At 74.7% G+C, this 461,373-nt stretch carries 305 protein-coding genes, 11 pseudogenes and 3 riboswitches (2 of these 319 cut by a window edge); of the genes and pseudogenes, 193 read left to right on the forward strand and 123 right to left on the reverse strand.

What is annotated here, in order from left to right; genetic code table 11:
* The 3 genes from CP974_RS23190 to CP974_RS23200 all read left to right on the forward strand — a co-directional run.
* On the forward strand, window positions 1–795 hold the 3' portion of the coding sequence (locus CP974_RS23190; protein ID WP_085921501.1) for an ADP-ribosylglycohydrolase family protein. The gene continues 117 nt to the left of window position 1, outside the view; only the last 795 of its 912 coding nucleotides appear in the window; the start codon falls outside the window, past its left edge; its stop codon occupies window positions 793–795.
* A 251-nt stretch (window positions 796–1,046) separates the two neighbouring features.
* Window positions 1,047–1,757 (forward strand): ribonuclease HII, encoded by a 711-nt coding sequence (rnhB, locus tag CP974_RS23195; RefSeq protein ID WP_031127836.1) that lies wholly within the window; start codon window positions 1,047–1,049, stop codon window positions 1,755–1,757.
* Between the two features lie 89 nt (window positions 1,758–1,846).
* Entirely contained in the window at window positions 1,847–2,476 is a 630-nt protein-coding gene (locus CP974_RS23200; protein WP_031127835.1) for a hypothetical protein, read from the forward strand.
* Window positions 2,477–2,903: 427 nt separating this feature from the next.
* On the opposite strand, the gene CP974_RS23205 is transcribed toward CP974_RS23200, so the two are convergent.
* Window positions 2,904–3,533 (reverse strand): hypothetical protein, encoded by a 630-nt coding sequence (locus CP974_RS23205; RefSeq protein ID WP_031127834.1) that lies wholly within the window; start codon window positions 3,531–3,533, stop codon window positions 2,904–2,906.
* A 379-nt stretch (window positions 3,534–3,912) separates the two neighbouring features.
* Between CP974_RS23205 and CP974_RS23210 the strand changes: the two genes are divergently transcribed.
* Both CP974_RS23210 and soxR read left to right on the forward strand, forming a co-directional pair.
* Entirely contained in the window at window positions 3,913–6,075 is a 2,163-nt protein-coding gene (locus tag CP974_RS23210) for a RecQ family ATP-dependent DNA helicase (protein WP_031127832.1), read from the forward strand.
* Between the two features lie 246 nt (window positions 6,076–6,321).
* Window positions 6,322–6,776, forward strand: a pseudogene (soxR, locus tag CP974_RS23215) (redox-sensitive transcriptional activator SoxR).
* A gap of 53 nt (window positions 6,777–6,829) precedes the next feature.
* Here the strand turns inward: soxR and CP974_RS23220 are convergent.
* A complete protein-coding gene (locus tag CP974_RS23220) occupies window positions 6,830–8,521 on the reverse strand; it encodes an MFS transporter (RefSeq protein WP_196786098.1) in 1,692 nt (563 codons plus the stop codon).
* A 70-nt stretch (window positions 8,522–8,591) separates the two neighbouring features.
* Window positions 8,592–9,332 (reverse strand): antibiotic biosynthesis monooxygenase, encoded by a 741-nt coding sequence (locus tag CP974_RS30430; RefSeq protein ID WP_051838812.1) that lies wholly within the window; start codon window positions 9,330–9,332, stop codon window positions 8,592–8,594.
* Between the two features lie 477 nt (window positions 9,333–9,809).
* On the opposite strand from CP974_RS30430, the gene CP974_RS23230 reads away from it, so the two are divergent.
* The 5 genes from CP974_RS23230 to CP974_RS23250 all read left to right on the forward strand — a co-directional run bounded on the left by CP974_RS23230 (window position 9,810) and on the right by CP974_RS23250 (window position 17,437).
* The gene (locus CP974_RS23230; protein ID WP_031127829.1) at window positions 9,810–11,285 is read left to right on the forward strand and encodes a DUF4192 domain-containing protein; all 1,476 of its coding nucleotides are present in this window, start codon (window positions 9,810–9,812) and stop codon (window positions 11,283–11,285) included.
* A gap of 115 nt (window positions 11,286–11,400) precedes the next feature.
* Window positions 11,401–13,470: a glycogen debranching N-terminal domain-containing protein gene (locus CP974_RS23235; protein ID WP_031127828.1), complete on the forward strand. Its 2,070-nt coding sequence runs from the start codon at window positions 11,401–11,403 to the stop codon at window positions 13,468–13,470.
* A 145-nt stretch (window positions 13,471–13,615) separates the two neighbouring features.
* Window positions 13,616–14,380 carry an NUDIX hydrolase gene (locus CP974_RS23240; RefSeq protein WP_031127827.1) on the forward strand — a complete coding sequence of 255 codons (765 nt, stop codon included), beginning with the start codon at window positions 13,616–13,618 and terminating at the stop codon, window positions 14,378–14,380.
* Between the two features lie 137 nt (window positions 14,381–14,517).
* Entirely contained in the window at window positions 14,518–16,380 is a 1,863-nt protein-coding gene (locus CP974_RS23245) for an ATP-binding cassette domain-containing protein (protein ID WP_150485852.1), read from the forward strand.
* Between the two features lie 169 nt (window positions 16,381–16,549).
* The gene (locus tag CP974_RS23250; RefSeq protein ID WP_078915250.1) at window positions 16,550–17,437 is read left to right on the forward strand and encodes a FadR/GntR family transcriptional regulator; all 888 of its coding nucleotides are present in this window, start codon (window positions 16,550–16,552) and stop codon (window positions 17,435–17,437) included.
* A 639-nt stretch (window positions 17,438–18,076) separates the two neighbouring features.
* Here CP974_RS23250 and CP974_RS29745 read toward each other — a convergent pair.
* Entirely contained in the window at window positions 18,077–18,226 is a 150-nt protein-coding gene (locus tag CP974_RS29745) for a hypothetical protein (protein ID WP_169731623.1), read from the reverse strand.
* Between CP974_RS29745 and CP974_RS23255 the strand changes: the two genes are divergently transcribed.
* Window positions 18,159–19,715 carry an RNA polymerase sigma factor gene (locus CP974_RS23255; protein ID WP_031127824.1) on the forward strand — a complete coding sequence of 519 codons (1,557 nt, stop codon included), beginning with the start codon at window positions 18,159–18,161 and terminating at the stop codon, window positions 19,713–19,715. The two genes, CP974_RS29745 and CP974_RS23255, sit on opposite strands and share 68 nt — an antisense overlap.
* A 182-nt stretch (window positions 19,716–19,897) precedes the next feature.
* The gene (locus tag CP974_RS23260; protein WP_051838811.1) at window positions 19,898–20,728 is read left to right on the forward strand and encodes a S1 family serine peptidase; all 831 of its coding nucleotides are present in this window, start codon (window positions 19,898–19,900) and stop codon (window positions 20,726–20,728) included.
* A gap of 237 nt (window positions 20,729–20,965) precedes the next feature.
* Here the strand turns inward: CP974_RS23260 and CP974_RS23265 are convergent, their stop codons facing one another.
* Window positions 20,966–21,196, reverse strand: a complete 231-nt coding sequence (locus CP974_RS23265) for a DUF7455 domain-containing protein (protein ID WP_031127822.1) — start codon at window positions 21,194–21,196, stop codon at window positions 20,966–20,968.
* Window positions 21,197–21,635: 439 nt separating this feature from the next.
* Between CP974_RS23265 and CP974_RS23270 the strand changes: the two genes are divergently transcribed.
* Together CP974_RS23270 and CP974_RS23275 are read left to right on the forward strand one after the other, a co-directional pair.
* Window positions 21,636–23,753, forward strand: coding sequence for a DNA gyrase/topoisomerase IV subunit B (locus CP974_RS23270; protein WP_031127821.1), 2,118 nt, complete (start codon window positions 21,636–21,638; stop codon window positions 23,751–23,753).
* A 341-nt stretch (window positions 23,754–24,094) separates the two neighbouring features.
* Window positions 24,095–25,378, forward strand: a complete 1,284-nt coding sequence (locus tag CP974_RS23275; RefSeq protein ID WP_078915249.1) for a CobW family GTP-binding protein — start codon at window positions 24,095–24,097, stop codon at window positions 25,376–25,378.
* A 199-nt stretch (window positions 25,379–25,577) separates the two neighbouring features.
* Here CP974_RS23275 and CP974_RS23280 read toward each other — a convergent pair whose 3' ends face one another.
* A complete protein-coding gene (locus CP974_RS23280; RefSeq protein ID WP_031134274.1) occupies window positions 25,578–28,031 on the reverse strand; it encodes a DNA gyrase/topoisomerase IV subunit A in 2,454 nt (817 codons plus the stop codon).
* 185 nt (window positions 28,032–28,216) lie between these two features.
* Here CP974_RS23280 and CP974_RS23285 point away from each other — a divergent pair, with 185 nt between their 5' ends.
* The 4 genes from CP974_RS23285 to CP974_RS23300 all read left to right on the forward strand — a co-directional run bounded on the left by CP974_RS23285 (window position 28,217) and on the right by CP974_RS23300 (window position 33,121).
* On the forward strand, window positions 28,217–29,581 hold the full coding sequence (locus CP974_RS23285) for a M16 family metallopeptidase (RefSeq protein WP_031134276.1): 1,365 nt from the start codon (window positions 28,217–28,219) through the stop codon (window positions 29,579–29,581).
* Window positions 29,582–29,607: 26 nt separating this feature from the next.
* Window positions 29,608–30,975 (forward strand): M16 family metallopeptidase, encoded by a 1,368-nt coding sequence (locus CP974_RS23290; RefSeq protein WP_031134278.1) that lies wholly within the window; start codon window positions 29,608–29,610, stop codon window positions 30,973–30,975.
* Window positions 30,976–31,207: 232 nt separating this feature from the next.
* Window positions 31,208–31,369: riboswitch (cyclic di-AMP (ydaO/yuaA leader) on the forward strand.
* 13 nt (window positions 31,370–31,382) lie between these two features.
* On the forward strand, window positions 31,383–32,153 hold the full coding sequence (locus CP974_RS23295) for a M23 family metallopeptidase (RefSeq protein WP_031134280.1): 771 nt from the start codon (window positions 31,383–31,385) through the stop codon (window positions 32,151–32,153).
* Between the two features lie 287 nt (window positions 32,154–32,440).
* The gene (locus CP974_RS23300) at window positions 32,441–33,121 is read left to right on the forward strand and encodes a GntR family transcriptional regulator (RefSeq protein WP_031134281.1); all 681 of its coding nucleotides are present in this window, start codon (window positions 32,441–32,443) and stop codon (window positions 33,119–33,121) included.
* A 299-nt stretch (window positions 33,122–33,420) separates the two neighbouring features.
* Here CP974_RS23300 and CP974_RS23305 read toward each other — a convergent pair whose 3' ends face one another.
* Window positions 33,421–33,702, reverse strand: coding sequence for an HPr family phosphocarrier protein (locus tag CP974_RS23305; protein WP_031134283.1), 282 nt, complete (start codon window positions 33,700–33,702; stop codon window positions 33,421–33,423).
* A gap of 85 nt (window positions 33,703–33,787) precedes the next feature.
* On the opposite strand from CP974_RS23305, the gene CP974_RS23310 reads away from it, so the two are divergent.
* The 4 genes from CP974_RS23310 to CP974_RS23325 all read left to right on the forward strand — a co-directional run bounded on the left by CP974_RS23310 (window position 33,788) and on the right by CP974_RS23325 (window position 39,899).
* Complete coding sequence (locus CP974_RS23310) at window positions 33,788–37,144, forward strand: bifunctional acetate--CoA ligase family protein/GNAT family N-acetyltransferase (RefSeq protein ID WP_150485853.1); 3,357 nt, start codon at window positions 33,788–33,790, stop codon at window positions 37,142–37,144.
* Between the two features lie 127 nt (window positions 37,145–37,271).
* Entirely contained in the window at window positions 37,272–37,856 is a 585-nt protein-coding gene (locus CP974_RS23315) for a DUF5998 family protein (RefSeq protein WP_031136559.1), read from the forward strand.
* Window positions 37,856–39,061: an alkaline phosphatase family protein gene (locus CP974_RS23320; protein ID WP_085921383.1), complete on the forward strand. Its 1,206-nt coding sequence runs from the start codon at window positions 37,856–37,858 to the stop codon at window positions 39,059–39,061. Before CP974_RS23315 ends, CP974_RS23320 begins: the two co-directional genes overlap by 1 nt.
* Before the next feature lie 106 nt (window positions 39,062–39,167).
* A complete protein-coding gene (locus CP974_RS23325) occupies window positions 39,168–39,899 on the forward strand; it encodes a thymidine kinase (RefSeq protein WP_051840060.1) in 732 nt (243 codons plus the stop codon).
* Window positions 39,900–40,339: 440 nt separating this feature from the next.
* Here CP974_RS23325 and CP974_RS23330 read toward each other — a convergent pair whose 3' ends face one another.
* Window positions 40,340–41,113, reverse strand: coding sequence for a VOC family protein (locus CP974_RS23330; RefSeq protein WP_031134812.1), 774 nt, complete (start codon window positions 41,111–41,113; stop codon window positions 40,340–40,342).
* A gap of 237 nt (window positions 41,114–41,350) precedes the next feature.
* Here CP974_RS23330 and CP974_RS23335 point away from each other — a divergent pair, with 237 nt between their 5' ends.
* Window positions 41,351–42,214 (forward strand): sulfurtransferase, encoded by an 864-nt coding sequence (locus tag CP974_RS23335; protein ID WP_031134810.1) that lies wholly within the window; start codon window positions 41,351–41,353, stop codon window positions 42,212–42,214.
* Between the two features lie 267 nt (window positions 42,215–42,481).
* On the opposite strand, the gene sepH is transcribed toward CP974_RS23335, so the two are convergent.
* From sepH to CP974_RS23355, 3 genes are all read right to left on the reverse strand, one after another.
* Window positions 42,482–43,549, reverse strand: a complete 1,068-nt coding sequence (gene sepH, locus CP974_RS23345; protein ID WP_078915797.1) for a septation protein SepH — start codon at window positions 43,547–43,549, stop codon at window positions 42,482–42,484.
* A gap of 527 nt (window positions 43,550–44,076) precedes the next feature.
* A complete protein-coding gene (locus CP974_RS23350) occupies window positions 44,077–45,417 on the reverse strand; it encodes a D-arabinono-1,4-lactone oxidase (RefSeq protein WP_051839836.1) in 1,341 nt (446 codons plus the stop codon).
* Window positions 45,356–46,702, reverse strand: a complete 1,347-nt coding sequence (locus tag CP974_RS23355; protein WP_078915798.1) for an MFS transporter — start codon at window positions 46,700–46,702, stop codon at window positions 45,356–45,358. Before CP974_RS23355 ends, CP974_RS23350 begins: the two co-directional genes overlap by 62 nt.
* Window positions 46,703–46,871: 169 nt before the next feature.
* Between CP974_RS23355 and CP974_RS23360 the strand changes: the two genes are divergently transcribed.
* The 3 genes from CP974_RS23360 (at window position 46,872) to CP974_RS23370 (ending at window position 50,263) form a co-directional block, all read left to right on the forward strand.
* Complete coding sequence (locus tag CP974_RS23360; protein ID WP_031134802.1) at window positions 46,872–47,999, forward strand: ferrochelatase; 1,128 nt, start codon at window positions 46,872–46,874, stop codon at window positions 47,997–47,999.
* Between the two features lie 9 nt (window positions 48,000–48,008).
* Complete coding sequence (locus tag CP974_RS23365) at window positions 48,009–48,842, forward strand: inositol monophosphatase family protein (RefSeq protein ID WP_051839834.1); 834 nt, start codon at window positions 48,009–48,011, stop codon at window positions 48,840–48,842.
* A gap of 467 nt (window positions 48,843–49,309) precedes the next feature.
* Complete coding sequence (locus CP974_RS23370; protein ID WP_031186440.1) at window positions 49,310–50,263, forward strand: IS481 family transposase; 954 nt, start codon at window positions 49,310–49,312, stop codon at window positions 50,261–50,263.
* A gap of 101 nt (window positions 50,264–50,364) precedes the next feature.
* On the opposite strand, the gene CP974_RS23375 is transcribed toward CP974_RS23370, so the two are convergent.
* Complete coding sequence (locus CP974_RS23375; RefSeq protein ID WP_031128351.1) at window positions 50,365–50,547, reverse strand: hypothetical protein; 183 nt, start codon at window positions 50,545–50,547, stop codon at window positions 50,365–50,367.
* Between the two features lie 342 nt (window positions 50,548–50,889).
* On the opposite strand from CP974_RS23375, the gene CP974_RS23380 reads away from it, so the two are divergent.
* The 4 genes from CP974_RS23380 (at window position 50,890) to CP974_RS23395 (ending at window position 54,397) form a co-directional block, all read left to right on the forward strand.
* The gene (locus CP974_RS23380; RefSeq protein WP_031128352.1) at window positions 50,890–51,543 is read left to right on the forward strand and encodes a response regulator transcription factor; all 654 of its coding nucleotides are present in this window, start codon (window positions 50,890–50,892) and stop codon (window positions 51,541–51,543) included.
* A gap of 2 nt (window positions 51,544–51,545) precedes the next feature.
* On the forward strand, window positions 51,546–52,784 hold the full coding sequence (locus tag CP974_RS23385; RefSeq protein WP_031128354.1) for a sensor histidine kinase: 1,239 nt from the start codon (window positions 51,546–51,548) through the stop codon (window positions 52,782–52,784).
* 394 nt (window positions 52,785–53,178) lie between these two features.
* Complete coding sequence (locus CP974_RS23390; RefSeq protein WP_010471668.1) at window positions 53,179–53,475, forward strand: DUF4193 domain-containing protein; 297 nt, start codon at window positions 53,179–53,181, stop codon at window positions 53,473–53,475.
* Window positions 53,476–53,488: 13 nt separating this feature from the next.
* The gene (locus CP974_RS23395; protein ID WP_031128355.1) at window positions 53,489–54,397 is read left to right on the forward strand and encodes a hypothetical protein; all 909 of its coding nucleotides are present in this window, start codon (window positions 53,489–53,491) and stop codon (window positions 54,395–54,397) included.
* Window positions 54,398–54,731: 334 nt separating this feature from the next.
* Here the strand turns inward: CP974_RS23395 and CP974_RS23400 are convergent, their stop codons facing one another.
* A complete protein-coding gene (locus tag CP974_RS23400; protein ID WP_031128356.1) occupies window positions 54,732–55,241 on the reverse strand; it encodes a DUF3093 domain-containing protein in 510 nt (169 codons plus the stop codon).
* A 58-nt stretch (window positions 55,242–55,299) separates the two neighbouring features.
* Between CP974_RS23400 and CP974_RS23405 the strand changes: the two genes are divergently transcribed.
* The 7 genes from CP974_RS23405 to CP974_RS23435 all read left to right on the forward strand — a co-directional run bounded on the left by CP974_RS23405 (window position 55,300) and on the right by CP974_RS23435 (window position 62,121).
* Window positions 55,300–55,875 (forward strand): PaaI family thioesterase, encoded by a 576-nt coding sequence (locus CP974_RS23405; RefSeq protein ID WP_031128358.1) that lies wholly within the window; start codon window positions 55,300–55,302, stop codon window positions 55,873–55,875.
* Entirely contained in the window at window positions 55,875–56,387 is a 513-nt protein-coding gene (dut, locus tag CP974_RS23410) for a dUTP diphosphatase (protein WP_031128359.1), read from the forward strand. Before CP974_RS23405 ends, dut begins: the two co-directional genes overlap by 1 nt.
* A gap of 1 nt (window position 56,388) precedes the next feature.
* The gene (locus CP974_RS23415; RefSeq protein ID WP_031128360.1) at window positions 56,389–57,159 is read left to right on the forward strand and encodes a DUF3710 domain-containing protein; all 771 of its coding nucleotides are present in this window, start codon (window positions 56,389–56,391) and stop codon (window positions 57,157–57,159) included.
* A 198-nt stretch (window positions 57,160–57,357) separates the two neighbouring features.
* Complete coding sequence (locus CP974_RS23420; RefSeq protein WP_078915301.1) at window positions 57,358–60,066, forward strand: ATP-binding protein; 2,709 nt, start codon at window positions 57,358–57,360, stop codon at window positions 60,064–60,066.
* A complete protein-coding gene (locus CP974_RS23425; RefSeq protein WP_031128383.1) occupies window positions 60,063–60,746 on the forward strand; it encodes a response regulator in 684 nt (227 codons plus the stop codon). Before CP974_RS23420 ends, CP974_RS23425 begins: the two co-directional genes overlap by 4 nt.
* A 55-nt stretch (window positions 60,747–60,801) precedes the next feature.
* Window positions 60,802–61,200 carry an OB-fold nucleic acid binding domain-containing protein gene (locus tag CP974_RS23430; RefSeq protein ID WP_078915302.1) on the forward strand — a complete coding sequence of 133 codons (399 nt, stop codon included), beginning with the start codon at window positions 60,802–60,804 and terminating at the stop codon, window positions 61,198–61,200.
* A gap of 255 nt (window positions 61,201–61,455) precedes the next feature.
* The gene (locus tag CP974_RS23435; protein ID WP_051838869.1) at window positions 61,456–62,121 is read left to right on the forward strand and encodes a DUF3159 domain-containing protein; all 666 of its coding nucleotides are present in this window, start codon (window positions 61,456–61,458) and stop codon (window positions 62,119–62,121) included.
* A gap of 206 nt (window positions 62,122–62,327) precedes the next feature.
* Here the strand turns inward: CP974_RS23435 and CP974_RS23440 are convergent, their stop codons facing one another.
* A complete protein-coding gene (locus tag CP974_RS23440; RefSeq protein ID WP_031128365.1) occupies window positions 62,328–63,008 on the reverse strand; it encodes a potassium channel family protein in 681 nt (226 codons plus the stop codon).
* Window positions 63,008–63,676 (reverse strand): potassium channel family protein, encoded by a 669-nt coding sequence (locus tag CP974_RS23445; protein ID WP_031128366.1) that lies wholly within the window; start codon window positions 63,674–63,676, stop codon window positions 63,008–63,010. The genes CP974_RS23440 and CP974_RS23445 overlap by 1 nt, the downstream gene beginning before the upstream one ends.
* Window positions 63,677–63,899: 223 nt before the next feature.
* On the opposite strand from CP974_RS23445, the gene CP974_RS23450 reads away from it, so the two are divergent.
* Together CP974_RS23450 and CP974_RS23455 are read left to right on the forward strand one after the other, a co-directional pair.
* Window positions 63,900–65,966, forward strand: a complete 2,067-nt coding sequence (locus CP974_RS23450; RefSeq protein WP_031128368.1) for an APC family permease — start codon at window positions 63,900–63,902, stop codon at window positions 65,964–65,966.
* Window positions 65,967–66,087: 121 nt separating this feature from the next.
* Complete coding sequence (locus CP974_RS23455; protein ID WP_031128370.1) at window positions 66,088–67,422, forward strand: class I SAM-dependent RNA methyltransferase; 1,335 nt, start codon at window positions 66,088–66,090, stop codon at window positions 67,420–67,422.
* Window positions 67,423–67,869: 447 nt separating this feature from the next.
* Here CP974_RS23455 and CP974_RS23460 read toward each other — a convergent pair.
* The 5 genes and pseudogenes from CP974_RS23460 to CP974_RS30440 form a co-directional block, all read right to left on the reverse strand.
* Window positions 67,870–68,025: pseudogene (locus tag CP974_RS23460) on the reverse strand (IS1380 family transposase); the annotation flags it as partial.
* A gap of 238 nt (window positions 68,026–68,263) precedes the next feature.
* Window positions 68,264–68,638, reverse strand: a pseudogene (locus tag CP974_RS30745) (alpha/beta fold hydrolase); the annotation flags it as partial.
* A 427-nt stretch (window positions 68,639–69,065) separates the two neighbouring features.
* A pseudogene (locus CP974_RS23470) lies at window positions 69,066–70,065 on the reverse strand (NADP-dependent oxidoreductase).
* 172 nt (window positions 70,066–70,237) lie between these two features.
* Window positions 70,238–70,516 (reverse strand): hypothetical protein, encoded by a 279-nt coding sequence (locus tag CP974_RS30435; protein ID WP_223844481.1) that lies wholly within the window; start codon window positions 70,514–70,516, stop codon window positions 70,238–70,240.
* 46 nt (window positions 70,517–70,562) lie between these two features.
* A pseudogene (locus tag CP974_RS30440) lies at window positions 70,563–71,102 on the reverse strand (aldo/keto reductase); the annotation flags it as partial.
* Between CP974_RS30440 and CP974_RS23480 the strand changes: the two are divergent.
* The 5 genes and pseudogenes from CP974_RS23480 to CP974_RS23500 all read left to right on the forward strand — a co-directional run.
* Window positions 71,080–71,477 (forward strand): annotated as a pseudogene (locus CP974_RS23480) (TetR/AcrR family transcriptional regulator); the annotation flags it as partial. The pseudogenes CP974_RS30440 and CP974_RS23480 overlap by 23 nt on opposite strands.
* An 894-nt stretch (window positions 71,478–72,371) precedes the next feature.
* Window positions 72,372–77,606 (forward strand): sacsin N-terminal ATP-binding-like domain-containing protein, encoded by a 5,235-nt coding sequence (locus tag CP974_RS23485; RefSeq protein ID WP_158100680.1) that lies wholly within the window; start codon window positions 72,372–72,374, stop codon window positions 77,604–77,606.
* 637 nt (window positions 77,607–78,243) lie between these two features.
* Window positions 78,244–79,045, forward strand: a protein-coding gene (locus CP974_RS23490) for an IS5 family transposase (protein ID WP_223844476.1) whose coding sequence is annotated in 2 segments (ribosomal slippage) — window positions 78,244–78,582 and window positions 78,584–79,045 — 801 coding nt in all. Because the reading frame shifts where the segments join, the coding sequence is not laid out codon by codon here.
* A gap of 14 nt (window positions 79,046–79,059) precedes the next feature.
* Window positions 79,060–79,551, forward strand: coding sequence for a DUF6086 family protein (locus tag CP974_RS23495; RefSeq protein WP_223844468.1), 492 nt, complete (start codon window positions 79,060–79,062; stop codon window positions 79,549–79,551).
* Between the two features lie 26 nt (window positions 79,552–79,577).
* On the forward strand, window positions 79,578–80,630 hold the full coding sequence (locus tag CP974_RS23500) for a hypothetical protein (protein ID WP_051838868.1): 1,053 nt from the start codon (window positions 79,578–79,580) through the stop codon (window positions 80,628–80,630).
* A gap of 255 nt (window positions 80,631–80,885) precedes the next feature.
* On the opposite strand, the gene CP974_RS23505 is transcribed toward CP974_RS23500, so the two are convergent.
* Window positions 80,886–82,496, reverse strand: a complete 1,611-nt coding sequence (locus CP974_RS23505) for an alpha/beta hydrolase (protein WP_031128376.1) — start codon at window positions 82,494–82,496, stop codon at window positions 80,886–80,888.
* Window positions 82,497–82,895: 399 nt separating this feature from the next.
* Between CP974_RS23505 and CP974_RS23510 the strand changes: the two genes are divergently transcribed.
* From CP974_RS23510 to CP974_RS23550, 9 genes and pseudogenes are all read left to right on the forward strand, one after another.
* A complete protein-coding gene (locus tag CP974_RS23510) occupies window positions 82,896–83,507 on the forward strand; it encodes a TetR/AcrR family transcriptional regulator (protein ID WP_031128377.1) in 612 nt (203 codons plus the stop codon).
* Window positions 83,508–83,885: 378 nt separating this feature from the next.
* Window positions 83,886–84,089 (forward strand): cold-shock protein, encoded by a 204-nt coding sequence (locus CP974_RS23515; RefSeq protein WP_014145516.1) that lies wholly within the window; start codon window positions 83,886–83,888, stop codon window positions 84,087–84,089.
* A 339-nt stretch (window positions 84,090–84,428) separates the two neighbouring features.
* The gene (locus CP974_RS23520; RefSeq protein ID WP_031128378.1) at window positions 84,429–85,928 is read left to right on the forward strand and encodes a DEAD/DEAH box helicase; all 1,500 of its coding nucleotides are present in this window, start codon (window positions 84,429–84,431) and stop codon (window positions 85,926–85,928) included.
* Window positions 85,929–85,974: 46 nt separating this feature from the next.
* Entirely contained in the window at window positions 85,975–86,379 is a 405-nt protein-coding gene (locus CP974_RS23525; protein WP_031128379.1) for a CBS domain-containing protein, read from the forward strand.
* Between the two features lie 105 nt (window positions 86,380–86,484).
* Window positions 86,485–86,784 (forward strand): annotated as a pseudogene (locus CP974_RS23530) (SCO5918 family protein); the annotation flags it as partial.
* Between the two features lie 1,020 nt (window positions 86,785–87,804).
* Window positions 87,805–89,181, forward strand: a complete 1,377-nt coding sequence (locus CP974_RS23535; RefSeq protein WP_031128381.1) for a serine hydrolase domain-containing protein — start codon at window positions 87,805–87,807, stop codon at window positions 89,179–89,181.
* Window positions 89,182–89,394: 213 nt separating this feature from the next.
* Window positions 89,395–103,251, forward strand: coding sequence for a non-ribosomal peptide synthetase (locus tag CP974_RS23540; RefSeq protein ID WP_150485855.1), 13,857 nt, complete (start codon window positions 89,395–89,397; stop codon window positions 103,249–103,251).
* A gap of 63 nt (window positions 103,252–103,314) precedes the next feature.
* A complete protein-coding gene (locus tag CP974_RS23545; RefSeq protein ID WP_051839140.1) occupies window positions 103,315–111,159 on the forward strand; it encodes a non-ribosomal peptide synthetase in 7,845 nt (2,614 codons plus the stop codon).
* A gap of 223 nt (window positions 111,160–111,382) precedes the next feature.
* Window positions 111,383–111,592, forward strand: a complete 210-nt coding sequence (locus CP974_RS23550; protein ID WP_031129669.1) for an MbtH family protein — start codon at window positions 111,383–111,385, stop codon at window positions 111,590–111,592.
* 73 nt (window positions 111,593–111,665) lie between these two features.
* On the opposite strand, the gene CP974_RS23555 is transcribed toward CP974_RS23550, so the two are convergent.
* Window positions 111,666–114,212, reverse strand: coding sequence for an ABC transporter permease (locus CP974_RS23555; RefSeq protein ID WP_196786094.1), 2,547 nt, complete (start codon window positions 114,210–114,212; stop codon window positions 111,666–111,668).
* A complete protein-coding gene (locus tag CP974_RS23560) occupies window positions 114,209–114,970 on the reverse strand; it encodes an ABC transporter ATP-binding protein (RefSeq protein ID WP_069980017.1) in 762 nt (253 codons plus the stop codon). Before CP974_RS23560 ends, CP974_RS23555 begins: the two co-directional genes overlap by 4 nt.
* 105 nt (window positions 114,971–115,075) lie before the next feature.
* Here CP974_RS23560 and CP974_RS23565 point away from each other — a divergent pair, with 105 nt between their 5' ends.
* Both CP974_RS23565 and CP974_RS23570 read left to right on the forward strand, forming a co-directional pair.
* Window positions 115,076–116,311 (forward strand): sensor histidine kinase, encoded by a 1,236-nt coding sequence (locus CP974_RS23565; protein WP_223844469.1) that lies wholly within the window; start codon window positions 115,076–115,078, stop codon window positions 116,309–116,311.
* The gene (locus tag CP974_RS23570; RefSeq protein ID WP_031129665.1) at window positions 116,299–116,943 is read left to right on the forward strand and encodes a response regulator; all 645 of its coding nucleotides are present in this window, start codon (window positions 116,299–116,301) and stop codon (window positions 116,941–116,943) included. The genes CP974_RS23565 and CP974_RS23570 overlap by 13 nt, the downstream gene beginning before the upstream one ends.
* A gap of 92 nt (window positions 116,944–117,035) precedes the next feature.
* On the opposite strand, the gene CP974_RS23575 is transcribed toward CP974_RS23570, so the two are convergent.
* The 6 genes from CP974_RS23575 to CP974_RS23600 all read right to left on the reverse strand — a co-directional run bounded on the left by CP974_RS23575 (window position 117,036) and on the right by CP974_RS23600 (window position 124,601).
* Window positions 117,036–120,443, reverse strand: coding sequence for an AfsR/SARP family transcriptional regulator (locus CP974_RS23575; protein ID WP_037937087.1), 3,408 nt, complete (start codon window positions 120,441–120,443; stop codon window positions 117,036–117,038).
* 50 nt (window positions 120,444–120,493) lie between these two features.
* Window positions 120,494–121,492 carry an ArsR/SmtB family transcription factor gene (locus tag CP974_RS23580; protein ID WP_140160896.1) on the reverse strand — a complete coding sequence of 333 codons (999 nt, stop codon included), beginning with the start codon at window positions 121,490–121,492 and terminating at the stop codon, window positions 120,494–120,496.
* 54 nt (window positions 121,493–121,546) lie between these two features.
* Window positions 121,547–122,350 carry an ABC transporter permease gene (locus CP974_RS23585; RefSeq protein ID WP_031129662.1) on the reverse strand — a complete coding sequence of 268 codons (804 nt, stop codon included), beginning with the start codon at window positions 122,348–122,350 and terminating at the stop codon, window positions 121,547–121,549.
* Window positions 122,347–123,333 (reverse strand): daunorubicin resistance protein DrrA family ABC transporter ATP-binding protein, encoded by a 987-nt coding sequence (locus CP974_RS23590; RefSeq protein WP_031129661.1) that lies wholly within the window; start codon window positions 123,331–123,333, stop codon window positions 122,347–122,349. The genes CP974_RS23585 and CP974_RS23590 overlap by 4 nt, the downstream gene beginning before the upstream one ends.
* A 165-nt stretch (window positions 123,334–123,498) precedes the next feature.
* Window positions 123,499–123,681 carry a DUF397 domain-containing protein gene (locus tag CP974_RS23595; protein ID WP_031129660.1) on the reverse strand — a complete coding sequence of 61 codons (183 nt, stop codon included), beginning with the start codon at window positions 123,679–123,681 and terminating at the stop codon, window positions 123,499–123,501.
* The gene (locus CP974_RS23600; RefSeq protein WP_031129658.1) at window positions 123,678–124,601 is read right to left on the reverse strand and encodes a helix-turn-helix domain-containing protein; all 924 of its coding nucleotides are present in this window, start codon (window positions 124,599–124,601) and stop codon (window positions 123,678–123,680) included. The genes CP974_RS23595 and CP974_RS23600 overlap by 4 nt, the downstream gene beginning before the upstream one ends.
* 145 nt (window positions 124,602–124,746) lie before the next feature.
* Between CP974_RS23600 and CP974_RS23610 the strand changes: the two genes are divergently transcribed.
* From CP974_RS23610 to CP974_RS23630, 5 genes are all read left to right on the forward strand, one after another.
* Entirely contained in the window at window positions 124,747–125,286 is a 540-nt protein-coding gene (locus CP974_RS23610) for an ATP-binding protein (protein ID WP_078915431.1), read from the forward strand.
* Window positions 125,283–125,564, forward strand: coding sequence for a type II toxin-antitoxin system Phd/YefM family antitoxin (locus CP974_RS23615; protein WP_223844470.1), 282 nt, complete (start codon window positions 125,283–125,285; stop codon window positions 125,562–125,564). The genes CP974_RS23610 and CP974_RS23615 overlap by 4 nt, the downstream gene beginning before the upstream one ends.
* A 3-nt stretch (window positions 125,565–125,567) precedes the next feature.
* Complete coding sequence (locus tag CP974_RS23620; protein ID WP_031129655.1) at window positions 125,568–125,849, forward strand: type II toxin-antitoxin system RelE family toxin; 282 nt, start codon at window positions 125,568–125,570, stop codon at window positions 125,847–125,849.
* A gap of 77 nt (window positions 125,850–125,926) precedes the next feature.
* A complete protein-coding gene (locus tag CP974_RS23625) occupies window positions 125,927–126,283 on the forward strand; it encodes a 3'-5' exonuclease (protein WP_031129654.1) in 357 nt (118 codons plus the stop codon).
* A 123-nt stretch (window positions 126,284–126,406) separates the two neighbouring features.
* A complete protein-coding gene (locus CP974_RS23630; RefSeq protein ID WP_031129653.1) occupies window positions 126,407–127,642 on the forward strand; it encodes a cytochrome P450 in 1,236 nt (411 codons plus the stop codon).
* A 184-nt stretch (window positions 127,643–127,826) separates the two neighbouring features.
* On the opposite strand, the gene CP974_RS23635 is transcribed toward CP974_RS23630, so the two are convergent.
* The 7 genes from CP974_RS23635 to CP974_RS23665 all read right to left on the reverse strand — a co-directional run bounded on the left by CP974_RS23635 (window position 127,827) and on the right by CP974_RS23665 (window position 134,391).
* Window positions 127,827–129,092, reverse strand: coding sequence for a cytochrome P450 (locus tag CP974_RS23635; protein WP_031129652.1), 1,266 nt, complete (start codon window positions 129,090–129,092; stop codon window positions 127,827–127,829).
* A complete protein-coding gene (locus CP974_RS23640) occupies window positions 129,089–129,706 on the reverse strand; it encodes a GTP-binding protein (protein ID WP_031129650.1) in 618 nt (205 codons plus the stop codon). The genes CP974_RS23635 and CP974_RS23640 overlap by 4 nt, the downstream gene beginning before the upstream one ends.
* A complete protein-coding gene (locus CP974_RS23645; protein ID WP_031129648.1) occupies window positions 129,687–130,043 on the reverse strand; it encodes a DUF742 domain-containing protein in 357 nt (118 codons plus the stop codon). The genes CP974_RS23640 and CP974_RS23645 overlap by 20 nt, the downstream gene beginning before the upstream one ends.
* Window positions 130,040–130,459: a roadblock/LC7 domain-containing protein gene (locus CP974_RS23650; protein WP_031129647.1), complete on the reverse strand. Its 420-nt coding sequence runs from the start codon at window positions 130,457–130,459 to the stop codon at window positions 130,040–130,042. The genes CP974_RS23645 and CP974_RS23650 overlap by 4 nt, the downstream gene beginning before the upstream one ends.
* Window positions 130,460–130,570: 111 nt before the next feature.
* A complete protein-coding gene (locus CP974_RS23655; RefSeq protein WP_085921609.1) occupies window positions 130,571–132,409 on the reverse strand; it encodes a sensor histidine kinase in 1,839 nt (612 codons plus the stop codon).
* 383 nt (window positions 132,410–132,792) lie between these two features.
* Entirely contained in the window at window positions 132,793–133,911 is a 1,119-nt protein-coding gene (locus CP974_RS23660; RefSeq protein WP_031129771.1) for an SPFH domain-containing protein, read from the reverse strand.
* A 42-nt stretch (window positions 133,912–133,953) separates the two neighbouring features.
* A complete protein-coding gene (locus CP974_RS23665; protein WP_031129770.1) occupies window positions 133,954–134,391 on the reverse strand; it encodes an NfeD family protein in 438 nt (145 codons plus the stop codon).
* 406 nt (window positions 134,392–134,797) lie between these two features.
* Here CP974_RS23665 and CP974_RS23670 point away from each other — a divergent pair, with 406 nt between their 5' ends.
* The 4 genes from CP974_RS23670 (at window position 134,798) to CP974_RS23685 (ending at window position 137,146) form a co-directional block, all read left to right on the forward strand.
* On the forward strand, window positions 134,798–135,634 hold the full coding sequence (locus CP974_RS23670; protein WP_031129769.1) for an alpha/beta fold hydrolase: 837 nt from the start codon (window positions 134,798–134,800) through the stop codon (window positions 135,632–135,634).
* Between the two features lie 22 nt (window positions 135,635–135,656).
* Entirely contained in the window at window positions 135,657–136,190 is a 534-nt protein-coding gene (locus CP974_RS23675) for a TetR/AcrR family transcriptional regulator (protein WP_031129768.1), read from the forward strand.
* A 330-nt stretch (window positions 136,191–136,520) separates the two neighbouring features.
* Window positions 136,521–136,916: an ArsR/SmtB family transcription factor gene (locus tag CP974_RS23680; protein WP_223844471.1), complete on the forward strand. Its 396-nt coding sequence runs from the start codon at window positions 136,521–136,523 to the stop codon at window positions 136,914–136,916.
* Window positions 136,913–137,146, forward strand: a complete 234-nt coding sequence (locus CP974_RS23685) for a hypothetical protein (protein ID WP_031129766.1) — start codon at window positions 136,913–136,915, stop codon at window positions 137,144–137,146. The genes CP974_RS23680 and CP974_RS23685 overlap by 4 nt, the downstream gene beginning before the upstream one ends.
* Here the strand turns inward: CP974_RS23685 and CP974_RS23690 are convergent.
* Window positions 137,143–137,765 (reverse strand): annotated as a pseudogene (locus tag CP974_RS23690) (transposase); the annotation flags it as partial. The gene CP974_RS23685 and the pseudogene CP974_RS23690 overlap by 4 nt on opposite strands.
* Window positions 137,766–137,792: 27 nt before the next feature.
* Here CP974_RS23690 and CP974_RS23695 point away from each other — a divergent pair.
* Both CP974_RS23695 and CP974_RS23700 read left to right on the forward strand, forming a co-directional pair.
* Window positions 137,793–138,335: a DapH/DapD/GlmU-related protein gene (locus CP974_RS23695; RefSeq protein WP_031129765.1), complete on the forward strand. Its 543-nt coding sequence runs from the start codon at window positions 137,793–137,795 to the stop codon at window positions 138,333–138,335.
* A gap of 724 nt (window positions 138,336–139,059) precedes the next feature.
* The gene (locus CP974_RS23700) at window positions 139,060–141,477 is read left to right on the forward strand and encodes an MMPL family transporter (RefSeq protein WP_223844474.1); all 2,418 of its coding nucleotides are present in this window, start codon (window positions 139,060–139,062) and stop codon (window positions 141,475–141,477) included.
* Here the strand turns inward: CP974_RS23700 and CP974_RS23705 are convergent.
* Window positions 141,381–142,364 carry an ATP-grasp domain-containing protein gene (locus CP974_RS23705; protein ID WP_051839158.1) on the reverse strand — a complete coding sequence of 328 codons (984 nt, stop codon included), beginning with the start codon at window positions 142,362–142,364 and terminating at the stop codon, window positions 141,381–141,383. The two genes, CP974_RS23700 and CP974_RS23705, sit on opposite strands and share 97 nt — an antisense overlap.
* Window positions 142,365–142,956: 592 nt before the next feature.
* Between CP974_RS23705 and CP974_RS23710 the strand changes: the two genes are divergently transcribed.
* A complete protein-coding gene (locus CP974_RS23710; protein WP_031129762.1) occupies window positions 142,957–144,735 on the forward strand; it encodes an MFS transporter in 1,779 nt (592 codons plus the stop codon).
* Window positions 144,736–144,955: 220 nt separating this feature from the next.
* Here the strand turns inward: CP974_RS23710 and CP974_RS23715 are convergent, their stop codons facing one another.
* Window positions 144,956–145,351: a RidA family protein gene (locus CP974_RS23715; RefSeq protein ID WP_031129761.1), complete on the reverse strand. Its 396-nt coding sequence runs from the start codon at window positions 145,349–145,351 to the stop codon at window positions 144,956–144,958.
* Window positions 145,352–145,490: 139 nt separating this feature from the next.
* On the opposite strand from CP974_RS23715, the gene CP974_RS23720 reads away from it, so the two are divergent.
* From CP974_RS23720 to CP974_RS23730, 3 genes are all read left to right on the forward strand, one after another.
* Window positions 145,491–146,462: a helix-turn-helix transcriptional regulator gene (locus CP974_RS23720; RefSeq protein ID WP_031129760.1), complete on the forward strand. Its 972-nt coding sequence runs from the start codon at window positions 145,491–145,493 to the stop codon at window positions 146,460–146,462.
* Window positions 146,463–146,605: 143 nt separating this feature from the next.
* Window positions 146,606–147,811, forward strand: coding sequence for an esterase/lipase family protein (locus CP974_RS23725; RefSeq protein ID WP_031129759.1), 1,206 nt, complete (start codon window positions 146,606–146,608; stop codon window positions 147,809–147,811).
* Window positions 147,812–148,200: 389 nt separating this feature from the next.
* Window positions 148,201–150,264 carry a carbohydrate binding domain-containing protein gene (locus tag CP974_RS23730; RefSeq protein ID WP_078915437.1) on the forward strand — a complete coding sequence of 688 codons (2,064 nt, stop codon included), beginning with the start codon at window positions 148,201–148,203 and terminating at the stop codon, window positions 150,262–150,264.
* 108 nt (window positions 150,265–150,372) lie between these two features.
* On the opposite strand, the gene CP974_RS23740 is transcribed toward CP974_RS23730, so the two are convergent.
* Complete coding sequence (locus CP974_RS23740) at window positions 150,373–150,975, reverse strand: TetR/AcrR family transcriptional regulator (RefSeq protein ID WP_031129757.1); 603 nt, start codon at window positions 150,973–150,975, stop codon at window positions 150,373–150,375.
* Between the two features lie 166 nt (window positions 150,976–151,141).
* On the opposite strand from CP974_RS23740, the gene CP974_RS23745 reads away from it, so the two are divergent.
* Both CP974_RS23745 and CP974_RS23750 read left to right on the forward strand, forming a co-directional pair.
* On the forward strand, window positions 151,142–151,759 hold the full coding sequence (locus tag CP974_RS23745) for a flavodoxin family protein (protein WP_031129756.1): 618 nt from the start codon (window positions 151,142–151,144) through the stop codon (window positions 151,757–151,759).
* A complete protein-coding gene (locus CP974_RS23750; protein ID WP_031129755.1) occupies window positions 151,756–152,838 on the forward strand; it encodes an NAD(P)H-dependent flavin oxidoreductase in 1,083 nt (360 codons plus the stop codon). Before CP974_RS23745 ends, CP974_RS23750 begins: the two co-directional genes overlap by 4 nt.
* Window positions 152,839–152,927: 89 nt before the next feature.
* Here CP974_RS23750 and CP974_RS23755 read toward each other — a convergent pair whose 3' ends face one another.
* The 4 genes and pseudogenes from CP974_RS23755 to CP974_RS23770 all read right to left on the reverse strand — a co-directional run bounded on the left by CP974_RS23755 (window position 152,928) and on the right by CP974_RS23770 (window position 159,446).
* Window positions 152,928–153,125, reverse strand: a complete 198-nt coding sequence (locus CP974_RS23755; RefSeq protein ID WP_031129754.1) for a DUF397 domain-containing protein — start codon at window positions 153,123–153,125, stop codon at window positions 152,928–152,930.
* Entirely contained in the window at window positions 153,122–153,991 is an 870-nt protein-coding gene (locus CP974_RS23760; RefSeq protein ID WP_051839164.1) for a helix-turn-helix domain-containing protein, read from the reverse strand. Before CP974_RS23760 ends, CP974_RS23755 begins: the two co-directional genes overlap by 4 nt.
* A 659-nt stretch (window positions 153,992–154,650) precedes the next feature.
* Window positions 154,651–155,865, reverse strand: a pseudogene (locus CP974_RS23765) (glycoside hydrolase family 64 protein); the annotation flags it as partial.
* Window positions 155,866–156,107: 242 nt separating this feature from the next.
* The gene (locus tag CP974_RS23770; RefSeq protein WP_078915436.1) at window positions 156,108–159,446 is read right to left on the reverse strand and encodes a glycosyl hydrolase; all 3,339 of its coding nucleotides are present in this window, start codon (window positions 159,444–159,446) and stop codon (window positions 156,108–156,110) included.
* A gap of 542 nt (window positions 159,447–159,988) precedes the next feature.
* Between CP974_RS23770 and CP974_RS23780 the strand changes: the two genes are divergently transcribed.
* The 9 genes from CP974_RS23780 (at window position 159,989) to CP974_RS29750 (ending at window position 173,612) form a co-directional block, all read left to right on the forward strand.
* Window positions 159,989–161,296, forward strand: a complete 1,308-nt coding sequence (locus CP974_RS23780; RefSeq protein WP_031135108.1) for an ABC transporter substrate-binding protein — start codon at window positions 159,989–159,991, stop codon at window positions 161,294–161,296.
* A gap of 217 nt (window positions 161,297–161,513) precedes the next feature.
* Window positions 161,514–162,461 carry a carbohydrate ABC transporter permease gene (locus CP974_RS23785; RefSeq protein WP_031135106.1) on the forward strand — a complete coding sequence of 316 codons (948 nt, stop codon included), beginning with the start codon at window positions 161,514–161,516 and terminating at the stop codon, window positions 162,459–162,461.
* Window positions 162,458–163,372: a carbohydrate ABC transporter permease gene (locus CP974_RS23790; protein ID WP_031135104.1), complete on the forward strand. Its 915-nt coding sequence runs from the start codon at window positions 162,458–162,460 to the stop codon at window positions 163,370–163,372. Before CP974_RS23785 ends, CP974_RS23790 begins: the two co-directional genes overlap by 4 nt.
* Before the next feature lie 211 nt (window positions 163,373–163,583).
* Window positions 163,584–165,002: a GH1 family beta-glucosidase gene (locus CP974_RS23795; RefSeq protein ID WP_051839873.1), complete on the forward strand. Its 1,419-nt coding sequence runs from the start codon at window positions 163,584–163,586 to the stop codon at window positions 165,000–165,002.
* 446 nt (window positions 165,003–165,448) lie between these two features.
* On the forward strand, window positions 165,449–165,658 hold the full coding sequence (locus CP974_RS23800; protein ID WP_031135100.1) for a hypothetical protein: 210 nt from the start codon (window positions 165,449–165,451) through the stop codon (window positions 165,656–165,658).
* A 42-nt stretch (window positions 165,659–165,700) separates the two neighbouring features.
* Complete coding sequence (locus CP974_RS23805) at window positions 165,701–167,746, forward strand: SPFH domain-containing protein (RefSeq protein ID WP_031135098.1); 2,046 nt, start codon at window positions 165,701–165,703, stop codon at window positions 167,744–167,746.
* A gap of 245 nt (window positions 167,747–167,991) precedes the next feature.
* Complete coding sequence (locus CP974_RS23810; protein ID WP_031131414.1) at window positions 167,992–172,812, forward strand: DNA repair ATPase; 4,821 nt, start codon at window positions 167,992–167,994, stop codon at window positions 172,810–172,812.
* A 91-nt stretch (window positions 172,813–172,903) separates the two neighbouring features.
* Complete coding sequence (locus CP974_RS23815; RefSeq protein ID WP_031131416.1) at window positions 172,904–173,260, forward strand: zinc ribbon domain-containing protein YjdM; 357 nt, start codon at window positions 172,904–172,906, stop codon at window positions 173,258–173,260.
* A gap of 199 nt (window positions 173,261–173,459) precedes the next feature.
* Window positions 173,460–173,612 carry a DUF6126 family protein gene (locus CP974_RS29750; protein WP_162887747.1) on the forward strand — a complete coding sequence of 51 codons (153 nt, stop codon included), beginning with the start codon at window positions 173,460–173,462 and terminating at the stop codon, window positions 173,610–173,612.
* 162 nt (window positions 173,613–173,774) lie between these two features.
* Here CP974_RS29750 and CP974_RS23820 read toward each other — a convergent pair whose 3' ends face one another.
* From CP974_RS23820 to CP974_RS23830, 3 genes are all read right to left on the reverse strand, one after another.
* Entirely contained in the window at window positions 173,775–174,119 is a 345-nt protein-coding gene (locus tag CP974_RS23820) for an ArsR/SmtB family transcription factor (protein ID WP_031131418.1), read from the reverse strand.
* A gap of 158 nt (window positions 174,120–174,277) precedes the next feature.
* Entirely contained in the window at window positions 174,278–175,975 is a 1,698-nt protein-coding gene (locus CP974_RS23825; RefSeq protein WP_373276745.1) for a SulP family inorganic anion transporter, read from the reverse strand.
* A gap of 104 nt (window positions 175,976–176,079) precedes the next feature.
* A complete protein-coding gene (locus tag CP974_RS23830) occupies window positions 176,080–176,421 on the reverse strand; it encodes an ArsR/SmtB family transcription factor (RefSeq protein ID WP_031131422.1) in 342 nt (113 codons plus the stop codon).
* Between the two features lie 924 nt (window positions 176,422–177,345).
* On the opposite strand from CP974_RS23830, the gene CP974_RS23835 reads away from it, so the two are divergent.
* The 11 genes from CP974_RS23835 to CP974_RS23890 all read left to right on the forward strand — a co-directional run bounded on the left by CP974_RS23835 (window position 177,346) and on the right by CP974_RS23890 (window position 215,438).
* Complete coding sequence (locus CP974_RS23835) at window positions 177,346–178,590, forward strand: NAD(P)/FAD-dependent oxidoreductase (RefSeq protein ID WP_031131424.1); 1,245 nt, start codon at window positions 177,346–177,348, stop codon at window positions 178,588–178,590.
* A 411-nt stretch (window positions 178,591–179,001) separates the two neighbouring features.
* Complete coding sequence (locus CP974_RS23840) at window positions 179,002–180,282, forward strand: aromatic ring-hydroxylating oxygenase subunit alpha (RefSeq protein WP_223844475.1); 1,281 nt, start codon at window positions 179,002–179,004, stop codon at window positions 180,280–180,282.
* Window positions 180,283–180,284: 2 nt separating this feature from the next.
* Entirely contained in the window at window positions 180,285–189,734 is a 9,450-nt protein-coding gene (locus tag CP974_RS23845; protein ID WP_224354498.1) for a polyketide synthase, read from the forward strand.
* Window positions 189,731–199,336, forward strand: a complete 9,606-nt coding sequence (locus CP974_RS23850; protein WP_150485858.1) for an SDR family NAD(P)-dependent oxidoreductase — start codon at window positions 189,731–189,733, stop codon at window positions 199,334–199,336. Before CP974_RS23845 ends, CP974_RS23850 begins: the two co-directional genes overlap by 4 nt.
* 26 nt (window positions 199,337–199,362) lie before the next feature.
* Complete coding sequence (locus tag CP974_RS23855) at window positions 199,363–205,902, forward strand: type I polyketide synthase (protein ID WP_150485859.1); 6,540 nt, start codon at window positions 199,363–199,365, stop codon at window positions 205,900–205,902.
* Window positions 205,895–207,016, forward strand: a complete 1,122-nt coding sequence (locus tag CP974_RS23860) for a DNA alkylation repair protein (protein ID WP_031137111.1) — start codon at window positions 205,895–205,897, stop codon at window positions 207,014–207,016. The genes CP974_RS23855 and CP974_RS23860 overlap by 8 nt, the downstream gene beginning before the upstream one ends.
* Window positions 207,013–211,275, forward strand: a complete 4,263-nt coding sequence (locus tag CP974_RS23870; RefSeq protein ID WP_085921462.1) for a bifunctional SDR family oxidoreductase/pyridoxal phosphate-dependent aminotransferase family protein — start codon at window positions 207,013–207,015, stop codon at window positions 211,273–211,275. Before CP974_RS23860 ends, CP974_RS23870 begins: the two co-directional genes overlap by 4 nt.
* A gap of 265 nt (window positions 211,276–211,540) precedes the next feature.
* On the forward strand, window positions 211,541–211,843 hold the full coding sequence (locus CP974_RS23875; RefSeq protein WP_031128348.1) for a hypothetical protein: 303 nt from the start codon (window positions 211,541–211,543) through the stop codon (window positions 211,841–211,843).
* Entirely contained in the window at window positions 211,840–213,009 is a 1,170-nt protein-coding gene (locus tag CP974_RS23880; RefSeq protein ID WP_078915299.1) for an arginase family protein, read from the forward strand. The genes CP974_RS23875 and CP974_RS23880 overlap by 4 nt, the downstream gene beginning before the upstream one ends.
* A 92-nt stretch (window positions 213,010–213,101) precedes the next feature.
* The gene (locus CP974_RS23885; RefSeq protein ID WP_231717391.1) at window positions 213,102–213,842 is read left to right on the forward strand and encodes a thioesterase II family protein; all 741 of its coding nucleotides are present in this window, start codon (window positions 213,102–213,104) and stop codon (window positions 213,840–213,842) included.
* 24 nt (window positions 213,843–213,866) lie between these two features.
* Complete coding sequence (locus CP974_RS23890; RefSeq protein WP_031128345.1) at window positions 213,867–215,438, forward strand: MFS transporter; 1,572 nt, start codon at window positions 213,867–213,869, stop codon at window positions 215,436–215,438.
* Between the two features lie 289 nt (window positions 215,439–215,727).
* On the opposite strand, the gene CP974_RS23895 is transcribed toward CP974_RS23890, so the two are convergent.
* On the reverse strand, window positions 215,728–216,159 hold the full coding sequence (locus CP974_RS23895; protein ID WP_031128343.1) for a VOC family protein: 432 nt from the start codon (window positions 216,157–216,159) through the stop codon (window positions 215,728–215,730).
* 166 nt (window positions 216,160–216,325) lie between these two features.
* Here CP974_RS23895 and CP974_RS23900 point away from each other — a divergent pair, with 166 nt between their 5' ends.
* The gene (locus tag CP974_RS23900; RefSeq protein ID WP_223844568.1) at window positions 216,326–216,700 is read left to right on the forward strand and encodes a VOC family protein; all 375 of its coding nucleotides are present in this window, start codon (window positions 216,326–216,328) and stop codon (window positions 216,698–216,700) included.
* 62 nt (window positions 216,701–216,762) lie between these two features.
* Here the strand turns inward: CP974_RS23900 and CP974_RS23905 are convergent, their stop codons facing one another.
* The gene (locus CP974_RS23905; RefSeq protein WP_031128341.1) at window positions 216,763–217,356 is read right to left on the reverse strand and encodes a TetR/AcrR family transcriptional regulator; all 594 of its coding nucleotides are present in this window, start codon (window positions 217,354–217,356) and stop codon (window positions 216,763–216,765) included.
* Window positions 217,357–217,719: 363 nt separating this feature from the next.
* Here CP974_RS23905 and CP974_RS23910 point away from each other — a divergent pair, with 363 nt between their 5' ends.
* The gene (locus CP974_RS23910) at window positions 217,720–218,466 is read left to right on the forward strand and encodes a 4'-phosphopantetheinyl transferase family protein (RefSeq protein ID WP_051838863.1); all 747 of its coding nucleotides are present in this window, start codon (window positions 217,720–217,722) and stop codon (window positions 218,464–218,466) included.
* A 617-nt stretch (window positions 218,467–219,083) separates the two neighbouring features.
* Complete coding sequence (locus CP974_RS23915) at window positions 219,084–219,383, forward strand: NIPSNAP family protein (protein ID WP_031128337.1); 300 nt, start codon at window positions 219,084–219,086, stop codon at window positions 219,381–219,383.
* An 8-nt stretch (window positions 219,384–219,391) separates the two neighbouring features.
* On the opposite strand, the gene CP974_RS23920 is transcribed toward CP974_RS23915, so the two are convergent.
* Complete coding sequence (locus tag CP974_RS23920; RefSeq protein ID WP_031128335.1) at window positions 219,392–222,946, reverse strand: WD40 repeat domain-containing protein; 3,555 nt, start codon at window positions 222,944–222,946, stop codon at window positions 219,392–219,394.
* 751 nt (window positions 222,947–223,697) lie between these two features.
* Here CP974_RS23920 and pglW point away from each other — a divergent pair.
* Both pglW and pglX read left to right on the forward strand, forming a co-directional pair.
* Window positions 223,698–228,374 (forward strand): BREX system serine/threonine kinase PglW, encoded by a 4,677-nt coding sequence (pglW, locus tag CP974_RS23925; protein ID WP_031128333.1) that lies wholly within the window; start codon window positions 223,698–223,700, stop codon window positions 228,372–228,374.
* Window positions 228,371–232,000, forward strand: a complete 3,630-nt coding sequence (pglX, locus tag CP974_RS23930) for a BREX-2 system adenine-specific DNA-methyltransferase PglX (RefSeq protein ID WP_031128331.1) — start codon at window positions 228,371–228,373, stop codon at window positions 231,998–232,000. The genes pglW and pglX overlap by 4 nt, the downstream gene beginning before the upstream one ends.
* On the opposite strand, the gene CP974_RS23935 is transcribed toward pglX, so the two are convergent.
* The gene (locus CP974_RS23935; protein ID WP_031128330.1) at window positions 231,927–232,451 is read right to left on the reverse strand and encodes an ATP-binding protein; all 525 of its coding nucleotides are present in this window, start codon (window positions 232,449–232,451) and stop codon (window positions 231,927–231,929) included. The two genes, pglX and CP974_RS23935, sit on opposite strands and share 74 nt — an antisense overlap.
* A 227-nt stretch (window positions 232,452–232,678) precedes the next feature.
* On the opposite strand from CP974_RS23935, the gene CP974_RS23940 reads away from it, so the two are divergent.
* From CP974_RS23940 to CP974_RS23950, 3 genes are all read left to right on the forward strand, one after another.
* A complete protein-coding gene (locus tag CP974_RS23940; protein ID WP_031128329.1) occupies window positions 232,679–233,509 on the forward strand; it encodes a helix-turn-helix domain-containing protein in 831 nt (276 codons plus the stop codon).
* Entirely contained in the window at window positions 233,506–233,709 is a 204-nt protein-coding gene (locus CP974_RS23945; protein WP_031128328.1) for a DUF397 domain-containing protein, read from the forward strand. Before CP974_RS23940 ends, CP974_RS23945 begins: the two co-directional genes overlap by 4 nt.
* Window positions 233,710–234,019: 310 nt before the next feature.
* Complete coding sequence (locus CP974_RS23950; RefSeq protein ID WP_031128326.1) at window positions 234,020–234,895, forward strand: hypothetical protein; 876 nt, start codon at window positions 234,020–234,022, stop codon at window positions 234,893–234,895.
* A gap of 282 nt (window positions 234,896–235,177) precedes the next feature.
* Here the strand turns inward: CP974_RS23950 and CP974_RS23955 are convergent, their stop codons facing one another.
* Together CP974_RS23955 and CP974_RS23960 are read right to left on the reverse strand one after the other, a co-directional pair.
* Window positions 235,178–236,068, reverse strand: coding sequence for a helix-turn-helix domain-containing protein (locus CP974_RS23955; RefSeq protein WP_051838862.1), 891 nt, complete (start codon window positions 236,066–236,068; stop codon window positions 235,178–235,180).
* Window positions 236,069–236,083: 15 nt separating this feature from the next.
* Window positions 236,084–236,842, reverse strand: a complete 759-nt coding sequence (locus CP974_RS23960; protein WP_031128323.1) for a DUF6879 family protein — start codon at window positions 236,840–236,842, stop codon at window positions 236,084–236,086.
* A gap of 206 nt (window positions 236,843–237,048) precedes the next feature.
* On the opposite strand from CP974_RS23960, the gene CP974_RS23965 reads away from it, so the two are divergent.
* The 6 genes from CP974_RS23965 to CP974_RS23990 all read left to right on the forward strand — a co-directional run bounded on the left by CP974_RS23965 (window position 237,049) and on the right by CP974_RS23990 (window position 241,288).
* Entirely contained in the window at window positions 237,049–238,065 is a 1,017-nt protein-coding gene (locus CP974_RS23965) for a radical SAM protein (RefSeq protein ID WP_031128322.1), read from the forward strand.
* Entirely contained in the window at window positions 238,062–238,730 is a 669-nt protein-coding gene (locus CP974_RS23970) for a dTMP kinase (RefSeq protein WP_031128320.1), read from the forward strand. Before CP974_RS23965 ends, CP974_RS23970 begins: the two co-directional genes overlap by 4 nt.
* Window positions 238,693–239,190, forward strand: coding sequence for a phosphohexomutase domain-containing protein (locus tag CP974_RS23975; RefSeq protein WP_031128319.1), 498 nt, complete (start codon window positions 238,693–238,695; stop codon window positions 239,188–239,190). Before CP974_RS23970 ends, CP974_RS23975 begins: the two co-directional genes overlap by 38 nt.
* A complete protein-coding gene (locus CP974_RS23980) occupies window positions 239,187–239,981 on the forward strand; it encodes an STM4013/SEN3800 family hydrolase (RefSeq protein ID WP_031128317.1) in 795 nt (264 codons plus the stop codon). Before CP974_RS23975 ends, CP974_RS23980 begins: the two co-directional genes overlap by 4 nt.
* Window positions 239,982–240,000: 19 nt before the next feature.
* On the forward strand, window positions 240,001–240,444 hold the full coding sequence (locus tag CP974_RS23985; RefSeq protein WP_031128316.1) for an NUDIX hydrolase: 444 nt from the start codon (window positions 240,001–240,003) through the stop codon (window positions 240,442–240,444).
* Window positions 240,445–240,631: 187 nt separating this feature from the next.
* A complete protein-coding gene (locus CP974_RS23990; RefSeq protein WP_031128314.1) occupies window positions 240,632–241,288 on the forward strand; it encodes a class I SAM-dependent methyltransferase in 657 nt (218 codons plus the stop codon).
* A 7-nt stretch (window positions 241,289–241,295) separates the two neighbouring features.
* Here CP974_RS23990 and CP974_RS23995 read toward each other — a convergent pair whose 3' ends face one another.
* Together CP974_RS23995 and CP974_RS24000 are read right to left on the reverse strand one after the other, a co-directional pair.
* Complete coding sequence (locus CP974_RS23995) at window positions 241,296–241,928, reverse strand: DUF6879 family protein (protein ID WP_031128313.1); 633 nt, start codon at window positions 241,926–241,928, stop codon at window positions 241,296–241,298.
* Window positions 241,921–242,190, reverse strand: coding sequence for a hypothetical protein (locus CP974_RS24000; RefSeq protein ID WP_031128311.1), 270 nt, complete (start codon window positions 242,188–242,190; stop codon window positions 241,921–241,923). The genes CP974_RS23995 and CP974_RS24000 overlap by 8 nt, the downstream gene beginning before the upstream one ends.
* Window positions 242,191–242,416: 226 nt before the next feature.
* Between CP974_RS24000 and CP974_RS24005 the strand changes: the two genes are divergently transcribed.
* From CP974_RS24005 to CP974_RS24030, 6 genes are all read left to right on the forward strand, one after another.
* Window positions 242,417–242,827 carry a hypothetical protein gene (locus tag CP974_RS24005; protein WP_031128309.1) on the forward strand — a complete coding sequence of 137 codons (411 nt, stop codon included), beginning with the start codon at window positions 242,417–242,419 and terminating at the stop codon, window positions 242,825–242,827.
* A complete protein-coding gene (locus tag CP974_RS24010) occupies window positions 242,824–244,956 on the forward strand; it encodes a tetratricopeptide repeat protein (protein ID WP_031128308.1) in 2,133 nt (710 codons plus the stop codon). The genes CP974_RS24005 and CP974_RS24010 overlap by 4 nt, the downstream gene beginning before the upstream one ends.
* Before the next feature lie 207 nt (window positions 244,957–245,163).
* Window positions 245,164–249,063, forward strand: a complete 3,900-nt coding sequence (gene pglY / locus CP974_RS24015) for a BREX-2 system ATPase PglY (protein ID WP_031128307.1) — start codon at window positions 245,164–245,166, stop codon at window positions 249,061–249,063.
* Window positions 249,060–251,981: a BREX-2 system phosphatase PglZ gene (gene pglZ / locus CP974_RS24020; protein WP_031128305.1), complete on the forward strand. Its 2,922-nt coding sequence runs from the start codon at window positions 249,060–249,062 to the stop codon at window positions 251,979–251,981. Before pglY ends, pglZ begins: the two co-directional genes overlap by 4 nt.
* 214 nt (window positions 251,982–252,195) lie before the next feature.
* The gene (gene brxD, locus CP974_RS24025; RefSeq protein WP_031128304.1) at window positions 252,196–253,545 is read left to right on the forward strand and encodes a BREX system ATP-binding protein BrxD; all 1,350 of its coding nucleotides are present in this window, start codon (window positions 252,196–252,198) and stop codon (window positions 253,543–253,545) included.
* Window positions 253,545–255,815, forward strand: coding sequence for a DEAD/DEAH box helicase (locus CP974_RS24030; RefSeq protein WP_223844567.1), 2,271 nt, complete (start codon window positions 253,545–253,547; stop codon window positions 255,813–255,815). Before brxD ends, CP974_RS24030 begins: the two co-directional genes overlap by 1 nt.
* A gap of 28 nt (window positions 255,816–255,843) precedes the next feature.
* Here CP974_RS24030 and CP974_RS24035 read toward each other — a convergent pair whose 3' ends face one another.
* The 9 genes from CP974_RS24035 to CP974_RS24080 form a co-directional block, all read right to left on the reverse strand.
* Window positions 255,844–256,632, reverse strand: coding sequence for an ABC transporter ATP-binding protein (locus CP974_RS24035; RefSeq protein ID WP_031128301.1), 789 nt, complete (start codon window positions 256,630–256,632; stop codon window positions 255,844–255,846).
* Window positions 256,633–256,703: 71 nt separating this feature from the next.
* The gene (locus CP974_RS24040) at window positions 256,704–257,750 is read right to left on the reverse strand and encodes a FecCD family ABC transporter permease (RefSeq protein WP_051838865.1); all 1,047 of its coding nucleotides are present in this window, start codon (window positions 257,748–257,750) and stop codon (window positions 256,704–256,706) included.
* Between the two features lie 161 nt (window positions 257,751–257,911).
* On the reverse strand, window positions 257,912–258,955 hold the full coding sequence (locus CP974_RS24045; protein WP_031128298.1) for an ABC transporter substrate-binding protein: 1,044 nt from the start codon (window positions 258,953–258,955) through the stop codon (window positions 257,912–257,914).
* A gap of 30 nt (window positions 258,956–258,985) precedes the next feature.
* Window positions 258,986–259,167: riboswitch (cobalamin riboswitch) on the reverse strand.
* Between the two features lie 91 nt (window positions 259,168–259,258).
* On the reverse strand, window positions 259,259–260,005 hold the full coding sequence (locus CP974_RS24050; RefSeq protein ID WP_031128296.1) for a class I SAM-dependent methyltransferase: 747 nt from the start codon (window positions 260,003–260,005) through the stop codon (window positions 259,259–259,261).
* Window positions 260,002–261,588, reverse strand: a complete 1,587-nt coding sequence (locus tag CP974_RS30455) for an MFS transporter (protein WP_223844566.1) — start codon at window positions 261,586–261,588, stop codon at window positions 260,002–260,004. The genes CP974_RS24050 and CP974_RS30455 overlap by 4 nt, the downstream gene beginning before the upstream one ends.
* Complete coding sequence (locus tag CP974_RS24065; RefSeq protein ID WP_078915401.1) at window positions 261,581–262,906, reverse strand: ATP-grasp domain-containing protein; 1,326 nt, start codon at window positions 262,904–262,906, stop codon at window positions 261,581–261,583. Before CP974_RS24065 ends, CP974_RS30455 begins: the two co-directional genes overlap by 8 nt.
* Window positions 262,903–264,075, reverse strand: coding sequence for a cysteine synthase family protein (locus tag CP974_RS24070; RefSeq protein WP_078915400.1), 1,173 nt, complete (start codon window positions 264,073–264,075; stop codon window positions 262,903–262,905). Before CP974_RS24070 ends, CP974_RS24065 begins: the two co-directional genes overlap by 4 nt.
* Window positions 264,072–265,142: a GHMP family kinase ATP-binding protein gene (locus CP974_RS24075; protein ID WP_224354484.1), complete on the reverse strand. Its 1,071-nt coding sequence runs from the start codon at window positions 265,140–265,142 to the stop codon at window positions 264,072–264,074. The genes CP974_RS24070 and CP974_RS24075 overlap by 4 nt, the downstream gene beginning before the upstream one ends.
* A 357-nt stretch (window positions 265,143–265,499) precedes the next feature.
* Window positions 265,500–265,732, reverse strand: a riboswitch (cobalamin riboswitch).
* Window positions 265,733–265,952: 220 nt separating this feature from the next.
* Window positions 265,953–266,870 (reverse strand): NADP-dependent oxidoreductase, encoded by a 918-nt coding sequence (locus tag CP974_RS24080; RefSeq protein ID WP_031129437.1) that lies wholly within the window; start codon window positions 266,868–266,870, stop codon window positions 265,953–265,955.
* Between the two features lie 306 nt (window positions 266,871–267,176).
* Between CP974_RS24080 and CP974_RS24085 the strand changes: the two genes are divergently transcribed.
* The 5 genes from CP974_RS24085 to CP974_RS24110 all read left to right on the forward strand — a co-directional run bounded on the left by CP974_RS24085 (window position 267,177) and on the right by CP974_RS24110 (window position 272,341).
* Window positions 267,177–268,214 carry a helix-turn-helix transcriptional regulator gene (locus CP974_RS24085; RefSeq protein WP_031129436.1) on the forward strand — a complete coding sequence of 346 codons (1,038 nt, stop codon included), beginning with the start codon at window positions 267,177–267,179 and terminating at the stop codon, window positions 268,212–268,214.
* Between the two features lie 573 nt (window positions 268,215–268,787).
* Window positions 268,788–269,306: a hypothetical protein gene (locus CP974_RS24095; protein WP_031129435.1), complete on the forward strand. Its 519-nt coding sequence runs from the start codon at window positions 268,788–268,790 to the stop codon at window positions 269,304–269,306.
* Between the two features lie 360 nt (window positions 269,307–269,666).
* On the forward strand, window positions 269,667–271,055 hold the full coding sequence (locus CP974_RS24100) for a rhodanese-like domain-containing protein (protein ID WP_031129434.1): 1,389 nt from the start codon (window positions 269,667–269,669) through the stop codon (window positions 271,053–271,055).
* A 123-nt stretch (window positions 271,056–271,178) separates the two neighbouring features.
* Complete coding sequence (locus tag CP974_RS24105) at window positions 271,179–271,772, forward strand: rhodanese-like domain-containing protein (RefSeq protein ID WP_031129433.1); 594 nt, start codon at window positions 271,179–271,181, stop codon at window positions 271,770–271,772.
* Window positions 271,773–272,074: 302 nt separating this feature from the next.
* A complete protein-coding gene (locus CP974_RS24110; protein WP_031129432.1) occupies window positions 272,075–272,341 on the forward strand; it encodes a metal-sensitive transcriptional regulator in 267 nt (88 codons plus the stop codon).
* Window positions 272,342–272,381: 40 nt separating this feature from the next.
* Here CP974_RS24110 and CP974_RS24115 read toward each other — a convergent pair whose 3' ends face one another.
* The gene (locus CP974_RS24115) at window positions 272,382–273,122 is read right to left on the reverse strand and encodes a dienelactone hydrolase family protein (RefSeq protein ID WP_031129430.1); all 741 of its coding nucleotides are present in this window, start codon (window positions 273,120–273,122) and stop codon (window positions 272,382–272,384) included.
* Between the two features lie 279 nt (window positions 273,123–273,401).
* Here CP974_RS24115 and CP974_RS24120 point away from each other — a divergent pair, with 279 nt between their 5' ends.
* From CP974_RS24120 to CP974_RS24130, 3 genes are all read left to right on the forward strand, one after another.
* Window positions 273,402–273,971, forward strand: coding sequence for a TetR/AcrR family transcriptional regulator (locus tag CP974_RS24120; protein ID WP_031129429.1), 570 nt, complete (start codon window positions 273,402–273,404; stop codon window positions 273,969–273,971).
* A 41-nt stretch (window positions 273,972–274,012) separates the two neighbouring features.
* On the forward strand, window positions 274,013–275,191 hold the full coding sequence (locus tag CP974_RS24125) for a GDSL-type esterase/lipase family protein (RefSeq protein ID WP_031129427.1): 1,179 nt from the start codon (window positions 274,013–274,015) through the stop codon (window positions 275,189–275,191).
* Between the two features lie 379 nt (window positions 275,192–275,570).
* The gene (locus tag CP974_RS24130) at window positions 275,571–275,975 is read left to right on the forward strand and encodes a DUF302 domain-containing protein (protein ID WP_031129426.1); all 405 of its coding nucleotides are present in this window, start codon (window positions 275,571–275,573) and stop codon (window positions 275,973–275,975) included.
* A gap of 43 nt (window positions 275,976–276,018) precedes the next feature.
* Here the strand turns inward: CP974_RS24130 and CP974_RS24135 are convergent, their stop codons facing one another.
* The 3 genes and pseudogenes from CP974_RS24135 to CP974_RS24145 all read right to left on the reverse strand — a co-directional run.
* Window positions 276,019–276,786, reverse strand: coding sequence for a cutinase family protein (locus CP974_RS24135; RefSeq protein WP_031129425.1), 768 nt, complete (start codon window positions 276,784–276,786; stop codon window positions 276,019–276,021).
* Between the two features lie 258 nt (window positions 276,787–277,044).
* Window positions 277,045–279,024 carry an NACHT domain-containing protein gene (locus CP974_RS24140; protein WP_223844571.1) on the reverse strand — a complete coding sequence of 660 codons (1,980 nt, stop codon included), beginning with the start codon at window positions 279,022–279,024 and terminating at the stop codon, window positions 277,045–277,047.
* Window positions 279,025–279,648: 624 nt separating this feature from the next.
* Window positions 279,649–279,837 (reverse strand): annotated as a pseudogene (locus tag CP974_RS24145) (helix-turn-helix transcriptional regulator); the annotation flags it as partial.
* Window positions 279,838–280,017: 180 nt separating this feature from the next.
* Here CP974_RS24145 and CP974_RS24150 point away from each other — a divergent pair.
* The 8 genes from CP974_RS24150 to CP974_RS24185 all read left to right on the forward strand — a co-directional run bounded on the left by CP974_RS24150 (window position 280,018) and on the right by CP974_RS24185 (window position 287,388).
* On the forward strand, window positions 280,018–281,127 hold the full coding sequence (locus tag CP974_RS24150) for an AfsR/SARP family transcriptional regulator (protein WP_051839079.1): 1,110 nt from the start codon (window positions 280,018–280,020) through the stop codon (window positions 281,125–281,127).
* Complete coding sequence (locus CP974_RS24155; protein WP_223844564.1) at window positions 281,124–281,879, forward strand: DUF6585 family protein; 756 nt, start codon at window positions 281,124–281,126, stop codon at window positions 281,877–281,879. Before CP974_RS24150 ends, CP974_RS24155 begins: the two co-directional genes overlap by 4 nt.
* Window positions 281,880–281,972: 93 nt before the next feature.
* A complete protein-coding gene (locus CP974_RS24160; protein WP_031129422.1) occupies window positions 281,973–282,200 on the forward strand; it encodes a hypothetical protein in 228 nt (75 codons plus the stop codon).
* Between the two features lie 84 nt (window positions 282,201–282,284).
* The gene (locus tag CP974_RS24165; protein ID WP_031129421.1) at window positions 282,285–282,704 is read left to right on the forward strand and encodes a hypothetical protein; all 420 of its coding nucleotides are present in this window, start codon (window positions 282,285–282,287) and stop codon (window positions 282,702–282,704) included.
* A 5-nt stretch (window positions 282,705–282,709) separates the two neighbouring features.
* Window positions 282,710–283,624, forward strand: a complete 915-nt coding sequence (locus CP974_RS24170; RefSeq protein ID WP_140160808.1) for a hypothetical protein — start codon at window positions 282,710–282,712, stop codon at window positions 283,622–283,624.
* A gap of 553 nt (window positions 283,625–284,177) precedes the next feature.
* Complete coding sequence (locus CP974_RS24175; protein ID WP_051839076.1) at window positions 284,178–285,701, forward strand: AAA family ATPase; 1,524 nt, start codon at window positions 284,178–284,180, stop codon at window positions 285,699–285,701.
* A gap of 6 nt (window positions 285,702–285,707) precedes the next feature.
* Complete coding sequence (locus tag CP974_RS24180; protein WP_078915397.1) at window positions 285,708–286,952, forward strand: site-2 protease family protein; 1,245 nt, start codon at window positions 285,708–285,710, stop codon at window positions 286,950–286,952.
* 100 nt (window positions 286,953–287,052) lie between these two features.
* Window positions 287,053–287,388 carry an ankyrin repeat domain-containing protein gene (locus tag CP974_RS24185; RefSeq protein ID WP_031129415.1) on the forward strand — a complete coding sequence of 112 codons (336 nt, stop codon included), beginning with the start codon at window positions 287,053–287,055 and terminating at the stop codon, window positions 287,386–287,388.
* A 61-nt stretch (window positions 287,389–287,449) separates the two neighbouring features.
* Here the strand turns inward: CP974_RS24185 and CP974_RS24190 are convergent, their stop codons facing one another.
* A complete protein-coding gene (locus tag CP974_RS24190) occupies window positions 287,450–288,745 on the reverse strand; it encodes a phytase (RefSeq protein ID WP_031129414.1) in 1,296 nt (431 codons plus the stop codon).
* A 250-nt stretch (window positions 288,746–288,995) separates the two neighbouring features.
* Here CP974_RS24190 and rpmF point away from each other — a divergent pair, with 250 nt between their 5' ends.
* Both rpmF and CP974_RS24200 read left to right on the forward strand, forming a co-directional pair.
* Window positions 288,996–289,166: a 50S ribosomal protein L32 gene (gene rpmF / locus CP974_RS24195; RefSeq protein WP_031129412.1), complete on the forward strand. Its 171-nt coding sequence runs from the start codon at window positions 288,996–288,998 to the stop codon at window positions 289,164–289,166.
* Window positions 289,167–289,255: 89 nt separating this feature from the next.
* Entirely contained in the window at window positions 289,256–290,422 is a 1,167-nt protein-coding gene (locus CP974_RS24200; RefSeq protein ID WP_031129411.1) for a GTP-binding protein, read from the forward strand.
* A gap of 386 nt (window positions 290,423–290,808) precedes the next feature.
* On the opposite strand, the gene CP974_RS24210 is transcribed toward CP974_RS24200, so the two are convergent.
* Window positions 290,809–292,242, reverse strand: coding sequence for a flotillin family protein (locus CP974_RS24210; protein ID WP_031136879.1), 1,434 nt, complete (start codon window positions 292,240–292,242; stop codon window positions 290,809–290,811).
* Between the two features lie 140 nt (window positions 292,243–292,382).
* Window positions 292,383–292,886 (reverse strand): NfeD C-terminal domain-containing protein, encoded by a 504-nt coding sequence (locus CP974_RS24215; RefSeq protein WP_085921172.1) that lies wholly within the window; start codon window positions 292,884–292,886, stop codon window positions 292,383–292,385.
* 1,222 nt (window positions 292,887–294,108) lie between these two features.
* Here CP974_RS24215 and CP974_RS24220 point away from each other — a divergent pair.
* The 5 genes from CP974_RS24220 (at window position 294,109) to CP974_RS24240 (ending at window position 301,839) form a co-directional block, all read left to right on the forward strand.
* Entirely contained in the window at window positions 294,109–295,176 is a 1,068-nt protein-coding gene (locus tag CP974_RS24220) for a polyprenyl synthetase family protein (protein ID WP_031136631.1), read from the forward strand.
* Window positions 295,173–296,093, forward strand: coding sequence for an isoprenoid biosynthesis enzyme family protein (locus CP974_RS24225; RefSeq protein WP_031136629.1), 921 nt, complete (start codon window positions 295,173–295,175; stop codon window positions 296,091–296,093). Before CP974_RS24220 ends, CP974_RS24225 begins: the two co-directional genes overlap by 4 nt.
* A 12-nt stretch (window positions 296,094–296,105) precedes the next feature.
* Window positions 296,106–297,650 carry a cytochrome P450 gene (locus CP974_RS24230; protein ID WP_308425529.1) on the forward strand — a complete coding sequence of 515 codons (1,545 nt, stop codon included), beginning with the start codon at window positions 296,106–296,108 and terminating at the stop codon, window positions 297,648–297,650.
* Between the two features lie 322 nt (window positions 297,651–297,972).
* A complete protein-coding gene (locus CP974_RS24235) occupies window positions 297,973–299,331 on the forward strand; it encodes a cytochrome P450 (protein ID WP_031133765.1) in 1,359 nt (452 codons plus the stop codon).
* A 483-nt stretch (window positions 299,332–299,814) separates the two neighbouring features.
* Window positions 299,815–301,839: an NACHT domain-containing protein gene (locus CP974_RS24240; RefSeq protein ID WP_031133767.1), complete on the forward strand. Its 2,025-nt coding sequence runs from the start codon at window positions 299,815–299,817 to the stop codon at window positions 301,837–301,839.
* Window positions 301,840–303,586: 1,747 nt separating this feature from the next.
* On the opposite strand, the gene CP974_RS24245 is transcribed toward CP974_RS24240, so the two are convergent.
* Window positions 303,587–303,832 carry a hypothetical protein gene (locus tag CP974_RS24245; protein WP_031133771.1) on the reverse strand — a complete coding sequence of 82 codons (246 nt, stop codon included), beginning with the start codon at window positions 303,830–303,832 and terminating at the stop codon, window positions 303,587–303,589.
* A 224-nt stretch (window positions 303,833–304,056) separates the two neighbouring features.
* Between CP974_RS24245 and CP974_RS24250 the strand changes: the two genes are divergently transcribed.
* The 3 genes from CP974_RS24250 to CP974_RS29755 all read left to right on the forward strand — a co-directional run bounded on the left by CP974_RS24250 (window position 304,057) and on the right by CP974_RS29755 (window position 313,470).
* Window positions 304,057–308,700 carry a hypothetical protein gene (locus CP974_RS24250; RefSeq protein ID WP_031133773.1) on the forward strand — a complete coding sequence of 1,548 codons (4,644 nt, stop codon included), beginning with the start codon at window positions 304,057–304,059 and terminating at the stop codon, window positions 308,698–308,700.
* A 422-nt stretch (window positions 308,701–309,122) separates the two neighbouring features.
* Entirely contained in the window at window positions 309,123–309,782 is a 660-nt protein-coding gene (locus CP974_RS24255) for a hypothetical protein (RefSeq protein ID WP_031133774.1), read from the forward strand.
* A gap of 331 nt (window positions 309,783–310,113) precedes the next feature.
* The gene (locus tag CP974_RS29755; protein WP_051840081.1) at window positions 310,114–313,470 is read left to right on the forward strand and encodes an AfsR/SARP family transcriptional regulator; all 3,357 of its coding nucleotides are present in this window, start codon (window positions 310,114–310,116) and stop codon (window positions 313,468–313,470) included.
* Window positions 313,471–313,652: 182 nt separating this feature from the next.
* Here CP974_RS29755 and CP974_RS24265 read toward each other — a convergent pair whose 3' ends face one another.
* The 14 genes from CP974_RS24265 to CP974_RS31025 all read right to left on the reverse strand — a co-directional run bounded on the left by CP974_RS24265 (window position 313,653) and on the right by CP974_RS31025 (window position 335,193).
* Complete coding sequence (locus CP974_RS24265) at window positions 313,653–315,014, reverse strand: amidohydrolase (RefSeq protein WP_150485860.1); 1,362 nt, start codon at window positions 315,012–315,014, stop codon at window positions 313,653–313,655.
* A 277-nt stretch (window positions 315,015–315,291) separates the two neighbouring features.
* Window positions 315,292–317,277 carry a TOMM precursor leader peptide-binding protein gene (locus tag CP974_RS24270; RefSeq protein WP_162887737.1) on the reverse strand — a complete coding sequence of 662 codons (1,986 nt, stop codon included), beginning with the start codon at window positions 317,275–317,277 and terminating at the stop codon, window positions 315,292–315,294.
* On the reverse strand, window positions 317,274–318,029 hold the full coding sequence (locus CP974_RS24275) for an ABC transporter permease (RefSeq protein ID WP_031136255.1): 756 nt from the start codon (window positions 318,027–318,029) through the stop codon (window positions 317,274–317,276). Before CP974_RS24275 ends, CP974_RS24270 begins: the two co-directional genes overlap by 4 nt.
* On the reverse strand, window positions 318,026–318,997 hold the full coding sequence (locus CP974_RS24280) for an ABC transporter ATP-binding protein (RefSeq protein ID WP_051840025.1): 972 nt from the start codon (window positions 318,995–318,997) through the stop codon (window positions 318,026–318,028). The genes CP974_RS24275 and CP974_RS24280 overlap by 4 nt, the downstream gene beginning before the upstream one ends.
* A 166-nt stretch (window positions 318,998–319,163) precedes the next feature.
* Complete coding sequence (locus tag CP974_RS24285) at window positions 319,164–320,249, reverse strand: M50 family metallopeptidase (protein ID WP_037936588.1); 1,086 nt, start codon at window positions 320,247–320,249, stop codon at window positions 319,164–319,166.
* Between the two features lie 113 nt (window positions 320,250–320,362).
* Complete coding sequence (locus tag CP974_RS24290; protein WP_031128752.1) at window positions 320,363–321,526, reverse strand: lantibiotic dehydratase C-terminal domain-containing protein; 1,164 nt, start codon at window positions 321,524–321,526, stop codon at window positions 320,363–320,365.
* Window positions 321,514–324,606 carry a lantibiotic dehydratase gene (locus tag CP974_RS24295; RefSeq protein WP_051838951.1) on the reverse strand — a complete coding sequence of 1,031 codons (3,093 nt, stop codon included), beginning with the start codon at window positions 324,604–324,606 and terminating at the stop codon, window positions 321,514–321,516. Before CP974_RS24295 ends, CP974_RS24290 begins: the two co-directional genes overlap by 13 nt.
* 149 nt (window positions 324,607–324,755) lie before the next feature.
* A complete protein-coding gene (locus tag CP974_RS24300; protein WP_031128750.1) occupies window positions 324,756–326,492 on the reverse strand; it encodes a nitroreductase family protein in 1,737 nt (578 codons plus the stop codon).
* 166 nt (window positions 326,493–326,658) lie between these two features.
* Window positions 326,659–328,683: a TOMM precursor leader peptide-binding protein gene (locus CP974_RS24305; protein ID WP_078915348.1), complete on the reverse strand. Its 2,025-nt coding sequence runs from the start codon at window positions 328,681–328,683 to the stop codon at window positions 326,659–326,661.
* The gene (locus CP974_RS24310; RefSeq protein WP_031128746.1) at window positions 328,673–331,087 is read right to left on the reverse strand and encodes a TOMM precursor leader peptide-binding protein; all 2,415 of its coding nucleotides are present in this window, start codon (window positions 331,085–331,087) and stop codon (window positions 328,673–328,675) included. The genes CP974_RS24305 and CP974_RS24310 overlap by 11 nt, the downstream gene beginning before the upstream one ends.
* A 162-nt stretch (window positions 331,088–331,249) precedes the next feature.
* Window positions 331,250–333,532, reverse strand: coding sequence for an AfsR/SARP family transcriptional regulator (locus tag CP974_RS30470; protein WP_078915347.1), 2,283 nt, complete (start codon window positions 333,530–333,532; stop codon window positions 331,250–331,252).
* A gap of 517 nt (window positions 333,533–334,049) precedes the next feature.
* Entirely contained in the window at window positions 334,050–334,220 is a 171-nt protein-coding gene (locus CP974_RS24325; protein WP_031128743.1) for a thiazolylpeptide-type bacteriocin, read from the reverse strand.
* A gap of 185 nt (window positions 334,221–334,405) precedes the next feature.
* Complete coding sequence (locus CP974_RS24330) at window positions 334,406–334,807, reverse strand: hypothetical protein (protein ID WP_031128741.1); 402 nt, start codon at window positions 334,805–334,807, stop codon at window positions 334,406–334,408.
* Entirely contained in the window at window positions 334,804–335,193 is a 390-nt protein-coding gene (locus tag CP974_RS31025) for a hypothetical protein (RefSeq protein WP_373276721.1), read from the reverse strand. Before CP974_RS31025 ends, CP974_RS24330 begins: the two co-directional genes overlap by 4 nt.
* Before the next feature lie 376 nt (window positions 335,194–335,569).
* Between CP974_RS31025 and ctaD the strand changes: the two genes are divergently transcribed.
* Window positions 335,570–337,276, forward strand: a complete 1,707-nt coding sequence (ctaD, locus tag CP974_RS24340; RefSeq protein ID WP_078915349.1) for an aa3-type cytochrome oxidase subunit I — start codon at window positions 335,570–335,572, stop codon at window positions 337,274–337,276.
* Window positions 337,276–337,830 (forward strand): hypothetical protein, encoded by a 555-nt coding sequence (locus tag CP974_RS24345; protein WP_031128738.1) that lies wholly within the window; start codon window positions 337,276–337,278, stop codon window positions 337,828–337,830. The genes ctaD and CP974_RS24345 overlap by 1 nt, the downstream gene beginning before the upstream one ends.
* A 199-nt stretch (window positions 337,831–338,029) precedes the next feature.
* On the opposite strand, the gene CP974_RS24350 is transcribed toward CP974_RS24345, so the two are convergent.
* Window positions 338,030–339,841, reverse strand: a complete 1,812-nt coding sequence (locus tag CP974_RS24350; protein WP_373276720.1) for a S8 family peptidase — start codon at window positions 339,839–339,841, stop codon at window positions 338,030–338,032.
* Between the two features lie 898 nt (window positions 339,842–340,739).
* Window positions 340,740–341,231, reverse strand: a complete 492-nt coding sequence (locus tag CP974_RS24355; RefSeq protein WP_051838946.1) for an ATP-binding protein — start codon at window positions 341,229–341,231, stop codon at window positions 340,740–340,742.
* A gap of 175 nt (window positions 341,232–341,406) precedes the next feature.
* Between CP974_RS24355 and CP974_RS24360 the strand changes: the two genes are divergently transcribed.
* Entirely contained in the window at window positions 341,407–344,415 is a 3,009-nt protein-coding gene (locus tag CP974_RS24360) for a helix-turn-helix transcriptional regulator (RefSeq protein WP_051838944.1), read from the forward strand.
* A gap of 63 nt (window positions 344,416–344,478) precedes the next feature.
* Here CP974_RS24360 and CP974_RS30750 read toward each other — a convergent pair whose 3' ends face one another.
* The 6 genes from CP974_RS30750 to CP974_RS24390 all read right to left on the reverse strand — a co-directional run bounded on the left by CP974_RS30750 (window position 344,479) and on the right by CP974_RS24390 (window position 354,035).
* Entirely contained in the window at window positions 344,479–345,936 is a 1,458-nt protein-coding gene (locus CP974_RS30750; protein WP_078915346.1) for an FAD-dependent oxidoreductase, read from the reverse strand.
* A gap of 158 nt (window positions 345,937–346,094) precedes the next feature.
* Window positions 346,095–347,513, reverse strand: coding sequence for an FAD-dependent oxidoreductase (locus tag CP974_RS24370; protein WP_031128733.1), 1,419 nt, complete (start codon window positions 347,511–347,513; stop codon window positions 346,095–346,097).
* Between the two features lie 130 nt (window positions 347,514–347,643).
* The gene (locus CP974_RS24375) at window positions 347,644–350,982 is read right to left on the reverse strand and encodes an amino acid adenylation domain-containing protein (protein ID WP_051838942.1); all 3,339 of its coding nucleotides are present in this window, start codon (window positions 350,980–350,982) and stop codon (window positions 347,644–347,646) included.
* Window positions 350,983–351,236: 254 nt separating this feature from the next.
* A complete protein-coding gene (locus CP974_RS24380) occupies window positions 351,237–352,244 on the reverse strand; it encodes a zinc-dependent alcohol dehydrogenase family protein (RefSeq protein WP_031128732.1) in 1,008 nt (335 codons plus the stop codon).
* A gap of 2 nt (window positions 352,245–352,246) precedes the next feature.
* Window positions 352,247–353,047, reverse strand: a complete 801-nt coding sequence (locus tag CP974_RS24385; RefSeq protein ID WP_051838941.1) for a HisA/HisF-related TIM barrel protein — start codon at window positions 353,045–353,047, stop codon at window positions 352,247–352,249.
* 268 nt (window positions 353,048–353,315) lie between these two features.
* Entirely contained in the window at window positions 353,316–354,035 is a 720-nt protein-coding gene (locus tag CP974_RS24390; RefSeq protein WP_031128730.1) for a hypothetical protein, read from the reverse strand.
* Between the two features lie 509 nt (window positions 354,036–354,544).
* Between CP974_RS24390 and CP974_RS29760 the strand changes: the two genes are divergently transcribed.
* The 7 genes from CP974_RS29760 (at window position 354,545) to CP974_RS24425 (ending at window position 361,339) form a co-directional block, all read left to right on the forward strand.
* A complete protein-coding gene (locus CP974_RS29760; protein WP_223844410.1) occupies window positions 354,545–354,949 on the forward strand; it encodes a helix-turn-helix domain-containing protein in 405 nt (134 codons plus the stop codon).
* A 958-nt stretch (window positions 354,950–355,907) separates the two neighbouring features.
* The gene (locus CP974_RS24400; RefSeq protein ID WP_031128729.1) at window positions 355,908–356,387 is read left to right on the forward strand and encodes an Lrp/AsnC family transcriptional regulator; all 480 of its coding nucleotides are present in this window, start codon (window positions 355,908–355,910) and stop codon (window positions 356,385–356,387) included.
* Window positions 356,388–356,729: 342 nt separating this feature from the next.
* The gene (gene ddaH, locus CP974_RS24405; RefSeq protein WP_031128728.1) at window positions 356,730–357,545 is read left to right on the forward strand and encodes a dimethylargininase; all 816 of its coding nucleotides are present in this window, start codon (window positions 356,730–356,732) and stop codon (window positions 357,543–357,545) included.
* Window positions 357,542–358,792 carry an ornithine--oxo-acid transaminase gene (gene rocD, locus CP974_RS24410; protein ID WP_037936560.1) on the forward strand — a complete coding sequence of 417 codons (1,251 nt, stop codon included), beginning with the start codon at window positions 357,542–357,544 and terminating at the stop codon, window positions 358,790–358,792. Before ddaH ends, rocD begins: the two co-directional genes overlap by 4 nt.
* A gap of 134 nt (window positions 358,793–358,926) precedes the next feature.
* Window positions 358,927–359,355, forward strand: a complete 429-nt coding sequence (locus tag CP974_RS24415; RefSeq protein ID WP_031136454.1) for a VOC family protein — start codon at window positions 358,927–358,929, stop codon at window positions 359,353–359,355.
* A 53-nt stretch (window positions 359,356–359,408) separates the two neighbouring features.
* A complete protein-coding gene (locus CP974_RS24420; protein ID WP_031136453.1) occupies window positions 359,409–360,686 on the forward strand; it encodes a sensor histidine kinase in 1,278 nt (425 codons plus the stop codon).
* Window positions 360,674–361,339, forward strand: a complete 666-nt coding sequence (locus CP974_RS24425) for a response regulator (protein WP_031136451.1) — start codon at window positions 360,674–360,676, stop codon at window positions 361,337–361,339. Before CP974_RS24420 ends, CP974_RS24425 begins: the two co-directional genes overlap by 13 nt.
* Window positions 361,340–361,498: 159 nt before the next feature.
* Here the strand turns inward: CP974_RS24425 and CP974_RS24430 are convergent, their stop codons facing one another.
* Together CP974_RS24430 and CP974_RS30480 are read right to left on the reverse strand one after the other, a co-directional pair.
* On the reverse strand, window positions 361,499–362,341 hold the full coding sequence (locus CP974_RS24430) for an alpha/beta fold hydrolase (RefSeq protein ID WP_031136449.1): 843 nt from the start codon (window positions 362,339–362,341) through the stop codon (window positions 361,499–361,501).
* A gap of 324 nt (window positions 362,342–362,665) precedes the next feature.
* On the reverse strand, window positions 362,666–363,991 hold the full coding sequence (locus CP974_RS30480; RefSeq protein WP_308425531.1) for a hypothetical protein: 1,326 nt from the start codon (window positions 363,989–363,991) through the stop codon (window positions 362,666–362,668).
* Between the two features lie 456 nt (window positions 363,992–364,447).
* Here CP974_RS30480 and CP974_RS24445 point away from each other — a divergent pair, with 456 nt between their 5' ends.
* The 3 genes from CP974_RS24445 (at window position 364,448) to CP974_RS24455 (ending at window position 366,119) form a co-directional block, all read left to right on the forward strand.
* Window positions 364,448–364,948, forward strand: a complete 501-nt coding sequence (locus tag CP974_RS24445; RefSeq protein WP_031136302.1) for a GNAT family N-acetyltransferase — start codon at window positions 364,448–364,450, stop codon at window positions 364,946–364,948.
* Between the two features lie 207 nt (window positions 364,949–365,155).
* Window positions 365,156–365,797 carry a GNAT family N-acetyltransferase gene (locus tag CP974_RS24450; protein WP_078915895.1) on the forward strand — a complete coding sequence of 214 codons (642 nt, stop codon included), beginning with the start codon at window positions 365,156–365,158 and terminating at the stop codon, window positions 365,795–365,797.
* A 133-nt stretch (window positions 365,798–365,930) separates the two neighbouring features.
* Entirely contained in the window at window positions 365,931–366,119 is a 189-nt protein-coding gene (locus CP974_RS24455; protein ID WP_051840034.1) for a hypothetical protein, read from the forward strand.
* Window positions 366,120–366,418: 299 nt separating this feature from the next.
* Here the strand turns inward: CP974_RS24455 and CP974_RS24460 are convergent, their stop codons facing one another.
* Entirely contained in the window at window positions 366,419–367,576 is a 1,158-nt protein-coding gene (locus CP974_RS24460; RefSeq protein ID WP_051840029.1) for a calcium-binding protein, read from the reverse strand.
* Window positions 367,577–367,897: 321 nt separating this feature from the next.
* Here CP974_RS24460 and CP974_RS24465 point away from each other — a divergent pair, with 321 nt between their 5' ends.
* On the forward strand, window positions 367,898–368,545 hold the full coding sequence (locus tag CP974_RS24465; RefSeq protein WP_031136308.1) for a 4'-phosphopantetheinyl transferase family protein: 648 nt from the start codon (window positions 367,898–367,900) through the stop codon (window positions 368,543–368,545).
* 130 nt (window positions 368,546–368,675) lie between these two features.
* Here CP974_RS24465 and CP974_RS24470 read toward each other — a convergent pair whose 3' ends face one another.
* From CP974_RS24470 to CP974_RS24485, 4 genes are all read right to left on the reverse strand, one after another.
* The gene (locus tag CP974_RS24470; RefSeq protein WP_037939162.1) at window positions 368,676–368,885 is read right to left on the reverse strand and encodes a hypothetical protein; all 210 of its coding nucleotides are present in this window, start codon (window positions 368,883–368,885) and stop codon (window positions 368,676–368,678) included.
* A gap of 77 nt (window positions 368,886–368,962) precedes the next feature.
* Complete coding sequence (locus CP974_RS24475; protein WP_031135485.1) at window positions 368,963–369,721, reverse strand: hyaluronoglucosaminidase; 759 nt, start codon at window positions 369,719–369,721, stop codon at window positions 368,963–368,965.
* Window positions 369,722–369,898: 177 nt separating this feature from the next.
* Window positions 369,899–370,576, reverse strand: a complete 678-nt coding sequence (locus CP974_RS24480) for a phosphoribosyltransferase (protein ID WP_051839926.1) — start codon at window positions 370,574–370,576, stop codon at window positions 369,899–369,901.
* A 5-nt stretch (window positions 370,577–370,581) separates the two neighbouring features.
* Entirely contained in the window at window positions 370,582–371,271 is a 690-nt protein-coding gene (locus CP974_RS24485; protein WP_373276724.1) for a dienelactone hydrolase family protein, read from the reverse strand.
* 462 nt (window positions 371,272–371,733) lie between these two features.
* On the opposite strand from CP974_RS24485, the gene CP974_RS24490 reads away from it, so the two are divergent.
* The 4 genes from CP974_RS24490 to CP974_RS29765 all read left to right on the forward strand — a co-directional run bounded on the left by CP974_RS24490 (window position 371,734) and on the right by CP974_RS29765 (window position 376,375).
* The gene (locus CP974_RS24490; protein WP_031135480.1) at window positions 371,734–372,480 is read left to right on the forward strand and encodes a hypothetical protein; all 747 of its coding nucleotides are present in this window, start codon (window positions 371,734–371,736) and stop codon (window positions 372,478–372,480) included.
* The gene (locus tag CP974_RS24495) at window positions 372,480–373,214 is read left to right on the forward strand and encodes an amidohydrolase family protein (RefSeq protein ID WP_031135478.1); all 735 of its coding nucleotides are present in this window, start codon (window positions 372,480–372,482) and stop codon (window positions 373,212–373,214) included. The genes CP974_RS24490 and CP974_RS24495 overlap by 1 nt, the downstream gene beginning before the upstream one ends.
* Window positions 373,215–373,520: 306 nt before the next feature.
* Window positions 373,521–375,638 carry an RICIN domain-containing protein gene (locus CP974_RS24500; RefSeq protein WP_223844408.1) on the forward strand — a complete coding sequence of 706 codons (2,118 nt, stop codon included), beginning with the start codon at window positions 373,521–373,523 and terminating at the stop codon, window positions 375,636–375,638.
* Complete coding sequence (locus CP974_RS29765; protein ID WP_085921267.1) at window positions 375,635–376,375, forward strand: hypothetical protein; 741 nt, start codon at window positions 375,635–375,637, stop codon at window positions 376,373–376,375. Before CP974_RS24500 ends, CP974_RS29765 begins: the two co-directional genes overlap by 4 nt.
* Window positions 376,376–376,545: 170 nt before the next feature.
* Here the strand turns inward: CP974_RS29765 and CP974_RS24510 are convergent, their stop codons facing one another.
* The 6 genes from CP974_RS24510 to CP974_RS24535 form a co-directional block, all read right to left on the reverse strand.
* Window positions 376,546–377,613 carry a trypsin-like serine peptidase gene (locus tag CP974_RS24510; RefSeq protein WP_031132500.1) on the reverse strand — a complete coding sequence of 356 codons (1,068 nt, stop codon included), beginning with the start codon at window positions 377,611–377,613 and terminating at the stop codon, window positions 376,546–376,548.
* Window positions 377,614–377,746: 133 nt separating this feature from the next.
* Window positions 377,747–378,925, reverse strand: coding sequence for a trypsin-like peptidase domain-containing protein (locus CP974_RS24515; RefSeq protein WP_223844407.1), 1,179 nt, complete (start codon window positions 378,923–378,925; stop codon window positions 377,747–377,749).
* Window positions 378,922–382,056, reverse strand: coding sequence for an AAA family ATPase (locus tag CP974_RS30755; protein ID WP_051839531.1), 3,135 nt, complete (start codon window positions 382,054–382,056; stop codon window positions 378,922–378,924). The genes CP974_RS24515 and CP974_RS30755 overlap by 4 nt, the downstream gene beginning before the upstream one ends.
* Window positions 382,034–383,320, reverse strand: a complete 1,287-nt coding sequence (locus CP974_RS29770; RefSeq protein WP_031132506.1) for a hypothetical protein — start codon at window positions 383,318–383,320, stop codon at window positions 382,034–382,036. Before CP974_RS29770 ends, CP974_RS30755 begins: the two co-directional genes overlap by 23 nt.
* A gap of 99 nt (window positions 383,321–383,419) precedes the next feature.
* Window positions 383,420–384,589, reverse strand: a complete 1,170-nt coding sequence (locus tag CP974_RS29775) for a hypothetical protein (RefSeq protein ID WP_051839533.1) — start codon at window positions 384,587–384,589, stop codon at window positions 383,420–383,422.
* A 24-nt stretch (window positions 384,590–384,613) separates the two neighbouring features.
* Window positions 384,614–385,486 (reverse strand): DNA/RNA non-specific endonuclease, encoded by an 873-nt coding sequence (locus CP974_RS24535; RefSeq protein ID WP_051839535.1) that lies wholly within the window; start codon window positions 385,484–385,486, stop codon window positions 384,614–384,616.
* 230 nt (window positions 385,487–385,716) lie between these two features.
* Between CP974_RS24535 and CP974_RS24540 the strand changes: the two genes are divergently transcribed.
* Window positions 385,717–386,562: a caspase family protein gene (locus CP974_RS24540; RefSeq protein ID WP_031132512.1), complete on the forward strand. Its 846-nt coding sequence runs from the start codon at window positions 385,717–385,719 to the stop codon at window positions 386,560–386,562.
* A 209-nt stretch (window positions 386,563–386,771) separates the two neighbouring features.
* On the opposite strand, the gene CP974_RS24545 is transcribed toward CP974_RS24540, so the two are convergent.
* The 3 genes and pseudogenes from CP974_RS24545 to CP974_RS24555 all read right to left on the reverse strand — a co-directional run.
* Window positions 386,772–387,053, reverse strand: coding sequence for a hypothetical protein (locus tag CP974_RS24545; protein WP_140160796.1), 282 nt, complete (start codon window positions 387,051–387,053; stop codon window positions 386,772–386,774).
* 45 nt (window positions 387,054–387,098) lie between these two features.
* Window positions 387,099–387,707, reverse strand: coding sequence for a CBS domain-containing protein (locus CP974_RS24550; protein ID WP_051839537.1), 609 nt, complete (start codon window positions 387,705–387,707; stop codon window positions 387,099–387,101).
* Between the two features lie 324 nt (window positions 387,708–388,031).
* A pseudogene (locus CP974_RS24555) lies at window positions 388,032–388,655 on the reverse strand (phosphoribosyltransferase); the annotation flags it as partial.
* A 151-nt stretch (window positions 388,656–388,806) separates the two neighbouring features.
* Between CP974_RS24555 and CP974_RS24560 the strand changes: the two are divergent.
* The 7 genes from CP974_RS24560 to CP974_RS24590 all read left to right on the forward strand — a co-directional run bounded on the left by CP974_RS24560 (window position 388,807) and on the right by CP974_RS24590 (window position 393,492).
* On the forward strand, window positions 388,807–389,226 hold the full coding sequence (locus CP974_RS24560) for a DoxX family protein (protein ID WP_031132518.1): 420 nt from the start codon (window positions 388,807–388,809) through the stop codon (window positions 389,224–389,226).
* Window positions 389,227–389,329: 103 nt separating this feature from the next.
* Window positions 389,330–389,728, forward strand: coding sequence for a cell division protein SepF (locus CP974_RS24565; RefSeq protein WP_031132520.1), 399 nt, complete (start codon window positions 389,330–389,332; stop codon window positions 389,726–389,728).
* Between the two features lie 176 nt (window positions 389,729–389,904).
* Window positions 389,905–390,273, forward strand: a complete 369-nt coding sequence (locus tag CP974_RS24570; protein ID WP_031132522.1) for a nucleotide pyrophosphohydrolase — start codon at window positions 389,905–389,907, stop codon at window positions 390,271–390,273.
* 126 nt (window positions 390,274–390,399) lie between these two features.
* On the forward strand, window positions 390,400–390,903 hold the full coding sequence (locus CP974_RS24575; protein WP_031132524.1) for a DUF6099 family protein: 504 nt from the start codon (window positions 390,400–390,402) through the stop codon (window positions 390,901–390,903).
* A gap of 117 nt (window positions 390,904–391,020) precedes the next feature.
* A complete protein-coding gene (locus CP974_RS24580) occupies window positions 391,021–391,944 on the forward strand; it encodes an LLM class F420-dependent oxidoreductase (RefSeq protein WP_031132525.1) in 924 nt (307 codons plus the stop codon).
* A gap of 543 nt (window positions 391,945–392,487) precedes the next feature.
* Complete coding sequence (locus tag CP974_RS24585; RefSeq protein ID WP_031130146.1) at window positions 392,488–392,862, forward strand: VOC family protein; 375 nt, start codon at window positions 392,488–392,490, stop codon at window positions 392,860–392,862.
* A gap of 87 nt (window positions 392,863–392,949) precedes the next feature.
* Window positions 392,950–393,492: a GNAT family N-acetyltransferase gene (locus tag CP974_RS24590; RefSeq protein ID WP_031130145.1), complete on the forward strand. Its 543-nt coding sequence runs from the start codon at window positions 392,950–392,952 to the stop codon at window positions 393,490–393,492.
* 66 nt (window positions 393,493–393,558) lie between these two features.
* On the opposite strand, the gene CP974_RS24595 is transcribed toward CP974_RS24590, so the two are convergent.
* From CP974_RS24595 to CP974_RS24610, 4 genes are all read right to left on the reverse strand, one after another.
* Window positions 393,559–394,137, reverse strand: a complete 579-nt coding sequence (locus CP974_RS24595; RefSeq protein ID WP_031130144.1) for a dienelactone hydrolase family protein — start codon at window positions 394,135–394,137, stop codon at window positions 393,559–393,561.
* 125 nt (window positions 394,138–394,262) lie between these two features.
* A complete protein-coding gene (locus CP974_RS24600; RefSeq protein WP_051839229.1) occupies window positions 394,263–395,294 on the reverse strand; it encodes an alpha/beta hydrolase family protein in 1,032 nt (343 codons plus the stop codon).
* 572 nt (window positions 395,295–395,866) lie between these two features.
* Window positions 395,867–398,431 (reverse strand): polynucleotide kinase-phosphatase, encoded by a 2,565-nt coding sequence (locus tag CP974_RS24605; RefSeq protein ID WP_031130142.1) that lies wholly within the window; start codon window positions 398,429–398,431, stop codon window positions 395,867–395,869.
* Complete coding sequence (locus tag CP974_RS24610; protein WP_031130141.1) at window positions 398,428–399,963, reverse strand: 3' terminal RNA ribose 2'-O-methyltransferase Hen1; 1,536 nt, start codon at window positions 399,961–399,963, stop codon at window positions 398,428–398,430. The genes CP974_RS24605 and CP974_RS24610 overlap by 4 nt, the downstream gene beginning before the upstream one ends.
* A gap of 451 nt (window positions 399,964–400,414) precedes the next feature.
* On the opposite strand from CP974_RS24610, the gene CP974_RS24615 reads away from it, so the two are divergent.
* From CP974_RS24615 to CP974_RS24685, 15 genes are all read left to right on the forward strand, one after another.
* On the forward strand, window positions 400,415–401,140 hold the full coding sequence (locus CP974_RS24615; protein ID WP_031130140.1) for a Crp/Fnr family transcriptional regulator: 726 nt from the start codon (window positions 400,415–400,417) through the stop codon (window positions 401,138–401,140).
* Window positions 401,141–401,586: 446 nt separating this feature from the next.
* Complete coding sequence (locus CP974_RS24620; RefSeq protein WP_031130139.1) at window positions 401,587–402,405, forward strand: nucleotidyl cyclase domain-containing protein; 819 nt, start codon at window positions 401,587–401,589, stop codon at window positions 402,403–402,405.
* Complete coding sequence (locus tag CP974_RS24625; RefSeq protein WP_031130138.1) at window positions 402,402–404,819, forward strand: nSTAND3 domain-containing NTPase; 2,418 nt, start codon at window positions 402,402–402,404, stop codon at window positions 404,817–404,819. The genes CP974_RS24620 and CP974_RS24625 overlap by 4 nt, the downstream gene beginning before the upstream one ends.
* Window positions 404,816–406,258 (forward strand): hypothetical protein, encoded by a 1,443-nt coding sequence (locus CP974_RS24630; protein ID WP_174887744.1) that lies wholly within the window; start codon window positions 404,816–404,818, stop codon window positions 406,256–406,258. The genes CP974_RS24625 and CP974_RS24630 overlap by 4 nt, the downstream gene beginning before the upstream one ends.
* Window positions 406,255–406,740: a Pycsar system effector family protein gene (locus CP974_RS24635; RefSeq protein ID WP_069978555.1), complete on the forward strand. Its 486-nt coding sequence runs from the start codon at window positions 406,255–406,257 to the stop codon at window positions 406,738–406,740. Before CP974_RS24630 ends, CP974_RS24635 begins: the two co-directional genes overlap by 4 nt.
* A gap of 227 nt (window positions 406,741–406,967) precedes the next feature.
* A complete protein-coding gene (locus CP974_RS24640; protein WP_051839225.1) occupies window positions 406,968–409,628 on the forward strand; it encodes a VWA domain-containing protein in 2,661 nt (886 codons plus the stop codon).
* 45 nt (window positions 409,629–409,673) lie between these two features.
* Window positions 409,674–413,579 carry a tubulin-like doman-containing protein gene (locus CP974_RS24645; protein ID WP_051839223.1) on the forward strand — a complete coding sequence of 1,302 codons (3,906 nt, stop codon included), beginning with the start codon at window positions 409,674–409,676 and terminating at the stop codon, window positions 413,577–413,579.
* On the forward strand, window positions 413,576–416,761 hold the full coding sequence (locus CP974_RS24650) for a hypothetical protein (RefSeq protein WP_031130133.1): 3,186 nt from the start codon (window positions 413,576–413,578) through the stop codon (window positions 416,759–416,761). The genes CP974_RS24645 and CP974_RS24650 overlap by 4 nt, the downstream gene beginning before the upstream one ends.
* On the forward strand, window positions 416,758–418,992 hold the full coding sequence (locus CP974_RS24655; RefSeq protein WP_085921274.1) for a hypothetical protein: 2,235 nt from the start codon (window positions 416,758–416,760) through the stop codon (window positions 418,990–418,992). Before CP974_RS24650 ends, CP974_RS24655 begins: the two co-directional genes overlap by 4 nt.
* Complete coding sequence (locus CP974_RS30760; RefSeq protein ID WP_159311447.1) at window positions 418,992–422,114, forward strand: hypothetical protein; 3,123 nt, start codon at window positions 418,992–418,994, stop codon at window positions 422,112–422,114. The genes CP974_RS24655 and CP974_RS30760 overlap by 1 nt, the downstream gene beginning before the upstream one ends.
* A 43-nt stretch (window positions 422,115–422,157) precedes the next feature.
* The gene (locus tag CP974_RS24660) at window positions 422,158–423,390 is read left to right on the forward strand and encodes an arginine deiminase (protein WP_031134998.1); all 1,233 of its coding nucleotides are present in this window, start codon (window positions 422,158–422,160) and stop codon (window positions 423,388–423,390) included.
* 249 nt (window positions 423,391–423,639) lie between these two features.
* Window positions 423,640–424,641: an ornithine carbamoyltransferase gene (argF, locus tag CP974_RS24665; protein WP_031135000.1), complete on the forward strand. Its 1,002-nt coding sequence runs from the start codon at window positions 423,640–423,642 to the stop codon at window positions 424,639–424,641.
* A 302-nt stretch (window positions 424,642–424,943) separates the two neighbouring features.
* Window positions 424,944–425,615 carry a GntR family transcriptional regulator gene (locus tag CP974_RS24675; RefSeq protein ID WP_031135002.1) on the forward strand — a complete coding sequence of 224 codons (672 nt, stop codon included), beginning with the start codon at window positions 424,944–424,946 and terminating at the stop codon, window positions 425,613–425,615.
* A gap of 143 nt (window positions 425,616–425,758) precedes the next feature.
* Entirely contained in the window at window positions 425,759–426,361 is a 603-nt protein-coding gene (locus CP974_RS24680; RefSeq protein WP_031135004.1) for a TOPRIM nucleotidyl transferase/hydrolase domain-containing protein, read from the forward strand.
* A 219-nt stretch (window positions 426,362–426,580) separates the two neighbouring features.
* Entirely contained in the window at window positions 426,581–427,747 is a 1,167-nt protein-coding gene (locus CP974_RS24685) for an AI-2E family transporter (protein WP_069978574.1), read from the forward strand.
* Window positions 427,748–427,964: 217 nt separating this feature from the next.
* On the opposite strand, the gene CP974_RS24690 is transcribed toward CP974_RS24685, so the two are convergent.
* A complete protein-coding gene (locus CP974_RS24690) occupies window positions 427,965–429,323 on the reverse strand; it encodes an NAD(P)-binding domain-containing protein (protein ID WP_031137102.1) in 1,359 nt (452 codons plus the stop codon).
* A 222-nt stretch (window positions 429,324–429,545) separates the two neighbouring features.
* Here CP974_RS24690 and CP974_RS24695 point away from each other — a divergent pair, with 222 nt between their 5' ends.
* Window positions 429,546–430,034 carry a GNAT family N-acetyltransferase gene (locus tag CP974_RS24695; RefSeq protein WP_031137104.1) on the forward strand — a complete coding sequence of 163 codons (489 nt, stop codon included), beginning with the start codon at window positions 429,546–429,548 and terminating at the stop codon, window positions 430,032–430,034.
* Window positions 430,035–430,353: 319 nt separating this feature from the next.
* Here CP974_RS24695 and CP974_RS24700 read toward each other — a convergent pair whose 3' ends face one another.
* From CP974_RS24700 to CP974_RS24710, 3 genes are all read right to left on the reverse strand, one after another.
* On the reverse strand, window positions 430,354–431,415 hold the full coding sequence (locus tag CP974_RS24700) for an ArsO family NAD(P)H-dependent flavin-containing monooxygenase (RefSeq protein ID WP_031131151.1): 1,062 nt from the start codon (window positions 431,413–431,415) through the stop codon (window positions 430,354–430,356).
* Between the two features lie 76 nt (window positions 431,416–431,491).
* Window positions 431,492–432,595 (reverse strand): ACR3 family arsenite efflux transporter, encoded by a 1,104-nt coding sequence (arsB, locus tag CP974_RS24705; protein ID WP_031131153.1) that lies wholly within the window; start codon window positions 432,593–432,595, stop codon window positions 431,492–431,494.
* Window positions 432,592–432,900 (reverse strand): ArsR/SmtB family transcription factor, encoded by a 309-nt coding sequence (locus tag CP974_RS24710; RefSeq protein ID WP_031131156.1) that lies wholly within the window; start codon window positions 432,898–432,900, stop codon window positions 432,592–432,594. The genes arsB and CP974_RS24710 overlap by 4 nt, the downstream gene beginning before the upstream one ends.
* An 86-nt stretch (window positions 432,901–432,986) precedes the next feature.
* On the opposite strand from CP974_RS24710, the gene CP974_RS24715 reads away from it, so the two are divergent.
* Window positions 432,987–433,391: an arsenate reductase ArsC gene (locus CP974_RS24715; RefSeq protein ID WP_031131158.1), complete on the forward strand. Its 405-nt coding sequence runs from the start codon at window positions 432,987–432,989 to the stop codon at window positions 433,389–433,391.
* 403 nt (window positions 433,392–433,794) lie between these two features.
* Window positions 433,795–434,757, forward strand: a complete 963-nt coding sequence (locus tag CP974_RS24720; RefSeq protein ID WP_158100685.1) for a ribosome-inactivating family protein — start codon at window positions 433,795–433,797, stop codon at window positions 434,755–434,757.
* A gap of 98 nt (window positions 434,758–434,855) precedes the next feature.
* Here CP974_RS24720 and CP974_RS24725 read toward each other — a convergent pair whose 3' ends face one another.
* The 3 genes from CP974_RS24725 to CP974_RS24735 all read right to left on the reverse strand — a co-directional run bounded on the left by CP974_RS24725 (window position 434,856) and on the right by CP974_RS24735 (window position 439,445).
* Window positions 434,856–437,210, reverse strand: coding sequence for an ATP-binding protein (locus CP974_RS24725; RefSeq protein WP_078915566.1), 2,355 nt, complete (start codon window positions 437,208–437,210; stop codon window positions 434,856–434,858).
* The gene (locus CP974_RS24730) at window positions 437,210–437,587 is read right to left on the reverse strand and encodes a hypothetical protein (RefSeq protein WP_031131163.1); all 378 of its coding nucleotides are present in this window, start codon (window positions 437,585–437,587) and stop codon (window positions 437,210–437,212) included. Before CP974_RS24730 ends, CP974_RS24725 begins: the two co-directional genes overlap by 1 nt.
* A gap of 328 nt (window positions 437,588–437,915) precedes the next feature.
* A complete protein-coding gene (locus tag CP974_RS24735) occupies window positions 437,916–439,445 on the reverse strand; it encodes a UDP-N-acetylglucosamine 1-carboxyvinyltransferase (protein WP_031131165.1) in 1,530 nt (509 codons plus the stop codon).
* A 681-nt stretch (window positions 439,446–440,126) separates the two neighbouring features.
* Here CP974_RS24735 and acnA point away from each other — a divergent pair.
* From acnA to CP974_RS24785, 10 genes are all read left to right on the forward strand, one after another.
* Window positions 440,127–442,844: an aconitate hydratase AcnA gene (gene acnA / locus CP974_RS24740; RefSeq protein WP_031131167.1), complete on the forward strand. Its 2,718-nt coding sequence runs from the start codon at window positions 440,127–440,129 to the stop codon at window positions 442,842–442,844.
* A gap of 616 nt (window positions 442,845–443,460) precedes the next feature.
* Window positions 443,461–444,966 (forward strand): N-acetylglucosamine/diacetylchitobiose ABC transporter substrate-binding protein, encoded by a 1,506-nt coding sequence (gene ngcE, locus CP974_RS24745; RefSeq protein WP_031131169.1) that lies wholly within the window; start codon window positions 443,461–443,463, stop codon window positions 444,964–444,966.
* Between the two features lie 231 nt (window positions 444,967–445,197).
* Complete coding sequence (locus tag CP974_RS24750) at window positions 445,198–446,121, forward strand: carbohydrate ABC transporter permease (protein ID WP_031131171.1); 924 nt, start codon at window positions 445,198–445,200, stop codon at window positions 446,119–446,121.
* Window positions 446,122–446,135: 14 nt separating this feature from the next.
* Window positions 446,136–447,152, forward strand: a complete 1,017-nt coding sequence (locus tag CP974_RS24755) for a carbohydrate ABC transporter permease (RefSeq protein WP_223844406.1) — start codon at window positions 446,136–446,138, stop codon at window positions 447,150–447,152.
* A gap of 214 nt (window positions 447,153–447,366) precedes the next feature.
* On the forward strand, window positions 447,367–448,578 hold the full coding sequence (locus tag CP974_RS24760; protein WP_085921417.1) for an ROK family transcriptional regulator: 1,212 nt from the start codon (window positions 447,367–447,369) through the stop codon (window positions 448,576–448,578).
* A gap of 120 nt (window positions 448,579–448,698) precedes the next feature.
* Window positions 448,699–449,796: a substrate-binding domain-containing protein gene (locus tag CP974_RS24765; RefSeq protein ID WP_031131177.1), complete on the forward strand. Its 1,098-nt coding sequence runs from the start codon at window positions 448,699–448,701 to the stop codon at window positions 449,794–449,796.
* Window positions 449,797–450,530: 734 nt separating this feature from the next.
* Window positions 450,531–451,325, forward strand: coding sequence for an ATP-binding cassette domain-containing protein (locus CP974_RS24770; protein ID WP_037937885.1), 795 nt, complete (start codon window positions 450,531–450,533; stop codon window positions 451,323–451,325).
* On the forward strand, window positions 451,322–452,662 hold the full coding sequence (locus tag CP974_RS24775; protein ID WP_031131781.1) for a sugar ABC transporter permease: 1,341 nt from the start codon (window positions 451,322–451,324) through the stop codon (window positions 452,660–452,662). Before CP974_RS24770 ends, CP974_RS24775 begins: the two co-directional genes overlap by 4 nt.
* 337 nt (window positions 452,663–452,999) lie before the next feature.
* Window positions 453,000–454,964, forward strand: coding sequence for a 1-deoxy-D-xylulose-5-phosphate synthase (gene dxs, locus CP974_RS24780; RefSeq protein WP_051839426.1), 1,965 nt, complete (start codon window positions 453,000–453,002; stop codon window positions 454,962–454,964).
* Between the two features lie 171 nt (window positions 454,965–455,135).
* A complete protein-coding gene (locus CP974_RS24785) occupies window positions 455,136–456,677 on the forward strand; it encodes an amino acid permease (protein ID WP_051839427.1) in 1,542 nt (513 codons plus the stop codon).
* A 184-nt stretch (window positions 456,678–456,861) separates the two neighbouring features.
* Here CP974_RS24785 and CP974_RS24790 read toward each other — a convergent pair whose 3' ends face one another.
* The gene (locus CP974_RS24790; RefSeq protein WP_031131786.1) at window positions 456,862–457,239 is read right to left on the reverse strand and encodes a PIN domain-containing protein; all 378 of its coding nucleotides are present in this window, start codon (window positions 457,237–457,239) and stop codon (window positions 456,862–456,864) included.
* Window positions 457,240–457,309: 70 nt separating this feature from the next.
* On the opposite strand from CP974_RS24790, the gene recQ reads away from it, so the two are divergent.
* Window positions 457,310–459,151, forward strand: a complete 1,842-nt coding sequence (gene recQ / locus CP974_RS24795) for a DNA helicase RecQ (RefSeq protein ID WP_031131788.1) — start codon at window positions 457,310–457,312, stop codon at window positions 459,149–459,151.
* 305 nt (window positions 459,152–459,456) lie between these two features.
* Here the strand turns inward: recQ and CP974_RS24800 are convergent, their stop codons facing one another.
* A protein-coding gene (locus CP974_RS24800) for a 3-hydroxyacyl-CoA dehydrogenase NAD-binding domain-containing protein (protein ID WP_031131790.1) crosses the window boundary here: on the reverse strand, window positions 459,457–461,373 show its 3' portion. 213 nt of this gene lie beyond the right edge of the window; the window shows 1,917 of its 2,130 coding nt (coding positions 214–2,130); its start codon lies beyond the right edge, outside the window; it ends in the stop codon at window positions 459,457–459,459.

Genomic DNA, 461,373 nt, shown 5'->3' on the forward strand with positions numbered 1-461,373 from the left:
CTCCAGCGGCGCGAGCTCCCGCCCGCCCCCTGGCGGTGGACCGACGACACCGAGATGGCCTGCTCCGTCCTGGCCGTCCTCGCCGAGCACGACCGCATCGACCAGGACGCGCTCGCCCGCTCCTTCGCGGACCACCACGACTTCGACCGCGGCTACGGCCCCGCCGTCAACCGCATGCTCCGACTGATCCGGGAGGGAGGCGACTGGCGGGAGCTCGCCGCGGCCCTCTTCCAGGGCCAGGGCTCCTGGGGCAACGGCGCGGCCATGCGGATCGCGCCCCTCGGCGCCTGGTACGCCGACGACCCCGAGCAGGCGACGCACCAGGCGGAGATCTCCTCGTACACCACCCACCAGCACCGCGAGGCCGTCGTCGGGTGCATGGCGGTCGCCGCCGCGGCAGCGCTCGCCGCGGCCCCGGAAGGCCCGCCCAGGCCCGCCGACTTCCTCGACGCCGTCGTCGCCCTCGTCCCGCGCAGCGCCGTCGGCGCCGGACTGCGCCGCGCCCGCGACATGCTCGACTACGACGACACCCAGACCGTGGCCGCCGTCCTCGGCTGCGGGCGGCGGACCAGCGCCCACGACACCGTTCCGTTCGCCCTGTGGTCCGCCGCCCGCTCCCTCGGCGACTACGAGCGGGCGTTCTGGACGACGGCCCGGGCCGGCGGGGACGTCGACACCACCTGCGCCATCGTCGGCGGTGTGGTCGCCGCCACACCGGCAGGGGCCCCGCCCGCCGACTGGCTCGCCCGCACGGAGGAACTGCCCGGCTGGCTGCCGGAGCGCCCCGTTCGCTGACCGGCGCCCTCACCGGGCACACCGATGGCTCCTGCCCAGGTCAGACAGGTCGCGGGCGGCTCTCGGGGGCCGCGTGCGGGAGCGGGGACCGGCGGCCCCTCCACCGTCCCGGCGCCTTCGGGAGTCCGGCTCCCCCCGCCCGGCGACCCCGCTTCGAGAGGCGCCCCGGGTGCTGCCCCGGAGGGACGAGGACGCAGGATGCCCATCCGGGTGTCGCGGCGGGGCGGAGGCGGCGTAACCTGTCAGGCGCCATGCCGTACGAACCACCCACACACACCGTCGAGCGCTCGATCCGGGCGACCACCGGCGCCAAGGTCATCGCCGGGGTCGACGAAGTCGGACGCGGGGCGTGGGCGGGGCCCGTCACGGTGTGCGCCGCCATCACCGGACTGCGCCGGCCCCCCGCCGGTCTCACCGACTCCAAGCTCCTCACGCCCAAGCGCCGCGCGGAGCTGGCCGCGGAGTTGGAGCAGTGGGTCACGGCCCACGCCCTCGGTCACGCCTCCCCGGAGGAGATCGACGAGCTCGGCATGACGGCGGCGCTGAGACTGGCCGCCGTACGGGCGCTCGACGCGCTGCCGGTGCGCCCCGACGCCGTCATCCTCGACGGCAAGCACGACTACCTCGGCGCCCCCTGGCGGGTCCGTACGGTGATCAAGGGCGACCAGTCCTGTGTCGCCGTCGCGGCCGCCTCGGTGATGGCCAAGGTGCGGCGGGACGCGATGATGGCCGAACTGGGCTCGCGGCACGACGGCTACGCGCCGTTCGGCTTCGCGGCCAACGCGGGGTACCCGTCACCGGTGCACAAGGCCGCGCTCGCCGAACTGGGCCCGACCCCGCACCACCGCATGACCTGGGCCTACCTGGACGCGCTGCCCCGGTGGCGGCACCTGAAGAAGGTCCGTGTCTCCGCGGAGGCGGCCGAACGGGAAAGCGGGGGCCAGCTCGGCTTCGATTTCTGACCGACCGTCAGGCGTGCGCGTCCGCAGGCGGATCGCGTACTCGCCACCCGCCGGTGCCACTCGCACCGGCGTTTGATAGACATCCCTTCATGCCTCTCATCCCCGAGGAGCCTCAGATTCACGAGAGTGCCCAGGGTCCCCGCGCCATGCCGGCCGCAGGCCGCCCCGCGCCGACCCCCCGACCCGTACCCGGCCCGCGCACCGCGGCCTCGCCCCGCCCCGGCCGTCCGGGCCCCGGACCGGCCAGGCCCACGCCGCCGGCGCCGCGCCCGCACACCGGGACGCAGCAGCCGCCCCGGCCGGCGAACCGTTCCGGTGACTCCCGGAGCCAGCCGCAGATCCAGCTCATCCCGGCCCCGGTGGACGGTGCCCTCGACGCCGCCGAGGAGGCGGTCGACCTCCTGCTGGAGAGCGGCCGCGCCCCAGGCGACATCCTGGTGCTCACCACCGGCGATCCGCACCCGTGGGCGGCGCACGAGCTCTCCTTCGGCGAAGCCGCCTACTGGGCGCAGCACGACGCCCGCGACGACGTGTTCTTCGCGGCCGCGACGGCCGCGGACCGCGCCTCGACCCGCCCGGTGGTCGTCGTGGCGGTGAACGGCGACGACGACACGGCGACCGCCCGGGCCCTGCCCACCGCGATGAAGCGCGCCGGAGCGCTGCTCGTCGTGTGCGGCGACCCGCAGCGGATCAACGCCGTCCTGGGCACCGCGCTCTGACGGGGGGTCGGCCGGCCGTGTCCCGGGCGGTGTGACCCGCTTTCCGGGCCGGTCCCGGTGAGCCCGGCGTACACCGGTGCGCCACCGCCGTCCGGTACCGCGCTCACAGCCGTCCTGGGCGCGGCCCGACTGGTGGCGCCCGCCGCCCGGTGTGGTCCGCCGCCCGGTGTGGCCCGCCGTCCGGGCGGTGCCCGTCGGGCCTCCCGGGCGCTGCGGGGAGGTGCGGAGGCTGCCGGGTCGCGAGGCCGGCCGGGCCCCTCTCGGCCGGTGCGGCCGGATGCCTGCCTGTCGGTGCCCGGCAGGCTGGTGCTGGGCAGGCCGGTAGGCCGGTGCCCGTCCGGGCGGTGCAGCCGGTGCCTCTCGGGCCGGGGGCGCGGTGGTCCCCTGCCAGGCGCCGAGCCGCATCCGGGCGGCGCGGCGGTGAGGGCTAGCGTGCCGCCGCGCGCCGCAGAGGCTCCGTCGCGCCGCTCGCCCTGCGCAGAGAGGGCGGCGCCCCCTGCGCCCCGGCGTCCGACAGGTCGGCGGGCGGTGACCCCGTGTGCGGGCTGCGGCCGCCGCGTCCCTCGCCCATCACCTGCCATCCCTCGCCGGTCAGTGTGATGTACGCGCCGCAGCGGAGCCCGTGCAGCGTGCAGGCGTCCCGCAGGCCCCACATCCACGCCCCGTCCTCCTCCGTCCAGCGCGCGTCGCCCGCTCGGCAGTACAGCAGGACGGCCGTCCGCACCGGAGTGCGCCGCCGCAGGTCGTGCGGGAGCACCCGGCGCAGATGTGCCAGCAGCGCGTTGCGGAAGTCCCAGCCGTCCGCCACGATCGGCCTCGGCGTGAAGGAGGCACTGGCGATGAGCCGCTCGTCGTGGTCGAGGACGGCGACCACCGCCGTGGCGGGACCCGGCCGGTGGCGGGCGTGCAGACCCGTCACGACGTCACGCGGGTCGCGCAGCAGGGGAATTCCGGCCGACACCCATTCGGCGGGCTCGAGCACACGGGCGAGACGGCTCGCGGAACCGGCCGGCGAGGCGAACGAGCCGGGTGCGGTCGAAGCGAATCCGAAGGTCACGGTCCTCCCTTCGCATACGCGCCCGCAGAGCGGGCAGGGGGCGGGTGAGGGCCCGCCGCGGCACGGCTGTCCCGGAGTGAGACGGACCGTGCGGGGCGGAGTCCAATTCTTGCTGGCCGCACGGGTGGGCGGCAACGAGCAATTGCGGCCGCTGACGGGAATGGGATGGTATGGCGGCAATTCCCGGCCCGAACTCTTCACCGTGCCGACCGGTGACGGCCATCAGCTCGCAGACCAGCGAAAACGCCGGGCACCCCGCCCGAGGCCCCGCGCACCGCGGCACCCGTTCCGCCGGCCCGGCGCCCCGCGACCCCCGGTCGCCCTCACGTCACACGCGGTGAGGTGGCCGACTGTCACACCCATCGGGTTGCATGGGGGCATGGACGACCTCGAGCTCCGCACCGAAGCCGACACCATCCTCGCCCAGCTGGTCGGCGACCCCGCGGGGTCGGCCCGGCTCCGGGAGGACCAGTGGCAGGCCGTCGCCGCCCTGGTGAAGGAGCGCCGCAGAGCCCTGGTCGTGCAGCGCACCGGCTGGGGCAAGTCCGCCGTGTACTTCGTCGCCACCGCCCTGCTGCGCCGCCGCGGCGCCGGTCCCACCGTGATCGTCTCACCGCTGCTGGCGCTCATGCGCAACCAGGTCGAGGCGGCGGAGCGGGCCGGCATCCGGGCCCGCACGATCAACTCCGCCAACCCGGAGGAGTGGACCGGCGTCTACGGGGAGGTGGAGCGCGGCGAGACCGACGTCCTGCTCGTCAGCCCGGAGCGGCTCAACTCCGTCGACTTCCGCGAGCAGGTGCTGCCCAAGCTCGCGGCCACGACGGGCCTGCTGGTGGTCGACGAGGCGCACTGCATCTCCGACTGGGGCCACGACTTCCGCCCGGACTACCGGCGGCTGCGCTCGATGCTCGCCGACCTCGCCCCCGGCGTGCCGGTACTGGCCACCACGGCGACCGCCAACGCCCGCGTGACCGCGGACGTGGCCGAGCAGCTCGGCACGGGCGCGGGGGAGGCCCTGGTGCTGCGCGGCCCGCTGGACCGGGAGAGCCTGCGGCTCGGCGTCGTGCGCCTGCCGGACGCGGCCCACCGCCTGGCGTGGCTCGCGGAGCACCTGGACGAGCTGCCCGGCTCAGGGATCGTGTACGCCCTGACGGTCGCCGCCGCCGAGGAGGCGACCGCCTTCCTGCGGCAGCGCGGGTTCGCGGTGTCCTCGTACACGGGCCGCACGGAGAACGCCGACCGGCTGCAGGCCGAGACCGACCTCCAGGCGAACCGGGTCAAGGCGCTCGTGGCCACCTCCGCGCTCGGCATGGGCTTCGACAAGCCGGACCTGGGCTTCGTGGTGCACCTCGGTTCGCCGTCCTCGCCGATCGCCTACTACCAGCAGGTGGGGCGGGCGGGGCGCGGCGTGGAGCACGCGGAGGTGCTGATGCTGCCCGGCAAGGAGGACGAGGCGATCTGGCGCTACTTCGCCGACACGGCCTTCCCGCCCGAGGCTCAGGTGCGCCAGACCCTCGCGGCCCTCGCCGAGGCCGGGCGGCCGCTCTCCGTGCCCGCCCTGGAGGCGGCGGTGGAGCTGCGCCGCACCCGTCTGGAGACCATGCTGAAGGTCCTCGACGTCGACGGGGCGGTGAAGCGGGTCAAGGGCGGCTGGACCTCGACCGGCGAGCCCTGGGTGTACGACGCCGAGCGCTACGCGCGCGTGCGGCGCCAGCGGGAGGCCGAGCAGCAGGCCATGCGCGACTACGTGGGCACGTCGCGGTGCCGGATGGAGTTCCTGCGGCGGCAGCTGGACGACGAGGGCGCGGCGCCGTGCGGCCGCTGCGACAACTGCGCGGGCGCCTGGATCGGTGCCGCGGTGTCGGCCGAGGCGCTGGACGGGGCCGTGCGGGAGCTGGACCGCCCCGGTGTGGAGGTGGAGCCGCGCCGCATGTGGCCGACCGGGATGGCCGCCCTGGGCGTCGAGCTCAGGGGGCGCATCCCGGCCGGCGAGCAGTGCTCCACCGGGCGGGCCCTCGGGAGGCTCTCCGACATCGGCTGGGGCAACCGGCTGCGCCCGCTGCTGGCCGAGGGCGCTCCCGACGGGCCGGTCCCCGACGACGTCCTGCGAGCCGCTGTGGCGGTACTCGCCGACTGGGCGCGCTCACCGGGAGGCTGGGCGTCGGACGCGCCGGACGCCACCGCCCGCCCGACCGGTGTCGTCGCCGTACCGTCCCTGACCCGCCCGCGACTGGTGGACACCCTCGCGCGGGGGATCGCCGAGGTCGGGCGGCTGCCCTACCTGGGAGCCCTCGCGTACACCGGTGGGGAGGGCGCGCACTCGGCGCGCCGCAGCAACTCCGCCCAGCGCCTGAGGGCGCTGTCCGGCGCGTTCGCGGTCCCGGACGAGCTGGCCGGGGCGCTGGCAGCCCATCCCGGCCCCGTACTCCTCGTGGACGACTACACGGACTCCGGCTGGACCCTCGCGGTCGCGGCCCGGCTCCTGCGCCGCGCGGGAGGCGGCGCGCCGGTCCTCCCCCTGGTCCTCGCCGCGGCGGGCTGACGGGCCGCCCTCCGTGCGGCCCGGCGGAAGGGCGACCGGCCCGCCAACGGCCCGGCGGGACACCGGACGGCCCGCGGCCGGCGCCGTCCCGCTGGAGCGCGCCGTCGTCGCCCCCGGGTTCCGGGCTCGGTCGCGCGCACGTCCGCGCCCGCACCCCGACGGGGCGCGGATCCCGGCCGTCCGGTCCACCTCGGGCCGAGGCCGTACCCCCCCCCACATCGCCCATCGATCCCGGAGGTTGCCGACATGACGCCCGTACCGCGCAGGGCCGCCGAACTCACCGTCGGTGAACTGGCGGAACGCAGTGGGGTCAGCACGTCGGCGTTGCGCTTCTACGAGGACCAGGAGCTGATCTCCAGCCGCCGGACCCCGGGGAACCAGCGTCGTTACAGCCGTGACACGCTGCGGCGCGTCGCCTTCGTGCGGGCGTCCCACGCGTCGGGATCTCGCTGGAGGACATCCGGGCCGCGCTGAAGCTGCTGCCCGACGAGCGCACGCCGACCCGTGAGGACTGGGCGAGGGTCTCCGAGCTCTGGCGCCATGACCTCAACACCCGCATCAAGCAGTTACAGGAGCTGAGGGACGATCTCGTCTCCTGCATCGGCTGCGGCTGCCTGTCCCTGGGCCGGTGCGCACTCGTCAACCCCGGCGACATCCACCGGCGCATCGGCAAGGGCCCCACCCGCCTCACCGGCGGGTGAGGCGGGCGGGCCGGGCAACGGCGCGCCGGTGGCCGAGCCGTGGTGGCTCCGCGTCATTCGCGCCGGTCCGCCACGGGAGCGTCCCGCCGGTCCGTCGCGGAGGCGCCGTCCCGGCCCGGGGGGACGGCCGGCGTCTCCCGGCCGCCCGGCGCCGGGGCACCCGGCCCGCCCGCGCCCGGCCCGCCCGCGGCGGTGCTTTCGCCGGTGGGTTGCGGGCCGCCGATGTTCCGCAGGACCGTGACCGTGACGAGGGCGCCGAGTGCCACGAGCGCGGCGCAGATGGCCGCCGCCGTCCGCAGACCCTCGGTGAAGGCCGCGCGGGTCACGGCGAGCAGCGCGTCTCCGGTGGCCCCGGACAGCTCCCCGGCCGCGTGCACGGCGCCGCCGAGCGTGTCCCGCGCGGCCCGCGCGGCGCCGGCGGGGACGCCCCGCGGGAGCGCGCCGTCGATCTGGCCGCGGTACACGGCCGTACCGATGCTGCCGATGGCGGCGACGCCGAGCCCGAGGGCGAGCTCCTGGACTGTCTCGGCCACGCTGGACGCGGCGCCCGCGCGCTCGGGAGGTGCGGAGCCCACCGCCAGTTCGAGGCCGAGGATCATCACCGGGGCGACACCGAACGACATGCAGAACACGCCGGCGGTGAACAGCCCGATCGGTGAGCCGGTATCCATCCGCGACAGCAGGAGGAAGGCGCCACACGACACGAGCAGACCGGCGCCCATGACGAACGGCTGGCGGATCCTCCGGATGGCCTGGGCGGTCACCGCCGCCCCCACCACGACGCCGCAGGCCATCGGCATCATCCACAGCCCGGCGCGCAGCGGCGACAGACCGCGCACCAGCTGGAGGTACTGCGCGACGAAGAAGAGGGTGCCCGACATCACGAGGACGGCGAGGCCCATGATGCCGAGCGCCGGGCCGAACCGCGGCGCTGAGAACAGGCCGAGGTCGAGCAGCGGATCGGTCAGGCGGCGCTGCCGGTGCACGAAGAGCGCGCCGACCGCGAGACCGCCCACGATGGCCGACGCGCCGAGTGCCCCCGGCCCGTGCGCGGCGATGTCCTTGATGCCGTGGATGACACCGAGGACGGCGACCACGGACATCGCCGCGCTCAGGACGTCCACCCGGCCGGCGTCGCCGCTGCGGTGCTCGGGCAGCAGGAGCGGCCCGGCCACGAGGAGGAGCAGCATCACGGGGACGCCGATCAGGAAGACCGAACCCCACCAGAAGTGCGCCAGGAGCGCGCCGCCCGCCAACGGGCCGATCACACTGCCCGCGGAGAAGCAGACCGTCCACACACCGATGGCGACCGTGCGCTGCCCGGGGTCGTGGAACATGTTGCGGAGCAGCGCCAGGGTGCTGGGCGCGAGCGTCGCGCCGGCGATGCCGAGCAGGGCGCGGGTGGCGATCAGCATCTCCGAGCTGCTGGAGAAGGCCGCCAGCGCGGACGCGGCACCGAACGCGGCTGCACCGAACAGCAGCAGGCGGCGTCGTCCGATCCGGTCGCCCAGGGTTCCCATCATGACCAGGAACCCGGCCATCAGGAATCCGTAGATGTCCATGATCCAGAGCAGCTCGGCGCCGCTGGGCCGGAGGTCGGCGCTCAGATGCGGCACCGCCAGGTACAGGACGCTCAGGTCCATGGAGAGGAGCAGGGTGGGCAGGGCCAGGACGGCCAGTCCGATCCACTCCCGCCTGCCCGCGGTGGGAGGAGCGTCTGCGATCACGGGAGATCCCCTCTGTATGGCCGCGGATGTGCCGGCTCGGCCGCCGCGGTGCGCGGACGCCGTGCGGTTCCCACGCCGTGCCCGCCCGTCAGGCCGCTGTCCCGCCGGGGGCGGTGAGGCCCCCGTGCGGGCGGCAGCGCCGGCCGGGTCCGTGCGTGAGTCCGGTGAACTCCTCGACCTTCCGCCACTCGGGGGTCTGTGCCGGGTTCTCCAGGAAGGTGCGGTGCGACTCCTCGTCCAGCCACTCGGAGTAGTTGAGCACCTGGGTGCCGTCGAGGCCGATCAGGAAGTGCCGGGAGATGCCGCCGGGTGTGGGCTCCGGCTGGGTGGCGTCGGCGTGGCAGACCGCGTCCGACCAGGCCCGCGCGGCCGCCGCCTCCTCGAAGGCGAAGGTGGTGATCACGATGCAGGTGGGGACGTCGCGGGTGCCGGTGACGCTGCTGCGGTGCGGGCGGCACAGGAGGGGTTCGGGTCCCTGGGCGCCGCCGGCCGCCGCGGCGATCCGGGCGTCGAGCCCCGCGCGACCCGCCCTCTCCGCGTCGCCGAGGCCGCCCGCGTGGACTCCGCCTGCGCCGCCCGCGGTCTCGAAGGCGCGGAGCGCCTCGTCGCCGGTCCACTGTTCCCAGCCGAAGACCGTGTCGCCGCTGGTGCTGACGAAGGTGTGGACGGCGAGCAGCCCCGCGGGCCACTCACCCCGGGACCACGCGGCGAGGACGGCGTCGGCGAGCGCCCGTTGCTCCTCGTGGGTCGCGGTCACCCAGCGGTTCAGTACGGTGACGCCGGAGTCGTCGCGGTCGACGACGGGCAGCGGAGCGGGGGCCGTGCTCATGGGTCTCCTCCGGGAGGCCGGTGGTGAATGCTGAGGCCGCGGCACCGGCCGGCCGGTGAGAGTCCTCGAACCGTCCGGCCGGTCACCCGGCTTCGAGCAGGCTCACACTTCAAGTCGCCTTGAAGTCAAGGACGTTTCCTGCGGGGCGAGGGCGGTGGGCGCCATCCCCGGTGGCGCCCACGCGGCCAGGGGCGGGAGACGCCGGTCACCGCCCCGCCGACGCTGCGCGGGCCGGCCACCGTGCCGACGCCGTGGTGGCGGTGGGTCAGGCCCCGTCGGCGGCGGCGCTGTACGAGGCATCCGCCCGTCAGGCGACGAGCGCGGATCCACCGGGGCGAGTGCGAGACCGTGGCGAAGCCGCGCGCACATTCCAGGAAAGCGCAACGGACCGACAAGCGGCCACCGACGGGGCGAACCTGTGGACAGAGTTATCCACAGGGGTCGACGGATCGGCCGGTCCGGCGGGACCGTCGGGTCATGAACGCACACCACGACCACACCGGTCCCCACGACGCAGGCTCCGCCGGCCGTCCGGTGCCCGTCACCACGGCCGGTTTCACCGAGGAGCCCCACGTCACCCTGCGCGGCCCGGCCGAACTGGCGGAGGCACTCCCGTACACCCTCGGCTTCTTCCCGACCGACTCGGTGGTCCTGCTCGCCCTCCACGGAGAGCACGGCCGCTTCGGCGGACGCCTCAGGCTCGGCATCCCGCCCTCGCCCCGCGAATGGACCCCGGTCGCCGAGCAGCTCGCCGAATGCCTCGTCGAGGGGTGCGAGCGGCGCGGCTCCCGCCCGGACGGCATCGTCGTCTTCCTCTGCCAGGACCCCGCCCGGGGAGAGAGCGGCCGCCGGGTGATGGAGCGGCTGCGCCCCTTCGCCCAGAAGCTCCGCACGGCGTGCGGAGCCCTCGACGTCCCCGTCTACGAGGCGCTGTGCGTCTCGGACGGCAGGTTCTGGTCCTACTGCTGCCCCGACAGCGACTGCTGCCCTCCCGACGGCACCGCCCTCGCCCCGCCCGGCACGTCGGTCATGGCGGCCGCCGCAGCGTACGCAGGCATCCACGTCCGCGGCTCACTGCGCGACATGGAGGCCAGGCTCAGGCCCCGCACCGCCCGCCCCGCCGCCACCGAGCAGGAACGCGCCCTGGACATCGCCAGCGCCGCGCTCGTCCACCGCATCCTCAGCACCGAGGCGCGTGGGAAGGTGCGGGACGACACGATCCGGCTGGCCCGCAGCCTCGTCGACCGGCTGGCCGACCACCCGCCACTCGCCGACCCGGACGCGTCCGACACCAGGGACGACGCGCTGATCAGCCATCAGGAGGCCGCCGAACTCATCGTCGGACTCCAGGACCGCCGCACCCGCGACCGCGCGGCCGAATGGATGGAAGGCCGCGAAGCCGACCACGCGCTGCGCCTGTGGCGCGCCCTGGCCCGTCGCTGCGTCGGCGCCTACGGGGAGCACGCCGCCGCGCCCCTCACCCTCGCCGGCTGGGTGGCCTGGTCGACCGCCGACGAGCCGAGCGCACGGGTCGCCCTCGGTCTGGCGCTCGAAGCCGACCCCGAGTACGTCTTCGCCCGCCTGCTGCACCAGGCGTGCAACGAGCAGCTCGACCCGGAGACGCTCCGCGAGTGCCTGCGCGGCGAGCGCGAGGCCCGCACCCGTGCCGGGGTGAGGAGGCCGCCCGGCACCCGAGCGGCCGGCCGGGCGGGGGCGCGCGCGGTACGGCGGGGGCTGCGCGCGGCCACCGGCCGGTCCGGGGCGACCGCGCGGGCCACCCCTGACACCGGCCCCGGCACCCCAGGCCCCACCGGCCCGCCCGGACCGCGCTCCGGGGCACGCTCCGCCCGGCGCCGCCCCGCCGGGCCGACCGGCACGACCGGCCGCAGGCCGGCCGGCAGCCCGTCCGGCACGGACGCCGAGGGCGCGGGTGGCCAGGGGAGCGCCCGATGAGAGCCGTGACCCCCACGCCCGTACGGCCGTTCACGTGGGTGGCGGAGTCGCCCGACCCGTGCCGCCGCACCCGCAGCGGCTGTCCGGAGCGCACAGAAGGCTCAGCAGAAGACCCATGGACCTCACCGTGCCCACCCCGACCCCCCGGCGGGTTCCGACCGCGCCGGGCCGGACCCCGCGCGGCCCGGCCGGACAGCCCTCCCCGCCGGGCCGCGTCCCACCGCACGGCGGCCGCCCCGGCGAGCCGCCGCCCCTGCACCACGCCCTCGTGGGGGTCGCCCTGCCCGGACTGGTGGTCTCCGCCGAGCACGGCCAGCTCACCGGGCGCGGCCTGGAAGGCGTCTACCGGTCGGGGCGCCGGCTCCTCTCCCGCTGCCGCCTGCGAGTCCTCGGCCGCGAACCGCTCCCCGTCCGGGGCCGCCAGGTCTCGGCGGGCCTGGCCCGCTTCGTCGCCGTCGTCCGCACCCCGGCCGACCCCGGGCCCGACCCCGGTGTCGTCGTCGAGCGCTCCCGGGACGCCGACGGTTCCGAACGGATCACGCTGCGCAACACGACCGGCCGCCCCCTCCGCCTCCCCGTCGAACTGGCCCTCGGCACCGATCTCGCCGCCCTCGGAGCCATCGCCTCCGGAAGGCCGGGCCCCGAACTGCCCGCCGCCGTCCACGGCTCGGGACTCGGCTGGACGGCACCCGACGGCGCACGGGCCGTCGTCACGGCCGACCCCCCGCCCGAAGACGCCCTGGCCTCCGCCGGACTGCTGCGGTGGGAGCTCGACGTCGCCCCCGGCGCGGCCCGCACCATCGACCTGTCCGTCCACGCCGGGCGGCCGCTCCGGCCCGCCGGGCGCACGGGCGGCCGGCACCTCCCCGACGCCGGAGCCGAAGCCGACGACCCACGGGCCGGGAGACTCCTCAGGACGGCCCTCGACGACCTGCGCGGCCTCCTCGTCCGCGATCCGGCGCACCCCGCCGACCTCCATCTCGCGGCGGGCGTGCCGTGGCGGACGGGGCCCGCACCCGCCGAGGCGCTCTGGGCGGCCCGCATGCTCCTGCCCCTCGGCACCCGGCTCGCCGCGGGCACCCTGCGCCACGTCGCCCGGTCCCTGCGCACCGCGCCGGGACCGGCCGCGCCCGTACCCGGACCGCTCCGTGACGCGGGCCCCCACCTGCCGCCCGCCTGCACCGGAGTGGAGGCCACCCTCGCCTTCCCCGCCGTGCTCGCCGAGGCCCGCCTCTGGGGCCTGCCCGAACAGGACCTCACGGCTCTGCTGCCCGCCGCCGAGCGGTGCCTCGGCTGGCTGCGGACCGCCCTGGACGACGACGGGCTGGTGGTCGAGCCGGGACCGGCCGGGCCCGTGCGGCGCGCTGAAAGCCAGGCGCACGGCCACCGGGCCGCCGTACTCGGCGCGGCGCTCCTGGAGGCGTGCGGCCGGCCGGGCGCCGACGAGTGGCGCGACCGGACGGAGGCCATGCGGCGCCGGTTCCGCGACGGCTTCTGGCTGGACGACCCGGCGGGAGGGCGCCCCGCCGCCGCGCTCGCCGCGGATGGCCGCCCCCTGCCGCACCTGGGCGGCGGCCTCGCGCACCTCCTCGACACCGGACTGCTCGGAGCGGGCCGCCACGCCGGCGGACTGCTCGACGGGGCCCGCGCCGAGCAGGTCGCCCGGCTCCTCGGCGGCCCGGCCCTCGGCTCCGGCTGGGGGCTGCGGGGACTGGCCGCCAAGGAGCCCGGGTACAGCCCGTTCGGGCACCGCGCCGGGGCGGTACGCGTCCACGAGACGGCCGTCGCCGTGTCGGGGCTCGCAGCCGCGGGCTTCGAGGAGGAGGCGTCCGGGCTGCTGCGCGGACTGCTGGACGCCGCGGAGGCGTTCGCCTACCGGCTGCCCGAGATGTTCGCGGGGGAGCAGCGCACCGAGGACGCCGCCGCCCCGGTGCCGCACCCGTGGGCGTGCCGCCCCGCCGCCGTGGCGGCCGCGGGGGCCGTCCACGTCCTCGCCGCCCTGGTCGGCGTACGCCCCGACGCCCCGGCCCGCACGGTCGCCGTCCAGCCGGTACGCTGCGCCCCCTTGGGGGCGATCCGGCTCTCCGGCCTGGCCGTCGCCGGGGAGCCGTTCGCCGTACGGGTGAGCAGGCTGGGCCTCGGCATGGTCGAGGAGGCCGCCGCCGGACTTCAGTTGGGGGTGTGACCACATGCGGACCGCTGCCGGGGAGAGGGCGGAGACGCGAGAGGGCGAGGAGAGGGGCCGCCGGGCCGGCGGGATCCGGCCGGAAACCATGATCGGAGATCACCACGAGGGTGTTTATCGTCAGGGAGACGACTATGATCGCGGCATGTCCCCCTACGACCCCTCGGCCTATCCGCCCTTCGCCGTGACCGTCGACCTGGTGGTCCTCACCGTGCGCCGCCACGCCCTGTGCGCACTGGTCGTCCGGCGCGGGGAGCAGCCGTTCCAGGGCCGATGGGCGCTTCCGGGGGGATTCGTACGGGCCGACGAGGACCTCGGGGCCGCCGCCGCGCGGGAGCTGGCCGAGGAGACCGGGCTGTGCGTGCACGATCCGGGCGATCCGGCGCCCGCGCCCGGCGCCGGTGCCCATCTGGAGCAGCTCGCCACCTACGGCGACCCGGACCGCGACCCCCGCATGCGGGTCGTCAGCGTCGCCCACCTCGCCCTCGCGCCCGACCTGCCCGCGCCCCGGCCGGGCGGCGACGCCGACAGCGTCCGCTGGGCGCCGGTCGAGGAACTGCTCAGCCCCGAGGAGGGTTTGGCGGACGAGCCGCCCGCGCCGCTCGCCTTCGACCACGCCCGCATCCTGGCGGACGGCGTCGAACGGGCCCGCTCCAAGATCGAGTACTCCTCGCTGGCCACGGCCTTCTGCCCGCCGGAGTTCACGGTCGGGGAGCTGCGGAGGGTCTATGAGGCCGTGTGGGGCGTGGCGCTCGACCCGCGCAACTTCCACCGCAAGGTGACCGGGACGCCCGGCTTCCTGGTGCCCGCCGGCGGGACCACCACGCGCCAGGGCGGCCGGCCCGCCCAGCTGTTCCGCGCCGGCGGAGCCACCCTGCTGAACCCGCCGATGCTCCGCCCGGAAGTCTGAGGAGAACGCCGAGGGCCGGCGCGTCGGGGCTCCGGCGCCGCGCAGCCCCGTCCTGCGCATAAAGTCCGAAATGCCGGGTTATCGTGCTGCGGTACCCGCCCTGCCGCCGAGCGGTCTCACCTACCGCGAGAGAAGCGATGCTCCAGGCAATCGGACTCACCAGCACCCCGCGCCGGAACCGCCCGCCGGCCGTGGAGGACCTCACCTTCGAGGCCCGGCCCGGTCAGGTCACCGCCCTCCTCGGCCCCGCCGGAGCGGGCAAGACCACCGCGCTGCGCCTGATGCTCGGCCTCGAACAGGGCCGAGGCGTCACCTACTTCCGCGGACGGCCCCTCCACCGCGTCGCCCATCCGATGCGCGAGGTCGGCGTCCTCCTCGGCGACGTGCCCGGGCACCCCGCGCGCACCGTGCGCGGCCAGCTCCGGATGCTCTGCGCCGTCGCGGGCGTCCCCGCCTCCCGCGCTGACGACCTGATCGACGCCGTCGGCCTCGACGCGTTCGCCGACCAGCGGCTCGACACCCTCTCCCGTGGCATGGACCGCCGACTCGGCCTCGCGGCAGCCCTGTTGGGCGACCCGCACACGCTGATCCTCGACGAGCCGGCCACCGGTCTCGCGCCCCGCGAGGCCGCCTGGTTGTACGGCATGCTTCGCGCCCACGCCGCCGAGGGCGGCACCGTGCTCCACACGACCGCCGACGCCAAGGCCGCCGCCCGTACCGCCGACCGCGTCGTCGCGATCCGGTCCGGGCGGCTCGTCGCCGACCAGTCCGCCGCCGACTTCGCCCGTACGAGGCTGCGCCCCCGCGTCGCCGTCCGCACCCCGCACGCCGCCCGCCTCGCCGCGCAGCTCCTCCGCGAGGCCCGCGCCGCCCGCCGCTCCGTCGAGACCGTCACCGAGCGGGGCAACCGGCTGTACGTGTACGGAAGCGACTGCGCCGAGGTCGGGGAGGCCGCCTTCCGCCACGGCATCCTCCTCCACCGCCTCGCCGAGGAGACAGGCCCCGCCCCCCGGCACCCGGACCCCGCCCCCGAGCGGACCCCCGCCCCCGAGCGGACCCCCGCCCCCAGGCCCGCCCCTCCCGGCACCCACCCATCTGCCGTCGCACCGGACATCCCGCCCGCCGCGGCCCTCACCCCACTCCACCCGCACGCCTCCGCCCCGGACGCCCTCGGCCCGCACGACCCCGCCCCCGCCCGGGGTGCGCGGCGGCGGGTCCGCAGGGTGCGGCGGGGGCCCTCGCGCCCGCTCCGGTACGAGCTGCGGCGCCTGACGGGCGTGCCCTCCACGGCCTACGTCCTCGGCGGCACCGTCGCGGCCTCGGCCCTGCTGGCGGTCCTGACGGGCCGCCTCGCCGCCACCCCGGCGCCCGTCGCCGTCGCCGCCTGGCCCGACCTGCTGCCGCTGCCGCCGGCCGCGCTCGGGGCCGGGCTCGTCGGCGCGTACTCGTTCGGCGACGAGTACCGCTACCCCGCGCTCGCCGCCGCCCTGGGCGCCGGTCCCCGCCGCCTCGGGCTGCTGCTGGCCAAGCTCGCCGTGACGGCCCTGACCGCCCTGCTGCTCGCCGTCGTCGTCGCCGTCGTCGACCTGGAGGCGCTGCGACTGGTCTACGGCGGCGCGTTGATCCCCGTGCCGTCCAACTGGCCCGCGCTCTGTGCCGGTTGGGTCGCTCTCACGGTCGGCTGCGGCTGGGCGGGGCTCCTCGCGGCCGGGGTGTTCCGGGCCGCTGCCGCGGGGATCGCCGCCGTGCTCGCCGTACCCGTGGTCATCGCTCCCGCCGTGGAGGAGACGCTGCTGCGCCCGGCCGCCCGCACGGTCGCCGGACTGCCCTCGCGGCTGCGCGAAGTGGCCTGGCCGCGCTGGCCTCAGGAGGCCGACCGGTTGCTCGACGGCGCCCTGCGCGTGCTCGCCCAACCCGTCGGTGCGGCGCTGACGTTGTCGCTGTCGACGCTCCTCTGCGCGTTCGTGTTCACAGGGCTTCGACGAGGTGTTCGCTGGTGACCGATTGCCGATCGGAAGCGACCGATGCTCCCCAATCGGTCGCGGCTCCTTGGAATTTGCCCGCTTCCTTCCGATAAGGCGTCAATTGCCGCGCGGGCGCCGATCACCCTTTCGTGTGCTTTTCACCAAAGACCTCAAGAGCTCCGGAGGCGACGCCGACAAAGGATGCGTGAGTACCCTTGCGCACACCATGATGACCGCCGCCCGCGCCGGCGAGGCCGGCCTTCCCGCTCCGGGCGGCCTCGGCCGCTACTCCTACGGGGAGAGCGCGGCGCCCGACCGCGTCGGAGCCCCGGCCTGGGACCCCGGGGAAACGGAGTTGGGAAGGGCGGCCCGCCGCCCGGCGGGCAACCGGGGCCGCGGGCTCCACGGCCAACTCGTCCAGCAGCTCGGCCAGATGATCGTCTCCGGCGACCTCGGGGCCGACCGCCCGCTCGTCCCCGAGGAGATCGGCCAGCGCTTCGAGGTCTCCCGCACGGTCGTGCGCGAGTCCCTCCGCGTCCTGGAGGCCAAAGGCCTCGTCAGCGCCCGCCCCAACGTCGGCACCCGGGTCCGCCCGGTCAGCGACTGGAATCTGCTGGACCCCGACATCATCGAGTGGCGGGCCTTCGGGCCCCAGCGCGACGACCAGCGCCGCGAGCTCGCCGAGCTCCGCTGGACGATCGAGCCGCTCGCCGCCCGCCTCGCCGCCGGCCACGGGCGTGAGGAGGTCCAGCAGCGCCTCGTCGACATGGTCGAGATCATGGGCCACGCGCTGGCCCAGGGTGACGCGCTCACCTTCTCCCGCGCCGACACCGAGTTCCACTCCCTGCTCATCCAGCTCGCGGGCAACCGCATGCTGGAGCACCTCTCCGGCATCGTCTCCGCGGCGCTCCAGGTGTCCGGCGCCCCGGCGATCAGCTGCGACCGGCCCGGCGAGTCCTGCCTCACGCATCACGGGCGCATCGTCGAAGCCCTCGCCGCCGGCGACGGCCCCGCCGCCGAGGCCGCCATGCGCCAGCTCCTCACCATCCAGCCCGATGTGGAGCGGGTCGTCCCGGCCCCCCGCGAGCACTGACGGCGGACCGTGACCGCGGGCCGCACGCGCGGTGCCGTACGGCGCCCCACGCCGTACGGGAGCACGGCATCCGCCGCCCACGGCAGCCGCCCCCACGCGGCACCGCACGCACACGTGTCGCCGGACCCCATCGGGGTACGGGAACCGGGCCCCGCCACGGGCCCGGCGGCACGGTCCGCCCCCGCCCCCGCCCGCACACCGCACCCGGACCCCAGGCCCATCGCCACCCTGGGCCGCCCCGTCCCCCCGGTCGCGCCCCCCTGGCCCGGCCGTCCCGGATCCGCCCGCACCGCCCCTCGGGCATCCGCGGAGCCTCCGGCAAGAACGACAGGACCGGCACCCCGCCCCCCGCACCGCTCTGTGCGGCGCCGCCCAGGCGGGCGCCGAGGGCGAGGCGGCACGGCAGACCAGAGGGGCGCGGGGCCGCGGGTCCGCAGCGCCGGCACGCGTGAGGGGCATACGGGGTGATCATCCCGTAACACCACCTTTCCTCCCGCTTCGCGGTGTGACTCGGGCCACGCGGATTGGGCGTAACGCTCCTCGAAGTACGGCGATGACCTAAGAGGTGACAGCCGAAGAGGGAATACAGCAGCCGTCCAGGGCGCTGTGCCCCTCCGAGGTTCAGCCCGCGTCGCCGGCTCATTCCCCGCCGGCGGTCGTCGGCTCCGGCTCGATCATGAGCGGGGCCGGAAGCCGTTTCCATCGTTCCGAGAGGTTGTTCGTGTCGGCCAGCACATCCCGTACGCTCCCGCAGGAGATCGCCGAGTCCGAGTCTGTGATGGCGCTCATCGAGCGGGGAAAGGCTGATGGGCAGATCGCGGGCGATGACGTGCGTCGGGCCTTCGAGGCTGACCAGATTCCGCCAACCCAGTGGAAGAATGTTCTGCGCAGCCTCAATCAGATCCTCGAGGAAGAGGGTGTGACGCTGATGGTCAGTGCAGCGGAGTCGCCGAAGCGCGCCCGCAAGAGCGTCGCAGCGAAGAGTCCGGCGAAGCGCACCGCCACCAAGACCGTCACCGCCCGGACGACCGCGGCGAAGGCGGCCGCGTCCTCCGCGGCGGGCCAGGCGGCCCAGAGCGCGGACTCCCCGGCCGAAGAGGCCGGTGCGCCTGCCAAGAAGACCGCCGCGAAGAAGACCACCGCGGCGAAGAAGACCACTACCGCGAAGAAGACCGCGGCCAAGAAGACCACGGCCAAGAAGACGGCCGCCAAGAAGGACGCCGACGAGCTCGTCGAGGGCGAGGAGCTCATCGAGGACGTCGCGGCGGTCAAGGGCGAGGACGAGGAGCCCGAGGGCGAGGCCAAGGGCTTCGTCCTGTCCGACGAGGACGAGGACGACGCGCCGGCCCAGCAGGTCGCCGTCGCCGGTGCCACCGCCGACCCCGTCAAGGACTACCTGAAGCAGATCGGCAAGGTCCCCCTGCTCAACGCCGAGCAGGAGGTCGAGCTCGCCAAGCGCATCGAGGCCGGACTGTTCGCCGAGGACAAGCTGGCCAACGCCGACAAGCTGGCTCCGAAGCTCAAGCGCGAGCTGGAGATCATCGCCGAGGACGGCCGCCGCGCCAAGAACCACCTGCTGGAGGCCAACCTCCGTCTGGTGGTCTCCCTCGCCAAGCGCTACACCGGCCGCGGCATGCTGTTCCTGGACCTGATCCAGGAGGGCAACCTCGGCCTGATCCGCGCCGTCGAGAAGTTCGACTACACCAAGGGCTACAAGTTCTCCACGTACGCCACGTGGTGGATCCGGCAGGCGATCACCCGCGCCATGGCCGACCAGGCCCGCACCATCCGCATCCCGGTGCACATGGTCGAGGTCATCAACAAGCTCGCGCGCGTCCAGCGCCAGATGCTCCAGGACCTGGGCCGCGAGCCCACCCCGGAGGAGCTGGCCAAGGAGCTCGACATGACCCCGGAGAAGGTCATCGAGGTCCAGAAGTACGGCCGTGAGCCGATCTCGCTGCACACCCCGCTCGGCGAGGACGGCGACAGCGAGTTCGGCGACCTGATCGAGGACTCCGAGGCGGTCGTCCCGGCCGACGCGGTGAGCTTCACCCTCCTCCAGGAGCAGCTGCACTCGGTGCTCGACACGCTCTCCGAGCGTGAGGCCGGCGTCGTCTCCATGCGCTTCGGTCTCACCGACGGCCAGCCGAAGACGCTCGACGAGATCGGCAAGGTCTACGGCGTGACCCGGGAGCGGATCCGCCAGATCGAGTCCAAGACCATGTCGAAGCTGCGCCACCCGTCGCGCTCGCAGGTCCTGCGCGACTACCTCGACTGAGCGAGGGCTCGACCGAGCGGCTGCTTCGACCGAGCGAGCCTCGAACGCGCGCGCCTGAGCGCGACACCCGGGAGGGCCCGGTTCCGAGAAGGAACCGGGCCCTCCGGCGTTGCGGGGGTGCGGCCGGACGCCGTGTGGCTGACGCTGAGTGAGCGACATGCACCACGGAGTCAGGAGGCCGAATGCGCGTCACGCGTCATCCCATCAGCAGGAAGCGGGCGGTTCTGGTGGCCCTGGCCGCCGCGGCGGCCCTCGCACCCCTGGTCGTCCCGGCGCCGGCGGCCGCCGACAGCGTGGTCGTGGGCGGCCGGACGACGAGTGCTCCCGACTCCCCGTGGGTCGTGGCGCTCTCCAGCGTTGACCGGTTCGGGCGTATGCGGGCCGGCCAGTTCTGCGGGGGTGTCGTGATCGCCCCGACGAAGGTGGCGACGGCCGCGCACTGCCTGCGGGAGGACGTGCTGGGCGTACGGCCGCAGGACCTGCGGGACCTGAAGGTCATCGCGGGGCGCAGCGACCTCGGCGGGACCGGAGGGCACGAGATCCCGGTGAAGTCGATGTGGATCAACCCGGCGTACGACGCGGAGACCAACTCCGGGGACGCCGCCGTGCTCACGCTCGCCAAGGCGCTGCCGCCCGGGTACGTGATCCCCGTCGCCCCGGCGGGGGACCCCGCGTACGCCCCCGGCGCCGGCGCGACCGTGTACGGCTGGGGGGACACGACCGGCTTCGGTACGTACGCGCACACGCTCAACGCGGCCGACGTGTCCGTCCTGCCCGACGAGGACTGCGCCCGCGCCTATCCGGCGGCGCCGGGCCAGGCGCGGTACCTCCCGGCGACGATGCTGTGCGCGGGGACGCGGGAGGGCGGCCGGGACGCCTGCCAGGGCGACAGCGGAGGCCCGCTGATCGCGCGCGGCAAGCTCATCGGCCTGGTGTCGTGGGGGAGCGGCTGCGGGCTGGCGGAGAGTCCCGGTGTCTACACGCGGGTCTCCGCGGTGCTGCCCGCGCAGTGAGGGGCACTCCGGCCGGGCGCTGCGCCGCCCGGCCGGTGCGGCGGGCGCGGCCCCGGCCCGGTGGGCCGTGGGCCGTCGTACGGCGAAGGGCGGCACCCCGCCGTCACACGGGGTGCCGCCCTCCGCCGTACGGCGGTTTCGGGTAGGGAGGCGACGGGCGGCCTCACCCCCGAGGTGACGGGGGCGGCCGCCCGGTGGCCGGTCCTGGACCGGTCTCGCTCGTCGTGGACGCGCGTGTCAGCGGTCCTCGTCGGGTGCTCCGGCCGGCACGGTCGTGAGCCGGTCCGTCTCATCCTGTATGTCAGCGGCGATCTTCTTCAGTTCCGGCTCGAACTTGCGGCCGTGGTGGGCGCAGAAGAGCAGTTCGCCACCGCTGGTCAGCACGACGCGCAGATATGCCTGGGCGCCGCAGCGGTCGCAGCGGTCGGCGGCCGTCAGCGGGCTCGCGGGGGTCAGAACAGTAGTCACGTCGCCTCTTCTCTAGCTCGACGAGCTGTCGTACCAGGGTCAACATCCAACCAGGCCGAAAACGTTCCCGCTCGCGGCTTTTCCTCGAAACTTTCTCCAAGGTGGCTGTCTGCTGCCGGTTGGCGGCGAATGAGCCGTATTGCTGTGTCGCTCTGCGTTACGGGTTTCGCGTTGCTTGTGTCGTATGTCCCCCCGGCTGGGTTGCCGGTTGTTCATGAGGACGTGCCCGGAGCCTAAATGGTTCATGCCTGGATGGGAACGTGATGTCCACGTCACCCACCCGAGTGATCGAACGCGCGTACGATGCTGGACTAGCATGGACCCTTCACGAGGGTGGCGTGACAACCGCTCTACCAGGGCTCTGTACGCTCGGACCGGCACAGAAGGCCACCCCGTACCCGCATGGGCAAGAACTCAAATTCAGCGAGGAGCGAACCGCGTGACCGCCGAGACGTCCGTTCCGTCCAGTGCGCTGCTGACAGCAGACCGTGACGGTTCCAACTACACCGCGCGGCACCTGCTCGTACTCGAGGGGCTCGAAGCGGTTCGCAAGCGCCCCGGCATGTACATCGGGTCCACCGACAGCCGCGGCCTGATGCACTGCCTCTGGGAGATCATCGACAACTCGGTCGACGAGGCCCTCGGCGGCTACTGCGACCACATCGAGGTCGTCCTCCACGACGACGGCTCGGTGGAGGTCCGGGACAACGGCCGCGGCATCCCCGTGGACGTCGAGCCCAAGACCGGCCTGTCCGGCGTCGAGGTCGTGATGACCAAGCTGCACGCCGGCGGCAAGTTCGGCGGCGGCTCGTACGCGGCCTCCGGCGGCCTGCACGGGGTGGGCGCCTCCGTGGTGAACGCCCTGTCGGCCCGCCTCGACGTGGAGGTCGACCGCAACGGCGCCACCCACGCGATCAGCTTCCGCCGCGGCGTCCCCGGCGTCTTCACCGAGTCCGGCCCCGACGCGCCCTTCGACCCGGCCAACGGGCTCCGCAAGGCCAAGCGCGTCCCGAAGACCCGCACCGGCACCCGCGTGCGGTACTGGGCCGACCGCCAGATCTTCCTCAAGGACGCCAAGCTCTCCCTGGAGACGCTGCACCAGCGCGCCCGCCAGACCGCCTTCCTCGTCCCCGGCCTGACCATCGTCGTCCGCGACGACCGCGACCTCGACGGCATCGGCAAGAGCCAGGAGATCTTCCACTTCGACGGCGGCATCAGCGAGTTCTGCGAGTTCCTCGCGCCCGACAAGCCCGTCTGCGACATCCTGCGCCTCACCGGCCAGGGCACGTTCAAGGAGACCGTCCCGGTCCTCGACGACCGCGGCCACATGACCCCCACCGAGGTCACCCGCGAGCTCGGCGTGGACGTGGCGCTGCGCTGGGGCACCGGCTACGAGACGACGCTCAGGTCCTTCGTCAACATCATCGCCACGCCCAAGGGCGGTACGCACGTCACCGGCTTCGAGCGGGCCATCACCAAGACGGTCAACGAGGTCCTGCGCGCCTCCAAGATGCTGCGCGTCGCCGAGGACGACATCGTCAAGGACGACGCCCTGGAGGGCCTCACCGCCGTCGTGACCGTCCGGCTGGCCGAGCCGCAGTTCGAGGGCCAGACGAAGGAGGTCCTGGGCACCTCCGCCGCCAACCGCATCGTCGCCAACGTGGTCGCCAAGGAGCTGAAGGCCTTCCTGACGTCCACCAAGCGGGACGCCAAGGCGCAGGCCCGAGCCGTGCTGGAGAAGGCCGTCGCCGCCGCCCGCACGCGCATCGCGGCCCGCCAGCACAAGGAGGCCCAGCGCCGCAAGACCGCGCTGGAGACCTCCACCCTGCCGGCCAAGCTGGCCGACTGCCGCAGCGACGACGTCGAGCGCAGCGAGCTGTTCATCGTCGAGGGCGACTCGGCGCTCGGCACGGCGAAGCTGGCCCGGAACAGCGAGTTCCAGGCCCTCCTGCCGATCCGGGGCAAGATCCTCAACGTCCAGAAGTCGTCCGTGTCGGACATGCTCAAGAACGCCGAGTGCGGCGCGATCATCCAGGTCATAGGGGCCGGTTCCGGCCGGACCTTCGACCTCGACGCCGCCCGGTACGGCAAGATCGTCCTGCTGGTCGACGCCGACGTCGACGGCGCGCACATCCGGTGCCTGCTGCTGACCCTGTTCCAGCGGTACATGCGCCCGATGGTCGAGGCCGGCCGGGTCTTCGCCGCCGTCCCGCCGCTGCACCGCATCGAGCTGGTCCAGCCCAAGCGCGGCCAGGACAAGTACGTGTACACGTACTCGGACAACGAGCTGCGGCAGACGCTGCTGGAGTTCCAGCGCAAGGGCGTCCGGTACAAGGACTCCATCCAGCGCTACAAGGGCCTCGGCGAGATGGACGCCGACCAGCTGGCCGAGACCACCATGGACCCGCGCCACCGCACGCTGCGCCGCATCAACATCGGCGACCTGGACGCCGCCGAGCAGGTCTTCGACCTGCTGATGGGCAACGACGTGGCGCCGCGCAAGGAGTTCATCACCAGCTCGGCGGCGACGCTGGACCGCTCGCGCATCGACGCCTGAGGCCGGCCGCCGCGCGGCGTCCCGCCGCTCCACCGGGCCCGCCGGCCGGACCCGTCTCCGGTCGGCGGGTTCCGGGGTCCCCGGCCGTCGCGCACGCGCCGGGGTGCCCTCGCGGCTCCTCCGGGGTGCCCGGAGGAGTGGGCGGAGTGCCCGGACCCCGGCCGCCCGGAGGGCCTGGCAGCGGCCGTCAGAGCCGTCCGGAAGGGGCGTGGCGACGGCGGGGGCCCGCGGGGCGGTCTCGGGGCCGGCCGGGCACCGGGGGCGGCCGCCTATCCTGAAGCCCGCCCGACCGCACACCGCCGACCCTCGACCGCCCGGCCCGCCGGCGAGAAAGGTGCCCCTTGAGCGCGCAGCAGATCCCCGTCGTCGTCCTCGCCGGATTCCTCGGGTCCGGCAAGACGACCCTGCTCAACCACCTCCTGCGCACCGCCCGCGGCACCCGCGTCGGCGTGATGGTCAACGACTTCGGGTCCATCGAGATCGACGCCATGACCGTCGCGGGGCAGGTCGGCTCGACGGTCTCCCTCGGCAACGGCTGCCTGTGCTGCGCCGTCGACGCGAGCGAGCTGGACACGTACCTGGAGACGCTGACCCGGCCCTCCGCGCGGCTCGACGTCATCGTCATCGAGGCCAGCGGGCTCGCCGAGCCGCAGGAGCTGGTGCGGATGCTCCTCGCCAGCGACAACGACCGGATCGTCTACGGCGGGCTCGTGGAGGTCGTCGACGCCGCCGAGTTCGACGCGACGCGCGTGCGTCACCCGGAGACCGACCGGCACCTGGGCATCGCCGACCTCGTCGTGGTCAACAAGGCCGACCGCGTCCAGGAGGACGAGCTGCGGCGCGTACGGGAGACCGTCGCCGCCCTCGCCGACCGGGCGGCCGTGGTCACCGCGGCGTACGGACGGGTCGACCCGGAGCTGCTGTTCGACCGCGCCGCCCGCACGGGCGACCCGGACGGGGCCCGGCAGCTGTCCTTCGAGGACCTGTACGCCGACGCGTACGAGCGTGAGCACCGGGACCATCCGCACGCGGCCTACGAGACGGTGTCGTTCACGGCCGGCGACCCCCTGCACCCGCGCCGCCTCATGGACTTCCTCGACTCGCGGCCCGAAGGGCTGTACCGCATCAAGGGGTTCGCGGACTTCGGCGCCGCCGACCCGGACCACCGGTACGTCACCCACGCCGTCGGCCGGTTCCTGCGGTTCTACCCGGAGCCCTGGCCGCCCGGAGAGCCGCGGCTCAGCCAGCTGGTGCTGATCGGCGCGGGCACGGACGGGCAGGCGCTGCTCCGGGCGCTGGACGGCTGCCGGGTGACGGGGGCGGCCGAGACGCCGGAGGAGCACGCCCTGTGGGGTGTGCTGCGGTACGTCCCCGAGCCCCGCGAGGACGGCGGGGCGGTGCCCGGCGCGGACGGGGCGGGGTCCGGGTACGGCGAGCCCGCCGAAGCGGACCCGCCGGCCCCGTACGAGACGGCGGCCCCCTACGACGAGGCCGCCCCCCACGACGAGACGGTGCCGTGCGACGACACCGTGCCGGACGACGAGCCCGACGACGACGATCCGTACGGCGACGCGTACGACGGCCGGTACGGCCCCGCACACGACGCCCCGTACGACGGCCGGTAGGGCGCGACCGCGGCCGGTCCCCGGGGTGGGGGCCGGCGGCGGTCCGCACCCCGCGGTCCGCACCCCGGACCGCGCGACGGCCACGCACACCGGACCGGCCCGGCCGGCGCGCCGGCCGCAGCCGACCCCGCGCCGGCCGGGACGCGCCGCGCTCCCGCGGGCGCCCCGGCCGGCCGCCGCCACCCGCGGCCGGCGACCGCTAGGACAGCGGCCCGGCCACCACCGCGACCGGCTTCAGCAGCGGCGTACCGGACCCGTCGCGGCGCGGGTCCAGGGCCGGCAGCTCCGCGGGCGTGCCGTTCTTCTGCGCCGCCCTGGCCGGGGCACCGCCCGCCCAGGCGAACACCAGCGCGTCCTCGCCCTTCAGGAACCGGTGGCAGCGCACGCCGCCGGTGGCCCGGCCCTTGCGCGGGTACTGGTCGAACGGCGTCAGCTTCGCCGACGTACCGGCGGTCCCGTCCAGCTGGCCGGTGGCCCCCGCCACCGTGAACACGACCGCGTCGGACGACGGGTCCACGGCGGTGAAGGAGAGCACCGCGGCGCCCGCCGCGAGCTTGACGCCCGCCATGCCGCCCGCGGGCCGGCCCTGCGGGCGCACCTGGGACGCCTGGAAGCGCAGCAGCTGCGCGTCGGAGGTGACGAAGACCAGGTCCTCCTCGCCCGTCCGCAGCTCCGCCGCCCCGACGATCCGGTCGCCCTCCTTGAGCGTGATGACCTCCAGCTCGTCCTTGTTCGCCGGGTAGTCGGGCACCACCCGCTTCACGACGCCCTGCAGGGTGCCCAGCGCGAGGCCCGGCGACGACTCGTCCAGGGTGGTCAGGCAGACGACCGTCTCGTCCTTCTCCAGCGTCACGAACTCCGACAGCGGCGCCCCGCCCGACAGGGTCGGTGCGGACGCCGTGTCCGGCAGCTGCGGCAGGTCGATCACGGACAGCCGCAGCAGCCGCCCGGAGGACGTCACCACGCCGATCGTGCCGCGCTGCGTCGCCGCCACCGCCGACACCACCACGTCGTGCTTGGCGCGCTTGCCGCCGCTCTCCGGCAGCGGCTCGCCGCTCGCCGTACGGGCCAGCAGACCCGTCGAGGAGAGCAGGACCCGGCACGGGTCGTCCGCCACCTCCAGCGGCACCGCGGCGGCCGCGGTGCCGGCCGACTCCAGCAGCACCGTGCGACGCTCCGTGGCGAACTTCTTCGCCACCGCCGCCAGCTCGGACGAGACGAGCTTGCGCAGCTCCGCGTCCGACTCCAGGATCCTGGTCAGCGCCTCGATCTCGCCGGTCAGCCGCTCCCGCTCGTCCTCCAGCTCCAGCCGGTCGAACTTGGTGAGCCGGCGCAGCGGCGTGTCCAGGATGTACTGGGTCTGCACGTCGCTCAGCGAGAACCGCTCGATGAGCCGCTCCCTGGCCTGCGCCGAGTTCTCACTGGAGCGGATCAGCCGGATGACCTCGTCGATGTCGACGAGCGCCACCAGCAGGCCCTCGACCAGGTGCAGCCGGTCCCGCTTCTTGCCCCGGCGGAACTCGCTGCGCCGCCGGACCACCTCGAAGCGGTGGTCGAGGTAGACCTCCAGCAGCTCCTTGAGGCCCAGCGTGACGGGCTGGCCGTCCACCAGCGCCACGTTGTTGATGCCGAAGGACTCCTCCATCGGCGTCAGCTTGTACAGCTGCTCCAGCACCGCCTCGGGCACGAAGCCGTTCTTGATCTCGATGACCAGGCGCAGCCCGTGCTCGCGGTCCGTGAGGTCCTTGACGTCCGCGATGCCCTGCAGCTTCTTCGCGCCGACCAGGTCCTTGATCTTGGCGATGACCTTCTCCGGGCCGACCGCGAACGGCAGCTCGGTGACGACCAGGCCCTTGCGGCGCGCCGTCACGTTCTCCACCGTCGCCGTCGCGCGGATCTTGAACGTGCCGCGGCCGGACTCGTACGCGTCCCGGATGCCGGACAGGCCGACGATCCTGCCGCCGGTCGGCAGGTCCGGGCCGGGGACGTACCGCATGAGGGTCTCGAGGTCGGCGTGCGGGTGCCGGATCAGGTGCCGCGCGGCGGCGATCACCTCGCCCAGGTTGTGCGGGGGCATGTTGGTCGCCATGCCGACCGCGATGCCGGAGGCGCCGTTGACCAGCAGGTTCGGGAAGGCGGCCGGGAGGGCGACCGGCTCGCGCTCCTGCCCGTCGTAGTTGGGCGCGAAGTCGACCGTGTCCTCGTCGATCGACTCCGTCATCAGCGAGGTCGCGTCCGCCATCCGGCACTCGGTGTACCGCATGGCGGCCGGCGGGTCGTCGTTGCCGAGCGAGCCGAAGTTGCCGTGGCCGTCGACCAGGGGCAGGCGCATCGAGAACGGCTGCGCCATGCGCACCAGCGCGTCGTAGATCGACGCGTCGCCGTGCGGGTGGAGCTTGCCCATCACCTCGCCGACGACGCGGGCGCACTTGACGAACCCGCGCTCGGGACGCAGGCCCATCTCGTTCATCTGGTAGACGATGCGGCGGTGCACCGGCTTCATGCCGTCGCGCGCGTCGGGCAGGGCTCGGGAGTAGATCACCGAGTACGCGTACTCGAGGAAGGAGCCCTGCATCTCGTCGACGACGTCGATGTCGAGGATCCGCTCCTCGAAGTCGTCGGGCGGCGGGGTCTTCGTGCTGCGGCGGGCCATCGCTGCTGCGGCTCCTTCACCAACAAGGTTGATCTGACGCCGACCATTGTGGACCGTCCCACTGACAGGACCGACCGCGACCCGGAAGAGGGACGTGTGGGCCTTCGGGAACTTCGCCGGGCGCCGGTGCGCTTGCATACAGTGGCAGGACTTTCCATGACGCGATCGAAGGGACGTACATGCCCATGGGTCACACGGCCACAGCCCAGGCCGGCTCCGGCGGGCTGAAAGCGACCAAGCACCGGCTGGCCAACGGCCTGCGCGTGGTGCTCTCGGAGGACCACCTGACCCCGGTCGCCGCGGTGTGCCTCTGGTACGACGTAGGCTCCCGCCACGAGGTCAAGGGCCGCACCGGCCTCGCCCACCTCTTCGAGCACCTGATGTTCCAGGGCTCCAAGCAGGTCCAGGGGAACGGCCACTTCGAGCTGGTGCAGGGCGCGGGCGGCTCGCTCAACGGCACCACCAGCTTCGAGCGCACCAACTACTTCGAGACCATGCCCGCCCACCAGCTGGAGCTCGCCCTCTGGCTGGAGGCCGACCGCATGGGCTCCCTCCTCGCCGCGCTGGACGAGGAGTCGATGGAGAACCAGCGGGACGTCGTCAAGAACGAGCGCCGCCAGCGCTACGACAACGTGCCCTACGGCACCGCCTTCGAGCGGCTGACCGCCCTCGTCTTCCCCGACGGCCACCCCTACCACCACACGCCGATCGGCTCCATGGCGGACCTGGACGCGGCCACGCTGGAGGACGCGCGCGCCTTCTTCCGCACCTACTACGCGCCGAACAACGCCGTCCTGTCCGTCGTCGGCGACATCGACCCGGAGCAGACCCTCGCCTGGATCGAGAAGTACTTCGGCTCCATCCCGTCCCACGACGGCAAGCCGGCCCCGCGCGACGGGCACCTCACCGACGTCATCGGCGAGGAGCTGCGCGAGGTCGTCGAGGAGGACGTCCCGGCCCGCGCCCTGATGGCCGCCTACCGCCTCCCCGCCGACGGCACGCGCCCGTGCGACGCCGCCGACCTCGCCCTCACCATCCTCGGCGGCGGCGAGTCGTCCCGCCTGCACAACCGGCTGGTGCGGCGCGACCGCACCGCCGTCGCCGCCGGCTTCGGCCTGCTGCGGCTGGCCGGAGCGCCCTCCATGGGCTGGCTGGACGTGAAGACCTCCGCCGGGGTGGAGGTGCCCGACATCGAGGCCGCCGTCGACGAGGAGCTGGCCCGCTTCGCCGCCGAGGGCCCCACCGCCGAGGAGATGGAGCGCGCCCAGGCCCAGCTGGAGCGCGAGTGGCTGGACCGGCTCGGCACGGTCGCGGGCCGCGCCGACGAACTGTGCCGCTTCGCCGTCCTGTTCGGCGACCCGCAGCTCGCCCTCACCGCCGTCCAGCGCGTGCTGGAGGTCACCGCCGACGAGGTGCGCGAGGTGGCCGCCCGGCATCTGCGCCCCGACAACCGCGGCGTGCTCGTCTACGAACCGACCAAGGGCGGCGCCGACGACCAGGCCGGCGGCGACCAGACCGACAGCGACGACGAGGAGGGGGCGGACCAGTGAGCGACGCCGCCGTGTCCCTGACCACCATGGAGTTCCACCCGCGGCCGGAGGGAGGCACGCCCCGCGTGTGGGCCTTCCCCGCCCCCGAGCGCGGCCGGCTCGGCAACGGCCTGACGGTGCTGCGCTGCCACCGTCCCGGCCAGCAGGTCGTCGCCGTCGAGATCGTCCTCGACGCCCCCCTCGACGCCGAGCCGGAGGGCCTGGACGGCGTCGCCACGATCATGGCGCGTGCCCTGTCCGAGGGCACGGACAAGCACACCGCCGAGGAGTTCGCCGCCGAGCTGGAGCGGTGCGGCGCCACCCTCGACGCGCACGCCGACCACCCCGGCGTGCGGGTCAGCCTCGAAGTGCCCGCCTCGCGGCTGCCCAAGGCGCTCGGGCTGCTCGCCGACGCGCTGCGCGCCCCGGCCTTCGCGGACGACGAGGTCGACCGCCTGGTCCGCAACCGCCTCGACGAGATCCCGCACGAGACGGCCAACCCGGCCCGCCGCGCCGCCAAGCAGCTCGCCGCCGAGCTGTTCCCGGCCGCCTCCCGCGTCTCCCGGCCCCGCCAGGGCACGGAGGAGACCGTCGCCCGGATCGACTCCGCCTCGGTACGGGCCTTCTACGAGGCCCACGTCCGCCCCGCCACGGCCACCGCGGTCGTGGTGGGCGACCTGACGGGCATCGACCTGGACGGCCTGCTCGCCGAGACGCTCGGCGTGTGGACCGGCGACGAGGCCCGCCCGGGCACGGCGTCGCCCATCACCGCCGACGACACCGGCCGCGTGGTGATCGTCGACCGGCCGGGCGCCGTGCAGACGCAGCTGCTGATCGGCCGCATCGGCCCGGACCGGCACGACAGCGTGTGGCCCGCGCAGGTCGTCGGCACCTACTGCCTGGGCGGCACGCTCACCTCCCGCCTGGACCGCGTCCTGCGCGAGGAGAAGGGCTACACGTACGGCGTCCGGGCCTTCGGCCAGGTCCTGCGGTCCCTGCCGGACGGGACGGGCGCGGCGATGCTCGCCATCAGCGGCTCCGTCGACACCCCCCACACCGGCCCCGCGCTGGACGACCTGTGGAAGGTGCTGCGCACCCTCGCGGCGGAGGGCCTGACCGACGCGGAGCGCGACGCCGCCGTGCACAACCTGGTGGGCGTGGCCCCGCTCCGGTACGAGACGGCGGCGTCCGTCGCCGACACGCTCGCCGACCAGGTCGAGCAGCACCTCCCGGACGACTTCCAGGCCCGGCTGTACCAGCGCCTGGACGCCACCGGCACGGTGGAGGCGACGGCGGCCGTCGTCAACGCCTTCCCGCCGGACCGCCTCGTCACGGTCCTCGTGGGCGACGCCGCCCGCATCAAGGATCCGGTCGAGGCGCTGGGCATCGGCGAAGTGACGGTCGTCACGGGCTGATTGACGGCCCTACGGCCACCGGGCGGCGCTCCACGCACGAAGCGGAACCCCGACATCCTCCGGATGTCGGGGTTCCGCTTTCATGTGGACGTATGTCCGTTTTGCTGAGGAGTCGTGTCGTCTGTTCTGTGGCGTGCGCTACAAAAAACCGTGTCCGTTTGGTGATTGAAAGATCAGCCGCTTAGCGTCTTATCCGCTGTCCGCCCCGCTGTACCGCCGCACCCGCGGCACCGGGCAGCGATCGCCGAATCCCCGTCAGGCGCGAGCCTGGGGAGCCGGGGACCCATGTCCCCTGGGGTGAATCGGACGCCTTCGCACCGCGCGGAGGGGCCCGTAGGAGACCTTCCTGCTCCGAACCCGTCAGCTAACCCGGTAGGCGAGAGGGAAGGAAAGGACACGTCCTCTTCATGGCGTTCACCCGTTCCACCGGGAAGCACCGTGCCCCGAGCCGTATGAGCCGCAGGAGCGCCCACGCCGCCGGCGCCGCCGCTCTCGCCACCTCCGGCGTCATCGGCACCCTCACCTCCCCGGCGTTCGCCGCGGACGCCGAGCGCGCCTCCTTCGAGGACGCCGGCGTGAAGCAGGCCATCGCCGGCTACGACCTGGCCGACCAGGTCGAGGACCAGGCCGCCGCCCAGGAGCTGGCCGCCGAGGTCGCCGAACGCCAGGCCATGGCCGAGATGGCCGCCGAGCGCCAGGCCGAGGCCCGTCTGGAGGCCGCCCGCGAGGCCGAGGAGCGCGCCTCCCGCGAGGCCGAGCGCAAGCGCCTCGACTCCTTCCAGTCGCCGGTGGCGGGCTCGTACGTCTCCACGTCCTACCGGTCGGGCGGCTCGCTGTGGTCCTCCGGCAGCCACTCGGGCGTCGACTTCCACGCCCCGTACGGCTCCTCCGTCGTCTCCGTGGGCCGCGGCACCGTCGTCGAGGCCGGCTGGGGCGGCGCGTACGGCAACAACGTGGTGATCCGGATGCACGACGGCACGTACACGCAGTACGGCCACCTCGCCTCGATCGGCGTCTCGGTCGGCCAGGAGGTCATGCCGGGCCAGCAGATCGGCGTCTCCGGCTCGACCGGCAACTCCACGGGCCCGCACCTCCACTTCGAGGCGCGCACCACCGCGGAGTACGGCTCCGACATCGACCCCGTCTCCTACCTCCGGGCGCGCGGCGTCAACGTCTGACCCGTCCCGTCCCGCTCCGCGAAGGCCCCGGCTCCCCGACCGAGCCGGGGCCTTCGCCGTGCCCGCGGCGCCGGCACCCCCGGCGCTCCGCGCCGGCCTCCGGGGCCGGTCGTCCGTCGCGAACCGGTCGGCCGAAAAGCATCATGAATTCCGGCCCGCTATCGGCAGAAACCCGTCACTGCAATAGAGTCACGGGAAACGGCGCCGGACAATTCGGCGACGCGGCGGAACAGCGCTTGCGGAACGGCGCGAGCGGGACTGTGGGCGGAGTGAATCGGAGGTTCGGTATGCGCGTACCCGCGCAGTCGGTGTGCACGGCGATCCGGGCGGACATCGTCTCCGGGGTGCTGGCGCGCGGCAGCCGCCTCACCGAGGAGCACCTGGCCCGCCGCTACGGGGTCTCCCGCGTCCCGGTCCGCGAGGCGCTGCGCACCCTGGAGTCGGAGGGCTTCGTCGTCTCGCGCCGCCACGTCGGCGCCTGCGTCGCCGAGCCGACCGAGCGGGACGCCGCCGATCTGCTGGAGATGCGGGCCCTGCTGGAGCCGCTGGGAGCCGCCCGCGCCGCGCAGCGCCGTACCGAGGCCCACCTCAAGGTGCTGCGCGGCCTCGTACGGCTCGGGCAGCAGCGGGCCCGCGGAGGCGGGGGCGAGGACCTGCGGTCCCTGGGCGAGTGGTTCCACGAGACGCTCGCCCAGGCTTCCGCCAGCCCCGACCTCACCGCGCTGCTCATCCGGCTCCGTCACAAGGTGGCCTGGATGTACGCGGTGGACGCGCCGGCCCGGCCCGCCGAGGTGTGGGCCGAGCACGGCGCCATCGTCGACGCCGTCGCGCGCGGCGACGCCGAGCGCGCCAGGGCGCTCACCTCCCGCCACGTCGAGCGGTGGCGCGGCTCCCACCGGCTGCGCCGCGCCGCGGACGGTGTGAGGAATCCGCAACACGCCGTCAACACCGCGGCGCCCCGGAATTAACGCGGGACCCGTAGAAAAGGGCGGATCGAATTGTCGTCGCCGGCCGTTCGCTCCGGATTTCCGGCCGGCCGTGTCCACGCCTCTTTCCCGGCCGGTATCTCTTTCCCGCCCGGCGGATGGCGGAAGCCCACCGAATTCGGCCGCCGGTCGCGGGTCGCCGGAAACCCGCGCGGTGCCGCTGCTGCGCGCCCGCCCGGTGAGGGCAGCGGCCCGCCCACGGGACGGCAGGGCCCGTCTACGCGAGGGAGCCGCACCCCCCGCGTACGGGTGGTGCGGCTCCGCGGTGCGACCCGGTGCCGTCAGACGGTCTCGGGAAGCTCCTCGAGTCCCTCGGCGACCAGCTTCGCCAGGCGGTCCAGCGCCGCGTCCGAGCCCTCGGCCTCGGAGGCGAGGACGATCTCCTCGCCGCCCTGCGCGCCCAGGCCGAGCACGGCGAGCATCGACGCGGCGTTGACCGGGGTGCCGTCGGCCTTGGCGATGGTCACGGGGACGCCGGACGCGGTGGCGGCACGGACGAAGATGGAGGCGGGGCGGGCGTGCAGGCCCTCGGCCCAACCCACGTTGACGCGGCGCTCAGCCATGGTGTTGCCCTTCAGGTGCTAGCGGTTGTCTAGACCAGTCTCTCATGTCCGGCGCGGTGCCGGAACGGCCCCGTACCCTTGGCCCATGCTGAACCCGTCCGAGCACTCGGCGCACGCCTACCCCGACCACTGGGAAGCCGACGTGGTGCTGCGCGACGGCGGCACCGCGCGGATCAGACCGATCACGACGGACGACGCCGGCCGTCTGGTCAGCTTCTACGAGCAGGTGTCGGACGAGTCGAAGTACTACAGGTTCTTCGCTCCCTATCCCCGGCTCTCCGCCAAGGACGTGCGCCATTTCACCCACCACGACTACGTGGACCGGGTGGGGCTCGCCGCCACCGTCGGAGGCGAGTTCATCGCGACCGTCCGCTACGACCGGATCGACGCGGCGGGGCGCCCCGCGAGCGCGCCCGCCGACGAGGCGGAGGTCGCGTTCCTCGTCCAGGACGCCCACCAGGGCCGCGGGGTCGCCTCCGCGCTGCTGGAGCACATCGCCGCCGTCGCCCGGGAGCGCGGCATCAGGCGGTTCGCGGCGGAGGTGCTGCCCGCCAACACCAAGATGATCAAGGTGTTCACGGACGCCGGGTACACCCAGAAGCGCCGCTTCGAGGACGGCGCGGTCCGCCTCCACCTCGACCTGGAGCCCACCGACCGCTCCCTGGCGGTGCAGCGCGCCCGCGAGCAGCGCGCCGAGGCGCGGTCCGTGCAGCGGCTCCTGGCCCCGGCCTCCGTCGCCGTCGTCGGCGCGGGCCGCGCTCCGGGCGGGGTCGGCCGCACGGTCCTGCGCAACCTCGTCGGCTCCGGGTTCACCGGCCGGGTCTACGCCGTGAACCGGGCCCTCCCGGAGGGCACGGCCACCCTGGACGGCGTACCCGCGTACCGGTCGGTCGGGGAGATCGGCGCCCAGCCCGCCGCGCCCGGCCGTCCCGCCTCCGACCGCCCCGACCGTCCCCGTGGCCCCGCCGACCACGTCGGCCCCACCGGCCCCACCGGCCCCACCGGTCCCACCGGTCCTGGTGGGGCGGGACGCCGCGGCGAGCCCGTCGACCTGGCCGTCATCGCCGTGCCCGCCGAGCACGTCCCGGACGCCGTCGCGGACTGCGGCGAGCACGGCGTGCGCGGCCTCGTCGTCCTGTCGGCCGGGTACGCGGAGAGCGGCCCCGAGGGGCGGGAGCGCCAGCGTGCCCTGGTGCGGCAGGCCCGCTCGTACGGGATGCGCGTCATCGGCCCCAACGCCTTCGGCGTGATCAACACCGCGGAGGGCGTACGGCTCGACGCCTCCCTCGCCCCGCAACTGCCGGCCGCCGGGCGCATCGGCCTGTTCACCCAGTCCGGCGCCATCGGCATCGCCCTGCTGTCGGGGCTGCACCGGCGCGGTGCGGGCGTGTCGTCGTTCGTCTCGGCGGGCAACCGGGCCGACGTCTCCGGCAACGACATCCTCCAGTACTGGTACGAGGACCCCGCCACGGACGTGGTCCTGCTGTACCTGGAGTCCATCGGCAACCCCCGCAAGTTCACCCGGCTGGCCCGCCGCACGGCCGCCGTCAAGCCGGTCGTCGTCGTCAAGGGCGCCAAGCACAGCGGCAGCGCGCCCCCCGGCCACGCGGTGCCCGTCACCCGCATCCCGCACGCCACGGTCTCGGCGCTGCTCCGGCAGGCCGGCGTCATCCGCGTGGACACGGTCACCGAACTGGTCGACGTGGGCCTGCTGCTCGCCGGCCAGCCCCTGCCGCGGGGGCCGCGCGTCGCGATCCTCGGCAACTCCGAGTCGCTCGGCCTCCTCACCTACGACGCCTGCCTCACCGAGGGGCTGCGGCCGCTGCCGCCCCGCGACCTGACCACGGCCGCGACGCCCGAGGACTTCCGCGCCGCGCTCGCCGAGGCCCTGCGGGACGACGGGTGCGACGCGGTGGTCGTCACGGCGATCCCGTCCGTGGGTCCGCAGGGCGCGGTGGAGCCGGGCGGCGAGGGCGGGGTGCTCGCCGCGGCCCTGCGCGAGGCCTGCACCGCCTCCCCGGCGAAGCCGGTGGTGGTGGTCCACGTCGAACTGGGCGCCCTCGCGGACGCGCTGGCCGCCGCCACCAGCACGGCCCCCGGCCGCAGGCCCCCGAGCACACCGGACCGGCCCGGGGGCCCGGACGCTGCGGCCTCGGGCCCGCAGGGCCCCGGCCCGGCGGCAGCGGCCGAGCCCGCGTACGAGCCGAGCGGCGCCCGCCCCATCGGAGCAGCCCCCGCAGCCTCCGCGACCACGGGCGGGGCCTCCGGCGCGGACGCGCCCGCCACCACCGCGTACGCGCCCCCCGCCACCGCGGACGCGCCCCCGGGCACGCCCGCGCCCCCCGCCGCCCCGGCCCCCGCCACGGGGGTCCGCGCGCCCGATGGCGGCCACATCCCGGCCTACCCCGCCGCCGAGCGGGCCGTCCGGGCCCTTGCCGAGGCCGTCCGGTACGCCGAGTGGCGCCGCGAGGCCGCCGAACCCGGCCGCGTACCGGAGTACGAGGGCATCGACGAGCCCGGCGCGGCCACCCTGATCGGACGCCTCCTCGGCACGGCCGCCCCCGAGGCCCCGGACAGCCCCGCCCGCCCCGAGGCGTCCGGCCGCCGCCCCGCGGGAGCCGAGGGACCCGCACGAGCCGACGGCCCCGACCGATCCGGCCGCCCCGACGGCCCCGACCGATCCGGCCGCCCCGACGGCCCCGGCGGAACCGGCCGTCCCGACCGATCCGGCCGTCCCGTGGCGGTGCCCGAGCGGGGGATCACCCTCGCCCCGGACGACGCGCGCGAGCTGCTGGCCCGCTACGGCATCGCCGTACACCCCGTCCTCCCCGCCCCCGACCCCGACGCGGCCGTGCGCGCCGCCGCGCGGCTCGGCTACCCGGTCGCCCTCAAGACCACCGCGCCGCACCTGCGCCACCGCCCCGACCTCGGCGGCGTCCGGCTCGACCTCGCCACCGAGCAGCAGCTGCGCACCGCGTACGCCGAGCTCACCGAGGCGCTGGGCCGCCCCGCCGAGCTGCGGCCGGTCGTCCAGGCGATGGTGCCGCGCGGCGTGGACACCGTCGTCCGGGCGGCGCTCGACCCGGCGGTCGGCGCCGTGCTGTCCTTCGGCCTCGCGGGCGCCCCGTCCGAACTGCTCGGCGACACGGCGCACCGTCTCGTTCCGGCCACCGACCGCGACGTGGCCGAGCAGATCCGCGCCATCCGGACGGCGCCCCTGCTGTTCGGCTGGCGGGGCTCGGCCCCGGTCGACACCGCGGCCCTGGAGGAACTGCTGCTGCGGGTGTCACGCCTGGTCGACGACCACCCGGAGGTGGTCGCCGTCGCGCTGGAACCGGTCGTCGTCGCCCCGCGCGGCCTCGCGGTCCTCGACGCGACCGTACGGCTCGCCCCGCCGGCGGCCCGCACCGACCTGGGCCCCCGCCGCCTCCCCAGCTACTGACACGAGCCGGTGCGGGCCCCGCCCGCCCCGCGGGCCGCCGCCAGGCCCGCTCGGGCGCCGGGGCGCCGGCCGGCCCCGGTTTCCACAGCCGTCACCGGGGCTCCGGGCGCCCCGTAGGATGGAGTCCATGGCGAAGACCGGTACGACGACCCAGGGGCTGCGCGCGGCGATCGAGCGCAGCGGCTACTACCCGGCCCTCGTGGCCGAGGCGGTGGAGGCCGCCGTAGGCGGGGAGCCGATCGCGTCGTACCTCGTCCACCAGGAGACCACCTTCGACGCCAACGAGGTCCGGCGGCACGTGACGGTCCTCGTCCTCACCGCCACGCGCTTCATCGTCAGCCACACCGACGAGCAGAACGCCGACACGACCTCCCCGACGCCCTACGCGACCACGTCCACCGAGTCCGTGAAGCTCGGCCGGATCTCGTCGGTCGTCGTCAGCCGCGTCGTCGCGAACCCGGAGTCGTACCAGCCCGGCACGCTCCCGCGCGAGATCGTCCTCACGGTCGGCTGGGGCGCGGTCTCCCGCATCGACCTGGAGCCCGCCGCCTGCGGCGACCCGAACTGCGACGCCGACCACGGCTACACGGGCAACTCCACCGCCGACGATCTGAGCCTGCGCGTCAGCGAGGCCGGCGACGGCCCCGAGACGGTCCGCCAGGCCCTCCACTTCGCCCAGGCCCTCTCCGAGGCCACCGCGGCCACCCGCTGATGGCCCAGCCGACGACCACGGCCGCCGCCTGGCCCGACGAGCCCGAGCCGCTGTCCCTCGACACGGCTCCCGTCCCCGCCTACGGCTCGGGCTCCCTCGCCGACCTGCTGCCGACGCTCGCCGCCGGCCTCGGCGTGCCGGGTTTCGAGCCGCTGATCTCCGAGCTGGCCCCGGCCGACCGGATCTGCGTCTTCCTCATCGACGGCCTCGGCTGGGAGCAGGTCCGGGCGCACCCGGCGGAGGCCCCGTTCCTCGCCTCGCTCCTCGGCACCTCGCGCGGCGGCACGGGCCGGCCCCTCACGTCCGGCTTCCCCGCCACCACGGCGACCTCCCTCGCCTCGGTCGGCACGGGCCGGCCGCCCGGCGAGCACGGCCTGACCGGCTACACCGTCCGCGACCCGGACACCGGCCAGCTGATGAACCAGCTCCGCTGGCGCCCCTGGACACCGCCGCACGTGTGGCAGCCGTACCCCACGGTCTTCGAGCTGGCCGACGCGGCGGGCGTCCACACGGCGCAGGTGTCGTCCCCGGCGTTCCAGGACACGCCGCTCACCAAGGTCGCGCTCAGCGGCGGCACGTTCCACGGGCGGCTCTCCGGCGAGGAGCGCATGGACCTCGCCGCCCGCCGGCTCGCCGAAGCCGACCGCGCCCTGGTCTACACGTACTACAGCGAGGTCGACGGGGCGGGCCACCGCTTCGGCGTGGACTCCGACGCCTGGCGCGGCCAGCTCATGCACGCCGACCAGCTGGTCCAGCGCCTCGCCGAGCAGCTTCCGGCGCGTTCCGCGCTGTACGTGACGGCCGACCACGGCATGGTCGACATCCCGTTCGACGAGGAGTCGCGCATCGACTTCGACGAGGACTGGGAGCTGCGCGCCGGTGTCGCCCTGCTGGGCGGCGAGGGCCGGGCCCGCCACGTGTACGCCGTACCGGGCGCCGAGGCCGACGTGCTGGCCGTCTGGCGCGAGGTGCTGGGCGACCGCTTCTGGGTCGCGGGCCGCGAGGAGGCCGTGGCGGCCGGCTGGTTCGGGCCGCACATCGACGAGCGCGTGTACGGCCGGATCGGCGACGTGGTGGCCGCCGCGCACGACGACGTGGCCCTGACCGCGTCCCTCGCCGAGCCGCACGAGTCGGCGATGGCCGGGATGCACGGCTCCATGACGGCCGCCGAGCAGCTCGTCCCGCTGCTGGAAGTCCGCACGTAGCACGCCTGCCCCTCGCCCGTCCCGAAGCCCCGCCCGCGCCGTCAGGCCCCGTACGCACCACCTCCGCGGCCCGTGCCCCGCAGACCCGAAAGGCCCTCACTTCCCCATGCCCGAGCTGGTGTTCTTCTCCGGAACCATGGACTGCGGAAAGAGCACCCTCGCTCTGCAGATCGAGCACAACCGGTCGGCGCGCGGCCTCCAGGGCATGATCTTCACCCGCAACGACCGGGCCGGCGCGGGCAAGCTGTCCTCCCGCCTCGGGCTGGTGACGGAGGCGGTCGAGGCGGCCGCGGAGTTCGACTTCTACGCGTACCTGGTCGACCACCTGTCGCGCGGCGGCCGCTGCGACTACGTGATCGCGGACGAGGCGCAGTTCCTCGCCCCCGAGCAGATCGACCAGCTCGCGCGGGTGGTGGACGACCTGGAGCTGGACGTGTTCGCCTTCGGCATCACGACCGACTTCCGCTCCAAGCTGTTCCCGGGGTCCCAGCGGCTGGTGGAGCTGGCGGACCGGGTGGAGGTCCTCCAGGTCGAGGCGCTGTGCTGGTGCGGCGCGCGAGCCACGCACAACGCCCGCACGGTCGGCGGTGTGATGGTGGTCGAAGGCGCCCAGGTCGTCGTCGGGGACGTCAACGCGGGCAGCGAGGTGGGGTACGAGGTGCTGTGCAGGCGCCACCACCGGCGGAGGATGACGGCCGCCACCGCCCGCGCGGCCGCCCTGTCCCCGGACGTCCTGCCCGTGGAGCCGCCCGAGCCGCCGGCTCCCGTCCGCACCCGTCCTGCCGGGTCCGGGGCCGCCCCGGCCTCCACGGCGCACACCGCCCCGGCCACCCGGTAACCACCCGGCCCGGCACACCCGTGCGGCGTCCACCGCGCCCGCACCCGCCTGCCGCGCCCGGTCCGCCGGGCACCGCGCCCCCGAGGGACCGCGCCCCCGGGCATCGCGTCCGCGGACACCGCATCCTCGGGCGACCGCGCCCTCCGGGCATCGCGCCCCGGCGGACCGCGCCCTCCGGGCATCGCGCCCCGGGGGACCGCGCCCTCCGGGCAACGCGTCCCAGGGGACCGCGCTCTCGGGGGACGCATCCTCCGGGCACGCACCCTCGGGCATCGAGCCCTGCGGGCACCGCGCCCCCGGCGCCCGGGGCCCGCCCGCGGCCACCGCGCCCCGGCCGCCCGCCGCACCCCGCACGCCCCGGCCCCGCACGCCCCGGCCCCGCGTGCCCCGCCCGACCCGGCGGCCACCGCCGGCGACCGCAGCGCCCGGCGGGCCGCCGCTCAGCGCCCGCTCGACCGCACGACCGTGAAGACGGCCCCCTCCGGGTCGGCCAGCGTCGCCCGCCGTCCCCCCGCACCGTCGCGGGGCGTGTCCAGCACGCGCCCGCCCAGTTCCGCCGCGCGGCGCGCGGCCGCGTCCGGGTCGGCCACCTCGAACCACGTCGTCCAGTGCGCCCCCCGGTCGCGCGGCAGGTCCCTGCCGAGGCCGCGCACCGACAGGGCGGGCCGCCCCGCCGCCGTCAGCACGACATGGTCCGGACCGTCCGAGGCGTCCGGCTCCGGCTCGTAGCCGAAGAGCGTCCGGTAGAACTTCACGGCCGGCTCGGCCTCGTACGTGAGCAGCTCGTACCAGACGGGTGTGCCCGGCCCGCCCGCCGCCGAGGTCCCGGCGAAGGCGGCGGCCTGCCACACCCCGAAGACCGCGCCCGACGGGTCGGAGCAGATCACCAGCCGCCCGGCGGCGCCCGCGTCGAGCGGGCCCACGGCGACCGTCCCGCCCGCGCAGCGGACCGACTCGGCCGTGCCGTCGGCGTCGTCGGAGGCCAGGTACACCGTCCAGGAGCCCGGCAGGCCGCGGTCGGCGGGCAGCAGGCCGATCCCCGCGACCTCCCGGCCGTCGAGCAGGGCGCGCGCGTACGGGCCGAGCCGCGGCGGGCCGGGCGCGAACTCCCAGCCGAACAGCTCCCCGTAGAACTCGCGCGTCGCGTCAAGGCCGTGCACCATCAAGCTCACCCAGCAGGGTGAACCCGGCTCGCGCCGGGTCGCCTCGGTCATCGTCACATTCTCCTCGGACCATCGTCGTGGCCGTGCGGGGGACCGGGCGCGGACCCGCGTCGGCGCCGCGGCCCCACGCCTCGTCAGATGCTGGCACCGCAGCTCGGGCGGTACGCCCCGGCCGCGCCGTGGATTGGCGCGATCCCGCAGGAGGATGCCCGAAAATTCCGCGTCCCATCCCGGCATTTCGCCGTGAGTCCTCCCGGCAGGGCCGGTGTCTGCGCGAGGATGGCACGTATGAACCGCAGCACAAGCACCGACTCGCACCCCCTGGTCTCCGCCGAGGAGCTCGCCGCCGAGCTCGCCGCCCCGGCGGCCGGCCGGGCGGCACCCGTCCTGCTGGACGTCCGCTACGAGATGGGCGGCCCGCCCGGGCGTCCCGCGTACGAGGCGGGGCACATCCCCGGCGCCGTGTACGTGGACCTCGACACGGAGCTGGCCGGGCCGCCCGGGGACGGGGGCCGCCACCCGCTGCCGGACCTCGGCGTGTTCGGCGCGGCGATGCGCGCGGCCGGCGTGTCGTCCGGGTCGCGGGTCGTCGTGTACGACGGCGGTCAGGGCTGGGCGTCGGCGCGGGCGTGGTGGCTGCTGCGCTGGGCGGGGCACCGGGAGGTGCGGGTGCTGGACGGCGGGCTGGCGGCGTGGCGGGGCGCGCTGTCGACGGCGGTGGTGGAGCCGGTGCCGGGCGACTTCGCCCCCGTACCGGGCGGGATGCCGCTGCTGGACGCGGACGGGGCGGCGGCGCTGGCCCGCGACGGGCTGCTGCTGGACGCGCGGGCGGGGGAGCGGTACCGGGGCGAGGTGGAGCCGATCGACGCGGTGGCCGGGCACATCCCGGGCGCGGTGTCGGCGCCGACGGCGGGGAACGTGACGGAGGACGGCCGGTTCCTGGCGCCGGAGGCGCTGGCGGCGCGGTTCAAGGAGCTGGGGGTCTGGGACGCCCCGCAGGTGGGGGTCTACTGCGGTTCGGGCGTGTCGGCGGCCCACGAGGTGCTGGCGCTGGAGGCGGCGGGCGTACGGGCGGCGCTGTACGCGGGCTCGTGGTCGGAGTGGACGCTGGACCCGTCCCGCCCCGTGGCCACGGGCCCCGACCGGGGCTGACCCGGCGGCCGACCTCCCTGGGCGGCTGCTCGGGCGCGGGCGAGGCGGAGGCGGCAGCGCGTGTCCCCGCCGCCGCCCGTCCCGGCGTGAGCGTCCTCGCGGCGGAGAGGCGCCCGGTCTGATGCGGGCGCCCGGTCAGAATCACGCCGACAGCCGACAGCCGACAGCCGACAGCCGACAGCCGACAGCCGACAGCCGACAGCCGACAGCCGACAGCCGGGAACGAGCCGTGAAGGGGCCCGGCCCCTCCTCCCGGCCCGGCCTCGGCTACTCCTGCTGCTTCTTGCGTCGCGTGCCGAAGACGATCTCGTCCCAGCTGGGGACCGCCGCCCGGCGCCCCGGACGGACGCCGTCGGCCTCCGCCTGGCGGTCCGTCGTGCCGACCAGCCGGTCCCGGTGCCCGCTCACCGAGCGGGGCATCAGCACGTCCGCGTACGCCGACCCGGCGCCGGCCGAGGCGGCGGGGGCCGGGGGCTCCTCCGCGTCCGGCTCGCCGTCGGGCTCGGCCGCCGCCGAGGCGCCGTCCGTCCCGGTCGCCCGGTCGGGGACGACCATGTCGCCCCGGAAGTTCGGCACGGCCTCCAGGAGGCTGGTCAGCGAGTCCCGCTCGGACTCCTCCGCGGGCTCGGCGCTCGGCGGGGGCGGCGCGGCGCGGTCCGCGGTGCGCTCGCGCGGCAGCCGCGCGATGCGCGGGACGAACGGGAAGCTCGGCTCCGGCACGGCCACCGCGTCGTCGGTCTCGCCGATCAGCGCGCGGGCCTCCGCGTCCACGGCCTGCACCAGGCGGCGCGGCGGGTCGTACGTCCAGCTCGCCGTGTGCACCTCGCCGGCGACCCGGTAGACGAGCAGCACCTCCCAGGTGCCGTCGTCGCGCCGCCACGAGTCCCACGCCACCGTGTCCTTCTCGGCGCCGCGCAGCAGCAGACGCTCCTGCACGGCCTCGCCGAGCTGCGGGCCGGCGTTCTCGCCGGGCCTGCGGACGGGGGTCTTCCGGGCCCGCTCCGCCATGAAGGCGCGCTCCGCGAGCACGGGTCCCTCGAAGCGGCGGACGCGCTCGACGGGGATGCCCGCGAGCTGGGCGACCTCCTCGGCGGAGGCACCGGCCCGTATGCGTGCCTGGATGTCGCGCGGCCGGAGGTGGCTCTCCACCTCGATCTCGATCTGGCCGAGCCGGGGGCGGTCGTTGCGGACGGCGGCGCGCAGCCGCTCGTCGATCGGAAGGGTGTACTCCGTGTTGTCCGCAGCCTTCAGCACCAGTCGTGTGCCGTCGTTGGAGACGGCCACGACACGCAGTTCGGGCATGGGGACCTCCCGGGTGGTGCCTGCCGACGTCACGTGCGTCGCTGCTTCCGCTAGTCGAGTGTGGCCTGCCCGGGTGCAGCCTGCCACAACCTTGCCGTGTTGACCGGCGTGTCGGGCATGGGCCCTGGAGCGCCGTCATGGCACGGTAACCTATTCCACGACTCGACGTGACCGTCGATCACGCTCCGTCGCAGGCCCCCGTGCGGTATGGCGGCACCGCCGGATCGAGTGCCATTTCCGGCCCCTCCCGTTGATCCCGGGCACCCGTAAGGGACCGGTGCCCAGGGTTCGTCACAGTACTCCATTCGGGCCATGTCGGTGCACCGGCGCGCCGTCGGACTTCGTGCGGTGCCCGGCGGTTGACGCTCCGGCAGGGCGCGCGCCGCGGGGGCGGCCGCGGGAGAAAACGGCTGGAACCGGTACGAGTCGCGGCCCCTCCCGGCGCCGGCACCGCCCGTGATCCGCACCAGCGCCGGCGTCGCGGACCGGCCCCGGCGCGGGAACCGGCCCCGGTATCGGCCGCGCGCCGGAACCGGCCCGGCGAACGGGCCGGTTCCGCGTCAGTCGCCCAGCACCCGCCGCAGGTACGGGTTGGCGAAGACCCGGTCGGGGTCCAGCCGGTCGCGCAGCGCCGTGAACTCGCCGAACCGGGGATACACCTGGGCGAGGTACGCCGCGTCGCGCGTGTGCACCTTCCCCCAGTGCGGCCGGCCCGCGTGCGCGGTCATGATCCGCTCCGTGGCGGTGAAGTACGCCCGATAGGGGGTGCCGCGGTACATGTGGACCGCGATGTACGCGGTGTCCCGGCCCGACGCCGTGGACAGCGTGATGTCGTCCGCCGGGGCCGTCCGCACCTCCACCGGGAAGCTCACCCGCAGCGGTGACCGGTCCACCATCGCCCTCAGCTCGCGCAGCGCCGCCACCGCCGCCTCCCTCGGGACGGCGTACTCCATCTCCATGAACCGCACCCGCCGCGGACTGGTGAAGACCTTGTACGGGATGTCCGTGTACGTGCGCGGCGACAGCGCCCGACTGGAGAGCCGCGCGATCGCCGGGACGGCGGCGGGCAGCGCCCGGCCGACCGAGTTGGCCACCTGGAAGACGCCGTTGGACAGGAACTCGTCCTCGAACCAGCCGCTCACCGCCCCCGGCGGATCCACGGGGCCCTGGCTGCGGTTGTTGCGCTTGGTGCTGCAGTTGCCGGTGTGCGGGAACCAGTAGAACTCGAAGTGCTCGTTCTCCGCGTACAGCTCGTCGAACTCGGCCGTCACCCGGTCGAAGCCCATCGGCTCCTCGCGCGCGGTCAGCAGGAACATCGGCTCCACCGCGAAGGTCACCGCCGAGACCACGCCCAGCGCGCCCAGACCGATCCGGGCCGCCGCGAAGACGTCCGGGTTCTCCTTCTCGGAGCAGGTCGTCACCCGGCCGTCCGCCGTCACCAGCTCCAGCTCCCGGACCTGCGCGGCGACCGACGCCGAGTCGCGGCCCGTCCCGTGCGTCCCGGTGCTGATCGCGCCCGCGACCGTCTGCTCCATGATGTCGCCCATGTTGGCGAGCGACAGGCCCTCGCGCGCCAGCGCCGCGTTCAGCCGCTTGAGCGGGGTCCCCGACTCCACGGTCACGGTCATCGCCGTACGGTCGATCCGGCGGATGCCCGTCAGCAGGTCGGGGCGGATCAGCAGCCCGTCGGTCGCGGCGATCGACGTGAACGAGTGGCCCGTCCCCACCGTCTTCACCCGCAGGCCGTCGTCCGCCGCGCCGCGGACCGCCTCCGCCAGCTCCTCCACGGACGCCGGGAAGGCCTCCCGCGCGGGGCGGACGGAGACGTTCCCCGCCCAGTTACGCCAGGTGGCCGCTCCGCTCCGGCCGCTCGCCCCGCCCGGACGCCCCGGACCGTTCAGGCCCGTCGTACCGCTCCGGCCGCTCCAGCCCCTCCGGCCGCTCCAGCTCCTCAGACTGCTCAGGGTCCTGCTGCGCACGCTGCCCCTCCCGCCTCGGCACCGGCCTGGTCAGCCGGCGGTACCCCAGGAACGCCACCAGAGCCGCGAGCACCCCGGCCACGCCGGGCACCACGTACCCCGCGCGGGCCCCGTGCACGGCGACCACCCAACCGGAGACCGACGTGCCGAGCGCCACACCCACCGCGAGCCCGGTCCCGGTCCAGGTCATGCCCTCGGTCAGCTTGCCGCGCGGTACGTGCTCCTCCACCAGGGCCATGGTGGTCACCATCGTCGGTGCGATGGCGAGGCCCGCGACGAAGAGCGCCACGGCCAGCAACGTGAGGTTCCCGGCCAGTTGGAGGGGGATCATACTCACGGCCATCGCCAGCACGCCCACGACCCAGCGCCGCGCGGGAGCGCCCTTCAGCCGCAGCATCCCGAACACCGCCCCGGCCAGGCACGAACCGCCCGCGTAGACGGCCAGCACCAGGCTCGACGCCGTCTTGTGGCCCCGCTCCTCCGCGAACGCCACGGTCACCACGTCCACCGCGCCGAAGATCGCGCCCGTCGCGACGAACGCCACCACCAGCACCTGCAGGCCCGGCGAGCGCAGCGCGCTCGTCCGCGCCGCCCCGTGCCGCTCCACCGGGTGCGGGGCGGGCTCCGTCGCCCGCTGCGCGGTCAGCCACCACACGCCCGCCAGCAGGAACGCCCCCGCCAGCACCGGGCCCGCCGCGGGGAACCAGACCGTCGACAGCCCGATCGATATCGGCGGGCCCATGATGAAGCACAGCTCGTCGACGATGGACTCCAGCGAGTACGCCGTGTGCAGGTCGTGCGGCCGGCCCCGGAGGATCTCCGCCCACCGCGCGCGCGTCATCGCCCCGAGGCTCGGCACGCACCCCGCGGCCGCCGCGCTCACGAACAGCGTCCAGTCCGGCAGCCCCGCCTGCGCGCACAGCACCAGCGCGCCCGCGGCGGCCGCCGACACCAGCGCCGCCGGGCGCAGCACGCGGCGCTGCCCGTACCGGTCGACCAGCCGCGACACCTGAGGGCCCAGCAGGGCGGCGGACAGCGCCAGCGTGCCGGTCAGCAGCCCGGCGAGCCCGTACCGGCCCGTCAGCTCGGTGATCATGGTCAGTACGCCCACGCCCATCATGGCCAGGGGCATCCGGCCGATGAGGCCGGCGGCGGAGAACCCCAGGGTGCCGGGGGCGGCGAAGATCGCACGGTAGGGACTGGGCAAGGGGCACTCCGGGGCGGGGGCGTGGCGGGTGGCGCGGCCGGCGGGGACGGCCGGCGGGGTAAGGCGCATGGGCAGCCTTCACAGATTACGGGCAGGCGGCGGGACGCGCACCACCGGTTTTCCGCTGTCAGCGCCGGGTGGCAGGATCGGAGCCATGTCCGATCAGCGTGTGTCCGACCAGCCCGACCCCTCTCCGTACGACGCGTTGCTGCTGCTCTCCTTCGGCGGTCCCGAGGGCCCCGACGAGGTGGTCCCGTTCCTGGAGAACGTGACGCGGGGCCGGGGCATCCCCAAGGAGCGCCTCAAGGAGGTCGGGCAGCACTACTTCCTGTTCGGCGGCGTCAGCCCCATCAACGACCAGTGCCGGGAGCTGCTCGCCGCGCTCCGCGAGGACTTCGCGGCGGCCGGTCTCGACCTGCCGGTCTACTGGGGCAACCGCAACTGGGCGCCGTACCTCACGGACACGCTGCGCGAGATGGTCCGCGACGGGCGGCGCCGCATCGCCGTCCTCGCCACCAGCGCGTACGCCTCCTACTCCGGCTGCCGCCAGTACCGGGAGAACCTGGCCGACGCGCTCGCCGCGCTGGAGGCGGAGGGGCTGCCCCTGCCGAAGGTCGACAAGCTGCGGCACTACTTCAACCACCCCGGCTTCGTCGAGCCCGTGGTGGAGGGCGTCCTGCGCTCCCTCGGCGAGCTGGACGAGCGGGTCCGCGACGGCGCCCACCTCGCCTTCACCACCCACTCCATCCCCGACTCCGCCGCCGACACCTCGGGCCCGGTGGAGGCCCACGGCGACGGCGGGGCGTACGTGGCGCAGCATCTCGACGTCGCCCGCCTGGTCGCCGGCGCCGTGCGGGAGCGCACCGGAGTCGACCACCCCTGGCGCCTCGTCTACCAGTCCCGCAGCGGCGCCCCGCACATCCCGTGGCTGGAGCCCGACATCTGCGACCACCTGGAGGCGCTCCACGAGGAGGGCGCCCCGGCCGCCGTGATGGTGCCCATCGGGTTCGTCTCGGACCACATGGAGGTCCTGTACGACCTCGACACGGAGGCCGCCGCGAAGGCCGCCGAGCTGGGCCTGCCCGTGCGCCGCTCGGCCACCGTCGGCGCCGACCCGCGCTTCGCCGCGGCCATCCGCGACCTGCTCCTGGAGCGGGCCGCCACCGAGCGCGGCGCCTCCGTCGAGCGGTGCGCCCTCGGCGCGCTGGGGCCCTCGCACGACGTGTGCCCCGTCGGCTGCTGCCCCGCCCGTGCCGAGCGGCCCGCCGCGGCCGGCGCCGACAGCCCGTACGCCTGAGGAGGCCCCGTGACCGATCAGCCGCCGCCCACCCCGGGCCCTGCGGGCGAGCCGCCGCTGGAGGAACTGCTCTCCGTCGCCCTGGAGGCCGCCCGGCGCGCCGGCGCCCTGCTGCGCGACGGCCGCCCGGTGGACCTGGGCGTCGCCGCGACCAAGTCGAGCCCCATCGACGTGGTCACCGAGATGGACATCGCCGCCGAGAAGCTGATCACCGACCACCTGGCGGAGCACCGGCCCCACGACGGCCTGCTCGGCGAGGAGGGCGGCGCCTCCGAGGGCACCAGCGGCATCCGCTGGGTGGTCGACCCCCTGGACGGCACGGTGAACTACCTGTACGGCCTGCCGACCTGGGCGGTGTCCATCGCCGCCGAGCGGGACGGCGAGGCGCTCGTCGGCGTCGTGGAGGTCCCCCTGCGCGGCGAGACGTTCCAGGCCGTACGGGGGCGGGGGGCCTGGCTGGGGGAGCGGCGGCTGCGCTGCCGCCCGGCCCCGCAGCTGGACCGGGCGCTCATCGCGACCGGGTTCAACTACGTCACCACCGTCCGCGCCCACCAGGCCGAGGTGGCCCACCGGCTGCTGCCGCTGGTGCGGGACGTACGCCGGAGCGGGTCGGCCGCCGTCGACCTGGCCGACGTGGCCGCCGGCCGGCTGGACGGCTACTACGAGCGGGGCCTGCGCCCCTGGGACCGGGCGGCCGGGGCGCTCATCGCGCGCGAGGCGGGCGCCCTGACCGGCGGCCGTCCCGGCGGGCGGGAGGACGACGCCCTGACCGTGGCCGCCCCGCCCGGCGTGTTCGAACCGCTCCAGGCCCTCCTGGAGGACTTCGGGGCCTGGCACGACTGACGGGGTCCGCCGTTCACCCGCGCGGGCGGTGGATGGCGCCTCACGGCCCTCACGGGGTCACGGAGGCGCGCGCCGCACCACCCTGCCAGGGGCGGCGGCGCGGGCGGCACCGTCCGCCGCTCAGGAGTCGCCGCCACGGGAGGCCGTACAGGCCGTACCAGAGCCCCGCCCGGCGGCGCGAGAGCCCTGCGGCCCGCGCTCCCGGGCCGTGCGGTCCGCCGCGCCCTGACCGTAGGTCCCGTCTTCGGGACCTTCGGTCCCGCGCGGACCGTTGGCGGGCGATCGGCCCCGGCGGGCGCCCGGGGCCGGACCCGGCTCCCGCGCCAGGGCCGCAAGGGCCTAGGTGTTCTGTCCCGGGAGGTTGTGGACGGGTGATGCAGGTCTCGGCTGAGGGATCTTGAAATGGGTGAGGGCCTTCTGGCCTGGTGTGGATTGCGACATCTGCACCGGCGACCAGAAAGGCCCTCGTGCCCCACCGTAATGCACCCCTGACCGAGACCGGACGGCTGCGCCTGGCCCGCTGCGTGGTCAAGGACGGCTGGCCGCTTCGGCGGGCCGCCGAACGTTTCCAGGTCTCACCCACCACCGCCCATCGATGGGCTGCCCGCTACCGGGCCATGGGCGAGGCCGGGATGGGCGACCGTTCCTCCCGTCCGCACGCAAGCCCGCGCCGGACCCCGACCCGCACCGAACGCCGGATCATCAAGGTCCGCCTCATCCGCCGGTGGGGGCCGGCCCGCATCGCCCACCTCCTGGACCTGGTGCCCTCCACGGTCCACCGCGTGCTGACCCGCTTCGGGCTGGCCCGCCTGACCTCCCTGGACCGGGCCACCGGCCGTGTCATACGACGCTACGAACGCGACCGGCCCGGCGAACTCGTGCACGTCGACATCAAGAAACTCGGCAACATCCCCGACGGCGGCGGCCACAAGACCCTCGGCCGCCAAGCCGGCCGCAAGACGAAGTCCGGCGTCGGCTACAGCTACATCCACACCGCCGTCGACGACCACTCCCGTCTCGCCTACAGCGAGATCCTGGCCGACGAGAAGAGGGAGACCGCCACCACCTTCTGGCAGCGGGCCCACGCCTACTTCGCCTCATGCGGGATCACGGTGCAGCGGGTCCTGACCGACAACGGCTCGTGCTACAGATCCCACGCCTGGCGCGACGCGCTGGCGGCGGCCGGGATCACCCACAAGCGAACCCGGCCCTACCGGCCCCAGACCAACGGCAAGGTCGAACGCTTCAACCGCACCCTGCTCGACGAATGGGCCTACGCCCGCCCCTACCGCTCAGAGCAGGAACGACGCGATGCCTTCCCCGACTGGCTGCATACCTACAATCACCACCGCGGACACACCGCGCTCGCAGGCAAACCACCCGCCAGCCGCGTCCCCAACCTCACAGGGCAATACACCTAGGCCAGGGCCCCACGGCCCTTGCGGGCGGTCGCCGGAGAGGCCCGTGGGCATGCGAAGGCCCCGGAGTCCCGAGGGACGCCGGGGCCTTCGAGGGCGGTCCGTCAGACGGAGACCGGGGAGATGGAGGAGACCTCCACGCCGTGCTCCGCCGCGAGGCGCCGGAGGTCGTCCAGCTCCGCCTGCTCGACGTCGGCCAGGAAGTCGTCTCCGGTCTCCCGCGCCCGCGTCAGGTCGGTTTCCGTCGCCCTTATGCGCTGCAGCAGTCCTGCGGTGAAAGCGTCCATGATGCGCCCCCTCGTCATGGGTCGGTGGTGGCACGGGGGTGTGCCGAGGGTGGGGTCCGGACCACGCACAGCGCCTCTGGGGGACAGAGCGGCTCGTGGCCGTGCCACATACACGGCGTGATCTCGGGTGTGCAGTCGTCCTCCCCAGACGCGACCTCAGGGAAACCTCAAGGGCCGGGGAGTCTCGCGAACATGTCCGGTCGCGCACCCTCCCGCACAGTCGGCCGTCCGGTCGCCTTACAGCCGGTTTACGCGCGTAAGGGGCAGGATGGCCAGGACAGCGGCACCCCCGCCGCTGTCCAGGATCTGCCCGCTTCCGGGCTCGGAGGAAGGATCAGCGCCGTGCGCGTACTCGTCGTCGAGGACGAGCAGCTGCTCGCCGATGCGGTGGCCACCGGACTGCGCCGGGAGGCCATGGCCGTCGACGTCGTGTACGACGGGGCCGCGGCCCTGGAGCGCGTCGGCGTCAACGACTACGACGTCGTCGTCCTCGACCGCGACCTGCCCCTCGTCCACGGGGACGACGTCTGCCGCAGGATCGTCGAGCTGGGCATGGCGACCCGCGTCCTGATGCTCACCGCCTCCGGCGACGTCAGCGACCGCGTCGAGGGCCTGGAGCTGGGCGCCGACGACTACCTGCCCAAGCCGTTCGCGTTCAGCGAGCTGACCGCCCGCGTCCGGGCGCTCGGACGGCGGACGACCACCGCGCTGCCGCCCGTCCTGGAGCGGGCCGGCATCAGGCTGGACCCCAACCGCCGCGAGGTCTTCCGCGACGGCCGGGAGGTCCAGCTGGCCCCCAAGGAGTTCGCCGTGCTGGAGGTGCTGATGCGCAGCGAGGGCGCCGTCGTCTCCGCCGAGCAGCTGCTGGAGAAGGCCTGGGACGAGAACACCGACCCGTTCACCAACGTCGTCCGCGTCACGGTCATGACCCTCCGCCGCAAGCTCGGCGAGCCTCCGGTCATCATCACCGTGCCCGGCTCCGGCTACCGGATCTGACCGTGGCGGACACACCCACACCGCGCGCGGCCCCGCCCAAACCGACCTGGGACCCGCGGGCCCCCGCGCGCCCGCTGCTGCGGCCGACCATCCGGATACGGCTCACCCTGCTGTACGGCGGGATGTTCCTCATCGCCGGGGTCCTGCTGCTGTCGATCATCTACCTGCTCACCCGGCAGGCCCTCTACATCAGCACCGACGACCTGCCCTTCAAGCTGCTCAAGGGCGAGGTCGACCCCAACTTCGACTGGTGCCGGCTGCCCGCCGAGGGGGTGACGGCGGAGCAGTTCAACGACGCCATGGCCGGATGCCTCCAGCACCAGCGGGACCTGGCCCTGGACGACCTGCTGCGGCGCTCGCTCTTCGCCCTGCTGGGCCTGAGCATCATCGCGTTCGCCTTCGGGTACGCCATGGCGGGCCGGGTGCTCTCGCCGCTCGGCCGGATCACCCGCACCGCCCGCCAGGTCGCCGGCTCGGACCTGAGCCGCCGCATCAAGCTGGTCGGCCCGGACGACGAGCTCAAGGAGCTGGCGGACACCTTCGACGAGATGCTGGACCGGCTGGAGCGCGCCTTCACGGCCCAGCAGCGCTTCGTCGCCAACGCCTCGCACGAGCTGCGCACCCCGCTGGCGATCAACCGCACGCTCCTGGAGGTCCACCTCTCCGACCCCGCCGCCCCCGTGGAGATGAGGGAGCTGGGCAAGGCGCTGCTGGCCACCAACGAGCGCAGCGAGCAGCTGGTGGAGGGCCTGCTGCTGCTGGCCCGCAGCGAGAACCAGATCGTGGAGCGCAAGCCCGTCGACATCGCCGAGGTGGCGTCCCGCGCCATCGACCAGGTGCGCGGCGAGGCCGAGGAGCGGGGCGTGGAGTTCCGCGGCGAGCGCGCGCCGGCGGTCGTCCAGGGCAACGGCGTGCTGCTGGAGCGCATCGCCCTGAACCTGGTCCAGAACGCCGTGCGCTACAACGTCCCCGAGGACGGCTGGGTGGAGGTCACCACGGCCGTGGAGGGCGGCCAGGCGGTGCTGGTGGTGTCGAACACGGGCCCGGTCGTCCCCGCCTACGAGATCGACAACCTCTTCGAGCCGTTCCGGCGGCTGCGGGAGGAGCGGACCGGCAGCGACCGGGGCGTCGGCCTCGGCCTGTCGATCGTCCGGTCGGTGGCGCGCGCCCACGGCGGGCGGATCACCGCGGTGCCGCGCGAGGGCGGCGGGCTTGTGATGCGTGTCACTTTTCCGCGCTGACGTCTTCACGCCGTCGCCTTCGTTGTTCGCTGTACGCGGAATTCCCGCAGGTGGGCGACGTCTGCACGCTGTGTGATCGATCACAGGTGCAGACCTTTCGGTCATCACCCTCTGTGAGGGGAATTGCCTCTGGAAAACCATGGATTGTCCTGGTTTCCGGCCACCTGCATCACGGGAAGTACACGGGGTGGTGCCTGCGAGGCGGGCCCTCCCGACCGTGTACGGTCCCGTTCGCCACCCAAACCCGATTACTCGCGAGGGGTCCGGTTGGGTGTCGATTGAGTAACAGACCTTGATGTGAGGCAAAATCTCCGCCTCAGGTCGGGCACAAGTCCGGCCTCTCACGCGTTACGTGCGCTGGAGACACCGCAAACACCCAGAGGGGGAGAGTGACATGGCTACGGACTACGACACCCCACGCAAGACCGACGACGACGTCGACCAGGACAGTCTCGAGGAGCTGAAGGCCCGGCGGAACGACAAGTCGACCTCGGCGGTCGACGTGGACGAGTTCGAGGCCGCCGAGGGCCTCGAACTGCCGGGGGCCGACCTCTCCAACGAGGAGCTGGCCGTCCGGGTCCTGCCGAAGCAGGCGGACGAGTTCACGTGCATGAGCTGCTTCCTCGTGCACCACCGCAGTCAGCTGGCTCGGGAGAAGAACGGCCAGCCGATCTGCCGAGACTGCGACTGAGGACCGGTCGGTCGTGGCAGGCGAAAGCCGGTTCAGGAAGAGGCTCCGCTTCCCCGGGAAGCCGGAGGCCGCCGAGGACGGCCCGGGGTCGGCGGACGGCTCCCGGTCGTCGGCCGAGCCCTCCGTCCACCTGCCCTCCCCCGACGCGCGTGACGACGGGCGAGGCCACTCGGCCTCGCTCGAACCCGCGGGCGGCGACGCGGGGCACCGCCGCCCCCTGGCCGCTGCCGGGGCGCGCGGGGTGGACCTGGTGAAGCGCGGCGCGCTCCGGAGCGCCGCGGGCGCCCGGACCGCCCTCGCGTACGTGGCCGAGCGGATCATCGAGAACGCCCCGCGGGTCCCCGTACGGGACCTCGCGACGCTGCGCCGGCAGTTCCCGGGCCTCGGGCCCGAGCAGCTCGCCGACAAGCTGGTCGCGGGAGCCGCGTCGGCCTCGGCCACGGTCGGCGCGGGAGTCGGCGCCGCCGCCATGCTGCCCGTGCCGCCGGCGATGCCCGCCGAACTGGCGGCCGAGATCACCGGCGTCGCCGCCATCGAGATGAAGCTCATCGCCGAGCTGCACGAGGTCTACGGCCAGCGGCCGCCCGGCGATCTCAGGGAGCGCGCCATGGCCTACCTGGCGGCGTGGACCGAGGAGCGCGGCATCGACCTCACCAAGCCGACCACGGTGAACGCCGCGCTCGGCGGCCGGATGAAGCGCGAACTGCGCCAGCAGATCGTCAAGCGCACGATGCGCAACCTGCCCAACCTGCTCCCGTTCATGATCGGCGCCACCGTCGGCGCCGTGCTGAACCGCCGCGACACGAAGAAGGTCGCCGAGAAGGTGCGCAACGACCTGCGGACCCGCCAGGTCCCCTGGGACGCCCTCCCCGACCTGCCCCCGCTGGAGCAGCCGGAGAACCCCAAGCAGCTCGGCTTCTAGGCCCCGGCCGGCCCCGCCGACTCCGGGCGCCCGTCAGCCGCGCCCCACCCGCCCCCGGCACCCCACCCCGCGCGGTTGGGCCGCCTTCTGCGGGCCCGCCCCCTCGGGTCCCGAGCCGGACGCGCGGGCGCGTCCGAGGTGCGGCCACTGCCGGACGGCGCCCCCGCCAGACCGATCCGGCGTTCCGCTACCGCGTACGTCCTCGCCGGGCTCCCCGGGCTCCCCGGGCGTCCTCAGGCCGGCGCCCCGTCGAACGAACGCCCCCGCCGGACGCCCCGGCCAGGCACCCCCGCCGCCGGACGCCCCCGCCGGGGACGCCCCGCCGGCGCCCCGTTCAGTCCCCCTGCCGGGCGGCCTCGCGGGCCTCGCGGATGGCGGCGGCCAGCCCCTCCGGGTCGCGGGTGGAGACGTACACGTACGGCGTCGGGTCCCGCGGGTCGGTGACCTCCACGCGCACCGCGCCGGTGATGTACCCCCGCAGCAGCAGGAACGCGCGCGGGTCCGCCTTGTACGTGCGCCAGGCCCGCGCCTCCTCGCCCTCCAGGGCCTCCGGCTCGCCCAGCGCCTCCACCGGGATCCGCGCGTCGCCCGCGACCAGCGAACCGGCCACGACGCGCACCCGCGCCGAGCCGTACGAGCTGACGGCGATCGACGCGAGCGCCCCCGCCAGGATGAGCCCGCCCAGCATCGGCACCGCGCCCAGCGGCAGCGCCACCAGGCCGCCGGAGACCCCCAGCAGGGCGGCGATCAGCCACCACGTTCCGGGGGCGGTGAGGCGTTCGTCGTACCCGGGGGCGTGCTCGGGAGCGTGCGCGGGAGCCGAAGGGCGGTCGGAAGGCTGCATACACCCAAGCTTGGCACGGTGCGCCCGCCGCCCCGCCGCGCGGGTAAGGTCTGCGGCTGTGACCACTGCACTGACCCCTCCCGCCGGCGCCCGGCCGCCGAAGCGGCATCCCGAGGCGCCCGCACCGGGCGAACCGCTCGGGGCGCACTACGCGAACTGCTTCGGCTGCGGCGGCGGCCAGCCCCACGGACTGCACCTGGAGGCCAGGGCCGGCGAGGGCGTCTCCGTCACCGCCGAGTTCACCGTCACCCCCGACCACCAGGGCGCGCCCGGTCTCGCCCACGGCGGCGTCCTCGCCACCGCGCTGGACGAGACGCTGGGCTCCCTCGGCTGGCTGCTGCGGGTGATCGCCGTGACCGGACGGCTGGAGACCGACTACGCCCTGCCCGTGCCCGTCGGCACCGTCCTCCACCTCCAGGCCGAGGTCACCGCCGTCCACGGCCGGAAGATCTACTCCACGGCCACCGGCCGGATCGGCGGGCCCGACGGCCCGGTCGCCGTCCGCGCCGACGCCCTCTTCATCGAGGTCAAGGTCGACCACTTCATCGACAACGGCCGCCCGGAGGAGATCCAGGCGGCCATGGCCGACCCCGACCAGGTCCGGCGCGCCCGCGCCTTCGAGGTGAACCCCTGATGACCGCTCCCGTCGACGTACTCATCCGCCGCCTCGACCCCGAGGTGCCCCTCCCCTCGTACGGGCACCCCGGCGACGCCGGCGCCGACCTCGTCACCACCCGCGCCGCCGAGCTCGCCCCTGGCGAGCGCGCGGTCCTCCCCACCGGGGTGTCGATCGCCCTCCCCGACGGGTACGCCGCCTTCGTGCACCCCCGGTCCGGGCTGGCCGCCCGGCTGGGCATCGCGCTGGTGAATGCCCCGGGGACGGTCGATGCCGGGTACCGTGGAGAGATCAAGGTGATCGTGGTCAATCTGGATCCGCGCGAGAGCGTCCGGTTCGAACGGTTCGACCGGATCGCCCAGCTTGTCGTCCAGCAGGTCGAGAAGGTCCGCTTCCACGAGGTGGCGGAGCTTCCCGGCTCGGCACGGGGCGAGGGGGGCTTCGGGTCCACGGGCGGCCACGCCGCCGTGGACGGCTGGACGGGTGGGAATCCATACGCAGCGGTCGTAACCGACCGGGAAGGACAGTGACGTGTTCGGACGTCGCAAGAAGGCCAGTGCCGCCGAGAACGCGGCGGGCGAGGCCGAGCAGGTCGTCGACGAGGTCGGCACCGACGAGGCGGCGGAGGAGGACGGCCCCCGCCGGGTGAACCTCCCGCCCGCGCCCCGGCCCGACGGCCCCTGGGACATCTCCGAGGTGTCCCGGCCCGAGGACGGCCGCGTCGACCTGGGCGGGCTCTTCGTCCCCGGCGTCGAGGGCATGGAGCTGCGCGTCGAGGTCGCCGGGGACGCGATCGTCGCGGCGACGGTCGTCCTGCGGGACAGCGCGATCCAGCTCCAGGGCTTCGCCGCCCCCAAGAAGGAGGGCATCTGGGGCGAGGTGCGCGAGGAGATCGCCTCCGGCATCACCCAGCAGGGCGGTGTCATCGACGAGGTCGAGGGGCCCCTCGGCTGGGAGCTGCGCGCCCAGGTGCCGGTGCAGCTGCCCGACGGCACGGGCGGCGTGCAGCTCGTGCGGTTCGTCGGCGTCGACGGCCCCCGCTGGTTCCTGCGCGGTGTCATCTCCGGGCAGGGCGCCGTGCAGCCCGAGGCCGCGGGCCTGCTGGAGCAGATCTTCCGTGACACCGTCGTCGTGCGCGGCGACGGCCCCATGGCGCCCCGCGACCCGATCGTCCTGAAGCTGCCGAACGACGCGCAGATGGTGCCCGAGAGCACCCAGGCCGAGGGCCAGCCCGCCGGCTCCCGCTTCTCCGGCGACATGGGACAGCTCCAGCGCGGCCCGGAGATCACCGAGGTCCGCTGACCCGCCGCGAGGGGGCGGGCCGCCGGCAGACGGGTGTCAGAATCCTGTCAAGACCTTCCGGTTCCACCGCCCCTCGCCCGGCCCCGCTCCACGCCGCGCCGTAAGGTCGACGCTGCGCGGACGACGGCCCGCACCCCCGCGGGCGCCGCGGCCGCGCACGGGTGCGCCGTACCGTCGTACCCGGAAGAGGATGGGGCGATGGGACGCGGCAGGCTCAGGATCTACCTCGGCGCGGCACCGGGCGTCGGCAAGACGTACGCGATGCTCGCCGAGGCGCACCGGCGCGTGGAGCGCGGCACGGACTGCGTCGTCGGCCACGCCGAGTCCCACGGGCGGCCCCGCACCGAGGCCCTCCTCGCCGGGCTGGAGCAGGTCCCGCCCCGCACCGTCGAGCACCTGGGCACCGTCCGCGCCGAGATGGACGTCGACGCCGTCCTGGCCCGGCGCCCCGCCGTGGCCCTCGTCGACGAGCTCGCCCACGCCAACGCGCCCGGCTCCCGCAACACCAAGCGCTGGCAGGACGTCGAGGACCTCCTCGCCGCCGGGATCGACGTCGTCTCCACCGTCAACATCCAGCACCTGGAATCGCTCGGCGACGTCGTCGAGGCGATCACCGGCGTGCGGCAGCGGGACACCGTCCCCGACGAGCTCGTCCGCCGCGCCGACCAGATCGAGCTGGTCGACATGTCGCCCGAGGCGCTGCGCCGCCGCCTGGCCCACGGCAACATCCACGCCCCCGACGAGGTCGACGCCGCCCTCGCCGACTACTTCCGCCCCGGCAACCTCACCGCCCTGCGCGAACTGGCCCTGCTGTGGACCGCCGACCGGGTGGACGAGCGCCTCCAGCAGTACCGCCGCGACCACAGCGTCTCCGCCATCTGGGGCTCCCGCGAGCGCATCGTCGTCGGCCTGACCGGAGGCCCCGAGGGCCGCACCCTCATCCGCCGCGCCGCCCGCCTCGCCGAGAAGGGCGCGGGCGGCGAGGTCCTCGCCGTGTACGTGGCGCGCGGCGACGGGCTGACCTCCGCCTCACCGAAGGAGCTCGCCCTCCAGCGCACCCTCGTCGAAGACCTCGGCGGCACCTTCCACCACGTCATCGGCGACGACGCCGCGGCCGCGCTGCTGGAGTTCGCCCGCGCCCACAACGCCACGCAGATAGTCCTCGGTGCGAGCCGCCGCAAGAGGTGGCAGTACGTGTTCGGGCCCGGCGTCGGCGGGACCGTCGCCCGCGACTCCGGACCCGACCTCGACGTCCACATCGTCACCCACGACGCCGCCGGCCGGGGCCGCGACCGGGGCCTCCCGGCCGCCCGCCGGGCCCGCCTCGGGCGCGTCCGCATCGCCTGGGGCTGGGGCGTCGGCGTCCTCGGCCCGGCCCTGCTGACCTGGACGGTCTGCGGGCTGGAGGCGGGCCCCGGACTCGGGATCGGCCTCGGCGCCGCCTCGGGCCTCGCCAACGACATGCTGCTGTTCCTGACCTTCACCGTCGCGGCGGCCCTCCTCGGCGGCCTGCTGCCCGCCCTCGCCTCCGCCACGGCCGGCTCCCTCCTCCTGAACTGGTACTTCACCCCGCCGACGCGCACCTGGACCATCGCGGACCCGGAGAACATCGTCGCCATCGCCGTGTTCTTCGCGGTCGCCGTCTCCGTCGCCTCCGTCGTCGACGTCGCCGCCCGCCGCACCCACCAGGCGGCCCGGCTGCGGGCCGAGTCGGAGATCCTGTCCTTCCTCGCCGGGAGCGTGCTGCGCGGCGACACCACCCTCGACGGGCTCCTGCGCAACGTCCGCGAGACCTTCGCCATGGCGTCCGTGGCCCTCCTCGAACGCCCCGACGAACGCGCCCCCTGGACCTGCGCCGCCCATGTCGGGCCCGGCCGGCCGCCCGCCCGGCCCGAGGACGCCGACGTCGACATGCCCGTCGGCGACCGGGCGGCGCTCGCCCTGACCGGCCGCGTCCTGCCCGCCGAGGACCGCCGCGTCCTCGGCGCGTTCGCCGCGCAGGCGGTCGTCGTCCTCGACCGGCAGCGCCTGGTGGGCCAGGCGGAGGAGGCCCGCCGCCTCGCCGAGGGCGACAAGATCCGTACGGCGCTGCTCGCCGCCGTCTCCCACGATCTGCGCACCCCGCTCGCCGCGATCAAGGCCGCCGTCTCCTCCCTCCGCTCCGACGACGTCGAGTGGTCCGACGAGGACCGCGCCGACCTCCTCGAAGGCATCGAGGACGGGGCCGACCGCCTCGACCACCTCGTCGGCAACCTCCTCGACATGTCCCGCCTCCAGACCGGCACCGTGACGCCGCTGCTGCGCGTCACCGACCTCGACGAGGTCGTGCCGATGGCGCTCGGCGGCGTCCCCGAGGGCAGCGCCGACCTGGACATCCCCGAGTCCCTGCCGATGGTCACCGTCGACCGGGGCCTGCTGGAGCGGGCCGTCGCCAACCTCGTCGAGAACGCCGTGAAGTACGCCCCCGCGGGCAGCCGCGTCCTCGTCACCGCCAGCGCCCACGCCGACCGCGTCGAGCTGCGGGTGGTCGATCGGGGCCCCGGCGTCCCGGACGAGGCGAAGGAGCGGATCTTCGCCCCGTTCCAGCGGTACGGGGACGCTCCGCGCGGCACCGGGGTCGGGCTGGGCCTGGCCGTCGCCCGCGGCTTCACCGAGGCCATGCACGGCACCCTCGCCGCCGAGGACACGCCGGGCGGCGGGCTCACGATGGTCCTCACCCTCCCCGCGGCGCGGGCCCACACCCCGGAGCCCCCGCCCGAGTCCCCGCCCGAGTCTCCACCCGGGCCCGCGCCCGGGCCCTCGGCCGAGGTGCCGCCGCCCGCGGCCGCCCCCGCGCCCCGCGCGCGTCCCCGCACGGGGCCGGTCCCCGACGCCCCCCGTCCCCTACAGAAAGCAGGCCCCTCATGACGCGGGTGCTCGTGGTCGACGACGAGCCGCAGATCGTACGCGCCCTCGTGATCAACCTGAGGGCGCGCGCGTACGAGGTCGACTCCGCCCCCGACGGCGCGACCGCCCTCGCCCTGGCCGCCCAGCGCCAGCCCGACGTGGTCGTCCTCGACCTGGGCCTGCCCGACATGGACGGCGTGGAGGTCATCAGGGGCCTGCGCGGCTGGACCCGCGTGCCGATCCTCGTGCTGTCCGCCCGCCAGACCTCCGACGAGAAGGTCGGCGCGCTCGACGCCGGGGCCGACGACTACGTCACCAAGCCGTTCGGCATGGACGAGCTGCTGGCCCGGCTGCGGGCCGCGGTGCGGCGCGCCGAGCCGGTCCGCGGCGACGCGGAGGTGGTGGTCGTGGAGACCGACGACTTCACCGTCGACCTGGCCGCGAAGAAGGTCCACCGGGGCGGCAGGGACGTCCGCCTCACCCCGACCGAGTGGCACCTGCTGGAGGTCCTCGTCCGCGACGCCGGCCGGCTCGTCAGCCAGAAGCGCCTCCTCCAGGAGGTCTGGGGCCCCTCGTACGGCACCGAGACGAACTACCTGCGGGTCTACATGGCGCAGCTGCGGCGCAAGCTGGAGGCCGACCCGTCGCACCCGAGGCACTTCATCACCGAGCCCGGCATGGGCTACCGCTTCGAGCGCTGAGCGGCCGGGCGGCGAGGCCCGGCCTCGGACGGAACGTCCCGGTAGGCTTTTCCCCATGAGTGCTGCACCGCGTACCGGGAAGCCCGGAGGCCGCTTCCGCCGCATGCTGGACCGCCTGTCCAGCTCGCAGGGCGAGCTGGAGTCCGCCGAGCTCCAGGAGGACGCCGAGGCCGCGGGCTGCACCCGTATCTGCGACTGCGGTGACCGCCAGGTCGTGAAGGTGACTGGTACGTTGCGGACGGTCACCCTGCGCCCGAGGGCCGGGGTGCCGGCCCTGGAGGCCGAGCTGTTCGACGGCACGGCCCCGCTGGACGTGGTGTGGCTGGGACGGCGGTCCATCGTGGGCATAGAACCGGGCCGCAAGCTCATAGCCTCCGGCCGCGTCTCGATGAGCCAGGGGCGCAGGGTCCTGTTCAATCCGAAATACGAGCTGCGACCGCTCGGACAGGAGTAGCCGGTGACGTCACTCGACAAGCCGACCACCGACGCAGGCGGCCCTTCGGGCCACGACGGCCACACCCCCGGCACGGGGCCCGGCGTCCCCGGAACCGACGGGCCGGAGGCCCCCGGCACCGGGTACGGAGCCCCCGGTCGGGCCCCCGGCGGCCATGACGCCGGCGCCGCCCCGGACGGCGGCCCCGGCGCGCGGGGCGACGGTGCGAGCGCCCCCGGCGCGGGCCAGGCCACCGGCCAGGACCCCGACCGCGACGTGAAGGCCGTCACCGAGGCCGCGCTGTTCGAGGCGTTCGGCGGGATGCGCGGCATGGTGGAGACCGTCCTGCCCGGCCTCCTCTTCGTGACGATCTACACCGTCAACAAGGACCTGCACGTCTCCGCCCTCGCGGCGCTCGCCGTGTCCCTGCTGCTCGTCGTCGTCCGGCTCGCCCGCCGCGACACGGTCAAGCACGCGTTCAGCGGTGTCTTCGGCGTCGGCTTCGGTGTCGTCTTCGCGATGATGACCGGCAACGCCAAGGACTTCTACCTGCCCGGCATGCTCTACACGCTGGGCCTCGGCCTCGCGTACGTCGTGACGAGCCTCGCGGGCGTCCCGCTGATCGGGCTGGTGCTCGGCCCGGTCTTCAAGGAGAACCTCTCCTGGCGCACCCGCAACCCCGGCCGCAAGAAGGCGTACACGAAGGCCAGCTACGCCTGGGGCTTCATCCTGCTCGGCAAGTGCGCCATCCTCTTCCCCCTCTACTGGTGGGCGGACACCGCGCAGCTCGGCTGGGTGCTCGTCGCCCTGAAGATCCCGCCGTTCCTGCTCGCCGTCTACCTGACGTGGGTCTTCCTCGCGAAGGCGCCGCCGCCGATCGACGTGTTCGCGGAGATGGAGGAGGCCGAGCGCGCCGAGAAGGAGCGCGGGGCCAGGGCCTGAGCCCGCGGCGCCGGGCGCCGGTGCCGATGCGCACGACGGAGGCCGGGGACCAGTGGATCGGTCCCCGGCCTCCGTCGTGCACGGCTCGGACACGCCGCGGTGGGCGGGGCGGCCGGCAGCACGCCCGCCCGGCCGCGGTCAGCCGTACCGCCCGCCCGCCGCCGGTGCTACGCCCGCACCGCGCCCCCGGCCCCGCTCAGTCCAGCTCAGTCCTCGGCGGAGTCCTCCCGGCGGACCGACAGCAGGTCCTCCAGCTGCTCCTCCCGCGCCTGCGCCGCCACGAACAGCAGCTCGTCGCCGGCCTCCAGCGTCTCCTCCGGGCCCGGCGTCAGCACCCGCGAGCCGCGGATGATGGTCACCAGCGACGTGTCCTGGGGCCAGGCGATGTCCCCGACGCGCGTGCCGGCCATCGCCGACTCCGGCGGCAGCGTCAGCTCCACCAGGTTCGCGTCGCCGTGGCTGAAGCGCAGCAGCCGGACCAGGTCGCCGACGCTCACCGCCTCCTCCACCAGGGCCGACATCAGCCGCGGCGTCGACACGGCGACGTCCACGCCCCACGCCTCGGTGAACAGCCACTCGTTCTTCGGGTTGTTGACCCGCGCGACGACGCGCGGCACCCCGTACTCGGTCTTCGCGAGCAGGGACACGACGAGGTTCACCTTGTCGTCGCCCGTCGCCGCGATCACCACATGGCAGCGCTGCAGCGCCGCCTCGTCCAGGGACGTGATCTCGCAGGCGTCGGCCAGCAGCCACTCCGCCTGCGGCACCCGCTCCACCGAGATGGCGGTGGGCGCCTTGTCGATCAGGAGCACCTCGTGCCCGTTCTCCAGCAGCTCGCCCGCGATGGAACGACCCACCGCGCCGGCGCCCGCGATGGCGACCCGCATCAGTGACCGCTCCCCTCTGGGCCGTGGGCGAACGCCGCCTCGACCTGTTCGACCTCGTCCGTCCGCATCATCACGTGCACCAGGTCCCCGTCCTGGAGGACCGTCTGCGACGTGGGCAGGACGGCCTCGCCGAGGCGGGTCAGGAACGCCACGCGGACGCCCGTCTCCTCCTGGATCGTGCTGACCTTGTGACCGATCCACGCCGGGGAGATGTGCACCTCCGCCAGCTGGACACCGCCGCTGGGGTCACGCCACAGCTCCTCGGCACCCGACGGCAGCAGCCGCCGCAGCATCTGGTCGGCCGTCCACCGCACGGTGGCCACCGTGGGGATGCCCAGCCGCTGGTACACCTCCGCCCGCCGCGGGTCGTAGATACGGGCGGCGACGTGCTCCACGCCGAACATCTCGCGCGCCACCCGCGCCGCGATGATGTTGGAGTTGTCGCCGCTGCTGACCGCGGCGAACGCCCCGGCCTCCTCGATGCCCGCCTCGCGCAGGGTGTCCTGGTCGAAGCCGATGCCGGTGACGCGCCGCCCGCCGAAGCCGGAGCCGAGACGCCGGAAGGCCGTGGGGTCCTGGTCGACGACGGCGACCGTGTGACCCTGCCGCTCCAGGGCCTGCGCCAGCTCGGCGCCGACACGACCGCAGCCCATGATCACGATATGCACGTCCGCCTACCCCGCACTCCTGGTCACCCTGCTGACGACCTGCGAAAACACCCTGCTCACTCTTCTCTCTCGGCCTGCGCGCGGTGCTGTACCGGACGAGCTTATGCCCCGACCGGTCAGTAACCCGCATCCGGCGTACCGGGTACGGCGGCCGCGTCAAGCATGCGTCAACGCGCCACCCGCGGGTGCGTCCGGCCCGATTCCACCCCTTACGATCCTCTGCGTGTCCAAACTGACCGACGTGCCCAAACGGATCCTGATCGGCCGGGCCCTGCGCAGCGACAGGCTCGGGGAGACGCTCCTCCCCAAGCGCATCGCGCTCCCCGTCTTCGCCTCCGACCCGCTCTCCTCCGTGGCGTACGCGCCGGGCGAAGTCCTGCTGGTCCTGTCCATCGCGGGCGCGTCGGCGTACGCGTTCAGCCCCTGGATCGCGGCCGCCGTCGTGGTCCTGATGTTCACGGTCGTGGCGTCGTACCGCCAGAACGTCCGCGCCTACCCGAGCGGCGGCGGCGACTACGAGGTCGCCCAGACCAACCTCGGCCCGCGCGCCGGACTCGGGGTCGCCAGCGCCCTCCTCGTCGACTACGTGCTCACCGTCGCCGTGTCGATCTCCTCCGGCGTGGAGAACCTCGGCTCCGCCATCCCGTTCGTCGTGGAGCACAAGACCCTCTCCGCCATCGCGATCATCGTGCTCCTCACGCTGATGAACCTGCGCGGTGTCAAGGAGTCCGGGCGCCTCTTCGCGATCCCGACGTACGTCTTCGTCACCGGCGTCTTCGCGCTCGTCCTCTGGGGGGCCTTCCGCGGCCTCGTCCTCGGCGACACGATGCGGGCGCCCACCGCCGACCTGGAGATCCAGGCGGAGCAGCCCGGCCTCGCCGGGTTCGCGCTGTTCTTCCTGCTGCTGCGCGCCTTCTCCTCCGGCTGCGCCGCGCTCACCGGCGTCGAGGCCATCAGCAACGGCGTCCCCGCCTTCCGCAAGCCCAAGAGCCGCAACGCCGCGGCCACCCTCGCGCTCATGGGCGGCCTCGCCGTCACCATGTTCTGCGGGATCATCGCCCTCGCGCTCGCCACCGACGTCAAGATGGCCGAGAACCCGGCCCACGACCTCCTGCGCGACGGCACCCCGGTCGGGTCCGACTACACCCAGGAACCGGTGATCTCGCAGGTGTCCGCCGCCGTCTTCGGCGACGGCAGCCTCCCCTTCCTCCTGCTGGCCGCCGCGACCGCGCTCGTCCTCTTCCTCGCCGCGAACACCGCGTACAACGGCTTCCCGCTCCTCGGCTCGATCCTCGCCCAGGACCGCTACCTGCCGCGCCAGCTCCACACCCGCGGCGACCGGCTCGCCTTCTCCAACGGCATCGTGCTGCTCGCCGCGGCCGCCGCCGTCCTCGTCTACCTGTACGACGCCGAGGTCACCCGGCTCATCCAGCTCTACATCGTCGGCGTCTTCGTCTCCTTCACGCTCAGCCAGACCGGCATGGTCCGCCACTGGAACCGCCTGCTGGCCACCGAGACCGACCCGGCCGCGCGCCGCCGCATGCTCCGCTCCCGCGCCATCAACGCCTTCGGCGCGTTCTTCACCGGCCTCGTGCTGATCGTCGTCCTCGTCACCAAGTTCACCCACGGCGCCTGGGTCGCCCTGCTCGGCATGGCGATCTTCTACGTGACGATGACCTCGATCCGCCGCCACTACGACCGCGTCGCCGAGGAGCTGGCCGCGCCGGACGAGCCCGGCGAGGACAGCGTCCGCCCGGCCCGCGTCCACTCCATCGTGCTGGTCTCCAAGATCCACCGCCCGACGCTGCGCGCCGTCGCGTACGCCAAGCTGATGCGCTCCGACAGGCTGGAGGCGCTCAGCATCAACGTCGACCCGGCCGAGACCAAGGCCCTCACCGAGGACTGGGAGCGCCGCGGCCTGGACGTCCCCCTCAAGATCCTCGACTCCCCGTACCGGGAGATCACCCGGCCCGTCGTCGAGTACGTCAAGAGCCTGCGCCGCGAGAGCCCCCGCGACGTCATCAGCGTGATCATCCCCGAGTACGTCGTCGGCCACTGGTACGAGCAGCTCCTGCACAACCAGAGCGCCCTGCGGCTCAAGGGCCGCCTGCTGTTCACTCCCGGCGTCATGGTGACCTCCGTCCCCTACCAGCTGCGCTCCTCCGAGGCCGCCAAGCAGCGGGCCCGGAAGAACCAGGAGTGGAGCGCCCCCGGCTCGGTCCGCCGCGGCCTGGTCGAACCGGGCCCGAAGCGGCCCGCGGGGCGGACCGGATCGAACGGCGGGGAGTGACGGCGCGGGGACGTAGACTGGTGGGTCGGACGTCGGGCGGCACGGCCACCCGCCCCCGCACCGGCGCCCCGGCCCTTTCCCGCGCTTTCCCCACGCCCCCTTCTCCTGGAGTCGCCCCGCCATGCCGAAGAACGCACCCGAGTCCCCGTCGCTGGTCGGTGCGGAGTACGAGGTCGAGATCGGCCCCGTCGCGCATGGCGGCCACTGCATCGCCCGCACCGACGAGGGCCGCGTCCTGTTCGTCCGGCACGCGCTGCCGGGCGAGCGGGTCGTCGCCCGCGTCACCGAGGGCGACGAGACCTCCCGCTTCCTGCGGGCCGACGCGGTGACGGTCCTGGACGCCTCGAAGGACCGCATCCCGGCGCCCTGCCCGTACGCCGGACCGGGCCGCTGCGGCGGCTGCGACTGGCAGCACGCCAAGCCGGGCGCCCAGCGCCGGCTGAAGGGCGAGGTCGTCGCGGAGCAGCTGCACCGCCTCGCCGGGCTCACCCCCGAGGAGGCCGGCTGGGACGGCACGGTCGTCCCCGCCGAGGGCGACAAGCTGCCGGCCGGCGAGGTCCCGCGGTGGCGCACCCGCGTCCAGTACGCCGTGGACGCCTCCGGCCGGGCCGGGCTGCGCCGCCACCGCTCCCACGAGGTCGAGCCGATCGACCACTGCATGATCGCCGCCGAGGGCGTCAGCGAACTGGGCGTCGAGAAGCGCGAGTGGCCGGGCATGGCCTCCGTGGAGGCGATCGCCGCGACCGGCTCCCAGGACCGCCAGGTCATCCTGACCCCGCGCCCCGGCGCCCGGCTGCCGCTCGTCGAGCTGGACAAGCCGGTGTCGGTGCTGCGGGTGGAGGAGAAGGACGGCGGCGTCCACCGCGTCCACGGCCGTCCCTTCGTCCGGGAGCGCGCCGACGACCGCACGTACCGGGTCGGCAACGGCGGCTTCTGGCAGGTCCACCCGAAGGCCGCCGACACCCTGGTCCGCGCCGTCATGCAGGGCCTGCTGCCCCGCAAGGGCGACACCGCCCTGGACCTGTACTGCGGGGTCGGCCTCTTCGCCGGGGCCCTCGCGGACCGCGTCGGCGACAAGGGCGCCGTCCTCGGCATCGAGTCGGGCAAGCGCGCCGTCGAGGACGCCCGCCACAACCTGCAGGGCTTCGACCGGGTCCGGATCGAGCAGGGCAAGGTCGACCAGGTCCTGCCGCGCACGGGCATCACGGAGGTCGACCTCATCGTCCTGGACCCGCCCCGCGCGGGCGCAGGCAAGCAGGTCGTCCACCACCTCGCCGCCCTGGGCGCCCGCCGCATCGCCTACGTCGCCTGCGACCCGGCCGCCCTCGCCCGCGACCTCGCCTACTTCCGCGAGTCCGGCTACAAGCCGCGCACCCTGCGCGCGTTCGACCTGTTCCCGATGACGCACCACGTGGAGTGCGTGGCGATTCTGGAGCCTGCAGCAAAGGGTGTCTGACCTGGTGATTCTCTGATTCCCCAGGTTGCGGGCGGGTCGCGCCGACATGTTTCCGTAGGTTCACCGCGTGGAGCATGCCGCAGGTTCCCGCCACGTGTCTCACCTTCGATTTCGCGGCGGGGGCGTGGGTCCGGAAAGCTCTGCCTCAGCTCCGTAAGGGACGGGTTCGGGGAATGTCTTGACGCTCGTTCGACGCCATTCCTGACGGTGCGTCAGGTGGTGGTCCTGGATCAGATGACGCGGTTCAGCCGACTTGTCGGGCGCAACCCGTCGAGCATCGCGTCAGCCCTCGAAGTTTCATGACGGTCCGCCGACGAAGTCGGTGGACCGTTTTCGTGTCGTGGGTTGAGCGTGTGCAGGCCGAAGATCCGAGTGTCGCCTCGGGGCGGCGCCGGGTTCCACGCGTCCGGTGGTGAGGTGCTGTCCAAGGGACGAGGAATTGGCTGGTCAGCATGGGGCGGGCACGTGGGTGAGCAGGTCGAGGGCTGTGGTGATGTGACCGGTCCAGGGCCAGTGCCCGGCCAGGCGGAGGATTCACCGACGGCCGGTGGTGACGAGTTGTCCGGCCGTGGTCAGCAGGCGGAGCCGCAGTCGGCGGGGCTCTCGGGGTGGCGGCGATGTGCGAGGACGGATTTCCCGGTGCCGGTCTCGCCGAGTGCGGCGCGGGGGCCATGGACCTGTTCGGCGGCTGGCTACCGTTCCAGGAATTCGAGCGCCCGCGGGACGAATCTGTCGTGGTGCTGGAAGATCCCTCCGTGTCCGCGTCGGGGTAGAGGGGTTCGAGTTCGCCCTGGGGCAGCCGGGCCGCCAGGTCGACGGTGTTGATGCTCGGGACCATGCGATCGCTCTCGCCGTTGGCCGCCAGGACCGGTTGGTGGCGCGAAAGATCGGCCGGTGCCTGGCGGCCCCAGCGGTGGATGGCCTTCAGCTGGGCGCGGAACGATGAGAGCGAGATGGCTTTGTCGCGGTCGTTCGTGCGCTCCTTCAGCCGGTCCAGGAAGGCGTGGGCTGCCCGGCGGCCACCGGCGGTGTCGGTGAAGAAGAGGTACTGCTTGGGGTCTTTGCGGGTCAGGACGGCCTTGACGGTGTCCTTGATGGTGAGGCTTGTGACCTTGTCGATTCCGGGGCCTCCGGCGGGTCCCGTGCCCGCGAGGATGAGCTTGCGTACAAGGTCGGGTTCTTCTGCCGCGATGACCTGGGCGATGAAGCCGCCCATCGACAGGCCGAGCAGGTCGACCCTGTCGTATCCGAGGGCCAGATGAAGAGCACGGTGTCGCGAGCCATCGCCTCGATCGTGTCGGGTGTGGAGCCGCCGGACGCGCCGACGCCGCGGTTGTCGATGGTGATCACGGGGCGCCGGGCGGCGAGTCCGTCGACGACGCGGGGACCCCAGTTGTCCAGGACTGCGGACAGGTGGTTGAGGAGGATCAGGGGTATGCCGTCGTCCGGGCCGAGCCGCCGGTAGGCGAAGGTCACGCCACGCACGGACACGGAGCGGTTCGGCGTGTTCTTGTACGACATCGGGGCGGGTGAACTGGACGGTGTGCTCATGGCCGGGTCCTGAGGTGGTGTGGCGGGGGAGTGGGGTGTGCAGGGTCTTGTCGCTGTCGGAGGTGACTGGCGCCTCGGACTCGTTTCCGCCCTTACGTCATCGCGGCGACGACTTTGCCGGCCTTTGCTCGTCCCCTCTCGACGTATTCCATGGCCTGGAGGGTTTCTTCGAACGGGAAGACGCGGTCGACGACGGGGCGGATCTTCCCGGTGTCGATGAGGGGGGCGTTCGCGGAGTTGGGCGCCGCTGGCCTTCATGAACAGGAAGGCGTAGGTGACGCCAAGGCGCTTGGCCTGGCGCCGGGTCTTGGCCCTGAGGGCGGTGACGGCCAGGCGCAGGACCGGGTTCGAGCCGAGCTCGCGGGCGCTGGCCGGGTCGGGCGGGCCCACGACGGAGATGGCCTGGCCGCCGGGCTTGAGGACGCGCAGGGACTTGGCAAGGTTCTCGCCGCCGAGGGAGTCCAGGACGACGTCGTAGTCGTGGAGGACTTCGGTGAAGTCCTGTGTGCGGTAGTCGATGACTTCGTCTGCGCCGAGTTCCTTGACCAGGTCGACCTTGGCGGTGCTCGCGGTGGTGGCCACGTACGCGCCCAGTGCCTTGGCCAGCTGGACGGCGATGGAGCCGAGGCCGCCGGCGCCCGCGTGGATGAAGACCTTCTGGCCCGGCTGTACGTGGGCCCGCTCGATCAGGGCCTGCCAGGCGGTCAGCGCGACCAGGGGGAGGGAGGCGGCCTCGGTCATGGTGAGCGTGGCGGACTGGGGGCGAGGTCGTCCTGGTGGACGGCGAGGAGTTCGGCGAAGGTGTGCGGTCCTTGTCAGGCCGCGCGTAGACCTCGTCGCCCACGGCGAAGCGGTCGATGGACGATCCGACCCGGACGACGGTCCCGGCGAGGTCGTTGCCCAGGACGAGCGGGAGACGGTAGGGCACGATCGCCTTGAGGTCACCTTTGCGGATCTACATGTCCAGCGGGTTGAGACGCCCGCCGCGTGGATCTTGACCAGGACGTCGTCGGCGCTCACCTGAGGGTCAGGAATCTCGGCGGCGCGCATCCCGGCCGCATCACCGTACTTCTCGACCATGAAGGCCTTCATCGTCATCTCCGTTCGTGTGGTCTCCCGTCCAAGCGGGAGAGGTGTTCTGTCCGTGAGGGGTTTCTCTCGGCACGAGACGGTTTGTGGTGTTCTTCTAGTCCGCGCGCGCCGCGTCGGCACGGCAGTGGCCAGTGCCTGCGCGGAGAGCTCTGCGTCGGCCGTGTTTCCGGGCTCAGGCCACCGGCACGACCCGGGTGATGATGCTGCTCGCGTCGCCGCCCTGGAGGTGTCTTAGCGAGCCCGCGATGCCCTCGTGCGGTACGCCGAGCGGCACGGCGCTGACCTTGTCGAGTCGCGCGTACTGCTCGTCGGTCAGCTGGACATCGAGGGCTGCGAGGTAGCTGTCGAGCTGGGGGAGATTGCGCGGGCCGATGATCGGGACCAGCGTGGCCGTGGAGCGGGCGGCGCGCTCGCGGACCCGGGCCACCGCCACCTGGGGCGGGCGTCGCACCGGTCTCCTGGGCGATGGCCAGGGCGGTGTCGACGACGGCGGTCTTCTGGCCGATGCTCTCGGTGTGGATGACCGCGCCCAGGTCGCTCAGCCGCCCCTCGGCGGAGCTGCGGTACTTGCCGGTGAGCAGTCCGACGCCGAGCGGGGACCACAGGGCTGCGACGAGCCCGAGGCTCTCGGCCATGGGCAGGAGCTCACGGTCGGCGGTGCGCTCGACGAGGCTGTACTCGTGCTGGATGCCCACGATCGGGGCCCAGTTCTTCAGGTCCGCGAGGGTTGCCGCGCGCGAGACGCGCCGGGCGGGGAAGTTGGACAGCGCGGCGTGGTGGATCTTGCCGGCGCTAGCCAGGTCGTCGAGCCCGCGCAGGAGTTCCTCCATCGGAGTGAGCTTGTCGGGGAAGTGCACCCCCAACAGGTCGATGTAGTCGGTCCCCAGGCGCTTCATGCCGGCCTCGACCGAGGCGACCATGTTCTTGCGGCTGTTGCCGGTCTTGGAGATGTTCGGCTGCGGGGCGGCGCCGAGGGTGAACTTCGTGGCCAGGACGAAGTGGTCGCGGTAGGCGGAGGCACTCGTCGACGAGGCCACCGCCCACGCCTTCGCCGAACTCGCCCAGCGCTGCAGCGCCGGGCGTGAGCGGCACGACGGGCAGCGCGCCGCCGCCCAGCAGGCGCGATCGACGACTACCTCTCCGTCGAGCACCGCGGCGCCCCGGCGGGCGGCTGCCCGGTCGCCGCGCTCGCCACCGACATCGCGCGCGAGGACGGGGGGCGCGAGGCCCGTCGCGTCTACGCCGAGGGGGTGGCCGACTTCGCCGGTTTCCTGGCCAGTGACGACCAGGACGGCATCGTCCGCCTGTGTACCCTGTTCGGTGCGCTGGTCCTGTCCCGGGCCACCAAGGGCTCCCCGCTCTCCGGGGAGATCCTCGCCGCCGCGCACACAGCCTTGACTGAAACGGGCTGATCACGGGCGCGGTGGCCGCGTCGTGGCAGCCGTCCGGTCCCCGGCGAAGTGGCGAGCCGGTCGTCATGACGCTCGTTTGACGCTCTGTGCGCGTAGAGAGGGGGCGGAGAGCCGACATGGCGCTCTGACCTGGTATTTCACAGCGTCTCCTCAGGTCGACATTTCCGATGACTCATCATGTGGAGTGCGTGGCGGTTCTGGAGCCTGCGGCGAAGGGGTTCTGACCTGCAGTCTCAGGGAAGTGGTGATCACTTCGACGTGGTTGCTGCGTAACATCATGTGAGCTGGGGCGAAGGTTCTTGAGAGCCGCGCGACCAGCTGCTTCTTGCAACACGGGGTGATGAGGAGCAGGCGCGTGTCGCGTGTTGTCGGCCTGTGACCGACCGTCCTGACGTTCGTTCGGCGCTGGTACTGACGATCAATCAGATGCGTCAGGTAGTGTCTGCAGGGCCGTCCGTACGGCTTGGAAGAGGTGGACAGGCAGGGGTCACAAGTTGCCTGACCTGCTCCTGGCCCCGCGTTGGGCACGTCCTTGGGACGTTGCCCTGTGATACCTGATGCATGACGTCGGCCTCACATGGGTGACGCGGGGGGCTCGTTTCTGGAGCGCGTCGAGTCGGATCGTTGCTGACGGGGCTTTGGGAGAACTCGCGAAGCGGCTGGTGCCGCTGTCGAAAGTGTGGCCACAAGGCGGTGAACCGCGGAAGGGCACACCTGGGTTCCTGCGTGCCACTCGACATGGAATTCGCCAGAAACCATGCCCTTGATTCGGTTGGATGGTGTCACCAGGTCTGGCTTCTGGCAGGCACAGGCACCGGGCTGTGCACGAACGAGGGAGGAACAGCCATTCCATCGATGTGGGGTGCCGCGGAGGGCGACGGATTCCGGGCGGCGGTGAGCGCCCTGACCCGGCGGCGAGTCGAAATCTACAGGGACGCCGGCGAGACATGGCGATTCGCTGAGAGTCTGAAGTCCGTCAGTGAGGACACCGCCCAAGAGTATGAGGGCCGCACGATCCTCGAACTCGTCCAGAACGGCCACGACGCACTGGGTGACGCCGCCCCGGGAAGGATCGCGGTTCTGGCGGTCTCTCTGGAGGGCGGCGGCGTCCTCTACATCGCCAACGAGGGGGCGGTGTTCGCCGAGGAGAACTTCCGGGCCATCACCGAGCTGGCCCTGTCGAGCAAGGCGGCGGGTGAGGGGATCGGCAACAAGGGCCTCGGTTTCCGCAGTGTGCTGCAACTGACGGACTGGCCGGAGATCTACTCGAAGTCCGCACCCGACTCCCAGACTTACGACGGTTATTGCTTCCGCTTCGCCAGGCCCGAGGACGTGCGCACCCTGGTGGACGACTCGGCACTCGCGGCCCGGGTGATCGAGGACATCTCCCCGCTGGCACTACCGGTACCGGCCGACGTCACCGACCCCGTACTCAAGGAACTCGCCGAGGACGGGTACTCCACGGTCGTACGGCTGCCGCTGCGCGACCGGCACGCCTGGGGACTCGCCGTGGCACAGGCACAGAACATGGTGAACGGAGAGGCGCCGCTCCTGCTCTTCCTCGACCGGGTGGCCGAACTCCTCGTCGAGGTGCGGGACGGCTCCGACACCGCTTTCCGGCAGGCACTCTCGCGTACCGAGCGCACATCGGACCTGGTCACCGCAGGCGAGAACGACTGGGTACGAGAGGTCGATCTCGCAGGGGCGGGCCGCTACCTGCTGGCGCGCCGCACTCTCGATCCCGAGGCCCTGAGCGGAGCGGTCAGCCGCAGCGTCCAGGCGCGTGAGATCGACGCCGCCTGGGAGAACTGGGACGCCGAGGCATGGGTGGCGGTCGCGCTGCGCCTTGACGCACCGCTCCCCAACGGTCGCATGTACACCTTCCTGCCGATGGCCGAGGGCGTCCACGCCCCGTTCCCCGGCCACGCCCATGCCCCGTTCTTCACCAAACTGGCTCGGCTCGACATCAGTGAGACGGTGAGCCTGAACGCCTTTCTCCTCGATCAGCTGGCCGTACTGACAGTGGAACTGAGCAGGCGCATCCGCTCAGAGACCCCGCACCTTCTCGCCGCGGACCTCGTGCTCGACCTCACGTGCTGGGACGTACCCGACCGGTTGGACGCGGCCCTCGACGGGGGGCTCACCGCTGAACCGATCGTGCCGCTGCACGGCAGCCAGGCGTGGGGCTCGTTGCGGGACTCCTACGGTTGGCCCGACGGCAAGCGCTCCTGGCGCGTCCTCACCATCGAGGCACTCACCGGGGTCGGAGCCGATTTGCTGACCCCGTCCGTCGGTACTGCCCGCCACACACGTCTGGACAAGCTGTGCAGGGTCGTCCTCTCCAGGCCCTTCCGGCCTCCGGCGCTTCTGGCCGCCGAGTGGACCGAAGCCGTGGCCCGGTCACTGCTCGGCGGTACGGAACCGGCAGGACAGGTATGGGCGGACTTCTACAGCGACGTGTCCCATGCGTTCGCCCGGGACCAGGGCGTGTTGCGGGGCCGGCGCATCATTCTCGACCAGGACATGCGGCTCAGAAGCGCTCTCGGCGGCCGGACCGAGTCCGGCAGGCAGGACGCGACCGTCTTCTTCCACCCCGAGCCCGACGACATCGCGGACGGCGACGCCGCCACCCGGGTGCCGGGCGAGCTCAGGGCACTGAGGCGCCGTATCTCATTCACCCATCCGGCGATCGCCTGGGACAGCGCCGGGCGCGGATTCCTTGAGCGCAACGAACTGGTGCGCCCCTACCAACTGGACCGTGTCTTCGACGCACTGGACGACCTGCTCTGCGGCCACCCATCGGAGGCGCTCGGCCGCGACGCCCTCACCTTCGCCTTCCGGCAGTACCCACTGCTCAGCAACGCCCAGCGCAGACGGCTGGCCCGCATCCCCTTCCGGCTGCCGCTGGCCGACACCGATCGGTGGGGCAGGGCCGCACGCTGCTCCTTCTCACCGGCCTGGGGCACCGAGGGGGCGCGGCGACTGGAGCGGTTCCTCGCCGAGGGAGGATCCCGGATCCCGGCCTTGGTCGCGCAGCGGGATCAGTGGATCAGCGGCCCCGACGACTGGCCCGCGCCGGTACAGGACCGGGCGGCCTACACCGAGTTCCTGGAGGCCCTCGGCGTATGCGACGGCCTGAGGCCTGGAGTCGTCGGGGAACGACTCGGAGCCCGCCAGGGACACGAACTGCGGCTCGCGGGACTCGCCGCGGGCTTCGGGCTGGGGGACCCGCTCGCCGATACCTGGTGTGCCGATGTCAGAAGCGGATGGACCAAATTCCAGCATCCCTACACGCTCTACGAGTTCATGCACCCGCCTGCCCATCTGGCGGGAGCGACCGAGGTGGCCGGCCTCGGTCCCGTCGCCCGACGCGAGTTCGCCGAGCTGTTGATGCACGGGCTGCGAACCTGGGGCGAGGAGGTCTTCACAGTCACCGTGCATAGGCCCACCTACACCTTCAAGGACGCGCACACCTGGCCCACTCCTCTGGCCTCCTACCTCCGAGGCATGGCCTGGCTGCCGGTAGACGACCCGGACAGCCCGTCCTTCGTCGAGCCCCGTCGTGCCTGGTTCACCGCCGACGGTGAACTCCCGGCTTTCGTCCCCGCGCTGCCCCTGTCGACGCGACGCCTGCTCACCCACAAGAGCGTCGTCGAACGGATGCTCAAACTCGGCCTCCGCAGGTGGGACGCTCCGCAGCACGCCGGGGCGGCGGTGAAACAGCTCGCCGACCTGCTCGACAAGGGCTACGTGCCCGAGTACCTCAGCGTCTCCTTCAAACGGCACTACGAACGGGCGTGGTCGAACATCGCACGGACTGGCCGATGGCCCTGGGCACAGGGCGAGGAAGCCCGCCTCGTGGTCAGCCGCACCCACGAGCTCGGCACCTTCACCCCGTCGGCCGACGAAGCACCAGTCATCGTCTGCGACGAGGCGGATCCCCTGAAGGAAGCGCTCATCGAGCCGGCGGGGCATCCCGTCCTCGTCGCCACGGCGGAGTCCGGTGACGCCCTCGTCCGCCTGGCCGAGGGGAATGGGCTGAGAGTGCAGCGTACGTCGGTCACCCAAGTGCAGGTACGTCATCGTGACGGTGCCCCCATCAAGCCGTCGGGTCAGGCGGCGGTGTTCATCCGCGAACGGGAGTGGCTGGTCACCGTGCTCGCCCTCGCCATGGAACTCAAGTCCGGGGCCTTCGTGCGCCCCAGCGAGCGCGGTGTCCGGGCCGCGCTCGAACGGCTCCGCGCCATCCGCGTCGTACTGGCCGACGACGTGGAGATCACCGTTTCCGGTACGCCGGCCAAACCGCCGTCCTCGACACGAGCCCTGCCGCTGCCGGACGACGAGCACCCCACGGTGGTCGTCTGGAGGAGCGACGAGGGCTGGGACGAGCTACAGGCGGCGACGCCCGCCGTCGCACAGCTGCTGGGCAGGCCGTGGCTGCAGGACGCGCTGGAACTGGTCCTCGTCAAACTGGAGCGGAGCTTCGGCGGCAGCAGCCCGACGCTCGTCGACGACAGCACCCTTGCGGCGGCGCTGGACACGACCGAGGCCAGGGTCGCCGAGATCCGGCGCAACCTCACCGGTGACGTGCAGGACACGGTGAGACTGCTCCGCCCGGTGCTGGCATGCCTGGCCGCCGACGCCTGGAACGAGGAGGCCGCCCACCTACTCGGCCGTGCGGCCGGCGAGCGCGAACTCGTCGCGATCGTGGACCGGCTCGCCCCCGGTTTGCCGTTGCCACCGGCGGAGCTGGTGGCCCTCGCCCGCTCCTGCACGAGGTGGGCAGAGCTCAGGGACGAACTCGCACTCGACTTTGAGCAGTTCAACGTCGCATTGGTAGCTCTCGGGTACCCCCCGGAGTACTACCCCGACCGCCACGAACAGGTCTTCGGTGACTTTGTACGTGCTCGCTCCGGAATCATCCTCGACCGGCTTCGGGAGCGATACGCCGTCGCCGCGCAGCAGGGTGAGGACATCGCGGGCTACTCCGTGGCCCGCGGTCTCCACGACCTCCAGCCGGACCCGGACTGGCTTCCCCGCTTCATCACCCCACCCGAAGAGGCAATGCGTGACAGGGTGCGGGAATGGCTCCGGGCGCACGGAGCCGACGACGACCTCGAACGGCCCACCGAACTCGAGCCCGTCGATCGGCTCCGGGCACGCAACACGGCCGCACTGGACGCGCTCGTGCCGACGCTGACCCCACTGGTGACTGCCTGGTGCCACCGGCACGGTGTACAGGTGCCCGGGGGGTGGCACGGGGCGGTGCTGCTGGAATGCAAGAGCTTCATCGACGGAACCGGGCTGGGCGACCTGTTGCCGCTGAGCGAGGGCCGTCTGCTCGACGCGGTGGGACACGCCGTGGGATGGCCCGCCGGGATGCCGCCCGCCGCGGAGGCTGCGGCGCTTGGCCTCACGGACAGGGACCTCACGCAGACGGCGACACGGGCCCGGGATTCCGGTGCCTCCACCATCGTCGCTCCGCGCACGATCACCATCGGGGATGCCGAGGTCAGAGTCGGAAGCGACCAGCTCTCCACCATCGCGGACATCGCATCGAGAACCATTGACGAGGCATTCCTCGTCCAGTCGGGCCGGGTGCGCCTGGACACCGTGACCGGTGTGCCCCGGCCACGGAGCGGAGGCGGACCCATCGCCAAGCCGCGCATCGTCGTCGCGAAGACGAAGCGGACCAACGAGGACCAGCGGTCCGCCATCGGCCTGGTCGGGGAGGTGGCCGCGCGCGCCTGGCTGCAGCGCCACTACCCCGACGTGCGGTGGGTCTCGGGGTACGCGGCCGTCGTCAATGGCGACGACGCGGCGTCCGACTCCCTGGGCTACGACTTCGAGGTCACCTGGCGTGACACCACCCGGCTGTACGAGGTGAAGGCACTGAGCGACCCGTCCGCCGAGCGGGTGGAATTCGAACTCGGAGCGTCCGAGGTGGACGCCGCCCGCCGCCATGCTCGGGGCAACCGCTACCGCATCCTGCTGATCACCTCGGCCCTCGCCCCGGAGGACCGCCGCGTCTTCGACCTGCCGAACCCGTTCTCGGCTCAGGGGCGCGACCGCTTCAGGATGGTCAGCCGGGGGGTTCGCTATCAGTGCTCGCCGTTGGGGAAGGGGTAGCACGCGGGCCAGCACCGGTAAGGGACAGTCGGCCGGCGAACGGCCGCGGCATCGAGGAATGGACGCATCGCCTCCATTCCTCGATCCCGAAAGTCTGTTTCTGCGCGCCCGTGGAGGGCAGTGGTTCCAGAGTACTTCCCCCGGTCGCAAGTGGTCGTCGGTGGCGGGACGGGGCTGAAGTGCATCGCTCTGCCGTGAAGCCGGCGACGGCCCGAATCGCTGCAACTGGCAGATCCGTTCGCGTAGGTGGGCATGGCATTCAGGACTCGGCGGTGGACCCTCAGCATAGCCAGGATCGGTCTGCATCGATCCCTGGCCGACGAAGCGCCGTCTAACGCATCCCGATGCTAGGCGCCTGGGACAGCGGGTTTCAGCCCGCAAGAATGTGATGTAACGTCAAGTTGTAGGCGCCGGAGCAAAACATGCCTTGGTGCAATGCCTTGTCCGCGAAGACGCGAGGGTGGGGAACGGGGCAAGTGGCAGGGCTGGACAGCGTCAATCTCAAGACGCTTCTGGGTGACGTCGCCTCGGGAAGGCTTCAACTGCCTCGTTTCCAGAGGGATTGGAAGTGGGACGACGACCGCATTAGACGTCGTTTCTTATGGCGTGATCGTTCGTCGAACCGCGCATCACGGATCTGGTTGAGCGGCTGGTGCCGGACGAGTTGTGGGTGCTGTTTCGGCGGGTGGTGCCGCCGACGGAGGTCATACGTCCGCAAGGTGGCGGCCGCCGTCGGGCGGGTGACCGTGAGGCCCTGGCAGCGATCATCTTCGTGGCTGCCTCGGGCTGCACCTGGAGGCAGCTGCCACCGGTGTTCGGTCCGAGCTGGCAGACGGTCTACCGGCGCTTCGCCCAATGGACCCGAGCCCGCGTCTGGGCCCGGCTCTACCGTGTCGTTCTCGACGAACTCGGTTCCCGCGGCGAGCTGGACTGGTCGCGGTGCGCTATCGACTCCGTCAGCATCCAGGCCGCAAGGGGGGCCTCTGACAGGACCGAATCCGACCGACCGTGGCAAGTTGGGATCGAAGACCCACCTGATCACGGACCGGAACGGACTTCCTCTGTCACTGGGCATCTCCGGCGCCAACATGCATGACAGCCAGGGCCTCGAACCGCTCGTGCGGGGTATCCCGCCGATTCGTTCCCGACGCGGACCACGACGGCGGCGCCCGGCGAAACTACATGCGGACAAAGGCTACGACTACGACCACCTGCGCAGATGGCTCCGCAAGCGCGGCATCCGGCACCGCATCGCCCGCAGAGGAATCGAGTCCTCACAGCGGCTCGGTCGGCATCGATGGGTAGTCGAGAGGACGGTGTCCTGGCTGGCCGGCTGCCGTCGGCTCCACCGCCGCTGCGAACGCAAGCCGGAACACTTCCTGGCCGTCGTCGGCATAGCCGCAACCCTCATCTGCCACCGGCGTCCGGGCAAGACGTAACGCTGACGACGGCAATGATCCAGCTGGATACGCTGGCCTGTCATGATCAGCTGAAAGGTTCCGCGATGAGTCAGTACTTCGACATGGGCAACGAGACACTGTGGAACCCATCCAACGGGGTCTCCCGCATGTTCCAGCGCCAGGTAGCGGTCTTCGAAGCAGAGCTGGATCTCCCATCGGGCATAGGGTCGATGGAGAACGACGAGTGTCAGATCAGCCCCGATACCTTCGAAACCTTCGTCAATGCCCTCCTGGCGAAGCACCGGAGCGCGAGCCCCTCCGTCTGGCTTGCGCTCTCCGAAGGTTTCACTGCCACAGTGCTCGTTCTTGCAGAACGCGCCGCGATCAAGGTGGACTGGGCACGACACGGAGCCGCCCCGGAAGGCCCGCTCCAAGACGTGCAGGTTTCCACCGTCACCGGGATGTCCGCCCCTGCGGAGGGCGCAGCCTGGGCTGCGGGCCTGCGCGAGAAGGCACAGGAGCTGGGACGGCGCATGCCCCGCTGACCAGAGCAGCGGGTGCGCGCCCGGGTATGGCGCTTCACGAGATCGGCCTCCTCCTCAGTTACATCATGAGCGGCCAGGGAAAAGGGCCGCTCGGAGTTGAGTGCTCCGCCCTCGACTCCAGCGCGGGCCACATCCAGCGCTTCGTCAGTGAGTGCACCGGGCTCGGCGTGATGGCCGCCGCCAGCGCGGCACTGTTCGACTGGAAGCCCGGCGCCAGCGGACTGAGCAGCTTCGACGTGCTTCCGGGCAAACTCTCTGGGGTCTACGCCAAGACGGGTGTGCGGCCCGATCTGCTGTACGACCTGGCCGCGGGGCCGGTTGCCGGAGGCGCGAGGGCGGCGACGGCGCGCCAGGAGATGTTCCCGCCGGGCAAGGGCACCCCGGAGCAGAGGAAGCGATTGGAGAAGCTCGCGCAGTGGTCCGTTGACCACGGTGATCATGCCTACTTCATGAGCTGGGTCTGGCTCGGCGCGGGCGGTGTCTACGTCGATGTCTTCCTGCCCTACGGCTCCGCCGCCCTGACGGGTCTCAAGACCGGATGGATCGACGTGCCCGGAGGCGCGAAGCCTTGGCAATTCCGTGCTTCCCGGCCCGATCCCCGCCGAGTGGTGAACATGGCGCAGCAACACGGGCACATGGTCGACCTTCCGCAACCGGAGATCAGCGGTGAGGGGGCTGCCAGCCGGGAGGTGATCAGCCGGGTGGGACCGAAGGCCGAGGAGGCGATGGACCGAGCCTTCAGCCGCGAGGAGCACCAGCTTGGCACACTCCACGGCGTACCGGTCCGAGGACGGTGGATCCGTGGTGACATCCTCGGCGAGGCGCGTCACGAGGTGCTGCTCGGAGTTCTGGGCGAACGAATAGAGGTGAACCGCCGTGCTCAACGCGAGCGGCTGGCCACCCTGGCCAGCGATCGGCTCGATACGTTCCTCGACGGCCGCCGGCTCACAGCCGTACGCCCGGTCGATGGCCCCCACCGAGCTGGGGCCGGATCAGCGCGGAGCTGCTGGAGCAGACCTGAGGCCCGTACCTCGCATGTCGCTGGCGGGCCAACTGAAATGCGCGAACAGCGGCGTTAGAGAGGCGCGGTCGTGACGCTCAAAATGACGCTCCGGCCCGGGGCAGGCCGTTCCGGTGCCGGAGAAAGGCCGCCTCACCTGCGGTTTTCTCCGGCTGAAGAATGCGGACATGTTTCCGATGACGCACCACGTGGAGTGCGTGGCGATCCTTGAGCCTGCGGGCAAGGGGGCCTGACCAGCACTTCGGTGGTCGAGGGGGTTTGGGGGGTTGCTCGGCCTGTCCCCGTCGTGCGGCGGTTCGACGCGGGCTGTGCGTCAGCGGTCCGGGAAGACCAGGGGGCGGGTGGTGGCGGGCTTGTCCGTCTTGCACACGGTGCCGTCGGCGGGGTGGGTGCCGTGGATGAGGGCGGCGTCGACAGCGCTGTCGACGCACCTGTTCGTGCCGTAGGAGCCGTGTCCGACCCCCTCACGCGTCAGCAGGACCGCGGAGTCCAGGGTTCGGGTCATGGTCTCGGCCCAGTGGTGGGGGGTGACCGGGTCCAGTCGGCCGGCGACCACCAGGGCCGGCGGCGCACCGGCGCCCGTGAGCGGCTTGGTGACGCGGTCCTTGTTCGGCGCGGGCCACCGGGCGCAGTTCAGGGTGGAGTAGGCGGCCCGGGTCCCGACCCGCCGGGCCTCGGTGACGGCCTTGCGGGCCGCGGCCTTGTGCGCGGCGATGCCGGTCGGGGTCCGCCAGTCCGCGCAACGCACTGCGGTGTGGGTCTCGAACATCGCGGTGGGGACGGGGAAGGGCGATACCGTGACGCTGCTCCACAGGGTGTACAGGGGGGCGCCGTTGCCGTCCTGGGCCGCCAGTAGCGCCGAGGTCAGCAACGGCCAGGTGTTCTGGTCGCCGGCCAGGGCCCGGGTGGCCTCCAGGGCCATGGCGCCGTCGAGCCGGCCGCCCGGGGTGACGCCCTTGACGGGTGCGATCCTCAGCGGCTTCGCCTCCAGCCTGTCGATCAGCGCGTCGAACGCCGCCTGCGGGTCTCCCGCGCCGAACGGGCACACCGCGGTCCCTTCGGTGCGGCAGGTCTCGAACCAGGCGTTGAGCGTCCGCTCGCCGGCCAGGGCGACGTCGTGCTGGAGGGGGAGGGAGTCGCCGAACCACTGGTTGGTGTCGACGGGCGCGTCGAGCACCATCTGCCGGACGCGGTGAGGGAACAGGGTGGCGTACATCGGGCCGACCACGGTGCCGTAGGACAGGCCGTAGTACGTGATCCTGTCCTCGCCGAGCGCGGCGCGGACCCGGTCGATGTCGCGGGCCACGTTGTCGGTGGAGAGGCTGGCCAGGAACCCCTTGCTCTGGTGCTCGACGCACCCGTCGGTGAACGCGGCGGCGTCGGTCAGCAGCCGCGGCAGGGGCTTGCCCCCGGGGACGGCCGGGTCGAAGGCGGTTTCGGCGGCGTCGGCTCGCTGCTCGTCGGTCAGGCAGCGAACCGCCTGCGATCCGCCGACGCCGCGCGGGTCCATGGCGATGATGTCGAACCTGGCGAGGACCGCGGGCGAGAAGGTGCCGGGAGTACCGGCTGTTTTGGGCAGATTGCGCAGTGCTTCGGTGGCGGGGACCCCGGGCCCGCCCGGGTTGAAGACCAGGCTGCCGATGCGGTTACCGGCATCGGTGGCCCGGTGCCGCATGAGCGCGAGCGGGATCTGCGCGCCATCGGGCTCGGTGTACTCCTGCGGCACCTTGATCGTGGCGCATTCGAGGTTCTTCCCGCACGCGCTCCAGGTGAGCGGGTCCGGGGAGGGGGCCGAGCCCGACGCGCCCACCGCGGACGTGTCGCGCGGCCCCGGGACGCCGGACGAACACCCGGTCAGGACCATGACGGCTGCGGCGAACGCCGCCCCGTAGCGGGCGGCGGGCCTCGGCCTCGAACGGATCATGATGATGTCCCTTTCGTCGTACTCGTGCCATCCCCGCGTGGTCGGGCCGTGCCGGTCGCGCGGGAGGCCGGTGGAAGAGGGGTGGCGTGGGCGTGCCCTCCTCGCTTCGAGGAGTCGGTGGCCCGCCGCGTCGTGCAGGGGGAGTGCCGCGGGTGGGCGCTTCGTGCTCGCCGGAACGGCCGCGCTGCCCCGTGCGAGGTTCTGCCGGAGCGGCGGGCGTACCGGGACTCGAACGGTCCGACCTGCTGTTGATGTCCCCGTCCCTCCCCGCGCGCGTCGGCCGCAGCCTCACTGGTACAGCGTGCTAGAGCGACGCTAACACACTGTACTAGTACGGCGTGCTAGTACGGCGTGCCAGTACAGTGGGGGCCGGGGGAAGTGAAGAGGAGCGAGTGGAGCATGGGAACACGCGAGAAGATCCTCCAGGCCGCTGCGGAGATGATCGCCGAGGACATGACGGCGAAGCTGAGCGTGCGAGCGGTCGCGGCGCGCGCGGGAGTGAGCACCGGTTCGCTGAGGTTCCACTTCCCCACCCAGCGCGCCCTGCAGGACAGCGTGCTCGCGCGGATCTACGAAGGCATGCTGCCCGGCGACCCGATCCGGGACCGGACGCTGCCGCCCCGCGAACGGCTGCTGAACTGCCTGCGGCAGGTTCTCGCGCCGCTCGGTACCGACGAGGACGCGCGGACCGCGTGGGGCGCGGTGTACCGGGCCTTCATCGAACCCGAGCCGACCGAACAGGTGCGCGCCGCGTACCTCGGCCTTGAGCGGGAGGCGCGGCGCCGGGTCGAGCACTGGCTGACCGTGCTCGCCGAGGAGGGCGTGCTGCCTCCGGGAGACCACACCCGTAACGTCAGGTTCCTTCTCACCGTCCTCAACGGACTCTCGGTCGAACGCGCCCTGCCCACCGGCGAATCCGTCCTCATCGCCGAGACGGAGACCCTCAACGCCGCTGTCGACCACGTCCTCTCCACCGGCCCCGCACCACCCGCCGGAGCGACGCGGCCGTGAACCAGGCCAACCGCCCCCGCGGCGGTTCCCTCCGGCGAGCCTGAGCGCCGCCCGGCGCGCCCCGCGCTTCCCGACGCGTCGCGCACCGGCCGGAACGGTATCTGTAACGGCGAACTGAGATTTCAGCGGAGTATGCCGGCAGGTTTTCTGCCGCGATTTACGGACTGGGATTCTTCCCCGCACGCAGGTCGCTGCGGCGTGCTACTGTCCATACCAGTTGCAGTTGTGGTTCCCGAAACTTCGAGTGCCTCCGGATCGGCCCCTGTGCCGCGGAAGCACTTTTGTGTAGCCGGTCTTTTCCGGGCGGGGTGATCATCGCGGCGATGCGGTGTCCGCGCTGTGCGGGCACCGAGGTACTGCCCCGAAGGAGAATGTGACATGGCTGCTGGTACGGTGAAGTGGTTCAACGCGGAAAAGGGCTTCGGTTTCATCGAGCAGGACGGTGGCGGCGCCGACGTGTTCGCCCACTACTCGAACATCGCCGCCCAGGGCTTCCGTGAGCTGCTCGAGGGGCAGAAGGTGACCTTCGACATCGCGCAGGGCCAGAAGGGCCCGACGGCTGAGAACATCGTTCTCGCCTGACATCACGCGTATCTCGTGGCTGGGACCCGCATCCTTTGGGGTGCGGGTCCCAGTCGCTTGCCGTTTCCGCAGCCGATTCTCCGGGGCGGCGGCCAGGAAGACCGTGTGCTCGCCGCATGCGAGGCACCCTCCGGGGGTGCGTGCAACCCGTATTGCTTCATCGCCATGGGCGTCCGGACATTGCGTCCGCGGAGCGCCACTCATTTCCGTGACTGTGCGCGTGCGGATTTCCGTCCGTCAAAGGTGCCGTCGCGTTCCATCGGCCCGTTCTTGCGATTCTCCGTGTCGCCCTTTGCTGCGGGAATTCCTTGAGATGTGCCACATCGAGGAAGGTTCCGCATGAACCGCACACGTACGAACGACCGTTTCGCCCGTACCCGTAACGGCGGTGCCGACGCCGGCCGGGGCGGCAGCCGCTTCGGTGCGCCGCGCCCGAACCGGTCGGGCGCATCGAGCCGTCCCGGCGGTCACGGCCGCCGACCCGCCGCGGTCCAGGGGGAGTTCGCGTTGCCCGAGACGCTCACTCCCGCCCTCTCCGCCGTGGCGGCCTTCGCCGATCTCGACATGCCGAGGGAACTCCTGGCCGCGCTGGGGGCGCAGGGCGTGACCGTGCCGTTCCCGATCCAGGCCGCGACCCTGCCGAACTCCCTCGCCGGGCGGGACGTCCTCGGCCGTGGCCGCACCGGCTCCGGCAAGACCCTCGCTTTCGGCCTGGCACTGCTGGCCCGTACGGCCGGGCAGCGCGCCGAGGCCCGGCAGCCGCTGGGACTGGTCCTCGTACCGACGCGTGAGCTGGCGCAACAGGTCACCGACGCGCTCACCCCGTACGCCCGCTCCGTCAGGCTGCGGCTGGCCACCGTGGTGGGCGGCATGCCGATCGGCAGGCAGGCGAGCGCGCTGCGCGGCGGCGCCGAGATCGTCGTCGCCACGCCGGGACGCCTCAAGGACCTCATCGAGCGCGGCGACTGCCGGCTGGACCAGGTGCGCGTCACCGTCCTGGACGAAGCCGACCAGATGGCCGACATGGGCTTCATGCCGCAGGTCACCGCCCTGGTCGACCAGGTCCGCCCCGAGGGCCAGCGCATGCTGTTCTCCGCCACCCTCGACCGCAACGTCGACCTGCTCGTGCGCCGCTACCTCAGCGACCCGGTCGTGCACTCCGTCGACCCCTCGGCCGGCGCGGTCACGACGATGGAGCACCACGTGCTGCACGTCCATGGCGCCGACAAGCACACGACCACCACCGAGATCGCCGCGCGCGACGGCCGCGTGATCATGTTCCTCGACACCAAGCACGCCGTCGACCGCCTCACCGAGCACCTCCTGAACAGCGGGGTGAGGGCCGCCGCCCTGCACGGCGGGAAGTCGCAGCCGCAGCGCACCCGCACACTGACGCAGTTCAAGACCGGGCACGTCAACGTGCTGGTGGCGACCAACGTCGTGGCGCGCGGCATCCACGTCGACCGCCTCGACCTCGTCGTCAACGTCGATCCGCCCACCGACCACAAGGACTACCTCCACCGCGGCGGCCGCACGGCCCGCGCCGGCGAGTCCGGCAGCGTCGTCACCCTGGTCACCCCGAGCCAGCGCCGCTCCATGACCCGCCTCCTGACAGCGGCCGGCATCGTCCCGCAGACCACTCAGGTCCGCGCCGGCGGGGAAGCCCTGCACCGCATCACCGGAGCCCAGGCACCCTCCGGCGTCCCGGTCGTCATCACCGCACCGGTGGCCGAACGCACCGGGAAGCGCGGCGCGGCCTCACGCGGCCGGCGCCGCCCCGCTTCGGCCTCCCGCCGCGCGTCCGGACGGCAGTCGACCGTCGTCGGTACGGCGGCATAGACCCCTCGTGACCGGAAAGCCGGCCCATCTCCGCAGGAGGCACTCTTTGACGCTGGTCCAGACGCGGTTTCGCCCGGAGCGTGCCCATCGCGTGCACGGCACGGTGGCCGACACCATGGAAGCGGCCGGACCGCAGGTCTGGGGGGACATGACCGTGGAGGTGGCGCTGTCCGTGATGACCGCCGCCCGCGCGGGCCATCTGGTCGTCTGCGACGACGACGGACTGTGCACCGGACTGGTCACCGAGGCCCGGCTCACGGCCGTCCGTGACGGCTCCGGGTACACGGACCGGATCCGCCTGCGGGACATCCCCGACGTCATCGCTCCCTTCGTCTCCCCGCTGACCGCGAGGACCGAAGCCGAGCGTGCGCCGCGGCGGCGCCGGCCCGGCGTCCTGCCCGTGGTCGACGAACGGGGCAACGCTCTGGGCGTCCTCGCCCTCTCCCGCTGAACCGCTGAACCGCTGTGCCGCTGTGTCGCTGTGCCGCTGTGCCGCTGTGCCGCTGCATGGCCGCGCGGCGGTCGGCCCCGTCTCTCCTTCTCCCCGTGAGGCATCATGCGCTGTGTCATCGCTCGTTACCCGTTCGACCTGACCAAGAGCGACGTCGTGGAATCGATGAGAGGCGTCAAGCCCGAACCGATCACCGGCGAGTCCGTGATCATCGGACGACGCCACTACCCCGCCAAGCAGGTCGGCGAGGTCGTCACCCGCCAGGACCGCCGCGACTTCAGCGCCGGGGAGGTCATGCGGGCCATGCTCCGGCTCGGCTTCACCTGTCGCGCCGCCCTTCCCGAGGCCGCGACCGTGCGCGTGGACAGCCCGATGCAGCGGGCCTCCGCCATGCTCGGCGCCCCCTCGCCCGAGTACTTCGGCGACATCCACGGCGGGGGGTTTCGTGCCGGCGAAGTCCCGCCCGGCCGCCCGCACACCTCCGGAGGCGCCGACTCGGGCGCGAACGCCGCATAGACGGCACCACACCGCGGGGCGCGTCCGGTGAGCCCGCGGTGGCGGTGGAGCACTCGGCTGTGCGGCCTCGGAGGGTTCGGTCCCGTCGCGGTGGTCGACCTCATCCGGGTCGGCCAGCGCCTGGACCGTCTCCGCCCGCCGGCTGAGGGCGTCCGCGCGGGCTTCGGCCACCACCGCCGAGGTGGCGCGGCCGCAAGGAAGGAGCCGGGCCGTCCCGACGGAGGACGGCCCGGCTCGTTCTCATCGGCGGCGGCAGGACGCCGCACGGCACCGCGGCTCAGGGGGCCGGCGACTGCGTCGCTCAGGGGAAGCCGTCCCGCCATGCCCCGGCACATCTGCGGGGAACGGTGGGGCGTTCGGTTCCGGCTCACCTGCGGCGGGCCGCGCGCGAGGCCGGGGCGGCGGGGATCCGACACACGGGTTCCCGCGCCGGGCCCGATACCGGGAACCGTCGGCCAGGGCTTCCGGGGAGCATGGCCGTCCCGGCCCGACGGGCGCCCGGCACCGCGGGCCCCGCGGGCGTCGGCCGCGTGCGGCGGGAGAGCGGGGACGGGTCCCCGGCGGCGACGCGCGGTGCACCGACCCGGGCGGGGGCGCCTCCGCCGGGGGTCCCGCACGACCACTCCAGGACATCCTCCGCAGTGGGCGGCGTGCCGGGCCGTTCCGGAAATCGCTCCCTCCGGCACGCCTCCGGACGGGGCTGCGGCAGCTCTTCGTACCTGTCCGTAGCGAAGCGCTGACGTGCAGTTTTCGGTTGGGGGTGGTGGATCTTGAGATCGCCGACGGTATAGGTGAGTCTGTGACGCGAAGTCCGGCTGACCCTACTGAAACGAGTAGAGCCAGCCATCCCAATCGCGCCGACCGGCCCACCAGGCCGCGGCACTCTCGAACGGGGGTACGAGAGAGATCATGGACGCTGATGTCCTCTCCGGCATAGTCCAAGGGCTGATCCGGGAGCACCGGATCCCCGGAGCCCAGCTGGCCCTGTACGAAGGCGGCGCGCTGCGGGAGGTCTGCGCCGGTGTCGAGCGGACCGGATCCGGCGCACCGGTGTCCCCCCGCTCCCGCTTCGCCTACGGCTCCGTGAGCAAGGTCTTCACGGCGGCGCTCGTCATGCAGCTCGTCGAGGAGGGCGAGGCCGAGCTCGACGCGCCGGTGATGGAGACCCTCGCGGACCTCGCGGGGCACACGGCGGTGCCCGCGGACCACCCGATGCACCAGGTGACACTGCGTCAGCTGCTCAGCCACACCGCCGGTCTCGTCTCCGACCACGAGGGCGCGCCGCTGCGTTCGCCGTCCCTGCGCCGCTACTTCGAGTCGGTCGTGCGCCACGGGCACTTCGGCGTGCCGGGCAGCGCGTTCTCGTACTCCAACACCGGCTATGCCGTGGCCGCGTACGTCATAGAGGTGATCACCGGGCAGAGCTGGTGGGACTCGCTGGAGTCCTACGTGGTGCGCCCGGCCGGACTCGACCTCGCGTTCGTCGAGGACCCCCGTATCGGCCGCGCCCCGGGCGCCACCGTGAGCGGCCACGCCGTGGACGCGCGGACCGGCCGCGTCGAACCCGTCGACTTCTACTGCGAGGGCACCCTCGCAGCGGCCGGCGGCATCGCGGGCAGCGCCACCGACCTGGTCCGCTTCGGCCGGGCGTTCCTGGGCGAGGGCCAGGAGGCCCTGGACGCCGACATCGCCGACCCCGAGGCACTCGCCGCGATGGGACGGGCCGTGCCGGCGGCCGACCCCTTCGGACTGGCCGCCGGGTGGGGCGCGGGCTGGGGCCTCTACCCGGGCGGGGACACCCTGTGGCTCGGCCACGACGGCACCCTCGACGGCGGTTCCTGCAACGTCCGCGTGGACCCGGCGAGCGGCACCGTGCTCGCCTTCACCACCAACTCCACCACCGGCCTTTCGGCCTGGCTCGACCTCGTCGGCGAGCTGGACCGCCTCGGTCTGAGCGTCGGCCACTACGAGCAGCCCGCCCCCGCCGACCGCCCCTACGACGAGGCCGCCGCGCTCGCCGGGGAGTTCGTCAACGGGGAACTCGCCATCCGCGTGTCCCACGAGGGGGCCGGCGGCGGCACGCTGCGCCTGGACGCGGACAACGGCGTCTCCGGGGTGCTCACCGTCGGAGCCGACCTCGTCTTCAGCGTGCGCGCCGCGGACCAGGGCGACGTGCTGTTCAGCGGCCGGTTCCTCAGCTCCGCGCAGGGCCGCCCGGCCGACCTCATGCAGTACAACGGCCGGACCCTCCGCAGGGCCGGCGTCCCCGCCCGCCAGGCCGCCTGACCTGCGGTTCCCCGCCCGTCCCCGCACGTCCTCAAACGTCCCCGCACGTCCCCAAACGTCCCCGCACGTCCCCGCCCCGCTTCGCCGCGCTGCCGCCGCCCCCTCGGCGGCAGCGCCCTGCCCTTTCCCCGTACGTGGAGCCGCACCGGCGTGCGGCTTGCCTCGCGCCAGGCCGACGCGGCGGCGCGCACCGCTCTCGAAGGAGTAGCAACCGTGGCTTTCGCCCAGCATGCGGAGAACCGGACGCTGCCGGCGCTGTTCGGCGCACAGGTGGCCCGCCGGCCCGACGCGATCGCGCTGATGGCCGAATCCGGCTCCATGTGCTACGCCGAACTGGACGCGCGGGTGGCGAGAGCGGCCGCCGTGCTGCACGGCCGGGGGGTGCGCCGCGGGACGCTGGTCGGGGTGTGCCTGGAGCGCGGCACCGCGCTCATCGTGTCGATGCTCGCCGTCATGCGCGCGGGCGGGGTGTACGTACCGCTGGACCCGGCGCACCCGGAGGAGCGGCTGCGCTACATGGCCGACGACTCCGGCCTCGGCCTGGTGGTCACCCAGCCGTCCGTGGCCGGCCGGTTGCCGGACCGGGTGCGCCGGGTACTCCTGACGGACCTGGACGACGCGGCGGCGGCCGACGCGCCCGCACCGGAGCTGGGCCCCGACGACGCCGCGTACATGATCTACACCTCGGGTTCCACCGGCCGCCCCAAGGGCGTCGTCGTCACCCACCGCGGCATCGCCGACCTGTCCCGCACCCAGCGGGAGCGCATGGAGGTCCTGCCCGGTTCGCGGGTGCTCCAGTTCGCCTCGCCCAGCTTCGACGCGTCCGTCTTCGAGGTCACCAAGTCGCTGCTGAACGGCGCCACGTTCGTCGTCCTCGACCGCGGCGGACTCGCCGGTGCCGAGCTGACCCGGGTGCTGCGCGACTTCCGCGTCACCCACGCGACGCTGCCGCCCGCCGTGCTGCCCACCATGAACCCCGACGACGTGCCCGGCCTCACCGCCCTGATGGTCGCCGGTGAGGCGTGCCCGGGCGAGCTGGTCGACCTGTGGTCGCGGGGCCGCCGCGTGTACAACGGCTACGGGCCCACCGAGGCCACGGTGTGCGCCACCATGAGCGCCCCCTTGGGCGGCAGCGGCACCCCGCCGCTCGGCGTCCCAGTCGAGGGCACCCGGGTGTACGTCCTGGACGACACGCTGCGGCCGGTCCCGGCGGGCGCGACCGGCGAGCTCTACATCGCGGGCGAGGGCCTGGCCCGCGGCTACTTCGGCCGCCCCGACCTCACGGCGGAACGCTTCGTCGCCGACCCGTACGGCCCCGCGGGCACCCGCATGTACCGCACCGGCGACCTCGTGCGCCGCACCGACGGCGGTGAGCTGGAGTTCGCGGGCCGCGCCGACGACCAGGTGAAGCTGCGCGGCTTCCGCATCGAACCGGGCGAGATCGAGGCCGCCGCCATGCGGCAGCCGGGCGTCGCCCACGCCGTCGCCCAGGTGCGCGAGGACCGCACCGGCCACCGCCGCCTGGTCGCGTACGCCGTCCCCGGCACCGGGGCGCCCACCCCCACGCCCGCCGCGATCCGCGCCGCCCTCGGACGCGAACTGCCCGCCTACATGGTCCCGCAGGCGGTCGTCGTGCTGGACGCGCTGCCGCTCACCGTCAACGGCAAGATCGACCGCGCGGCGCTGCCCGAGCCGTCCCCCTCCCAGCTGGTCGGCGAGTACGTCGCCCCGCGCGACGCCACCGAGGAGGCCGTCGCCGAGGTGTTCGCCGAGCTCCTCGGCGTCGACCGGGTCGGCGTCCACGACGACTTCTTCGACCTCGGCGGCGACTCCATCCGCGCCGTCCAGGCCCTGTCGCGCATCGAGGCCCGGCTGGGCGTGCACGCCGGACGGCGCGCGCTGTTCGCCCACCCCACCGTCGCCGAACTCGTCGCCGGCGGCCTGACCGCCGCCGCGGGCGACGGCATCCCGCGCGCCGACCGCGACCGGCCGCTGCCGCTGTCGTCGGCCCAGCGCCGCCTGTGGTTCCTCGACCAGTACGAGGGGGGCTCCACCGAGTACTACACCGGCAGCGCCTACCGGCTGCGCGGCGCGCTCGACGTGCCCGCGCTGCGGACGGCCCTGCGCGGGCTGCTCGCCCGGCACGAGTCGCTGCGCACCACCTTCCACGAGGAGGGCGGCCACCCCGTCCAGCGGGTCCGCGCCGCGGCCGACGTCCCGCTCGCGCTCGACGAGCGGGACCTGTCGGGCCTGCCCGGCGCCGACCGCGAGGAGGCGCTGTCCGCGCTGCTGCTCGCCGAGGTGGAGACGCCGTTCGACCTGACGACCGGCCCGCTGCTGCGGACGGTACTGGTGCGGCTCGCCGACGACGAGCACGTCCTGGTGCTGAGCACCCACCACATCGTCAGCGACGGCTGGTCCCTGGACGTCCTCACCAGGGACCTCACGGCGCTCTACCGGGCCGCCACCGACCCGCAGGCCGCCCCGCCCGCCGAACTGCGCCTGCAGTACGCGGACTTCGCCGCCTGGGAGCACGGCAGCCGGGACCGCGCGGCCGCCGCCGGCCGGCTCGCCTACTGGGAGCGGCAGCTGGACGAGGTGCGGCCCCTCGCGCTGCCCACCGACCGGCCGCGCCCCGAGGTCCGCACCACCCGGGGGGCGGTGCACCGCTTCGAGCTGACCCCCGCCGAGACGGACGCGCTGAAGGAGCTGGGCCGCGGCCGCGGCGCGACGCTCTTCATGACGCTGACCGCGATGACCCAGCTGCTGCTGGCGACCGCGTCCGGCAGCAGCGACGTCACCCTGGGCGTCGCCTCCGCGGGCCGGGACCACCGGCAGACCGACGACCTGGTCGGCTTCTTCGTCAACCCGGTCGTCATCCGTTCCAGGCCCCGCACCACGGACACCGTGGTGTCGTTCATCGACGGCGTACGCACCACCGTGATGGAGGCCCTCGACCACGAACTGCCCTTCGACCGGCTGGTCGAGGAGCTGGTCACCGAACGCGACCCGGCCCGCACCCCGCTGTTCCAGGCGATGATGGTGCTGCAGAACACCCTGCCCCGGCAGGTCGTCCTGCCCGGTCTCGACGTCGCCGAGGTGCTGCTGCCGCGCACCCGCTCCCTGTTCGACCTGGTGGTGGAGTACGAGGAGCGCGACGGCGGCCTCCGGGTGGCCATCGAGTACAACACCGGCCTCTTCGACGAGGCGTCCGCCCACCGGCTCGGCGAGCGGCTGCGCCGCCTCGTCGCCACGGCCGTCGCCCGGCCCCGCCTGCCGCTCGCCGCCCTGGACCTGCTGTCGGACGACGAGCGGCGGCAGCTCGCGGGGTGGTCCGGCCGCGCCCCGCAGAGCCCCGTGCCGACCGTCCCCGAGCTGTTCGCGGACGTCGCCGCGAGGGTGCCCGACCAGACCGCCGTGATCGGCACCGGCGAACGGCTGACGTACGCGGAACTCCGCTCCCGAGCCGAGGACCTGGCGCGCCGCCTGCGCGCCGCCGGGGTGCGCGCCGAGACGCCCGTCGTGCTCGTCCTGGAACGCGGCGTACAGGTCGTCGTCTCCATGCTCGCCGTGCTGCGCGCGGGCGGCGCCTACGTCCCGGCCCACGCCGGGCATCCGCTGGACCGGGTCCGCGGGCTGATCCGGCAGACCGGGGCGGTCTGCGTGATCGCCGACGAGGCGTCGAAGGACCGGGTCCCGCACGACACCGGGCTGCCCCTGATCGTCCTCGACGCGTCCGGCCGGCCCACGGACGACGGCCCGAGCGCACCGCTCACGGCAGCCGCGCACCACCCCGACCAGCTCGCCTACGTCATGTTCACCTCGGGCTCCACCGGCACCCCGAAGGGCGTCGGCGTCACCCACGACGCCGTCACCCGGCTCGCCGTGGACGGCCGCTGGCGCGACGGCCGCCACCGGCGGACGCTGTTCCACTCCGCGCACGCGTTCGACGCGGCGACCTTCGAGATCTGGGTGCCGCTGCTGAACGGCGGCAGCGTCGTCGTCGCCCCACCGCAGCAGCTCGACGCGGAGGCGTTCGGCGCGCTGGTCGAGGAGCACGGCGTCCACTCGACCTTCGTCACCACCTCGCTGTTCAACCTGTACGCCAACCAGATGCCGGAGTGCTTCTCCGGCATGCGTGCGGTGATCACCGGTGGCGAGGCGGCGAACGCTCAGGCCGTCCGCAAGGTCGCCGAGGCCTGTCCCGGCCTGCTGGTCCTCAACGGCTACGGGCCCACCGAGACCACCACCTTCGCCACCGCCCACGCCTGCGCGCCGCACGGGGCCGAGGCGTCGACGCTGCCCATCGGCACCGCCCTCGACGACACCCGGCTGCTGGTCCTCGACGGACTCCTGCGCCCGGTGCCGCAAGGCGTCACCGGCGAGCTGTACATCGGCGGCGCCGGTCTCGCCCGCGGCTACTGGGGGCGGCCCGACCTGACCGCCGAGCGGTTCGTCGCCCACCCGACCGCGCCCGGCGAGCGCCTCTACCGCACCGGCGACCTGGTGCGCCGGACGGCCGACGGCGCCCTGGAGTACGTGGGCCGCGCCGACGCCCAGGTGAAGATCCGCGGATTCCGCGTCGAACTGGGCGAGATCGAGGCCGCGCTGCTGCGGCTGCCCGAGGTCGGCGAGGCGGCGGTCGTGGTGCACGACACCGGGACCGGGTCGAAGCGGATCATCGGATACGTGGTCGCCGAGCGCGGCGTGGACGCCCCGCTCGACCGCGACGGCATCCGGGCCCGGCTGGGCGAACGGCTCCCCGAGTACATGGTCCCGGCGACCCTCGTCCCGCTCGACGCCCTGCCGCTGAACAGCAACGGCAAGGTGGACCGGCGTGCCCTGCCCGCCCCCGACCCGGCCTGGGCCGCGGACGAGGCCGTGTACGTGGCGCCGCGCGACGAGGTCGAGCGGGTGCTCGCGGAGGTGTTCGCGTCGGTGCTGGGTGTGGAGCGGGTCGGTGTGCACGACAACTTCTTCGATCTGGGCGGTGACTCGATCCTGAGCATCCAGGTCGTCTCCCGGGCCCGCCGCGCGGGACTGCGGCTCACCTCGAAGGACGTCTTCGTCCGGCAGACCGTCGCGGGCCTGGCGGCCGTGGCCGTCCCCGACGGCGGCGAGGGCACCCCCACCGCACACGAGCAGGGTGTGGTGTCGGGTGGGGTGGCGGTGACGCCGATCGTGGGCTGGTTCCTGGGGCGGCATGTGCGGGCGCCGCATCACTTCAACATGGCGGTGCTGCTGGAGCCGGGTGGGGGTTTCGAGGCGGGGGTGCTGCCGGAGGCGGTGGGGGTGCTGCTGGCGCACCACGACATGCTGCGGTTGCGGGTGGTGGAGGGGGAGCTGTCGGTCGCCACGTCGGAGGATGTGGGCCGGGTTCTTGAGACCGTGGATGTGCGCGGTCTGTCGGGGGCGGGGCTGGACGCTGTGGTGCGGGAGCACTCGGTGCGGGTGCAGTCGGCGCTGGATCTGGCGGAGGGTCCGCTGGTGCGGGTGGTGCTGTTCGACGGTGGTGCGTCGGGTGGTTCGCGGTTGCTGCTGGCGGCGCATCACCTGGTGGTGGACGGTGTGTCGTGGCGGGTCCTCCTGGAGGACCTGGAGACGGCGTGCCGACGCAAGCCGCTGGGCGCGAAGACCACCTCCTTCCCGCACTGGGCGCGGCTGCTCACGACCGCCGCCGCGGAAGGCCGCTTCGACGCGGAGACGTCGTACTGGACCGAGGCCACCGCGGGAGCCGGGGCGGAGATCCCCGTGGACGCCGACGGGGCGAACCTGATGGGCACTCAGGCCACGGTGCGGTGTGAGCTTCCCGAGGGGCTGACGCGGCGGTTGCTGCAGGAGGTGCCGGGGGTCTACCGGACGCAGGTCAACGATGTGCTGCTGGCGGCTCTGGCCCGGGTGCTGTGCGGCTGGTCGGGTCGGGAGCGGCTGCTGATCGACCTTGAGGGCCACGGCCGCGAGGAGTTGTTCGAGGGGGTGGACCTGTCCCGGACGGTGGGCTGGTTCACGACGATGTTCCCGGTGGTGCTGCGGTCGTACGACGGGTGGGACGCGCAGATCAAGCACACCAAGGAGGCCCTGCGGGCCGTCCCCGGCCGCGGCATCGGCTTCGGTGCCCTGCGCCACCTCCGCGGCGAGCTGGAGGCGGTCCCCGCGCCGCGCGTCAGCTTCAACTACCTCGGCCGGTTCGACCCGCGCGGCGAAGACGGCCTGTACGAGTCGATCACGCTCAACCCCGGTGGCGAGTACGCGCCGGAGGAGGAGCGCGCACACCTGCTGGACGTGGTCGGTCAGGTGGTGGACGGGCGGTTGGTCTTCGACTGGGCGTTCTCGACGGCGGTGCACGACGAGGCGACGGTGGCGGGTCTGGCCGAGCGGTTCGCGGCGGAGCTGACGGAGCTGGTCGGGCATTGCCTCACGGACGGTGCCGGCGGGGCGACCCCGTCGGACTTCCCGCTGGTGTCGCTGTCGCAGGCGGAGGTGGACCGGCTGGTCGGGGACGGGCGGGACGTGGAGGACGTGTACCCGCTGACCCCGATGCAGCAGGGCATGCTCTTCCACACCCTCCTCGAACCCGACTCCCCCTCCTACTTCGAACAGCTGATGTTCGTCCTCGACGGGGTCACCGACATCCAGGGCCTCGCCCGCGCCTGGCAGCGGGTCGCCGACGCCACGCCCGTCCTGCGCACCTCCCTCGCCTGGGAGGGCCTGGACGAGCCGGTCCAGCGGGTGCACCGCTCGGCCCCCTTCCCCGTCACGGTGGGGGACTGGAGCGGTCTGCCGGAGGAGGGGCAGCGGGCGGCGCTGGAGGAGTTCACGGCGGCGGACGAGCGGGCCGGGATCGATCTGTCCGTGGCTCCGCTGTCGCGGGTGGCGCTGTTCCGGCTGTCGGAGACGCGGGTGCAGGTCGTGTGGACCTTCCACCACATCCTGCTGGACGGCTGGAGCCTGCCGCTGGTGATGGCGGACCTGTTCACCGCCTACCGCGGCGGCGCCCTGCCGGCCCGCCCCGCGTTCCGCGACTACCACGCCTGGCTCAGCGAGCAGGACACCGAGGCGGCCCACGCCTACTGGCGCGACGTCCTCGCCGGATACGACACCCCCGTCCCCCTGCCCTACGACCGGGCCCCCGACGACGTGCGCTCCACCCGCTCCACCGCACGGCTGGTCGACGACCTGCCCGCCGGACCGACCACCGCCGTACACGACTTCGCCAAGCGCCACCGGATCACCGTCAACGCCATGGTGCAGGCGGCCTGGGCGCTGCTGCTGTCGGCGTATTCCGGCCAGACGGACGTCGTGTTCGGCGCGACGACCTCCGGCCGCCCCACCGACCTGCCGGACGTCGAGTCCACCGTCGGCATCTTCATCAACACCCTGCCGGTACGCGTCCGCCTCGACCCGGCCCGGCCCGTCGCCGACTGGCTGCGCGGCATCCAGCTCCAGCAGACCGAGGCGCGCGGCCACGACTACCTGCCGCTCGCGCGCGTCCAGGCGGAGGCGGGGCTGCCCGCGGACACCACCCTCTTCGACAGCCTCGTCGTCTTCGAGAACTACCCCGTCGACGAGGACAGCGCCCGCGCCCACGGCCTGACCGTCCGGGACATCAGCGCCAACGAGGCCACCAACTATCCACTGATGCTGGCCGCCTACGACGGCGACCGGATCGGCTTCCACCTGCGCTACGACCCGCACCACTTCGACGCGGACACCGCCCGTCGCCTGCTCGACCGGCTCGTCCACCTGCTGACCGCGCTCGTCGCCGAGCCCGACCGCAGGCTGGCCGCCGTGCCGCTGCTCGCCCCCGGCGAACAGCGGGCCGTCCTGGGCGGGCCCGCGCGGCGCGGGGACACCGACGGCACCATGATCTCGCTCTTCACCGACCAGGCCGCGCGGCACCCGGACCGCCTCGCGCTCATCGGCGAGGACGAGCGGCTGACCTTCGCGGAGCTGGACGCCCGCTCCGACCGGGTCGCCCGCGCGCTGAGCGCCCGGGGCGTGGGGCGCGGGGCGTTCGTCGGCGTCTGCCTGGAGCGCGGCCCCGCGCAGACCGTGGCGTACCTGGGCGTGCTGAAGGCCGGCGCGGCCTATCTGCCGATGGACCCGGCGTACCCGCTCGACCGCCTCCAGTACATGGTCGACGACTCCGGCATCCGCATGGTCGTCACCCAGCGCTCCCTGGCCGGGGCCGTCCCCGCGACCGAGCGGCAGCTGATCCTCGACGAACCGGCCGACGACGGCACGGAGCCGGCCGCGCCGATGCCGGAGGTCGGCCTCGACGACGCCGCGTACATGATCTACACCTCCGGATCGACCGGACGCCCCAAGGGCGTGGTGGTCAGCCACCGGGGCGTGGCCGAGCTCGCGCGCACCCTGCGCGACCGGATGCGGATCACCCCGGACTCGCGCACCCTGCAGTTCTCCTCGCCCAGCTTCGACGCGGCGGTCTTCGAGAGGGCCGCGTCCCTCCTCAACGGCGCCGCGCTGGTCACCCCGTCCCGCGACAAGCTCGCCGGTGACGAACTCGCCGACGTCATCCGGGACTTCGGTGTCACCCACGCGCTCCTGCCGCCCGCCGTCCTGCCCACCATGGACCCGCGGGAGCTGCCCGGACTCGCCGTCCTGGCGGCCGGGGGCGAGGCGCTGCCCGGCGAACTCGTCGACCGGTGGTCGCGGGACCGCTGCCTGGTCAACGCCTACGGGCCGACCGAGACCACCGTGTGCGCCACCCTGAGCGGGCCGCTGTCCGGCGGCGCCACCCCGCCGATCGGCACCCGCGTCGAGGGCAGCACCGTCCACGTCCTGGACGCGTTCCTGCGGCCCGTGCCGGACGGCGTCGCGGGCGAGCTGTACATCGGCGGGGAGAGCCTGTCCCGCGGGTACTGGGGCCGCCCCGGGCTGACCGCGGAGAGGTTCGTCGCCGACCCGTTCGGCGCGCCCGGCGCACGGATGTACCGCACCGGCGACGTGGTCCGGCGCCGTGCCGACGGCCAGCTGGAGTACGTCGGCCGCGTCGACCACCAGGTCAAGATCCGCGGATTCCGCATCGAACTGGGCGAGATCGAGGCCGCGCTCCTCGCCCGGCCGGGCGTCAGGCAGGCCGTGGTCGCCGTCCGCGAGGACCGCCCCGGCTCCAAGCGGCTCGTCGGGTACGTCATCCCCGAGGACGGCACGACTCCGGACCCCGCCGCGCTGCGCGCCGCCGTCGCCGAGGTGCTGCCCGCGCACATGGTCCCGGCGGCCGTGGTGCCGCTGGACGCGCTGCCGCTCACCGTCAACGGCAAGACCGACACCAAGGCGCTGCCCGACCCGGACTGGGCGCCGGACGACGCCGCCCATGTCGCGCCGCGCAACGAGGTCGAGCGGGTGCTGGCGGGGGTGTTCGCGTCGGTGCTGGGTGTGGAGCGGGTCGGTGTGCACGACAACTTCTTCGACCTGGGCGGTGACTCGATCCTGAGCATCCAGGTCGTCTCCCGGGCCCGCCGCGCGAACGTCCACGTCACCTCGAAGGACGTCTTCGCCCACCAGACCGTCGCCGGACTCGCCGAGGCCGCCGCGCCCGGCCGGGGCGCCGCGCCGACGGCCGAGCAGGGTGTGGTGTCGGGTGGAGTGGCGGTGACGCCGATCGTGGGCTGGTTCCTGGGGCGGCATGTGCGGGCGCCGCATCACTTCAACATGGCGGTGCTCCTGGAGCCGGGTGGGGGTTTCGAGGCGGGGGTGCTGCCGGAGGCGGTGGGGGTGCTGCTGGGGCATCACGACATGCTGCGGTTGCGGGTGGTGGAGGGGGAGCTGTCGGTCGCCACGTCGGAGGATGTGGGCCGGGTCTTCGAGACCGTGGATGTGCGCGGTCTGTCGGGGGCGGACCGAGACGCTGTGGTGCGGGAGCACTCGGTGCGGGTGCAGTCGGCTCTGGATCTGGCGGAGGGCCCGCTGGTGCGGGTGGTGCTGTTCGACGGTGGTCGGGCGGGCGGTTCGCGGTTGCTGCTGGCGGCGCATCACCTGGTGGTGGACGGTGTGTCGTGGCGGGTCCTGCTGGAGGACCTGGAGACGGCGTGCCGGCGGATGCCGCTGGGCGCGAAGACCACCTCCTTCCCGCACTGGGCGGCACGCCTCGCCGACCACACCGAGCAGGGCGGCTTCGACGCCGAACTGCCCTACTGGACGGCGCTCACCGACGGCGTCCCCTCCGACGTCCCCGTGGACTCCGACGGGGCGAACCTGATGGGTACCCAGGAGGTGGTGCGGTGGGGGCTTCCGGAGGGGGTGACGCGGCGGTTGCTGCAGGAGGTGCCGGGGGTCTACCGGACGCAGGTCAACGATGTGCTGCTGGCGGCTCTGGCGCGGGTGCTGTGTGGCTGGTCGGGTCGGGAGCGGCTGCTGATCGACCTTGAGGGTCATGGGCGTGAGGAGTTGTTCGAGGGGGTGGACCTGTCCCGGACGGTGGGCTGGTTCACGACGATGTTCCCGGTGGTGCTGCGGTCGTACGACGGGTGGGACGCGCAGATCAAGCACACCAAGGAGGCCCTGCGCGGCATCCCGAACCGGGGGCTGGGCTTCGGTGCCCTGCGCCACCTCCGCGGTGAACTCGGCTCGCTCCCCGAACGGCGCGTCGGCTTCAACTACCTCGGCCAGTTCGACGCGCCGGCCGGTGAGGACGGCCTCTTCACCCCCTCGGACCTCCACCCCGGCGGCGAGTACGCCCCGCTGGACGAGCGGCCGCATCTGCTGGACGTGGTCGGCCGTGTCGTGGACGGGCGGTTGGTCTTCGACTGGGCGTTCTCGACGGCGGTGCACGACGAGGCGACGGTGGCGGGTCTGGCCGAGCGGTTCGCGGCGGAGCTGACGGAGCTGGTCGGGCACTGCCTCACGGACGGCGCCGGCGGGGCGACCCCGTCGGACTTCCCGCTGGTGTCGCTGTCGCAGGCGGAGGTGGACAGGCTCGTCGGTGACGGGCGGGACGTGGAGGACGTGTACCCGCTGACCCCGATGCAGCAGGGCATGCTCTTCCACACCCTCCTTGAACCCGACTCCCCCTCCTACTTCGAGCAGACGCTCCTGGTGCTGGACGGCGTCACCGACATCGAGGCGCTCGCCCGCGCCTGGCAGCGGGTCGTGGACGCCACGCCCGTCCTGCGGACGACGATCGCCCGGCAGGGCATCGAGCAGCCCGTGCAGATCGTCCGGCGCGAAGCCGTCCTGCCCGTCACGGTGGGGGACTGGAGCGGTCTGCCGGAGGAGGGGCAGCGGGCGGCGCTGGAGGAGTTCACGGCGGCGGACGAGCGGGCCGGGATCGATCTGTCCGTGGCTCCGCTGTCGCGGGTGGCGCTGTTCCGGCTGTCGGAGACGCGGGTGCAGGTCGTGTGGACCTTCCACCACATCCTGCTGGACGGCTGGAGCCTGCCGCTGGTGATGGCGGACCTGTTCACCGCCTACCGCGGCGGGGCCCTGCCGGCCCGCCCCGCGTTCCGCGACTACCACGCCTGGCTCAGCGAGCAGGACACCGAGGCGGCCCACGCCTACTGGCGCGACGTCCTCGCCGGATACGACACCCCCGTCCCCCTGCCCTACGACCGGGCCCCCGACGACGTCCGTGCCGCTCGGGCCACCGAGCGCCAGGAGCTGGACGTCCCGGACGGGCTGTCCGACGCGGTGCTGGACTTCGCCAAGCGCCACCGCCTGACCGTCAACACGGTCGTCCAGGGCGCCTGGGCGCTGCTGCTGTCGGCGTACTCCGGTCAGACGGACATCGTGTTCGGCGCGACGACCTCCGGCCGCCCCACCGACCTGCCGGACGTCGAGTCCACCGTCGGCATCTTCATCAACACCCTGCCGGTGCGTATCCGCCTCGACCCGGCCCGGCCCGTCGCCGACTGGCTGCGCGGCATCCAGCTCCAGCAGACCGAGTCCCGTCGCCACGACTACCTCTCGCTGGCCCGGGTCCAGGCGGAGGCGGGGCTGCCCGCGGACACCACCCTCTTCGACAGCCTCGTCGTCTTCGAGAACTACCCCGTCGACGAGGACAGCGCCCGCGCCCACGGCCTCACCGTGGAGGACGTCACCGCCAACGAGGCCACCAACTACCCGCTCACCCTCAGCGCGTACTCCGGTGACCGGGTCCGGCTGGTCCTCGGATACGAGCCGAAGCACTTCGACGAGCCGACCGTGCGCGGCCTGCTGGACCACCTCGGCGACATCCTCAGGGCCATCACCGAGGGCGCCGACGTGCCGCTCGGCCGGATGCCGGGCCGCCGGGACCCGGCCCTGGCCGCCTTCCAGGACGGCGGGACCACCGAAGTGCCCGGCCGGAGCGTGCCCGAGCTGTTCGCCGAGCAGGCCGGCCGGCGGCCCGACGCGGTCGCCGTCACCGGCGAGGACGGGCAGCTGACGTACGCGGAGCTCGACGCCGAGGCCGACCGGCTGGCCCGGGTGCTGGCGGAGCGGGGCGTCGGCCCCGAGTCGCGGGTGCTGCTGCTGATGCCGCGCTCCACGCGGGTGGTCGTGGCGATGCTGGCCGTGCTGAAGGCGGGCGCCGCGTACGTCCCCGTACACGCGGCGTTCCCCGCGGACCGGGTCGCCTGGCTGCTCAAGGACACCGCGGCCGCGGCGGCCGTCGCGGACACCTCGATGCTCGACCGGCTCGTCGAGCCCGGCGTGCCGGTGATCACGTACGACGCGATCGGCGACGCCGTTCCCGCCGGCAGCGGTGCCGCGCCGCCCCGGGTCCCGGCGGACTGCGCCGCGTACGTGATGTTCACGTCCGGCTCCACCGGCACCCCCAAGGGGGTCACCGTCAGCCACCGCAGCGTCGTGGCGCTGACCCGCGACCGGCGCTGGCAGGGCGCGCACGAGCGGGTGCTGTTCCACTCGCCGCACGCCTTCGACGCCGCCACCTACGAGGTGTGGGCGCCGCTCCTGGCCGGCGGCACCGTCGCCGTCGCCCCCGCCGGCGACCTGACGGCCGAGGTCATCCGCACCGGCGCCGCACGGCACGGCGTCACCGCGATGTTCCTGACGACCGCGCTGTTCACCCTGTTCGCGCAGGCCGACCCGGGCTGCTTCGGCGGACTGCGCGAGGTGTGGACCGGCGGCGAGGCGGCGCAGCCCGCGGCGTTCGCCAGGGTCGCCGAGGCGTGCCCGGACACCACCGTCGTGCACGTCTACGGCCCGACCGAGACGACCACGTTCGCCACCTGCACCCCGATCACCGCCGACGAGGCGCGGGCCGCCGTGACGCCCATCGGCCGGCCGATGGACAACACCCGCGCCTACGTCCTGGACGCGCTGCTGCGGCCGGTCCCGGCCGGGACGGCGGGCGAGCTGTACCTCGCGGGCGACGGAGTGGCCCGCGGCTACGAGAACCGGCCCGCGCTGACCGCCGAGCGGTTCGTCGCCGACCCGTTCTCCGCCGGCGGGCGCCTCTACCGCACCGGCGACGTGGTGCGCTGGGACGCCGACGGCCGGATCGAGTTCATCGGCCGCGCCGACGGACAGGTCAAGATCCGCGGCTTCCGCATCGAGCTCGGCGAGATCGAGAACGCCCTCGCCGACTGCCCGGGGGTCGCCCGCGCCGCCGTCGCCGTCGTGGACTCCCCGTCCGGGTCCAAGCAGCTGGTCGGCCACCTCCTGCCGGAGGAGCCCGCCGCCCGGCCCCACCCGGACGCCGTACGGGCCAAGCTCGCCGGGATGCTCCCCGCCTACATGGTCCCGGCGGTGCTGCTGCCCATCGACGAGCTGCCGCTGACGCCCAACGGCAAGGTGGACCGCCGGGCACTGCCGGCGCCCGACTGGTCCCGGATGTCCGAGGACCGCTACGAGGCGCCCGAGACCGTCACCGAAGAGGCGCTCGCCGACATCTGGGCCGGGATCCTGGGACGTGAGCGGATCGGGGTCCACGACAACTTCTTCGACATCGGCGGCGACTCCGTCCGCGGCATCCAGGTCGTCGGCGCCGTCGAGACCGCCTTCGGGGTGCGCGTGCCCACGCGGTCGCTGTTCGCCCACCAGACGCTGCGGGCCTTCGCCGAGGCCGTCGAGGAAGCCGTCCTCGCGGAGGTCGAGGACCTCGACTGAGCCATGAACCCCCCTGCCGAACTCCCATCCGCACCATACGGACCACCCTCGGAGGACAGCGCGATGACCCTCGACCGCAAGGAGCGGCTGAAGCAGGAGATGCTTCGCCGACTGGCGGCGCAGCAGGCCCGCAAGGACCGCGACAGGATCGCCCGCTTACCCCGGGACGGCGAGCTGCCCCTGTCGTACGCCCAGCAACGGCTGTGGTTCCTCGACCGGCTGGAGCCGGGACGGGCCGACTACAACTCCGGTATCTGCCTTCGGCTGCGCGGCGACCTCGACCCCGAGGCGCTGCGCCGCGCCTGCGCCGCGCTCGTCGTGCGGCACGAGTCGCTGCGCACCACCTTCCACGACAAGGACGGCCAGGGCGCGCAGCGGGTGCGCCCGCCGCGGGAGGCCGAGGACGCGCTGGCCTTCGAGTACACCGAGGCGCGCGACGACGACACGCTCGCCGAGGCGCTGCGCGAACGCCACCACCTGCCCTTCGACCTGGCCACCGGGCCGCTGCTGCGCGTCCACGCGATACGGACCGGGGAGCGGCGGCACGTGCTGCTGCTGACGATGCACCACATCATCACCGACGGCTGGTCGATGGGGCTGCTGCGCGCCGAGCTGGACGTGCTCTACCGGGCGGCGGTGGAGCGGCCCGCCGCGCCCGTCGCCGACCTGCCCGCCGCCGCGGGCCTCACCGAACCGGCCGTGCAGTACGCGGACTACGCGGTGTGGCAGCGCGAACGGCTCAGCGGCGAGCGCTACGAACGGTCGCTGGAGCACTGGCGGTCCAAGCTGGCCGGGGCGGAGCCCCTGGCGCTGCCCACCGACCGGCCGCGCCCGGCCGTGCGCGGCACCCGCGGCGGCTCGCACACCTTCCACGTGCCCGGGGCCACCGCCGACGCCATGCGGCAGGCCGCCGCGGCGCAGGACGCCAACCTGTTCATGGTGCTCGTCGCGGGCGTCCGGCTGGTCCTCTCCCGCTGGACCCGGTCGGACGACGTGGTCGTCGGCACGGTCGTGGCCGGCCGGGACGACCCGCGGCTGCGCGAGACGGTCGGCTTCTTCGTCAACACGGTGGCCCTGCGCGGCCGGGTCGACGAGCGGCAGACCTTCGGGCAGCTGCTCGCCGGCGTCAAGGACGGCGTGCTGGCCGACCTCGACCACGCCGAGGTGCCCTTCGACGCCGTCGTGGACGCCGTACTCGACGAGCGCGACAGCTCCATGCCGCCGCTCGTGCAGGCCACCGTGGTCCTCCAGAACCTCGACAGCGGGCAGGGCGCCGGTCTGGGCGACCTCGAGGTCGCCCCCCACCCGCTGCCGCGCGAGCACTCCGTCTTCGACCTGACCTTCGAGTTCCAGGAGAGCGCCGACGGCCTCGACGCGCGGATCGAGTTCGTCACCGACCTGTTCGACCCGGCCACGGTCGAACGGCTCGCCCACGACCTGTGCGCGGTGCTCGCCGCAGCCGCCGACCCCCGGCCGCTGTGCGGCACCGAACCGCTCGGCGCCGACGGCCGCTCCCGGGCCCTCGACGCCGGCCGGGGCGGTGCCGGCCCCGTGCCGCGCACCCTCGGCGAACTCCTCGCGGAGCGCGCCGAGCGGCACCCCGGGGACCTCGCCGTCGTCTCCGACCGGGAGCAGCTGACCTTCACCGCACTGACCGACCGCGCCGCACGCTTCGCCGCGTACCTGCTCCGGCGCGGGCTGCGGCGCGGCCAGTTCGTGGGCGTGTGCCTGGAGCGGGGCACCGACCAGGTGGCCGCGCTGCTCGGCATCATGCAGGCGGGCGGCGTCTACCTGCCGCTCGACCCCGGCTATCCGGCGGAGCGCATCGCCTACGTCGTGGGCGACGCGGGCGTGCGTACCGTCGTCACCGACACGGACCGCGCGGGGGTGCTCCCCGGCACGGTCGAGCGGCTCCTGATCGACCAGGTGCGCGAGGAGATCCTGGCGTGCGAGCCCGCGCCGCACCTCGCCACGGCCGCCGACGCCGCGTACATGATCTACACCTCCGGTTCCACCGGCCGCCCCAAGGGCGTCCTGGTCGCCCACCACGGCATCGCGGCGCTGGCCGCCGCCCAGGGCACCCGCATGGACGTGGGCCCGGGGACGCGGATGCTCCAGTTCGCCTCGCCCGCCTTCGACGCGGCGATCGCGGAACTGACCGTGGCGCTGCTGAACGGCGCCACGGCCGTGGTGCTGCCCAGGGAGCAGCTGCACGGCGAGGGACTCGTCCGGGCGCTGGACGCGTACGGCGTCACCCATGTGACGCTGCCGCCCGCGCTGCTGCCCGGCCTCAGACCCGAGGACCTGCGGCCGCTGCGGGCGCTGCTGGTGGCCGGCGAGGCCACCCCCGGCGAGCTCGTCGCCGAGTTCTCCACGGGACGCCGGATGTTCAACGCCTACGGACCCACCGAGTCCACCGTGTGCGCCACCATGAGCGCCCCGCTGTCCGGCTCGGCCACCCCGCCGATCGGCACGGCCATCGAGGGCACCCGCCTGTACGTCCTGGACCGCTGGCTGCGGCCGGTGGGCCCCGGCGTGCCCGGCGAGCTGTACATCGCGGGCGACGGCCTCGCGTACGGCTACTGGCAGCGGCCCGCGCTGACCGCGGAGCGGTTCGTCGCCGACCCGTTCGGCCCGGCGGGTGCCCGCATGTACCGCAGCGGTGACGTGGTGCGCCGACGCGCCGACGGCCAGCTGGAGTTCCTCGGCCGCTCGGACGGCCAGGTGAAGATCCGCGGCCACCGCATCGAATCGGGCGAGGTGGAGGGCACCCTCCTGCGGCTGCCCGGCGTCGCGCAGGCCGTCGTCGACGTCCGGGGCAGCGGCACCGACCGCAGGCTCGTCGCCTACGCCGTGCCCGCCGTGCCCGGCACGCTCACCGTCGAGGGGCTGCGCGGGGAACTGGCCGCGGTGCTGCCGGAGTACCTGGTGCCGTCCGCGTTCTGCCTGCTCGACGCGATCCCGCTGACCAGCAACGGCAAGGTGGACCGCAAGGCCCTGCCGGCGCCCGACTGGGCGGGCCAGTCGGGCGCCGGGCACGTGCCGCCGTCCACCCCCACGGAGACCGCCCTCGCCGGGATCTGGGCCGAACTGCTCGGCCTGGACGACCCGGGCGTGCACGACAACTTCTTCCGCGTCGGCGGCGACTCCGTCGGGAGCGTCCGCATGCTGTCCCGGGCCGCCGACGTGCTCGGGGTGCGGCTGCCCCCGCGCAGCGTCTTCGACCACCCGACGATCGCCGGGCTCGCCGCACTCCTGGACGCCACCGCGGACGCCGCCCGGAACACCACCGCGACGGACCCGGACGACGGCCGCATCACGCCCGCCCCGCGCGACGAGCCGCTGCCCCTGTCGTACGCGCAGCGCCGCCTGTGGTTCCTGGACGACTTCGAGCCGGGCGGCTCCGAGTACAACTCGGGCGCCGCGCTCAGGATCTCCGGCCCGCTCGACCGGGAGGCGCTGCGGACCGCCGTGGACGCCCTGGTGCACCGGCACGAGGCGCTGCGCACCGTCTTCGTCGCCCGCGACGGCAGCCCCGCGCAGGTCGTCCGCCCGGCCGCGCCCGTGCCGCTCCCCTTCGCCGACCTGACCGGCGGCTCCGCGGCCGGACTCGACGCGCTGCTCGCCACCGAGGTCCAGCGCCCCTTCGCGCTGGACGAGGGCCCGCTGCTGCGGCTGATGCTCGTCGGGCTCGGCGCCGAGGAGCACGTCCTGCTGATGTGCGTCCACCACATCGTCACCGACGCCTGGTCGATGTCCCTGATCACCCGGGAGCTCGGCGCCCTGTACGCGGCGGCCCTGTCCCACCCGGGCACGGCCGCCGCGGACCTGCCCGCACGGGCGGGGCTCGTCGACCTGCCCCTGCAGTACGCGGACTTCGCCGTCTGGCAGAGCCGCAGGGAGTCCTCGCGGGCGTTCCAGGACTCCCTGGAGCACTGGACGCGGCGCCTGGCCGGGGCGGAGCCGCTGGAGCTGCCCACCGACCGCCCGCGCCCCACCGTGCGCGGCACCGCGGGCGCGGTCCACGACTTCGCCGTCCCCTCCGACGTCCTGGACGACCTGCACCGGCTCGGCCGGGCGCACGGCACCACCCTGTTCATGACGCTCACGGCCGCCGTGCAGCTGCTGCTGTCCCGGTGGACCGGGCAGGACGACATCACCGTCGGCACCGTCACCTCCGGCAGGGAACGCGCCGAGCTGGAGGACATCGTCGGGTTCTTCGTCAACACCCTCGCCCTGCGCACCCGGGTGGACGAGTCGGCGACCGTCGCCGGGCTGCTCGCGCGGGTCCGCGAAACCGTCCTCGACGCCTTCGAGCACGCCGACGTGCCCTTCGACCGTGTGGTGGAGGCGGTGGCGCCCGAGCGCGACCCGTCGCGGCCCACCCTCGTCCAGGTGGTCGTCGCGCTCCAGAACGCGCCCGGCGACGCCCCGCGCCTCGAGGGCCTGGAGCTCGCCGACCACCCCCTGGTCCGGGAGCACGCGCTGTTCGACCTCAGCCTCGACTTCGGCGAGGTGGACGGACGGCTGCTGGGCGCCCTGGAGTACAACACCGACCTGTTCGACCACGGCACCGCCGTCCGCTTCGCCGACCAGCTCGTGACGCTGCTGCGGATGCTGGTTGAGGACGACGGCCGCAGCGTGCGCGACCTCGTCCCGCTGTCCGACGACACCCGGCGCGAGCTGCTGGCCGCCGCGACCGGGCCCGCCCTGCGGGCCGGCGACGGCCACGTCCTGCGGGCCCTGGCCGCGACCGCCGAGGCACACCCGCACCGGCCCGCGCTGACCGCCGGGGACGTCACCCTGTCCTTCGGCGCTCTCGACGCCCGCGTCAACCGGCTGGCCCGCCGCCTCATCGCCTCCGGTGCCGGGCCCGGCGACCGGATCGCCCTGGTCCTGCCGCGCACGGCGGACACGGTGACGGCCGTGTTCGCCTGCCTGCGGGCCGGTGCCGCCTACGTCCCCGTCGACCCGTCCCACCCGGACGACCGCATCCGCTCCGTCATCGGCCAGGCCCGTCCGCACACCGTCCTCACCGTCGAGGCGAGCGCCCCCGCGCTGCGCGCGCTGCTCGGCCCCGACGTGGCGGTGACCGCCCTGGACGGGGAGCTCGCCCCCGCGCTCGCGGAAGGCGACGCCTCGCCGCCGGACGACACCGACCGCACCCGGCCGCTCACCGACGCGCACCCCGCGTACGTGATGTACACGTCCGGCTCCACCGGCACCCCCAAGGGCGTCGTGGTGAGCCACGGCAACCTCCGGGCCATGATCGACGGCTACCGGGCGGTCGTCCTCGACGCGCTGCCCGACCCGGAGCGGCCGCGCCGCGCCGCGCACATCGCCGCCTTCTCCTTCGACGCCTCCTGGGACCCCCTGGTGTGGCTGCTCCACGGCCACCACCTGCACGTGGTGGACGAGCGGACCCGGCTGGACGCCGAGGAGCTGTGCCGCGCCCTGTACGACTGGCGCGTCGACTACTTCGACGCGACCCCGTCCTACCTCGCCCAGCTCGTCGCGGCCGGACTGCTCGACGAGGGCGCCCACCGGCCCGAGGTGATCACCGTCGGCGCCGAGGCGCTCGACGAGGCCCTCCTCGCCCGGCTCCGGGACGCCGGGGTGGCCACCGGCTACAACTTCTACGGCCCCACCGAGAACACCGTGAACAGCCTGTACTGGCCGATCAGGGCCGGTGAGCGGCCCCTCATCGGCCGCCCCGTGCCCGGCGTGCGCGCCCACGTCCTGGACGCCTCGCTGCGGCCGGTGCCCGTCGGCGTGCACGGCGAGCTGTACCTCGGCGGCGCGGGCGTCGCACAGGGGTACGCCGGGCGGCCCGACCTGACGGCGGAACGATTCGTCGCCGACCCCTTCGGCCCGCCCGGCAGCCGGCTCTACCGGACCGGCGACACGGTCCGCTGGACCCCTGACCACGAGCTGGAGTTCATCGGCCGCACCGACAACCAGGTCAAGATCCGCGGCTTCCGCATCGAGCTGGGCGAGATCGAGGCCGTCCTGGCCGCGGTGCCGGGCGTGCGGCACGCCGTCGCCGTCGTGCGCGAGGACTCGCCCGGAGTCCGCCGCCTGGTCGCCTACGTGGTGGCCGACGGCGTCTCCGCCCGGGAGGTCAGGGCGGCGGCCTCCGCGTCCCTGCCCGAGTACATGATCCCCGCCGCCGTGGTGCTCCTCGACGAGCTCCCGCTCAACGCCAACGGCAAGCTGGACCGCAAGGCCCTGCCGCAGCCCTCCCACGACGCCCTCGCCGGAGCCGCCTACGTGGCGCCGCGCACCGCGACGGAACGCCTGCTCGCCGGGATCTGGGCCGAGCTGCTCGGTGTCGAACGCGTCGGGGTCGAGGACAACTTCTTCGAGCTCGGCGGCGACTCCATCCTCAGCATCCAGCTGGTGTCCCGGGCCCGCAAGGCGGGGCTCGTCCTGACCTCGAAGGACGTGTTCGTACGGCAGACCGTGGCCGGACTGGCCGCCGGGCTCGACGCGGACGCCCCGTCCGGCGGGGCCGGGGCCGGGGCCGAGCAGGGCACCGTGACGGGCCGGGTGCCGCTCACCCCCGTACAGAGCTGGTTCCTGGACAGCCACCCCGTAGCGCCCGAGCACTTCGACATGACGCTGCTGGTGGAACTCGACGAGACCGTCGACCTCGCCCTGATGCCCCGGGCCGTCGCGGCCCTCCTGGAGCAGCACGACATGCTCAGGCTGCGCGTCACCCGCCAGGGCGGCGGGTGGACCCAGGACATCGTCCCGCACGAGGACCCGCTGCGCGTCTGGCAGTGCGTCGACGCCTCCAGGATGAGCGACGACGCGCTGGACGCCGCGATACGCGAGCGGGCGCACCGACCGCGGCCCGCGGGACGCCTGGAGGCGGGCCCGCTGTTCGAGGCCGTCGCCTTCGCCGGCGGCGCCACCCGCCCCACCCGGCTGCTGCTCACCGCGCACCACCTGGTGGTCGACGGGGTGACCTGGCGGGTCCTCCTGGAGGACCTGGCCGCCGCCTACGAGCGGGTCGCGGCCGGGAAGCGCCCCGACCTGGGCGCCAAGTCCACGTCCTTCCAGCAGTGGGCGACCCGGCTCGCGGAGTTCACCCGCGACGGCGGCTTCGACGACGAGGCCGCCCACTGGGCGGGCGTCCTCGACGGCGCGCCGGCCGACGTGCCGCTGGACCACCCCGGCGGGGACAACACCGTGGCCTCGCAGGACACGGTCGTCTCCGCGCTGTCCGAGGAGCACACCCGGCTGCTGCTGCAGCGGGTGCCGGGTGTCTTCCGCAGCCGCGTCAACGACGTCCTGCTGGCCGCGCTGGGCCGCGTGCTCCAGGAGTGGACCGGCTCGTCCCGGGTGCTGGTGGAGCTGGAGGGCCACGGCCGCGAGGAGCTCTTCGACGACGTGGACCTCTCCCGTACCGCGGGCTGGTTCACCACCGTCCACCCGGTCGTCCTCGACCTGCCCGGGGACGCGGACTGGCGCCGCACGGTGTCGGCCGTCAAGCGGCAGCTGCGCCGCGTGCCCCGCAACGGCATCGGCTTCGGCGCGCTGGCCCACCTGGGCACCGAGGAGCAGCGGGCCGGGCTGGGCGACCTGCCGATGGTGCCGGTCTCCTTCAACTACCTGGGCCAGTTCGGCGGCCAGGGCGGCGGGGACCGCTTCTACCGCGGCTTCCTCCCGAGCCCGGGGGGCGACCACGCCCCGTCCGAGCTCCGCACGAACGTCCTGGACGTCACGGGCAGCGTGTCGGGCGACCGGATGGAGTTCTCCTGGACCTACTCGGCGGCGCTCCACCGGCGGGACACCGTCGAGCGGCTCGCCCGGGCCTTCGAGGACGGCCTGCGCGCGATCGCGGAAGCGTCCGCCTCCGGCGGCAGACCCGCCGGCGGGCGGACCGGCGCACCGGCGGACTGACCGGCGGGCGGACCCGCCGCGAGCGGACCGATCGACGAGCACGGCCACCGACAAGCACAGCGACCGACAAGCACAGCGACCGACAAGCACAGCGACCGACAAGCACGGCCACCGACGAGCCAGGCCGGACAGGCGGACCGGCAACGGATCCGCCGCCGGTACGAGACCGTCGCCGACAGACCCCGCACCACGCGGACGGCACGCACGAGAGGAAGGACGCGACATGAGCAACCCCTTCGAGGACGAGAACGCCACCTACCTGGTCCTGGTCAACGACGAGGGCCAGCACTCCCTGTGGCCGTCCTTCGCCGAGGTGCCGGCCGGGTGGGAGACCGTCCTCGCCGAGGTCCCGCGCGCCGAGGCCGTCGAGTACGTCAACACCCACTGGACCGACATGCGGCCCAAGAGCCTCGTCGAGGCGATGGGCGCCTGAGCGGAAGGGCGCAAGGAGCGGGGCCCCGGCCGGATCGGCCGGGGCCCCGCCCCCTTCTCCCGCTCCCGTACCGCTACTCGCGCACGCCGATGGCCTCGACCGGCCTGGCCCGCAGGGCGAGCCGTACCGGCAGCATCGTCGAGACCATCCCGAGCACCACCGCCGCGGCGACCACCGCCAGGTAGATCAGCGGGGACCCGGCGGGCTGCGGACGGCCCAGGAAGGCGACGCTCAGCGCCCCCAGCGGCAGCACGGTCATCGCGGTGCCCAGCAGCACCGCGATGGAGCACATCAGCAGCGACTCCCAGCGCAGGGTGCGGATCACCTGGCCGCGGGTCATGCCGATCAGCCGCATCAGGGCGAACTCGCGGGACCGGGCCGCGGTCGCCACGACCAGGGTGTTGACGACGGCGATGGCGATGTAGGCGAGGATCATCGCCAGGCCCGCCAGGTTGATCCAGGCGGCGAGCGTGGCCTCCTCCCGCACCCCGGCGGAGAAGCCCTCCCGGTCGCTCACGGACAGCGAGGGATGCTTCTCGGCCAGCGCGCGCAGCGCCGCGCCGACGGCCGCGTGGTCACCGCCGTCCCGGACCCGCACCAGCAGCTGCCCGGGGGCGCGCGCCGTGGTGTGCCCGGCCAGCACCTCCTGGGGCACCGTCATCTCCCCGAAGCCCATGGCGCGTTCGTACGTGGCGACCAGCTTCAGCCTGGTGGGGGTGCCGTCGCCCAGGTACAGCTCCACCTGCTCGCCGACCGACGCGCCCAGCAGGGACGCCTGGGTGTCCTCCATGGCGAGCGTCCTGCCGCGCAGATGCCCGATGTCGCCGTCCACGACTCCGAGGTCGATGGTCCGCGACAGCTTCTCGGGAGTGACGCCGCGCAGCGAGAAGCCGGCCAGCTCCTTGTCCTCGAGGACGGTGACGGACATGAACGCCTTGGACGTGGACACGGCGGTGGCCACCTCCACGTCCCCGACCGCCCGGACCTGCTCGACCACCCGCGGGGCCAGGCCGCCCGAACCGCCGTCGCCCACCACGTAGTCGGCGCCGAGACCCTCCTCGACCTGGCGGCCCGCGACCGCCGACATGGTGGTCTGGGTGTAGACGAGGGTCACGCTGAACCCGATGGCGAGCACCAGCGGCATCACCGCGGAACTCATCCTCCGGGCCGCCGCGGCGCTGTTGGACGCGGCGAGGAAGCCGCTGACCCGGCTCGCCCGCAGCGGCAGCGCCAGTACGGCGACCAGGGCGCGCACCACCAGCGGCCCCAGCAGGGACAGCCCGACGAGGCCGATCAGTGCCGCGCCGCCCGCCCCGGCGGCGCCCAGCTCGCTGCGCACGACCAGCGGCATCACGGCCGACAGGGTGCCGACACCGAGGAGGACGAGACCGAGCATCACCCGCCAGACGGGCAGCCCGCGGCGCTCCACGGCCGCCTCGCCGAAGGCGTCCACGGGGTTGATGCGGGCCGGCCGGTGCGCCGCGATCAGTCCGGCCACGAGGGCGGTGGCGACGCCGAGGACCAGCGCCGCCACCATCGGCGCGGGACCGACGACCAAGGGGAGGTCGTCGGGGATCGCGCCGAGTCCGGCGAACAGGCCGCGCAGCAGTTCCGCGACGGCCGCGCCGGGAGCACAGCCCAGGACACCGGCGACGACGGCGACCAGCAGCGCCTCGGACAGGACCAGCTTGTAGACCTGCCGCGGGGTGGAGCCGATGGCGCGCAGCACCGCGAACTCCCGGCGGCGCTGGTCGACGGACAGCCCGAGGGTGCCCGCGACCACGAACATGGCGACGAAGGCCGCCATGCCGCCGAAGGACGTCGCCACCAGCAGGAGCAGCCCGCTGGAGGAGCCGATGTCGGGGAACTCCAGCCTGCTCCGGTCGTCGCCGGTGTAGGCGACGGTCCCGGGGACGGCCTTCTCGATCCGGTCGGCCAGCGCTTCGGCGTCGGCGCCGTCGGCGGCGAGCACCCCGACGGCGTCGAACGCGCCGGGGTGGCCGGACAGCCGGGACGCGGTGGCGGGGGTGAAGAACAGCGCGCTCTGCCGGTCGAGTCCGGCGCCGTCGGCGGGTGCGGCGATCCCGGAGACCCGGTACCGGGCGGGGACGGACTCGACGACCACCGTGATCCGGCCCCCGACGCGGGCACCGGCGGCCTCGGCGACGGCCGGGTCCAGCACCACGTCGGTGGCGGACGCGGGCGCCTCGCCCTCGGACAGCCGGAACGGCCCGAGGACCGCGCTGTCCCAGCCGTGCCCGTACAGCGGCCCCGTGGCCGCGCCGGGCACGACGGCGGCGAAGCTGTGCTCGCCGACGGCGCGCTCCACCCCCGGCACACGGGCCACCGCGCGGAGGGTGGACTCCTTCAGCCGGGCCCGCTCGGGCAGGGTCTCCCGGACGGTGAAGTCACCGCCCGGGATCCGCAGGGTCTGGTCGCCGCCGACCATGACCGCGGCCCCGGCGTAGCGCTCGGGCCGCACCGACGTCCGCAGGCCCGACTCGACGAGGATGCCGGACGCGGCGATCACCACCGTCCCGCAGAACAGCGCCACGAAGGCGCCGAAGAACGCCGCCTTGCGGGCGCGCAGCGTCTTCCACGCGATACCGAACACGGTCACCGGCCCCCGAGACGCGTCATGCGCTCGGCGACGGCCTCGGCCGTGGGGGAGTCCATGCGCTCGACGAGATGGCCGTCGGCGAGGAAGAGCACGCTGTGCGCGTACGACGCGGCGACGGGGTCATGGGTGACCATCAGCACCGTCTGCCCGAGCTGGTGGACCAACTCCTGGAAGAGCTGGAGCACTTCCTGCCCGGTACGGGAGTCCAGGGCGCCGGTCGGCTCGTCGGCCATGATGATGTCGGGGCGGCTGATCAGCGCGCGGGCGATCGCCACCCGCTGCTGCTGGCCGCCGGAGAGCTCGGACGGGCGGTGGCCGAGCCGGGCGGTGATCCCGACCCGGCCGGCGATCTCGTCCAGCCAGCCGCGGTCCAGGGACGCGCCGCTGAGCCGCAGCGGCATGGTGATGTTGTCCTTCACGGTGAGCGAGGGCAGCAGGTTGTACGCCTGGAAGACGAAGCCGATCCGGTCCCGCCGCAGCCGGGTCAGCCCCGTCTCGCGCATGCCCGAGAGGGGAACACCCCCCAGCCAGACCTCGCCGCTGCTGGGCCGGTCCAGTCCGGCGGCGCAGTGCAGGAATGTGCTCTTCCCGGAACCGGACGGGCCCATTACCGCGGTGAAGCTGCCGCGCGCAAGCTCTACGGAAATACCCCGAAGGGCTTGCACCGTATTCCCGCGGGAGCCATAATGCTTGGTCACGTCGCGAACGACCAAGGCAGGCGCGTCGGGTGTGCTGAAATCAACGGAACCATCGGACAAGAGGAACCCCCGCTCGGAATGACGCCGGGACGCTATCACGACGCCGCGAAGGCCGACAATGCAGACCTGAATGCACCGGGGAGGGTGGACGCAGATATACCGGAGGTGCGGGAAATCGCCTCGGTGCTGCGGAAGAGGTTCCACCAGGCCCGGCCCGAGGTGCGCCATCTGTTCGCCGCGGCCCGATCGGCCGCACTCTCCTGGATCGCGCTCCCCTTACTCGTCTCCGCCTGCGTGGTGTCCGTGATCGGGCTGCGCGGAAATTTCGTGCCCGCACTGCTGGAATGGACCGGGAGAAAACGTGCCGGGGACCTCGACGCCGGATTCTCGGTCCTCGCGAGAAGGGGAATACCGGCCCCGGAGGGGATACAGCCGGAGCCGTCGGAGGAATTGGCCCGGGTGCGGCGGGAGCTCGGGCGGTCCGTCGTCAACGCGCTGACCGGGCTGCTGGCGGGAGCCTTCCTGCTCGTACCGGTCCTCAGCGCCGCCGTCGCCCTCACCGTCCCGTTCTGGTGGTGGCTGCTCCCGCCGCACATCGTGCTCAATCCGGCGTTCTTCGCCGTCCGGGACTGGCCCACCGCGCTCCTCACCCCCCTCGCGGCGGTCGTGCACCTCGCCGTCCTCGTGTTCCTCGCCCCGCCGCTGGCCCTGCTGCACGCCCGGATCACCGTCCGCCGGGTGACCGCGGGCGGCAAGGCGCGGCTCGCCCACCGGCTCGCCGAGGTCACCACCTCCCGGGCCGAGGCCCTGGAGGCGCACGCCGCCGAACTGCGCCGCATCGAACGCGCCCTGCACGACTCCACCCAGAACCGGCTGGTCGCCGTACGGCTCCATCTGGGCATCATCGAGCGCCTCCTGGACGGCGACCCCGCCAAGGCCCGCGAGCTGATCGCGGTGACCCAGTCCGCCGCGGAGGAGGCCCTCGCCGAGCTGCGGAACGTCGTACGCAGCATCTATCCGCCCGTGCTCGCCGACCGCGGCCTGGCCGGCGCGGTGTCGTCCCTCGCCCTGCGCTGCCCGCTGCCGTGCGCGTTCGAGGTCGGCGAACTGGCCCGCGCCCCCGCCGCGGTGGAGGTGGCCGCCTACCACGTCGTCGCGGAGGCGCTCACCAACGCCGTCAAGCACAGCGGAGCCTCCCGCATCCGTGTGACCATGGGAACCGAGGGGGAGATCCTCTACGTCACCGTGACCGACGACGGCCGCGGCGGCGCCGACGAGGCCCGCGGCAGCGGACTGACCGGCATCAGGAGCCGGGTCGCGGCCTTCGACGGAACGACCGAGGTGTCCAGCCCGCCGGGCGGGCCCACGACCATCCGGGTGGAACTGCCGTGCGCGTGCTGATCGTTGAGGATGACGCCCTGCTCAGGGCCGGGCTGGAACTGCTGCTGGCGACGGAGGGCATCACCGTCGTCGGCGCGGTGGACCGGGCCGACCGGGTGCCCGAGCTCGTCCGGTCCCTGACCCCGGACGTGGTCGTGATGGATGTGCGGCTGCCCCCGACGTACCGCGACGAAGGGCTGCGGGCCGCGGCCGGGCTGCGCCGCGAACGCCCCGGATTCCCGGTGCTGGTGCTGTCCGCCCACGTGGAGGACGACTACGCGACGGAACTCCTCGGCGACGACGCGAGCGGGATCGGCTATCTGCTGAAGGACCGGGTGGGGGACGTCGCCGAGTTCACGGCGGCGGTGCGCCGGGTCCGCTCGGGCGGCACGGTCATGGACCCCGAGGTGATCTCCCAGCTTCTCGGCCGCCGCCGCAGCCAGGACCCGATCGACCAGCTCACGCCCCGCGAGCGCGAGGTCCTCGGCCTGATGGCGGAGGGGCACGACAACGGGCGGATCTGCGAGCTGCTGAACCTGTCGGTGCCCGCGGTGAGCAAGCACATCAAGAACATCTTCACCAAGCTCGGTCTCCCCCCGTCGGGCAGCGGCCACCGCAGGGTCCTGGCGGTCCTGGCCTTCCTCAACCGGTAGCGGCCCGCCCCGCCGGCCGGGCCGCGTCCGGCCGGGCGGCGGCGTACCGGCGGGGCCGGGCGGCCGATCGACGCGCCGCCCCGTGCCCGGCCTCAGACCGCCGCCTCCAGTTCCCGTACCGCCGCCTCGGGGGAGAGGCGCTCGCCCTCCGCGCGCGAGCGGTGGAAGCCGGCCTCGCCCAGACGCGCCGTCAGTTCGGCGCTCAGCGCACGCACCTCGGGGCTGCCCTGGTCCGCCAGTCCCCGCAGCGCCGTCGCCGTGCCCAGCAGCCGCGCGGCCCGCACCGGCAGGTCCTCGTGGAAGGTCACCGTCGCCAGCACCTCGGCGACCGTCGCCAGCACCCACATGTCGTTGAGCGGCACCGCCAGCCGCAGCGCCTCCGTCGCGGCGTCCCGGGCCGCGGCGACACCCTCCGGGCCCCGCGACAGCTCCAGCGCGGCCGAGCGCCTGAGCACCTCGACGCGCAGGAACTCCTTGTCGAAGACCGCCTCGTCGAGCAGTCGCAGCGCCCGGTCGAGCCGCTCGGCGGCGATGGACGGCTGCTTGCGACGGGTGGCGAGCTCCGCCAGACCGGCCGCCACCAGCACCTCGCACTCGGGCATGGTGCGACGCGGACCGCGCAGCGCGTGGCGGAAGCTCACCTCCGCCGCGTCGTGCTCCCCGGACCGCAGCTGCTCGATGCCGAGCCGGATCCGGATCTGCGCGACGGCGTCCGCCGACCCGACCGCCTCGATCGCCCCACGCGCCTCGTGCAGCAGGGCCAGCGCCCCCTCCGCGTCCCCGCGCAGCGAAGTGAACCGGGACAGCATGCAGGTGAGCTGGCCCGTGGACCACTGGTCGCCCAGCTCGCGGAACGACTCCAGCGCGGCCCGCAGATGCCGTTCTCCCGCGCCGACGTCACCCGCCGTCTCCGCGGCGAAGCCGAGCGCGGCACGGCCGGAGGCCCGCGCCCAGGGATCCGGATGGGCGCAGGCCCGCCGCGCGCTGCGCTCCATCTCCTCGTGCTCGCCCAGCAGGAGCCAGCACTTGGGTTCCAGCAGGGCCAGCAGGGGGTGCTCGCTCATGGCGTCGCCGTCACGGGCGCGCCGCGCCGCCTCGGCGATGCCGCGGTCACGGCCCTCGTCGTCCCGGTCGTGGCCGGCGGGCGCGGGGAGCAGCAGCCGCAGCACGGTGAACAGGGCCGCGGCGCCCTGTGGGACCCGCGCGCCGAACCGCAGCAGTTCGGCGCACCGGATGGTGGCCTCGGTGTAGTGGCCGCGCATCACCCAGTACCAGCTCATGGCGAGCCCCAGCCGGACCGCGGTGTCGACGTCCTCGCCGTCCACGGCCCGGCGCAGGGCCAGCAGGACGTTGCCGTGGTCGGCGTCCAGCCGGGCGATCCAGCGGGGCTGGTCCGCGCCCCGCAGGCGCTCGGCGGCGCGTTCCGCGAGCGCGAGGAAGTGCCGGGTGCAGGCGGCCTCGGCGGACTCGCGCTCGCCGGCCTCGGCGAGGCGCTCCGCGCAGTACGCCCTCGTGGTCTCCGGCATGCGGTAGCGCATCTCGCCGCCCTCGACCTCCCACAGGTGCAGCAGCGACTTGTCCACGAGCGACGACAGGACGTACGGGACGTCGTCCACGGTCAGGCCCGCGCCCGCGCCGACGGCCGCCGCCGCGTCCTCGGTGACGCCGTTGCCCGCGGCGGAGAGCCGCCGCGCCAGGGCGCGCTCGGGCTCGGTCAGCAGCTCCCAGCTCCAGTCCATGGTGGCGCGCAGGGTGCGGTGCCGCGAAGCGGACGTGCTGTTGCCGACGGTCAGCAGCCGGAAGCGGTCGTCGAGCCGGTCGGTGATCTGCTGGACGGACATCGACCGCAGCCGGGCGGCGGCGAGTTCGATCGCCAGCGGCAGCCCGTCGAGCTTGCGGCAGATCTCCACCACCTGCGCCGTGTTGGCCGGTGTGAGGGCGAACCCGGGCCGTACCAGCGCGGCACGGTCGCAGAAGAGCTCCACCGCCGTGGAGTGCCCGGCCTCCGCCTCGGAGGCGGGCAGGCGCAGCGGCCCGACGCGGCACAGCGCCTCGCCGGTGATCATGAGCGGTTCACGGCTGGTGGCGAGCAGCAGCAGGCGCGGACAGGCGGCCAGCAGCTCGGCGGCGAACCGGGACACCTCGGTGATCAGGTGCTCGCAGTTGTCGAGGACCAGCAGCACGCGCCGGGCCGACAGGAACGCCGTGAGCTGGTCGAACCGGCTGCGGCGCGGACGGGGCTGCTCCAGCAGGGGCGTGCCGGGCAGGCCGAGCGCCCGCGCCACGGTGTCGGGGAGGTCGTCGCCGCTGCCCAGCCCGACGAGTTCCACCAGGCAGACGAGGTCGGCGGTGCCCGCGTCGGCGCGCGAGGCGAACTCGGTGGCGAGCCGGGTCTTGCCGACCCCGCCGGGCCCGTACAGGGTGACGAGCCGGGAGCCGCGCAGGGAGGCGGCCACCCGCTGGAGTTCACCGGCGCGCCCGACGAAGCGGGTGATGGGGCTGGGCAGGCCCGGCTTCCCCGCGGGCAGGCCCGGCTTCCCCGCAGGCTGGCCGGGCTTCGCCGCGGGCAGGACGGTTCCTGCCGGCTGCCCGGACGCCGGTAGGGATGCGGGCGGGGACACCGGGGCGGATGCCGGAGCCGATGCGGGCAAGGACGCCGGGGCGGGCGCCCGGGCGGCGGTGCCGGGGCCGCTGTCGCGCCCCGGCGCGGCGGCGGGCCTGCCGCCCGGCGCGCGGCCGGGGCCCCGCCGCGCGCCGTCGCTCAGCGCCTCGGCGTGGATGCGGCGCAGCTCCGCCGACGGTACGGCGCCGAGCGCGTCGGAGAGCGCCGCACGCAGCCGCTCGTACGCCGCGAGGGCTTCGGCCGGGCTGCCGGAGAGCTGCAAGGCCCGCATGAGGAGGCCCGTCGCGCGCTCCCGCAGCGGGTGCGTGGCCGTCAGGCCGTACAGCTCGGCCAGGAGTTCGGGGGCGCCGCCCAGGTCGAGCCGGGCCTCGACGTGGTCCTCCACCGCGGCGAGGCGCAGCTCCTCCAGGCGGGCGGCGGCGCGGCTGGCGAACCCCGTGCCGGCGAACTCGGGCAGGGCCGCCCCGCGCCAGAGCGACAGGGCCTCCCGCAGCACGGGAACGGCCTGCTCGGGGTCGCCCGCGCGCAGCAGCCGACGGCCCTTCGCGGCGAGCCGTTCGAACTGGTGGGCGTCCACGTCGGCGGGCCCGACGGTCAGGGTGTAGCCGCCGGGCCCGGAGATGACGCCGGCGTCGTCGTGGCCCGCCTGGCCGAGGGTGCGCCGGGCCCGGGAGACCAGCCGGTGCAGTGCGTTGACCCCGCCCGCGGCCGGCGGCTCGTCCTCCCACAGGTCGGTGATGAGCGTGCTGGTGGGGACGAGCTCCGCGGGGTTGAGAGCGAGCCGGGCGATGAGCAGACCGACGCGGCGGCCGCCCGGCGGTATCGGCCGCCCGTCACGGGCGCGCAGTCCGAGTGGACCCAGAAGCAGTAGACGCACGGTCGCCACTCTCTTGGCACATCTCCTGGAGAATCCTCACGATCATCATGTCATGCGACCAGCTCTTTGGCCTCGCTTCCGACCTCACGCCGCTCCGCGCAGTCACGGCACCACGACCGGGCCGGCTCGGGCGGCGAGTTCAGCATCAGCGCGCCCAGCGCGGTCACCTCGTGGCGCACACTGCCGCCGTTCCGCGTCGTGGAGACCAGCCCCGAGCTGCGCAGCACCGAGGTGTGCTCGCTCGCCGTGGTCGCCGAGATGCTCAGGGCGGCACTCAGCTCGCTCGTCGACTGCGGGCGGGTCAGCCGCTCCAGCACCGCGGCCCGGGTCCGACCGAGCAGCTGGGGCAGCGGCTTCGCGGGCCGCTGGGTGTCCTTGACCAGTGCCGTGGAGGCCAGGCCGTGCGGGCACACCGGGAACACCATGATGGGCACCGGCCGCACGGGCGGACGGTCGGCCGGGGCCCGGTCGGAGGGCCGCTCCGGCCACCTGTAGAGCCTTGGGGTGCCGCTGAGGAACGCCGACGGCACCAGCTTCAGGCCCTGGCCGTCGAGGCGGACCGCGCGGTCGGTGCCGTCGTCGACGCTCAGCGTGCCCGCCTCCCACTTGGCGTTGCACTGGAGCCGTTCGAGCGTCGCCGCCAGCCCGAGCCGGGCGACCATGTCCGAATAGCAGTGACGGGTCTCGTCCAGCATCTCCCGGATGCTCGTCCGGTACGGCGCCACGCACGCCTTCTGGAACTCGCCCAGAGCGCCCAGCGCCCGCCGTAACTCCTCCGGAGCCGCCGCGTCCCGCTCCGGGGCCGGCCGGGACAGCAGGAACGGCAGCAGGTCATCCCGCAGTTGCAGCGCCCGCTGGAGTCCGAGCAGGCGGAAGGGATGCGCCGCCACCCAGGCCCGTGCGTGCGAGACCCACCGGCCCACGCCCCTGCTCTGCTGCCCCAGGCGTTCCAGGTGACCGAGTGCGAACAGTGCCTCTGCCCCAAGGCGGGCCATGGGCGCCATATGGGTTCTGGCGATGTCCTCGTGAGTGAAGTGCACGGTCAGCACGCATGTCCTCCTGCCCTGCGTCCGTCGGCCTACGGGTACCCGGCCGGGACGAACTCATCTTGTCCGACGGGCGTATGTGCGTACGGCCAGAGGGAAGAGTACGGCGAACAGCACCGCCATCCAGATGAGACTCGTCATCACGGGCCCCGAGGCCTCCCCGCCGAGCGTCAACGCCCGCGTCGCGTCCACGAAGTGGCTGACCGGATTGACACCGACCCACCACCGGAGCCAGTCCGGCATGGTGTCCGGCGAAGCGAAGATGTTGCTGCCGAAGGTCAGCGGGAGCACCAGGGCCATGGTGATGCCCGGCACCGCCTGCGGGCTCTTCGCGGCCATGCCGATCAGCACGGACAGCCAGCACATGGTGAGGCCGAAGCCGATCGTCAGCACCATCGCGAGCAGCACCTCGACCGGGCCCGTCCTGACCCGGAAGCCCATCGCGAAGGCGAGCGCCAGCAGGACGACCAGCGCCAGGGCGTAGCGCACCACGTCGCCGATGACGGCGCCGACCAGCGGGGCGGAGCGCGCGATGGGCAGGCTCCGGAAGCGGTCGAACACCCCCTTCACGACGTCGGTGTTCAGGGCGAGCCCGGTGCCCGCGCTGGCGTACAGGATGATCTGCACCATCAGGCCGGGCACGAGCGGCTGGAGGTACGCCTGCCAGTCACCGGCGATCTCGCCGCCGAACAGCAGCGCGAAGACCACGAGGAACAGCACCGGCTGGATGATCGTGTCGACCAGCGTGGCCGGGGAGCGCACGATGTAGCGGATGTTCCGGGCGGCGAGGGTGAGGCCGTGCCGGAAACCGCGCACCGGGCCGATGCGCGGGGACGCGGCCGGATCGACGACGGCACTCATACCGCACTCCGCTCGGCGGTCGGTCCGGGGGCGGCCTCGGTGGTCTCCGCGGCGGCCTTGCCGGTGAGGGACAGGAACACGTCGTCGAGGCTCGGCAGCCGCAGCGCGAGCTCGTCCACCGCGATGGCCGCCTCGTCCAGCCGGCGCACCAGCGCGGACAGCAGCACCGTGTCGTCGGCGACGGTGGTGATCAGACCCGTGTCGGGGTCGGCGGCCGGGACGGCCTCGGTGAGCATCCCGAGGATGCGCACCACCTCCGGTACGTCCCGGGGGTCGGCGGGCCGCACCTGGAGGGTCTGGCCGCCCGTGCGCTTCTTCAGCTCGTCGGCCCGGCCCTCCGCCACCACACGGCCCTGGTCGATGACGGTGATCCGGTCGGCGAGCCGGTCGGCCTCCTCCAGGTACTGCGTGGTCAGCAGCACGGAGACACCGTCGTTCGCGAGACCCTGGACGATGCTCCACACCTCGTTGCGGCTGCGCGGGTCGAGGCCGGTGGTCGGCTCGTCCAGGTAGAGCACCTCCGGGCGGCCCACCAGGCTGGCGGCCAGGTCGGCGCGGCGCCGCATACCGCCCGAGTACGTCTTGACGGGGCGCCCGCCGGCGTCGGTGAGCGAGAACCGCTCCAGCAGCTCCGCCGCGCGGGCCCGCGCGTCGGCCTTCGGCATCTCCAGCAGCCGCCCGATCAGCACGAGGTTCTCGAAGCCGGTGAGCTCCTCGTCGACCGACGCGTACTGGCCGGTCAGCCCGATCCTGCGGCGCACCGCGACCGGCTGGCGCAGCAGGTCGTACCCGGCGACGGTGGCGCGGCCCTCGTCGGGCCGCAGCAGGGTGGAGAGGATGCGTACGGTCGTCGTCTTGCCCGCGCCGTTGGGGCCGAGCACGCCGAGAATCGTCCCGGCGGGTACGGACAGATCGACACCGGCGAGCGCCGTGTGCGATCCGTACCGCTTCACCAGGCCTTCCGCCTGGATCGCGAGTGTCATGGGAGCCTCCCTGGTCCGCGATGGATCGTCCAGGGCGGCCCTGACAACGAGCCCACAACCCGCTGACAGCCTTCCGGCGGCCAGGCGGCCAGGCGGCCAGGCGGCCAGACGGCCGAGCCCTGCCGTCCGACAGGGACCGGCAGGGCTCTCGCGTGCGTACGATCGTCAGGCCTCCCCGACGAACCCCGCCCACGCTTCACGTGACACACGTACGACCGGACCGGCCACGGCCTTGGAATCCCGGATGTGCACGGTGCCCGCACCGGCCGCGACCTCGACGCACTGGCCACCTTCGGTGTCGCTGTAGCTGCTCTTGAACCAGGTGAGTTCGGACTCAATGGCGTTCATAGCTCTCCCAGCAACCTTTCGATGAACTGCGAGGACTCTCGCGGACTGAGAGCCTGGGATCGGATGATCCCATAGCGCGCGGCGGCGAGAGCCGACTGTTCGGGGTCGGCCTCCAGTGTGCTGATGGCGTGCGCCTCGGAGTAGACGAACTTCCTGCCGTCCTTCCGAGTGACGACGGTGAACGGCCCGTTCACGCCCGCGTTGTCCTCGCAGTCGAGCGGCATGACCTGGATCTCGACGTTGCGCTTCTGCCCGATCAACAGGAGGTGTTCCAACTGACCGCGTAGTACGTCCCTGCTGCCGTAGCGCTGCCGCAACACCGCCTCGGTCATCACGAACCCCAGCAGTGGCGCGGGCTGTCGGTCGAAGATGTCCTGCCGGGCCAGTCGTGCGGTCACCCGCTGATCGATGGTCTCCTGCGCCAGGGGTGGACGCCTCATGGCAAGCAAGGCGCGCATGTACTCCTCGGTCTGGAGCAGACCGTTGATGATGAGCGCGTCATACATGAGCAGCTCGATGGCCTCCTTCTCCAGCTTCGCCATCCCCTGGAAGCGAGCCGGATACTGCGCCCGCTCCACCTGCTCCTTCCACAGAGCCAGCAGCCCGCCCGCCCCCAGCACCTCGTCCGCCTGCTCGATCGTCCTGGGCGACGGGATCCTCCGCCCCTGCTCGAACGACGCGACCGTGGACGCCGAGTACCCGATCCGCCGCCCGAACTCCTCACGCTCCAGGCCCGCCCGCATCCGCAGCGTCTTCATGCTCTGCCCGAACGCGGTGACGACCCCCTGCCCGGACTTGTCCGCTCCGGACCGCGCACCCGCCGTGCCGTCGCTCTCCCCGTCCCCGTTGTCCCCGAAGCTCACCGCCACCTCTTCGCCGGCCTCCACGATCCCCGCCTCCACGCTCGTGCCCTCGGTCACCACTACCGCCTCCCTGGACCAACGCCCGCCCCGCGGCGCCGTCACGCCGTGTGCCTCGTACCGCCGCCGACAGCGCGCGTACAACCGGTCCGCGTCGGTGCGTCACCACTGGTCACGCTACGCGACCGGCGACACCGTGGGCGGCATGACGAACCAGCCCGGTGCTCCCGCCCGGACCTCCCAAGCGGCACGTCCCGCGCAGGAATCGGCCGTGCCCCACGCACCCCTCGACCGCACGTTCGCGGTGCGCTTCACCTCCACCCCGCGCGGCGCCCGCCTCGCCCGCAGGCTCGCCGCGCACCGGCTCGACGACTGGGGCGTCCCGTACGACTCGCGCCGGCACGAGGCGATCGTGCTGGTGCTCGCCGAGCTGACCGCCAACGCGGTGCGGCACGGCCGCGTCCCCGGCCGCGACTTCCACCTCGCCCTCCAGGTGGTCGCCCACGGCCGGACCGTCCGGATCGAGGTCACCGACACCCGCGCCGAACGGGTGCCGCCCCGCCCCGGCGCCCTCCGTGTGCCCGGCGCCGAGGACACCGGCGGCCGAGGGCTGCTCCTGGTCGCCGCACTCGCCTCCCGCTGGGGCTGGCACCCCCGGCCCGACGGTGGTCCGGGCAAGACGGTCTGGGCCGAGTGCGCATTGACCGAAGAGTCTTCATGTACATCTGCTACATTTATGACATGAGTGAGCCGATCGTCGAATCAATGGCCGAGGTCCGCAGTCACCTGGCCGACGTCATCGACCGTGCCCGCCGGGAGGAGACTCCGACGATCATCACCCGGCGCGGCAAGCAGGAAGCCGTCGTGATCGACATCGAGGAGTACCAGCGGCTGCGCCGTCTCGCCGAGGACGCCGAGGAGGCATGGCTCAACCGGCTGGCCGACGAGGCCGAGTCGGAGGGCACGCGAGGGTCGGTCTCGCTCGAAGAGATGGCCGCCCTCCTTCGTACCGATCAGGGCTGAACCGTGGGGTACGTCACGCGCTTCACGCCCCACGCGCAGCGCGACATGCTCAAGGTCCCGCGCCCGGACGCCCTGCGCATCCTGTACCGCCTCGCCGAGTTGCAGAAGGCCATCGACGGAGGCGACACCACGGCGTTCGACATCAAAGCCCTGCGGAGCCACCATGCCCGATGGCGGCTCAGGGTCGGTGACTACCGCGTCGTCTACACCGTCGAGGACGGCCAGTTGATCGTGTGGGTCCTGGCCGTTGGTAACCGGCGCGAGGTCTACCGGCAGATTCCCTGAGCCCGCCGTCGGGTCATGTGGAACCCAGGGCCACTGTCCGTGCCCGGCCGTGGAGCGGAGCGTGATCAGTCCCGGCGGTGACGGGTGCCGGGACACGGGTACGCATCGGGATCATGCACCGATTCAAGGGCCTGGAGTTCCAGCGCGTCTTCCTCACCTCCATCGGCGAGGGCCAGGTACCGCACCAACGCGTCGAGCGGTACCGGCTCACGAACCCGGACCGCTACCGCCAGAAGAAACAGCGCGCCCGCTCCCTGGTGTTCGTCGCGGCCACCCGCGCACGTGACGAGCTGATCGTCACCTGGAGCGGCGAGGCCAGCAGATTCCTCCCCGAGCACGCCGACGACACCGCACACCGGGCCACGGATCTGCTGGGGAACGACGGCCCGCCGTCGGGCTCGTCGTCGGCTCCGTCCGCCTCCTCCGCCACCTGAGCGCGCCGACTGCGCGGCGCTGAGGCGGTACGTCATTCAACTTCGGCCAGGAACGGGCTGTTTAAGCCACCGGAAGATCAATAACCTGTCTCCCGAGTGCAGGAACCTACTTCGAGGAGTCCCGTGTCCGCCGCCCCGCAGCTTCCTGACATCCTTTCGCCCGAGTTCGCCGCGGATCCCTACCCCGCGTACGCGGTCATGCGGGAGAAAGAGCCCCTGATCTGGCACGAGGCCACCAAGAGCTACATCGTCTCCCGCTACGAGGACGTCGAGCGGATCTTCAAGGACATGCGGTCCGAGTTCACCACGGACAACTACAACTGGCAGGTGGAGCCGGTACACGGCAAGACGATCCTGCAGCTCAGCGGGCGCGAGCACGCGGTGCGCCGGGCCCTCGTGGCGCCCGCCTTCCGCGGCCGCGACCTCCAGGAGAAGTTCCTGCCGGTCATCGAGCGCAACTCCCGCGAGCTCATCGACACCTTCCGCGCCTCCGGGTCCGCGGACATCGTCAGCGACTACGCGACCCGGTTCCCGGTCAACGTCATCGCCGACATGCTGGGGCTCGACAAGGCCGACCACGCCCGCTTCCACGGCTGGTACACGGCCGTCATCGCCTTCCTGGGCAACCTCTCCGGCGACCCCGAGGTGACCGCGGCGGGGGAGCGCACCCGCGTCGAGTTCGCCGAGTACATGATCCCGATCATCCAGGAGCGGCGCGAGAACCTCGGCGACGACCTGCTGTCGACGCTGTGCGCCGCCGAGGTGGACGGCGTCCGCATGAGCGACGAGGACATCAAGGCGTTCTGCAGCCTGCTGCTCGCCGCCGGCGGGGAGACCACGGACAAGGCGATCGCCAGCATCCTGGCGAACCTGCTGACGCACCCCGAGCAGCTGGCGGCGGTCCGCGAGGACCGGAGCCTGATACCGGCGGCCTTCGCCGAGACCCTGCGCTACACCCCCCCGGTCCACATGATCATGCGCCAGTCGGCCGTGGACGTGGAGGTCAGCGGCGGCACCATCCCGGCCGGAGCGACCGTGACCTGCCTGATCGGCGCCGCCAACCGGGACGAGCGGCGCTTCCGCGAGCCCGACCGCTTCGACATCTTCCGCGACGACCTCACCACGACGTCGGCGTTCACCGCCGCCGCCGACCACCTCGCCTTCGCGCTCGGCCGGCACTTCTGCGTCGGCGCGCTGCTGGCCAAGGCCGAGGTGGAGATCGGGATGAACCAACTGCTGGACGCCATGCCCGACCTCCGTCTCGCCGACGGCTTCGACCCGGTCGAGGAGGGCGTGTTCACCCGAGGCCCGCAGTCGCTGCCGGTGCGCTTCACACCGGTCACGTCGGCCGGCGCCTGACCACCGCCCCGGTCGGCCGCGCCGCCGGCGGAACCGCCGGTACCGGCGGGGTCGCCGGTCCGGCGGGTCCGGCGGTACTGCCGGTCCGGCGGGGCTCACGCTCCCGCCGGACCCGCGGCACGGCGACCGCCCGCCGACCGGGTGCGGGTCGGGTGCGGGCCGGGTGCGGTCGGGTGCCGAGCGGCTAGCGCGCGGCCGGGGTGAACTCCACCGGCAGGGACGTCAGCCCGCGCATCCAGATCGAGGGGCGCCAGGTCAGTTCCCCCGGTTCCACACTCAGCACGAGGTCGGGGAGGTGCTCCATGAGCGTCTCCACGGCCGTGCGCGCCATCACGTCCGCCAGCAGCGGCGCCGGATAGGGGCAGCGGTGCTCGCCGTTGCTGAAGGAGAGGTGGGCGGAGTTCTCGGCGCCGACGTGGGACTCCGGCCAGATCTGCGGGTCGGTGTTGGCCGCGGCGAGTCCCAGCACCAGGCAGTCGCCCTGGCGGATCAGCCGCCCGCCGAGCTGGGTGTCGCGCACCGCCCAGCGGCCGACGAAGTTCTGGGTCGGCGTGTCGAGCCACAGCACCTCGTTGAGCGCGTCCCCGACGCTGACCCGGCCGCCGGAGACGTTCACCGCGAAGCGCTCGTCGGTCAGCAGCAGGCGCAGGGTGTTGCCGATCCAGTTGCCGGTGGGCTGCTGGGCCGCGGCGATCACGGAGATGAGGTCCTGGACGATCTCCTCGTCGGTGAGCCCGGCCGGATCCAGCAGCATCCGGGAGGTGACGTCGGGACCGGGCCGCTCCCGCTTCTCCCGCACCAGACGCATGATGCGCGCGCCGACCCGGCCGTAGGCGGCCACCGGGTCGTCGCCCTCACTCGCGTCGAGCGAGATCCGCAGGTCGTCGACGAGCTGCTCGGTGTCGGCGCTGCCCTGCTCCATGCCGCACATCCACAGCACGGCGCGGGCCGGCAGCGCATGGGCGTACATGCTCATCAGCTCGGCCTGCCCCCGGCCGGCGAAGGCGGAGATGATCTGCTCGGCGATCAACCGGCACTCGCGGGCCAGCTCGAACTGGTCGACCCCCTCCAGCGCATGGGTGATCACCCCGGCCCGGCGCTGGTGCTCGGCACCCTCGGTGAACAGCACGGACGGCTGGTAGCCCACGAACGGCAGCAGGGGCCAGTCCGGCGGGATGTGCGGCCACTGGTTCCAGCGCCGGGAGTCCCGGGCGAACAGCTCGTCGTGGCTGGTGACGAAGGAGACCTCGGGGTAGCCGAGGACGAGCCACGCCGGGATGTCGTCGTCGAGCAGCACCGGCGCGACCGCGCCGTGTTCGCGGCGCAGCGCGCGGTACAGCTCGGAGGGCGTCTGCTGGTACTCCAGCCCGCCCAGGCGTACGGCCGAGGCGTGCGCGGGGCAGCCGGGCGGGGGAGTGGCCGCGGACGGGGAAGCGGCGGTGTCGCTCACGGGGTGCCCTCCTGGGAGCGTGCCAGCGCGTACAGATGGTCCACCAGGCAGATCAGGACCTCCTTGGCCGACGATCTGAGCCGCGCGTCGCAGTCGATCATCGGGACGTGCTTCCCCAGGGCGAGAGCCTGGCGGATCTCCTCCAGCGAGAAGCGCGCGTCGTCGTCGTCGAAGCGGTTGACCGCGACCACGAACGGTGTCCGGTGGTGTTCGAGCCGGTCGATCGCGTACCAGGAGTCCTCCATGCGCCGGGTGTCGACGAGGACGACGGCGCCCAGCGTGCCGGAGAAGAGGCGGTCCCACAGGAACCAGAAGCGCTCCTGACCCGGGGCGCCGAACAGGTACAGGACCATGCGCTGGTTGAGGCTGATGCGCCCGAAGTCGAAGGCGACGGTCGTGGTGGTCTTGCTCTCCACGCCCTTCGTCTCGTCGACGCCCTGCCCCGCCTGGGTCATCACCTCCTCGGTGTTCAGTGGCCGGATCTCGCTGACCGAGCGCACCAGAGTGGTCTTGCCGACGCCGAAGCCGCCCACGACGACGATCTTCAGGCCGGTTTCGGCGGCGTCGGCCAGCGGGGTGCGCCGGGTGGGCAGCTCAGAGGTTGCGGAGCCCATGGAGGACCTCCTGGAGCAGGGCGGTTTCGGGGAGGCCCGCGACGGATGCGGCGGCGCGGGGGTGGCGGGCGCTGACCTTGCCCATGTCGTGCAGGTCGCCGAGCAGGATCCGTACGACGGTCACGGGCAGCGCCAGCTCGGCCGCGATCTCGACCACCGCGGTGGGGTGCCGGCACAGCTCCAGGATGCGGACGTGCTCCGACTGCATCCCGGAGGTGGGTCCGCCCTCGCTGACGACCAGCGTCACCAGGTCGAAGGAGTCGTCGGCCTCGCTGCGCCCACCCGTGACCATGTACAGCCGGTCGGGATCACCGATGTCCACGGGTTTGCGGATCACGCGCCGGCACCCCTGCCGGCGGCCGTGCGGGGCTCGGCCCGCAGGTGGTCGCCGATCTGCTCGACCAGCTCGGTCATCTGGTGGCCGACCATGCCGGGGTCGGCGCTCTCCTCGGCGATGACCGCGAGATGGGCGCCCTCGCCGGCCTCCACGATGAACAGCAGCCCGCCGTGGAACTCGGTCATGGAGTGCCGTACACCGCCCGTCCCGTCGCCGAACTCCACCGAGGCACCCTGGGAGAGGGCCTGGATGCCGGAGCAGATGGCCGCCAGCTGGTCGGCCTGGTCGAGCGTCATGTACTGGGTCCAGCACAGCTTGAGCCCGTCCCGGGACAGGACGAGCGCGTGGCGGGTGCCGGGCGTGCGCTCCAAGAGGTTGGTCAGCAGCCAGGTCAGGCTCGTGTCAGTGGTCTCCATGGTCGGTGGGGCGGGGTGCGACCGGTGACGGGTCACCCGGCCCGTACCTCCAATCCAACGAGGTGGGGCGATCGGTGCGGTGCGGGGGTGGTGGGCGGGTCGCCCGGTGGGCTACTCGTCCGGCGGAGCCTGGCGCGGCTCCTCGGGGCCGGGCGCTCCGCCGCTCCGGCCGCGGTGGAACGCGCCGAACCGGCTTCCGGCGTCGCGTGCCGGTCCCGGCTCCCGGCGCGGGGCGGGAGGCGTCTCGGCGGCCGGCCGCCGCCGGTCGCGCTCCGCCTCGGCCATGGTGCGGCCGGGGGCGCGCACCGGCAGGCCGCCCGGGGTGGCCGCGCCGCCTCCGCGGGCGCCGCCGGCCGGCCGGGCGGAGGGCGTGTCCGCGTCCGGCGTGCGGGTGCGTACCGGGAGCGGCTCCTCGGCGGCGCGGCTGGGTGCGGGCGCGGGGGCCGGCTCCTCGGCGGCGCGGCCCGGTGCGGGTGCGGAGACCGGCTTCTCGGCGGGGGCGGCCGGTGCGGCGGGTGCGGCCGGGGCGGCCGGAGCGGGCGCCGGGATGGGCGCGGGCGCGGTGCTCGGGCTCCGGTGGGGTCGCGCGGGGACGACCGGCTCGCGCTGCTGGGCCACCAGCTGGGGCGGCAGGAGGACGACGACACCGGTGCCGCCGCGCGACGAGGGGCGGTAGTTGACGCTGATGCCGTACTTGGCGGCGAGCCGTCCCACCACCGCCAGGCCGAGCCGGGTGCCCTGCAGCGAGGCCAGGTCGGTGACCCTGCCGGAGACCGCCTCCTCCGCGCGGCGCATGGCGGCGTCCGCCATCTTCAGGCCGCTGTCCTCGATGGTGACGACGAGGCCGGCGCTGCGTTCCTCCACGTAGACGTGGACCTCGTCGATGGGCGGCGAGAAGTTCGCCGCGTTGTCCATGAGTTCGGCCAGCAGGTGCATCACGCCCTCGGCGGCGAAGCCGGAGATGGCCGCCTTGCTGGAGTTGTGCAGGCGCACCCGCCGGTAGGCGGCGATGCGGCCGACGGCGCCGCGCAGGATGCTCTCCACGACGATCGGCTTGTTCCAGACGCGGCTGGAGCGGCCGCCCATGAGGAGGGCCAGCCGGTCGGTCATCAGGCCGAGCTGCGAGGTGCTGTGGTCCAGGCGCAGCAGGTCGCCGAAGATCTCCCCGCCGTGCCGGTCCTGCATGTCGCGCAGGTCGGCGAGCATGCTCACGGTCTTGGCCTGTACACGGCTGAGCGCCTTGGCGGACGCGGCCTCGGCGGCGGCCGAGCGGCGCTCGCTGTAGGCGAGTTCGCGGACGAACCACTCGGCGGCGGCGCGGAGCCGGGCGTCCTTGGGCCAGTCGAACCGGGTCAGGACGGTGTCGGCGGAGCTGCCCTGGCGCAGCAGCGAGACGGCGGCCGGCAGCGTCTCGGCGGTCAGGTGCTCGAGTTCGGTACCGCCCTCGGTGATCTCGGCCCGCAGCGCGCGCAGTTCGCCCTCGGCTTCGTCGGCGCGCCCCGAGACCGCGGCCAGCTCGGTGGCGAAGAGGTCCAGCAACCGGCGCTGGTGCGGGTCGGCGGGCGGGCTGACCCGTGCCAGGGCGTCGGCGGGCCGGGCGCCGCCCCTCACCTGCTGGGCCAGGCCCGGCAGGGTGGCGTTGACCAGCTGGGAGGCCTCCGCCGACTGCCGCGCCCAGTGGCTCCTGGCCGTCTCCAGCTCGTCGCCGAGCGAGGCGGCCTGCCGGCGGGCGCCGCGCAGCAGCCGGGCGGACACGGCGGCCAGGACGGCGATGCACACCCAGGCGACCGCCGCGGTGCCGGCGACCCAGCCCCGCGCCCCGGCGGGGGCGGCGGCGGTGACGACCGCGCCGCCCACGGCGGTGACGAGGAGCGCGGCGGGGAGCACGATCGGCGAGGAACGCGGCCCTCTCGCGCTCCGGCGCTGGCGGGGGCGAGCAGGCACTGGCATTCCGCGATCCCTCGGTCCTTTGAGAGCAGGAGTCCTGGTGACGACTGGGCGTCGCCGGTGATCCGGACGGTGGTCGAGCGCCGCTCGTCACCCGCCCGGATCATGCACGTGGCCTATGCTAACCATGGACGCGCTCCCCAAGTGCCCACCTTCCGCCCGGGATTGCCCCGCGGATGACGGATCACGGTGACAGTGGCGTGCGGGAGGGGGCCGGCAGGCGGCCATGACCGCTCCGAGGCGGCCCGAGGCCGGGGAGGAGCAGGCGACCGCGATCGTCGTCCGGAGGTGGGGCCGCGGCCCCCGCGCTCCGGCGCGCTTCGGCTGCCGGCGCGCTCCTGGCAGGGGGCCGCCGGTCCGGCGCTCCACCGCCCGCGATGTCGCTGTCAGCCGCCGGAGGACTGCCCCCGGTCCGGCGGTGCCTGGGACGCCCTCGCGGCCTCGGCCTCGGCCTTCGCGTCGCTCACCACGGCGGCGGCCCGCTTCGCCACCTCGTCGGCGGCCGCGGCGGCGTCGAGCGAGAGCGGTGTGCCCGGTTCCAGCTCCGCGGCCGCGTCCCCGTCCGGAGCGTCGTTCTCGGCCTCGGCGGCTGACTCCTCCGGTCGCGCGGCGGCGGAGCGGGGAAGCCCCATGGCCGACTGGTCGCCGAACGCGTGGGTGACGGCGCGCACCGCCTCGGTCAGCTCGCCCGGGATCACCCAGAACGTGTTGTTGTCGCTCTTCGCCAGGTGCGGCAGCGTCTCGAGGTACTTGTAGGCGAGGATCTTCGGGTCGGCGTTGTTGCGGTGGACCGCCTGGAAGACGCGCTCCACCGCCTTCGCCTCGCCGTCCGCCCGCAGGATCATGGCTTGCTGCGTGCCCTGTGCCTCCAGGATGTCCTTCTGCTTCGTCCCCTCCGCGGTGAGGATCTTGGCCTGCCGCTCCCCTTCGGCGTGCAGGATGGCCGCGCGCTTGTCGCGCTCCGCCCGCATCTGCTTCTCCATCGCCTCCTTGATGGTGTGCGGGGGGTCGATGGCCTTGATCTCGACGCGGTTGACCCGGATGCCCCACTTGCCGGTGGCGTCGTCGAGGACGGCGCGGAGCCGCGCGTTGATCTCCTCGCGGGAGGTGAGCGTCTCCTCCAGGTCCATGGAGCCGATGACGTTGCGCAGCGTGGTCACGGTGAGCTGGTCGATCGCCTGCAGGTAGTCGGCGACCTCGTAGGCCGCCGCCCGCGGGTCCGTGATCTGGTAGTAGAGCACGGTGTCGATGTTCACCACGAGGTTGTCCTCGGTGATCACGGGCTTCGGCTGGGACGAGTACACCTGCTCGCGCACGTCGAGTTTGGTGTTGACCCGGTCCGCCACCGGCACGACGAAGTTCAGGCCGGGTTGCAGCGTGCGCCGGTACCGGCCGAACCTCTCGACGTTGTAGCGGCGCGCCTGCGGGACGATCCGCACCGTGGCGGCCACGAGGAAGACGACGACGATCGCCGCCACGAGAGTGGGGATGAGCACCGGATCCACCATTCCTCCGTCGGGGTGCGTTCGGCCGTTGCGGGAAGCCGGTCACGGGAGCAGTTCGCGGGGGTAGACCACCGCGGTGGCCCCTTCGATCTCCATGACGTCCACCACCGCTCCCACGGGGATCACCAGGCTTTCGTCGAGCGCGCGGGCGGACCACTCCTCCCCGGAGATCCTGACGAGCCCGCGGCTCGCGGTGACCTCCTTCGTGACCTCGGCCCGCTTGCCGACCAGCGCGTCGCTGCCGTCCCGGACGAGGGGCACCCGGGCCATCTGCCGCAGGGCGACGGGACGGATGAGCAGAAGGCCCGCCGCCGCTGCGGCTCCGAACGCGATGAGCTGGCCGAGGAGGCCGACACCGACACCGGCGACGACGGCGGCGACCAGGGCGGCGCCCGCCAGCAGCCCGAAGACCAGCGTCAGGGTGAAGAACTCGGCGGCACCGAGCGCCGCGGCGGCGAGCAACCATACGAGCCACGGCATCGGATTCGCCTCCCTCGGGGGCACTATCTATCGCATACCCGGATGAAGTGGGACGGAACATGGTTCGCGTCGGGTGGAAGCGGGGCGGCGTGCCGGGGTCGCGGCGCGAGGTGCGCGGCGCCGCCGGATCGCCGGGGGTGGGGCCCGGATCGCCGGGGGCGGGGCCCGGTGCGGCGCGGGAGGGCCCGGGTGTCGGCCGCGCCGCGGGGCCGCCCGCCGGGGTCGCGTGGGCGGGCGGCGGCTCCCGGCCCGTCCAGGCCCGTCCCGGCCCGTCCCGGCCCTTTCCGGTCCGCCCGTCGGGTCGCCCCATCCGGGCCGTCGGGTTGACGGACGTTGGCTAACGCTGTTAGCTGTTGGCTAACAGCACTAGCCGGTGACCCCGCGGTGGCCGGCTCCGGGAGGTGTGATGACCGAGTTCCTCGATGTCGACGGGGGCACGATCGCCTACGAGGTGGCCGGGGACGGGCCGCTGGTCGTGCTCGCGCACGGGATGGGCGACCACCGCGACGCCTACCGCGCCGTGGTCCCCCGTCTGGTCGCCGCCGGTTACCGGGTCGCCGCGGTCGACCTGCGCGGCTGCGGCGAATCCAGTACGGACTGGCCGGACTGGAGCCGGGCCGCCATCGCCGGCGACCTGCTCGCCGTCATCCGTCACCTGGGCGGCCCGGCCGTGCTGGTCGGCCACTCGATCTCGGGAGGCGCCGCCACCATCGCCGCGGCGCGGGAGCCGGAGCTGGTCGGCGCGGTGGTCGAACTGGCGCCGTTCACCCGCAGGCAGACGGTCGGCTGGGGCGACCTGCGCAGCAGGCGCTGGCGGCAGGGCATGCTGCGGCTGCTCGGCGCGACCGTCCTCGGCAGCGTGCCGCTGTGGCGCTCCTACCTGGAGGCGGCCTACCCCGGGGTGAGACCCGCCCACTTCGCCGAGCGGCTCGACCGCGTCGAGGCGATGCTGCGCGAGCCGGGCCGGATGAAGGCCCTGCGGGCGATGGGCCGTACCACCCCGGCCGACGCCGGCGCCCAGCTCGGCCGGGTGCGCTGTCCGGTCCTGGTCGTGATGGGCACGGACGACCCGGACTGGGCCGACCCGCGCGCCGAGGGCACGGCCGTCGTCGGGGAACTGCCCCCGGGCCTCGGCCGCCTCGACATGATCGAAGGTGCCGGGCACTACCCGCACGACCAGTACCCCGACCAGGTCGTCTCGCTGATGCTCTCCTTCCTGCGCACGGACGCCGCCCGTGCCTAGGGCCGGTCTGGACGCGGCGGCCGTGGTCGCCGCCGGCGCCGACCTCGCCGACGAGGTGGGCCCCGCCCGCCTGACGATGGGACTGCTGGCGGAGCGCCTGGGCGTGCGCGCCCCGTCCCTGTACAAGCACGTGGGCGGGCAGGAGGACCTGCTGCGGGGCATCGCGGCACTGGCGCTGGGCCAGGCCGCCGACGCCGTCGGCACGGCGGTCCAGGGCCTGGCCGGCCGCGACGCACTCGCCGCCGCCCTGCGGGCGTTCCGCGCGTTCGTCGTGGCCCACCCCGGCCGCTACGCCACGACGACCGGCAGGGAACCCACCGGCCCCGAGGACCCGATGGCCCTGGCCGGCCGGCGGCTGCTCGACGTCTTCCGGGCCGTACTGCGCGGCTACGACGTCGAGGAGCCCAAAGTGGATCACGCCCTGCGCGCGCTCCGCAGCCTCTGCCACGGCTTCGCCGTCCTGGAGGCGGCGGGCGGCTTCCGGTGGAGCACCGACATCGACGAGAGCTTCGAGTGGCTGCTCGCCTTCGCCGACCGGGGCTTGCGCGCCGTCTGACGGCGCCTCCCGTGGCCGGGTGGGGTGGCCGGCGGCATGACGCACCGCAGGGGCGGCTACCGGGCCGCCGCCGTGGCCCGCACACCGCCGCGCGGGCCGCCGGGGTGGATGCCGAACCGCATCGGCCGCTGCGGGACGGGGTGCCGGCGAGTTGTGGGCGTGGGCCGGCGGGGCGGCCGGCCGGGAGCCGGGGCGCGAAGCCCCGTTCTCCACCGGACGGATGACCGGCCGGTGGCTCGTCGGCCACGGGGTGGCCGCCGCAGCGCCGGCCCTGCCGTCGTTTGACATCGGCGCAGGTCGTGGGAAAGTCTCGTCGCGAGGATACCCGGGATGTCAGAGGTGGCCATGACCAGCGAGGAGCTTCTGGCTGTACTCGCTGCCGTCGGCCACGCACAGCGCCTGCGCGTCATCGCCGAGCTCTCCGCGGGCCGGATGTACGTCAGTGAACTGGCCCGCCGCCTCGGGATGTCCCGCCCCCTGCTGTACATGCACCTGGAACGGCTGGAGAAGGCCGGTCTGGTCGTGGGCAACCTGGAGCTGTCCGACGACGGCAAGGCGCTGAAGTACTTCGAACTGGCCCCGTTCGACCTGCACGTGAATGTCGATACGATCCTCGCGGCCGTACGGGCCGACGACTCCCGGGCGGCGGATGCCGGTGCCGCCGAGAAGCGGACGGGCGCGAAGAGCCCGGAAGACCAGAAGGACGCGAAGGGGAAACGCACATGACCGGGGCCGTCATCGCCGTCGCCGTCGTCCTGATCGTCGTCTGCGGCATCACGGCGAGCGTCGTCGCCTACTTCAGGCTGCAACGCCACCGTGCCGACGCCGTCGCCATGGCTTCGTACCGCAAGCTCGCCGAGGAAGCGGTCGCCCAGCAGGAGTCCCTGCGCTCCCAGCTTGCCGAACTGGGCGATCGCGTCAAGGCCGTCGAGGCACTGCTCCGCAGCGTCGACTAGATGATCGATTCCAAGGGTCGGTGATCGTACGAGGTGAGCGAGCGGAGGGTGTCTTGTCCGGTGTGGTCGTTGTGCCAGATCACGGCGGTCAGGGCGAGTATGCGCTGCATGTCGCGGGCGATCACGCCGGGCCGCTGCCGTTCGCCCTTGCGGGTCGGCCGTGGCAACCGGATGCCCTGCTGGGCGAGTTCCTCTGCGAAGACGCGGCCGTAGCAACTCCTGTCGCCGATCAGGGTCTGGCCAGGCCGAGTGCTGATGAGGTGGGGTTCTGCGGCGAGCAGGTCCAGCAGGCTTTCGCGCTCGTCGGCCTTTGCTCCGGTCAGGGCGAAGGCGACGGGCAGGCCCTGGAGTTGTGCACACCAGGTGCAGCCGCAGGCCCCAGAAGAAGCGCTGTGGCTGGCGCAGTAGCCGTACTGGGCCCATCCGGCCGGGTCGGAGCGCTTCACGGTTTCCGTGAGCGGCCGCATTCCACGGGTGTGGAGTCCACGATCCACACGTCGTCACTCCATGCCGAGGTGCTGGTGGCCAGGACCCGGGTGACCCGGCGGAGCAGTTCGGCGGCCTTGCGCAACCGCTTGTCGTAGCCGGATTGCTGTGGCGGGTACGGGAAGAGATGCCTGCACACACCCCTTGAAAGGACCGTGGCATGTCCAGCGACCGTCTCATGCGCATCCACAGCGCAGAGTTCCAAGCCATGGCTGAGAGGGTCCTGCGGGTCACCGAGCTCACCTCCCGCCTGAACGCCCTGCCTTTCGAAGACGAAGTGGGCAAGGCGGAACTGTTCGGACAGATCTTCGGCAAGCCACTGCCACCGAAAGTCACGATCTATCCGCCCTTCTACACGGACCACGGCCTGAACCTCGACCTCGCCGAGCGCGTCTTCATCAACCAGAACTGCACGTTCCTGGACTACGCCGGCATCCGGCTCGGCGAGCGCGTGATGATCGGCCCGAAGGTCACGTTCATCACCAGCGGCCACCCGGTTGATCCCGAGGAGCGGCGGCTATACCTCACCGGCGCTCCCATCGACGTCGCGGAGAACGTGTGGATCGGTGCCGGTGCCACGATCCTGCCCGGCGTCAGCATCGGCCGTGATGCCGTGGTCGCCGCCGGTGCGGTCGTGGCCGATGACGTTCCGCCGGCAAGCCTGGTGACCGGCAGTAAGGCAACCGTGCACCGGCAGTGGTGACGACCCAGCCACGCCACGCCCCCGGCTACCGGCAGCCATACCCCACATTCAGCCCAAGAGCGGGAGATCCCCCGCTCGCTCACCCCGCGCGGTCACCGACCCCTTGGAATCGATCATCCAGCCTCCTCGGCCCGTGCGCGGCGTCGACCAGCCCTCCTCGGCGTGCGCGCGGCGGAGGCCAACCGGTCTGGTCGGCCAACCGGCTGGTGGTGCAGGTGGCCCGCAGTACGCGCCGCGCCGCCGCCCGGGTCTGGCCGACCAGGGCGCCGCGCGACTACGCCGGTCGGTTCGTCGGTGCACGTACCGGAGGCGGAAGTGATCCGGTCGTCGCACCGCGGCGGAGCACCGTCCGGACGGGCGGGCCACGACGGGGGCGATCCCGCCAAGCCTGGGGAGCGGTATCCGGACTCGATGCACCCGACCGACGGGGTCGGTGACATCCCGGTGCCCACGTGTTGGACCGGAACGCACTCCGGTCCGGACTGACACCCTTCTTCGCAGGTCAGCACCGCTCCCGGCGCCGCCTGGCGACGGGGGCCGCGTCGTCGTGCCCGCCGGTCCCGCCGGTCCCGCCGTGCGCGCCGTGCCCGCCGGTGCGGGCCGCTCCCGAGCGAGCGACGTTCCGGCCACGTGTCGGTTCCTCGGTTGACGCATCCTTCCTTCACCTGTCAACGTCCACTGACACCCGTAGGGCGGTGATGACGATGCCGAAGGAGCCGGGACAGTGGAGAAGCAGCCGATCACCGTGAGGGTGGCCAGCTGGAGCGCCCTCCATCCGGGGCGCGCGATCGCCGCGTGGTTCGCGTTCGTGGCGCTGTGCCTCGCGGTGGGCATCGCGGTCGGCACGAACAACGCGGTCGCCGAGGACTACCGGGTGGGCGAGTCCGGCCGCGCCGAGGCCATCGCGACCGAGGCGGGCCTGGAGCGCAAGCCGACCGAGCAGATCATGTTCAGCGCCAGGTCCGGCCCGCTCGACGAGGCGAAGGCCCGCGCGGCCGCCCAGGACCTCGGCGGGCGGATGAGGGCGCTGCCCGAGGTCCTCGAGGTCGACGAGCCGGTCCTCTCCGAGAGCGGCCGCATGCTCATGGTCGAGGTGACCATGAAGGGCCCCAGGCGCGAGGCTCTGCAGCACGTCGACCCGCTGCGCGAGCAGACGACCGCCGTGCAGAAGGCCAACCCCGAGCTGGTCGTCGAGGAGACCGGCGACGCCTCGGTCAGCAAGGGCCTCAACAAGCAGCGCGGCGACGACCTTGCCCAGACCAAGATGATCACTTTCCCGATCACCCTGCTCACCCTGCTGGTCGTCTTCGGCTCGCTCGTGATGGTCGGCGTCCCGCTGCTGCTGGCGGTCTCCTCGATCGCCGCCGCGGTCGGCCTGTCCATGGTGGTCTCGCACCTGATCCCCGACGCCGGCGTCGGCATGAACGTCATCCTGCTCATCGGCATGGCGGTCGGCGTCGACTACACGCTCTTCTACCTCAAGCGGGAACGCGAGGAGCGGGACAAGGCGGCCGGCGGCCTCAGCCCCGTGGCCCTGGTCGGCATCGCCGCGGCGACCGCCGGACGCGCCATCGTCGTCTCCGGCCTCGCGGTGATCGTCTCCAGCGCCACCCTGTTCCTGGCCACCGACATCATCTTCTCCTCGCTGGCCATCGCGACCATCCTCGTCGTCTTCGTCGCGATGGTCAGCTCGGTGACCGTCCTGCCGGGCCTGCTGGTCAGGATCGGCCGCCGCGCCGACCGCCGCGCCGCCCGGGCCGCGGAACGCGGCAAGCCGCCGCGCCGCCGCCACCCGGAGCGCACCGGCCGGATCTTCACCGCCCTGCTGAACCCGGCACGCAAGCGCCCGGCGGCCGCCCTGGTCCTGTCCGCGCTGGTCATGGTGGGCCTGGCGCTCCCCGCGCTCGGCATGGAGCTGCGCGTACTGAACAAGGACACGCACTCCCGGGCGATCCCGGAGATGCAGACCTACGACAAGCTCAACGACGCCTTCCCGGACCGCCGTTCCGAGCACTGGGTCGTCGTCCGCGCCGAAGGCGACCGGCGGGGCGAGGTCGCCACGGCCCTGGACGCACTCGCCCGGCGGGCCATGGACGACCCGATGTTCTCCAGGAACCCGCCGGCCGTGCGGACGTCGGAGGACGGGCGGGTCAGCGTGATGACCCTGGCCGTGCCGCACCGGCTCAGCTCCCCCGAGGCGACCGGCTCCCTGGAGCACCTGCGCCGGGACTACCTGCCGGCCACGCTCGGGAAGGTGCCGGGCGCCCAGTACGGCGTGGACGGGCCGGTCGCGGTCGACGTCGACTACCTCGCCCACCAGGACGACAAGCTGCCGGTCGTCGTCGGGTTCCTGCTGCTGCTGACCTTCCTGATGACCGTGGTGGTCTTCGGCTCGGTGGTCATCGGCCTGGTGGGCGTCCTGCTCAACCTGCTGTCCGTCGCCGCGGCCTTCGGCCTGCTGGTCGTCTTCTTCCAGTGGGGCCTGGCCTCCACCCTCTTCGGGTTCGACGAGAGCGCCACGAGCGCCATCGGCTCGCGGGTGCCGCTGTTCCTCTTCGTGATCCTGTTCGGGCTCTCGATGGACTACCAGGTCTTCGTCGTCAGCCGCATCAAGGAGGCGGCGATGAACGGCATGCCCACCCGTCAGGCGGTCCTCGACGGCATCGAGAAGTCGGCCAAGGTCGTGACCAGCGCGGCCGTCGTCATGGTCACCGTGTTCGCCAGCTTCATGTTCGTGCACCTGGCGGAGATGAAGCAGATCGGTTTCAGCCTCGCGGTCGCCGTCGTGCTGGACGCCTTCGTCATCCGGGTGATGATCCTGCCCTCCGCCCTGATCCTGCTGGGTGACGCCGGCTGGTGGCCCTCGAAGAGGACGCGGCGCGCGCAGACCGCCGCCGCGTCCGGAACCGGTGGCGGCGGGCCGGCCACCACGGCGGCCCCGGCGGCTCGCTTCCGCTGGCCGCCGGCCCGGGAACGGGCGCCGGACCGGATCCGCGGCTGGAGTGTCGCTTCGTCGTGGGTGCCGGGTGGTCCGCGTCGGGCCCTTCAGCGGGGTCCTGGCCGGTGGCTGATCGCGTCGCGTACCAGTGCGAGGAGTTCCTGGCTCAGTGAGCGGCCGGCGGCGGCGAACAGGTCGGGGTAGAGGCCGGGGAAGGTGTTCTCGTCCACGATGACGGGCCGCCCCTCGTACAGGATCAGGTCGAAGCCCACCAGGGGCAGGCCCAGGGCCCGCTGGGCGCGCCCGGCGATCCGGGCGTGCTCCGGGGGGACCTCGCAGCCGTCGACGTCGCCGCCGACGCTGTCCGGGTCGTACACCTTCACGGCGTCGGCGGACAGGCGGGTGAAGCGGTGGCCGCGCTTGCGGTAGCCGTACATCAGCGTGCCGTTCACGAAGGTCGTACCGACCCAGTCCGCGGGGTCGTTGGGGTAGAAGCGCTCCAGGAGGAAGGTGCCCTCCGCGGCCCCCGCGCGCGTGTGGCCCAGGTAGTCCGCCAGGTCCCGCAGCGTCGCGAAGTCCTCGATCAGCAGGATGCCGTGGCCGAAGGAGCCGCGCCGGGGCTTGAGCAGGGCGCGGCCCCACTCCGCGATGACGAGTGCGGCGGCGGCCGTGTCGCGCCGGTCGACCAGGATCGTGTCGGGCACGGGGACACCGGCCCGGGACAGCCGCAGATGGGCCCGGTACTTGTCGAGACCGGTCGTGAAGCGTGCCGGGTCCGGGACGACCGGGACGGCCGTCGCCAGGGTGCGCAGGGCCTCCAGCGCGTAGCCGTCGGGGTCGCGGGGCACCTCGGCGTGCCAGAGGTAGAGGTCGAGGTCGTTGAGGCAGACCTCGCCGCAGTACACCCTGCCGTCGCGCACGAAGGACCGGCGGAAGTCCAGGTCGTGGACGAACTCCACGTCGGTGAGGTCCCGCAGCAGCTTCATGAACAGCGCGTGGTCGTCGGGAGGGATCTTGCCGACCTCCGGGTGCGCCGTCACCGACGCGCCGTCGCGGGCGGCCGGCGGCAGGAAGGTTCCTACTCTCAGCATGGCGACATCCTTCCGGGAGGTGGGCCCTCGTCCCCGTCCGGCTCGGGCCCCGCGTCCCGGGCGGGTGACGCCCGGCCCGCCTCGGGGCCGCTTCGCCCGGCGGCCTCTCCCGCCTCTTCCGCCGCGTGCGGACGGGGGTGGCGGGGGCGGCCGGAGTGGCCGGGGACTGCCGGGTCCTGCTGCCGTCGGGTGCGCGGTCGGTGCCGCCAGGGCCTCGGCGTCCCTTCCGATGATGTCCTTCCGCCCCGGCCACGGCGCCCGCGGTTGGGCCGTTCGGGTGAGCGGCGAGCGGCGAGCGGCGTGGTGCTGGGCGGCAGGGGCGCGAGGGGCGCGGTCTTTCATGGAGCCGGGGTGTGCGCGGGGCCGTTCACCGCTCGCAGGCGGTACGGCGCGGCTGGTCGCCGACGGGCACCGCGGGGTCCCGGTCGCCGGTCCGGTCCGCCGCGGGGGCGGCCTCGGGCCTGCCGTGGCGCGTCCAGCGGGGCTGAGGGACACGGGGCGTGCACCCTGGACCGGGAGCGGGACGGCAGAGCCCGGCTGGCCCCGGCGGCGGGTCCCGCCGGGAAGGACGATCGGATGGCGGAACGGGACCGTGGGGCGACGAAACGGAGCGGGGCGCGGGGGAAGGCAGGCCGGGGGCCGGGACCGGGGACGGGACCGGGGGCGGTCCGGGGGACGGTCCGGGGGTGGGGCCGGGGACGGGGCGCCGCGGGTCGCCAGGACGCTGTTCGTCCTCCTCATCACCGCGAACTTCGTCATCAACTACACCTCGACCGCCATGAACGTGGCGCTGTCGGACATCGTCGACGACCTCGGCACCTCGCTCACCGGCGTGCAGTCGGTGATCTCCCTCTACGCGCTGGTCGTCGCCGCCTGCCTGATCACCGGCAGCAAGCTCGGCGCGCGCCACGGCGACCGGCGGACCTTCGTCGTCGGCGGCCAGATCTTCGCCGTGGGCGCCCTGGTCACCGCCCTCGGCCCGACCCTGCCGTTCATGCTGGTCGGCTGGTCCCTGCTCCAGGGGGCCGGCGTGGCGCTGATGCTTCCGGCGCTGGTGTCGCTGCTGACCGAGAGCTTCACCGGAGCGGCCCGTACGAAGGCCCTGTCCGCGCTGGGCGTGAGCGCGGGGATCGCGTCCGGGGTGGCTCCGGTGGCGGGCGGCCTGATCTCCCACTACCTGAGCTGGCGGGTGTCGTTCCTCCTCGCGACCGTGGTCACGCTCGCCGTGGTGCTGCTCATGCGCCGCGAGGCCGGTCCCGAGCCGTCCCGGACGCGTCCGGACCGGCGCTTCGACAACCTCGGGGCGCTGCTGTCCGCCGCCGGGTTCGGGCTGCTGGTCGTCGCGACGCTGCTCGCGGGACGGTACGGCCTGATCGAGGACCGTCAGGACTTCCAGGTCCTCGGGGTGACCCTGCTGCGCCGCGGCCAGGTGTCGCCCGTACCGCTGCTCGCGGGCGCGGGTCTGGTGGTCCTGGCCGTGTTCGCCGGCTGGGAGCGCCATCTGATCAAGCGCGGCCGGGACCCGCTGGTGCGGCTGGTGGTGCTGCGCGACCGGCGGATCGGGGTGGGCTCCCTGACCCTGGTGATGCTCTTCCTGGTGCCCTCCGGCATGCTCTTCCTGGTGCCGGTCTTCCTCCAGACGACCGCGGGCTTCGACGCGCTGCGCAGCGGCATCACGCTGATCTCGATGCCGGTGGCGCTGTCGGTGGGGGCCTCGATGACCGCCCGGCTGGTGGGGAGCGGTCGGATGACCCATCGCACGGCCCAGCTGTGGGCCTTCTCCCTCATGACCGCCGGCTGCGTCGCCGTCGCCGTCATGTTCGGCCCGCGGTGGGACGTGTCGGCCGTGGGCCTGGCGCTCACACCGGGTCTCCTCCTCGTCGGGTTCGGCCGGGGCATGGCCACCACGGCGAACGACCTCGTCCAGTCGGCCGCGCCGCCGGAGGAGGTGAGCGACGTGACGGGCCTCTCCCGTACCGCCACCTACCTCGGCAGCTCGTTCGGGGTCGCCCTCGCCGGCGCGTTCATGACCACCACGTTGCTGCTGGCGTTCGAGGCCGGGGTGAAGGACAGCACCGTCCTGTCCTCCGCGCAGCGGCAGCGGGTCGTGCAGGCGGTCGAGCACCAGGTCCAGGTCACCGCCGCCACCGACGACGCCGTGCGCGCGAGGCTCGCCTCCCAGGGCGTCACGGGCGCCGCGGCCGACGAACTCGTGCGGGTCAACGCCGAGGCGCGGGGGCGGGCGCTGGCCGTCGCGGCCCTGGGCATGGGCGTGCTGGCCGTGGTCGGCTTCCTGCTGGCGCTGGGACTTCCCCGCGGCCCGGCCACCCCCGCCGGCCCCGCCGTTCCCACGGCCCGTCCGCCCGCCTGACTTCGGCCGGCCGTCCCCGGCGGCCCGCCCCGCCCCGCCCGCCCCCTGCCGGGACGTACCGGGTGTCGCGGAGGGAGCGCGGGGCCGCCGGGACGCGGTCGCGTACCGGTCCGCACGCGCCGGACCGCCAGGCCGCGAGGCCGGCGGGGGACGGCGAAGCGCCGGCCCCGCACGCGCCGCCGAGGCGGCGCCGGCCCGCACGCGCGGGGCCGGCCCCGTGTCACGCGACGGCGGTGCCCTCCAGCTCGACCATCAGGCCGGGGAAGGCCAGACGCGTCACACCGAGCATGGTGGAGGCCGGCGCGGCCCCGGCGGCGCCCAGCCGGCCCGCCAGCACGCCGTAGTGCTGGAGGAGAAGGTCCACGTCGGTCGTGTAGACGTTCAGCCGGACGAGGTCCGACAGGGACATCCCGGCCTCGGCGAGCACCGCCTCGACGTTGTCGAGGCTCAGCTCCAGCTGCGCCGCCATGTCGCCGGGGTGTTCCGGCCCGCCGTCCTTGTTCGTCGCCGTCTGCCCCGAGAGGTACAGGGTGCGAGAGTGCCCGGAGACGAGCTCACCCTGGTTGAAGCCCAACTCGACCGACCAGGTGACCGGGTTGACCGCACTACGTTCCATCGCCGCGACTGCTCCGTTCGGTTCGCTGACACCACGGACGTTCCTACCGGCGCGGCAGCCGCCGCCCGGTGACGTCCCGGGAAGCAGCCTGCCAACAAAACATGACACCTCCGGTCATGTATCCGGCTAGGGTTCCTCCGTGCGTGCCGACCGGCTGGTCTCCCTGGTGCTCCTGCTGCGGCAGCGCGGCCGGATGACCGCCGAGGCGCTCGCCCGTGAGCTGGAGGTCTCCACGCGGACGGTGCTGCGCGACATGGAGGCGCTGTCCGTGGCAGGCGTGCCGGTCTACGCCGAGCGGGGGCGGCACGGCGGGTTCGCGTTGCTGCCCGGCTTCCAGACGGCGCTCGCCGGACTGACCCACGACGAGGCGCTCGCCCTGCTCGTCGCCGGATCGCGGCGCGGGGCGCAGGTGTTCGGCCTCGGTTCGGCGCTGGCCTCGGCCATGCTCAAGGTGGTCGACGCGCTCCCCGAGGACCTCCGGGGCGACGCGGCGGGGGCGGCGCAGCGCCTGCTCGTCGACCCGGACACCGATCTCCTCTCGCGCCGGGTGGCGCCCGAGGAGCTGTCCGGCGCCGTCGTCGCCGAGGTCCGGCGCGCGGTGCTCGCCGGACGCAGGCTGCGCATCCACTACGCGGCCGCGGGCCAGGAGCCGAAGTGGCGCACCGTGGACCCGATCGGCCTGGTCACCGTGCGCGAGCAGGGCTACCTGCTGGCCAGGCGGGCCGGCGAGGACCGCACGTACCGGCTGTCGCGCGTCCTGGCGGCCGAGGGGCTCGACGAGCCCGCGCGGCGCCCGGACACGGTCGACCTGGACCGGGCCTGGCGGGAGCACCGGGCGCGGTTCCGGACCGGTGGCGACCAGGTCGCCGCGCTCGTACGGGTGGACCCGGCGCGCCGGGAGCACCTGGTCGGCACCGCCCTGGCCGTCAGCGCCGAGGAGACCGACGCGGACGGCTGGACGCGCCTGGACGTGGTCTTCCAGGACGCGCGGCACGCCGAGTGGGCGCTGTGGCAGTACGCCGTGGACGCGGAGGTCCTGTCCCCGCGGTGGCTGCGCGCCGCCCTGCGCGAGCGCGCCCTGGCGGTCGCCGTGCACTACGGCTGCCCCTGAGGCGCCCTCGGGCCGCGGTGCCTCAAACGCCGCCGGCGCCAGCTCCACGAGAAGGGGTGAATCGACCGCATCGGCGGCCCCACGTGACCCGTCCGCCTCCATGATGGCGACGTTTCATCCCCCACATGGACAAGAGGTGCATCATGTCCGCGACGACCGAGCCCAACGTCGGTACGTTCACCCTCGCCGGCCCGCTGACCGCCGCCGCCACGGCCCCGGCCGAGGTGCCGGAACACCGGGAATGGCCCCTGCCGAACGGCTTCGCCTGGGTGTTCCCCGGTGAGGGGAACGAGGGACTGCGCCGCCCCGTCATCATGGCCGACGGGTTCAACCTCGGCCGGAGCAGACTCGACGTGCTCTACCACGGCCTGGAGGGCGGTGCCTTCCCGTTCGTCAGCGAACTGCGGCGGCGCGGCAGGGACGTGATCCTCCTCGGCTTCGAGGAGCGCAGCGCCTCCATCCTGGACAACGCCCGGGCGGCCGAGTCCGCCATCATGCGGGCCATCGCGGAGCGCACGGGCTACGCACCCCTGACCGTCGGCGGGTTCAGCATGGGCGGCATCGTCACGCGCTACGCGCTGGCCCGCATGGAGATGCAGCGGATCGACCACCAGACCGGGCTGTACTTCTCCTACGACAGCCCCCACTGCGGTGCCTCCGTCCCGGTCGGCGTGCAGGCGTTCTCGCACTTCATCCCCGTCGCGAACGACTTCGCGAGGCAGATGGACAGCCCGGCAGCGCGCCAGATGCTGTGGCGGCACTACGACAAGGAGACCGGCAAGACGGGTACGGCCCCCGAACGCCTGCAGTTCCTGGACGCCCTGGACCGCGTGGGCAGTTGGCCGCGGATCCCGCGGACGATCGGCGTGGCCAACGGCCGCGGCGACGGGACCGGCCTCCCCGAGGTGGTGCCGGGCGAGGTCGTCCTGCGGATCGACGGGATCTACCCGGGCACCGCCTTCTACACGCAGGCCCAGGGCGACGACGTCACGGTGGCCTACCTCAACCGCAGGTTCCCCCAGGCCGAGCGGACCGTCACGACCGACGGCTTCCCGGAGCTGGACGGGGCTCCCGGCGGAACCCTGCACACCTACACGATCCTGGCCGACGCGATCACGCGGCTCGGCGGCACGGTGGACCTGCGGCACGGGGAGGTGTGCTTCGTCCCCTCCGTCAGCGCCGTCGCCCTCCGCGACATCGCCCGGCAGGACGACCTGTACGCGAACATCGCCGGACTCGACCCGGAGCAGAGCGGGCTGGACGACTTCCTCTGCTCGTCCACCACCACCGCCCACACGGCCGTCACCGAGGAGTTGTGCGCCTGGCTCATCGACCGGCTGCCCGACTGACAGTGTGTACGCGCGTGGTGGCGCTGCCGGCGGGGTCGGCCTTCCGGCCGCCGGACGTGCCGGCCGTCCTGCCCGGGATCGGCCGGCCCGCCGGGCGTCACGCGCATGCGGCCCGCCGGGCGTCACGCGCACGCGGCCACCGGGCGCCGAGCGCCCGCGGGAAGGACGGGGCGACCCCCTCCCCGCGGGTGGCGCCGGCGGGTGAACGGTGTTGCTGCGCACAGGTGTTGGAGGTGGGGCGGTGGCCGGAAAGGTCCTGCCGGAAGTCTTGACCCCATGCGGTGGAAACCTTAACTTGTCGCCACTTGCTGAAAGTTACGGCAAGGTCTTGCGGGCCCCGGTGGCCGTAACCTCCGCGACCCGCATCCACCCCACCTCTGGAGCGACGCATGAGCCCGATCGCACCTGCCCGAAGACGGACGTCCGCCGCCCTGGCGGGCACCGGCCTGCTCCTCGGCCTGACCGCCGCCCTCGCCGCGCCCGCCCAGCCGGCGGTGGCGGCGCCGACCGCCAACGGCGACAAGACGGTCACCGCCGTCCTGTTCGAGTGGAACTTCGACTCGATCGCCCGCGAGTGCACGCGCACCCTCGGCCCCAAGGGCTATGGATACGTGCAGGTCTCCCCGCCCCAGGAGCGTATCCAGGGCAGCGCCTGGTGGACCGCGTACCAGCCGGTCAGCTACAAGATCCAAGGGCCGCTCGGCGACCGCGCCGCCTTCAGGAACATGGTCGACACCTGCCACGGCGCCGGTGTGAAGGTGGTCGTCGACGCCGTGCTGAACCACATGACGTCCGGCTCGGGCACCGGCACCGCCGGCACGCGGTACGGCAAGTACGACTACCCCGGCACCTACTCGGACGCCGACTTCCACGGCTGCCGCCGTCCCATCGGCACCAACTACGCCGACCGCTACAACGTCCAGGAGTGCGAACTCGGCGAGACCGGCCAGCCCTCGCTCTCCGACCTCGACACCGGCAGCGACTACGTCCGCGGCCGCATCGCCGGGTACCTCAACGACCTGCTGTCGCTGGGCGTCGACGGATTCCGCATGGACGCCGTCAAGCACGTGGCCGCCGACGACCTCGCCGCCATCCGCAAGAAGCTCTCCGACCCGGGCGTCCACTGGATGCAGGAGGCCATCCACGGCGAGCGCGAGGCCGTCTCGCCCAGCGAGTACCTGGCCACCGGCGACGTCCAGGAGTTCCGCTACACCACCGACCTCAAGCGGATCTTCGGCGGCGAGAAGCTGTCCTACCTGAAGAACTTCGGCGAGGCCTGGGGCTACATGCCCTCCGGCAAGAGCGGCACCATGGTCGCCAACCACGACACCGAGCGCAACGGCTCGGGCCTGAGCTACCGCGACGGCGCGGCCTACACGCTCGCCCACGTCTTCATGCTCGCCCACCCCTACGGCGCCCCGTCCGTCCACTCCGGCTACGAGTTCGGCGACCGGAACACCGGCGCCCCCAACGGCAACAGCGTGCGGGCCTGCTACAGCGACGGCTGGAGCTGCCAGCACTCCTGGCGCCAGATCGCCAACATGGTGGCCTTCCGCAACGCCTCCGAGGGCACCGGCGTCACCGACTGGTGGGACAACGGCAACAACGCCGTCGCCTTCGGCCGCGGCGGCAAGGCGTTCGTCGCCGTCAACCGCGAGGGCGGCTCCCTCACCCGGACCTTCCAGACCTCGCTCCCGGCCGGCACCTACTGCGACGTCCAGCACGGCGACCCGACCGCGAACGGCGGCTGCACCGGCACCACGTACACCGTCGGCAGCGACGGCAGGTTCACCGCCACCATCGGCGGCAACGACGCCGTCGCCCTCCACGTCGGAGCGAGGCTCGGGGACAAGCCGGGCGACAACACGGCCACCGTCTACTACAGCACCGACAGGGCATGGTCGGCCTACAACATCCATTACGCCCCCACCGGCGGCACCTGGACCACCTCGCCCGGTCTCGCCATGGAGGCCGCCTGCCGGGGCTGGGTGAGGAAGACCGTCGCCCTCGGCTCCGCCACCGGCCTCAAGGCCGCCTTCAACAACGGCTCCGGCACCTGGGACAGCAACGGCGGCGCCGACTACACCCTCGGCACCGGCGACATCACGGTCGGGAACGGCACCGTCGGCACCGGCAACCCCTGCGACGACCAGCAGGCCGAGCCCGGCGCCTCCTTCGCGGTCACCGCCACCACCGTCCCCGGCCAGACCATCCACGTCGTCGGGGACCACGCGGCCCTCGGCGGCTGGGCGCCCGCCGCGGCCCTCAAGCTCGACGCCGCCGCGTACCCGGTGTGGAAGCTGGATGTGAAGCTGCCCGCGGGCACGTCCTTCGCGTACAAGTACATCCGCAAGGACGCCTCCGGCAACGTCACCTGGGAGAGCGGCGCCGACCGCACGGCCACCGTCCCCGCCGACGGCACGGTCACGCTCAACGACACCTGGCGAAGCTGACCCTCCGCCACACGGGCGGGTACCGGGCGACACCGGTACCCGCCCGAGGCGTGGGCGGACACCGCCGACCGCGCGCCGCGGCCCGACCGCCCGCCGGCGCCGTCGCGCCTACGGCCGGTCGGCGCCGACGAGCAGCAGGGTGTGCGGCCAGAGGGTGTCGAGGACGGCGGGGTCGTTCTTGAGCTTGGCGAAGAGGACCAGCCCCTCCAGATGGGCGATCACCGCGCGCGCGACGGGGCGCCCGGCGCGCTCGCGGGGGACGGCCCCCTCCGCCGCCGCCTCGTCGAGCACCCGGGCGATCAGCGCGGTCTGCGCGTCGAAGATCTCCTCCAGCCGGGCGCGGACGTCCGGCTCCTGGGTGCTCAGCTCCAGGGCGAGGTTCCCCAGCAGGCAGCCGTCGACCGCGCCGCACTCCTCCTTGGCGCGCCGCTGGAAGTCCGCCATGCCCTCCAGCAGCCGGCGCAGCCGGGCCAGGGCGGGATCGGCGCCCTCCAGGGCGGCGCTCCAGGCGCGGTGCTGCTCCTCCCAGTAGGCGTCGATGGCCCGCAGGGTCAGGTCCTGCTTCGAGGTGAAGAAGTGGTAGAAGCTGCCCTTCTTCACGTCCGCCGCGGCGCAGATCTCCGCCACGCCCAGGCCGCTGTACCCCCGGTGGCGCATCAGGGTGCCGGCGGCGTCGAGGAGCCGTTCGCGCGCGGTGCTGGTCCGTCCCATGGCAGCGAGTATACGGCCGGTCAACTAACCGGCCGGGATCGCCACTGGTGAAATAGTTGACCGGTCGTCTAGTGTGTCCTCCGGAGGCGGGTCCACCGCCGCACCGCCCGACGGTCGACCCGTCACCGGGCACCGTCCCACCCACGCCACCTTCCGGAGGGCCACCATGTCCGCACCGATCCCCGTCGTCGTCGCCTACCACAGCGGATACGGGCACACGGCCCGCCAGGCGTCCGCCGTCGCCGAGGGCGCCGCCTCGGTACCCGGTGTCCGCGCCGGGCTGCGCGACGTCTCCACGCTCGACGAGAGCCTGTGGGAGGCCCTGGCCGAGGCGGAGGCGATCGTCTTCGGGTCCCCCACCTACATGGGCGCCACCTCGGCGGTCTTCCAGCGCTTCGCGGAGGCGAGCGCCCCGGTCTGGGCCGCGCGCGGCTGGCAGGGCAAGCTCGCCGCCGGCTTCACCAACTCGGCCGGGGTGAACGGCAACAAGGACAACGCGCTGCTCTCCATGACCGTCCTGGCCGCCCAGCACGGCATGAACTGGGTGCCGCTCGGCCTGGTGCCCGGCTGGATCTACAGCTCCGGCGGCAGCCCGGAGGACCTGAACCGGATGGGCTCCTTCGTGGGGGCGATGGCGCAGTCGCCCTCCGACCTCGGCCCGGACCGGTCGCCCTCGGACGCCGACCTGCGCACCGCACGGCATCTGGGCGAGCACGTCGCCCGGACCGCGCTGCGGTTCGTGCACGGGCGCGAGGCCGCGGCGCACCCGGCGGTGACGGCGTGAACGCCGGACGCCTGGGCGGCCTCCTGGGGATCTCCCTGCCCGTCGTGCAGGGGCCGTTCGGCGGCGGCCTGTCCTCCGTCGCCCTGGCCGCCGCCGTCTCCGAGGGCGGGGGACTGGGCTCGTACGGGGCGCACCTGCTGGCCCCGGACGAGATCACGGACCTGGTGGCCGAGCTGAAGGCCCGCACCGCCCGCCCGTTCGCCGTCAACCTCTGGGTCCCGCAGGAGGACGAGGCCCGGCCCTGGCCGGACCCGGCCGAACTGGGCCCGCACATGCTGCGGTTGCACCCGTACCACGACGAACTCGGGCTGCCCCGGCCGTCGGCCGGCGACCTCGCGCCGGTACCGGACTTCGACGCCCAGGTGGACGCGCTGCTCGCGGCCGGGCCCCCGGTCGTCAGCTTCGTGATGGGCCCGCCGCCCGCCAGGGTGGTGGCCGAGGCCCGCCGCCTCGGCATCCGCGTGCTGGGCACGGCGACCACCGTGGACGAGGCCGTCGCCCTGGAGCGGGCCGGAGTCGACGCCGTCGTCGCCTCGGGCGCCGACGCGGGCGGCCACCGGGGCGCCTTCCTGCGGCCGGTCCGGGAGTCGCTCGTCGGGACGTTCTCGCTGGTCCCCCAGGTCGCCGACGCCGTGGGCGTCCCGGTCGTCGCGGCCGGCGGGATCGCGGACGGCCGGGGGATGGCCGCCGCCCTCGCCCTGGGCGCCGACGCCGTGCAGATCGGCACCGCCTTCCTCGCCACCCGCGAGTCGGGGGCGAGCCCGGCCCACAAGCGGGCCCTCGCATCCCCCGAGGCCCGCACCACGGTCCTCACCCGCCTCTTCTCGGGCCGCACCGCGCGCGGGATCGCCAACCGCTTCGTCCGCGACATGGCCCCGCACGAGGACGCCGTGCCCCCATATCCGGTGCAGAGCGCCCTGATGCAGTCCATTCGGCGGGAGGCCAACGTACGGGGGCGGGCGGACCTCGGCAGCCTGTGGGCCGGCCAGGCCGCCCCGCTCACCGCCGCCGACCTCGCCGCTCGGGACTACCTCACCGGGCTGATGGAGGACTTCCACAGGGCGCGCCGCCGCGCCTGACCGGCCGGGTCCCGACCGGTTCCGTCCGGCACCGCGAGAGCCCTGCGGCCCCGGGAGGGGCGGCAGGGCTCCAGCGGCGCGTACGGCGGTCAGGCCCCCTGGAGGAAGCCCGCCCACGCGGCACGCGACACACGGACGACAGGACCGGCCACGGCCTTGGAGTCCCGGATGTGGACGGATCCCGTTCCGGCGGCGACCTCGACGCAGTCGCCGCCCTCCGCCCCGCTGTAGCTGCTCTTGAACCAGGCGAGGTCGGACGCGACGGTCGAGGACTCAGCGGTGTTCATAGCTCTCCCAGCAACCTTTCGACGAACTCCAGGGACTCTCGCGGGGTGAGAGGCTGCGATCGGATGATCCCATAGCGGGCGGCGGCGCGAGCCGCCTGAGCCGGGTCGGTGACCAGGGTGCCGATCCCCTGTGCCTCGGTGTAAGCGAACTTCGCGCCGTCGCCACGCGTGACGACGGTGAACGGCCCGTCGACCCCGGCGTTCTCCTCGCAGTCGAGAGGAATCACCTGAAGCTCGACGTTCTGCTTCTGACCGACCAGCAGAAGGTGCTCCAGCTGCCCGCGAAGGACGCGCGCCCCGCCGAGCCGGCGCCGCAGTACCGACTCGTCCATCACGAAGCTCAGCAGTGGTGCGGACGGCCGGTCGAAGATGGCCTGGCGGGCGAGTCGGGCGGCCACCCGCTGCTCGACCGTCTCCTGGTCCAGAGGCGGTCTGCGCATGGCCAGTACCGCCCGCATGTACTCCTCCGTCTGCAGCAGTCCTTTGACCATCAGCGTGTCGTACGCCAGCAGTTCGATGGCCTCCCTCTCCAGCGCGGCCATGCCCTGGAAGAACGGCGGGTACTGCGCCCGCCCGACCTGGTCCTTCCACACCGTCAGCAGCCCGCCCGCGTCCAGAACTTCGTCCGCCCGCTCGATGGCCCTCGGCGGCGGGATGCGCCGCCCCTGCTCGTACGCCGCGACGGTGGACGCCGAGTACCCGATCCGCCGTCCGAACTCCTCGCGCTCCAGCCCCGCCCGCGTCCGCAGCGTCTTCATGGTCCGCCCGAACGCGGCGACCACCGCCTGGCCCGACGTGTCCGCCGTCGCCCATCCCGTGTCGCCCGCCGGTACGGTCGCGGCGCCCTCGCCCCTGTCCTCGGTCATGTTCATCGCCTCCCTGGCCCAACGCCGGCCGGGTGGCCCGGTCACGCCGCGCACCGCCGACAACGGGCGGTGTCGGCGCGGCCGGGCGCCGCGCCGGGTCAGCGGAAGGGGATCGTGAGGGTGGAGCCCGTGCCCACCCGGAGCAGGGCCGGGGCCGCGCCGATGGCGTTCCACACCTCGACGCGGACCGTTCCCCCGGACAGGTCGCCGAGGGCGCCGGTGGCCGAGCGCAGTCCGGCGCGCGAGCCCGTGTACGGCTCGTATCCGGGGACCGGGTCGGTCGCGAAGTACGCGAAGGTCTCGACGCGTTCGAAGGTGCCGTCGCCGGTCAGGTCGTAGGAGACGCGGGCCTGCTGCCCGAGGGCCACGTGCGTGCCGGCGTCGGTGAGCAGGGTGAAGTCGGTGCGGCGGGCGGGGTCGTGGGTGCCGGTCACGCCGCGGATCTCGTAGACGAGGGGCTTGTGGGGCGTCCCGTCGTGGGTGGCGCCCTCGGCGGACGGGATGGTGTCCGCGCCCGCCTCCGCGCTCGTGGTGTCCAGCCGCCCGCCCGTGCGCAGGTGGAAGGTGTCGCCGGTGGGCGGGAGCGTCGGGGTGGGGGTCGGTGTCGGGCTCGGCGTGGGGGTCGGCGTCGGGTCCGGGGGCGGTGCGCTGCCGCCCGTCATCGGGTCGAGCACCATGTACGCGTGGCGCGGGTCGCCGTCGTGGACCAGCGACTCGTGGGCGCCGACGTCGTCGAAGGCGAAGGCGTACGCCTTGCCGTCGGCCATGTGCTCGTGGATCTCCCGGGCGTAGTGGTTGGTGACGGGGTCCTGGTAGAACGCGGCCGGCGAGGTGTCCGGCTGGTGGGGGTTGTCGAGGAGCGTGGACCGGTTCAGGGCCGCGCACAGGGTGCGGGCCAGGGGGCCGCGGACCAGGTCGTTGGGGGCGTCGAGGTGCTTGTAGCAGCCGTAGACGCTGTCGGAGTCCGGTTTGGGGAAGGAGGCGGCGAGGGCGCCCGACCCGTCGGTGAAGTTCATGGTGTCGCCCGTGACCCGGCCGTGGTACTTGATCTCGGGCTGGTACGAGAACGGGGTGACGGTGAGGGTCTGGGTGGCGTACTTCCGCCAGACGCGGTCGATGTAGTCGTCCAGCGAGTAGCGCAGGGGCGCCCCGGCCTCGATGCCGTGGCTCGGGGCGAGGGCGCGCAGGACGGTGCCGTCGGGGCGCCGCTGGATCAGCTTCTCCCAGCCGCCGCCGCGCTCCTCCAGCGCGTCGAGCACGCCCTGGTAGCCGCCGGGCTTGAGGTGGCCGGTCATCGCGACCTGTCCGTCGGGTCGCTTCACGCCGACGGCGTACGGGGCGGAGAACATGTCGACCTGCGTGCTGTTGAGCCACAGTCCGGAGTCGTTGAGGGTGTACTCGGACCAGTTGAACAGGATGTTCCGGTTGGGGTCGGTGGGGTTCTGCACGGCCGGTTGCACCAGGCCGCCCGTGGCCAGCCGGAAGTCGAGCTTGTCGCCGTAGGAGAAGTAGAGTCGGCCGGAGAACCTGGGCAGGCGGATCGTCATGGACTCGCCGTCGGCGGGGCCGGCGAAGGAGGCGTCCGGCGCCGGGACGGGCGGGACGGCGCCGCCGGGCCAGGGGTGGAAGGTGCCGTCGGCGTCCGCCCAGCCCTGGCGCCCCGTGGCCAGTTCGGTGCCGAGGTTGTACAGGTGGACCTGCCGGCCGGTGCCGGAGTTGTTGGTCACGGTCAGCGCGATGGTGTCCGGTACGGCCGCCTCGGCGCGGTGCACGGGACCGGTGGCGAGGAGCCCGGTCACCCCGAGCGCCGCGGCGGCCACCGAGGCGAGCAGCCGGGGGCCCGGACGGCCCCGGCCTTCGCGTCTCACGGGCATGGTCGTCCTCCTGGTCGTGGGGGGCCTCCTCCGCGTGCGCGGGGGAGGGGCGGGGCGGGCCCGCCTTCGGCGGGGCGGGTGGCCCGCTCCGGTGGAGCCGGTGGAGCCGGTGGGCCGTCCGCCGAACGGGCCCGGCCCGCGGGGCCCGCGGCCCGGCCGGCGGAGGGTGCCCGCCGGCCGGGCCGGGGCGCGGCCGGGTGTCGCGGCCGGGTGCGGCCGGGACGGCTCGGCCCGGTGCCTCGTCAGGCGAAGGGGATCGTCAGGACGGAGCCGGTGCCCACCTGGATCGTGGACGGGTTGTTGCCCAGGGCGCTCCAGACCTCGACGCGGACGGTGCCGCCGTCCAGGTCGCCCAGGGTGCCCGACGCCGAGTGCGTCCCCTGCCGGGCGGAGGAGTAGTCCTCCCAGCCGGTGAGCGGGTCGGTGGCGAAGTAGCGGAACGTCTCGACCCGGTCGAAGGTGCCGTCGCCGGTCAGGTCGTAGGAGACCCGGGCCTGCTGGGCGAGGCCGACACTGGTGCCGGCGTCGACCTTGAAGGTGAAGGCCGTGGTCGAGCCCGCCTTCAGGGTGCCGCGGACGTTCTTCACCTCGTAGACGAGCGGGTTGTGCGGGGTGCCGTCGCGGTTGGCGCCGCCCGCGGACGGGATGGTCTCCGGGGAGCCGGCCGAGGCGGCCTGGGTGGCCAGCCGGCCCTCGGGGTGCAGGTAGAGGGTGTCACCGGTGACGGGCGGCGGGCCGGAGGTGGTGACCTTCAGGGTGCCGCTCGCCGGGCCGACCTGCCCGGCGGTGTCGCGGGCCCGGACGCTGTAGGTGTACTCGGTGCCGGGGGTGAGGCCGGTGTCGGTGTGGGCGGTGCCGGTGACGGTGGCGACCTTGGCGCTGCCGCGGTAGACGTCGTAGTCCTTGACGCCCCTGTCGTCGGCGGCCGCCCCCCAGGTCAGCTCGACGGTGGTGCCGGTGACCTCTCCGGCGACCGGGGCGCCGGGCGCGCCGGGCGGCATGTCGCGTGTGCCGGTGGTGGTGACGGTCACGGTGCCGCTGGCCGGGCCGACCTGGTGGGAGGTGTCGCGGGCCCGGACGCTGTAGGTGTACTCGGTTCCCGAGGCGAGCCCGGTGTCCGTGTACGTGGTGCCGGTGACGGTGGCGACCTTGGCGCCGCCGCGGTAGACGTCGTAGTCCTTGACACCGAGGTCGTCGGTCGCCGCCTCCCAGGTCAGGGTGACGGAGTCGTCGGTGACGTCGCCGGCGACCGGGGTGCCGGGCGCGCTGGGCCGGTCGTCGCCGGGGGCGCCGCACAGGGTGCCGAGCTCGGTGTCGTCGCCGGCGCCGGACGCGGTGGACCGCGCCGGGACGTTCAGCACCCCGCCGTCGGAGAAGAGCACCGAGCACGTCTCGGCCGTGTAGTTGTGCGCCGCGTAGGTCCTGGTGCCGTTCTTGTCGAAGACCACGGCGGTCGGGGAGTTCGCCGTGACCGTCATGTCGGGCGACCCGATGGAGTTCATCGTGGCGACCCAGTGGTAGGTGTGGGCCTTGGTCTCACCGGCCTCGGGGACGTAGCCGCCGTTCCACTGGTTCCAGTAGCCCATGGCCTTGGCGGGGTCGTACAGGGCCTGGACCTGCCAGAAGATGTCCTTCCACTCGACGGCCGGGCCGCCGTTCTCCCGCTCCATCTCGGCGACGCTGCGACGCAGCATGTCCTTCTCGCGGGCCAGGTGGAGCGAGCCGCCGGTCATGGGGAGGAAGTTGATGCCGTGGATCTCCTCGGGGTTGGCGGTCCACCAGGTCGCGTAGGCGCCGCCGCTGCTCCACACCATGCCGACGACGTCGTGGGTGAAGTCCTCCGGGTAGACCTCCTGGTCGGCGTCGAACCAGTACTGCGCGATCGACTCGGACTCGGTCATCATCATGTAGACGCCCTGGTCGCGCAGCGCCTTGTCGCCCATGGCCGAGCCCCACATGATCAGGCCGGCGCTGAGGTTGATCGACTCCGAGGACGACTCCTGGTTGTTGCCCGCGGCGAACGCCGAGTGCCCCGCGGCCCAGCTGTGCCCGGCGTACACGTCGAAGCCGCGCAGGAACGGGTACCTGGCGTCGTCCCGCGCCGGGTTGGCCGCGTCCTTGATCAGCTCCTTGACCATGCCGCCCCACTCCGAGTCGGCGGCCCACCGCGGGTCGTACTGCGCCACGACGGCGGCGGCCATCACGTAGTACGAGTAGTGGAAGTGGTGGTCGTTCAGCTCCTGGTCGCTGCCGTACGACGCCGGGTACCCGATGAGGGTCCGCCAGTCCTTGTCGTAGGAGAACTCCGAGGGGCCGCCGACCGTGAACCACTCCTCCATGCGGCCCTTGATCAGGGCGAGCAGCCTGTCGCGGTTGGCGGTGTCCCCGACCTGGTCCGCGAGGGGGACGAGCTGGGCGAGCTTGCCGAGGGCCTTGCCGGTCCAGTAGGTGTCGATCGCGCCGCTGAAGGGGTCGCCCTGGGTCAGGACGTCGTTGATGTAGGCCTTCAGCTTCGCCTTGTCGACGCCCGCGGCGCTCGGCAGGCCGGGCAGCACGCCGTTCACCTTCTGGACGGTGGTGAAGGACGTGCCCTCGCGGACCTTCATCTCGCCGCGCGACGAGACGTAGCGGTGGTCCGTCAGCGGGTCGCCGGTGTGCAGCCACTGGTGGCGGTAGAGCGCCTGGAAGGTTCCGGTGGCGCTCCCCTCCTTCGCCTCGGTGGTCAGCGAGTAGGTCGCCCGGACCTCTCCGTCGCCCTCCCGGTACTCCCACTCGACGGCGGAGCCGGTCACGAAGCTGAAGGCGTACTTCGCGAAGTCGGCCAGCGCCGCCTTGTCCGGGAGGACCGCCAGCGAGAAGTAGTCCTTGCCGCCCAGGTCCGCCCGGATCTCGTCGCCGGAGACGGTCCAGTCGCTGCCGCTCGGGGCGAACAGCGCGTAGTGGTGGCCCGCGATGGTGACACCGAGGACGTTGCCCTGGTCGGCGAAGACGGTCGGCGGCGCCGCGGCGCTGATCTGCGCCGCCCCTCCGGTGCCCTCCGCGTACACGTACGGCAGGCCGTGGCCGATGGTCGTCCGCAGGGTGCGGGCGCCGTCGCTCCAGTAGGGGCTGACGGTCCAGTCGCTCCACCCGTCCGCCTTGGCGTCGGGGGAGTTGAGCCCGGCGAGGCCCAGGGTCAGGTCGGCCTTGTGGGGGAACTCGTACTGCCGGCCGCCGCCCACGACCTGGTGCGTCGTCGGATAGCCGACCTCCAGGCCCCCGGAGACCGCCTTGTAGGTGAGCGGGTGGCCGTACATGTTCTCCGACCACGGGTTGGCGGCGAAGCGCTGGAAGGCCAGTGAGGACCACCAGTCGTTCGTCGGCACGGGGGTGTCCGCCATGGCGGCGGTCACCTTCGGCTTGACCGGCTGGCCGCCGTTGTTCGACGGACCCTGGCGGCCGGCGGGGCGGACGTCGCTGTAGCCGCCCTTGCCCACGTCGATGGTGGCGGCCGACGCGCTGCCGGTGCCGACGGTGCCCAGCGCCGTGGCGGCGAGGGCGACCGTCGTCAGCAACGACAGTCTTCTGCGGGGGGATCTCATGCACAACCCTTCTGAGAGCGCTCTCAAGTCGCCGACAACGTAGGGCGGGGCCCGGGGGCGGTCAATACTCCGCACCGAAACTCCTTCCGGTTGCCGCGTGCGCCGCTGCCACGGGGGCGGGTGTGTCGTTCCCGCGCGGTGGCGGTGGCGGTGGCGGTGGCGGTGGCGGTGGCGGTGGCGGGGCCGCGGCCTCGCGGGAGCGCGCCGGGCGGGGGAGGGGGTGCGGCTTCGCGGAGGCGTCCGGGCGGGGAGGGGGGTGCGGGCGGTGCGCGGGGTCCGGCGGTGACCCGCGGGCCGCCTCGTGGGTGACCGGCCCGCCCCGGGCGGAGGAGCGTGAGCGGCGCGGTGGCGAGGTGGCCCGGTGCGGCGGGGCCGGACGGGCCGCGCGCGGCGAAAGAGGTGATATGCCCCCGGGTGTCAGCGAGTCCAAGCCGTTATCCCTGCACTCCTTGACGGCGCGCGGTGCGCCCGTGCAGTCTCCACATGCACATCTGAGAGCGCTCTCAAGCGCCTCGTGCTCCACCGAAGCCCAGGAGGCACCCATGACCACTGCCAGAGCCGCCAGGAGAAGAACGGCCCTCCGCCTCGGCGGGGTGGTACTGGCCGGTACGCTGCTCGCCGCTTGCGGCTCCGGCTCCGGCACCTCCTTGTCCGACACGGCGGGCGGCAAGGTCACGGTCACCGTCGACCTCTTCGGCTCCTTCGGCTACGAGGAGGCGGGCCTGTACGCCGAGTACGAGAAGCTCCACCCGAACGTGAAGATCAAGCAGACCGACACCCAGGACGAGGCCGACTACTGGAAGTCCCTCCAGACCCGGCTCGCCGGGGGCGGCGGCCTCGCCGACGTGCAGGGCGTCGAGGTCGGCCGCATCGCCTCCGTCACCCAGCAGCAGGCCGACCGCTTCGAGGACCTGCGCAAGTACGGCGCCGAGTCCCTCAAGGGCCAGTTCGCCGAGGCCAAGTGGGCCGCCGCCACGGCGAAGAACGGCGAGGTCCTCGCCCTCGGCACCGACGTCGGCCCCGAGGCGATGTGCTACCGCACCGACCTGTTCGCGAAGGCCGGACTGCCCACCGACCGCACCGAGCTGTCCAAGCGCTGGTCCACCTGGGACGGCTACCTGGAGCTCGGCAAGCAGTACAAGGCCAAGGCACCCGGCAAGAGCGCCTGGCTGGACAGTGTCGGCAGCCTCTTCTCGATCATGATCGGGCAGGAGAAGGAGCGGTACTACAACGCCTCCGGCGAGCTGATCTGGGAGACCAACCCGGCCCTGAAGACCGCCTGGGACACCTCCGTCGAGGCGAGCGAGGCGGGACTCAGCGCCAAGCTCGACCAGTGGTCCCCGCAGTGGAACCAGGCCTTCTCGGCCGGCTCCTTCGCCACCATCCCCTGCCCCGCCTGGATGCTCGGCTACATCAAGGGCCAGGCCGGCGAGGCGGGCAAGGGCAAGTGGGACATCGCCACCCTCCCCGGCGGATCCGGCAACTGGGGCGGCTCCTACCTCGCGGTGCCCAAGGCCGCCAAGAACAAGAAGGAGGCGTACGAGCTGATCAAGTGGCTCACCGCCCCCGAGCAGCAGGCCAAGGTCTTCGCCAAGCAGGGCAACTTCCCCTCCGCCACCGCCGCCATCACCAAGATCGCCGGCACCACGGACCCGTACTTCTCCGACGCCCCCATCGGGCAGATCTTCGGCCACGCGGCCAACACGGCACCGGTCCAGGTCCTGGGCGTGCACGACCAGAACATCAACCAGCAGATCACCAACGCGCTCAGCGAGGTCGAGCGCAAGGGCCTCGCCCCGCAGAAGGCGTGGGAGAACGCCAGGAAGGGCGTCGCGAACACGCTGGGGTAGCGACCTGGCGGCGTCACGCCCCGGCGCCGCGCTACGGCGCTCCGGTACTCCGCGCTCCGGCGCTCCGGTCCGCTGGTCCGGTGGTCCGTGCCGCCCGCCGTAGGTGCTCCTCTCCGCCGCCCGCACCCCCTCCCCCCGCCCGCACCGCCTCCTCCGCCGCCGCACCCGACCCCGCTCGGCGGCGGGGGAGGCCCGCCTCCCGTCGAAGGGCCGCACCGTGACCCTCACCGCCCCGGCAGAGCCGGCGACGCCGCCACGCACCGCCCCGGCGCGCCGCCTGCGCGACAGGCTCTCGCCGTACGCCTACGTCGCCCCGTTCTTCACCCTCTTCGCCGCCTTCGGGCTCTTCCCGCTCCTCTACACCGCCTTCGTCTCGCTCTACCGGGTCGAGCTCCAGACGCCCGGCGACATGGAGTGGCGGGGCCTCGGCAACTACACCGCCCTCCTGGCCGACGAGTTCTTCTGGACCGCGCTGCGCAACACCTTCACCATCGGTGTGCTGTCCACCGTGCCGCAGCTCGTCATGGCGCTCGGCCTGGCGCACCTGCTCAACTACAAGCTGCGCGCCCGCACCTTCCTGCGCACCGCCATGCTGCTGCCGTACGCCACCTCCGTGGCCGCCGCGACCCTGGTCTTCGCGCAGCTCTTCGGGCGCGACTTCGGCCTGTTCAACTACGTCCTGGGCCTCGTCGGCATCGGCCCGATCGACTGGCAGAACGGCACGCTGGCCTCCCAGATCGCCGTGTCCACCATCGTCATCTGGCGCTGGACCGGCTACAACGCGCTCATCTACCTCGCCGGCATGCAGTCCATCCCCTCCGAGCTGTACGAGGCGGCCGAGATGGACGGGGCCTCCCGCTGGCGGCAGTTCCTCCACGTCACCCTGCCCGGCCTGCGGCCGACGATCCTCTTCACGGTCGTGGTGTCCACGATCGGCGCGACCCAGCTCTTCGGCGAGCCGCTGCTCTTCGAGGGCTCCATGTCGGGCGGCATCTCGCACCAGTACCAGACCCTCGGGCTGTACCTGTACGAGCAGGGCTGGGGCTTCTTCCACCTGGGCCGGGCCGCGGCCATCGCCTGGGTGATGTTCCTGCTGATCCTGGTGCTGGTCGGGGCCAACGCCCTCGTCGCGCGCCGCCGCAACCGCAAGGAGGCCGGCCGATGACCACCCTCGCCGACCCGCCCGCCACCTCCCAGGCCCCGCCCACCGCGCGTGCCCGCAGAGCGCCCGGCCGCCCGCGCCGGTCGCGCGCGGGACGCACCATGAAGGCCGGGCCCCTGGCCTACGCGATCCTCGGCGTGGCCGTGCTCTTCTCCGCCTTCCCGTTCTACTGGACGATCGTCGCCGCCAGCCGCTCCAACGCCGACCTCGCGAGCGTCCCGCCCGCCCTGCTGCTGGGACCGCACCTGATCCGCAACTTCGAGGCGGTCCTGGCGGAGGCGGACATCGGCAAGGCCCTCCTCAACTCCCTGATCGTGTCCGGGTCGATCACCCTCGGCACGGTGCTGTGCTGCACCCTCGCCGGGTTCGCCTTCGCCAAGCTCCGTTTCCGGGGCCGGGGCGCGCTGCTCGCGGTCACCGTGGGCATGATGATGATCCCGCCGCAGCTCGGGGTGATCCCGCTCTTCATGCTCATCGCCGAGCTCGGCTGGGTGAACCAGCTCCAGGCGGTGATCCTGCCGGGCCTCGTCTCCGCGTTCGGGGTGTTCTTCATGCGCCAGTACCTGGTGCAGTCCCTGCCCGACGAACTGATCGAGGCCGCGCGCGTGGACGGCGCCTCCACCGCCCGGATCTTCTGGTCGATCGTCGTGCCGATCGCCCGCCCCGGCATGGCCGTCCTCGGCCTGCTCACCTTCATGGCCGCCTGGAACGACTTCTTCTGGCCCATCGTCGCCCTGTCCTCCTCCGAGCCGACCGTCCAGGTCGCCCTGCGCCAGCTCGGCGGCGGCTACGTCCAGGACCAGTCCGTGATCATGGCGGGCACCCTGCTCGGCACCCTGCCCGTGCTGCTGGTCTTCGTGCTCCTCGGCCGGCAGATCGTCGGCGGGATCATGCAGGGCGCCGTCAAGGGCTGACCCGGCGGCGGACGGACCGCGCCACCGCGCGGGACGGACCACGACGGCACGGCCGCGCGTCGCGGACGGACCACGTACGGCACGGCCGCGCGCGCCGCGGACGGACCACGCACAGCACGGAGCGCGGACGGCACGGGCCACCGGCCACCGGCCGCGCCCGGCCAACGACCACGCCATCCCCCAACCGACCTCACCCTCGGAGCGATCAGCCATGGCCGTACTCGGCACACCCACCGGCGGGACCATCGGCGAGACCGACGGCACATCCACCGGCCTCCGCTTCCCCCGCGGCTTCCGCTGGGGCACCGCCACCGCCGCCTACCAGATCGAGGGCGCCGCCACGGAGGACGGCCGGACGCCGTCCATCTGGGACACCTTCAGCCACACACCCGGCAAGGTGCACCACGGCGACACCGGCGACATCGCCGCCGACCACTACCACCGGATGCCCGAGGACATCGCCCTGATGCGGCGCCTCGGCGTCACCGACTACCGCTTCTCCGTCGCCTGGCCCCGCGTCCAGCCCACCGGGCGCGGCCCCGCCGTCCAGAAGGGCCTCGACTTCTACCGGCGCCTCGTCGACGAGCTCGTCGAGGCCGGCATCCGCCCGGTCGCCACCCTCTACCACTGGGACCTGCCCCAGGAGCTGGAGGACGCGGGCGGCTGGCCGCAGCGGGACACCGCCCGGCGGTTCGCCGAGTACGCCACGCTCATGGCCGACGCCCTCGGCGACCGGGTCGCCACCTGGACCACCCTCAACGAACCGTGGTGCGCCGCCTTCCTCGGGTACGGCAACGGCGTCCACGCCCCCGGACGCACCAGCGCCCCGGACAGCCTGCGCGCCGCCCACCACCTCAACCTCGCCCACGGCTGGGCCGTCCAGGCGCTGCGCGCCGCCCTGCCGGACACGGCGGAAGTCTCGCTGACCCTCAACCTCCACGCCCTGCGCCCGCTCACCCCCTCCGCCGCCGACGAGGACGCCGTCCGGCGGATCGACGCCGTCGCCAACCGGATCTTCCTCGACCCGGTCTTCCACGGCCGGCTCCCGGACGACCTGGTCCGCGACACCGAGGCCGTCACCGACTGGTCCTTCGTCCGGGACGGCGACCTCGCCGCCACATCGGCGCCGATCGACTCGCTCGGCATCAACTACTACTCGCCCACCGTCGTCGCCGCCGGGACGTCCGAGTCCCCGTCCCCCTGGGCCGGCGCCGAGCGGCACGTCGCCTTCCACCCCGCGCCCGGCCCGCGCACCGCCATGGACTGGCCCGTGGACGCCGGCGGCCTGTACGAGCTGCTGACCCGGCTCCGCGACGAACTGCCGCACGTACCGCTGCTGATCACCGAGAACGGCGCCGCCTACGACGACTACGCCGACCCGTCCGGACAGGTCCGCGACCCCGAGCGGATCGCCTACCTGCACGAGCACCTGACCGCCGTGCACCGGGCGATGGAGGACGGCGCCGACGTGCGCGGCTACTTCCTGTGGTCGCTGCTGGACAACTTCGAGTGGGCGTACGGATACGGCAAGCGGTTCGGCATCGTCCACGTCGACTTCGCCACGCAGCGCCGCACCCCGAAGGAGAGCGCGGCCTGGTACGCGCGAGTCATCGCCCGCAACGGTCTCTAGGCTCGTCGCGCCTGCGGGGCGCTCCTTCTTCTCAGGCTCGTTGCGCCTGCGGGGCGCTGTGAGCGGGTCCCGGGCGACCGAACGTGCTCAGCGCTTCGCGCCTCCGCGCGATCGGCCTCCCGGTACCCGCGCGCCCCTCCGGCTCCACTCGCGCGCCAGGTGCGCGGCCATCCCCTCCCGGGCGCAGGTGGCTTTCCTCCCGAAGCGGGTGCGCGCCCCTTCGGCTCCGCTCGCGCGCCGGGTGCGCGGCCTCCCCCTCCCGGCAGCCGTGAGCCCCCCCGCCCTTCCGCTCCACCGCGGACCCGACTCGGCATTAAGGGCGCGTGAAGACTGCCGGGTTACGGCAATGCGCGGCTCGGGGCGGGCGTCCAGAATGGCTCCGGCGGCGACACGTCCGTGCCGTCGGTGCCGGATCGCGGCAGAGTCGACACGGGGGAGGGCGCACCATGACGAAACCCCCTCCCCGGGCTTCCCGGCTCCCCGGCGCGGTCCCGACCGCCGCGCCCGTCGGGGTCGGCCGCCTCGCGGTCGCCTGGCTGCGGGGCTGCGCCGGCACCGTGCCGTCCGCCCGGCCGCGCGGGCTCCGCGCCGCCTCCCGCCGCGCCCCGCGCCTCGGCGCCGCGGCCGGACCGCGCTCCGCACGTACCGCCGTCTGAGCGCGTACGTCCTTCCTCCATCGATCGACACGGGGTTCTCTCATGGATGCCAACACCGTGGGCATCGGCGTGCTCGTCGCCGTGGTCCTCTTCGCCGCCGCCGTCGTGTTCGCGGTCAGCCGGCTCTTCCGCAAGGTGGAACAGGGCAAGGCGCTGATCGTCTCCAAGATGCGCAAGGTCGACGTCACCTTCACCGGGCAGGTCGTCCTGCCGGTGCTGCACAAGGCCGAGGTCATGGACATCTCGGTGAAGACCATCGAGATCTCCCGGACCGGTCGGGACGGGCTGATCTGCCGGGACAACATCCGGGCCGACATCCGCATCTCGTTCTTCGTGCGGGTGAACAAGACGGTCGAGGACGTCGTCAAGGTCGCCCAGGCGATCGGCACGGCCCGCGCCAGCGACAAGGCCACCCTCCAGGAGCTGTTCAGCGCCAAGTTCTCCGAGGCCCTGAAGTCGGTGGGCAAGCAGATGGACTTCACCGACCTCTACACCAAGCGCGAGGAGCTGCGCTTCCGGATCATCGAGCTCATCGGCATCGACCTCAACGGCTACTGCCTGGAGGACGCCGCCATCGACTACCTGGAGCAGACCCCGCTCTCCCAGCTCGACGCGGGCAACATCCTCGACGCCCAGGGCATCCGCAAGATCACCGAGCTCACCGCCGCGGAGAACGTCCGCACCAACGAGCTCCGGCAGCACGAGCAGAAGGAGATCACCCGCCAGAACGTCGACGCCCGCGAGGCCATCCTCGAACTGGAGCGCCGCCAAGCGGACGCCGAGATCAAGCAGAAGCGGGAGATCGAGACCGTCCGCGCCCGCGAGGAGGCCGAGACGGCGAAGGTCGTGGAGGAGGAGCGGCTGCGCGCCCAGAGCGCCTTCCTCCGTACCGAGGAGCAGCTCGGCGTGCAGCGGGAGAACCAGGCCCGCGAGGTCGCCGTGGCGCAGAAGAACCGCGAGCGGGTCATCGCGATCGAGAGCGAGCGGATCGAGAAGGACCGGCTGCTGGAGGTCATCGCCCGCGACCGGGAGACCGAGCTGACCCGGATCTCCGCGGAGAAGGAGCTCGAGGCGGAGCGCAGGGACATCGCCGAGGTGATCCGCGAGCGGGTCGCGGTGGACCGCACGGTCGCCGAGCAGGAGGAGTCGATCAAGCGGCTGCGGGCGGTGGAGGAGGCCGAGCGCGAGCGGCAGGCCCTCGTCATCGCCGCCGAGGCCGAGGCCCAGGAGAAGCTGGTCAAGGACATCAAGGCCGCCGAGGCCGCCGAGCAGGCCGCCGTGCACCGGGCGGCGGAGGAACTGACCCTCGCGGAGGCCCGGCACAAGGCCGCCGACCTCGACGCCCGCGCCAAGGTCCGCCTCGCCGAGGGCGTCCAGGCCGAGGCCGCCGCCGAGGGGCTCGCCGCCGCCCAGGTCCGGGAGCGGGAGGCCGACGCCATCGAGAAGGCGGGCCGCGCCGAGGCCGAGGCCACGGAGGCACGGCTGCGCGCCGAGGCGGAGGGCCTGCGGGCCAGGGCGCTGGCCGAGGCCGAGGGCATCGGCGAGAAGCTGAAGTCCGAGGCGGCCGGGCTCACCGAGAAGGCCGCCGCCATGGCCGCCCTCGACGAGGCGTCCCGCACCCACGAGGAGTTCCGGCTCCGCCTGGAGGCCGAGAAGGACGTCCGGCTCGCCGGGCTCGACGTCCAGCGGCAGGTCGCGGAGGCGCAGGCCACGGTCCTGGCGACGGGCCTGGAGCACGCCGACATCAACATCGTCGGCGGGGAGTCCGTCTTCCTCGACCGGCTCGTGCAGTCCGTCTCGCTCGGCAAGTCCGTCGACGGCTTCATGGACCACTCGAAGACGGCCCAGACCCTCGCCGGCCCGTGGCTGAACGGCGACGGCTCGTTCACCGGCGACCTGACCCGGGTGCTCGGCTCGCTGTCCACGGCCGACGTGCAGAACCTCAGCGTGTCGGCGCTGCTGGCCAAGGTCATGAAGTCCGGCGTCCTCGACGCGGGTGTCCTCGCGGCGGCCTCCGCCCCGGACGCCGCCGCGGCCACCGCGCCCACCGCGCCGGGCGGGCTGAACGGCGCGGCGGCGGCGAACTGACGGCCCCGCAGGTGTGGGACCCGGCCCGCCCGGCCCCGCACGCCGGGGAGGGCCGGGGAGGGCCGGGTCGGGGCGGGCCGGGAAGTCCGGCGCCGCGTACGGGGCCCGGCGCCCCCACGCCCGGCGCCGGGGCCCAGGGAGGCCCGGCCCCGGAGGGGGCGGGGCGGGAGCGGTGGGCGCCGGGCACGGGGGTTCCGGCGCGCGGCGGAGGGACGGGTACGAGCATCGTGGAGAGGTACGGCGGGATGGACACCAAGAGCGGGGCGCGCGGCCTGGACGAGGACGCGTACGCGGTGCTGCGCGACCGGCTCGCCGCGCAGGCGGCGGAGCTGGCCGCACGGGCCGAGGCGCTGAACGCGGCCCGTACCGGCGAGTTCGGCACGGGGGAGCTGGAGCTCACCGGGACGGGGCAGGCCAGGACCGGGGACCCGTGCGTCCTCACCGACGTCGCGGCGGTCGGCGGCCGGCTGCTCTTCGGCCGCACCCGTCCCGCCGCCCAGGACACCGAGCCGCGCGTCGCCGACGTCCTCGCCCTGTACGACCGCGACCTCGTCCCGCTGCCCGAGGACGCCGTCCCCGGCCTGCTCGACGACCCGGCCTTCGTCCGCGAGTTCACCGCCCTGCACCGCTACTTCCGCGGCGCCCGGCTGATCGCGCTGCGCCGCACCGAGGCCCGCCTGCTCGCCGTCTTCCGCACCGGCGAGAGCGCCGACGACGTGCGGGTCCTGCGCTGGGCCACCGGCCCGTCGGGCACGTACCGGTTCCTCGACGCGCTGGGGGAGGGGGACCTCGTCACGCCGCCCGGCCAGGACGTCGACTGGGTGCCCGCCGGCCGCGACGACCACGTGCCCGGCCGCCACCCGCACCTCTCGCTCGGCGGGCGGCTGTACGTCTCCACCCTCGGCGGCACCCTCACCGTCAAGACGGTGAACGACACCGAGACCGCCGAAGGGGTGTACGCCGAGCCGGTCGACGAGCCGCTGCAGTCCCTCGCCGACGCCGGGGTCGCCCACGCCGCCGTCGGCCCGCTCGTCCTCGTACGGGTCCTGCCCTACCGCGAGGAGACCGTGCGCCACCTGGTCTTCAGCACCCTCACGGGCACGGTCGTCCGCCTCGACGGGCTCGGCCAGGCGTGCCTGCGGCTCCCCGACGACCGGGGCGTCGTCTTCCCCGGCGGCTACTGCCTCGCCGACGGCACCGTGCGGACCTTCGGCACCGACACCGCCGGGCTCGCCCACGACGGGCGCGTCACCTCGCCGCACGGCGAGGACGTCCTGTTCACCTTCCGCTCGCCCGGCGCGCCGGACGGCGGACGCTCCCTGATCCTCCCGTACAACCGGGTCCGGGAGGAGATCGCCCGCCCCGTCACGGGCCGCGCGCACACGCTGCTCGACGACGGCACCCTCGTCGTGCTGCGCGGCTCCGGCACCGAGGCGGGCCGCGTCCACCCCGTCCAGTTCTGGCGCACCCCCTTCGCCGCCGACACCCACCAGGAGCCGGCCGGCACCGGTCCGCTCGCCCGGATCGGCAACGCCGACCTCGTCCGCGGCGTCTCCGACTGCCTCGCCATCGCCCGGCAGGCGACCGAGACCACCCCGACCGGCGAGGTGTACGAGGCGCTGATCGCCGCCTGCGACCGCGCCGCCGACACCCACCACTGGCTCGGCGACCCCGGCACCGGCGACCTCGCCGCCCCGCTCGCCGCCGTGCGCACGACCGCGGAGCGGGTCCTCACCGAGTTCGAGACCGTGGCGGCCCTGCGGTCCCGCGCCGCCGACGCCCTCGCCGAGGCGGAGCGGCGCCTGACCCGGCTCACCCGGCAGGTCCGCGGGGAGTCCCCGGCCACGGCGGAGGAGTGGATCTCCCGCCTCACCGGCCTGCGCCGGGCGCAGGGCCACCTCCTGGCGGTGAAGGAGCTGCGCTACGCGGACACCGCCGCCGTCGACGCCCTGGCCCGGCGGGCCGAGGAGGACATCACCGCCGCCGCGCAGCGGGCCGTGGCCTTCCTCGGGCGCGAGGACTCCCTCGACACCCACCGGGCCGAGGCCGAACGGCTCGCGGCCGACGCCGCGGCGGCGCCGACCGTCGCCGCCACCCGCGACCTCGCCGACCGCCTCGACGCGCACGCGCTCGGGCTGCGGACGCTCAGCGAGGTCGTCGCCGGACTCGACATCGCCGACGCCACCGTGCGCACCTCCGTCCTGGAGCGCGCCGCCGACGTCCTCGGCGCCCTCAACCGCGCCCGCGCCGCCCTCACCGCGCGGCGCGCCGCACTCCTCGACCAGGAGGGGCGGGCCGCGTTCACCGCCGAGTTCGCCCTGCTCGCCGAGGCGGTCACCGGCGCGCTCGCCGCCGCCGGCACGCCCGAGGAGTGCGACACCCGGCTCGGCGGGCTGCTGCTCCAGCTGGAGAACCTGGAGACCCGCTTCGCCGACCACGACGGCTTCCTCCGCGACCTCGCCGACAAGCGGACCGAGATCCACGACGCCTTCACCGCCCGCCGCCAGGAACTCACCGACGCCCGCGCCCGCCGCGCCGAACGCCTCACCGAGTCGGCCGGCCGCGTCCTGGAGACGATCGCGCGCCGCGCCGCCGCGCTCGGCGGCACGGACGACGTCCACGCCTACTTCGCCTCCGACCCCATGGTCGCCAGGATCCGCCGCACCGCCGACGAACTGCGCGACCTGGGCGACCACGTACGGGCGGAGGAGCTGGAGGGCCGGCTCGCCGCCGCCCGCCAGGAGGCCGGGCGGGCCCTGCGCGACCGCGCCGAGCTGTACGCCGACGGCGGCGACACCATCCGCCTCGGCCGGCACCGCTTCGCCGTCCAGCGGCAGGCGCCCGAGCTGGTCCTGGTCCCGCACGGCGACAGCCTCGCCCTCGCCCTCACCGGCACCGACTACCGCCGCCCCGTCACCGACCCCGCCTTCGCGGACACCCGCCCGCTGTGGGCGCGGACCCTGCCCTCCGAGTCCCCGGACGTCTACCGCTGCGAGTACCTGGCCGCCCGGCTGCTCGCCGAGCGCGGCGCCGACGCGCTCGCCGCCGCCCACGCCGCCGGGGAGTTGCCGGACCTGGTGCGGCGGGCCGCGGAGGCCGCGTACGACGAGGGGTACGAGCGCGGCGTCCACGACCACGACGCGGCGGCCATCCTCAGCGCGGCGCTGCGGCTGCGCGAGAGCGCCGGGCTCCTGCGCCACCCCGCCGCCGCCCGCGCCGCCGCGCAGCTCTTCTGGGCGCACACGGCGCCCGCCGCGGCCCGCGCCGACTGGGCCCGCCGCGCCGCCTCCCTCACCCGCGCCCGCGACCTGTTCGGCGCGGCGCCGGGCCTCGACGCGCTCCGCCGCGAACTGGCCGAGCACACCGGCGACCCGGCCGCCGCCGCGTACCTCGTCGAGGAACTGGGCACGGGCCCGGCCGGGTTCGCCGTCTCCGCGGAGGCCCGCACCCTGCTGGAGAAGTTCCACCGGGCCGCCGGGGACGGCGCGTACGGCGACGACCTCGGCGCCCTGGACGACCCCGCCGCCCGCCGCCAGCTCGTCGAGGGCTGGCTGCACGCCTACGCCGCCGCGTCCGGCGAGCAGCCCGGCGACGGGGTCCTGGCCGAGGCCGCCGCCGTCGAGCTGTGCCCCGCCCTGGACCACTACGACGCCGACGGCGCCACCCGGACCACCGTCACCGGCCTGCTCGGCACCCACCCGCGGCTGCGCGGCGGCGCCCTGGAGCTGCGCATCGACGAGTTCCTGCACCGCACCGCCCGCTTCGCCGCCCACGACGTACCGGCGTTCCGCGCCTACCAGCGGCGCCGCGCCGACCTCGTCGCCGCCGAGCGCGCCCGCCTGCGCCTGGACGAGTACCGCCCGCGGGTCATGTCGTCCTTCGTCCGCAACCGGCTCGTCGACGAGGTCTACCTCCCCCTGTTCGGCGACAACCTCGCCCGGCAGCTCGGCGCCGCGGGCGCCGCCAAGCGCGCCGACAGCCACGGCATGCTGCTCCTGCTCTCCCCGCCCGGATACGGCAAGACCACCCTCGTCGAGTACGTCGCCGACCGCCTCGGCCTGCTGCTGGTCAAGGTCGACGGCCCCGCCCTCGGCCGGGCCACGACCTCCCTCGACCCGGCCGAGGCGCCCGACACGGCCGCCCGCCGCGAACTGGAGAAGATCGCCTTCGCCCTGGACGCCGCCAACAACGTCCTGCTGTACCTGGACGACATCCAGCACTGCTCGGCGGAGTTCCTGCAGAAGTTCATCCCCCTGTGCGACGCCACCCGCGCCCTGGCCGGGCGCGACCTGCGGGGCAAGCGCTTCGCCGTCTGCATGGCCGGCAACCCCTACACCGAGTCGGGCGGCCGCTTCCACGTCCCCGACATGCTCGCCAACCGCGCCGACGTGTGGAACCTCGGCGACGTCCTCACCGGCAAGGAGGACGCCTTCGCCCTCAGCTTCGTCGAGAACGCCCTCACCTCCCACCCGGACCTCGCGCCGCTGGCCGGCCGGGACCGCGCCGACCTGGAGCTCCTCACCCGGCTCGCGGCGGGCGACCCGCTGGCGGACCGGGAGCGGCTCACCCACCCGTACACCCCGGCCGAGCTCGACCGGGTCCTCGCCGTCCTGCGCCACCTGCTGGCCGCCCGCGCCACGGTCCTCGCGGTCAACGGGGCGTACATCGCCTCCGCCGCCCAGAGCGACGGCGCCCGCACCGAGCCGCCCTTCCGGCTCCAGGGCTCCTACCGCGACATGAACAAGATCGCGTCCCGGATCTCGCCCGCCATGGACGACGCCGAACTCGCCGCCCTCGTCGGCGACCACTACACGGCCGAGGCCCAGACCCTCGACGGCGACGCCGAGGCGAACCTCCTCAAGCTCGCCGCGCTGCGCGGCACGCTCACCCCGGAGCAGGCCGCCCGCCGGGCCGAGGTCACCGCGGCCCACGCCCGCACCCGGTCCCTCGCCGGGGCGGGCGACGACCCCGCCGCCCGGACGCTCGCCGCCCTCGGGCTGCTCGCCGACCGGCTCGCGGCCGTGGAGGCGGCCATCACCCGCGCGGCCGGCCGGGACGGCCCGTAGGCCGGTGGACGCGCCCGTGGGGCACGGGGGCGGCTCCGGACCGTCCGCGGGCCAGGGCGGCCCCCACCGCCGCTGGCCTACGATGCGCGGTATGAACGAGAACCTTCCCGCGTGCCCGAAGTGCTCCGGCGCGTACACCTACGAGATGGGCGCCCTCCTGGTCTGCCCCGAGTGCGGCCACGAGTGGTCCCCGGCCGCGTCCGGCGAGCCGGCCGGCGGCCCGGGCGAGCAGGTGGTCAGGGACGCGGTCGGCAACGTCCTCGCGGACGGCGACACCGTCACCGTGGTCAAGGCCCTGAAGGTCAAGGGCAGCCCCTCGGGGATCAAGGCCGGCACCAAGGTGCGCAACATCCGCCTGGTGGACGGGGTCGACGGGCACGACATCGACTGCCGGATCGACGGCTTCGGCGCCATGCAGCTCAAGTCCAGCGTGGTGAAGAAGGCCTGACCGGGCCGCCCGGCCCGGAGGCGCGCACCCGCGCGCTAGACTTGCAGAAATCTGCAATTCGGCAGATTGCGATCAATGAAAGACCCTGAGGTGGAGGGCGGGGGTGGACCGCACCGCCCTCCACCGGGACGCGGCCGCCCCGCGCCCGCGCCGGGTCGCCGCCGACGGCCCATGGGTCCGTCGGGCTGGGAGGAGCGGCATGACCACACGACCGGAAGGCGACGGCCGGGACGGGGAGAAGTGGAAGGAGCGCGGCGTGATGCTGCGCGTCTTCGTGTACGTCTTCGCCACCCATCTCTTCGCCGGGTTCGTGTGGATCCTCTTCGCCGTGGGCCGGCACGCCCAGAAATAGCCCACCCGCACGCCTCCCGGACGCCCGTCCAGGGACCCCCGGTGCCGCCCCCGGCGCGGACGCCCGTCCAGGGTCCTCGGCGCCGCCCCCGGCGCGGACGCCCGTCCCGGGTCCTCGGACGCCGCCCGCGACGGCGCCCCGCCGGGCCGCCGGGAACGGCCGTCAGGCAGGCGGCTCCGAGGTCGCGGCCCGCAGGTCCGCGAGCAGTTCGGCCTGCCCGGCCAGCACACCGGACAGGATCGCGCGGGCCACCGCCAGCAGCTCCGCCACCCGCGGGTCGGTCAGCGAGTAGTGGACCGCCGCCCCCTCCCGCCGGGCCACGACCAGGTTCGCCCGGCGCAGCACCGCGAGCTGCTGCGAGAGGTGCGCCGGCTCGACGCCCAGCTGGGGCAGCATCTCGCTCACCGCGTGCTCGCGCACGCTCAGCAGCTCCAGCACGCGGATCCGCACCGGATGCCCCAGCGTCTTGAAGAACTCCGCCTTCAGCTGGTACAGCGGCGTGCTCATCCGCACCGCCTCCCCCATGCCGGGGCCGGGCTCCGTGTCGGTCGCGGTCTGTTCGTCATGCCCCCATCCTCCCGCCCGTACGCCGGCGCCATGACCTCCGGGGCGCCCCACGCCCGCGGCCGGCGGGTCCGGGCGCCCCGGAAGGCCCGGCCCGCCCTTCACGCGGCCGGCAGCAGCCCCGCCCGCCGCAGGTGGGAGCGGGCGCCCGCGATGGCCTCCGGAGTGGTGGCGTACTCCCGCCCCTCGGACCGCACCGGGTCGAGTGCCCCGACGGAGTCGAGGACCCGGCGCTGACCGGGACGTATCCCGGACACCATGACGGCGATGCCGCGCCGGTGCAGCTTCTCCACGGCGTCCTTCAGGACGAGCGCGCCGGTCGCGTCCATGGTGGTGACGCGGGACAGCCGCAGGATGACCACCCGGACGTCGGCCACCTCGGAGAGTTCGAGCAGGAAGCGGTGCGCCACGGCGAAGAACAGCGGACCGTCGATGCGGTACGCCACGATGTGCTCGGCGAGCAGCGCGTGCTCCTCCTCGCTGTGCTCACCGGGCAGGTCGGCGCGGAAGTCGACCTGGTCCATCCGGGCCTGCGCCGCCACGGCGCGCAGCGCGAGGGCGCCCGCCACGACCAGGCCGATGATCACCGCGTACACCAGGTCGAGGGCGAGCGTGGCGAGCGCGGTGAGGACCAGGACGGCGCCGTCCGAGCGGGTGGCGCGGGCCATCGCCCGCAGGGAGCCGACCTCGACCATGCGGACCGCGGTGGCCAGCAGGACGCCGGCGAGGGCGGCCAGCGGAATCCGCGACACCAGCGGCGCCGCGGCGAACACGATCACGGCGAGGACGGCGGCGTGGGTGAGCGCGGCCAGGCGGGAGGAGGCCCCGGAGCGGACGTTCACCGCCGTACGGGCGATGGCGCCGGTCGCCGGGACACCGCCGAACATCGGGGCCACGACGTTGGCCAGGCCCTGGCCGAACAGCTCCCGGTCCGGGTCGTGCCGCTGCCCCACCGTCATGCCGTCCGCGACCTGCGCCGAGAGCAGCGACTCCAGCGCGGCGAGCGCCGCCACCGCCACGGCCGGGGCGAGCAGCGACCCCACCGCGGACAGGTCCAGGAAGCCGAGGGAGGGCGCGGGGAGCCCGGCGGGCAGGTCCCCGATGGGCGCCGCGGCGTCGAGGTGGAGAACCTGGGCCACGGCGGTCGCGGCGACCACGGCGACGATCGAGAAGGGCACCGCCGGCCTGACCCGCGCCCCCACCAGCATCACCGCGGCGACGCCGGCGGCGAGAGCGGCGGCCGTCCAGTTCGGCGCCCGGACGAACGCCTCCACGGCCCGCCACGCCACGACCGGCACGCGCTCGCCCTCCGGCTCGGGCACCCCGAGGGCGTGGGGGAGCTGCTGGAGCCCGATCACCAGCGCGATGCCGAGGGTGAAGCCCTCGACGACCGAGGCCGGGATGTACGTCATGTACCGGCCGGCACGGGCGAGGGCGAGGCCCACCACGATCAGCCCGGCGAGCAGGCCGACGGTGAGCACCCCGCCCGGCCCGTGCTGGGCGACGATCGGCACGAGGACCACGGTCATCGCCCCGGTGGGGCCGGAGACCTGGAGGTTCGAGCCGCCGAACAGGGCGGCGAGCGCCCCGGCGACGACGGCGGTCGCGAGCCCGGCCTCGGCGCCGAGCCCGGAGGAGACCCCGAACCCGAGCGCGAGCGGCAGCGCCACGACGGCGACGGTCAGCCCGGCCGTCAGGTCCCGCCGCGGGGCTCGGAGGGCGGCCGCGAGATCGGCCCGGACGGGCAGCAGGGAGCGGACCCTGCCCCACCCGGCGCGCACGGCGCCACGGGCGCGCACGGGGGCGCCGGCGGGCACACGGGGGCCGGCGTCCGTCGCGTCCTCTGTGCCCTGGATGCCCTGGATGCCCTGGGTGTCCTGGATGCCCTGGGGGCTCGGGGTGCTCACGACGGCGCGACCTCGGCCTCCCGCAGCTCCCCCAGGAGCCGGTGCCGGCCGGCCAGCATCTCGGTGAGGATCCGCCGGGCGGCCCGCATCAGGTCGTCCACGTCCCCGCCGGCCAGCGTGTAGACCACGGTGGAGCCCTCGCGGCCGGACGTGACGATCCCCGACCGCCGCAGGACGGCGAGCTGCTGCGACAGCGCCGACGGCTCGACCTCGATCCGCGCGAGCAGTTCGCGCACCGCCATGGGGCCGGTCTGGAGCAGCTCCAGGATCCGGATGCGCACCGGATGCCCGAGCATCCGGAAGAACTCGGCCTTCGCCTGGTAGAGCGGAACCGGCACGATCTCCCGCCTCTCCTCGGCCCCTCTGCTCGGCCTCTCTCGGTCCGCCGGGGGCGGGCGTCCCGCTCCCGGTCGGCTGTGCCCGCGGCTACCTGCGGGCACAGCCGTCCCTTCATGATGTGCTGAATTGCAGAAATGCGCAATTGTCGAGGTGGTGAGGTGGGTCGCACCCGTGCCCGGCCGTGCGCCCGGTGCGGCCTCGCCCGCCCCGCCGCTCCCGGCGACGGGGCGCGTCCGCGTGAAGCGGGGGCCGGGTGCGGACCGGCTGCTGGCCGGGGGTGGCCGGGGGTGGCCGGGGGTGGCCGGGTCCGGGTCCGGACCGGGTGTGAGCCGGGTGTGGGCCGTGTGGCGAAACCGTGGTGCGCTTCCGGCGCTCCGGGGCTACCGCGCTGACGGAGTGTCAGGCATAGTGGTCCGGCCACCCCGGCCCGCCGACCCCCGGCGCCCGGCTCCATGCCGGCGCGGCCGTCGGCGCGGCGTGTGCCGCCGCCGCTCGCGGTGCCGCTTTTCCGTGCGCCCGGAAGCGTGCCCTTTCGCCGTGCCGGCCGCCAGGGGTATCCCCTCCATGGGTTACCAATCGGTAGACCGCTCCTTTCGATTGGCGCAATCCTTGTCGCCCGAAAGTGGAAGCACTTCTTTGGGCTTGCATTAGTTGACGCCATGAATGGCTTGTTCTTGACCCTTCTTTGAGGTGTGGTGTGCATCACAATCTCGACTGAATCCGCATGGCATATCGGGCATACCACCCGCCGATAAGGCGGAATGAGCCGTTCAGGTGGCGGAATCTGCGCTACCGCGCATTACTCCTCCATGACCGATGCTTGACCTAGATCAGCCCCCCTCCATAGCCTCCGTACCACGCTCGTACCGCAGGCCTGATAGACCGTCAGGTCCTGAAACCGACCCAGCCCGGGGGGACTCCGTATGTACGATGTCGTTGTTGTTGGCGGCCGTTGCGCTGGAGCGCCGCTCGCCATGCATCTGGCCCGTCAGGGGCACCGCGTTGTCGTGGTGGACAGGGCCTCCTTCCCGAGCGACTCGGTGTCGACGCACTACATCCACCAGGCCGGTCTGCTGCGCCTCAAGGAGTGGGGCCTGCTCGACGAGATCATCGCGGCCAAGACGCCCCCGCTCCGCAAGATGCACTACGGGTACCGGGGCATCGAACTCAACGGCTTCGCGGACCCCGTCGACGGCGTCGACGCCGTCTACTGCCCGCGCCGCACCGTGCTGGACGAGATACTCGTCAACGCCGCCCGCCGGGCCGGCGCCGAGGTCGTGGAGAACTTCACCGTCACCGACGTGGTGGTCTCCGACGGCCGTGTCACGGGCATCCGCGGACGCGAGGGGGACGGCCCCGAGCGCGAGCTCCGCGCCACGATCGTCGTCGGCGCCGACGGCTTCCACTCCACCGTCGCCAAGAAGGTGGGCGCGGAGCTGTACAACGTGCGCCCCGCCGCCGGCTTCATCTACTACTCGTACTACACCGGTCTCGAGTCGTGGGGCCTGCACCACAAGAACGGCATGAACGAGAAGTGGTTCGGCACCTGGCCGACCAACGACGGCCTCACCATGGTGGCCACCATCTGCACCAAGCGGTACCTCAAGGAGTTCCGCCAGGACGTCGAGACCAACTTCCAGGCCGTCATCGACGACGTCTCCCCGGAGATGGGCGAGCAGTTCCGCGACATGGGCCGGCGCGCGGAGGACTTCCGCCCCATGCGCTACCCGGACAACTACTACCGCCGCGCGTACGGCCCCGGCTGGGCGCTGGTCGGTGACGCCGGCTACCACAAGGACCCCTACACCGGCTGGGGCATCACGGACTCCTTCCTGCACGGCGAGCTGCTCGCCGAGCGCATCCACCAGGGCCTCGCAGGCGAGCGCCCCATGGAGGAGGCGCTGGCCGAGTACAACAAGCTGCGCGACGAGGAGAGCGCCGGCGTCTACGACTTCACCACGACGCTGGGCGAGCTCACCGAACTGCCGCCGTTCTTCAAGGCGACGATGAGCGCGATGAGCAAGTCCCAGGAGTGGACGAACAAGATGCTCGGCCTGATCGGCGGCGTCGTCCCCGACTACGAGATCTACGCGCCGGACGCGCTGGAGCGGCTCTACGACGACGCCGGCGTGCCGCAGGACGAGCGGATCTACGACCCCGCCGCCTGACGCACCCCCGCGCGGCCCCCCGCCGCCCCCTCCGGAGCCCCCCGGCCCCGGACCCGTACCCCTCCGCCGAGCACCGTGCGCCGAGCCCCGCCCTTCCGGGCGCTCGCGCCGGTGCCTCGCGCCACCCCATGTGCGCCGCGGCCCCCTCCCACGCCGCCCTCTCCGCGCCCCCGTGGCGGGACGACCGTCCCGGACACCGGCCCCCCCGCCCGGCGGGGGCACCGGCGTCCGGTCCGCTCCCGCACACCGGCGCGCCAGGCCCGCCCGGATCCGCACACCCCTCCCCCCAGAGCACCCCAGTCACCCCGCCGTCCCGACGCGCCGGGGGCCCGGTGCGGCCTGTCCGCAGGCCCCGGACCGCCCCGACGCCGGCACGGCATTCCATGCGCTTCGTTCGAGGGAGACCCGCAGATGACGCGTGCGTCCAGCATGTTCGATCTCATCAGTGACCAGGATGAGGACAGGCCCTACTTCGAGACCGGCGGCATCGGCAGGTCGCACGAGTTCTACACGGGCGAGGAGCAGTTCCGCCGGGAGATGTCCCGCATCTACGGCCGGCGCTGGCTCCCGGTCGACCACGTCTCCCGCCTGAAGGAGAAGGGCGCCTACAGCACCCTCAACATCGGCTCCGGGTCCATCCTGCTGATCCACGGCGACAACGGCATCCAGGGCTACCACAACTACTGCCGGCACCGCGGCTACAAGCTGGTCGAGGAGGCCACCGGCAAGCGCCAGAGCCTCGTCTGCCTCTACCACTGCTGGGTCTACGACCGGAACGGCAAGCTCAAGAGCCTCAACGGCACCTACATGGACCACTTCTTCGACAAGGAGAAGAACGGCCTGCTGCCCGTGCGGACCGAGGTCCGCTTCGGCGTGGTCTTCGTGGCGCTCTCCGACGACGCGCCGGACCTCGACGAGTCGCTGGGCGAGTTCGGCGCGTTCGCCGAGGTCTACGACCTCGCCGACCTGGAGTGCGTCGAGGCCAAGGACTACCCGGTCGCCTCGAACTGGAAGCTCGTCGCGCACAACGTCAACGAGAGCCTGCACTTCCCCACGGCCCACAAGGACCTGCACCGCATCACCGACTTCGACGACGCGGGCACCTACGACCTCGAGGGCGACATCGTCGGCGCCTGGCAGTCGATCCGCACCGGCTACAACTCCGTCTCCATGTCGGGCCGCAGCCCCCGCACGCCGATGCCGAACGTCCCCGAGGGCGACCTCCAGAAGATCAACTGGATCACCATCCTGCCCAACCTGCTCTTCGGGTTCACGGCCGACTACGTGATGATGCAGTGGGTCTGGCCGGAGAGCCCCGGCACCTGCTTCGTCCGCCACTTCTGGCTGTTCCACCCCACCGAGACCGCCAAGAGCGACTTCTCGCACGAGGACGTCTTCGCGCTGTGGGACAAGGCCAACTACGAGGACTGGGAGATGTGCGAGCGGACCCACCGCGGCCTCTCCAACCCGCTGTGGGTCCCCGGCCAGCTCTCCTACGACGAGGAGGTCATGGCCCAGATCGACGCCTGGGTCGCGCGCGAGACCGCCGAGGGCGCCGAGGCCGGGGCCGAGGGCGGGGCCGGTACCCCGGACGCCCCGGCCGCCGAGCCCGCCGGCGCCTCCGCCGACTCCGAGGCCGCCGCCGCCGAGGACGGCGGCAAGGCCGCCGGACCCGGAAAGGCGGAGCGGTGAGCATGAAGGCCAACTGCTACCTGATCGGCGGCACCCGCGTCCTCACCCAGTGCGGCGCGCGGCTCCTGGACGCCGGTGTGACGATCGAGGGCGTCCTCAGCGATGATCCCGCCGTCGTCGCCTGGGCCGGCGCCCACGACGTGCCCGTGCACGACCCGGCCGGGGACCTGACGGCGCTCCTGTCGGAGCGGCCGTTCGACTACCTGTTCAGCATGGTCAACTTCCGGATCCTGCCCGGAGCCGTGCTCGGCCTGCCGAAGATCGCCGCGATCAACTTCCACGACGGCCCGCTGCCCCGCTACTCCGGCAGCCACGTCCCGGCCTGGGCCCTGTACGAGGGCGCACCGCGCCACGCGGCCACCTGGCACCTGATGACCGAGGCCGTCGACGCCGGCGGCGTGCTCCTGGAGCGCTGGTTCCCGGTCCGCGACCACGCCACCGCCCTCTCCCTCACCTACGAGGCGGCCGAGACGGGCATCGAGCTGTTCGCCGACCTCGTCCCGCACGTCGCCCGGCGCACCCTCCCCGAGGTCCTCGACACCAGCGGCCGCGAGCGCCGCTTCTACCGCCGGTCCGCGCGCATGGCGGGCGGCGGCGTCATCCACGCCGGCACCACCGCCGCCGAGGCCGTACGGCTGGTCAAGGCCCTCGACTACGGCTCCTTCCCCAACCCGCTCGGCGTGGCCGCCCTCGTCACCGAGCAGGGCGCCGTCTACACCCGCCAGGCCCGGCTGATCCCGCGCGACGAGACCCGCACCGAGACCACGGTGCTGTCCGTCACCACCACGGCCATCACCCTGGCCGCCCCCGACGCCGACCTCGTCCTCAGCGACTGGCGGGCCGTCGACGGCAGCACGCTCAGCGGCCAGGCCGCCGCCCAGCGGCTCGGCATCGCCCCCGGCGCCCCGCTCCCGGCCGTCTCGGAGGAGCGGCTGGCCGGCATCGCCGACGCCCAGAAGCTCCTGCGCCCCCACGAGCCGTGGTGGCGCGCCCGCCTGGAGGACGTGCGGCCCGCCCCGCTGGCCGCCGACGACTTCTCCGCGGCCACCGCCCACTACGGGCACTACGAGCTGGCGTACGTCCCCGCCTCGCGCGAGGAGAGCGTCGCCGTCTTCCGCGCCTTCCTCGCGGCCGTCGCCGAGCGCGTCGGCGAGGAGGTCTTCGACTTCGCCTGGTCGCCGTCCGGCGCCCGCGTCCTCGCGGAGCGCACCCACGGCCTGACGGCCGCCCGCTTCCCCGTCCGCTACGACGGCGGGACCGCCCGCACCCTGCGGGAGCGGCTCGACGAGGCCGCCGCCCGCCACGGCTACACCGGCGACCTCGAGGTCCGCCTCGGCCTGGCCGGACGGCCGCTCGGCGCCGACGAGCCGAGCTTCACCCGCGTCATGGTGCTGGAGCGCGCCCCGGGCGAGGAGGCGTCCGCCGACCCGCACACCGAGATCGCCCTGCTGTGCCTGACCGACGGCCCGCCCACGATCTTCGTGCGGGAGACCGCCATGGGCGAGGACGAGGCGCTGGACTTCGTCGAGCGCGTCGAGGACCTGGCCATGGCGGCGCTGCTCCAGGGCGACGAGCCGCCCACGGAGTCCACCGCCTCCGCCGAGCCCGCCGCCTCCGCCGAGTCCGGCGCGGAGACCGCCGGGGAGCCCGTCGAGGAGACCGGCGGCCCGACCGTACTGGACCTCTTCGCCGCCGCGGCCGCCGAGCGGCCCGGAGCCGTCGCCGTCCGCGCCGGGAACCGCACGCTCGACTACGCCGGACTCGACGGCTGGGCGGACGCCGTCGCGGCCCGCCTGCACGACGAGGGCATCGAGCGGGGCTCGGTGGTCGGCGTCCTGCTGGAGCGCGACACCGCGCTGCTCCCCGCCATGCTCGGCATCCTGCGCGTCGGCGCGTCCTTCCTGCCGCTGGACCCGGGCTACCCCGTGGACCGGCTGCGGCGGTACGTGGACGTCTCGGACTGCGAGCTCATCCTCACCGACGCCCGCACCCACGACCTGGGCGCGTCCCTGGGCCCCGCGCGGCGGGTGCCCGAGCCGGACGGGGCGGCCCAGGCCGTACCCCCGCGCGTGACCGCCGCCGACCTGGCGTACACCCTCTTCACCAGCGGCTCGACCGGCGACCCGAAGGGCGTCGAGATCGGCCACGGGGCGCTCGCCGACTTCCTCACCGGCATCGGCGGACGCCTGGGCGTCACGGCGGACGACACCGTCCTCGCCCACACCACGGTCGCCTTCGACATCTCCCTGCTGGAACTGCTCCTGCCGCTCACCGTCGGCGCGACGGTCGTCCTCGCCTCCCGCGAGACCGCGGCCGACCCGTACCGGCTGGCCGAGCTGGCGAGCCGGGTCTCCGTGGCCCAGGCCACGCCGAGCCTGTGGCGCCTGCTGCTGGGCACCGGCTGGACCCCGCACGCCTCGCTGACCGTCCTCTCCGGCGGCGAGGCCCTGTCGCCCGCCACCGCCGAGCGGCTGCACGAGCCCGCGCGCGCCCTGTGGAACCTGTACGGCCCCACCGAGGCGACGATCTGGGCCGCGGCCCACCGGGTCGAGTCGGTCGGCACCTTCCTCCCGCTCGGCGAGCCCCTCCCGCACATGGAGCTCCACGTCCTCGACGAGGAGCTGAACCCGTGCGCGGCCGGGAGCACCGGCGAGCTGTACCTCTCCGGTACCGGGCTGGCGCGCGGCTACGCCGGACGGCCCGACCTGACGCGGGAGGTCTTCGTCGACCACCCCGCCACCGGGACGCGGCTCTACCGCACCGGGGACGAGGTCCGCCTGCACGCGGACGGCGCGGTCGAGTGGCTCGGCCGCACCGACGCCCAGGTCAAGGTGCGGGGCCACCGCATCGAGCCCGCCGAGATCGAGCGGGTGCTGGAGCGGATCGACGGGGTCACGGCCGCCGTCGTCGTCGCGGCGCGCTTCGAGGGCCGCGGCGAACCGAGGCTCACCGCCTACCTGGTGGGCGACGCCGTGCCGGGCAAGTCGCGGCTCGACGCCCTGGTCGGCGCCGCCCTGCCCGCCTACATGGTGCCGGACGCCTATGTGGACCTCGACGTCCTGCCGCTCACCGACAACGGCAAGGTGGCCCGCGCCAAGCTCCCGCTGCCCACGCGCGACACCATCCTGCGCTCGGGCGAGGAGCCGGAGTCCGGTGCCGCGCCCGAGGCGGGCCCCGAGTCCGCGCCGGAGACGGCGGCGGCACCGGAGCCCGCGACGGTCGCGGAGCCGGCCGCCGCGCCGGTGGCCGAAGCCACCACCGAGTCCGCCGGAGCCACCGAGTCCGCCGAGACCGTCGAGTCCGCCGGAACCGTCGAGTCCGCCGAGCCCGGTATGACGGAGGAGGCGCTGGCGCGGTCCATCGCGCGGGTCTTCGCGGCCACGCTGGACCACCCCGGCTTCGACGTCCACGCCAACTTCTTCGACCTGGGCGGCGACTCGGTGAACGTCACCGTCGCCGCCGCGCGCCTCGGCGACGAGCTGGGCGCCTCCGTCACCGCCCCCGCCATCTTCGCCTCGGGAACCCCGGTGAAGCTGGCCCGCCTCCTGGGCGCCGAGGGCGTCGTGCCCCTGCGCGACCAGGAGACGGAGACGGCCGTCGAGACGGCGCCCGCCGCCGCCGCGCCCGCCGCGTCCGCGCCGGCCACGCCCGTCACCCCGGCCGCTCCGGTCACCCCGGCCGCCCGGTCGACCGCACCCGCCACGCCGTCCGCCGCCCCCGTCCCGGCCCCCGCGGCCGCGCGGCCGGCCGACGACGGCGCCCTCGCCGTCATCGGCATGGCGTGCCGGTTCCCCGGGGCGAGCACCCCGGACGAGCTCTGGCAGAACCTCGTCGCCGGCGTGTCCAGCATCGGCGACGCCCCCGAGGGCAAGCGCGGCTGGGCCCACCTGTGGTCCGAGGCGGGCGCCGACGACGTGCGCATGGGCTGGGTCGACGGCGTCGAGTACTTCGACGCCGCCCGCTTCGGGCTCACCGACCGCGAGGCGCGCCGCATGGACCCGCTCCAGCGGATCCTGCTCAGCGTCACCGCCGAGGCCATGGAGAGCTGCGGCCGGGACCACACCTCGCTCGGCGCCGCCACCGGCGTCTTCGTCGGCGCCATCGCCAGCGACTTCCCGGAGATCGTGGCCCGCAGCATCGGCCACTCCGACCCGCACGTGGCCACCGGCACGGCCCCCTCCATGGTCGCCAACCGCCTGTCCCACGTCTTCGACTGGTCCGGCCCGAGCTTCGCCGTCGACACGGCCTGCTCGTCGTCCCTCGTCGCCCTGCACGAGGCCGCCATGCACCTGCGGGCCGGCGAGGTCGACGCCGCCGTGGTGGCCGCCGCCAACCTGGTGCTCACCCCGGCCAAGACCCGCTCCTTCACCCGCAACGGCATGCTCTCCCCGCAGGGCGCCTGCCGGGCCTTCGACGACGCCGCCGACGGCTACGTGCGGGGCGAGGGCGCCGGCGCCCTCATCCTCAAGCGGCTCTCCGACGCCGAGCGCGACGGGGACCCGGTCCTCGCCGTCATCCGCGGCACCGCCGTCAACCACACCGGCGGCAGCGCCGGCTTCCTCACCGCGCCCAGCAGGCCGGCCCAGGAAGCCGTGCTGCGCCGGGCGCTGGCCCGCTCCGGGCGCGCCGCCGCCGACATCGGCTACGTCGAGGCGCACGGCACCGGCACCCAGCTCGGCGACCTCATCGAGCTGGAGGCCCTCCACGCGGTGCTCGGCGAGCCCGCCGGCCGCACGCCGGTCGCGGTGGGCTCCGTGAAGACCAACATCGGCCACCTGGAGCCCGCCGCGGGCATCGCCGGCCTCATCAAGACGGTGCTGGCGCTCCAGGCGGCCCACATCCCGCCGTCCCTGAACTACGAGACCCCGAACCGGTCGTTCGACTTCGACGGCTCCCCGCTGTTCGTGGCCGACCGGCTCCTCCCGTGGGGCCCCGGCCCGCGCGTCGCGGGCGTCAGCAGCTTCGGCTTCGGCGGTGCGAACGCCCACGTCGTGGTCGAGGCCGCACCGGGCACGGAGCAGGGCGGCACGGACTCCGGTCCGCAGCTCCTGGTCCTCTCGGCCGGCTCCGACGACGCGCTGCGCACCCTCGCCCGCCGGCTCGTGCTCATGCTGCGCTCCGCCTACTGCCCCTCCCTGGAGGCCCTGGCCGAGGCGAGCCGGCTGCGTCCGGCCGGGGTGCACCGGCTGGCGTGCGTCGCGGACAGCGCCGAGCAGCTCCAGGACAAGCTCCAGCTGTTCCTGGCCGGCGTCGAGGACGTCCGCTCCCTCCACGTGGGGGTCGCGTCCACGGCGGCACGCCCGTACGGGCTGCCCACCTCCGCGCCCGCGGACCGCGCCGAACTCGCCGCCGCGGCGCAGGCGTTCGTCGCGGGCGCCGACCTCGCCGCCGGGCCGCGCCGCCGGTCGGGGGTGCGCTTCCCGACCGCGCCGCACGCCGAGAAGTACCTGTGGCTCGAGCCCGCGCAGCAGCCAGCGCCCGCTCCCGCCCGTACGCGCAGCACATGGACGGACCACCCGGAGGCCGCGGAGCACCTCGTGCTCGGCCGGCCCACCCTGCCGGGGGCCGGCTACCCGGCCAAGGTCGCCGACTTCCTCGGCCAGGACCGCTTCGGGCTGCGCGACCTCACCTTCCGGGCGGCCGTCGAGGCCCCCGCCACGCTCACGGCCGCGCGGGACGGCGACGCCCTCGCCTTCCGCGACGGCTCCGGCGCCCTGGTGTGCACCGCCACCCTGACCGCGCCCGAGCGGCCCGCGCTCGCCGCCCCGCCCGCCGCGCACGGCTTCACCGAGGTCGGGCTCGACGCGATGTACGCCGCGTTCGCCCGCTCCGGGCTGGACTACGGCAGCGGCTTCCGCACGGTGGCGTCCCTGTCGGTCGCCCCCGCCTCCGGGGAGGCCGTGGGCGTCCTGCGCGGCGACGCCGCCGGGACCGTGGACGCCCGGCTCCTGGACGGCGCCTTCCAGGTCGCGCTCGCCGCGTGCGGCGCGCAGGGGCTGTACGTCCCCTTCACCGTCGAGCGGCTCACCGTCCTCGGCCGGCTGCCCGCCACCGCCCGCGTGTACGCCCGGCGCGACCGGGACTCCGGGCCGGACTCGGGTCTGCTGACCGCCAGCCTGGTCGTCCTCGACGGCGACGAGCCCGTGCTGGAGGCGCGGGGCATCACCTGGAAGCGGCTCTCCGCGGCCCCGTCCGGGCCGGGCGCGGCCGGTGACACCGGCCACGGCCACCGCCCGGCCCCGGCGCCGGTGCGGGCCCCGGCCCCGGCTCCGGCCCCCGTGCCCGCCGCCAACGGGCACCTGCCCGGCGGCCGGCCGGGCCGCGCGCTGGAGGCGGCGCTGGCCGAGTGGGTGGCCGCCGCCCTGGAGCTGGACGCCGCCGAACTGGAGACCGACCGCCCGCTCCAGGAGCAGGGCCTCGACTCCATGCTCGCCGTCTCGCTGGCCCAGGACATCCGGGCCCGCCTCGGCGTCGACATCCCGGTGACCCTCGTCCTGGAGGTCGGCACGGTCGACCGCCTCGCGGAGGAGCTGCGGGACGAGTACGGCGTCACCGCCCCGCCCGCCGACGCGACCGGCCTCCCGGCCGGCGCCGACGCGGGCGAGCCGGGCGGCGGGCCGGCGCACGTACCGGCCCCGGACCCGGCGCCGGCCGCCGCGCCCGCCCCGGCCCTGGCCGCCGTGCCCACCGGGGCTCCGGCCCCGGCCCCCGGCCCGGCCCCGGCCCCCGCCGCGCTCGCGGCCGTCCCCGCCGCCCCCGAGGCGGCGGACGCCGACACGCACGACATCGCCGTCATCGGCGTCGACGGGGTGTTCCCCAACGCCGGGAGCACCGACGAGCTGTGGCGGGTCCTGGTGGAGGGCGAGGACTGCCTGACCGAGGTCCCGGCCTCCCGCTGGGACATCGACGCCTACTACGGGACGGACGGCGCCCCCGGCACCGTCTACCTGCGGCGGGCGGGCTTCGTCGAGGGCCTGACCGACTTCGACCCCGGCTTCTTCCGGCTCTCGCCCGCCGAGGCCGAGTGGATCGACCCGCAGCAGCGCCACCTCGTCCAGTCCGCCTGGCGGGCCCTGGAGGACGCGGGCCTGGCGGGCAAGGCCCAGCCGGCCACCGGCGTCTTCGTCGGCGCCAGCTACCAGCACTACCGCGACACCGTCGTCGGGGACGTCGTCCAGACGCCCGCCGGCCTGGGCAACCACAACGCGATCCTGGCGAACCGGGTGAGTTTCTTCCTGGATCTGCACGGGCCGAGCATGACGATCGACACGCTGTGCTCGTCGTCGCTGGTGGCGCTGCACACGGCGGTGCGCAGCATGCGCGCCGGGGAGTGCGAGCAGGCCGTCGTCGCCGGCGTGCACCTGGGCATGTCCCCCCAGTACTTCCAGCTCGGCTCCCGCCTGCGCTCGTTCTCCCCGTCCAACGCCCTGCGGCCGTTCGACTCGGGTGCGGACGGGTTCGTGCCGGGTGAGGGTGTGGTGACGGTGGTGCTGAAGCCGCTGCGGGCGGCTCTGCGTGACGGTGACCGGGTGCGCGGTGTCATCAAGGGCACGGCGGTGAACCACGGTGGCCGGACGAGTGGGTTGACGGTGCCGAGCAGTGCGGCGCAGCAGTCGGTGATCTCCGCCGCGCTCGCGGACGCGGGGGTGCCGGTGGAGTCGATCGGTCTGGTGGAGGCGCATGGCACGGGGACGAGTCTGGGCGATCCGATCGAGGTCGAGGGGCTGACGCGTGCGTGGCGTGCGCTGACGGATCGTTCGCAGTTCTGTGCGATCGGTTCGCTGAAGGGGAACGTGGGTCATCTGGAGCCGGCGGCCGGTCTGGCGGGTCTGGTGAAGGTGCTGTTGTCGATGGAGCGGGGCATGGTTCCGCCGTCGCTGCATGTGGTGCGGCCCAACGACCACATCCGTTTCGAGGACACGCCGTTCTTCCTGGCGGACCGGGTCATGGAGTGGCCGCGTCCGCAGGGCGGTCCGCGTCGTGGCGCGGTGAGCGCGTTCGGGATGGGCGGGGTCAACGCCCACGTCATCCTGGAGGAGGCGCCCGCGGCCCCCGCCCGGGAGGTCGTGGCACAGGAGTCCTACCTCGTCCGCGTGGACGCGGCCGACGAGACCTCCGTCCGGGCGCTGGCCGGCGCCTACGCCGACCGGCTGGCCGAGGTGGACGCCGACCAGCTGGGCGACTTCGCCTACACGGCCAACACCGGCCGGGCCGGTCACCGCTTCGGTGCGGTCGTCTCGGGGGGTGACGCGGGGGAGCTCGCGGTCGCGCTGCGGGACGTCGCCTCCGGCACCTCCGCCGTCGCCCGCAAGCGCGGCGGGAACGCGGCGCCCGTGGCCTTCATGTTCACCGGCCAGGGCTCGCAGTACGCGGGCATGGGCCGGGGCCTGTACGCCACCGAGCCCGTGTTCCAGGACGCGCTCGACGAGTGCGCGTCGCTGCTCGCCGGCCACCTCGACGTACCGCTGACGGAGCTGCTGTTCGGCTCGTCGGCTCACCTGCTCGACTCGACCCGGTTCGCTCAGGTGGGGATTGTGGCGGTGCAGGTGGGGTTGGTGCGGTGGTTGGAGTCGGTGGGGGTGCGTGCGGATGTGGTGGTGGGTCACAGTCTGGGTGAGTTGACGGCTGCGTGGGCTGCGGGTGTGGTGGGTCTGGGGGATCTGCTGCGTCTGGCGGTGGTGCGGGGTCGGTTGATGGAGTCGCAGCCGGGTGAGGGTGCGATGGCGGCGGTGCACGGGGACGCGGAGGCGGTCCTGGAGGCGCTGCGGGCGTTTCCCGGTGTCGAGGTGGCGGCGTTCAACTCGCCCAGGGTGGTGACGGTTTCGGGTCCTGCGGACGTGGTGGCGCGGTTCCGTGAGGAGTCGGGTCTGCGGTCGCAGGCGTTGGTGGTGAGCCACGCTTTCCATTCGGCTTTGATGGAGGGTGCGGTTGCACCGTTCGCCGAGGCGGTGTCGGGGGCGGTGTTGTCGGCTCCTTCGGTGGCGTTCGCTTCGTCGGTGACGGGTGGGTGGCACACGGCGGGGTCGGCGGTGGATCCGGGGCATTGGGCGCGGGGGATTCGTGAGCCGGTGCGGTTTGCGGAGGCTGTCGCGTTGGTGGGTTCGGTGGGTGCGGGTGTGGTGTGGGAGATCGGTTCCCAGCCGCAGTTGACGTCGTTGGCGCGGGCGTCGTGGCAGGGGGGTGAGCCGGTGTGGTTGACCACGTTGCGGCGTGACCGTGTCGACCAGGCCGAGGTGCATGCCGCTCTGGCCGCTTACGCGAACTCCGGGTCGGGAGTCGTGGACTGGGCCGGTGTGCATGCCGGCAAGGGCCATCGGACGACGACCCTGCCCACCTACCCCTTCAACCGGCAGGACCTGGTGGCGCCCCCGGCCCGCCGCGAACGCGCGGCGAGCACCCTGGGCCACCCGCTCTTCGACCGTCACTACGAGCACCGGAGCGAGGGACAGTGACGCATCCCGCCGAGACGTACGAGAAGACCTTCACGGGCCAGGAGCCCTTCATCGCCCAGCACCGCTCCGCGGGGACCGGGCTGCTGCCCGCCGCCGTGCAGCTGGAGATGGCGCTCGTCGGCGTGGCGAGGCGCCGGCCGTTCGCTCCCCTGGAGCTGACCGGCGTGTCGTTCCTCCGCCCCCTGATGATCGCCGACCGCGCCAGCGCGCCGGTCCGCCTCGACGTGACCCCCGGCACCGACCGGACCCGCTTCGAGCTGACCACCGTCGCGGCCGGCAGCCGCAAGCAGCTGTCGACCGGCGCCGGACGGTTCCTCCCGGCGGACGCGCGGCCCCCGCGCGCCGACGCGGACCACGGGCCCGCCGCCCGGGACATCGCCCCGGACCGCCTCTACACCGGCTGGGAGCGCGAGGGACTCCAGTACGGTCCCGACTTCCGCACCGTCCGCGCGCTGTCCGTCGGAGACGGCGGAACGGCCCGCGCCACCCTGCGGTCCGACGCCGAACCGATGCCCTGGTACGCCCACCCGCTGCTGGTGGACGGCGTCTTCCAGGTCGTCAGCTGCGCCCTGCAGGACCTGACGGGCGAGGACGGCCCGTATCCCATGCTGCCGATCGGTGTGGAGCGGCTCGCCCTCTTCACCGACCTGTCGGCGCTGACGGGAGAGGTCACCGTCCACGTCCGCCGCACGAGCGACGACGGTGCCTACGCCACCGCCGACGCGCTGCTGCTGGGCCCCGCCGGTGACGTCCTCGCCCAGTTCCAGGGCGTGCGGATGCGGCGTACGACCACCGTGACGCGCACACCCGGCGCGGCGGCCTCGACGGCCGCCGCCTCGCCGGCCTCCGCCACGGAGGCCGGCGCGGCGCGGACCCCCGACCCGGCCGCCGTCCGGCGGGAGCCGCTGCCCGTCTCCCGCATCGACTGGCGCCCCGAGGAGGGCGACGCCGCCCGCCGCGAGGCGGCGACCGGCACCTGGGTGGTCCTCCACCACGGCCCGGCCGACCGGCTCGGCACCGGCGCCGCCGAGGCGCTGCGCGCCGACGGCGCCCGCGTCGTGGAGGTCGCCGCGGGCCCGGCCGCGCCGCCGGACGGCGCCTCCGGCCCCGACCGGCTGACGCTGGAGCGGCTCGACCCGGACGCCTTCCGGGCGCTGTGGGAGCAGGTCGGCGACCCCGTCGCGGGCGTGGTCCACCTGTGGAACGCCGACGGCCCGGCCGACGGCGGCCGGGGCGAGGAGGAGGAGCTGGGCCTCGGCCTGTACGCCTGCCTCGCCGCCCTGCGGACCCTCGGCGAGCGGCAGCGCAAGTCCCGCTTCCTCGTCGTGACCCGCGACGGCCAGCCCGTCGCCGACGGCGACCGGCCGGTCCCCGCCCGCGCCGCCCTGTGGGGCCTGATGCGCACCGCCGCCATCGAGTACCCGGGCCTGCGTCCGCGCGTCGTCGACCTCGGCGGCGCCCCCGGCACCCTGCTGCCCGCCCTCGTGGCGGAACTCGGCGACGCCCGCGGGCCCGTCGAGACCGGCTACCGCGACGGCGTCCGGCACGTGCCCGTACGGGTGCGCGACCGCTCGGCGTACACCCCGCCGCGCCCCGCCGGGCAGGGCCCCGTCCGGCCCGGCGGACGCTACCTCGTCCTGGGCGGCCACGGCGGCCTGGGCCTGGAGGTGGCCGAGCGGTTCGCCCGCGAGGGCGCCGGCGTCGTCGCGCTGGTCTCCCGCTCCGGCGGGAACCCCGGCTCCGACGAGCGGGCCGCCGCCCTCGCCGCCCACGGCTGCCTGGCCGTCTCCTACAGCGCCGACATCACCGCCCCCGGCGCCCTGACGGCCCTGGTGGAGCGGATGCGCCGGGAGCACGGCGAGGTGCACGGCGTCATCCACGCCGCGGGCACCCTCAAGGACGGGCTGATCCGCAGCGCCACCGCCGAGGACGTCGCGGCCGTGATGCGGCCCAAGGCCGACGGGGTACGCGAGCTGGCCGCCGCCGTCGCCGGGCTGGACCTGGACTTCGCGGTGCTGTTCGCCTCCGTCTCCGGCACCTTCGGCAACCTCGGGCAGGGCGGCTACGCCGCCGCCAACACCTACCTCGACGGCTACGCCCACGCGCACGGCGCGCCGTGGCTCAGCGTCGACTGGGGCCTGTGGGGCGAGGTCGGCATGGGCACCGCCGTCGCGGACCAGCTCCGGGCGCGCGGCGTCCGGCCGCTGACCACCGCCGAGGGCCTGGACGCCCTCATGGCCGTCCTGGGGACGGAGCGGCCCGCCCGGCAGCTCGTCATCGCCCACCCGGACGCCGGCACCGAGATCGTCGAGCCGGACGACCCGGAGGTCCGTGCCGGTTCCGCCCCGGCCTCCGCCGCCGCACCCGCGGGGGGCGGCGCCGCCGTCTCCGGGCAGGCGGGGGGTGCCGACGGCACCGGTGCGGCCGCCGGGGACGCCGTGGAGCGCGTCGCCGACGCGCTGGCGGCGTTCCTCGTGGAACGGCTGGGGGTCGCGTCCCTCGACCGCGAGGCGCCCCTGTCGGAGTACGGCATGAGCTCGATCATGAGCGTCGAGCTGTCCGAGGAGCTGTCCCGCCGATGGGGCGTCAGCCTCCCGGCCACGCTCTTCCTGGAGTACGGCGCCTTCGACGAACTGGCGGAGGCGCTGACCGAGCGCTACGGCGCGGCGGCGGCCCTGCCGGAGCCGGCCGGGGGCGAGACCCCCGGGGCGGCGGCCGAGACCGCCGCCGAGGCGACCCGGCCCGCCGAGGACACCGGGTCCGCCCGGTCCGCCGAGTCCGCCCTCTCCGGGGGCGCGGCCCGGTCCGAAGCCGGTCCCGCGACCGCTCCCGAGGCCGTCCCCGCCCCCGCCGCCCCGCGCCGCCCCCGGCGCCCGGCGCCCGGCGGACGCGACCTGGACGTCGCCGTCGTCGCCGTGTCCGGCGACCTTCCCGGCGCCCCCGGCGGCGTGGCGGAGCTGTGGCCGCTGCTGCGCGCGGGCGGCCACGCCTTCACCGACGTACCCGCCGAACGCTGGGACGTCGACGCCCACTACGAGCAGCGCGGGCCCCGCATGACGGGCACGTACTGCCGCAAGGGCGCCTTCCTCTCCGGCGCCGACCGGTTCGACCCGGCCTTCTTCGGCATCTCCGTGCGCGAGGCCGAGGAGATGGACGTCCAGCAGAAGCTGCTGCTGGAGCACGCCTGGGCGGTGCGGGACGACGCCGGCCTCGCCGGCCGCCGCGACATCGGCGTCTTCGTCGGCGCGACCTACACCCACCACCGCGACACGCGGGGACTGGAGACCGTGGGCCCGCACACCGCGCTCGGCTCCATGAACGCGGTGCTCGCCAACCGGATCTCCTACGCCCTCGACCTCACCGGCCCCTCGCAGACCGTCGACACGCTCTGCTCGTCCTCGCTCGTCGCGCTCCAGCAGGCGGTCGCCGCGCTCCGCGCCGGCCACTGCGGCGCCGCGATCGTGGCGGCCTGCCAGGTCGGCCTGACGCCGTGGTACTACCGCAGCCTCAGCCAGCTCGGCGCCCTGTCGGAGGGCCTGCCGAAGCCCTTCGACGAGCACGCGGACGGCTTCCTGCCCGGCGAGGGAGCCCTCGCCGTCCTGCTGAAGCCGCTCGCGGACGCGGAGCGCGACGGCGACCTGATCTGGGGCGTCGTCCGGGGCACGGCCGTCAACCACGGCGGGCGCGGCAGCGCCCTGCCCGTGCCCCGCAGCGAGGCCCAGGCCGCCGTCGTCCGCGCGGCGCTGGACGACGCCGGGCTCGCCCCGGCCGACATCTCCCTCATCGAGACCCACGGCACCGCGACCCGGCTCGGCGACCCCATCGAGATCGCCGCCCTCACCGAGGTGTTCGGCGGCGACCCCGACCGCGAGGGTCCGTGCCACCTCGGCGCCGTCAAGGGCAACATCGGGCACCTGGAGCCCGCCGCCGGGCTCGCCGGACTCGTCAAGGCCCTGCTGTGCCTGCGGCACGGGGAGATCCCCCCGGTCGCCGGGTTCGACAAGCCCAGCAGCCACCTCGACCTGTCCACCGGGCCGTTCGAGATCCCGACCGAGCCCCGCCCGTGGACCTCGGCAGGGCCGCGGCGCTTCGGCGTCAGCTCCTTCGGCATGGGCGGCACCAACGCCCACGTCGTCGTCGAGGAGTACGTCGGAGGCGACCGCTCCGGCGGGACCGGCGGCGGACCGGCCGCCGAGGCCGCCCACGCGGACGGCGCCCCGGACGAGCACCTGCTCGTCCTCTCCGGCCACACCCCGGAGGCCCTGCTGCGGCGCATCGCGGACACGCGGGCCCTGCTACGCGGGGAGACCGCCTCCGGCCTGCGGGAACTGTGCCGTTCCAGCGCCGTCGGACGCGACCACCGGGCGTACCGGATCGCCGTGCTCGGCGGCACCGCCGAGGAGATCGGCGCCGGACTGGACCACGCCCTGCGGCTCGCCGACCGGGCCCCCGGCACCGTCGTGCGCGGCTCCGCCGTGGTGGAGAGCGCGACGGCCGGGCTCGGCGTCCACGCCCTGCGCCACGCCGGGGGCAAGGCCGTCGACTGGACGTCCGTGTACCCGGACCCGGCGGTACGCCGCCGGCCGCTGCCGCCGTACCCGTTCGGCGCGGCCGCCCTCACCGCCGCCGCCGCGCCCTCGGGCACGTCGGCCGCGGCCCGGGGCGAGGCCGCGGCCCGGGGCGAGGACGTGGCCGAGGCCGTGCGCAGGCTCTCGCGCGCACACCGCGTGCTCGGCGAGGACACCGTGCCCGGCGCCGTGCCCCTCGCCCTCGGACTGCGGGCGGCCGGCGAGGTGCGCGCCGTCGCCTTCACCGGCCGGGGGAGCGGCCCGCACGCGCTGACCAGCGACCTGGACGAGCCGGGCCGCACCGGCCCGGCCGCCTTCCGGCACGCCGGCCGCACCATCGCCCGGCTCACCACCGGCGCCGCCCAGGCCGGGCCCGCGCCCGCCCCGGCGGACCTGGACGCCCTGCGCGCGGAACTGGGCCGCGACCTGGCGCCCGCGGGCCTCTACGCCTGGTTCGCCGCCAAGGGCATGGAGCTGACGGCCCCGCTGCGGTCGATCGCCGAGGTCCACTACGGCCCCCGCCGGGTCCTGGCCCGCGTCGACATCCAGGCCGCCGGCCCTCTGGAGGCCGAGGTGGCGGCGCTCGACGCCGCCCTCCAGGCCATGGCGGTGCTCACGCTCGCCGACCCCGAGGCACCGACCGGCACCTTCCTGCCGGTCTCCATCGACCGGGCGGCGCGCTGGGGCGACCCCGCGCACACCGCGTTCGTGCTGCTGGACGGTGCCGAGCCGGGCGCCGACGGCGTACGGCGCGGTGACGCCAGCCTGCTGGCGGCCGACGGCCGGGTCCTGGTCCGCCTCGACGGCGTCGAGTACCGGACGGTGACCGGCAACGCCACGGGCGCGAGCACGACCTCCACGGCAACCGGCAGCGCCGCCGGCGCCACCGGCACCGGCACCCCCGCCGACGCGGGCGGGGGCGCGGACGCGCCCGCGCCCCGCTCGGCGCGGCTCGCGGCGGCCGAGGCGGCCGTCGTCGAGGTGGTGCGGGCGGCCCTGCACGACCCCCGGATCACCGCGACCACCTCGCTGTCCGCCGTCGGCATCGACTCCATGCTCGCGACGGCCGTCGCCGCCGACCTGGACGAGCGGTACGGGGTGCCGCTCAGCCCGACGGACGTCCTGGACGCCGCCGACTGCCGCACCCTCGCCGCCCACGTCGCCGAACTGGCCCCGGAGGACGCCTTCGGCCGGCCCGGGGCCGAGGCGGCGCCCGCCGCCGGAGCCGCGCCGCGTGCCACCGGCGAGGCCGCCGGGCCGGTCACCGGCCAGGCCGTTCACGAGGCGTCCGCCCAGGCCCCCATCGGTCGGACCGCCGCCCAGGCCACCCCCGCCGCCGTCCAGGCCGCCGACCCGGCCGCGCTCTACGGCGCGGACCCCGGCGAGGCCGCCTCCGCCGACGACGTGGCCGTGATCGGGATGGCCGTGGCACTGCCCGGCGCCACGGACCCGCAGGGCCTGTGGGACGTGCTGGCCGGGTCCGGCGACCGGGTCGGCCCCGCTCCGGCACGCCGCTGGGGCCGGTACGCCGACGGGCGGGAGCCGGACATGGGCGGGTTCCTCGACGGCGTCGAGGAGTTCGACGCCCGGTTCTTCGACTTCTTCCCCAAGCAGGCCGAGGCGCTCGACCCGCAGGCCCGCTGGCTGCTCCGCACCACCTGGGAGGCGCTGGAGTCGGCCGGCCTGCCGCCGCGCGGACTGATCCCCGCCACCGGCGTGTTCGTCGGGGCCAGCTACCAGCACTACAAGGACTACAACCTCTCCCCGGAGCTGGACGCCCCGGCGGGCCTGGGCAACCACAACGCCTTCCTGGCGAACCGGGTGAGCTTCTTCCTGGATCTGCACGGGCCGAGCATGACGATCGACACGCTGTGCTCGTCGTCGCTGGTGGCGCTGCACACGGCGGTGCGCAGCATCCGCGCGGGGGAGTGCGAGCAGGCCCTCGTCGCCGGTGTCCGGGTCGCCATGTCCCCGCTGCACTACGTCGCCATGCGGAACCTGCGCGCCCTGTCGCCCTCCGGCCGCTCGCGGCCGTTCGACTCGGGTGCGGACGGGTTCGTGCCGGGTGAGGGTGTGGTGACGGTGGTGCTGAAGCCGCTGCGGGCGGCTCTGCGTGACGGTGACCGGGTGCGCGGTGTCATCAAGGGCACGGCGGTGAACCACGGTGGCCGGACGAGTGGGTTGACGGTGCCGAGCAGTGCGGCGCAGCAGTCGGTGATCTCCGCCGCGCTCGCGGACGCGGGGGTGCCGGTGGAGTCGATCGGTCTGGTGGAGGCGCATGGCACGGGGACGAGTCTGGGCGATCCGATCGAGGTCGAGGGGCTGACGCGTGCGTGGCGTGCGCTGACGGATCGTTCGCAGTTCTGTGCGATCGGTTCGCTGAAGGGGAACGTGGGTCATCTGGAGCCGGCGGCCGGTCTGGCGGGTCTGGTGAAGGTGCTGCTGTCGATGGAGCGGGGCATGGTTCCGCCGTCGCTGCACGTGGTGCGGCCCAACGACCACATCCGTTTCGAGGACACGCCGTTCTTCCTGGCGGACCGGGTCATGGAGTGGCCGCGTCCGCAGGGCGGTCCGCGTCGTGGCGCGGTGAGCGCGTTCGGGATGGGCGGGGTCAACGCCCACGTCATCCTGGAGGAAGCACCCACCGCCCCGGTCCGGGACGTACCCGCCCCGGAGTCGTTCGCGGTGCGCGTCACCGGCGCGGACGAGACGGCCGTACGGACACTGGCCGCCGCGTACGCCGCCCGCTTCGAGACGGCGCGCGACGCCGCCGAGACCGCCGACCTGTGCCACACCGCCAACACCGGCCGGTCCGCACTCGAGTTCCAGACCGCCGTGCACGGACGCTCGGCGGCGGACCTCGCGGCGGCGCTCCGCTCCGTCGCGGACGGGTCCCTGCCCGTCGCCCGCGTCGACATCGACCTCACCGCCGACGCGGCGGCGGCCCTCAGCGGGACCACCGCCGCCCCCGGCCGCCCGGCCGGGGCGGCGGAGCTGGCCAGGGCCGGGTACGCGCACGTCGACTGGGCCGGGCTGTCCCCCGCGGGAGCCCGCGTCACGGACCTGCCCACCTACCCGTTCGCCGGGACCCCGTTCTGGCGCGGCCCCGAGGAGGCCGACCGCCCCGACCACGCCGGGACCCCGGCGCGCGACGGGCGGCCGGGCACACCGGCCGTACGGGTCCGGTGGCACGCCCGCGCCCTGACCCCGGCGGCCTCCGCCGGACCGGCGACGGTGAGCCTGGCCGCCGCCGACCCCGCCCTCGGGCAGGCCCTGACCGGGCTGCTGCGGGACCGGGGCGTGACCGTCGTCGCGCCCGGTGCGCCCGCCGACGCCGCGCTCGTGGTCGGCGCCCGAGACACCCGCCACGCGGACCCCGCCGAGATCGGCGCGTTCTGGGCGGAGCTGGGCGACCTGATGAGGACGCTGCCGCAGCGTGCCGGTGTGCTCTGGGCCTCGTTCGGCGGGGTGGACCTCCACTCCGCCGCCCGGACCGGTCACGCCGCGCAGGACACGCCCGCCGCGCACGGCGGCGGCGCCGGTCCGGACCCGGTCCGGGCCGCGACCGCCATGGCCGTGCGGGCCGCGGGCGCCGAGGGCCGCCGGCCCACCGCCGTCGTCCACCTGGACCCCGCCGACCCGGCCGCCGCCCAGGCCGCCCACCTGGCCGCCGAGCTCGCCGCACTGGCGTCCGGCGCCCCGGAAGGCCCCTCCGGTGCCGACCCGGCCGACGCGGGGACCACCGTCGCCGCCTACCGGCAGGGCGTCCGCTACGTCCCGGAGACCGCGCCCGCCCGGCCCGGCCGCCCCTACTCCCTCCCGGACGAGGGCTACTGCCTGGTCACCGGGGGGCTCGGAGCCGTCGGGCTGCGGCTGACCGAGCGTCTCGTCGCGCGAGGCGCCCGGCGCGTCGCCGTCGTCGGCCGGTCGGCCCTCGACGCCACCCGCGCGCAGGCGCTGCGGGAGCTGGCGGACGGCGGCGCCGAGGTCGAGTACCTGCCGTGCGACGTCTCCGACCCGGCGGCCCTCGCCGCCGTCGCGGACCGGCTCGGCCGGCGCTGGGGCCGGCTCGTCGGCGTGGTGCACGCCTCCGGCGGGGTCAACCCCTTCGGGGCGATGCACCGCCGCCCCTGGAGCGACGCCGAGAAGGTGCTCGCGCCCAAGGTGGCCGGCTCGCTGCACGTCGTCCGCCTGGCCAAGGAGCGGCGCGCCGACTTCGCCGTCCTCGTCTCCTCCATCGCCGGCACCCAGGCCCTGGCGGGCCGCGGACTGGTCGACTACAGCCTCGCCAACGCCTTCCAGCTGGCGCTCGCCGAGCGGGAGGACGACGAGGTCACCGCGGTCACCGCGCACGCCTGGCCGAACTGGACGGGCATCGGGATGAAGGCCGACGACACCTTCTCCGCCGCGTACTCGGTCGGCGCCGAGGAAGCGCTCGACGCGTTCATCGACCACCTGCGGTCGGGCGGCGCCGTCGTCTTCCCCGGCACCGCGCCCGCCACGGCGGGGGAGCGGCCCGCGGCCATCGCCGCCCCGGTCATCCCGGCCGCGGTACCGGCCGCGCCCGCCGCCGCCCCGGCCACCGCCCCGGCCGCGGCCTCCATTGGGGCCGGGACGGAGGCGGCGGGAGCCCGGCGGGACACCACCGCCATGCGCGCCCGCGTCCGGGACGCCTTCCTCCACGTGCTGGGGGAGGACCCCGGTGACCGGCCCCTCCAGGGGCTCGGCCTGGACTCCCTGATGATCGCCGAACTGACCACCGCCCTCGAACGGGGCGGCGGCCTCACCGTCGACCCGTCCCTCCTCATGCGGGCCCGTACGGCCGACGACATCGCGGCCGAACTCGCCGCCCTCGCCGTACCCGCCGATCCGGCCGTACCCGCCGGTCCTCCGGCGCCCGCGGCCCCGCCCGCGCCCGCACCCGCGGCGCACACCTCCGCGCCCGACCACGACGGGACCGCCGGCTCCGCCCTCAGCGCCCTGCTGCGCCCCCTGCTCGACCGCGACGGCGGACGCGGGGTGGTCCGCGCATGACCGGCGAGCGACACGAAAGGACAACTGTGAGCGAGCTCGACACCCGCATCGCCGTCATCGGCCTCGCGGTAAGGCTCCCCGGCGCCGAGGACGTGACCGACCTGACGGCCATGCTGGGCGGCGACGGCGTCGAGGTCGGCGAGGTCCCGCCGAGCCGGTGGGCCCGCCACCTGTACCTCGGCGAGGCGCCGCACCGCGGCACCCACCACCGGGGCGCCTTCCTGGTCGACCCGTTCTCCTTCGACCACGAGGCCTTCGGCATGACCGCCGAGGACGCCGTCCTCCTCGACCCGCAGCAGCGGGTCATGCTGGAGGTCGGCGCCCGGGCCCTGGAGGACTCCGGCTACCTGGGCGCGCGCCGCAGGCTCGACGCGGGCGTGTTCATCGGCGCCCGGATGAACGCCTACGGCTTCGACCGGGGCCGCGGCACGGTCGCGCCCGGCGGCCTCCCGGACCCGGCGGCGCCCGCCCCGGCCGGCGCCGCCGGGCCCGGCCCGGCCGCCCTGTGGGGCCGCTCGCAGAACTTCATGGCGGCCTGGCTGTCCGACCGCTTCGACCTCGCGGGCCCCAGCCTCGTCGTCGACACGGCCTGCTCCTCGTCGCTCTCGGCGGTCTGGCTCGCCTGCCAGAGCCTCGCGTCCGGAAGCTGCGAGGTGGCCCTCGTCGGCGCGGTCGACCTGCTGATCGACCCGCTGACCTTCGTCCTCCTCTCCCGCACCGGGGCGCTCTCCCCGGACGGGCTCTGCCACACCTTCGACAGCCGGGCCAACGGCTACGTCCCCGGCGAGGGGGCCGCCGCCCTGGTGCTGAAGCCGATGGCGGCGGCGCTGCGCGACGGGGACCTGGTCCTCGGCGCGATCAGCGGGGTCGCGGTCAACAACGACGGCCGCACCATGGGCGTCACCACGCCCAACCTGGAAGCCCAGATCGACCTGCTCGACAAGGTGTACCGGACCGTCGACCCGGCGACCGTGCAGTACGTCGAGGCGCACGGCACCGGCACCGCCATCGGCGACCCCATCGAGGTGCGGGCCCTCACCGAGGTCTTCGGGCGCCACGGCGTGCCGCGCAACTCGGTCGCGCTCGGCTCGGTCAAGCGCCGGATCGGCCACCTCCACTCGGCCTCCGGGCTCGCCGGACTCGCAAAGATCATCGTGTCGCTGCGCGAGGGCACCGTACCGGCCGTGGCCGTCGAGTCCCCGAACCCCCGCCTCAACCTGGCCGACAGCCCCTTCCACCTGCCCGAGACCGCCCGGCCCTGGCCCGACGCGCCGGTCCGCCGGGCCGCCGTGAGCGGCTTCGGCTTCGGCGGCACCAACGCGCACGTCGTGGCCGAGGCGGTCCCCGTCCCGGCCCGCCGGGCCGGGACGGCTCCCGCCGGGGCCCGTCGGCCCGTCCACGTCCTGACGCTCTCCGCCGACACCGCCTACGGGCTGCGCGAACTGTGCGCCCAGTGGGTCCAGTTCCTGCCGTCCCTCCAGGACCGGCCCGAGGAGCTGGCGGACGTGTGCGCCACCGCCCGGCTCGCCCGCCCGCACCGCGCCGTGCGGCTGGCGGTCGTCGGCGAGGACGCGCGGGAGCTGACGGCCGCCCTGCGCGCCAGGCTCCTGACGCCCGGAGCCCCCGGCACCGGCGCCGGCACGTCCCGCGCCACCGTCTCCGTACGTCCCGAGGCCGCCGCCGCGCCGCCCGCGTGGCTCACCGCCCTCGACCGCTCCACCCCCGCCGTGCACGAGGTCGTGCGCCTCTTCGAGACGGCCACCGGCACCCCGCTCGCCGCGTTCTCCGGCGAACTGCTCCGCATCCTCTCCGGGGTCGCCCTCGCCATCGCGCTGCGCGACCTGGGGCTGCCCGGCGGCGCCGTCGACCTCCCGCCCGGCTGGGAGGCGGTCGCCGACTTCGTACGGGGCGGCCTGCCGCTGGAGCAGGCGCTCGGCGAGGTCCTGCGGCGCGACGGCGACCCGGCCCGCGACGCCGGACACCCGGACACCGCCGCCTTTGGCACCGGCGGCCCCGACGTCGGCGCGCGCCTGGCCGGGGCGCACGACGAGCGGACCGCCGCGACCGTACTGGCCGCGATCGCCGCCGAACTGTTCGAGGCCGGACGCGACATCGACTGGGCCGCGTTCCAGAAGAGCACCGGCGCCGCCGCGTGGAGCAAGCGCCTGCTGCCGGTCGCCCAGCCGCGCGGACGCGCCCTGGACCTCGCCGAGCCGCTGCGGTCCGCCGAACCGGGCTCGCCCGCCGAGCTGGTGGCCGACGACGGACCCGCCGGATACACCTACGCCCGGGTGTTCGGGCCCGGCGAGGTGCCCATCGCCCAGCACTCCGTGTACCGCACGCTGATGCTCCCGGGCGTCGCCTGGTTCGACTTCCTGCGCGAGGGCGCCGCCCTGCGCGGCGAGCCGTTCCACGGCGCGACGGACGTCCTCTTCCACCGCCCCCTCATCCCCGCCGGGGCGCGCCGCGTGGTCGGCCGGGTCGACGGGGACGGGCGGTTCCGGGTGGAGGACGGCGAGACCGGCGACGTCTTCGTCACCGGCCGCCTCGCCACCCGTGCCGAGCCGGCGCCCCGCCTCCCGGTCGCCGCCCTGCTGGCCGACTGCGCCGGCTCCGCCCTCCACGCGGGCTCCGGCATGTACCGGTGGCTGCGGCGCATCGGCTACCACCACGGGCGCTACTACCGGAACATCTCCTGGGTGGCGAGCCTGCCGGACGGCGGCACCCTCGCCCGGATCGAGGGCCCCCGCCAGCGGGAGCTGAACCCGCCCGGCGTCCAGCTCTTCCCGGGCCTCCTGGACAGCGTGACCGTAGCGGCCATCGACCCGGCCAACCCGGTCTTCGGCACCGCCGACGCCTCCGCGTTCATCCCGCTGTCGGTCGGTCGGCTCGACGTCCTGGGCCCGCTGGACGACGCCGCGTACGTCCGTACCGAGATCGCCTTCTGGAACGACGAGGCGTGCCGGGTCACCCAGACCGTCACCGACGAGTCGGGCACGCCGCTGCTGGTCTTCGGCGACATGTCCTCCAAGCGCGTCCCGGCGATGGCGTTCCGCGAGGACCCCGCGACCGACGCCACCGCCACCGGGCCCGCCGCGGCCCCGGCCGCTCCGGCTCCGGCCACCCCGGCTCCGGCCGCTCCGGCTCCGGCCCCGGCCGCTCCGGCTCCGGCCACCCCGGCTCCGGCCGCTCCGGCTCCGGCCCCGGCCGCTCCGGCCCCGGTCACCCCGGCCGCCGGGCCCGTCCCCGCCGCCGTCGCACCGCTCCCGGCCGAGCCCGCCGCCGCGCCCGCCGCTCCGGCGGTCCAGGCCGCCCCCGCCGCCGCGGTCGGTACGCCGTCCGCGCGGGCGCTGGCCTGGTTCCTGGCGCTGACCGGCACGTCCGAGGAGCACGCCGACACCGAGTTCCTCTCCGCCGGCTTCGACTCCGTCGGCCTGGTGGGGCTGAGCGAGCGGATCTCCCGGGAACACGACCTGTCCCTCTACCCGACGGTCTTCTTCGAGTACCCGACGCCCCGCCAGTTCGCCGACTTCCTGACGGAGGAGGCCCCGGAGCTCGTCGACCGCCTCCCGAGCCCGTCCGCCCCGCAGGCCCCCGAGGCCCCGCAAACCCCGCAGGCCCCCGAGGCTCTGACGGCCCCGGCGGTGACGGAGCCCGCTGCGACCCAGGCGGCCCCGCGGACCCCGGCGCCCCCGGTCGCCGAGGCGGCCCCCGTGGTGGAGCCGGCCCCCGTGGCCCCGGCGCCTCCGGTGGTCCCGCCGGCGCCGCCCCGGTCCCCGGAGCCGCAGCGGGCGCCCGCCACGGCGGCGGGCATCACGGCCGTCCCCAGGCCCCGCGCATCCGACGAGGCCGCGTCCGCGCCCGGCGGGGCCGCCCCCGCGACCCGGCCGCGCGACGTCGCGGTCGTGGGCGCCGCGGTCAGGCTGCCCACCGCCGGTTCGCTGACCGCCTTCGCCGACCTGCTCGTCGAGGGCCGCGACACCGTCGGCCCGCTGCCCGAGAGCCGTCGGGGCGACACCGCCGGACCCCTCCCGTACGCCTCCTTCCTCGACCGGGTCGACGAGTTCGACCCGGCCCCCTTCCGGATATCCGCCCGCGAGGCGCCGCTGATCGACCCGCAGGCCCGCATCGTCTACGAGACGATCTGGGAGGCACTGGAGGACGGCGGACGCGGCGGCGCCCGCGCCGACGAGGCCCGCACCGGGCTGTGGATCGCCTACAGCCACGACCACTACCACGAGGAGCGCGTCCGCCACGGCGTGCCCGAGGGCCGCGGCCTGGGCCTGGAGGCGATGATCGCCAACCGGCTCTCGTACCTGATGGACTGGCGCGGCCCCAGCACGGTCGTCAACACGCTCTGCTCGTCGTCGCTGGTCGCCCTGCACTCCGCGCTCCAGCACCTGCGCTCCGGCGACATCGACACGGCGGTCATCGGCGCCGTGCACGCCGGCATCAGCCCGGAGTACTTCCGGTCGATGGGCGACATGATGGCGCTCTCCCCGCGCCACCGCAGCCGCGCCTTCGACAGCACCGCCGACGGCTTCGTCCCCGGTGAGGGCGCCGTGGCCGTGGTGCTGCGGCGCTGCGACGACGCGCTGCGCGACGGCGACCGGATCCGGGGCGTCGTCAAGGGCGCGGCCGTGAACCACGGCGGCCGTACCACGCGCTACTCGGCGCCCAGCCCGCGCGCCCAGGCGGAGGTCATCACCGCCGCCCTCGCGGACGCCGACGTGCCGGTGGAGTCGATCGGCCTGGTGGAGGCGCACGGCACGGGGACGAGTCTGGGTGACCCGATCGAGGTCGACGGCCTGACGCGTGCGTGGCGTGCGACGACGGACCGTTCGCAGTTCTGCGCGCTCGGCTCGCTCAAGAGCAACGTCGGTCATCTGGAGCCCGCCGCGGGTCTCGCCGGACTCGTCAAGCTGCTGCTGTCGATGGAGCGGGGCCTGATCCCGCCGTCGCTGCACGTGGTGCGGCCCAACGACCACATCCGCTTCGAGGACACCCCGTTCTACCTGGCCGACGGCGTGAAGGAGTGGCCGCGTCCCGAGGACGGTCCGCGTCGTGGCGCGGTGAGCGCGTTCGGGATGGGCGGGGTCAACGCCCACGTGATCGTCGAGGAGCCGCCCGCGGCCCCGGCCCGCGAGGTCGTGGCGCAGGAGTCGTACGTCGTACGTGTGGACGCGGCCGACGAGTCCACCGTCCGCGCGCTGGCCGGGTCCTACGCGGACGCCCTGGCCGCCGTGGACGAGGACCGCGTGGGCGACTTCGCCTTCACGGCCAACACCGGCCGGGCGGAGGGCAGGTTCGGCGCGGTCGTCTCGGGGCGTGACGCGGGGGAGCTCGCGGTCGCGCTGCGGGACATCGCCTCCGGCACCTCCGCCGTCGCCCGCAAGGGCGGCCGGAGCTCCGCGCCGGTCGCCTTCATGTTCACCGGGCAGGGCTCCCAGTACACGGGCATGGGCCAGGGGCTCTACCGCACGGAGCCGGCGTTCCGGGCGGCGCTCGACGAGTGCGCCGACCTGCTCGCCGGTCAGCTGGAAGTCCCGCTGCTGGACCTGCTGTTCACCGACGCCTCCGGCACCCTCGGCCGCACCCGGTTCGCTCAGGTGGGGATTGTGGCGGTGCAGGTGGGGTTGGTGCGGTGGTTGGAGTCGGTGGGGGTGCGTGCGGATGTGGTGGTGGGTCACAGTCTGGGTGAGTTGACGGCTGCGTGGGCTGCGGGTGTGGTGGGTCTGGGGGATCTGCTGCGTCTGGCGGTGGTGCGGGGTCGGTTGATGGAGTCGCAGCCGGGTGAGGGTGCGATGGCGGCGGTGCACGGGGACGCGGACGCGGTCCTGGAGGCGCTGTCTCGTTTCCCTGGGGTTGAGGTGGCGGCGTTCAACTCGCCCAGGGTGGTGACGGTTTCGGGTCCTGCGGGTGCGGTGGCGCGGTTCCGTGAGGAGTCGGGTCTGCGGTCGCAGCCGTTGGTGGTGAGCCACGCTTTCCATTCGGCTTTGATGGAGGGTGCGGTTGCACCGTTCGCCGAGGCGGTGTCGGGGGCGGTGTTGTCGGCTCCTTCGGTGGCGTTCGCTTCGTCGGTGACGGGTGGGTGGCACACGGCGGGGTCGGCGGTGGATCCGGGGCATTGGGCGCGGGGGATTCGTGAGCCGGTGCGGTTTGCGGAGGCTGTCGCGTTGGTGGGTTCGGTGGGTGCGGGTGTGGTGTGGGAGATCGGTTCCCAGCCGCAGTTGACGTCGTTGGCGCGGGCGTCGTGGCACGGGGGTGAGCCGGTGTGGCTGACCACGTTGCGGCGTGACCGTGTCGACCAGGCCGAGGTGCATGCCGCTCTGGCCGCTTACGCGAACTCCGGGTCGGGAGTCGTGGACTGGGCCGGTGTGCATGCCGGCAAGGGCCATCGGACGACGACCCTGCCCACCTACCCCTTCAACCGGCAGCGGTACTGGGTCTCCCCGCCCACGCCCACTCCCGGCACCACCACCCCGAACCACCCGCAGGACCCGCAGGACCCGCAAGACAGGCAACACCCGCACCACAGGAACGAGAGGCACCAGCACCATGGCTAGCGAGTACGGACTGAAGCGTCACTTCAACGGTGACGCGGCCCGCCTCATCGGCGGCAAGATCCGGGCCGTCCACCCCGGCTTCGACGTGGAGGACTATGCGGCCGAGGTCGAGAAGCGGATCCCCGGACTGGAGCTGAAGGACCGCGTGATGGTCCTCGCGGAAGGGCTGCGGACGCGGCTCCCCGCGGACTACACGGCGGCCGTGCCGATCCTCCTCGCGATCCTCGAGGACGAACTCGCCGAGGGCGAGGGCATGTTCAACAGCAGCTGGTTCCTCATGCCGGTGGCCCGCTTCGTCGAGGAGTACGGCCTCGACCACCCCGAGCTGTCCCTCGACGCCATCGAGGAGATCACCAAGCGGCACACCGGCGAGTACGCCATCCGGCCCTACCTCGAGCAGCACTACGAGCTGACGATGGAGCGGGTCGCCCGCTGGGCCGTCAGCCCCAGCCACAACGTGCGCCGGCTGGCCACCGAGGGCGTCCGCTCCCGGCTGCCCTGGCACCGCACGCTCACCGTCTTCGTCAAGGACCCGCACCCGGTCCTGGAGATCCTCGAACCGCTGCGCAGCGACTCCTCCGAGTACGTGCGCAAGTCCGTCGCCAACAACCTCAACGACATCTCCAAGGACCACCCCCAGGTCGCCCTCGACACCGCGCTGCGCTGGCTGGAGGAGAGCCCCACCCCGGAGACCCGCTGGATCGTCAAGCACGGCCTGCGCACCCTCGTGAAGAAGGGCGACCAGCAGGCCCTGGCCCTCCTCGGGGCGACCGGCGGCGAGCACGTGCTCGTACCCCGGCTGCGGATCTCCCCGGACGCGGTCACCGTCGGCGACACCCTCGTCATCGACTTCGACATCGAGAACACCGACGACCGCCGGCACAGCCTCGCCATCGACTACGTGGTGCACCACGTCCGCAAGAACGGGCGCAGCATCCCCAAGGTCTTCAAGCTGACCACGCTCGAACTCGGCCCCGGCGAGAAGCGCACGCTGGAGAAGTCCCACCCCATCAGGGAGATCCAGACCCGCACGTACTACCCCGGCGAGCACGCCGTCGACATCCAGGTGAACGGCCTCGTGCGGGCCACCGGCCGCTTCGGGCTGCGCACATGAGCGCCCGCCGGATCACCCTCAGGGCCGCCGACCCGCTGGTCGCCGACCACCGGATCGGCGGCGTCCCGGTCGTGCCCGCCGCCGCGCAGATCGACGCCCTGCTCGCCGCCCGCGACGCCGAGCGGCCCGACCGGGTGTGGAAGCTGGAGCAGATCGCGTTCAGGGCGCCGCTGACCGTCCCCGGTGCCGAGGCCGGCATCGAGGTGGCGGCGGCCGGGGACGGCCGGTACGCGATCCGCTCCGTGCCGTCGGCGCCCGGCGAGGAGCCGGTCGAGCACAGCGCCGCCCGCGTGACCGGCACCCCGCTCCCGCCGCCCCGGTACGTCGACGTGGCCGGGCTCAGGGCGGGCTGCACCCAGCAGGTCCCGCTGGCGGACCTGGCGGCCTGGCGGGACGCGAGCGGCATCGCCTACGGGCCCGCCTACCGGGTCATCCGGTCGGCGCACCGCGGCCCCGGCCGCATGCTGCTGATGCTCCGCGCCGAGGACGGCGCGGACGGCGGGGCGGTGCCCCCGTTCGTACCGCCGCCGCTGCTCGACAGCGTCTTCCAGGCGCTCGGCATGCTCGACGACGGTTCGGCCGGCGCGTGCCTGCCCTGGTACGTCGGCCGGCTGGTGGCCCGCCGCCGGATCTCCGGCACGGTCATCGCCCTGGTCGAGCGGGACGAGCCCGCCGACTCCGGCTCCGGCTCCGCCGCCACGTCCGCGGGCGCCGTGCGCGGCCGGGCCGTGGTCTGCAACCAGCAAGGGGAGGTACTTCTGGAACTGGACCGGATCACCCTCAAGGCCGCGGGGCCCACCGCCGCGCCCCGGCCGGCCGGCGCCCCCGCGGCGCCCGCCGCGACCGGCACCGCCCCGGCGACCGGCACCGCCCCGGCCCCGGCACCCGTCCCGGCCCCGGCGACCGTCCCGGCGCCCCGGCCGGCCGCTCCCGCGGCGCCCGCGCGCCCCGCCGCGCCCCCGGCACCCGCCGGGGGCGACCCGGCCGGCGCCGGCCGGGCACCGGCGGTGGTCCCGATGACCGAGGCCCTGGTCTGGCGCGAGGTCGCCCCCGCGACCGCCCGCCCTGCCGGGGCCGGCGGGTCCACCGGGCCCACCGCCCCCGGCCCGGCGACCGGCCCCGGGGAAGCGGCCGACGCCGGCCCGGCGGCCGACGCCGAGGGCACCGTCCTGGTGGTGGCGGCGCACGCGCCCCGCGCGCCCGAGGGCCGCCGGGTCCTCCACCTGACGCCGCAGCGGCTCGCCGACGAGGGCCTCGACGCCCTGCCGGAGGGCACCGTCCCGCGGGACGTCGTCTACGTGGCCCCCGACGGTCCGGCCGCGGCGGACGACGCGGCGGCGGCGACCAGGGCCCTCCAGGACGTCTTCGCCCTGGTCCGCCGGCTCGCCGCCCGCCCGCCCATGCCCGACCTGCTGATCGTCACCGGCACCGCGCACGCGGTGGCGGAGGGGGACGTCGTCGACCCCCTCATGACGGCCCTGTGGGGCCTCGGCCGCACCCTGCGCGTCGAGCACCCCCGCACCAGGGTCCGCCTGGCCGACCTCGGCTCCGGCCGGGGCACGGCCGCCGGAGCGGAGGGCGACGACGGCGCCGCCCTCTGGGAGGCGCTGCGCCGGGACGGCACGGAGCTCGCCCTCCGGGACGGCGCCTGGTACGAGCCCTCCCTGCTGCCGGCGCCCCCGGCGCCCGCCCGCGAGGTGCGGTACCGGGGCGGCCGGTTCCTGATCACCGGCGGCATGGGCGGCATCGGCCTGCGCGTCGCCGAGTTCCTCGCGGACGAGGGCTGCGCCCGGCTGACCCTGGTCGGGCGGACCGTCCCGGAGCGGGGCGAGGCCCGCGAGCGCCTCGACCGGCTCGCCGGGCGCTGCGACCTCGACATCGTGGCCGCCGACGTCCGCTCCCTCGGCGAGGTGCTGTCCGGTCCCTTCGACGGGGTGTTCCACGCGGCGGGCGTACTGCGCGACGGACTCGCCCGCAGCCTGACGCCGGACCGGGTCGACGCCGTCCTCGGCCCCAAGGTCGGCGGCACGCACGTCCTCGCCGACCTCGTCGCGGGCGGCGAACACCCGGGCTTCGTCGTCCTGTTCTCCTCCATCGCGGCCGTCCGGGCCAACCTCGGCCAGAGCGCCTACGCCGCGGCCAACGGCTACCTGGACGGCTACGCCGCCCGCCGTCGGGCCGAGGGCCTGCCCTGGTACAGCCTCGGCTGGGGCCTGTGGACGGTCGGCATGGGCGAGGCCATCGCCCCCAAGGCCGCCGCGCACGGCGTCGCCGCGCTCACCGAGGACGACGGCATCGCACTGCTCCGCACGGCCCTGGGCCGCCCGCCCGCGCACTACGTACTCTCCGCCGCGAACGCGAAGGACGCACCCATGACTGCTGTCACGCCCGACGCCGGCCTCTGGCCGTCGCTCACCCTCGCCCTCCGGAAGGTCCTGCACGTCGACTCGGTCTCCGCCGAGGACGACCTGCTGGAGCTGGGCCTCGACTCGATGATGGCCGTCGAGCTGGCCGCCTCGCTGGCCTCCGACGGGCTCGACGTGGACCCGATGGTGTTCTTCGAGCAGACCCGGGTCGGCTCCCTCCTCACCCACCTGGAGAGCCTGCCGCGCGACGCCGCCGCGCAGGCGCCCGCGGCCCCCGCCGCGCAGGCGCCCGCCCTGTCCATACCGGCGCCCCGCGAGTCGCCCTACGAGGCCCCCGCGGCGGCCCCCGCTCCGGCCGCCCCGGCGACCGCCGTGCGGGCCCCGGCGCAGCCGCCCGTGCAGGAGCCGGCCCCCGCCCGGCCCGCCGACGGCTTCGTGCCCGACTGGGACCGCTTCCGCGACACGGACCCCGCCCCGGCGGCCCGGCCGGCTCCCGCCCCGGCGGCACCGGCCCCCGCGGCCCGGCCGATCCAGGCCCAGGCACCGGCACCGGTCCCCGCGCCCGCCCGTACGGCGTCGCCCTCCACGGTCCCGGCGCCCGCCCCGGCGTCCGCCGCCCGGCCCGCCCCCGGCGCGGAGCCGGCCGCCTCGGCCCGCGTCCCCCGCCGTACGCTGCCCGGCCGGCTGGCCGACGCCCCGCACGGCACCTTCCTCGACCGCCGCATCGACGCGCTGTCGGGCGACGACCGCGGGATCGTTGCGCGCGGCGAGTACTTCTACGAGCCGGTGATCGAGGAGGCGTCGGGCTCCCGCATCAAGTTCGACGGCCGCTGGTTCCTGAACTTCGCCTCGTACAGCTACCTCGGGCTCATCGGGCACCCCTACATCGACGACCAGGCGCTGCGCGCCGTCGAGCAGCACGGGACCGGCGCGCACGGCGTGCGGCTGCTGGCCGGCACCCTGCACCTGCACCGCGAGCTGGAGCTGGCGCTCGCCCGCTTCCTCGGCGCGGAGGACGCCATCGTGTTCTCCAGCGGCTACATGGCGAACGTGGCCACGGTCGGCGCCCTCGTCGGCCCCGGCGACACCGTCATCGGCGACGTCTACAACCACGCCAGCATCCTCGACGGCTACCGGCTGTCCGGGGCCAAGGTCGTCACCTACGCCCACAACGACCTCGCCGACCTCGAGCGCGCCCTGCGCAAGGCGGGCGACGGCGGCCGCCTGGTGGTCACCGACGCGGTGTTCAGCATGGACGGCGACGTGGCCGACCTGCCCGGCATCCTGGAGCTGTGCGAGCGCTACGACGCCCCGCTGATGGTCGACGAGGCGCACAGCCTCGGCGTGCTGGGCGACACCGGGCGCGGCATCACCGAGCACTTCGGCATCGACCCGGACCGCGTCCACGTCAAGATGGGCACGCTCTCCAAGACCGTGCCGAGCGCGGGCGGCTACGTCGCCGGCTCCCGTGACCTGATCTTCGCCCTGAAGAACAACGCGCGCGGCTGGATGTTCTCCGCGGCGGCGACGCCCGCGCAGGTGGCCGCCGCCAAGGCCGCCGTCGAGGTGATGGCCGCCGCACCGTCCCTGACCCGCGAGCTGCGGGCCAGGACCACCCGGTACCGCGACCAGCTGCACGCCCTGGGCTTCGACACGCTCGCCAGCGAGACGCCCGTCGTGCCCCTCATCTGCTCCAGCGCCGACCAGGCCGTGGAGATGGCGCGGCTGTGCCAGCTCGACGGGCTCTTCGTCCAGCCGATCGTGTACCCGGCCGTGCCGCGGACCCTTCCCCGGCTGCGGACGATCGTCAACCTCAGCCACACGGACGCCGACCTGGACGCGGCGGTCGTCACGCTCGAGAAGGCCGGCCGCGCCTGCGGCCTCATCCGCTGACCCGCCGGTGCCGCGCGGCTCCGCCCCCTCCCGGGGACCGGAGGCCACCGCACACCCGCACCGGCCCGTGCGCCGACCGGCGCACGGATCACCGCACCGCTCACCGCACCGATCACCGTCACCGCACCGGCCGGCGTACCGGCAGAAGCACCGGCCGGCCGGCGGCCCGGCGGACCCGTCCGCCGGCGCACCGACCGACTGACGTACCGACTGACGTACCGACTGACGTACCGACCGATGTACCGCGAGCAAGGGGGATTCGACCATGACCGACACCACGGCGTTCTTCGGAGCGGTTCTGAAGACCATCGCCTCCACCCGCAACAACGGCAGCGACCCGGCGGCGTTCGCGTCCGGCGTGGCCGAGCCGGCGGCGCGCATCCGCGCGCTGGAGAAGGAGATCGGCGAGAGGGGCCTGTCCCCCGCCGAGGCCGAGGAGATCCTCCGCCTGCTGGAGACGACGCTGCGCACCAAGCGCACGCCCGACGAGGAGCGCGAGTACTACCTGCAGTACATCGAGAAGGCGTCCGGCGTCAGCCGCGCCTCGCTGGGAGTGGCCGGCTGGTGAGCGGCTCCCGTCTCGCGTGGTTCAGCCACGAGATCTGCTTCTGGCACGACCCCGGCGCCGGTTCGGGGTACGTGCCGGTCGGGCCGGGCGTCGAACCGCTGCGGCAGTTCGCGGTCGACCCCGACCTGCGGCGTGCCGAGGGGCTGGTCAAGGCGACCGGGGTGATGGACCACTACACCGCCCACACCCCGGCGCCCGCCACCGACGAGGAGCTGCTCCTCGTGCACGTGCCCGGCCACATCGAGCGGGTCGAGGCCGCCTCGGCGGCCGGCGCGGGCGACGCCGGCGTGTACGCGCACGTCAACTACCACAGCGCGCGGGCGGCCAGGCTCGCCGCCGGGGCCTGCGTCCAGGCCGCGACGGGCGTCCTGGACGGCCGCTTCGACCGCGCCTACTGCCTGGTGCGCCCGCCCGGCCACCACGCGGAACCCGACCGGGCGATGGCGCTGTGCCTCTACAACAACGTGGCGGTGGCCGCCCGCGCGGCCCAGCGCCACGGGGCGCGGCGGGTGCTGATCCTCGACTGGGACGTCCACCACGGCAACGGCATCCAGCGCACCTTCTACGAGGACCCCGACGTCCTGTACATCTCCGTCCACCAGGACGGGCTGTTCCCGGCGGCGTCCGGTCTCGTCATGGAGACCGGCGCCGGCGCGGGGGCGGGCAGCACGCTCAACGTGCCGCTGCCCGCCGGCTCCGGCCACGGCGCCTACCTGGCCGTCATGGAGCGGATCGTGGAGCCCGCGGCCCGCGCCTTCGCCCCCGACCTGATCCTGGTGGCGGCGGGCGTGGACGCGGGCGGCCACGACCCGATGGGCCGGATGATGTGCACCAGCCGGACCTTCCACACCATGGCCTCGGCGATGTGCCGGCTCGCCGACGAACTGACCGGCGGCCGGGTGGTGTTCGCCCACGAGGGCGGCTACTCGGCGTGGTACCAGCCGATGCTGGTGCTCGGTACGGCCACCGGGATCGCCGGGCTGCCGGCGCCCGAGGACCCGTTCCTGCACTCCCTGGAGCACCTTCCGGGACAGCGCCTCCAGCGCCACCAGGAGCGGGTGATCCGGCACCTGGAGGAGCACCACCCGCTGCTGACCGGCCGCCCGGCGGACGGGCGGCCCGCGACGGCCGGACACGCGGTGTCCGGGGACGCGGGGCCCGGATGAGCGGCTGGTGGATGAGGGCGGGCAGCGGTGCCCGCCGTACGGCCGCAGGCGGCCCGGGGCCCGTGCCCCGGGCCCGCCCGCGGTTCCGGCTCGTGGCGCTCCCGCACGCCGGCGGGTGGCCGTCCGCGTTCCGCTCCTGGTGGCAGGTGCTGCCCGACGACGTCGAGTGCGTCGTGGCCCAGCTGCCCGGCCGGGGCGCGCGCATCAACGAGCCGCTGGTGAGCCGGGTCGAGCCGATGGTCGACGCCCTCGCCCGCGAGCTGGCCGAGCTGGAGCCGCTGCCGTACGCGGTGGTCGGGCACAGCTTCGGCAGCGTCCTCGGGTACGAGCTGACCCGCGCCATGGAGGCGAAGGGGCTGCCCCCGGCGCTGCTCGCGGTGTCGGCGCGGCAGCCGCCGTGCTTCCCCAGCGAGCCGCCCTTCGCGCACCTGCGGACCGACGCGGAGCTGCTGGAGCACCTGACGGACATCGGCGGGATGTCGCCGGGGCTGATGGACCGGGCCGACCTGGTCGGCCCGTCGCTCCGGGCGATCCGCGCCGACCTGGAGGCGATGGAGACGTACCGGCGGCCCCGCTCGGGCGTCCGCGTCCCGATCCTGGCCCTCGGCGCCGTGGACGACCCGGTGGTGATCGGCGACCGGATGCACCTGTGGTCGCTGGAGACCTCCGGCGGCTTCGCGCACCGGACCTTCACCGGAGGCCACTTCTACCTGTACACCCCCGCCAACGCGGCGGCCGTGGCGGCGCTCCTGCTGCCCGGCGCCGCCGCCGCGCCGCCCCCGGCGGCGGCGCCCCCCGACCCCCTGCCCGGCATCCGAGCCGGGCACCGATGAGCACGACCCCGAAAGGAACCCCCCATGACCACCGACGCCGACACTCCTGCACAGGCAGGGCCACGCGAGTGGCTGGGCCTGGCAGTCCTCGCGCTGCCGACCCTGCTGCTCTCCATCGACGTGAGCGTGCTGCACCTCGCCGTGCCGCACATCAGCGCGGCTCTGGACCCCTCCGCCTCCCAGATGCTGTGGATCATCGACATCTACGGCTTCCTGATCGCGGGCTTCCTGGTGACCATGGGCACCCTGGGCGACCGGATCGGCCGCCGGAAGCTGCTGCTGATCGGCGCGGCGGCGTTCGGCGTCGCCTCGCTGGCCGCCGTCTTCGCCAACGACCCGGTCACGCTGATCGCGGCGCGGGCGGCGATGGGTCTGGCCGGGGCCACGCTGATGCCCTCCACGCTCGCCCTGATCATGAACATGTTCCACGACGCCCGTCAGCGCGGTGTGGCCATCGCCGTCTGGGTCACGATGTTCTCCGTGGGCATCGCGCTCGGCCCGGTGGTCGGCGGCGCCATGCTGGAGTACTTCTGGTGGGGCTCGGTCTTCCTGCTCGGCGTGCCGATCATGGCGCTGCTGCTGGTGGCCGGTCCGCTGCTGCTCCCCGAGTACCGTGACGAGCAGGCCGGCGGCCTCGACCTGACGAGCGCGGCGCTGTCGCTGGCCGCGATCCTGCCGGTGATCTACGGCCTGAAGGAGATCGCCAACGACGGCTTCGGGGCCATCCCGGTCGCCGCGGTCGTCGTGGGCCTGGTCGTCGGGGTGCTCTTCATCCGCCGCCAGCGCTCCCTGGAGAGCCCGCTGATGGACCTGGCGCTCTTCCGCACCCCCACGTTCCGCACCGCGCTGGTGACGCTGCTGCTCAGCATGCTGGTGGCGGGCGGCACGTACCTGATGGTGACGCAGTACCTCCAGCTCGTCGGCGGCCTGACGCCGATGAAGGCGGGCCTGTGGCTGCTGCCGGCGGCGTTCGCGCTGATCGTCACCGCGGTGGTGTCCCCGATGGCGGCGAGCCGCTTCCGGCCCGCGTACGTCGTCGCGGTCGGCCTGGCCGTCTCGGCGGTGGGCCACCTGACGCTGTTCCTGGCCGACAGCTCCTCGGGCATCGCCCAGGTGGTCATCGGCTTCGCCTTCGTGTACGCGGGCGGCGGTCCGCTGATCGCGCTGGGCACCGACATCGTGGTCGGGTCGGCCCCGCCGGAGCGGGCCGGCGGGGCGGCGGCCCTGTCGGAGACCAGCACCGAGCTGGGCATGGCGCTGGGCGTGGCGCTGCTCGGCAGCCTCAGCGCGGCCGTGTACCACGCCGGGGTGAAGGTCCCTCAGGGGGCACCGGAGTACGCCGGGGACACGCTGGCCGGCGCGGTCGACGCGGCGCGGGGCCTGTCCGCGGAGGCGGCCTCCGGCCTGCTGGCCTCGGCGCGGGACGCCTTCACCGACGGCCTGAACATCATCGGCGGCATCGGGGCGGTCGTGGCGGTCGCCTCGGCCGTGCTGGTGGCGCTCGTCGTGAAGCTGCCCCCGACGGGCGCGGGCGAGGGCGCCGGCGACTCCGAGGGCGCGGCCGACGGGGCCGCCCCCGTCGGTGTGGAGGGCTGACACAAGCCGTCCGTCCCGCCCGGAAGGGCGACCCCGAGTCCGGCCCGCGTCACGACGACGCGGGCCGGACCCGTCATGCGGGGGCACCAGCCCCGGCGCCCGTACGGGGCGCGGCCGCAAGCCCGGCCGCGCCCCGGCCATCACCCAGGTACCACCCCGGGCCCCGCCCCCAGCGGCACCCGTACTGCGGCCCTGCACCGCGGCCCTGCACCGCGGCCCTGTACCGCGGCACACCCCCACCGCGGCACCCCTCACCGCGGCACAGCCCCACCCCCAACCTCCCACCCCGCTACTCGCCCCCGTCCTCATAGGCGTCGACGTACTCACCCGACGGGGGGATGGGCGTGATCACGTCCACCAGGACACCGTCCGGGGCGGCCACGATGAAGTGGCGCTGGCCGAACGCCTCGCTGCGCAGGTCGAGTTCGACCGGGAGGCCGGCCTCCCGCACCAGCCGGGCGTACTCGGCGTCGACGTCGGCCACCTCGAAGTTGAGGAGGAGGCCCGCGGCGGGCCGCCGGTACCCCTCGGGCACGGTGGGGTGGACCGCGGAGACCAGGGCCAGCTCGTGGTGCGGCGGCTCGGGCCGGCGCAGGCTGACGTACCAGTCACTCGTGTAGGTCGTCTCGAACCCGAAGTGCGTGCGGTAGAAGGCCACGGACTCGTCGATCTGCTCGGTGCAGAGGACCGGATAGAAGCTGGTCAGGGCGGAGGACGTCATGGTGGCACCGTTCTGCGTGGGGCATCGGTCGTTCCGTCTCAACGAGTCCCGCGCCCCCGCGTCACGCCGTCGCGTGACGTCTCCGCCAGTCGCTCGTTGAACCCCCGGAAGTCAGATTGACATACCGCCAGTATGCCTTTAGCGTCATCTGACATACCGTAGGTACGTGAGCGGAGTCGTCTCCATGCTGACCAGCTTCTGTCCGGTGATCTGCACCTCGCGCATGGACGAGACCCGCAGCTTCTACGCGAGACTCTTCGGCTTCACCGTCGCCCATGCGACCCCGTGGTACGCCGCGCTGGTCCGCGGCGGGCAGCGGCAGCACGAGCTCGCGCTCCTCGACCACACCCACCCCGCGCTGCCCGAGGCCCTCCGCACGCCCGTGCGCGCGGTGCGGCTCACCGTGGCCGTGGCGGACGGGGACGCGGCGTGGGAGAGGCTGGCCGCCCACGGGGCCGTGGAGGCCGCGGAGCAGGGGGAAGGGCGGCACGTCGTCATCGTCGACCCCAACGGGGTCCGCGTCGACGTCGTGGCGGCCTGACCGGCGCGCGGCGCCGGGCGGGGGAGCGCCGCGCGGCGCCCCGACGGGGGCGCCGCGCAGGGTCACCTGGTGCGCAGCGCTTCCAGTATCCGGGTCAGCGCCTGGCGCGTGGCCTCCAGATCGGCGGCGTCCTCCGACGCGGCCAGCCACAGGGCGGCCTCGTTCATCGCACCGGACAGCAGATGCGTCAGCGGCGCCACCGGCTGGGCCGGGATGGTGCCCTCCAGGACGAGCGCGGTGAGGGCGTGGGCCAGGTGGCGGCCGGAGGTGGCCTCGGTCAGCGCCCGCCAGCTCCGCCAGCCGAGCACCGCGGGCCCGTCCACCAGCATGATCCGCTGGACGGAGGGGTCCGTGGTGGCTTCCAGGAAGGCGTGGCAGCCGGCCGTGAGCTGGCTCCAGGAGTCCTGCTGCGCGTCGGCCGTCGCCGCGACACGGGTGGCGACCTCCTGCTGGACCTGCTCCAGCACCGCCTGGAAGAGCGCGGCCTTGCCGCCCTCGAAGTGGTGGTAGAGCGCCCCCTTGGTGACGCCGGCCGCCTGGACGACCTCCGAAAGGTGGACGGATGCGTAGCCCTGGGTCGAGAAGAGCCGCCGGCTCTCGCGCACCAGGGTCTGCCGGGTCTGTTCGCGCTGCTGTGCCCGGACCCCGGTCCTCATCGTGCACCCCCGTCTCGACCTGCCGAAACCTCCTGCACACGGTACTTCGTGGCCCTCCGGACCAGCGACCGCGTTCCACGGCACCCAGCCTCCCCCCGAGGCGGAGCCGCACGGCCGGCGCACCTGAGGCGCCGTCAGCCATGCCAGGAGTATGTCACTTCGAGCCATTCGGCGGAATATGCGTTGCCCACCCGGCAAAGCCGCCCCACCTGCCCACCCGGTGGCGGCTCGGCTAACCTGCCGCCGAGGAGAGCCACCGCGCACGCCCCGAAGCGGCGACCTCCGGCACACCGCGACCAGCGGCCCGGCCCACCCGGCACCACCGACCGAACCCCACCACCGACACGGGACGCGCCCGAAGACATGCCCGAGGCACCGGCACCAGCCCCCGAGGACACCCGCCCCGCCATCCCCGCCCCGGGGGAATGCCACCTCTGGCACATACCCGTCCGGCCGCGCCCGGACTGGCTCACCCTCCTCGACGAGGAGGAGCGAGCTTCAGCCGCCCGCTTCACCCGCACCCGGGCCCGCGAGGTCTTCCTGACCTCCCGCGCGGCCCAGCGCCTCGTGGGCGCCCACTACCTGGGCGTGCCGCCCACCGCCGTCACGGTCAGGCGCGACTGCGCCCACTGCGCGACCGAGCCCCCCGTCCCGCACGGCCGACCCCGCTTCGCGCACGGCACGCCGCCCCCGGTCGACTACTCGGTGTCGCACACCGAGGAGCACCTGCTCATCGCCGTGACCGGACACGGGGTGGTCGGCGTCGACATCGAGGCCCGCGGCTCCCTCCGGGACGCCGACGCCCTCCCCGCAGCGGTGCTGACCCCGGCCGAGCGGGAGCACTACACGGCACTGCCCGCCCGCGAACGGCCCGACTGGCTCCTGACCGCCTGGACCCGCAAGGAGGCGGCGATGAAGCTCACCGGCCTCGGCCTGCGCGCCGCCCCCCGCCACCTCGACGTACGCGGCCCGCAGGTGACCGCGGGCCCGATCCCCGGCTGGCCGGACACCCCCATCCACCTCTACCCCCTCCCGGCCCCCGAAGCCCACACAGCAGCCCTCGCCTCGACCACCCCGATCACCGCCACCCGCCCCCATACCCTCCCCTAACCCCACACCCCCGCCCCCTGACCTTCCAGGCGAAGCCGTGATGCGGGAAGCTCAGGGGGACGACTCACAACGTCGCCTCACGATCGCCGACGTGCACCGCGTCGTCACCACTGCGGTCGGCTACCGGCACCGATTCCCGGAAAGTGCTCCGCAGACGTCCCCAGGCCGTCCTCCGCAGACCTGTCCTCTGCCCCGTAACGGCAACGCCCCTCCGTACTACGGTGTGGAGGCGAAGCTCATCGACGGCCGGTGGGTCCAGCCCCGAGTACGAGTAATGACCGTTTCCAGGCCGAACGGAACGGCTGCCCGAATACGCTTCGGCCGGTCAGGCCAGGCGGTGTGGGTCCATGATTGCCTTGCCCTCCACGCGTCATCATCGCAGTCATGGTGAACGCAGCGCGTCGGGCAGAGGATGTCTGCTTGCAGACAGCAGGGTGCACCCGCTCCGCCGACGCCCAGCGGCCGCACATCGTCCGCCCGCCCGCGTCGGCCGGGCATCGTGGGCGCCCGGAGCGGGGCCGGCACGGTGACGTACCGTTGACAGGTCACTCGGACGGCGTCGCCAGTGCCTGCGCCGAGTGGCTGTCTGCCCCGACTCGACTGGGAGAGCGCGTTCGATGGCCAGGACCACGCAGCTCCGTACCTACACCGTCCGCGAGGGGCTGCTCGACCAGTGGGTCGAGCGGTGGCGGGACGACATCGTGCCGCTCCGGCTGAAGCTGGGATTCGAGATCGGCGGAGCCTGGGTGGACCGGGAGCGGAACCAGTTCGTCTGGTTGCTCTCCTACGAGGGACCCGAGTCCTTCGAGGAGCGAAACGAGACGTACTGGGCGTCGCCCGAGCGCGCGGCGATGGACCTGGACCCGGACGACTACCTTCTGCACACCGACGACCGCACGGTCGAGCAGCGGTACTGACGGCAACGTCAGAGGGGATCCGGCGGCAGCAGGTGCTGTCGCCGCTCCTCCGCGTCCAGGGTGCGGAACACGCGCCCGCGCGCCCGCGCCTCCAGCAGACCGTAGTCGGGATCCGCCGGCCACACACGCCCGGTCCCGTCGGCGGACGCGGTCAGCAGCCGGGCCCCGTCAGGGGACCATGCCACCGAAGTGACCTTGTCACGGTGGACGCCCACGACGGCGATCTCCTCGAAGGTGGCGGCCGACCAGAGCCGAACCGTCCGGTCGTCCCCGCCCGTGGCGATCCTGCGGCCGTCCGGCGACCACGCCACGGCACGTACCCGGCCTTCGTGTCCTTTCAGTACGTCGATCCGGCGGCCCGTCACCGCGTCCCAGACCGCCGCCGTCCAGTCACCGGACGCCGTCGCCACACGCGCCTCGTCGGGAGACCAGGACGCGTCCTCGACGTAGTTGTCGTGGCCGCGGAGCACCGTCGTCTGCGTCCCGTCGGACGCGTCCCACAGACGGCAGGTGCGGTCGTCGGAGCAACTGGCCAGCCTCTGTCCGCTCGGCGACCACGCCACGCGGCCCACCCAGTCCTGGTGCCCCGTGAGTCTGCGCAGCTCGGTTCCGTCGGCGGCCGAGAGAACGCGTACGGTTCCGTCGTGCCCGCCGGTCGCGAGACGCCGGCCGTCCGGAGACCACGAGCAGCCCTCGACGGGCTCCCCCCGCAGATCGAAGACCGTACCGCCGCTCCCGTCCAGGACCCGGACCAGGCCGTCCGAGGTGCTGAGCGCCAAACGGTCGCCGTGGGGCGCCCACGCCACGCTCCACAGGCGCTCGCCGAGCGTCGACACCGGACCTGCGGGAGACCCGGACTCCGTACTCCAGACCCGTGCGGTCCCGTCGTCGGAGACGGTGGCGCACCGCCTGCCGTCACCGGACCAGACGGCCTGGTTCACCGGGCCGTCGTGCCCCTGCACCAGCACGGACTCGGCCCCCTGCGGCTGGAGGTCCCACACCCGGCCGGTCCCGTCCGTCGAGGCGGTCGCGAGCCGGGTCCCCGAAGGCGCCCACGCGACCGACCACACCGTGTCGGCGTGTCCGCGCAGCACCGCCACCACTTGCGCATCCCGTACGCGGACCACCTGTACGGTCCGGTCGGACGACGGGGTGGCGAGGTACCTGCCGTCGGGCGAGAAGACCGGGTTCCACACGTAGTCGGTGTGACCGCGCAGCAGCAGGCGCTGCGCACCGGTGCGGGAATCCCAGACGCGGGCCGTGTGGTCGCCGGACCCGGTGGCCAGGAGCGCCCCGTCCGGCGACCACGCGATGCCCTCGACGAACTCCGTGTGGCCGGTCAGAGTCACGGTGGACGCACCGGTCGCCGCGTCCCAGACGACGACCGTCCTGTCGTGCGACGCGCTGGCCAGACGGGAACCATCCGGCGACCAGGCCACGCCCCACACGTCACCACTGTGCCCGCGAAGCTCCCGCACGAGCCGGCCGGTGCCGCTCTCCCACACCCGGACGACCCGATCCCTGAACGACGCGGCCAGGAGCGCTCCGTCAGGCGACCACGCCACCCGCCGACCGATGTCTCCCGCACCGGTGAGGTGGCCGACGGGTGTGCCCGACCGGATGTCCCAGACACGCACGACGTGATCACGTCCGGCGGTGGCCAGCTTGGCCCCGTCCGGGGAGAACGAGACCGACTCGACCATCGCACCGTCGCAAGGCAGCACCCACAGCGGACGACCGGACTCGGCGTCGTACACGCGGGCCGTCCCGTCGCGGGACGCGGTGGCCAGCAGGCATCCGTCGGGGGACCAGGCGATGTCCCGGACCGTGTCCGAGTGGCCCTCCAGCCGGATGCGGGCGTGACTCACGGCCAGCGCGGTGAGCAGCCCACGCCGGGCTGCCGGCGTCGGAGCGCACTCGGCGAGCGCGGCGACGGACAGCAGCAGAGCGCGTTCGGGGTCGGACTCGGCACCGGAGACGACCTGGCGGCCGAGGCTGTCCGAGACGCGGCTGAGGAAGACCAGGTCGTTGCGTTGCGAAGCGTCGACGAGCGCGCGGGCGGGAGCGGACGCCTGCCCGGCCTCCTCCAGGGCGGCGAGCCATCTCTGCGCGACGGCGAGCCGTTCCCCGGTGAGCAGGTAGTCGACGCTGTGACCGGAGCGCTCCCAGTCCGCGGCCCACCGCTCCAGCTCCGCGCGCTCCCGCAGCCGTTCGGCCCGCGCCTCCGCTTCCTGGCGCAGCGGCGCCCACTGGCGGAACAACGCCTCGTGCGTCACCTCGGCATAGGCGCTGCGCTCACCGCCCTCCTCATCCGGCGCCGCGTAGGACCGGAGGAGTCGGGCGTCGATGAAGGCGTCCACCACGTACCGTTCCTCGTCGCCCAGTTCGGACAGGCGGACCGGACGGCGGACGAGGCCGCCCTGCTCCAGCGTGACGAACTTCAGCAGCACCCGCAGGACGAGGTCGATGCCGTCGGGGCTGCTGAGGGCGGCCACCGTGTTGTCGGCCTGCCGGGCGAGCGCCCCCACCACTCCGCCCAGTTCCCGGTAGGTCTCCTCCGTCACGGAGCCTCCTGGCCCGCAGGCGAAGTACAACTCCTGGAGGAGGTAGGCGAGGAGGGGGAGCGCGTCATCCGTGCCGGTGTCGTCCACGATGGTCTCGACGAGACCGGGCGAGAACGTCATGCCGACAAGCGCCGCCGGTCGTTCCACCACCTGGACGAGTTCCGCCCTGCTCATTCTGCCGATGGCGACGGGGTTCCGAAGGAGATCCGCGTGGCCGGTCCCGAGCAGTCGCCCCAGCAGATCCACCCGGCATGTGGCGAGCACCCGGACGGACGGCTCCTGCCGGAGGCACGCGGCGAGCGCGTCCAGGAAGTGCGCCTGTTCCCGCTCGCTCGCGAGGGTGACGAGCTCCTCGAACTGGTCCACGACGACGAGGACCCGACGGAACTGCCCGCCCCGCAGCCGTGACAGCTCGCCGGCCAACCCGTCCGGTCCCCGCCGCAGGCGCCGGAGGACCATGTCCGCCGTCTCCCGGCCTCCGCCGGCGAGGGAAAGGGCCGATGCCAGGGCGTGCAGGGGGTTCGCGCCGGGGGTGAAAACTGGCACGATCGTCCACCGGCGCCGACGCAGCCGGGGCAGCACCCCCGCCCGGACAAGCGAGGACTTGCCACTGCCGGAAGGCCCCGTCAGCAGCAGGAACCGTTCGGCCGGGCGGGTGGCGGCACCTTGCAGGCGCCGTGTCAGCTCGGCCGCCTGCGCCTCGCGCCCGAAGTAGACGGCCGCCTCGTCCTCGCCGTACGCGTCCAGCCCGGGGTACGGGATACGGTCCTGCGGCCACTCCGCGCGTGCGGGCGCCGGATTCTCCAGCCGGTAGACGACGATCTGCCCTACCACCATGGCCACGATGAGCAGGCCGATGGCCGGAACGGACCCGCGCCGGATCACCTCCAGAGCCCAGGGTGCGCTGTCGGTGCTGGTGGCGTAGTTGGTGGTGATGCCCAGCAGACACGTGACCAGCACCAGCATGCCCTGAAGGGCCAGTTGCAGTCGGGACCTCATGACGCACCGCCCAGCCGTCGACCGGCGCACCGCCCGCGCAGCACCATCTCGCCCCCGCCCTGTCCGTCGCCCGAGCCCGTGTCACGCGTCCCACCGGGGAGTAGTACCGACCGGCGGAAGCGCGAGGGGCCCGGACATCATCTTCGGATGGCAGGTGCCCCTTCAAGAAGACCCTTGGGAACAGGCCATCATGGCCGTCGGGTTCGGCGCGCTGCCTTGCAGGGCTCCCCTTTCGGGGGCGGTCCGTGAGGCGCCACGGACAGCGGTCGGCGCTGATCGAACCGCTGCTGCCGTCCCGGCCCGAGAAGGCGCCGGTGCCGCGGCCGGTGCCGGACGGGCTGTGCCTGCAAGACGTTCTCTCGCGTGGGTGGAAGCTCCGCCGCCGGATCTTCGGCTGTCCTCCGCGGCCGTCCGCCTCGTCACCGCCGCCGGTGCCTGGGAGCCGCCCGCCACTGGCCCCGGAGCGATGCGATCATCGAGGCCCTGCGTACGACTCCCCGCCCTCCCGAGCCTCGGCCTACCAGCACCTTCCCGTCCCCGCGAGCCCTGCCACTCGGCCGGAGCCGTCGAATCCGGCGCCCACCCGACACCACAGCAGGGCCCTCAGGGTGCCCACCACCTGCCCGAATGCCCGAAGCGGCGTTCCGAAGAACCGCCGGACCGTCGCAAAGGATCGAGGCTAGGATTCCCGGCAGGGGCCGGGCCATGAGGAACGGCGGCCCCCGCGGGGTCCGAGGAGCGGGGAACAGGTATGCGGGAAGGCCGGTGGGTCACGGTCACCGAGTCCGAGTTCGACCACGAGCGCCGCGGCCTGGAGGCGATCCGGGAGCGGCTGCCGGACTCCGACCCCTGGCGGGCCTGGTCGAACTTCACCTTCACCGCGAACACCGGCCACGTCCGCGAGGTGGACCTGCTGGTCGTCGCCCCCGGCGGCCTGTGCATGATCGAGCTGAAGGACTGGCACGGCTCGGTCACCTCCGAGAACGGCACCTGGGTGCAGACCACGCCCGGTGGCCGCCGCCGCACGCACGGCAACCCGCTGCACCTGGTCAACCGCAAGGCCAAGGAGCTGGCGGGCCTCCTCGCCCAGACCGGCGCCAGGCGGGTCTGGGTCGCCGAGGCCGTCTGCTTCACCGACGGCGGCCTCCGCGTCCGGCTGCCCGCCCACGACCGCAACGGCGTCCACACCGTCGATGAGCTGGTCGACATGCTCAAGCAGCCCCCCGCCGACGAGCGGCGCCGCGTCACCGCGATCGGCTCCCGCGAGATCGCGGCGGCCCTGAAGAGCGTCGGCATCCGCAAGAGCGACGCCCAGTACAAGGTCGGCCCCTACGAGCTGGAGCGGAAGTCCTTCGACTCCGGACCCACCTGGACCGACTACCTCGCCCGCCACAGCGACCTGCCCGAGGCCGCGCGCGTGCGGATCTACCTCAGCGAGCGCGGCTCCGAGGCCTCCCTGCGGCAGTCGGTGGAGAACGCCGCCCGGCGCGAGGCCGCCGTGCTGGGCCGCTTCAGGCACCCGGGTGTCGTCCAGCTCAAGCAGTACTTCCCCTCCGGGCACGCCGCCGGCCCCGCGCTGATCTTCGACTACCACCCGGACACCCTGAAACTGGACGAGTACCTGGTCCAGTACGGGGAGAAGCTGGACATCCTCGGCCGGATGGCACTGGTGCGCCAGCTCGCTGAGACGATGCGCTCCGCGCACGCCAGCCGCATCCACCACCGGGCGCTCGCCGCCCGCTCCGTCCACGTCGTCCCACGGTCGCGCGGCCGGAAGGGGCAGGCCGTCGGGGAGGAGGCCGCCTGGCTCACCCCGCGGCTGCAGATCTCCGACTGGCAGATCGCCACCCAGCGCAGCGGCGACTCCTCCCAGGGGCAGGGCATGACCCGGTTCGCGCCGACCGCCCTGTCCTCCATGCACCTGTCCGACGACGCCGACCCCTATCTCGCGCCGGAGCTGACCGCCCTCAGCCCCGACCCGGTCTACCTCGACGTGTACGGGCTCGGCGTGCTCACCTACCTGCTGGTCACCGGCAAGGCCCCGGCCGCCAGCCAGGCCGAGCTGCTGGCCCGCCTGGAGGCGGGCGAGGGCCTGCGCCCCAGCTCCCTGGTGGACGGCCTGTCCGAGGACGTGGACTTCCTGGTCCAGGCCGCCACCGCCTACCGGCCCGGCCAGCGCCTCTCCAGCGTCGACGAGTTCCTGGAGCTGCTGGAGGACGTCGAGGACTCCCTCACCGCCCCGGCCTCGGCCCTCGACGGGCACGCCGGGCAGGGCGCCGGGGAGAGCGCCGACAAGGACCCGCTGGAGGCCGTCGCCGGCGACGTGCTCGCCGGCCGGTGGGAGGTCCGCCGCCGCCTCGGCACCGGCTCCACCAGCCGCGCCTTCCTCGTCCGCGACCTGGAGGCGGAGACCCGCAGGACGCGCCCGCTGGCCGTGCTGAAGGTCGCCATGTCCGACAGCCGCGGCGAGATCCTCGTCCGCGAGGCCGAGGCCATGCGCCGCCTGCGCCCCCACTCCGGCATCATCCGCCTCGTCGAACCGGAGCCCCTCCACATCGGCGGCCGTACGGTCCTGGTGCTGGAGTACGTCGGCGACGAGCGCGACGACGCCGCGCAGGGCGCCGACGGCGGGACGCGTCCGCGCCGCCGCGAGGAGACCGTCGCCCGCCAGCTCCGCGAGCACGGCCGTCTCCAGGTCGACCAGCTGGAGGCGTACGGCGACTACCTCTTCGGCGCCGTCGACTTCCTCGAGGGCGAGGGCGTCTGGCACCGCGACATCAAGCCGGACAACATCGCCGTCCGCATCCGCCCCAACCGCACCCGCGAGCTCGTCCTCATCGACTTCTCGCTGGCCGGCTACCCGGCGAAGAACACCGACGCGGGCACCGACGGCTACCTCGACCCCTTCGTCGACGTCATCACGCGCGGCTCCTACGACTCCCACGCCGAGCGGTACGCCGTCGCCGTCACCCTGCACCAGATGGCCTCCGGCGAGCTGCCCAGGTGGGGCGACGGCAGCGTCCCACCCCGCATGACCGACCCGAAGGAGTGGCCCCACCCGACCATCGCGGCCGAGGCGTTCGACCCGGCCGTGCGGGACGGGCTCGTCGCCTTCTTCCAGAAGGCCCTGCACCGCGACGCGGGCAGGCGGTTCCCCGAGCTGAAGCCCATGCGGGACGCCTGGCGCAAGGTCTTCCTCGACGCCTCCCAGACCGTCCCCTCCAGCCACCGCAGCCGCCACCCGGCCCCCGCCGAGGGGACCGCGACCGCCCGGGGCGCCGCCGCGGCCATCGCGGACGCCGAGCCGGAGACCGCCGAGCAGCAGCGCGACCGGCTCGCCGCCGAGGTCACCCGCGACACCCCGCTGACCGTCTCCGGTCTCACGCCCGCCGCCCAGTCCTTCCTCTACGGCCTCGGCCTCACCACGGTCGGCGAACTCCTCGACTACAGCCGCCGCAAACTCGTCAACGCCCCCGGCCTCGGCGCCAAGACCCGCAACGAGGTCCAGCAGCGGCAGCGGGAGTGGGGCGAGCGGCTGCGTGAGATTCCCGTCTCCCCGCTGACCCCGAAGGGCCGGGCGGAGGCGAGGGAGGAGCTGGACCAGCTCACCGCCGCCGAGTCCGCCGTCGTCGGGCAGCTCGCGACGGGCGAGTCGGCGGGCGCCCTGTCCGCCCGCACCCTGCGCTCGGTCAGCCTCGACACCCTCGCCACCGTCCTCGTGCCGGCCGTCAACAACAACGGCTCCAACCGCAACAAGGCGGAGATGGTGCGCCTGCTGCTGCGCCTGCCCGACGAGCACGGCGTCCTGCCCGGCATCGGCGTCTGGCCCAAGCAGAAGGACGTCGCCGACGCGCTCGGCCTCAGCCACGGCCGCATCCCGCAGATGCTCAAGGAGGAGCGCAGGCGCTGGACGGCGGAGCCCGCTGTCCGGGCCCTGCGGGACGAGATCACCGAGTTGCTGGCGAGCATGGGGCGCGTCGCCTCCGCCGTGGAGATAGCCGACGCCCTCGCCGTCCGGCGCGGCACGCACCTCGCCGGGCGCGAGCAGCGGCGCGCGATGGCCCTGGCGGCGGTACGGGCCGTCGTCGAGGTCGAGCAGCTGGTGCCGCAGGAGGCGGAGTTCCAGCACCAGCCGAACCGCAAGGCGACCGACGAGTCGCTGGGCGCCGGCCTGCTCGCCCTCGACGTCCGCGAGAACGACGCCCCGGACACCCCGACCGCTCCCGGCCTGCTCGACTACGCGACGCGCCTCGGCAGGACCGCCGACCGGCTCGCCCGGCTGGACACCCTGCCGACGGCCGCGACCGTCCTGGCCGAACTGGGCGCGCTGACGGTCCCGCCCGGCGCCGTCGACTGGGACGAGCGGCGCATGGTGGAGCTGGCCGCCGCCGCGTCCGTCAACGCCGCCGCCACCCCGCGCCTGGAGATCTACCCGCGCGACCTGCCCCTCGTCCGGGCGCTGCGCCTCACCCAGGCCGGTCTCGTCCGCTGGAACCCGGGCGTACCGGAGGGCCGGCAGCCCGGCCTGACCGGTGAGGACGTGCACGAGCGGGTCCGCGCCCGCTTCCCCGAGCTGGTCGTCCCGGACGGTCGCGGCGGCACCACCCACGATCTGCCGACCGGCGGCCCGCTCACCAAGGCGCTGCGCGACGCGGGCTTCGAACTGTCGCTGAGCACGCGCGAGGACACGGGCACCCTGCGCTACCTGCCGACACGGGTGGACGACGCCTCCAGCTACCTCACGACGGGCGCGTGGCGGCAGTCGACCCGTACGAGCGCGGTGACGCGGTACGCGGACGACCCGCAGCTCGCGGGCGCGGTCCGCGCGGAGGAGCGGCTGCTGGCCTCGGCCCGCCGGGACGGGTACCGGGTGCTGACGGTGGGGCAGCGGTCGGTGCGGGAAGCGGTGGCCGCACTGGGCGGTGAGCGGCTGGGAGCGGAAGCGGTCTCGGTGACCGAACTGTTCCTGCGGGCCCTGCGCGCGCAGGTCACCCCGGGCACCAAGCCGACCTGGGAGACCCTGCTCAAGGCGGACGCCGCCGAACCGGGCTCGAAGGGCGCGGTGCGGTTCGCGGAGTACGCGCGCACGGCGTGGGGCGCGGTCGAGCCCCGGATCGTGGAGCTGCTGGGCGACGGTGGCGGCAGCGGTGCCGGGCCGGTCCTGCTGACGGAGGCCGGGGTGTTCGCCCGGTACGACGCGATGGGCGTCCTGGACCGGCTGGCGTCGGCGGCCCGGCGGGGCGGGCGGGGCCTGTGGCTGCTGGTCCCGCAGCCCGACCCGTCACGCGAGCCGAGGCTCGGGCAGGTGGCCGTGCCGTACCAGGCCGGCCTGGGGGAGTGGATCCAGCTTCCGGACGCGTGGGTGGGCAACCGCCACCGCGGGTCCGGAGAGGTTGTGGCAAGCGCTGTCGAGGGAGACGCGAAGTGATCGACCGCAAGGCTCTGTTGGACGACCTGAAGCAGCAGGTCAAGGCGGTCGAGGCCGACCTGGGCAAGCAGGTGAAGGCGCTCGGGGAGGTCGGCGCGCGGCTGCGCGCCGAGTACGACCGGGCGCGCAAGCTGGGGCGTACGGCGGCGACGTGGAACGCGTGGCTGGACGAGCGGGTCACGCAGGTCGCGGTGGCGTGGGTGCTCGGCACGGTCTTCGTGCGGTTCTGCGAGGACAACCGGCTGATCCCCGAGCCGTACCTGACCGGGCCGGACGGCGACCGGCGCGAGCTGGCGGAGGCGCGGTACGACGCGTACGTGGAGTCGGACGACGACCCGACCTACCGCGGCTGGCTGGAGAAGGCGTTCGACGAGCTGGGCCAGGGCCAGGCCGGCCGCCTCCTCTTCGACAAGCGGCACAACCCGCTGTACCAGGTCCCACTCTCGCACGACGGTGCGCGGGAGCTGGTCGAGTTCTGGCGCCGGCGCGACGAGGCGGGCGTCCTCGTCCACGACTTCACCGACCCGCTGAACGAGGACGGCACGGAAGGCTGGGACACACGGTTCCTGGGCGACCTGTACCAGGACCTGAGCGAGGCCGCCCGGAAGACGTACGCGCTGCTCCAGACGCCGGAGTTCGTGGAGGAGTTCATCCTCGACCGGACGATGAACCCGGCGGTGCGGGAGTTCGGCTACGAGGAACTGAAGATGATCGACCCCACGTGCGGGTCGGGGCACTTCGTGCTGGGGGCGTTCCGGCGGCTGGTGCGGCTGTGGGCGGAGGGCCAGCCGGGCAAGGACGTGCACGAGCGGGTGCGGGCCGCGCTGGACTCGGTGCACGGGGTGGACATCAACCCGTTCGCGGTGGCCATCGCGCGGTTTCGGTTGCTGGTTGCGGGGATGGCGGCGAGCGGGGTGCGGTCGTTGGGGGAGGCGGCGCGGTATGAGTGGCCGATTCACCTGGCGGTGGGGGACTCGCTGATCAAGGCTCGCGGCAGCCAGCAGGGGAACTTGTTCGGTGGGGTGGACGAGGACTTTGTCGATGAGTTGGCTGAGTTCAAGTACGCCACGGAGGATGTGCACGAGTACCCGGGGATTTTGCGGCCGGGGCGGTATCACGTGGTGGTGGGGAACCCGCCGTATGTCACGGTCAAGGACAAGTTGCTCAATGTTCTTTACCGAGAGCTGTATCCGGCCTGTTCGGGAAAGTATGCTTTGTCTGTGCCGTTCGCCCAGCGATTCTTTGAGCTGGCGAAGCGCGGAGATTCTGAGGGCTGCGGTTACGGCATGGCTGGGCAGATCACTGCGAACTCATTCATGAAGCGGGAGTTCGGGGCAAAACTCATCGAAGGGTACTTCGGCCACGCGGTGGAGTTGACCGAGGTTATAGACACCTCGGGTGCCTATATTCCGGGTCATGGAACGCCTACAGTTGTGCTGGTAGGTAGGCAGCGCGGTGGTGATGGGCGATCGTCTGCTATTCGCACTGTCCGAAGTGTGCAGGGCGAGCCGTCCGCGCCGGAGAATGCTGAGAGGGGCCTAGTCTGGCGGGCGATCGTGGAGCAAATCGACAAGCCTGGTTCAGTGAGTCAGTGGGTATCCGTCGATGATCTGGATCGCAAGAAATACTTTAGTAAGCAACCCTGGATTCTGGTCGACGGCGGCTTGGAACTGAACTCGTCCATTGAAGAGAATTCCGTCGGACAGTTGCGCTCAGAGCTAGCACGTGACATTGGCTTTGCCAGCTTCCCAGGCCAGGATGATGCCTTCATTAGTGACTCGTCCTCGCTGCGGCGCCAGGGTATCGATGCCACCGTCGCGCGCCCGCTGGTCATCGGTGAAGTTGTGCGGGACTGGGAGGTGGACGTCGGTGACAGTGCAATTGCTCCATACGGTGGTGACCTGAAACCGTTGGCGTACGATGGCAGGAGCGCCTGGGGGCGGTGGCTGTGGAAGGTGCGCAGCTATTTGTGGTCGACCATGGAAGTTGGGGGACGGGCGCAGCAGGTTCGAGGTAAAGCTTGGTGGGAATGGTATCGATGGGTTTCCGATCGTTATCGGACCCCTTTGTCGATCACGTTCGCTGAGGTCGCCACACATAATCGCTTCGCGCTGGATCGTGGTGGGAAGGTCTTTAAGCAGACCGCGCCCGTGGTGAAACTGAGGGAGGGCTTGAATGAAGATGAACACCTTCAGCTTCTCGGTCTCTTGAACAGTTCTCTTGCCTGCCTCTGGCTAAAGCTCAACTGTCACGACAAGGGGATTCGCGGTGAAGGGGGAGGTTTCACCAGCTCGGAATGGGAGCGATTTTACCAGTTCAACGGCTCAAACATTGAGCGCCTTCCATTGCCTGCTGCGTACCCTGCTGCCGTTGCTGTTGCGCTCGACACTCTTGCTCAGCAAGTCTCCGTCACCACCCCCTTCGCTGTGGCGCGAGCCATCACCCCCACGGCTACCGCCTTCCGTGAGGCTCGCCAGACGTGGGAGTCCGCCCGAGACCGCATGATCGCTCTTCAAGAGGAACTCGACTGGCAGGTCTACTCGCTCTACAATCTTCACCCTGAAGACCTTCGCGCCTCCGAGGACCCTGACGACCCCAACATCCCCGAACTCGCCCTCGGCGAGCGTGCCTTCGAGATCGTTCTCGCCCGTCGTGTAGCCGCAGGCGAGGCCAGTGGCGAGTGGTTCAAGCGGCACGGCTCCACGCCCATTACTCAGATTCCTGCGCACTGGCCCGCCCCCTACCGGGAGGTCGTCCAGAAGCGGATCGACGCCATCGAGTCGAATCGGGCCATCAACATGGTCGAGCGGCCCGAGTACAAGCGGCGTTGGGCTACTGAAGGGTGGGACGCACTCCAGGAGAAGGCCCTCCGCTCCTGGCTGCTCGACCGGATGGAGAATCGTGACCTCTGGTTCGACGAGAATGGGCAGCCCGCCATCCTCACGCTGGCCCGCCTCACCGACGCGCTCTCGCGTGACGAGGACTTCGTCTCCGTCGCCAAGCTCTACGCGCCCCGCAAGGACCTCGCGAAGGTCGTCACCGAGCTGATCACCGACGAGCACGTGCCGTTCCTCTCCGCGCTGCGCTACAAGCCCTCCGGGCTCAAGAAGCGCGCCGACTGGGAAGAGGTGTGGGACCTCCAGCGCCAGGAGGACGCCGCGCCCGACGAGCCGGCCAAGCGGAAGATCCGGGACTCCATCCCCGTGCCGCCGAAGTACACCTCGGCCGACTTCCTCCGCGCGTCCTACTGGAAGGCGCGCGGCAAGTTGGACGTGCCCAAGGAGCGGTTCATCTCCTACGGGCAGACCAACGCCGCCACCCCGGAGCTGTACGGCTGGGCCGGCTGGGACCATCGGGAGCAGGCGCAGGCCCTCGCCACGTACTTCACCAACACCGCGCTGTCCACCGAGGAGATCACGCCGTTCCTCGCCGGCCTGCTGGAACTCCAGCCGTGGTTGTCCCAGTGGCACAACGAGTTCGACGTGCTCTACAGCGGCTCCCCGGCGGACTTCTTCGCCGGTTACCGCCAGCAGAAGCAGGGCGAGCACGGTCTCACTGACGACGACCTTCGTGACTGGCGTCCTCCGGCCGCAACACGAGGCCGTCGCGCAGCAGCGAAGAAGTAGCCAGGAGTAGATCGGCATCAGTCGGTTCAAGGGCCACCCGGTGCGTGAGCGGGTGGCCCTTCGGCCGTACGTGCAGCTTCGCCCACACGGTCTTGCCCGGCGCGGCCTGGCGGGGGCTGACGCCCCAGTCGTCCGCGAGGGCGGTGACGAGGAGCAGACCCCGCCCGGACTCGGAAAGCGGGTCGGTCGCCAGGGGACTGGCCGGAGGCCGCTTCTCGGTGCGGGTGTCCGTCACCTCGATGTGGAAGATGCCCTCGGTCAGGGTGAGTTGGACGCGGAAGTCCCGGCCGGGGACACGGCCGTGGCGTACGGCGTTGGCGGTCAGTTCCGCCGTGATGAGGGTGAGGGTCTCGTTGATCGGGCTGCTGTAGGGGTGCCCCCAGTCGTCCAGGCGGTGCGAGACGAGGCGGCGGGCGAGGCGGGCACCGCGCGGCGTCGAGGTGAACCGCATGGTGAACTCGCGTTCGGGTGCGGGGTGCTGCGGCGTGTGCCCGTTCGGGGGAGTTGCTGACTTCACAGGGTCAACGGTGGCCGACTCTGCGTAGCGTTGACCAGGAGTGATGGGCTGACGGGCAGGGGCTGTACACGCGGTCGGAGCGCCTGTAAGCGGGGTGGGGCGTGACCGGTTCCAGGGCTTTGAGTTGGCCGACTGGGCGGTTGTACGAGAGGAGCTGTGGCGTGGACGACGAGGTTCAGCAGCCGGAGTACGAGGTCGGGACGGGCATGCTGTGCGTGTTCGGACGGCAGTTGAAACTGTTCCGGGAACGGGCGGGCCTGGACCGCGCGAGGTTCGGATCCATGACCGGGTACTCGGTCTCGACGATCGCTGCGTTCGAGCAGGCGCGACGTATCCCGCCGCCGAAGTTCATCGACCGCGCTGATGAACTGCTGCAGGCAGGTGGGGTACTGAGCGCGAGCAAGGAGGAGGTGGCTCGGGCCCAGTATCCGGCGTTCTTCCGAGACGCAGCCAAGTTGGAGGCCGAGGCCACCGAGCTCTTCGTGTACGACACCCACGTGGTGAACGGCTTGTTGCAGACAGAGGAGTACACGCGGGCTCTGCTGGGGATGCGGCGTCCACTGCTTGACGAGGCGACCATCGAGCAGCGCGTTGCGGCGAGGCTCGCGCGACAGGAGGTCTTCGACAGGTGGCCCGCCCCGTTGCTGAGCTTCGTCATGGAGGAGCCGGTCGCGCGTCGACCGCTTGGAGGTGAGCAGGTATGGCGCGGGCAGCTTGAGCAGTTGCTTCTGCTCGGACAGAAGCGGAACGTCGAGCTGCAGGTGATGCCGCTCGACCGGCAGGACAATGCGGGTGTGGATGGCGCCTTCACCTTGCTTACTCCCAGGCAGGGGCAACAGGTCGGTTACATGGAGGCTCAGGGCCGGAGCACACTGGTTACGGAGCGAGATGCAGTCCATGCTCTGTCCGCACGCTATGGGATCATCCGAGCGCAGGCTCTCACCCCGAGTGAGTCCCTGGCCTTCATCGAGAAGCTGTTGGGAGAGAGATGAACGCTGAAGCTAAGAGCGGTCCCGCGCCTGCGCTTGTCTGGGGCAAGAGCAGCTACAGCGGTGCCGAGGGCGGTCAGTGCGTCGAAGTCGCCGCCACCCCCGCCAGGGTCCACGTCCGCGACTCGAAGGACACCACCCGCACCGCACTGGCCGTGGAGCCCACGGCGTGGGCGGCCTTCGTGGAGTTCGCGGCACGCTGACAGCGGTGGCGCCGTACGCAGGGCTCTCCGGTGGGCGGACGCTCGCCGGAGGGCCCTGCGCGTGTCCGCTCCCGCGACCGCTTCTACGGCCGTGGCGGCTTGCTCCCCGGGGCCCTCACCGACGTCGCAGGCGTAGCGGTCAACGCCCGCACACGAACGCTCGGTTCGCGTGCATGGGCCGCCCGCCCAGGTGGTGTCGCCGCCCTGGTGGTCCGGCCGGCACCCCCTCTCCGTCGGCCCCGTGACAAGGCGGCGACGGAGCTGCCGAAGTCCGGCCCTGGGCACGCTTGAGCTGCTGTAGGTTCCTGCCATGACACAGGGCAAAGAGGTCGAGAACCCCGAGTCGCGCTTCTTCGTGCTGCTGCTGGCCGCGGCGAAGCTCCCCGGTGTGCGTATCCACCGGGAGGCGTACCTCCGGTCTGCGCTGGCGCGCCACTGCACCGAGGACGAGATCCGCCGGGCGATCGAGGACACCCCCGCGGCGGCGGGCATCACCGTCGACGTCCTGGAGAAGGCGGCCAACGACTCCATCCGCTACGAGACGGCCAAGGTCAGCGCCCTCTCCGCCGCCGCCGGGATACCCGGCATCCTCGCCCTCCCCGCCACGGTGCCCGCGGACCTGGCGCAGTACATCGGCCACATGCTGCGCATCGCGCAGAAGCTCGCCTATCTCTACAGCTGGCCCGACCTGTTCGCCGGCGAGGGCGATGACGTCGACGACGCGACCAAGGGGATACTCACGCTGTTCTTCGGCGTGATGTTCGGCACCCAGTCGGCGAACGCCGCCGTGGGGAAGGTCGCTGGGTTGATGTCGGAGCAGGTCGCCAAGAAGTTGCCTCAGAAGGCGCTCACCCACGGCGTCGTCTATCCCATAGTGAAGAAGGTCGCGGCCTTCATCGGCGTCAAGATGACGAAGGAGTCGTTCGCGAAGACCGTCTCGAAGGCCATCCCCCTCGTCGGGGCCGCCGTCTCCGGCGGGCTCACCTTCGCGACGTACCTTCCGATGGCCAAGAGGCTCAAGAAGCACCTCGCCGGCCTGCCCCTGGCGGACCCGACGCACCGAGCGGCGGACGAGGACATCGTGGACGGCGAAGTCATCGAAGAACACGAGACGTTCACCCCGGCAGACGCAGAACAGCACGCCGCGGACACCACTGCCGTCAAGCTGGGGGAACCCAGGAGCTGACGCCGCGAGGGCCCTCCCGACCGCTCGTGGGAGCGGCGTTCCGCCTTCAACGGAGGTGCGGGCACGGGGCCGCCGGCGCCACGCCCGCTCGTGACGCGTTCTGTCCCGGACGCACGCCCGCAACGCCATCACCGCGGGTTCAGGGATCGGCGGGGGTGAGGCGGGCACCGCGCGATGTCGAGGTGAAATACATGGCGAACGCGCGTTCGAGTGTGGGGCAGCAAGGGCGCCGCCACTCCGGCGTGGGGGTGAGTGGCTCTGGGGAGGAACCGGTGAGCGAGGTCATGAGCGGCGCTCCTGCGTTGTGTTGTCTGCCCTCCCGGCCGGCGGGTGCAATGCCCGTCGTGCCGCACTGATGAGACGGTGTGCGTCGGCGTCGTACACGGCGGACTCCCGGAGTGTCTTCCAGGTACGCAGATACGTGTCCACGCTGACTTCGTCGTCGATCCACAGCTCCGCGTGCCAGTTCTCGACGATCACTTGGCGGTCGTCGTAGATCCAGAAAGCGGTGGCCGGGGGGATCTTGAGCGAAGCGGACAGGGGGATGATCCCCAGCTCCACCGTGTCCAGGCCGATGGCTCCCGCGAGGCGGTCGAGCTGTGCGGCGAGCACGGACGGGGGGCAGACCAGGGCGTGAAGGGCTGCTTCCCACAGGATGAGGTGGAAGCGCTTGGACGAGTCGTACAGCGCCTCTTGCCGCTTCACACGGGACCGGACCGCCTCCTCGGTGTCGCGTGGCGACCGCTGGAGTTCCGCGTACCTCGTGAAGATCGACCGCGCGTAGTCCGGTGTCTGGAGAATCCCGAAGACCATGGAGGATTCCCAGCCGCGGAACACAGAGACGTCGGCATGCGCGCCCAGGTGAGTGTCCTGGACCGCCTTGTGCCCCGAGGTCAACTGCCGCCGCCATGATCGGATGTGGGTTTCGAAGCCCTTGAGGCGCGCGAGCAGTTCGTCGAACGTCTCGGGTTGGCCGGTTGCCTCCGCCCACTTGCGCAGGTCATCGGGTGTGGGTGTCTGCCGGCCGTTCTCCAGCCTGCTGACCTTCGACTTGTTCCACCCGTACTGCTCGGCGAGCTCCGTACCGGTGAGCCGGCCCCCAGGGGTGGAGAGCCTGAGCTCGCGCAGCCGTACCCCGAGCGCTTCCCGTGCCTGCTGGTAGTCCGTGCTCACCGGAGCGCACCTGTCTCAGTCCTCCTGCGCGGCCAGCCGCGCCGCGAACTCCTCGTACGGGACGGCATGATGCAGCGCCGCGTCGCGTGTCATGACGTACCGCAGTACTGCGGCGGGCTCGGTGATCAGCTCGACGTCGACGAGGTTGTCGGCGTCGTCGAAGTTGAGCAGCGCGACCAGCCGCGAGTCGAAGATCCAGAAATCCTCGGCGGGCAGGCCGAGACGGTCGGCATCCTCTCGCGACAGGTTGAGGATCCTCTCGCCGACGGCGCTGTTGCGACGCGCGTTGTCGAGCAGATACAGCTGGCCTGTCGTAGGCGGGTCGTCGACGATGCGGACACGCTCGAACCGCTTGCCGAGCGCGGTCTGCTCGCGGCGTTCAGCGCACCACTCCGCGTCGATGCCGTGCCAGTCGACGGGCTCACCACTCGTGAACTGGGCGTAGGTGGCGGTGAGCTCGTCCGACGCGTACCGGCGGCGCGTCTCCAAGCGCCACGCCGTGTGCTCGAACTGTGTGAAGAGCCGGTCGAACTCGTCCAGCCCGATGATGTCCGGCACGCGGACGACCTCCTTCGGACCGAAGTCGACCAGCAGCTCGCGCGGTACCACGATGGGCACCTCGCCCTTGTCGAGGTGCCGGAGCCGGGCGATGTCGTCGGGGTCGGTGAGGGCGGGGCCGTGCACGATGACCTCACCCGTGTCGAGGTCTTCGTGCAGGGACGGGCACCCGTTGACGCCGCTGCCCGTGCCGTTGAAACGCAGTCGTCGAGCCATGATCTCGTCCTTCCCTCGGGGAGTGAGCTCCCAGACTTCCACGAGACCAACTCCCCTCGCCCGGGCTTCGGCCGACCTCCATCAGCAACTTCACGCAACCTCGCCGAGGACTGGAGCAACCTCGCGCAACTCTCATGGCACCTCACGGCGCCTGCTCCCTACCGTCGCGTTCATGGCTGGAGCTCACCGGACGAAAGGAACAGGTCTTGACCGTTCCGCTCCCGAAAACCGACGTGGACTGGACCGCGCTGCGGAACTTCGCGGCACTGCGCGGACAGCTCAGGGTCTCGCTGACCCCCGTCTGCAATCTGAAGTGCTGGTTCTGCCACAACGAGGGTGACGTGCCGCCACCGTTCACCCACCTGCACCGGGAGGCCAAGCCCCGTGTGCGTGAACTGGCCGCGGACGACTACGTGAACGTCCTGCGCGAGCTGATCGGCGCCGGTCTGAAGCGGGTCTACTTCACCGGCGGTGAGCCACTGGCGTCGAGACTGGCGAAGCCGGTCCTCACCCGGCTCCCGGTCCACGGCCCGGACGTGTCCTACACCCTGATCACGAACGGCCTGCTGGTGCGCACCCATCAGGACTGGCTCGCCACGACCGGCCTGGACAAGGTGAAGGTCTCCCTGCACTACCTCTCCGACGAGTCCTTCCGGGCCATTGCCCAGACCCGCGCCGGCATCGCGACCGTTCTGGACGGCATCGAGGCAGCCCGTGAGATGTTCGAGCGGGTGGAGCTGAACACGCTCATTCAGCGCGAGAACGAGCACGAGTTGCACGACATCCTCGCTTACGCGCTGGAGCGCAGGCTGCCGGTGCAGTTCATCGAGCTGGTGGACACCGACTTCAACGCCGACCGGAAGTCCTCGGCCGTCGGGGCCCGGGGCATCATCGACCACCTACGCACCCTGACCAAGGAGGAGGAGACAGAAGTCTCCGGCACCGGCCAGGGGCGGCGGATCTTCCGCATCGACGGAATCGAGATCGACGTCATCGAACGAGGACTCGGACGCCACCATGTCGGCCAGTGCGGCACCTGCCCGGTGAAAGCCACGTGCGTGGAGGGCTTCTGGGCCCTGCGCCTGGACCATGCCGGCGGAATCCAGCCCTGTTTGTTGCGGGACGACCTCCGCATGGACATCCGGCACGCGCTCGCCGATCCGGAGGTGGTTCCTGCGGCCGTGGCCCGGCACGTGGCAGCCTTCACGGAGGGCACCCTGTGAGCCCCCTTCGAGCCCCGTACACGCCCGGGGCGGAGGGACGACGCCAAGGGCCGTTCGTCGTCCTGGAAGGCGTCTCAGGAGTCGGGAAGTCGACGCTCGCCCGCCTGCTGGCGCAGCGGCTCGGCGCCACGGCGATCCACACCCTCACCGATCCGCACACCGGCTGGTCCGGCACGGCCAACCTGGAGCTTCGGCCGCTGCCGCAGTTCGCCTTCTACCTCTCCGGCCTCCTGCACGTCTCCGACGCCGTACGACAGCACCTTCGCACGGGGCCGGTGGTCGCGGACCGGTACGCCTCTTCGGTCATGGCCTGCCACGCCGCCGTCAACCGCGTCGGCCTGGACCAGGTGCGAGAGCTGATCACCCCGTTCCTGCCCTACCTCGTGACGCCGGACGCCACCTTCTACCTCGTCAGTTCCGAGAACTCGTTGAAGGAGCGGATGAGCGTCAAAACAGACGTGAAGCCGGACGACACCGACCTGTTCGACGTCCCCGGCCGCCTCTCCCGGCTCCGGGAGCACTTCCGGTCCGTCGCCGAGACCGATCCGGGCACGGTCGTGCTCCCCACCGACGACCACAGCCCGGACGACCTGGCCGACATCATTGTCAAGCACCTGGAGGACAGGCGTGCTCACCCCGATCGACACCGACGCCGTCATCCGTGACGGCCGCGTCGCCGGCGCGTTCCCGGACGAGATCCACGAAGGCGTCGCCTGGTGGGTCGCCGCCTGCTTCGTCGTGGTCGTCCGGGTCCGGCAAATGGCCGTGGCCCACGACAGCCATCCCGTCACGGCCGGGTTCCACCAGCGGTTCTGCCGCGGGGCCGTCAACGCCCAGCACTTCGGCTGCCAGGTCTCCAGCCTCGGCGTGGCCGACGAAGCCCAGCTCATGCATGCCACGAATCGACTCGGGGGCGTCGCCGGAGCCCTGCTGACCACGGCCGACGACGGCGGGCGGCAGACCGTCACCATCCGCCTCTACAACGCGGACGGCCGACCGGTCACCGAGGACACCGGCCTGGCGAGACTGCGGCAGATGATCGCATCCGACCGGGTCCCTCTCCCGGTGAACGACCAGGCCAAGGGCCGCGTCACCGAGCGCCGCGACCTGGTGGGGGCACTGTGATCGACGCGGCCGACGTCATCCGGAGCGGAACCGGCATCCTGTTTGTCACCCTGGACTCCCTGCGCTACGACGTCGCCCGCGCGGCCCTGCGCGCCGGGCAGACACCGTGCCTGGCCAAGATCCTGCCGGGCGGAGCGTGGGAAGAACGCCGCACCCCCGGAACCTTCACCCTCCCCGCGCACCTCGCGTTCTTCTCCGGCTTCCTGCCCAAGCTCCCGCAGCCCGTACAGCCGCCGCGACTGTGGGAGTGCCGCCCGCCCGCGTTCAAGACGGTCGATGCGGGCACGTTCGTCTTCGACGCGCCGAACCTCCTCACCGGGCTCGCCCAGCACGGCTACCGCACCGTGTGTGTCGGCGGCGTGACCTACTTCTCGCGGGAGACACCGCTCGGGGCGGTGCTGCCCGACATGTTCGACGAGGACCACTGGCGGCCCGACTTCTGTTCCCCGGAGCCCGACTCCACCCGCCACCAGGTCGAACACGCCCTGACCGTCGCCGAGCGGTACGCCGGCCGACCCCTGTTCCTGTTCGTCAACGTCTCCGCCACCCACGTCCCCCACGGCCACTACACCGGTGACGGAGACGACTCATGGCAGTCCCAGGCCGCCGCGCTCGCGTACGCGGACGAACACCTGGGCCGCCTGGTCGACGGGCTCACCGCCAAGAGGAGATGGCTGATCATCATGTGTGCCGACCACGGCGACGCCTTCGGCGAGGATGGCTACCACGGCCGTGGCATCGCTCATCCGACCGTGCTGAACGTGCCGTTCGCGGCCTGGCTGTCGGAGTAGGCGGATACGCTCCCGGGCCATGACCGACACAATCCGGCAAAAGGCGAAGCGCGACGCCTCCGTCATCGTGGCCCGAGACGCGGAGGGCCTGGTCGCCGTCCTGACCGCCGAATTCCCCCGGCACGGCGGCGAATACGCGTTCCTGCCCGGGGGACGCAGGGAGGAGGGCGAGACGCCGGAAGACTGCGCGCGACGTGAGCTGCGCGAGGAAGCCGGCGTCATCGCCCGGTCCTGGCGGCCCCTCGGCTCGTACGCCATCACCCTGGACTCCACTGCCCGCATCTCCCTGTTCCTGGCTGAAGGGCTCACCTGTGGCCCGCAGCAGCTCACGCCCGGCGAAGAGAGCTTCAAGCTCATGTGGTGGCCGATGCCCGACGCGATTCGGGCCGCTACCGAAGGACGCTTCCTGCTCCCAGGGGGACCGCTGGCACTGCTGCTGGCCCAGCAGGCCATCACAGTCTGAGAGGAGCCGATCCCGAGCACCGGCCGACAGCCCGGTCGCGTCATGGGCCACCTCGGCGGATCTACTCTGTCCCGCACACCGGGGCGCCGATGTCCGGAGACCGCGCGTCGGGCACCCGAACTGCCCTGCGTCACCTCCCTGTCCTTGGCCCCGGAGGAGGGGCCGTCCTTCGCGAAGAGGAATCGCCTTGCCCGCACAACACGACATCGCCGCCGAGACGGAGGTGTGGGACACGTTCGCCGCTTCCGCCTTCAAGGAAGACGCGGAGCCGAGCTTCTGCTGGACCCAGTACGCCGGTCATGGCCCCGGCCCTGAGCTGCTGGGCGACCCGCGCCGCGTGCTGGAGATCGGCTGCGGCACAGGCCGCGCCCTCGCCCACCTCGCCGAGCGCGGCATCGTCGCCCGGGGTGTCGACCTGTCTCCCGTCATGGTGGAGAAGACCACGACGAAGTGGCATGACACCGGGGCGGAGTTCGTGTGCTCCGAGGTACTGGAGTACCTGAGTGGGCACGAGGAGGTGTACGACGCGGTCTACTCGATCTTCGGGGCCGCCTGGTTCACCGACCCGAGCCGTCTCTTCCCCCTGGTCCGCCGGAGGCTCGGGCCCGGCGGTGTCTTCGTGTTCTCGCAGCCGCCCGCCATCCCGGGCGCGTACGGGCCGCAGGGCATGTACAAGGGAGGCTTCGCCGGAAAGGCGATGCTCACCTACCGCTACAGCTACCGGCCGGCCGTCTGGGAGCGACTGCTCACCCGAGCCGGGTTCGCCACGGCCGACGCGCGGGTGCTCGACGCGCCTCACCCGGGGCACATCGGGACGCTCCTCGTACGAGCGGTCGCTCCTTGACGGGCCCCTACCCGTGGAGACTCGTCGAAGTGCCGGCTCCCCGCGGCGGGGGCAGGGGAGCGATCTCCCGGTCGAAGAAATCGTAGAACCCCTCGCCACGCTCATACAGCGCATCGAACCCGGCGTTCGTCTCCCGGATCAATGTGCTGTCCGTATAGCGATTGGCTCCGTCCGCATTCCCGTCGTCGTCGTACACGACCTCGTACATGACCGCATCGCCGAGAATCACCACTTCCGGAACGAGGCGATTCCGCTCGATGCCGGAGAGGTCGCGCGCGTCGATGACCTTGATGGCGTCGCCCACGTCCACCCGTACACGCAGGACGAACAACTCCCATTGCACGTAGGGAGTGACGGGGAACTCCACCACTCGGAGGCGGCGATGCGCAACGCCCAGTTCCGACGCGCGCCGGATTTCCCCGGCGTAGTCCTCGCGTCTCTCGTCGGCCAGCGCCAGCGCCCTGTCCCAGTCGCCGCCGGCGAAGGCCTCCCAGCTCGGGAAGCCGCGCTCCTTGAAGTGCTGGCCGCGCTCGAGCTTGTTGAGGAAGCCGATCCCGCTGGTGTAGATCCGGCCAAGGTCCGCGTGGTACGCGGGGCGGTCCAGCCGGTCGCAGGCGCCGTCCGCGAAGGAGTCAAACACGGGGGATGTCCGGCTTCGCCGCGATGAGCATGTTCCTGGGGATGACCACGAGGCGTTCGTCCGACCCGATCGACACCCCGTCGGGCAGGTTTCTGCCGAGTGACTGGGTGAGGTCCCGGCCGATGACCGCGATATCGCCGTTGGCGAGTTCCCAGATGTCCGGGCAGTCGGGAGTTCCGGTGGTGTTTCCCAGCTCCTGCGGCGATTTCCCCAGGCGTCGCTTGAAAGTCGTGTCCGGATCCGCTTCCCATGGCCTGGACATTTCCCTCGCCCCCTCGCTCGGTCGGGAGACTCACTGTAGCGCGCGACGCGCCTGGCCGACCATGTGTCGGGCACGCCCCGCTGGGGTATCGGGGAGGATTGGCAACTCCTTGTTCCCCGCCGCTCAGGGGTGGAATGATGACGATCGGAATGAAGACCACGCCCACGCCTGACGGGTGACACGTTCCCTCTGCGCTGACGGGGAACGGGCGAACGGAGGAGCGGCTGTGGACGCGGAAGTGGCTTTGCTGGCACAGAGCGCGGGGACCACTCTGATCGCGTTGATGGCGACCGATGCCTGGCACCAGGTGCGTGAGGGAATCACACAGCTCTGGCGCCGGGCGCAACCCGAGCGCGCCGAGTCCGTCGCCGCCGAGCTGGAGGCCGTGCACGAGGACGTGCTGGCCGCTACGGACGCGGACGACCAGGAGACCCTGGACGAACTACGTCATCAGTGGCAGGGCATGGTGCGGCGGCTGCTCGTCGCCCGGCCCGCCGCCGTCGAGGAACTGCGCGCCCTGCTGGACCGTCTCGATCCGGAGGGCTCCGCCGCCCGGCAGATCACCCAGCACGCCACCGCGTCCGGTCAGGGCCGGGTCTACCAGGCGGGACGCGACCAGCACATCACCGAGCGATGACCGGCACGGACGGTCACGCCGAGGACCACGGACGCGTCTACCAGGCGCGCGGGGACCAGCACATCACCGAGCACCACCACTACGGCGGCGACAGGGCGGAGCACGGCGGGCCGGACTCGGTGCGGCGACCGGCGGTCGGCCGGTGTCCTGTCGCGTTGCGCGACCGCAGCGAGGTGATGGAACGCCTGCGGGAGAGTGTCCGGATGGAGCGCGGCGGCCAGGTCTACGTGCTGTACGGGATGGGCGGCTCCGGCAAGACGGCGGTCGCCTGTGCCCTGTTCGAGGAGGTCACCGGGAACCAGGGCCGCGTGGGCCTGTGGGTCAACGCGGCCGACCGGGCGAGCCTGCGCGCCGGCATGCTCGCCGTCGCCGCCGACCGGGGGGCGCGCGACGCCGAACTGCTCGCCGCGCGCAACGGCCTCAGACCAGCCGCCGATCTCGTCTGGAGACACCTCGACCGGTCCGCCGAACCCTGGCTGCTGGTCCTCGACAACGCCGACGAACCGGAGATCCTGCGGGACGGCAACTGGCTGCGTACCAGCCCGCGCGGCACCGTCCTGGTGACCACACGGCGCGCGGCGGCCCGGTGGTGGCCGGGCGCCGAGCTGCAGCACATCGGTGTCCTGCCGCGCGAGGACGCCGCGCTCGTGCTGCGCGATCTCGCACCGCACAGCGGGACGGCGGAGCAGGCGGCGCGGGTCGCGGACCGGCTGGGGCGGCTGCCCCTCGCGCTCACCCTGGCGGGCGGCTTCCTCTCCCACCAGGTCATCGACCCCTGGACGATGGACGCCTACGGAGAGCAGCTCGACGGTGACGAACGGGTCCGGCTGATCGACCGGGGAGCCGACATACTGTCCCCGGCGGACCCCCGCCATCTGGTCGGCCTGACCTGGCAGCTCACCCTCGACGCGTTCGAGGCGCGCGGGCTGCCCGAGGCGGCGGCCCTGCTCAGACTGCTGGCCCGGTTCGCCGCCGAGCCGCTGCCGCTGGCCCTGCTCGACCACACCGGCATCGGCGCCGTACTGCCTCGTGCCCGCACCGAGACGGCCCTCCGGGCCCTTCTCGACCAGTCGCTGTCCGAGCTGGTCGAGGCCGCCGGCACGCGCTGCGTACAGAGTCACGGCATTCTTCTCGACAGCGTCTCCGCGGCCACCGCCGCGGACCTGGTGCCCGCGCTCGACGCGACCGCCGTCCGGCTGCTCGACGCAGCCGTGCCCGCCGTACCCGACGCGGGTCCGCACGAGCCTCGGCTGCGCCTGCTGGTCCCGCACGCCCTGGCGCTGCTGCGGCATGCCGGCGAGCCGTCCGCCGCCGACGCCCTGGCCGTCGCGACACGGCTGGCGGTCGCCCTGCACCGGACCGGTGACTACCTCTCCGCCTGGGAGACCGCGAGGAACGCCGCGGACCTCGGTCAGCGGCACCTCGGCGCGGACCACCGTACGGTCCTCGCCGCCCGCTCCAGGGCGGGGCGGGCGCTGTTCCGGCTGGGCAGGTACGCCGAGGCCGAAGCGGCGCTGAGCGCGGTCCGGGGCGCCCAGGAGCGGCTGTTCGGCGCCGGGGACCCCGACACCGCGGACAGCGGCTACGGACTCCAGCTGGTGCTGGCCAATCTCGGGAGGCGCGAGGAGTCCGTCGCCCTCCTGCGCGACACCGTCGCCGCACGGCGCTCGGCGCTGGGCCCCGCACATCCGCTGACCCTGCGGGCCCGTGCCAGTCTGCTGGAGACGCTGCCCGCCGCCGACGTGGCCACCGAGGAGGGCGGCGCCCTGCTCACGCTGCCCTCGGAATGCGCCCGGCACCTCGGCCCCGACCACACGGTGACCCTGGGCGCCCGGCACAACCACGCGTGGGCGCTGTACCTCCTGGGACGCTTCGACGAGGCCGACCGTGAGATCCGGCAGGTCGCCGAGGCGTACGCGCGGCGCTTCGGGCCCGAGTACCCCGTCGTGCTCGCCGCCCGGCAGCTCCACTCCCGGACCCGGGCCGCCCTCGGGCACATGGACGAGGCGATCGCGCTGATGGCGGACGTCGCCGAGCGGCGGGCGCGCGGCCTGGGCCCCGAGCACCCCTTCACCGCCGCGAGCCGGCGGCTGCTGGACGCCTACCGGTCGGGGCTGCGGCGGCCGTAGCGCCCGCGCGAGGACGGGACGTTCGCACGGAAGGTGCGCGAGGGCATACGGCGGGTGGTCGAGCGGAGGACGGATGTAGGGTGCTGGGGCAGGCCGTGGGGGTGACGTTCAGGGCGAGTCGGACCGGTCTCGGGCCCCGGCGGCGGAACCCGCGCGTCCGAGGACGAGCAGCAGCAGCGACCACCGTCAGGGAGAGCGAGACCCGCAATGGCCCAGCCGCCCCTCCTCCGCGATGTCATCGACATCAAGGAGTCCATCTCCACCTCGGACTTCGTGCTGTCCCTCGCCGAGGCGACGACACCCGAGGGCGCCCGGCACGCGCTCGAGGACTACGTCGTCACCGAGCGGCTGCTGGAGAACTTCGACGAGGCGCTGGCCCTCATCAAGTCCGCGCTGGACGGGCACCGCTCCAAGGCGGCGTACCTCCACGGCTCGTTCGGTTCCGGCAAGTCGCACTTCATGGCCGTGCTGTACGCGCTGCTCAGCGGCGACCAGGCCGCGCGCTCCCGCACCGAGTTCGACCCGGTGCTGACCAAGCACGAGTGGCTGAGCACGGACGGCAAGAGGTTCCTGCTCGTGCCGTACCACATGCTCGGCGCGAAGGCCCTGGAGCAGCGGGTGCTCGGCGGGTACGTGCACCACGTCAAGAAGCTGCACCCGCAGGCTCCGACCCCGCAGGTGTACCGGACGGACTCCCTCTTCGAGGACATCCGCGCCATGCGCGCCCACATGGGCGACGAGGCCGTCATCCGCGGCCTGGGCACCACCGGCGCGGACGACGGGGAGGAGGACGAGTGGGGCGAGGGCTTCGCCTGGACCCCGCAGCTCCTCGACACCGCGCTCGCCGCCGAGGAGAACCACGAGGCGGGCGTCCCGCTCAACCTCACCAACCCCTCCACCCCGGCCGAGCTGCGCGCCAAGCTCGTCAACGACGCCGGCACCCACCTCCTCCCCGGCTTCACCAGGAACGCCGCCGAGGACGAGCACGGCTTCATCTCCCTGGACGCCGGCCTGTCCGTCATCGCCGAGCACGCCAAGTCGCTCGGCTACGACGGCCTGATCCTCTTCATGGACGAGCTGATCCTTTGGCTGGCCACCCTCATCCACGACCAGAAGTTCGTGGCGCGCGAGGCCAGCAAGATCACGAACTTCGTGGAGGGCGGCGACGCCCGCCGCGCCATCCCCGTCGTGTCGTTCATCGCCCGCCAGCGCGACCTGCGCGAGCTGGTCGGCGAGGAGGTGTCCGGCGCGGCCGAGTCGTCCATCCAGGACACGCTCAACCTGGCCTCCGGCCGGTTCGACAAGATCACCCTGGAGGACCGCAACCTCCCGCAGATCGCCCACGCCCGCCTCCTCAGGCCCAAGGACGACAGGGCGGCCGAGCTGGTCGACGCGGCCTTCGAGCAGACCAAGCGGGTCGGACCGCAGGTGTGGGACACCCTCCTCGGCTCGGAGAAGGGCACCACCGGCGCGGACGCGGAGTCGTTCCGGCTGACGTACCCGTTCTCGCCGGCGTTCATGGACACCCTCGTCCACATCTCGTCCGCGCTGCAGCGCTCCCGCACCGGTCTGAAGCTGATGGGCCAGCTCCTCGCCGACCACCGCGACGAGCTGCGCCTCGGCCAGCTCGTCCCCGTCGGCGACCTCTACCCGGTGATCGCGCAGGGCGGCGACAAGCCGTTCACCGACAGCCTGAAGGTCGTCTTCGAGGCCGCCGACAAGCTGTACAAGACCAAGCTGCGGCCCTACCTGCTCAGCTCGTACGACATCACCGAGGACGACGTCGAGCAGTACCGCAACCGGCCCGAGTCGCTCACCGACCCGAAGAAGCTGGGCGGCTGCCGGATGTTCACCGGCGACAACCGGCTCGTGTGCACGCTGCTGCTCTCGGCGCTCGCACCCAGCGTGCCCGCGCTGTCCGAGCTGACCATCCGGCGGCTCGGCGCGCTCAACCACGGGTCGGTCCTCGCGCCCATCCCGGGCGCCGAGGTCGGCATCATCAAGAACAAGGTCGCCGAGTGGGCGGCCAGGTTCCCCGAGATCAAGGAGACGGGCACCGAGGCCAACCCCGGCGTCCGGCTGGAGCTGTCCGGCGTCGACGTGGACTCCGTCATCGCCAACGCGCAGGTCAACGACAACCCCGGCAACCGGGTCGCGCTCGCCCGGCGCCTGCTCTCCGAGGAGCTGGGCGTCGAGCACGGCCAGCTGAGCGACCAGCTCGGCTTCACCTGGCGCGGCACCGCCCGCACCGCCGAGATCGTCTTCGGGAACCTCGCCGACGAGGACGAGCTGCCCGACCACGACCTGATGCCGCAGGAGGACGGCCGCTGGCGCATCGCCATGGACCTCCCCTTCGACGAGGGCCCGTGGGGCCCCGTCGAGGACGTCGACCGCATGCGCCGGCTGCGCGAGCGGCAGCAGGGTGAGCGGTCCCGCACCGTCGCCTGGCTTCCCGCGCACCTGTCCGCACAGCGCTTCCAGGACTTCCGTCGCCTCGTCGTCATCGACAAGGCCCTCGCCGACGAGCACCGCTTCGACACCCAGTACGCCGGCCACCTCAACGCCGACAACCGCAGCCGCGCCAAGGGCCTCCTCGAAACCCAGCGCGAGGCCCTGCTCAAGCAGATCAAGGGCGCCTTCAAGCAGGCGTACGGTCTCGCGCAGAAGCAGGCCGCCGACGTCGTGCCCGATTTCGACGACCACCTCGTCGCGCTGCCCGACGTCGACGGACTCACCCTGTCCTTCGGGCAGAGCCTGCACGACGGCATCCGGCACGTCGCGGGCAGGCTGCTCGCCCACCAGTACCCGGCCCACCCCGACCTCGACCCCGACGCCACCGGCACCGCCGTCAAGCCCGCCGACACCAAGAAGGTGTTCACCCACGTCCGGGCCGCCGCCGAGGCACGCGACGGGCGGGTGGAGGTCCCGGCCGCCGACCGCAGGCTCATGCAGCGCATCGCCGGACCCCTGCGCCTCGGACAGCAGAAGGAGGCGTACTTCGAGCTGTCCCGCTACTGGGCCGACCACTTCCGCCAGCTCGCCCGCTCGCAGGGCGTCACCGGGGACCTGTCCCTGATCACGCTCACCGACTGGACCGACCAGCCCGACCCGCGCGGTCTGCCCGACTTCCTCGCCCGGCTCGTCGTCGCCTCCTTCGCCGAGATGGACGACCGGGTGTGGGTGCGGGGCGGCACCGTCCTCGACCCCGCGCCCGAACTGTCCGCGATCAGGGACCACGACGCACTGCGCAGCCAGCCGCTGCCCGCCGAGTCCGACTGGGACACCGCACGGCAGCGCTTCGAGACGGTCTTCGGGGCGAAGCCGCCCGCGCTGCGCCGCGGCCGGATGGTCAACCAGTTCGCCCGCCAGATCACCGAGGCCGCCCGCGCCCACCGCGACCACGCCGCCGACCTGGTGCACCAGCTGGAGGCGCACGCCTCCTTCCTCGGCCTCGACCAGACCGCCGACACCGGACGGCTCGCCCTCGCCCGCCGCTCCCTTCAGATGCTGGACGCCCTCACGGCGGAAGCCGGCAAGGGCGCGGCCGGGGCGAGGAAGACCGTGGAGGCCCTCGCATCCTTCGACCTGGGCGAGACCGGCGCCGACCGCTACGGCACCTCCATCAAGAAGGCCCGCGCCGTCGCGGAGGCCGTCGCCTCCGCCCCCTGGAGCACCCTGGAGCTCGCGGCCGGGCTCGGCCCGGAGGGCGAGGCACTGCTCGACTCGCTGCGCACCGTGGCCCGTGCCGACCAGCGCACCGCCGACCTGCGCGACGCACTGGCCCGCACCCAGCGCGAGGTCGTCGCCCTCATCAAGCGCACCCAGTCCGCCGCCACCCCGCCGCCCGCGCCCGCGCCCGTCACGCCCCAGCAGGACAGGGCCGACGACCTGCCCCTGGACACCGTCTCCAGCGACCCCCGCCTCTCCTACATCCGGTCGAAGGAGACGCCGCCCTCCCCGGCGAGCGGTGGCGGCACGGCGCGGAAGTCCGGACGGCGCAGCACCACGGTGGGCCAGGCCGCCGCCGCCCTCCAGGCGGAGCTGACCGACCTGGCCGCCCGCCACCCCGACGCGGCCATCGAGATCAGCTGGCAGGTCATCGAATGACGGACACCTCCACCGCCGTACCGGGCGCGGTGCGGCTGAACACCGCGACCGTCACCCAGTACCTGTCCTCGCAGACCTCCCTCGCCACCGCCCTGACGGGGGACGGCGAGGGCAGGCGCAGGGTCGTGCTGCTGCGGTCCACACCCCGGTGGGACGGCCCCGCCCAGCCCGTCTGGGGCGAGGGCCGCACGGCCGCCGTCGCGGTCGCGCCCTCCCCGCTCGCCGTCCACGAACTCGTCCTCGACCACCTGGCGGGCCGCCGCCCCGGCCCCGCCGTGCTGGTCGTCCTCACCGACCGGGAGCAGAACGAACTCGACCCGGCGATCCTCGCCCGTGTCCACAAGCTGCGCATCGACACGGTCGACAGCTGGGACGTCGTCCGCGAGGCGTTCGGCGCCCGGCAGACAGACCCCCGGCTCAAGGACGCCGACTGGGCCGCCGAGGCACTGCTCGACGCCACCCCGCCCGGCGGCTGGCCGGCCGTGCCCGGCGGCTGGCTGTCCCGCCAGTACGCCCTCACCGCGCTCGCCCAGCGCCGCCTGCGCCTGGGCCGCTACGACACCGAGGGCGGCACGCGCCGCCCCGGCGACGACCGGCTCGACGCCCAGGCCCTGCTGCACTGGTCGACCCGGCCCGGCGCCCCCGAGCGGCTCCTCGTCCTGCGCGGCCCCGAACGCGCCGGCCTGGCCGCCTTCCTCGGCGAGGAGGACCAGGCGGGCCTCGCCGGCCGCGCCCTGCTCGCCCTCGTCGACGCCGAGCGCGGCGCGGACGCCGCCGCCTTCGGCCTCGTCTGCGCGGCGCTGTGGCAGCACGCCGACCCCGCCCCCGAGACCTACCGGGCCCGAGGCCGGGCCGAACGCTACTTCGGCGACCGGCCCCCGGCAACCGGCGACCAGCTCGACGCCCTGGTGACCGTCCTCGGCCGGGCCGCCGAGGAGTACGTCACCACGCTGCTGGCGGCCGGGCACCGCACCGGCGGCACCGACGCCGACCACGCCCGCGAGGCACGCCGCACCACCGGCACCGTGCTCGACCGGGCGTCCCTCCTGGCCCGCCAGTTCGGCGCGGAGGAGGCCGTGGCGGCCAGCCCCGTCCTGCGCGGCGGACTCGAGGCCCGGTTCACCGCCGTCGGTGAGGCCCTCGCGGCGGGCGACACGGCCGCGGCGGCGGACGCCGTCCGCCGCCTGGAGGACCACCGGCTCGCCGCCGAGCCGGAGGAGGCCGCCCGCATCGAACGCGCCCGCATGGGCCGGCGACTCGCCCGCTGGCTGGCCACCGACCCGCCCGCCGACGCCCCCACCGTCGCCGACGCCATACAGCGGCACGTCGCCGAGACCGGCTGGGTGGACCTCGCCCTGGAGCACGTCGAGGCCGGCGGCGACCCGGACCCCGTCCTCAAGGCCGCCTACGACACCCTCGGCGCCCGCGTCAGGGACCGGCGCCGCCAGATCGACGCGTCCTTCGCGCGCTCCCTCGCGGCCTGGACGGAGGCCGGCACCCAGCCAGGGTCCATGCTCACCGTCGAGACCTTCCTCCACCGCGTGGCCGGACCGGCCGTGCGGCGCGGGGAGGAACGGCGGATGCTGCTGCTGGTGCTCGACGGCATGAGCGCCGCCATCGCGAACGAGCTCGCCGAGGAACTGCGTCGCTCCTGGGCAGAGTTCGACCCGCTGCCCGAGGGCAACGCCCCGCGCCGACGGGCGATGGCCGCCGCCCTGCCCACCGTGACGGCCGTGTCCCGCACCTCCCTGTTCGCGGGCACCTTGTCGAAGGGCACCCAGACCGACGAGAAGCGGCTCTTCCCCGCGCTGAAACTGTGGGGCGGGGCCCCGGCCGCCGTGTTCCACAAGGACGACCTGCGCACCGAGTCCGCGGGCGACACCTTCGGCCCGGCGCTCACCGAGGCGCTGGCCGACGGCAGGACCCATGTCGCCGTCGTCCTCAACGCCATCGACGACCGGCTCGCCAAGGAGCAGAAGCTCGGCGACGGTGCCTGGCGGGTCGGCGACGTGCCCGGCCTGCGCGACCTGCTGCGGGTGGCGGCCACCCAGGGCATGGCGGTCGTCCTCACCAGCGACCACGGCCACGTCGTGGACCGGCACGGCAGGAAGGTCGACACCGCCGCCGACCCCGCCTCCGCCCGCCACCGCCTGCCCGGCGGCGGCCCGCTCGCGGAACGCGAGATCGCCCTGTCCGGGCCGCGCGTGGTCTGGCCCGAGCCCGGCGCGTCCATCGTCGCCCTGTGGGACGCCGACTCCCGCTACACCGCCGTCAAGGCCGGCTACCACGGTGGGGCCTCGCTCGCCGAGGTCACCATCCCGGTGCTCGCCTTCCTGCCGTTCGGCGCGGAGCCGCCCAGGGGATGGCGGGAGCTGGGCGACCAGCGGCCGGTCTGGTGGGCCCCGGAGGAGGCCGGCAGGGCACCGATGCCGGACGAGCCCGCCGCCCGGCCGATGACCGCGACGGCTCCCTCTCCCAGGAAGCCGACGGGCAAGGCCAGGAAGGAGCAGGCGGAAGTCGCCCGGACGCACGAGGCGCTCTTCGACGTGGCGCTGACGGCCGGGGGAGACGACGCCCTCCTCACCCCGACCGTCGTCTCCCGCACCGAGATGCTGGTGACGGCACTCCTCGAATCGGAGACGTACCGGGCGCAGCTCGGCGGCCTGGCCCGCAAGCCGCAGCAGGAGCAGGTCCACAAGGCGCTCACCGCCCTGCTCGACGCGGGCGGCACCCTGCCCGTGACCGCGCTCGCCCAGCGCGCCGGCATGCCCGTCACCCGGGGTGACGGCTTCGCCGCCGTCCTGCGGCAGCTCCTCAACTACGACGGCGTGCAGGTCCTGGAAACCCTGCCGGACGGCCGCACCCTGCGGCTCCACGAGGCGTTGCTGCGCGAGCAGTTCGCCCTCGGAGCGGGCTGACGACACGGCAGCGGGTGCCTCCGGAGCCTGTCCCGGAGGCACCTCGGCCCCTGCGTCGTCGGACGGTGGTCTCACGCGCGTAGGCGGTGAACACGGCCCACCGCTCCCGAAGGAGGCCCCAAGCGGACGGGGCGCGACGATACGGGCCCGAGGAGGTGCTCCAGGGCCCAGCGGGCCCGTACGGCGGCGCTGCCGAGATGGGAGACTGGTCCCCGTGAGTACCCCCGGATCCACGCGCCCCGCACAGGTCAGCGCCGCCCGCCGCCGTACCGTCGTCGACGCCCTGCGCCGCGGGGCCGTGCCCGAGAGCGGACTCGACCTGCTCGCCACCGGACTCGGCCGGTTCGAGGCGGCCCTCGACGCGGAACTGGACGCGGTGGCGTCCGGCGGGTCCGTGTTCAAGGCCGTGCGCGGGGAGTACGGGTCCGGCAAGACGTTCTTCACGCGCTGGCTGGGGGAGCGGGCCAAGCGCCGCAACTTCGCCGTGGCCGAGATCCAGATCTCCGAGAACGAGACGCCGCTGCACCGGCTGGAGACGGTCTACCGGCGGCTCACCGAGCGCCTCACCACCTCCAGCTTCCCGCCCAGCGCCCTGCGGCCCGTGGTCGACGCCTGGTTCTACGCCCTGGAGGAGGACGCCCTCGCGGCCGGTGCGACCGAGGAGGAGCTGCCCGGCGAGGTGGAGAAGCTGCTCGTCGCGCGGCTCGCCGAGGTGTCCCGGCACGCCCCGTCCTTCGCCACCGCCCTGCGCGGCTACCGGGCCGCCCTCGCCGACGGCGACGAGGCGACCGCCGCAGCCGTGCTCGCATGGCTCGGCGGTCAGCCGCACGTCGCGGCCTCCGCCCGCCGGTCCGCAGGCGTACGCGGCGACCTCGACCACTTCGGGGCGCTCGGCTTCCTGCAGGGCCTGCTCACCGTGCTGCGCGACTCCGGGCACACCGGTCTCTTCGTCGTCCTCGACGAGGTGGAGACGCTCCAGCGGGTCCGCTCCGACGCCCGCGACAAGGCGCTCAACGCACTGCGGCAGCTCATCGACGAGGTGCACTCCGGCCGCTTCCCCGGCCTGTACCTCGTCGTCACCGGGACGCCCGCCTTCTACGACGGGCAGCAGGGCGTCCAGCGCCTGGCCCCGCTCGCCCAGCGGCTCGCCACCGACTTCACCACCGACCCGCGCTTCGACAACCCCCGCGCCGTGCAGATCCGGCTGCCCGGCTTCACCCAGGAGTCCCTGGTGGGTCTCGGCACCACCATCCGGGACCTGTACGCGGACGCCGCCACGTCGCCCGCACGCGTGCGGACGGTCGTCGACGACGCCTACGTCGCGGACCTCGCGCGGGCCGTCGGCGGAGCGCTGGGCGGGAAGGTCGGGGTGGCCCCCCGGCTGTTCCTCAAGAAGCTCGTCGGTGACGTCCTCGACCGGGTGGACCAGTTCGACGACTTCGACCCCCGGCAGCACTACCGGCTGACGGTCGCGGGCAGCGAGCTCACCGACGTGGAACGCAACCTGGCCGCCGCGGTCACCGGCGGTTCCGCGTCCGCCGACGACATCGACCTGGAGCTGTGATGGGGGAAGCCGACAGCCGGGCTGGGGCGGAGTCGGCCGGGGCGGAGTCGGCGAGGGCGGAGCCGACGGGGGCGGAGTCGGCGGTGACCGCGGCGGCCGGGGGAGCGGCCGACGTACTCGACCGGCTCGACCCCGTCGTCCTGCACCACATCGTCAACACCCTCGGCTGGCCCGACCTGCGTCCCCTGCAGCGGGCCGCGATCACCCCGCTCATGGACGGGGAGGACGCCGTCCTGCTGGCCCCCACGGCCGGCGGCAAGACCGAGGCCGCCTGCTTCCCGCTGCTGTCGGCGATGGCCCAACAGCGGTGGACCGGCACCTCGGTGCTGTACCTGTGCCCCCTCAAGGCCCTCCTCAACAACCTGGTCGGCCGCGTCGACACGTACGCCCAGTGGCTGGGGCGGCGCGCCGCCCTCTGGCACGGCGACACCAAGGAGTCGCAGCGGCAGCGCATCCGCACCGAGGCGCCGGACGTCCTGCTGACCACGCCCGAGTCGCTCGAGGCGATGCTGATCGGTGTCAGGACCGACCACGCGCGACTGCTGGGGAGCGTACGGGCCGTCGTCGTCGACGAGGTGCACGCCTTCGCGGGCGACGACCGGGGCTGGCACCTGCTCGCCGTGCTCGAACGGCTGGAGCGGGTCACCGGCCGGCCCATCCAGCGCGTCGGCCTCTCGGCGACCGTCGGCAACCCCGGGCATCTGCTGCGCTGGTTGCAGGGGGCCGGTGCCGGCAGCCGCACGGGACGGGTCGTCGCGCCGGGCGTCCACCCGCCCGCCACCGGTGCGGCCGGACACGGGGAGCAAGCCGCCGAAGCTCCCTCGCCCAGGCCCGCGGGCGAGGTGGAACTCGACTACGTCGGCTCCCTCGACAACGCCGCCAAGCTCATCGCCGCCCTGCACCGGGGGGAGAAACGGCTCGTCTTCTGCGACTCGCGCCGCCAGGTCGAGGAGCTGGGCGCCGCGCTGCGGGCCCGCGAGGTGACCGTCTTCCTCTCCCACGCCTCCCTCTCCGTCGACGAGCGCACCCGCTCCGAGCAGGCTTTCGCAGAGGCGCGGGACTGCGTCATCGTCTCCACCTCGACCCTCGAGCTCGGCATCGATGTCGGCGACCTGGACCGCGTCGTCCAGATCGACTCGCCGGCCTCCGTCGCCTCCTTCCTGCAGCGCATCGGCCGCACCGGCCGGCGCGCGGGCACGGCCCGCAACTGCCTGTTCCTCACCACCCGCAAGGACACACTGCTCCAAGCCGCCGGGTTGCTGCTGCTGTGGTCGCGAGGCTGGGTCGAACCGGTCATCCCGCCGCCCGGGCCGCGCCACCTCGTGGCCCAGCAACTCCTCGCCGTCACCCTGCAACAGCACAAGCTGGGTGACCAGCTCTGGGAACAGCAGTGGAACGGTCTCGCCCCCTTCGACCGGTCGGCCGCCCCGATCCTGCGCCACCTCACCGAGGAGGGCTTCCTCGACAGCGACGGCGGCATGCTGTTCGTCGGTCCCGAGGCGGAACGCCGCTTCGGAAAGCGGCACTTCATCGAACTCACCGCGTCCTTCACCGCGCCGCCGCAGTTCACCGTGGTCTCCGGGCGCACCGAGATCGGCCGCACCGACCCGAGCGTGCTCACCGAGGAACGGCCCGGCCCGCGGCGCCTGCTGCTCGGCGGCCGCAGCTGGCAGGTCACCTACATCGACTGGACGCGCAAACGCGTCTTCGTCGAACCGGCTGACGGCGGGGGCGTCGCCAAGTGGATGAACGGCGGCATCGCGGGCCTCTCGTACGCCCTCACCCGCGCCATGCGCGAGGTGCTGCTCGGCGCGGACCCGCCCGTCTCCCTCACCCGCCGCGCCGAGGCGTGCCTGGCCGAGCAGCGTGAGAGCGACGCCCCCGCCACCGTGCACCCGGGCGGCACACTGATCACCCGCGTCGGCGGCGACGTCCGCTGGTGGACCTGGGCCGGCTACCGTGCCAACGCCACCCTCGCCGCCACCCTCCCGTCGGCCGCCGACCCCCTGCAACGCCCCACCGACTGCTGGGTGCGCCTGCGCGAGGACCTCACCCCGGCCGACTGGCGCGCGGCCCGCGAGGGCATCGGCGAGAGCCTCGTCCTGCCCGACGTGGACCGCCGGGCCGTGCGCGGCCTGAAGTTCTCCGCCGCGCTGCCCGAGCGCCTCGCCGTCGCCACGGTCGCCGCACGCCTGGCCGACTTCGACGGTGCCCGGGGAGTGCTGGCGGAACCGGTGCGCTTTCTGCACGGTGATCGAAGCGGCCCTTAGAGCGGGGCACCGGGCGGGATGCGCGGTGTCAGACGGGGCCGGGGGGCGGGGGGAGGAAGGTGACCTGGGGGGCTTCGGTGCGGGGGTGGATGGTGACCTCGGCGGTCACGCCGTAGACGTCCGCCAGCATCGCGGGCGTCAGGACCTCCGCCGGGGGGCCCGAGGCCGTGACCCCGCCGTCGCGCAGGACGTACAGGCGGTCGCAGTAGTACGCCGCCAGGTTGAGGTCGTGCAGGGCGACCAGGACCGTCGCCGGCAGGCCGCGCAGTACGCCCAGCACCTCCAACTGGTGGCGGATGTCCAGGTGGTTGGTCGGCTCGTCCAGGACGAGGAGGGACGGCTGCTGGGCCAGCGCGCGGGCGATCAGCACGCGCTGGCGCTCCCCGCCCGACAGCCGGTCGAACGGGCGGTGCGCCAGGCCCGTGGCGTCCACCGCGGCCAGCGCCGACTCGACCAGGTCCGCGTCCTGCGGGGTGTCCCCGTCGAGCAGCCGCTTGTGCGGGGTGCGGCCCATCGCGACGACCTCCCGCACCGTCAGGTCGAATGCGGCGCCCGACTCCTGGACCACCGCCGCCACCGTCCGGGCCAGCCGCCGCACCGGCAGCGACCAGGCGTCGGCCCCGTCGATCCCGACCCGGCCCGCCGACGGGCGCAGGACGCGGTACACGGCGCGCAGCAGGCTCGACTTGCCGCTGCCGTTCGGCCCCACCAGGCCGACGACCTCGCCCGGCCGTGCCGTCAGGGAGACGTCCTCCACCAGGCGGTGCGCCCCGGCGGTGAGGGTGACCCCGTCGACGAGCAGGTCCGTTCCGCTCATGCGCCCTTGTTCCTCGGTGTGTCGGTGGTGGGGTTCGGTCTTCGCCTGCCGCTCCTTCGCGGGGGGTGTCCTCACGCGCCTCCTCCCTCCGCGGAGCGCCGGGCGTCGCGCCGCATCAGCCACAGGAAGAACGGGCCGCCGCACAGCGCCGTGAGGACCCCCACCGGGATCTCCATCGGCGCGGCGACCACCCGTGCGGCGATGTCCGCCCACACCAGGAAGACCGCGCCGCCGAGCGCGGCCGTCGGCAGGACGCGGCGGTGGTCGCCGCCCACCAGGAGGCGGACGGTGTGCGGCAGCATCAGGCCGACGAAGCCGATCGGGCCCGCCGCCGCGACCAGGACGCCGGTGACGAGGGACAGCAGCACGAACATGCGGGCGCGGAAGCGGGCCACGTCCAGCCCCATCGTGGTCGCCGCCTCCTCCCCGGCCAGCAGCAGGTTGAGGTTGCGGGCCTGCACCATGAGGGTGCCGGTGCCCAGCAGCAGGGCGGTGCTCGGCAGCCAGAGGGAGGCCCAGTTCACCCCGCCGAGGCCGCCGAGGGTCCAGGCGAGGACCGTGCGGGCCTCGTTGCCCCGGTCGGTGGTGAGCAGCACCACGTCCAGTACGGCGGTGAGCACCGCGGCGATGGCCACCCCGGACAGCACGAGCCGCGACGAGGTGATCCGGCCGCCGGTGCGGGCGGTCGCGTAGACCAGCAGCAGCGCGCCGAGCGCCCCCGCGAACGCGGCCAGCGACAGCGACAGCGCCCCGAACAGGGACACCCCGAAGACGATCACCACGACGGCGCCCAGGGACGCCCCCGAGGAGACGCCGAGCAGGTACGGCTCCGCGAGCGGGTTGCGGATCAGGGCCTGGAGGGCGGTGCCCACCACGGCCAGTCCGGCGCCCGCGACCGCCCCGAGCAGCACGCGCGGCGCCCGTACGTCCAGCACGATGGTCTCCCGCGCTCCCGACCAGTCCGGCCGCACCCAGTCGGCGCCCAGCGCGTGCGTCACGATGCCCCACACCTGGCCGGGCGGGACCGACACCGAGCCGATGGCCAGCCCCGCCGTGACGGAGACCAGCAGCAGGGCCGCGAGGACGGCGAGCGTGACGGCGAGCCCCGCCGGGCCCACCCGCCCGTCCCCGCGCCGGCGTGCCGTCGGTGGGGTGGTGGTGCGTTCGACGGTGGGGGAGGGGGCGGTGTGTTCGACAGCGGCGGAGGGGGCGGGGGCGCTGCCGGCGCCGGGCCCCGTCTTCGCTCCGGCCGCCGATCCCGTCCCGGTGGCCGGGGCCGTCACGCGAAGCTCTCGGGGTGGATGCCCCGCGCCAGGTCCTCCACCGCGTACGCGGACCGCACGCCGACCAGGGTGGCGGTCAGCGGCAGGACGACGAAGCGCTTGTTCCTGATGGCCGGTACGTCCTTCAGCGCGGGCTGCGCGAGCAGGTACTCCTTCTTCTGCTCGACGCTCCCCGTGCCCGCGTAGTCGTAGATCGCGATGACCTCCGGCCTGCGCTCGACGACCTGCTCCCAGGAGACGTCGCCGAAGACGTCGTCGAGGTCGGCGAAGACGTTCTCCCCGCCGGCCATCCGGATCAGTTCGGTGCCGAGGCTCTTGCCGCCCGCGGTGAAGGCGCTCTTGTCACCGCTGTCGTACACGAAGACGGGGACCTTCGGCGCGGACCGCACGGCGGTGGTGGCCCTGCCCACCCGCGCCCTGAGATCGGCGACCAGCTGGTCCGCCCGGTCCGGGACGCCGAAGATCCGGCCGACGGTGCGGACCTCCTCGTACGTGTCCTCCATCGTGACCCGCTTCTCGCCGCAGTACTCGCGGTTCAGGTGGGTGTCGATGCCGGCGTCCTCGAACGCCTTGCGGGAGCGGCCCTCCTTGTCGGCGAAGGCGCTGCCGTAGCCGCCGTACACGAGGTCCGGCTCCGCCTCCAGGATCGTCTCGAACGACGGCTCCCGCTTGGCCAGCTCCGGGATCGCCGCGTAGTCCTTCCGCAGCTCCGGCAGGACGGCGGAGTCGGGGAAGGCGGTGCCGACCATGCGGTCCTTCAGGCCGAGGGAGAGCAGCAGCTCCGCCGGGTGCTGGTGGATGGTGACGACGCGGGCGGGCGGCCTGTCGTACGTCGTCTTCACGCCGCAGTTGTCGATGGTGACGGGGAAGCCGACGGCCGACGGGGCCGCCGCCTCCTTCTCCTGGGCGGCGGTCTGCGACGTGCCGCAGCCGGAGGCGAGCAGGGCCGCCGACAGGGCGAGCGCCGCGGCGGCGGCGCGCAGGCCGTGGCGCCCGCGGGCAGGGGTGGGCAGGGGGGGACGGGACATGCCGTCGTACACGTGAAGCCTCCTGGGGAGTCCGCGCTCCTCGGAACGGGCCCGCGACGGGCCAGTGTCCTGACTCCCGGATCGACGCTCCTCCCCCTGCCTTCCCGCGCGGCGCGCAGTGGCGTGTCGAAGGGTGCACTCCCCGGTCACAGTGGCGGGACCGTGCCGGATTCGCACCGGCTTCCTGTTCCCCGTCGCGGCGATGACCTGTTGATCCTACGATCCGCCGAGTCCAGGTCAAAAGGGCGTGCGGCCCCGCCCGCGCGCGCCCCCATCCGCTCACGCCCCGGTGCCCGCCGGCGCCCCGTCACTCCGTCACTCCCGGACCGCCCGCAGCACCAGCCGCTCGGCGTTCTCGTCGTAGGGGCGGCCGTCGAAGCCGCCGAAGACCTCCACCCGGCCGAAGCCCGCCTCCTGGGCCATCCGCCGCAGCTCGACCGCGCTGTACACGAACCACACCAGGGTGGCCCGCGTCACCCGCCCGCCCCGGACCAGCACCCAGTCGCTGCGCAACCGCGCCCAGTCGTCCAGCACGGTGTCCGTCTGCACGAGCACGTCGTCGCCGCGCCGCACCACCTTGGGCGGGGTGACCCTGCCGGCCAGCAGCTCCTTCCCGGCGAGGTCCAGGACGAGGGTGCCGCCGGGGCGCAGGGCGGTGTACATGGTGCGCAGCACGCGGGCGTTGTCGGCGGGGTCCTCGAAGTACCCGAACGAGGTGAACATGTTGAGGACGACGTCGAAACTCCCCGGCGCCTCGTACGCGCGCGCGTCCGCCCGTACGTACGTCACCTCCGCCCCGGCGTCGGCCGTCCGCTTCCGCGCCCGCTCCAGCATGGCGGGGCTCAGGTCCACCCCCGTGACGTCGAAGCCCCGGCGGGCGAGCGGCACCGTGAACACACCGGGGCCGCAGCACAGGTCCAGCACCCGGGCTCCGGCGGGGAAGGACAGCAGCGGCGAGGTGTCCAGCAGCTGCTCGGCCTGCGCGTGGCGCTGCTCGGAGAAGAGGAAGTCGTGGAACTCGGTCCAGAAGTCGTCGTCCTGGAACCCGCCCGTGTGCGTCATGCGCGCTCAGTGCTCCTTCGGGTCGTCGTGGGAGAGGGGGAGGGGGAGGGGGAGGGGAGGGATGGCGGGGAAGGGGTGAGGGTCGGGGTGGGTGAGGGTGAGGGTGAGGGGGAGGGGGAGGGGGAGGGGGAGGGGGAAGGGGTGGTGGTCGGGGTGGGGCGGGAGTGGGTGTGCGGGGGAGTGAGGGTGCCGGTGGGGCGCGTGCGCCCGCGCAGCGCCAGAAGGATCGGGGGCAGCGCCAGGCACTGCGCCGCGGCCAGCAGCCAGAACCAGCCGGTGTGGCCGGCGGTGAGCCCGTAGAGCTGCCCGCCCACCAGGCCGCTGGCGCAGGCACCGAGCCCGGCCGCCAGCCGCTGCCTGCCGAACACCACGGCGTCCGAGCGGGAGCTGCGGCGCAGCGCCTCCAGGTCGTTCTTGAGGAACAGCACGATGTCGCCGAGGGTGATCAGCGCCCCGCCCGCCAGGAGCGCCGGCCGGGTGCCGACCGCCAGCACGGCGAGCCCCGCCGCCAGGCCCGCGAAGCCGACCGTGAGGGCCGTCGCGTACGGCATGCGCCGGATCAGGCCGGACGCGAGCGGCTGGACGACGATGACCAGGGTGAAGCAGAGCAGCAGCACCAGGCTGTAGAAGGTGCTGGACGCCCGCTCGACCGTGTACACGGCCAGGAAGTGCTGGAAGTGGAAGTAGAGGTAGAAGGCGAGCGCGTTGGCGGCGAACGGCAGGGCCGCCTCCCCGGCCCACCGGCCCGGCCGGTGCCGGCGGGTCCGGCGTCCCCGCCGGTCCAGCCCCGGCTGGGGGACGGGTCGCCCTCGTCCGTCCTGTGCGGTGGTTGCCCCGCGTCCGTCCTGCGGGGCGGTCTCCCCGCGGCCGTTCCGTCTGTCGGCGTCCTCGGGTCCGTCGGGCCTGTCGGTGTCGTCGGGGCCGGCCGGCCCGACCTGTGGGCCCCGGCCGTCGGGCCCGCCCCCCTCCCGGTCCTCCGCCGCCGTGGGGAGCCGGATGTGGCCCACCGTGACCAGGGCGAACAGCGCCGTCACGGCGACGAACAGCCACCCGGGCGAGGACAGGACGAACGGCCCGGCGACCAGCGGCCCCACGGCCATGCCCGCGTTCAGGGCGGCGTTGCCCGCCGACAGGAACGCCGGACGGCGCTCGTCGTCCACGCTCCGCACCAGGTACGCCTTGTTGGCGGGCAGGTACAGCGCGGCCCCGCAGCACGTCAGGACCAGTGCCGCGACGGCCAGCGGCGGCCAGCGCAGGGCCAGGACGAGTCCGGTGAACCCGGCCGTGCGGACGACCAGCGCCCACACCATCGTGCGGCGCAGCCCGATCCGGTCCGCCAGCGCCCCGCCCACGACCCCGCCCGAGAACTGCACCAGGGACGCCACGGCCAGGACGACACCGACCGCGCCGAGCCCCATCCCGAGCCGCTCGTGCAGGAACACCGACATGAACGGCAGGACCATGAAGCTGCCGAGCGGGATCAGGAACGAGCTGAGCAGCAGGAAGCGCAGCGGACCGTCGAGGGTGGACAGCGCGGCCCGCAGGCCCGTCCGGGGCCGCCTGCCCGAGGGGCGTTCACCCACCGGACGCCCCACGGGCGGTGGGCTCGGCGTCCTGGTGCGGGCCCTGGTCCGGGTGCGGGTGCGGGCCCGTGCGAGGCTCACCGGACGGCGGCCCCGCGGGCAGCGGCTCGGTCAGTACGCGGACCGCGTTGGCCGCCGCCACCGCGCGGTGGGTGGCCAGTTCGGCGGTCTCGGCCTCGGCGTACACGATGCCCGCGTAGCCGCGGCTGTCGGCCAGGTGCTCGACGGTGTCGCCGACGGACCTGACCGGGTACCAGGCCGGGGCGCCCGGCATCCCCGCCAGCCGGTCCAGCCCGGCGACGCCGGTGAACACCCCGGGCTCGGCCGGGTAGCCTAGGACGAAGGCGACGGCGGGCCCGCCGGGCAGGTCCGCGTCCATCAGCCGGGGGCGGCGGCCCAGGGCGGCCTCGACCATGGCCTCGTACACGTTGACGCCGAGCGCCCGGCACAGGCCCTCGCCCACCAGGGCGCCGCCGATCCGGGGGTTGACCTCCACGACCTCCGGGCCGTCGGCGGTCAGCACGAACTCCACGTGCGCGAAGCGGTCCGTGTAGCCGATCGCGGCCAGGACCTCGCCGAGCCACCGCTCCAGTCCGGCCCGCCGCGCCTCGGGGAAGGCCACGGGGAACGCGGTGATCTCCTCCCGGAAGTACGGCTCCGGGGACATCAGCCGGCTGGACACGCCCAGCAGCCGGGTCCGCCCCGCCCAGGTGAGGGTCTCGGCGCTGTACACCGGCCCGCTGAAGTACGGCTCCGCGAACAGCCGCCCCTTCAGCTCCCGGCCCGCCGCCTCGGCGAGCGCCGCGTCCAGTTCCCGCCCGTCGCGGACCAGCCACACGTTCTGGCTGCCGGTGCCCGCCGTGTCCTTCAGGACGGCGGGCAGGCCGGCCTCCTTGAGCAGCACTTCGCGCAGCGGCTCCCGCCCCTCCGGTACCTCGTGGGCCCGTCCGCGGGTCAGCCCCGCGCCGTACAGGCGGTCGCGCACGGCCGCCTTGTCGCGGGTCAGGCGCAGCACGGCGGGGTCGAGGCCGGGCAGGCCGAGGCGCTCGGCGAGCTCCGCGCCGACCAGCGTCCAGGTGTCGGTGGAGCTGATCAGGCCGCGCAGGTCGGGAGTGCGGCGCAGCACGTCCGCGACCCGCTCCACGTCGAAGGTGTCGACCTCCACGACGTCGAGGGCGTCCGCCGGGAGCCGTCCCAGCTCGTACGTGTAGTACGACGGGTCGCGGGTGAGCAGGACCAGCCGCTCGCCGAGCACGTCGGCGGCCCGCACCAGGTGGCCGAGGCCGAAGGTCAGCGACTCCAGGCAGGCGACGCTCATGCGGCGTGCTCCTTCGCGGTCGGGGACGGGGCTGCGGTCGCGGTCGCGGTCGCGGTCGGGGACGGGATCGGCGTCGAGGTCCCGGGCGGGGTCTGCGCCGCCGTCCCGGGCGGGGCCGCCTTCGCCGTCCCGGGCGTGGTCGTGGTCGTGGTCGCGGGTTCGGACGTGGTCGATGGGCGGGCCGCGCGCCGCCAGGCCATCGTGGACCAGGGCATGGACATCTCCTCGGGCGCGGAGACCTCGACCGGCTTCAGCGCGGCGGGGTCCAGGGCCTCGGTGTGGCGGGCGAAGACCCGCTCGACGTAGCGGTGACCGGTGTCGGCGCCGACCACCAGGTGCAGCCGGTCGGGGTGGCGGCGGGCCTCGTGCGTCGCGGCCAGGTACCCGGCGCCGGTGGACAGCCCGGCGAAGACGGCGTGGTCGCGCAGGAGGGCGACCGTGCCGGACATGGCGTGGGTGAAGTCCAGCCAGTGGAGGGCGTCGTAGAGGTGGTGGCGGACGTTGCCGAAGGGGATGGACGAGCCGATTCCGGCGATGATCGCCTCCGGGTCGTGGTGGTCCTGGCTGCCGAAGGTGACGCTGCCGAAGGGCTGGACGCCCACCAGCCGCACGGACGGGTCGCCGGCGCGCAGGCGTTCCACGAGGCCGCCCGTGGAGGCCCCGGAGCCGACCCCTCCGACGACGGTCAGCGGGGTCGCCGGGAACGCGGCCGCGATCCGGTCGGCGACCTCGTGGTAGCCGAGGTAGTGGACGTCGTCGTGGTACTGGCGCATCCAGTGCCAGTCGGGGTGCTCGGCGAGGAGCTCCTCCACCCGCCGCACCCGTAACTCCTGGTCCAGTTTGAGGTTCCGGGACGGCCTGACCTGCTCCACGGTGGCGCCGAGGATGTCGAGCTGGGCGCGGGTGGTGGTGTCGACGGTGGTGGACGCGACGATGTGGCAGCGCATGCCGTGGCGGTGGCAGGCGAGCGCCAGGGCGTGGGCGTAGATGCCGCTGGAGCTGTCGACCAGGGTCTGCCCCGGCCGGACCGCTCCCCGGTCCAGGAGGTGGCGGACGGCGGCGAGCGCCGAGTAGATCTTCATCGACTCGAACCGGATCAGGACGATGCGGTCGTCGAGCCGTACGAGGGCGGGGACCTTCAGGGCGTCGGCGATGTGGGGGTGGATCACCCGTAGCCTCCTTGGGCGAAGGAACACTGGTGGCCGAGCGAGTGGAAGAAGGCGGACAGCTCCGACTTGAGGCCGGCGTCGGGGCGGCCGGTGAAGAGGTAGCCGATCAGGCAGCCGGTGTGGGCGACGAAGACGCCGTCGGCGCCGAACCGCTCGCGGTGGGCGAGCACATGGTCGAACGACGCCTTGGGCAGCACGTCCTGCGACAGGGCGGCGCTGGTGGTGGCCGCCCGTGCGACGGCGGCCGGGTCGCCTGTGGAGAAACCTTTCAGCAGGTCGGTGAGGCACCGCTCGTACTCGTCGCCGCGCCGCCGGTAGTGGCGCAGCAGCGGGCCGGTGACGGCGGCGGTGTCGACCGTGCCCGGCTCGGTGACGTAGGCGGTGTGGAAGCCGATCTCCGTGCCGAGCCGGCGGACCACCCGGTGCCCGCCGCTGAGGTGCAGCGCGAACTCGTCGAGGAAGACGCTGTCCGCCCGCTCGATCGCCGCCAGGACGCGCAGGACCACGTCCGGGTCGTAGGGCAGGGCGAAGAGGCGGAACAGGCAGCGCAGGGTCGCCACGATGTCGGCGGTGGAACTCGCCATCCCCACGCCGACCCGCAGGTCGGAGTGGGCGCTCCAGCGGCCCGGCGGCAGCGTGAGCCCGAAGTGCTCCAGGAAGAGCCGCGCGGCCGTCGCGGACTTGCTCCCGAGGGGCAGCGGGTTCGGCGGGTGCGCGCCGGGGGTGAAGTGCACCCAGGAGTGGCGCTCCACGGGGAAGGACACGACGGCGATGTCCGGTACGGGGCCCGCCCGCAGCGGGCCCTGGTACAGCTCGCCCAGGGTGCCGTGGCAGACACCGGACACGGTCCGGCCGGGCGGGCGCCGCGCCTCGCGGGGCGCGGGGGCGGAGGCGGGCGCGGGCCCGGCCGCCTCGGCGGGGGGTGCCGGGGCGGGCGCGGCTCGGGTGGCGGCCGGTCGGGCGGTGGCGGTGGGGGCCTGGGCGGTACGAGCTTGGGCGGCCGCTCGGGCGGGGGCCGGTCCGGGCGGTGCGGCCTTGGTGGAGGCCGGTCCGGGCGGTGCCGCCATGGTGCGTGCCGGTCCGGGCGGTGCCGCCATGGTGCGTGCCGTCCCAGCCGACGGCCGCCCGGCCGCCGCACCGATGGAGGACGCCCCGGTCGTGGGCCCGGCCGCCGTCGGCGCCCCGGTCGATGGGGCACCGGCAGGGGGCGTGGCCCCGGCGGGTGTCAGCACCGCCCGGCCCGGTCCGCCCGGGGGTGGGCGCGGCACCCGGCGCGGGTGGCGGTAGCTCGCGTGGTCACGGACGCGTCCTCCTCCTGGTCCCGAGCCCCGAGCGGACCGGGAGGGAGGCAGGGTGCGGCACGCGCCGCGCAGCCGTCCGTACCGCCGACCCAGTCCTCGGGGTCACCGTGCACTGCCCGCACACGGGTGCGGGCGCAGTGGGCAGGTCTTCGGACTCGCGGGCTCGCCCACCGGATCACCGGTGGGCACCTACCGGCCGTCGCTTCCCAGGCCCGTCCGGGGCCCAGTGCTGGTGACGGCTTTCGTTCCCACTCACCGCTGCGGGACAGTCCCGGATTCGCACCGGGTTCCCTCTTGCGTCGCGCCGCCCCGAACCGGTCGGACAGGGGGCGCGAACCGACTGCACCGATCAGGGTAGGGCGGCCCGCGCGCGTACGGCAGGGGAGGGTCGCCGGTTGTCCGGAAGCGATCGGTCGGCACAGGGCGGCACGTGAGGCCCGTGGCTCCGGGCGGCCGGGGCGGCGGGGCGGCCGGGGCGGCCGGGGCGGCCGGGCGCCGCGTGGATGCGCCCGGCGGCCGAGGCCCCTCTCGGAGGCCGCCGAGGTCGGCGGTTCCGAGAGGCGGAGTTCGGACAGCTCACAGAGTGAGGACGAGCTTGCCCCGTACGCGCCCCTCCCGGCTCACGCGGTGCGCCTCCGCCGCCTGCTCCAGGGGCAGCGCCGACTGCACCTCGACGTGCACGGCGCCCGCGTCGACGAGCGCGCCGATCCGCCGCAGCGCCTCGCCGTCCGGGGTGACGATGACGCGCCGGGCCGTGACGCCGGGGAGGCGGTGCGCCTCGTCCACGGGCTCCGGCAGGGTGACGAGGGTGCCGCCGGGGCGCAGCAGCCGCCATGACGCGTGCTGCACCGGCCCCCCGACGGTGTCGAGGACGACGTCGTACGCGCCGTCGTGGGCGGCACCGGCGGTCCCTCCGCCCGCCGCGCGGTCGATCGGCTCGTCGACGCCGAGGCGGCGCAGGAAGTCCAGGTTGCGGGCGGACGCGGTGGCGGACACGCGGGCCCCCAGGTGGCGGGCGAACTGGACGGCGAAGTGGCCGACCCCGCCGGCGCCCGCGTGCACCAGGACCCGCGTGCCGGACCGCGCCCCCGCGGCCTCCAGCGCCTGCCACGCCGTCAGGGCGGCCAGCGGTACGGCGGCGGCCCGCGCGTACGTCAGCCGGGCCGGCATGGGCGCCACGGCGGCGGCCGGGAGGACGGCCAGCTCCTGGTAGGCGCCGCCGTACGGCAGGGGCAGCATCCCGTACACGTCCTCGCCGACGGCGGGGCCGCCCGGCACCGTGGCCCGCACCACGCCCGCCACGTCCCACCCCATCCCCAGCGGGAACGGCCGGTCGGCCCGCACCGCGCCCTCGCGGTGCTTCCAGTCGACCGGGTTGACCCCGGCGGCCCTGACCTCCACCAGGACCTCCCCGTCGGCGGGTACCGGCGCGGGCCGCCGCACCAGCTCCAGAACGCTCTCGTCCCCGTACCGGGAGAAGACCACCGCACGCATCGAAACAGCTCCTGTTCACTGCCCTGGACCACCGCCCCTCCGCCCGCCGGTCGCACGGCCGGGAAGCAGCGCGGCGGATCGGCGGATCGGCGGAGCACCGGATGAGCGCCGCCCGGCCGGTCGGGGCGGGGCGGCGCGGGGCGACGTCCGTTCGCCGCACCTCCGCCACCCTCGCCGCCCGGCGGAGGCGGAGCCACCACCCCGCGAGTACCCGGCGCGCGGGCCTCGACGGGAGGGGCCGTCACGGGAAGGGGGGTACCCGCAGGGACAGGCGGGGCGCCGTGCCCGCCGCGCATACTGGCGCGCATGCACCCAGCCAGTGAACTCGGCGCGTTCCTGAAGTCGCGTCGCGCCCGCGTGACCCCGGAGCGGGCCGGGCTCCCGGTCCTCGACCGGCGCCGTGTCGCGGGGCTGCGGCGCGAGGAGGTGGCCGGTCTCGCGGGCGTCAGCGCCGTCTACTACACGCGCCTGGAGCAGGGCCGCGCCCGCAACCCCTCCGGCGCGGTGCTGGACGCCCTCGCCCGCGCCCTGCGGCTCGACCCGACCGAGCGCGCCCACCTGTACGACCTCGCCCACCGGGCCCCGGCCGGGCGACGCGCGGGTGGCACGCCCGCGGGTGGGAGGCCGTCCCCGGTCACGGCACCGGACGGCACCGGGGCCGGCGTACGGGCGGGGGCAGCGGGGGAGGCGCGGGTACGGGACGGGCTGCGGCGGCTCCTGGCTGCGGTGGGAGCCGTCCCGGCGTACGTCCTGGACCCGGCGATGACCGTGCTCGCGGCCAACCCCCTCGGCCACGCCCTGCTCGGCGGCCCGCCTGCGGGTGCGGCCGGCGGCCCGCCCGAGGCTCCGGCCGATGCCCCGGCCGGCGGCGGCCCCGTCGGCGGCGGCCCCGCCGGCGGCCCGAACCGGGAAGCGGACCGCAGGCCGCCGCTCAACCTCGCCCGGCACGTCTTCCTGGACGGCGTCGCCCGCGAGCTGTACCCGGACTGGGCGGACGTGGCCCGGCAGACCGTCGCCTTCCTGCGCCTGGCGGCCGGGCGGCGCCCCGGCGACGCGGGGCCCGCCCGGATCGTCGCCGAACTGTCCCGCCGCAGCGAGGACTTCCGCCACCTGTGGGCGGCGCAGGAGGTGCGGGAGAAGTCGTACGGGGCCAAACGCTTCCGGCACCCCGTGGTCGGCACCTTCGACCTCACGTACGAGACGCTCGCGCTCCCCGGCGACGAGGGCTGGTCCCTGGTCGTCTTCACCGCTCCCGACGAGCACGCCGACGCCGCCCTGCGCCTGCTCGGCAGCTGGACGGCCGAGTACCGGGCCGAGCCCGCCGCCGAGCCGCCCGGCCGATGACCCCGACGGCCGTCTGCCGGTGCTGTCCACGCGCACGGCGGGACGCGGGTGCCCGCCCGCAATTCGAGCCGGCGTCGGGCCGGCCGACCATCAGCGGCGGACTCCGGCCGGGGGCACCGTCCGGCGTGTGCCGGTACAGCACGTCGAGACCGAGGCCCGAGACCCAGAGGCGTTCAGCCGCCCGGAGGTCGCGTGAGGGCCGGGCCATGCGGATGTGCGCTGCGGCGTCTGCCGGCAGTGCTCCGCCTCGGGGCAGGAGGGTGAGGCCCGGCGTGTGCCGGCGCCTGTGTGCGCGGGCTCGGACGGCAACGAGCTTGGGGATCGAGCGCCCGTGTGCCGTCGGGCGCTGGTCCTCGTCCTTCCTGCCGAGGACCTGATGGTCCCGACCGGCATGTTCGCCGCGCGTTCCGGGGGCCCGGCCCAGGACGCGATCGCGTCGCGACGCCGCGCGCGGGAGGGGTGCGAGTCAGGGGGCGGCCGCTGGTACAACGGGGTGTGCCCGCTTCGGTTCGGGCACGGACAGCGTCCCCGCCCGGCGGCTTCGTCGCCGCGGCCTGCCGCATGGAGCCCGATGTGCATGTACCGACAGGTGCCGTCCGCCCGACCGCCCTGCTCCTGGCGTCCGTGCTCGCGGCCGCGACGCTCACCGGGTGCACGCTGCTGGAACTCACCCGGGACTGCGAGGGGACGGCCGCCAGGCTCGAGGAGCTGGCGGCGCTCGGCATCCTCGGCTCCCGGCCGGACGGGGCCACTCCCGCCCGGGGCTTCGAAGAGGTCGACGCCGGCTGCCGGGCGGACAGCGGCGAGGTCGTCGTCCACGCCGAGCGCGTGTACGCCTTCCCCGGTACGCGGGTCGAGGTGGCCGCCCACTACCGGAAGGCGGCGGCTCGGGACGGATGGGAGCCCGACGGCGCGGCAGGGCCCGACGGCCTGTGCTTCGTCAGGGACGGCATGGCCCTGTGGGTGGTCCCCCTCACCGCTGAGAGCCTCATGGAGGACGGCCTCGGGGGCCGCTCCCACTCCGCGACCGGTGCCGGGTACTCCATCGGTGTCGAGACGCACGTGGACGGCGGCAGCGAGGCGGGTTGCTGAGGGTCGCAGAGGAGGTCGGCCCTCCGGCGGCTTCGGCGCGGTCCGGTGGTCGTACGGGGTGGCCTGAAAGGGGCGGGTTATACCCGGGGGGGTATTTGACGCGAGCGGGGGTGAGCCTTTACCGTCGATGGCGTGATACCCCACGGGGTATTCGGAGGAGGGTGCTCGCGGCACGCGGGGCCGGAGGGCTTCCCCGCCGGGCGGGGCGGCTCGGGTCGCCCGGTCCGGCGGGGTGCCGGTCCCGGAGTCGCCCGGCATCTCCCTCCGCGCTGCCGGACCCGTTCGGGGGTCCGGCTCCCTTTCGGACCCGTTCATACCCCCCTGGGTATAGTGGACCCGTACGCCATGGAGGTTCGTTCCGTGTTCTTCGCCCAGTACTACCTCGACTGCCTCTCCCAGGCGTCGTACATGATCGCCGACGAGACCACCGGCAAGGCCGTGGTCGTCGACCCCCGCCGGGACGTGGCCGAGTACCTGGCGGACGCCGACGCGCGCGGATTCACCGTGGTCGGAGTGATCAACACCCACTTCCACGCCGACTTCGTCGCCGGGCACCTGGAGATGGCCGCCCGCACCGGCGCCTGGATCGGCTACGGCCGCCGCGCCGAGACCGAGTACCCGATCCGCCCGCTCGCCGACGGCGAGGCCGTCAGCCTCGGCGACGTCACCCTGAAGATCATGGAGACGCCGGGCCACACCCCGGAGTCGATCAGCGTGCTGGTGTACGAGCGCGCCGACGACGCCGTCCCGTACGGCGTGCTGACCGGCGACGCCCTCTTCATCGGGGACGTGGGCCGCCCCGACCTGCTCGCCTCCGTCGGCGTGACCGCCGAGGAACTCGGCGCCATGCTCCACGACAGCGTCCAGAACAAGCTGATGGCCCTGCCCGACGAGGTGCGGGTCTTCCCCGCCCACGGCGCCGGCTCCGCCTGCGGCAAGAACCTCTCCACCGAGCGGCAGTCGACCATCGGCGCCCAGCGCGCCACCAACTACGCCTGCCGGCCGATGAGCCGGGACGAGTTCGTGGCGATCGTGACCGCCGGCCAGTCCGCCGCCCCCGGCTACTTCGGCTACGACGCCGCCCTCAACCGCCAGGACCGCGCCCTCTTCGACCCGGCCGCCGCGCCCCGCCCGCTCACCGCCGAGGAGTTCACCGCCCGCCGCGCGGCCGGCGCCGTCGTCGTCGACACCCGCGACCCGCAGGCGTTCGCCGCCGGCCACCTGCGCGGCGCCCTCAACATCCCGGCCGACGGGCGCTTCGCCGAGCAGGCCGGAACGGTCCTGCCCGCCGACGCGGAACTGCTGGTCGTCGCGGACCAGAACCGCGAGGAGGAGATCGTGACCCGGCTGGCCCGGATCGGCTTCGACCGCGTGGGCGGCTACCTGCGCTCCCCGGACGACGCCCTGGCCGCCCTCGCCGAGGAGGTCGCCCCGGCGAGCCGGCTCACCGTCGCGCAGGTGCGCGCCGCCCTGGACGGCGACACCCCGCCCGTCGTCGTCGACGTCCGCAACTGCGGCGAGCGCGCCGAGCACGGCGCCGTCGACGGGGCCCTGCACATCGCGCTGGGCGAGCTGCCCCGCCGCCTCGACGAGATCCCGCGCGACCGGCCCCTCGTCCTGCACTGCGCGGGCGGCCACCGCTCCTCGATCGCCGCGAGCCTGCTGCGCCACCACGGGTTCACCGACGTCTCCGACATCCTCGGCGGCTACGCGGCCTGGGCCGCTCAGGCCCCCGCCCCGGCCGCCTGAGCGGACCCCGTGCCGGGCGGCCCGCCCGTCCCGCGCCGGGCGGCGGACGCACCCGCCCGGCGCGGCGAACCCCTCCCGTACCCCCACCCCCCGCCCCGTACCGCACCACCCCATGGAGTCCTCATGACGACCGACGCCACCCACGCCGCCCGCGCCGCCGGACTGTCCCCCGCCGCCCTGCGGCAGCAGATGGAGGCGGGGCACGCCCCCCGCGTGCTCGACGTGCGCACCCCCGGCGAGTTCCGCACGGTCCACATCCCCGGTTCCTACAACGTCCCGCTCGACACCCTGCGCGAGCACCGCGGCGAACTGCTCGCCCACCTCGACGAGGACGTCGTCCTGGTCTGCCGCTCCGGCGCCCGCGCCGCCCAGGCCGAGCAGGCGCTGGCCGAGGCCGGCCTGCCCAACCTGCGCGTCCTCGACGGCGGCATGACGGCCTGGGAAGCCGCCGGCGCCCCCGTCAACCGGGGCGAGGCGCGCTGGGACCTGGAGCGCCAGGTGCGGCTCGTCGCCGGTTCCATCGTGCTCGTCAGCGGTGTCACCGGGATCTTCGTGCCGGGCGCCCACCTGGTCGGCACCGCCATCGGCGCGGGGCTCACCTTCGCCGCGCTCAGCAACACCTGCGCCATGGGCATGCTGCTGTCGAAGCTGCCGTACAACCGCGGCCCGCGCACCGACATCCGCGCCGTCGTCGCCGCGCTGCGCGACCGCCCCTGAGCGGCGCGCCGCCCGGCTCCGGTCGCGGGTGCGTCCATCCTGTGGGCGCGCCTGGGCCGTACGGGCCCGGCCCGGTAGGCTCCCGCCCGCCGGGCGGGTCCGGCGGGCGGGAGCCGGGTCCGGTGGCGTTCCGCGTCGATCCGGGACGGTCCGCGGCCGGTCCGTCCTGATGGCCTCGGCCGGATCGGCGTACGCGGGCTGATTCGGGGGCGCGCAGGCAAGTCCGGACGAATGCCCGTGAATCGGGACACATACCCCTTGGGGTATTCTGACCGTACAAGGTCGGTGGATCGGAGGAACCGGTGAAGGTGGAAGAAGAAGCGGCCTCCGCGGTCCTCAACCGGCTGCGGCGCGCCCAGGGGCAGCTCGCGGGCGTCATCGCCATGATCGAGGCCGGTCGGGACTGCAAGGACGTCGTCACCCAGCTCGCCGCGGTCTCCCGCGCCCTCGACCGGGCCGGGTTCAAGATCCTCGCCAGCGGGATGCGCCAGTGCCTCGCCGAGAGCGAGGCGGGCGCGCCCCCGATGAGCGAGCAGGAGCTGGAGAAGCTCTTCCTCACCCTCGCCTGACGGCGCGGCATCCCGCGCGTTCCTCGGTGCGGGACGCGGGTCATGCCCCCGGATCCCCCGTCACGGGCAGGCACTCGGCGAGCAGGGCGACGACGTCGCGCCAGGCTCGCCGCGCGTGCTGCGGGTGGTGGCCGACGCCGGGGACCGTGGGGTGGTCGACCGGCGGGTGGTGGAAGGCGTGCGAGGCGCCGCCGTAGACCGTGAGGCGCCAGTCGACGCCCGCGGCCCGCATCTCGGCGGTGAAGGCGTTCCATCGCGCGGGCGGCATGATCGGGTCCTCCGACCCGACCCCCGCCCACACCGGGCAGCGAATGCGCGCCGCCTCCCCCGGCCGGCCCGTGGTGGTCGCGTTGACCGTCCCGATCGCGCGCAGGTCGACGCCGTCGCGCCCGAGTTCCAGCGCGACGGCGCCCCCGGTGCCGTAGCCGACGGCGGCGATCCGGTCGGGGTCGGTCCGCGGTTCGGCGCGCAGCACGTCGAGCGCCGCATGGCCGATGCCCCGCATCCGGTCGGGGTCGGCGAGCAGCGGCAGGCAACGGGCCAGCATCTCCTCCGGGTCGCCCAGATAGCGGCCGCCGTGAAGGTCGAAGGCCAGCGCCACGTATCCCAGCTCGGCGAGGGCGTCGGCCCGGCGGCGCTCGACGTCGCCGAGCCCCATGCCCTCCGGTCCGAGCAGCACCGCGGGCCGGCGGCCGGCACCGGCCGGGAGGGCGAGATGCCCGACCATCGTCAGACCGTCCGCCGGGTACTCGACCGTGCGCGCCGTGATCGTCGTCGTCATGGGGCCGGACTGTAGTGATCACCGAGCCCGGTCCGGCCGGTGTTCCGCCACCGGCGGAACGGCGCGACGCGCTCGTCTGGAACGCGACCGCCGGGGGCTCGTGGCTCCGGGGCCCACTCGTGACCCCTCGGCGCACCTCGGAGCACCCCCTCCGGAGTCCACTGCCCGGTTCGCCGGTGCCACCGGACGGAGTCGCCGCCTCGGCCCGACGCGGAGTTTGCCTATGCCCTATAGGAAGGGGCATACTGGCCATAGGGAATTCGAGAGTAGGTGATGGTTGTGGTTCGGGCGGGACTGAGCCCGGAGCGGCTGACGCTCGCCGGTGCGGAACTCGCCGACGAGGCCGGTTTCGACCAGGTGACCCTGTCCGCGCTGGCCCGGCGCTTCGACGTGAAGCCGGCGAGCCTGTACGCGCATGTGGAGAACTCCCACGACCTCAAGACCCGGATCGCGCTGTTCGCCCTGGAGGAGCTCGCCGACCGGGTCGCCGACGCCGTGGCCGGGCGCGCGGGCAAGGACGCCCTGGCCGCCTTCGCGAACGCCTACCGCGACTACGCCCGGACGCACCCCGGCCGGTACGAAGCGGCGCGGTACCGGCTCGACCCGCGGACCGCCGCGGCCAGCTCAGGCGTCCGGCACGCGCAGATGACGCGGGCGATCCTGCGCGGCTACGACCTGGCCGAGCCGGACCAGACCCACGCGGTCCGCATGCTGGGCAGCGTCTTCCACGGCTTCGCGGCCCTGGAGGCGGCCGGCGCCTTCGACCACACGGACGTCGCCGCCCAGGAGTCCTGGGCCTGGACGCTCGACTCCCTCGACGCCGCGCTGCGGAGCCGGTCCGCCCCCTGACCGGCCGCCCCGCCCGCCCCTGAACCAGAACGCTTGAGGCCATGAGCACCGGACAGAACCTGATCACCACCCCCGTCACCGCCGACTACCTGCGCGGGCACCTCGACGTGGAGGAGACCGCCCACGGCCTGCTGCCGCACCGACTGCCCGCCCGGGCGCGGCGCCAGATCCCCGACGACCGGCTCGCCGTGGCCGAGGCCCAGCCCTCCGGTGTCCGGCTGGCCTTCCGTACCCGCGCCACCACCGTCCACCTGGACACCCTGCCCACCAAACGCGTCTACCGGGGCTTCCCGCCCCCGCCGGACGGCGTCTACGACCTGCTGGTCGACGGCCGCCTCACCGCCCAGGCCACCGTGGACGGCGGGAACGTGCGCACCGTCACCGACATGCGCACCCAGACCGCGGAGTTCACCCCGGGCCCCGCCGGCACCGCCCGCTTCACCGGCCTCCCCGGCGGCGAGAAGGACATCGAGATCTGGCTCCCGCACGCGGAGACCACCGAGGTCATCGCCCTGCGCACCGACGCCCCCGTCGAGCCGGCCCCGGACAGCGGGCGCCGGGTCTGGCTGCACCACGGCAGCTCCATCAGCCACGGGTCCAACGCCGTCTTCCCCAGCGCCATCTGGCCCGCCCTGGCCGCCGCCGCGGGCGATGTGGAGCTGGTCAACCTCGGATTCGGCGGCGGCGCCCTGGTCGACCCGTTCACCGCCCGCGCGATGCGCGACACCCCGGCTGACCTGATCAGCCTCAAGCTCGGCATCAACGTCGTCAACGCCGACGCCATGCGCCTGCGCGCCTTCGCCCCCGCCGTCCACGGCTTCCTCGACACCATCCGCGAGGGCCACCCCACCACCCCCCTGCTCCTGATCTCCCCCCTCCTGTGTCCGACCCACGAGCACACCCCCGGGCCCCTCATGCCGGACCTCTCCGGCGGGACGCTGCGGTTCCGGGCCACCGGCGATCCGGCCGAGACCGCCGCCGGACGGCTGACGCTGACGATCGTCCGCGACGTCCTGGCCGACATCGTCGAGCAGCGGTCCGCCGAGGACCCCCACCTCCACTACCTCGACGGACTCGACCTCTACGGCGAGGGCGACCACGCCGAGTTCCCCCTGCCCGACGCGGTCCATCCCAGCCCCGAAGGGCACCGCCGCATCGGCGAGAACTTCGCCAGGCTCGTCTTCGCGGACGGCGGGCCCTTCGCCGGCACGACGGACTGACCCGGGCGACCCGCGCCCGGCGGGAAGCGTGACGGCCGGCGCCGGTCCCCACGACGCTGCTCGTCGACAGCGACGCTGCTGGTCGGCAGCGACGCGCCGGGCCACGCCGCGAACGCCCCGGCCGGGAGCGGCGATGGCCGGGAACGCCCCGGCCGGGAGCGGCGGCGGCCGGGGGACGCCCCGGTTGCTCCCTTCCGGCGAAGTACCGCCCGCGGGTTCCCGGCGGCGCTTTTCGGACGCCGCCTCGCGGGTACGTTGCCTGCTCCACCGCCGTCGGGGCCGGTCGAGCCGACGCCGGGCCCCGACGAGCCCGACGAGCCCGGATCACACGAGCCGACGAGCCGACGAACCCACGAGCCGACGAGAGAGGCCCGGAGCCATGCGCTACGACCGCAGCGTGCACCTGAACACCGACTTCACCACCGCCGTCGCCCGCACCCGCGAGGCACTGGGCGAGCAGGGCTTCGGCGTCCTCACCGAGATCGACGTCACCGCCACGCTGAAGGCGAAGCTCGACCACGACATGGAGGAGTACGTCATCCTCGGCGCCTGCAACCCGGCCCTCGCCCACCGCGCCCTGGAGACCGACCGCTCCATCGGCCTGCTGCTGCCGTGCAACGTCGTCGTGCGCTCCGACGGGGGCGGCTGTGCGGTGCAGGCCCTCGACCCCGGCACGATGGTCGCCCTCACCGGCCTCGACGGCCTGCGGCCCGTCGCCGAGGAGGCGACCCGCCGCCTCGACGCGGCCCTCGCCCGGCTCGCCGCCGACGACAGCGGCAGCTGACCGCGTCCGGGCGAGGGGGCGGCGGCGGGCCGGGGCCGGCCGGTCAGGACTCGTACCAGTAGATCCCGTCCAGGCCCTCCTCGGTGATGGTCCGCGACATGACGTTCCCGTCCTGGAAGTACCGCCGGTGGGTGTCGGTCAGGAGGAAGTCGACGGCGGCCACGGGCGTCGTGGCGTCGCAGGCCAGGTCGCCGCGGATGCAGAAGCGGGCGACGGGGACGCCGGGGAACCTCTCGGGGCCGGGGCCCGTGGAGGTGAGGCCGAAGGCGCCCAGGCCGCGCGGGACCTTGGCCCACATGCCGGTGCCGGGCTGCTTCGGGTCGGCGTACAGCATGCCGTTGACCAGCTCCCGCGGCACGCCGGCGGTCCCCGACGCGATGGTCTCCAGCACGGCGTCCGCCGCCTGCGCGCCCTGGGAGTAGCCGACGATCGTCAGGCGCGCGGTCGGGTCCTCGCGGTGGGTCTCCCGCACGGCGGCCAGCAGGTTGGCGTAGCCCTGGGCGACGCTGCTGTCGTAGCTCGGGGCGGACAGGTCGGGCGCGTTGCGGCCGTTCAGCCACGGCCCGGCGGAGGCCGGATAGCAGACGGGGACGGGCGTGCCGCCCTTCAGGTACCGGTTGACGTAGCCGTACGTGGTCGTGCAGCCGGGCGCGTCCGCGGCGGAGCCGGTGCCGCCGATCTGGATGTAGTAGCGGTGCGGGGCCTCTTCGGCGCGGGCGGCGGTGCCGGGCATGAGGGCGGCGGCGGCCGTCATCGCCGCGGTGAGGGCGAGCGCCTTGGCGCGGCGCCTGAGTCGACCGGTCTTCGGCATCGGGTGTCCTCCTGGACGTCGGGTGGTGCGGAGGCGGGGTGGACCGCGGTGGGTGGTGACGGGGTGGACCGCGGTGTGTGGTGACGGGGCGTGGTGACGGGGTGAGGTGACGGGGTGTCGGGGCCGGTACGGCGGGGCCGGGACCGGTACCGCCGACGTTAGGGAGGTGCGATGACATCGTGGTGAAGCCCGGCCCGGACCTCGAGCTCACGACGCCGGCGGCGCCGGGCCCGCCCGGCACGCCCGTGCCGGGCGGGCTCATCCGCGGCGGTACGCCTCGGCGAGGCGGCTCTGGAGGCGGGCGTGGCGGAACTGGTAGACCGCGCCCGCCTGGCGCAGCACGCCGCGCTGGTAGGCGTCGTCCAGGAAGGCGGCGACGGCCCACGGGAGGCGCCCGGTCAACGGCAGCCAGACGCGGGAGAGCACCCACCACTGACCCCAGGCGGTCAGGGTCAGGGTGTAGCCGAGGGCACCGCCGATGCCGCTGACGGTGCCGACCAGGACGCTGAACGTGGGCTGCAGGACGAGCCGCCCCACGTGCCCCTGGAGCAGGTCGACCGCGACGACGAGCCCGACGCCGACCACGGTGCCGAAGACCGGCGCCCAGACGGCCAGCTGGGTCAGCACCGTGCTTCGGTCGGTGGCCAGGACCTCGCGCGGGCTGACGGCGGAGACCATGTCGAGCGGGGTCTCGAGCAGGCCGAGCAGGCAGAAGGAGAGACCGGCGGCGGCGCCGTAGACCAGGCAGAGGACGATCGAGTCGGCGAGACCGGTGCGCAGCGCGTCGCCGAGCCCGGCGTTCTGGTGATGCGCCTTCACCAGTCCGACCGCGAAGCCGTAGACGGCGCCGAACGCCGCGCCGCCCAGCGTACCGATCACCAGCCGGGGCCCGGCCGTCCACGTGGCGGCCCGGGGCCGGCCGCGGATGCGCAGGCGTACGGCGGACGGCGCGGCCTCCTTGCCCGTGAGCGTGTACGTGAGCCAGTGCACGAGGCCGAACAGGCTCCCCGCGATGAGCCCGACGGACGCCCCGTCCATCAGGGCCAGGGCCGGTGCCCCGGTGACGAGCGTGTAGAAGAGGGCGTCGCTGAGGCCGATGGCCAGCCCGGCCACCAGGGCGGTGACCAGGGCGCGGGTGGAGCCGCGCAGCCCCGTGCCCAGCCGCCACCACGCCAGGTCGGGGGTCCGGGCGACGGCCAGGTGGTGGGCGAGGTAGCCGAGCCACCGCTGGGCGCGGTCCGCGTCCCAGTCGCGCCCACCCGGCCGCCCGCGGCGGTAGACGGCGGGCAGGAAGCTGTCGAGCAGGTACTCCTCCACCTTCTCGGGCGTGTCCCGCCCCGCCCCGGTCAGCAGGGAGGCCGGGTCGCGGTCCGGGGTGTCGCTGTAGAGGGTGCGGGCGAGCGCGACCATCAGCGGGGTCCTGAGGACGGCGGCGAGGGGGGCCGCCCGCCCGTCCGGCGACGGCTCGCGCATCTCCCGCAGCACGGGGTCCCAGGCGCCCGCCGCCGGGTCGGCGCGGGCGGTCTTGCGGGTGGTGCGCGGCAGGTAGTCGGCGAGGTCCTCGAGGGTGAGGTCGGTCAGTTCGATCGGCGCGGCGGCGGACAGCACGTCCGTCTCGTCGACCGCGTCGGCGTACTCCCCGGGGCGGCTGGTGAGCAGCAGGGGCAGGATGGTGGCGTTGAGGGCTTCGAGCGCGGGGCGGCGCAGGCCGCCCGCCATCTCGTCGAAGCCGTCCAGTACGGGCAGGACCCGGCCGGAGTCGACCAGCGCGGCGGCCAGGGTCGACCCGCCGGGCCCCCGCGCCGCCGTACCGGGGTGGTCGCGCGTCAGCCGCTCCGCGAGCCAGTCCCGCAGGGTCAGGGCGGTGGGGTCCCAGGCGCCGATGCTGAAGATCACGGGTACGGGCTCCTCGGGCGTCCGCGACCGCAGGTGGTCCAGGACGAAGCGCAGCGCCAGGATGGACTTGCCCGACCCGGACCGGCCGAGGACCACCAGCCGCCCGGAGGGGACGGCCCGGTACGTGTCCGCGATCCCCTCCAGCCGCCCGCTCAGGTCCAGCGGTTCGCCCACCGCCCCCGGCGGGAGGCGGCGGATGTTCGCCCAGTGGTCGGTGAGCCGTGCGGTCGCGGGCCGCCAGCGGACCGGCAGCGGATAGGGGTCCTGTACGCGCCGGTGCTCCTCCTCGCGCTGCCAGCGGGCGGCCACCGCCTTCGCCAACTGCTCGGCGGCGCCCGACAACGCGTCTGGCCCGCCGGGGGCCAGGACGGCGCCGGGCCCTGGACCTGCTGGACCTGGGGCGGGTCCTGGGCCGGGGGTGGGGTCGCGTTCTGGCCATGGGCCTGGTGAGGTCGGTCCCGAGCCCGGCGCCCACCCCGAGCCCGGCCGCCGTCCTGAGCCCGGCGCCCGGCCTGGACCCGTGCCCGGGTCCGTACCCGCGCCCGTATCCGTACCCGCGCCCGTATCCGTACCCGCGCCCGTATCCGTACCCGTGCCTGGGTCCGTACCCGTGCCCGCGCCCGTATCCGTGCCCGCGCCCGGGTCCGTGCCCGCGCCCGGGTCCGCACCCGCACCCGCACCCGCGTCCGCACCCGTTCCGGTTGCCGTCCCCGGTCCGGGCGCCGGACCCGATCGCCGGAGCGGTTCTGATCGCCACTCAGGACCGGGCTCCCGCTCGCCTCCCGTGTCGGGCCGCGACGGTGAGGGCCCGTCAGCACGTACCGGCTGCGGTCCACCCGAGCCCCCGCCCACGCCACCCGCTCCGCCCGCGCCCGAGCCGTCATCCGAGGCCCCTTCGCCCCCCGCGTCCAAGCCCCCGGCCCCGCCCGGCCGCCCCGGCACGGCGGCGCGCAGCAACTCCTCGCGGTCCGCGTCCCCCAGGCCGAGCGAGTCGGCGAGCAACTGCACCGTGGCCATCCGCGGATTGCTGTGCCGGCCGGCCTCCAGCCGGCCGATGGTGCGCACGCTCACCCCGGAACGCCGCTCCAGTTCCTCCTGGGTCAGCCCCGCCCTCTCCCGCAACCGCCGCAGCACCCCGCCGAACCCACCGGACACGACACCCCGCCCTCCCCCGATCCGTCCGCCTTTCCGCAGGTGGGGACTGTAGCGGGGCCATCGGCCACATATGGCCGGTTCGATGTCCTGTCCACACTTCCCGCACAGCGGCCACCCTCGACGGCATCGACGTGATCGACCGGCGAGGCGATCGACCGGTCCGCCGAACGGGGAGCAGCCATGCCGACGACGACCGCCCGGAGCGCTCCGGGCGCCACCGTCCTCACCACCGGGGAACGCGACGTGCTCCGCGCACTCGGGTGCGGCCTCGGGGACGCCGAGATCGCGGCCGCCCTCGCCCTGCCCGAGCACGTGGTGGCCGAGCTGGTCGTCCGCGTCCTCGGGAAGCTGGGCCTGCGCGACCGGGCCGCCGCCATCGTGCACGCCTTCGACTGCGGTCTGGTCGTACCGGGCCGGGGCCCGCGCGGACAGGTGGCGGCGCGGGAGCCCGGCGGCGGGCGGCGTACCGGCGCCGTCCCCGGCCCGCCGCTGCGGGTGTCCGTGCTCGGCCCGCTGCGGACGAGCCTCGCCGGGCGCCCCGTGGACGCCGGGCCCGTACGGCAGCAGGCCGTGCTGGTGGCCCTCGCGCTGAGCGGGGGCCGCTCCGTCAGCCCGCGGAGGCTGCTTGCGGACGTGTGGGGCGAGGAGGCGCCGGACGGGAACGTCGTACCGGTCTACGTGTACCGGCTGCGCAAGAGCCTGCGCCTCGGGGAGTGCCGGGACGCGGTGATCCGCCGTGACCGGTACGGCTACGGGCTGGCCCGCGGGGTGGCCGAGGTGGACGCGGCCTGCCTGGACGACCTCGACACCCGGTCCGGGGCGGCCGAGCGCGCCGGCGAGCTTGCCGAGGCGGTACGGCTGTGCGGCCGGGCGCTGGGCCTCTTCCGCGGCGAGCCGCTGGCGGGGCTGCCCGGACCGCTGGCCGAGGCGCAGCGGCTGCGGCTCACCCGGCGCAGGGCCGCCCTGGCGCAGCGGAAGGCGGAGTGCGAGCTGCGGCTGGGCCGGCACGCGGAGGCGGTCGCCGGGCTGTCCGCCCTCGCCCTGGACGAGCCGCTGAACGAACCGGTCGCCGCGACGCTGATGCACGCGCTGCGGCGCTGCGGCCGGCGGGCCGAGGCGCTGGCCGTCTTCGACCGCGTCCGGCTGCGCCTCGCGGACGACCTGGGGGTGGCGCCGGGCGAGGTGCTGTGGCAGGCCCGCAGGGCGGCCCTGCGCGGGGACGGCCCCGCTACCGGCCGGGCGGGGGAGTACCGCCCCGGTACCGGCCGGGCGGGGGAGGGCCGCGCGTGAGCGCGGGAGCCGCCCCGCGGGGGCGGGACGAGGAGCTGGTGCTGGCGCGGATCTCGGCGGCGGCCGGCCGGGCGGGCCTCGGCAGGCGGTACGCCACCCACCGGGCGCCCCGCACCGAGACCGGGGCCCGGTGGGGCGCGGCGGCGTTCGCGGGTGTCCGGCGCCTGCTGGGGTCCGGTACGCCGGAGGCCGGGGCCGGTGCGCGGCTGGACCTGTACGAGCGGGGGGCGACGGCCTTCGCCGGCGGGCGCGTCCGGGCCGTCCGCTTCGACTCCACGGTGGTGCGCCGGCTCGGGGCCCTGACCCCGAGGGGCGTCACCTGGGGCCTGGTGCTCGCCGACGTGCACGGCGGGCGGGTCCTGCTGCGGCGCGGGGACTTCGAGCGGCCGGAGGAGTGGTGGCCCGGTATCCGACGGGCCGTCACCGCCGCCCAGGTGCCGCCCGCCCTGACCGCGCTGGAGGGGGGAGGGCGGCTGGTCTTCGGCCCGGTGTGGATCACCGCGGACGAGGTGGGCGCCGGGGGCGGCGCGCTGCGCTGGTCCGAGGTCCGGGGCATCGAGGTCCTCGAAGGGTCCGTGACCGTCCGCGCGGCCGGGCGCCGCCCGCTGCGGGCCGCCGCGGCGTCCGGGATACCGAACTTCTGCGTCCTCCACGCCCTCGCCGGGCACCTCACGGGCCCCGGCCGCCTGCCGGGCCCCGGCCGCCTGCCGGGCCCCGGGCACCTTCCCGGCACCGAGGGGCACAGCGGCTGACCCGCACAACCGACCGACCCCCACCGACCCCCACCGGCCCCGACCGTCCCACCCACCCCACTCACCCCACCCACGACAGAAGGAGACAGCGGCATGGCCGACAGCTACCGGTACCGGTGCGGGGAGTGCGGGCACCGCACCGCCTGGGGAAGCGAGTCGCGGGGCGCGGCGGCGATCGAGGCCCACTACGACCGCCGCCACCCGGAGATCGTCCCCGGCGGGGTGGTCGAGTTCCGCAGGGGATCGTCCTGCGGCGGATCGGGATGCCTGGTCGTCCTGGCGGTCCTGGTCGTCCTCCTGGTCCTGGCCTCGCGGAGCTGAACCCCCGCCCCCGCCCGGCCCCCCGAACCCCCCACCCCACCCCCGGCGACACGCGCATCGAGAAGAGAGAGCAGGAGTACGGCGATGGAATCGGAACTGGCGGCACTGGCGAGTCTGGCCGCGTCGGCGGTGGTCAGTGGGCTGGCCACGGCCGGATGGGAGAGCGCCCAGCGGGCGATCGGCGACCTGTGGCGCCGGGCGCACCCCGAGCGGGCGGACACGGTGGTGGCCGAGCTGGGCGAGGCGCGTGCCGACGTGCTCGCCGCCCGGCGCGACGGCGACGAAAGGACCGAGCGGGAGCTGGTCGGCGAGTGGCAGACGCGGCTGCGCCGGCTGCTGGCCGCCCACCCGGAGATGCTGCCCGACCTGCGGCGGATCGTCGACGAGATGGGCCCCCCGGAGCGGCGGCCGGACCGGCGGGGCGGGATCAGCGTGACCGCGCACGCGTCGGGCGGCTCCCGGATCAACGTGGCCGGCCGGGACCTCACCGTCGACGGGAGGTGACCGCCGTGCGCGCCAGAGAACCGTGGGACGACTTCGGCCCGGACGGCGACGACGGCTTCGACGACGTCTACCGCGGCGACCAGCGCATCGACGCACGCGCGAACAACCGGTCCACCGTCAACGCCGCCGGACGCGACGTCCGGACCACCTACTTCGTCAGCGTCTCCTCGGCGGCGCTCGCCGCCGTCGTGGGCCTCGTGGCCCTCCTCGGCGTGTGGCAGCCGTGGGAGGAGACGGCCGTGACCGGCGAACGCGACGGCGCGGGAACCGCGACGGCCACGCAGTACACGGGCGGCGGGAACACCGCGCGGGCCGCGCCGTACCGGGAGCCGACGGAGCCCACCGGCGGGGAGAGCGGCGGGGACCGGGAGGAGCCCGACCCCACGCCCACCTCCGACCCGTCCGACCCGCCCGAGCCGTCCGCCCCGCCCGACCCCGTCGACGTGGCGTTCGCCTCCGTCCGCGTCGGCACGTGCCTCTCCGTGTACGACGACGGCTGGGGCAGGCTGAGCCAGGACCGGCCGGTCGCCGTCGACTGCGGGGCCGGCTTCGCCTTCACGAAGGTGACCATGGTGACGACGCTCGCCTCCCACTGCCCCTCCGGGGCGGGGCAGTACGGCTGGGGCCACGTCAACGGCGACGGGTCCTCCGTCGCCCTGTGCCTGGACCGCGTCTTCGCCGCCGGGCAGTGCTTCCCCGCGACGCTGACCAGGCAGGCCGACGGCACCCTCGGCGGCCAGGCGCGGCTGTTCAGCGTCTGGGGATGCGACCGGAAGCAGGTGCCGAAGGGCATGAACGCCAAGCTGGTGATCACGGCGGTGCAGCGCGGCGGCACCTGCCCGCAGCGCGCCGACCGCCAGACGCTCCAGTGGCGGGTGTTCAACGGCTCGGCCACCGTCTGCGCGGTGCAGACGCAGTGACCCGCCGGGGCTCACGCCGGGCTCAGCTCCGCCCGGACCGTCCTGCCCGGACCGTCCTGCCCGGAGCGCCCGTGCGCGGGGCCGCCCCCCACCGGGTCGCCGGTTGCGCGACGATCAGCGGCCCCGGCCTCTCCGCGTCGCCGGGCGGCTGTCCGTCGGAGAGCGGCGGAACGCCTCCGGTCCGGTGCCGGCCCCGCGGCCCGTGCGCGTCCTGGGCCGGCCGGACGCGGACTTCCGGCCCGGCCGCCCGGCGGCGGCGCCGATGATCCCGGCCGCGCCCCCGCCGGTGGGGGTTCGCGCCGGTGCGGTGCGGTGCGGTGCGGGGCGGGGCCCGTGCCTGCGCCCGGTGGTGCGGGGCCGGGCGGCGCCGGGGAGGGGCGACCGGGCGCGGTCGGGCGCCGGGGGAGGGACGGTCGGGCCCGGGCAGGGACGGTCGGGCCCTCGCGCCGCGCGCCCCGGCTCGTACAGTGAGATGAGTGGGGCGACGACCCCCTCCTCGCCCCCGTCTCCAGGTCCCCGCAGGCACGGCAGTGCCCGGAAGGGGGAGAGCACGGTGGGAGCCCTCATCACGCCCGTCGCCCGGCCCCAGCGGCTCCACGACCGCGAGGCCGAGTGGGACAGGCTCGTCGCGTTCGTGGACGACCCACGCCCCGGCCCCGCCGTCGGCGTCGTCACCGGACCGCGCGGGCACGGGAAGTCGTACCTGCTCAAGGCCCTCGCCCAGGCGACCGGCGGGTTCTACTACGCAGGGCAGGAGGCCGCGCAGGCCGAGACCCTGCGCGCGATCGCCCGGCGGTACGCGCACCACGCCGGGCTGCCGCACGCCCCCCACTGGAGCGGGTGGCCGGAAGCGCTGCGCGACCTGGCGGCCACGGGCGGCGGTCCGGCGGCGCTGGTCGTCCTCGACGGGCTCCCCGACCTCGTACGGCAGAGCCCCGGCCTCCCGGCCGCCGTCGCCGAGGTGCGCCGGCGGCTCGGTACGGGCCCGGACGGCCCCTCCCGGCTGCGGCTGCTGCTCTGCGGCAGCACGACACCGGTGATGAGCCGGCTGCTCAGCGCCTCCGCCGGGTGGGTGGACGAGGTCGTGGAGGTGGCGCCGCTGGACTACCGGCGGGCCCGCGCGCTGTGGGGCGTCGACGATGCCGCGCTGGCACTGCGGGTGCACGCCGTCGTCGGCTCCGGCGCGGCCTGGCGCTTCGACCCGGCGGGCGACCGGCCGCCCACCGGCCCGGCCGACTTCGACCGGTGGGTGCGCACGGGCGTGCTCGACCCGCGGCTGCCGCTGTTCTGGAGGGCCGGGCACCTGCTGGACCGGGTGCCGGACCCCTGGGACGCCGCCTGCCACTCCACCGTGGCCGCCCTCGCCACCGGCCGCACCACGCCCGGCGAGATCGCGGACTTCCTCGACCGGCCGGCGACCGACGTGCCGCACATCCTCTCCCACCTCGAAGAGCGCGGCCTGGTGCACGGCGAACCCGACGCCTTCCAGACCGGGCTGGTCCACTACCGCATCGTGGAACCGCTGCTCGCCTTCGACCACGCCGTGATCCGCCCCCACCGCCCCGACCTCGCGGACGCGGGGCCGCGGGAGATCGGCGCGTTCTGGCGGGAGATGCGGCCCGTCTTCGAACGGGACGTGGCGGGCCCGCACTTCGCCCGTACATGCCGGGAGTGGGCGGCCCGGTTCGCCCCGCCGGGCACCTTCGCCGGCACGCCGGTCTCCGCCCTGGCGGGCTGCGCCCCCCGCGTGTCCGGCCACGAGCCGTCCGGCCATGAGTCGGCCCGCGTCGACGTCGTCGTACGGGGCGGGCGGGGCCACCGGCCCGGACCGCTGCTCTCCATCGGGCTGACCTCCTGGGCGGACCGCATGGACACCGCCCACCTGGACCGGCTGCGCGGCCACCTGGCGCACCTCGCCGCCCTCGGCGAGGACACCGGGCGCACCCGGCTCGTCTGCTACGGAGCGGCCGGGTTCGGCCGGGGCCTGCGCGAGGCCGAGGCGGACGGGGAGGTGGTCCTCGTCTCCCCCGAGCGGCTGTACGGCGAGGACCGCCGGCCGGCCGGCGGGGAGGGGTGAGGAGCCGTGCGCGCGACGGTCGTACTGGGGCGGATCGCGGGGATCCGGGTCGGGGTCCACTGGAGCGTGCTGCTCATCTTCGGCGTGATCGTCCTGGGGCTCGCCCAGGGGCGCCTCCCGCAGGCCCACCCCGGCGAGGGCTGGCCGGTGTACTGGGCGATCGGGCTGCTGACCGCCGTCGTCTTCTTCGCGTCCCTGCTGGCGCACGAGCTGGCGCACGCGATCGTCGCCCGGCGCAACGGCGTGGAGGTCGACGACATCGTCCTGTGGCTGCTGGGAGGCGCGGCCCGGCTGAAGGCCGAGGCGCCGAGCCCGGCGGCGGAACTGCGGATCGCCGGGGTCGGCCCGCTGGTCAGCCTCGTCCTGGGCGGCCTCTTCGCGCTGGCGACGTGGGGGCTCGACGCGGTGTCGGCCCCGGGGCCGGTCGTGGAGGCGGCGGTCTGGCTGGCCGTGATCAACATCCTGCTGGCGGCGTTCAACGTCATCCCGGCCGCCCCGCTGGACGGCGGGCGCCTGCTGCGGGCCTTCCTGTGGTGGCGTACCGGGGACCGGCTGCGGGCCACCGCGGGCGCCACGACCGCGGGACGCGTCTTCGGATGGCTGCTGGTGGCGTTCGGGCTGCTGCTGTTCATGCGGGGGGACGTGTTCGGCGGGCTGTGGCTGGCGATGATCGGCTGGTTCCTGGCGGCGACCGCGACGGCGGAGGGGCAGCAGGCGCAGCTGCGGGCCGTACTGGCAGGGGTGCCGGTACGGGACGTCATGACGCCGGACCCGGTGACGGTCCCCGCCGGGCTCACGGTCGCCCGCTTCCTGGACGACCCCCGGTACCGGTACCGGCACTCGGCGTTCCCGGTGACGGGGGAGGGCGTGGACGTGGGCGGCGGTGCCCGGCCCGTGGTGGGTCTGATGACGCTGGACCTGGCGCGGGCGGTGGGGGAGGAGCGGCGCCCCGCGGTGACGGTGGGGCAGGCCATGCTGCCGCTGGAGCGGGCCGAGGTCGTCGACGCGGACACCCCGCTGGCCGAGGTGCTGCCGCGCGTCGAACCGGGCGCGGAGCACCGGCTGCTGGTGCTCGACGGTGGGAGGCTGGCCGGGATCGTGTCCGCGTCGGACGTGAGCCGCGCGGTGACCTGGCTGATGACGACGGCCCAGCGCGGTGCGGAAGCCCGGCGGGGCGGCGATGCGGCCGACAGCGGCGGCCGGCGCGGCGACTGGGGCCAGGGCTGGGACGACCGATCGCGCGGCGCGTAGCGGGACGGGGCGGTGTCCGTGCGGTCGACGACCCGCCTCGTTTCCGCCCACTGCACGCCACAGCGCCTCGGTGCGCGGGCATGGACGGTTTGATGTCGTGATGAGCGGCTACTGGACACCCGCGCCTCACGCGGTCGAGCAGGAGGACGCCGAGACCCTGGCCCGGCTGCTCGCCGCCGGCTCCGATCCCGACGAGGTCTTCGGCGACATGACCCTGCTGACGCACGCCATCGACGTCGAGGGCGACGGGGCCCTGCAGAGCAGAGGGCCGTTGACGGTGCACACCACCGCCGCGCTGCCGGCCTTCGGGGCCGATCCGGAGCCGGCCGCCCCAGGCGGCCGTACGCCCGTGGACATGGCGAAGCACGACGGCCACGACCTGGCGACGAGACTGCTGCGCACCCATATCGGCAGACGAGCCGCCCACGGCGGCTGAAGGGGCGGCCGGGGCCGGACCCGCGGGGCGCGCCCCGCCCCGCAGGGTCCGGCGGTGGGGATCAGTCCGCGTCGCGGGGGTCGAACGACTCGGTGTCGACCTTCAGCGGCTCGGGGAAGGCGCCGGCGACGGCGTCCCAGCGGGTGAACTTGAAGTTGGTGCCCTCGCGGTCACCGTCGGCCGGGGTGGCCTCGCCGTCGTGGGTGACCAGCATGCCCTTCGGGAAGGCGGTGCCGAGGGGGACGTTGACCACGGTGGAGCCGTCGGAGTGCTGCACGCCGTCCGTCGCGTCGCCGTCGGCGACGGCGAAGGAGCCGAGGTAGGCGTTGCCGCCCTCGCGGTCGTACACGGCGAAGGTGTCGTCGCCCTGGCTGGAGGCGAGGACGTAGCCGGCGCCGTCCTCGGCGTGGTAGACCGTGACGCCCTCCGCGTCGGCGCTCAGGTGCTCACCGCCGAAGCCGGGGTCGTTCTCCGTGTCGAGGACGCACTCCTCCTCCTCGGCGTCGTACGTCCACGGCGTGCCGTACTCGCGGACGCGGTCGACCAGCTTCGGCTTCTCGAACTCCTCGTCGTCGATCTCGATGCGCCACAGGCCCACGGTCTCCTGCGCGGCGTACAGGACGTGCTCCTCCTGGTCGACGGCCATGCCCTCGACCTGCGGGCGCTCGCCCGGGTCGGCGCACGGCGTCCACTTCCCGCCGTCGGGCAGGGTGAAGGTGTCGGGCAGGTCGAGGGTGTCCTCGGTCTTGTAGCCGACGCGCCCGTCGCGGTCCTTGAGCTGGAGCAGGCGGAGGCTGGTCTCCTCGCGCTGGGAGACCACCACGTAGGCGTCGTCGTCGTCCTTGAAGGCGGTCAGGCCGTAGGAGGTGCGCTGGTCGTCCACCTCCGCCTCGTTCGCGGCGAAGACCGGCGCCACGTCGGGGGCGGTGACGTCCTTCAGCGGGGGCTTGCCGGCGGCGACGGCGGCCGGGTCGATGGCGTACGCGCGGATGCGGTCGCGGCCCCGGTCGCTGACGAGGGCCAGGTCGGTCTTCCGGCCGCCCAGCTCGAAGCCGTAGACGACGTCGACGTTGTTGAAGCGGCCGGGGCTGGCGTCCTCGTTCGGGGCCTCGGGCGCCGCGATGTGCTGGAGGCGCCGCCCGTCGAGGCCGTAGACGTCGAGGCCGGCCTCCTTCAGGGTGCCGATGACGATGCTGCGCTCGGGGTTCTCGGGATCGACCCAGACCGCCGGGTCGTCGGCGTCCGCGTTGCCGCCCGCCTCGTCGTCGTAGACCGCGGGGGTCTCGACGGTGGCCGTGAGGGTCACCGGGACGGCGGGTCCGGTGGCCAGGGCGAACGCGGTGACGAGCGAGGTCATGGTGCCGAGTGCTGCGAAGGCGCTCACATTACTCCTTGGTAGGTGTGCTGAACGCCGGGAACGTTATGGGGAGTTCGCGAAGAGCCGGGTACGCGGCCGTGAACGGCGCATGGCCTCTCGGCGCGGCCTGTCCGCCTGTCGGACGGTCTGGCCGGGGGTGTGCGGGGGCCGGGCCCGGGCAAGCGATTGGTGATGGGAACCATTTTCATGTAGCGTCGCGGACCGTTGTCCTTGTCGCAGGAGGTTCGTCATGGCTGTCCCCAAGCGGAAGATGTCCCGCAGCAACACGCGTCACCGGCGCGCCCAGTGGAAGGCGTCGACGCCGCAGCTCGTCCCGGTGACCGTGGACGGGAACGTCCTCATGGTGCCGCAGCGCCTGGTCAAGGCGTACGAGCGCGGTCTGCTGCGTCCCGAGGGGTGAAGGACTTGAGCACCGCCGGGAACGCGACGAGCGGTACGGGGAGCGCGGTGGGGCCCACCCGCGGCGCCGCGGACGCCACCGGGAGCGCGGTGGGCGACCCGCGGCTGCCGGTGACCGTGCTGTCGGGCTTCCTCGGGGCCGGCAAGACGACCCTGCTCAACCACGTCCTCACCAACCGCGAAGGACTGCGCGTCGCGGTCATCGTCAACGACATGAGCGAGATCAACATCGACGCCGCCCTGGTGCGCGGCGGCGAGGCCGCCCTGTCGCGGACGGAGGAGCGGCTGGTCGAGATGACCAACGGCTGCATCTGCTGCACCCTGCGCGACGACCTGCTGGAGGAGGTCGACCGGCTGGCGCGCGAGGGCCGCTTCGACTACCTGCTCATCGAGTCCAGCGGCATCTCCGAGCCCATGCCGGTCGCGGCGACCTTCGCCTTCCCCCGCGACGACGGCGCCACCCTGGGCGACCTGGCGCGTCTCGACACCATGGTCACCGTGGTGGACGCCGCCAACTTCCTGCCCGAGCTGCACGGCGGCGACGGGCTGGCGGAGCGGGGGCTGGACCAGTACGAGGAGGACGAACGCACGGTCAGCGACCTGCTGATGGACCAGATCGAGTTCGCCGACGTCATCGTGGTCAACAAGCTCGACCTCGTCGGTCCGGCCGACGCCGCCCGGCTGCGCGCCGCGCTGGCCCGGCTGAACCCGGCCGCCCGGATCGTCCCCGCCGTGCGCGGGCGGGTCGCCCCCGGCGACATCCTGGGCACCGGGCTCTTCGACCTGGAGCGCGCCCAGCAGGCCCCCGGCTGGGTCAGGGAGCTGAACGGCGACCACGTGCCGGAGACCGAGGAGTACGGGATCTCCAGCGTCGTCTTCCGCTCCCCGCGCCCGTTCCACCCCGGGCGGCTGTACGCGTTCGTGACGGAGGACCTCGACGGCGGCGCCTTCGGATGCGTGCTGCGCTCCAAGGGCTTCTTCCGGCTCGCCGGGCGCCCGCGGATCGTCGGGCTCTGGTCGCAGGCCGGCTCGGTGGCGCGGTTCGAACCCTCCGGCGTCGCGGAGGAGGGGCAGGGCCAGGAGCTGGTGTTCATCGGCACGGCCCTGGACGCCGAGGCGCTCGGGGCCGCGCTGGAGGGGTGCCTGATGGCCGAGGGGGAGGAGCCGCCGTCGGACGACCCGTTCCCGCCCTGGGACGCGTACGGGATCGACGACGCCTGCGAGCACGAGCACCCGGCGCTCACGCAGCCGGCCTGACGCGACGGCCCGACATCCTGACGCGACGGCCCGACATGACGGGCCGGCATCACGGCCCGGCGCGCGGACCTGACGGGCGGCCCGGCGCGACGGGCCGACCGCGACGGCCCGACACGACTCCGGGCCGGGTGGTGGTCGCAGCCACGGCACCACCCGGCCCGGCCCATCCGCCGGACCCCGAGCGGGCCCGGCCCGGCGCCCGCCCGCCCCGCCCAGGGCCCGGACCGTCCGGCGCCCGCCCCGCCCCGCCCAGGGCCCTCACCGTCCGGCGCCCGCCCCGCCCCGCCCAGGGCCCTCACCGTCCGGCGCCCGCCTTGTCCGGTAGTCCGGGCCCTCCGGCAGCCCGCACCGTCCGGGCGCCCGCGCCGTCCGGCGCCCGGACCGGGTCACTCGGTGATCTCGACCGCCTTGCCCTGCGCCTCCGGCGCGGGCGCCGGAGCGCTGCCGGACGCCGGCTTCTTCGCGATGTCCTGCAGGAGCGCGGCCAGATCGACCCCGGTGGCGGAGGAGAGAAGCTCCATGCCCTGCGTCACGTTGTCCGTGACCGTACGGGTCAGCCGGCTCGCGCCGTCCGTGGAGATGACGGTCATCTTCTCGACGGCCGACAGCGGTTCGGCGGCCTTGGCCACGACCTGCGGCAGGACCTCGACGAGCATCTGGAGCACGGCGGCGTCGCCGTACTGGGCGAAGGCGTCGGCCTTCTTCCGCATCGCCTCCGCCTCGGCGGCGCCCTTCGCCCCGATCGCCGCGGCCTCGGCCTCACCCTCGAGCCGCACGGCGTCGGCCAGGGCGGCGCGCTGCGCCTTCTCGCCCTCACCCGTGAGCCTGGCCCGCTCGGCGGCGGCCTCGGCCTCCTTGACGAACGCGATCCGCCGGGCCTCGGCCTCCTGCTCGGCCTGGTAGCGGGCGGCGTCGGCGGGCTTGCGGACCTGCGTGTCGAGCTGGCGGTCCGTCAGCGCGGCCTGGCGGGCGGCGACCTTCTCCTGTTCGGCGAGGATGTCCTGCTGCCGGGCCGCCTCGGCCAGCGGACCGGCGGCGTTGGCCTGGGCGGTCGCCTCGTCCGTCTGCGCCTTGATCTCGGCCTGCTTCAGGTGGAGGGTCCGCTCGGCGATCGCGATCTCCTCCTCGGCCTTCAGCCGGGCCTGCTCGGCGGCGCGCCGGGCGACGGCCTCGGCGATGTCCGCCTCCTGCCTGGCCCGCGCGGCCTCCGGGCGGCCCAGGTCCTCCAGGTACGAGCCCTCGGTGGTGATGTCCTGGATCTGGAAGGCGTCGAGCACCAGGCCCTGGCCGGACAGGCTCGCCTCGGCCTCCTCCGCCACCTGCCCGGCGAAGGCCGCCCGGTCGCGGATGATGTCCTCCACCGACATGCGGCCCACGATCGAGCGCAGGGCGCCCGAGAGCACCTCCTGGGTGAAGCCGACGATGCCGTTCTGCTGCATCAGGAACCGCTGGGCCGCGGCCCGGATGGAGTCCTCGGTGCCGCCGACCTTGACGATCGCGACCCCCTCCAGGTTGACCTTCACGCCGCGCAGGGTGACCGCGCCGCGGACGGCGACCGGGATGTGCCGGCTCGACAGGTCCAGGGTGAACTTCTGCTGCACGAACGGCACGACGAACACGCCGCCGCCCACGACGACCTTCTGGCCGCTGTTGTCCGTGAACACCCGCCCCGTCGCCGGATCGGTGGACTGCTTGCCGCGCCGGCCCGTGACGATGAACGCCTCGCTCGGCCCGGCGACCTTGTAACGCGTGATGACGACGAGGCCGAGCAGGACGACCAGGACGGCCAGGCCCACCACGGAGATGAGGACAGGGCTCATGGCGAACCCCCCTTTCGATCAGGATCGGGAACAGACGGACGGTGAGGAGCGGCGGCCGGGAGGGCCGGTGGCGGTGCCGGCCGGGGGCACGGGCCGGTGTGGCCGACGGCGGCGGTGCCCGGCGGGGCGCCGTGGCCGGTTCAGCGTTCGACCGGGCGGACGGAGACCGACGTCGGCGACAGCACGGCGTCGACCCACACCTCGGTGCCGCGCGCGAGGGGCACCTCGGCCTTCGCCGCGTACTTGACCGGCTGGCCCGCGAGACGCAGCAGCACCTCGCCGTAGCCGCCCGCCGGGATCGCCGTCACCACCGTGCCCGACGTGCCCGTCAGGTCCTCGCCCCGCGGCGCCGCCGTGCCGCCGCGCATGAGGGCGCGGCTGAGCCTCCACGTCAGCCAGGCCGCGCCGACCCCCGTGAGCACGCCCGCCCCGGCGGCGACCCCCGCCCCCGCGCCGCCGGTCCCGAGCACGATCGCCTCCGTGAAGCCGAGGGCGGACACGAACCCGGCGATCATCGGCAGCGACAGAAGCCCGTCGAGTCCTCCGCCGATCCCGTCGAAGACCCCCTCCAGCAGGCCGTCGAAGACCAGCGAGAAGACCAGCAGGACCAGACCCGCGATGCCGAGACCGAGGAACCAGGCCATCTCCACCCCCTCCGGCTGCCGGACCGCTCACCGTCCGCGCCATCGTCCCACCCGTCGCACAGGAGTTCACTGCCGGAGTGCGGCAATCTTCGCGCGCTCCCGATGCCGTCCTCGCACGCCCGGCGCCGGGCGCCCGGCGCGCGGGGGCGGAACGCGACGGCGCGGTCGGGCCGGCCGCCCGTCACCCGTGCCGTGCGTGTGCCCCGCCCCGCCCGTGTCGTACGGGTCCGGGGGAGTCCGGCGGCGGCCGGGCGGCCCTCCGTCCTACAGTCCGCCGCCCGATTCGGCACCGTGGCGATAACGCCCGGGAAAAGCCGGGCGGAACTCCCCGTGTTCGTACCGGGAAACAACGCGCGCCCCCCGTCCCCCCTCCGCTCCCAGGAATTCCGCCGCTCCGGACAGGGCGACCCTAACGGCGCTCCGGGGACACTGTCCAGCGATGTCGCCGGGCCGCGAGGCGGCCCCGGCGGCCGCGGTGCGGGGCGGGGCGGGACGGGGTCGGAAAAGGGTTGTCAGATTCGACGGTCGTGTGCCTACCATCGAGTTCGGCGGGCCCGGCCCGCTCGGGTCCGGGACCGCAATGCCCGACCTGTCGGACTCACGGGGGATATACGAAAGATGGGGCCTGTAGGCACCGCATTACCCGATGGCGGACACACACCGCGGCCGAGCGCCGATCCGGGTCCGCCCGACACCCCGGTACGTCCGCCCGGCGAGGCGCGGGACGACCGCCCACCCCGGCCGCGGGACGCCGGCGCCGCCGCGCCGCCCCGACAGGCCGCCTTCCCCGCGCGCCGACCCGCGCCCGCCCCGCGGCGCCCCCGCCGCACCGTCGCCCGGCGGCGCCGAACCGAGCCACCGCGCCCGCGCGCCGCTGCGCCGTGCCGTCGCGCCGAGCCCCGGCGCCGTCCGCTTGGGCCGCCGCGCGGCCCGCACCAGCGGCGATGCCCCCGCCACCCGGCCCGGAGGCGGTACGCCCCCGGCCGGCCCGGTGCCGGTCCCACCGGCTGACACACCCGCACACCGGGCCCGCCCACCCGCGGCCCGACGGGCCCCACACGTCCGGAGCGCCCGCGGCGGTGCGCCGCCGCCCCGTACGCCCGGCCCGTACCGACCTCCCGCCCGAGCACCGGCACCGGTGCGGCCCCCACGCGTCCGGGGCCGCCCGCGTGTGCGCGAAAGCCGGCGGCGGGGGCCTCACGAGGGGATGAAGGACAGCACCATGAGCACCCGCACGATATCTCCCGGAATTGTCGATGCCGCATCGGTCAGGAAAGCGGTCGACCGCCAGCTCGGAGAATTCCTCCGGGAGTGCAGAACGGGTTTCCGTCACCCCCGGATGGCGGACCTCGTGCAGCTGGTCGAGGATTTCCTCGCGGGAGGGAAGAGAATCCGGCCGACGCTGACCTTTCTGGGCTGGCGGGCGGCCGGCGGAGAAGGGGACGAAACGGCCGTCCTGCGAGTCGCCGCGTCGCTGGAGATGTTCCACTCCTTCGCCCTCATCCATGACGACATCATGGACGACAGCGACACCCGGCGCGGACGCCCCACGATTCACCGGATACTGGCCGGCCGAAGCCCCGGCGAGCGCGCCGAGAAGTTCGGAATCGGCGCCGCCGTGCTCCTCGGCGACCTCGTCTTCACCTGGTCCGACCAGCTCCTGCACACCGCGTCCCTCACGCGGGCGCAGACCGAGGCGGTCCTGCCGCTCGTCACCGAGATGCGCACCGAGGTCATGCTCGGCCAGTACCTCGACCTGCGGGCGACCGGCGAGCTGACGGACGACGTGGAGGCCACGCTCACCGTCAACCGCTACAAGACCGCCAAGTACACCGTCGAGCGCCCGCTGCACGTCGGGGCCGCCCTCGCGGGCGCCGGCCCGGACGTCCTCGCCGCCTGCACCGCGTACGCGCTGCCGCTGGGCGAGGCGTTCCAGCTCCGCGACGACCTGCTGGGCGTGTACGGGGACGTACGCGACACCGGCAAGTCCCGGCTGGACGACCTGCGCTCCGGCAAGAACACCACGCTCGTCGCGCTCGCCCTGCGCGCCGGCACCCCCGCCCAGACGGCCCGGCTCCGCGCGCTCCTCGGCGATCCCGCGCTGGACGAGGACGGCGCCGAGGAGGTCCGCGCGATCCTCGCCGCCACCGGCGCCCGGGACACCATCGAGCACATGATCGGCGACCGCCGCCGGCAGGCCCTGCGCGCCCTGGACGGCGCCCCGTTCACCCCTGCCGCGGCCACCGCGCTGGAGCACCTCGCCGCCACCGCCACCAGGAGGACCTCATGACCGCAGACCTGATCACGACCGGCGCCGGAGCGCCCCCGGCGGGTACGGCCCGCTACTGGGCGGAGTGCACCGAGCGGTTCGCCGCCCTGTTCGCCCGCCACGTCCCCCACGGGGCCGAGAAGGTCCCGATGACCGACGCCGAACTGCGCGAGGTCATCGACGCCTGCAACCGGGCGGTCGCCCCGCTCGGCAGGACGGTCTCCGACAAGCGCTGGATCTCCTACATGGACGTCGTCCGCTGGTCGCAGAGCGCCCGCCACATCAAGGACATGGAGGCGTTCAAGGCGGTCTGCGTCCTCAACTGCGTCACGTTCGTGTGGGACGACATGGACGCCTCGCTCCACGACTTCGACCTGTTCCTGCCGCAGGTGCGCGCCGTGTGCGACCGGTACTACACGCCGCCGGACGCCGACTTCGCGTATGAGGGCGCCCGCGCGTTCGTGACGAGCGACCACATGTTCCGCGACGCGCCCCTCAAGCGGGTGCTGTGCGGCACGTCGCCGGAGCAGTACTTCCGCTTCCGGGTCACCGACGTGGGAGTCGACTTCTGGATGCGGATGTCGTACCCGATCTACCGGCACCCCGCCCTCACCGAGCACTCCAAGACGGGCCTCGCGGCCCGGATGGCCACCCGCGGGCTGGCCGTCGTCAACGACTTCTACTCCTACGACAGGGAGCGCGCCCTCGGCCAGATCACCAACTGCTTCCGGCTGTGCGACATGGCGGACGAGGCCGACTTCCGGCGGTTCTTCCAGGCGCGGCTGGACGACATGGCCGAGGACCTGGAGTGCATCGGGGCGTTCGACGACGTCACCCGCGACGTCCTGCTCGACCTGATCCACGGCAACTTCGTCTGGACCACGCGCGACCTGCGGTACCAGGCGCCCGTCAACGACGTCAACTCCCGGATCCGGTGAGGAGCCCGCCGCATGCACACGCCCCCGCCCCCCGCACCGTCCGGGCCCCCCGCACCGTCCGGGCCGACCGGGCCGTCCGGGTCCCCCGCGTTCCCCGGGCCGTCAGGGCTGTCCGGGTCGTCCGGGTCGTCCGGGTCGTCCGCGCCGTCAGGATCCGCGGCACCCTCGGCGCCGCCCGCGCCCGCCGGGTCCTCCGTACCTTCGGTATCCGCCGGGTCCTCCGCGCCCGGCGGGCCGTGGCGGGCCGGTACCGCTCCCGGCGCCGTCCCGCTCCTCGGCCACGTGCCCGCGCTCTGGCGCCGCCCCCTGGAGTTCCTGGCCTCGCTGCCCGCCCACGGCGACCTGGTCGAGCTGCGGCTCGGCCCCACCAGGGCCTACCTGGCCGCCCACCCCGAACTCGTACGGAACGTCCTGCTCGACACCCGCGCCTTCGAGAAGGGCGGCGTCTTCGACAAGGCCCGCCAACTCCTCGGCAACAGCCTGTCGGTCTCGCGCGGCGAGGAGCACCGCTTCCAGCGGCGGCTGCTCCAGCCCGCCTTCCACCCGACGAAGATCGCCGCCTACACCACCGCCGTGGCCGACGACACCCGCGCCGTCACCGACACCTGGCGAGCGGGGCAGACCCTCGACGTCAGCGACGTCATGCACGCGCTGCTGATGCGGATCGCGGCCCGCACCCTCTTCTCCGCCGGGCTCGACGACGCGACGATCGAGGAGGCCCGGCAGTGCCTGCGCACGGTGTCCCACGGCATCTACCGGCGCACCGTCGCCCCCCTCGGCATCCTCGAGAAGCTGCCCACCCCGGGGAACCGGGCCTACGACCGCGCCAACGCCAGGCTCCGGCGGATCGTCGCCGAGATGATCGACCGGCGCCGCTCCGGCGGCGACGCGGACGACATGCTCTCCACCCTGCTGCGGGCCGAGCACCCCGAGACCGGCGAGCGACTGGACGAGGGCCAGGTCCTCGACCAGGTCGTCACCTTCCTCGTCGCGGGCAGCGAGACCACCGCCTCCACGCTCGCCTTCGTCTTCCACCTGATGGGCACGCTGCCCGAGGTGGAGGCGCGGGTGCACGCCGAGGTGGACGGGGTGCTGGCGGGCCGCGCACCGGCCTACGACGACCTGCCCCTCCTGCCCTGTACGCGCAACGTCATCACCGAGGCGCTGCGCCTCCACCCGCCGTCCTGGATGGCGATGCGGGTCACCGCCCGCGACGTCGAGCTGGGCCCCCGGACCCTCCCGGCCCGGACGATGGTCCTCTACAGCGCCTACGCCCTGCACCACAATCCGGAGCTCTTCCCCGACCCCGAGACCTTCGACCCCGACCGCTGGACGCCCGAACGGGCCGCGCGGGTGCCCCGCGGCGCGCTGCTGCCGTTCGGCGCGGGGAGCCACAAGTGCATCGGCGACGTGCTGGCGCTCACCGAGACCGCCCTGGTCGTCGCGACCGTCGCCGCCCGCTGGCGGCTGCGCCCCGCGCCCGGCACCCGACTGCGCCCGCAGCCGAAGGCCACCCTCGAACCGGGCCCCCTGCCGATGGTCCTGGAACGGCGCTGACCCGGAGTCCGGCTTCCGCGGGCGGGCGCCCCGCCGACGCTCTCCGGCCGGCGGGCGCCCGCCGAGGCTCTTTGGCTGCCGGCCGCCCGGGCCCGGCGGTTGAGCGCCGGCCCCGCACCCCCCGGGGCCCACGCCCTGTCGCCCCGGCGCTCCCGGGGCGCCGGCCCCGCACCCCCCGGGGCCCACGCCCCGTCGCCCCGGCGCTCCCGGGCCCTCGGCCCGAACCCCGCCACGTCCACCCCCCTCCACCCCTCCACCCCTCCACACCCTCCTCCCTCCCTTCTCCCTGCACCCCTCCGCCCCGGCAAAGGACACCCCTGGCATGAGAACCCCCTCGGACGGCTCCGGGCGCCACTGGCGGTTCGCCCGCGCACCGCACCGCAGGCCGCTGATCGGCCACGCCCACCTGCTGGCGCGCAGGCCCCTGGAGTTCCTGACCTCCCTCCCGGCACTCGGGGACCTCGTCGAACTGCGCATCGGGCCCAGGCCCGCCTACCTGCCGTGCCACCCGGACCTGGTCCAGCAGGTCCTGCTGAACGCGCGCGTCTACGACACCGGCGGGCCGGTCAAGGAGAAGGCCCGCCCCATCCTGGGCAACGGGCTGATCACCTCCGACTGGGCCGACCACCGCCGGCAGCGGCGCCTGGTGCAGCCCGCCTTCCACCAGGCGCGCATCGCCGCCTACGCCGAGGTCATGCGCGACGAGTGCGCGGCGCGGGCCCGCTCCTGGCACACCGGGCGGGTCCTCGACGTCGGCGACGAGATGCAGGCGCTGACGGCCCGTGTGACCGCCCGCGCCCTGTTCTCCACGGAGATGGCCCCGCACTCGGTGGCGGAGGTCCAGCGCAGCCTGCCCCTCATGGTGCGCGGCGCCTACCGGCGGGCGATGGACCCCACGGGCCTGTACGCCAGGCTGCCGCTCCCCGCCAACCGCGCCTTCGACGCGGCGCTCAGACGCCTCCAGGCCCTGATCGCCGGCATCGTCGGCGACTACCGGCGCTCGGGCGTGGACCGCGGGGACGTGCTGTCGGCGCTGCTGGCCGCCCGCGACGAGGAGGACGGCGGCGGGATGTCGGACCAGGAGGTCCACGACCAGGTCATGACGCTGCTGCTGGCCGGCGTCGAGACCACGGCGAGCGCCCTGACCTGGGCCTGGCACCTGCTGGCCGCCCACCCCGAGGCGGAGGCGCGGCTGCACGCCGAGGTCGACGGGGTGCTGGGCGGGCGGACCCCGGGCTACGCCGACGTGCCCCGGCTCGGCTACACCCAGCGGGTCTTCACCGAGACCCTGCGGCTGTACCCGCCGGCCTGGATGTACACCCGGATGACGACCGAGCCCACCGAGCTGGGCGGCCACCGGCTGCCGGCCGGCGCGGACGTGCTGATCAGCCCGTACGTCATCCACCGCACCCCGGGGCTCTTCGCGCGTCCCGCCGTCTTCGACCCGGACCGGTGGCTGCCCGAGCGCGCCGGGGAGGTGGCGCGCGGCTCGTACCTGCCCTTCGGCGGGGGCAGCCGCAAGTGCATCGGCGACGTGTTCGGGATGACGGAGGCGACCCTGGCGCTGGCGGCGCTCGCCTCCCGCTGGCGGCTGCGGCCCGTCCCCGGCACGGTGGTGCGCCCGCGCGCCGAGATGAGCCTGACCGCCGGCCCCCTGCCCATGCGCCCCGAACCCCGCTGACCCGCCCCGCCGGGCGGCGGTGCCGGTCGCCGGCCGGCGCGGCTCCGGCGGGCCGGGCCCGTGCCCGCGCCGCCGTCTCCGCACCCCGTACCCGCCCCTTTTGCCCGCCCGGAGGGGGCGTGGTACGACGGAAGGAGCCCGTCGACGGGACGACGGCCGCCGAAGAGGGCGCTCGGCCCCCACGGCGACGGCGACGGTCCGGCCACCGGCACACGGGGCGGTGGACCGACGCGCCGGACGCTGGCCGGGCCCTCCGATCCGACACCCCGAAGTACAGCAGGCAACGGCTTCCTCGGCCCCTGCGCAGGCGACTTCTGGCTTCCGATGACGGGAGTGCGCATGAACTCCTGCGACGAGACTCTCAGACACAGTGGCTCCCACGGCCCCGCCGGTCCCCGCCCGGCCGGAGTGCTCGCCCGGGCCTGGTTCTGGATCAGTTGGCCCTTCGTGTGGCTGTGGCGTTCGTGCCGCGACGGATGGCTCATGGCCAAGGGGGAACGGAAGGCGCGCCGCTGGTGGCGCCCGCAGGTGTGGCCCGTGACCGCCCTGTACATCGTCCTCAGCGTCGCGTACATCGGTCTGATCGTTCTCAGCCTGGTTCCGGGCACGCCGTCGGATTGGTTGTGGGACCCTTCGACCGAGTCGAAGTGGCGCAACATGCTGACCGCCTTCGGGCTGTCGTCCACGACGGTGGTGGCCGCCGCCTGGTTCCTGCTGTGGCGCTTCTGGCGCGCCCGGCGCTACTACCTGCGCAGGGCGAGACGGCACGCCGACGAGATGGTGAGGCCGGGGACCATCATCGGCGAGGTGGTGGGGCGCGACCCGCTGTGCGACGCGCTGATGGACGATCTGCGGGACCGCAAGCGGCGCCGGCCGCATGTGATCGTCGGTGCGATCGGGGTGGGCAAGAGCGCGCTGCTGGTGCGGCTCACCCAGAAGCTCGCGGAGAAGGGGGTGGCTCCCGTGGTGGTGCGGCTGCGGGACGTCAGGGGGGAACTGGACTTCGCCCGCCTCGCCGAGGACACGTTCCTGGCCGAGATCCTGGTGAAGGTCTCCTCGCGGTCCGAGGCCGAGAAGGTGTGGCACCGGCTGCGTCGGCAGTCGGACCGCGTGGTCGTCCTGGCGGACGGGCTCGAGGACGCCCTGAAGGACGCCCCCGACCGGGAGAACGTCATCCGGGAGGCCATCGGCAAGGCGGGCAAGGACGGCCTCCCGCTCGTCGTCACCTCCCGCCCCGAGAAGTCGCTGGAGTCCATCGACGCGGCGCAGACGCACCTCGGGCCGCTGAGCGAGGAGGCGGCGCTCCACTACGTCGCCGAGGCGACCAACTGGCGGTCGGACCGGCAGCGCATGAGCTGGGTGGTGGAGGCCGCCGAGATCGCGGAGTCCCCGCTGTACCTGAACATCGCCAAGGACCTGGAGCGCCGCGGCCTGCTCGAACCCGTCGTGGGGGGCGGCGGGGAGGACGAGTACAGCGATCCCCGCGACCACGACGCGTGGGTGCTGCGCTACGACATGCTCGACGCCTGGGTGCAGGCGCTCGTCGACGGCCACCTCTACCCCGAGCAGCCGCTGTCCAGGGCGGGCCGGCGCCGGGTCGTCGACTGCCTGTCGGCGCTCGCCTGCGCCGCCCTGCGCACCAACTCGACCTACGTCGCCTACGACGCCCTGACGCGGACGAGCAGGGACGACGAGAAGAACCGTGTCGTCGACGCGCTGCTGGGCTACCTCGCGGGGCCGTCCGGTCCGTCCGGTCCAGCGGGGGCCGGTCGGGCCGCCCGCCCGGCCGGTCGGGCCGTCGCGAGCCGGGCGGACGCCTCGGGCCAGGGGGCCCGTACGAACCCGGCGGGGCACATCGACGTCCGGCTGGCGGGGAGCTGGGGAAGCCGCCTGGGCCTCGTGGAGGTGCAGGACCAGGGCGTCCGGTTCCACCACAGCGTGCTGCAGGCCTACCTCGCCTCCCGGTGCATGGGCGCGCTGATGCCGGTCAGGACGGCGGCCGTGTCCGTGCCGCGGCCGGTCGGCATGGCCGCGGTGTCGCGGTACGCGGGAGGCCCGGTGGAGGAGCTCCTCATCCTCTCCTCCGCCACCGAGACGGAGGACGTCACCGACGCCTACTTCACGCCGGCGCTGCGGCGCCCCGGTCGTGAACTCGCCATGTCGATGGTCTTCTACTCGCGTTCCAGGGGCGCACTCGAGGGCTGCCACGGCAGGGAGGCCGACAGGGCGGCCTCCGGGGCGGACTGCGAGCGTGAGCACCGCTGCCCGATCAGCATCGTCCGCGACCTGCTCCTGGACGCCGCCCGGCAGGCGGTCGACGAGATCTCGCGGCCGTCCGACGGCGCCCGGGCTCGGGAAGCGACATGGAGCAGGACCCCAAGATCCGGGCGCTGGAGCTGTACTCCGCCGCCCTGGACGTCGACAGCTTCCACCACGAGCCGCTGCACCACAGCCTCGTCGAGGAGATCGAGTCGCACTGGGAGTCGTTGCAGACCTACAACGACATGAAGCTCGACACCCCGAAGAAGGCGCTCGTCAGGCGCATCGGCGTCACGGGACGCCTGCTGGCCGTACGGCGCCTCCTGCCGCCCTCCGCGGCGGAGCGGGTCCACGCCGAGACCGCCTACGACGTCTTGTTCGCCATGGCGCGCAAGGAGCCCTCCCACGGGGTGCGGTTCGCCATGGCGCAGGTGATCGGTGAGGGCGGTGACGAGGCATTCGACGCGATCAAGGACCGGCTGGCACCCGCCCGCCCCGCTCCGGCCTTCACCTTCTCCGCCTTCTCCGCCTTCAGCGCCGTGGCGGGGCCGGCCGGTGCGGAGGCCGTCGCCGTCGACATCGAGGCCCTGGCCTACAGCCTCGGTCTGGGCCGGGCGGGCGACGGCGCGGCGTCCGCCGCCCTCCCTGACTCGGACGGTCCGCCGTCCGCGCCGGGCACCACCAGGACCGAGCGGCTGGCGCGGAAGTGCCGTGCGGAGATCATCCAGAAGCGCCAGGAGGACGAGGAGGCCGCGGAGCGGGAGGAGCGGAGGGAGGCGGAGGCCGACTGGCGCTCGGAGATCATGAAGGCCTGGGTCGTCCCGATGCTGGTGCAGTCCTGCACGCGTACCCCGCACGAGGACACCCCGTACACGGTGCTCTCCCAGTGGATGGAGCGGCACAGGCACGACGGGATCGGCATCGCGCAGGAGGTCGCGTTCGCGCTGGGGTTCCGGCACGCGGCGAACCACCGTACGCCCACCACGAGGCCGGTCAGGGCCCGCAACGTCCTCAACGAGCAGGCCGCTGAGATGCTCAAGCACACCCGCTACTGGCACGCCCGGCTCGCCCTGCTGCACGCGCTGACCTTGTGGGCCCTTCCCGACGACGTCGCACAGAAGCAGCCCCGCCGAGGGCGCGGCGCCAACCCGGCCAGGGAGATACGACAGTGGCTGGAGCGGAGGGGCGAGCACACCCCCAAGGGAAGGCTCCGCGACGAGCACCCGCTGGTCAGGGCAGCGGCCCGGATGGCGCGGCACGCCTTGGAGACCCGGCGTCCGGACCGGTTCCTGTGGATCGACGAGGCCGGGACGGCCGCCCAGATCGGATCGGAGACCGGTTCGCTGCGCGAGCGGCGGATGCACGACCTGTGGATCCCGCCCTCGCGGGGCTGGAGCACCCTGGACCCCGCCGCGCAGCAGCTCCTCGCCGACGTCATGGTCCTGCTGACCCTCACCGAGGAGCGCGGCGACCGGCCGCAGGACGCGCGGCGCCACCTGGAGGCGGCGTACTCCGGGTGGCAGCAGGGCATGCCGCCGTGCATGACCGTGGACCGGACCCCACTCAGCCCGAGGCAGGCTCTCGTCGGAGAGACACCGCGGGCGCTGCCGGGCTCCGACTGCGCCGACGGCTGCCGGTTCCGGTTCTGCCCGTATCCGCCGAAGGGACCGCAGTGCCGCACCGAGCTCGACGAACTGTTCTGCATCCACCAGCGCCAGATGCTCGACAGGCTGCAGTTCCAGGCGTGGCAGGCGTGCAGGTTCCGGCGGCGGGCCCCGTGGCAGCTGGACACCACGGTGGCGAACCTGCGGACGTTCTGGAACGAGATGGCGGCCCGCGCCGGCAACCGCGCCCTGGAGGAGGCCGCGCCGCCGGAGTGAGGCCCGGTGGCCCGGTGGCCGCGCTCGTGGGTGCCGCCCGCCTCCTGGCGGGCGGTCGGACGGTGCCCCGGAGCCTGCCGTGCTCCGGGGTACCCGCGCGGGCCGACCCCGCCCGGTCACCCCCGCCGCCGCCACCGGCGTACCAGGCGGCGGACGCGCCCCCGCCGGGGCGGGCGGGGCGACCGGCGCAGCGCGGCCAGGATCAGCGCGCGCTCCCCGGGGGCCGCCCCGCGGGTCAGCCAGACCAGCGAGAGGCGCCGCACGATGGTCCGGGCCAGCAGGAGCGCCGCCGAGACGGCGCCGAACGGGCCGGGCACCGCGGGCAGCGCCTGGAGCAGGTCGAGGATCGTTTCGAGAGCCATGACGGTTCCTCCGTCCGTACGGGGACCCTCCGGCCGGGCTCGACGCGCCCCGCGGAGGCACCGGTCGGCGACCGGCTCCGCCAGCGGACCCCGGCACCCGCTTTCTTCGCCCGCCCGTCGGCCGCCGCGTCCGGCGAAGCGACCACCGGGAAGGCCACCACCTGGCAGGATGTGGGGAATTTCTTTTTCCGAGCGGCGTGCCGGGGAGACGGGTGAAGAATTCGATGGACGCACGGCCGCTGCCGCCGGGGCAGGGCCGCAGGTTCGACTGGGCGACGCTGGCCGACCGGTCCGGAGCCGGCGACGGGGAGCACACGGCCTGGCTCTGGCGGGCGGTCGCCCACTGGACGGCCGGACACGGCGACCCGGACACCGGCTGCCAGCCACTGAGCGCCACGGTCGGGCGCTGGCTGGGCATCGGCGGCTCCAGGGTGACGAGTTGGCGCAAGGGCACGTCGTGGGAGCGCGAGTGGTTCGTGATCGTGCGCACCAAGGTCGGCTGCGACCAGGCCACCTGCCCCTCGCCGTACGCCGACGAGGACGAACTGGCCGCCCGCCTCCTGGGCGCGGAGCGGGAGCGCGAGGCCCGTCGTGCGGCCCGCTCGCGGACGGCCTCCGCGGATCCGCCCGGCCGTCCCCTTCCGGCCGCCCGGTCCTCCGGGGCCGTCGGCCGGGAGGCGGCCCGGTCCGGCCGTACGAGCGCGCCGGGTGCGGCGGGCGTGGCGGGTGCGCCGGGTACACCGGGTGTGCCGGGCACGGGCAGGGTGGGCGTGGCGGGGGCGCCGTCCGTGCCGCGCGGGGCGCCTGACCGTGGCTCACGCGGACGTACGGCCCCCGGCCCTGTGTCCGCCGTGCCCGCTCAGGTGCCTTCCGCCTCCGACGACGGGCAGGACATCCCGGTCGCCCTCCGCAGGGTCGCCCTGGCCGACCGCCGGACCGTCGCGGCCTGGGAGGCCGTCGTCCCCCTGGTGGACGACCCCGGGAAGGCCGCCGTCAGCCTGGGCGACGTGTACGTCCCGCGCCGGGCGCAGAAGGCGCTCGTCCGGGGCCTGCGCGACCAGGCGGTCAACCGCGGCACGCGGGGCAGCGCCGTGCTCGGCGAGCCGGGCACGGGCAAGAGCTGCGTGCTGTGGGGGGTGCGCAGGGACCTGCGCGCGGCGGGGTGGACGGTCGTCGCCGTCTCCGCCGCCGCCCTGCTCGGCACCCCCGCACACCCCGCTGACCTGCGGCTCCAGGACCTGCTGACCGCCCTTGAGGCCAAGCTGCCGGGCCCCGGCGGGCCCCGGCCGGCCGAGGGGCGGCCCGTCGGGAACGTACGGGGCGTGCGGGGCGAGGCGGCCCCCGGCGGCGGGCGGGCCGCACGGTCACGGCGGCCCGCCGGCCCCGTCGCCCTGCTGCTGGACACCGCGGACCTGCTCCTCCACGACGCCGCCCGGACGGGGGAGGACCTGCTGGTGCGGCTGGTCCGGGAGGCCCGCGCCCTCGGGGTCGCCGTCGCCGTGGCCTGCCGCTCGGCGGAGGCCCGCCGGCTGGAGGACCGCGAGCGGGAGGACCGCGAACGGGACGGCGTCGAGGCGCTGCTGACCAAGGAGCACCTGGCCGGATACGACGACGGCCGCACCGCCGCGAGCCCCGTGCGGTACGTCGGCGCCCCCTGGGAGCCGGGCTCCGAACTCGACCTCGCCGTCGAGGCGCACCTGCGGGTCTTCTGCCGCGAGCCCGGACGACCCGGCCCCCGCGAGGGCGGCGGCGCCCCGGACGCCCCGGCGGAGCCCCTGGCCCGGCGGATGCGCTCGACGCTCGTCTACGCGGCGGCCCGCGGACTGCCCCTCGGGCAGCTCATCCGCCATCCGCTGTCGCTGCGCATGCTGTTCGACGTCTACGCCCCGGCGGGCCCGCGCGACAAGGACCTCGACGTCACGGAGCTCTTCCGCGAGTACTGGGAGGCCCGCGTCACCGAGGACGTCCGCCACTCCGTACCCGCCCCCGGCGACGCGGACGGCCACGGTGACGGCGACCACGGCGTCCGCGGGGGCGGCGGTGGCGGGCCGGCCGGCGAGCACGCCCGGCGGGACCTGTCCGACGAGGTGCGGGCCCTCGGCCTCGCCGTACTGCGCGCGGGCACACCCGAACTGCACCGCGCGGACGCGCTGTCGGCGCTCGTCGCCCACACGCCGCTGCGGCGGCGCCGGGACGCCGCCGAGGCCGTGGCCGTCCTGCTCAACCGGGGCGTACTGCGCCGCATCGAGGGCGGCCGCATCGCCTTCCACCACCAGGCGTTCGCCGAGCACGCGGCCGGCCAGGCCCTGCGGTCGGCCCGGCGCGGGCTCGACGCCGCGGCCCGCCGGGTCACCGAGCACCCGGACGACCTCCTCCTCGCCGAGGCCGTCCGGCACGCCTTCCACAACGCCGACCGGGACGGCGCCGCCGGCTGGTACCCCGCGCTGGAGACGCTGACGCGGCACGAGCACGCCGCGACCCGCCTCACCGCCCTGCGCGTCCACGCCGGACTGCGGCACCCGCCGGGCGCGGCGGTGGACCTCGTTGTCGAGACCCTGCGCGACGCCGACCCGTGGCAGACCGCGTCGTACACGGCGGTGCTCACCGGCACCAGCAACCCGGCCCGCACGGCCTGGCCGCGCACCCTGCGGGCCGTGTGGGACCGCGAGGACGACCGGGACCGCCGCCGGGTGCTGGTCGCCGTCACCCACCTCGCCCACCAGCAACCCGACGAGGCCGCCTCGTTCCTGACCGGCCTCGGGCTGCTCGACTTCGCACGGCCCGAGCACCTGGGCTGCCTGCCCCACGGGCGCGACCTCACCCTCTTCCTCCTCGGCCTGCACACCGCGGCGCCGCAGCGGTGCGCGATCGGCCTCACCCGGCTGCTGGAGGCGGCGGCCGCCTTCCGCGACAAGGCCGTCCTGCTGCACGGCCTCGTCGCCCTCGCCCACCTCGCCGACCGGTACCCCGCCCGGTACAGCGGCCACGCCGCGAGCCTGCCCGGCCTCCTCGACGGCCTGGGCAAGGGCTGGCAGGGGGACCTGGACAAGCTCGTCGAGGCGGCGGCCCCGGCCTGGGCGGGCACCCTGCGGGGCGCCACCGCCGACGAGGTCGAGGCCCTCGCGTCCGAGCTGGCCGGACGACTGGAGGGGGGCCCTCCGCGCCCGTCCGACGTGCTGCGGCTGCGGTCCCTGGCCGAGGTGCTCGCCGCCCGCCCCCGCAGGACGGTCCAGACCTGCCTGACCCGCCTGGCCGACGCGGCCACCTCGCCCGAGCGGGCCGAACCCGTCGCCAAGTACCTGCTGGCACCGCTCCTGCGCCGGACACCGGACGACCCGAAGGGCGGCCCCGCGGGTGCCCCGGCGGGCGTCGCGGCCGGCGGGCCCTCGGGCGGTACGAGCGCGGGCCCGCAGAGCGGTTCGGCGGGCGGGGCCGCGCGCGGTCCGCAGGGCGGCTCGACGGGCGCCGCCGCGGCCCGCGACTGGTGCCGGAGCCACCTGTCCCCCACCCGGGCCCCCGATGTCGCACGCGGGGCCGCCGGCGTCGTCGTCAAGGCCCTCGACGCCGACAAGGTCCCCCTGCCCGCCGCGACCGTCGCCGCCTGCCTGCCCGCACCGCGCGACGCCGACGCCGCCGCGCTCGGGCGGTGGCTGAGCGACCCGTGGCCCGCCTCCCTGACGGTCGCCGCCGCGGCCGGCGGGCACCCGCACGCCCGGCGCGCCCTCGACACCCACCTGGCGGCGAACCCGCCCGCGACCGGCCCCTACGCCGTACGCCTGCGGGAGGCCCTCGGCCGCCGGGCCGCCGACCACCCCGGACCGCTCCTCGGCCGGCTCCGCGACGACGCGGCCCGCAGCGGCGACCTCAGCGGCCTGAGGCGCCTGGCCGGCCTCGGCCCCGACATGCTGGCCGCCGTCCTCGACAGCCCCGGCCACCGGGAGGCCCTGCTGACCGTCGCCAAGATCCTGCGGGACTCCCCGACCGGTCTCAAGGCCGCCGGGGTACGCCTCCAGACACTGGCGGCCACGCGTGGCGGCCTCCTCCCGGTGACCGTCGAGGAGACCGCCGAGCTGCTCACGGCGACCCGCAACGGCGAGGTCCGGCGCGGCGTGCTCGCGGGCGTCGGCGAGCAACTGCACCGGCACGCGGCGCACTGGCGCGGGCAGGACCCGCTGGGCAGGCTGCTCCCCGTCCTGGACGCCGTACAGGAACGGGGCCGGGAGGTCCGCGCCGCCTCCGGCCCGCCGTACGACCACCACTCCCGGCAGTTCCTGCTCGCCGCCAACGAGGCGTACCTGCTGCGGATCGCCCTGCACGCCCACTTCGACGACCTCGCCCACCCCGCGGACGAACCGCTCGGCGCCCTGGAAGCGCTGGTCTTCGCCGAACTGCCGCTCTTCCTGCCGCCCGGCGACCGGGAGACCGCCCCGCACGCCTGGCGCAGGCGCTTCGAGCACCTGCCGCACCTGTGCCGCCGCCTCGCCGCCGAGGGCCGCGGCGCGCAGGCCCGCGGACTGCTGGACCGCGTACTCGACTTCACCAACCGGGTGCACCCCGCCGGCAAGGGCAAGTGGCGCGACGGGCTGGCCAACGACTGGCGGCGGTACCTGCGGGTGGTCGGCCTGGAGGACCGGGAGCGGCTGACCGACACGATCCTGGACCTCGCCGTCCGGGACGTCGCGTTCGCCAAGCAGCTCGTGGAGGTGGCGGGGCAGAGCCTCGGGGACATCTCCCCGGAGCTGTACGCGCTCATGCGCGACCGCAGGACCCCGCCGGCCCTCATGCCGGCGCTGCGCGGTACGGCGTCCTGGGCGGGCCGCGCCGGCCACGGGGCGCCGTGGGCGGAGGTGTTCGCCGACGTCGCGTGAGGGGGTGCGGGAAGGGGCGTCCGACGGGGCGGGGGGTGGGCCGGGTGACGGGTGGGATCGCACGGGCGGTGGACGCGGTCGCCGTCGCCGTCGCCGTCGACGTCGCGGACGCGGTGGGTGGGCGCGCGCGGTGGTGCGGACGCGGCTGCGGCTGCGCGTGGTGCGTGGTGCGTGGTGGAGGCGGGCGGTGGACGCGGTGGCGGATGCGGGTGGCCCTGTGCCCGGGGGCTTCGCGACGGGACTCCCAGCGAACCCCCAGCGCGTTCCCAGCCCCCGCTGGGAGGGTGGGCCACGAGTGCGGTCGGTGCCGCGCGTGCCGGACGTTCCGCCCGCCGACGGGCGGACCCCGCCGGGCGCACGACCGCGCACACGTGTCGATCCGACCGGCGGCGGACCGCCGGTCCTCAGGGGGAGCTCCTTCCATGCGCGTTCAGCGTCCCACCGTCCTCACGGCGGCCGTGCTCGGCCTCGTCCTGCTGAGCGGATGCCGTGCCGACGGCACCGACGGCCCGGCCGCCGTCCCGACCGGCTCCGCGTCCGCCCCGGCGCCCGGCGCGCCCTCCGGCCCCGCGCAGTCCTCCCCGGCCGCACCCGCGCGGCCCTCCGGGGAAGCCCGGCCGTCCGCCGGTGCCCGGCGCGTGGTCGACGCGCCGAAGGCGGGCGGGCTGGCCAGGGCGACCGGCGCCGGGGCCCCGAGCGACGTGGCCGTCGACCCGGGCGAGATGCGGGACGGCATGAACCTGGTCATGAACAACTACGTCCTCCCCAAGGGCGGTTCCGCCCTCACCATCGCGGTCGACAACGTGCCCGAGGAGACCGGCAAGCGCCGCGAGCACCTGTGGCGGGGCATGCTGGAGCACATCAAGTGGGACCCCGAGCTGGGGCAGCCCGAGGCGCAGCCCGTCGACGCGGGCCCCCTCGGCGGCTCCGTGGAGTGCATGCTGGCCTCGCTCGCCGAGGACGGGGACGTCGTGTGCGGCTGGGCCGACGACGGCACCGCCGGTGTCGCCCACTTCCCCGACAGCACGCTGCCGCAGGCCGCCAAGCTGTTCGTGGCGATGCGGGGCGACCTGGAGAAGTGAGCCCGCCGCGCCCGCGGAGCACCGGCCCCGCGGGCGCGCCACCGCCGTCCCGCCCCGCGCGCCCCGCCCGCCCCGCGTCCGGGTTCGCCGTGGCGGCCCCGCTTCCAGGCGGGTGCATCCCCCGTCCACCCCGCCCCGCCCCGCCCCGCCCCGTCCCGCCCCCGTTCCGCCCGCCCCCGCCCCGTCCGCCGGAGGCGCAGCCGGCCGGCCCTCTGCGCGCGGGCCGGCCGGGGAACCGCCGTCCCTCCCCGCGCGTGTCCGGATAGCGACGCCGTTCCCGGCGTGAACGACCGGTCTGGCACGCTTTCCTGCCAGGGGAGAGGGGTGGGGCATGGCGGAAGACCTCCGCATCGGCGTACTGGGCCCCATGACGGCCGTCGTGGGCGGCCGGCAGGTGCCGCTCGGCGGCCCGCGCCAGCGCGCGGTGCTCGCCGTGCTGGTGGCGGCGCGGGGCCGTCCGGTCACCCAGGAAGCGCTGATCGCCCGCGCGTGGGACGGGCGGAACCCCCCTTCCCCGGCGACCCTCCACTCGTACGTCGCCGCCCTGCGCAAGGCGCTCGAACCGGGCCGCGCCGCCGGCCGGGCCGCGCGGGTGCTGGTCCGCGAACACGCCGGCTACGCCCTGCGGATCGACCCGCGGGGCGTGGACGCGGAGCGCTTCACCGCCCTGGCCGCGCGCGGCGGGGAACTGCTGCGGGCCGGTGACGCCGAGCGGGCCGCCGCCGCCCTGGACGAGGCCCTGGCACTGTGGCGGGGCCGCGCGTACGCCGACTTCGCGGGCGCTTCGTTCGCCGCCCCCGAGAGCGCGCGGCTGCACGGGCTGCGCCGGTCCGCGCAGGAGGACCTGTTCGCCGCCGAACTCGCCCGCGGCCGGCACGCGGCGGTGGTGGGCGACCTGGAGAAGCACGCCGCCGAGGAGCCGCTGGGCGAGCGCGGCTGGGAGCTGCTCGCGCTGGCCCTGTACCGGGCGGGCCGCCAGGGCGACGCGCTGGCGGCCCTGCGCCGCGCGCGCCGCGTGCTGGCCGAGGAGCTGGGCGTCGACCCCGGCCCGTCGCTGCGCCGGCTGGAGGCGGCGGTACTGGCCCAGGACGCGGCCCTCGCGGCGCCCGTGCCCTCGGCCGGTGGCGTGGGCGGTGGGGTCGTGTACGCGGGGGCCGCGCCCGGCACCGCACGCGAGGGCGGGGACGGCGCGCCCGCGGACCCCGGTCACGGAGGCACCGCTCTCGAAGGCACCGTCCTCGAAGGCACCGCCCTCGAAGGCACCGCCCTCGAAGGCACCGGGCGCGGAGGCCCCGGGCGCGGGGTCGTCCCGTACGAGCCCGTCCCTCGCCCGGCCGACCCGTACCCGGCCGCCCCGCACGGGGACGGCATCCCGCACGGGGACGGCGTCCCGCGCGGGGACGACCCGGCGGGCGGGGCCGTGGCGGCGGGGGTCCCGCGCGGCCGGAACCTCCCCTTCCCGCTGACCGGGCTCGTCGGGCGCGAGGACGAGAAGCGGCAGGTGGCCGCACTGCTGGCGGAGCACCGGCTGGTCACCCTCACCGGGCCGGGCGGCATCGGCAAGACCCGGCTGATGCTCGACGTGGCGCACGCCCGAGCCGACGGGGACGGCCCCTGGCTGGTGGAGCTGGCGGACCTGGAGGACCCCGACCCGCGGCTGGTGGCCGTGAGCGTCGCGGACGCGCTCGGCATCCGCGACGGGGCGAGCGCGGCCCGCGTCGCGGAGGTGCTGGGCGACCGGGGCACGCTGCTGGTCCTGGACAACTGCGAGCACGTGCGCGAGGCCGCCGCCGGGCTCGCCGCCGAACTGCTGGCCCGGTGCGGCGGACTGCGGGTGCTCGTCACGAGCAGGGAGCCGCTGGGCCTGACGGGGGAGGCGGTGTACGAGGTGCCGCCGCTGACCGCCGGGGCCGGCGCCGAACTCTTCCTCTCCCGCGCCCGCGCCGTCACCCCCGGCTGGGCACCCGGCGAGGGCGAGGCACGGGCGGCCGAGCGGATCTGCGCGGAACTCGACGGCCTCCCGCTCGCCATCGAACTGGCCGCCGCGCAGTGCCGCGTCCTGTCCTTGGAGCAGATCTCCCGGGCCCTCGACGACCGCTTCGCCGTCCTCGTCGGCGGGCCGGGCACCGGCCCCGTGCGCCACCGTGCGCTGCGGGCCGCGGTGGAGTGGAGCCACCGGCTGCTCACCGGGCCGGAGCGTGCGGCGTTCCACCGGCTCGGCGTCTTCGCCGGCTCCTTCGACCTCGACGCGGCGACGGCGGTCTGCGGCGGGCCGGTCCTGGCCGAACTGGCCGCCCTGGTCCGCAAGTCGCTGCTCACCGCCGAGACCGGCACCAGTCCCCGGCGCTACCGCATGCTGGAGACGCTCAAGCAGTACGTCCGCCGCCAGGCCGACCCGGCCGAGCTCGCCGCCGCCCAGGCCGCGCACCGCGCCTGGGTGCTGACCCGCGCCTCGACCGCCGCCCGCCTCATGGAGGGCCCGCACGCGGCCCGCGCGACCGAGCGGACCGACCGCGACCAGCCGGAGATCCGGCAGGCGTTCACCTCCGCGCTGCTCGCCCGCGACGGCGCCTACGCCCTCCGGCTGGGCGGCGCGCTGATGCGCTTCTGGTACCGCAGCGGCCATGTCGCCGAGGGGCTCGGCTGGCTGGGCGCCGCCCTGGAGCTGACCCCTGACGGGGAGCCGGGCCCGAGGGCGCGCGCACTGATCGCGACGAGCGCCCTGCACTACCTCAAGGGGGACTTCGCCACGGCGGCCCGGGCGGCTTCCGACGCGGCCCGGCACGCCCGCGACGCCGGGGACACGGTGATCGAGGCCCAGGGGCTGGCGTACCGGGCGCTGTTCGAGGGCCTGAGCGGTACACCCGGCACCGCCCGCCGCGCGGAGGCCGCGGTGGAGCTGGCCCGCGTCTCGGGGGAGCGCTGGCTGGAGGCGGAGGCGCTGATGGTGCTGGGCATGCTGCTGCGCGCCGACGGACAGGGGGAGCGGGCGCGGGAGGTGCTGACGCACTCCATCACCCTGGCCGTCGCCTGCGGCCACCGCTTCGTGCAGGCGTCGTCGTCGTGGCTGGTCATGAAGAGCGACCTCGACCTGGGCCGTGCCGGGCGGGCGCTGGACACCGGCCTGGTGACGCTGCGGGCCCTGGAGGACGACCAGGACGTGACCGGATGGCTGGTGATCGCCCACACCACCGCCGCCGCCCTGGCCCGGTGCGGGCGGCCGGGCGAGGGGGCGGTACTCCTCGGGGCCGTGGAGGAGCGCGGCCGGCGGGTGGGCTTCTCGCCCGCCCTCATGGACCCCGCCGACGGCCCCCTGCAGAGCGCCCTGGTCCGGGCTGCGCTGCCGCCGCGCGAGCTGGAGCGGTGCCTGGCGGAGGGCGGGCGGATGACGCCCGCCGAGGTGACCGGACTGCTGGCCGCGGTGGCGGCCGCCCGCGGGGACCGGGCGGAGGCGGCCGTGGGCGGAGGGCTTGGCGCCGCGGGCGCGGGCGGAGGGGATGGCGTGGCGGCGGTCGGTTCCGGGGCCGGCGCGGCCGTCGCCGGGTCCGGGACCGGCGCGGTGGCGGGGGGAGGCGCCCCGGGCGCGGTGGCTGCCGATGGCGGCCCCGGCGCGGTGGCCGTCGGTTCCGGGGCCGACGCCGTGGCCGTCACGGGAGGCCGGGGCTCGGCGGCTTTCCGCGGGGAGTAGGACCCGGCTTCCGCGTCCGGCGCGTGCGAGGCGGTGGGCGCGGACCGGTGGCCGCCGCCCCGCGGCACCCGGGCCGCCGGCCCGTGACGGCCGGTCTCCGGTGGCGGGCCGGGTCGGGCCGCGCGGGGCACGGGTCGGGTGCCGGACGTACCGGGTGACCGGCCGCTGCCCCGCGGGAGGTGTCACGGGTGGGCAGACGGGGCCGGGCCGGAGGTGGAGGCGGGAGCGGAGGTGGAGGCGGGAACGGGGGCGGGGGCGGGAGTGGAGGCGGGGGTGGTGAGGCGGTCGAGTGCCGCGGCGGCCAGCGCGGCGACGGCGGGGCGCAGGGCGCCGGAGACGTGGGGGGCGAAGCGGGGCGAGTGGTTGGGGTGCGGCGGCGGGGCGCCGGGCGCGGCCGCCGCCCGCCACTCCTCCGGCCCGGTGACGCCCAGCATCCAGTAGACCAGCGGCACCCCGCGGTGCCCGTGGAGTTCGGCCCCGGCGTCCCCGAACAGCGCGAAGTCCTCCGCCGCCATCGACCCCGGCCAGGTCAGGACCCGCGCCGCTCCCAGCAGTTGTTCGTGGGCGCGCCGGACCGGGGCCGTCGCGTCCGGGTCGCAGCGCAGGGCCGCCGAGCGGGACACCACGGTCACCTCCGGGTCGCGGGGCGCGCCCGCCGCCGCGCTCTCGGCGCGCACGACACGGCGTACCGCCGCCAGCGCACGGTCCAGTGACGCCTCGGACGAGGCGCGGACGCCGACGCCCAGCTCGGCGCGGTCCGGGATGACGTTGGGCGCCGTGCCCGCGTGGAGCGTGCCCACCGTCACGGTCACCTGGTCGGCCGGCGCGGTCTCGCGGGCGACCACGGCCTGGAGGCGCATGACGACGGCCGCCGCCGCCACGACCGGATCCACCGCCAGGTGCGGGGTCGCGGCGTGGCCGCCCCGGCCGTGCAGCACCACGTCGAGCACGGCGCCCGCCGCGGCCATCGGCACCCGGCCGTCCGTGTGCGCCACGGTGCCGGCCGGCAGCGGCGCGGCGTGCTGGGCCAGTACGGCGCCGGGGCGGCCGAACCGCTCGTACAGCCCGTCGCGCAGCATCGCCTCCGCGCCCGCCAGCGTCTCCTCGGCCGGCTGCCCCACCACGACGAGCGTGCCCCGCCACCGGTCGGCCAGGCCCGCCAGCAGCTGTGCCGCACCGGCCGCCGCCGCCAGGTGCAGGTCGTGGCCGCACGCGTGCATCGCGCCGTTCCCGCTGGCGTACGGCAGCCCGGTGTCCTCCCGTACGGGCAGGGCGTCCAGCTCCGCCCGCAGCCAGACGCTCGGGCCGTCGCCGTTGCGCAGGACGCCGACCACGCCGTGGCCGCCCACCCCGCGCGTGACGTGGCAGCCCGCCGCCTCCAGCCGTACGGCGAACCGTTCCGCCGTACGGGCCTCCTGCCCGGACACCTCCGGGTGCGCGTGCAGGTCCAGGTACAGCGCGAGGGCCGGGCGCAGCACCTCCCCGGCACGGGCCAGGAGTTCTCGCGTGGCGGTCGAGGGGCCGGCGGGGGAGGAAGGGCGCATCGGCGGACTCCGGGGAGAGGCTGCGGGGAGGGCGCGGGGCCCACGGGGAGGGCCGCCCCGAGGGGCACGGGAACGGACGGCGGTACGGGACGACCGGTGGGGACGGCGGTACGGGACGACCGGTCGGGACGGCGGTACGGGACGGCGGTACGGGACCACCGGTCGGGACGGCGGGGTGGACGACCGGTCGGGACGCCCCGGCGGGACGACCGATCAGGACGGCGGCCGACTGGTCGGGACGACCCGGCGGGACGACGCGACCAGACGCCCCCGGGCGCTACGGGAACGGATGCGGCGCCCGGTTCACCTCGGCCTCCGTCAGGTCGCGCTCCCGGTGGCCGCCGCGCCGCAGGGCCGTGCGCAGACGGGGCATGAGCAGGGCCCGCTGCCGGTTCCACCCGAAGTCGATCGGCAGCAGCCCTGGCACCACCGTGCTCACCGTGCGCAGGCCCATCCGCTCCTGCTCCGGCGACGTCTGGTCGACCACGATGACGTCGTGGCCCGCCCGGACCAGCTCGTCCCGCACGGCCAGCAGGTCGTCCCGCAGGTCGCCGGTGCGGGGGCGGCCGTGCTCCTCCCACTCCCGGTACACCTCGCCGAAGGGGCGCGGATCGGACGGCTCCAGCCAGGCGCGCGCGTGGCGGGCCATGCGCGGCAGCCCGTACAGCTGCGGATGGTCCTTCAGGTGCCGCACGAGGGAGAAGTCGTCGGCCATGGCCTCCAGTTCGGCACGGCGTTCGGCGGTCTGCCGGGCCAGGTGCGGGATGTAGCTGAGCACCTCGGACAGCGCCCCCTCGACCGCCGCCCTCGGGTCCAGGGACGCGGCGGCGGCGAAGGAGAGCGTGCCGGGGCCGCCGTCGCGGCGCACGCCGACCACGGTCACCGCCGGGATCGCCAGGTCGATCCGGTTGTCGAAGACGTGCACGTCGTACCCCTGGAGGGCGGCCCGCTCGACCATGGCGGCGGCCGTGGCGCCGCCCACCGTCGCCGGGTCGACGCGGGGCAGCCGGGCGCCCCCGTACCAGGCGTTCAGGAACGCGTCGCGCTCCACCAGTTCGAGGAGGCCGCCCAGGACCGCCTCCTCCAGGCAGCCGCCGATGGCGCAGCCGTTGGAGCACTCGAAGACGAAGGCGTCCCCGGCCGTCGGGATGCTGTAGTACACCAGCCGCGACGGCACGAGCACCGGCCGCTCGTCCCGCAGCGACCACCCCCACTCCCAGGGGATGGGGCGGGCGGGGTCGAACGGCTCCACGTGCGGGTCGTCCCGGTACGTCCGAGGGTCGTACAGGCCGCACACCGCCGGGTCGACGGCGTCGGCCGCCAGCTCCCGGTACGAGCCGACGACCGGGGCGGTGCCGCCCCGCCGGTGGGTGCCGGCGTACCGCTCCAGGCCCTCCAGGAACGCCAGCCGCCGGCTCGTCGCGAACGCGTTCTCCTGGCCGCTCCACGTCACGTCGTGCAGCCCCGCGTACCCCCGGACGAACGCGCTGCCCGCCACCGGCGCCGTCGTGGACGAGGTGACGTCCGTCCACGTGCCCGCCCCCAGGGCCCCGCACACCGGGTTGGCGAGGGCGTCGGTGGGCAGCGGGTAGGCGAACGCCGAGCGCAGCCGGTAGCGGTCCGGGTCCGGCTTGGGGCGGGCCGCCGGGGTCAGCGGCGCCACCTGGGACCGCTCCGGCGCCCGCGCGCGGGGCCCGCAGTCCGGGCAGAGCGGGTCGGCGAGCAGCGGATACGTCCGCAATCGCAGGTTCCGCAGGTCCAGGCGGGTCACCTGGGGCAGCGCCCGGTCCGCCGGGTCCTCGGCGGGCGGCACCGGCCGGGGCCCGCGCAGCACGGCCTCGCACAGCGCGGCGACCGTGTCCCGGGCGTGACCGGTCAGCAGCGGCCAGCCGCCCGCCGGGCGGGGTCCCGCGGGGCCGCCGGTCTCCAGGGCGTTGCGCTCGCTGCGGCTGCGCAGCCGCTGCCACCGCACGGCGAGGCAGCGCCCGCACGCGGGCGCGGTGCCGTCGCCGCCCCACGGGCCGATGAGCACCGCCGAGGCGGTGACGTGGACGAGCGCCGCCGGCCGGCCGGCCGCCCACGGGTCGGGCGCGCCGGCGTCCCCGCCCTGCGCGCCGACCGCGCCGACCGGCACCACCAGCGGGGCGGCGTCGCCGAAGCGGCCGTCCAGCACGGCCTGGAGGGCGTCGCGGGCCTCCGCCATCGGATGCGGGGGCGGGGGCTTGCGGCCCGTCGCGGTCGTCGCGGTCGTCGCGGCGGTCATGAGGTCTTCGTCCAGCGGAAGACGCGCGCCGCGACCGCCCCGAAGAGGACCGCGAACACGACCAGGCCGGCGCAGCCCGTGCCGATGTCGCCGAGGTCGCCCCGGCCCACCAGCGCCGCCGACACCGCGTCGTTGAGATAGCGCAGCGGCAGCACCATCGACAGCTTCTGCAGCCACTCCGGCATGGCGTCGAGCGGGAAGAACGACCCCGACAGGAACGCCATCGGCAGCATCAGGAAGTTGGCGATGCCCGCGACCGACTCGGGGGTGTCCGCGACACTGCCGATGATCACGCCGAGGAGCAGGAAGGTGGTGATGCCCAGGACCAGCACCGGGACGAGCAGCGGCCACCGCGAGTCGGGCACCAGGCCGAAGCCGGGCATCATCGCCACGCCCACGAACAGCACCGACTGCACCAGCCCGACGCCCAGCGCGAGGACGTACCGGGAGCCGATCACCGCCGACAGCGGCGCGGGCGACATGCGGATCATCCGCAGGATGTCGTCCGAGCGCCACTGCATCAGCGTGAACCCGATCCCGAAGACGGCGGCGTTCGCGACGCCCCAGGAGAGCACGCCCGCCGCCGTGTACGACAGGTACGAGAAGCCGCTCTCCTCCACGTCCCGGCCCCGGAACACCAGCCCGAAGACGACGAGGAAGATCAGCGGGAAGGCGAAGGTGAAGAAGACGGTCGTCTTGTCCCGGACCTGGGCCCGGAAACCGGCCGCCGTCAGCGCGGTGTAGGCGCTCATGCCTGCTGCTCCTGGTTCTCCTCGGCGGTGTCCGCCCGCCGGCCGGTGATGTCGAGGTACACGTCTTCGAGACTGGGCGTGCGGGTCTGCACCCCGTCCAGGCCCGCCACGGCGTCGAGCGCCGCCAGCACCCGCCCGGTGGCGCGGGTCTCCAGGACCAGGTGCCCGCCCCGTACGGAGACGGCCTCCACGCCGGGGAGCGCCGCCGCACGCTCCTCGTCGATCCGGCCCAGCGGCACCAGCAGCCGGCTCGTCGCGCCGAACGTGCCGATGAGGTGCTGCGGTTCGTCCGTCACGACCAGCCGGCCGGCGACCAGGATGGCGACCCGGTCGCAGAGCGCCTCCGCCTCGTCCAGGTGGTGCGTCGTGTACACGATGGTCCTGCCCTGCTCCTTCAGGCCGCGCAGCACCTCCCACAGGTCGCGGCGGCCCTCCGTGTCCAGCGCGGCCGTCGGCTCGTCCAGGAAGATCAGCTCCGGGCCGTGGACCAGCGCGGAGGCGATGGCGAGCCGCTGCCGCTGGCCGCCCGAGAGGTCGTCGACGCGGACGTCGTGCCGCCCGCCGAGGCCGACCGCGTCGAGGGTGGCGTCGACGGCCGCGGACTCGGCGCCGAACAGCGCGGCGACGGTGCGCAGGTGCTCGTGGACGGTCTGCCGCACGAAGAAGGCGGAGGACTGGGTCTGCACGCCCATGCGGGGCAGCAGCGCGGTGTTGCGCGGCCAGGGCGCCTCGCCGAAGACGGCGACGGAGCCGGAGTCCGCCTTGCGCAGGCCCTCCATGATCTCCACCAGGGTGGACTTCCCCGCCCCGTTGGGGCCGAGCAGCCCGAAGAACTCGCCGCGCCGGACGTCCAGGGAGACCCCGTCGACGGCCTTCCGGCCGCCGTAGCTCTTGGTCACGTCGCGGACGCTGACGGCCGCCTGCGCCGGTCGCGCGGCGCTGTCCTCGGTGGGGGAGGGGGAGCTCATACGGGTACCTCGTTCATGAGTGTGCGTGATCCTTCGGGGTCGGGGTCGGGGTCGGGGTCGGGGGTCGGGGGTCGGGTCGGAGGTGGGGCCGGAGGCCGGGGGGCGTGGTCCGGGCCGGGGTCGGGCCGGAGGCCGGGGGCGTGGGGGCCGGTGCGGGGCCGGGGCGTCACAGGAGCAGCAGGAGGACGACGGCCGTGCACGTGCCGCCCGCCGCGAGCAGCACCAGGGACGCGGCCGTGACGGCGTACCCCGTGTAGAGGCGGCGGGCGCGCGGCGGGTACGCGGCCACGGCGTCCCGCCCGCGCCTGCGCAGCGCCAGGTACGTCCGGGTCTCCGGCGCCAGGTTGGCGGCGCCCAGCGTGTGGCCGAGCATGCGGTAGCCGTCCAGCGGCGGCAGCGGGACCAGGTTGCTCAGCGCCTGCACGATCCCGACGAACAGCATCCCGGTGAGCGGCGGGCGGACGGGGTCGGCCGGGTCCAGCAGCGCCCACCACAGCGCGAGGGGCAGCAGCAGGAGCAGGTTGGCGTACGCCCCCGCCGCCGCCACCACCAGTTTCGCCCGCAACCCCGGCAGGAACAGGTAGTTGTCGACCGTGCAGTACATCATCATCGCGGGGAACCGCCACCGCAGCCCGATCTCCGTCACCACCCCGCCGTAGTGCCGGGCGGCGACGCCGTGGGCCAGTTCGTGCAGGCAGACGCTGCACCACAGGAACACCGCGAACGGCACCAGCAGCAGCGGGCGGGTCAGCAGCTCCAGCGTCCCGTCGAGCAGCGCCCCGGGATCGGCCGCCAGGGCGGCGACCATCACCACCACGGCCGCCACCAGCGGGATCTGGGCCCACGGGCGCAGCAGCGGGCGCAGCGCCCGGTACAGGCGGCCGGTGGTGGCGTGCGCGTCGGCGACCGTCCGGCGGCTGCCCTTCCAGAACGTGCCGGTACGGGCCGGGGGCGGGGCCGGCGGCGCCGGGTCCGGGGAGCCGGCCAGCAGCCCCCGCGCCCCGAGCAGGCCGAGCAGCCGGGTCCACTGCTCCTCGGACAGCCTGCGCCGGAACCGCGCCGCGTACGCGGACACCACGTCGTCCATGTCCCGGGTGCCGTCGAGCAGGCCGAGGACGAAGTGCTCCTTGGTGCCCACCTCGAACGCGGCGCCGCTGACCGGGTGCTTGACGAGGTGGACCGTGCGCGGGCCGCGCAGCAGGGGCGGGCTGACCCGTACGCCGGGGCGGAGGGCCGGCCGGTAGGCGCGCATGGCCCCCGCCCGGCCGGCGCCCGCCGTGCCGTCGGTGGCGTCCGCCCGGCCGGCGCCCGCCGTGCCCTCGGGTGCGCCCGTGCGGTCCGGGGCGCCCGTGTGGTCGGTGGTGCTCACGAGGCGGCCCGCCCCGCGTCGCCCGCCGGTTCGGCCCGCCCCGCGTCGCCCGCCGGTTCGCGCAGGACGCGGCCCAGGACGAAGGCGAGGTACGCCTCGTCCCGGATCGTCACGTGCAGCCGGTTGTTCGTCATGTGCATGTACGGCGAGAGCAGCCGGGGCAGCACCGCGGGGGCGTGGGTGACGGTCACCAGCGGCGCCGCGTCCGGGTCGGCGGCCCGCTCCTGGCCGGTGTCCTCGCGGGCCGGGCCGTCCCAGGCCGGGAAGGCCAGCTCACCGCGCTCGGTGAGGTCCACCACCCGGCCGCGCAGCTCCAGGCAGTGCTCGGCCCAGCGCCGCAGGAACGGCGGCAGCCGCGTCAGGTCGCCGCTCCCCACGGCCCGCCGCAGCGCCGCGAACCGCGCGCCGAGCGAGGGCGCCATCTGCGCGTAGGAGCGCTCGTACTCCGTGGAGCCGATGAAGTCGGTGCCGGGGAACAGCCGGTGCCAGAAGGCGTAGTAGGAGTCGAGGTAGTCCGCGAGCCGCTCCTCCTCCGGCAGGAAGCAGCTCGCCATCACCATCATGAGCTGGGCGGAGGTCCCCAGCAGCACCGTCCGCAGGTGCAGATTCATGCTCCGGTACGCCTCCAGGACCAGGTCGCTGGAGTGCCGGAAGTGCCATTCGGCCAGCTCCACCCCGGCCGGGCCGCCGTACTTGGCGTACTCGGGGGCGTAGACCTCGTACGAGAAGGAGTTGTTCGGCCGCAGCCTCATCCGGCCGTCGGCGCCGGTGTACCGGGCGCGGTCCTCGCCGGGGAACTCGATGTCGAACAGGGCGTTGTAGAAGTCCTTGAGGAAGCCAGAGTCGACCTGGTACAGCGCCGGCCGGGTCTTCAGGAAGGCGCCCACCGCCTCCTCGGCGCGGCGGCGCACCTCCGCCTCCGCGCCGGGCCCGCTCGGCCGCAGCCGCAGCCGCACGTGGGGGCCCTCCAGCCAGTAGTTGATGAAGAAGTAGCCGGATATCAGCCCGTCCTCGGTGAGCCGGTCGACCAGCGGGCGGACGCAGTTGACCAGCAGCGGCTGCGGGTTGGCGGCGTAGAAGACGTGCAGCGCCAGCCAGGGCGCGGGCGCCGCCCCGGCGGGTGCGGGCCGGGCGGCGGCGGGCTCGGTCAGTTCGGGCATGACGGGGTGTCCTCCGGTTCGGCCGGCGCGGCGGGGCGGGTGGTGAAGGTCTCCACGGCGAGCTCGGCGACGTGCCGGCCGCGCGGCGAGGTGAGGTGCAGCCCGTCCTCGGCGGGGAGCATCTCCCGGAAGGTGACGCGGGTGCCGGGCTCCCGCTCCACCAGGGCGTCGAACGCGGACAGGCACAGCGGGCTGTCGAAGTCGACGTACACCGGCTTGGCCCCGACCGGGCCCCGGCGCGGGCCCGCGGCCGTGGCGAAGCACCGGTCGGGCAGGCCGTGGGCCCGCCGCCAGCGCTGCCAGTCCAGGAAGTATTCCGCGTCCCCGGCGCCGGGGCGCCGGGACGGCAGCGACTCGGCGGCAGCGGTCCAGCTGCGCCGGCTCACCACCACGTTCCCGTGCCGGACCCGCGGCCTGCGGGCCACCCCGCCCCGCGCGCCGTCCTCCGGGACGCCCGCCCACACGTCGAACGGCGCCATGGTGCTGGGGGAGAGGAGCAGCAGGGTGCGGGAGATCGCGGGGAGCGCGATCGGCACGAGATAGCCCAGGTAGACCGGGACCACCTCGCGGCCGAGCCGGCGGGAGCGGAGCACCAGCCGGTTCTCCCGCTCGTCGTGCTCGACGTACAGGTCGTCCAGGTGGATGCGCGCCTCCTCGGGCACGCCGCTGGTCTCGCCGGGACAGACGATCTGGTGGCCGGTGAGGCGGCCGTGCAGGTTGAGGTTGCTGGTGACCGGGCCGCCGGTGACCTCCGCGAAGACGGCGCCCTCCGGGGCGCGGGCGGCGATCTCCTCGCGCAGGGCGTCGGAGAGTCCGGGCGGGGCGGGGCGCTCGGGCACGGTGGCGCGGCCGGGCGCGGCGGGGGCGTCCGGCCCGGCGGGGATGCCGGGCGCGACCGGCGCGGGGTCGTCGTAGAGGTGGGTGAACCGGCTGAAGGGGAAGGCGAGTCCGCCGTACGACTTGTTCAGCACGACCAGCGGGGGGCCGTCCGGCGGACGGGAGAGCTGGAGGTGGTGGCTCTGCGGGGTGAAGCCGCCCATGAGGGGGGCCAGTTCCCGCGCCGCCCCGGCCAGCAGGCCGGCCGGCAGCTCGATCTCCTCGGCGGCCCCCGGCGCGTCGGCACCGCCGGGCCGGGCGCCCGCGCGGCGGTCCGGGCCGCCCGCGACGTCCGGGCCCCGCGGGCTGTCCGGGCCGCCCGCGCCGCCCGCGCCGCTCCCACCGGGCGGCGCCTCTTCGTGGCGCCGCCACAGTTCCCGCATGCCCTCGTGGAAGAGGCGGCGGGCCCGGTCCAGGGCCTTCATCTCGTCCTGCCCCAGCCAGTTCTCCTCCGGCACGTACGCCCCGTCCGCGTCGAACGGCGCCCGCTTGGACGTGAACGACACGTACTGGTCGAAGAAGTCCTCGTGGAAGTCGTGGACCAGGCCCAGCAGGTCGTCGCAGCGCCCGCCGCGCCCGTAGCGCGCGACGAAGAAGCCCAGCAGCGCGATCCGCTGCGGCAGCGTCAGGTCGAACAGCGGCAGCACGCCCTCGACCGCCCGCAGCGCCCGCCCCGTCTCCCCGCCCAGCACGCCGGACCCGCACACCAGGCCCTCGCCCACGCTGACGTCCTCGTACACCAGCGTCTGCGGCAGCGCGGGCTCGGCGGCGCCCAGTTCCCGCTGGGCGTCCAGCAGCCGGGCGCGCAGATCCGCCAGCAGGGCGCGGCGCTCGGCGACGCCGGCCCCCGGGTAGCGGTCCAGGAGGCCGGCCGGGCCGTCCAGCAGCCCCGCCAGCCGGTCCGCCCACGGCGCGCCGACGGACCGCAGGGCGTCCTGGTAGGAGCGCAGCGGGTCGCGGCTGTGCACGTCCGTGCGGAGCGACGGCACCTGCACCAGGCCGAGGTCGAGCAGCGCCGACGCGTACCGCTCGCAGTCCTCCGGTACGGCGCCGTGCTCGGCCCGCAGCCAGTCGACCAGGTCCCGGTGGCGCACCGGGGCCTCCTGGCCGCCGAGCCACTCCAGGAGCCGCTCCAGGGTGCCGCTGCCGCGCAGGAAGAACAGCCGGTCGCGGACCGCGTCGAAGGTGACCGCCGCGCTGTCGTCGCCCGCCGTCGTGAGGTGGCGCACGTAGCGGACGCGGTCGGCGTCGCGTGCCCAGCCGGGCGAGAGGATCACCGGCAGGTCCCGGCGGAGCGCGGGGTCGGCCAGGATCAGCTCGGTGAGGCGGGCCAGGACGACCACGTTGAGCCGGACCCGGCTCACCCACGCGTCGCCGACGCCCAGGGCGGCGGCGTCGCGCCGGGCGCCCGCCGCCGGGGTGTCGGCCGCGCCGTCCGCCGCGGTGCCGTCCTGCGTGGTGCTGCCCGGCGTGGTGCCGTCCGGCGTGGCGCCGTCGAAGGTGCCGAGGCCGATGCCGGTGAGCGTGCTGAAGGGGCTGGTCTTGCAGGCCGTGCGGTACACGTAGGTGAGCGCGGCACGCTCGATCTTGCGCAGGCGGTTGCCGGGGCGCGGGGAGGTGTCGCGCAGGTACGTGTCCAGGCGGCCGTCCAGTGCCGGTGAGGCGAGCAGCAGGCCGAGGCGCAGCCGGTCGTCGGCCAGCACCCCGCGCAGCGCGCGGCGGCTGCCGCCCAGTTCGCGGGCGAGCAGGTCGGCCCCGCCGGCCCGCAGCTCCTCCAGCGCGGCCCGGTCGCGCAGCCACCGGGCGGTGTCCTCGCCGGCCCGCGCGTCCAGCCCGCCCACCAGGCGCACGGCGGCCTCGGGGTCGGCGGGGAGGCGGTTGTTGAAGACCTGCCGCCGCAGGGCGAGCAGCGCGCGGCGGGCGGCGGCGCCCCCGTCCTCCTCCCCAGAGCCCTCCACCGGGGACGGGTCGGCGGCGATGGTCGCCTTCACCAGGGTGTGCAGCCGGTCGCTGAGAGCCGCCCCGGCCGCGGTCAGCCGCTCCTCCTCGGCCAGTACCGCGTCGGCCCAGCGGCGGGCGCCGGGGCAGCGCAGGCCGTGCACCGCCTCGACGGGCAGGCCGGCCGCGCGGAGCACGAAGCGGCGGCCGGGCTCCCATCCGGCCGCGTGCGGCGGCCCGGCGGCGGGCGGTCCGGCGGCGGGCACGGCGGCCGGTCCGGCGGCGGGGTCCGTCCCGCTCGTCGGTGGCGCCGGTGTCGCCGGTGGCGCCGGTGGCGCCGGTGTCGTCGACTTCGGCGTCGGTGGTGTCGGTGTCATCGGTGGCGTCGGTGTCATCGGGAAGTCCTCTGCGGCCGTCAGGCGATCTCGTGGCGGAAGTCGGCTGGCCCCGGCCGTTCGTGACCGAGCGCCATGATGAGCAGCGGGGCCTCGTCGCCGTCCGCCAGGCCGAGCCGCTCGACGTACGAGACGTTGTCGAAGCCCAGCGCCACCCCGGCCCCCAGGCCCAGGGCGGACGCGGCCACGTACAAGGTCTGCGCGACGGCTCCGGCCGTGCCGACGGCGAGCCGGTAGCCGCGGTCGCCGAGGGCGTCCAGGACGGCGGTGGTCCGCACGGTCGGCACCAGGACCGCGCCGGCCTGTTCGAGGTTGTAGTTGGCCAGGAAGTAGTTCTCCTGGAGGAAGGCCCCCTGCGGGCCGGGTGCGACCAGGCGCAGGTCGCCGCGGTCCGGGTCGTACGCGTACGCCCCCGGCTCCACGCCCTCCACGTGGGTGACGAACGCGTAGACGCGGGCCAGCCGGACCTCGCCGGCCGGGTCGGTGTCCCCGCCCAGCCGGGTCGCGGCGCAGGCGGCGAGGACCGCCGACAGGTCGCCGGCGCCGATCGGGCGGCGGGCGTCGAACCGCCCGAAGCTGGAGCGGCGGGCGCGCAGCGCGGAGCGGACGCCCCCGCCGGGGAACACCGGCTCGGGCAGGGCCGCGCGGACGCCGCCCGCCTCCACGGGGAGCGCCGCGGCGGCGGCCAGCGCACCGGGGGCCGGCCGGTCGGCGGCGCCCTCCAGGGTCGCCGCGTGCATCGCGCGCAGCGCGTCGAAGTCCAGGAGGGTGCGGGAGCGCTCCACGTCCCGGTGGCGGGCGCGCGGCCGGTGGCGCGGCACCGCGCCCGCGGCGGCGGAGGCGCCGGGAGCACCCGCGGCGCCCGGAGCACCCCCGGCGCCCGAGGCGATCGGAGCGCCCGCGACCTCGGCGCCCGCCCGGCGCACCGGGGCCGCGCCGTCCCAGCGCAGCGGCACGACGGCGAAGACCGCCTCCTCCTCGCCGGGCACGCCGAGCAGTCCGTTCAGCCGGGGCTCGTCGAACCAGAGCACCGGGGCGACGGACAGGCCCCGCCCGGCGGCCCAGATCCGCCACGTCTGCACCAGGGTGCCCACGTCGGTGGAGACCACGTGGAAGGAGAAGCTGTTGTACTTGAAGCTGTTCTGCCAGTACTTGACGCCGAGGATCAGGTACTGGTCGGTGTCCAGCGCCTCCGGGGGCGCGTCCGGGCCCAGGGCCTCCCGGACCAGGCCGGTGACGTCCCCGGCGAGCAGCCGCTGGAGGGCGTGCCGGTGCACGTCGTAGTAGTGCAGGCCCGGCGTGAGGGGGCCGGACGGGCCGGACGCCCAGTGGACGCTCACCGGGTAGAGCCCGCCGCCGCCCGCCGTGCCGCGCGACCAGTTGGCGTGGGTGTAGAACGGCAGGCCGGGCAGGTCGGTGTTGGCCTGGACGCCCAGGCGCCGCCCGGTCAGCCCGTACGAGTCCCGGAGCATCGCCGACAGCAGGGTCAGGCTGAACCCCCCGGCCGCGCCCGCGCCCTCGCGGCCCCCGGCCCCGCCGTCCGCGGCCGCCCCCGCGGTCCCGGCCGCGTCCAGGAGGCCCGGAGCGACCGGGGCGTCGGCGAGGTCCTCGGTGCCGGGCAGCGCGAAGGTCTCGGCGTCCGGGTGGAACTTCCCCTTGCGGGGGGCGTCGGCCCAGTTCACGACATGGTCGGTGGGCTCCATCGGGACGCGGCCGCGGTGCAGGATGGCGTGCGCGTACTCATGGGCGTACCCCATGGGGTCCCCCTTTCCTCGGGTCTCGGTTCCCGGGCCCGGCACACGAAGGCGCGCCGGGGTCGGGCGGGTCGGGCGGTCGGGCGGGTCGGACGGGTCGGGCGGTCCGGCGGGCGGCCGGGCAGCCGGGTGGGCGGCCGGGCGGACGCACGGCCGGGCGGCCCCGCGGTCAAGGGAACGGGTGCGGGCCGGGGTTGAGGTCCGCCTCCGCCAGGTCGTCCGGCCGCAGGCCCGCCTCGCGCAGCGCCGTGCGCATCCGGGGCATCCGCCGGGCGCGCTGCCGCGTCCAGCCGAAGTCGAGCGGCAGCAGGCCGGGCACCAGCACCTTCACCGTGTGCAGGCCCAGGGCGCGCTGCTCGGGTGCCGTCTGGTCGACGACGACCACGTCGAACCCGGCCGAGGTCACCGCCTCCACCGCGCCGAGCAGGTCGTCCCGCACGTCGGGGGCGGAGCCGTCGGCGCGGTCCCACCGCAGGTCGGCCACGCCCAGCGGCGCGGGCGGCGAGGGCCTGCGCAGCAGGAAGTCGGCGTAGCGGCCCATCTCGGGCACCGCGTAGACCAGCGGGTGGTCGTGCAGGCTGGTGATCCTCCGGTGGTCCTCGGCCATCGCGCGGTACTCCGCCTCGTTCCGCCGGAACCGCTGGAGGAGCTGCACCGAGTCGGTGGCGATCTCGCACAGGGCCGCGGCGAGCGCCGCCTCCGGGTCGAGGGAGGCCCCCGCGCCGAAGCACATCCGGGCGGCGCCGCCGTCGAACCGCTCGGCGACCCCGGTGACCACCGGCACCGGGAAGGTGATCCGGGTGTCGAAGAACCGCGCCCGGTACCCGTACAGGGCCATCCGCTCCACCATCGCCATGGTGCGGGGGTCGGCGCTGGTCGCCGGGTCGATCTCGCGCAGCGGCTGCCTCCCGTGCCAGGCGAGCAGGAACGCGTCCCGCTCCAGCACCTCCATCAGGCCGCTGAGCACGGCCTCCTCCAGACTCCCGCCGGACGCGCAGCCGTTGGAGCTCTCCTGCACGAACCGGTGCTCGATGCCGGGCTTGTGGTAGTAGGCGAGGATCTCCGGCACGGGGCGGGGCCGCGCGTCGCGCAGCGACCAGCCCCATACCCACGGGACGACCCGGTCCGGGGTGAACGGCGGTACCCACGGGTTGGCCCGGTGGAAGGCGTCGTCGTACAGCCCGGTCTCGCGCGGGTCCACGGCCGCCGGCCCCAGCTCCTCCAGGGAGGCGTGCAGCGTGACGGCCCGCCCCCGCGCGCGCATGCCGCTGAACCGCTCGAGGCCCTCCAGGATGCCGACGAGGGTGCTCGCCCGGTACGTGTCGGCGTGGCCGCCCCAGAAGGTCTCCCGCAGGTAGTCGCCGGAGCGGCTGGAGAAGCAGCCCACCGTGGCGGAGGTGGTCGGCGAGGTCACGTCGCACACCACCGACGGACCCACGGCGCCCCAGTGCGGGTTGGCGAAGGCGTCCACCCGCAGCCCGTACGCGTCGACCGGCCGCACGCGGGCGGCGCCCGGCCGGTGCTTGGGCGCGGGCCGCAGGTCGAGGGCGGCCGACTCCGGCGTCACCGGCTCCGGTACGCCGCACCCGGGGCAGTCCGGCTCGGGCACCAGCGGATGATGGCGGACCGTCAGGTGCTCCAGGTCGACCAGCCACACGTCGGGGAACGGGTCCAGTACGCCGCTTCGGGGCGCGGCGGCGACGCGCGCGACCAGGGCGGCGACGGCCTGCGCGGCGAAGGGCACGCGGTACGGCCACGGCCCCGCCTCCCGGGTGCCGCCGCGCAGCTCCAGCCCCTCGCGCAGGGCGACCGAGCGCACGCCCTGCCAGCGCCGCCGCAGGCACCCGGCGCACCCGGCGCTCCGGCCGCCGCCGCCCGCGCCACCGGCGGGCGGCCACGGTCCGACCACCGCCTGACGGCCGTACAGGTGCACGGGCAGCGCGGGACGCGCGTCTCCGGCGACGGGCGGCGACGCGCCCTCGGCGGGAGCGGCGAACGCGTCGCGCACCCCGAGGGCGGAGACGGTGACGCGGGGGAGCGGTCCGCCCTCCCCGGCCGGCAGCTCGGCCAGGGCACGGCGCAGCTCCGCGGCGAACCGCCGGCACGCCTCGGCACGCGGCTCCCCGTCACGGACGTCGGCGTCGACACGCGCGGCCGCGTCCAGGAGCGCCGTGCCGGTCCGGTCAGCGGTCATCGCCGGCCGCCTTCGTGAGCAGGACCCGTACGGTGTGCATCCCGGCGGCCGGGAGGTCGGCGCCGTGCGTGGGGACGACGAGGGCGTCCCGCCCGGCGGCGGCCAGCCGCTCCAGCACCTCCGTCCAGGTCACCGGCGCGTCGGGCGAGGACCCGGGGCCGCAGACGCCCGGGTCCGCGACACCGCCCGGGTCCGTGGTACCGCCCGGGGCCGTGGCACCGCCCGGGTCCGTGACCCCGTCCCGGTCCGTGACCGGGATCAGCGCCGCGTCCAGGTCGGCCAGCAGCGGGTCGCCGGTGTCGGGTGCGCCGAGCACGCCCTCCTCGGCGAGCTGGACCGTGCCGAGCAGGTCGCGCAGGGCGTCGACGGCGGCGGCCGTCCGCTCCAGGGCCGCGCCGACCGCCCAGCGCACCGGCTCGTCCGCCGCCGTGTCCCGCGCCGTGGTCCTGGCCAGGACGACCCACGCCCCGGAGCGGTCCGCCTCGCCGAGGTCGAGCAGTTCGACGCCGACGCCCATGTGCCCGGCCGACCGCAGCAGGAACGTCGCCTCCGGGTCGTCGCCGAAGGCGTCCGGCGGGATCGGGGACGTCCGCCCGGCGCCCCGCACGGACCGCCGCAGCGCGTCGTGGGCCAGCGCGGACAGCAGTCCGGCCGCCGCGGCCTCCGGCAGGCCGCCGCCCGCGCCGCGCCCCGCGCGGGACGGCTCGAACCGGCGGTCCTGGTTGTCCGGGCCGAAGGGCCGCACGGCGCCGGCCGGCACCCGCACCTCCTCCTTGGTGACCAGCGACGTGGCCACCACCCAGGACGCGACCGGGTCGCCCCCCGCTCCGGTGGCGGTGGCCAGCAGCTCCGGGTCCACCCGCGGCAGCGGATCCCGCCCGGCCGCGCCGGACTCCGCGCCGGACTCCGGGGCGGGTCCGCCCGGCCCGGCGGGCACGACGCGCTCGGCGTACAGCGCGGCGGCGGCGTCCAGGGCCCGCAGCCGGGCGCCCGCCGTGTGGTGGACGTCGAACGCGGCGACGGTACGGGTCCCGGCCGCGCCCAGCGCGACCTCGACGGCGCCGACCTTCAGCGGGGTCTGGGTGACCGGCTCGTCCGCGTAGCGGGTGAAGACCCCGACGGACGGCCGCAGCGCGAGCGAGCGGCGGTCGAGCTCGGCGAGCGGCCCGTCGGTCGCCGGGTCGTCCGGCGCCGCCGCCACGACGGGCCGGAAGGCGGGCCGCTCCGGGGCGGCCGACAGGTCGACGGGCTCCGCGGGAGCGGGCCGGGTGCGGCAGAACGGGCAGCGCGGATGCGGCAGCAGCCGCTCCGCGAGCACGTCGAAGGACGCCATGTCCTGGAGGAGCACCTGCCCGCGGGTCTCGGCCGGCAGCGCCCCGGTGGCCAGCCGGAACACCTCGTACCCGAGGAGGTTGCCGAGCATCGCGGCGAGCGGGCCGCGCGGTACGGGGCCGGCGGCGCCGCCCAGCGCGAGGCCGCTCCACAGGTCGGCCGCCACCGCCGCGTCGCCGGTCGCGCCGAGCCGCAGCGCCGCGCAGGCCAGGCAGGCGCCGGAGTCCGGGCCGCTCACCGGCCCGACCACGGCCCGGCCCCCGAAGGTCCAGGCGGGAAGCAGCAGCCTGCCCTCGGGGACGCCCTGGCGGAGCAGGCGGTACGCGGTCCCGAACGCGTCGCGGCCCCCCGCGGCGACGACCACCCCGTACCCCTCGTAGGCGCCCCAGCCCCCGGCGCCCGCGGCCCAGCCGCTCGTGGTTTCGGCACCGGCGCCGGACCCCCCGACCGTCCCGGCCCTGGCCCCCGGCAGCACCACGACCTCGGTGCGGGCGCCCCGCGCCGTCAGCTCGGCGGCTTCCCGCCTCAGCGTGCCGAACTGCTCCTCGGCCCCCGGCCCTTCGGCGGCCGCGGCCTCCAGCCCGACGCGGGCGCAGCCGTTGCGGACCAGGGAGAGCGCGCACCACCGGGCGACCGGCCCGTCGCCGAGCACCGCGACGGCGGTGTCCCGGTAGGCGGCGAACCTGCGCTCCGCGTCGTCGGCGTAGTGGTCGACGTACGCGATCTGCTCGGCGAAGACGGCGGCGACCGCCGGATCCACGGACGGCCCCCGGCCCGGCTCGGCGGGGTCCGGCACGGGCCGGGCGAACCCGCGGGCGTAGAGCGCCTTCACGAGGCCGCCCACCATCGCCTTCTGCGGGTCCTTGAACCCGGCGCAGATCTCCGCCACGGTCCGGCTGCCGTCCAGGTGCGGCACGATGAGGGTGGCGAACCGGTAGGCGGACGGGGAGCTGAGCTGGAAGCCGCCGTCGGCGTTGTGGAAGATCACGCCGCCCGGCGTCTCGGTGAACAGCACGTCGCGGCGCACCCTGGGCCGGGTGTGCGCGGTCTCCTCGTACGGCGTGGTGGGCATGCGGGGGTCGCACCTCCGGGTCGGGGCCTGGTGGGCCGCTCGGGTCTCAACGGGCTTGTGGCGGTGGGGCGTCGGCGGCTTCGGCGGCGGCCGGGCCGGGTTCGCCCCGGCCGGTGACGGCGGCGCCCGGGTGGGCGTGCCGCCGCGCGGCGGGGCGCGGGGTCAGACCGCGCCGGACGGCAGCGCGTGCCGGGCCGGGGCGGCGGCCCCGCCGGCGGTCCGCGGGAGGCCGCCGGGGCGGGCGGTCCCGCGCAGCGCGTGGGCGCGGTAGAGCGGGTTCATCCGGAGGACGCCGGGCCGTTCCTCGTCCAGGAGCCCGGTGTCGAGGAGCCGTTCCAGCAGTTCCTCGGCGTGCGTCTCGGGCAGGGAGAGGGCGGTCGCCGCGGCCGGCGCGGTGATCGGCCCGCTCAGCCGCGCCAGGCGCAGGTGCGCGTCGGCCAGCGGGGCGGGAAGCCGGGCCAGGGCCCCGTCGAGCGCCTGCGGTACGGACATCCGGGGGTCGTCGGGCAGCGCCAGCCGGCCCGGCAGGTCCCGGCCGAGCCAGGCGGCGTGGTCCGCGAGGCCGAGCCGGGGCCGGGTCAGCAGCCGGGCCGCGACGATCCGCAGGGCCAGCGGGACGTGCCCGCACATGTCGGCCAGCGTCCGGACGGCCTCGGGCTCGCCCGCCGCCCGCTCGGCCCCGAGCACGGCGGTGAGCAGGGCGTACGACTCCTGCGGGGGCAGGGCGCCCAGCTGCACCACGGCCGGCCCGTGCGTGGCGACCAGGGCGGCGAGCCCCATGCGGCTGGTCACGACGAAGGCGCCGCACCCGGCCAGGTCGAGCAGCCCGCGTACCTGGTCGGGGTGGACGACGTCGTCGAGGATCACCAGGCACCGGCCGCGGGCGGTACCGGAGGGCAGGGCGGAGAGCAGTTCCCCGGCGGCCTCGTCGGCGCGGCGGGGCGTCCCGTCGGCCCGGGTCAGCGGCAGCAGCAGCCCGCCGCCGGGGAACCGGTCGGCGACGAGCCGCGCGGCGTGCAGGGCCAGCGCGGTCTTGCCCATGCCGGGCCCTCCGGAGACCACGGCGACCGGCGCGGCGGAGCCCGGCCGGCCCGCCTCCCCCCGGCCGCCGCCCGTCAGGTGCGCCACCAGGGCGGCGGTCTCACGGGCCCGGCCGGTGAAGCCGGGCACGCGGGGCAGCCGGGACGACCCCGGCCCACCACCCGCCCCCGGTATGGAGGCCCCCGCCCCGGAAGCCCCGGGCCCGTCACCGACCGGCGCGGCCTCGACCGGCCCGGCACCGACCGATTCCGGACCACCCGGACCGGCCCCGTCCGTACCCGTCCCGTCCGTACCGGCCGCGCTCGTACGGAGAGCACCCGCATCGGGAGTGTCCGCATGGCAAGCACCCGGCGCGCGCGGACCCACGGCGGCGCCAGGCGCGCCGCCCGGCGACGCGGCGAACGGACGAGCACCCGGGCCGGTACCCGGCCAGGGCTCTGCCGTGGGAGCACCGGCCGAGACCGGGCGCATGCCCTCGGGCACCGGGGGCCCCGGCGGCACCGAGCCCCCCGACGGGGCACCGCCCCGCTCCGGCGGCACGGGCGCCGCGCCCCCGGGGCCGTCGACGACGGCCCCGGAAGACGGCGCCGGCCGCCCACCTCCCGCGCCCGCCGCGCCCGCCCCGCCCACCGCGCCGGCGGTGAGCCGGACGGTCCCGGCGACCGGGCCGCGCGGTTCGTCACCGCGCAGGATGGCCAGTTCGAGACTCTGCAGCTCGGCGCCGGGGTCCACGCCGAGCTCGTCGCGCAGATGCTCGCGTACCCTCCGGTACTCGGCCAGCGCCTCGGTCTGCCGCCCCACCCGGTACAGGGCCCGCATCAACTGCGCGGCGAGGCCCTCGTGGTGCGGGTGGGTCCGGGTGGCCTCCCAGAGGTCGACCAGGACCTCGCGGCACCGCCCGCGGGCGAGCTGGATCTCGCACAGGCGCTCCAGCGCCCGCAGCCGCTCCTCGACCAGCCGGGGCACCTCGTCGCGGTGGAGGATCTCGGAGGGGACGTTGGTGAGCAGGGGACCCCGCCACAGCCCGAGCGCCGTGCGCAGCAGGGGGAGTTCGTTCTCGCCGGCCCCGGCGGCCTCCGACACCAGGCGGCGGAAGTGCAGCAGGTCCAGGGTGTCGCCGTCGGCCGGGACGCGGTAGCCCCCGGCGACCGCGACCACCGCCTGCTCCTCGATGTCGTACTTCGCGAAGAGGCGGCGCAGCCGCAGGACGCAGCTCTGCAGGGCCGCCTTCGCCGTCGCGGGCTGCTCCTCGCCCCACACGGCCCGGCGGAGGCGGTCGGTGGGGACGACCTCGCCGGGGCGGACGAGGAGGGCGGCCAGCAGGGACGTGGGCTTGGCCGGCGGGAGGACGACCACGTCCCGTCCGTCGGTGATGCTGAGCGGTCCGAGTAGCTGGAAACGCACCGAGAAAATCCCCCGTTGGCCTTCGACACTCGCCGTGGTGGGCGCCACGGCGCCACGCCACCTCCGGCGAAGCGGTCTCCCGTGGCCGTGTCCGCCCCGCAGGGCGGCGGCGCACGCAGGAATCCGGCCTTCGCCCGTCGGTGCGGGCAGGATGAGGCACGCGCGAACCCGTTCTCACGGGTCCGTTGGTCTTGCGGCTGAGGTGAGTGTCTACTGGCGTAGAGCGGTGGTCAAGGGGGGACGACGGAGGCCCGGAGAGGCGAAGTCAGGCCACTGGTAAGGACGTTGTCCGAAAGCCGTACGGCATCGCCACAGGTCAGGGCACGGTCCCCGCGGCCGCCGGCGGGCCGCGCGACGACCCCCGCAACGCGAGGTTTCCCCCGCGCTGCCCCAGAATTCACTCCCGTCCCATGCGTAACAGAGCGACGTGCCGCGGCCGGGATGGGCCTACACAAGCGCCCGGTCCGTCCGCCCTTGGCAGGGGGACGAACCGGGCGGGTGCGCTCCGGTGCCGGCGTCAGGCCGAGCAGGAGGTGGTGCTGCAGGTGGAGCTGGACGTCGAGGTGGAGCTGGTGCTGGTGCACCCGGCCAGCACGACCTCGCTGGCGTCCGAGTAGTCGGAGATCTCGAAGGTCTCGGCCTCGAGCTCGAGGATCTCGTCCGCGAGGGTGCTCAGGTCCTTGTTCATGGGGCCTCCCGTGGGTCGGGGCGGGCCGGTCCGGTCCGTGACCGGTGGCCGCGCCGTGGCTACGGGTCCATTCCAGCGGCCCCCGCTCACCGCTCGGCACGTCCGCCGCTGTCATCCCGCTGGCGCCTCGTGCCAGCGGGACGCGGGGCCGGGGGACGGGCGGTGCGGGCGGGTCGGGCGGCGGATCAGAGCTTGACGACCACCACGCGGTCGGCGCACAGCTTGCGCATGTCGTCCTCGTCGGACGTGAAGACCGTGACCGGGCCGCGCTGGCGCAGGGCGACGGCGGCCAGCGCCGCGTCGATCGCGTACTTGTGGCCGTGCAGGCCGGCGTCCTTGAGCAGGCCGGTCGCCTGCTGGGCGACCTCCTCGGTGACCGGCTCCACAGTGATCTTGGACAGCGCCCACTGCCACGCCGGGAGGTACCGGGTCGGGTCGTACGCCTCCACGAGCGTCATCGCGGTGGTCATGACGCGGATGCCGGAGCGGTCGGCGTGCCGCACGTAGGCGCCCATGCGCCGCTCTCCGCGCACCCATCGCGAAAGCCCCTCGCTGTCGAGTGCGAAGACGCGGTTCCCCCCGTTCACGCGGCCACCCGCTCCTCGTCGCAGGGGCTTCCCCCGGAGTGCCCGGCGGCGCTGGAGTGCTCGGCGGTGCCGGGGCGCCCGGCGGTTCCGGCGGGCTCGGGTGTGCCCTGGCCGGTGGCCTCGCGGTCGTCCGAGCGGTCAACCGCCCGCTCCTCGTGGCGCCGCTCCAGGTCCCGGTGCTCGGCCTCGACCTCGGCCAGCTCCGCCTCGGTGACCTCGCCGTACTCGGACTCCCACCACCGCACGGCCTCGTGCAGCCGGTCCCGCTCCCGTTGGCCCTCGATGGCGCGGGTCACGTAGCGGCTGAAGTTCCCGGAGCCGACCTCCGCACGGATGGCTTCGGCGAGCTCCTCGGGGAGCGTCACGGTGTACTTCTTGGTTGCCATACGTTCGACCATACCGACGCCGGAGCGGGGGGAGTGACCATCGGCGACTCCATCACCCGATCGTGTTCCGGTGTGCTCGCGCGGATGTACGGGCGGCGCTTCCGCGTACGGGGCGGATGCGGGTGCCGGGCGCCCTTGGTGATCGGTACGCCCTGTGCGGTTCGTTCGGCGGGCGCATGACGGGGCCGGGGGAGCCTACGGGAACCGGAGGTCCCCGGCGGGAGGGACCGTTGGGCCCCCGGCGGCCTGGTCTGTTCGGCCCTTCGGGGGGCCGGGGCGGGCCGCGAGCATGTGGGGCGGCCGGGTACGCGTCGCCTCCCCGTACGCGGACGCGTACCGGCCGTACCACACGCGCAGAAGGAAGGTCGGCCGTCCGGTGGACGAGGCACGCAGTGTTCAGGTGGAGACAGGGGAGCCGTCGCTCCCGGTCCGGGCCGGCGGGGAGGGCGCCGCACGGCCCTCATGGGTCTCGTGGCTCACCACGACCGACCACAAGCAGATCGGCACGCTCTATCTCGTCTCCTCGCTGGTCTTCTTCGTCATCGGCGGCGTCCTCGCCCTGCTGATACGCGCCGAACTGGCCCGGCCCGGCACGCAGATCATGTCGAACGAGCAGTTCAACCAGGCGTTCACGATGCACGGCTCGATCATGCTGCTGATCTTCGCCATGCCGCTGTTCACCGGGTTCGCCAACTGGATCATGCCGTTGCAGATCGGCGCGCCCGACGTGGCCTTCCCCCGGCTCAACATGCTGGCGTACTGGCTCTACCTGTTCGGCTCGCTGATCGCGGCCGGCGGCTTCCTCACCCCCGGCGGGGCGGCCGACTTCGGCTGGTTCCTCTACGCGCCGCTCTCGGACGCCATCCACTCGCCCGGCCTGGGCGCCGACCTGTGGATCATGGGTGTCGCGCTCTCCGGCTTCGGCTCCATCCTCGGCGCGGTCAACTTCATCACCACGATCATCTGCATGCGCGCCCCCGGCATGACGATGTTCCGGATGCCGATCTTCACCTGGAACGTGCTGCTCACGTCCCTGCTCGTGCTGATGGTCTTCCCGGTCCTCGCGGCGGCCCTCTTCGCGCTCGAGTGCGACCGCAAGTTCGGCTCGCACATCTTCGACCCGGCCACCGGCGGCGCGCTGCTGTGGCAGCACCTGTTCTGGTTCTTCGGCCATCCCGAGGTGTACATCCTGGCGCTGCCCTTCTTCGGGATCATCTCCGAGGTCGTCCCGGTCTTCAGCCGCAAGCCGATGTTCGGCTACATCGGCCTGGTCGCCGCGACCATCGCCATCGCCGGCCTCTCCGTGACGGTGTGGGCGCACCACATGTACGTCACCGGCGGTGTGCTGCTGCCGTTCTTCTCCTTCATGACCTTCCTCATCGCCGTGCCGACCGGTGTGAAGTTCTTCAACTGGATCGGCACCATGTGGAAGGGCTCCCTCTCCTTCGAGACCCCGATGCTGTGGGTCACCGGCTTCCTCGTCACCTTCGTCTTCGGCGGCCTGACCGGCGTCATCCTCGCCTCGCCGCCCATGGACTTCCACGTCTCCGACTCGTACTTCGTCGTCGCGCACTTCCACTACACGCTGTTCGGCACCGTCGTGTACGCGATGTTCGCCGGGTTCCACTTCTGGTGGCCCAAGTTCACCGGCAAGATGCTCGACGAGCGCCTCGGCAAGATCACCTTCTGGACCCTCACCGCCGGCTTCCACGCCACCTTCCTCGTCCAGCACTGGCTGGGCGCCGAGGGCATGCCCCGCCGGTACGCCGACTACCTCGCCGCCGACGGCTTCACCGCCCTCAACACGATCTCCACCATCGGATCGTTCCTGCTCGGCCTCTCCTTCCTGCCGTTCTTCTACAACGTCTGGAAGACGGCCCGGTACGGCGAGAAGGTCGAGGTCGACGACCCGTGGGGCTACGGCCGCTCCCTGGAGTGGGCCACCTCCTGCCCGCCGCCCCGCCACAACTTCCTCACCCTGCCGAGGATCCGCTCCGAGTCCCCGGCGTTCGACCTGCACCACCCCGGGATCGCCGAACTCGACCGGCTCCAGAACCGGCCGCACGAGACGGCGGCCCGCTGATGGCCGCCCAAGTCCTCGCCCTGGGCCTCGGCGCCGTGACCGCCTCCGGCTGCGTCTGGTACCTCCCCGCCCTCGCCGACCTGCGGGCCGGCGCCGACCGCCCGGTCTCCCGGCGCCTGTCCGCCGCCGCCTGCGTCACCGGGTGGGCCACGGCCGCCGCGACCGCCCTGCTCCTGCTCCTGGGCGTGCCCGCCCGGCCGCTGCTGGCCGTCGCCGCCGCCGGGGCCGGGGCGGCGATCGGCCTGCGGCTGCGGGCCGCCGTACGGCGGCGCCGGGAGGAACGGGAGGCCGCCGCCTGCTGGTCGGCCCTCCACGCCGCCCCGCCGCGCGCCGGGCACCGCCCCGCGCGGTACGCCTTCGCGCGCGGGCTCGGAGGCGGCCTGGCCCTCGCGCTGGCGGCGGCCCTGCTCCTGGCGTGGGGCCGCGCCCACGGGGTGAGCGCCCTGCTCGCCGTCGCGGCGCCCGTCGCCCTCGCCGGGTGCGCCCTCCTCGTGGCGGCGCTGCGCGCGGTGCCCGCACCGGCCGGGCGGGGCGGGGTCCGGGGGGTGCGGTGACCTCCGGGTGGGCGCGGTGCTTCGGGACGGGGCCGGGGCCGGGCGGGGGGTGACTGCCGGGGGCCGGGGGTGGTGGTCCTGCCGGACGCCGGGGGTGGGCGGGCTCCCGTCCGGGAGGGCGGCCCGTACGCATGCGGACCGGGGTCCGTCGCCGCCCTCCTCGGAGGCGACGGACCCCGGCGCGCGGTGTGAGGCCCCGTCAGAAGGTGAGGCTCCAGGAGTCGATGTACCCGGTGTCACCCGTGTAGGCGTCGGTCACCCGCAGCTTCCAGGTGCCGTTCGCGTACACGCTGGAGGCGTCCACCGTGTAGGTGGTGAGGACGTTGTCCGCGCTGTCGCCGGTGCTGGTGTCCTTCAGCAGGGCGGAGGCGCCGCTCGGGGCGACGAGCTCGACCTTGAGGTCGCCCCGGTAGGTGTGCTTGATGTCGACGTCGACCTTCAGGTCGGAGGGGGCGTAGCCGCTGACGCCGCTGACCGCGATGGAGGACGCCACCGTGGTGTTGTCCCGGATGGTCACGTCGGCCGTGTTGGCGAACACCGTGCCCGTGGGCGGGGTCGTGCCGCCGCCCGCGCCCAGGGTGGCGGTCGCGTCGGCGAGGCCGGCGCCGCAGCCGCCGGAGCAGTAGCCGGGCAGGGTGCGGGCCTTGGCCTTGATGGTGCTCTCGACCTGCGCGGGGGTGATGGACGGGTTCGCCTCGTACATCAGCGCGGCGAGGCCGGCGATGTGCGGGGCGGCCATGCTGGTGCCCTGGTAGGGCTCGTAGTTCTCGCCGACCGGGCCCCGCGAGCCGCTGTTCAGCGTGGACCATATGCCGTTGGCGCCGCTCACCGCGGTCTCGCCGCCGGGGGCGGTGATGTCGACGACGGAGCCGTAGTTGGAGTAGGAGGCGCGGTTGCCCTCGCGGTCGGACGCGGCGACGGTGATGACGTTGGCGCAGTTGGCCGGGTTGAAGCCGGCCGCGTTGGTGTTGGTGTTGCCGGCCGCGACGACGACGGTGGTGCCGCGGTTGACGGCGGCGTTGACGGCGCTCTGGGTGCCGGCGTCGCAGGCGCCGCCGCCGCCGAGGCTCATGTTGATGACGTCGGCGGGGTACGGGTTGCCGGGAACGCCCGCCACGTAGCCGCCGGACGCCCAGGTGATGGCGTCGATGATGTCGGAGGTCGTGCCGCCGCACTTGCCGAGCACCCGGACCGGCTGCACGGTCGCGTCGTACGCGACGCCCGCGATGCCCTTGCCGTTGCCGGCGGCGGCGGCGATGGTGCCGGCGACGTGGGTGCCGTGCCAGGAGCTGTCGTAGTCCTGCTCGGGGTAGTTGTCGCCGCACTCGCCGCGCAGCATCCAGTCGCCCGGGTCGGCGGCGTTGCTGTCGCGGCCGCCGCCGTCGTTGGCCATGAACGGGTCGGAGATGAAGTCGTACCCGGCGACCATGTTGGCGGCGAGGTCGGAGTGCGGGACGTAACCGGTGTCGATGACGGCGACCTTGACGCCCTCGCCGGTCGCCTTGTCCCACGCGGTGGGGACGTTCATGCCGGCGGTGGACTCGAAGAGGTCCCACTGGCGGCGGTACTCGGTGTCGTTCGGGGTGACGGCCGTGGCGTAGACGCGGCGGTCGGGGACGACATAGGCGACGTCGGGGTCCGCCCGGAACGCGTCCATGACCGCGTCCAGGGACTTCGCGTCCTTCGCCTTCTCCAGGTCGATCAGCGCGGCCCCGGTGCCCAGGCGGCGGTCGAAGCCGACGGCCTCGCCGGCCTTACGGCCCTTGGCGGCGGCGTCCTTCGCGGCGGCCTCGTCCGACTTGGCCTCCTGCGCCATGGACTTGTAGCCGACGATGAGGCGCTCGGCCGGGGGCTGGGCGGCGGGCGCGGCCGGGGCCGGCACCGGGGCGGGGGCCGGTGTCGGGGCCGGGGAGGCGGTCGGCGCGGCGGCCGAGACGGCCGTCCCCGCGCAGAGGAGCGCGGTGGCCGTCGCCGCGACCAGTGAGGCGCGAACGCGTCTGTATCCGTGCAAGGCGGTGCCTTTCAGAGGGGTCTCACCGGGGCACGGGCCGCGTTTATGTGCGGTACATGCCAATCCGGTGTCCTGGGGCCGCGCCAGGACGGGTGGGGGTGGGGCGGTGCGGCCGGGTGCGCGGCGTCGCGGATCCGGTTCGCGAGGCGCCGGCGGTACGCGGCATGCTCGCGGGGCCGGGGGGGGGGCCAGGCGGCCCCGCACCGGGTGGGCGCGGGGCCGCCCGGCCCGTTCGCGCAGCCGTGCGGCACCGGCCGGCCACTCCCCGTGGCGGTGCTCGGGCATGGGGGGCCGGTCGGTGGCTGGAAACTACGGCCGGGGCGGCCCGCCCGCATATACGGGTGCGGGCGAGTACGGATACGCAATCAACGTGGGCGTGGGGGGCTGTTCACCGGGTGTGCCCTGGCCGTACGCGGTGTGGGGTGGACGGCGGGCCCGCCCGCGGCCCCGGGGCGCCGGCCCTGGCGCGGGGTGCGGGGGAGGGTGCTTGGGTGGCGATGGGTGGCCGGAACGCGGCCTCGGCACGGGCGGGGGGAGGCGGGACGGGGCGGCGGGGCGGCGGGGCCGGCGGAGGCGGAGCCGGCGGAGGCGGAGCCGTATGGCCATGCCGCACTCGGGGCGGCGTGGCGCCGGGGCTCAGGTGCGGCGATTCGGCGGCGGTCGGCAGCCGCGGGACGGCCGCCGGTGCGGCCGGCCGGTCAACGGGGCCGGAACGCCGTGGGGCACGTACACCTGCCGGTGTACGTGCCCCACGGGCCAAGTGCCGCGCCCGGTTCCGAGGCCGAGTGCCCGGCTGCGGTTCCCGGGGCCGAGTCCCGTGTCGACCCGGGTGCGGGGCCTCGTGGCCGGGTGGCGCGGCCACGAGGCCCCGCGGCCGGGCGCTCGGCCGGGCGCTGCCTCAGCAGGCGACGACCGCGCTCACCACCGTGCCGGTGTCCGTGCGCCGCACCGACGCGTCGACGGCGTACGCGTCGACCAGGGCCAGTCCCCGCCCGAAGGAGGTGTTCTCGTCGGCGGCCTCCCGGCGCGGGCCCACGCGGTCCCGCCACCGCCCGCTGTCCCGCACCCGGACCGTGACCGTGGGGCCGTCGAACTCGATGAGCACCGCCACCTCCGAGCCGCCGCTGTGCAGCACCGCGTTGGTGACCAGCTCCGTGACGATCACCATGACCGCCTCGTCGACGCTCTCCGGCAGCCGGTGGTCCCGCACCGCGTCCCGCGCCAGTCGGCGCAGGACCGGCACGGCCGCCGGGCGGGCCGGCATCGCGACCGCGGTCAGCAGCCGCGCCGCGCGGGCGGGCACCCGCCCCGGCCGGGGGCCGAGCTGTGCCGGAAGGTCCCGCACCGCCGTGGCGGCGGGCGCGGGGCCGGAACACGTCGTCTTTCTCACCACAGGACTCCTGCCTGCATGTCCGGGAGGTCGGCGCTGACCCCTCCGGAGAGGCGGGCCGCGAGGGCCTGACCTGCTCCACGTTCCAGCCCCTCCCCACCCGCCTGCAATCAGGAGAGACTGAAGTACGGATACGCAAAGAACCAAACAGGACAAAAACCCCCGGAGACCCCGTATGGCTGAACGAGCGGAGACGGATCTGCTGAGACTGCTGACCGGAGCGCTCGCCGAGGGAGGCCGGGCCCGGCCCGTCCTGCTCCTCGTCGAGGGCGCCGCCGGCACCGGCAAGAGCCGCCTGCTCTCCCGGCTGCTGTCCGCGCTGCCCGTCCCCGCCCGCACCGGCATCGACGGGATCCGTGACGGGATCGATGACGACGAGATCCGGGACGACCGGGGCCGGGACGACCGGGGCCGAGGAGGCCGGGACGACCGGGGCCCGGGTGACCGGGGCCCGGGCCACGGGGGCCGGGGCGACGCAGTCCCGGGCGACGGAATCCGGGGCGACGGGCTCCGGTCCGACGGGATCCCCGGCGGGGAAGCCCCGGGCGCCGCGGCGATCGGGGGCACCGCCGGGGCGGAGCGGCCGGGGCACGGCCCGCTGCTGCTGGCCGTGGACGACGTCCACCGGGCCGCCCCCGCCGACATCGCCGCCCTCGGCGCGCTGCTCGCCGACCCGCCCGGCCGGTTCGCCTGCGTCCTCACCTACCGCCCCGAGGAACTGCCCGAGCCGGGGCTGGTCCTCGGCCCCGGCACCGACTTCCCGGCCGCGCTCGCGGTCGTCCGGCACACCCTCGGCCCGCTCGGCCCCGCCGCCGTCGCCGAACGGGCGGCCGCCGCGCTGGGCCTCGACGCGTGTCCCCCCGACCTGGCGGCGGCCCTGCACCGGGCCTCCGGCGGCAACGCGCAGACCGTCGCCGACCTCCTGGACGCGCTGGCCCCGCGCGCGGCCGACCGCCCGGCCCCGCGCCCCGCCGACCGCCCGGCCCCGCCCGGTACGGGCGAACGCCCCGCGTCCGCCCACGACGGGCGCCCGGCCCCGCCCGGCCCCGTCGGCCGCCATGCCCCGCCCGGCCACGGCGAGAGCCGGCCCGCGCCCGGCCCCGAGGACGTCGAGGCGGTCGGCCCACCGCCCCGGCTGACCGCCCTCACCCTGCGGCGCGCCGCCGCCGTCCCCGAGCGGTACCGCGCGGTCGTCCACGCCGCCGCCGTCCTCGACCACCCCGCGTCCGCCCGCGACCTCGCCGCCGTCGCCGGACTGGACGGCCGGGCCGGGCGCGACGCGCTGGTCGCCGCCCTGCGCGCCGCCGCCCTGCAGGAGCTCCCCGACGGCCGCTACGGCTTCGCCGTGCCGCTCGCCGCGGCCGCCGTGCGCGGCGCCGTCGCCGGCCCCGTGCGCGAGGCGCTGCACGAGCGGGCCGCCGCCCTGCTCGCCCGGCGCCAGCCCGTGCCGTGGGAGCGCCTGGCAGGCCACCGCCGGGCCTGCGGCGACCGCAGGGGCTGGCTGCGTGCCGTCGAACGGGCCGCCCAGGAGCACGCCGACCGGGGCGACGTCGAGAACGCCGTCGGCCTGCTGGAGTCCGCGCTGGCCACCGGCCCGGTCCCGCCGCACGCCCGGTCGCGGCTCGCCCTGATGCTGGCCCGCAGCGCCGTCATGGGCCTCGGCTCGCAGCCCACCAGGAAGGTGCTGGAGCATATCCTGGACGACCCGCGGCTCGCCCAGGCCGTGCGCGGGGAGATCCGGCTCGACCTCGGACTGCTCCTGTGCAACCAGTTGGGCCGCGCCCAGGAGGGCCAGGCGGAACTGGAGCGCGCCGTCGACGACCTGGCGGGCCACCCGGTGCCGCTGGCCCGCGCCATGTCGGCGCTCGCCATGCCGTACTGGCCGGGCCTGCCCCTCGCCGACAACATCGCCTGGATGGACCGGGCCCTCGCCGTCGCCACCGAGTCCGGCGACCCGGTCGTGCAGACGGCCGCCGCCGCCAACCGGGTCAGCGTCCTCCTCAACACCGGCGACCCCGGGGCGTGGCCGCTGATCGAGCGGCTGCCCCGCGACAGCGACGTCGTCGGCTGCCGCCAGCAGGCCGCCCGCGGACTGTGCAACGCCGCCGACGCCGCCGTCTGGCTCGGCCGGTACGCCGAGACCCGCGACCTCCTGGAGGAGGGCGTCGCCCTGGCGGCGCGCAGCGGAGCCGCCTACGCCGAGCGGACCGGCCGCGGCACCCTCCTGGTCCTGGACTGGGCCACCGGCAGCTGGGACGGGCTCGCCGACCGGGCCCGCGCCCTGGTGCGGGAGGCCCAGGGCATGCCGAACATCGCCTCCGACGCCCTGACCGTCCTCGGCCTGCTGGCCCTGGCCCGCGGGGAGTGGGCCGACATCCACGAGTACCTGACCGGCCCCGGCGCCCTCGGCGTCGACCGGAGCCCCGTACCGCTGTCCGCCGCCGCCTCCGGAGCGCTGATCCGGCTCGCCCTCGCCCGCGACGAGACCGGCCCCGCCGCCGCCGAGGCCGCCGACGCCTGGCGGCGGCTGCGGGCCAAGGGCGTGTGGGCCTGGGGCGCCGAACTCGCGCCGTGGGCCGTCGAGGCCACCGCACGCGCCGGGGCGGTGCCCGCGGCCCGCGAGATGACCGCCGAGTTCGCCGCCGGGCTGGAGGGCCGCGACGCCCCCTCCGCCGACGCCGCGCTGCTGTGGACCCGCGGCGTCCTCGCCGAGCACACCGGCGACCCCGAGGCGGCCGTACGGCACTACGAGGCCGCCTCCGCCGCGTACGCCGCGCTGCCCCACCCGTACCACGAGCTCCTCACCGCGGCGGCCGGCGCCCGCCGCGCCCTCGCCGCCGGCCGCGAGGACGCGGTCGCCGTCCTGGCCGACTGCGCCGACCGCTTCGACGCCCTGGGCGCCGCCTGGGACGCCGCGCGCACCCGCGCCGAACTGCGCGAGCACCTCCCGGCGGAGGAGCGGCGCGGCCCCGGCCGCCCCGGCTACGGGGACGTGCTCTCGCCCCGCGAGGCGGAGGTCGCCGAACTGGCGGGCGCTGGCATGACCAACCGGGACATCGCCGCCGCCCTGCACCTGTCGCCCCGCACCGTCGAGCAGCACGTGGCCAGGGCGCTGCGCAAGACCGGCGCCCGCTCCCGCCAGCAACTGGCCGCCGCCCTCCGCACCGGCCCCGCCGCCCGCTGACCCGGCGGGGCCACCGGACCTACCGGGACGGGGACCGCGGGAGGAGGCGCCGGGGCCGCGGGCTCACCCCGCCGGGGCGTCCCCGGCCGCCCCGCCCAGGGACCGGGTGCGCCGCCCCGAGGGGACCAGCGACCGCGCGACGGCCAGGGCCGAGGCGACGGCGCCCTCCTGGGTGTCGACCGTCGCGGCGCACTGACCGGCGAGGAACAGCAGTCCCTCCCCGCTGCGCCGCTCCACCTCCCGCCGCGCGGCGTGCGCGGCCGGTGTCGGGAGGTGGGTGCGCAGCGTCGTCCGCGCCAGCTCCCGCAGCGGCCGGGCCGCGGACGGCGGCGCCGCCGTGACGTAGTGGTCCGGCCCGTCCCCGGCCGGCCGGCGGACCGTGGTGCGGGTGCCCCGGCCCGCCACGGTGATGTTGACGGCCGCCCGGTCCGCGCGCTCCGCGGGCATGCCGGACGGGTCGAGGTGGAGGCTGTACGCGGCCTCCCGGTAGCGGTGCCCGCGCAGCGCGGCACGCAGGCCCCCGGTGCCGGCCAGCGGCCGCAGCAGGGCCTCCGCCCGGTCGGCGGGCACGGCCAGCACCACGCAGTCCGCCGGGTACGCGTGCCCGCGCACGTCCACCACGCGGTACCGCCCCCCGTCCCGCTCGATCCGCGCCGCGCCCGCGCCCGGGTGGACGCGGGCACCGCGCAGGGACCCGGCCAGCGAGGTGGTGAGGGCGCCGAACCCGTCGCGCGGCCGTACCGCCGCGGGCGCCGGCGGGGCGCCGGGCGGGGTGGCGTAGAGCGAGCCGACGGCCCGCGCCGACAGGTCCCGCGCCTCGTCGAGCGTGCAGCCGAACAGGGAGGCGGGCAGCGCGCAGACCACGTCCGCGAGCGGTGCGCCGAACGGCAGGGGGTCGAGGGCCGCGCCCAGCGGCACGTCCCAGCCCAGGCCCTCCTCGGCCCAGGCCGCCGCCCGTTCGGTGAAGGCCCGCACGGCCGCCCGCGCCGGGGCGGAGCCGACCGCACCCGCACCCGGCCCGGCCGCGTCCTGGGCCGGGCTGAGCAGCACCTCCCGCCCGTCCGGTGCCTCCCGCACCAGCGAGCGGCCCGCCGGTACGGCCACGAGGTCGTCCGCCGCGAACCCCTGGAGCCGGAAGAGGCGGCTCCACAGGGGCGAGGCGGCGGGCACCACCTCGCGGACCCCGACGTCGGCCCAGCGCGGGCCTGCGGCTCCGGGAACGGGCCGGCTGTCGATGTTGCCGCCCAGCCGGCCGCGCTCCTCCAGGACGACGACCTCGTGGCCCTCCTCCAGCAGCCAGGCCAGCGTCAGACCGCACAGCCCGGCGCCCACGACGACGATCCGCATCCCGTCCCCTTCCATGCCTGCCGTCAGATCTGTTTCCCGGCCCGCGTTCCGGCCCGTTTCCCGGTCCGTGCGGGTGGTGGGCGGGCGGGCCGGGTCCCTCGCGGACCGGTGTCCGCGACGCGCGCGGCCGGCCTGGAGGAAGGCGTCGGTGAAGAACGACAGGGGGTGGGGCACGACTCGGTCTCCTCTCGTCCGTCGTGTCTCGTCCGTCGTGCTCGTCCCGTCCGTGCGGGACGGTGGGTCGGACCCCCGGGGAAGGGCGCGGGCCCCACGCCCGCCCCGGCATGGTCACCGCCGTGAGCGGGGCGCGGGCGCCCCCGGCTCGTCCGGGCTCAGCCGGCGGCCTCGTGCGCCCCGTCGGCGAGGAGCGCGCGCAGCCGGCGGGCGCGGGCGCAGGTGGGGTCCGTGTTCTCGACCGCCGCGAGCGCCGTGCGCACGGCCGACTCCCGGCCTCCGGCGTCGTGCAGGCAGCCGCCCGCCAGCTGGATGTGCGGGCTGACGGGCCGGCCGCGCAACTCCCTCCGGGCGGCGACGGCCTCGGCCGTGAGCAGCGGCCGGGACAGGCGCGCACGGTGCAGGACGTGCTCCGGCTCGGCCCGGTGGGTGATGTGGCTGACGAACAGGTCCGGGCCGCCCAGCGCGCCGTACCAGAGGGTGCTCTCGCCCCAGGGGCCGTGCCCCTGGACGTTCACGGCCGACCAGTGCCGCCGGTCGAGCGGCATGTGCCGGGGGTCGCGGTGCACGGCCACGGTGACCGTCGCGTACTGCAGTGCGCGCAGCAGCGCGACCCGGACCGCCTGGGCCGGGTCGCCCTCCAGGAGCCGGGCGGCCTCGGGGGCGCCGGTCGCGACGATGACCCGGTCGTACGCGGTGCGTGCGCCGTCCGCCGTGTGGACGGCCAGCGGCGCCGAACCGCCCGGCCCCTCCGACGTCACCCGGAGGACGGGGTGCGACAGCCGCAGGCGGCGCCCGAGGTCCCCGGCCATCCGCCCGACGAGGGCGGCGAGCCCTCCGGCGGAGCCGCCCGGCGGCGCGGCGGGATCGAGGGCGCCGCCGGGCGCGGTGGCGAGCGCCCCGCCGACCGCGGGCCGGGCCGGCATCCCGGCGGCCGTCACCAGGCGGCAGCCCGCTCCGGCGGCCAGCCAGGGCAGGAGCACCCGCTCGTAGACGTCGTTCGGCATGCGCAGGGCCGCCGCCAGCCCCCTGACGGTCGCCTCCGGCCCCGACCCGGCGGTGTGCGGCCGGGCCGACGCCGCCAGGAACGCCCGCAGGGCCCGCCACGCCGCCCCGGCCACGGGGGTGCGGCCGCGCCGGCCGCCGAGCGGCGGGAGGGGGGTGACGAGCAGGGGCTCGGCGGACCGGGGCGACATGACGGTCAGGCTGAGGGGAACACCGCGCCGGTCCGGCTCGTCGGGCCCGTCCGTCTCGCCGGCGCCGCCCGCGTCGAGCGGGGCCGGCGGGCCGTCCGCGTCGAGCGGCACGGGGTGCGGGGCCGGGGTGCCGGGGTCGGCGCGGACGACCCCCACCCCGACGTCCACCCGGCCGGTGCCACGGCCGGAGCCGGAGCCGGAGCCGGAGTCGGAGCCGGAGCCGGCACCGGCACCGCCTCCGGCTCCCGTCGCGGGGAGGGGGAGGCCGGTTCCCACGGCGGCGCGCGGCCCGGCCTCGTACAGGGTGGTGTCGTGGGTGGGCGCCAGGAGCCAGGCGGCGGTCAGTCCGGCCGTTCCCGCGCCGATGACGGCGATGCGCACGAGCAGTCCTTTCGTCCGGCCCCGGCGGCGGCCCGGGCAGTACAGGCGATACGGGGGCAAGGCGGTACGGGTGGGGAGGCGGTACGGGCACGCATCGGCCAGGGGAGCCGGCCGGCTCCGGGCCGGGTGGTCAGTCCGGTGGCGGCGGCAGGTAGCCGATCTCCGCCAGGCGCCCCAGGTACAGGTCGAGGAGCGCGGCGTCCACCGGCGGGCAGGTGAGCGATCCGGCCGCGGCGGCCCGCTCGGCGTGGGTCCGGTCGACGGCGGGGAACGTGTCCGCCTCGTACGTCCGGAGCACGGGCAGGGCGCTGCCCCGCGCGGTCTCGACGAGCAGCGGGAGGTAGGGCGCCATCGGGTGCCCGGGGTCCTCCGCCGCCAGCGCGTCGACGGCCGCCACCCAGTCCTCGTAGGGGACCGTCCTGACCGGGTACCCCCGGTGCCGCAGCCGCTCCACGGCGGAGGACAGGCGCGCGGGGCGCGGGTTGGTGAGGTGGAGCACGCGGCCGTCCGGCTCCTCGCGGGTGACCACATGGCCGATGACGGCGGCCACGTGGTCGACCGGCACGAAGTCGAGGGGCAGTTCGACGCCGGGGGCCGTGCCCGTCTCCGCGAGGGTGCGCAGCAGGGCGCACATCATGGTGTCCGTGTTCCACACGCCCCGGTCCGAGGTGCCGGTGATCTCGTGCGGGCGGTGGATCGTCGTGGGCAGCCCCCGCCCGCCGGCCGCGGCCACCATCCGCTCGGCGACCCACTTCGTCTCCGGATACCCCATGGAGAGCCGCTCCGGGTGTGCCAGGGGCGTCCTCTCCGTCACCTGGCGCTCCCCGGCGGTGCCGAACCCGGCCAGTACGCCGATGGTGGAGACGTGGTGGACCGGCTTCACGCGCACGTGCGCGGCCAGTTCGAGTACGGCTCGGGTGCCGCCGACGTTGGCGGGTGCCAGCGCCGCGTACGGATAGGCGAAGTTGACGTGCGCCCCGGCGTGCACGATGTGGTCGGCCTCCGCCGCGAGCCGGTCCCACGCCTCCTCCCCAAGGCCGAGGCGCGGCCGTGCCAGGTCGCCCGGCAGCGCGGTCACCCGGCCCGCGAGGGCGGCGGGGTCCACGCCGTGGCGGCGCATGCGCGAGGCCAGCCGGGACATGGCCTGCGCCTCGCCGCCCGCGCGCACCAGGCAGTGGACCCGCCGCACCCCGCGCCGCACCAGCTGGTCGATCAGGTGGACGCCGAGAAAGCCGGTCGCGCCGGTGAGGAAGACCGTGCGGGGGGTGCGGGGGCCGCCCGCGGCGAGGGCGCCGAGGCGCGGCAGGTCCGGCGGCGCCGCCTCGCGCGCGAAGTCGACGGCGGGCTGCGCGCCGGGGCCGGCCGTGTGCCCCTCCGCCTCCATCTCGCGTACGCGCCGGGTGAAGGACTCCAGGGTCGGGTCGTCCAGCAGCGCCCGCACCAGCTCCCGCCCGCGCTCCGGGGGCAGGCCGAACAGCCTGCGGACCGCCGCCGCCACCTGCGTCGCGCGCAGGGACGTGCCCCCGAGCGCGAAGAAGTCCGCGTCGGCGGGGACCTCGTCGACGTCCAGCGCCCGGCGCCACACGGCGGCCGTCCTCCGCTCGTCCCGGCCGGCCGGTGCGGGTCCGGAGTCCCGGCCGGCCCGCCGGTCGTCCTGCCGCTCCAGCAGGTGCAGCAGGCGCCGGCGGTCGGTCTTGCCACTCGACGTCAGCGGGAGCTCGCCGGCGACCGCCAGGCGGGCGGGCACCATGTGGGCGGGGAGCGTGTCACGGGCGTACGCGCGCACGCGGTCCGGCAGCGCGCCCCCTTCGGCCCGCCCTGCGCGCCGCGCCTCTTCCGCCGGGCCTGCCTGCTCCGCCCGTCCTGCCTGTTCGGTCCGCTCGCCCTGTTCGGCCCGCCCTGCCCGCCCTGCCCGCCCGGCGTGTTCGGCGTGTTCGGTCTGCTCGGCGTGTCCGGCGTGTCCGGCGGGGGTGTCGGTGGTGACGACGGCGGCGAGGCGCCGGCCGGCCCCCTCGCCGATGACGCCGACGGCCGCCCCGGTCACCTCGGGGTGCTCGGTCAGGGCCGCTTCGACCTCGTCGAGTTCGACCCGGTAGCCCCGCAGTTTGACCTGCCGGTCCCGGCGCCCGTGGAACTCCAGGACGCCGTCCTCGCGCAGGCTGACCACGTCCCCGGTGCGGTAGAGGCGGCTCCCGGCGGGCCCGCCCGCGCCCGCGAACCGGTCGGGGACGAAGTGCCGTGCCGTCTTCTCGGCATCGCCCAGGTACCCGGCCGCCACACCGTCGCCGCCGAGCCACAGTTCGCCGCGCTCGCCGGGGGCAGCCGGTTCGCCGTCCGGGCCGACCACGTGGGCGACGGTGCCGGCGACGGGCCGCCCGATGGGCACCGAGGCCGCGTCAGCCGCCAGGCGCTCGATGCGGTGCACGGTGGAGAACACCGTGTTCTCGGTGGGGCCGTAGCCGTTGAGGAACCGTCCGGGGCGCCCGTGCCGCAGGACCGCGCGGACCGCCGACGGGTTGAGGGTGTCCCCTCCGGCGACCAGGCGGCGCAGCGGCGCGAACATGCCGGGGCGGGCCCGCGCGTGCTGGTGGAACAGCCCGGCGCTCAGCCACATGGTGGTGATGCGGCGCTCCTCCAGCAGCTCGGCCAGCGCGTCGGTGCTGAGGAGGGTTCCGGTGTCGGCGAGGTGCAGGCAGGCACCGTTGAGGAGGGTCCCGAACAGCTCCCAGCACGACACGTCGAAGGTGGGGTTGGTGGTGGCGAGGACCCGATCGCCGGGGTCGGGGCGCAGTTCGGGCGTGTCCACCGCGACCCGGAGCAGCCCGCGGTGGGTGCAGACGACCCCCTTCGGCCGGCCCGTGGACCCGGAGGTGTAGATGATGTACGCGGGGTCCTCCGGGGCGCGCCGCCGGGCGTCGACCGGGGCCGGCGGCCACTCGTGCGCCAGGTCGGCGGGGGCGTGCCGCTGCCGGCCGTGCAGGAGGGCGTCCGGTACGTCCGCGCCGGCCACCACGTGCCGGACGGAGGCGTCCCCGAGGACGTGCCGGACGCGGGTGGCCGGGTGGGAGGGGTCGACCGGCAGGAAGACGGCCCCGGCGTGCAGCACGCCGAGCACCGCGGCGACCGCCTCCGGCGAGCGCGGCACGAGGAGGGCGACGGCCTCCCCTTCCCGTACGCCCCGCTCGCGCAGCCGGTGCGCGGCGCGGTGGGCGCGCAGGCGCAGCTCGGCGTAGCTCCAGCGCCCGCCGTGCCAGGTCAGTGCCGGCGCGTCGGGGGTCTTGCGGGCCTGCGCCTCGAACAGTTCGGACAGGGTGGTGTCGCGGCGGCGCTCCCGGCCGCCCGCCGCCGCGTGGGGGCGGCCCAGGCCGTCGGCGTCGGCGGCCGGAGGCCGTGCGGAGGGGGCGCTGGGTGCGGGGGCCGCGGTGGGCTCGCCGGGTATCGGGGTGTGGCGGGTGTGCTCGGGGGACATCGTTGCCTCGTGTTCTCGTCGTGCGGTTCGGGCTCGGGTCGTCGGGCTTGGACCGTCGGGCCGGGGGCTTCGGACTCGGGGCGCCGGGGCGGGGAGGGGCCGGGGCGTCCGGGACCCGGCCGGGCGGTGGCGCGGGCGCCGACGTCGGTACGGGGTGCGGCGGCCGGGGCGGTGCGAGGGGTGACGGCTCCGGAGGGACGCGGCACGGGGCCGGAGCCGGAACCGGGCGCGCGGTCCCGGCTCGTGCGTCGCGGTCAGCCGGTGGTCAGGAGGACCTTCCCGCTCCGGCCGGGGCGGACCGCGTGGACCAGAGCCTCCCCGAACCGCTCCAGCCCGTACGCGGCTTCGACCTCCAGACCGGGCAGGCCGCCGGTCACCTCGGCGAGCACCCGCCGGGTCAGCTCCCCGCGGGCGGCGGCGTCCAGTTCCCCCAGGGCGGCGGGCAGCCAGAAGCCCTCGACGCGCAGCCCGCGGAAGACCAGCTCCTCCGCCGGCACGGGCACCGGCCCGCCCGCCAGCATCCCGTAGACGACGACCCGGCCCCCCGGACGCACGCTGCGCAGCACGTCGGCGCCCGGAGCCCCGGCGACCGCGTCCAGGGCGGCGTCCGCCCCGTGGCCCCCGGTCGCCTCGCGGACCATCCGGGGCAGCGCCCCCGGCGCGTCCACCACGAGGGGGACCGCCCCCAGGGCCTCGACGGCGCTCGCGGCGGCCGCCCGGCGGACCACCGCCAGGCACCGCACCCGGCGCGCCGTCGCCATGTGGACGAGCATCCGGGCGACGGCGGACGCCCCGGCGGTGAGCAGCAGCGTCCGGCCCGGCCCGAGCGCCGGCCGGTCCAGGAGCAGCGCGGCGGTGAAGGGGTTGACGGTCAGTTGGGCCGCCGCGCGCAGCGGGACCCCACCGGTCCGGTACACGTCCCGCGCCGGTGCCGTCACGTACTCCCGCCAGGTCCCGTCGGCCGCCACCGCGACGTGCGCACCCAGGTACGCGCCGGGCACACCGGGCCCGAGCGCGTCGACGACACCGGCACCCTCGAACCCGGCGCTCGCCGCCCGGAGGGGGCCCTCGGACGTCTCCAGTTCCCGGAAGTCCCCGCGCCTGCCGTACTCCCCCCGGACGAACAGCAGGTCGGAAGGGTTCACCGGCCGGGCGAGGACCCGTACCCGCACCTCGCCCGGGGCCGGCCGCGGCTCGGGCAGGGTCACCAGCCGCAGGACCTCGGCGGGGTCGCCGTGGCGTTCGAAGACGACGGCCCGCATGGTCACCGGGCCGCCATGGACCAGTGGCGCTCCAGGTGGCGGCCGATCTCGGCCATGCTGGTCCGCCCGCCGTGCACCATGGCGTTGACCAGGACGTACGCCGCGCTCCCGGAGTCCAGCGCCTCCCTGAGGTGTTCGGACGTCCCGGCGCCGCCCGAGGCGATGACGGGAAGTCCGGACGCCTCGGCCACCGCGCGGGTGAGCCGCAGGTCGTAGCCGGCGCCGCTGCCCTCCTGGTCCAGGCTGTTGGCGAGGAGTGCGCCCACACCGATGGAGGCGAGCTCGGCGGCCATGGCGGTGGCCGGCACGCGGGTGGGCCGCCGTCCCCCTTCGACGTGGACCCGGTCCCCGGCGTCTCCGGCCAGGCCGCTGTTGATCACCCCGAGGACGTGCTGGCCGCCCCGGCGCGCCACGACCTCCCGGACCACCTTCGGGCACTCGACCGCGTTGGTGCTGACCGAGACCGCGTCCGCGCCCGCGTCGAGCAGCGCCTCGGCGTGGTCGGCGGTGGGCAGCACCCCGTTGTCGACGGACACCAGGAGGGAGACGCCGAGGCCGCTGACGGCCCGCACGAGGTCCGGCAGGTACTCCGCCTCCGGCCAGGGGTCGAGGACGTCGAGGAAGATCTTGGTCGCGCCCTCGCCGGTGTAGCGCCGGGCTATCTCCGACACGGACCCGGGGTCCCGCAGTCCCGGGATGGCCGCGGGTTCCGTCGCCCTCCCTCCCGCGACGTCGATGCACGGGATGACGAGGTCGGTCACTTGGCTCTTGCGGTCGCCGAACAGGGTTCGCTGATGGATCACGGATCGCTCCTTCGGGTCTGGGTTTCGCTGTACGGACCGCCGACCGGCCGACCGGCGGACCGCCGGGGCGCCGGGGCGCCGGACCGGGGATCGGGCCGGATACCTGACCGGGGACCGGACGGCACACCGGGCGGGGAACCGGACCGGGAATCGGACAGCGGGAATCGGACAGCAGACAGCGGACAGCGGACGGGGAAGCGGGGCACAGGGCCCGGGCGGCGTACACGCGGAGGGGGAACCGGTGGGGTGCGCGCACGGCCCCCGGCCCTCACTCCGCCCCGATACCGGCGGCACCCTCCAGGCTTTCGCGGGAGGGCACGTGGACCGGGGTGACGTCCAGTCCGGCGGCGCTGCGCCAGAAGAGGCCGATCCCCTGCTCCAGGAGGCGGGCCAGGAGGATCGCCTCCTGCGGGTCGTCGCCGTTGCGGACCCCGTCCTCGGCGACCTCCGCGGCCAGGTCCAGCAGTCCCGTCGACGGGTCGCCCTCGTAGTACCGGAAGAACTCGTCGGGCGCCTCCACGCCCTGCTCCCGCGCCAGCCGGACCAGCCGCGCGCAGTCGCCGAAGTAGAGCTCCACGTCGGTGTGGAGCGCCAGCGCGGTGGCGGCCTGCGAACCGTTCGCGGCGACGTAGGCGAGCATGCCGTCGAAAGCGAACGTCTCGTACGTCCGGGGGCGGTACCACAGGTCGTCCGGGCCCATGCCGAACGCCTCGGCGCACGCGGCGAGCTTCGGCTGGGCGCCCACCACCAGCTCGGTCAGCCGACCGTAGAGACGGACCGCCGGGCGCCGCGGGAACCGGGCGGACATCAGGCCGTAGGCGCTCAACTCCACCGCGTGGCACTGCCATTCGACGGCGACGAGCCGGCGGAGGTGATCCGTTGTGAGCTTTCCGTCGCGGGCGATGTCCAGGAGCGCGTTCTCCGGGGGATTCCCGCCCCTCGCCTGCCGGAGGATCGAGACGAGATTCTCACCGCTCTCACCGTGCATGGGAATTTCCTTTCGTCGGTCCGCCCCGGGAATCTTCGGTCCTGCGGGGCACGCTCATTCGGCTTCCCGGCCTCCATGCCTCCACGCCGTGCATCGTCTGGTCCCTTGTGGCCAACACGAAAGGACCGGAACGGTCCGTGGGGAACGCGAGGGCGGGGAATTCCCGGCGGCTGCCGCCCGTCTCCGCGCCTCTGGCGCCCCACACCCCACGGCAGCGCCCACACGCCCCTCCGGGCACCGCGACCACCGGACGGCCGGGCCCGGCAGCGTCCCCGTGCCACGGGCCCGGCCGTTGCTTCACGGCGACGGCAGAGGGGTATCACGGCGTAGGGTGCCAGGGCGCCCCCCTCACTCCGCCGCTCGTGCGATCCCGTTCCCAAGAGAGAGCGAAATCCGCCATGCCAGATTCATACAGAGAGGCGGACAGAAACCACGGCCACGTGTGCTCCGAATGCCTCGGGTGCGATTTACGCTCCTCCCTCCAGGAGATCATCGGAATTCTGACCAGAATGGAACAGGCGAAGCAGTGCGGGAGCGGAGCGGAAGCGCCGGCGAGGGAAGTCGCCGGGGCGGCCTCCGGGGATGAGGGGAGGCCCGGCCGAGAAGCCCTCTGGGATCGGCTCACCGACCGGGAGAGACAGGCTGTGGAGCTGCTGCTGACCGGAGCGTCCAACCGCGTCATCGCGAGGCGCATGGACCTGTCCGAACGCACCGTCAAGAACCATCTCCAGTCCGCTTACCGCAAGCTGCGGGTGCGCAGCCGGGCCGAGGCGATCCTGAAACTGCTGGGCCGCGCCGGCCTGCGCCGGCCCGCCGCGCCCCCGCGCCCCCGAGGGGACACCCGGGGCACCCTCCCGCCCCCGCGCCCCGGCGGGGACCCCTCGGGCTCGGCCTCGCCGCCGCCCGCTGACTGACGGGCCGTCATCTCACGGACCGACGCCCCGGTACCGCGAGCGGGCGGCGGAGGGGCCGGGGGAGAGGGAGGGGCCGGGGACGCGGCGGACGGGGAGACTGCGGGACCGGGGGAGACGGCGCGGCGGACCGGAGAGACGGCGGGACCGGGGGAGACGGCGCGGCGGACCGGAGAGACGGCGGGACCGGGGGAGACGGCGCGGCGGGGAAAGGCCCGGGTGCGGGGACCGCTGCGTCGCGACGGCACGCGGCTCCCACCGCACAGCGGGCGGGCGTCCGGCGTTAAGTACGTATCCGTGATCCGCCGCACCCGTATAGGTCCGGCGCCGCCCCGTGGACCAGGATGCTCCGGGCGGCAGCGCGGGACTCCCGCGGTGCCGCGACGGGCCTCTCGCACCCCCGGCGGCCCACGCGCGCGGCGGGCGCGGCGGGCGCGGCCGTGACCCCTTCGGCCCGCCCTCCGCGGGCGCCCCGCCCGAACGGCGGGCCGCCGGAGCGGCCCGGCCGGTGTGCCCGGACCGACCCCCCACATGCCGCTCCGCGCGGCAGGCGGTCCGGGCGCGCACCCGGCCCCGCTGCGAGGCGCGCGCCCCAACCGGCCCGGCCCCCGCGCGGCACGTGCCGCCCCCTGCCAGGCCCCCGCACGCGCCCAGGTGCCACGCCCGCCCGGCCCCGTGGACGGCGTGCTGTCCGGCCCCGCCCCGCACGGTCAGGGACGCCCGGGTCCGACGTCGTGCACGACCGGGCGGCGACCGCGATCCGGCGCCGCGCACGGCGAGGCGCGTGGCAGGTCCGGCGCCGTGCATGATGAGGCGCGCGGGCGGCGCGGCCGGCGTCCCCGGTGCGTCCCCGCGCCAGTCCGTGCGCGTACCGCATCGCGTCGGTCGTGCACGTCATCGCACGTCATCGCACGCCGGGGCGCGATCCGCGCCGGCAAGGGGAAAGGCAGGAAGACGGCACATGGCCCACTCGCCGCTGTCGCTCGACGACCTCGACCGCAAGATCCTGTCCGCGCTCGTCGACAACGCCCGGCGCAGCTTCGTGGAGATCGGCCAGGAGATCGGGCTGTCCCCGGCGGCGGTCAAGCGGCGGGTCGACCGGATGCGAGACGCCGAGGTGATCACCGGGTTCACGGCGGTCGTCCGCCCCAGCGCCCTGGGCTGGCGCACCGAGGCGTACGTGGAGGTCTTCTGCGAGTCGGCCGCCCCGCCCCGCCGTATCGCGGAGGTGGCACGGGCGTACCCGGAGATCGTTGCCGCCATGACGGTGACCGGTGGCGCCGACGCCCTGCTGCACATCCGCGCCGCCGACATCGAGCACTTCGAGGAGGTGCTGGAGCGCATCCGCGCGGAGTCGTTCGTACGGCGCACCAACAGCGTCATCGTCCTGACGCACCTGCTCCCCGGCTCCCCGGACGCCGGGGCGTCCGCCTCCCCCTGAGCCGGGCAGGGCACGCCGACCACCCGCCGCCCACGACCTGCCGCACGTTCACGCGACGGGCCCGCGCCTCGCGCGGCACACCGGCCCGCGCACCCGCCTCCGCAGGGGGCCCGCAAGCCCCCCTGCCGACCCCTGCCGACCCGCCGGGCACCCGCCGGCCCCGCGGTCACCCGAACGGGTGTATCGAGCCCGCCCGCACCGCCCGTGTGAAAAGAAACGCCGCCACCTGCCCATCACGCGCAAAACTCCTGCGCGCACACGCAGTGCGCGGGCGTTGTGGGAGGTCAGCGGCGCTTTCTACGCTGGGCGGCGAACACCCCCGCCCCGCGAAAGGAACCCCGCGTGCCCTCCTCGCCGGCTGCCCGACCCCGCCGCTACCTGATGTGCGAACCGCGCCACTTCGACGTCCGGTACGCCATCAACCCCTGGATGCGCGCCGACGCCCCGGTCGACCGGGAGCGGGCCCTCGCCCAGTGGCAGGCCCTCGTCGACACCTACCGGTCGCTCGGCCACACCGTCGAGACGCTCGACCCCGTGCCGGGCCTGCCCGACATGGTGTTCGCCGCCAACGGCGCCGTCGTGGTGGGCGGCCGGGTGTTCGGCTCCCGCTTCCACGCGCCCGAGCGGCGGCCGGAGTCCACCGCGCACCATGCCTGGTTCAAGGAGGCCGGCTTCGACGTGCGGGAGCCCGAGTCCGTGTGCGAGGGCGAGGGCGACCTGGTGCCGGTGGGGCGGGTGATGCTCGCGGGCACCGGTTTCCGCACCAGCGAGGCCGCCCACCGGGAGGCCCAGGAGTACCTGGGCATCGCCACCGTCACCCTGCGCCTGGTGGACCCGTACTTCTACCACCTCGACACGGCGCTGTTCGCCCTCGACGACGAGAACGTCGCCTACTACCCGGAGGCCTTCTCGCCCGGCAGCCGCGAGGTGCTGCGCCGGCTCTACCCGGACGCGGTCCTCGCCGACCGGGAGGACGCCCTCGCCTTCGGGCTCAACTCCGTCTCCGACGGCCGCCACGTGGTCGTCTCGCCCACCGCCACGGGGCTCATCGCCAAGCTCGCCGCACGCGGGTACGAGCCCGTCCCCGTCGACCTCTCCGAGTTCCACAAGTCCGGTGGCAGCGCCAAGTGCTGCACCCAGGAGGTACGTACCGCATGACCGTGACCGCTGCCCAGCCCTCCCAGCCCGCCCAGCCGTCCGGCGGGCGCTCCTCCGCCGAGCTGATCGCGGTGGAGGAGGCGAAGCTCGCGCACAACTACCACCCGCTGCCCGTCGTGGTGGCCCGTGCGCAGGGGGCGCACGTCGAGGACGTCGAGGGCCGCCGCTACCTCGACCTGCTCGCCGGGTACTCGGCCCTGAACTTCGGCCACGGCAACCCGGTGCTGCTGGAGGCCGCCCACCGCCAGCTCGACCGGGTCACGCTGACCTCGCGCGCCTTCCACAACGACCGCCTCGCCGGGTTCGCCGAGTCCCTCGCCGACCTCACGGGCCTCGACACGACGCTGCCGATGAACACCGGCGCCGAGGCCGTCGAGAGCGCCGTCAAGATCGCCCGCAAGTGGGCGTACGAGGTGAAGGGCGTGGCGCCCGGCCAGGCGGAGATCATCGTGGCCGCCGGGAACTTCCACGGCCGGACCACCACCATCGTCAGCTTCTCCGACGACCCGACGGCCCGCACCGGCTTCGGCCCGTTCACCCCCGGCTTCACCACCGTCCCCTACAACGACCTCGCGGCGATCGAGGCGGCGATCGGCGAGAACACGGCCGCCGTCCTCATCGAGCCCATCCAGGGCGAGGCGGGCGTACTGATCCCCGACGACGGCTACCTGGCGGGCGTACGGGAGCTCACCCGGCGCACCGGGACGCTGTTCATCGCCGACGAGATCCAGTCCGGGCTCGGCCGTACCGGCACGACCCTGGCCGTGCAGCACGAGTCGGTCCTGCCGGACCTGCTCCTGCTCGGCAAGGCCCTCGGCGGCGGCATCGTCCCGGTGTCCGCGGTGGTGGGCCGCGCGGACGTCATGGGCGTGCTGCGGCCGGGCGAGCACGGCTCCACCTTCGGCGGCAACCCGCTCGCCGCCGCCGTCGGCTCCGCCGTGGTCGGGCTGCTGGAGACGGGCGAGTACCAGCAGCGCGCCAAGGAGCTCGGCGAGGTCCTGGACGCCCGGCTCGCCGCCCTCGTCGGACGGGGCGTGGTCGCGTACCGGGCCCGCGGCCTGTGGGCGGGCGTCGACATCGACCCGGCCTTCGGGACGGGGCGCGAGATCAGCGAGCGGATGATGGCCGCCGGGGTCCTGGTGAAGGACACCCACGGCTCGACGATCCGCGTCGCACCGCCGCTGTGCATCGAGGAGGAGGACCTGCTGCACGCCCTCGGCGTCCTGGAGGGCGTCCTGGCCGGCTGACCCGCCCCACCCGCCCCGGCGGGTCCTCAGGACCCACCCGCCGAGCCCCCCGCCGCGCCTTCCCCACCCGGACCCCGGTCCGGAGGCGCGGCGGGGCCTCGTCGTTCCCCCAACCCCCTTGGTAGGGTGCGCCGATGCTGAGCGCCAAGCAGATCCAGGTCACCTTCGACTGCGCCGAGCCCGAGCGCCTCGCCCGCTTCTGGTGCGAGGTGCTGGGCTACGTCGTACCGCCGCCGCCGGACGGCTTCGCCACCTGGGACGCGTACCGGGACGCGCAGCCGCCGGAGGAGCGCGACGCGTGGTTCGCCTGCGTCGACCCCTCGGGCGCGGGCCCCCGGCTGTACTTCCAGCGCGTCCCCGAGGGCAAGGCCGCCAAGAACCGGGTGCACCTCGACGTGCGCGTCGCCACCGGGCTCAGCGGGCCGGAGCGCCTCGCCGCCCTGGAGGCCGAGTGCGCCCGCCTGGTCCCGCTCGGCGCGGTCCACGTGCGGACGCTCTACGACGGCGAGGACGCGTGCATCCCCATGCTCGACATCGAGGGCAACGAGTTCTGCCTCGACTGAACGACACCGCCGCCGCCACCCCACGCGCCACGGTTCCGGAGGGGAAGTCGCGCATGACCGTCGCCGTATGGGAGGCAGTCCGGCGCCGGCCCGGACGGTTCCCGGTGTCCGGGTGGGTGCCGCGCTGCTGGGCGTTCCTGCTGGGCGGGACGGTCCTCGGGCTCGTCGTGCTGGTGGTGTTCGCCGCCCTGGTGGCCGCCGGGACCGTCCTGGCCCCGGTGGGCGCCGGACTGCTCCTGCTGCTCGCCGCCGCCCTGCTCGGGTTGCCCGTCGCCGCCCTGGAGCGGCGGCGGTTGCGGCTCGTCGACCCCGAGCCGCCGCCCTCCCCGCACGGCACCCCGCCCCGTGCCGATGCGCCCGCCTGGCTGGGCGCCAGGCTCCGGGAGCGGGCCACCTGGCGGGAGCTCGCGTACACGCTGCTCCTCGGCGTCGTCCTCACCGCCACCGGACTCGGTTTCACCGCCCTGCTCGGCCTGTCGGCGGTCCTCACCGCGACGCCGGTCATCGTGTGGGCCGTCGCCCCCGAGACGGTCATGCTCATCCCCGGCAAGGCCGTCCCGCACCCGCTCGCCGCCCTCCCGGCCACCGCCGTCGGCCTCCTCGGCCTGCTCCTCGCCGCCTACACGGGCGGCCTGCTGGCGGGCGCGCACGTGTGGCTCGCCAAGGCCCTGCTGTCGCCCCGCGACGAGGAACCCAACGGCCGCGTCATCGAACTGACCCGCTCCCGCGCCCGCCTCGCCGACGCCTTCGAAGCCGAGCGCCGCCGCATCGAACGCGACCTCCACGACGGTGCCCAGCAGCAGCTCGTCGCCCTCTCCATGACCCTCGGCCTGGCCGAACTGGAGCTGCGCGGCCACGACTCGCCCGCCGCCCCGCTCGTCACCCGCGCCCGCGCGGAGGCCCGCGGCGCCCTCGACCAGCTCCGCGACCTCGTCCGCGGCATCCACCCCCAGGTCCTCACCGACCACGGACTGCCCGCCGCCGTCACCGAGGTCGCCCTGCGCCACCCGGTACCGGTCACCGTCGACATCGACCTCCCGCACCGGCTGCCCGCGGCCGTCGAGACGACGGCGTACTTCACCGTCACCGAGGCCCTGACCAACGCCGCCAAGCACGGCGGCGCCACCCGCGTCACCGTCACCGGCCGCCTCCGGGGCGACACCCTCCTCCTCACCGTCACCGACGACGGACGCGGAGGCGCCGATCCGGAGGCCGGGACCGGTCTGCAAGGATTGGCCGACCGGCTCGCCATCCTGGGAGGCAGGCTCACCGTGACCAGTCCCGCCGGCGGCCCCACACGGCTGCGTGTGGAGGTGCCGTGCTCCGCGTAGTGCTCGCCGAGGACGCCGTCCTGCTGCGCGCCGGGCTGGTCGAGCTGCTGACCCGCGTCGGACACCGGGTCACCGCCGCCGTCGGGGACGCCGGCGAACTGGCCCGCGCGGTCGACGCCGACCGGCCCGACGTCGTCGTCACCGACGTGCGGATGCCGCCCGGCCACCGCGACGAGGGGCTGAGGGCCGCGCTCGAACTGCGGGCCCGCCACCCCGGCCTGCCCGTGCTGGTGCTCTCGCAGTACGTCGCCACGGCGTACGCGACGCAGCTCCTCGGCGGCGGGGCGTCCGACGGGGGCGGCCTCGGGTACCTGCTGAAGGACCGGGTCGGGGAGGTCGCCGACTTCCTGGACGCGCTCGACCGCGTCGCGGGCGGGCAGACGGTCATCGATCCGGAGGTCGTACGGGTCCTGCTGCGGCAGCGGACCGACGACGAACCGCTGCGGCGGCTCACCCCCCGCGAGCGGGAGGTGCTGGCCCTGATGGCCGAGGGTCTCAACAACCAGGCCATCGCGCGGCGCCTCACCGTCACGGAGGCGTCGGTCGTGAAGCACACCGGCAACATCTTCATGAAGCTGGAGCTCGACCCGGCCGACGGCAACCGCCGCGTCCTCGCGGTCCTCACCCACCTGCGCGGCGACACCGCCGCCTGATCCGCGCTGCCGGCGCACGGCGCCGCCCCGCCGTCCATGCCGTGACCCGCGGCCACCGTCTCGTCGTCAGTCCACATGACTCACGGTCAACGGTGGCCGCGCTGGACCCCACCAGCGGGATGGCGATCTACGGACGCCGCACTCGGCCTGTGCGGAGTACTAGCGCGTGAACGGCCCGTTCGCTCCCTCGCCCCCCAGCACCCGCCGCAGCGTCCCGGCGAACTCCTCGGGCTGCCCGAGGAAGCCGCCGTGGTCACCGGGGAACTCGACCGGCGCTGTGCCGAGCAGTTCGGCCAGCGCCATCGAGGTCGGGTACGTGAGAAGGCCGGCCGAGGCGGCGCCGACGCCGACGACGACACGGGTCGGCCCGCCCGTCAGCGCGGGGATGTCAGGCACGTAGCGGACGGTGCCCCGCAGCTCATGGGCGAAGAAGCGGGCGCTGTCGGCCAGGTCCTGCTCCGAGGGCTCCCCCGGCGGCGGAGTGGGGGCACCGTCCGCGCCGCCGCCGACGTCGAATCCGGCGTTGGCCATGAACTTCACCCACGCCGCCCCCACGCCCTCCCGGTGGAAGGTCTCGATGATGTCGTCGGTCGCGGCGCGCTGCTCAGCGGCATCGGGGAGCAGCTCCAGCAGGGGAGGCTCGTGCGCGACAAGCGTGCGTACCCGCCCAGGATGCCGGGCGACCAACGCGAGCCCTGTCACCGCACCACCGCTGCTGCCGAACACGTCCGCGGACTCGGCTCCGAGGGCGTCCAGGAGAGCGGCAACGTCATCTGCCCGCAGTTCTGGCGTGGAGTCCCGCTCGGGGTCGTCGAGGATGCTGCCCGAGATGCCCCGCGGGTCGTGCGTGACGACGGTGTGGTCGCTCGCGAGCGCATCGGCCAGCGGTGCGAACTCCTGCGCGGCCATCGGCGCTCCCATGACGAGCAGCAGCGGTCCCGCGCCGCGGACTTCGTAGTACAGGCGTGCGCCCGGGACGGTGAGGGTGCGGCTGGTGGTCATGGCGGTCGTCCTTCCCTGAGTGGTCGTCCGCGATCGCGGTGACGGAAGGAGGACTCCCGCCGTCGGGAGAACTCATCGCCCGCTCGCTCCCCGCCCTTGACCACCGCACCGGCTCGTCCTCGCCGACAGGCCGGAACCACCGGCGACGATGCTGACAGCGCCGTGCCCGCACAGCCACCACCGGCGTCGACCAGGGACGTGATCGACGCACAGCCGGAGTACCAGGTCGGTGGAGGTCGCACTTCAGCGGGGCGCCGCGTGCATGACGAAGCAGTGCTCCCGGTGGACGGGTCATCGACCACGGTGGTGCGGTGCGGGCCGGGGTCAGGGGGTGCGGCAGGCCGGGGACGGGACCGTGCGGGGGCGCGGGGGAGTGGGTACGCCCGTGCCGTGCGTCGGGCCCGCCGTTCCGCGGTCGGCCGCCAGCCGGGCGAGTACCGCCAGGGCGACCGGCAGCGCCAGGTACCCGAATCGCCCGGCCGGCGCCAGGAGGAACGCCGCGCACAGTCCGGCGGCGAGCCGGTCGGCGGCCGGCACCAGACCGGACGGCGGCCGTACGAGCAGGGAGACGGCGACGGCCAGCCCCCCGGTCGCCAGCAGGGCCACCGCCGCGTACCAGCCGCCCGCCCCGAGGTCCGCGAGCAGCCGCCCCGGCAGGGGACTGGCCGCCGGGGTCTCCCACGGGCCCCGCCCCGTCGGGAACGCGAACACCTGCGCCACCAGCGGTCCCGGCGCCAGCACCGCGCTCGGCAGGACCACCGCGACGGTGCCGCCGACCGCCACGGCACCCGCCCGTACCGCCGCCCCCGCCCCGCCCCGGTGGGCGAGCAGGGCGACGGCGACCGCCACGGCGGGCCACGCCGTCCACTTCAGGGAGCAGGCCGCGGCCAGCGCCAGCCCGGCCGCGACGGGGCGCCGCCGCGCCGCGTACACCAGGGCCAGGAACAGCAGCCCGGTCAGCGGCAGGTCCACTCCGCTGACGCACAGCGGCAGCGCCACGACCGGCGAGGCGACGAACGTGCCCACGGCGCCCCGCCGCCCCGTCCCGCCCGCCGGCCGCCCGGCCCACCCGGCCCACCCGCCCCTCGCGCGCCCGGCCGCTCCCTCCGCCGGCCGCCCCGCCGACCCGCCCGAGCGCCACCCCGCACCGCCAGGCGCCGGGCCCCCGTGCGCCCGGCCCCGTCGCGCCTCCCGCAGGGCCGCCCACACGCAGCCCAGGAACGCCGCCGCGCACCACAACCGGGCGTCCCCCAGCAGCCGCTGCGGCCGGGCGCCGTCCCCGAGCACGGCGCCCGGCAGCCCGAAGACCGCCATGCCCGGCAGATACGGGGTCACCTCGGCGACCGTGCGCGGGGCCGTCAGATAGGGGTGGGCCTGACGCAGCGTCAGCACGCCCGACCGCTCGATGACGCCCACCTCGCTCTGCGCCCCGCCGCACACCAGCAGGACCAGCAGCGGCACGGCCACCGCGCCCGCCAGCGCCAGGCCGACCGACGGCCGGCCGCACCCCCTCGGCCGCAGCGCGGCGCCCGCCGCGCAGAGGTAGCCGACGGCCGCGCACGCGCCCCAGACCCGGTGCGGCGCGGGGCCCGCGACCAGCGCGAACACCCCCGCCCACCCGGCCGCCGCGAACCACCCGACGGACCACAGCAGTCGGCGGCTTCCGGGGGACTTCGTCAGGTGAGTCGGCACCCGTCCATCACACCGGCCGGGAGCCGACCGGTCATGACGTCCAGGTCGAGACCCGATGGTCGACTCAGGTCGACCGTGCACCCCCGGCCCGCCGGAGGGCTCCGCCCACACGGTCCTGCCTCCGGCCGGGTACGGGGCGCTGCCCCACCGGTCCGCGAACGCCTCGATCAGCGGCGGCCCCCGCCCGCGCTCCCCGCCGTCCGGACATGACGCGTACCGCCCTCGCGGCGGGGCGTGGGTGCCGGGGCTTGCTCGTGGAGTTCGCGGCCCGTCGGTGATGATGTCCCGGAAGGGTGTGACGCGCGAGGGCACGCACGTGGTGCACGTCCCACCACAGCGGTTCGGCCGGTGACGACCGCGCCCGGGCCGCCCCGGGGCGGATCCGTCCACGACCACGACAGGAACGAGCTTCCCATGACCTCCTCCCCCCGCCACGACGCCGACCTCGCCGGGAGGCCGGAGACCCCGCGCGTCCGCCGGGCGACCGCCGCCGACGGCGAGGCCGTCACGGCCGTCTTCCTCGCCTCGCGGGCCGCCGCCCTGCCGTACCTGCCGCGCCTCCACAGCGACGAGCAGACCCGCGCGTGGATCGAGGCCGTCGTCCTGCCCGGCAGCACCGTCTGGGTGGCCGAACTGGGCGACCCGGCCGAGGTCGTCGGCTTCGCCGCCCTCGACGGCACCGTCCTCGACCACCTGTACCTGCGCCCCGACGTGCGGCGCCGGGGGATCGGCACGGCGCTGCTGGAGACCGTACGGGAGGCGTCGCCCGGGAGGTTGTCGCTCCACGTCTTCCAGCGCAACACCGGCGCCCGCGCCTTCTACGAGCGGCACGGCTTCCTCGCGGGCGAGTTCGACGACGGCAGCCGCAACGAGGAGAACGAGCCCGACGTCACCTATCACTGGACGGCCGGCTGACCAGGCCGCCCGCGCCGACGCGGCGACCCGCGCCGAGGGCGTCGCCCGCCTCGCCGGAGCCCTCACGACTCTGCGCCCCGACCCGCGTCCCGACTCTGCGCCCTGACTCTGCGCCCCGACCCGCCGCCCCGGCGGCGCGGACCGGCAGCGCGGACCGGCGGCCGAAACCCGTCGGCGGGGGAGCGGGGGCGCCGTAGCGTCGGGCCCATGGAACACACCACCCGCACCGGCACGCCCGCCTCCGCCCCGTCCCCCGCCCCCGCGGGCACGCCCGCCTCCGCCCCCGCGTCCGCCTACGTCTTCCGGGTCGCACGCCCCGAGGACGGTGACGCCATCGGGGCGGTCGACGGGTCCTTCACCACCGGCACCGTGTTCGAGGTCGCCGCGCGGGAGGACGGCTTCGCGCTGCGGGAGGTGGCCGTGGAACCGCCGCTCACCAAGGTGTTCCCGGACGACGACCCGGAGGACGGGGAGGACGACGGCGGAGACGGGGACGGGGACGCCGATGAGCCGAGGGTGTTCGTGGCCGCCGACGCCGACGGCGTGCTCGCCGGGTACGCCGCCGTCTCGTACTCCGCGTGGAACCGGCGGCTCGTCGTCGAGGACATCGAGGTCGTACCCGCCCACCGGGGGCGCGGCGTGGGGCGCGGGCTGATGGAGCGCGCCGCCGCGTACGCGCGCGAGTGCGGCGCCGCGCACCTGTGGCTGGAGGTGAGCAACGTCAACGCCCCGGCCGTGCGCGCGTACCGCCGGATGGGCTTCACCCTCTGCGGGCTCGACACCACCCTGTACGACGGCACCGCCTCGCGCGGCGAGTTCGCCCTGTACATGAGCAGGCCCTGCTCCTGAGCCCCCGCCCGGCTCCCGTCACGGGGGGCGGCCCCGAGGGGTGGACGGGCTTCGTCCGGGTACTCGTGCCTCTCCCGCCCGCTCCGGAGCGGGGCGGAACGGCTGATCCGGGAGGCGTGAGATGAGCGACCCCATGAGCGACCCGTGGGGCTACCCGACCCCGTCCCAGGCGGAGGGGGAGCGGGAACCGGACGTCCCGGGCGTCGCGGAGCACCCGGACGTGGCCCGTACGACCCCCTCGCAGGCGGAGGGCGAGCGCACGACGGAGGAGCGGGAGACGGCGCCGCCGGACGAGGCGTCCCGCCGCAGTACCGGTCCCTGACCGGCCCGGGGTCCGACCGACCGGACCCCGACCGGACCCGACCGGTTCCCGACCGGTCCCGGCCGCGGCCCGGACCGGCCTGGCCGCCGCCTTCGGGCCCCGTACCTCGCCGGTCCTCCGGCTGCCGTCCGTGGCGCCCGGCGCGCCGGGCGGTGGCCCTGGCGCTCGGCGCTCACGACCCGTGGGGGCTCAGGTCCCGCCCGTGGCGCCCCGGCCCCGAGGCATCCGCCCCCACGCGCCCCCGCACCCCGTCCCGCCCGTGCCGGACCGCGGCGGGGGCCACCGCGCCGGGTCCCCGCTCAGATCTCGCAGGCGACCTCGGTGTCCGCTCCGGCCTCGCCGTCGCAGTCGTCCGTACCCGCCGCCCCGTCCGCGCGGTCGTCGGCGGGGCCGCCGCGCAGCACGTCGTCGCCCTCCCCGCCGTCCAGGCGGTCGGCGGCGCCCCCCGCCCGCGCCGACTCGCCGGTCCCGCCGGCGCCGTCCGCCCGCACGTCGACGTTGTCGCCGAACAGCCGGTCGTTCCCGCCCCGGCCCTCCACCAGGTCCTCGCCGCCCGTCGCCCCCGCCGGGTCGCCGTACGCACTGTCGCCGGCCAGCACGTACTCCTCCGCCGCACCGCCCAGCACCCGGTCGTCGCCCGACCCGGCGGCCGTGCCCCGAGGCGCGTGGTGGTCGCCCCAGGCCCCGTACCCGCCGTCCTCGCCGAGGTCCACGAAGTCGTCCCCGCCCGCGCCCCGCGCGTCGCCCGCGAGGACCGCGCAGTCCCCGGTGGCGTCGCCGTACTCGCCGGGCCCCTCCCGCAGTACGTCGTCACCGGCGCCCGACGCCCCGTACAGGCCCCACGAGTCGCCCACCAGGCTGTCGTGCCCCTCGTCGCCCTCCAGTACGTCGTCGGCGCCGCCGGCCGCGGTGTCGCCCCGGCTGTCCCCGACCAGGGTGTCGTCGTCCGTTCCGCCCTCCAGCACGTCCTCGGCGGCGCCGGACGCGGCGCCCTGCGCGGCGTAGGCGTCGCCGACCAGCAGGTCCACACCGGCGCCGCCGCTCAGCCGGTCGGCGCCCGCCGGTCCGGCCGCGTCGCCGGTCCGCGCCCCGTGGTCGCCCACCAGCACGTCGTGCCCGGCCCCGCCGTCCAGCCGGTCGCTCCCGGCCTCCCCGAACAGGCGGTCGTCGCCCGGTCCGCCCGTGATCCGGTCGTCGCCGCCACCGCCACAGACCACGTCGTCGCCCCCGCCGCCGTCGATGACGTCCGGGCCCGGCGTGCCCACGATCACGTCGTCACCGGGCGTGCCCTCCGTGCCGGTGGTCGTGGCGGCCACACCGAAGCAGGTCCGCGCCTCGGCGGCGCCCGCGCCCGGCGCCGTGAGGCCGGTGAGCGCGGACGCGGCGGCGAGCTGGACGCAGACGATGAGGAGGGCGGCGGCCCGGCGGCCGGGTCTCCCGCGCTGCACGCGTGGCATGGTTCGCTCCTTGGGTGGTGTGGCTGGTGGGGTGGTGTGGACGACGGGGTGCCGGAGGGACGGGCGGAGACGGGGGTGACAGGAGACGTGGAGTGCCGGAGGGACGGGGGTGCCGGAGGGACGGGGGTGCCGGAGGGTCGGGGGAGACGGGTGTGACAGGGGGACGGGTGGACGATCCGCGGGGATCTCTTCCAGCCGTGGAGCGCGCCACGCCGTCTGTCCGGCGTTTTCATCCGTTCAGATAATGATCGGATCATGCGTCCGTGTGCGCGGGCGTCCCGCCGGGGCGCCCGCACCGTGCCGAGGGGGAACCGAACGCCCGTGATCGACCTGCTGCTGCCGCCCGAGGTGTCCGTCGCCGAGGCGTTCCACGACCCGCCGGACCTGCCGCTGCTCGGCACCGAGCCGGAGGAGGTGAGCCGGGCGGTCGAGAAGCGGCGCCGGGAGTTCACGACCGTCCGCTGGTGCGCGCGGCGGGCGCTCGCCGGGCTCGGGGTCGGGCCGGTGCCCATACCGCGCGGCGAGCGCGGGGCGCCCGTGTGGCCGGACCGGATCGTCGGCAGCATGACGCACTGCCACGGCTACCGTGCGGCGGCCGTGGCACGCGACACGGACCTGCGGGCCCTGGGGATCGACGCCGAGGAGCATCAGCCGCTGCCGGAGGGAGTCCTGCGCCTGGTCGCGTCGGAGACCGAGCGGGCGCACCTCGCGGAGCTGGCCCGGCACCAGCCGGACGTGCACTGGGACCGGCTGCTGTTCAGCGCCAAGGAGTCGGTGTACAAGGCGTGGTTCCCGCTGGCCCGCCGATGGCTCGGCCACGAGGACGCGGAGCTGGTCTTCGCGGTGGAGGGGACGTTCGCGGCGCGGCTGCACCAGCGCGACCCGGCCGTCCCGGCGGAGGGCTTCACGGGGCGCTGGGCGGTCGACGGGCCCCTGGCGGCCACGGTGGTGACCGTACCGCTGCCGTGACGCCCGGTACCGGGCCGATACCCGGCCGATCCGGTGAGCGTGCGGGGACGGGCCGCCCGCCGCGCCCGCCGCCCGCCGCGCCCCCGGCCGCCCGCCGTCCCGGCCGCGTGGGCCGGCCGGGGCGGCGGGCTCACCCCCCGGCGGGAGCCACCCGGGCGGCGCCGGCCTCGGCCTCCGCGCCGGCCTCCGCCCCGGTCTCGGGCGCCGTCCCGGCCTGGGCCAGCCGGGCCCTGAGCGCGGCGTTCTCCTCCTCCAGCAGCGTGATGCGCTTGCGGGCGAAGTACAGCTCCATCACCGCGTCATGGAACTCCGCGACAAGCTGGTCGGGGGTCAGGTGCATGGTGTCGGTCTCCGGTCTCCGGTCGTACGGGAAGCGGGCGGGGCGGACCGCGCGGCGCGCCGCGCGGGGGCGGGGGCTCAGGCAGGGGCGATGCGGGTGACCGTGTGGGGGCCGCGCCACATCAGGGCGCCGTTCTCCGCGTACAGCACCCCGCCGCCGCGTGAGTCGACACCCGTCGGGGCCGCGGCGGCGTCGGTGACGCGGACCAGGCCCTCGACCATCAGGGCCGACGGGGTGCCCGGCCGCTGCACCACGTGCAGCTGCGACCACGGGTTCGCGCCGATGTCCATGCCGATGCCGACCCGGCCGCTGCCCTTGACGACGAAGTCGTCGCGGCCGTTGTTGCGCAGGCAGATCAGATTGCCCTGGGTGGGGCCGTTCGCCGCGTTCAGGAAGATGCCCTGGGCGGCCGTCCCCGCCACGGTGAGGTCGATCGACACGGCCGAGGCGCCCGCGTCGGACCCGTCCGCCGCGCCCACGTGCGTGATCTTCACCGTGCCGCGCTGGGCCCGCTCGTGGCCCTTGACGTAGACGGTCGAGTCGTCGGGGTTGTCCGAGACGATGTTCAGGGCGACGCCCTTGCCCGAGGTGGCGGCCTGGTGGACCGTCACCGCGTGCTCGGTCGTCGAGGTGGTTCTGAAGAAGCCCGAGTTGACCGTCGAGTCCGTGCTGAACCTCGGCGCCACGACCGGCCCGTCGAAGACCGTGGTCTCGCCCGCCGCCTCCGCCGCCACCGCATCGCCGCCGGCTTCGGCCGCCACCGCATCGCCCCCGGCCGCGACGGTCACCGCGCCCGCCGTGAACCCGCCGAGGAACAGCCTTCGTGTCACGCCCATGTGTCCCGCGTCCTCTCCCTGGTACGTGGCCTGCCGTTCGGCATCCAGGGTGGGGACTACGGTGAACCCCGTTTGGTTGTACGGGAGTCGGGGGCGCCGGGCCCAACGGGCACACGAGCACCGCGACACCCCCGGCACGCGGTCACCGACGTACGATCACCGGCACTCGGTCACCGGTCACCGGTGGCGGGTCGGGCGGAGGCGCGCCGGTACGGCGAGACCGGCCAGTACCCCGAGCACCTCCTCGTCCCCCACCTGCTCGAAGTCCTCGTACCAGAGCCCGACCGCCCGGAAGTCGGCCGGCTGGGAGAGGCACACCAGGTCGTCCACCTCCGTCCGCAGTTCGGCCACCGCCCGGCGGTCGCCCACCGGAACGGCCAGCACCAGCCGCTCGGGCTCCTCTTCCCGCAGCAGCCGCGCCGCCGCGCGCGCCGTGACGCCCGTCGCCAGCCCGTCGTCCACCAGGACGACCGCCCGGCCCCGCAGGTCCGGGGCCGGGGCGCCCCGCCGGTACAGGGCCTCCCGCCGGTGCAGTTCGGTGCGCTCCCGCGCCACGTCCGCCCCCAGCTCGTCCGGGGTGATGCCGAGCATCCGCAGCGCCCGCCCGTCGAAGAGGGGCGGGGCCTCCCCGGCGATGGCGCCGATCCCCACCTCCGGGCGGCCGGGCGCGCCGATCTTCCGTACGACCAGCACGTCCAGCGGGGCGTCGAGCGCGCGCGCCACCTGTGCCCCGACCGGGACCCCGCCCCGCGGCAGGGCGATGACGACCGGGTCCGGCCAGTCCTGACCGGCCGCCCGCTCCCGTACCGACTCACCGAGCAGGCGCCCGGCGTCGCGCCGGTCCTCGAACCGCACATCCATCACCGGTGACCTCCTCCATCGGGCCGCGCGGGCGCGTCGAACGTGTCGCCGCCCGGCCGCCGGAACCACTCGCGTGCCGCGCGGATCACATGGTCGAGCGCGCCCGGCTCCTCGAAGAGGTGCCCGGCCCCCGGCACGACCTCCACGCGGTGTGCGACCCTCAGCCGCTCGGCGGCCTCCCGGTTCAGGCGCAGGACCTCCGGGTCGTCGCCGCCGACGATCAGAAGTACGGGCGCCGCGACCCCGGCCAGCGCGTCCCCGGCCAGATCGGGGCGCCCGCCCCTCGACACGACCGACCGCACCCGCAGCGGCCGCTCCGCCGCCGCCCGCAGCGCCGCCGCGGCGCCCGTACTGGCACCGAACAGGCCGATTCCCAGCGACCGCGTCGCCGGTTCGCTCTCCAGCCAGTCGACGGCGGAGACGACCCTCCCGGCCAGCAGGTCGATGTCGAACCGGTACTCGGCGGTCAGCAGATCGTGCCGCTCCTCCCGCTCGGTGAGCAGGTCCATCAGCAGTGTGCCCATGCCCGCCTTCTGGAGCGCCGCGGCGACGGCCCGGTTGCGCGGGCTGTGCCGTGAGCTGCCGCTGCCGTGCGCGAACACCACCATGGTCGGGGCGGACGTGGGCAGGGCCAGGTCTCCGTGCAGTGCGGAGCCGTCGGCGGCGGGCAGGACGACCTCTTCCAGAATCACCTGGGGCCTCCCTCCTCCTCCGCCCCGAGTGCTCCCCGCACCCGCCCCCAAACACCTCTGCGGACCCCTGCCGGCCCCGCGCTCCCCGCGTCCCTCACCGGGGCCCTACGTCCCTGACCGCCCCGCCGCGCCCACGGCCGCTACAGCCCCTTACCGGCCCCTCCACGTGTCTCAAGCCCTCACGGCCCTTACGGGGGCTCCACGGCCCTTACGGCCCCTACGGGGCTCTACGGCCCTTACGGGGCTCCACGGCCCCTACGGGTTTCCATGGCCCCTACGGCTCACCACAGCTTCTACGGGTCACCACAGCCCCCACGGGCCGTGCATCTCCCGCAGGCCCCGTCCGCAGCCCACACCACCCAGGAGCAGAGGGTGTCCCGGCCGGGGTGGGCTCGTTGACGCGGGTACGAGGGCGTTCTACTTTCGGCCCTGGGCGAAAGTCGACGAGAGGGGCACCGCATGAGCAGCGGGTACGCGTGGCTGCGGCCCACCGCCGAGGAGCACGTCGGCTGGGACGTGGACGTGCTGTACGGACCCTGGCCCCGGCACCCCCGCGACACGACCCTGCCCGAGGTCCGGGCCCGCCTCGCCGCCTCGCCCGTCGCGGGCGCCCTCGCGCTCTCCACACGCGGCCCCCTCTTCGACGACGCGGGGGGCAACGCGGAGACCCTCCGCGATCTCGCCGGATGCCCCGAGCTGCTCCCCGTCGGCACCGTCGACGTGCGTGACGCCCTCACCGCCGAGGCCCGCCTGGACGAGCTGGCCGACGCGGACGTCCGGTTCCTGCGCCTGTTCACCGTCGACCAGGGCGCCGAGCCGGACTTCCCCGGCTACCGCAGGGTCGTCCGGCTCGCCGTCGAGCGCGGCATGGTCCTCCTCCACGACGGGGACCCGCGCCGCTTCGGGCCACCGCTCACCGGGCTCGGCGCCGACGTCGTGTTCCTCGACCTCCATGCGTACGTCCTCGCCGACTTCCTCCTCCTGACCCGCGGTGAACCGGGCTTCCGGGGCACCACGCGGATGCTGTCCGGCCCCGACTCCATCGAGCGGGTCGTGGAGTACGCGGGCGCCCGCCACCTCGTCTTCGGGTCGCGGACGCCGTTCATGGACATCTCGCCCCAGACGCTGAAGCTGCGGTACGCCGACATCTCCGCGGACGACCGGGCCGCGATCGCCACCGAGAACGTCGAGGAGATGCTCGCCTGATGCCGATCATCGATGTGCACGCCCACGTGGGCCACTGGCCGTTCCACCTGACGTCGGGCGACGCCGACACGAACCTGGCGCAGATGGACCGGTACGGCATCGACCTGCAGATCGTCTCCGCCTCCGAGGCCGTCGTCCTGGACGCCGTCGCGGGGAACGCCGCCCTCCACAAGGCGCTCGCCACCCGGCCGAGGCTCCTCGGGTACGCGGTGGTCAACCCCAACCGCATCGAGGAGAGCGCCGCCGACTTGCGCCGGTGCCTCGACAGCGGGCGGTTCGTCGGCGCGAAGATCCACACCACGTATCCGGGCCGGCTGCCGGGCTCCCCGGAGATGGCCGCCGCCTTCGACGTGGTCGCCGAGGCGGGCGTGCCGCTGCTGCTGCACACCTGGGGGAGCGAGGTCACCCTCCTGCCCGAGCTGGTCGAGGCGCGTCCCGGGCTGCGCGTCATCCTCGGGCACGCGGGCGGCGACGCCTGGCGCGAGGCGGCGCACGCCGCGGCCGCCTGCGACCGGCTGTACCTGGAGCACTGCCGTACCGCCACCGACGCCGGGCGCATCGCGTACGCCCGCGAGGCCGGAGTGCCCGTCGAGCGGCTGCTGTTCGGCACGGACGCCACGCTCATCGACCCGTGCGTCTCGCTCGGTGTCATCCGCGACGCGCACTTCACCGAAGCCGAGCTCGAGCACGTGCTGTGGCGCAACGCCGCCCGCCTCTTCGCGCTGGACGTCTGAATCCCCGCGGAATCTCTACGGGCCGTAGTCGAGGCGTAAGGGCTGAGTGACAGGCGCTGTTGACGTCTATTCAAATAGCGCCCGGCTTTATCTCGATTGGATTACGACATCGTCGTCCAAGGCTCAACCAATTCGCCGTGACGCGCGTAACTACCTTGTCTTGCAAGCAGTTTGACGAATCGTCAAAAAGAACCACCATGGTCACGGAACGAACTCATTCCCTCTGGCCGCGAATGTCGGGATTCTCCTCTGGCAGGCTTCCGCGCACCGTCCTCTGACCAAGGACCAAGGAAAGGTGCAACGAACGTGCCCGGACGTCGAAGAATGCAGAAGACGCCCCGTCGAAAGCCCCGCCGCCTCATACTCGCGACCGCCGCGGCAGCCGTGCTGGCCACGGCCGGCACGGTGGCCTACCAGGGGATGTACGCGGCCGACGCCCCGTCAGCGGTGGCGAGCGGCCCCCGGACGGCGGTCGTCCCCGCGGCGGCGGCGCCCAGCGCGGCGCCCGAACCGGCGGCCTCGCCGGCCCGCGACGAGAAGACCGAGCCCATCACCGAGGTGCCCAAGAGCGACCCCCGCAAGGGCATGGTCTACAAGGGCCTCAAGCCGGCCCCGGAGAACGACTCCTGCGAGGGGGTCTACCGCACCGACAGCGGCCACTGCACGCACGGCCCCGACGCCCCGCCGCCCGGCGTCGACATCAAGAAGGACACCCCGCCGGCCGTGAAGGCCGCTGTCCCCGCCGAGGACCCCGCCACCGCTCCGCGCGAAGCGGGCGGCGCCCCGAGCGCCCCGGCCTCCGCGCCCGCGCTCGACGCCGCCGCGGCGGCCAAGGGCGGCGGGAGCACCGCCGAACCGCCCGCCGCGGCCACACCCGCCCGCACCGGCGGCACCGGCGGCACGGCGGCGAGCGGACCCGCCGGGCAGACCGTGCAGTGCGAGGGCGACGGCACCACCGGCAACCGCGTGCAGGTCGTCTACGTCCACGCCCCCGGCCAGGACCGGTACGCCCAGTACCTGCCGTCCTTCCGCAAGTGGGCCGCCGACGCCGACCTCATCTACTCCGAGAGCGCCCGCGACACCGGCGGCGTCCGCCACATCCGGTACGTCACGGCGGCCGACTGCACGCCCACCGTGCTCAACATCGAGGTCCCGGCCTCCGCGCTCGCCGAGTTCAGCGCCACCAACCGCGCCCTCGCCGCCAAGGGCCTCGACCGTCGCGACCGCAAGTACATGATCTTCGCGGACGCCCAGGTCTACTGCGGCATCGGCACCTTCGCGGGCGACGAGCGCCCCACCCAGAACAACCTGAGCAACTTCGGCCCCTCATACGGCCGTACGGACTCCGGCTGCTGGGGCGGCCACACCGCCGCCCACGAACTGGGCCACAACCTCGGCGCGGTGAACAACAGCGCCCCCAACACCAGCCGGGGCGCCCACTGCACCGACGAGTGGGACGTCATGTGCTACTCGGACAGCCCCTACTACCCGCAGATGCGCACCGTCTGCGGCGACCGGAACCACGAGAACCGGCTCGACTGCAACAACGACGACTACTTCCACACCAACCCCAGGCCCGGCAGCTACCTGGCCACGCACTGGAACATCGCCGACAACCAGTTCCTGATGCGCCAGAAGGGCAACGGCACCGGACCGAACCCCGACCCGACCCCCACCCCCACCCCCACCCCGACCCCGACGCCGAGCCCCACGGGCGGCACCGGGACCCCGACGGGCCCCGACGTCACCGTCGGCCAGATCGCCCGGGACTCCGCCGTCGCGACCTGGCGCGCCGTCCCCGGCGCCGCCTGGTACCAGGTCCACCTCAACGGCAGGCCCGCGGGCTGGGTCAACTCCCCCAGCGCCCGCCTCTACAACCTGACCCCGGACACCGCCTACACGGTCGCCGTCTCCGTCCGCGACACGTCCGGCCGCGACGGCCGCCCCGGCCGCGCCACCTCGTTCCGCACCGCGGGACAGAGCGGCGACGGCACGAACCCGGCGCCCGGCACCCGGTACGTGCTCGCCAACGGCGCCACCGGCAACGCCGCCGAGGTGTGGGGCGGCCGGACCGCCGACGGCACCGTCCTCGTCGGCTCGCAGCGCAACGGCTACGCGCAGCAGCAGTGGTACCTCGACGACGCGGGCAGCGGCAAGGTCCGCATCCGCTCCGCCGTGTCCGGCAAGTGCCTCCAGCCGGGCGGCACCCCGTCCGCCGGCATGTGGGTCGCCCAGCAGCGGTGCTCCGGCGCGGCGAACCAGCAGTGGCGCGTCAGCCGCGCCGGCGGCGGCGTCACGGTCACCGCGGGCGACAGCCGCTACGTCCTGGGCGTCAGCAACCGCCCGTACTACGGCTCCTGGCTGATCGAGCTCCAGCACCCGTCGGGCGGCGCCGCCCAGGTCTGGACGGTCCAGCAGCCGTGACCCGCACCCACCGCGCCCTGCGCGCCACCGCCCTGGCCGCCGCCGCCGGACCCGCCCTGTGGCTCGCCGTACCGGGCGCCGCCCACGCCCACGGCGGCGGCCTGGAGGTGCGCATCACCGGCCAGTCGTTCGGGCACCTCGCGGCGACCGTCACCTGGGCGGGTGACGGCGACCCGGTGGACGAGCGGGTCGCCGCGACGGTCAACGCCGTCAGCGCCGACGGGCGCACCGCCCTCGGTCCGTGGCGGCTGGTCCGCGCGGACGGCACGGCGACCGGCTACACCACCGCCGAGGCGCTGCCGCCCGGCCGCTGGAAGGTCACCGTCGAAGTGGGCCACCCGGGCCTGGGCCGCGCCCAGGCGCAGGTCACGGTGGAACCGGGCACCCCGGCGTCCAGCCCGCCGGCGGGCCCCTCCGGGTCCCCGGCGGGACCGCCCACCGCCGCCGCGCCCACCACGGGCACGGCGGCCCCGGGCACGGCGGCGCCCACCGCGCCCGCCTCCGCCCCGGGGGCCGCGGAGCCGGACGGGGCAGCCGCCGGCGCGGGCCCGTCCGGCGGCAAGGCGGGCGGACCGGCCCTCAGCGGGTCGGGCCCGAGCGGCTCGGAGTCCGCGGGAGCGGTCGCCGCCGCCGGAGGCATCGCGGCCGCCGCCGTCGCGGCCGGCGGGGCCTGGTACGCCCTGGCACGGCGACGGCGCGCCCGCGACGCGGCGGGCGGCGGTACGCCGAGCGGCTGATCCCGCCCCACACCCCCCACACCCCCACACCCCCCCACACCCCCCACACCCCCCACGCCCCCACACACCCCCCACAGCGCCCCGGAACCCCACACTCCGGGGCGCACCCCTGTGCGCGGGCCCACAGGCGTGGCTCCGCACCCTCACCGCCGGGGCGCCGCCCCGCACGCTCAGACGAAGTTCAGCTCCGCCTGCCGCACCAGCGGGTCCTCCAGCATCGACCACAGCGGCACGGCGTAGTTGCCGAAGCCGTACCGCCCTCCGAAGTGGAGCCCGAGGACGCGGTGGTCGCCCAGGTCGAGGACGGGGGAGCCGCTGTTGCCGCCCAGCGTCGAGCAGTCGTGCGTCAGCACGTTCCGCTCGGGCAGCAGCTGATTGGCCGTGCCCGGCTGGAGGCGCTTCACGTTGTAGATGTCCATGAAGATCCGGCGCATCGACTCGGGCTCGTTGCGCCGCCCGTCCCACGCCGGGTGCCCCACCACGTACACGGGGTGCCCCGGCAGGTCGGCGGGGGCGTCCGCCGCCACGGCCAGCGGCGACGGCAGCGGCCGCCCGCCCGGCGCGGGCGCGACCCGCAGCAGCGCCAGGTCGGCGTCCCGGTGGACACCGACGACCTCCGTCACCGTGTACGCCGGCCCGCCCGCGCCCGGCAGGGCGCCGTACTCGCGGGTGAGGTCCAGGGCCGCGCCGAGCCCCGGCCGGAACGTCCACCGCGCCGAGCCGTCGTCCCGGCCGAACTCGACCGCCACGTGCCGGTTGGTCATCACCACGTCGGCGCCGACCAGGAAGGCCGTGCCCACCCAGTCGAGGCTGACGTGCCCCGAGACCTCGACCCGGCCGACGCGTGCCAGGGTGTCGCGGATCGCGGCGCGCCGGTCGTTCAGCACGGCCCAGTCGCCCTCCTGCGGCGGGAAGTCGCCGTCCTGCACCAGGATCGCGGGCCGCCCCTCCAGCAGGACGATCGCCTCCATGCCGAACGACTCGTCGTCCGCGATCTCGTCGTCGCGGCCCGCCGCCAGCTTCTCCATGCCGCGCGCCCCCGCCTCCAGCACGCGCGCCCGCTCCTGCTCGGCGAACCGGGCGATCTCCTCACCCGGCGCCTCCTCGGCGGGCGGCAGGTGATCCGACTCGGGGATCTCCCGCGTCAGTCCTTCGCGCACCCGGTCGGCGACGCCCCGCAGATCGGTGAAGATCTCCTCGGGGCCGGCCGCGACCGGCGACCTGTTCCTGCTGGTCATGAGCCTCTCCTCTCGCATGGTGCGCGCACCGGGCGGATCCGCCGCCGAACGCGGTCACCGGACGGAACCTCCGACCGGGCCCCGCACCGGGTCCCCGTACCGGGCCGGCGTACCGGCCCGGCGCGCCGGGCCGTCAGACGGGCGCCCCGGAGGCCGCCGCGTCGCGCTGGGCGGCCTCGATCTCCGCGCGCACGTGCGGCGTGCGGACGGCGAGGTCCGCCATGACGGCGCCGATCTGCGTACCGACGTTCACGAACGCCGTTCCGCGCCCCTGGAACGAGACGTTCTCCACGCGCCGCGTCCCCCGGTGCAGCGCCACCACGCACCAGTCGTCGTCGAGGACGGGCGACCCCGACGAACCGCCGCGCGTGTCCGTGAAGTAGCGCAGGTCCCGGTCGTCCGCCTCGAACACCAGGTTGTTGCGCAGGGCCACCCGCTTCGGGGCGCCCCCCGGATGCTGGATGATGTTGACGGCCACCACGTCGCCCGGCGCGACCAGCAGGGCGCGCGCGGCCACGGGAAGCACCGGCCGGGCGGAGGGCTCCGCGAGCCGCAGCACCGCGTAGTCCAGCTCCGCGTCGGCGGCGGCGAGGTCCCGTACGGGGGCCTCCTCCGTCCCGGTGTCGTCGCTCTCGTAGTCGAACCGCGCCCGCGTCGCCCGCGCCTGGAGCACCAGGTCGTCCGGGGCGGCCAGGGGGCGCCTGCCGCCGGCGCCGGTACGGGCGTTGACCACGTGGTGGTTGGTGACCAGCAGCTCCGGGGTGATCAGCCAGCCGGTGCCGGCGTGGGGGTGGCCGTTGGGCCGCAGCGGCTGACCGCCCTCGAAGGGCGGCACCTTCAACCGCGCGACGGCCGCGCCGGCCGCGTCGCCGCCCCGCAGGAACGTGAACGGCACGGTGTCGTCCCGGTGGACGATCTCCTCCTTGATCTCCGGCACCGCCCGGCCGGCCATCACGTCCGGCTCGCCGCCCGCGTCCCGCGCCACGTCGTCCAGGGCCCGCTGGAGCACGGCCATCGGCGCGGCGGCCGTCGTGTGCGCGACGGCGTTGCGCAGCCAGATCTCCAGCGGTACCGACCCGTCGACCAGCCGCTCGACCCGGTTCATCTCCACCAGGTCCGACTGCACCTGCAGACCGGGCGCGGCCAGCAGCGGCAGCGTCGCCCGGTACCGGGGCAGGACGCCGTCGAAGAGCAGCGGCCGTACCGCGGGGTCGGCGAGCCCCGCGTCCAGGGCGGCGTCCCGCACGGCGAGGACGTCCTCCCGCGCCAGATAGCCCGTCACACCGCCGTTCCCGTCCGTCCGGTACGTCACCGCGGTCCACCGCCTTCCCGGTCGCCGCCTTCCCGGTCGCCGCGCAGCGCGGCCGCGACGCTCGCCGCGATCTCGCCGCTTTCGTCGCGGAGCACCAGCAGCCGCCGCACGAGCGCGTCGAGCCCGCCCCGGTCCCGTACCAGCCGCAGGATGTCCGCCACGTCCGACGGCGGCGGCGCGGGCGCGGCCGGCACACCCGCAGGCTCCGCACCCGCCGCCGAGGCGCCGCCGCCCCACGCCGTACCGCCCGGCACATCACCGGCCGAGGCGCCGCCCGCCGCCGTACCGCCCGCCACATCACCGGCCGAGGCACTGCCGCCCCCCGCCGCCGCTCCGCCCACCAGGGACGCGCCCGCACGCGCCGGGGCCTCGTGGACGCCGGCCGCCGAGCGCAGGAGGTCCATCAGCGGGCGCAGCAGCAGCGGATCGGCCCTGGCCGCCCGCCGCAGGCCCGCGGCCAGCCGCTCCAGCACCTCGTCACCCTCGGGCAGCCCCACCAGGTCCAGCGCGTGGTCCAGCGCCCGCGCGTCGAGCGTGTACACCTGCGAGGCCGCGGCCCGCACCAGCGACGGCTGGTCGGCCAGCACCGCGTCCGGGACCTGCCGCAGCCGCCGCGCCAGGCGGGTGTCGGCGTCCCGGTCCGGTGCGGCGCCCGCCGACGCGAGCCGCGCCCTCGCCAGCAGGGTGCCCATCGCCTCCAGGTCCTGGCCCAGGCCGATCGCCACGTCCTCCGCGAGCCGCAGGTCCCGGTACGCGCTGTCCGTGTCGCCGTCCTGCTCCGCGAGCCGCGCCGCCAGCAGCAGCAACTCCAGCTGCCGCTCCCCGCAGCCCGCCTCCCGCGCGCCGTCCACGGCGTCGGACGCCGCCCGCCGCGCCTCGCCGGTGCGGCCCGCCCGGTCCAGGGCCTCCGCCAGCAGCACGTGCAGGGGGCTGCACGGCGTCCACGGGCGCCGCTCGGCCAGCCGCGCCAGCGCCTCGCCGGTCAGCCCCTGCGCCAGCAGGTCCTCCACCTCATGGGCGGCGATCCGCTCCCAGTCCTCCTGCTCGGCCTCCGCCATCACCAGCTCCGACGCCCCGCCCCGCCGCCGGTGCGCGCTCAGCAGCGCCGCCGCGCGCGGGCCCATCTCGTCCTGGGCACCCGCCAGCAGCCGCTCCACACCCGGCAGCCACCGCTCCTCCACGGTGCGCGGGTGCTCGCCCCGCCGCAGCCGGTGGTAGATCTCCTCGGCGCGGGCCTGGAGCCCCTCGCGCGCCGCGTAGAACTCCACGGCCCGCCGCTCCACCTCCCGCGTCGGCGAGCGCGGGTCGCCCTCCGCGAGCCGCAGCATGATCGCCCGTACGTCCGCCCGCACCCGCACCGCCTCGGGACCGGCCGGTTCCACGAGGTCGAGCCGCGACAGCCGGCCGAACAGCGACCGCGCCTCCCGCGGCCCCGGCACGGCGACCCCGCACGGCTCGGCGAGCACCTCGCGGACGACGTCCGGCGTGATCAGCCGCAGCACCAGCCCGGCCTGGGCGAGGCGCCGCACGTCCTGGTCGGGGATGTGCTGGAGGATCCGCTCGTACAGGATGCCCTGGACGAGGAGCTGGTCGACGCGGCGGAAGAAGTCCCGGCGGCGTGCCGGCAGACTGCCGATCAGCTCCCGCAGGCCCGCCGTGTCCGCCCCGGCCAGCAGCGCCGCCCGCGCCGCCAGCCGCAGGCTCAGCGGGTGCCCGCCGACGCGGTCGGCGAGCGTGCGGGCCACCTCCGGGTCCGCCACTCCGGACGCCCGCAGCAGCGCCACGGCGGCCTCCTGGTCCAGGTCGCGCAGCTCGACCTCCACCGCCCGCGCCCGCTGTGCGGGGTGCCCGACCGGCGAGCGCCCCGACACGATCGCCCGCACCCGCGGGTACGTCCGCGACAGCGCCGCGAACACGGCCCACATCCGGCCCAGCGCGGGCGAGCCCCGGTACTGGGCCTCCTCGAACGAGTCGACCACCATCACGAACGGCGCGCCCTCGGGCGCCGCCCTGCACAGCACCTCTCCGACCTGCCCGGACAGCGCGCTCTCGCGCTCGCTCGCGTCCGTCAGGAACCGCAGCGACGACCTGCGCCCGAGGTTCGCGCGGGTGGTGGCGAGCCGGTTGAGCTCCACCACCCGTTCCTCCTCGGCCCGCTGGGCGCGCGCCTCCTCCAGGCAGGCCGCCGCCAGGGCGTCCAGCTCCGCGCCGAACGCCGGGTACTGCACGCCCAGCTGGCGGGCGACCTCCGCGATCAGCGTCACCGGCTCGTACACGGACAGCGTGGGCCGCTCGAAGTCGATGTACGCGAAGGGGAACGGGAACGCCCGCGCCCCGCCGCCCTCGTCCCCCGCCAGGCCCCCGGCCCCACCCGGCCCCGGCTCCCGCAGGCTGTCCAGCAGGAAGGTGGCGAGGAGCGTGCTCTTGCCCATTCCGCCCGGCCCGTGCACCACCAGCGGCGAGGGCACGGACGGAGGGGCGCCCGGCGGCGGCCCGGGAGCGTCGACGTGGTCGCGCAGCGCCGCCAGTTCCGCCTCGCGGCCCACGAAGGGCACGCGGACCAGGCGCTCCAACGGCGTGAGGAGCCGGGCCCGCTCCAGTTCGGCGCGGACGGCGCCGGCGTCCGGGAGGCCGGTCACCCCCGGCACCGACGACAGCCACAGCACGGCCTGGAGGACGTCCGACAGCTCGTCGGGTCCCGCGTCCGCCGTGCGGTACGGCTCGCCGCGCAGCACCGCGAGGCACACCCGCTCGGGCCCCGGTTCCTCCGGCGCGGCGCCCACGTTGGCCTCCAGCGCCCGCAGCGCCGCCTCCGGCCCCGGCAGGGAGCGCAGCGCGGCCTCGCGGACCTCCGGCTTGAGCGTCCACTCGGTGCGGTCCGCCGGACCGGTCGCCGCGCAGTCGGCCGCCAGCTCCATGACCGCCCGCCCGGTCGGCTCCGCCTCGCCGGGCAGGCGCAGCCGGCGCGGGTCGAACGAGGTCAGCAGGCAGGCCGCCCGGCGGTAGCCGCCGCGGGCGTCCGGCACGGCCGGGGGAGGCCCGCCCGGGGGCCGCAGCTCGTGCCGCAACCGGTCCCGGAACAGCCGGCACAGGTCCGCGGCGGTCGTCTCAGTGGAGGGCACGGTAGACACGGACCGCTCCCTCCACGGCGGTACCGAGCCGCCGCATGTAGCTCTCCTCGCCCCCGCCTCCGGCCACCACCCCGTCAGGCCCCCCGACCCCACCGACCCCACCGGCCCCACGGGGTCCGCCGGGCGGGGCCGCGAACGCCCCACCGGTGCCCCCGGCCCCGCCCGGCGACCCACCGCCCCCGTCACCCCCACCGCTCCCGGTGCCGTCCGCACCGTCCGCCGCGGCGGCGAGCACCTCCTCCACCGCCACGTCGACCAGCCCGGCGAGGGCCGCCTCGCGCTCCTCCGCCGGCAGCGCGGCCACCGGCGGCGGGGGCCGCTCGCGCACGTACCGGTCGAAGAAGGCGCGCACGTCGTCCGGTCCGGCGGTGCGGGCCCGGTCCCGGCACAGGCTGTGCCGCAGCTCGTACGGGAGCTGCCGCATCGCCTCGCCGTACCCGAGGAGCACCAGGCGCGGCGCCTGGGCGCGGCGTACGGGCGCGTGCTCGTACAGGGCGAGGGCGAGCTGGCCGATCAGGTCCCACACGTCGGAGCCCGGATCGAGCCGGTCGCAGTCGTCCAGCACGAACCAGAACAGGTCGTCGGCGCCGGTCGCCTGGAGCACCACCCAGTGCACCGCCTCGTCCAGCGCGGGCAGCGGGTCGTCGAGGTCGGTCGGCACGGGCGGCACGACGCCCGCGCGCGGGTCGGAGACGAACGCCGCGAGGCGCCGCACGACCTTGGTGGCCGTCATGGTCGGCCCCAGCAGGACCCGCGCGGGCCGGAACCCCTCGTGCTGCGAGAGGTGCCGGATGAAGGCGTACGTGTACGAGCGGCCGCTGTGCGGCTCGCCGTCCACGAGCAGCACCGACTTGTCGCTGTCGGCGACGAAGGCGCGCAGCGTCTCGCGCAGGTCCTCCCGGTCGAGGAAGACCTCCGCGCCGCGCAGCAGGTGCGTGCGGAAGACGTCCTGCGCGGCGTGCGCCTCGGCGTCCCGCTCCAGCTGGGCCAGGTACTCCTCGGCGTCCCGGACGTACGGGAGGGTCGCCAGCCGGTCGTCGAGGACGAGCGCGCGCAGCAGCCGCACCTGGGCGTCGATGGACCGGCGGGACGCCTGGACGAGGACGCGCGCGTTCTGGGAGCTGACGGCGGTCAGCGGCAGCCCGCCGACGAAGTCCGGCGGAAAGCCCGCGTGGCGCAGCCGCGCGTACGGGTCGGTGGAGTCCAGCAGGTATTCGCGGACCCACTCGGTGACCTTGTCCCACTCCGGGGTCTCCAGCGGCATGGAGCACCTGCCCGGTCGTCGCCGTCGTGCCGGTCGCCCTCCCGGTCGCGCCGAGCCCCCCTTCGGCCCTCTCCCGTCATCCTCACACCGGGCGCGGGCTCATGCAATCCGGCCCAGCACGCGGTGCACGGGGCCCCGCACCAGGGGGTCGCGGAGGTAGTCGGCGGCCCCGTGGTGGTGCGCGCTCGCGTTCCTGACCAGCACGTCCGTGACGCGTCCCGGCGGGGCGAAGTCGGGGCGCAGGGTGTGGTCGAGGGCGACGAGGTCGCGCGCGTCGGACGCGTTGAGCCACAGCGCCGTACCGGACGGCACGGCGGGGGGCGCGGCGAGGCAGCCCTGCACCTCGGCGGAACCGAGCGGCGAGCCGATCGTCACGAACAGGTCGACCGGCTGCCCCCGCTCGGCCAGCACCTCGTACGCGGCGACGCTGCCCGGTCCGTGGCCGACGACGACGAGCGGCCCGCCGCCGTCGGCCGCCCGGCCGGCCTCGGCGGCGTCCAGCGCGTCCGCCACCGCCTGCCGCACGGCCGGTCCCGCGCCGCCCAGGAAGTACGCGTGGACGTCCTGGTAGACGCGCCGCACCAGGTTCCGGAAGAGCGCGGTCCGGCCGGGCCGGGCGAGGGACGGGGCGCTGGGCAGCGGCTCGGCGCCCGGCCCCGGACGGGGCTCCTCGGCCAGTGCGAGGGCCTCGGCGAGGTAGGCCATGTCGCGCAGCCACCCGTCCAGCGCCCCTCCGCCGGCCCGGCCCGGCGCCCGGCCCTCCGCCGTGCCCGCCGCTTCGCCGCCCGTCCCGCCCGATGCGGCCCTGTCCGGTGCCGTTCCGCTTGAGGCGGCCCTGTCGGGTGCCGGCCCGTCCGACGCGGCGCTGTCCGGTGTCGTCCCGCCCGGCGTCGTCCCGTCCGGCCGGCCGGCGCGGCCCCGCGCGGCCTCCGCGGCTTCCGCGGCGACACGGGCGACGAACCGGGCGGGGTCCTCCAGCGGCGGGGGGAACGACTCCGCGTTCTCCCCGCCCACCGCCCCGGCATCCCTCGTGCCCGCCGCCCCGCCCGCCGCCCCGGCCTCCGCCCGGGCGGCCGCGCCCGGCCGCCCCTCCATCGGGTCCGGCTCCCGGTCCGGCAGCGGCTCCGGGTGGAGGAGCGGCGCCCAGTACGCCAGATGCGACGTGCCGTTCGCGTCGCGCCCGAGCAGCGCCCGGTCCCATTCGGCCCTGAGAAGGTCGGCACGCGGCTTCGGGCCGCAGCCGTGGACGTACACGATCCGGGGACGCATCGGGCCTCCGTGGCTCGGGCTCGGTCAGAGGTGCAGGAGGGTCTCGTCCGGCGCTTCGAGGCGGCGCCAGCGGGCCTCCGGGTCGCGGGCGGCCGGCATCAGGTCGGCCGCGGGCAGCGGCCCGAGGTCCAGGCCGGTCAGCAGCGCCACGTCGTCCACCGGCACCTGGTACGTGCGGAACGCCCCGAGCGGCGGCGGCGCCCCCGGCACGGCACCGGCCAGCGCCCGGTCGGCGTCACGCGTCAGATCGGGGCTCTGGTCCAGGACGTACGCGGTCGCCGCGAGCGCCCCCTCGTGGACGAACGCGACGACCTTCCAGAACCGCAGCGGCACCTGGATGCCCCGGTACGGCGGGTCCGCGTCGTGCAGCACCGGCCCGGTGAGCACGGTCAGGCGCCGCTCGTGGCGGGCCGCGTGGTCGAGGAGGTGGTTCTCCAGGCCCTGCCAGACCTGCTTGCCCTGGTTGAACACGTCGGCCTGCGGGGCGGCGTTCGTGTAGTGGAACGTGTCGGAGTCCGCGCGGACGGCCACGGCCGACACGCCCCACACGGGGTCGAGGCGGCGCACGAGGTGGCCCCGGTCCAGCGAGTTGTCCCGGTACACCTCCGGTCCGGCCTGCCACTCCTCCGCGACGCGCGGGTCGTACCGCCACCGGTCGGAGCGCGGTACGTCCGTCAGCAGCCGCGCCCCGTCGACGCAGACGGCGGTGGCGGCGGCGAGCCGCCGGTCGGGGCGCAGGACCACGCTGAAGTGGGTGTACGGCAGCACGACCGTCTCGACACGGGGCTGGGACAGGCGCGGCAGGGGTACGGCGGGGCCGAGGAAACCGGCGTCGTAGCCGTCCCGGTCGGTCAGCGACCCGCCGCCCGGACCCTCCGAATCATCGGAAGAAATCATGATCCGACTGATACCGCGCGACGGTGTGGCCCCAACGGCACCGCCTCCCACGCCACCCCATCAGCGCAGACCGCAGCCGGCCGGCCGCGACCGGCGCGGAACGCCTCCCGGCCGCGCCGGCGGGCCCGTTCAGGCGGATTCCGGCGCCGGGCCGGGCGGTGGGGGAGCGGACGAGGAAGGGATCGGGCGGAGATCCCTCCCCGTCCCGACCCCACCCCGCCAGGAGACCCATGGGCGCCACCGGCCTTTCCCTGCACATCGGACTGAACACGGTCGACCCGGACCGCTACGACGGCTGGAACGGGCACCTCGTCGCCTGCGAGAACGACGCCCGCGACCTCTCCGTCCTCGCCTCCGACGCCGGCTACTCCGGCACGGTGCTGCTCACGGAGGAGGCGACCGTCGACGGCGTGACCGCCGCCCTGCGCGCCGCCGCGGCGCGCCTGCGCGACGGCGACGCCTTCCTCCTCACGTACTCGGGGCACGGCGGCCAGGTCCCGGACGAGACCGAGGGCGGCGACGAGCCCGACGCACTGGACGAGACCCTGGTCCTGTACGACCGGCAGTTCCTGGACGACGAGCTCAACCGCGAACTGGCGCGGTTCGCCGAGGGCGTGCGCGTCCTCGTGCTGCTCGACTGCTGCCACAGCGGCACCGGCATCGAGGTCCGGGACCTGCTCACCCCGCACGCACTGCGCGAGCAGTTCGGCACGGAGGACCGGGAGCAGATCGAGACCGTCTCGCGCCTGATGCCGGTCGCCCGGCAGGGCGCCATCTACCGGCGGGACAGGGACTTCTTCCAGGAGCTCCAGCGGGAACTGCGCGCCGACGGCCGCCGCGCCGACGCGCTGCTGATCTCGGCGTGCCAGGACAACCAGCTCGCGGCGGACGGCCGGGTGAACGGCCTGTTCACCGGCACCCTGCTGAGGGTCTGGGACAAGGGCGCGTTCAGCGGCGGGCACCGGGCCTTCCACCGCGCGATCGTCAGCCGCATGCCCGCCACGCAGAGCCCCAACCTCCACCTGTCGGGCCACCCCGCGCCGTCCTTCCTCGCCCAGCGCCCCTTCACGGTCTGATCCCCGGCCCCCGGACGGCCCCGGACGGCCCCGGACGGCTTCGAACCGCCGGGAACGCACCGGGCGCGGCGCGGCAGGAGACGGCCCCGGCCGCTCCTGTGTCCCCGGCACCCCGGGCGCGCCCGGTCCCACGGCCGCCCCGCCCCTACAGCTGTCCGGCCGCCCCGCTTCGCCGGGCCGGAGGGGACGTCGGCGCGCACCGCGAAGGCTCAGCCGAACAGGGCGGGCACGCGGATCGTGTGGATCGGGCGGTCCCGCCAGGTCGCACCCCGGCCGGGGCGGGCGGGCCCGTGCGCGGGCAGCCGCGCCCCGGCGGGCACCTTCCCGCCCTCCTCGCCGTCCCGCCGGCGGCCCTCCCCGCCACCCCGCCCACCGGCCCCGGGCGCGCCGCCCTCCCGCCCGGCCCGGACGGGCGGCGGCGCGTCCCCGTTGTTCCGCGCACGCGCGCGGGCGCCGCCGCGGCCGCTCTTCCTGGAACCCTTCGACACCACGCCCACCTCCTCCTGACGGGCCGGGTCCGGCCGCGTCACGTCACCTCACGGCACGGGTGAGACCCGGTCCTCGTCCGGCCGGGGCGGAAGGCCCGGCATCACCGGGTACGGGAACGGGTACGACCGCTGCCCGCCCCCGCCGGGCGGGACCTCCAGACCGTGCCCGGCCAGGGCCGACACGACGTCGGCAGCGGTGAACAGCCCGGCCAGCACCCCGGCGTCACCGACCACCGGAAGGGCGTCGCAGCGGTTGGCGTCCATCACGTCCACCGCCCGGCCCACCGAGTCCTCGCGGTGCACCACCGCGCACCTGCGGTACCGCACCAGGTCGCGCGCGTGGCGCCGGGAGAGCGTCACGGCGGGCGCCGCACAGGCGACCGCCACCTCGGCCCGTTCCAGCAGCCCGGAGCACCGCCCGTCCGGCAGGACCACCGGCAGGTGCCGCGCGCCGGACCGCTCCAGCAGCTCCCACGCGACCAGCAGCGTCTCCCCGGCGGCGACGGTCACCAGCAAGGTCCGCATCACCTCCCGTACCGGCCGCTCCAGCACCGGTACGGCGCGCGGCCCGCCGGCCCGCCCCCCGGCCACCGGGTCCGGGGCACCCGCGTCCGGGCCGCCCGCGTCCAGGGCGCCGGCGTCCGGGGCATCAGGCACGCCCGAGCCCCTTGAGGCACCTGAGGCGTCCGAGGCACCCGGACCAGTGGAAGCGCGCGGTTCCTCCCCGCGCCCCGCGCCGCGACCGGCGTCCTGCTCGGCGCCCCGCGCCGGTGCGTGCTGCCCCATGACGGCCTCCCGGACGGTCGGCTCCGGTGCCTTCGGTACCGGACATCCCTCCCTTCCACTGTGGGCCCTCCTGCGGGCCGCGCAAGGGGATGGGACGCCCGTGCCGCCACGGACCGCTCAGCCCCCGCCCTCCGGCGGGGCCGAGTACGGGTCGTCCGGCGACGGCGACGGCGACGGCGACGGGGGCGGCGCGTGCCGGGCCAGCAGCCGGGTGACCTCCTCGTCGGAGGTCTGCGCGAAGTCGTCGTACCACTGCCCCACGGACCCGAACCACTCCGGCGACGACAGGCACACCACCTCGTCCGCCTCCCGGCGCAGCAGCGCCAGCGCCTCCGGCGGGGCGACCGGCACAGCCACCACCACCCTGGCCGCGCCCTGCGCCCGCGCGACCCGGCAGGCCGCCAGGGCGGTCGAGCCGGTCGCGATGCCGTCGTCCACGAGCAGGGCCGTACGCCCCCGCAGCGGCACCCCCGGCCGGTCGCGCCGGTAGCGCAGCGCGCGCTCCAGAAGCACCTCCCGCTCGGCCTCCTCCACCCGCGCCCGTGCCTCCGCGCCCACCCCGGCGGCGCGCACCACCGCGTCGTTGACGATGCGTACGCCGCCTTCGCCGATCGCCCCGAAACCGAGCTCGGGCCGGGACGGCACGCCCAGTTTGCGGACGACCAGCACGTCCAGCGGGGCGCCCAGCGCCGAGGCCACCTCGGCGGCGACGGGCACCCCGCCGCGCGGCAGCCCGAGCACGACGGGGTGGTCGCGGCGCAGCCCCCGCAGGGCCTCGGCGAGCTCCCGTCCGGCGGCGGCGCGATCCGTGAACCGCATGACTCCATCGTAGGAGCGCCGCCCGGAGGCTGCCTGTTCGTCCGGAAGTATCCTGGTGTGAGGCGCCTGTCCTGCCACCGTTCCGCCACCGAACCGCTCCGTGGCCGTTCAGCGGGAACCACCGCGTGCAACGATCGAAGCGGAGGACCAGATGGACATCCTCGTACTCGTCGGGCGCATCCTCTTCGCCCTTCCGTTCCTGGCCTTCGGCGCCAACCACCTGCTGAAGACCCCGTACATGGCCGGCTACGCGGAGAGCAAGGGACTGCCCGCGGCCAAGGCCACCACCATCCTCAGCGGCGTCCTGCTCGTCGTCGGCGGGCTCAGCGTCCTGCTCGGCGTCTGGGCCGACCTCGGACTGCTGCTGCTCCTCGTGTTCCTCATCCCGACGACGCTGGTGATGCACGCGTTCTGGAGGGAGAGCACGCCGGACGGCCGGCAGGCCGAGATGACCCAGTTCCTCAAGAACGTCGGCCTGACCGGCGCGGCCCTCGCCCTGCTCGCGTTCGTCTCGTTCACGGGCGACGAACTCGGACTGACCGTCACCGGACCCCTGTCCTCCATGGACTGACGGAAGGCCCGGCCCGCCGACCGGACCGGACGCCGCGGGAGCACTGCGGCGCCGGACCGTGTCGGAGTTGGGCCGAACGGGTGAGGGGCGCCAGGATGGGCGCATGAGTAGGTACGAGAGGTACGACGTCACCGACGAGCAGTGGGAGGGTCTGGCGCAGGTCGTCCCGCTGCGGGGGCGCGACGAGTGGCCGTCCAGGGTCGACCACGGCACGATCCCGCAGGACTCCGAGGCCGGGGCGCAGCGCCGCATGGTGGTGCTGCGCGTCCAGGTCTTCGCGGACGCGCGGGAGGTCGCCGAGTACCTCGTCGCGCAGATCCCCGTGCTGCTGGACCTGACCAGCGCCGAGGGCGACGTCGCCAAGAGGGTGCTGGACTTCAGCAGCGGCGTGGTCTTCGGGCTGGGCAGTTCGATGCACCGGGTCGACCGGAACGTGTTCCTCCTGACGCCCGCCGGTACGGAGGTCGAGGGCACCGCGGCTGCGGCCGTCCCGCACGCCTGAAGGCCCGCCCCCACCTGAAGGTCCGTTCCACCCGAAGGCCCCCGCCTGAAGGTCGCCCCGCCCGCAGGCGCCCGCCTGCCGTCCGGGCCGGCCGGCGGGCGGGGCGGCGGGTCGCGGGGACGGCGGGGCGGGGGCGCGGTCGAGGGACGCGGGGCGGTGGTGGTAGACCTGACGCCGTGACCGAACCGGACGTACAGGGACTGCAGCGCAGGCTGGCCGAGTTCGCCGCCTCGCGCGCATGGCAGCCGTACCACACCCCGAAGAACCTGGCGGCGGCGCTCAGCGTCGAGGCGGCCGAACTGCTGGAGATCTTCCAGTGGATGACGCCCGACGAGGCCGAGCGCGTCATGGACGATCCGGAGGCGGCGCACCGCGTGGCCGACGAGGTCGCCGACGTGCTCGCCTACCTCCTCCAGTTCTGCCGGGTGCTGGGGATCGACCCGCTCCAGGCGCTGTCCGCGAAGATCGACCGGAACGAGCGGCGCTTCCCCGTCGGACGCCCTCCGGGGCGGGCCGCACGCCCCGATCGTCACTCTGCGGAGTGATGGAGGTATCCACACTGAGATTCCTGTCCACAGATTTCCGAATTCCCCTGGTGTTTGGGCTCGGACGGCTTCACTCTGGGTAGTGAATCTGTGAGCGGACAGTCGTACGAAACGGGGGCGGCGGACATGGACGCGGAACGGCTCATCGCCATCAGCCGGAAGGATCTCGCGGAGAGCCGGGCGGTGCCGGAGGTCATGGCCTCCGCCTGGCGGGCGCAGTGCCTCGCCCAGGCGGTCGGGGACCACCTGGCGCTGTTCGGGCCGCAGGAGCTGCGGGGCGAGGCGCGCGGCCTCGGCGAGACGGGCGGGCGGGGCGTCGCGGGGGCCGGGCTCCCGGCGCGGCGGCCGGGCGGGGCGTCGGCCTCGCAGCTCTCCGAGGTCCTCGACCTGCGCGAGGCGCTGGAGGGGCTCGGCGGGCTGCTGGCCGAGGTGGGCATGGCCCTGGTCGGCGTGGCGTGCGGCACGGACGAGGAGAGCCTGTACTGGCAGTGCATCGAGGGGATCGACGCGGCCGACGAGGCGGGCGACCGGGTCCGGGTGATGCTGCGCCGGCTGCCGGAGCCGGACCGCGCGAGACCTCCCGAACGGGCCGCGGCGGCCGGCCCGGCGGACTCGGCGGCGGGCGCCTGAGGCACGGGGCCCGCGGGAGCACGGGGCCGGCCGGCGGCCGCGGGGGTCCCCGAGCCCGCCGCAGGCCGCCTGGGGTCGCGGTCCGGCCCGGCGCGCTGGCCGGTGCAGGATGGGGGCATGGATCTGCGCATCTTCACCGAACCGCAGCAGGGCGCCGACTACGACACCCTGCTGACCGTCGCCAAGGCCACCGAGGACCTGGGCTTCGACGCCTTCTTCCGCTCCGACCACTACCTCCACATGGGCTCCGTCAGCGGCCTGCCCGGCCCCACGGACGCCTGGATCACCCTGGCGGGCCTGGCCCGTGAGACCCGGCGCATCCGGCTGGGCACGCTGATGACGGCCGCGACGTTCCGACTGCCCGGCGTCCTCGCCATCCAGGTCGCCCAGGTCGACCAGATGTCCGGCGGCCGGGTCGAGCTGGGCCTGGGCGCCGCCTGGTTCGAGGCGGAGCACACGGCGTACGGGATCCCCTTCCCGAAGGAGAAGTTCGGCCGCCTGGAGGAGCAGCTCGACATCGTCACGGGCCTGTGGGCCACCGAGCCGGGCAAGACGTTCAGCTACGACGGCAGGTACTACCAGCTGGCCGACTCGCCGGCGCTGCCCAAGCCGGCGCAGCGGAAGGTGCCGGTCCTGATCGGCGGCCTGGGCGCGAAGCGGACACCGCGTCTGGCGGCGCGCCACGCGGACGAGTTCAACATCCCGTTCGCCTCGCTCGCCGACACGGAGGCGCAGTTCGGCCGGGTCCGCGAGGCGGCGCGGGAGGCTGGGCGGGACCCGGGCGACCTGGTGTACTCCAACGCCCTGGTGGCCTGTGTCGGCAAGGACGACGCGGAGGTGGCCCGCCGTGCGGCGGCCATCGGCCGGGAGGTGGACGAGCTGAAGGAGAACGGCCTGGCGGGCTCGCCCGCGGAGGTCGTCGACAAGATCGGCCGCTACGCCGAGCTGGGCAGCTCGCGCATCTACCTCCAGATCCTCGACCTGCACGACCTGGACCACCTGGAGCTGATCTCCTCCCAGGTCCAGTCCCAGCTGACCTGACCCGACGGGCTCCGCGAGGCGCACGGCGCCCCGCCCCGGCCCGGCCGGGCGCCCGGCCGCGCTGCGCCACCGGGCCCCGGCCGGCCTGGCCCGCCCCACCGGGCGCCGACATGCCGCACCGGGGCCTGCCACACCGGCGCCCGGCAGCCCGGCAGCCCGGTAGCCCGGCCGCCCCGGTGGACCGGGCAGCCCCGGCGGATCAGGCACGATCGCCCCGCCCCCCGCCCCCCGCCCCCCGCCCGCACCGCCCTTCCCGCCCGCGCGCCGAGACGGGCGGCGCGGCGCGAGCGCGCCTCGCACGGGGGCGCCCGCGGCAGGCCGCCCGGCTCCGCCCGTCGGACACCACCGCGCGACCCGCTCCGGGGACGGCCGCCGCCCGAGAGGCCCACGGCACGTCACATCCGGAGCGCACGCCCCGGCCGTGCGTCACCGGCCCGTGCCCGGAACACCGTGCGTCACCGGGCATGCCCGGCACGGCGGGGGGTACCACCCTCCCGTACGGCCCGTGTCGCGTGTGCGGCGGAAGAGCGAGGGGTGGCGCAAGTGATTCGAAAACTGCAGGCGGTGGCGCTGGACTGCGCGGACCCGGTACGGCTCGCCGGGTTCTACGCGGAACTGCTCGGCGGCCGGGTGGTCGAGGACCCCGACGACCCCGACTGGGTGGAGGTGCGGGGCTTCGAGGGGACACCCCTGGCCTGCCAGCGGGTCGAGGGCTACCAGCCGCCCGAGTGGCCCCGCCGGGACCGTCCGCAGCAGATGCACCTGGACTTCGACGTGGACGATCTCGACGGTGAGGAGAAGCGGGCCCTCGCCCTCGGCGCGACCGTCCTGGAGCGGACGGACCGGGTGCGCCCGGACGCGAACTGGCGGGTCTACGCGGACCCGGCCGGCCACCCGTTCTGCCTCTGCCTCCACTGAGCGGGCCGCGGCGCCCGAGCCGCCCACCGCCCCGGCCGGCCGCATAATCGATTGTCGCGGACCGGCCGGGTCGGATAGGAATCCCCCATGCTGACGGGTGACAAGATCGGGCTGCGGGCCCGGCACGCTGCCGATCTCCCGGTCCTGCGGACCGAACTCTTCAACGACGTGACGTACGCGGCGCGGGTGGAGACCGCGCCGTGGCGGCCCATCGGGCCCGACTCGAACGATCCGCGCCTCGTGGTGGACGACACCGACGAGGAGCGCGTCCGGTTCTCCGTGGTGGAGTCACGGGGCGGCACCCTGATCGGCAGCGCCAACCTGTGGGGCATCGACGCCCACAACCGATGCGCGCACATCGGGCTGGGGCTGCTGCCGTCCGCACGCGGCAAGGGCTACGGCACCGACGTGGTGGCGGTGCTGTGCCACTACGCCTTCGTCGTGCGCGGTCTGCGGCGGCTGCAGATCGAGACGCTGTCGGACAACACCGCCATGCTGCGCGCCGCGGAGCGCAACGGCTTCGTCCAAGAGGGCCTGCTGCGCTCCTCGGCCTGGGTGCTGGGCGAGTTCCTGGACGAGGTGGTGATGGGACTCCTCGCCCAGGACTGGAAGCCCGAGCCGCGAGGCTGACCGGCTCGGCCCCGGCGGCCCGCGCCGCCCCGGCGGACCGCGCCCCGGCGCGGCGCGCGCACCGGGCTACCCGACGCGGTCCAGGAACTCGATCACCCGGCGGGTGACGTCTGCCGCGGCCTGCTCGTCGTACGAGGGCAGGCCGCGGTCCGTGAACAGGTGCCTGTCGCCGGGGTAGAGGAACAGCTCGGCGTCCGCCGCCGCGTCGACGAGCGCGCGAGCCGCGTCCACATCGCCCTCCCCGGCGAAGAACGGGTCGGCGTCCATCCCGTGGACCTGTACCGGCACGCCGTCGGGCCAGGCACCGCCGAACTCGGCGACGGGGAGGCACGCCTCCACGAGCAGAGCGCCCCTCGCGCCGGGGCGGGTCTGGGCCAGCTTCTGCGCGGGCAGGACACCCAGCGAGAAACCGAGGTAGACGAGGTCGGCGGGCAGTTCCTCGGCGGCGGCGGTCCCCCGCTCGACGAGGGTGCCGAAGCCGATGCCCTCCGCGTGGGCGACGCCCTCCTCGAGACGGTCGAAGACCCGGCCCTCGAAGAGGTCCGGGACATGGACGGTGTGCCCGGCCCGCCGCAGCCGCTCGGCGAACGCGCGGACCCCGTCGGTCAGCCCGTGCCCGTGGTGGAACACCAGCACCTCGGCCATGTTGCTCTCCCCTCGTACCGCGGCACCCCGACGGCACCGCGACACGAGTATGACCCCCGCCACCGACACCCGCTGTCCGCATCGCCCGAAGCGGGTGCCGGGCCCCGATCCGGCCGGGACCGGGGCTACTTGGAGGGGCCGGCCGGTTGGCAGCGGTTGGTGGGCTGGGTGTTCTTCAGCCGTGCCTTCATCCAGGTGCCGAGGTCCTCGAGGCCGGCGATCGCGACGTCCACGTGGCCCACCCCGGGGTACCACTTCCAGTCGACGACGTCCTCCTTGGCGCACAGTTCGGCGATCAGCTGCCGCGTGCTGTCCGGGGTGACGACCACGTCGCTCTCACCCTGCATGACGAAGACCGGGCCGGACGACGTCCTCTGCGCCGGGTTCATGGCGTCCAGGAACTTCCTGACCGCCGGGTTCCTCGTCTCCCAGTCCGGGTTGACCGTCTTGGCCTCCTTCTCCGGGGCGAAGAGGGCGAAGTACGCGTCGATCTCGTCCAGGCAGAGGTTGTGCACGGCCGGCCGGGCCATCTCCTCGGCGAGGGCGGGGGAGAGGATGTCCTCGTACGCGATGTTCTCCGGGTCGTAGGTGTGGGCGCCGACGGCGATGTAGGCGAGCAGTCCGCGCATCCCGGTGAGGGACACGCCGCTCGCCTGCTGCTCCACCGCCTTCCGCAGCGTTGCGGGGAAGTGGGCGCCGGGCGCGAACGCCGCGGTGCCGAGGAAGCGCATGCCCTTCGCCTCGGCCGCCTGCTCGCCGGCGCCCAGGGCGGCCTGCCCGCCCTGGGAGATCCCGGCGGCGAACCACTTCGTGCCCACCGACTTCCGGTCGGCGTTGCGCGCCGCCAGGGCGGCGTGGGCGACGGAGCTGCCCTGCGCGTCCAGGTGGAGGTAGTCGTGGAGCTTCCCGTCGGGGCCGAGGCCGGGGTAGTCGGCGGCGACGACGGCGTAGCCCTCGCGCAGCCACTTCGTGAGGAAGGGGGTCATCCCGCCGAGGTTGGCGGACCGCGACGGCGCGCACGCGGGCCCCACCCCGGTCGTACCGTGGGCCCAGGAGATCACCGGCCAGCCGTCCTCGCCCTCGGGAGGCGTCTTCGGCAGTACGAGGAACCCCGTCGCCGCGACGGGCCTGCCGCGCTGGTCCTCGGTGCGGTACATGATGCGTTCCGCGCGGGACGCGGCGGAGCCCAGCAGGGACGAGGGGGGCGCCGGGACCTTCTGGGACCTCAGGATCTCCCCGGGCGCGGCCTTGGCGATGACGGACTGGTCGGGATAGGCGTAGAAGGCGTCCTCCGGTCCGTCGTACTGCGGGGCGGCCTGCGGCCTCCGCTCGGTCGCGGGGCGGATCCGGCGTCGCCGCCCGTACCGCAGCCGGCGGTGACCGCCGTCAAGGACAGCAGGCCGAGCACGGCTATCGCGTTCCTGCGCATCGGTCGCATCGGCAGGTACCTCACTCTCACAGGGCGCCCCGCCCGCGCGGACAGGAGGTGGCGCCGCGCCGGGCGAGGGAAACGTGGGGGGACGCGTCGAACCTAGGCACCGGACGGCCGCCCCGCCCCCCGGGGCGCTCATCCGGGTGACCGGCGTGCGCCCGCTCCCTCCGGAGCCCGTACCGGCCCCGCGGGCCCCACGTGCGGCGCGGGGCCCCACGTGCGGCGCGGGCGCCCGTACGGGCTCCGGGGCCGGCCCCCGACCGGCGGGACCCGCCGCCCGGGGCCGGCCCCGGGGGCCTACAGGCGCGGGTCGACCGGTTCCGACTCCAGGGCCAGGACGGCGAAGACCGGTTCGTGGACGCGCCACAGCGGTTCGCCGGCGGCCAGCCGGTCCAGCGCCTCCAGGCCGAGGGCGTACTCGCGCAGGGCCAGCGACCGCTTGTGGCCGAGCGAGCGGGAGCGCAGGCGGCGCAGGTTCTCCGGGCGGGCGTACTCGGGGCCGTACACGATCCGCAGGTACTCGCGGCCCCGGCACTTCACGCCCGGCTGCACCAGCCGCCCCGAGCCGCTGCGCGCCAGAGCCCGCAGCGGCTTGACGACCATGCCCTCGCCGCCCCGGCCGGTCAGCTCCAGCCACCAGTCGACACCGGCCCGCACGGACGCCTCGTCGCCCGTGTCCACGAGCAGCCGGCCCGTGCCGCGCAGCAGCCCCGTGCCGTCGGCCGCGACGAGCCGGTCCACGAGCGCGAGCTGCTCGTCGTGCGGCAGCCCGGCCAGGCTGCGGCCCCGCGCGGCCAGGACCTGGAAGGGGGCGAGCCGCACCCCGTCCAGACCGTCGACGGGCCAGCAGTACCGCCGGTAGGCCTCGGTGAACGCGGCCGTGTCGGCGGCCCGTTCCCGCTGCCGCCCCAGCAGCGCGGACACGTCCACGCCGCGCGCGGCCACCGCCTCCAGCGCCGCCGTCGCACCGGGCAGCGACGCCCCGGCGGCGGCGCCCACCGCCGCGTACTGCGCGCGCAGCAGCCCTCCGGCCTTCAGCGACCACGGCATCAGCTCGGCGTCGAGCAGCAGCCAGTCCGTGTCCAGCTCCTCCCACAGTCCGGCGGCCGTGACCGCGGAGCGGACCCGGTCGAGGACGGCCTCCGTCGTCGACCCGTCCGGGAAGAAGGGGCGGCCCGTGCGGGTGTAGAGCGAGCCGGTGGGGCCGTCGACGCCGAACCGCTCGCGGGCGGCCGCCGCGTCGCGGCACACCAGGGCCACGGCGCGGGACCCCATGTGCTTCTCCTCGCACAGGACCCGCGCGACCCCGTCGGCGGCGTACGCGGCGAACGCCTCCGCCGGGTGCTCCAGGAACCCGTCGAGACCGGACGTGGGCGTCGGCGCCATCGTCGGCGGCAGGTACGGCACGAGACGCGGGTCCACGGCGAAGCGGCTCATCACCTCCAGGGCCGCCGCCGCGTTCTCCTCCCGCACGGTGACGTTCCCGGCGTGCCGGGTCTCCACCACGCGGCGGCCGTGCACGTCGGCCAGGTCGAGGGGGCGGCCCTGGTGGCCGCCGGGGGCGTCGGTGGCGAGCGGCCGGGCCGGCTCGTACCAGACCCGCTCGGCGGGCACGTCCACCAGTTCCCGCTCGGGCCAGCGCAGGGCGGTCAGCCGCCCGCCGAACACGGCACCGGTGTCCAGGCAGATGGTGTTGTTGACCCACGAGGTGTCCGGCACGGGGGTGTGCCCGTACACGACGGTGGCACGGCCCCGGTACTCCTCCGCCCACGGGTGGCGCACGGGCAGGCCGTACTCGTCGGTCTCGCCGGTCGTCTCGCCGTACAGGGCGTGCGAGCGGACGCGGCCCGAGGTGCGGCCGTGGTACTTCTCCGGCAGCCCGGCGTGGCACACGACGAGCCGCCCACCGTCGAGGACGTAGTGGCTGACGAGTCCGTCGATGAACGCCCGCACCCGCAGGCGGAAGGCGTCGTCCTCCCGCCCGAGCTGCTCGACCGTCTCGGCGAGGCCGTGGCTGTGCCGCACGCTGCGGCCGGCCAGCCAGCGCGCCAGCTTGTTCTCGTGGTTGCCCGGCACGCACAGCGCGTCCCCCGACTCGACCATGCCCATGACGCGCCGGAGCACGCCGGGGCTGTCCGGGCCCCGGTCGACGAGGTCGCCGACGAAGACGGCGGTACGGCCCTCGGGGTGCCGGCCGTCGACGTAGCCGAGCTTCGCGAGCAGCGCCTCCAGCTCGGCCGAGCAGCCGTGGATGTCGCCCACGATGTCGAACGGGCCGGTCAGGTGCCGCAGGTCGTTGTACCGCTTCTCCAGGACGACCTCGGCGGCCTCGATCTCCTCGGTGCCGCGCAGCACGTGCACCTTCCGGAAACCCTCGCGCTCCAGGCCGCGCAGGGACCGCCGCAGCTCGGAGCGGTGGCGGCGGATGACGTGCCGGGGCATGTCCGCCCGGTCGGGGCGGGCGGCGTTGCGGGCCGCGCACACCTCCTCGGGCACGTCGAGGACGATCGCGATGGGCAGCACGTCGTGCTCGCGGGCGAGCCGGACCAGCTGACGGCGGGCCTCGGGCTGCACGTTGGTCGCGTCCACGACGGTGAGCCGGCCGGCGGCGAGCCGCTTGCCCGCGATGTAGTGGAGGACGTCGAACGCGTCGCGGCTGGCGCTCTGGTCGTTCTCGTCGTCGGAGACGAGGCCGCGGCAGAAGTCGGAGGAGACGACCTCGGTCGGCTTGAAGTGCCGCCGGGCGAACGTCGACTTGCCGGAGCCGGTCGCACCGACGAGGACCACGAGGGACAGGTCGGTGACGGGCAGTGTGCGGGTCCGCTCGGCGGCGGGCTCCGTGACGGCGGTGGTGCCGGTCATGCGGCCTTCTCCTCCTTCTCGGTCGGCGCGGCGTCCGGGGCGGCGCGGTGCGCGGCGGGTGCGGGCGCGGACGCGGCCTTCTGTACGGGGCCGTCCGCGGCCGTGAAGACGGCCATCTGCGTGGGCGGTCCGACCTCCGGGTCCTCAGGCCCGACGGGCGTGAACGCCACCGCGTACCCGTGGCGTCCGGCGACCCCCCGCGCCCAGTCGCGGAACTCGGCGCGCGTCCACTCGAAGCGGTGGTCGCCGTGCCGGACGTGCCCGGCGGGCAGCGACTCCCAGCGGACGTTGTACTCGGCGTTCGGCGTCGTCACGAGCACCGTGCCGGGCCGTGCGGCGCCGAACACCGCGTACTCCAGGGCGGGCAGCCGCGGCGGGTCCACGTGCTCGACGACCTCGCTGAGCACCGCCGCGTCGTACCCCGCCAGCCGCTTGTCCGTGTACACCAGGGAGCCCTGCACGAGCCGTACGCGGGACGCCTGCCGCTCGCCCATCCGGTCCAGCCGCAGCCGCCGCGCGGCGAGGGTCAGCGCCCGTACGGACACGTCCACGCCGACGACCTCCGTGAAGCGCGGGTCCTTCAGCAGCTCCTGGACGAGCTGGCCCTGCCCGCAGCCCAGGTCGAGGACGCGGCTCGCGCCGGCCGCCCGCAGCGCGGCGAGGATCGCCTCGCGGCGCCGCACCGCCAGCGGCACGGGCCGCTCCTCGGTGTCGGCGTCCTCGTCCACGGCGTTGTCCAGCTCCTCGGCCTCCGCGTCGTCGGCGGCGGCCAGCCGCGCCAGCTCCAGGCGCTCCTCGGCCACCCGCGTCAGGGAACGGCGCCGCGACAGGTAGCGGTGGGCGATCAGCCGCTGCTCCGGGTGGTCCGGCAGCCAGCCCTCGCCGACCCGCAGCAGCTTGTCCACCTCGTCGGGCGAGACCCAGTAGTGCTTGGCGTCGTCCAGCACCGGCAGCAGCACGTACAGATGGCGCAGCGCGTCGGCGAGGCGCAGCTCGCCGTCGAGGACGAGCCGGACGTACCGGGAGTCCCCCCACTCGGGGAACCGCTCGTCGAGCGGCACCGGCTCGGCGGTCACCGCCCAGCCCAGCGGCTCGAACAGCCGGCGCACCAGGCCGGCGCCGCCCCGCGCGGGCACCGCCGGCACCTCCACGCGCAACGGCAGTGCGGTCGCGGCCAGTTCGGGACGGGCGGCGCACCGGCCGGCCAGCGCGCTGGAGAAGACGCCGCCCAGCGCGACGGCGAGCAGCGAGGACGCGGCGTACGGGCGGTCGTTGACGTACTGCGCGAGCGCGGTGTCCGGGCCCCGGCCCTGGTCGCGCCCGCCCCTGCTCCGGCGCACCAGCGCGACCGGATCGACCTCCAGCAGCAACGCGGCCGTGCACCGCTCGGCCGTCGCCTCGGGGTAGAGGACGTGGGCCGTGCCGTGGGAGGTCGAGAACGCCTGCGCCCTGCCGGGATGCTTGTGCAGCAGGAAGCCGAGGTCGGTCGCGGGGCGGTCGGGGGTACCGGTCGTGCTGATCGTCAGGAACACCCGGTCAGTATCCGGGCGGGCGCCCGGCACTGGCCACGGGTTTTACCGTCCGTACCCGTTGCCCGTCCGGACCCGCCGCACCGCCCGTCCGCCCGCCCGGTCCGCGCCGTCCGCCCGCCCGGTCCGCACCGCCCGGTCGCGCGGCCTCACCGCGCTTCCAGCCGCCGACCAGGGGCGCACCCGCGGCGCGCGGGGGCGGACGCGCAGCAGGGCCGGTGGTACGGGGGCGCACATAGGGGAAGTGTGCGCCGGGTGCGCTTCCAGCCGTGTTGACGGGCTGGAACAGACCCCCTAGCGTCTTCACCCCAAAGCAGTGACGCAACGTCAACCACACACGTAGCAAGGCCAGTTGAGGCGCCGCTCTGATCGAACGGGGCCCGAACGTCCAGACGAACCAACCGAACGCGAGGCTGTCCGTTCGGGTGTACGACGCGCGGGGGAAGGGAGCGGAATGAGTCTTTTCGGCCAGGACCGCTCCTTCCTCGAAGCCCTCTCCGCCCAGGACCGCCGTGCCCTCCTCGCCGAGGGCGTCCCCCGTGTCTACGAACCCGGCACCGTCATGATCCGGGAGCGCGACACCTCCGCCTACGTCCTGGCCCTGCTCTCCGGCTGGGCCGTCGTCTCCGTCAGCACCGAGCGCGGCACGCGCCTCATCCTCGCCCTGCGCGGCGCGGGCGAGGTCGTCGGCGACCTCGCCGCCGTCGACCAGGGCCCGCGCAGCGCCACCGTCACGGCGCTCGGCCGGGTCCGGGCCGTCTCGGTCCCCGGCGACCGGTTCCGCCGCTTCCTCGCCGCCCGCCCGCACGCCACCTCACTGATCATGCGGCAGCTCAGCACCCGGCTGCGCAGCGCCGACGTGGAGCGCCGCTCCCTCGCCTCCGAAACCGTCCTCCAGCGCCTCTCCGCCCGCCTGGCGGAACTGGCCGAGCGCGCCGGGAGCCCCGGCCCGCACGGCACGGTCCTGGAGATCCCCCTGCCCCAGCACGACCTGGCCGCCGCCATCGGCGCGACCCGCGAAGCCGTCGCCAAGGCCCTGCGCCAACTGCGCGACCAGCACGTGGTCCGCACCGGTCAGCGCCAGGTCGTCGTCACCGACATGAAGGCCCTCCTCCACCTCGCCCAGGGCCGCGCGCCGCGCCCGGCGGGACCCGCGGAGAAATCTCCGCCGGGTGTGTAAACGGCTACATCGCCCGCCGCCCGGGACGGCGAGGCTTGACCTGTCACCCACGGCACCGGCGCCACAAGGCACCGCGACCACAACGCACCGGCGCCAGGGGACCCCGGCACCGCGAACCGTCCGCACCACGACCCATCCGCACCACGAGGCACCACCACACGGCACCGCCCGGTACCGGTGGGAAGGCCGGGGCGCCACCCCGGCACCGACGGCGCCCGTGTCCCGCCCCGGCACCGCCGGCACCGGGCCGGACGCACCACCGCCACCGGCGCCCGGGCACCGGCACCGGCGCGGCGGCGCACCGGCCGCACCGGCACCACAGCGGCAGCGCCACGAGCAGCGCCACGAGCGGGACCCGAGCACTACCCGGCAGGACCCGAGCAGTACCAGAGCACCACCCCCAGAGCAGCAGCACCACGGAACACCACGGCACCCAGGGAGTCCGAGTGAGCAGTGCGGGAGCCATCCACCGACTGGTCGTCTACGCAGACGCCTGCGCCTCCGGCACCCTCGACATGGCCGCGAAGACGCGTATGCGCTCCGCCATGTACGGGGCGTTCGGCGAGGCCTACGCCTCGATCGGCGTCGAGCCCGGCCAGATCCACCAGGAGGACCGGGGCGACGGCATCCTGGCCGCCCTGCGCCCCGACGTCCCGCCCACCCTCATGGTCGGCCGCTGGCTCGACACGCTGTACGAGAGCCTGCGGGAGCACAACGCCGGCCGCGACCCCCGGCTGCGGCTGCGCGTCGGGATGAACGCGGGCCTGGTCCTGGACGACGGCGCGGGGCTCGTCGGCCGCGCCGTCGACCTGGCCTGCCGCCTGTGCGACAGCGCCACCGCCAAGGCCGTCATGGCCCGCGCGACCGACGCCGACCTGCTCGTCGTCGTCTCGGGCTGGCTGTACGACAACGTCGTCTCCGAGGGCGGCCGGTACGTCGAGCCCGCCCACTACCGGCCCGCCCGCGTCAGCGCCAAGGAGACCGACGAGACCGCCTGGTTCCACATCCCCAAGCGCCCCGCACCCCCCCTGCCGGGTGACCCCGGCGGGGACCCCTCCGGCACCGCGGGCGACCGGCCCGGTGCCGCACCGACCGGCGGTGGGCCGTCAACGGGGGGCGGCCCACCGCCTCGCACCGCCGAGGCGCCCCCCACCGCGGTACGCCGCTACCGCGCGGGGGGCGACCTCCAGGTCTTCGAGGGCAACACCATCAACGGCGGGTTCACCGGCATCCGCAAGGACCGTGACGGGGGCGAGCGCGCGTGAGCGACCACGACGACGCGGCCCGGTACGACCACCGCGACGGCGCCGCCGCCTCCGCCGACCAGCCCCACGACCGGGACCGGGACGCCGCGCGCGACCGGGACCGCGACCACGCGCGCGACCGGGACCGCGACGCCGCGCGCGACCGGGACCGGGACGCCGCGCGCGACCGGCACCGCGACGGCGCCAGGGACCAGCCCGGCCGGGACGGCGACGGCGACCGGGAGCCCGAGGCCCCGCCCAACCCCTTCGACCACGCGGGCAGCAACCCGCTCGGCGCCTCCGGCGGCACCGGGGGCGCCGGCACCGCCCACGCCGCCCGCGCCACCTTCGAGCACGGCCGCGCCGAACGCCGCTACGACTTCCGCGGCGACGGCCAGGTGTTCGAGGACAACACCTTCATCAACCAGTTCTGGGTCGACTCCGGGCCGCCCGCCGTGCAGGGCGCCGTGCCGCGGGAGACCCTGGCCGCCCTCGCCGACGTCTACTGCGAGACCGCCGGCTACCAGCGGATGAAGCGCCTGCTGCGCTCCTGCGGCGTCCTCGTCCTCACCGGCGAACCCGGCAGCGGACGCACCGCCACCGCCCTCGCCCTGCTCTCCGAGCTCACCGACGACCACGTCACCCGCCTCGACCCGGCCACCCCGGTCCACACGCTCGCCGACGACACCGTCCAGCCCGGCCACGGCTACCTGCTGGAGCTCCCGCCCGAGCACGGCACCGACCCGGAGCCCGGCGACGACGACCGGGCCGCGCCCGAGGGACGGCGCCGCCTCACCGAACTGCACCTCGACCGGTTCAGCGGCCAGTTGCGCGCCAAGGGCTCGTACGGCGTGGTCCTCGTCGAGAGCGGCGACCTCGCCGACCGGCTCCTCCAGGGCCGCTACGGCGTCCCCTGCCCGCCCCCGCCGCCCGCCGAGGTCCTCCACCGCCATCTGCGCACCCTGCTGCGCGGCGAACCCGACGGCGCCCTCGACGCGGCCCGCGCCCTCGCCGCCCACGAGGAGGTCGTCGGCGCCCTCGGCCTGGACGAGCTGCGGCCCCGCGAGGCCGCCCGGCTCGCCGACCACCTCGCCCGCCACCAGAAGGGCGAGCTCACCCACGACGAACTCCTGCGGGACTGCGGCACCTTCGTCCGTGCCCAGGCCCGCGCCTGGTTCGCCGGAGCCGACCGGCCCGGCAGGCTCCCCGAGGCGCTGCCCGCCCTGAACGCCGCCGCCCTGCGCATCGCCGTCGCCGTGTTCAACGGCTCCGCGTACAGCCTCACCGCCGAGGCCGCCGAACTGCTCACCTGGGAACTCGCCGTCACCCTCGACCCCGAGCGGCCCGTCGGGCGCCGCCTGTTCGGCACCCATGCCGACAACCGGCCCGTCCTCGCCCGCTCCGTCGTCGAGGACGGCGAGATCGACCTGGGCGCCGCCCGCGTGCCCGCCCGCGTCATCCGCTTCCAGGGCGACGCCCTCGCCACCGCCGTGCTGCGCGAGGTGTGGCACGGCCACCACAACGTCCGCGGCCCCGTCGCCCGCTGGCTGCGCGGCCTGTGCGACGACCCGCGCCCCGAGGTGTGGGTCCGCGCCTCCGTCGCCGCCGGGGTGCTGTGCTCCTGGGACTGGGTGTACGGCTTCGGCGAGCTCGTCCGCCCCCTCGCCGCCCTCGACGGCCGCGTCCCGCGCATGGCCGCCGCCACCGCGCTGGCCGAGGCCGCCCGCGAGCCGCGCGTCCAGCCGGCCGTCGCCGCGACCTTGCGCGACTGGGCCCGCGGCGGCGACGCCGCGCTCCTCGACACCGCCGTCCTCGCCCACGGATACGTCCTGCCCGCCGGGTCCGTCCGCTCGTCCCTCGACGCGCTCGGCGCCGTCGCGCGGTCCGGCGACGGCGCCGACCCGGACGTGCTCGCCGCCGCCTCCTTCAGTGCCATGCGGCTGCTCGCCTCCGCCGAGCCCGAGACCGTCGCCGACCGCCTCGGCCACTGGCTCGGCGACGGCCGGCGCCCCCTCGCCGACCTGGCGCTCCTCACCGCCATCGGCACCCTCACCATGCGCACCACCCATCTGTGGGGCCTCACCGAGGTCCCCGAGCTGGAACCGCACGGCGCCCGGCCCCTGCTGCTCGCGGTGCTCGCCACCCGCCCCGGCCTCGCGGCCCCACTGGCCGCGCTGGTCCGGGCGGCCCTCGGCACCCCCCGCTCCGGGGGGCCCGCGCTCGACGGCCTCACCTCCCTGGTGCGGCGCGCCGCCCGCGACCCGGAGACCCTCCGGCTGGTCTGCGGCTTCCTGCCGCTGCTCGCCACCACCCCACGGGACCGCGACCGGTTGCGCGGCCTGCTCACGGGGCTCGTACGCGACCGGGACAAGCCCCTGGACAGGACCGCGGCCGGCCGCATGTGGGACGCCGTGGCGGAAGGAGCCGGACGATGAACCCCGGGCCCACCCCGTACGACCCCCTCGCCGACGCCGGGCCCGACCGCGACGGGGCCGGCGCCCGGCCCCGCGGCCCCCTGCTGCGCGAGACCCCGCCGCCGTACCGGCGCGTCAGCGGACGCGTCGCCGCCGTCCTCCTCTACCGCAACGGCGGCCACCGCGTGATGTGGCCCGACCGCAAGGAGGACTACGGCACGCCCCTCTTCGGCAGCCCCTACACCGTCTTCCAGGTGCTGCTCGGCCGCAACATCACCGACTTCGCGCTCGAACTGCCGGCCGCCGGCGACGGGGTGTCGTTCCACGCCGACGCGGAGGTCCACTGGGAGGTCGAGGACCCGTACCTCGTCGTGCAGCGCCAGGTGTGGGACGTCGCGGAACTCCTGCGCGGCGACCTCCTGGACGGGCTGCGGGCCGTGTCCCGGCGGTTCGGCATCACCGAGGCGCAGCGCGCCGACGAGGCCGTGCGCGAGGAACTGGCCGCCGGCCGGCTGCACATCGGCCGCGACCTGGGGCTGCGCTGCCGCGTCCTCGTCTTCTTCCACCTCGACAGCGACGTGAAGGGCCAGCTCGCCGAGGCCGACCGCACCCTCGTCGGCATGGGCGTGGACCGGCGCGTCGCCGAACGGGAGCGGCGCAAGGACGCCTACGACCGGCAGATCCTCGCCGACCGGGCGCGGGAGCTCCAGGACATGCTCCGGCAGGGCGAGTTCGCCCAGATCGCCCACCACATGGCGGCCAACCCCGACCAGCAGTGGGAGATCCGCCGCCAGCTCCTCGCGGAGGAGCGGGAGGGCAAGGCCGACTTCCTCGCCGTGCTCCACCGGCTCATCGACACCGGCGTCATCGAACGCCACGACCTGGACCAGATGACCTACCAGGTCCTGGAGCACCTGCGCAGCAGCAGCGGAGGCGTCCTCGGCGGCGTCGCCGACCGGGTCCTGGACCTGCCGCGCCCCGGCCCCCGCGCCGCGCTCACCGGCGGCGGCCCGTCCGCCGAGCCGGTGCGGCCGCCCTGGGAGGACGAGCCCTCCGACCGCCGCCGCCCGGCCGCCCCGGTGCCGGACGACGACCCGCGCCGCGTCCGCGAGCCGACGAACGTCCAGTCCGCCGGCGAGTGGGAGCGGGAACGGGACCGGGAGCGGCGCCGGGACGGCGAGCGGGACGGCGGGCGGGGCTGGGACGGGGAGGAGCGGCGAGGCGACCGGGAGCGGCGCTGGGACAGGGAGCGGGACGACGCCGGCCGGGGGAGCGGCCGGCCCGGCGGCCCCGGCGCCGGCCGGGACGGCGCCGCCTGGCGTGACACCCCCCGTGACCCGGACGACCGGTACGGCGACCGGTACGGCGACGACGCCGCGTACGGTTCCGCGTCCCGCCGCCCCCCGGCGGCCCCGGCCGCCCCGCCCAGCGCCGACTTCGACGACTGGGACGACGAATGAGCCCCGCCCCGGCGTCCCCCGAGGAGGTCCGCGCCCTCGCGGAGCGGCTGCTCAGCGGCGTTCGCGAGGACATAGGCCGCGCCGACACGAAGGCGGCGATCCTGCTCTCCGGCGCGCTCGCCTTCCTCGCCGTCGTCTTCACCCGTGATCCCGCCCCGCTCGGCGCGCGGGGCGCGGCCGCCGTCCTGCTCGCCGTCGCCGGCGTCCTGTGGGGCGCCGGGATGCTGATGCTCGTCGGGGTCGTCCTGCCCCGCACCCGCATCGGCGCGGACCGCACGCTGCTGCGGGACCTCGTGTCCGGCGCCCCCGCCGGAGCGCTCCTCGACCGGATAGCCGAGGCCGGGGCCGACACGACCTCCTGGCTCCTCGACCAGGCCAGCGTCCACGGACAGGTCCTGGCCGCCAAGTACCGCTGGCTGCGCGCGGGCGTCCTCTGCCTGGTCCTCGGCGCGGGGCTTGCCCTTCTGAGCGAACTGTGGTGACCGAAGACATGAGACAGACCAGCACCGGCCGGACCGCACGGGCGGGACGAGCCGCACGACGGACCGGCCGGGCCGTACAGCGCACCGGCCAGGCCGTACGGCGGGCGGGCCAGGCCGTACGGCGGACCGCACACACCGTACGCGCCGTACGGACCGGGCCGAACGCACGGACCGGGCCGAACGCACGGACCGGACCGGCCGCGTGGACCGGACCGGGCGCACGGACCGTGCGGACCGGGCGGGCGCTGCGGGCCGCCGCCCTCGCGGTGGCCCTCGGCCTCGTGGTCCTGGCCCCGGCCCCGCCCGGCGCGCCCGCCACCGCTCCCGCCGCGGCGAGCGCCCCCTCGGCGCCGCCCGAGGGCGCCGACCCCGTCGACTTCGCCATCGTCGTCGACCAGTCCGACAGCCTGTCCGACGAGGACCTGGCGCGCGAGGTGGAGGCCGCCTCGCTCCTCGCCCAGGGCGAGATCTCCGAGCGCTCCCGCGCCACCGTCATCGGCTTCGGCAGCTCCGAGAAGCCCGGCCAGTCCCCGGTGCGGGAGGTGTGCCCGCTCACCGTCGCCGACGCCGCGGGCCGCCAGCGCCTCAGCGACTGCGTGCAGCAGCTCGGCCGCCGCGACCAGGCGCGCGTCGGCCCCGGCACGGACTTCCCGGCCGCCGTCCGCCAGGCCGTCACCCGGCTCACCGAGCGGGACCAGCCGGCCACGCCCAAGGTCGTCTTCCTCCTCACCGACGGCCGCCTCGACGTGGAGGACAGCCCCGAGTACGGCACCGACCGGGAGAGCCGCAAGGCCAACGGCGTGAAGCGGCTCGCCGACGAACTCGCCCGCGCCCGCCGCGAGAACGTCCAGATCTGGCCGCTCGGCTTCGGCACCGGCATCGACCGCGCCACCCTCACCGCCATGGCCGAGGGCGGCTACCGGGGCGGCTGCGCCGACCGGCCCTCCGCCACCCCCCGCATGCGGGTCGTCGCCGACTCGACCGGCATCGACAAGGCGTTCCAGGAGACCTTCGCCGCGGCCCGCTGCGCCGGCATCACCCCCGGCGACTCCAAGCGGCCGCCCGCCGACCTGTACGTGACGATCCCGCCGATCGCCACCGACGGCTCCATCACCGTCAGCAAGCACGATCCGGAGGTCACCGTCACCTACTACGACCCGCGCGGCCGCAAGGTGCCCACCAGCGGCACCTTCGACGGGTCCGGCTTCGAACTCAGCGGGCGGGACGGCCCCGTCGAGGCGCTGCGCGTCAGCGACCCGCTGCCGGGCCGCTGGCGCGCCCGCGTCGAGGCACCCGAGGGCCACCGGGGCCGCGAGGTCGCCGTCCGCGCCATCTGGCAGGGCCGGCTGCGCTCCTCCGTCGTCCTCGACCCGGCCTCCCCGCGCCCCGGCGAGCGGGCCGTCGTGGAGGTCCGCATGCAGACCCGCCGGGGCGTGTACATCACCGACCCCGCGCTGCTCACCGGGATCAAGGTGACCGGGCAGCTCGCCGGGGACGGCTTCGACCCGGTCGGCTTCACCCTCGCCGACGACGGCCGCGCCCCCGACCGCACCGCGTCCGACGTGCGGTTCACCGGCACCGTCACCGTCCCGGCCGGGGCGACCGGCGCGCTGCGGCTCACCACCCGCATGGAGGCGCCCGGCGTCACCTCCGACCTGCGCCCGCTCAACGCCCGCACCGGCGAGCGGGCACCGGCCGTCGTCGCCGGCCTCACCGTGGACCGTACGACGGTCCACCCCGGCGACACGGTCCGCGGCACCCTCTCCGTCACCAACAACGACAGCGCTCCCCACACCCTGCGCCTCACCCTGTCCGACCAGGCGCCGGGCACCGAACTGCGCGTCGACCCGGCCGCCGTCACCGTCCCGCCGGGCAGCCGCCGCGAGACGCCGTTCACCCTCACCGTCGGCGCCGGCACGGCGCTCGGCGAGATCGGCGGGAAGATCACCGCCGTGGACGCGGGCGCCCCGGACCGGCCCCTCACGGAGGCCTTCCTCGTCGTCCGGGTCGAGGAGCGCCCCGGCTGGCCCGAACGCTGGTGGCCCGCGCTCGCCGCGGGCGCCGCCGCCGTGCTGCTGCTCGGCGCCTTCGCCGCCCTGCGCCTGCGGGCCGTGCGCGCGCGCCTCGACCTGACCGGCGTCGAGCTGGAACTCCTGCGCGACGGGCACGTCCTGGACCGGCTCACGGTGCGGCACGGGCAGAGCGTCCGCGGCCGGTTCCCGTTCACCGTGGAGCAGGGACTCGGCACCGCGCCCACGCTCCAGCGCGGCAGGCCGGGTGCGCACGGCGCCCACGAACTGATCGCCACCCGCGGCGGCGAACTGCGGCTGCGCCCGCACGGCGGCCCCGAACTGCCCGTACGGGACGGCGCCGCGGCCGGTCTCGACGACGGCCTCGACGTCGCCGTGCACGACCGCCGCAGCGCGGGCCGCGCCCCCGGCGGCCGTACCGACGGCGGCCGTACCGACGGCGGCCGCACCGACGGGGGCGGGCTCCGCGGCGACCGCGGGACCGACCCGTACGGGACCGACCCCTACGGGACCGGCGACCACCGGACCGACCCCTACGGGAGCGGCGACCACGGCGCCGGCGACCACCGGGCCGGGGGCCGGTACCGGCCGGGCGGTGGCGGCGCCCCGCGCGGCTCCTGGCGCGACCGGCTGCGCCTCGGCCGCACCGCGCCCCCGCCCCGCCGCCCCGCCGACGACGAGCCCGGCGGCTGGTCCCGCGACGACCGGGACCACCGCGACGACCGCAGCCGGCACGGCCGCCGCGACGGCGGCACGAACGGCCCCGGCGGCCCCCGCGGCACCGGCGGCGAGGGCGGCACGGACGGCGGGCACGACGACCGCCGCACCGGCGCCGGCTCGTGGGACCCGAACTTCTGACGCAGCACCGCACGACGGGGCGCCCGCGTCCCGAGGGGAGACCTCATGAAGATCTACCAGCCCATGCTCTTCGTCGGCCTGGGCGGCACCGGCGGCCGGATCGGCGCCGAACTCGAACGGAGCCTGCGCCGCGAACTGTGCGGCCCCGACGGCACCCGCCTCGTGGACGGCGGGCGCCGCGCCCCGTACCAGCTGCCCGACTGCCTGCAGTTCGTGTACGCCGACTTCAGCGAGGGCGACCTGAAGTGGCACCCGCAGTACAGCGGCAGGGGCTCCGAGGCCGCCGCGTACGCGCGTACCACCCACGTGGTGAGCGACCTGCTGCCCGCCGAGTTCGAGAGCTCGCCCGACGTGACCCGGATGCTGCGCGTCGCCCTCCACGAGGAGACCCGCGACTGGCTGCCCCCGGACGTCCGCCAGCCCCGCGTCGCCCCCCTCTACAACGGCGCCGGACAGCTCCCCACCGTCGGCCGGGCCGCCCTGTTCGCCACCCTCCGCGGCGGCCTCGAACCCGTCCTGCGCCCGCTGCGCGCCGCCGTCAGCGCCATCGGCACCAGCGCGGGCGACCTCCAGCGGCTCGGCGGCGGACGCATCCGGGGCTGCGACGTCTTCGTCGCCTTCTCCGTCGCGGGCGGCACCGGAGCGGGCATCTACCACGACTTCCTCCACCTCATCGGGCACGAGTTCCGCAACGCGGGCGTCCCCGGCGTGAAGATCTACCCCCTGGTCGTCATGCCGTCCGCGTTCCCGCCGGAGGCCGGCGGCGGCCGGGAGGCCGAACTCAACGGCGCCCGCGCCCTCGTGGACATCTCCCGCCTCGTCGACGACCAGAACATGCCGAGCGCCGACGCCGCCGTGGGCGACGTCGAGCACCGCTCCCGGATCAGCGTCCGCTACCCCGCCGACACGGTCGTACGGCTGCGCGCCTCCACCGTGCAGACCGCGTTCCTCTTCAGCAAGCCCACCGTCATCCGCCGGGAGGACCTGCGCCGCTCCATCACCGCCCTGGTGATGTCCCTCGTCGGCACCGAACTGCCCGCCCAGTCCGGCGGCTCCCAGGACGACTACCAGTCGTTCGCCGAGAGCTTCATCAACAAGGGCGTCGAGCGGTCCAGCCACGCCCCCTCCGGCATCGGCTACCGCGGCATGTCCACCACCCTCGCCGCCTCCCTCACCGTCCCCGTGGACGACCTCGCCGAGATCGTCGCCGCCCGCCTCCTCGCCCAGGCCGTGCGCGGGATGGAGGAGCGCGCCCGCGAACCCGCCAGGAACGGCACCGAACGCGTCCGCGAGATGTTCCGGCACGCCCGCGTCGAGGCGCTGTGGACCCGCGCCGCCCACGACGTCCCCGACCCGGAGGTCCCGCCCCGCGGCAGCAAGGCCGTCACCCTGGCCCTCCACAACCGGCGCGGCGACATGGAGGACGCCCTCGCCCGCCTGGAGCGCGACCTCGCCCGCGACATGCCGCGGATCGTCGAGGAGTTCCAGCCCGGCAGCGCCGTCCGCAAGGTCCTGGTGGAGTACGGGCCGTTCGGCGTCAGGGCCGTCGTCAAGGGACTGCGCGGCCACCCCGAGCGGGTCGCCGAGGCCGGCTTCACCGGCATGCTCGACAACCGCCGCGGCGAACCCCGCCGCCCGCCCCACGTCCAGCGGTCCGCCCCGCAGGTGCCCCGCGTCAAGGGCGGCGCCGCCGGGCTCGTACCGGCCCGCTGGAGCGACCCCGACGTCCGGGAGGCCAAGGCCGACCAGGACGACTGGTACCGCTGGCGGACCCACGCCCTGTGGCACCACGCCTGGCGGGAGAACGAGTCCCGCTGGCGGCCCGTCCTCCACCACGCCGAGCAGGAACTCGACGCGCTCGTCGACGCCCTGCTCGGACACGCCCAGGAGGAGGGCAAGGCGTTCGCCGCGCGCCGCCGCGAGCTGTACCGCGACGACCGCAAGGGCGTCTCCTACCTGCTGCCGCCCCAGAACAGCCTGCGCGTCTTCTACGACGACGTCGTCCAGCGCCTCGGCCGCAGCCTGGGCCTGCCCGAGGAGAACACCGACGCGGCCGGCATCGTCGACGCCCTGGTGGACTCCTCCCACTGGCTGCGCGCCCTGGAGGCCGTCCGGCAGTCCCACGGCGCCGCCGTCAGGGAGCTCAAGCAGGTCCTGGAGCAGCGCGTGAAGGCGCTGTTCGGGGAGAACGGGCGGAACCTCAACGACCGGCCCCTCCTGCCGTCGATGGAGCTGCTGCTGCGCGCCGCCGCGGGCGACGAGGCGGCCGAGGCCACCGTGGACGCCCGCTGGCTGGAGCAGTTCCGCGCGCAGATCGCCGGGCTCCTGCCCGTCGGCTTCACCCCCGACGGCAACGGCGACCTCAAGGTGCTCATCACGTACCCGCAGAGCGAGGCGGACGGCCGCACCTCCGAGTACCTGAGGAAGGCCCTCTACCTGCCCCCGCACGTCAAGACCGAGATGCACGCCGTCGACTCCGAGTCGATCACCGTCGTGCTGTTCCGCAGCGGCATGAGCCTCACCGACGTCTCCGAGGTCCGCGGCCTCCTCAAGCAGTGGTCCGAGGCGCGGGAGGCGGGCCGCTCCGACGACTTCCTGCCCTGGCGGCAGCGGCTCGGCTACCAGGACGACTGGCTCGTCAGCACCGAGGAGGACCGGCAGCACATCCTCCACCGCGTGCTGTGCGCCATGTGGAACGGCCTTGTCGGCCACGACGGCGACGCGGCCTCCCCGGACGTCGTGCGCATCCGCCTCCAGCGCGGCGAGTCCGCCACGATGGCGCTGCGCGTCGAGCCCTTCGACGGGCAGCTCTCCAGCTGGGCCGGGCTGCTCCGGGCGTACGAGCGCACCGCGCTGCTGGAGGAGGAGTCGATCATCGGGGCCTTCTGCGACCGGCTGATGAACATGCAGCCGGCCGGGCTCGGCACCACCCCGGCCACGCCCTCGCCGCTGTTCCTGCGGTTCGTGGAGGAGTTCGCGCCGCGCGAGCTGGCCCGCCTCGACGAGCTCGCCGAGCGGTGGGGCCCGGAGGAGTGGCTCGACCCCGTGCGGGACTTCTGGACCACGACCCTGCCCGGAGCCCTCGACCGGCCCTTCGAGACGGAGGGCAAGAGCTCCGCCAGGTCCCTGCGCACCCTGTACGAGCGCCACCGCCGCGACCTGGCCGAGCGGGCCGCCGCACCGCCCCCGGCCCAGCCCCCGGCGGGCGGCCCCTACGGGCAGGGTCCGGCACCGGGCGGCGGGCCGCACGGGGCAGGGCCGCACGACCGGCGGTACGGGCCGGGCGCGGCTCCGGCGGGTGGCGCGTACGGGTCAGGCCCCCTGACGGACGGCCACCCCCCGGCGGACGGTGGACGGCATGTGCCGGGCGCGGTGCCGGGAAGCGGGGTCCACGGACCCGGCTCCCCGGCAGACGGCGGCCCCTACGGGACGGGCCCGGCGCCGGACGGCGGCCCCTACGGGACGGGACTGGCGCCGGACGGTGGCCTGTACGGGACGGGCCCTGGGCCGGATGGCGGCCCGTACGGGTCCGGTTCCGCACCGGGCGGCGGCCCGTACGGGTCGGGCCCCGGCCGGGACGGCGGCCCCTACGGGGCGGACCCTGGGCCGGATGGCGGCCCCTACGGGGCGGGCCCGGCGCCGGATGGCGGCCCGTACGGGTCCGGTGCGTACGGCGGCGCGTACGGCGGCGCGTACGGCGGTGGACCGGCGCCGCACTCCGCGCCCTACCCCTCCGCCGCCTCCTCCCCGCACCACCCACCGGAGCCCCACCCCGCCGCGCCCCGTCCCGCTCCGCAGGCCCCGCCGCACCGGCGCGAGGCCGAGCCCCGCCACGAGTCCTTCCCCGAGCAGCGCCCCGCTCCCGAGACCGGCGCCGCTCCCGAGCCCGCCCCGGCCGAACCGCAGCCCGGCACCGGCCACGCGCCCACGTACCCCTGGGACGAAGAGTGAACCTTCGCGACACCCCCGGCTCCGACCCGGCGCCCCACCGGCAGCCCGGCCACGCCGTCCCGCTCGACCTGCGCGGAGCGCCCGGCGGGTCCGGCGGGCGCGGCGGCTCCGGCGCCGTCCGCGCCGCGCTCGGCACCCCGCAGCACGGCGACGGCGAACGGCGGTTCCTCGTCATCGACGACGCCTCCCGGCTCGTCGACCACCAGCTCCTGTACGAGCGGCTCTACTCGCACGGCCCCGCCAAGGTGCTCTGCCTCGCCGTCGGTCCGGGGGAGGGCGGCCGGCGCCCGACCGGTGACCCCGCGGCTCCGGGCGGCTCCCTGCTGCACCGCCCGCTGACCCTGCGGCCGCCCGCCGCGGGCGTCCTGTGGCTCCTCGACCCGCACACAGGCGACGACCCCGAGGGCCTGCGCCCGCTCGTCGAGCTCCTCGTCCAGCCCGAGGTGTTCGACGCCGTCCTGCGCGGCCTCGCCGAGGTCGTCCACGGCGTCGCCGTCCCGTCGGTGCGGGTCGTCGAGCACGACCTCAGCGACGAGGCCCGCGCCCGCGCCTGGAAGGAGGCCGTCGGCGCCCTCGCCGGGCAGGAGGTGACCGGCGGCGGCCCCGGCGACTCCGTACCGCCCGAACTGGCCCTGCTCCTCGACGACTCGCTGCCCGACGCGGTCGCCGGGCACCGGTGGCTGGAGCCCTCGCGGCCCGCCGCCGCCCGCCGCGCCGCCTGCGACGACGCCCTCGAGGACGCCCGCGCCGGGCACCGGCTCGCGCGCGGTCCCGCCGGGCTGTTCGGCCGGGGCTCCCGCCACGCCGACCTGCCGGGACGCCTTGCCGGCCTCGGCCGTGCCCTCGAGGCGTACCGGGACACCGTCGCCGGGGCGTTCACCGACGCGGACGGGGTGCGGCTGACGCCGGAGCAGCGGGCGCGGCTCCTGGAGCGCGGCATCGCCCTGCCCGACCTGCCGGCCGCGTCCCGCACGCGGGTGGTGCCCGCCCTGCGGGGCCTCACCGAGCACCTGCTGGAGCAGCCGCTGCCGCTGCGGTCCGCCGCCGCCCGGCTCGCCGCCCTGTCCGACCGCTCGGCCCCGTCCGGCAGCGCGGCCCGGCTGGCCCGCCTGGACGAGCTGTGCGACCCGGCGTACCTGCGCCACCTGGCGTCGCCACCGCCGTTCCGCGCGGGCGGCACGACCGCCGGGGCGGCACTCCTGGCGCTCGTCCCGGCGCTCGCCGCCGGTTTGTGGCAGGGGCCCGGCTGGTACCTGGGACCGGCGGCCGGGGTGGTCGCCGCGGGGCTCGGCGCCCTGATGTGGCGCCACCGCCCCGACCGCTCCCGGGAGGGCCGCTTCGACGGGGGCGGCACCAGCCGGGTGGCGGCCCGGCTCCTGGGCGGCCTCGCCGGGGGCGCGAGCGGCGCGGTGGCCGGCTCGCTGCTGGGACTGCCCGCCTGGGCGGGGGCGCTCGCCGCGGTGGTCGCGCTCGTCGGGGCGGTCGTCCTCGCGGTGCGGGACTGGACGCGGTCCGTGGACGCCTGGTGGGCGGCGACCGACGCCGAGTACGCCGCGCGGGTGCTCCCCCGGGTGGACCGGCTCCTCGCCGAGACCGCCGTCCACGACTGGCTCCTCGCCGACGCGCGGCACCACTGCGCGGACGGCGCCCGCGCGGTCGCTCTGCTGCTGCGGGGCCTCGCCGCGACGGCCGACGCGTACGGGGAGGGCGGCGGTTCCGGGGAGGGCGGCGCGTACCGGGAGGGCGGCGGCCCGGCCCGGCCGGGCGCCGTGCCGGGGCCCCGCCCCGCCGCCCGGCCGGAACCCGCGCCGACCGCGGCGGACGGCGGCGACCTGTGGGAGTGGGACACGGGCGCCCCGGCCGACGACGACTGGTTCGCCCCCGCTCCGTCCGGCCACGGCGGCACGGCCGCCGACCCGGTTCCGTACGGCGGACGCGACACGTACGGAGACCCCGGGGACGGCTTCGGCGACACCCCCTACGGGACGTACGGCAGCCCGTACGGCGACGCGCCCGGGGAGGGGTACGGGCGCGAGGGCTCTCCCTACGGGACGCGGCCCCCGTACGGCAGGAACGGCCCCGCCCACCCGTACGACGCCCCCGAGGCGCCCGGCCCGTACGCCGGCCCGCGCCACCCCGACCACCGCACGACCGGCCCCGGCGGCTCCCGCGACGACGGGGCCCCCGGCCACGGCCGCTCCCGCCCCGGCAACCCCACCGGCCCCGGCGGCGACCCGGCGTCCGGCGACGGCACCGGATACGCGTACGAGTCCGGCACCGGATACGCGTACGCCCCCGAGCCCGGCACCGGATACGAGTACGCCCCCGAGCCGGGCTCCGGCTCCGGGCACGAACCCGAGCCCGGCCCCGGATACGACCACGCCCCCGAGCCCGGCTCCGGCTCCGGGTCGGGGTGGACCCTCGGGCCCGCCTACGAGGCCGTACCCGACCCCGAATCCGCCCTCCCGCCCCCGGACGGCCACGGCCACTGGCCGCCGCAGCGCGCCCACGAGGACCCGGCGTGGCTGGAGCGGGAGCGCGGCGACGGCGGCCCCGACCTGGTCGGCACCCTCGTCGCCGACCTCGCGGCCGGCACCCGGCGCGTCCTCGCCCCCTGCTGGCTCCGGATCGAGCGGGACCCCGCCCGCGCCGGGCGCACCCCCCTCGACGAGCCCATGCGCGAACTGCTGGACGAGGTGCACGGGCGCCTCCTGCGCGACGCGGCGACCTCCCCGCCCCCGCACGACCCGCAGCCCGGACGGCGGCCCGACGCCACCCGCATGACCGGCGTCGCCCCCGACCGCGTGGCCCGCCTCCTGGCGCCCGACGGCGACACGGGCGGGGCGCCCGCCGTCCCGCTGTGCATGCCGCACCACCGGCGGCTGCTCTCCGCCGACCCGCTGGCCGCGCGCCGCGTACGGTTCGCGCCCGAGGCGTTCCGGCGGGGCGCCGCGTCCGAACCGGACGGCGAGGGCGCGGCCCCCGGCCGGCACGCGCGGGGCGCCGCCTACGCCGAGGACGTCGTGTGGACGCCCGCCGGCCGCCACGCGGGCGTGCTGGGGCTCGTACCGCTGCGCGGCGACGCCGTGCGGACGGTCCGCGAGGACACGACCGGACCGGATGGACCGGACAGACCGGACAGACCGGACGGACCGGACGGACCGGGGGAGGCCCCGTCGTGATCCAGTCCCACCGGCCCGGCGGAGAGCTGGCCTTCCTCACACCCAAGGGCGGCCTCGTGCGCTTCGCCGCCCGCTTCGGACCCGACGGCGAGTCGGCCGGCCACCCCGGCAGGCCGGGCCGCACGGTCACCCTCGACGGCGACCGGACCGTCGTGCAGTACCGCGTCGCCCCCGGCGACCGGCGGGCGCTCGCCGCGCTCGAACGGGAGGCCGCCGCGGCCGTCGCCCTGGAACGGCGCTACGGCGACATGGGGTTCCGCGAGGTCTTCACCCGCGTCGTCGGCTACGACCTGGACGCCCCCGAGCCGTTCGTGCTGTACCGGCCGGCGTCCGGCGAGCCGCTCGCCGCGTACGGCGGCGCCCTCGGCGTCCGCGACCAGCAGCGCGTCGCGGCCCAGCTCGTCCTGGCCGTGCGGCTGATGGGCGCCGCCGGCCTGGTGCACCGGGCGATCGGCCCGGACACCGTCCGCTGGGACGGCGCGCACGTGCGGATCGCCGAGCCGTACGCCGCCCTGCGGGCGGGCGAGCCGCGCGAGGCGTTCGGCGCGGCCCCCTGGGCGTCGCCCGAGCAGCGCGGCGGTACCGGGACGGCCGACCCGCGCGACGACCTGTGGTCCGTCGCGCACCTGCTGTACTACCTCGTCGCCGGGCGCCCCGACCGGGGCGCCGGCCCGCCCGCCGACCTGGCCGCCTTCCGCGGACTCACCGCCTTCCACGACAGCGGCGCCTTCGCGCCGTCGGCCGCGGACCGCCCCACCCCCGTCGAGCTGATGCGCTTCCTGCGCGTCCCCGACCCGCTCACCGCCGCCACCGCCGAAGCCGCCGCCGCGAACCGGTCCGGCTCCTCCGGCCGGACCGCCGCGCCGGGCCGGACCGCGGGCCCCGGCCCCGCCGCCGCGCCCGGCCGACCCGCCGGACCCGGCCCGGCCGACCACGCCGGCCCGCTCGACCCGGCCGACCCGCTCGACCCGGTCGGCCCCGGCGGCGCCGCGTACGACCGGCGGATCGCCCGCAAACGCGCCGACCTCGGCCTCGACCGGCCCGAGCCGCCCCCGCAGGAGCCCGGCCGGCAGGGCCGCCCGCCCTGGTGGCGCCTGTCCGGGCGGCGCCCCGCCGCCCCGCCCCCCGCGCCCCCGGCCGCCCCGTCACCGCCCGCCGCCGAGGCCGCCTCGGCCGAACGGCTCTGCCCGCACTGCCTGCTGCCCGTCGCCTACGACCCGTCCCGCCTCGTCACCATCGACCCGAAGGGCGACCGCGTCCCCCTCGACGTGAGCGGCGACCTGCCGCCCGCGCACCTGCGGGACCTGCTGCGCACCGCGTACCAGGTCTGCCCCTACGCCGACGGGGGCACCCCGCACGAACTGCCCGTCCCGTACCTGACCAACGGCCGCCCCCTGACCATCGCCCTCGTCGGCAGCTCCGGCGTCGGCAAGACCCATCTCCTCGCCGCGATGCTCGCCGAGGTCGAACAGGGCGGCCTGGAGCCGTACGGGCTCAAGTGCCTGCCGCTGAACCCGGACACGCACCGCGCGTTCCTGCGGGAGCGGGTGCACAGCCTCCTCCAGGGCCGGGAGCTCGGCCGCACCGGGCAGCAGACGTTCGCCCGGTTCGCGGACGGGCTCCTCGTCACCGGGAACGGCCCCGCCCGCCCGGTCGTCTTCTTCGACCTGGCCGGCGAGGACCTCGCCCAGGACGGCGAGGTCGCGCGGTTCCTCACCGGCGTCGACGCGTTCGTCTTCGTCCTCGACCCGCTGCGCGCCCTGGACCTCCCCTCCCTCGACCCGGTGCGGGAGCGGAACGGGCTGCGCCGCCGCGACCTGGGCGACGAGGCGTTCACCACCGTCCTCAACCGCATCCCCCGCACCTGGGGCCCGTACGTGGCCGCGCCCGCCGCGATCGCCGTCAACAAGAGCGACCTCGTCCGTGTCGAACCGGCCGTCGACCGGTGGCTCGGCCGTTCCCTGCCGCCGCGCTTCCGGCCGGACGAGGTGCGCGCCGAGAGCCGCGACGCCCACGCGTTCGTCTCCCGCCACGCCACGGCGGCGTGGCTGCGGCCGTTCGACGACTGCGCCCGCTGCACCCTGCACTTCGTCGCGGCGACCGGCGGGCAGGCCCGCGACGACCGCTTCCCCCACGGCGTCCGGCCCCGCAGGGTCCTGGCGCCGCTGCTGTCGATCTTCGCCATGTGCGGGCTCCTGCCAGGAGTGGACCACCGAGAGGCAGGCATCTGATGTCCCCCTACGACAGGCCGGCCGACCAGATCGTGTTCCGCTGGGACACCGACAACCTCTCCGGCACGACCGGGTTCGGCCCGGTCGCCTGCTCGTGCCCGCCCGAGGTGGCGGACGCGGTGTTCCGCACGGCGGCCCCGCTGCTGCGCGCCACCGGCGAGGCGACGGCCCCCGCGCTGCTGCGCCTGGAGAACGGCGACCAGGTACTGCTGGTGCACCGGGCTCCGGCGCGCGACGCGGGGGGCCGCGCCGGCACCGTGTGCCATGCCCTGATGGCCCACGCCGCCGTCCTGGACCCCGCCACCTGCCTGGGCCTCCATCCGTGGGCGTGGGAGGGCGGCGACCTGGCCCTCGGCGCGGTGCGGGGCGGGCTGCCCAGGGTCCCGGGGGCCGCGCTGCAGGCCGCCGCCGACTCCGGGCTGCGCGGCCTGACCGGCTCCCTCGCCGGGGCGCGGCACGAACTGGTCGGCGCCGTCGCGGAGTTCCTGCGGCATCCGGCGTCGTCGTTCACCTTCCTCGACCCGACGGGCCGGACGGCGCACCGGGTGCTGTGGGGGCTGCACGGCATCTTCGGCGGGATCACCCGGCGCTGGACGTTCGCCACGCACGACACGGCGGAGACGGACCGGCTGCGGTTCCTGTTCGTCAGCCGCTGGACGGGCGAGGCGTCGGGGGGCGGTGCCCGGCGGCGCGTCGACCCGGCCGAGCGGAGCGGCGACCGCGCCGAGTCCGTCGCCGAACGGCTCGTACGGCACCAGCTGCGCGAGGAGTACGCGGTGGCCGAGGAACTGCGCCGGGCGGCGGACCACCACCGGGCGACCCGCGCCGGCAGGCCCTCACTGCTGGCCCTGGCGGAGGACGCCCTGGCGGCCCTGCCGCCCTTGGACGGCGCGCCGGGGCGACCGGGGTGGGGTCGGCCCGGCGTCTCCGGCAGGCCCGGTCTCCCCGGCAGGCCGGAGGGGCACGGGGCGGGGGCGGGGTATGCGGGGCCCGCGGGTCCGGTGGGGCACGGGGGGCCTGACGGGCCTGGTGGGCCTGACGGGCCTGGGCTTGGGCTTGGCGGGCCGGCGGGGTACGGCGGCGGGGGGCCGTCGGGCCGGGTCGAGGGGCCCGCGGGTCCGGCGGGTCACGGGGGGCCCGCCGGGTACGGGACGTCCTGGGGCGGCCAGGGCGGACCTGGCGGGGTGCGCGAGCCGGGCCCCGGCGGCCCGGACGTCGGGCACCGGCAGAGCGGCGGCCCGGAGCCGCACGGTGCCGGGCCCAGCACGGGCCCGGGGCCCGCTCAGGGTTCGGGTCCGGGCCCGGCTCAGGGTCCGGGTCGGGGTCCGGGCCCGGCTCAGGGTCCGGCTCAGGGTCCGGGTTCGGGGCCTGGCTCGGGCGGAGGGTACGGGCAGGACCGGTGGCAGGACGCGCGGGACCGCCCGTTCGGGGCCGTGCCGGTGGTGCCGCCCGAGTGGCCGGAGCCGGCCGAGGACCGTTCGAGGACGCGCAGGCTGCTGGGCGGCAGGCCGCAGCGGCGCGGGCCCGCCGACGAGGATCTGCTGCGCGACCTGCGGGCGGGCGGCGGGTACGCGGCGCTGACGTCGCTCGTGACGGAGGCCGCCGAGCGGTGGCCCTCGTGGAGCAGGGAGCAGCGGGCGGACCTGTGCTCCGTACTCCTGGACCAGGAGCTGTTCGTCACCGACCGGGCGGGTGCGGGCGGCACGGGCGACGACGTGCGCGCCGCGAACGCCGCGTCGCTGTACCGCTGGGCGGTGCGGCCCCTGCTCGACGACCCGTCCCTGGCGGGGCGCCTGGCGGAGCTGCTGCCGCGCCTGCTCACGGGGCCGTACCGGGCGGCGCGGGCGGCGGTCGACCAGATCACCCGCGCCCCGTCGCCCGGCCTGCCGGAACCCGCCTGGCAGGCCCTCTTCCGCGCGGCCACCCGCGTCCCACCGCCCGCGGCGCCCTCCGACCTCCCCGCGCCTGCCGGCGCGCCCCCGGCGCCCGCCGAGCCACCGAAGACGGCCCCGCCGCCGCACGCCCCGCCGGACCGGCACCTTCCGGACCGGTGGGGCCCCGAGCCTCCCGGTCCCGAGGCGCCCGCCACCGGGGCCTCGCGGGACGTCCGCGTGCCCGGCGGCGGCCCCCCGTCCGGCGGCACCCCCCAGGCCACGGGCGCCCACCGTCCACGGGACGGGGGCGACCCGTCGGGTCCCGCGCCCGCCGTGGCACCGGACCGTCCGCTGCCCCCGGCCCGCCGGGAGGACCCCCCGGGACGCGGGCCGGAGCCGTACGACTGGAGCAAGTCCTGGTACGACGAGGGCCCGGCCCCGCACCAGGGCGCCCCGCACCAGGGGGCACCGGGCGGCCACCGCCCCGGCGGCGCCGAACCCGGACCCGAGCGGCCGGCCTCCCGCCGCGACCGCCCGGGTGAGCCGCCCCCCGCCGGGCAGGACCTCCTCCACCACGCCGCGCCGCCGGAGCGACGGCCCGCGGTGGGCACCCCGCCCGCCCCGCGCCCGGCCGTCCCGGCGCAGCGCCGCCCCGAGAACCCCCACCCGCAGAGCGGCGCCCACCCCACCACCCCTGACCCGACAGCCGAGGCGCCCGCCGAGTCCCGGCCGGCGCAGGCCCCGCCGGCCGGCACCCCGGACACGCCACGAGTCGCAGACGAGTACGCGGGCCCCGGTGAACACACGGGTGCCGGCGAGCACATGACCACCCACGACCCCATGACCACCCACGACCCCACGACCACCCACGACCCCACGACCACCCACGACCCCACGAGCACGGACGGCGGACCCGACCCCGGCGAGCGGCCGGACGCGCACCCCACCGCAGCGCCCCACACCACCGCGGCCCAGCCCGCGACGCCGGCCCCCCGCCCACCGGCCCCGGCCCCCAGCCCACAGACCCCAGCCTCCCGCCCACCGACCCAAGCCCCCCGCACACCGACCGCGGGCCAGCCCGCGACCGCGGACGAACCCCCCGGCGGAGGGGCCGCGGGCCAAGGCGCGAGCGCCGATCAGCAGGACGGTGCGGACAAGCGGCCGTTCGTCGTCGTGGGCGCGGGGGCGGGGCTGATCCTCGTCCTGCTCAGCGTCCTGCTCGCGGTGTCCGTGCGGTCCTGCACGTGACGGTGACGGTGCGTCGGGCGCCCGGCTCGGTCAGGATGGGGGCATGGGATTCCACGTCGATTCCGAGACCGGGCGCCTGCGGCGCGTCATCCTGCACCGCCCGGATCTGGAGCTGAAGCGCCTCACCCCCAGCAACAAGGACGCCCTCCTCTTCGATGACGTGCTGTGGGTGCGCAGGGCGCGCCAGGAGCACGACGGTTTCGCCGACGTCCTGGCGGACCGCGGGGTGGAGGTCCACCTCTTCGGCGACCTCCTCCGCGAGACCCTCGAACTGCCCGCGGCCCGCAAGCTGGTCCTGGACCGGGTGTTCGACGACCGGGAGTACGGCCCCCTCGCCACCGACCACCTGCACGCCGCGTTCGACGCGATGGACACGCCGCAGCTCGTCCAGGCCCTCGTCGGCGGTGTCACCAAGCGGGAGTACCTCGCGGGCCACGCCGAGCCGACGTCCGTCCGGTTCCACGTCATGGACCTGGACGACTTCCTCCTCCCGCCCCTCCCCAACCACCTCTTCACCCGCGACACGTCCACCTGGATCTACGACGGCGTGTCCATCAACCCGATGCGCTGGCCGGCCCGCCGGCGCGAGACGGTCCACTTCGAGGCGATCTACCGGCACCACCCGCTGTTCACCGGCCCCGAGGCGGGATCGTTCCACCACTGGTCGGAGGGGCAGGACGACTACCCGTCCACCATCGAGGGCGGCGACGTGCTGGTCCTCGGGAACGGCGCCGTCCTCATCGGCATGAGCGAGCGCACCACACCGCAGGCGGTCGAGAAACTGGCGCGCGGCCTGTTCGCCGCCGGTTCGGCGCGCACGATCGTCGCGCTGGACATGCCGAAGCGCAGAGCGTTCATGCACCTGGACACGGTGATGACGATGGTCGCGCCGGACACGTTCACCCAGTACGCGGGCCTCGGCATGCTCCGGTCGTACACGATCGAGCCGGGGGAGGAGGGCCAGGCCCTGAAGGTCACCGACCATCCGCCGGAGCACATGCACGACGCGATAGCGCAGGCGGTCGGGCTGCCGTCGATCCGGGTCCTCACGGCGACGCAGGACGTGCACGCGGCGGAGCGGGAGCAGTGGGACGACGGCTGCAACGTCCTCGCCGTGGAGCCGGGCGTCGTCATCGCGTACGAGCGGAACGTCACGACCAACACCCATCTGCGGCGGGAGGGGATCGAGGTGATCGAGATCCCCGGCAGTGAGCTGGGCCGGGGCCGGGGCGGCCCGCGCTGCATGAGCTGCCCCATCGAACGCGACCCCGCCTGACGCCCCCGCACCACGCCGCGCCACCACGCACGCCCGCACCACCACGCACACCGCGCCACCACGCACACCGCGCCACCACGCACACCGCGCCACCCAGTACGAACCGACACCACGGCCGGCCCCCCTCGGGTGGGGCCGCCCCCACCCCCTCTGTATAAGAATACTGGTCATCGTATAGACTTCCAGCTCATCCGTCCCGCCCGCCCCGATCAGCGCACGCACGCCTGCCCGCACATCCCAGGAGCTCCCATGGTCCCCGACCTCACCGGCCGCCACTTCCTCAAGGAGCTGGACCACACCGCCGAGGAGCTGCGCGGCCTCGTGGACCTGGCGGCCCGCCTCAAGGCGGCCAAGAAGGCGGGCACCGAGGTCCAGGCGCTGCGCGGCAGGAACATCGCGCTGATCTTCGAGAAGACCTCCACCCGCACCCGCTGCGCCTTCGAGGTCGCCGCCGCCGACCAGGGCGCCGCCACCACGTACCTCGACCCGTCGGGTTCGCAGATGGGCCACAAGGAGTCGGTCAGGGACACGGCCCGCGTGCTGGGCCGGATGTTCGACGCCGTCCAGTACCGGGGCGACAGCCAGGCCACGGTCGAGGAGCTGGCCCGGTACGCGGGGGTCCCGGTCTACAACGGGCTCACGGACGACTGGCACCCCACGCAGATGCTCGCCGACGTGCTGACGGTGACCGAGCACACCGGGAAGCCGCTCGACCGGGTCGCGTTCGCGTACCTCGGGGACGCCCGGTACAACATGGGCAACTCCTACCTCGTCACCGGCGCCCTCCTCGGGATGGACCTGCGCATCGCCGCCCCGCGCGCGTACTGGCCGGCCGAGGAGGTCGTGGCCCGCGCCCGCGAGGTGGCGAAGGAGAGCGGCGCCCGGATCACGCTCACCGAGGACGTGGCGGAGGGCGTCGCGGGCGCGGACTTCGTCGCGACGGACGTGTGGGTGTCGATGGGGGAGCCCAAGGAGGTGTGGGACGAGCGGATCGCGGCACTGCGCCCGTACGCGGTGACGATGGACGTCCTGCGCGCCACCGGCAACCCGGCGGTGAAGTTCCTGCACTGCCTGCCGGCCTTCCACGACCTCGGCACGGCGGTGGCACGGGAGATCCACGAGCGGCACGGTCTGACCGAACTGGAGGTCACGGACGAGGTGTTCGAGTCGCCGCACTCGGTCGTGTTCGACCAGGCGGAGAACCGCCTCCACACCATCAAGGCGCTCATGGTCGCCACCCTCGCGCGCTGACCGCCCCACGGACGGGACCCCGCCCCCACGGACGGGGCCCCGCCCCTCCGGACGGCGGACACGCCCCTCCGGACGGTCCTGCGCCACCCCGCGGACGGGCCCGCCGGGCGGGCCTCCCGGCCGGCTCGCCCCGGCCGGCGGGTTGCGGTCCGCACCGGCCGCGACCGCACCCGACCACGGGCCGCGCCGGTCCGCCCGGGCCACCGACCCCTCCGCTCCGCGGACCCGGACGGTCCCCTCCCGGCGCGTTCCCTACGCTGAGGTGCCCGCGATGTGAACCGAAGCACCACCGGAGGTAGGCCATGGGTGGCCATCTGAAGCAGTCCCACCTGATCACCGCGCAGGAGCGCCTGCGCGACCAGGTCGCCCACGCCCTGCGCGCCGCCCTGATCTCCGGCGAGCTCCAGCCCGGCCGGGTCTACTCGGCCCCGGCACTCGCGGCGGACTTCGGCGTCTCCGCCACCCCGGTGCGGGAGGCGATGCTGGACCTGGCCCGCGAGGGCCTCGTCGAACCCGTGCGGAACAAGGGCTTCCGGGTGACCGAGGTCAGCGAGCGGGACCTCGACCAGTACGCGGAGCTGCGCGCCCTGATCGAGGTGCCCACGGTGGGCGCGGTCACCCGCTCGGCGACCCGCGAGCAGCTGGAGGGGCTGCGCCCGGTCGCCGAGGAGATCGTGGCGTGCGCCGGCGCGCACGACCTGATCGGCTACCTCGACGCGGACCGCCGCTTCCACCTGGCGCTGCTCGCGCTGCACGGCAACGACCGTCTGGTGGAGACCGTCGGGGAGCTGCGCAAGCGGTCCCGGCTGTACGGCCTGACGGCGCTCGACGAGCGGGGCCTGCTCGTCGCCTCCGCCCGCGAGCACCTGGAGCTGCTCGACCTGATGACCGCGGGCGACGCGGCGGCGGCCGAGGCGTGCATGGCCCGCCACCTCGGTCACGTACGGGACCTCTGGGCCGACGAGGACCACTGACGAGCACGTCCCCATCCGCCCCTCACCCCCGCCGCATCCACCCCACTCCACCGCGTCCACCCCACCCCGCCCCGCCGAGCGACGGCCCCCGAGCGGTGGAAATCCCCTACCGCGCCCGGCGCGCGGGGGCGCAGACTCGTGCCATGGCGGACATGCGGACCTTCCACGAGGCGATCGACGGGTGGGCGGCAGGCGGCCCAGGCGGCCCCGCGCGCGAACTGGCCGCGCGGCTGGGCGTCCGCGCGGCGGTCCTGCTGGAAGGGCGGAGCGACGTCGCGGCCCTCGACGCGCTCGCCGCGGCTCGCGGACGCGACCTGGCGGCCGAGGGGATCTGCGCCGTGTCGATGGGCGGCGCGACGAACGTGGGCCACTACACCCGCGTGCTCGGACCGGAGGGCCTGGGGTTGCGCCTGACCGGACTGTGCGACGAGAGGGAGCGCCCCCACTACGCCCGGTGCCTGGACGAGCGGGACCTCTTCGTCTGCGTGGCGGACCTGGAGGACGAACTGATCCGCGCCCTGGGAGTGCCACGAGTACGGGAACTGGCCGAGCGGGAGGGCGAGTCGCGCGCCCTGCGCACCTTCCTGAACCAGCCGGCCCAGCAGGACCGGACCCCGCGGCAGCAACTGCGCCGCTTCATCGGCACCCGATCGGGCCGCAAGATCCGCTATGGGCGCGTCCTGGTCGAGGCGCTGCCCCCGGCCGAGACCCCCGCCCCCCTGGCCGCCCTCCTCGCCGCTCTCTGACGCCCGTCACCGCACCCCCCCGGGACCCCGCCCCGCCGGGCCTCCCTCTCCGCACCGCACCGCCCCGACCCCGACGCCCGTCCGCCACCACCCCACCCCACCCCGACCCGCCACCTCCCACCCTGACCCGCCCCGGCCCCGGGCCCCGCCCGTGGCCCCCGCCTCCCCCCGACGACGGCGAGGAGGGGCCCGCCACGCGAGCCCCCATAGGGTTGGCCCATGCCTGCTTCGCTGAGCCCCACGAAAACCGCCGCCGCGCTGCGCACCTCGGCACGCGTCTGCGTCGAACTGCTCCTCGTCCTCGTGACGGTCTCGGCGGCCCTGTGGCTGCTGGGGCGGATGTGGTCGGTCGTCTGGCCCCTCATAGTGGGCCTGTTCCTCACCACGCTGACCTGGCCCCTGGCCGGCTTCCTGCGCCGGCGCGGATGGCCGCCCGCGCTGGCCGCGTCGGTCGTCACCGTGGCGTTCCTCCTCGCGGCGACGGGCATCGTCGCGCTGATCGCCGTTCCGGTCTCGTCGCAGTCGGGCGAGCTGGCCGAAGGCGCGGTGGAAGGCATCCAGCGGGTACGCGAGTGGGCCGCCGGGCCGCCGCTGAACATCGGCGACGACCAGATCACGAGCGCCTTCGACACGGCGGTCGCCCAGCTCCAGGACGGCATCGGCAGCATGCTCACGGCGGTGGTCACGGGCGTGAGCACCGTCGTCAACGGCGTCGTGACCGCCTTCCTGGCGCTGTTCCTGATGTTCTTCTTCCTCAAGGACGGCCCCCGGTTCCTGCCGTGGCTGTCCCGCCAGCTCCCCGGCCGGCTGGCCACGGACGTCCCGGTGGTGGCCGCGCGCAGCTGGGAGACCCTCGGCGCGTTCGTGCGCTCCCAGGCGTTCGTCGGACTGATCGACGCCGTCCTCATCGGCGTCGGCCTGTGGATCCTCGACGTGCCGCTGGTGCTGCCGCTCGCCGTGCTGACCTTCGTGTCGGCGTTCGTACCGATCGTCGGCGCCCTCTTCGCCGGCCTGGTGGCGGTGCTGATCGCCCTGGTCTCCAACGGCCTGACGGACGCGCTGATCGTGCTGGCGATCATCGTCGGGGTCCAGCAGCTGGAGGGCAACGTGTTCCAGCCCATGATCCAGAGCCGGGGGCTCGGCCTCCACGCCGCGGTGGTCCTCCTGGCGGTCACCCTGGGCGGCAGCCTGGCCGGCATCGTCGGCAGCCTCCTCGCGGTACCGGCGGCGGCGCTGATCGCGGTGGTCTGGAACTACCTGCGCGACCAGCTCACCGACCCCCCGGCCGCCACCCCGCCCCCCGCCGAACCGCACCCCCACGCCCCGACCCCACCCCACGCGGCGGCCACCGACGAGCCCCTCCCCACCACCGCGACGGCCCCCTGACCCGACGGGAGCGGGAACCCGCCCCGCCCCGAGCGCGACCCCGCCTCGCCCCGAGCGCGACCCCGCCTCGCCCCGAGCGCGACCCCGCCTCGCCCCGAGTACGACCCCGCCCCGAGTACGACCCCGCCCCGAGTGCGCCCCCCGACCTGACCCGCTCCGCCCCGACTGCGCCGCGTGGCCGCGACCGGACCCCCGTCCCGGTCGCCGGGCCCGGTGGTCAGCAGCCTCCGGAGGAGGCGGGAGCCCCGGCGCCGATGGTGAGGGTGGCGGGGGCGGCGCAGCAGCCGCCGCCGTCGGCCGGGGTCGCCTCGGGCGCGTCGAAGAGACCGGCGCCGCCGCAGACGCCCGTCTCGGGCAGCGTCAGTTCGACGCGCTCGGCGGCTTCCCGGTCGCCGGCGAGGGCGGCGGCGACGGAGCGGACCTGCTCGTAGCCGGTCATCGCCAGGAAGGTCGGGGCGCGTCCGTAGGACTTCATGCCGACGAGGTAGACGTCCTTCTCCGGGTGGGACAGCTCCTTGACTCCGTGCGGGTAGACGGTGCCGCAGGAGTGCTGGTTGGGGTCGATGAGCGGGGCCAGGGCGACGGGGGCCCGGAGGCGTTCGTCGAGGCCGAGGCGGAGCTCGTCGAGGAAGGACAGGTCCGGGCGCAGGCCGGTCAGGACGATGACCTCGTCGACCGGGTCGAGGCGCCGGCCGTCCTCGCCGACGAGGACGAGCCGCTCGCCGTCGCGCTCGACCGCGGCCGTGCGGAAGCCGGTGACCGCGTCCGCGTGGCCGTCGTCCACGGCGGCCTTGGCGGCGAGGCCGAGGGCGCCGCGCGCGGGGAGCTGGTCGGCGGCGCCGCCGCCGAAGGTGGAGCCGGAGATGCCCCGGCGCAGGATCCAGACGGCACGGGTCCCGGCGCCGTCGTCGGACTCGGAGAGGTCGGCGAGCGCGGCGAGGGCGGTGAAGGCGGAGGCGCCGGAGCCGACGACGGCGGTGCGCTTCCCGGCGTAACGGGCCCGCACGGCCGGGTCCTTGAGGTCGGGGACGCGGTAGGAGACGCGGGCGGAGGCGGCCTTCTCGCCGAGGGCCGGGAGGCCGTCGCCGCCCATCGGGCTCGGGGTGGCCCAGGTGCCGGAGGCGTCGAGGACCGCGCGGGCCAGGATCCGCTCCTCGGAGCCGTCGGCCGTCTCGATCAGGACGGTGAAGGGCTGGGACTCCCGGTCGGCGTCGACCACCCGGTCGCGGCCCGCGCGGGAGACACCGGTCACGGTGGCGCCGTAGCGGACCTTGTCGCCGAGGACGTCGGCGAGCGGCTGCAGGTACCGCTCGGCCCAGTCCGCGCCGGACGGGTAGGTCGCCCCGTCCGGCCTCACCCAGCCGGTGGGCGCCAGGAGCTTTTCGGCCGCCGGGTCCACGACCTCCGACCAGGTGGAGAACAGCCGCACGTGGCCCCACTCGCGGACCGCGCTGCCGGCGGCGGCCCCCGCCTCCAGGACGAGGGGGTCCAGGCCCCGGCCGACGAGGTGCGCGGCGGCGGCGAGACCGGTCGGACCGGCCCCGATGACGACGACGGGAAGCTGCTGCTCGGACATGGCGGGCGATCTCCTCAGGAGGGGCCGGACGGTACGGTTCACGCCGGGTACTGTTTCGACTTTCGTCGATATCCTGCGATGGCTGGAGCCTGCCACTTGCATCGACACCTGTCAACATAGACGTACATCGAATCACGAGGCCGGGGTCGGGCATGCCCTCCCGCGCCGCCCGTCGGCCACCTCGGCCGACGGTTCTTCCACGTACGCGATCCTGGGACGACCATGAACATCACACCGCTCACCGCGGACCACGCCGACGAGGTCATCGCGATCTACCAGGCCGGCATCGACGAGGGGGACGCCACCTTCGAGACCGCCGCCCCCGCCTGGGACCGGTTCGACGCCGCCAAGCTGCCCGAGCACCGCTTCGTCGCCCTCGGCGAGGGCGGGCGGGTGCTCGGCTGGGTGGCCGCCGGCAGGGTCTCGGACCGTCGCGCGTACGCGGGCGTGGTGGAGCACTCGGTCTACGTCCACCCCGCCGCCCGGGGCCGGGGCGTGGCCACCGCCCTCCTCCGGGCCCTGCTCGGCTCCACGGACGCGGCCGGGATCTGGACCGTCCAGGCCGGCGTCTTCCCCGAGAACGCCGCCAGCCTCGCCGTCCACGAGCGCGCCGGCTTCCGGACCATCGGCACCCGCGAACGCGTCGGCCGCCTCCACGGCGTCTGGCGCGACGTCGTCCTCCTCGAGCGGCGCAGCCCGCACGTCCACTGACCGCCGAAACCCCCCGGCAGTTGCCGGTACCTCCCGCATCCGGCCGTACCACCCCGCACCCGCCCGTCCCCCCGTACCCGCCCGTACCCGCCCCGCACCCGCCCCCCGCACCCGGCCGGACCGGCCGTGGACGCGCCGGCCGCGGTCCGGACCGACTCCGGGTCCCCCGCACCCGGCCGGACCGGCCGTGGACGCGCCGGCCGCGGTCCGGACCGACTCCGGGTCCCCCGCACCCGGCCGGACCGGCCGTGGACGCGCCGGCCGTGGTCCCGGACCGACTCCGGGCCCCCCGCGGTCGGTGCGGACCCGCGTCGCCGGGTCAGCGCGTACCGAGCAGTTCCCCGACCGACCGGGCGGCGTCGCGGGCGGGTCGGCCGACGCCGATGAGGGTGGCGGAGGCGGGACCGGTCCAGTCCCCGTAGCCGAGGAGGTGGAGCCGCGGCTCCCGCAGGGCCCGGGTGCCCGCGGAGGGGATGCGGCCGCGCGGTCCGCGCAGGCCGAGCGGGGCGAGGTGGGAGAGGGCGGGACGGAAGCCGGTGCACCAGATGACCGCGTCGGCGTCGGCACGGGTGCCGTCGGCCCACTCGACGCCCGTCGGGGTCAGGCGGGCGAACATCGGCTGGGCCTTGAGCAGCCCCGCGTCGCGCGCCTCGCGGACCGGCGGCACGGCGACGATGTCGCCGAGCGAGGCGACGCCTCCCGTGTCGCTCCGGCCCTCGTCGAGGGCGCGGCGGCGGGCGGTGGCCGCGTCGAAGAGGGCGCGGCCGTCGATGTCGTCGGCGAGGTAGCGGGGCGGGCGCCGGGTGACCCAGGTCAGGTCGGTGCCGTGCGCGAGGTCGGCGGCGATCTGGGCGCCGGAGTTCCCGCCCCCGACGACCACGACCTTCCGCCCGGCGAAGTCGGCGGGGCGGCGGTACCCCACCGTGTGGAGCTGGACGCCCCGGAACCCCGCGCGGCCGGGGACGGCGGGCAGGAAGGGGCGCCACCAGGTGCCGGTGGCGCTGATCACCGCTCGGGCGCGCCAGGTGCCGGTGGCGCTCTCCACCCGCAGGAAGCCACCGTCGCGGTGGACCGCTTCGACCCGCACGGGGCGGACGACCGGGAGGTCGTAGCGCTGCTCGTAGTCGGTCAGGTAGTCGACGACGTGCGCGGCGTCCGGGTACGTCTCGCCGGGCTGCGGGGGCATGATCCGGCCCGGCAGGGAGGAGTAGGCGGCCGGGGAGAACAGGCGCAGGGAGTCCCAGGTGTGCGGCCAGGCGCCACCGGGGGCGGCCTGGGCGTCGAGGACGACGAAGTCGAGGCCGAGCCGCCGCAGGTGGTAGCCGGCCGCGAGTCCGGCCTGGCCGCCGCCGATGACGACCACGTCGTGCTGCCCGCTCATGTCCCTGCGTTCCCTTCCTCCGCGGCTGCCCCGCCGGTGTGCGGCGGGGCGGCCGGATGACGACGTACGGCGCGTCCTACTTCCCCGCAGGGGTGGTGATCGCCGAGGCCGCGAACTTCTTCCGCCAGGCCAGCGACACGTAGACCAGCGCGACCAGGACCGGCACCTCGATCAGCGGCCCGACGACGCCGGAGAGCGCCTGGCCGGAGGTGACGCCGAAGGTGGCGATGGCGACCGCGATGGCCAGCTCGAAGTTGTTGCCCGCGGCGGTGAAGGCCAGTGTGGCCGTGCGGTCGTAGTTCAGGCCGATGGCCTTGCCGAGCAGGAAGGTGCCGAACCACATCACGGTGAAGTAGACGAGCAGCGGCAGTGCGATCCGGGCCACGTCCAGCGGCTGGGAGGTGATGGTCTTCCCCTGCAGGGCGAAGAGGATGACGATCGTGAAGAGCAGGCCGTACAGCGCCCACGGCCCGATCCTCGGCAGGAACCTCGCCTCGTACGACTCACGGCCCATCTTCTTCTCGCCGATGCGGCGGGTGAGGAAGCCGGCGACGAGCGGGACGCCGAGGAAGATGACGACGTTCAGCGCGATCTTCCCCATGGAGATGTCGAGCGTCTCACCCTCGCCGAGGCCCAGCCAGCCGGGCAGCAGGTCGAGGTAGAACCAGCCCAGGACGCCGAAGGCGATGACCTGGAAGACCGAGTTCAGGGCGACGAGGACGGCGGCCGCCTCGCGGTCGCCGCAGGCCAGGTCGTTCCAGATGATGACCATGGCGATGCAGCGGGCGAGGCCGACGATGATCAGGCCCGTGCGGTACTCGGGCAGGTCCGCCAGGAAGATCCACGCCAGGGCGAACATCAGCGCGGGGCCGAGGACCCAGTTGATCACCAGCGAGGAGACCATCAGCCTGCGGTCGCCGGTCACGGCGTCCAGCCTGTCGTACCGGACCTTGGCGAGGACCGGGTACATCATGATCAGCAGGCCGATGGCGATCGGCAGGGAGATGCCGCCGATCTCGACCTCGGCGAGCACGTCGTTCAGCCCGGGGATCAGCCGGCCCAGACCCAGCCCGAGGCCCGTGGCCAGGAGGATCCAGACGGCGAGGAAGCGGTCGAGCGTCGAGAGCTTCGCGACGACCGAGGTCTCCTCGGTCGGGGCGGGCGCTTGGGTGGAGGTCACGGACAGGCCCTCTTGTTCTCGGCGGCGGTACGGGCGGACTCGGCCAGCTCGGCGAACTGCCCGGCCAGGGACGCGATGACGTCGGGGCGGAGCTTGTAGTAGGTGAAGCGCCCGCAGGGCTCCGTCTCCACCACCCCGGCCTCGCGCAGCACTCTCAGGTGGTTGGAGAGGTTGGTCTGCCGGGCACCGGTCTCCTCCACGAGGTGGGTGGTGCACAGCGTCTCGCGGGCGAGCAGGGTCACGATCCGCAGGCGCAGGGGATCACCCAGCACCCTCATCAACTCAGTGTCGACTGACGTCATCATGTACTGATACTTTCACATCAGTGGTGACTGACACCACCGGGTGCTGACGTCAGCAGTACCCGACCCCGTCGTGAGAGAGACCCGCCGTGTCCGAGAAGCCCTCAGTCCTGTTCGTCTGCGTCCACAACGCCGGCCGCTCCCAGATGGCCGCGGCGTGGCTGTCGCACCTGGCCGGGGACCGCGTCGAGGTCCGCTCCGCCGGCTCGGCCCCCGCCGACCAGGTCAACCCGGCCGCCGTGGAGGCGATGCGCGAGGTCGGCATCGACATCTCCGCCGAGACGCCGAAGATCCTGACGGTCGACGCCGTCAAGGAGTCCGACGTCTGCATCACCATGGGCTGCGGCGACACCTGCCCCGTCTTCCCGGGCAAGCGCTACCTGGACTGGAAGCTCGACGACCCGGCCGGCCAGGGCGTCGAGGCCGTCCGCCCCATCCGCGACGAGATCAGGAAGCTCGTCGAGGGCCTGATCGAGGAGATCGCCCCGCGGTAGACCGCCAACACGATCCGCACGGCGTACGCGGCAGACACCATCAGGAAGTCACCGACCGGTCGAGTCCGACGCCCGGCCCCTCGGTCCGGTCGGCAGAAGTGGCGGCGGTTCTACTTCTGCCGTAGTTCCGCCTGTTCGCGGCCGTGGTCCGGCAGTGGAATGGGGGTCGGCAGCGCAGGTGACGGCTCATCCGCAACAGAGCCGCTCGCGACGGGCCGAAGGGACGTGCGCGAACCGGCAGGAAGCACGAGGGGGGGGCGACATGACCGGGACGACCCGCTCGGGTGATCACCGCACGCCGTTCGGTACGCGGTTCCACCTCCGCGGGCTCCGGACGGATCATGCCCTCCAGGACGGCGCGACGCACCGCTGCCACCCCCGAACCCACTGAAAGGTGATGAACATGGCACCGGCTGAACTCCGGACGGCGCAGGCGTTACCGTCTCCACACCTCTCCCCCTGGCAGGCACCCGGAAAGCGGCTCGCAGCCGTCCTCCTCACCCTCGTCGCCCTGCTCGGATTCGTGAACATCACGAACGCCGCCCCGGCCGAGGCGCAGACGCGCTACTGGACCATCCTCCACTGGGAGGTCCAGGGCATGGGAAGCGGGGCGAGCCAGGATGTCGAGCGCCGGTACCGCAGGATGATCGCGGAACTCCGCGAGTCCTCCGGCAGTCACATCGGCACCGACCTGATGCGGACCACGACCGTGACGCAGCGCTACATCGAGGTCCGGGTCATCGACCGATGGGACACGTCGAACCAGCACCGCCTCTCCCTGTACTTCCGAGCGGACAACCTCTACCTCGACGGCTACACCATCGTCGGGCGCAACTACATGTTCAGTGATGCTCCGGGATACCTGACGACCCGTTTCGGCAACCAGTATCCGGGAAGCAACGCCCTGTTCGAGCGGCTCGGCTACAGCGGGCACTACTCGAACCTCGCCAACGCCGAGACCCGCGGCGCCCAGTCGTTCGGCGGCCCGAACCTCTGGGGCGCCATCAGCGGCCTGGTCAACCAGGGCCCGCATGACGCGTCGTCACGCAACCGGACCGCCGCCGTCATCACGGCCACCGCCGAGGCGGCTCGCTTCGGATGGATCGAGAACCGGGTCGGCAACTCGCTCGGAGAGAACGGCGACTACGACGGGCAGGCCTGGCAGACGCAGATCGGCGGGTTCGGAACGGACCTGCAGAACAACTGGGCGGCCCTGTCCCGCATCGTCTACCGGCAGCAGAACGGCACGGCGTCCACCCCTGTGATGATCAACGGCCGGAGGTACGCCTCCATCTCCGACATCGTCAACGGCTACCACAACCACCCCCGCCTCGCCCCCTTCCTCACGCTGGGCTCGATCACCTAGCCGCGCTCACGCCCGCCGGACGGTCACCGACTGCCCGGCGGGCGCTCGCACGAGTCCTGCCGAGGTCGGGCAGCCCGGCGCTGAGAACGGGGGCCGGTTCAGGTCCCTCGGGGACGCTCATCGCGAGTGCGGTCCAGAGCGCGGAGTTCGGCGGCCGCTTCGGCCTGGAGGGGGTGGCGGAGGGCGGCGAGGGTGCGCAGGGCGGTGGTCAGGACGGTGTGTGCTTCCCCGGGGCGGTCCAGACCCATGAGGACGCGTCCGAGTTCGAGTTGCACGGCCCCGCTCCAGGCGGGTATCGCCACCTCCTCGAAGATGGTCAGGGCCTGTCGCAGATGTGTCTCGGCCTGACGCCGGCTGCCGAGGGCCACGTAAGCGTTGCCCAGGTGACGCTGGGTGTGGGCCTGGTAGACGGCGATGAGCTGGGGGGCCACGCCGGGGTGCCCCTGCCGGCAGAGTTCCAGGCTGTTCAGGTGGTGCACGACGGCTTCGTCCGCCTGACCGTGGAAGCGCAGAAGCTCCCCCAGGGCGTTCAGGAGGGTCAGCACGGCGAGTCTGCCCTGGGTGGTTCCGTCACCGCGAAGACAGGTGACCGCGGCGCGGAGCCGGACAACGGCTTCGTCCATCCGGCCGAGGCGGCGCAACGCGCCGGCTCCGTACCCGAGGGCCCAGCCGGTCTGGAGCCGGTCGTCGCAGGCGAGGGCCAGGGAATGCGCGGCATCAGCGGCTTCGAGGGCGGCCTGGGGGTCATGGGTACAGGTGTTGTGGGCCCAGGCCAGGTAGTTGAGGTGGGTGGCCTCCTCGCGTCGGCTGCCGAGCGCGCGGGCGGACTCGGCGGCACACCGGAACACGTCGGCCCATTCCTTCCAGTGCTGGGTGAAGTCGGAGAACCAGTGCATGGCTTCCGCGGCGTCGAGGACGTGCCGGTGCCGACCGGTGGTGCGGCTGTGATGGAGGGCGGCGATCCATTGTTCCCGCTCGGCTTCCAGCCAGGCGCGGGCCTGGTCCCGGCCGGCCGGGGCCGTGGCGGGGTCGGGATCGCCCGTCGGGTCGTCGTGGTGCTCGGCGTCGAAGTGGAGGGCGGCGGCGCCGGCGCGGGCCAGTGTCCAGCGGGCGGTACGGTCCAGGGCCGCGTCACGGGCCGCGCCGTCGTCCTCAGCCGCCACCTGCTCGGCGGCGAAGAGCCGCAGCAGGTCGTGGAACCGGTACCGCTCGACCATGGGGTCGGGCTGGAGCAGCCCCCGGCTGCAGAGGTCCTCCAGGCGGAGCCGGGCGTCGCGGAGCGGAACGTCGGCAAGGAGGGCGGCGGTCTCAGGGCTGACATCGGGGCCCGCGGCGAGGGCGCAGCGCCGCAGAAGCCGCCGGGAGACGTCGTCGAGCTGCTGGTAGGAGAGAGCGAAAGCGGAACGGACCTTGAGGTCGCCCCCTTGAAGCAGGTCGAGTCTGCGTTCCTCCCGGCCGAGGAGGGCCGCGAGTTTGGCCAGGCTCTCCTGGGGCCGCGCCGCGAGACGCTGCCCGATGATCCGCAAGGCGAGCGGCAGACGTCCGCACTGGTCGGCGAGGTCGCGCGCGGACTGCGCCTCACGGGCGACCCGCTCCGCACCGGCGATACGGGTGAGGAGTGTGACCGCCTCCTCGCGGCGCAGCAGGGGGAGATCGAGGCGGTGGACGGCTTCGAGACCGCCCAGGGCGTTGCGGCTGGTCACGACGGTGAGGCAGGCCCCCGTACCGGGAAGCAGGGGACGTAGCCGGCTCTCGTCAGCGGCGTTGTCGAGGACCAGCAGCAGACGGCGGGTGGCGGCCAGTGAGCGGAACAGAGCCGCCCGGTCCTCGACGTCCCGGGGCAGGGAGTGCTCGGCGACACCGAGGGCGCCCAGTAACCGGCGCAACGCGTCCCCCGGCGGTACCGGTTCAGGATCCATGGCGCGCAGGTCGAGATACCACTGCCCGTCGGGGAACCGGGAGGCGAGGTGATGCGCCGCGTGGACGGCGAACGCGGTCTTCCCCAGACCCGGCGCGCCCGAGACCACGACCACGGGAGGACAGGCGGGGTCGATGGCATCGGCCAGCGCCGTGAGCACCGAGAGCGGGCGGCCCCGGGCGGTGAAGTCGTGCGCGTCCCGGGGCAGGCACAGGCCCCCGGCCGCAGGGCCGGGAGGCGAGCCGGAGCGCAACCGCCCTGGAGCGGCTGCCGCCTCCAGTGCCCGGACGTCCTCGGGGGCGAGGGCCAGCGCCAGGGCGAGCGCCCGCACGGTCTTCCGCTGGGGCCCCCGGGTCCGTCCGCGTTCCATGTCCGCGAGCGTCCGCACGCTCACCCCGGCGGAGTGGGCGAGTTCCTCCTGGCTGAGCCCGGCACTCAGTCGCAGGGCGCGCAGGCGTTCCCCGAAACTGCTGCCGTCCGCGGTCCTGGCCAACGGCCCTCCCCATCTCTCCTCCAGACGGAGGCCATGTCCCATCAGCGGAAGTCTACGAATCCCCATCGATCCGCCGGCGTCTCTCCCGGATCGTTCAAGGCGCGCCGCACTTCGGGCTGTTGCACGAGCGCGCTTCTCGACTCAGCCGCCCCAGCCCCAGCCTCGAAACCCATGGCCAGCAGGATCCAGACGGCGAGGAGGCGGTCGAGCGTCGAGGGCTTCGCCGAGGTCGGCATCGACACCTCCGCCGAGACGCCGAAGATCCTGACGGTCGACGCCGTCGAGGAGTCCGACGTCTGCGCCCCGGCCGGCCAGGGCGTCGAGGCGGTCCGCCCCATCCGCGAAAAGATCAGGAAGCGGGACCACCCCCGCGTGCGCGGGGACCACGCGTTGCCGACGCGGGCGACGGGCGACGCCATGGGACCACCCCCGCATGCGCGGGGAGCACAGGGCTTGAGCTGGGGTTTTACTTGCGGCTTCGCCGGTTCTCGGTCGCTTCCCGTGAAGCGGGCGAAACACCCACAGGGTGCGCAATGGTGCGTTCGCTCTCCGTCTTCGTGCTTGTCATCGCTCCACCCCTTTCTCCTGTGCGAGAGACCGGTCCTGTCGGAGGTCAGGACTGTCCGTGTGCTCGACGTAGCAAGGCGCCCTGAGCGGCACGTGGGCGTGCGGTGCCGGTCTTTGGCGTGTGAGGGCGGCCGTCGCGCCCCGCTCCGAAGAGGCGGGCGGGGCGGCGGCGTTCACGGGTCAGATGTCCCGGAAGATCTCGATCTGGGCGCCGACCGAGTTCAGGCGCTCCGCGAGGTCCTCGTAGCCGCGGTTGATGACGTACACGTTGCGCAGGACGGACGTGCCCTCGGCGGCCATCATGGCCAGGAGGACGACCACGGCCGGGCGCAGGGCGGGCGGGCACATCATCTCGGCGGCGCGCCAGCGGGTCGGGCCCTCGACCAGGACGCGGTGCGGGTCCAGGAGCTGGAGGCGGCCGCCCAGGCGGTTGAGGTCGGTCAGGTAGATGGCGCGGTTGTCGTAGACCCAGTCGTGGATGAGGGTCTGGCCCTGCGCGGACGCGGCGATGGCGGCGAAGAACGGGACGTTGTCGATGTTCAGGCCGGGGAACGGCATGGGGTGGATCTTGTCGATGGGCGCCTCCAGCTTGGAGGGGCGCACCGTCAGGTCCACCAGGCGGGTGCGGCCGTTGTCCGCGGTGTACTCGGTGGAGCGGTCGTGGTCGAGGCCCATCTCCTCCAGGACCGCCAGCTCGATCTCCAGGAACTCGATCGGCACCCGGCGGATCGTCAGCTCCGACTCGGTGACGACCGCCGCGGCCAGCAGGCTCATCGCCTCGACCGGGTCCTCGGAGGGGCAGTAGTCGACGTCCACGTCGATGTGCGGGACGCCGTGCACGGTGAGCGTGGTGGTGCCGATGCCCTCCACCCGCACGCCCAGCGCCTCCAGGAAGAAGCACAGGTCCTGGACCATGTAGTTGGAGGAGGCGTTGCGGATGACGGTGACGCCGTCGTGGCGGGCGGCGGCCAGCAGCGCGTTCTCGGTGACCGTGTCGCCCCGCTCGGTCAGCACGATCGGGCGGTCCGGTGTGACGGCCGGGTCGACCTGGGCGTGGTACAGCCCCTCCGTCGCGGTGATGTCCAGGCCGAAGCGGCGCAGGGCGATCATGTGCGGCTCGATGGTGCGGGTGCCGAGGTCGCAGCCGCCCGCGTACGGCAGCTTGAACGACCGCAGCCGGTGCAGCAGCGGCCCGAGGAACATGATGATGGAGCGCGTACGGCGGGCCGCGTCCGCGTCGACGGCCTCCATGTCCAGCTCGGCGGGCGGCACGATCTCCAGGTCGCGGCCGTCGTTGATCCAGCGGGCGCGGACGCCGATGGAGCTGAGGACCTCCAGGAGCCGGTAGACCTCCTCGATCCGGGCCACCCGGCGCAGGACCGTCCGGCCCTTGTTCAGCAGCGAGGCGCACAGCAGCGCCACGCACGCGTTCTTGCTCGTCTTGACGTCGATGGCGCCGGACAGCCGGCGGTTGCCGACCACCCGCAGGTGCATGGGGCCCGCGTAGCCCAGCGATACGATCTCGCTGTCGAGCGCCTCGCCGATGCGGGCGATCATCTCAAGGCTGATGTTCTGGTTGCCGCGCTCGATGCGGTTGACGGCGCTCTGGCTTGTGGCCAGTGCCTCGGCGAGCTGCGCCTGCGTCCAGCCGCGGTGCTGCCGGGCGTCACGGATGAGCCTGCCGATGCGTACGAGGTAGTCGTCTGCCATGGCGGCAGGCTATCTCACATATGAGATGAGATTCGCGTTGGGCTGCGCCGTACGGGTGATTCCCCGTGTGGCGTACGGGGGTTGGCGCGCGGCGGTGCGTGAGCTCGTGTCACCTCTCCACGCGTACCCCGTATTGCGGTCGTCTCTCGGGAAGTGCCCGGATTGCCCGAATCGGCCTACCGGGGTGCGGTCCCCGTGTGCGCGGGGGCGTTCACGGGTGCGGGGAGGGGGCATGTGTCGGGGCGTCACGGGTTCCGATCCGGGGGTGCGGCGGGGGTGTCGGCGCCCCTGTCGGGTGGGGGTGCGTGTCGCGGGGGCTGGAGCCTCCGGCTCGGCGGCGTCGCCCCTCGGTGTCCGGGTGGGGTCTGTCGGGGTCGGTCGGGGCCCGTCGGGGTCCGTCGGGGCGGGTCGGCCGCGGGCCCGCCGATCGGCCGCGGGTCCGCCCGGCCGGCCCGCGTGGCGGTGGTCACTCCGCCGGTGGGTGGCGAGACGGTGGCGTCGGGGCATGACCGGAGGGCGGTGATGTACTAGAGTTATCTCGACATCGAGATATCTGCTGACGACGCACCGCGGTCGCCCCGCCTGGTAAGGGTTGCCTAACTAAGCCTTACCTTAGCGGATCGGCGAGAAGCCGTGGCGGCAGGATGCGGTTGAACGCGCACATTGATGAAGGAGACTGTCGTGTCGGCGAACAGCTTCGACGCCCGCAGCACGCTGCGCGTGGGCGACGAGTCGTACGAGATCTTCCGGCTGGACAAGGTTGAGGGCTCGGCCCGCCTGCCGTACAGCCTCAAGGTCCTGCTGGAGAACCTGCTCCGCACCGAGGACGGCGCGAACATCACCGCCGACCACATCCGGGCCCTCGGCGGCTGGGACTCCCAGGCCCAGCCCAGCCAGGAGATCCAGTTCACCCCGGCCCGCGTGATCATGCAGGACTTCACCGGTGTGCCGTGTGTCGTGGACCTCGCCACGATGCGCGAGGCCGTGAAGGAGCTCGGCGGCGACCCGTCGAAGATCAACCCGCTCGCCCCGGCCGAGCTGGTCATCGACCACTCCGTCATCGCCGACAAGTTCGGCACCCGCGACTCCTTCGCCCAGAACGTGGAGCTGGAGTACGGCCGCAACAAGGAGCGCTACCAGTTCCTGCGCTGGGGCCAGACCGCGTTCGACGAGTTCAAGGTCGTCCCGCCCGGCACCGGCATCGTCCACCAGGTGAACATCGAGCACCTGGCCCGCACCGTCATGGTGCGGGGCGGCCAGGCGTACCCCGACACCCTCGTCGGCACCGACTCGCACACCACCATGGTCAACGGCCTCGGCGTCCTCGGCTGGGGCGTCGGCGGCATCGAGGCCGAGGCCGCCATGCTCGGCCAGCCGGTCTCCATGCTCATCCCGCGCGTCGTCGGCTTCAAGCTGACCGGCGAGCTGCCCACCGGCACCACCGCCACCGACCTGGTGCTCACCATCACCGAGATGCTGCGCAAGCACGGCGTCGTCGGCAAGTTCGTCGAGTTCTACGGCGAGGGCGTCGCGGCGACCAGCCTCGCCAACCGCGCCACCATCGGCAACATGTCGCCCGAGTTCGGCTCCACCGCCGCGATCTTCCCGATCGACGACGAGACGCTCAACTACCTCAAGCTCACGGGCCGGTCCGAGCAGCAGGTCGCGCTGGTCGAGGCGTACGCCAAGGAGCAGGGCCTCTGGCTGGACCCGTCCGCCGAGCCGGACTTCTCCGAGAAGCTCGAGCTGGACCTGTCCACGGTCGTCCCCTCCATCGCCGGCCCGAAGCGCCCGCAGGACCGCATCGTCCTCGCCAACGCCGCCGAGCAGTTCGCCCAGGACGTCCGCAACTACGTGGACGACGTGGACGAGGCGGGCAAGGAGTCCTTCCCGGCCTCCGACGCCCCGGCCCTCACGCCGAACGGCGCCCCGTCGAAGCCGGTCCAGGTGACCGCCCCCGACGGCTCGACGTACGAGATCGACCACGGCGCCGTCACGGTCGCCGCGATCACCTCCTGCACCAACACGTCCAACCCGTACGTGATGGTGGCCGCCGCGCTCGTCGCGAAGAAGGCCGTCGAGAAGGGCCTGACCCGCAAGCCGTGGGTCAAGACCACCCTCGCCCCCGGCTCCAAGGTCGTCACCGACTACTTCGACAAGGCGGGCCTCACCCCGTACCTCGACAAGGTCGGCTTCAACCTCGTCGGCTACGGCTGCACCACCTGCATCGGCAACTCCGGCCCGCTGCCGGAGGAGGTCTCCAAGGCCGTCAACGAGCACGACCTCGCGGTCACCTCGGTCCTCTCCGGCAACCGGAACTTCGAGGGCCGCATCAACCCCGACGTCAAGATGAACTACCTGGCGTCCCCGCCGCTGGTCGTCGCGTACGCCCTCGCCGGCTCCATGAAGGTGGACATCACCAAGGACGCCCTCGGCACGGACCAGGACGGCAACCCGGTCTACCTGAAGGACATCTGGCCCTCCGAGGCCGAGGTCAACGAGGTCGTCGCGGGCGCCATCGGCGAGGACATGTTCTCCAAGTCCTACCAGGACGTCTTCGCGGGCGACGCCCAGTGGCAGGCCCTGCCCATCCCGACCGGCGACACCTTCGAGTGGGACGCGCAGTCCACCTACGTCCGCAAGCCCCCCTACTTCGAGGGCATGACGATGGACCCGGCCCCGGTCGAGGACATCGCCGGCGCCCGCGTCCTGGCCAAGCTGGGCGACTCGGTCACCACCGACCACATCTCCCCGGCCGGCGCCATCAAGGCCGACACCCCGGCCGGCCAGTACCTCACGGAGCACGGCGTCGAGCGCCGCGACTTCAACAGCTACGGCTCCCGCCGCGGCAACCACGAGGTCATGATCCGCGGTACGTTCGCCAACATCCGCCTGCGCAACCAGATCGCGCCGGGCACCGAGGGCGGCTACACGCGCGACTTCACGCAGGACGGCGGGCCCGTCTCCTTCATCTACGACGCCTCGCAGAACTACCAGGCCGCCGGCGTCCCGCTGGTCGTCCTGGCCGGCAAGGAGTACGGCTCCGGCTCGTCCCGCGACTGGGCGGCCAAGGGCACCGCGCTCCTCGGCGTCAAGGCCGTCATCGCCGAGTCGTACGAGCGCATCCACCGCTCGAACCTCATCGGCATGGGCGTCCTGCCGCTCCAGTTCCCGGAGGGCGCGTCCGCGCAGTCCCTCGGCCTGACCGGCGAGGAGACCTTCTCCGTCTCCGGCGTCACGGAGCTGAACGAGGGCCGCACGCCGCGCACGGTCAAGGTCACCACCGACACGGGCGTCGAGTTCGACGCGGTCGTCCGCATCGACACCCCCGGTGAGGCCGACTACTACCGCAACGGCGGCATCATGCAGTACGTGCTGCGCAACCTGATCCGCGGCTGAGCCGAGGACAGCTGAACGGCCGAGGGCCGCACCCCGTCTCGTACGGGGGGCGGCCCTCCGGTCGTTCTCCGGGCTCCTCCGCCCTCCGCGGGGCCCCGCCCGTCCGCGGGGGCCCTTCCGTCCACGGGGTCCGTCCGCGGGGCCCTTCCGTCCGCGGGGCCCTTCCGTCCGCCGGGCCCTGCCGTCTCGACCGGCGCGGGGGCGTGGGGCCGGTGAGCCGCCCCGCACGCTCGATTCGCTGCCCAGGGGTGGGGAGGCCGCGTGGCCCTCGGCCGAGCGGCGGCGCGCTGTTCGAGCCAGACGCCCCGTGGGTCCAACTCCGCTCGGAGTGCCGCCACTTCGGGCCGCGCGCGACATCCGAGGTCTCGACTAGGACAAGACTCCCGCCGAAAACTGTTGCCGATCTTGCCCAGCTGACCAGAAGTGGACTATACCTGTCGGCGTCCCTACGGCCGCCTTACCAGCCGCCGTACGGCGAGCGCGACTCCCCGCACGACCGGCAAGACCGGCAAGACCCAAGCTGCGACAGACCGCGGTGGCGGGGCCCTTCGCCTGTGGCGAGCTGTACGGGCGACCGGCACACCGCCTGAGTCCTGGAGAAGGCGAGGACTTGAGCATGGGATCCACCTCCGCCAGCAACGACGGTTCCACCCCCGACGGCGCTCTCGACGGCACCGCCGACGGCACCCCCGGCGGCCACGCGGGCCCCGGCCGCCGCGATCTGATCAAGCGGTCCGCCGCCCTCGGTCTGGTCACCCTGCCCGCCCTGGGCTTCCTCTCCGCCTGCGCCACCGGCGGCGGGGGCGGGGGCGGCGACGCCCCGACGGCCGCCGCGGGCGAGAAGACCGCGAAGAACCCGCTCGGGGTGAAGGAGGGCGCCCCGCTGGAGGCGTTCATCTTCAAGGGCGGCCTCGGCGACCAGTACGCGAAGGACGCCGAGGCCGACTACCAGACCACCTACAAGGCGGAGGTGAAGCACACCGGAACCCAGCAGGTCGGCCCCAAGCTGACCCCCCGCTTCGCGGGCGGCAACCCGCCCGACGTGATCGACAACTCCGGCGCCGACCACCTGGACATGAACAAGCTGTCCACGCAGGGCCAGTTGCAGGACCTCGCCGCACTGCTCGACGCCCCCTCCATGGACGACCCGGCGAAGAAGGTCCGGGACACGATCCACCCGAGCACGATCGAGAAGGGCAGGCACGGCGACCGCTTCGACGTCCTCTACTACGCCTTCACCGTCTACGGCACCTGGTACTCCCGCAAGCTCCTGGAGTCCCGGGGCTGGGCGTACCCGAAGACGCTGGACGAGATGGTGGCGCTCTGCGGCGAGATCAAGAAGGCGGGCATAGCGCCCTGGACGTACGCGGGCAAGTATCCGTACTACGTCCACTTCAACCTCTTCGGCCAGATCGCCAAGATCGGCGGCATGGAGAAGTGGATCGCCATCGACAACCTGGAGCCGGGCGCCTGGACCTCGAACGACGCGGTCCGCCAGGTGGCCGAGCACTACGAGGAGCTGGCCGCCAAGAAGTACTTCCTGGAGGGCAGCCAGGGCCTGACCCACATCCAGTCGCAGACCGCGTGGAACAAGGGGAAGGCCGTCTTCCTGCCCAACGGCTCCTGGGTCGAGAACGAGTCCGCGCCGACCACCCCCGCCGACTTCGGCATGTCCGTCGGCGCCCTCTTCGACGGCAGCGGCGACGCGCTGCCGCACGGCACCCTGCGCGCCGAGCCCAGCGAGCCGTACATCGTCGCGGCCAAGGGCCGCAACCCCGTCGGCGGCATGGAACTGCTGCGGATCATGCTGTCGAAGAAGCACGCGCAGAACTTCGCGACCAAGGTCAAGTCGCTGACCTGCGTGGTGGACGCCACCGACGGCATGAGCCTCTCGCCGGGCCTCTCCTCCGCCAGCCAGGTCTTCAAGGCGGCCGGGGAGAACGTGATCAGCCTCCAGCTCCAGGAGTGGTACCCCGCGCTCACCGACGAGAAGATCGGCGGCCTCACCGGGCAGCTCCTGGCCGGGGAGCTCAAGGCCGCCGACTGGATCAGGAAGACCCAGGCGGAGGCCGACAAGGTGGCCAGGGACAGCTCGGTCACCAAGTTCAAGCGCACCGCCTGAGCGACCCGGCCGGACCGCCGCAGCACCGCCGCCGGACCGCCGCCGGGCCACTGGCGGACCACCACCGGCGGCGGTCCGGTCCGTCGACAGTCACCGGCGGACCGGTCCCGTCCGGTCCGTGACAGCCACCGGCGGACCGGACCGGCCCGGCCGCCGTCGCGGCGCACCTGACCAGGCCCGGCCGGACCACCGCCGCGGCACCGTCGGAAGAGGGGAAGGGCGCACAGCCCCATGCAGCACGGCAAGTACCGCTTCATCGCGGGGTTCCTGGCCCCGCCCCTGATCGTCTACGCCGTCTTCGTCGTCTCGCCGTTCGTCCAGGCCTTCCAGATCTCCCTGACGGACTGGTCGGGACTGGTCGGCTCGGCGCGCTTCGTCGGCGCGGACAACTTCGTGCGGCTCTGGGAGAGCGACGAGTTCTGGAACGCGCTGCGGCACAACGTCTACATGCTGGCCTTCGTGCCGCTCGTCACCCTGGCGCTCGGGCTGTTCTTCGCCTTCATGCTGAACGTGGGCGGCCGGCGGCGGAGGAACGAGGTGGTCACCGGGGTCGCGGGTGCCCGCTTCTACACGTTCGTCTTCTTCTTCCCGCAGGTCATCTCCATCACGATCATCGCCGTCATCTGGTTCAACATCTACAACCCGGACCCCGACGACGGCATGCTGAACTCGCTGCTCGGCGCGGTCGGCCTGGACGGGCTGCAGAACGCCTGGCTGGGGGAGAAGAGCATCGCCCTCTGGTGCATCAGCGCGGTCATGGTGTGGGGGCACGTCGGCTTCTACGTCGTCCTGTTCTCCGCCGCCATGGCCTCCATCCCGCGCGACATCTACGAGGCCGCCCTGCTCGACGGGGCGAGCCGCCACCACACGTTCTTCCGGATCACGCTGCCCCTGCTGTGGGACACCGTCCAGACGGGCTGGGTCTACATGGGCATCATCGCCCTGGACGCCTTCGCGCTGGTGCAGATCATGTCCGTGAACATGGGCGGCCCGGACGGCGCCACCGACGTCATGCCGCTCCGGCTCTACCTGACGGCGTTCCGCGACAGCCAGTACGGCTACGCGGCGGCGATGGGCGTCGCGATGCTCGCCGTCACCATGGCCTTCGCCGTGCTCACGCTGCGCTTCGCGCGCCGTGAGCGGATCGAGTACTGAGGGAGAGGCGGCACATGGCCACCGACGAGATCCACCAGGCGGCCGGCCCCGAGCCGACCGGCCCCGGACCCACCGGCTCCGGACCGACCGGCTCCGGACCGACCGGGCCCGCCCACCGGGTCGCCGAGGGGCCCGCCGGCGGGGACGCCACGGCGCCCGCCGGCCGGGGGCCGGGGCGTGCCGGGGGGAGCTCCACCGAAGGGGGCGTGCTCAACGTCTTCTCGCACGGCATCCTCGTGCTCTGGGCGCTCATGGTCGGCGTGCCGCTCCTGTGGGTGCTCTGGAGCTCCTTCAAGGACAGCAACGGCATCCTCACCGACCCCTGGGGCCTGCCGACGGTCCTGCACTGGGAGAACTGGTCCAACGCCTGGGACGAGGCGAACATGGGCCGCTACTTCGTCAACACCTCCATCGTCGTGGGCGGCTCGGTCGTCGGCACGATGGTGCTGGGCTCCATGGCCGCGTACGTGCTGGCCCGCTTCACCTTCCCGGGGAACCGGATCGTCTACTACCTGTTCGTGGCGGGCATGTCGTTCCCGGTGTTCATGCTGGTCATCCCGCTGTTCTTCGTGATGCGGGACTTCCCGGGAAGCTCGCTTCTGGCCACGTACCACGGACTGATCCTCGTCTACATCGCCTACTCGCTGCCGTTCACCGTCTTCTTCATGACGGCGTTCTTCCGGACGCTGCCGACCTCCGTGGCCGAGGCCGCGATGATCGACGGCGCCTCGCACACGCGGACCTTCTTCCAGGTGATGCTGCCCATGGCGAAGCCGGGCCTGATCAGCATCGGGATCTTCAACTTCCTGGGCCAGTGGAACCAGTACCTGCTGCCGATGGTGCTGAACCAGCAGGAGGACAAGTACGTCCTGACCCAGGGCCTCGCGATGATCGCGCTCCAGCAGGGCTACGAGAACGACTGGGGCGCGCTGATGGCCGGGATGGTGATCGCGATGCTGCCGGTGCTGGTGGTGTACGCGGTATTCCAGCGGCAGGTCCAGGCGGGGCTCACCGCGGGCGCCCTGAAGTAGGCTCCGGCCGCGACGTACGGAACGTGAACCGCCCACCGGGTGCTTTCGGCCCCGGTGGGCGGTTTCTTTCCGCGGTATGACCGGCAAGTCGTCTTTCTTGTGATATTCGCCGCTCATCGGAGCTTCGTGATGCTCAAGGCCTTGACGGGGGCCAACGCGAAAGGCTCATCTTAGAGTTCACATGTTGGAGAAAACGGCAGGAGTGAGAGAGTCGATGGAGACTCCGGGGTCGCAGACGTCTCTGCATCGCGCCAACCTCGAGCGGGTCGTGCGCGCCGTCCGAATGGCCGGGTCGCTCACCCAGGCGGAGATCGCCCGGACCACCGGGCTGTCCGCCGCGACGGTCTCCAACATCGTGCGGGAGCTGAAGGACGGCGGCACCGTCGAGGTCACGCCCACCTCCGCCGGCGGCCGGCGGGCCCGCAGCGTCTCGCTCAGCGGCGACGCCGGGATCGTCATCGGCGTCGACTTCGGCCACACCCACCTGCGCGTCGCCGTGGGCAACCTCGCCCACCAGGTCCTCGCCGAGGAGAGCGAGCCGCTCGACGTGGACGCCTCCTCCGCCGAGGGTTTCGACCGGGCGGAACAGCTGGTCAAACGGTTGATCGAGACCACCGGCATCGGCCCGGGCAAGGTGATCGGCGTCGGCCTCGGCGTTCCCGGTCCCATCGACGTCTCCTCCGGCACGCTCGGCTCCACGTCGATCCTGCCGGGGTGGTCCGGCATCAACCCGGGCCAGGAGCTGTCCAGGCGCCTCGGCGTCCCCGTGTACGTCGACAACGACGCCAACCTCGGCGCGCTCGGGGAGCTGGTCTGGGGCGCCGGCCGGGGGGTGCGGGACCTGGCGTACATCAAGGTCGCCAGCGGCGTCGGCGCCGGCCTGGTCATCGACGGCCAGATCTACCGGGGACCGGGCGGCACGGCCGGCGAGATCGGCCACATCACGCTCGACGAGTCGGGCCCCGTCTGCCGCTGCGGCAACCGCGGCTGCCTGGAGACCTTCGCCGCCGCCCGGTACGTGCTGCCGCTGCTCCAGCCGAGCCACGGCCCGGACCTGACCATGGAGCGGGTGGTCCGGCTCGCCCGCGAGGGGGACCCCGGCTGCCGCCGGGTCGTCGCCGACGTGGGCCGCCACATCGGCAGCGGCGTCGCCAACCTCTGCAACCTGCTCAACCCCAGCCGGGTGGTCCTCGGCGGCGATCTGGCGGAGGCGGGGGAGCTGGTGCTGGCGCCCATCCGCGAGTCCGTGTCGCGGTACGCGATCCCCAGCGCGGCACGGCAGTTGGCGGTCTCGCCCGGCGCCCTCGGAGGGCGCGCCGAGGTGCTGGGCGCCCTCGCCCTCGTACTGAGCGAGATGGGCGACTCGACCCTGCTCGACGGCGCACGGCCGTCCGGTCGCCGCCCGGCCGCGCCTGCGTTCACTTAAGTAACGCATGGCACCGTTGTCATCTCGTTAAGAATTTACTCCTTGACGACAGCACTGCGGCCGAGTTGACTCACGTCCACCTCGGCCGCAGTGTCGCGGCCTCGTCAGGGAGGCAACCCAATGAACGCAGTGACGCGTCGCGTCGTCATAGGTACGGCCGCGGTGTCCATGGCCCTGTCCCTCGCCGCCTGCGGCAAGGCGGGAGACGGCGACTCGGCCGGCGGCGGCGGTGACGGCAAGACGATCGGTCTGCTCCTGCCGGAGAACAAGACCACCCGCTACGAGACCTTCGACCGCCCCATCATCGAGGCGAAGATCAAGGAGCTGTGCTCCGACTGCGAGGTCAAGTACAACAACGCCGCGCAGGACACCGAGACCCAGAAGAAGCAGTTCGACGCGCTCGTCACGCAGGGCGTCAAGGTGATCATCCTCGACGCGGTCGACTACAAGGCCACCAAGTCCTGGGTCGAGCAGGCCGACAAGAAGGGCGTCAAGGTCGTCGCGTACGACCGGCTCGCCGAGGGTCCGATCGCCGCCTACGTCAGCTACGACAACGAGAAGATCGGCCGCCTCCAGGGCGAGGCCCTCGTCAAGGCGCTCGGCGCCCAGGCGAAGTCCGCCAACGTTGTCATGATCAACGGCTCGCCGACCGACCCGAACGCCCCGCTCTTCAAGAAGGGCGCCCACGGCGTCCTCGACCAGCAGGTCGGCAAGATCGTCTACGAGCAGGACATCCCCGACTGGTCCCCGGACGAGGCCAACAAGAAGATGGGCGCCGCCATCGACTCCCTCGGCAAGAACGGCTTCCAGGGCGTCTACTCCGCCAACGACGGCATGGCCGGCGGCATCATCACCGCCCTCGAGAAGCAGGGCGTCAAGGTCCCGGTCGGCGGCCAGGACGCCGAACTCGCCGGTCTGCAGCGCATCCTGAAGGGCCAGCAGGCCTTCACCATCTACAAGCAGATCAAGCCCGAGGCGGAGACCACCGCCGAGATCGCCGTGGCGATCCTCAAGGGCGAGAAGTTCGACCAGCTCACCCCGACCAAGGTCACCAGCCTCACGGGCGAGTTCAAGGACATCCCGGCGAAGCTCTACGACGCGCGGATCGTGACGAAGGACAACATCGCCGACACGATCATCGCGGACCAGGTCTACAAGGCCGCCGACCTCTGCACGGCCGAGTACAAGGCCGCGTGCGAGGCGGCCGGCATCAAGTAGGCCGGCCCTCCCGGCCGCCGGCGCGTCGGGCCCCGGGGCCTCCGGGCCCGCACCGCGCACCTCCCGGTGCGGCCCGGCCACCGCGGCCGGTCCGAGAGGCCGCGGCCGCGGCTCCGGTCCGCGTACGGCCGGGGACCGGGGTCCGGAGCCTCCAGCCCGGGTACCGAGTCCCGCGTTCCCGAGCCTCAGGTGGGAGCCGGGAGCCGGGAGCCGGGAGCCGGGAGCCCGGACCAGGGCCCCGGCGTCCGGCTCCAGGCCCGGAGCCCGCGCCCGGCCCGGTGACCGACCCGGCCACACCCGGCCCCGGGCGGGTGACCGGCTCCGGATGGGCCGCACCGGCCCGGGGTCCGGCCCCGCCCCCCGCCCCCGTCCCGGCCCCCGGTCACCCCGGCGCCGGCCTGCCACCGCAAGCCCCGGCTCGCAGGCGGCAGCCCCCAGGACGGGGCCCACAGGGGCCACGGACCGGGACACCCGGGACCGCCGCCGGCGGGCCAGGCGTCCGGCCCCGGCCCCAAACCCGGTCCCCGGCCCCAAACCCGGTCCCCGGCCCCAAACCCGGTCCCCGGCCCCAAGCCCGGCCCCCGGCCCGGCCCTCGGGCACGACCCCGGCCCCACCCCGCAGCCGGTCCGGTGCCCGCCCGCGTCCACGCCCCGCAGCGGCGGGCGGGCCCCGGACTCCCCTCGCATCCCCCCGTGCCACGTACCACCGTCCCCGCCGAGCGCGGGTGAAGGAGATGATTCACGTGTCCGCTACGCCCGTGCTGGCGTTGCGCGGAGTCTCCAAGCGGTTCGGCGCCGTCCAGGCGCTCACCGACGTAGACCTGGAGATCCACGCCGGTGAGGTCGTCGCCCTCCTGGGCGACAACGGCGCCGGAAAGTCGACCCTCGTCAAGACCATCTCGGGCGTCCACCCGATCGACGAGGGCGCCATCGAATGGGAAGGCCGCCCCGTCCGCGTCGCGCGGCCCAACGACGCCCAGGAGCTGGGCATCGCCACCGTCTACCAGGACCTCGCGCTCTGCGACAACCTGGACGTGGTCGCCAACCTCTTCCTCGGCACCGAGCTGCGCCGCGCCTCCGTCCTCGACGAGATCGCGATGGAGAAGCGCGCCAAGGAGCTCCTCGACACCCTGTCCATCCGCATCCCCAGCGTCCGCATCCCGGTGGCCTCCCTCTCCGGCGGCCAGCGGCAGGTCGTGGCCATCGCCCGCGCCCTGATCGGCGCCCCGAAGGTCGTGATCCTGGACGAGCCGACCGCCGCCCTCGGCGTGGAGCAGACCGCGCAGGTCCTCGACCTGGTCGAACGGCTCCGCGAGAACGGCCACGGCGTGATCCTCATCACCCACAACATGGCCGACGTGCGGGCCGTCGCCGACCGCGCGGCCATCCTCCGGCTCGGCCGCAACAACGGTGTCTTCTCCGTCAAGGACACCTCGCACGAAGAGATCATCGCCGCGATCACCGGCGCCACGGACAACGCCGTCACCCGCCGCCAGGCGCGCACGGCCACGAAGGAGGACGCGAAGTGAGCGACCTCACCAAGACCCCCGAGACCCCCGAGACCCCCGAGACCCCCGAGACCGCCGAGGACCGGGGCCCCGCCGCCCCGAGCGGCGCCGAGCAGTCCGCCGCGCCGGTCCCCGCCGTCGACCCGCGCCTCCTCGTCCGCGAGGAGGGGCTCAAGGGCTACTGGACCGAGTTCACCCGCAAGGTGCGCGGCGGCGAACTGGGCTCCCTGCCGGTCCTCGTCGGCCTGATCGTCATCGCGATCGTCTTCCAGTCGCAGAACGGCAACTTCCTGTCGGCCGGCTCCGTCGCGAACATCGCGGTCTACAGCTCCGGCCTCGGCATCATGGCCGTCGGCATCGTCTTCGTCCTCATCCTCGGCGAGATCGACCTGTCCGTCGGCTCCGTCGCCGGCGTCGGCGCGGCCGTGTGGGCCGTGCTCAGCGTGAGCAACGGCCTCGGCGACTGGCTCGCCGTGCTGGCCGCCCTCCTCGTCGGCCTCGCCCTCGGCCTGCTGCACGGCTTCTTCTTCGCGAAGGTCGGCGTGCCCGCCTTCGTCGTCACCCTGGCCGGCTTCCTCGGCTGGAGCGGCCTGCAGATCTGGCTGATGGGCAAGGAAGGCACCATCAACACGCCCTCCGGCAGCTTCGTCGAGAACCTGACCGGCTACTACTTCGAGGACAAGGCCGCCGCCTACGGCCTCGCCCTCGTCGCCGTCCTCCTCTACGCCGGCTCCCTCCTGCTCGACGTCAGGCGCCGTCGCGCGGCCGGCCTGCCGTACCGCCCGGCCTCCGAGGTCGCCCTGCGCGCCGGCGCCGTCGCGGTGCTCTGCTTCGCCGTCGCCTACGTCCTGAACGAGCCGGCGGGCGCCCGCGGGCTGCCGCTCGCCCTCGTCCTCTTCCTCGCCGTCCTTCTCGCCGCCGACTTCGTGGCCCGCCGCACCTCCTTCGGCCGCAAGGTGTTCGCGGTCGGCGGCAGCGCCGAGGCCGCCCGCCGCGCCGGCATCAACGTGGACCGCATCCGCATCACCGTGTTCGGCCTCTCCGGCCTGCTCGCCGCGTTCGGCGGCCTCTTCGTCGCCAGCCTCTCCGGGGGCGCGAGCAAGAGCCTGGGCGGCGGCAACACGCTGATGCTGGTCATCGCGGCGGCCGTCATCGGCGGCACCAGCCTCTTCGGCGGGCGCGGCAAGGTCTGGTCCGCCCTCCTCGGCATGGTCGTCATCCAGTCGATCCAGCAGGGCCTCAACATGCTGGGCATGGCCAGCGAGATCCAGTACATGATCACCGGCGCGGTGCTCCTCGTCGCCGTCGTCATCGACTCGGTCTCCCGCCGCACCCAGAAGGACGCGGGCCGCGCGTAGCGACGCGGATCACTCCCGCAGTGCCCGGCGCCGGGCAACCGGCGCCGGGCACCGCCGCGTCCACAGAGGCAGCGGGTCGAACGGCGGCGCCGCGCCCGCGGGCGCGGCGCCGCCCCCTCACCGGGACGGCCGTGGCCGACACCACGTCCCCGCCGCGCGTCCCGCCGCCCACGGCGGGGTAGATCGGCGTACGTTCGTATCGGCCGCTCGTGTGATCGTCGCAGTGCCCTCCGGGGCATGGCCCGATGTCCGCACTCCGGGACGGAACATTAGACTCGGCGGATCGGCACGCTCGACCGGCTCAACCTCGACCAGCCCAACACGCAAGGAGGCACGGGTGGCATTGCTGACCCGTATCAGGGGACCGCGCGACCTCGACCGGCTCTCCCCGGAGCAGCTTGACCGGCTGGCCTCGGAGATCCGCACCTTCCTCGTCGACGCGGTCTCCAAGACCGGCGGGCACCTCGGCCCGAACCTCGGCGTGGTGGAGCTGACCATCGCCCTGCACCGCGTCTTCGAGTCGCCCAGGGACAGGATCCTGTGGGACACCGGTCACCAGTCGTACGTGCACAAACTGCTCACCGGCCGCCAGGACTTCTCCAAGCTGAAGATGAAGGGCGGCCTCTCCGGCTACCCGGCGCGCGCCGAGTCCGAGCACGACCTCATCGAGAACTCGCACGCCTCCACCGTCCTGGGCTGGGCGGACGGCCTCGCCAAGGCCAACGAGCGGCTCGGCCGGGACGACCACGTCGTCGCGGTCATCGGCGACGGCGCCCTCACCGGCGGCATGGCCTGGGAGGCCCTCAACAACATCGCCGACGCCAAGGACCGCCCCCTCGTCATCGTCGTCAACGACAACGAGCGCTCCTACGCCCCGACCATCGGCGGCCTCGCCAACCACCTGGCGACCCTGCGCACCACCGACGGGTACGAGCGGTTCCTCGCCCGCACCAAGGACATCCTCGACCGCACCCCGGTCGTCGGGAAGCCGCTGTACGAGACGCTGCACGGCGCGAAGAAGGGCCTGAAGGACTTCATCGCCCCGCAGGGCCTCTTCGAGGACCTCGGCCTGAAGTACGTCGGGCCCATCGACGGCCACGACATCACCGCCGTGGAGTCCGCCCTCCAGCGCGCCAAGCGCTTCAACGGCCCGGTCATCGTCCACTGCCTCACCGAGAAGGGCCGCGGTTACCAGCCCGCCCTCCAGGACGAGGCGGACCGCTTCCACGCCGTCGGCAAGATCCACCCGGACACGGGCCTGCCGATCGCCTCCTCCGGCGCCGACTGGACCTCCGTCTTCGCCGACGAGATGGTCGCCCTCGGCAAGGAGCGCGAGGACATCGTCGCCATCACCGCGGCCATGCTCCAGCCGGTCGGCCTCGACAAGTTCGCCAAGGCCTTCCCCGAGCGGGTGTACGACGTCGGCATCGCGGAGCAGCACGCCGCCGTGTCCGCGGCCGGCCTGGCCGCCGGCGGCCTGCACCCGGTCGTCGCCGTCTACGCGACCTTCCTCAACCGCGCCTTCGACCAGGTCCTCATGGACGTCGCCCTGCACGACTGCGGTGTGACGTTCGTCCTGGACCGGGCCGGGGTCACCGGCACGGACGGCGCCTCCCACAACGGCATGTGGGACATGTCGATCCTCCAGGTCGTGCCGAACCTGCGGATCGCCGCGCCCCGCGACGCCGACCAGGTCCGCGCCCAGCTGCGCGAGGCCGTCGCCGTCGAGGACGCCCCGACCGTCGTGCGCTACTCCAAGGGCGCCGTCGGCCCGGCCGTCGAGGCCGTGTCCCGCGTCGGCGGCATGGACGTGCTGCGCGAGCCGGGCACCGACCGGCCGGACGTGCTGCTGGTCTCCGTCGGCGCGCTCGCCCCGATGTGCCTGGAGATCGCCGACCTCCTCGACAAGCAGGGCATCTCCACCACCGTCGTCGACCCGCGCTGGGTCAAGCCCGTGGACGAGGCGATGGCGCCGCTCGCCGACCGGCACCGCGTCGTCGTCACCGTCGAGGACAACGGCCGCGCGGGCGGTGTCGGCAGCGCCGTCGCGCAGGCGCTGCGCGACGCGGGCGTCGACGTGCCGCTGCGCGACTTCGGCATCCCGCAGCGGTTCCTCGACCACGCGTCCCGCGCCGAGATCCTCGCCGAGATCGGCCTGACGGCCCCGGACATCGCCCGCCAGGTCACCGGCCTGGTCTCGAAGCTCGACGGCCTGCACCAGGCGCGGGTCCGCCCGGCGGAGGAGGCCCCCGCGGGGGCCGGGGCGCACGGCGGGAAGGCGACGCAGCCGGTCCGCGACTGACGCCTCCGGCGGGCCGCGCGCCGCGGGCCGACCGCGGCGCCCACCCCGGCGGAAGACCGCACGGTGACGGGCCGGTGGGACCACCCTGTTCGGGTGGTCCCACCGGCCCGTTCGTGTGACAACCACCCCGCGCATGCACCAGATCCGGCCAACTGTCCGGATCATGACGGAGTGAGTACACAGAGCGGCCCACCGGCCGGCCGGAAGAGCGGGCTGTTCCGCACCAAGTCGGTCGAGCAGTCCATCCAGGACACCGAGGAGCCCGAGCGCGGGCTCCGCAGATCGCTGTCCGCGCTCGACCTGACGATCTTCGGCGTCGGCGTCATCATCGGCACCGGCATCTTCGTCCTCACCGGCAAGGTCGCCAAGGAGAACGCGGGCCCCGCCACGGCGCTCGCCTTCGTCGCCGCCGGTGTCGTCTGCGCGCTGGCCGCGCTCTGCTACGCCGAGTTCGCCTCGACCGTCCCGGTCGCCGGGTCCGCGTACACCTTCGCGTACGCCTCGCTCGGCGAGCTGCCGGCCTGGATCATCGGCTGGGACCTGGTGCTGGAGTTCGCGCTCGGCACCGCCGTCGTCGCGGTCGGCTGGTCCGGGTACGTGCGCTCGCTCCTCGACAACGCCGGCTGGCGCCTGCCGGACAGCCTCTCCGGCAGCGAGGTGGCGGAGGGCTTCGGCTTCGACCTGCTGGCGTTCCTCCTGGTGCTGCTGCTGACCGGGGTGCTGGTGCTCGGCATGAAGCTGTCCGCCCGGCTCACCGCCGTCGTCGTGGTCATCAAGGTCACGGTGGTCCTCGTGGTGATCGTCGCGGGCGCCTTCTTCGTCAAGGCCGCCAACTACCAGCCGTTCATCCCCGAGACGCAGAAGCAGCCCGGCGGCGCCGGCCTCGACGCGCCGCTCGTGCAGCTCCTCTTCGGGTACGAGCCGACCAACTTCGGCGTCATGGGCATCTTCACCGCCGCGTCCATCGTCTTCTTCGCCTTCATCGGCTTCGACGTCGTCGCGACCGCCGCGGAGGAGACCCGCGTCCCGCAGCGGGACATGCCGCGCGGCATCCTCGGCTCGCTGTTCATCTGCACCGCCCTGTACGTGGCCGTCTCCATCGTCGTCACCGGCATGCAGAACTACACCCGGCTCTCCGTCGACGCGCCCCTCGCCGACGCCTTCAAGGCGACCGGGCACCCCTGGTACGCCGGCTTCATCAGCTTCGGCGCCGCCGTCGGCCTCATCACCGTCTGCATGATCCTGCTGCTCGGCCAGACCCGCGTCTTCTTCGCGATGAGCCGCGACGGACTGCTGCCCCGCTTCTTCTCCCGCACCCACCCGGTGTACTCCACCCCGTACCGCGCGACCGTGCTGCTCGGGGTGGCCATCGCCGTCATCGCGGGCGTGACCAGCATCGACGAACTCGCCACCCTGGTGAACATCGGGACGCTGTTCGCGTTCGTCATCGTCGCCGTGGGCGTCGTCATCCTCCGCCGCACCCGCCCCGACCTGCCGCGCTCCTTCCGCACCCCGCTGGTGCCGTGGCTGCCGGCCGCCTCCGTGGCCGCCTCGCTGTGGCTGATGCTGAACCTGCCCATCGAGACCTGGATCCGCTTCGCCGCCTGGATGGCCCTGGGCGTCGTCGTCTACTTCCTGTACGGCCGCACCCACAGCCGCCTGGCCCCCGGCTCCGCCACCTCCCGCGACGAACCCCCCGCCCCCCGCCGCTGACCGGCACCGCGCCCCGGGCCGGCGCCCCGACCGCCGGGCGGGCCGGTCGCACGGGCGGGCCGGTCGCCGGTCGGACCCGCCGTCCGGGCCGCTCCGGAGGCCCGCCCGGCGCGGACGAGCGGTCCCGGACGGCCGTACGCGACGTTCCCGCAGACCGCGCGGAAGCGGACCGGACGAGCGGTCCTCAGACGGGCCGCACCGTGCGCGGGCCCGCGTGCCCGGCGCCGTGCTCGGCGACGCGGCGGCGCAGCTCCCGGTCGGCCGTGACCACCACGCAGCGCCGCCCCCGCGCCGCACGGGCCAGCTCCACGATGGTGTCGTCGCCCCCGCCGGGCGCGGCCACCACCCGCACGCCCTCCACCGGCTCCACGCCGCGCGCCCGGCCCTCCACCACCAGCACCACCTCCAGCGGGCCCGGCAGCACCCCGGGCACCCCCTCGGCCGCGTACCGGACGAGGCCGTCGCGCAGCCGCTCGGCGGCGCCCCGGCGGTCGCGCCACCAGCCGTCCGGCACCGAACCGACCACGTTCGCGGCGTCCACGATCAGCAGGGGGGAGCTCATGGCCTCCACGTTATCCACAGGTTCCGGCCGGATTTCTCCGGGCCCCGCGCGGCGCTCGTACTATGGCCGAATGACTTCCCCGCACGCATCCGACACGGACCCCGCCCTCGAGGTCCTCGGCCGGGTCTTCGGCTACGACTCCTTCCGCGGAGAGCAGCGGGAGATCATCGAGCACGTCGCGGGCGGCGGTGACGCGCTCGTCCTCATGCCGACCGGCGGCGGCAAGTCGCTGTGCTACCAGATCCCCGCGCTGCTGCGCCCCGGGGTCGGCGTCGTCGTCTCCCCGCTGATCGCGTTGATGCAGGACCAGGTCGACGCGCTGCGCGCCGTCGGCGTGCGCGCCGGCTTCCTCAACTCCACGCAGGACCCGGACGAGCGGCGGATGGTGGAGGCCGAGTTCCTCGCCGGTGAGCTGGACCTGCTGTACCTGGCGCCCGAGCGGCTGCGCGTCGACGCGACGCTGCGGCTGCTGGAGCGCGGCACGATCTCGCTCTTCGCCATCGACGAGGCGCACTGCGTCGCCCAGTGGGGCCACGACTTCCGGCCGGACTACCTCCAGCTCTCCCAGCTCCACGAGCGCTGGCCCGACGTGCCGCGCATCGCCCTGACCGCGACCGCGACGCGGGCGACGCACGCCGAGATCGCCGCCCGGCTGAAGCTGCAGGACGCCCGGCACTTTGTCGCCAGCTTCGACCGGCCCAACATCCAGTACCGCATCGCCCCGAAGAACGAGCCGCGCAAGCAGCTCCTCGCCCTGCTGCGCGGCGAGCACGAGGGCGACGCGGGCATCGTCTACTGCCTGTCCCGCGCCTCCGTGGAGAAGACCGCGGCGTTCCTCGTCGAGCACGGCATCGACGCCGTCCCCTACCACGCCGGCCTCGACGCCCGCGTCCGCGCGGAGAACCAGTCCCGCTTCCTGCGGGAGGACGGCCTGGTCGTCGTCGCGACGATCGCGTTCGGCATGGGCATCGACAAGCCGGACGTGCGGTTCGTCGCCCACCTCGACCTGCCGAAGTCCGTGGAGGGGTACTACCAGGAGACCGGCCGCGCGGGCCGCGACGGGCTGCCGTCCACGGCCTGGCTGGCCTACGGGCTGAACGACGTGGTGCAGCAGCGCCGCATGATCGACACGGGCGAGGGCGACGAGGAGCACCGTCGCCGCCTCGCGGCGCACCTCGACGCGATGCTGGCGCTCTGCGAGACCGTGGAGTGCCGCCGCGTGCAGCTGCTCGCCTACTTCGGCCAGGAGAGCGGCCCCTGCGGCAACTGCGACACGTGCCTGACGCCGCCCAAGTCGTGGGACGGCACCGTCGCCGCGCAGAAGGCGCTGTCGACGGTGGTCCGGCTGAAGCGCGAGCGGGGCCAGTCGTTCGGCGTCGGGCAGATCGTCGACATCCTGCTGGGCCGCAAGACCGACAAGGTGATCCGCTTCGACCACGACGCGCTGAGCGTCTTCGGGATCGGCACGGAGCTGACCGAGGCGCAGTGGCGCGGCGTGGTGCGGCAGCTGCTGGCGCAGCGGCTCCTCGCCGTGCAGGGCGAGTACAACACCCTCGCCCTCACCGAGGACTCCGCCGAGGTGCTGTCCGGCCGCCGGCAGGTGCTGCTGCGCAGCGAGCCGGAGAAGCCGGCCCGCGCCTCCGCGAAGTCCGGCGGCGGCCGGAAGAAGGCCGCGCCCGCGGACCTGCCCGAGGAGGCGCTGCCCGTCTTCGAGCGGCTGCGCGCCTGGCGGGCGGCCACCGCCAAGGAGCAGGGCGTCCCGGCGTACGTCGTCTTCCACGACGCGACGCTGCGGGAGATCGCCGTCGCCCCGCCCGCGACCCTCGCCGAGCTGGGCGCGGTCGGCGGGGTCGGGGAGAACAAGCTCGCCAAGTACGGCCAGTCGCTGCTGGACGCCCTGGCCGGGGAGTGAACCCCCGCCCTCCGGGCACGCCCCGAGCCCCCGCGCCGCCCCGCGCCGCGCGGGCCCCGCGCCGCGCGGGCCCCGCGCAGGGGTGAGCCGCCGGCCCCGCCGGACGGGACCGCGGCCTGGCGAGTCCGCCCGCGTCGCCGCGGGCGGCGCGTACCCGGCCGTGAACCCCCGCGGTGCGCGCCGCACGACGCCCCGCCGCGTCGCGGGCCGGCGGGGCGGGTGGCCGATGGAACGGCGGACGGGCCGTACGGGGAGGGGATCCCGTACGGCCCGTCCGGCCCTCGGCTGCCTGGGCCGCGCGGTCGTTACGCGGGGACGCTCGCGACGCCCTGCGGCAGGAACGGCTTGCCGTTCACGCGCTCCGACACGCCCTCGCGGTCCAGGTACGGCGTGATGCCGCCCAGGTGGAAGGGCCAGCCGGCACCGGTGATCAGGCACAGGTCGATGTCCTGCGCCTCGGCGACGACGCCCTCGTCCAGCATGAGGCCGATCTCCTGCGCGACGGCGTCCAGGACGCGGGCGCGGACCTGCTCCTCGGTGAGGACGGTGTCGCCCTGCTTCAGCAGCGCGGCGACCTCCGGGTCCAGCTCCGGCTTGCCCGAGTCGTAGACGTAGAAGCCGCGCTTGCCCGCCTCGACGACGGCCTTCAGGTTCGGGGACACCGTGAAGCGGTCCGGGAAGGAGCGGTTCAGGGTCTCCGACACGTGCAGGCCGATGGCCGGGCCGACCAGCTCCAGCAGGACCAGCGGCGACATCGGCAGGCCGAGCGGCTCGACCGCCTTCTCCGCCGTCGCGACGGGGGTGCCCTCGTCGATGACGTTCTGGATCTCGCCCATGAAGCGGGTCAGGATGCGGTTGACGACGAACGCCGGGGCGTCCTTCACCAGCACCGCGGTCTTCTTCAGCTTCCTGGCGACGGCGAAGGCCGTGGCCAGCGACGCGTCGTCGGTCTGCTCGCCGCGCACGATCTCCAGCAGCGGGAGGATCGCGACCGGGTTGAAGAAGTGGAAGCCGACGACCCGCTCCGGGTGCCGGAGCTTCGACGCCATCTCCGAGACCGACAGCGACGAGGTGTTGGTGGCGAGGATCGCGTGCGCCGGGGCGACCGCCTCGACCTCCGCGAACACCTTCTGCTTGACGGACATCTCCTCGAACACGGCCTCGATGACGAAGTCCGCGTCGGAGAAGCCCTCCGCCTTGTCCAGGACACCGCTCACCAGCGCCTTGAGGCGGTTGGCCTTGTCCTGGTGGATGCGGCCCTTGCCGAGCAGCTTGTCGATCTCGGCGTGGACGTAGCCCACACCCTTGTCGACGCGCTCCTGGTCGATGTCGGTGAGGACGACCGGGACCTCCAGGCGGCGCAGGAACAGCAGCGCCAGCTGCGAGGCCATCAGCCCGGCGCCGACGACGCCGACCTTGGTGACCGGGCGGGCCAGGCTCTTGTCCGGGGCGCCGGCCGGGCGCTTGGCGCGCTTCTGCACCAGGTTGAAGGCGTAGATGCCGGAGCGCAGCTCGCCACCCATGATCAGGTCGGCGAGGGCGGCGTCCTCCGCGTCGAAGCCCTTCTGCAGGTCGCCGTCCTTGGCCGCCTCGATGATGTCGAGGGCCCGGTAGGCGGCCGGGGCGGCGCCGTGCACCTTGCCGTCCGCGATGAACCGGCCGCGCGCCACGGCGGCGTCCCACGCCTCGCCGCGGTCCACCTCGGGGCGCTCCACGGTGACGTCGCCCTTGAGGACCTTCGCGGTCCACAGCAGCGACTGCTCCAGGAAGTCGGCACCCTCGAACATCGCGTCCGCGATGCCCAGCTCGAAGACCTGCTTGCCCTTGAGCTGGCGGTTCTGGTTGAGCGAGTTCTCGATGATCACCGAGACCGCGCGGTCCGCGCCGATCAGGTTCGGCAGGATCGCGCAGCCGCCCCAGCCGGGGACGAGGCCCAGGAAGACCTCGGGCAGCGAGAAGGCCGGCACGGCCTTGGACACGGTGCGGTACGAGCAGTGCAGACCGACCTCGACACCGCCGCCCATCGCCGCGCCGTTGTAGTACGCGAAGGTGGGGACGGCCAGGCCGGACAGCCGCTTGAAGACGTCGTGGCCGCCCTTGCCGATGGCGAGCGCGTCCTCGTGGCGCTTCAGCAGCTCGACGCCCTTGAGGTCGGCGCCGACCGCGAAGATGAACGGCTTGCCGGTGAGGCCGACACCGGCGATCTCACCGTCGGCGGCCTC

The sequence above is a fragment of the Streptomyces fradiae ATCC 10745 = DSM 40063 genome (assembly GCF_008704425.1).
Lineage (GTDB): Bacteria > Actinomycetota > Actinomycetes > Streptomycetales > Streptomycetaceae > Streptomyces > Streptomyces fradiae.

What these genes read in the sequence shown, in the direction of transcription:
- CP974_RS23695 (WP_031129765.1), top strand. Translation starts at nt 137,793, where the DNA reads ATGTCCAGCGACCGTCTCATGCGCATCCACAGCGCAGAGTTCCAAGCC.
- CP974_RS23895 (WP_031128343.1), bottom strand. Translation starts at nt 216,159, where the DNA reads ATGACGTCCTCCGCCCTGACCAGCTTCTATCCGGTCCTCTGCACCGAG.
- CP974_RS24085 (WP_031129436.1), top strand. Translation starts at nt 267,177, where the DNA reads ATGCACCCAGCCAGTGAACTCGGCGCGTTCCTGAAGTCGCGTCGCGCC.
- CP974_RS24660 (WP_031134998.1), top strand. Translation starts at nt 422,158, where the DNA reads ATGGGATTCCACGTCGATTCCGAGACCGGGCGCCTGCGGCGCGTCATC.
- CP974_RS23400 (WP_031128356.1), bottom strand. Translation starts at nt 55,241, where the DNA reads ATGCAGCCTTCCGACCGCCCTTCGGCTCCCGCGCACGCTCCCGAGCAC.
- CP974_RS23495 (WP_223844468.1), top strand. Translation starts at nt 79,060, where the DNA reads ATGATCCAGCTGGATACGCTGGCCTGTCATGATCAGCTGAAAGGTTCC.
- CP974_RS23425 (WP_031128383.1), top strand. Translation starts at nt 60,063, where the DNA reads ATGACGCGGGTGCTCGTGGTCGACGACGAGCCGCAGATCGTACGCGCC.
- CP974_RS23595 (WP_031129660.1), bottom strand. Translation starts at nt 123,681, where the DNA reads ATGAACGCCATTGAGTCCGAACTCACCTGGTTCAAGAGCAGCTACAGC.
- CP974_RS24750 (WP_031131171.1), top strand. Translation starts at nt 445,198, where the DNA reads ATGCAGCACGGCAAGTACCGCTTCATCGCGGGGTTCCTGGCCCCGCCC.
- CP974_RS23815 (WP_031131416.1), top strand. Translation starts at nt 172,904, where the DNA reads ATGAACGAGAACCTTCCCGCGTGCCCGAAGTGCTCCGGCGCGTACACC.
- rpmF (WP_031129412.1), top strand. Translation starts at nt 288,996, where the DNA reads ATGGCTGTCCCCAAGCGGAAGATGTCCCGCAGCAACACGCGTCACCGG.
- CP974_RS24495 (WP_031135478.1), top strand. Translation starts at nt 372,480, where the DNA reads ATGCCGATCATCGATGTGCACGCCCACGTGGGCCACTGGCCGTTCCAC.
- CP974_RS23290 (WP_031134278.1), top strand. Translation starts at nt 29,608, where the DNA reads ATGGAGTTCCACCCGCGGCCGGAGGGAGGCACGCCCCGCGTGTGGGCC.
- CP974_RS24185 (WP_031129415.1), top strand. Translation starts at nt 287,053, where the DNA reads ATGAGCGGCTACTGGACACCCGCGCCTCACGCGGTCGAGCAGGAGGAC.
- CP974_RS23515 (WP_014145516.1), top strand. Translation starts at nt 83,886, where the DNA reads ATGGCTGCTGGTACGGTGAAGTGGTTCAACGCGGAAAAGGGCTTCGGT.
- CP974_RS23760 (WP_051839164.1), bottom strand. Translation starts at nt 153,991, where the DNA reads ATGACCGAGGACAGGGGCGAGGGCGCCGCGACCGTACCGGCGGGCGAC.
- CP974_RS24135 (WP_031129425.1), bottom strand. Translation starts at nt 276,786, where the DNA reads ATGCCGAAGACCGGTCGACTCAGGCGCCGCGCCAAGGCGCTCGCCCTC.
- pglW (WP_031128333.1), top strand. Translation starts at nt 223,698, where the DNA reads ATGCGGGAAGGCCGGTGGGTCACGGTCACCGAGTCCGAGTTCGACCAC.
- CP974_RS23375 (WP_031128351.1), bottom strand. Translation starts at nt 50,547, where the DNA reads ATGGACGCTTTCACCGCAGGACTGCTGCAGCGCATAAGGGCGACGGAA.
- CP974_RS24390 (WP_031128730.1), bottom strand. Translation starts at nt 354,035, where the DNA reads ATGCACGGTGAGAGCGGTGAGAATCTCGTCTCGATCCTCCGGCAGGCG.
- CP974_RS24215 (WP_085921172.1), bottom strand. Translation starts at nt 292,886, where the DNA reads ATGGCCTGGTTCCTCGGTCTCGGCATCGCGGGTCTGGTCCTGCTGGTC.
- CP974_RS23810 (WP_031131414.1), top strand. Translation starts at nt 167,992, where the DNA reads ATGGACACCAAGAGCGGGGCGCGCGGCCTGGACGAGGACGCGTACGCG.
- CP974_RS23740 (WP_031129757.1), bottom strand. Translation starts at nt 150,975, where the DNA reads ATGGGACGGACCAGCACCGCGCGCGAACGGCTCCTCGACGCCGCCGGC.
- CP974_RS23920 (WP_031128335.1), bottom strand. Translation starts at nt 222,946, where the DNA reads ATGAGGTCCCGACTGCAACTGGCCCTTCAGGGCATGCTGGTGCTGGTC.
- CP974_RS24560 (WP_031132518.1), top strand. Translation starts at nt 388,807, where the DNA reads ATGGACATCCTCGTACTCGTCGGGCGCATCCTCTTCGCCCTTCCGTTC.
- CP974_RS24220 (WP_031136631.1), top strand. Translation starts at nt 294,109, where the DNA reads ATGAGCACCCGCACGATATCTCCCGGAATTGTCGATGCCGCATCGGTC.
- CP974_RS23315 (WP_031136559.1), top strand. Translation starts at nt 37,272, where the DNA reads ATGGCGAAGACCGGTACGACGACCCAGGGGCTGCGCGCGGCGATCGAG.
- CP974_RS23795 (WP_051839873.1), top strand. Translation starts at nt 163,584, where the DNA reads ATGGCCGTACTCGGCACACCCACCGGCGGGACCATCGGCGAGACCGAC.
- pglY (WP_031128307.1), top strand. Translation starts at nt 245,164, where the DNA reads ATGGCCCAGCCGCCCCTCCTCCGCGATGTCATCGACATCAAGGAGTCC.
- CP974_RS23295 (WP_031134280.1), top strand. Translation starts at nt 31,383, where the DNA reads ATGGCGTTCACCCGTTCCACCGGGAAGCACCGTGCCCCGAGCCGTATG.
- CP974_RS23330 (WP_031134812.1), bottom strand. Translation starts at nt 41,113, where the DNA reads ATGACCGAGGCGACCCGGCGCGAGCCGGGTTCACCCTGCTGGGTGAGC.
- CP974_RS23245 (WP_150485852.1), top strand. Translation starts at nt 14,518, where the DNA reads ATGCTCCAGGCAATCGGACTCACCAGCACCCCGCGCCGGAACCGCCCG.
- rnhB (WP_031127836.1), top strand. Translation starts at nt 1,047, where the DNA reads ATGCCGTACGAACCACCCACACACACCGTCGAGCGCTCGATCCGGGCG.
- CP974_RS23960 (WP_031128323.1), bottom strand. Translation starts at nt 236,842, where the DNA reads ATGGCTCGACGACTGCGTTTCAACGGCACGGGCAGCGGCGTCAACGGG.
- CP974_RS23870 (WP_085921462.1), top strand. Translation starts at nt 207,013, where the DNA reads ATGAGCGCCCGCCGGATCACCCTCAGGGCCGCCGACCCGCTGGTCGCC.
- CP974_RS23455 (WP_031128370.1), top strand. Translation starts at nt 66,088, where the DNA reads ATGCCGAAGAACGCACCCGAGTCCCCGTCGCTGGTCGGTGCGGAGTAC.
- CP974_RS23840 (WP_223844475.1), top strand. Translation starts at nt 179,002, where the DNA reads ATGACGCGTGCGTCCAGCATGTTCGATCTCATCAGTGACCAGGATGAG.
- CP974_RS24635 (WP_069978555.1), top strand. Translation starts at nt 406,255, where the DNA reads ATGAGCCCCGCCCCGGCGTCCCCCGAGGAGGTCCGCGCCCTCGCGGAG.
- CP974_RS24645 (WP_051839223.1), top strand. Translation starts at nt 409,674, where the DNA reads ATGAAGATCTACCAGCCCATGCTCTTCGTCGGCCTGGGCGGCACCGGC.
- CP974_RS24580 (WP_031132525.1), top strand. Translation starts at nt 391,021, where the DNA reads ATGGATCTGCGCATCTTCACCGAACCGCAGCAGGGCGCCGACTACGAC.
- CP974_RS23520 (WP_031128378.1), top strand. Translation starts at nt 84,429, where the DNA reads ATGAACCGCACACGTACGAACGACCGTTTCGCCCGTACCCGTAACGGC.
- CP974_RS24190 (WP_031129414.1), bottom strand. Translation starts at nt 288,745, where the DNA reads ATGACCTCGCTCGTCACCGCGTTCGCCCTGGCCACCGGACCCGCCGTC.
- CP974_RS24630 (WP_174887744.1), top strand. Translation starts at nt 404,816, where the DNA reads ATGAACCCCGGGCCCACCCCGTACGACCCCCTCGCCGACGCCGGGCCC.
- CP974_RS24375 (WP_051838942.1), bottom strand. Translation starts at nt 350,982, where the DNA reads ATGTCCCCCGAGCACACCCGCCACACCCCGATACCCGGCGAGCCCACC.
- CP974_RS23300 (WP_031134281.1), top strand. Translation starts at nt 32,441, where the DNA reads ATGCGCGTACCCGCGCAGTCGGTGTGCACGGCGATCCGGGCGGACATC.
- CP974_RS24675 (WP_031135002.1), top strand. Translation starts at nt 424,944, where the DNA reads ATGGGTGGCCATCTGAAGCAGTCCCACCTGATCACCGCGCAGGAGCGC.
- CP974_RS23950 (WP_031128326.1), top strand. Translation starts at nt 234,020, where the DNA reads ATGACACAGGGCAAAGAGGTCGAGAACCCCGAGTCGCGCTTCTTCGTG.
- CP974_RS24265 (WP_150485860.1), bottom strand. Translation starts at nt 315,014, where the DNA reads ATGCGCCCTTCCTCCCCCGCCGGCCCCTCGACCGCCACGCGAGAACTC.
- CP974_RS23420 (WP_078915301.1), top strand. Translation starts at nt 57,358, where the DNA reads ATGGGACGCGGCAGGCTCAGGATCTACCTCGGCGCGGCACCGGGCGTC.
- CP974_RS24245 (WP_031133771.1), bottom strand. Translation starts at nt 303,832, where the DNA reads ATGGCTCTCGAAACGATCCTCGACCTGCTCCAGGCGCTGCCCGCGGTG.
- CP974_RS24105 (WP_031129433.1), top strand. Translation starts at nt 271,179, where the DNA reads ATGACGACCGACGCCACCCACGCCGCCCGCGCCGCCGGACTGTCCCCC.
- CP974_RS23200 (WP_031127835.1), top strand. Translation starts at nt 1,847, where the DNA reads ATGCCTCTCATCCCCGAGGAGCCTCAGATTCACGAGAGTGCCCAGGGT.
- CP974_RS23800 (WP_031135100.1), top strand. Translation starts at nt 165,449, where the DNA reads ATGACGAAACCCCCTCCCCGGGCTTCCCGGCTCCCCGGCGCGGTCCCG.
- CP974_RS23305 (WP_031134283.1), bottom strand. Translation starts at nt 33,702, where the DNA reads ATGGCTGAGCGCCGCGTCAACGTGGGTTGGGCCGAGGGCCTGCACGCC.
- CP974_RS24710 (WP_031131156.1), bottom strand. Translation starts at nt 432,900, where the DNA reads ATGATGACGTCAGTCGACACTGAGTTGATGAGGGTGCTGGGTGATCCC.
- CP974_RS23805 (WP_031135098.1), top strand. Translation starts at nt 165,701, where the DNA reads ATGGATGCCAACACCGTGGGCATCGGCGTGCTCGTCGCCGTGGTCCTC.
- CP974_RS23310 (WP_150485853.1), top strand. Translation starts at nt 33,788, where the DNA reads ATGCTGAACCCGTCCGAGCACTCGGCGCACGCCTACCCCGACCACTGG.
- CP974_RS24360 (WP_051838944.1), top strand. Translation starts at nt 341,407, where the DNA reads ATGGCTGAACGAGCGGAGACGGATCTGCTGAGACTGCTGACCGGAGCG.
- CP974_RS24270 (WP_162887737.1), bottom strand. Translation starts at nt 317,277, where the DNA reads ATGACCGCCGCGACGACCGCGACGACCGCGACGGGCCGCAAGCCCCCG.
- CP974_RS23285 (WP_031134276.1), top strand. Translation starts at nt 28,217, where the DNA reads ATGGGTCACACGGCCACAGCCCAGGCCGGCTCCGGCGGGCTGAAAGCG.
- CP974_RS29755 (WP_051840081.1), top strand. Translation starts at nt 310,114, where the DNA reads ATGGCGGAAGACCTCCGCATCGGCGTACTGGGCCCCATGACGGCCGTC.
- CP974_RS23335 (WP_031134810.1), top strand. Translation starts at nt 41,351, where the DNA reads ATGAACCGCAGCACAAGCACCGACTCGCACCCCCTGGTCTCCGCCGAG.
- argF (WP_031135000.1), top strand. Translation starts at nt 423,640, where the DNA reads ATGGTCCCCGACCTCACCGGCCGCCACTTCCTCAAGGAGCTGGACCAC.
- CP974_RS23535 (WP_031128381.1), top strand. Translation starts at nt 87,805, where the DNA reads ATGGACGCTGATGTCCTCTCCGGCATAGTCCAAGGGCTGATCCGGGAG.
- CP974_RS23680 (WP_223844471.1), top strand. Translation starts at nt 136,521, where the DNA reads ATGTCAGAGGTGGCCATGACCAGCGAGGAGCTTCTGGCTGTACTCGCT.
- CP974_RS23585 (WP_031129662.1), bottom strand. Translation starts at nt 122,350, where the DNA reads ATGAGTGCCGTCGTCGATCCGGCCGCGTCCCCGCGCATCGGCCCGGTG.
- CP974_RS24240 (WP_031133767.1), top strand. Translation starts at nt 299,815, where the DNA reads ATGGCCAAGGGGGAACGGAAGGCGCGCCGCTGGTGGCGCCCGCAGGTG.
- CP974_RS23390 (WP_010471668.1), top strand. Translation starts at nt 53,179, where the DNA reads ATGGCTACGGACTACGACACCCCACGCAAGACCGACGACGACGTCGAC.
- CP974_RS24310 (WP_031128746.1), bottom strand. Translation starts at nt 331,087, where the DNA reads ATGCCCACCACGCCGTACGAGGAGACCGCGCACACCCGGCCCAGGGTG.
- CP974_RS23655 (WP_085921609.1), bottom strand. Translation starts at nt 132,409, where the DNA reads ATGCCAGTGCCTGCTCGCCCCCGCCAGCGCCGGAGCGCGAGAGGGCCG.
- CP974_RS24345 (WP_031128738.1), top strand. Translation starts at nt 337,276, where the DNA reads ATGGCCGCCCAAGTCCTCGCCCTGGGCCTCGGCGCCGTGACCGCCTCC.
- CP974_RS23430 (WP_078915302.1), top strand. Translation starts at nt 60,802, where the DNA reads ATGAGTGCTGCACCGCGTACCGGGAAGCCCGGAGGCCGCTTCCGCCGC.
- CP974_RS23890 (WP_031128345.1), top strand. Translation starts at nt 213,867, where the DNA reads ATGACCACCGACGCCGACACTCCTGCACAGGCAGGGCCACGCGAGTGG.
- CP974_RS24590 (WP_031130145.1), top strand. Translation starts at nt 392,950, where the DNA reads ATGCTGACGGGTGACAAGATCGGGCTGCGGGCCCGGCACGCTGCCGAT.
- CP974_RS23935 (WP_031128330.1), bottom strand. Translation starts at nt 232,451, where the DNA reads ATGCGGTTCACCTCGACGCCGCGCGGTGCCCGCCTCGCCCGCCGCCTC.
- CP974_RS29775 (WP_051839533.1), bottom strand. Translation starts at nt 384,589, where the DNA reads ATGCGTCCCCGGATCGTGTACGTCCACGGCTGCGGCCCGAAGCCGCGT.
- CP974_RS23550 (WP_031129669.1), top strand. Translation starts at nt 111,383, where the DNA reads ATGAGCAACCCCTTCGAGGACGAGAACGCCACCTACCTGGTCCTGGTC.
- CP974_RS24600 (WP_051839229.1), bottom strand. Translation starts at nt 395,294, where the DNA reads ATGTACCGCACCGAGGACCAGCGCGGCAGGCCCGTCGCGGCGACGGGG.
- CP974_RS24065 (WP_078915401.1), bottom strand. Translation starts at nt 262,906, where the DNA reads ATGAGCGTCGCCTGCCTGGAGTCGCTGACCTTCGGCCTCGGCCACCTG.
- CP974_RS24030 (WP_223844567.1), top strand. Translation starts at nt 253,545, where the DNA reads ATGGGGGAAGCCGACAGCCGGGCTGGGGCGGAGTCGGCCGGGGCGGAG.
- CP974_RS24250 (WP_031133773.1), top strand. Translation starts at nt 304,057, where the DNA reads ATGGACGCACGGCCGCTGCCGCCGGGGCAGGGCCGCAGGTTCGACTGG.
- CP974_RS24475 (WP_031135485.1), bottom strand. Translation starts at nt 369,721, where the DNA reads ATGGGCGTGACACGAAGGCTGTTCCTCGGCGGGTTCACGGCGGGCGCG.
- rocD (WP_037936560.1), top strand. Translation starts at nt 357,542, where the DNA reads ATGACCGTGACCGCTGCCCAGCCCTCCCAGCCCGCCCAGCCGTCCGGC.
- CP974_RS29760 (WP_223844410.1), top strand. Translation starts at nt 354,545, where the DNA reads ATGGAACAGGCGAAGCAGTGCGGGAGCGGAGCGGAAGCGCCGGCGAGG.
- CP974_RS24300 (WP_031128750.1), bottom strand. Translation starts at nt 326,492, where the DNA reads ATGGGGTACGCCCATGAGTACGCGCACGCCATCCTGCACCGCGGCCGC.
- CP974_RS24535 (WP_051839535.1), bottom strand. Translation starts at nt 385,486, where the DNA reads ATGATTTCTTCCGATGATTCGGAGGGTCCGGGCGGCGGGTCGCTGACC.
- CP974_RS24230 (WP_308425529.1), top strand. Translation starts at nt 296,106, where the DNA reads ATGCACACGCCCCCGCCCCCCGCACCGTCCGGGCCCCCCGCACCGTCC.
- CP974_RS24720 (WP_158100685.1), top strand. Translation starts at nt 433,795, where the DNA reads ATGGCACCGGCTGAACTCCGGACGGCGCAGGCGTTACCGTCTCCACAC.
- ngcE (WP_031131169.1), top strand. Translation starts at nt 443,461, where the DNA reads ATGGGATCCACCTCCGCCAGCAACGACGGTTCCACCCCCGACGGCGCT.
- CP974_RS24275 (WP_031136255.1), bottom strand. Translation starts at nt 318,029, where the DNA reads ATGAGCGCCTACACCGCGCTGACGGCGGCCGGTTTCCGGGCCCAGGTC.
- CP974_RS24790 (WP_031131786.1), bottom strand. Translation starts at nt 457,239, where the DNA reads ATGAGCTCCCCCCTGCTGATCGTGGACGCCGCGAACGTGGTCGGTTCG.
- CP974_RS24470 (WP_037939162.1), bottom strand. Translation starts at nt 368,885, where the DNA reads ATGCACCTGACCCCCGACCAGCTTGTCGCGGAGTTCCATGACGCGGTG.
- CP974_RS24510 (WP_031132500.1), bottom strand. Translation starts at nt 377,613, where the DNA reads ATGACCAGCAGGAACAGGTCGCCGGTCGCGGCCGGCCCCGAGGAGATC.
- CP974_RS24575 (WP_031132524.1), top strand. Translation starts at nt 390,400, where the DNA reads ATGGACGCGGAACGGCTCATCGCCATCAGCCGGAAGGATCTCGCGGAG.
- CP974_RS24075 (WP_224354484.1), bottom strand. Translation starts at nt 265,142, where the DNA reads ATGGCGGCACCGCCCGGACCGGCCTCCACCAAGGCCGCACCGCCCGGA.
- dut (WP_031128359.1), top strand. Translation starts at nt 55,875, where the DNA reads ATGACCGCTCCCGTCGACGTACTCATCCGCCGCCTCGACCCCGAGGTG.
- CP974_RS23770 (WP_078915436.1), bottom strand. Translation starts at nt 159,446, where the DNA reads ATGAGATCCCCCCGCAGAAGACTGTCGTTGCTGACGACGGTCGCCCTC.
- CP974_RS24420 (WP_031136453.1), top strand. Translation starts at nt 359,409, where the DNA reads ATGACCGTCGCCGTATGGGAGGCAGTCCGGCGCCGGCCCGGACGGTTC.
- CP974_RS24730 (WP_031131163.1), bottom strand. Translation starts at nt 437,587, where the DNA reads ATGGCGTCGCCCGTCGCCCGCGTCGGCAACGCGTGGTCCCCGCGCACG.
- CP974_RS23730 (WP_078915437.1), top strand. Translation starts at nt 148,201, where the DNA reads ATGAGCCCGATCGCACCTGCCCGAAGACGGACGTCCGCCGCCCTGGCG.
- CP974_RS23545 (WP_051839140.1), top strand. Translation starts at nt 103,315, where the DNA reads ATGACCCTCGACCGCAAGGAGCGGCTGAAGCAGGAGATGCTTCGCCGA.
- CP974_RS23845 (WP_224354498.1), top strand. Translation starts at nt 180,285, where the DNA reads ATGAAGGCCAACTGCTACCTGATCGGCGGCACCCGCGTCCTCACCCAG.
- CP974_RS23715 (WP_031129761.1), bottom strand. Translation starts at nt 145,351, where the DNA reads ATGGAACGTAGTGCGGTCAACCCGGTCACCTGGTCGGTCGAGTTGGGC.
- recQ (WP_031131788.1), top strand. Translation starts at nt 457,310, where the DNA reads ATGACTTCCCCGCACGCATCCGACACGGACCCCGCCCTCGAGGTCCTC.
- CP974_RS23440 (WP_031128365.1), bottom strand. Translation starts at nt 63,008, where the DNA reads ATGCGGGTCGCCATCGCGGGCGCCGGCGCGGTGGGTCGTTCCATCGCG.
- CP974_RS24725 (WP_078915566.1), bottom strand. Translation starts at nt 437,210, where the DNA reads ATGGGACATGGCCTCCGTCTGGAGGAGAGATGGGGAGGGCCGTTGGCC.
- CP974_RS24035 (WP_031128301.1), bottom strand. Translation starts at nt 256,632, where the DNA reads ATGAGCGGAACGGACCTGCTCGTCGACGGGGTCACCCTCACCGCCGGG.
- CP974_RS24225 (WP_031136629.1), top strand. Translation starts at nt 295,173, where the DNA reads ATGACCGCAGACCTGATCACGACCGGCGCCGGAGCGCCCCCGGCGGGT.
- CP974_RS23820 (WP_031131418.1), bottom strand. Translation starts at nt 174,119, where the DNA reads ATGAGCACGCCGCTGTACCAGCTGAAGGCGGAGTTCTTCAAGACGCTG.
- CP974_RS24755 (WP_223844406.1), top strand. Translation starts at nt 446,136, where the DNA reads ATGGCCACCGACGAGATCCACCAGGCGGCCGGCCCCGAGCCGACCGGC.
- CP974_RS24490 (WP_031135480.1), top strand. Translation starts at nt 371,734, where the DNA reads ATGAGCAGCGGGTACGCGTGGCTGCGGCCCACCGCCGAGGAGCACGTC.
- CP974_RS24280 (WP_051840025.1), bottom strand. Translation starts at nt 318,997, where the DNA reads ATGAGCTCCCCCTCCCCCACCGAGGACAGCGCCGCGCGACCGGCGCAG.
- CP974_RS24605 (WP_031130142.1), bottom strand. Translation starts at nt 398,431, where the DNA reads ATGACCGGCACCACCGCCGTCACGGAGCCCGCCGCCGAGCGGACCCGC.
- CP974_RS23615 (WP_223844470.1), top strand. Translation starts at nt 125,283, where the DNA reads ATGAGTGAGCCGATCGTCGAATCAATGGCCGAGGTCCGCAGTCACCTG.
- CP974_RS24080 (WP_031129437.1), bottom strand. Translation starts at nt 266,870, where the DNA reads ATGCGTGCGGTGGTCTTCTCCCGGTACGGGGACGAGAGCGTTCTGGAG.
- CP974_RS24770 (WP_037937885.1), top strand. Translation starts at nt 450,531, where the DNA reads ATGATTCACGTGTCCGCTACGCCCGTGCTGGCGTTGCGCGGAGTCTCC.
- CP974_RS24760 (WP_085921417.1), top strand. Translation starts at nt 447,367, where the DNA reads ATGGAGACTCCGGGGTCGCAGACGTCTCTGCATCGCGCCAACCTCGAG.
- CP974_RS24115 (WP_031129430.1), bottom strand. Translation starts at nt 273,122, where the DNA reads ATGACGACGACGATCACGGCGCGCACGGTCGAGTACCCGGCGGACGGT.
- CP974_RS24540 (WP_031132512.1), top strand. Translation starts at nt 385,717, where the DNA reads ATGGGCGCCACCGGCCTTTCCCTGCACATCGGACTGAACACGGTCGAC.
- CP974_RS23685 (WP_031129766.1), top strand. Translation starts at nt 136,913, where the DNA reads ATGACCGGGGCCGTCATCGCCGTCGCCGTCGTCCTGATCGTCGTCTGC.
- CP974_RS23705 (WP_051839158.1), bottom strand. Translation starts at nt 142,364, where the DNA reads ATGCTGAGAGTAGGAACCTTCCTGCCGCCGGCCGCCCGCGACGGCGCG.
- CP974_RS24255 (WP_031133774.1), top strand. Translation starts at nt 309,123, where the DNA reads ATGCGCGTTCAGCGTCCCACCGTCCTCACGGCGGCCGTGCTCGGCCTC.
- CP974_RS23755 (WP_031129754.1), bottom strand. Translation starts at nt 153,125, where the DNA reads ATGAACACCGCTGAGTCCTCGACCGTCGCGTCCGACCTCGCCTGGTTC.
- CP974_RS23505 (WP_031128376.1), bottom strand. Translation starts at nt 82,496, where the DNA reads ATGATCCGTTCGAGGCCGAGGCCCGCCGCCCGCTACGGGGCGGCGTTC.
- CP974_RS23235 (WP_031127828.1), top strand. Translation starts at nt 11,401, where the DNA reads ATGGACCTCACCGTGCCCACCCCGACCCCCCGGCGGGTTCCGACCGCG.
- CP974_RS23510 (WP_031128377.1), top strand. Translation starts at nt 82,896, where the DNA reads ATGGGAACACGCGAGAAGATCCTCCAGGCCGCTGCGGAGATGATCGCC.
- CP974_RS23210 (WP_031127832.1), top strand. Translation starts at nt 3,913, where the DNA reads ATGGACGACCTCGAGCTCCGCACCGAAGCCGACACCATCCTCGCCCAG.
- CP974_RS24165 (WP_031129421.1), top strand. Translation starts at nt 282,285, where the DNA reads ATGGAATCGGAACTGGCGGCACTGGCGAGTCTGGCCGCGTCGGCGGTG.
- CP974_RS23985 (WP_031128316.1), top strand. Translation starts at nt 240,001, where the DNA reads ATGACCGACACAATCCGGCAAAAGGCGAAGCGCGACGCCTCCGTCATC.
- CP974_RS24685 (WP_069978574.1), top strand. Translation starts at nt 426,581, where the DNA reads ATGCCTGCTTCGCTGAGCCCCACGAAAACCGCCGCCGCGCTGCGCACC.
- CP974_RS23640 (WP_031129650.1), bottom strand. Translation starts at nt 129,706, where the DNA reads ATGGGCTCCGCAACCTCTGAGCTGCCCACCCGGCGCACCCCGCTGGCC.
- CP974_RS23320 (WP_085921383.1), top strand. Translation starts at nt 37,856, where the DNA reads ATGGCCCAGCCGACGACCACGGCCGCCGCCTGGCCCGACGAGCCCGAG.
- CP974_RS24735 (WP_031131165.1), bottom strand. Translation starts at nt 439,445, where the DNA reads ATGGCAGACGACTACCTCGTACGCATCGGCAGGCTCATCCGTGACGCC.
- CP974_RS24430 (WP_031136449.1), bottom strand. Translation starts at nt 362,341, where the DNA reads ATGACCACCAGCCGCACCCTCACCGTCCCGGGCGCACGCCTGTACTAC.
- CP974_RS23875 (WP_031128348.1), top strand. Translation starts at nt 211,541, where the DNA reads ATGACCGACACCACGGCGTTCTTCGGAGCGGTTCTGAAGACCATCGCC.
- CP974_RS24460 (WP_051840029.1), bottom strand. Translation starts at nt 367,576, where the DNA reads ATGCCACGCGTGCAGCGCGGGAGACCCGGCCGCCGGGCCGCCGCCCTC.
- CP974_RS24010 (WP_031128308.1), top strand. Translation starts at nt 242,824, where the DNA reads ATGACCGGCACGGACGGTCACGCCGAGGACCACGGACGCGTCTACCAG.
- CP974_RS23910 (WP_051838863.1), top strand. Translation starts at nt 217,720, where the DNA reads ATGCCCGAGGCACCGGCACCAGCCCCCGAGGACACCCGCCCCGCCATC.
- CP974_RS24325 (WP_031128743.1), bottom strand. Translation starts at nt 334,220, where the DNA reads ATGAACAAGGACCTGAGCACCCTCGCGGACGAGATCCTCGAGCTCGAG.
- CP974_RS24235 (WP_031133765.1), top strand. Translation starts at nt 297,973, where the DNA reads ATGAGAACCCCCTCGGACGGCTCCGGGCGCCACTGGCGGTTCGCCCGC.
- CP974_RS23670 (WP_031129769.1), top strand. Translation starts at nt 134,798, where the DNA reads ATGACCGAGTTCCTCGATGTCGACGGGGGCACGATCGCCTACGAGGTG.
- CP974_RS24680 (WP_031135004.1), top strand. Translation starts at nt 425,759, where the DNA reads ATGGCGGACATGCGGACCTTCCACGAGGCGATCGACGGGTGGGCGGCA.
- CP974_RS29750 (WP_162887747.1), top strand. Translation starts at nt 173,460, where the DNA reads ATGACCACACGACCGGAAGGCGACGGCCGGGACGGGGAGAAGTGGAAG.
- CP974_RS31025 (WP_373276721.1), bottom strand. Translation starts at nt 335,193, where the DNA reads ATGGCAACCAAGAAGTACACCGTGACGCTCCCCGAGGAGCTCGCCGAA.
- CP974_RS30430 (WP_051838812.1), bottom strand. Translation starts at nt 9,332, where the DNA reads ATGAGCACGGCCCCCGCTCCGCTGCCCGTCGTCGACCGCGACGACTCC.
- CP974_RS24160 (WP_031129422.1), top strand. Translation starts at nt 281,973, where the DNA reads ATGGCCGACAGCTACCGGTACCGGTGCGGGGAGTGCGGGCACCGCACC.
- CP974_RS24125 (WP_031129427.1), top strand. Translation starts at nt 274,013, where the DNA reads ATGAGCACCGGACAGAACCTGATCACCACCCCCGTCACCGCCGACTAC.
- CP974_RS23590 (WP_031129661.1), bottom strand. Translation starts at nt 123,333, where the DNA reads ATGACACTCGCGATCCAGGCGGAAGGCCTGGTGAAGCGGTACGGATCG.
- CP974_RS24305 (WP_078915348.1), bottom strand. Translation starts at nt 328,683, where the DNA reads ATGACCGCTGACCGGACCGGCACGGCGCTCCTGGACGCGGCCGCGCGT.
- CP974_RS24615 (WP_031130140.1), top strand. Translation starts at nt 400,415, where the DNA reads ATGAGTCTTTTCGGCCAGGACCGCTCCTTCCTCGAAGCCCTCTCCGCC.
- CP974_RS23665 (WP_031129770.1), bottom strand. Translation starts at nt 134,391, where the DNA reads ATGCCGTGGCTCGTATGGTTGCTCGCCGCCGCGGCGCTCGGTGCCGCC.
- CP974_RS23860 (WP_031137111.1), top strand. Translation starts at nt 205,895, where the DNA reads ATGGCTAGCGAGTACGGACTGAAGCGTCACTTCAACGGTGACGCGGCC.
- CP974_RS23835 (WP_031131424.1), top strand. Translation starts at nt 177,346, where the DNA reads ATGTACGATGTCGTTGTTGTTGGCGGCCGTTGCGCTGGAGCGCCGCTC.
- CP974_RS24285 (WP_037936588.1), bottom strand. Translation starts at nt 320,249, where the DNA reads ATGCGCGCCTACCGGCCGGCCCTCCGCCCCGGCGTACGGGTCAGCCCG.
- CP974_RS24380 (WP_031128732.1), bottom strand. Translation starts at nt 352,244, where the DNA reads ATGCGGGCCGTCGTCTTCGAACGCCACGGCGACCCCGCCGAGGTCCTG.
- CP974_RS23325 (WP_051840060.1), top strand. Translation starts at nt 39,168, where the DNA reads ATGCCCGAGCTGGTGTTCTTCTCCGGAACCATGGACTGCGGAAAGAGC.
- CP974_RS24000 (WP_031128311.1), bottom strand. Translation starts at nt 242,190, where the DNA reads ATGTCCAGGCCATGGGAAGCGGATCCGGACACGACTTTCAAGCGACGC.
- CP974_RS23745 (WP_031129756.1), top strand. Translation starts at nt 151,142, where the DNA reads ATGTCCGCACCGATCCCCGTCGTCGTCGCCTACCACAGCGGATACGGG.
- CP974_RS24695 (WP_031137104.1), top strand. Translation starts at nt 429,546, where the DNA reads ATGAACATCACACCGCTCACCGCGGACCACGCCGACGAGGTCATCGCG.
- CP974_RS24455 (WP_051840034.1), top strand. Translation starts at nt 365,931, where the DNA reads ATGAGCGACCCGTGGGGCTACCCGACCCCGTCCCAGGCGGAGGGGGAG.
- CP974_RS24210 (WP_031136879.1), bottom strand. Translation starts at nt 292,242, where the DNA reads ATGAGCCCTGTCCTCATCTCCGTGGTGGGCCTGGCCGTCCTGGTCGTC.
- CP974_RS23240 (WP_031127827.1), top strand. Translation starts at nt 13,616, where the DNA reads ATGTCCCCCTACGACCCCTCGGCCTATCCGCCCTTCGCCGTGACCGTC.
- CP974_RS24445 (WP_031136302.1), top strand. Translation starts at nt 364,448, where the DNA reads ATGACCTCCTCCCCCCGCCACGACGCCGACCTCGCCGGGAGGCCGGAG.
- CP974_RS24765 (WP_031131177.1), top strand. Translation starts at nt 448,699, where the DNA reads ATGAACGCAGTGACGCGTCGCGTCGTCATAGGTACGGCCGCGGTGTCC.
- CP974_RS23610 (WP_078915431.1), top strand. Translation starts at nt 124,747, where the DNA reads ATGACGAACCAGCCCGGTGCTCCCGCCCGGACCTCCCAAGCGGCACGT.
- CP974_RS24130 (WP_031129426.1), top strand. Translation starts at nt 275,571, where the DNA reads ATGCGCTACGACCGCAGCGTGCACCTGAACACCGACTTCACCACCGCC.
- pglZ (WP_031128305.1), top strand. Translation starts at nt 249,060, where the DNA reads ATGACGGACACCTCCACCGCCGTACCGGGCGCGGTGCGGCTGAACACC.
- CP974_RS24700 (WP_031131151.1), bottom strand. Translation starts at nt 431,415, where the DNA reads ATGAGCGGGCAGCACGACGTGGTCGTCATCGGCGGCGGCCAGGCCGGA.
- CP974_RS24050 (WP_031128296.1), bottom strand. Translation starts at nt 260,005, where the DNA reads ATGACGCACACGGGCGGGTTCCAGGACGACGACTTCTGGACCGAGTTC.
- CP974_RS30760 (WP_159311447.1), top strand. Translation starts at nt 418,992, where the DNA reads ATGTCCCCCTACGACAGGCCGGCCGACCAGATCGTGTTCCGCTGGGAC.
- CP974_RS23780 (WP_031135108.1), top strand. Translation starts at nt 159,989, where the DNA reads ATGACCACTGCCAGAGCCGCCAGGAGAAGAACGGCCCTCCGCCTCGGC.
- CP974_RS24565 (WP_031132520.1), top strand. Translation starts at nt 389,330, where the DNA reads ATGAGTAGGTACGAGAGGTACGACGTCACCGACGAGCAGTGGGAGGGT.
- CP974_RS23650 (WP_031129647.1), bottom strand. Translation starts at nt 130,459, where the DNA reads ATGGAGACCACTGACACGAGCCTGACCTGGCTGCTGACCAACCTCTTG.
- CP974_RS23260 (WP_051838811.1), top strand. Translation starts at nt 19,898, where the DNA reads ATGCGCGTCACGCGTCATCCCATCAGCAGGAAGCGGGCGGTTCTGGTG.
- CP974_RS23790 (WP_031135104.1), top strand. Translation starts at nt 162,458, where the DNA reads ATGACCACCCTCGCCGACCCGCCCGCCACCTCCCAGGCCCCGCCCACC.
- CP974_RS23725 (WP_031129759.1), top strand. Translation starts at nt 146,606, where the DNA reads ATGTCCGCGACGACCGAGCCCAACGTCGGTACGTTCACCCTCGCCGGC.
- CP974_RS24400 (WP_031128729.1), top strand. Translation starts at nt 355,908, where the DNA reads ATGGCCCACTCGCCGCTGTCGCTCGACGACCTCGACCGCAAGATCCTG.
- CP974_RS24595 (WP_031130144.1), bottom strand. Translation starts at nt 394,137, where the DNA reads ATGGCCGAGGTGCTGGTGTTCCACCACGGGCACGGGCTGACCGACGGG.
- CP974_RS29745 (WP_169731623.1), bottom strand. Translation starts at nt 18,226, where the DNA reads ATGAGCGCCATCACAGACTCGGACTCGGCGATCTCCTGCGGGAGCGTA.
- CP974_RS24290 (WP_031128752.1), bottom strand. Translation starts at nt 321,526, where the DNA reads ATGCCCGAACTGACCGAGCCCGCCGCCGCCCGGCCCGCACCCGCCGGG.
- CP974_RS24450 (WP_078915895.1), top strand. Translation starts at nt 365,156, where the DNA reads ATGGAACACACCACCCGCACCGGCACGCCCGCCTCCGCCCCGTCCCCC.
- CP974_RS24690 (WP_031137102.1), bottom strand. Translation starts at nt 429,323, where the DNA reads ATGTCCGAGCAGCAGCTTCCCGTCGTCGTCATCGGGGCCGGTCCGACC.
- CP974_RS23280 (WP_031134274.1), bottom strand. Translation starts at nt 28,031, where the DNA reads ATGGCCCGCCGCAGCACGAAGACCCCGCCGCCCGACGACTTCGAGGAG.
- CP974_RS24415 (WP_031136454.1), top strand. Translation starts at nt 358,927, where the DNA reads ATGCTGAGCGCCAAGCAGATCCAGGTCACCTTCGACTGCGCCGAGCCC.
- CP974_RS23500 (WP_051838868.1), top strand. Translation starts at nt 79,578, where the DNA reads ATGGCGCTTCACGAGATCGGCCTCCTCCTCAGTTACATCATGAGCGGC.
- CP974_RS23915 (WP_031128337.1), top strand. Translation starts at nt 219,084, where the DNA reads ATGGCCAGGACCACGCAGCTCCGTACCTACACCGTCCGCGAGGGGCTG.
- CP974_RS29770 (WP_031132506.1), bottom strand. Translation starts at nt 383,320, where the DNA reads ATGCCGCTGGAGACCCCGGAGTGGGACAAGGTCACCGAGTGGGTCCGC.
- CP974_RS23230 (WP_031127829.1), top strand. Translation starts at nt 9,810, where the DNA reads ATGAACGCACACCACGACCACACCGGTCCCCACGACGCAGGCTCCGCC.
- CP974_RS23945 (WP_031128328.1), top strand. Translation starts at nt 233,506, where the DNA reads ATGAACGCTGAAGCTAAGAGCGGTCCCGCGCCTGCGCTTGTCTGGGGC.
- CP974_RS23905 (WP_031128341.1), bottom strand. Translation starts at nt 217,356, where the DNA reads ATGAGGACCGGGGTCCGGGCACAGCAGCGCGAACAGACCCGGCAGACC.
- CP974_RS24150 (WP_051839079.1), top strand. Translation starts at nt 280,018, where the DNA reads ATGCCGACGACGACCGCCCGGAGCGCTCCGGGCGCCACCGTCCTCACC.